Origin of the sequence: Enterobacter cloacae complex sp. CDL013 (assembly GCF_049238805.1) — a bacterium.
Taxonomy (GTDB): domain Bacteria; phylum Pseudomonadota; class Gammaproteobacteria; order Enterobacterales; family Enterobacteriaceae; genus Enterobacter; species Enterobacter hormaechei_C.
In genome coordinates, this window is record NZ_JBMKGT010000003.1 from 114,585 (window position 1) to 554,136 (window position 439,552).

Sequence of the window (439,552 nt, forward strand, 5' to 3'; positions counted from 1 at the left end):
CATCCTTTTTACCCTTGTTGTAATTCAACTGACCCAGCCAGTAGTTCGCATTTGGCTGGTAAGTGGAATCAGGGTACTTCTTAACGAAGTTCTGAAACGCAACGATAGCATCGTCCTGGCGCGATTTGTCCTGCACCAGGGCAATGGCCGCGTTGTAGTCCGTATTCGCGTCACCGCTCTGTACAGGCGCACCAGACGACGCGGAGGCATCTGCCGCAGGTGCAGGCGTCGCCGCACCGCTTTGATCGCCTGCTGCTGGCTGTGCTGCTGCTCCGCCGCTGTTCAGGCTATCCATCTGCAACAAAATTTGCTTCTGGCGCTCCACAACCTGATTAAGCTGATACTGACTCTCCTGGATCTGACCACGAAGGGAATCAATATCATTCTGGTTATCGGAAAGCTGCTGCTGGAGTTGAGTTAAAAGCTGGCTGTGAGCGTTAGAAATACGCTCGAGTTGAGTGACTCGATCTTCTACCGAGCCTGAGCCGACACTACTGATTGGTGCCTGAGCAAAAGCGGCCCAGGGGGCCGCTATTCCAACCAGTAACGACAGACTCATCAGATGATGTCTGAAGTTACTGCTCATGCAATTCTCTTAGTAAACGAGTACGGCACGACGGTTTTTGGAGTAAGCCGCTTCGTCGTGACCCAGTACTGCTGGTTTTTCTTTACCGTAAGAAACGATGGAGATCTGGTCAGCAGAAACGCCTTTACCCTGGAGGTACATTTTAACAGCGTTTGCACGACGTTCACCCAGGGAGATGTTGTACTCCGGAGTACCACGTTCGTCCGCATGACCTTCTACGGTGACTTTGTAAGACGGGTTGCTACGCAGGAAGTTTGCGTGCGCATCCAGCATTGCAGCGAAGTCAGAACGAATGTCGTATTTATCCAGATCGAAGTAAACGATGTTGTTCTGCTGTAACTGCTGCATCTGAAGACGCGCTTGCTCTTCAGAAGACATATTGCCATTGCCGTTAGCGTCCATACCGGTGCCGGCACCCATCATGCCTTCGCCGCTCTGGTCATTGCTTGCGTTCTTGTTAGAAGAACACGCTGCGATTGCCATAACAGGCAGAGCGATCATCAGCCCCTTCAGCACTTTGTTCAGTTGCATTTCTAAGATTCCTTTAGTAATCAATTAATTATTATTACAGATACGGCGACCAGGCAGGTGATTTTACCTGTCCATCAGTTGCCGGAAGACGCGCTTTGAAACGCCCATCTGTAGAAACCAGATTCAGCACGGATCCCATCCCCTGAGAAGAGCTGTAGATTACCATGGTGCCGTTAGGTGCCAGACTTGGCGTTTCATCCAGGAACGTTGACGACAGTACTTGTACGCCCCCCGTTACCAGATCTTGTTTGGCAATATGCTGCTGACCACCCGCAGTACTGACCATTACCATTGTTTTACCATCGGCACTGACGTCAGCATCCTGGTTCTGAGAACCTTCCCAGGTAATACGCTGCGCTGCTCCGCCGTTGATATTCACTTTATAAACTTGTGGACGACCTGCCTGGTCAGACGTAAATGCCAGATTCTGGCTGTCCGGGAACCAGGTTGGCTCAGTGTTGTTGCTACGACCATCCGTGACCTGACGGATCTGACCAGAACCAATATCCATCACGTACAGGTTCAGGCTACCGGTTTTAGACAGGGCAAACGCCAGTTTGGTACCATCCGGAGAGAACGCAGGCGCACCGTTGTGACGTGGGAATGACGCAACCTGACGCACAGCACCGTTAGACAGTGTCTGGATAACCAGCGCGGAACGGCCGCTTTCGAAGGTCACGTACGCCAGCTTAGAGCCATCCGGAGACCATGCCGGAGACATCAGCGGCTGTGGTGAACGGTGTACGGTGAACTGGTTGTAACCATCGTAGTCAGAGACGCGCAGCTCATAAGGGAACTGGCCGCCGTTGGTCTGTACTACGTACGCGATACGGGTACGGAACGCACCTTTAATACCGGTCAGCTTCTCAAACACTTCGTCACTCGCCGTGTGGCCTGCATAACGCAGCCACTGCTTGTTCACCTTATACGTGTTTTGAGCCAGAACGGTACCCGGCGCACCGCCAGTATCCACCAGCTGATAAGCGACGTTATAGCCGCCGTCTGGCGCAGGAGTAACCTGTCCGACAACCACGGCATCAATACCCAGTGCAGACCATGCAGCAGGTTGAACTTCCTGAGCTGTACCCGGCTGCTGCGGCAGACGAGAACGATCTAAGGGGTTAAATTTACCGCTGTTACGCAGGTCAGCTGCAACAATGCCGCCAATATCTTCAGGCGCAGCGCCCGGGCCTGCCCACTGGAACGGAACGACACCGATTGGACGCGCTGAGTCGTTCCAGTCGGTAATGTCGATGCTTACTGTGGCATGCACTGCTGACGTCAACAGTACTAAAAAACCAAAAGCTAATCGTAATGCCTGCTTCATCATATCTCCCTTATCCGAACAATAAGTCCTGGATAATTTAGCAGAAGGTTAACAAACTCAAATACACAAAACTATCAGAACCCGATAACAGCAGCTCTGCTTATGGCTTAAAGTTCAGCGAAGCGTCTTTGAACACTTCATAGACAGCCTGTGATGGAGGTTTTGGCAGTTTTGCCTGATTCACTGCCACAAGTGCAGCCTGGCATAATGCTTCATCTCCCCCTTCTGACTCAACGCTCAGCACCATACCATCCGTAGCCAGTTTAATATGCAGTCGGCACGTTTTCCCGGTATAGAGCGATTTATCGTTAAGTCTGCTGGCAATAGCCGCGGCAATCTGATTCTTATAGTCGTTGATCTCAGCGCCAGAAGCACCGTTGTTCTTAGTGTTACCACTTCCTGCCGGTGCTGCGTTACTTCCTTTCGCCCCACCGCCCGTTTTCGGTGCATTCTTACCGGAGCTCAGGTCCCCCAGCAGATCGTCAACCCCTGCGGCAGCGGCTTTTTCCGCAGCAGCGGCCTTCTTAGCTGCGGCTTTTTCAGCAGCAGCTTTCTTATCAGCAGCGGCTTTCTCAGCTGCCGCTTTTTTATCAGCAGCGGCTTTTTCCGCAGCGGCGGCTTTTTCTGCCGCAGCTTTCTCGGCCGCGGCCGCTTTTTTCGCAGCATCGGCAGCCGCTTTCTTCTCTGCTTCCTGCGCAGCTTTTTTGGCGGCTTCCGCTTCGGCTTTCTTCTGTGCGTCAGCGGCAGCTTTTTTCGCCGCTTCGGCTTCTGCTTTCTTCTTCGAATCAGCAGCGGCTTTCTTCGCCGCTTCGGCTTCCGCTTTCTTCTGCGCATCAGCAGCAGCTTTCTTCGCGGCTTCTGCGGCTAACTTAGCTTGAGCATCTGCCTGCGCCTTCGCGTCTGCCGCGGCTTTGGCTGCCGCCTCTTCCGCCTGCTTCTGCTGTTCCTGAGCTTTCTTCGCTGCGGCTTCAGCCTGTTTCTGCTGCTCCGCCTGCTCTTTAGCGGCTTCCTGCGCCTGCAAACGCTCTTTCTCAAGCTGCTTCAGACGTTCCTGCTCGGCGGCCTGCTTTTCACGCAGCTCTTCCGCCTGCTGTTGCGCCTGTTTTTCACGCTGTTCTTCCGCGCGTTTTGCGCTCGCCTGCTGCTGTTGCTGGCGATTATAGTTCTGCACTACCGCACCGGGATCCACCATGACGGCGTCGATGGACGAGCCCCCATCGCCGCCTGATGCATCAAGGTGCTCATCGAACGAACTCCAGATCAGCGCTGCAAAAAGAAATACGTGCAGCACTGCGGAGACGATTATCGCTCGCTTAAGCTTGTCGTTCTGTTCGGTTGCCTTTGACACTATCGGTTCCCAAAAACTACGCAGATGATCAAATAGGCTGAGTCATTAAGCCAACTGACTTAACGCCCGCGCTATGTAGCAAGTTCAGCGCTTTGATAATTTCATCATATGGTACGTCTTTCGCACCACCGATTAAGAAGACCGTCTTCGGATTTGACTCCAGACGTCGTTGCGCTTCAGCAATAACCTGCTCTGGCGGAAGCTGATCCATACGATCTTTCTCTACCACCACGCTGTACTGCCCTACGCCGGAAACCTCAATGATGACCGGAGTATCGTCATTGGTGCTTACCGCCTGTGATTCTGTCGCATCCGGCAGATCAACTTCCACGCTCTGGGTGATGATGGGCGCTGTCGCCATAAAGATCAGCAGCAGCACCAGCAGCACGTCCAGTAACGGAACGATATTGATTTCGGACTTGAGCTCGCGACGACCTCGTCCACGCGATCTGGCCATGGTTTACCCCTTGTTGCTCTCGGTGCTGGTAAACGCCTGACGATGCAGAATCGCGGTGAACTCTTCCATAAAGTTGTCGTAGTTCAGTTCCAGTTTGTTCACGCGCTGGTTCAGACGGTTGTACGCCATTACCGCCGGAATTGCGGCGAACAGACCGATTGCGGTCGCGATCAGTGCTTCTGCGATACCCGGTGCAACCATCTGCAACGTTGCCTGCTTCACCGCCCCCAGGGCGATAAAGGCGTGCATGATCCCCCACACCGTACCAAACAGGCCGATATACGGGCTGATGGAGCCAACGGTTCCGAGGAAAGGAATATGCGTTTCAAGATTTTCCAGTTCGCGGTTCATGGAGATGCGCATCGCACGCGACGCCCCTTCTACCACGGCTTCCGGCGCATGGCTGTTAGCGCGATGTAAGCGAGCGAACTCTTTGAAACCGCTGTAGAAAATTTGTTCGGAGCCTGAAAGGTTATCACGGCGTCCCTGGCTTTCCTGGTACAGACGAGAAAGCTCAATTCCCGACCAGAACTTATCTTCAAACGCTTCGGCTTCGCGGCCGGCGGCATTAAGGATACGCGTTCTCTGGATGATGATGGCCCAGGATGCGATTGAAAAACCAATCAAAATCAACATGATAAGTTTAACCAGAAGGCTTGCCTTCAGGAACAAATCAAGGATATTCATGTCAGTCACTGCTTAAACTCCGCGACAATAGACTTAGGAAGCGCACGAGGCTTCATTATGGTTGGATCAACACAGACAATCAGGACTTCAGCTGAGTTCAGTACCGTGTTCTCTGCATTGACTATCCGCTGCGTGAAAACCAGTGAAGTTCCGCGCATTGATGTAATTTCTGTTTGAACTTCGAGCATATCGTCGAGTCTGGCAGGCGCAAAATACTCAAGCGTCATCTTGCGTACCACGAAGGCAACTCGCTCAGCCAACAGCACCTGTTGACTAAAGTGATGATGGCGCAGCATCTCTGTGCGTGCCCGTTCATAAAAAGCAACGTAGCTGGCGTGGTAGACCACACCACCGGCATCGGTATCTTCGTAATAGACACGTACCGGCCATCGAAACAGCGTTGTATTCACTTTACATCCCGGTAATACAAGAAAAGTTGGAGCTTTCAAACTTCGCTACTATACGCGCGGGAATGATGGTTTGGAATGGGGGAAAGTAAACGGAGAGTAAATTTTTATGGGCCATGGTAAGCCCATAACGTTAACGGACATTTCTTATTCAGAAGAAGAAGAAAATCAAACCGGCGAGGAGAACCAGATCGGCAATCAGTGGGCAGAAGATGCCCTGCCAGTGTAGCGCTTTCGGACGAAAGCCGACACCGTGAATCACGCCTGCGCACACAGCCCACATAATCAGGAAACCGTGCCAGATTTCAAGCTCGCTGGTTTTCGCCGCGAAGCGCGACGGGTCCCAGAAGATACAGCCTGCCAGCAGTAATGCCATAATGAGGGAAAGCGCCCTCAAGGGGCGCTTATCCATTACCGCATATAAGGTTGCGATAATATTCATTAGTGCTTTTCTTCACCTGCTTTGGTCGCTTCTACATGCTCAAGCGCCAGGGCAGTGATGACACCAAACGCACAGGCAAGAAGCGTCCCTAAAATCCATGCGAAATACCACATATTCAGCTCCTTACTTAGTACATAGAGTGGGTGTTGCTTTCGATATGTTCTTTAGTGATGCGACCGAACATTTTCCAGTAACACCAGGTGGTGTAGAGCAGGATAATCGGTACGAACACGCAAGCAACATAGGTCATTAAGTTCAGCGTCAACTGACTGGACGTTGCATCCCACATGGTCAGGCTGGCATTCATCATGGTGCTGGATGGCATCACGAACGGGAACATCGCAATCCCCGCCGTCAGGATGATGCACGCCAGCGTCAGTGAAGAGAATACGAACGCCAGAGCGCCTTTCTCCAGACGAGACGTCAGCACGGTCAGCAGCGGCAGCAGCACACCCAGAGCCGGGATAGCCCACAGCGCAGGAGTATTGTTGAAGTTCACCAGCCATGCACCGGCCTGACGCGCCACTTCTTTGGTCAGCGGGTTAGACGGTGCAGTATGGTTGATCGCGGAGGTCACCACGTAACCATCAATACCGTACACCACCCACACGCCAGCCAGCGCGAAGCAGACCAGCGTCACCAGCGCCGCCACCTGAGCGGTAGCGCGGGAACGCAGGTGCAGTTCACCTACGGTACGCATCTGGAGATAGGTTGCGCCCTGGGTGATGATCATCGCCACGCTCACCACGCCCGCCAGCAGACCAAACGGATTCAGCAACTGGAAGAAGTTACCGGTGTAGAACAGACGCATATATTCGTCGACGTGGAACGGTACGCCCTGCAACAGGTTACCGAACGCCACACCAATGACCAGCGGTGGAACGAAGCTACCGATGAAGATGCCCCAGTCCCACATGTTACGCCAGCGGGTGTCTTCAATCTTGGAACGGTAGTCGAAACCCACCGGACGGAAGAATAAAGAGGCCAGCACCAGAATCATCGCCACATAGAAGCCGGAGAACGCAGCCGCGTAGACCATCGGCCAGGCAGCGAACAGCGCGCCGCCTGCGGTGATCAGCCACACCTGGTTACCGTCCCAGTGCGGGGCGATGGAGTTGATCATGATTCGACGCTCGGTGTCATTACGACCGAGGAAACGGGTGAGCATGCCCACGCCCATGTCGAAACCATCGGTGACCGCGAAACCAATCAGCAGAACACCGATCAGCAGCCACCAGATAAAACGCAATACTTCATAATCGATCATTTGATGACTCCTGTCTTAGCGTGCCGGCTGAGTAGTCGCAACAGACTGCTCGTAGTGATAGCGACCGGTTTTCAGGCTGCTTGGGCCAAGGCGCGCGAATTTGAACATCAGGAACAGTTCAGCCACCAGGAACAGGGTGTACAGACCGCAAATGAGCAGCATGGAGAAGATCAGGTCGCCTGCGGTCAGGGAGGAGTTCGCTACCGCTGTTGGCAGCACCTCACCGATCGCCCACGGCTGACGGCCATATTCCGCAACAAACCAGCCGGACTCGATAGCAATCCATGGCAGTGGGATACCGTAAAGCGCGGTGCGCAGCAGCCATTTTTTCTCACCGATACGGTTACGAATGACTGACCAGAACGAGGCCGCGATGATCAGCAGCATGATAATGCCGCAACCCACCATGATGCGGAACGCGAAGTACAGCGGCGCAACGCGTGGAATAGAGTCTTTGGTTGCCATCTGAATCTGCGCTTCCGTCGCGTCAGAGACGTTCGGGGTATAGCGTTTCAGCAGCAGACCGTAACCGAGGTCTTTCTTCACGTCGTTAAATTGATCGCGAACGGCCTGGTCGGTAGAGCCGGCGCGCAGCTGTTCCAGCAGCGAGTAAGCTTTCATCCCGTTACGGATACGCTCTTCATGCTGCACCATCAGATCTTTCAGGCCAGTCACCTGTTTGTCGACGGAGCGCGTGGCGATAATACCCAGAGCGTAAGGAATTTGAATGGCGAAGCGGTTTTCCTGCGCTTCCTGGTCAGGCACGCCGAACAGGGTAAACGCTGCCGGTGCCGGCTGGGTTTCCCATTCAGCTTCAATTGCGGCGAGTTTGGTTTTCTGCACGTCGCCCATTTCGTAACCGGATTCATCACCCAGAACAATAACGGACAGAATCGCGGCCATACCGAAGCTTGCTGCAATAGCAAAAGAACGCTTGGCGAACGCGAAGTCACGGCCGCGCAGCATATAGTAGGAGCTGATGCCCAGCACGAACATCGCGCCGCACACATAGCCAGACGCCACGGTGTGAACGAATTTAACCTGGGCAACCGGGTTCAGGACCAGCTCAGCGAAGCTGACCATCTCCATACGCATGGTTTCGAAGTTGAAATCAGATGCGATTGGGTTTTGCATCCAGCCGTTCGCCACCAGGATCCACAGTGCGGACAAGTTGGAGCCTAATGCCACCAGCCAGGTTACCGCCATATGCTGGACTTTACCCAGACGGTCCCAACCGAAGAAGAACAGACCTACAAAGGTGGATTCGAGGAAGAAGGCCATCAGACCTTCAATGGCCAGCGGCGCACCGAAAATATCCCCCACATAGTGGGAATAGTAAGACCAGTTTGTCCCGAACTGGAACTCCATGGTCAGACCGGTTGCCACGCCCAGCGCAAAGTTGATACCAAACAACTTGCCCCAGAACTTGGTCATATCTTTATAAATCTGTTTGCCGGAGAGGACGTAAACCGTTTCCATGATGGCCAGCAGGAACGCCATACCGAGCGTCAGCGGCACAAACAGGAAGTGGTACATCGCGGTCAAGGCAAACTGTAAGCGCGACAGTTCGACTACGTCTAACATTATGACTCCTTGCTCATCGCATGAAGACTCCGAGAGTGAACCCCGTTAGATAAGGATCCACACGCATGCCCCAATACAAAGTTATCTGCTTCCCTTCTTCGTTGCTTATTCTCTATATGAGGAAAAAGCAATGATGAAAGGTTACAAATACGTTAAGAAAAAACCAAATTGATCCCGTAAATATAATACGCTGCAAAACCCTTACAATAAACAGGTTTTTATTCAAACAGATTTACGTTTTTCGACGGCGATCAATTTATAGCAAAATTACCACTTTTCGGCCATTTTGATCGGGAACAATTTAACGCCTTTTTGAGCCTTTTTCCAAGGATTAAACATTGATTTAAATCAAAAACGGCCAGAGCTGTTAATGATGTTTCTTTGTGGTGCGGATAGTAAAAACCTTGTTAATGATATGTACATTTAAAGGCGTTGATGGTTATAAAAGCCAGAGGATAATATAAACAGTTGTGATTTTTATTAACGCGCGTGAAAAAACGCATTTTGCCGGAAGATAAACATATAATGTTATCTGCTTCACAGTATTTTTCTTTCGCTTTGCTACCTGCCGAAACGATTACATTTTATTCACTTTTAATAATCTTAAAATTAACACCCCTTCGTGACTATTTGATGAAATAAAGGCCGCAGGAATGCGGCCTTTATTTTATTTTGAGGCTTACCTTTCAATTTTTATGCTGAAGGTACGTGACTGGCCTGGCCGGAAAGACCCCGTAATGGCTGAGCCCTCTTCCCCTTGCGCCTTGTACACCTCATTCATGTCCGTTTCGCAACAGGCCTGGACCTCACGGTTCACAGACAAAGCCACGTCACAGGAGCGGGTCTCCGAAGGGTTGTACAGACGAAGAATCATCTCGTCACGATCCTCCGCTTTTTTCAGCACACTGAGTACGCATCCGTTAGGCGCCAGCGTTAGCAGGCTATAGCTACGGGGTGTGGTGAAAGAGGCACGGTTAAGCTTCATCGCATCCCACGGAATTTTGTTATAACAGTGCACTGGCGTTAACCACGACTTCGCCTGCTGCGCAACGCCAGCACTGACGGGCAAACCATTAAAACTGAACAGGCTAAAGCGACAGGTTAACTGGCCCCGCATCTGCGAATCAGGCACCGGCATTTTGATCCCGGACGGTCTGCCGGGGCGCAGCAGTAAATCTTCCTTCCCAAGCACCCCCACGCCGCGAAGCAACGTCAGGGCAAACGTTTTTTGACGCTCGCCAGTCACTTCAAATTCGCGTAACCCTTCGGTAAACAGCGCCATCCCGTTACGCCGTTCCTGGAGCACCGCGTAGTTAAGCAGATTCCACACCGGCAGCGGCGCTTCCTTCCAGCCCTCCTCCTGCCAGTTCGCCATCGCTTCATCCTGTACAGGTCGCGTCAGCGAACCGAACTGGGTATCAGCTAACACCGTGTCTGTGGTGAATGGCGTCGGGATCAACACCCGAACACGGTGGTCATCCGCGTGATTTCCGAGACGCGCCTCAATGTCGATACGTCGGCTGTTATGGCTGAGCGTGACCGTGAGTTCTGCCTCAAGCGTTCCCGTCTGCTGACGCGCAGAACGTTCAGCGAGATCCGCCGGCACCGCCATGCGGTGGCGGATCACCGCCCTGCTCTGCCAGACCTCGTGGATCACCTCAACCTCATGCTCGCCCTGCGCGGAAGTGAGTCTCCACTCTTCCCGTGAAGGCGAGTAGTCGTACTCATCGCCATCATCCGAGCTCTCTTCTATTTCCAGCGCGCGGTCATAGATAAGCCCGGACGCTTTATCGAGCAGACGCAGGGTGCCGTCGTCGTTTAACGTTATTTCCCAGAAAGCATTTTCCAGTAATGCCTCCGACGTTGTTTCTGGCGCCAGCAGCTTGCCAGCCACGTGCGGCTCGATATAGAGCGTGCGGTAACCCATTGATGGCAGGATCTGGTTGAGCTGGATATCAAACTCCATAAAGGGATCGTAGTTGCCGTAATGCACAATCTGCCGGTCTATTAAGCCGGGGTCGATTTCACGCGCGCTGCGCAGGCAGTAAGGGATTTCATTCCCCCTATCGTCCAGCAGGCGGAACTGGCTGGCGCGCAGACGTATCGTAGTGTTAATCACTTCCTCACGCGGCCAGGGCGTGAGGTTAAACATCACCAGTTTGTCTTCCTCGCACTGCGGCATGTTGTCGACAATCTTGCGCATATAGAAGCATGTCAGGTTATCGGCCATGTCTTCCGCCAGCTCGAAGCGTGACATCACCTCACGATGCACTTTGTCACTACAGCAGCAGCCGATACTGTCATGGGCGTGATTCTTGAGGATCTCTTTCCACATTTTTTCCAGCAAGCCGTGGTGATACTCAAAGCCCAGCGTCCAGGCAAGCGTGGCCAGCGGCTCAAGGACATTGACGATTTTATGCTCTATCCGGGCGTGGGCGATTTTGATGTCCATTCGCGTGGAGCCTATTGTCCGGTGCACCCGCATATATTTACCGTCAATAAACTCTCCTTTCAGCGTCGCCAGTTCATCGCGGTGCTCGTCAATGTGGTCAAACACCTCCTCGAAGCGGCTCATCACAAACTGACGCTGCGGATAGATTTCGCGCAGCTTATCCATCACCGCAAAGATGTTCTGCTGGAGCGGCATCTGATCATGGCCGTTAGGCAGCAAAATTTCTTTCGTCACGGAGGCTTTTTCCAGCACCTCGAAGTACGTGTCGAGCCGTTTGCGCAGCCCGGCCTCATCCTCCGGTAAGTACTTACCAATCGCGTAGCCCAGCGGTAGCACCTGTGCCGTCACTTCACTGCCGTCCTGACTTTGCCAGAGAAATTCGGTTTTATCGGTACCATGCCGCTCGGAACACCCGCGCCAGAACATGGTGCGCGTGATGCCAAAACCGTTGTAAATGTGTGGCAGCTGGGAAGACATGCCGAAGGAGTCCGGCAGATAGCCAATTTTCATCGGCTCGCCAAAGGCCAGACAGTCGCGAATGCCGTACATCAGATTTCGGACAATCGACTCGCCGGAGACAAGTGTGGTGTCCGTCTGGGTATACCACGGCCCGATAATCAGCTTCCCGGCCGCCACCAGCGCCTTCACGCGTGGCCTGTTTTCCGGTTTCACGGCAAAATAATCTTCCAGCACCGCCGTCTGGCCGTCGAGAACGTAGTATTTATATTCTGCGTCCTGCTCAAGACGGGTAAGGATCTCTTCCATATTATTGACCAAAAGAATACGTGACGCTTCGGTGGTGAAGTACCACTCCCGGTCCCAGTGCATATGTGGCGTGATATGAACGCGAGATACAGCTTTCATCTTCGTTTCCTGTCAGTGCGTGTTTAGGATGTTATGTCTTCAGTCACGTAGGTGCCGCTCTTCACGGCCTGGCGTCGCCAGAGGAGTAAAATGAGCGTAGAGATTGCGGCGCCAATCAGCGCGGCGCCAAACCAGCCGGCAGCGGCCAGCACGCCGCCCAGCCCGGCATCATGCAGTAAGAAGAGAGAGAAAATGCCCGCGCCCGGGGTGGATAGCCCAATCCCCATCGCCCCGACAATCGCTCCGGTCGCCATTGACCCCAGAACAAATGAGCCGATGACCCGCAACGGATCCTCGATAGCCATCGGAATTGCTCCTTCGGTGATGCCCGCCAGCCCCAGCAGCCAGGTGGACTTGCCGGTTTCAATTTCGAACTGTTTGAACAGGTTCGGAGCCAGCATCGTTGATGCCGTCACGGTAAAGGCCGATACCATTTTGACGGAGGCAAAAATCGCATAAGGCCCGTATACGCCATTGGCCATCGCCCCCAGACAGAACGCGTAAGAGGCTTTGTTGACCGGACCGCCCAGATCGAACGAGCACATAAAGCCCAGGATCGCCCCCAGCAGCAGCGCGTTCGCGCCGGACAGACCGTTAAGCCAGGCGGTGAGGGCGTTATTGATCCAGGCCACCGGTTCGCCGATCACAAACAGCATCAGGCTGCCTGCGCCCAGCACGCCAATCACCGGATAAAGATAAAAGGTCAGAAAGCCGTTGTAGCGGCTACTCAGCCGGATGTGGTTTTTCACCCAGCGCATCAGGTAGCCCGCAATCAGCCCGCCGACGATGGCCCCCAGAAAGCCGGAGCCGATCATATTGGCGGCAAGACCCGCCGCAAAGCCTGGCGTTAGCGCAGGTTTATCCGCCAGCGAGTAAGCGGTGTAGGCCGCCAGAACAGGCACCATCAGAATACCGAGCATCCCGCCGCCCAGTTTGCGGTACATCCACAGCCACGAATTTTCCTGATCGAACAGATGCTGCAAGCCCAGGATTTGCGCCAGCAGTACCGACACGGCCAGCACCGTGCCGCCAGCGACAATCAGCGGCACCGCAAAGGAGATACCGCTGAGGAGCGCCTGCTTGAGTTCGGTTTTAACGCACTTTTTCGCGTCCGTGTCGACGTGCGCAGGACGCGCATCGGATACAGGCTGTAGCGCCAGCGCACGCTCAATGAGCGCTTCCGCATGGCGCAAGGGTTCCGCGACGGGCACGGAAATGGCAGGGATACCCTGAAAACGCTCGCGCTCTTTAATCGCCACTTCCGCCGCGAAGATACACGCTTTTGCCTCCTGCAACTGCTGCGCGGTGATGCGCCCCTCAATACCGTTTGCCCCCTGCTTTTCGACCACTACATTGACGCCGAGCTTACGTCCCGCTTTTTCGAGATATTCCGCTGCCATGTAGGTATGGGCGATCCCGGCCGGACAGGCGGTAACGCAGACGATCGTCGGGGCATTCTCTGCGACGGCGGTTTCTTGCGCCTCAGGCGCCGTTTCCAGCGCAGCAAGCACCGCTTCCGCGCTGGTCGCCGTCATCACGCGCGCCCTGAGATCGTCATCCGCCAGGCGAGACGTCAGTTCCGTTAGGACCTGAATATGCGTTGACCCCGCTTGTGCGGGAGGAATGGCGAGCAAAAAAATCAGCTCGACCTCCTCCGGTCCGTCCACGCCTTCCCAGGCCAGCGGCTCACACAGTGTGGCCACGGCAAAAGCCGCTTCCTTTACCGCCGCTGATTTACCATGAGGTACGGCCAGTCCCTCGCCCAGCGCCGTCGGGCCAAGCGATTCGCGATGGAAAACCTCTGCCAGAAACGTATCGGCGTCGGCTATTTTGCCCAACGCTACCAGCCGCGTCGCAAGCTGACGGATTGCCTCATCACGGCTGGTAAACTGCGCCTGCACGCAGACAGCACGGGGGTCGGTCAGAGTCGTCAGGTTCATAAAGATCCTCCCCTATCCAAAGTTTTTGTCTGGGGAGGATTGTGGCAGAGCCAATAATACATTTATGTGATCATTTTCACTAACACCGAAATTTGTATCTTATTTGTATTATTTACAAATCAGACACTGAAGGCATAATTCCCTGAAAAGGTATTAAATAGGCGTGACCCAATGGGCAATAAACCGATGTACCGGCAGATCGCCGATGCGTTCCGCGAGAAAATTAATGCCGGTGAGTTAAAACCTGGCGACGCGCTGCCGACAGAATCCAGCCTTCAGGAGGCGTTTAGCGTCAGCCGTGTCACCGTGCGGCAGGCGTTGAAGCTGCTCGCCGACGAGCAGATCATCGAAAGCATTCAGGGCAGCGGCTCGTATGTAAAAGAGGAGCGGGTGAATTACGATATTTATCAGCTTACCGGCTTTTACGAAAAACTGGCGGATCGCAACGTTGATACGCACAGCGACGTCAGCGTCTTCGAAGTGGTGAAAGCCGATGAGCGGCTCGCGGCAAAACTGGCGCTCAATCCAAATGATAAGGTCTGGCACGTCAAGCGCGTACGCTTCATCAGGGAAAAGCCGGTGAATCTGGAAGAGACATGGATGCCGCTGGCGATGTTCCCCGACCTCACCTGGGAAGTGATGGAACAGTCGAAATACCATTACATTGAGCAGATCAAAAAGATGGTTATCGATCGCAGCGAGCAGGAGCTGGTGCCAGTCATGCCATCGGACGAGGCGATTGCCGCCCTGGCGCTCGATCCGGCAAAACCGATTCTGGAAAAAGTCTCCCGTGGCTTTCTGAAAGACGGCCGGATATTTGAATACAGTCGCAACGTGTTTAACTCCGACGACTATAAATTCACTCTGGTGGCTAAACGCAGACAATAAAAAAAGGCCGCTTTACAGCGGCCAACCATGTCGAAACGGACATTTTTTTATACTTCAACGCGCCCCATACGGGGAGCAGAGAGGACTTACTTAATGATGGATTTCAGTGCTTCACCGATATCCGCCAGGCTGCGAACGGTTTTCACGCCTGCGGCTTCCAGTGCTGCGAATTTCTCATCAGCCGTACCTTTACCGCCTGCGATAATCGCGCCCGCGTGACCCATACGTTTGCCTTTCGGCGCGGTCACACCCGCGATGTAACCCACCACCGGCTTGGTCACATGATCTTTGATGTAAGCAGCCGCTTCTTCTTCCGCGCTACCACCGATCTCACCGATCATCACGATCGCTTCGGTCTGTGGATCTTCCTGGAACAGCTTCAGGATGTCGATGAAGTTAGAGCCCGGGATCGGGTCACCGCCGATGCCCACGCAGGTGGACTGGCCGAAACCGTAGTCGGTGGTCTGCTTAACCGCTTCATAGGTCAGGGTACCGGAACGGGACACAATGCCCACTTTGCCTGGGCGATGAATGTGGCCCGGCATGATGCCGATTTTGCATTCGCCCGGGGTGATAACGCCTGGGCAGTTCGGGCCGATCATGCGCACGCCTGCTTCGTCCAGCTTCACCTTCACGGTCAGCATATCCAGCGTCGGGATACCTTCGGTGATGGTGATGATCAGCTTAATGCCTGCGTCGATCGCTTCCAGAATAGAGTCTTTGCAGAACGGCGCCGGAACGTAGATCACGGTCGCGGTTGCGCCCGTCGCTTCTACGGCTTCACGCACGGTGTTGAACACCGGCAGGCCCAGGTGGGTGGTGCCGCCTTTACCTGGCGTTACGCCGCCTACCATCTGCGTACCGTAGGCAATTGCCTGTTCGGAGTGGAAAGTCCCCTGGCTACCGGTGAAGCCCTGGCAGATAACCTTGGTATCTTTATTAATTAAAACGGACATTATTTCCCCTCCACTGCGGCAACAACCTGCTGAGCTGCATCCGTCAGACTTTTCGCTGCAATAATATTCAGGCCGCTGTCAGCCAGTTTTTTCGCGCCGAGTTCAGCGTTGTTCCCTTCCAGACGTACAACAACCGGAACGTTAACGCCTACTTCTTCTACCGCGCCGATAATACCGTCGGCGATCAGGTCGCAACGGACGATGCCGCCGAAGATGTTAACCAGAACGGCCTTCACGTTGTCGTCGGAGAGAATGATTTTGAACGCTTCGGTTACGCGCTCTTTGGTTGCGCCACCGCCCACGTCGAGGAAGTTCGCTGGCTCACCGCCGTGCAGCTTAACGATGTCCATGGTGCCCATTGCCAGACCCGCACCGTTAACCATGCAGCCGATGTTGCCATCCAGCGCCACGTAGTTCAGTTCCCACTGTGCAGCCTGCGCTTCACGCGGATCTTCCTGAGACTGGTCGCGCATTTCGCGCAGATCGGACTGGCGGAACAGCGCGTTGCCGTCAGCGCCCAGCTTGCCGTCGAGGCAGATCAGGTCGCCCTGGGTGGTGATCACCAGCGGGTTGATCTCGATCAGCGCCAGATCGCGCTCCAGGAAGATGGTCGCCAGACCCATGAAGATCTTGGTGAACTGCTGAACCAGTTTGCCTTCCAGACCCAGTTTGAACGCCAGCTCACGACCCTGGTAAGGCATTGGGCCCGCCAGCGGATCGATAGCCACTTTGTGGATCAGGTGCGGGGTCTCTTCCGCCACTTTTTCGATTTCCACACCGCCTTCGGTAGACGCCATGAACACCACGCGACGGGAGCTACGGTCTACGACTGCGCCGAGGTACAGTTCTTTCGCGATGTCGGTCGCCGCTTCAACCAGGATCTGGTTAACCGGCTGGCCGTTCGCATCTGTCTGGTAGGTTACCAGACGCTTGCCGAGCCAATGTTCAGCAAACGCACGGATCTCTTCTTTGCTCTTAACAACCTTCACACCGCCCGCTTTACCACGGCCACCAGCGTGAACCTGACATTTAACTACCCACGGGCCGGCACCGATTTTAGACGCGGCTTCTTCTGCTTCACGCGGGGTAGTACAGGCATAACCCACCGGAGCCGGTAAGCCATACCGGGCAAACAGCTGTTTGGCCTGATATTCATGTAAGTTCATGTGTTCTATCCATCCTTCAGGTAATCGTTAGGTAGTGCTTTTGTAGGCCCGGCAACCAACGCGCCGCCGGGCAAGACTGCAAAAACTAGACGTCCAGCAGCAGACGCGTTGGATCTTCCAGCAGCTCTTTAATGGCAACCAGGAAGCCTACGGACTCGCGGCCGTCGATCAGGCGGTGATCATAAGAGAGCGCCAGGTACATCATCGGCAGGATCTCCACTTTACCGTCTACCGCCATTGGACGATCTTTAATGGCGTGCATACCCAGGATCGCGCTCTGCGGCGGGTTGATGATCGGGGTAGACATCAGCGAGCCGAACACACCGCCGTTGGTAATGGTGAAGTTACCGCCGGTCAGGTCCTCAACGGTCAGCTTGCCGTCGCGGCCTTTCACGGCCAGCTCTTTGATTTTCTTCTCAATGTCAGCCATACCCAGGGTATCTACGTCACGCAGAACCGGGGTCACCAGGCCGCGTGGAGTAGAAACCGCCATGCTGACATCGAAGTAGTTGTGGTAAACCACGTCATCGCCATCGATAGACGCGTTCACTTCCGGGTAGCGTTTCAGCGCTTCAACTACCGCTTTCACGTAGAAGGACATGAAGCCCAGACGGATACCGTGACGTTTTTCAAACGCGTCACCGTACTGCTTGCGCAGGTCCATGATTGGTTTCATGTTGACTTCGTTGAAGGTAGTCAGCATCGCGGTGGAATTTTTCGCTTCCAGCAGACGCTCGGCCACGCGCTTACGCAGGCGGGTCATCGGCACGCGTTTTTCGCTACGTGCGCCCAGAGCGGGCTGTGCCGCTGGTGCTGCCGCAGGGGCTTTCGCTTCCGCTTTCGCCTCAGAAGGCGCTTTTGCCAGATGCTTGTCGATGTCTTCGCGCGTCAGACGGCCACCCACGCCGGTGCCTTTGATGGCTGCCGGATCGAGGCTGTGCTCAGCCAGCAGGCGACGGATCGCCGGGCTGAGCGCGTCGTTGGTCTGATCGGACAGAGACGCCTGCTGGCGCTGGGCCGGGGTAGACGCTTTTTCTTCAGATTTGGCGCTGGACTCTTTGCCCGCGCTATTGCCTTCACGCAGGCGCCCCAGGATCTGGCGAGAAGTGACGGTCGTACCTTCATCTTCCAGGACTGCATCCAGAATGCCATCCGCTGAAGCCGGTACTTCCAGTACCACTTTGTCAGTTTCGATTTCTACCAGCACTTCGTCACGGGTTACCGCGTCGCCTGGTTTTTTGTGCCAGGTGGCGACGGTTGCATCTGCTACGGACTCAGGCAGGTCGGGAACAAGAATATCTACGCTACTCATTATGTATCCTTTAATTAATCGACGTTCAGCGCGTCATTGACCAGATCTTGTTGCTGCTTCTGGTGAACGGACATATACCCTACCGCCGGAGAGGCGGAGGCCGGGCGACCTGCATAACGCAGGGCAGACCCAAATGGAATCACTTCACGGAAATGATGCTGGCTGCAATACCATGCGCCCTGGTTGAGCGGCTCTTCCTGGCACCAGACAAAATCATGAACGTGAGCGTACTGTTTCAGCACTTCCTGCATCGCCTGATGCGGGAACGGATAAAGCTGTTCGATACGCACGATGGCGACATCTTTCTGATCGTTCTTACGGCGCTGTTCCAGCAGGTCGTAATAAACCTTACCAGAACACATTACGACACGCTTAACGGCCTGCGGATCCAGCTCGTCAATTTCACCGATGGCCGGCAGGAAGGTGCCGTTTGCCAGCTCTTCCAGGCTGGAGACCGCCAGTGGATGACGCAGCAGGGATTTTGGCGACATGACTACCAGCGGACGGCGCATACCGCGCAGCGCCTGACGACGCAGCATGTGGTAAACCTGAGCTGGGGTCGACGGCACGCAAACCTGCATGTTCTGCTCGGCGCAGAGTTGCAGATAACGCTCCAGACGCGCGGAGGAGTGCTCCGGCCCTTGTCCTTCATAGCCGTGCGGCAGCAGCATCACCAGACCGCACATACGGCCCCACTTCTGCTCACCGGAGGAGATGAACTGGTCGATAACCACCTGCGCACCGTTGGCGAAGTCACCGAACTGCGCTTCCCAGATTGTCAGGGTGCGGGGTTCTGCGGTGGCATAGCCGTATTCGAAGGCCAGAACCGCTTCTTCTGACAGCACGGAGTCCCAGACCTTGAACTGGCCCTGACCGTTATGCACGTGCTGAAGCGGAGTATACGTTGAACCGTTAGACTGGTTATGCACAACCGCGTGACGGTGGAAGAAGGTGCCACGACCCGCATCTTCACCGGACAGACGAACCGGAATACCTTCGTCAACCAGCGTCGCATAGGCCAGCGTTTCCGCCCCGCCCCAGTCGAACAGCTTCTCACCCGCCGCCATGGCCTGGCGATCGCCATAGATCTTGGCCACGCGGGACTGCATCTCGATCGCTTCCGGCACGGTGCTGATGCGTTTAGCCAGCTCCTGCAAACGCTTCATCTCAACCTTGTTCGGGTAGCTCTCGTCCCACTCGTGGTTGAGGTACGGCGACCAGGTAAAGGAGTACATGTTCATTGGACGCAGCTCTTTGACCACGCATTCACCCGCGTCCAGCGCGTCGCGATAAAGATTGACCATTTCGGTCGCATCTTCAAGCGTCGCCACTTTTTCGCTTTCCAGCTTGTCAGCATAGATTTTACGCGGCGTCGGATGTTTTTTGATTTTCTGGTACATCAGCGGCTGGGTTGCACTTGGCTCATCCGCTTCGTTGTGGCCGTGACGGCGGTAGCAGAAGAGGTCAATGAACACGTCGCGCTTGAAGGTGTTACGGAAGTCCAGCGCCAGACGGGTAACGAAAGCAACGGCTTCAGGGTCATCCGCGTTAACGTGGAAAATTGGCGCCTGAACCATTTTACCGATGTCGGTGCAGTACGGGGTGGAACGCGCATCCAGCGGGTTAGAGGTGGTGAAGCCCACCTGGTTGTTGATTACGATGCGAACGGTACCGCCCACTTCATAACCACGCGCTTTCGACATGTTCAGGGTTTCCTGAACCACGCCCTGCCCTGTGACCGCCGCATCACCGTGAATGGTGATTGGCAGCACTTTATTGCTGCTCGGCTCGTCCAGACGATCCAGACGCGCACGCACGGAACCGATAACCACCGGGCTAACGATTTCCAGGTGCGACGGGTTAAATGCCAGCGCCAGGTGAACCTGACCGCCCTCGGTTTCGATATCCGACGAGAAGCCCATGTGGTACTTCACGTCACCGGTGCCGAGGTGCTCTTTATGTTTACCCGCAAATTCGTCGAACAGATCCTGCGGCTTTTTACCCAGCACGTTAACCAGCACGTTAAGGCGTCCACGGTGCGCCATGCCCAGCACCACTTCGCGCGTACCGCTCTTACCGGCATGACGAATCAGCTCTTTCAGCATCGGGACTAACGCATCGCCGCCCTCCAGTGAGAAGCGTTTTGCGCCAGGGAATTTTGCGCCCAGATAGCGCTCAAGGCCTTCCGCTGCGGTCAGTTCGCTGAGGAAACGTTTTTTCTCTTCTGCTGAGAAATTCGCGTGGCCTGCCACGGATTCGATACGCTGCTGGATCCAGCGTTTCTCTTCGGTGGAGGTAATGTGCATATATTCCGCGCCGATGGAGCCGCAGTAGGTTTGCTTGAGCGCGTCAATCAGATCGCCCAGCTTCATCGTGTCTTTGCCGATGGCAAAAGAACCTACGTTAAAGCTTTCCTGGAAATCGGCCTCGGTCAGATCGTGATAAGCCGGATCGAGATCCGCTACACGTTCCTGCTGCCACAGTCCCAGCGGATCGAGATTCGCATGCTGGTGACCACGGAAGCGATAAGCGTTGATAAGTTGCAGGACTTTTACCTGCTTCGCATTGGTGTCAGGGTCGGAAATCGCAGAAGAGTAACGTGAGGCATCCTTCGCCAGACGACGGAAATAATCACGTGTTTTTGAATGGAATTGATCCGGTTTGACCCCTGTACCAGGCAACTGCTGGAACATGGAACGCCAGTTTGCGTCCACTGAGTCAGGATCGGTTAAGAAGTCTTCATAGAGCTGTTCTATCCAGCTCTGGTTTGAACCAGAGAGGTAAGAAGAGTCCAGCCAGGCTTTCATTGCGCCGTTCTGCATCGTGATCCCTTAAGCATTTTTATGCTTACTTTCGCCGTAGAAACTACCACGCACACCACGTGTACGTGCCGGGGTTCACCTGCGAGCTCTTTTCATTTGGCCCGCGAAGGAACCTTTAGAAACTGTCTAAACTTCAGGGCAGTTTTTAAAGGTTTCTGCAATCTGTCCCCTCTCCCTTTGGGAGAGGGTTAGGGTGAGGGGAACAGCGCTCCCCTCTCACTACTTACGCACTGCGCTGCAACAACATCGACTTAATATGACCGATGGCGCGCGTTGGGTTCAGCCCCTTAGGACACACACTGACGCAGTTCATGATGCTATGGCAGCGGAATACGCTGAAAGCGTCACTTAGCCCTTCCAGACGATTCTCGGTTTCGGTATCGCGGCTGTCGATCAGGAAGCGATAGGCAGCCAGCAGACCCGCAGGGCCGATAAATTTATCCGGATTCCACCAGAACGACGGGCATGACGTTGAACAGCATGCACAGAGAATACACTCGTACAACCCATCGAGTTTTTCACGCTGCTCAGGAGACTGTAAGTGCTCGCGAGCGGGTGGATTTTTCCCATTATTCAATAAGTAAGGCTTAATCTTCTCATATTGTGCATAGAATTGCCCCATGTCCACTACCAAATCACGCACGACCGGCAGGCCAGGCAGAGGACGGATAACAATTTTCTGGCCAGGGCGGTTTAGCGCTGAAATTGGCGTGATGCAGGCCAGGCCATTTTTGCCGTTCATGTTCACACCGTCAGAACCACACACCCCTTCACGGCAGGAGCGGCGGAACGACAGCGTAGGATCTTTCTCTTTCAGCTGGATTAAGGCATCCAGCAGCATCATGTCGCGACCTTCTTCCGCTTCGAGGGTGTAATCCTGCATACGCGGAGCATCGTCTACATCCGGGTTATAACGATAAACTGAGAATTCGAGTTTCATTATCCTGTCTCCGCATTAGTAAGTACGAATCTTCGGCGGGAACGCCGGACGCAGTTTCGGTTCCATATTAACGCTACGACGCGTCATGGTTTCCGACTCTGGCAGATACAGGGAATGGCACAGCCAGTTTTCGTCATCACGATCCGGGAAGTCGAAGCGGCTATGGGCGCCACGGCTTTCGGTACGGAAGTTTGCCGACATTGCAGTGGCGAACGCGGTTTCCATCAGGTTATCCAGCTCAAGGCACTCAACGCGCTGGGTGTTGAACTCGCTGGAGGTATCGTCCAGACGGGCATTCTTCAGACGCTCGCGAATCGCTTTCAGCTGCTCAAGCCCTTTGGCCATCGCGTCGCCTTCACGGAATACCGAGAAGTTGTGCTGCATACACTCTTGCAGCGCTTTACGAATTTCCACCGGATCTTCGCCGTTACGGTTGCCGTTCCAGCGGTTGAGGCGCTCAAGAGAGGCATCGATTTCGTCGTCGGTCGCATCACGCAGCGCGCCCTGCTCGGCAATAGATTCCTGGAGATGCAGCCCCACCGCACGACCAAATACCACCAGGTCCAGCAGGGAGTTGCCGCCCAGACGGTTTGCGCCGTGCACGGATACGCAGGCTATTTCGCCTACCGCGAACAGGCCTGGGATGACCACGTCTTCGCCCTGCTCGTTCACGGTCAGCGCCTGACCGGTCACTTTGGTCGGAATACCGCCCATCATGTAGTGACAGGTTGGGATAACCGGAATTGGCTCTTTCACCGGGTCGACGTGCGCGAAGGTGCGGGACAGCTCCAGAATGCCCGGCAGACGGGATTCCAGCACTTCTTTACCCAGATGGTCGAGTTTCAGCTTCGCGTGTGGACCCCAAGGGCCGTCACAGCCGCGGCCTTCACGAATTTCGATCATGATGGAACGCGCCACCACGTCACGGCCCGCCAGGTCTTTCGCGTTTGGCGCATAACGCTCCATGAAGCGCTCGCCATGTTTGTTCAGCAGGTAGCCACCTTCACCACGGCAGCCTTCTGTCACCAGTACGCCCGCACCGGCGATACCGGTTGGGTGGAACTGCCACATCTCCATGTCTTGCACCGGCACGCCCGCGCGGATAGCCATACCGACACCGTCACCGGTGTTGATGTGGGCGTTGGTGGTGGACTGGTAAATACGGCCTGCACCGCCGGTCGCCAGCACCGTAGCGCGGGCTTTGAAGTAGACCACTTCACCAGTTTCGATGCACAGGGCGGTACAACCCACCACGGCGCCATCGGCGTTTTTCACCAGATCCAGCGCATACCACTCGGAGAAGATGGTGGTGTGGTTTTTCAGGTTCTGCTGATATAGCGTGTGCAGCAGCGCGTGGCCGGTACGGTCAGCCGCCGCTGCGGTACGTGCCGCCTGCTCGCCGCCGAAGTTTTTCGACTGGCCGCCAAACGGACGCTGATAGATGGTGCCATTTTCCAGACGGGAGAACGGCAGACCCATGTGGTCCAGCTCCAGAATCGCTTCCGGGCCGGTTTTACACATATATTCGATGGCATCCTGGTCACCGATGTAATCGGAACCTTTTACCGTATCGTACATGTGCCATTCCCAGTTATCTTCATGGGAATTACCCAGCGCAACGGTGATACCGCCCTGCGCAGACACTGTGTGGGAACGGGTCGGGAATACTTTAGAGAGCAGCGCACAGGTCTGGCCGCTCTGGGAAATTTGCAGTGCGGCGCGCATACCTGCGCCACCCGCACCAATCACAACAGCATCAAATTCTCTGACTGGCAGTTTCATTACACACCCCACACCACAACAAATCCATAAATGACGTAAACCAGCAGAGCAACAACAATAATCAGTTGCAGCGGAAGGCGAATCGCCAGCGGTTTAACGTAATCGGTCAACACCTGCCACATGCCAATCCAGGCATGAATAAGGATGGAGAACAGGGCCAGCAGGGTGAACACTTTGGTGAAGGCCGATCCGAAGAAACCACTCCAGATTTCCCACGTCAGCGTTCCGCTGGTCGCGAAGAAACCGATCATATAGATGATGTAAAGGGTGAGAACGATGGCGGTAGCACGGACCAGGATGAAGTCATGTACGCCGTTGCGTCCTAATGCGGAGGCGTTGCTTACCATACGAGAACTCCTGCGAGAAGTGAAAGCACGACAGTGATCACAAATGAAATGTTAGCGGTACGTTTACCGGCCTCGAACGTCTCTTCCAGGTAGCCAAAGTCCATCAGCATATGGCGAACGCCACCAACCACGTGATAGGCCAGCGCGGTCAGAATGCCCCACATGATAAATTTCACGAAGAAGCTGTTCATGATGGCTGAGGCCTGGAGGAATCCTTCAGGGGATGAGAGGCTGGTTCCCAGTAACCACAGCAAGATACCGACCGCCACAAACGTAATCACACCAGAAACACGGTGCAGAATGGACGCTATTGCTGTTACAGGGAATCGGATCGTTTTGAGATCCAGATTGACAGGTCTTTGTTTTTTCACATTTCTTATCATGAATAACGCCCACATGCTGTTCTTATTGTTTCCTTCCTCCGGACTGCGATGCGGGTCAGACAGCGTTCCTTTTCTATAACTGCGCGTCATGCAAAACATTGCTTCCAAATGCTAAAACGACACGTTACAACGCTGGGTGGCTCGGGATTGCAGGGTGTTCCGGAGACCTGGCGGCAGTATAGGCCGTTCACAAAATCATTACAATTAACCTACATACAGTTTGTTGGGTTTTCTCTGGAACAGTGATCGGGGTCACGATAACAACATCTTTTTAAATTTTAATCATCTGATTTGACAAATGTTAAACAATATTGTTACAAACGTCATCAGAAAAGGCATATAATGCGCAAAAGTTATGAGGTCTCTCTTTCACCTGACAAATAGTTATGTAACAGTGTGATGGTATTGACCGAAGTTATCAGGACAGTTATTAGTGATATACAGGTTTGAATAATTCGGACTGCAAAAACGCTGATTTGCTGTTGTTTCACTGATATTTCATTCGTTTACCTGCAAGGCGCCATAGCTCTGTACCCTGGTTTCTCCTCGTGAGCTGAGCGGTAAGCCAAATAACAATCTGGTAACGATGATTAACAGCTGAAAGCAAATCCGGTAAAGCGCAGTCTTAAGCATAAGGCGCTAAGGAGACCGTAAATGGCTGATACAAAGGCAAAACTCACCCTAAATGGTGATGATGCTATTGAACTGGATGTGCTAAAAGGCACACTCGGTCAGGATGTTATTGATATCCGTACGCTGGGTTCCAAAGGGGTATTCACCTTTGACCCTGGATTCACCTCCACCGCATCTTGCGAATCCAAAATCACCTACATTGACGGTGACGAAGGTATCCTGCTCCATCGCGGCTTCCCCATCGATCAGTTAGCCACCGAATCCAACTATCTGGAAGTGTGCTACATCCTGCTGAACGGCGAAAAACCGACGCAGGCTCAATACGATGAATTTAAAACCACCGTGACCCGTCACACCATGATCCATGAGCAGATTACCCGTCTGTTCCATGCGTTCCGTCGTGACTCTCATCCGATGGCGGTTATGTGCGGTATTACCGGTGCGCTGGCGGCGTTCTACCACGATTCTCTGGACGTGAATAACCCACGTCACCGTGATATTGCGGCGTTCCGTCTGCTCTCCAAAATGCCTACCATGGCGGCGATGTGTTACAAATACTCTATCGGTCAGCCGTTTGTGTATCCACGCAACGACCTCTCCTACGCGGGTAACTTCCTGCGCATGATGTTCTCCACGCCGTGCGAAGAGTATGAAGTGAACCCGGTGCTGGAACGCGCGATGGACCGTATTCTGATCCTGCACGCTGACCACGAACAGAACGCCTCGACCTCTACCGTCCGTACCGCAGGCTCTTCCGGCGCGAACCCGTTCGCCTGTATCGCTGCGGGTATCGCCTCCCTGTGGGGACCGGCGCACGGCGGCGCGAACGAAGCAGCACTGAAGATGCTGGAAGAGATCAGCTCCGTTGAGCATATTCCTGAGTTCGTGCGCCGCGCGAAAGACAAGAATGACTCCTTCCGTCTGATGGGCTTCGGTCATCGTGTTTACAAAAACTACGACCCTCGCGCGACCGTCATGCGTGAGACCTGCCACGAAGTGCTGAAAGAGCTGGGCACCAAAGATGATCTGCTGGAAGTGGCGATGGAGCTGGAACACATCGCACTGAACGACCCGTACTTCATCGAGAAGAAACTCTACCCGAACGTCGATTTCTACTCTGGCATTATTCTGAAAGCGATGGGCATTCCGTCTTCCATGTTCACCGTGATCTTCGCCATGGCGCGTACCGTGGGCTGGATTGCGCACTGGAACGAAATGCACAGCGAAGGCATGAAAATCGCCCGTCCTCGTCAGCTGTATACCGGCTACGAGCAGCGTGATTTTAAGTCTGACCTGAAGCGCTAAAAGTTAAGCCCGGTGGCGCTACCGCTTACCGGGCCTACAAATGCGAAACATAGGCCGGGTAAGGCGTAGCCGCCACCCGGCTTTTTTATTTTTGACAATGTGGACACCAGTAAAAGGGTCTCGAAGAGAGCATAATCCTGTCGATAATCCCGCCGCACCGCTCACACTTTTTACCCGCCCGATGAAACACCTTGAAGCGAAACAACGCCCCGTGATGCTTGTTCTCATCCACCATGCCGCGCGTGTTGTACGACAGCCGCGGGATGTCCAGCAGCGCGTGGGACAGCGCCTCCAGCTGTTCATCGCTCAGCTGAGAAGCTTTGTGCTGCGGTGCCAGCCCGACTTCCCAGAGGATCTCCACCCGCAGGTAGTTTCCCAGCCCTGCCAGAAATGCCTGATCGAGCAACAGCCCGGAAAACTGCCGGTTGCGGAATGTGGGCGATAGCAGTCGGGTCTTCACATCGCTCGCCGTCAGGCGCATATCCAGCACGTCCGGCCCAACCCGCTGTAAGAACGGATGCGTGAGCAACTGCTCTGGCGTTAACATTTCGATATCAGAGGCGCTGTAGAGCAGGATCGCCTTATCCGCCGTTTGTAGCCGCACTCGCAGCACGCGGGTCGTTTGCGGCTGCTCGTCCGCCTCCACCACCCGCCAGACGCCGTAAAGCTGATTATGGCTGTATAACGTCAGGTTATGGGAAAAGTGGGTGAGTAACGCTTTGCCGCGCGTTTCAATGTGGGTCACCGTCTGCCCACCAGCTGCGATTCAAACGGCTTGAGTTGAGGAAAGGCAAACCAGACGTGTGTCAGAGGTTTGCCCTTTATCGCCGCCTCCAGGCTATCCGCCGCGCGGCGGATCTCCGGACCTTCTGGCATGTTATTGTCCTTTCATGATTATTCTGCGCTGACAACAATGCCCTCTTCCGAGAACGCCGCCCGCAGACGTCGCGCAAACTGGAGCGCATGCTCGCCGTCACCGTGTAAGCACACCGTATCAGCCTGAACGTTTGCCGTTGTACCCTCCGTTGAAGTTACTCGCCCGAAGCGCACCATCTCCAGCGTCTGCGCCAGCGCTTTACCTTCGTCGGTGATCAGCGCACCGGCCTGCGTGCGCGGAACCAGGCTGCCGTCCGGCAGGTATCCCCGATCGGCAAACACTTCCTGCCGCGTACTCAGCCCCAGCCGTTCGCCGGCACGAATAAGCTCGCTGCCCGCCAGGCCCACCAGCACCAGACGCGGATTGCAGTCCCGTACCGCGCGGGCAATGGCATCCGCCAGCACCGGATCTTTCGCCGCCTGGTTATAGAGCATGCCGTGCGGCTTGACGTGGCGCAACACGCCATTCTCAGCGCGCACTATCGCCTCCAGCGCGCCGATCTGGTAGAGCATTTGCGCGTAAACCGTCTCAGGCGGCAGATCCATCGCCGTGCGGCCAAAGTTTTCCCGGTCCGGAAAGCTGGGGTGAGCGCCTATCGCCACGCCGTTTTTCATGGCATTGCGCACGCTCGCCAGCATGGTCTGCCCATCGCCGGCATGAAACCCGCAGGCGATATTCACCGAGGAGACCAGCGTCATCAGCGCCGCATCGGCGCTGCTGCCCTCTCCCAGATCGGCGTTTAAATCAATCTTTACCATCGAGCCTCCACGCCAGCTGTTCGAGATAACGCTGCTGATCCTGCCGGGCTTTCAGTGCCTCCTCCAGCGAACACTGCACAAAATGAATTGGCTGACCGAGAGGAATTTGCGCCAGATGGTAGCGATCCGCTTCGATAATGCAGGCAATACGCGGATATCCTCCCGTGGTTTGCGCATCGTTCATCAGTACAATGGGCTGTCCGGTGCCTGGCACCTGAATCACCCCCGGCAACAGACCATGGGAAAGCAGCTCCCGGTCAGTTGTGCGGGTCAGCGGCTGGCCCTGAAGCCGGTAACCCATGCGGTTACTCTGCGGGCTGATCTTCCACGGCGAGCGCCAGAAAGACTCTTTCGCGGCTTCATCAAACTCCTGGTATTCCGGTCCTGGTAAGGCGCGGATCACGTTCCCCCACAGCAGCTGTTTCACGCCCTGCGTGGTGGTGAAATGGCGCGTTGAGGTCTTTATTCGCAGACGATCGCCGTCGCGCAGCAGCCGTCCTTCATGGCCGCCCATTCCCGCTTTCTGGTCAGTGCTGGATGAGCCCAGCACCTCCGGCACGTCGATCCCCCCCGCTACCGCAAGATAGCTACGCACGCCGTGCAGAGGACGCTTGAGCGTCAGACGCTGCCCGGCCTTCGCCCGCAGGCGCCAGCCGGTCCACACCGCTTTGCCGTCCAGCGTTGCGTCACAGCCCGCGCCGGTTAAGGCAAACCAGGTTTCCTGACCAAACTCAATCACGCACTGACCCAGCGTAATTTCTAACGCCGCCGTGCTGCCTGCGTTACCTACCAGCAGGTTGGCAATCTCCAGCGAGGGACGATCAAGCGCACCGCAGTAGCTCACGCCCGACTGACGCAGCCCAAAACGCCCGGCATCCTGTACCGAGGTGTAAAGCCCTGCGCGAATAAGCGTTAACATACTCCCTCCTTCTGCGGGATAAAGCGCAGCGTATCCCCCGGACGCAGGAGTATGGGCGCGTCCTGGCCTGGTTCGAATAACGGCGTGGACGTGTGCCCAATCAGCTGCCAGCCTCCCGGTGAAGCGAGCGGATAAATTCCCGTTTGCTCGCCACCAATCGCCACGCTGCCCGCCGGTACGCTCAGGCGCGGCTCAGCCCGGCGCGGCGTATGCAGCTGGGGCGATAACCCGCCCAGATAGGGGAAACCCGGCTGAAATCCCAAAAACCAGACAACATAGTCGACTGAGCTATGCAGCTCCACAACCTGCTTCTCCGTTAATCCACAGTGCTCGGCCACCACGCCAAGGTCGGGGCCTCCCTTGCCGCCATAGACAACCGGGATCTCAATCGTCCGCGATTCCGGCTCCAGCGCCTCGCTCTCCTCCCACCAGCGTTGCAGACGCTCAATGGCATCCAGCGCCCCCGTGTGCGGATCACGCAGCACCACGGTGATATTATTCATACCCGGAATAGCTTCAACCACGCCGGGTAGCTCGGGCAGTCGCTGAGCCAGACGCCAGATACGCTTTTGCGTGGCAAGCGTCACCGGAGGCTCAAGTTCCAGAACCACTGCGGTTTCACCCAGAAGATAACAACGCGCTCGCTGCACTTAACTACCTCTCATCAGGCCGGATTAGGGATATCAATAAACGTCACATCCAGATCGGTATTTTCCGTCAGCCACTCGCTGAGGGCGCGGATGCCGCCACGCTCGGTGGCGTGATGGCCCGCCGCGTAAAAATGCAGGCCTTGTTCACGGGCTGAGTGGATAGTCTGCTCGGAGACTTCGCCGGTAATGAAGGCGTCGACACCAAAACGCGCCGCGCTGTCAATAAAGCCCTGGCCGCCGCCGGTGCACCATGCCACGCGCTTCACGGTATCCGGCCCGGTGTCGCCGCACCACAGCGGACGACGCCCCAGGCGCGCTTCGATCCACGAGGCCAGCTCCAGACCCGGAACCGGCATCGACAGTTCGCCCCACGGCACCAGGGGTTCAATTTCGCCCATCACGGTAATCCCCAGCAGTTGCGCAAGCTGAACGTTGTTCCCCAGCTCAGGATGCGCATCGAGCGGCAGGTGATAGCCGTACAGGTTGATGTCATTCGCCAGCAGCGTTTTGAGTCGGTTGCGCTTCATGCCGCGAATAATCGGTGATTCGTTTTTCCAGAAATAACCGTGGTGGACAATCACCGCATCGGCTTCCTGACGCACCGCCTCATCCAGCAGCGCCTGGCTTGCCGTCACGCCGGTGATGATTTTTTGCACCGTCTCGCGCCCCTCCACCTGCAAGCCATTCGGGCCGTAGTCGCTAAACGAAGCCGTGTTGAGTTTTTCGTTAATCAGGCGTTCCAGTTCACTGTTTTTCATCATCATTCTCTCAAACTTTTCGGGCGGCTTCGTACGCCGCCAGCGTGGCGACGCGCGCCTGTTTATGGTCGACAATGGGACGGGGATAGTTCAGGGTAACACGCTGTTTATCCGCCCATACCCAGGGTTCATGAATGGCTTTGGCCGGGACATCCTTAAGCTCAGGCAGCCAGCGGCGGATAAACTCGCCGTCGGCGTCAAATCGTTGTCCCTGCGTGGTCGGATTGAAGATCCGAAAATAGGGAGCCGCATCCGTTCCGGTGGAGGCCGCCCACTGCCAGCCGCCGTTATTCGCCGCCAGATCGCCATCGATCAGCTGAGAGATAAAATAACGCTCTCCGGTTCGCCAGTCGATAAGCAGATCCTTCACCAGGAAGCTGGCGGTAATCATACGCAGACGGTTATGCATCCACCCGGTTTCATTGAGCTGCCGCATAGCTGCATCAACAATCGGGAAGCCGGTAAGCCCATGCTGCCATGCCTTAAGCAGCTTCTCATTCGACTGCCACTGTACCTGTTCGGTCCAACGAATAAAGGGCCGATGTTTACACAAATCAGGATGATACGTCATCAGATGGCGATAGAACTCACGCCAGATCAGTTCGTTCAGCCACACTGCGCCCGCCCCCCCGTCTAACGCCTGTGGCTGTTCCGCCAGCAGGCGATGTAAACACTGGCGCGGAGAGAGCGCGCCCAGCGCTAGACAGGCCGACAAGCGGCTGGTGCCTTCAATCGCTGGAAAATCCCGACGCGCCTCGTACTCAACCGCCCCCTGCGCGCAGAACTGACGCAACCGGGCGATAGCCGCTTTCTCGCTGGCGGGGAACACTGTTTCATCGAACGACTGCTGGGGATAATTCAGCCTGATCGCCGGCAGATCCGTTATCGTTTCCCCTCTCACGGACGGGGCGGTAACGCACTCAGGTAGTCCCTCTTTCAGGCGTTTGATAAAGGCATTTTTAAACGGCGTGAAAACTTTATACATCTCGTGACTGCCGGTCATTACGCTGCCAGGCGCGAGCATCACGCTGTCATCAAAGCCTTCACAGACCACGCCCGCGAGGGATTTCTCCAGCTGACGATCCCGCTGCTGCTCGTTGAATTCATACTGATAGTTGTAATAAAGATGCGTTACTGCGTACTGCTGGCAGATTGCCTGCACCGTCTGACGCTGAGCGGCAAAATCATGAGCCTCTTTATAGATCAGCGGAATGCCTTTTTCGGCCAGTGAATGTTGCAGGTCATTCAGATACGCGCTGAGCAGTGCCGCTTGCCGGGGCGCCATGTCATGCTGCCGCCACTGTTCAGGCGTGGCGATAAACAGGGCCAGCACATTCGCGTCTTTAGCGCGGCAGGCCGCCGCGAGAGCGAAGTTGTCGTGAATGCGTAAATCCGCGCGAAACCAAACCAGATGGGTGGGCATAAAACTCCTGGCAATTGTCCATTATGTCCGTAAGGGCATGCCGTAAAAGGAAAAAGGCATGCATTGAACTACTTTGCCATGAAGTGTAGACGGGATGAAATAAAAAAGGCCGCCCGAGGCGGCCTTAACGCTACTTGTCCTGCACTATCGGGGTAAAGGCAATAAACACATCCGGTTTATCACTCTTTACAACGAGTGCGCTGGCGACAGTGAACGCAATGCATAAATAGCGTTTCACTATGCGGTCCCTGCTGCTAACCGCTCCACCTATCACCACCGGTGATAAATCGGTGGACACAAGCCCGGGTAGGTGGGCTGCTTTACGGCTATGGATACACCTTTCCCAGGACCGATGCCCATTTGCGAGATGGCGGAAAGGGACGTGGCATCATAATTAACACCAACGCCAAAAGTAAGTTATTTCAGTAAAATTAGGAATTTATAAAGGTGAAGTGGATTGCGAACTTTTTAAAGAAGGGTATGATAAAAATCCCGGGTAGGGGCTGCAAGATTACCCAACGGACCGCGAATCCCGAGGGACAAAAAAACCGCCACTTTGCTGTAGGCGGTTTTTTTATGGCTACGATGTCACACCGTATCAGTAGAAATCGCAGGTTGCTTTCTCGGCCTGATCCATCCACACCGGCTTCTCGCTGGTTTTCGCCCAGACGCGATGCAGGTAACTGTAGAAACGTGCGCGATCTTTCCAGAACAGCATCACCGGCAGGGCCAGCACGCCAGCCACAACGGCGAAAGTGCGACGCATGAAAATGATATGAGCCGGAAACTCTTTATAAAGATCCATATTTTTCTCCCCTGTAGTTGGCCGGAAACCGTCTCCGGAAAATGTGAAATCTGTGACCTGGTTAAAATAATACCGCTTTGTTTGTAATTTTACTACTCATCCGACCACTTATTTTCATCCATTTCGTGAATATTTACATTCATGCCTGTAATTAAGTTACAAAAAAGTTAACGATTTACTTACCAATAGTTAAATTGTGGCTTTTCCCTTTTTTATACTTTTTTTACACCTGCCCTTCTGATTTTTGCGAAATCTTTGCGCCACAAATCCTACCGTTTGTACAACAACAAAAGTCACCCGGAGGTGGAGTGTGAGTGCAGGTCTGATTGCCGGCATCGTGCTGGTGTTCCTGTTATTGGGTTATCTGATTTATGCCCTGATTAATGCGGAGGCATTCTGATGGCTGCTCAGGGGTTTTTGCTTATTGCCAGCTTTTTACTGGTACTGTTTGTGCTCGCCAGGCCGCTGGGAACAGCGCTGGCGCGGCTGATAAACAACGTGCCATTGCCGGGCACGCGTAATATTGAAAATGTGCTCTGGCGCATTTCAGGTATCAGCGACCGGGAAATGAACTGGCGCCAATACCTGATGGCGATACTGCTTCTGAATATCGTGGGGCTTATTGCCCTCTTTACGCTGCTAATACTCCAGGGCAGTCTGCCGTTGAACCCGCAGCAGTTACCGGGGTTATCCTGGCATCTGGCACTGAACACGGCGGTCAGCTTTGTCACCAACACCAACTGGCAGTCTTACGCCGGTGAAACCACGCTCAGCTACTTCAGCCAGATGGCCGGGTTAACCGTGCAGAACTTTCTTTCTGCGGCCAGCGGTATCGCGGTGATCTTCGCCCTGACGCGCGCGTTTGCCCGTCAGAATGTCAGCACTCTCGGCAACGCCTGGGTTGATGTCACACGCATCACCCTTTGGATCCTGGTGCCTGTTGCGCTGATTATTGCCCTGTTCTTTATTCAGCAAGGCACTCTGCAAAACCTGCTGCCTTATACCCCTTTCACCTCGCTTGAAGGGGCCAGGGAACTCCTGCCAATGGGGCCGGTGGCGTCGCAGGAAGCAATCAAGATGCTGGGCACCAATGGGGGCGGCTTCTTCAACGCCAATTCATCGCATCCGTTTGAAAACCCAACGGCGTTAACCAATTTTGTACAGATGCTGGCAATCTTCCTGATCCCCACCGCGCTCTGCTTCGCCTTTGGCGATGTAGTTAACGATCGCCGCCAGGGCCGTACGCTGCTGTGGGCCATGTCGTTAATCTTCGTGGTCTGCGTAGCACTGGTGATGTGGGCCGAATGGAACGGCAACAGCCACTTCATGCAGCTGGGGGCTAACAGCAATATCAACCTGGAAGGCAAAGAGAGCCGCTTCGGCATTCTTGCCAGCAGCCTCTATGCGGTGGTCACCACGGCGGCCTCCTGCGGGGCGGTGAACGCCATGCATGACTCTTTCACCGCGCTTGGCGGCATGATCCCGATGTGGCTGATGCAGATTGGCGAGGTAGTCTTCGGTGGGGTCGGTTCGGGGCTGTACGGCATGCTGTTGTTCGTTCTGCTCGCCGTGTTTATCGCCGGGCTGATGATCGGCCGCACGCCGGAATATCTCGGCAAAAAAATCGACGTCCGCGAAATGAAATTAACCGCGCTGGCAATCCTGGTCACCCCCACCCTTGTGCTGCTCGGTACCGCCCTGGCGCTGATGACCGACGTCGGGCGCAGCGGCATCTTTAACCCGGGCATTCACGGCTTTAGCGAAGTGCTTTACGCCGTTTCGTCTGCCGCAAACAACAACGGCAGCGCCTTTGCAGGGTTAAGCGCCAACTCACCGTTCTGGAACTGTCTGCTGGCGTTCTGCATGTTCGTCGGTCGTTTCGGCGTGATTATTCCCGTCATGGCGATCGCCGGAACACTGGTGAATAAGAAGATCCAGCCGACCACCACCGGTACGTTACCGACTCACGGCGCGCTGTTCGTCGGCCTGCTGATTGGCACCGTTCTGCTGGTAGGTGCCCTGACCTTTATCCCCGCCCTCGCGTTAGGCCCGGTTGCGGAATATCTCTCTTTACGCTGATTTTGCGGAGAATTTGTCATGAGTCGTAAACAACTGGCCCTGCTCGAACCGACCTTAGTTCGTCAGGCCCTCATGGATGCGGTAAAAAAACTGAGCCCGCGCGTCCAGTGGCACAACCCGGTGATGTTTATTGTCTGGACTGGAAGTTTACTCACCACCGTACTGGCGATTGCCATGGGAACGGGACACCTTTTGGGGAATGCAACCTTTACCGGCGCCATCAGCCTGTGGCTGTGGTTTACCGTGCTGTTCGCCAACTTCGCCGAAGCGCTGGCGGAAGGCCGCAGTAAAGCGCAGGCCAACAGTCTGAAAGGGGTCAAAAAAACCGCATTTGCGCGCAAATTACGCGAACCTAAATACGGCGCGCACATGGACCACGTACCGGCGGATGAACTGCGTAAAGGTGACGTGGTGCTGGTGGAAGCCGGCGACATCATCCCCTGCGACGGGGAAGTGATTGAGGGCGGCGCGTCGGTAGACGAAAGCGCCATTACCGGGGAATCCGCACCGGTGATCCGTGAGTCGGGCGGAGATTTCGCCTCAGTTACCGGCGGAACGCGCATTCTTTCCGACTGGCTGGTGATCCAGTGCAGCGTTAACCCGGGCGAAACCTTTCTCGACCGGATGATCGCCATGGTGGAAGGCGCACAGCGTCGTAAAACGCCGAACGAGATCGCCCTGACCATTCTGCTGGTGGCGCTCACCATTGTCTTCCTGCTGGCAACGGCGACCCTGTGGCCCTTCTCCGCCTACGGCGGTACAGCGGTCAGCATCACCGTACTGATCGCCCTGCTGGTCTGTCTGATCCCCACCACTATTGGTGGCCTGCTTTCCGCGATTGGCGTGGCGGGGATGAGCCGGATGCTGGGCGCGAACGTCATCGCCACCAGCGGACGCGCCGTTGAAGCGGCGGGGGACGTAGACGTTCTGCTGCTGGATAAAACCGGGACCATCACCCTGGGCAATCGTCAGGCCTCTGACTTTTTACCTGCTCCCGGCGTGGATGAAAAAACGCTGGCTGACGCGGCGCAGCTTTCCTCGCTGGCTGATGAAACGCCGGAAGGCCGCAGTATCGTGATCCTCGCCAAGCAGCGCTTTAACCTGCGCCAGCGCGACGTACAAAGCCTGCACGCCACGTTCGTTCCCTTCACGGCGCAAACCCGCATGAGCGGCATTAACATTCAGGACCGGATGATCCGTAAAGGGTCCGTTGATGCCATTCGCCGTCATATTGAAGCCAATAATGGACACTTCCCCCCGGAAGTCGACCATCTGGTGGAAAGCGTGGCGCGTCAGGGGGCAACCCCGCTGGTGGTGGCGGAAGGTGCAAGCGTTCTGGGGGTGATCGCTCTGAAGGATATCGTTAAAGGCGGTATAAAAGAGCGTTTCGCCCAGATGCGTAAGATGGGCATTAAAACGGTGATGATCACCGGGGATAACCGTCTGACTGCGGCGGCCATTGCCGCCGAAGCGGGCGTGGATGATTTCCTTTCCGAAGCGACGCCGGAAGCAAAGCTGGCGCTCATTCGCCAGTATCAGGCGGAAGGTCGTCTGGTGGCGATGACCGGCGACGGCACCAACGACGCCCCGGCGCTGGCGCAGGCCGACGTGGCGGTGGCAATGAACTCCGGTACCCAGGCGGCAAAAGAGGCGGGCAACATGGTGGATCTCGACTCGAACCCGACCAAGCTGATCGAGGTGGTGCACATCGGGAAGCAGATGCTGATGACGCGCGGCTCGCTGACCACGTTCAGTATCGCCAACGACGTAGCGAAGTATTTCGCCATCATTCCGGCGGCGTTTGCGGCAACCTACCCGCAGCTAAATGCCCTGAACGTGATGCACCTGCACTCTCCGGCCTCGGCCATTCTGAGCGCGGTGATCTTCAACGCGCTGATTATTGTCTTTCTTATTCCGCTGGCGCTGAAAGGGGTGAGCTATAAGCCGCTGACGGCCGCCGCCATGCTGCGCCGTAACCTGTGGATTTACGGTCTGGGTGGGCTGGTGGTGCCCTTTATTGGGATCAAGGTTATCGACATGTTGCTAACGCTGTTCGGGCTGGTTTAAAAGGTGGATCCAATGACGATGTTACGTCCCGCTATACTGTTATTTATTCTGCTGTCTCTGATTACCGGCGGGCTTTACCCGCTGATGACTACCGCGCTGGGCCAGTGGTGGTTTCAGGATCAGGCCAACGGCTCGCTGATTATCCAGAACGGTGAAAACCGCGGCTCGCGTCTGATTGGGCAGAACTTTACGGACCCACGCTACTTCCAGGGACGCCCTTCCGCCACTGCGGAAAGCCCGTATAATCCAATGGCCTCCGGCGGCAGCAATCTGGCGGGCAGTAACCCTGACCTGGACAAAGCCATTGCTGAACGCGTTGCCGCCCTGCGCGCTGCGAATCCGCAGGCCAGCCGTGAGGTGCCGGTTGAGCTGGTCACCGCCTCCGCGAGCGGGCTGGATTACAGCCTGACGCCGGACGCGGTGGTCTGGCAGATCCCACGCGTGGCCGCCGCCCGTCAGCTGACCGTCGACCAGGTGAGCCAGCTGGTTGCAGAACATACGCAAAAGCCGCTGGTCAGCTTCATCGGCATGCCGGTAGTGAACATTGTTGAGCTGAATCTGGCGCTGGATGCGCTAAGGAAGAACTAAATGACCGACGAGCCCATGCGCCCGGATCCGGACAGGCTGCTTGAACAGACGGCTGAAGCCCACCGTGGCAAGCTGAAAATTTTTTTCGGCGCCTGCGCGGGTGTCGGGAAAACCTTCGCCATGCTGATGGAAGCCCAGCGGCTTCGGGCGCACGGGCTTGATATTCTCATCGGCGTGGTGGAAACCCACGGTCGCAAAGAGACGGCTGCGCTGCTGACGGGGCTGGCGACGCAGCCGCCCCAGCGTATCAGCCATCGCGGGCGGCTGGTCACGGAGTTTGATCTTGATGCCGCCCTTGCCCGCCGCCCTGCCCTGATCCTGATGGACGAACTGGCGCACAGCAATGCGCCAGGCTCCCGCCATCCGAAGCGCTGGCAGGATGTTGAGGAGCTGCTTGAGGCAGGCATTGACGTCTTCACCACGGTGAATGTTCAGCATCTGGAAAGCCTGAACGACGTGGTGAGCGGCGTAACCGGTATCCAGGTGCGGGAAACCGTCCCCGATCCGTTTTTTGATTCTGCCGATGAAGTCGTACTGGTTGACCTGCCGCCGGACGATCTGCGCCAGCGCCTGCATGAAGGCAAAGTGTATATTGCCGGCCAGGCCGAACGCGCCATCGAACATTTTTTCCGCAAAGGAAACCTGATTGCCCTGCGCGAGCTGGCCCTGCGCCGCACCGCCGATCGCGTTGATGACCAGATGCGCGCCTGGCGAGACCTACAGGGACAAGAGCGCGTCTGGCACACGCGGGACGCCATTCTGTTATGCATTGGTCACGGCAGCGGCAACGAAAAACTGGTTCGCACCGCCGCCCGGCTTGCAGCGAAGTTTGGCAGCGTCTGGCACGCGGTCTACGTCGAAACGCCGCAGCTGCATGGCCTGCCGGAAAATCAGCGCCGCGCCATTTTGAGCGCGCTGCGGCTGGCGCAGGAGCTGGGCGCCGAAACCGCAACCCTTTCCGATCCGCAGGAAGATAAAGCCATTCTGCGCTACGCGCGGGAGCACAACCTGGGCAAGATTGTCATTGGACGTCGCCAGCACCGCCGCTGGTTTAGCCGCGAATCTTTTGCCGACAGGCTGGCCCGCCGCGCGCCGGATCTTGATTTAGTCATCGTCGCGCTGGATGACAAGCCCGCCCCCCTGCCCAACCGTACGCCGGACGCTCGCACCTTTGGCGATAAATGGCGCATTCAGATCCGGGGCTGCATGGTGGCCGTGGTCCTCTGCGCCCTGATTACAGTGATTGCCAGCCAGTGGCTCATCGCCTTCGACGCCGCCAATCTGGTCATGATTTATCTGCTCGGCGTCGTTGTGGTCGCGCTCTTTTATGGCCGCTGGCCGTCGGTGCTGGCGACGGTGATCAACGTCATCAGCTTCGATCTCTTCTTTATTGCTCCGCGCGGGACGCTTGCTGTCTCGGACGTGCAGTACATTCTGACCTTTGCCGTGATGCTTACCGTCGGGCTGGTGATCGGGAATCTGACGGCAGGCGTGCGCTACCAGGCACGCATTGCCCGCTATCGCGAGCAGCGCACGCGCCATCTGTATGAAATGTCAAAATCGCTGGCGGTTGGCCGCACGCAGCGAGATATCGTGCAGACCAGCGAGCAGTTTATCCGTTCGACCTTTCATGCCAGTAACCTGATTTTGCTCCCCGACGAACAAGGGCGCCTTCGCCCGCTGACCTCCCCTTCGGGGATGACGCCCTGGGATGAAGCGATTGCCCGCTGGAGTTTCGATAAGGGTTTACCTGCCGGCGCCGGCACCGACACGCTGCCCGGCGTGCCTTACCAGATCCTGCCGCTGCGCAGCGCGGATAAAAATCACGGGCTGGTCATCGTCGAGCCGTCTAACCTGCGTCAGCTGATGATCCCCGAGCAGCAGCGCCTGCTTGAAACCTTCACCCTGCTGGTCGCCAGCGCCCTTGAACGGCTGGCGCTCACCGCCAGCGAAGAGCAGGCGCGGCTGGCAAGCGAGCGCGAAAGTATTCGCAACTCGCTGCTGGCAGCGCTGTCTCACGATTTGCGCACGCCGCTTACCGTGCTGTTTGGCCAGTCCGAAATTCTGACGCTGGATCTGGCGGCGGAAGGATCAAAGCACGCGATGCAGGCCAGCGAAATTCGCCAGCACGTGCTGAATACCACGCGCCTGGTGAACAACCTGCTGGACATGGCGCGCATTCAGTCCGGCGGGTTTAACCTCAAAAAAGAGTGGCTCACCCTTGAGGAGGTTGTCGGCAGTGCGCTGAAGATGCTGGAGCCGGGTCTCGGCGGGCGCCATATTGAGCTGGACATGCCGGAACCCCTGACGTTAATCCATGTGGATGGCCCGCTGTTTGAGCGCGTGCTGATTAATCTTCTGGAAAATGCCGCTAAATACGCCGGGGCAAAGGCCCGGCTGGGGATTGCTGCCAGGGTGGATAAACGTGTGCTGCGGCTCGACGTCTGGGATAACGGGCCGGGTATTCCGGCCGGTCAGGAGCGCGCCATATTCGAAAAATTTGCGCGCGGTAATAAGGAATCCGCCATTCCTGGCGTTGGGCTGGGGCTGGCGATCTGCCAGGCGATTGTCGACGTGCATGGCGGCACCATTTCCGCAGAGAACCGCCCGGAAGGTGGGGCACGCTTTTGTGTTACACTTCCTCTGGAAAGCCCACCAGAACTTGATGAATTACCAGAGGATTTGTGATTAACGTTCTGATTGTTGAAGATGAGCTCGCTATCAGCCGATTTCTGCGTACCGCGCTGGAAGGCGACGGTTTGCGCGTTCATGAAGCCGGAACGCTTCAACGAGGGTTGATTGAAGCCGCGACCCGCAAGCCAGATCTGGTTATCCTGGATCTGGGACTTCCGGATGGCGACGGCATCGATTTTATTCGTGAGGTGCGTCAGTGGAGCCAGATGCCTATTCTGGTGCTCTCTGCCCGCACCGAAGAGACGGATAAAATCGCCGCGCTGGATGCCGGAGCGGATGATTATCTGATCAAACCGTTTGGCATTGGCGAGTTACAGGCCCGGCTTCGTGTGGCGCTGCGTCGACACAGTGCCACCTCCCCTTCCGACCCGGTGTACGCCTTTGGCGATATCCGCGTCGATCTTGCTGCACGCCGCATCGTAAGAGGAGAAGAAGAGATCCACCTTACGCCTATTGAGTTTCGTCTGCTGGCCGTGCTGCTCAATAACCATGGTAAAGTGTTAACGCAGCGACAGCTGTTAAGCCAGGTCTGGGGGCCGAATGCTGTCGAGCATAGTCACTATTTACGCATTTATATGGGACACCTTCGCCAGAAGCTTGAAGCCGATCCCGCGCGTCCTCGTCATTTATTAACAGAAACCGGTATCGGATATCGGTTTATGATCTGAATAAGTATTCACTTTAATTTTAAATAAAAACTTACCAGCCTGAATATAGCCATGAAAATAACGATGAGATTATTTTCATGGCTATATTCGCCCTCTTTAAACACAATTAAAACATCGATTTAACACCGAACCAACAAAACAGCATTTTGATCTGTGTTATTCACTCAAAACGACTAATTATTTCTGAAATGATCGGTTATTGGTGATCTGTTTCACAGTTAATCCCTTTTCCCTGGATAAAATGACCATGCTTTCAATTACTGAAAGGAAACTGAACATGGAAAACAATAATCGTTTAATGCCCCATATAAGGCGGACAACACATATCATGATGTTTGCCCACCGAAACTGTTTTGACTTTCATCTCTTTAACGCCCGGTAGTCCTTCGACTTCTGGCGCATCTGCTTACAGGTCATCCTGAAAAACGCTATTTTACAGGCTGTTGCCTGTGAACACCTGCGCTCATTCCTTGTGATTCAGATTCTCCGCAACCGGGCGGACTGAATTCTACTCAGCAAAAAAGCAATTAACTGATTTCGTATCAGCGGACACGCTTTGCTTTTTTTTCCGGAAATAATCGATTTCTTTACCGCAAGAAGTCGAGGGCCCCATATTGCCTGAAATAAAGAGATAAAGATGAAAACGTCAAAAATTGCCGTCAGCCGTGCCTGCCCTGAATGCTTTACCACTTCGCGCGACATTGTGGATATCACCGCATCGGATTATATTGATGTGGCAGCCGTGGTTCTGGCCGTGAGCGATATTTTCAATGGCGCCATAGAAGAAATAGAAGCCACGGGATTCGGTATTCCGGTGTTTATTGCCACGCATAAAGAAGAAAGGGTTCCGGCTGAATTTCTGTCGCGTATTCACGGCGTTTTTGAGTACTCCGACACCAGCAATGCGTACTACGGACGCCAGCTTGAAGCGGCTGCGCAGAAGTACGAAACCCAGCTCCGCCCGCCGTTCTTCCGCGCGCTGGTCGATTACGTCCAGCAGGGGAACAGTGCGTTTGACTGCCCCGGACATCAGGGAGGCCAGTTCTTCCGCCGCCATCCGGCCGGAAACCAGTTTGTCGATTTCTTTGGCGAAACGCTTTTCCGCGCCGATCTGTGCAATGCCGACGTGGCAATGGGCGATCTGCTGATCCATGAAGGCGCGCCATGCATCGCCCAACAGCATGCGGCAAAAGTCTATAATGCGGATAAAACCTACTTCGTGCTGAACGGCACCTCCTCTTCCAACAAAGTGGTGCTCAATGCCCTCCTCACGCCAGGCGATCTGGTGCTGTTCGATCGCAATAACCATAAATCTAATCACCACGGAGCACTGTTACAGGCAGGCGCGACGCCGGTGTATCTGGAAACGGCGCGCAACCCGTACGGGTTTATCGGCGGTATTGACGCACACTGTTTCGACGAGAGTTACCTGCGGGAACTGGTGTCAGAGGTCGCGCCTGGTCGCGCGCGGGATGAACGTCCCTTCCGTCTGGCGGTGATCCAGCTGGGCACCTACGACGGTACCATTTATAACGCCCGTCAGGTGGTGGATAAGATTGGTCACCTGTGCGATTACATTCTGTTTGACTCCGCCTGGGTGGGTTACGAGCAGTTTATCCCGATGATGGCCGACTGCTCACCGCTGCTGCTGGAGCTGAACGAAAACGATCCAGGCATTCTGGTTACCCAGTCGGTGCATAAGCAGCAGGCGGGCTTCTCGCAAACCTCGCAAATCCATAAGAAGGACAGCCATATAAAAGGCCAGGCGCGCTATGTCCCGCATAAGCGCCTCAACAACGCCTTTATGATGCACGCCTCCACCAGCCCGTTCTATCCGCTGTTTGCCGCCCTGGATATCAACGCCCGCATGCACGAGGGGCAAAGTGGGCGCAACATGTGGATGGACTGCGTGGTGACCGGTATCGAAGCGCGAAAACTGATCCTTCAGAACTGTCAGTTTATTCGTCCGTTCGTGCCAGAGACGGTGGATGGCCGTCCATGGGAAAGCTGGGATACGGCAGAGATTGCTACCGATCTGCGCTTCTTCCATTTTGTTCCGGGCGAACGCTGGCACGCCTTTGAGGGATATGCCGAGCATCAGTATTTTATCGATCCCTGCAAACTGCTGCTGACCACGCCAGGCATCAACGCCCGCACCGGCGAGTACGATGATTTCGGCGTGCCCGCCACCATCCTCGCCAACTTCCTGCGTGAAAACGGCATCGTGCCGGAAAAATGCGACCTCAATTCCATTCTGTTCCTGCTCACCCCGGCGGAGGACATGGGCAAATTGCAGCAGCTCGTCGCCCAGCTGGTGCGCTTCGAAAAACTGCTCCAGAGCGATGTGCCGCTGAAAGAGGTTCTGCCCTCTCTTTATAAGCAACATCCGGAACGTTATGCGGATTATACCCTGCGTCAGATTTGTCAGGAGATGCACGACCTCTATGCCCGCCATAACGTGAAGCAGCTGCAAAAAGAGATGTTCCGCAGGTCTCACTTCCCGCGCGTCATGATGAACCCGCAGGAGGCGAACTATGCCTATCTGCGCGGTGAGGTCGAGCTGGTGTCCCTGCGCGACGCGGAAGGCCGTATCGCCGCGGAAGGCGCGCTGCCTTACCCACCGGGGGTGTTGTGCGTGGTTCCGGGGGAAGTCTGGGGCGGTTCCGTGCTGCGCTACTTCGCCGCGCTGGAAGACGGGATCAATCTGCTGCCGGGCTTTGCGCCGGAGTTACAGGGGGTTTACGTCGAGGAGTGTGACGGTCGCAAACAGGTGCGCTGCTACGTCATCAAACAACCTGCCGCTCAGCCATCGCTGCTGAAAGGAGAAAAATTATGAGTAAGGCCAACAAGATGGGCGTGGTGCAACTCACTATTCTCACCATGGTGAATATGATGGGTTCGGGGATCATCATGCTGCCCACCAAGCTCGCTGAAGTGGGGACGATTTCGATTATCTCCTGGCTTGTTACCGCCGTGGGTTCGATGGCGCTGGCATGGGCCTTTGCCAAGTGCGGAATGTTCAGCCGCAAGTCCGGCGGGATGGGTGGCTATGCCGAATATGCGTTCGGTAAGTCCGGTAACTTTATGGCGAACTATACCTACGGCGTGTCGCTGCTGATCGCCAACGTGGCGATTGCCATTTCCGCTGTCGGTTACGGCACGGAGCTGTTTGGGGCGACGCTGACCCCGGTGCAGATTGGGCTGGCAACCATCGGCGTGCTGTGGATCTGTACCGTCGCCAACTTTGGCGGCGCGCGCATCACCGGACAACTTAGCAGCATTACCGTCTGGAGCGTGATTATCCCGGTTGTCGGCCTGTGCATCATCGGCTGGTTCTGGTTCAGCCCGACCCTGTACGCCAACTCCTGGAATCCGCATCACGTACCGTTCTTCACTGCCGTGGGATCGTCCATCGCCATGACGCTATGGGCCTTCCTCGGGCTGGAGTCAGCCTGTGCGAATGCGGAAGTGGTGGAAAACCCGGAGAAAAATGTGCCGATCGCGGTACTCGGCGGGACGCTGGGGGCGGCGGTGATCTATATCGTCTCGACCAACGTGATTGCGGGAATTGTGCCCAACATGGATCTGGCCAACTCCACGGCGCCGTTCGGGCTGGCGTTTGCGCAGATGTTTACGCCGGAGGTAGGGAAAGTGATCATGGGACTGATGGTGATGTCCTGCTGCGGCTCGCTGCTGGGCTGGCAGTTCACCATCGCTCAGGTGTTTAAATCCTCGGCTGACGAAGGCTATTTCCCGAAAATCTTCTCCCGCGTGACCAAAGCGGATGCGCCAGTGCAAGGGATGCTGGCGATTGTCATCTTCCAGAGTGGTTTGTCGCTGATGACCATCAGCCCGTCACTGAACAGCCAGTTTAACGTGCTGGTCAACCTGGCGGTGGTGACGAACATCATTCCGTACATTTTGTCGATGGCGGCGCTGGTGATTATTCAGAAGGTGGCGAAGGTTGATCCGCGCAAAGCCCGTGCGGCCAATATTGTGGCGCTGATTGGCGCAATTTACAGCTTCTATGCGCTCTATTCCTCCGGCCAGGAAGCGATGCTGTATGGTGCGATGGTGACCTTTATGGGCTGGACGCTGTACGGTCTGGTGTCGCCGAGATTTGAATTGAAGAACAAGCACAGTTAGGTAAAAGCAAAACGGCAACCCTGAGGTTGCCGTTTTTAGTGTTTTCTCCCTCTCCCCGTGGGAGAGGGCCGGGGTGAGGGCATCAGCCCGCACCAAACACCACTTACGCGTTTTTCAGCACTTCGCTGACAATCTCTACCGCTTCTTTCTCAATCTGCTGACGATGCTCAGCGCCGAGGAAGCTTTCGCAATAGATTTTGTACGCATCTTCCGTACCGGATGGACGCGCGGCGAACCAGCCGTTTTCGGTCATCACCTTCAGGCCGCCGATGGATGCGCCGTTACCCGGTGCCGCCGTCAGACGCGCGGTGATCGGGTCACCTGCCAGGGTGCTGGCGCTGACCATCTCCGGAGAGAGTTTTGACAGAGCTGCTTTTTGCGCAGACGTGGCGCCAGCCTGGATACGGTTATAGCTTGGCGCACCAAAACGTTCCGCCAGCTCGTTGTAATGTTCCTGCGGGTTCTTACCGGTGACCGCGGTGATTTCCGCCGCCAGCAGGCACATGATGATGCCGTCTTTATCGGTTGACCATGGGGTGCCGTCGAAGCGCAGGAAGGATGCCCCCGCGCTCTCTTCACCGCCAAAGCCGAAGCTGCCGTCGTGCAGACCGTCAACAAACCACTTGAAGCCCACCGGCACTTCCACCAGCTTGCGGCCCAGCGCATCGACCACACGGTCAATCATGGCGGAAGAGACCAGCGTTTTACCCACCGCGACCTCTTTGCCCCACTGCGGACGGTGCTGGAAGAGATAATTAATAGCCACAGCCAGGTAGTGGTTCGGGTTCATCAGCCCAGCCGGGGTGACGATACCGTGACGGTCGTAGTCCGGGTCGTTAGCAAACGCCAGATCGAACTTGTCGCGCAGCGCCAGCAGGCCAGCCATTGCGCATTCGGAGGAGCAGTCCATACGGATCGCGCCGTCTTTGTCCAGGTGCATAAAGCGGAAGGTCTGATCGACGTGATCGTTCACGATGGTCAGATCCAGCTTGTAGTGCTCGGCAATGCGTTTCCAGTATTCAATACCGGAGCCGCCCAGTGGATCCACGCCCAGCTTCAGACCGGCTTTCTGGATAGCGGCCATATCGACGATATCCGCCAGCCCTTCCACGAACGGCTGAACCAGATCCTGCTCTTTCACGTGGCCGGAGGCCATGGCTTCATCCAGTGAGATACGCTTCACGCCGTTCAGACCGTTAGCCAGTAACGCGTTGGCGCGATCTTCCACCACTTTCGTGACGTTGGTATCCGCCGGGCCACCGTTTGGTGGGTTGTACTTGATGCCGCCATCTTCCGGTGGGTTGTGGGACGGGGTGATCACAATGCCGTCAGCCTGCGCGCCACCTTTTTTGTTGTGTACCAGAATAGCGTTAGACACCGCAGGCGTTGGCGTGAAACCGTTGTTCTCCTGAACAATCACGTCTACGCCGTTCGCCGCCAGCACTTCCAGCACGGAGATAAAAGCAGGTTCAGACAGGGCGTGGGTATCTTTCCCTACATAGCACGGACCGGTGACGCCATTTTTGGCGCGCTCTTCCGCGATGGCCTGAGCAATGGCCAGAATGTGCGGTTCGTTAAAGCTGTGGCGCGCCGCGCTGCCGCGGTGGCCAGATGTACCAAACTTCACTGCGTGTTCTGCGTTGCCCACCACCGGTTTCAGCACGTAGTACTGCGCGGTCAGTTGAGCGACGTTAATCAAATCGCGTTGTTGCGCAGGTTGTCCTGCACGGCTGTGATTTGCCATTGCCTGGTCCTTCTGATGCAAGGGTTAAATTGTACCGCAAACCTTTTCGATCAATTCCGCCGGGAACTGCATGGACTGCATGATATGTTCGATCATGCTGCACTTGCGGCCCGTATTGGTATTGGTGATCACCCAGTATGGCGTACCGGGAACGTGTTTGGGTTTGGTTTGGTTGCCATTTTGCAGCAAGGTCTGCTCGTCGCCTGCGAAATAAACGCGCGTGCGACCGTGCAGCGACTCTGTCGCTTCTGCAAATGCGTTGTTATCCAGTGAGTAAAGTGTAGACAGCACCAGCATAAAGCGGTTAACGGCCTTTTTCTGCTCGGCATATTCATCGGACAGCAGCAGCTCGCGCATCGCGCGCACTTTGTCCTTTGCCGGCATGACGGCAGGTTTTACTTGTGCAACAACGCTCGGCTGAGACACGACATCTTTAGTGACAGGAGTGGGCTGTGAGGCGGCGGAAATTTTAAGCATGCGCCGTAAAATGTCGGACGCGCTCTCCCCAATATGCCGCGTCTGGCTGGCAATATACTGATAGAGTTCGTCATCAACTTCGATTGTTTTCATCTTAATCCAGTGCGATATCTTATCTGAATACAAGTCGTTGAGATTATAAGGTCAAATCCCAACAGCGGATAGCGTCAAACCAGGTTGGCGGCAAAAGTCAGATTAAACTGGATCCTTGCCCCCGGGCGGCAGAATGGTCAACATGATACCCTAACCTGACAAACCTAAAAAAAGAACTTTGCCATGAAATTGAATACCCGAGCGCAAACTGCACAATCGCCGAACAATAATTCTCCCATCGTACTGGTTCACGGCCTGTTTGGTAGCCTGGATAATCTGGGTGTGCTGGCGCGCGATTTAGTGACCGATCACGAGATCCTCCAGGTTGATATGCGCAATCACGGTCTTTCAGGGCGCTCGGAGGAGATGACATACGCAGCCATGGCGCAGGATCTGCGGGACACCCTCGATGCGAATAATATTCAGAAAGCGACGCTTATCGGGCATTCAATGGGCGGTAAAGCGGTGATGGCGCTCACTGCGCTGGCACCTGAGCGAATTTCCGGGCTGGTGGTCATCGACGTTGCGCCCGTCAATTACGACGTTCGCCGTCACGATGAGATTTTTGCCGCCATCAATGCGGTCACCGAAGCGGGTGTCGCAACCCGCCAACAGGCGGCTGCCGTTATGCGCGAGCATCTTGATGAAGAAGGCGTGGTCCAGTTCCTGCTGAAATCGTTTGTTGACGGGCAATGGCGCTTTAACGTCCCGGTGCTGTGGGATCAGTATTCGCATATTGTGGGCTGGGAAGCCGTCCCCGCCTGGCCGCACCCTACCCTTTTTATTCGCGGCGGCAACTCCCCTTACGTCACTGACGCGTACCGTGACGCGCTGCTGGCGCAATTCCCGCAGGCTCGCGCTCACGTCATTGCGGGTGCCGGGCACTGGGTCCACGCGGAAAAACCGGATGCCGTCCTGCGCGCCATTCGCCGCTATCTTACTGATACAGCGAATTGATTAAAAAGCCAGCGACCGGAAGACGACGGGCTTCCAGTCGTTGGCGTGTGGATTTGGGTGATGTATGATGGCGCGCTTATCGCCCGGACATTAGCAGGGCGGCGTGTTTCCCCCGAAGTCTCAGAATCATGGCCAAAGAACAAACGGACCGTACGACACTAGATCTGTTCGCGAATGAGCGTCGACCGGGACGACCGAAAACGAATCCGCTTTCGCGCGATGAACAGCTGCGTATCAATAAACGCAACCAGCTTAAACGCGATAAAAATCGTGGGCTTAAGCGTGTCGAACTGAAGCTGAATGCCGATGCCGTCGATGCGCTTAACGAGTTAGCTGACGCGCGCAACATCAGCCGCAGCGAACTGATCGAAGAGATGCTGATCGCCCAGCTTGAGACGTTACGCGGCAAGGCGTGAGTCAGAAAATCCCCAATATTACCTTTTTCATGTAGCACAGAGTGCAGTCCTGCGTGATAGCTGTTTCCGCAGGGTTGCCTGTTCTGCTATTATTGCCCTTATCCGTGGACAATTTGCGCCACCATACCATTAAGTTTCAAGAGGTTATTTTACTCATGGCAATCATCGGCATTTTCTTTGGCAGTGATACCGGCAATACTGAAAATATCGCAAAAAACATTCAAAAACAGCTCGGTAAAGACGTTGCTGATGTGCATGACATCGCCAAGAGCAGCAAAGAAGATCTCGAGGGCTATGACATCCTGCTGCTGGGCATCCCCACCTGGTACTACGGTGAAGCACAGTGTGACTGGGACGATTTCTTCCCGACGCTGGAAGAAGTAGACTTCAACGGCAAGCTGGTTGCCCTGTTTGGCTGTGGCGATCAGGAAGACTATGCTGAGTATTTCTGTGATGCGCTGGGCACTATTCGCGACATCATTGAGCCACGCGGTGCGGCGATCGTCGGTCACTGGCCAACGGCGGGTTACCATTTCGAAGCTTCCAAAGGTCTGGCAGATGACGATCACTTCGTTGGCCTGGCCATTGATGAAGACCGTCAGCCAGAGCTGACCGCTGAGCGTGTAGAAAAATGGGTTAAGCAGGTTCGTGAAGAGCTGAACCTGGACGATATCCTTAACGCCTGATATCCCTGCGGCGCAACTCCGGTTGCGCCCGTTTTCCAGGTAAAACCGATTAAATTAATTGCTACAAACTTTTAACTTTTTCGCCCAGACCTGTACAATATCCCCCTGGTAAAAAGTGGGTGCCATCGAACAAGTTTGTTGGTGATACCACGTTTTTATAAGCATACTTTGCTTGAGACTTGCAGTTTTCATTTAGCCATGGCAGTTCTATAATGAGACGCATTATCCCAAGTGCATTTTCTGTCACTTCTTCTTTTGAAGTGAATCGTTTAGCAACAGGACAGATTCCGCATGACTGACAACAATACCGCATTAAAGAAAGCTGGCCTGAAAGTAACGCTTCCTCGGTTAAAAATCCTTGAAGTGCTTCAGGGGCCAGACAATCACCATGTCAGTGCGGAAGACCTTTATAAGCGTCTTATCGATATGGGTGAAGAGATTGGGCTGGCAACCGTCTATCGTGTGCTGAACCAGTTTGATGACGCGGGCATTGTTACTCGTCATAATTTCGAAGGCGGTAAATCCGTGTTCGAGCTGACTCAGCAGCACCACCACGATCACCTGATCTGCCTCGACTGTGGCAAGGTCATTGAATTTAGCGATGATTCCATTGAATCACGCCAGCGTGAAATCGCCGCCCGTCATGGCATCCGCCTGACCAACCACAGCCTGTACCTGTACGGTCACTGCGCTGAAGGTGATTGCCGCGAAAATGAACATGCGCACGACGCAAAATAAGTGAGTGTTCATACTCTGAGCCAGCCGTGAGGTTGGCTTTTTTTTGCCTGAAAAAAGCCCGGTGACGCTGCGCCACCGGGCGTAAAGCAACTTATTTATTGTTATTGCGTATCTCGTTCCAGATCTTATCGCAACGCTTCGCCACTTCCTGATCGTTACCGGTTTTCCGCGCCTGGATACAGGCCTGGTAATCCATCACGCGAACATTTTCCTGCGTCGCAAACTGCTCATGCGCTTTCTCTTTTTTCAGCACATTCAGCACGCTCTGACAGGCTTCAATTTTCTCCGGCGATCCTTCGGCAGTATTAATACAGGCGCTATACGCCTCCTTCAGACGGGAGTCTTCTTTCTGCGCCTGATCATGCGCACACGCCACCAGCCCCGATGCCAGCAGCGCAACGATTACCATTTTTTTCATCATATGCAGTCTCCATGCTGGCGGGATCTCGCCCGCCAGCGTGTTCATCAGAAGATGGTAAATGGCGCAATGACCATGAATTTCACGTCACGTTCATCCTGGAAGATGTTGCCGTAGCCGCCCGCGTAGCTCGGGATATCGGAGTGGTTGTCATACTGGGTGAAGTGCAGTTTGAACATCGTGCCTTTCGCACGGCCCTCCTGAAGGGTGTAAATCGCATCCAGGCTGTATGAAGACTCTTTCAGACGGTAGTTTGGATCGTAGTACGCGTCTGGCGTTGCCATATCCGCTGGCTTCGCATCCCAGGCGTACGCGTAGGATGCTCCCACTGCCCAGCCGGGCAGGTTCCAGTTTTTCAGGTCATACATTGCCCCGAAGAAGACCGCCTTTTCGCCGTCGGCGTTGAAGTCAGAGCGGTTATCCCACCAGATATCCAGACGACCATTGGAAGAGGCGTAGGTTGGGGTCATACGTTGCAGGAAGTAGCCCTGCTGCCCTTCTGCCTTGACCCATGTTCCCTCCAGACGCAAATCAACCTGACCTACCTTGTAGCCGAAGGTCAGCGCCTGTAACCACGCGGTGCCGTCATAGATATCATTTACGCTGCCATCACTGACCTTGTCGCGCGTACCGTAGAACTGATAGCTGGTGCTCAGCGGGCTACCCGCGATATCAAATTTGTAGCTGGCTTTAGCAAAGTACTGATCGATATAGCCTTCAGCCTGACCAAATGCAGCTTCCAGCACCAGATCGTTTTTAAAGTCGTACTTCGCTCCCAGCGAGTGGAGATAATCAACTTTGGTTTTTTTATCGTTCTGATAGAACTTGTCCATCTCAATGTGCCACGGCGCTTTGTACTCGTTGGTCCACATATAGGAGAAGCTCAACGCCCCCGCATCGCCGTAGTCAAAATTAGCACCGGCTTCCGCCCCCTGATAGGTGCCTGGCATAAAGCTCCAGTGCGGCGCTAACAACGTCTGGCCGGTTGGCTGGATATAACCACCCCGCGCCCAGACCGGGCCATATTTGAATTTTGCAGCCGCTTTATACAGGCTGATACCGCTTTTATCGCCGGACCAGTCTTCGTCGTAGGCTTTATTACTGGAGGAGAACGCAATTTCGTTCGGATGGCCGCTGTCGCCATTTTCGGCCATTTCAATTGCGGTGAACGCGGCAATATCGATCCCGAACATATCGGCGGCATATCCCGACTGGAAATCCAGGTTGGCGTTCCATGTCGAGTGAGAAAGGTTGGTTTTGTATTTATCTTCAGTGACGTCTTTACGGTCACGCTCACGTTGCCAGTAATAAATACCGCCCGTGAGGGTGGAATCTTCGATGAAACCTGCTGCTTTTGCCTCTGGCGCAACCACCAGGCCCGACATTGCTGTCACACCGGCGATAGCCAGCGCCAGCGCACTACGTTTGCCACTGAACGTACGCATAGATTATTCCTCTTTGACGAATTAAAACGCCTTAAACGGCGAAAAACAGAAAAGACCAAGTGGTCAGGGGTAGTCAGAAATACCCTCGAATTAACTACCGTCTTTAGGTTATTTTTCGCGACGCGAATTATCAATGCTTTTAATCAGGCAAAAGTCAGGATTATGACGAAGAGCACATATTTCGTAGTGCTTTGTAACATTTACCGGGAAGCGAGTACTGGCGGGGGAATGCGCTAATTTTCAGTAAGTAACATTGATATTGTGAATATATTTTTCAGTGTTTCTGTTTTTGGAAAACAACAAACTTTTTTTAAATAAAATAAGTAGCACCACATTGACCTGGAATGTTGGGTTTAAATGATTATCCCGATGCTTAACGACATGATCGTTAAATAAAAAAACGCCGCATTACGCGGCGTTTGTTTCTCATTGACCAGAGCAGCGTTATTATTCGCCGATCTTAGTCCAGGTATCACGCAGACCGACGGTACGGTTAAATACCGGTTTTTCTGCCGTGCTGTAACGGCTGTCCAGGCAGAAGTAACCCTCACGTTCAAACTGGAACGCTTTACCGGCTTCAGCGGCTTTCAGAGACGGCTCGGCATACCCCTGCTTGATAATCAGAGACTCAGGGTTAATGACCGCCAGGAAGTCCTCCGCAGCGCCTGGATTAGGCACGCTGAACAGACGATCGTAGAGACGGATCTCAACCGGCAGCGCATGCTGCGCGCTCACCCAGTGGATTACACCTTTTACTTTACGACCATCCGCCGGATCTTTACTCAGCGTCTCTGCGTCGTACGTACAGAAGATGGTCGTGATGTTACCTTCCGCATCTTTCTCTACTCGCTCTGCTTTGATCACATAGGCGTTACGCAGACGCACTTCTTTGCCCAGCACCAGACGCTTGTACTGCTTGTTCGCTTCTTCGCGGAAGTCGGCGCGATCGATCCAGATTTCACCGCTGAACGGCACGTCGCGGGTGCCCATTTCCGGTTTGTTCGGATGGTTAGGCATCGAGACCTGTTCGCTTCCGCCCTGCGGATAGTTTTCGATAACCAGTTTCACTGGATCGATCACTGCCATCGCGCGCGGCGCGTTTTCGTTCAGGTCTTCACGAATGCAGGATTCCAGAGACGCCATTTCGATGGTGTTGTCCTGCTTGGTGACGCCAATACGTTTGCAGAACTCACGAATGGACGCAGAGGTGTAGCCACGACGACGCAGGCCAGAAATGGTCGGCATACGCGGGTCGTCCCAGCCTTCAACGTGCTTGTCGGTGACCAGCAGGTTCAGCTTACGCTTGGACATCACGGTGTATTCCAGGTTCAGACGAGAGAACTCGTACTGACGCGGATGCACAGGAATGGTGATGTTATCCAGCACCCAGTCGTACAGACGACGGTTGTCCTGGAATTCCAGCGTGCACAGAGAGTGCGTAATGCCTTCCAGCGCATCGCTGATGCAGTGGGTGAAGTCGTACATCGGGTAGATGCACCACTTGTTACCGGTCTGGTGGTGTTCAGCGAACTTAATGCGGTACAGCACCGGATCGCGCATCACGATGAACGGAGACGCCATATCGATTTTGGCACGCAGACACGCTTTACCTTCTTCGAAGCCACCGGCACGCATTTTTTCAAACAGCGCCAGGTTCTCTTCCACGCTACGATCGCGGAACGGGCTGTTTTTACCAGGCTGAGTCAGCGTACCGCGGTATTCACGGATTTCGTCAGCTGACAATTCGTCGACGTATGCCAGACCTTTGTTAATCAGTTCAACCGCGTAGGCATACAGCTGATCGAAATAGTCTGAGGAGTAGCAGATATCGCCAGACCAGTTGAAGCCCAGCCATTGCACGTCGTTTTTTATCGACTCAACGTATTCGATGTCTTCTTTTACTGGGTTGGTGTCATCGAAACGCAGGTTGCACTGCCCCTGGTAATCTTGCGCAATACCAAAGTTCAGGCAGATCGATTTGGCGTGACCAATGTGCAGGTAGCCATTTGGCTCCGGCGGGAAACGCGTGTGGACTGTGGTGTGCTTACCACTGGCCAGATCTTCATCGATGATCTGACGAATAAAGTTACTCGGGCGGGCTTCTGCCTCACTCATCGTGGATTCCTCAAAGCGTAAACAACGTATAACGGCATATGATCTTATAAGCCGGACGTAGTGACAACCCTTAAAACGTCCCGGAAGAAAATAATGGGGGCAATTGCTGCAAAAAAAAGCGGCGGAGGATATCCCCCGCCGCTAAAGGCATAACTCTACTCAGGAGCGATTACTTGCCTTTAATCTCATACAGTGGCGTCTGGCCTGCAACTACCTGCCCCTGCGCCTGGATCACCAGACCGCTGAAGTCGTCGATGTTGCTGCACACGACCGGGCTTATCATGGAGCGCGCGTTAGCATTCAGGAAGTCCAGATCCATTTCCAGAATCGGCTGGCCTGCCGCCACTTCAGCACCCTCTTCCACCAGGCGAGTAAAGCCCTGGCCGTTCAGCGCAACGGTATCAATACCCATATGGACAACGATCTCCGCGCCTTTTTCCGTTTCCAGGCAGAACGCATGGTTGGTGTTGAAGATTTTCACGATAGTACCGGCAGCCGGAGAGACCACGGTTTTGTCCGTTGGTTTCACCGCCACGCCGTCACCGACCGCTTTGCTGGCGAACGCTTCGTCAGGCACCTGTTCAAGCGCAACAACGTCACCTGTCACCGGAGAAACCAGCGCAGCGATGGTCACCGCGTTTGGCACAGCCTGCGGTTTTGCAACCGGCGCGTCAGCCACTGGCGCGTTATCCGTTGAGGCGGCAGCGACCGGCCCACGGGCAACCACTTTTTTCATTTCATCGCCGATAGATTCGGCCTTCGCACCCACGATAACCTGGATGGTTTGTTTGTTCAGTTTCACCACACCAGACGCACCCAGGCGTTTGCACATTGCATCGCTCACGCGCGCGGAGTCGCCTACGGTCAGACGCAGACGGGTAATACAGGCATCGATCGCTTTCAGGTTGTCGGTGCCACCCACAGCGGCAATGTAGCTGGTTGCCAGTTGGGTTAAACCCTCTTCGGTATTGCTGTTGGCTTCACTGGTCACAACATCATCTTTCGTATCTTCGCGACCAGGCGTCTTCAGGTTAAACATACGAATAACCGCGCTGAACAGAACGAAGTAGATAACGAAGAAGATCAGGCCCATCACCATCAGGATCCAGACGTTGCTGCTTGCCGCCGGCAGGTTGTACATCAACACATAGTCGATGGCACCTGCGGAGAAGGAGAAGCCAGCATGGATACCCAGAAGGGTGGCGACGAACAGGCTGATACCGGTCAGGATCGCATGCATCAGATACAGCAGCGGAGCCAGGAACATGAACAGGAATTCCAGTGGCTCGGTCACGCCGGTCAGGAAGGCGGTGATCGCAACGGACAGCAGCATCCCGCCAACCATTGGGCGACGCGCTTTCGGCGCAGCCAGGTACATTGCCAGCGCCGCGCCAGGCAGACCAAACATCATGATTGGGAAGAAGCCAGACATGAACATGCCCGCGGTGCCGTCGCCTGCGTAGAAGCGGTTGATATCACCGTGGAATACCGCGCCGGCCGCGTTGGTGAACTCACCAATCTGGAACCAGGCGATGGTGTTCAGTACCTGATGCAGACCGGTTGGGATCAGCAGACGGTTAATGAAACCGAAGATGCCCGCGCCCATTGCGCCCGCAGACACGATCCACTCGCCACCCGCATGGATAGCATGCTGCACCGGTGGCCAAACGTAGCCAAAGATGGCGGCGAGGATCAGACAGAAAAAGCCCGTCGCAATCGGCACAAAACGTTTACCGCCGAAGAAGCTCAGGAAGTCAGGAAGTTTGATACCTGCCCAACGGTTGTACACGGCGCCACCCACCAGGCCAGTAATGATACCTGCCAGCACACCCATGTTGATTTCAGGATTGATGGTTACCATCGCTTTCGTGAGGATGAAGTAACCGACAGCCCCTGCCAGTGCCGCGGCACCCGCGCTGTCTTTTGACCAGCTTGACGCCACACCGATGGCGAAAATCAGCGCCAGGTTGTCAAAAATTGCGCCGCCTGCCTGGGCAATAAACGGCACGTTAAGAAGATCGGGTTGCCCGAATCGCAGCAGCAATGCTGCAACCGGTAGCACGGCGATAGGGAGCTGCAAAGCCCTACCGAGGCGCTGGAAAAAACCTAAAATATTCATCCTATTCCCCCTACGAGACCCTTTGTTAAGACTCGCGCATAAACTATGTTTTTATTGTGTCACGAACGATAGATACAGTTGATGATTCACTGGCAGTGTGAGTGTGTGAAAAATTAATTCGTATCGCAAATTAAACACCTATTTTTTGTGATTATTGTCACCAAATATCGTATTAAACCCTCCCTGCCACTGGCTAACGACGAAAACTTATTTTATCATTCAAAAAATCAAGACGGATTGATCCGGCCTGAAAGGTTCCAGGTTACGCTTAGTTCAGGTTGCACTAATCATCCGCCCACTTTTACTTAAACTTTAGAGGTGAATAATGAGACTGATTCCCCTGGCAACAGCTGAACAAGTCGGAAAATGGGCTGCTCGTCATATCGTTAATCGCATCAACGCGTTCAAACCAACAGCCGATCGTCCTTTCGTTCTCGGTCTTCCAACCGGCGGCACGCCCCTGACCGCTTATAAAGCTCTGGTTGAAATGCACAAAGCGGGCCAGGTTAGCTTTAAACACGTTGTGACCTTCAACATGGACGAATATGTCGGCCTGCCAAAGGAACATCCGGAAAGTTACCACAGCTTTATGCACCGTAATTTCTTCGATCACGTTGATATTCCGGCTGAAAACATTAACCTGCTGAATGGAAACGCGCCTGATATTGACGCAGAATGCCGTCAGTATGAAGAAAAAATCCGTTCCTACGGTAAAATCCACCTGTTTATGGGCGGCGTAGGCAACGATGGTCATATCGCGTTCAACGAACCGGCATCTTCACTGGCTTCCCGTACCCGTATTAAAACGCTGACCCATGATACGCGCGTGGCTAACTCCCGCTTCTTTGACGGAGACGTCAATCAGGTGCCTAAATACGCGCTGACCGTGGGCGTGGGCACGCTGCTGGATGCCGAAGAAGTGATGATTCTGGTGCTGGGCGCGGTGAAAGCGCAAGCGCTTCAGGCTGCCGTTGAAGGCAACGTGAACCATATGTGGACGATCAGCTGCTTACAGCTGCATCCAAAAGCGGTTGTCGTGTGTGACGAACCGTCCACCATGGAGCTGAAAGTGAAAACGCTGAAATACTTCAACGAGCTGGAAGCTGAGAACATCAAAGGTCTGTAATTGAATAACCGCCTCTTTTATCCGGGGCGGTCGCTTTTTTTAACCGGGGGTCGATATGTACGCTTTAACCCACGGTCGGATTTATACCGGCCATGAAATTCTGGATGACCATGCGATTGTAATCGCCAATGGCCTGATTGAACGTGTTTGCCCGCTGGCGGAACTGCCGCCGGAGATCGAACAGCGTTCACTCAATGGAGCTGTAATCTCCCCCGGTTTCATCGACGTACAGCTTAACGGCTGCGGCGGTGTCCAGTTTAACGATACCGCAGAAGCGGTGACGGTTGAAACGCTGGAAATTATGCAGAAAGCCAACGAGAAATCGGGCTGCACCAGCTATCTGCCAACGCTGATCACCAGTAGCGATGACCTGATGAAACAGGGTATCCGCGTCATGCGCGAATACCTGGCAAAACATCCGAATCAGGCGCTGGGCCTGCACCTGGAAGGGCCCTGGCTGAATATGGTCAAGAAAGGCACCCATAACCCAAACTACGTGCGCAAACCGGATGCCGAGCTGGTGGATTACATGTGCGCCAATGCCGATGTGATCACCAAAGTGACGCTGGCCCCGGAAATGACCGGCACGGACGTTATCAGCAAACTGGCCGCCGCCGGGATTGTGGTATCTGCGGGCCATTCGAACGCGACGCTGAAAGAGGCGAAGGCCGGTTTCCGCGCAGGCATTACATTTGCCACACACCTTTATAACGCGATGCCCTATATTACTGGCCGCGAACCGGGACTGGTTGGCGCAATTCTGGATGAACCAGACGTCTACTGCGGCATTATCGCCGACGGCTTGCATGTCGATTACACCAACATCCGCAACGCCAAACGCCTGAAAGGCGACAAGCTCTGCCTGGTGACGGATGCTACCGCTCCGGCAGGAGCGAATATTGACCAGTTCATTTTTGCTGGTAAAACAATATACTACCGGAATGGACTGTGTGTGGATGAGAACGGCACGCTGAGCGGTTCTTCTCTGACGATGATCGAAGGGGTACGTAACCTCGTTGAACATTGCGGCATCGCACTTGAGGAAGTGCTGCGCATGGCCACGCTTTATCCGGCGCGCGCCATTGGCGTCGATAAACAGCTCGGTGGTATTGCGCCAGGTATGGTTGCAAACCTGACGGCGTTCACACACGATTATAAAATTATTAAGACCATCGTTAATGGTAACGAGGTCGTCACTGAGTAAGTAAAAGTATGACACCAGGCGGACAAGCTCAAATCGGTAATGTCGATCTCGTTAAACAACTTAACAGCGCGGCAGTTTATCGCCTGATTGACCAGCACGGGCCAATCTCACGCATTCAGATAGCCGAACAAAGCCAGCTTGCTCCCGCCAGCGTGACAAAAATTACACGTCAGCTTATTGAGCGCGGCCTGATCAAAGAAGTCGATCAGCAGGCCTCCACCGGGGGCCGCCGCGCGATTTCCATCGTCACGGAAACCCGCAATTTTCAGGCCATTGGCGTTCGCTTAGGACGTCATGACACCACGCTTACGCTCTACGACCTGAGCAGCAAGGCCATTGCCGAAGAGCATTACCCCCTTCCTGAGCGCACGCAGGAGACGCTTGAACATGCGTTACTGAATACCATTGCGCAGTTTATCGAAAGCTGTCAGCGCAAGATCCGTGAACTCATCGCCATCTCGGTGATTTTGCCCGGCCTGGTTGACCCGGAAAGCGGCGTTATTCGCTACATGCCGCATATTAAGGTAGAGAACTGGGGGCTGGTTGAGGCGCTGGAAAAGCGCTTCAAGCTGACCTGTTTTGTTGGTCACGATATTCGCTCGCTGGCGCTGGCGGAGCACTACTTTGGTGCGAGCCAGGACTGCGAAGACTCTATTCTGGTGCGCGTTCACCGTGGTACAGGTGCGGGCATCATCTCGAATGGCCGCATTTTTATTGGTCGTAACGGTAACGTAGGCGAGATTGGTCATATCCAGGTGGAACCGCTTGGCGAGCGCTGCCACTGCGGTAATTTTGGCTGTCTTGAAACCGTTGCCGCCAACGCCGCCATTGAACATCGCGTTCGCCATCTGCTGGAGCAGGGTTACCAGAGCCGCGTCACGCTGGACGATTGTAAGATCGGCACCATCTGCAAAGCGGCAAACAAAGGCGATGCGCTGGCCTGCGAAGTGATCGAACAGGTAGGACGCCACCTGGGTAAGACCATCGCCATTGCCATCAACCTGTTTAATCCGCAAAAGGTGGTGATTGCCGGCGAGATCGTTGAAGCCGAAAAAGTGTTACTGCCCGCCATTGAAGGCTGCATCAATACCCAGGCGCTGAAGGCATTTCGCCAGAATTTGCCGGTGGTGCGATCTACGCTCGATCACCGCTCGGCAATTGGCGCATTCGCCCTGGTAAAACGTGCCATGCTGAACGGGATCCTGCTGCAACATTTGCTGGAATCCTGATCGGATCTTATAGTAACGCCTTCTTTTTTTGATGTCGGATTGTCCATGACCATTAAGAATGTAATTTGTGATATCGACGGCGTGCTGATGCACGACAACGTTGCCGTGCCGGGTGCTGCGGAGTTTCTTCACCGCATCATCGACAAAGGAATGCCACTGGTTCTTCTCACGAACTACCCTTCACAGACTGGTCAGGATCTGGCAAACCGCTTTGCTACCGCGGGCGTCAACGTCCCGGACAGCGTGTTCTATACCTCTGCGATGGCGACCGCGGATTTCCTGAAGCGTCAGGAAGGCAAAAAAGCCTATGTGGTTGGTGAAGGTGCGCTGATCCACGAGCTGTATAAAGCGGGCTTCACCATCACCGACGTGAACCCGGACTTTGTCATCGTGGGCGAAACGCGCTCCTTTAACTGGGAGATGATGCATAAGGCAGCCTACTTTGTCGCCAACGGTGCGCGTTTTATCGCCACCAACCCGGACACGCACGGTCGCGGTTTTTATCCCGCCTGCGGTGCGCTGTGTGCCGGTATCGAAAAAATCTCGGGCCGTAAGCCGTTTGTTGTCGGTAAACCGAGCCCGTGGATTATCCGCGCCGCACTGAATACGATGCAGGCACACTCAGAAGAAACCGTCATTGTGGGCGACAACCTGCGTACCGATATTCTTGCTGGCTTCCAGGCGGGGCTTGAAACCATCCTGGTGCTTTCTGGCGTTTCACAGCTTGATGACATTGATACGATGCCGTTCCGGCCAAGCTGGATTTACCCCTCTGTCGACGAAATCGACGTTATTTGATTCTGAACCACGCCTCAGGGCGTGGTTTTTCATTTCTGCTGTCTTAAAACATCACTTCATCTAACGAAATCAGCTCTTCATTGAGAAATCATCAATATAATTGCTTAAGGCATACACTTTTTTTAAGATTCGGCAATTGCCATTGCACTTTTTACGTTTTCATCGGTAAAACGCTTGCGCCCCCTCCCCTTTTTGCGGCATTTTCATAAGCAAGCAACATCACAACGCAACAGGGTTAACGGAGAAGGTTATGTGTTCTATTTTTGGCGTACTGGATATTAAAACTGACGCGGGCGAACTGCGTAAAAAAGCACTCGAATTGTCCCGCCTGATGCGCCATCGCGGTCCGGACTGGTCAGGCGTTTACGCCAGCGATAAAGCGATTCTGGCTCACGAACGTCTCTCCATTGTTGATGTCAACGCTGGCGCACAGCCGCTGTATAACGAGAAAAAAACGCACGCGCTGGCTGTTAACGGTGAAATTTACAACCATCAGGCGCTGCGCGCTGAGTACGGCGATCGCTACGCGTTTCAGACCGGCTCAGACTGCGAAGTGATCCTGGCGCTGTATCAGGAGAAAGGCCCGGAGTTCCTCGACGACCTGCAAGGTATGTTCGCCTTCGCCCTGTACGACAGCGAAAAAGACGCTTACCTGATTGGCCGCGACCATATTGGTATTATCCCGCTGTACATGGGACACGATGAACACGGTAACTTCTACGTTGCCTCAGAGATGAAAGCCCTGGTACCGGTATGCCGCACCATCAAAGAGTTCCCGGCAGGTAGCTACCTGTGGAGCCAGGACGGCGAGATCCGCCCGTACTACCAGCGCGACTGGTTTGATTATGAAGCGGTGAAAGACAACGTGACGGACAAAGCGGAACTGCGTCAGGCGCTGGAAGAGTCAGTGAAAAGCCACCTGATGTCAGATGTCCCCTACGGTGTACTGCTCTCCGGCGGTCTGGACTCCTCCGTGATCTCCGCGATCACCAAGAAATTCGCCGCACGTCGCGTGGAAGATCAGGAGCGCTCTGAAGCCTGGTGGCCACAGCTGCACTCCTTTGCCGTGGGTCTGGAAGGGGCACCTGACCTGAAAGCCGCTCAGGAAGTGGCGAACCATCTTGGCACGGTGCACCATGAAATTCACTTCACCGTACAGGAAGGTCTGGATGCGATCCGCGATGTGATCTATCACATTGAAACCTATGATGTGACCACCATTCGCGCCTCCACGCCGATGTATTTGATGTCGCGAAAGATCAAAGCGATGGGCATCAAGATGGTGCTCTCCGGCGAGGGTTCTGACGAAGTGTTTGGCGGTTACCTCTATTTCCACAAAGCGCCAAACGCCAAAGAGCTGCATGAAGAAACGGTGCGTAAGCTACAGGCGCTGCACATGTTTGACTGCGCGCGCGCCAACAAAGCGATGTCCGCCTGGGGTGTGGAAGCCCGCGTGCCGTTCCTCGATAAGAAATTCCTCGATGTGGCGATGCGCATCAACCCGCAGGACAAAATGTGCGGCAACGGCAAAATGGAGAAACATATCCTGCGTGAATGTTTTGAATCCTACCTGCCGGCGAGCGTGGCGTGGCGTCAGAAAGAGCAGTTCTCCGATGGCGTAGGCTACAGCTGGATCGACACCCTGAAAGAGGTGGCGGCGAAACAGGTTTCTGATCAACAACTGGAAACTGCGAGCTTCCGTTTCCCGTACAACACGCCAGCCTCGAAAGAGGCGTATTTGTACCGTGAGATCTTTGAGGAGCTGTTCCCGGTTCCAAGCGCAGCCGAGTGCGTACCGGGTGGTCCTTCGGTCGCCTGCTCTTCTGCTAAAGCCATTGAATGGGATGAATCCTTCAAAGCGATGAACGATCCGTCAGGACGCGCGGTGGGCGTTCACCAGTCTGCTTATAAATAATGTCCAGACTATAATCAGGCCCTCCGGGGCCTGATTTTTTTGCCTCTCTTTTCCCGGCATAAAATCGATTAATAACCAATAATTGTCGAATATTCGGCCTCGCTGTTCGCAACCTAACCAAACAGTCACATTCCGGCTATTTTCATTGAAAAAGGTGTTGACGCTGCAAGGGTCTATACGCATAATGCGCCCCGCAACGCCGATAAGGTAACGCGAAAAAAAGATGGCTACGTAGCTCAGTTGGTTAGAGCACATCACTCATAATGATGGGGTCACAGGTTCGAATCCCGTCGTAGCCACCATCTTTTTTGCGGGAGTGGCGAAATTGGTAGACGCACCAGATTTAGGTTCTGGCGCCGCAAGGTGTGCGAGTTCAAGTCTCGCCTCCCGCACCATTCCCAGGTAAGCGTTGCACGGATGGGGTATCGCCAAGCGGTAAGGCACCGGTTTTTGATACCGGCATTCCCTGGTTCGAATCCAGGTACCCCAGCCATATTTCTTCGATCATGCGGTTCTCCGCGGTATTGGGGTATCGCCAAGCGGTAAGGCACCGGTTTTTGATACCGGCATTCCCTGGTTCGAATCCAGGTACCCCAGCCATCGAAGATTGCAGTACTGGCTACGTAGCTCAGTTGGTTAGAGCACATCACTCATAATGATGGGGTCACAGGTTCGAATCCCGTCGTAGCCACCATATTTACGTTATCGAATACGATTCGGTAAACTGAACATTGTTGGGGTATCGCCAAGCGGTAAGGCACCGGATTCTGATTCCGGCATTCCGAGGTTCGAATCCTCGTACCCCAGCCACTTTAAAGTCGTTAAGCAGTTTGTTTAACGCAATTGGGGTGTCGCCAAGCGGTAAGGCTCTGGTTTCTGATACCAGCATTCCGGGGTTCGAATCCCTGCACCCCAGCCACTTTAAACAAACAAGCCCGCTCTGCGGGCTTTTTTGTTTTTGTTGTTCAGAATAGTGCGGCCTGATGCCTTCACCCTAACCCTCTCCCACGGGGAGAGGGAATAAAGATCAGAGTCCGAGGGCGTACTTCAGGGCCTGACGCTTCAGACCACCGGCACGTTCCGCTGCCATCAATCCAATATTGCGCACTATACGCACCGGACCAACATCATTGCTGAACCCGGCATAGAACAGATCCATCCCCGACTGCATAATGAAGTTATCCGCCATACGGCGCGTCTGGTAGCGCTTCAGAACCTGATGGCTGGCCCAGGCTTCCGCGTGGGCGCGAGCGTTACCCAGCACATCCAGTAACGCATCGACGTCACGGTATCCCAGATTCACCCCCTGCCCCGCCAGCGGATGAATGGTGTGCGCCGCGTCCCCCACAAGCACCAGTCCTTCACGGGCATACTGCAACGCATGGCGTCGCATCAGCGGGAATGCGCCGGCGGCAACCGGGGTCACGTTGCCCAGACGGCTCGGGAAGTGCTGGCGGATTTCGCGCTGCAACTGATCCATGGACAGCCCCTGCAACTGTCGAATGCGCGCCGGTTTGTCGTACCACACCAGCGAAGCCCAGTTATCAAACAGCGGTAAGAATGCATGCGGGCCGTTCGGCGTAAAATGCTGCCAGGTGCTTTCGCCCGGCGCGTTTTCTGACTGAACGGTGATCAGCATGCAGGACTGCTGGTACTGCCAGGCATGGATCCCAATGCCTGCCATCTGCCTGACCTGCGAGTTCGCGCCATCCGCTCCCACCACCAGCTTTACGGCCAGCTCATCGTCGTTGTCCAGCGTCAGGAGATACCCGCCCTCATGACGATGCAGGTCTTTCAGCGAGTCCGGCACGCGCAGCGTCACCTTCGGGTGCGCCTCCAGCGCCTGCCAGAGTGCCTGCTGGAGCACGTTGTTTTCCACCATATAGCCCAGGCGCGGCAGTTTCAGCTCGGCGGCATCAAACGACACATGAGCATTTTCCCACTCCCAGGTTTCGAGACGGCTGTAAGGATGCGCGCGCATCGCCAGCACCGCCTCCCAGACGCCCAGCCCGCGAAGCAGATCAACAGAGGCCGCGCTGATGGCGGAAATACGTACGTCCGGTTGGCTGGCAGGATCGAATGCCGGCGGAGCCGCCTGTTCAATAACGGTTACGTCAAATCCCTGCTGCGCCAGCCCCAGCGCCAGTGCGCCGCCGACCATACCGCCGCCAACAACGGCAACTTCGGTGTTCAGGAGTGTCATGGTCACTATTCCTTATTGAAGAATGCCTTAAGTTTACCGGATTTTTGCGGCCCTGAGGTTGACAACCTTCATACTGGTCACAACCGCACCAAAGCATTACAATACGCGGCTTGCAATCCTGAGCTGAGCAAGTCGATGACTAAAAAACTCCATATAAAAACCTGGGGCTGTCAGATGAACGAATACGATTCATCGAAGATGGCCGATCTGCTGGATACCACCCACGGATACCAGCTGACTGAAAATGCGAAAGAAGCCGATGTGCTGCTGCTGAACACCTGTTCAATTCGTGAAAAAGCACAGGAAAAAGTCTTTCATGTGTTAGGCCGCTGGAAGCTTCTCAAACGGAAAAATCCGGACCTGATCATTGGCGTGGGTGGCTGCGTCGCATCGCAGGAAGGTAAGCTGATCCGCCAGAGAGCCCCCTATGTGGATATCGTTTTTGGCCCTCAGACCCTGCACCGCCTGCCAGAGATGATTAATCAGGTTCGCGGCAGCCGTAGCCCGGTGGTTGACGTGAGCTTCCCGGAGATCGAGAAATTTGACCGTCTGCCAGAGCCGCGCGCTGATGGCCCGACCGCCTTCGTCTCCATCATGGAAGGCTGCAACAAATACTGTACTTACTGCGTGGTGCCTTACACCCGCGGTGAAGAAGTGAGCCGCCCGGCAGACGATATCCTGTTTGAAATCGCGCAGCTTGCCGCGCAGGGCGTTCGCGAAGTGAACCTGCTGGGGCAGAACGTGAACGCCTGGCGCGGGGAAAACTACGACGGCACCACCGGCAGCTTTGCTGAACTGCTGCGTCTGGTGGCGGCGATTGACGGCATCGACCGCATTCGCTTTACCACCAGCCATCCGATGGAATTTACCGACGACATTATTGACGTCTATCGCGATACGCCAGAGCTGGTGAGCTTCCTGCACCTGCCTATCCAGTGCGGCTCTGACCGCGTGCTGAACCTGATGGGTCGTCCACATACGGTGCTGGAGTATAAGTCCACCATCCGCAAGCTGCGTGAAGCGCGCCCGGATATCCAGATTAGCTCCGACTTTATCGTCGGCTTCCCTGGCGAAACCGCTGATGACTTCGAGCGCACCATGAAGCTCATCGGCGAGGTGAATTTCGACGTCAGCTACAGCTTTATCTTCTCTGCGCGCCCGGGCACCCCTGCGGCCGATATGGTTGATGATGTACCGGAAGAAGAGAAAAAGCAGCGTCTGTATATTCTACAGGAGCGTATCAACCAGCAGGCCAACGCCTGGAGTCGTCGCATGCTCGGCACTGTCCAGCGTATTCTGGTGGAAGGCACCTCCCGTAAGAGCATCATGGAACTGTCTGGTCGAACCGAAAATAACCGCGTGGTGAATTTTGAAGGCACCCCGGACATGATCGGTAAGTTTGTGGACGTCGAGATTGTCGAAGTGCTCACGAACTCGCTGCGCGGGAAGGTGGTACGCACTGAGGACGAAATGGGTCTGCGAATTGCACAGACTCCGGAATCCGTTATCTCTCGCACCCGCAAGGTCAACGACTCTGGCGTAGGTATTTACCAGCCGTGATCCTCCTGGCCTGCCTGTCCGGCAGGCCTTGTATTTCCTCTCATCACCCCCAATATCTACCGCAACGCTTGCGCCTTTATTCTATGGCGTGAATAATTTCGGTAATGACCGTTTTATTACGCCGTGTGGCCACAGGTCAGTTAACCAATTAAAGAGGAACAGTTTGAACATAGATACGCGTGAAATTAGCCTTGAGCCCGCAGACAACGCTCGCCTGCTGAGCCTGTGCGGGCCGTTTGATGACAACATCAAACAACTGGAGCGACGTCTGGGTATCGAAATCAATCGTCGCGATAACCATTTCAAACTCACCGGACGCCCAATCTGCGTCAACGCCGCGGCAGATATTCTCCGCAGCCTGTATGTTGATACCGCCCCGATGCGCGGTGAGATCCAGGATATTGAACCTGAACAGATCCACCTGGCCATCAAAGAGGCGCGCGTGCTTGAGCAGAGCGCGGAGAGCGTGCCGGACTATGGCAAAGCCATCAACATCAAAACTAAACGCGGCGTGATTAAGCCTCGTACCCCGAACCAGGCGCAGTACATCGCCAATATTCTCGACCATGACATCACCTTCGGCGTGGGCCCGGCGGGTACGGGTAAAACCTATCTGGCCGTTGCCGCTGCGGTCGATGCGCTTGAGCGTCAGGAGATCCGCCGTATCCTGCTGACCCGCCCTGCTGTTGAAGCCGGTGAAAAACTGGGCTTCCTGCCGGGCGATCTGAGCCAGAAGGTCGACCCGTATCTGCGCCCGCTGTATGACGCGCTGTTCGAAATGCTCGGCTTCGAGAAAGTTGAAAAGCTCATCGAGCGTAACGTGATTGAAGTGGCCCCGCTGGCCTACATGCGTGGCCGTACGCTTAACGACGCGTTCATCATTCTGGATGAGAGCCAGAACACCACTATCGAACAGATGAAGATGTTCCTGACGCGTATTGGCTTTAACTCGAAAGCGGTTATCACCGGTGACGTCACCCAGATTGACCTGCCACGTAACACCAAATCGGGTCTGCGTCACGCCATCGAAGTCCTGGCCGAGGTAGAGGAAATCAGCTTCAACTTCTTCCACAGTGAAGACGTGGTACGCCATCCGGTGGTCGCGCGTATCGTTAACGCTTATGAGGCATGGGAAGAGGCAGATCAGAAGCGCAGGGCCGAACTGGCCGCAGAACGTAAGCGCGAAGCGCAGGAGCATGAACAGAAATGAGTCAGGTGATCCTCGATTTACAGCTGGCCTGTGAAGATAATTCCGGCATGCCAGAAGAGGCACAGTTTCAGAAATGGCTGGATGCCGTTATCCCCCAGTTTCAGGAAGAATCTGAGGTCACGATTCGCCTGGTGGATGAAGCAGAAAGCCATGAGCTCAACCTGACCTACCGCGGGAAAGATAAGCCGACCAACGTGCTCTCTTTCCCGTTCGAAGCCCCTCCGGGCATTGAGATGCCGCTGCTGGGCGATCTGATCATCTGCCGTCAGGTGGTTGAGCAGGAAGCCAAAGAGCAGCAAAAGCCGCTGGAAGCGCACTGGGCACACATGGTGGTGCACGGTAGCCTGCATCTTCTGGGTTACGACCATATTGAAGATGACGAAGCGGAAGAGATGGAATCCCTCGAGACAGAGATAATGCTTGCTCTGGGCTATGAGGATCCGTACATTGCCGAGAAAGAATAGTCAGTCACTGACTACCATGCCGCCGCGCAGGGACATAGCGCGGCGGTTAACGTTGAACTAACAAGAGAACCCTTAACAAACGCCATGAGCGACGACAATTCACACAGTAGCGACACGACAACCACTAAAAAGGGATTTTTCTCCCTCATTCTGAACCAGCTTTTCCACGGCGAACCGAAAAACCGTGATGAACTGCTGGAGCTGATTCGTGATTCCGGGCAGAACGACCTTATCGACGAAGATACGCGCGAAATGCTCGAAGGGGTGATGGACATCGCCGACCAGCGCGTCCGCGACATCATGATCCCCCGCTCGCAGATGATTACCCTGAAACGCAACCAGACGCTGGACGAGTGCCTCGATGTGATTATCGAATCGGCTCACTCACGTTTCCCGGTCATCAGCGAAGATAAAGATCACATTGAAGGGATTTTGATGGCGAAAGATCTGCTGCCGTTTATGCGCAGCGATGCCGAAGCCTTCAGTATGGAAAAGGTGTTACGCCCGGCCGTGGTTGTGCCGGAAAGTAAGCGTGTGGATCGGATGCTGAAGGAGTTTCGCTCCCAGCGCTATCACATGGCGATTGTTATTGATGAATTTGGTGGCGTTTCCGGTCTGGTCACAATCGAAGACATCCTTGAGCTGATCGTGGGCGAAATCGAAGACGAGTATGACGAAGAAGAGGATATTGACTTCCGTCAGCTGAGCCGCCACACCTGGACCGTGCGCGCGCTGGCCTCCATTGAAGACTTCAACGATACCTTTGGCACCAGCTTCAGCGATGAAGAAGTGGACACCATTGGTGGTCTGGTGATGCAGGCCTTCGGCCATCTTCCGGCCCGCGGTGAAACCGTTGACATCGATGGTTACCAGTTCAAGGTCGCAATGGCTGACAGCCGACGTATTATTCAGGTTCACGTCAGAATGCCGGACGACTCACCGGTGCCAAAACTGGAAGATTAATGTAAATGGCATTTGCCCCACTCTTTGAACGCCAGCGCGTCCGTTTGCTGCTGGCGCTGTTACTCGGAGCCAGCGGTACGCTGGCTTTTTCTCCTTACGATATCTGGCCAGCCGCTATTCTCTCCCTGATGGGGATACAGGGGCTTACCCTGAACCGTCGTCCGGTACAGGCCGCGGCCATCGGCTACTTCTGGGGGCTGGGACTGTTTGGCTCTGGTATCAACTGGGTCTACGTCAGTATCGCGCAATTTGGCGGAATGCCGGGGCCGGTTAACGTCTTCCTGGTTGTGCTGCTCGCCGCCTATCTTTCGCTCTACACTGGCCTGTTCGCGGGCATCCTGTCTCGCCTGTGGCCAAAAACGACCTGGCTGCGCGTGGCGATAGCGGCACCCGTTGTCTGGCAAATCACCGAATTTCTGCGCGGCTGGGTACTGACCGGCTTCCCGTGGTTGCAGTTCGGCTATAGCCAGGTAGACGGCCCGCTGAAAGGCCTGGCCCCGGTCATGGGCGTGGAAGCCATCAACTTCCTGTTGATGATCGTCAGCGGCCTGCTGGTGCTGGCCCTGGTGACACGTAACTGGAAGCCGCTGGTTGCCGCGTTAATCCTGTTTGCTCTGCCCTTCCCGCTGCGTTATATCCAGTGGTTTACGCTGGAGCCCGCGCGCGCCACGCAGGTTTCTCTGGTCCAGGGCGATATCCCGCAGTCCCTGAAATGGGATGAGAATCAGCTGCTGAACACGCTGAAAATCTACGCCAACGCCACTGAAAAGGTGATGGGCAAATCGCAGCTCATCATCTGGCCTGAGTCTGCGATCCCAGACCTGGAGATCAATCAGCAGCCCTTCCTGAAGATGATGGACGATCTGCTGCGCGCACGCGGCAGTACGCTGATTACCGGAATTGTGGATGCGCGTCTCAATCAGCAGAACCGCTATGACACGTACAACACGATCATTACGCTCGGTAAGGGCAGCGAATACAGCTATACCTCCACCAATCGTTACAACAAAAACCACCTTGTACCGTTTGGCGAATTTGTTCCGCTGGAGTCTATTCTGCGCCCACTGGCACCGTTCTTTGATTTGCCGATGTCCTCATTCAGCCGGGGCCCTTACGTTCAGCCGCAGCTGCATGCGCACGGTTTTGCCCTGACGGCCGCCATTTGCTACGAGATTATCCTCGGCGAGCAGGTGCGCGATAATTTCCGCCCGGACACCGACTATCTGCTGACCATCTCAAACGATGCGTGGTTCGGTAAATCGATTGGTCCGTGGCAGCACTTCCAGATGGCGCGAATGCGTTCTCTGGAGCTGGCGCGTCCGTTGCTGCGCAGCACCAATAACGGCATTACCGCCGTGATTGGTCCGCAGGGTGAAATCCAGGCCATGATCCCGCAATTTACCCGTGAGGTGCTGACTACTAACGTCACGCCAACTACCGGGCTCACCCCTTACGCGCGCACCGGGAACTGGCCGCTGTGGATTTTGACCGTGCTGTTCGGCTTTGGCGCAGTGCTGATGAGCCTGCGTCAGCGTCGTAAATAACCTTACCTTCTGTTGCCGGGTGGCGGCTACGCCTTACCCGGCATGCTCTCCGGCGCCGCCGCCACCCGACAATTTCCTCCCAAACTTCAATTCTGGCACGCCTGTTGCTTTGTTTAATTACATCAACGCTGTCTGGCTTAACGTGCAGCCTTGTCGCACCAGCGTAGATCATCGGTAGCACCGAAACGGTGCAACGAGGGATTATTGCCTCTGAATGGTGCGGCGCGCTTCGCAAAAATAAACAATAACGCAGCAAAATCTTTACATTAAGCCAGACTAAATGTTAACAAGCTTGCATAACACTGCACTCGCATTGCGCGAGATATAACAACATCACAATGGGTATCTATGCGTCACTGGCGCTGATAAGAAAGGAGTTGGGTATGCAATTACGTAAACTGGCCACAGCAATGCTGGTTATGGGAATGTCTGCGGGGGTTGTCCACGCTGAAGACGCTCCGGCAGCAGGAAGCACTCTCGACAAGATTGCCAAAAACGGCGTGATCGTGGTCGGCCACCGTGAATCTTCTGTCCCGTTCTCTTACTACGACAACACGCAAAAAGTCGTGGGCTATTCACAGGATTACTCCAACGCCATCGTTGAAGCCGTGAAGAAAAAGCTGAACAAACCTGACCTGCAAGTGAAGCTGATCCCCATCACTTCACAGAACCGTATTCCTCTGCTGCAAAACGGCACATTTGATTTTGAATGTGGCTCAACCACCAACAACCTTGAGCGTCAGAAACAGGCCGCTTTCTCGGACACCATCTTCGTTGTGGGCACCCGCCTGCTGACGAAGAAAGGCGGCGACATCAAAGATTTTGCTGACCTGAAAGGCAAAGCGGTTGTCGTGACCTCCGGTACCACGTCCGAAGTGCTGCTGCACAAGCTGAACGACGAGAAGAAAATGGACATGCGCATCATCAGCGCGAAAGACCATGGCGACTCCTTCCGTACCCTGGAAAGCGGCCGTGCCGTCGCGTTTATGATGGATGACGCTCTGCTGGCAGGCGAGCGCGCCAAGGCGAAGAAACCAGACAACTGGGAAATCGTCGGTACCGCCCAGTCGAAAGAAGCCTACGGCTGTATGCTGCGTAAAGGTGACGAGGACTTCAAGAAACTGATCGATGACACCATCGCTCAGGCGCAAACCTCCGGCGAAGCGGCAAAATGGTTCGACAAATGGTTCAAGAACCCAATTCCACCAAAAAACCTGAACATGAACTTTGAACTGTCTGACGACATGAAAGCGCTGTTCAAATCACCAAACGACAAAGCTCTTAACTAATTAGAACGACAGGGGCGGGATCTCCTGCCCTCTCGATTGTCGGGAAGCATGGACAGACTATACGTTGAGTGGTCGTTCCCCACTCAGCGCAAAAATTGAGCTTCTCACCAATCTTCGAGGGTAGCGCTGCTACCCTTTTTTTTCTGGAGTTTACTATGTCAATTGACTGGAACTGGGGCATCTTTCTGCAACAAGCCCCGTTCGGCAACACCACCTATCTCGGCTGGCTGTGGAGCGGCTTTCAGGTTACCGTTGCATTATCGATAACGGCGTGGATTATCGCGTTTCTTGTCGGTTCGCTGTTCGGTATTCTGCGTACCGTCCCTAACCGTTTTCTCTCTTCGATTGGCACGCTCTATGTGGAACTGTTCCGTAACGTTCCGCTGATCGTGCAGTTCTTTACCTGGTATCTGGTGATCCCGGAACTGCTGCCGGAAGATCTCGGCATGTGGTTTAAGGCCGAGCTGGATCCTAACGTACAATTTTTTGTCTCCTCTATGCTGTGTCTGGGGCTGTTCACCGCTGCGCGCGTCTGCGAGCAGGTACGGGCCGCCATACAGTCACTGCCGCGCGGGCAAAAGAATGCGGCACTGGCGATGGGCCTGACTCTGCCTCAGGCCTACCGTTACGTACTGCTGCCGAACGCTTACCGCGTCATCGTTCCGCCGATGACCTCCGAGATGATGAACCTGGTAAAAAACTCGGCTATCGCCTCAACCATTGGTCTGGTAGATATGGCGGCGCAGGCGGGCAAACTGCTGGATTATTCCGCTCACGCATGGGAATCCTTCACGGCGATCACGCTCGCCTATGTTCTGATTAACGCATTCATCATGCTGGTGATGAACCTGGTTGAACGCAAAGTACGCCTGCCGGGCAATCTGGGGGGCAAATAAATGTACGATTTTGACTGGAGTTCCATTGTTCCCTCCATGCCCTATCTGCTGGATGGACTGGCAATCACCTTAAAGATCACCGTTATCGCCATTATCGTCGGTATTGTCTGGGGCACCCTGCTGGCAGTGATGCGCCTGTCGAGCTTTAAGCCGCTCGCCTGGTTTGCCACGGCTTACGTTAACGTGTTCCGCTCCATTCCACTGGTCATGGTGCTGCTGTGGTTTTATCTGATTGTTCCCGGCTTTTTACAGAACGTACTGGGACTGTCGCCAAAGACCGATATCCGCCTGATCTCTGCCATGGTGGCGTTTTCCATGTTTGAAGCCGCCTACTACTCAGAGATCATCCGCGCCGGTATTCAGAGTATCTCGCGCGGGCAGTCCAGCGCTGCGCTGGCGCTCGGTATGACGCACTGGCAGTCTATGAAGCTCATTATTCTGCCGCAGGCGTTTCGCGCTATGGTTCCGCTGCTGCTGACGCAGGGCATCGTCCTGTTCCAGGATACCTCCCTGGTCTACGTGCTGAGCCTGGCAGACTTCTTCCGTACCGCCTCCACCATTGGCGAACGTGACGGAACGCAGGTTGAGATGATCCTCTTCGCGGGCGGGGTCTATTTTGTGATTAGTTTAAGCGCATCGCTGTTGGTCAGCTGGCTGAAGAAAAGGACGGTATAATGATTTCCCTGAAAAATGTTTCTAAATGGTATGGGCACTTTCAGGTGCTGACCGACTGCTCAACAGAAGTGAAAAAAGGCGATGTGGTGGTGGTCTGCGGCCCGTCCGGTTCCGGTAAGTCCACGCTTATCAAAACCGTTAATGGGCTGGAACCTGTCCAGCAGGGCGAGATTGTCGTTAACGGCACCAAAGTGAATGACCGCAAAACCAACCTTGCCCAGCTTCGCTCCCACGTAGGGATGGTGTTCCAGCATTTTGAGCTGTTCCCTCACCTCTCCATCATTGAGAACCTGACGCTGGCGCAGGTGAAAGTGCTGAAGCGCGACAAAAAAGCGGCGCGCGAAAAGGGGCTGAAGTTGCTGGAACGCGTCGGGCTGTCTGCACATGCGGATAAGTTCCCGGCGCAGCTTTCGGGCGGCCAACAGCAGCGTGTGGCAATCGCGCGTGCGCTGTGCATGGATCCGGTGGCTATGCTGTTTGATGAGCCGACGTCCGCGCTCGATCCTGAGATGATCAACGAAGTGCTGGACGTCATGGTGGAGCTGGCGCACGAAGGGATGACCATGATGGTGGTGACGCACGAAATGGGCTTCGCCCGTAAAGTGGCCAACCGCGTGATTTTCATGGATGAAGGGAAAATTGTTGAAGACTCACCAAAAGAAGAGTTCTTCGCAAATCCTAAATCTGAACGTGCAAAAGACTTCCTCGCCAAAATCCTGCATTAATCTTTTTAGTGCGCAATCTGCGGATTGCGCACTGCTTCACGATTTAGATCTCTTTTTCTATTCGGCGTCACATCGCAGCGTTAACCTTGTCACAAATAATGCTGAGAATGGAGAACGCTATGGCACAGCCAATTATTCTCGACTGCGATCCGGGTCATGATGACGCGATCGCACTCGTCCTTGCTCTTGCTTCCCCTGAACTGGACGTAAAAGCTGTCACCTCCTCCGCCGGAAACCAGACGCCGGATAAAACCTTGCGAAACGTGTTGCGCATGTTGACGCTGCTGAAACGCACCGATATTCCTGTCGCAGGTGGCGCCGTTAAGCCGCTGATGCGCGAGCTGATCATTGCGGATAACGTTCACGGTGAAAGTGGGCTGGATGGTCCGGCGCTGCCGGAGCCGGATTTCGCACCGCAAAACTGCACTGCCGTCGAGCTCATGGCGAAGGTGCTGCGTGAGAGCGCAGAGCCCGTGACGCTGGTGGCGACCGGCCCGCAGACCAACGTTGCGCTGCTGCTGAACAGCCATCCTGAACTGCACAGCAACATCGCCCGTATCGTCATCATGGGCGGGGCAATGGGGCTGGGGAACTGGACGCCAGCAGCAGAGTTCAACATCTTCGTTGACCCGGAAGCCGCGGAAATCGTCTTCCAGTCGGGCCTGCCGATTGTGATGGCGGGGCTGGACGTTACCCACCGCGCACAAATTATGGTGCAGGACATCGAACGATTCCGTTCTGTGGGTAACCCGGTTGCAACAACCGTGGCAGAGCTGCTCGATTTCTTTATGGAGTATCACAAAGCCGAGAAGTGGGGCTTCCACGGTGTCCCGCTGCATGACCCATGCACCATCGCCTGGCTACTGAAGCCGGAAATGTTTACCACGGTCGAGCGTTGGGTTGGTGTGGAAACACAGGGGAAATATACCCAGGGAATGACGGTGGTGGACTATTACTCGCTAACGGGAAACAAGCCGAATACCACGGTGATGGTGGATATCGATCGGGAAGAGTTTGTGGATTTACTGGCGGAGCGGCTGGCTTATTATTCTGCGGCCTGATGCCCTCACCCCGACCCTCTCCCACAGGGAGAGGGTGCAAACATTTTTGCTTTTACCTACGGCTCAAACGGCCGACGCTGGAACTGGTCGTGCCCGCACTTCGGACACAGCGACAACACCTCCGGCGTATAAACGGCGATATGGTGGTGGCACTTCTCACACACCAGGTTCCCCAACCCCACTACTTCGCCGCTGTGATAGACACCGTGGTGGTTTAAATCCTGGAACACCTCACGCCATTCCAGCTGAGTTTTATCGGTAATATCCGCCAGCTCCTGCCACAGGCTCTCTTTGATGACCCGCATAAAAACGCTGTCGGCGATCTCGTCCTGGCTCTCTTCATAGCTTCGCGCGAACTCCTCCAGGTCACGGCGCACGGCGCGCGTCAACTCTTCCACTTCGGTTCGCGTTAACTCACCCGTTTGCGTCACGCGTGCGCGTGCCTGTTCGACCAGCGCGTCGATATCACGCTCGCCGTTACGCAGCCGTTCCGTCAGAGTCGCTACCAGTTCACGGTAAAATTGAGCAACCTTGTTCATCGTTTCGCCTCCCGGGTCAGTAACTAACTCTAATAATAGACCTTATTTCACCGCCGCTTTGTCAGGTGAAGCACAGACCCGGTAAATTCCTGCAAAGGGCATTTGTGCGAAAGGCTGTTTTGACGCAGGCGTTTGGGCTATGCTATGCGGATCTGAGATACCACATCCATTGGCTACATATGTAGCTGTATTGAAAACAGGACCACTGGCTGCCATGCAAGAGCAATACCGCCCGGAAGAGATAGAATCAAAAGTCCAGCAACACTGGGACGAGAAGCGTACCTTTGAAGTTACCGAAGACGAGAGCAAAGAGAAGTATTACTGCCTGTCGATGCTTCCCTATCCTTCTGGTCGACTACACATGGGCCATGTGCGTAACTACACGATCGGCGATGTGATTGCCCGCTATCAGCGCATGCTGGGCAAGAACGTCCTGCAACCGATCGGCTGGGATGCGTTCGGTCTGCCGGCTGAAGGTGCAGCGGTAAAAAACAATACCGCCCCAGCCCCCTGGACCTACGACAACATCGCGTACATGAAAAACCAGCTCAAAATGCTGGGCTTTGGCTATGACTGGAGCCGCGAGCTGGCAACCTGTACCCCGGAATATTACCGTTGGGAGCAGAAATTCTTCACCGAGCTGTACAAAAAAGGGCTGGTGTATAAGAAGACCTCTGCGGTTAACTGGTGCCCGAACGACCAGACCGTTCTCGCGAACGAACAGGTTATCGATGGCTGCTGCTGGCGCTGCGATACCAAAGTTGAGCGCAAAGAGATCCCGCAATGGTTTATCAAAATCACCGCCTACGCTGACGAACTGCTGAACGATCTGGATAAGCTGGATCACTGGCCGGATACGGTTAAGACCATGCAGCGGAACTGGATCGGCCGTTCTGAAGGCGTGGAAATTACCTTTAACGTCGAGAACTACGACCAGACCCTGACCGTCTACACCACCCGTCCGGACACCTTCATGGGCGCGACCTACCTGGCCGTGGCCGCAGGTCACCCGCTGGCGCAGAAAGCGGCAGAGAACAATCCGGCGCTGGCGACCTTCATCGACGAATGCCGCACCACGAAAGTGGCCGAAGCCGACATGGCGACGATGGAGAAGAAAGGTGTTGATACCGGCTTTAAAGCGATTCACCCGCTCACCGGCGAAGCCATCCCTGTCTGGGCGGCGAACTTTGTGCTGATGGAGTACGGTACGGGCGCGGTAATGGCCGTTCCGGGCCACGATCAGCGCGACTACGAGTTTGCCACCAAATACGGCCTGACCATCAAGCCAGTTATTCTGGCGGCAGACGGTTCTGAACCAGACCTGTCCGAACAAGCGCTGACTGAAAAAGGCACGTTGTTCAACTCCGGCGAGTTCAGCGGCCTGAGCTTCGAAGAGGGCTTTAACGCCATCGCCGACAAGCTGGCGTCGCTGGGTGTGGGCGAGCGTAAAGTTAACTTCCGTCTGCGCGACTGGGGCGTTTCCCGTCAGCGTTACTGGGGCGCGCCTATCCCGATGGTGACGCTGGAAGATGGCACCGTGCTGCCAACGCCAGAAGATCAGCTGCCGGTGATCCTGCCGGAAGACGTGGTCATGGACGGCATCACCAGCCCGATCAAAGCCGATCCTGAGTGGGCGAAAACCACCGTCAACGGTCAGCCAGCGCTGCGTGAAACCGACACCTTTGACACCTTTATGGAATCCTCCTGGTACTATGCGCGCTACACCTGCCCGCAGTACAAAGAAGGCATGCTGGATTCTGATGCAGCAAACTACTGGCTGCCGGTAGACATTTACATCGGTGGCATTGAACACGCCATCATGCACCTGCTCTACTTCCGCTTCTTCCACAAACTGATGCGTGACGCAGGCCTGGTCAACTCCGACGAGCCGGCAAAACAGCTGCTGTGTCAGGGTATGGTGCTGGCAGATGCGTTCTACTACGTTGGCGCGAACGGCGAGCGTAACTGGGTTTCTCCGGTTGATGCGATTGTCGAGCGCGACGAGAAAGGCCGTATCGTGAAGGCGAAAGACGCTGAAGGTCATGAACTGGTTTATACCGGCATGAGCAAGATGTCCAAGTCTAAAAATAACGGCATCGACCCGCAGGTGATGGTTGAGCGTTATGGTGCGGATACCGTGCGTCTGTTCATGATGTTCGCTTCCCCGGCAGATATGACCCTTGAGTGGCAGGAATCCGGCGTGGAAGGGGCCAACCGCTTCCTGAAGCGCGTCTGGAAACTGGTTTACGAGCACACCTCTCAGGGCGATGCGCCAGCGCTGAACGTAGCTGCACTGACTGAAGATCAACAGGCGCTGCGTCGTGATGTTCATAAAACCATTGCGAAAGTCACCGATGATATTGGTCGTCGTCAGACCTTCAATACCGCAATTGCGGCTATTATGGAACTGATGAACAAGCTGGCGAAAGCCCCGCAGGATGGCGAGCAGGATCGCGCGTTAATGCGTGAAGCGCTGCTGGCGGTCGTTCGCATGCTGAACCCGTTCACGCCGCACGTTAGCTTTACCCTGTGGCAGGAACTGAAAGGCGAAGGCGATATCGACAATGCGCCGTGGCCAGTGGCGGATGAATCCGCTATGGTGGAAAACACCACGCTGGTGGTGGTGCAGGTTAACGGTAAAGTGCGCGGTAAAATTACCGTCGCGGTCGACGCAACCGAAGAACAGGTTCGCGAGCGCGCAGGCCAGGAGCATCTGGTCGCTAAATACCTTGAGGGCGTTACCGTACGTAAAGTGATCTACGTACCTGGTAAACTGCTGAATCTGGTCGTTGGCTAAGCGCGGGAGGAAACGTGCGACAACTGGCAACAATACTCTTATCTCTGGCGGTGCTTGTCACCGCTGGCTGCGGCTGGCACCTGCGCAACACCACGGCAGTGCCTGCGCAGATGAAAACGATGATCTTCGACTCATCCGATCCGAACGGACCGCTGAGCCGGGCCATTCGTAACCAGCTGCGTTTGAACGATGTTAAGCTGATCGAGAAGGGAACCCTGCGTCAGGATGTTCCTTCGCTCCGTGTCCTGAAATCAACGCTGTCACAAGATACGGCCTCGATCTTCCAGGATGGGCGGACGGCGGAATATCAGATGGTGCTTACCGTTGATGCGGCCGTCTTGATGCCAGGTAAAGATATTTACCCTATCAATACCAAAGTCTACCGCTCGTTCTTCGATAACCCGCAGACGGCGCTGGCAAAAGACGCCGAACAGCAGATTATCATCAAGGAAATGTATGATAAGGCCGCGGAACAGCTGATCCGCAGGCTGCCTGCCATTGCCGCGTCGACGAAAAAAGGCGCTGACGTTATCGAAACACCGGATGCCAGCACGCCGGATATGCCAACGTCTCTGGGTAACTGATGATCAGGTTGTATCCTGAACAACTCCGCGCGCAGCTCAACGAAGGGCTGCGCGCGGCCTATCTGCTACTCGGCAACGACCCCCTGTTACTACAGGAAAGCCTTGATGCGGTTCGCCATGCGGCAGCCGCGCAGGGTTTTGATGAGCATCATACGTTCCAGATCGATAACAGTACCGACTGGAACGCTATCTTCTCGCTTTGTCAGGCCATGAGCCTGTTTGCCTCTCGTCAGACAATCCAGATCCTGCTGCCTGAGAATGGTCCTAACGCTGCCATCAATGAACAGCTGGCTATGCTGGTGAGTTTGTTACACGGCGATCTGCTGCTTATCGTACGCGGCAACAAACTCACAAAAGCGCAGGAAAACGCTGCCTGGTTTACCCGGCTAACCCCCAGTGCGGTGCTTGTCTCCTGCCAGACTCCAGAGCAGGCGCATCTGCCAAAATGGGTTGCCGCGCGAGCAAAGCAGCACAATTTGCAGCTGGATGAGGCCGCCAGTCAGCTCCTGTGCTACTGCTACGAAGGCAACCTTCTGGCACTGGCGCAGGCGCTGGACAGGCTCGCCCTGCTGTGGCCCGATGGCAAGCTGACGCTGCCGCGCGTGGAACAGGCGGTGAATGATGCCGCGCACTTTACCCCCTTCCACTGGGTTGATGCGCTGCTGTCGGCGAAAAGTAAACGTGCTCTGCACATCCTGCAACAGCTGCGCCTGGAAGGGAGTGAGCCGGTCATCCTTCTCCGTACGCTCCAGCGCGAATTACTGCTGCTGAACAACCTTAAACGCCAGTCAGCACACACGCCCCTGCGCGCCTTATTCGACAAACATCGCGTCTGGCAAAACCGTCGGGCGATGACCACGGAGGCGATAAACCGCCTGAGCCAGGAGCAGTTGCGTCAGGCAGTGCAACTTCTGATGCGCGCCGAACTGACGTTAAAACAGGATTACGGTCAGTCTGTCTGGGCGGAGCTGGAGAGTCTCTCTTTGCTGCTCTGCCATAAGGCTCTGGCAGACGTATTTATCGATGGGTGATATGCATTCTTTACAGGCAATGTATGGCGGGACCTTCGACCCGGTGCACTATGGGCATCTTAAGCCGGTAGAAATCCTCGCGAATTTGATTGGCTTGCAGCGGGTGATCATCATGCCCAACAATGTTCCGCCGCACCGTCCTCAGCCAGAAGCAACCAGCGAGCAGCGTAAAGCGATGCTCGCGCTGGCTATCGCCGATAAGCCTCTCTTCACACTGGATGAGCGTGAACTGCGTAGAGATACCCCTTCCTGGACATCGCAAACGCTGCGGGAGTGGCGCGCTGAGCAGGGGCCCATGAAACCGTTGGCGTTTATCATCGGCCAGGATTCCTTGCTCAACTTTCCCAGCTGGTACCAGTACGAAACCATTCTGGAAAACAGTCATCTGCTGGTCTGCCGCCGTCCGGGCTACCCGCTGACCATGCGCGACGCGCAGCATCAGCAGTGGCTTGACGCACATCTGACGGACAATATAGAAGACCTGCACAGTCTCCCCGCCGGGAAAATTTACCTCGCTGAAACGCCGTGGTTTGATATTTCCGCGACCCTCATCCGCGAGCGTCTCCAGCAGGGTTTAGACTGTGACGATCTCCTCCCCTCGCCCGTGCTGGCCTATATCCATGCGCACGGTCTGTATCAGAAAAGTACAGATGTCTGAGCATCGCCGGCGAAATTGTCCGTTAATGATTATCCTGCCTTGACAGGCTAAGCCATACTGATATCCTCCGCTGCCAGACTTTCCCGCCGATCGCTGCTTTACAGAAATTGTTTTACAAAAATGGCGATGCAATCTCAGGCGGAGGGTGGGATGATACCCGCCTTCAAAAGCCGGGCGGTGACATTTGTCCCGCGACTGGCGTCAGTTCAGGTATACTGACTGGCCACGAATTCATAGTTGTACAATCTCATTCACCCAGGGGGAAAACTTGCAGGGTAAAGCACTCCAGGATTTTGTTATCGACAAAATTGATGACCTGAAAGGTCAGGACATCATCGCTATCGACGTTAAGGGTAAATCCAGCATCACCGACTGCATGATCATCTGCACCGGCACCTCAACTCGTCACGTTGTTTCGATTGCTGACCATGTTGTTCAGGAATCGCGCGCGGCAGGGCTGCTTCCGCTGGGCGTTGAAGGTGAAGCGACCGCTGACTGGGTGGTTGTCGATCTCGGCGATGTGATTGTCCACGTCATGCAGGAAGAGAGTCGTCGCCTGTATGAGCTGGAAAAACTCTGGGGTTAATGCGTGAAGTTGCAACTGGTCGCCGTCGGCACCAAAATGCCGGACTGGGTACAAACCGGTTTTACTGAGTATCTGCGTCGTTTCCCAAAAGATATGCCGTTCGAACTGGTGGAGATCCCAGCAGGAAAGCGCGGCAAGAACGCAGATATCAAACGTATTCTCGATAAAGAGGGAGAGCTGATGCTGGCTGCCGCAGGCAAAAACCGCATCGTGACCCTCGATATCCCGGGCAAACCCTGGGATACGCCGCAGCTGGCGCACGAACTGGAGCGCTGGAAGCAGGATGGTCGGGACGTCAGTCTGTTGATTGGCGGACCAGAGGGGTTATCTCCCGCCTGCAAAGCGGCAGCAGAACAAAGTTGGTCACTCTCGGCGCTGACGCTGCCCCACCCGCTTGTACGGGTTCTCGTGGCAGAAAGTTTGTATCGCGCATGGAGCATCACTACCAACCACCCTTATCACCGCGAGTAATGACTGACCAGGGTAATTTAAGCAGCGGATGAAACTACAGAATTCTTTTCGCGACTATACGGCTGAGTCCGCGCTGTTTGTGCGCCGGGCGCTGGTCGCCTTTACGGGGATTTTGCTGCTTACCGGCGTGCTGATCGCCAACCTTTATAATCTGCAAATTGTCCGCTATACCGATTACCAGACCCGCTCAAACGAAAACCGTATCAAGCTGGTGCCCATCGCGCCCAGCCGCGGCATTATCTACGATCGTAACGGCACGCCGCTGGCGCTTAATCGCACCATCTACCAGATAGAGATGATGCCCGAGAAAGTGGATAACGTGCAGGATACCCTGAACGCGCTGAGAAGCGTTGTCGACCTGACTGATGACGATATCGCTGCGTTCAAAAAAGAGCGCGCACGTTCTCACCGCTTCACCTCCATTCCGGTAAAAACCAACCTGACAGAAGTGCAGGTCGCCCGTTTTGCCGTTAACCAGTACCGTTTCCCCGGAGTGGAAGTCAAAGGCTATAAACGCCGCTATTATCCTTACGGCTCCGCGCTGACGCACGTCATTGGTTACGTCTCCAAAATCAACGATAAAGACGTCGAACGCCTTGATAAAGATGGCAAGCTGGCTAACTACGCCGCAACCCATGATATTGGCAAGCTGGGGATCGAACGTTATTACGAAGATGTGCTGCACGGTCAGACCGGGTATGAAGAGGTTGAAGTTAACAACCGTGGCCGCGTGATCCGACAACTGAAAGAGGTGCCCCCGCAGGCGGGGCATGACGTCTATCTGACGCTCGACCTGAAGCTACAGCAGTATATCGAGACGCTGCTGGCGGGTAGCCGTGCTGCGGTTATTGTGACCGACCCGCGTACCGGCGGCATTCTGGCGATGGTTTCGATGCCAAGCTACGATCCGAACCTCTTCGTGGATGGCATCTCCAGCAAGGATTACTCCGGCCTGCTCAACGATCCAAACACGCCGCTGGTAAACCGCGCGACGCAGGGGGTTTATCCTCCAGCTTCAACGGTTAAACCGTATGTCGCCGTGTCTGCGCTGAGCGCGGGCGTCATCACCCGTAATACCAGTCTGTTTGACCCCGGCTGGTGGCAGTTGCCTGGCTCTGAGAAACGCTACCGCGACTGGAAAAAATGGGGCCACGGCCATCTGAACGTGACCAAATCACTGGAGGAGTCGGCGGATACCTTCTTCTATCAGGTCGCCTACGACATGGGTATTGACCGTCTGTCTGAATGGATGAGCAAGTTCGGCTACGGGCATTATACCGGTATAGATTTGGCTGAAGAGCGTTCCGGCAACATGCCAACCCGCGAATGGAAGCTGAAGCGCTTTAAAAAACCCTGGTATCAGGGTGACACCATTCCGGTGGGGATCGGCCAGGGCTACTGGACGGCAACGCCGCTGCAAATGAACAAGGCGATGATGATCCTCATCAACGATGGCGTCGTGAAAGTGCCGCACCTGCTGCAAAGCACCGTTGAAGACGGCAAAAAAGTGCCATGGATACAGCCGCACGAGCCGCCGGTGGGTGACATTCATTCCGGATACTGGGAAATCGCGAAAGACGGCATGTACGGTGTAGCCAACCGCCCTAACGGGACGGCGCACAAATATTTCGCTGGCGCACCGTATAAGGTAGCCGCGAAATCAGGTACGGCTCAGGTCTTCGGTCTTAAAGCGAATGAAACTTACAACGCACATAAAATTGCCGAACGTCTGCGTGACCACAAGCTCATGACGGCGTTTGCCCCTTATGATAACCCGCAGGTTGCGGTGGCGATGATTCTGGAGAACGGCGGCGCAGGCCCGGCGGTGGGTACCATCATGCGTCAAATCCTCGACCACATCATGCTGGGTGACAACAACACCGAACTGCCAGCTGAAAACCCGGCAGCCGCTGCGGCGGAGGACCAATAATCATGACGGATAATCCGAATAAAAAATCGCTGTGGGACAAGATCCACATCGACCCAGCCATGCTGCTGATTCTGCTGGCTCTGCTGGTCTATAGCGCCCTCGTTATCTGGAGCGCCAGCGGCCAGGACATCGGCATGATGGAGCGTAAAATCGGCCAGATCGCCATGGGTCTGGTTATTATGGTGGTGATGGCGCAAATACCGCCGCGCGTGTACGAGGGCTGGGCGCCCTATCTCTATATTTTCTGTATCATTTTGTTGGTGGCAGTAGATGCTTTCGGCGCCATCTCGAAGGGGGCACAGCGCTGGCTGGATCTGGGGATTGTCCGCTTCCAGCCGTCGGAAATCGCCAAAATCGCCGTCCCGCTGATGGTGGCGCGCTTTATTAACCGCGACGTCTGCCCGCCGTCGTTGAAAAATACCGCCATTGCGCTGGTGCTGATTTTCCTGCCGACGCTGCTCGTGGCCGCACAGCCGGACCTCGGTACCTCGATTCTTATCGCCCTCTCCGGCCTGTTCGTCCTGTTCCTGTCCGGCCTGAGCTGGCGTCTGATTGGTATCGCCGTGGTGCTGGTTGCCGCGTTTATCCCTATCCTCTGGTTCTTCCTGATGCATGATTACCAGCGTCAGCGCGTTATGATGCTGCTCGATCCCGAGACCGATCCGCTGGGCGCAGGCTATCATATTATTCAGTCGAAGATTGCGATTGGCTCCGGCGGCCTGCGCGGCAAAGGCTGGCTGCACGGTACGCAGTCGCAGCTCGAATTTTTACCGGAACGCCACACCGACTTTATCTTTGCCGTTCTGGCTGAGGAGTTAGGGCTGGTTGGCATCCTGGTTCTGCTTGCACTCTACGTGCTGCTGATCATGCGAGGTTTGTGGATTGCCGCACGCGCCCAAACCACCTTTGGTCGCGTGATGGCAGGCGGATTAATGTTGATTTTGTTCGTTTATGTCTTCGTAAATATTGGTATGGTGAGTGGGATTCTGCCGGTTGTCGGCGTACCGCTGCCGCTGGTGAGTTACGGGGGCTCGGCACTGATCGTGTTGATGGCCGGGTTTGGTATCGTCATGTCGATCCATACCCACAGGAAAATGTTGTCCAAAAGCGTATAAAAATAAGGGGATCGCAATGCGTAAGCAGTGGCTGGGGATCTGCATCGCAGCAAGTTTACTTGCCGCCTGTACAAGTGATGATGGTCAGCAACAGGCAACCGTCGCGCCGCCGCAGCCTGCGGTCTGTAATGGCCCGATTGTTGAGATTAGCGGTGCCGATCCCGTTTATGAACCGCTGAACGCCAGCGTGAATCAGGATTATCAGCGCGACGGTAAAAGCTATAAAATCGTTCAGGATCCTTCCCGTTTCAGCCAGGCTGGCTTTGCTGCCATCTATGACGCTGAGCCCGGCAGCAACCTGACCGCGTCGGGTGAAACCTTCGATCCGATGCAGATCACGGCTGCACACCCGACGCTGCCTGTTCCGAGCTATGCACGCATCACTAACCTGGCGAATGGCCGAATGATCGTGGTGCGTATCAACGATCGCGGTCCTTACGGCACCGATCGCGTGATCTCCCTGTCCCGCGCGGCGGCCGACCGTCTGAACACCTCAAACAATACTAAAGTGCGTATCGACCCGATTATCGTGGCGCAGGATGGTTCGCTGTCTGGCCCGGGCACGGCCTGTACCACGGTCGCGAAACAGACCTATGCCCTGCCCGCTCGCCCGGATCTGAGCGGTGGTATGGGGGGCGCTTCAACGCCGGCAGTGCCCGCGCAGCCGCAGGGTGAAGTGCGCGCCATCAGCAACGATACGCTGCAAAGTGAAGACGCGACAGGCGCCCCGGTGAAAAGCAGTGGTTTCCTTGGCGCACCCACCACGTTAGCGCCGGGCGTGATTGAATCAAATGAACCTGCCCCAGCGCCTGCGCCCGTCGTTGCTGCACCCGCTGCACAACCCGCCCCGGTGACCGCGCCTGCTGCTACGCAGACTGCGGCGCCTGCGACGGCGAGCGGCAGCTACGTGGTTCAGGTTGGCGCTGTCAGCGATCGGACCCGTGCAGAGCAATATCAGCAGCGTTTAAGCAAACAGTTTGGCGTGCCAGGCCGCGTTGAGCAAAACGGTGCGGTATGGCGTATCCAGATGGGTCCGTTTGCCAGCAAATCGCAAGCAGCATCCCTGCAACAGCGTTTGCAGAGCGAGGCGCAGCTCCAGTCGTTTATCGCTGTTGCAAAATAATTATTCGGTGGTATCCGAAATGTCAGTTTGTGTAAACCACGTTAACACTCTCATGATGAAAGTCGGATGCCTGCCCGTATAGCATTTGCTATAGTAAGGCACTTTTTTTAATTCCATCACGGATGTCGTAGTTCTGACCATGAAGACCACTTTTTCTGCTCGTTTTGTGCAGCGCATGGCGCTGACCACGGCCCTTTGCGCTGCTGCGTTCTCCGCAGCTCACGCGGATGACCTGAACATCAAGACCATGATCCCTGGCGTTCCGCAGATCGACGCGGAATCCTACATCCTGATTGATTACAACTCCGGCAAAGTTCTGGCAGAACAGAACGCCGATGCCCGCCGCGATCCGGCCAGCCTGACCAAAATGATGACCAGCTATGTTATCGGTCAGGCTATGAAAGCAGGTAAATTCAAAGAAACCGACCTGGTGACTATCGGTAACGATGCGTGGGCAACCGGCAACCCCGTGTTCAAAGGTTCATCGCTGATGTTCCTGAAACCTGGCATGCAGGTTCCGGTCTCTCAGCTTATCCGTGGCATCAACTTGCAGTCCGGTAACGACGCCTGCGTGGCCATGGCTGATTTTGCCGCGGGCAGCCAGGACGCGTTTGTGGGCCTGATGAACAGCTACGTCTCCGCGCTGGGTCTGAAAAACAGCCACTTCCAGACCGTTCACGGCCTGGACGCCGAGGGTCAGTACAGCTCCGCGCGTGACATGGCGCTGATCGGTCAGGCGCTGATCCGCGACGTGCCAAACGAGTACTCTATCTACAAAGAGAAAGAGTTCACCTTCAACGGCATTCGTCAGACCAACCGTAACGGCCTGCTGTGGGACAACAGCCTGAACGTCGACGGTATCAAAACCGGCCACACCGACAAAGCTGGCTATAACCTGGTGGCCTCCGCCACTGAAGGCCAGATGCGTCTGATCTCTGCCGTGATGGGGGGGCGTACGTTTAAAGGACGCGAAACGGAAAGCAAAAAACTGCTGACCTGGGGCTTCCGCTTCTTCGAAACCGTGAACCCGCTGAAAGCCGGTAAAGAATTTGCCTCTGAACCTGTCTGGTTTGGCGATAACGACCGCGCTTCCCTGGGCGTGGACAAAGATCTCTATCTGACTATCCCACGCGGTCGTATGAAAGATCTGAAAGCCAGCTATGTGCTGAATACCACCGAGCTGCACGCCCCGCTGCAAAAGAATCAGGTCGTGGGTACTATCAACTTCCAGCTGGATGGCAAAACCATCGATCAACGCCCGCTGGTGGTGCTGGAGGAGATTCCTGAAGGCAATTTCTTCGGCAAAATCATTGATTACATTAAGCTGATGTTCCATCACTGGTTTGGTTAAAAATTGAACACTTGAAAGTGTGATTTTGATCCCCATATACTACGTATCAGTAAAACTCCCGCCCCGTGGCGGGAGTTATTATTTTTTACACACACGCCGGAGCTGACATGAAAACCAAACTTAACGAACTGCTTGAATTCCCTACCCCTTTTACTTACAAAGTAATGGGTCTGGCGAAACCTGAGCTGGTTGATCAGGTGGTTGAAGTGGTACAGCGCCATGCGCCGGGCGACTACTCTCCATCAGTCAAACCGAGCAGCAAAGGTAATTACCACTCGGTCTCAATCACCATCACTGCGACACACATTGAGCAGGTTGAGACGCTGTACGAAGAGCTCGGCAATATCGAAATTGTTCGTATGGTGCTGTAGTCCCTCTGCGGTTACCCGGTTTGCCGGGTAACCCACTTCCCCGCTGTGATATACTCCGCGTTACCTATTCTCCCTTGTCTTCGGAGACGTCCTTTTGTACCAGGATAAAATTCTTGTTCGCCATCTTGGGATACAGCCTTACGAGCCAGTCTCTCAGGCTATGCATGACTTTACCGATATACGCGATGACACCACCCCTGATGAAATCTGGCTGGTTGAACACATGCCGGTGTTTACTCAGGGCCAGGCAGGAAAAGCCGAACATTTATTGATGACGGGTGATATCCCGGTGATCCAGAGCGATCGCGGTGGACAGGTAACCTACCACGGCCCGGGCCAGCAGGTAATGTATGTCCTGCTTAACCTGAAACGCAGAAAACTGGGCGTACGTGAGCTCGTGACCTTACTGGAACAGACCGTGGTGAACACGCTCGCTGAGTACGGTATCGACGCTCATCCTCGCGCCGATGCCCCGGGCGTCTACGTGGGAGAGAAGAAAATCTGTTCGCTGGGGCTGCGTATCCGTAAAGGCTGCTCGTTCCACGGGCTGGCGCTGAATATCAATATGGATCTGACCCCTTTCCAGCGCATCAACCCATGCGGGTATGCGGGTATGGAAATGACGCAAATGCGCCAGTGGGTCGCTACCGCCACGCCTGAGAATATCCGCCCCGTGCTTCTGAAGAAGTTTTTAGCGCTGCTTAACAATCCTGACCACGAATATATTGCTGCTTAACACACTTCCGGCAGTGGTTCGGTTATTTGACCAGCCACTGCTTAATTGCCGCATTTACGCTTTACAATAAACCGCATATTCTATATTTTCGAGTCGCCCATATATTAGCGTCCCATATTAATTAGAACCTTAATAGTACCATCACCGGGTATCGTGTAACGTGCGTGATAATCACCCAACTGCTTGTTTTCGATAAACAAGGGAAACTTACGAAACACTTTACGAATCTCTGCAAGCATAATAAATAAATTCAACTATCATTCATATTGTGAATGGATACGGAGTAAGAGCGTGGAGCCTACTAATTTACCAGCCAAACGCCTGAATGAAACCAGCGGCGAAGATAAGCCGCAAATTTTCCGGACTTTACGTAATATTGATCTCAATTTATTGACTATTTTTGAGGCGGTATATGTCCACAAAGGTATCGTTAATGCTGCGAAAATTCTTAATCTCACACCCTCTGCTATTAGCCAGTCAATTCAAAAATTGCGCGCGATATTTCCCGATCCCTTATTTATTCGTAAAGGCCAGGGCGTAACCCCCACCGCGTACGCAACCCATCTGCATGAGTACATCAGCCAGGGTCTGGAATCGATTCTGGGCGCGCTGGATCTCACCGGCAGTTACGATAAGCAACGAACCATCACCATAGGCACTTCTCCCTCTGTGGGCGTTCTGGTCATGCCCGCTATTTACCAGGCTGTTAAACAGCATGCGCCACAGCTGCTGATCCGCAATGTGCCCGTTAACGATCCGGAAACTCAGCTGGCGCAATTCCAGACGGACCTGATCATCGACAGCAACAGCTTCGCGGCCAGAGCATTAGGGCATAACGTTCTCTATACCGACTCTCTGGCGCTCGTTTGTCGTCAGAATCATCCTGTATTGAGCGCACCTTTGACGCCTGAAAATTTGCGTCATTACGAACATGCAACCTTTATGTCCGAGGGGCAGGGCCCGGATCCGCTGCGCCAGCGTATTGACGAACTGTTCCCGGACCGTCTGATCAGCTTCAGCAGTTACAATATGTTTACCCTCGCGGCCCTGATTGGCAGCAGCGATTTGCTCTGTATTATGCCTGTGCGTCTCTTCGCTTTACTTCAAAAATGCTGGCCGCTGGAGAGCATTCCATTGAGTCAACTTACGACGGAATCTGTTGAAATCTCACTGCATTACAACAAGCTAAGCCTGCGCGATCCGGTGCTGGAAAACGTCATTAACGTGATCCGCCAGGCTTTCTGATCCCGCCTTTCAGCGCAAGCCCCTGCCGCAAGCGGGGCAAAAGGCACAAAACAACAACTATTTTACAAATTGGCGACCTGGCAGGCTGCTTTATCGCCCCTTTAAATGATATACTGCCTGTCGTTCGTTCAAAAATAGTTGATAATTACAACATTCCCTTGAATTGAAACGCTTTCCTTCGATATTCGCAACTGGAACACGCACGCTATGAGTAAACCCATTGTGATGGAACGCGGTGTTAAATACCGCGATGCCGATAAAATGGCCCTTATCCCGGTTAAAAACGTGGCTACAGAGCGCGAGGCGCTGTTAAGAAAACCGGAATGGATGAAAATCAAACTTCCGGCCGACTCTTCGCGTATCCAGGGGATCAAAGCGGCGATGCGCAAAAATGGTCTTCACTCTGTCTGTGAAGAGGCCTCGTGCCCTAACCTTGCTGAATGTTTCAATCACGGTACCGCGACATTTATGATTCTGGGTGCCATCTGCACCCGCCGCTGTCCGTTCTGTGACGTTGCCCATGGCCGTCCCGTTGCGCCAGACGCTAACGAACCGCAAAAACTGGCGCAGACGATTGCCGATATGGCGCTGCGTTATGTTGTTATTACCTCCGTTGACCGTGACGATCTGCGCGATGGCGGTGCTCAGCATTTTGCTGACTGTATTACCGCCATCCGCGAAAAAAGCCCGAACATTAAGATTGAGACGCTGGTGCCGGATTTCCGTGGCCGTATGGATCGCGCGCTCGATATCCTGACCGCGACGCCACCAGACGTGTTCAACCACAACCTGGAGAACGTACCGCGTATCTACCGTCAGGTACGTCCCGGTGCAGACTACAACTGGTCGCTGAAGCTGCTGGAACGCTTTAAAGAAGCCCATCCGCATATTCCAACCAAGTCTGGTCTGATGGTCGGCCTGGGTGAAACCAACGCTGAGATCATTGAAGTGATGCGCGATCTGCGCCGCCACGGCGTCACCATGCTGACGCTGGGCCAGTACCTCCAGCCAAGCCGTCACCACCTGCCTGTACAGCGTTACGTAAGCCCGGATGAGTTCGATGAAATGAAAGCCGAAGCGATGGCGATGGGCTTTACCCATGCCGCGTGCGGTCCGTTTGTTCGCTCCTCTTATCACGCCGATATGCAGGCGAAGGGCGAAGAAGTGAAATAAAGCTGTAAAATTTATTTACAGTAAAACAAAAAACCGGCCTCGTGAGCCGGTTTTTTTATGCAAGCCTTGCAGCATTGCCATTACTCTTTGTGTGAAAGCTTCTGTGCAGTGATGTCATCTTCGGCACTTTTCTTCGCTGCCGCGTCGTCATCGTTCATTGCTTTCTTAAAGCCCTTAATGGCAGCACCCAGGTCTCCACCCAGCGTGCGTAACTTCTTGGTACCGAACAGCAGGACGACCAGTGCGGCAACCACCAGCAGTTTGGTAATACTAATCTCACCCATAAATACCTTCTTTACATGAAACAGGCTGCATTCCGCCAAAAAACCTGAACGTATTAACGGTCATTTGGCGCGTGCACACAATAGCAATCTGTAACAAGGTGAATCAAGCATTGTTGAAAAAAACATCACATTAATTGCGGTGGCGCAAACCTGCGGTTGCGCAGAACAGGTAATTGCTGCCGCGCAAGCGCTATTCGGGCTGAAATTATCTCCGTCAGCAATAACGCAGGCGTCTCCGCTGCCGCAACAACCGTCACCCCCAGCGGATCGACAACCCTGCTCTGCCCAATATTTTTGTTACCACATTCACCCGCGGCTACCACGTAACAGGTGGTATCCAGCGCGCGTGCTGCCAGCAGCGTCGCCCAGTGATGCTCCTTAAGCGGTCCTTTGACCCACGCGGCGGGCAGAACCAGCACCTCCGCCCCCTGCAATGCCAGGTTCAGCGCCAGCTCGGGAAAACGGATATCGTAGCAGGTCATCAGGCCAACCTTAAAACCCTCCACCTCAATCAGCGGCGGAATTACACTCCCCGGATCGACCAGGCGCGACTCCTGAACGCTGAACGCATCATACAGATGAAGTTTGGCGTAGCTCGCGACAATGGCACCCTCACGTATCGCCACCAGCGTGTTCACCGCGCGCCCCGGCGAGGACGGAATATGGACCGTCAATATCGTGGTGAGCGCGCTGCCAACGCTTTCGGCCAGCAGTCGTTTCAGAAACGCCCCTTCCAGCGTTTGCGCAGACTTTACCGACAGGTCCGGATCGCCATCATCACGGGCCAGTAACGCCTCGGGAAGTACCAGCAACGACGCCCCCTTTTGCTTCGCCGCATGCATCAGGGAGACGCATTTTTCCGCGTTTTCATTCCAGTCCGGCGTCACCGCGAACTGCCCTACTGCAACATACATAATTGTCTCCCGGTCAAAAACAGCGTTACACTCGACGCACTTACACAGCAAATAGCAGGTACTGACAGTGTTACAACTACTTATAGCCGTTTTTATTGGTGGAGGCACGGGTAGCGTTGCGCGGTGGCTCTTAAGCATGCGGTTTAACCCTCTGCATCAGGCCATTCCGATGGGGACACTGGCGGCAAATCTGATCGGGGCGTTTATTATTGGGATGGGGCTGGCCTGGTTTAATCGCATGACCAACATCGACCCTATGTGGAAGGTTCTGATTACAACCGGTTTCTGCGGCGGCTTAACAACGTTTTCTACCTTCTCTGCGGAGGTGGTGTTTCTGTTTCAGGAAGGCCGGGTGGGCTGGGCGCTGACGAACATTGCCGTTAACATGCTTGGCTCGTTTGCGATGACTGCGATCGCATTCTGGTTATTTTCCTCCGCCAGCGGACATTAAGCACGGCAACCTTAATGTTGGCTTAATTTTTCTCTGTCACTCTTGGCTCAATATTGAACGAGGGTGATAGCATGAAAGAAAATCTCTTAGGCGCAGGTATGGTATTGCTAAGCGTCGCGATCGTCGCCAGCTTCCTGAAGATCTATCTTATCGGTTGATTCAGAACGAAAAAAACCCGCTCATTGAGCGGGTTTTGAAATTCTTGCTGACGCGTCTGAATTACAGAGCGATTACGTTAGCAGCAGAAGGGCCTTTGGCACCGTTAGTGATTTCGAACTCTACGCGCTGACCTTCAGCCAGAGTTTTGAAACCATTAGACTGGATTGCAGAGAAGTGTACGAACACGTCTTTGCTGCCATCTTCAGGAGTAATGAAACCGAATCCTTTGGACTCATTAAACCACTTAACGTTACCTTTAATCTTAGACATCAAAATTACCTTTACATTAAAAAACGACACAAATGCTGTGTCGGGTATCAGTACAACAATTGTGAGGCGTTTTGTCCAGCGGATCTTTGATAAAAAGTGACAAAAGTCGCGTTAATTTTCGCTGTCCGATTTTTATCCTTTACATTTTAATGTCTGTGCATTTTTTGGCCGATTTAGCAGAAAAATTCAGTTAAAACTGAAACCGCATCCAGGCAAAGTAAACGTTACCGTTGTTATACGTACCCGGTATGTAGGTCATCTGAAACGTCGCCGGACCGTAACCAATGGAGGCAAGCGGCAGCAGTACCGGAACAGGAATGTATTTCCAGTTATCACGCGCCGTAAACCCTGCCGTATAGCCCAGCCCGAGACGGAAGTTGTCGTCTGATAACGGACGCCAGGTTTTTTCCCAGCCGTAACCGCCAATAGGCTCCCATTTATTGTAGGAGTCCTTAAACGCCATCAGGTACAGGCCATGCCAGTTACCTTTTTCATCCCAGCGAGACTGACCGAAGCCGGCCCCCCACGGACGTTCGTTATAACGGTCTGTTTTTTCTTTATCGTAGGCGAAACGTGCATGCCACGTAATGGCCGGAATATAGAGATCGTAATGCTCAGGTTCATTCCATGTTTGCGCGACGTTATCCGTGAAGGTGGTGAACCAGCCTTTATCCGCTGTATTGCTGTCTGCATTAACAGCAGACGCACACGATAACTGCCCAATAATAAACAACAAAATCAGGGGGAATTTAATTCGTACAATCACAATGCCATTACCATATTTAGTATTCGGTGCAGACCTTAACACAGAATACTTGAATGAACGCTTAACAGCATGGGTGTTATTCCTAATTACCATCCCGTTCCTGGGAATAATCTGAGGATACATAAACTGCATGCCTGAATAAGCACATGCAGTTGACATATTTAACGTTGATGTAACAATTTGTAGAGTGCGGGAATAACTAACATCGACAATAACGGTGCCGTTACCATGCCACCAATCATCGGCGCGGCAATACGTTGCATCACCTCCGAGCCACTCCCACTCCCCCACATGATGGGCAGCAGTCCTGCCATAATAGTGGCGACCGTCATCACCTTCGGACGCACGCGCAGCACGGCACCTTCGTGGATCGCCCGCATCAGCACCGTATTTCCCCCTTCTGGCTCCAGCCTGTGATATTTATCGATCGCATGATTCAAATAAAGAACCATAATTACGCCGAATTCTGCCGCCACTCCGGAAAGGGCGATAAAGCCAACGGCCCCCGCCACTGACAAATTATATTCAAGCAGCCACAATAACCACACGCCCCCAATAAGCGCGAACGGCAATGCCCCCATTATTATCAGGACATTTGATATCCGCCTGAAGGTTAACCATAAAAGGACGAATATAATCATCAGCGTGACAGGTAAAACTATTTTGAGCCTCGCGGTCGCCCGTTCCAGATATTCAAACTGCCCGGACCAGGAGAGAGACACGCCCTGCGGCAATACCACCTTCTCCTCCACCCGTTTTTGCATTTCATCCACGGCGGACTTCAGATCGCGCCCGCGCAAGTCAACATAGATCCAGCTGGAAAGGCGCGCGTTTTCACTTTTTAGCATCGGTGGGCCTTCCGTCACGACGATATCGGCCAATTCCCCCAGCGCCACCTGGCTACCGCTGGCGGTCACTACCGGCAACACCCGCAACGCGTCGACGTTATCACGCAAATCGCGGGGATAACGCAGGTTGATGGGATACCGCTCGCGTCCCTGGATCACCTCGCCAATGTTATCGCCCCCGACCAGCGTGGAGACCAGGCTTTGCAGTTCATCGACGGAAACGCCGTAGCGCGCGGCTTTTTGCCGATCGATACGAATATCCACGTAGCGTCCGCCTTCCAGACGCTCCGCCAGCGCAGAGGAGACGCCAGGAACGTCCTTCACCACCTGCTCAATCTGCCGGGCCACACGCTCAATGTCGGCAATATTATTGCCGTTCACCTTAATGCCGACCGGGCTTTTGATCCCGGTTGCCAGCATGTCCAGACGGTTACGGACAGGCGGCACCCACACATTGGCAATGCCCGGCAGCGACACGGTTTTATCGAGCTCCTCCACCAGCTTTTGCGGCGTCATTCCTGGCCGCCACTGCTCGCGGGGCTTAAAGTGGATGGTTGTTTCCAGCATGGTTAATGGCGCGGGATCGGTTGCCGACTCTGCCCGACCGGCTTTGCCAAACACGCTCGCCACCTCCGGGACGCTTTTGATCAAGCGGTCCGTCTGCTGAAGCAGCCGTGATGCCTCGCGAGCAGAGATCCCCGGCAGCGTGGAGGGCATATAGAGTAAATCTCCTTCATCCAGCGGCGGCATAAATTCGCTTCCCAGGCGGCTCAGCGGCCAGAGCGTGGCGATCAGCAGCAGACATGCCAGTGCCAGCGTCGTTTTCGGGAAGGTCAGTACCTTGTCCAGCAGCGGCTCATACAGGCGGATCAGGAGGCGGTTGATCGGGTTTGCCTTCTCATCCGGGATTTTCCCGCGAATGAAAAAGCCCATTAGCACCGGCACCAGGGTGATCCCAAGCCCGGCGGCCACGGCCATCGACCAGGTTTTGGTGAACGCCAGCGGCGAGAACATTCTCCCCTCCTGCGCTTCCAGCGAAAAAACCGGTATAAATGACAGCGTGATGATTAACAGGCTGCAAAACAGCGCCGGTCCCACTTCAACCGCCGCCTTTTCCGCCAGACGCCAGTATTCCCCCGGCGCGGGCTCCTTGCCCGGATTATCATGCCGCCACTGCTCCAGCACCTTGTGCATGTTTTCAATCATCACAATTGCGGCATCCACCATCGCCCCGATGGCAATGGCGATCCCGCCGAGCGACATCATATTCGCGTTAATGCCCTGATAGTGCATCACCACAAAAGCCCCGAGGATCCCCAGCGGCAGAGAGACCATCGCCACCAGCGCGGAGCGCAGGTGGAACAGGAACAGCGCACACACCAGTACCACCACGGCAAACTCTTCGAGCAGCTTGTGCGTCAGCGTTTTGACCGAGTCCTCAATCAGCGTGGAACGATCGTAGACCGGAACAATCTCGACGCCCTGCGGCAGCGTTTTTTGCAGCTCGCTCAGTTTCGCTTTTACCGCGCGAAGGGTTTCCAGCGCGTTCTGCCCGTAGCGCATCACGATTACGCCGCCAGCAACCTCCCCTTCACCGTTAAGCTCCGCCACACCCCGGCGGATCTCCGGGCCAATGCCAATGGTGGCGACATCTTTCAGCAGGACAGGTACGCCATCGCGGGTGGCGATCACCACATTGCGAAAATCCTCCAGCGAGCGCAAATAGCCCGTTGTCCGCACCATATACTCCGCTTCACCCATCTCCAGCAGGGCGCCGCCGCTCTCCTTATTGGCGGCCTGCACCGCGCCGGATAGCTGGCTGTGGGTAATATTCAGCGCGCGCATTTTCGCCGGGTCCGCCACGATCTGATACTGACGCACCATTCCGCCAATACTTGCCACCTCAGATACATTCGGTACCGTCTTAAGCTCGAACTTAAGCGTCCAGTCCTGTAGGGCCCGCAGATCTGCCAGGCTGTGTTTTCCACTACGGTCGATCAGTGCATATTCGTAGATCCAGCCGACGCCCGTCGCATCCGGCCCCAGCGACACCTTCACGCCCGGCGGAAACTGCGCCTGTACCTGGCTTAAATATTCCAGCACCCGGGATCGCGCCCAGTAGAGATCGGTGCCATCCTCAAACAGCACATACACATAAGCGTCACCAAACATTGAAAAACCGCGCACGGTTTTGGCGCCCGGCACAGACAACATGGAGGTTGTCAGCGGCCAGGTCACCTGATCTTCAATCACCTGCGGCGCTTTCCCGGGGTAACTCGCTTTGATAATGACCTGCACATCAGACAGATCGGGCAACGCGTCCAGCGGCGCGCGCTGCACCGCCCACCAGCCCCAGCTGGCCATCATCAGTGCGGCCAGGATCACCAGCAGGCGGTTACGCAACGAGGCGCGAATCACAGCGGCAATCATGGCGTCACCTCCGGCATCACGCTACGCAGGCTGGCTTCGGAATCAATGAGGAATTGCCCGGACGTCACCACCTTATCGCCCTCTTTGACCCCGGACAGGATCGCCGTCCAGCCCTGCGCCGTCAGGCCGGTTGTCACCGTCACAGGCCGGAAATAACCGTCCCCGCTAGCCAGCAGCAGACGCGCAGACTCTCCGCTGTTAATCACCGCCTCTTCCGGCACCGCCAGCACCGGCGGGCCTTTCATCTCTTCCGCACGCCTGACGGAGAGGTACATGCCCGGCTTCAGCTTATGTGCGGAATTTTCCAGCACGATACGGGCTTTCAGGGTTCGCGTGGTCGTCTCCATCTGCGGCAGCAATTCGCTGACCGTGCCGTGGAATTGCTCCCCCGGCCAGCTTTCTGACGTTGCGACCACGTTGCTGCCCACTGCCAGAGACTGCGCCTGCGTTTGCGGGTAATCGACCACCAGCCAGACCGGATCGAGCCTGGCGATCTCAAACAGCGGCGCCGTTGCGGTGATTTGCGCCCCTTCCCGCACGTCCAGCTTCACCACATACCCCGCCCGGTCAGCGCGCAGGGTGAGCGTGGTCTGCGGCTTACCGCTACGCTCCAGCAAACGAATGACCTCTTCCGGCATAAACTGCAACGCCAGCCGCTCGCGTGCGGCGCGGGTCAATGCGGCATCGCCAAGCTGACGAACCGCGAGATACTCCTGCTGGGCGGTGGTCCACTGCGGGATCCACAGTTGCGCCAGCGCCTCTCCGGCTTTCACCTGCTGCTGCGGCGCATTAACAAACAATTTTGACACCACGCCATTGGCCGGGGCTGACACCACCGAGACGTTACGTTCATCCGTTGCAACCGTGGCAAAGGCCGAGAACGGCGAAACCAGCTGGCGCATCTCAACGTTGGCGGTTTTCATCCCCAGGTTTTGCTGCTGTTGAGTGCTGATGGCCACGCCTGACGCCGCCTGTGCTTCATCGGCGTAGCGCGGGACCAGATCCATATCCATAAAGGGGGATTTACCCGGCTTATCGAAGCGCTGACCGGGCACCATAGGGTCGTACCAGTAAAGCACCTTACGTTCAGAGGGTTGTGCAGCCGCAGCCGGCTGATGCGTCTGCTTCTTTCCGACAAAATAGCCGCCAGCGGCAGCTATCGCGATGGCAATCGCCATTAACGTTGTTTTTTTCATTGCGCCAGCTCCTGCGGGATCAGCCAGTTCACGGCAGCCCAGGTTCGCGCCATTTCGCGCTCCGCCTGGTTCACCGCCAGTTCCGTATCCAGTACGCCACGACGCGCCTCCAGCAGGGCCGGAAGCGCCGACTGTCCAGAGCGATATTGCGCCGTCAGTACCGCCAGCCGTTGACGCTGCAACGGTAGTACCTCGTCCCGCTGTCGCTGCCACACCGTTTGCGCAGCCTGATACTGCGCCACCAGCGTTTGCACCTGGGCAATGTGTTCGCGCTTGAGCAGCGTCAGTTGATCCACCGCCTGCATAGAGCGGGAAACATCGGCGGCGTAATCCTTGTCCTGACGTTTTGACTGGAACAGTGGCAGATCCACGCTAAACATCACGCCAGCCATATCGTCATAGCCTTCAGCGCGGTGGGCGTAATAGACCTCCACATCCACATCGGGTATCGCCGCCACGGCAGATTGCGCTGAACGCGCTTTCGCGGTCTCTGCTTCACGTCGCGCGGCCTCCACTTCCGGGTGCCTGACGATCCCCTCCTGCAACGTTTTTTCATTGGCAGGAAGACGCTGATAACGCGGCAGCGGACCGCGAACCTCCGTTATAGCGTGCCCCGTTAGCTCCAGCAGGCGGCTTTGCGCCAGCTGCACATCCCGCTGCGCCAGCGTCTCTTTGTCGCGCATGGCGCTGAGGATCATTTGCAGGGCCAGTACGCTGTCCGGCATTGCGCTTCCCGCCCCGACGCTCGCCTTCTGCACGCCGCGCTGACGTTCCGTTTCACGGACCAGCGTTCTGGCCGTGTTCAGTGCCTGCTGGGCCAGCGCCAGATCCAGCCAGGCCTGGGCGGTATCACGCTGAAGCGCGGCGCGGACGGCTTCGGATTTTGCCAGCACGCTTCGCGCCTGCGCCTGAAAGGTCTGCGCTTTACGTTCCCGCTTCTCTGAGCTGACGTAGCTTTGCATGATGCCAACCTTCTGCATGGTCATCCCTTCGCGCGTCAGCCGCCGATCGTTGCTGCCCTGTACCGGCACGTTTTCGATACCGAATTTCAGTTTTGGGTCAGGTAATTGCGTGGCGGAATCCGCCATCGCATCCAGCGCCTGCGCTTCGTTACGGCTGGCGGAGAGTTCTGCTGAGTAGCGCTGGGCTTCGGTCAGGGTGTGTTCGAGCGTCCACGGCTCCGCCTGCGCGGCGGAGGTTAACAGGCCGAACAACACCCCACCGAGCCACAGGCTCAGTGTGTGTTGTTTCATGGTGACCTCGCTTAGCGCGCTGGCGTCAGCGAGATAATCTGGAAACCGTCACCCGCACGCTCAAGCGTGAAGGTCACCTCATCCCCCGGTTTGGTGCCATTCAGCGTGGCACCGGCAGATAAAGTAAACGGCATGGTCATCGCTGACCATTTGAGTTCCGGTATGGCCTCGTGCCGGAGCATGACGGCGCTGTCAGAGATCGACTGAACCACGCCGCGGCCCTGCCAGGTCTGGTTTGCCTGAACGGTATAAGAAGCGAAAGAGACGGACGCGCCAACCAGCGCGGAAAGGAATACGGTACGCATGATAAAACTCCTGTTAAACGTTAAGTAAATAAAATCAACGAATTAACAGGTTTTTACTCCCGAAACCGGCAATAGCGGATCGTTGCCGGCGGCCCCACAGCAGGAGGGGTAACGGACCACGCAGAATGGCTTGCAGACGAGCACTCTGGGGTCGTTAAGGTCAGGGTCATGGCGGCAGGCAGCGCCACCAGATGCGGCTGGGCAGGATCTTTTTGTACCTGATCCGGCACACAATGTTTTTCACACAGCGGTGAAGCACCGGCAGCATAATGCGGCCCCGGTTGCGCCATCATCTCCATGTGCTGGATAGTGGCCACCTCACCGCGCAAATCCATTGAACATTGATGGGAGGCGACGGCCACCTGAGTCTGGATCAACAGCCAGCCAAACGCCAGCAAAAACATCAGCAGATGTTTTTTGATAAAGCGCAGGCGATATGTCCAGCTGGCGTGCATATTCAGATCGTCGGACAGGAGAAAGTGAACCGAGTATAAGCAGGCAAAAGAATGAAAGAGAAGTGGTTTTAAAGAGATTTACGTTTTAAATCGATTGTCGACAAGTAATACTCAAAACCTTAACACTTCACCATCAATTTAATGACATATAATATCTATTCATCAGGTCAATAACGTCTTAATATAAATGACGCAGGGCTAGCAAAAATATCGTCATCAGTGACTTTAGTAGTCTCTTTCTTGATTTTAATCAGCAAGGACTGGACATTTATTCGGCACATTTCAGCTTCTTTTTTATTGATTATTTGTCTCTCGGGCAGCAAGGAAACAGGGGAAATCATGCTTACTTTTCTCGAACTCCTCATTGGAGTCGTGGTCATTGTCGGTGTAGCACGCTACATCATTAAAGGTTACTCAGCCACCGGCGTGCTATTTGTCGGCGGCCTGACGCTGCTGATCATTAGCGCGCTAATGGGTCATCAGGTTTTACCCGCCAGCGAAGCCAGTACCGGATATACCGCTACCGATATTGTGGAATATATAAAAATTCTGCTGATGAGCCGCGGCGGCGATCTGGGCATGATGATCATGATGCTCTGCGGATTTGCTGCCTATATGACCCATATCGGCGCGAATGATATGGTGGTAAAGCTGGCTTCTAAGCCGCTGCAATATATTAACTCCCCCTATCTGCTGATGGTCGCGGCCTATTTCCTGGCCTGTCTGATGTCATTAGCCGTTTCCTCAGCAACGGGCCTTGGCGTGCTGTTAATGGCAACGTTGTTCCCGGTAATGGTTAACGTCGGGATCAGCCGTGGTGCAGCGGCGGCTATTTGCGCCTCTCCGGCGGCGATTATTCTCTCCCCTACTTCCGGTGACGTAGTGCTGGCCGCGAAAGCCGCGGAAATGTCGCTAATTGACTTCGCCTTCAAAACCACACTGCCGATCTCCATCACCGCTATTCTCGGCATGGGCGTGGCGCATTTCTTCTGGCAGCGCTATCTCGATAAGAAAGAGAACGTCAGCCACGAAATGATGGACGTCAGCGAAATCACCACTACCGCCCCGGCGTTTTATTCCATCCTGCCCTTCACGCCGATTATTGGCGTGCTTATTTTCGACGGCAAATGGGGCCCGCAGCTGCACATCATCACTATCCTGGTGATCTGTATGCTGCTGGCGGCCATCCTGGAGTTCGTTCGTGGTTTTAACACCCAGAAAGTGTTCACGGGTCTGGAAGTAGCCTTCCGCGGTATGGCGGATGCCTTCGCGGGCGTGGTGATGCTGCTGGTTGCCGCGGGGGTGTTTGCCCAGGGGCTGAGCACCATCGGCTTTATTCAGAGCCTGATCTCTATCGCCACCTCGTTCGGCTCGGCCAGCATTATCCTGATGCTGGTGCTGGTGGTGCTGACCATGCTGGCGGCGATGACCACCGGCTCCGGTAACGCGCCGTTCTACGCCTTTGTTGAGATGATCCCTAAGCTGGCACACTCCTCCGGCATCAACCCAGCTTACCTGTCCATTCCAATGCTTCAGGCCTCCAACCTGGGTCGTACCATTTCTCCGGTATCGGGCGTGGTGGTTGCGGTTGCGGGGATGGCGAAAATCTCTCCGTTTGAAGTGGTAAAACGCACGTCAGTGCCGGTGCTGGTTGGCCTGATTATCGTTATTATCGCCACCGAAGTACTGGTTCCCGGCGCTGCCTAAGCGAAATTCCTGATTTCCAAAAAGCGCCTGCGGGCGCTTTTTGTGCTTTAATAACCCCCAGAAATTAATCGCGCCCAACCAATCAGGAAAGCAAATGTTCAGGAAGGATATCGTTATCCCGTCTGGCGCAGTAGCGCTTGCACTCTGTGTCTTCTCAATTCAGGCAGATCCGCTTAAGCCAACCCAGTACGGCGATTTCGATCGCTACGTTCTGGCCCTTTCCTGGCAAACCGGATTTTGCCAGAGCATGGTCGAACGTAACCGTGACGAACCGGAAGAGTGTCGCCTGCAAAAAGAGAGCAGCAACAAAACCGATTTTCTGACCGTCCACGGCTTATGGCCAGCATTGCCGAAATCGATTGCCGCTCGCGGAGTGGATGAACGCCGCTGGATGCGCTTCGGCTGCGCCACTCGTCCGGTTCCGAATATGCCGGAAGCAAAAGCCAGCCGCAAATGTGACGCCGCAGAGACCGGACTATCGCTAACGGGCGCGGCGAAGCTGAACAGCGTGATGCCCGGCGCGGGCGGCAACTCCTGCCTTGAACGTTATGAATACGCGAAACACGGCGTCTGCTTTGGTTTTGATCCCGACGCTTACTTCGGCACCATGGTGCGCATGAACCAGGAAGTGAAGCACAGCGCGGCAGGAAAATTTCTGGCGGAAAACTATGGCAAAAGCGTCCGCCGCAGCGACTTCGATGCAGCCGTGGCCAAAAGCTGGGGAAAACAGAGCGTAAAAGCGTTCAAGCTTACCTGCCACGGCAATCCGGCTTATCTGACCGAAATGCAGATCTCGCTGAACGCCAGCACCATCAACAACCCACTCTCTGCCGGCTCCTTTGCGCCACAGCCGCATCCGGGCAACTGCGGCAAACAGTTTGTCATTGATAAAGCCGGTTACTGATGCTGCGCCGGGCAACTTTTTGCCCGGTTTTTCATCGGCTTCCGTGATATGACGATTAACCTCACACTTCCGCTCACACGCATCATTTTTCCAGCAAAAGCATTATTAATCTGGTAAACATCACTGAAACCTCCCCGTCATAATCGTGGCGTTATCTACAGGAGGAATTTCACATGGCTAAAAAACTGATTGCACTGTGCGCCTGCCCGATGGGCCTGGCACATACCTTCATGGCAGCCCAGGCGCTGGAAGACGCGGCGACGGAAGCCGGTTATGAGGTAAAAATTGAAACCCAGGGCGCGGACGGGATCCAGAATCGCCTGACCCCGCAGGATATTGCCGACGCTGACATTATCATCCACGCCATCGCGATCACCCCGGAAGACAATGAACGCTTCGAAACGCGCGACGTGTATGAGATTACGCTTCAGGACGCCATTAAAAACGCGGCAGGCACCCTGAAAGAGATCGAAGAGATGATTGCAGCAGAACAATAATAATCTTCACATCCAGGGGTTTTCGTCATGGCTATTAAAAAACGCAGCGCGGTTCGCCCGAACAGTCACGAGGGTGACACACTTGCCATCAAATCCGCACCGGTTGCCGCCGGTGCGTCTTTCTGGAAAGAGCTTCCACAGCACATTATGTCGGGGATATCCCGCATGGTGCCAACACTTATCATGGGCGGGGTTATCCTCGCCATTTCACAGCTTATCGCCTACGTCTGGCTGGAGATCCCGCCTGACACCGGTATTCTCGACGCGCTTAACTCAGGCAAATTCACCGGTTTCAATCTCTCGCTATTGAAATTTGGCTATCTGACTGAATCGTTCGGCGGGCTGCTGTTCAGCTTCGCCATCCCAATGTTTGCCGCCTTTGTCGCCAACTCTATCGGCGGAAAACTGGCCTTCCCGGCCGGGTTTATTGGTGGCCTTGTCGCCACGCAGCCGACGCTGGTGCTGAACTTTGATGCGGAAAAACTGACCTGGCTTGCCACCAAACCCGTGCCCTCCACGTTTATTGGCGCACTGATTATCGCCATAGCCGCAGGCTATCTGGTCAAATGGCTGAATAGCCGCATTAACGTTCCACAGTATCTGCTGGCCTTTAAAAGCACCTTTCTGATCCCAATCCTCTCGGCGCTGTTTGTGATGCTGGCGATGTATTACATCATCACGCCGATTGGCGGCTGGCTGAATGCAGGTATGCGGACCGTACTGCTGGCGGCGGGTCAGGCGGGCTCCATGATGTACGCCATCGGGATGGCGGCGGCCACGGCGATTGATCTTGGCGGCCCCATTAACAAAGCGGCGGGATTTGTTGGCCTGGGGCTGACAACCGATCATGTCCTGCCCATCACCTCCCGCGCCGTGGCGATTGTTATTCCGCCCATTGGTCTGGGGCTGGCCACGCTGATTGACCATCGTCTGACCGGCAAACGCCTGTTTAGTCCGCAGCTTTATCCGCAAGGCAAAACGGCCATGTTCCTCGCCTTTATGGGCATCAGTGAAGGGGCCATCCCGTTCCTGCTGGAAAATCCGCTTGCGACGCTGCCGGCGTATATGGCGGGCGCGATCGCCGGTGCAATGACCGCCACCGCGCTCGGTGCCGTGCAGTGGTTCCCTGAATCGGCGATCTGGGCGTGGCCGCTGGTCACCAATCTGGGGGCGTACATGCTCAGTATTGTGGTCGGGGCGGCGATCACCGCGCTGTTGGTAGTGATTATTCGTAACAGTCTGCACAAGCGCGGGAAACTCGCTATCGACACGCTGTAACGGGGTGAACCATGGAATTACTGAGAAGGCTTCGTGCCTGGCTGGCTGCGGAAAAACTGGACGGCGTGCTCATCTCTTCGCGCCAGAATAAACAGCCGCACCTGGGCATTTCAACCGGTTCGGGCTATGTGCTGGTGACACAAACCGCGGCACATATCCTGGTGGATTTCCGTTACTACAGCGATATCGCTTCACGAGCGGCGGGCTATGAGATGCACCTGCTTAACACGGAGAACCCGTTTGCGCAGGCGGTGAACCAGATTATTGCGAAGGAAGCTCTCACCCGTCTTGGCTTTGAGGGTGAATACGTGAGCTGGCAAACAGGCGTGCTGTGGCGCGATACGCTGAATACCGCCCTTTGCAGCACCTCGCTTGACGCGCTGCGGCAGATAAAAACCGCTGACGAAATCGACCGTATCCGTGCAGCATGCGGCATTGCCGACCGCGCCGCACAGCACATCCGGCGTTTCATTCAGCCCGGTATGCGCGAACGTGAAGTCGCTGCCGAGCTGGAGTGGTTTATGAAGCAGGAGGGCGCGGACAAGCCCTCTTTCGACACCATTGTCGCCAGCGGGCCGCGCGGTGCGCTGCCCCACGGCAAAGCCTCTGACAAAGTGATTATGCCTGGCGAGATGATCACCCTTGATTTCGGCGCCCAACACCAGGGGTATTGCTCGGATATGACAAGGACCTTTCTTGTCGCCGGGCAAAACACGCCGCCGGAGGAACACCCTCTCTATGCGGTGTACCAGATCGTTCTGGCGGCACAACAGGCAGCTATTGATGCCATCCGCCCCGGCGTTTCCTGTCATCAGATCGATAGCGCCGCACGTTCCGTGATTGAACGTGCAGGTTACGGTCCGCAGTTCGGGCATAACACCGGCCATGCCATTGGTATTGATGTTCATGAAAATCCACGTTTTTCCCCTACCGACCGCACCCCGTTGCAGCCCGGCATGGTGCTGACCGTTGAGCCGGGGATCTACCTTGAACACCTGGGCGGGGTACGAATTGAAGATGTGGTGCTGGTGACGGAAACGGGCGCCGAGGTGCTTTATAACCTCGACAAACGGCTATTGCTGACGGGAGAACAAGAGTGGACAGAGATTTACTGCGCGCCCTGAGCGAAGCAGACGCCATTGCGGCCTCAGAGCAAGAGGTGCGCGACATCCTGCTCAGTGAGGCGCAAAAATACCATAAAGAGGTTCAGTTTGATGGGCTGGGTTCCGTGCTTATCCGCGTCAACCAGAGCCGGGGCCCGAAGGTGATGGTCTGCGCCCATATGGATGAAGTCGGTTTTATGGTGCGTAGCGTCTCGCGCGAAGGGGCCATTGATGTCCTGCCCATCGGCAACGTGCGCATGATGGCCCGTACCCTTCAGCCGGTGCGCATCACCACGCGTAACGGGGAAAAAATACCGGGACTGCTGGATGGGGATCTGAAAGGAGAAAACGTTGACAATTTGCGTGTCGACATTGGCGCGACGTCGGCGGAGGAGGTGTTCGCCGCCGGTATCGACGCAGGCGACCGCGTGACGTTCGATACACCCTTTCAGACCCTTCCACACAATCGGGTGATGGGTAAAGCCTTCGACGATCGTCTCGGCTGTTACCTGCTGATTGCGCTGCTGCGCGAGCTGCACCAGACGCCGCTCGACTGCGAGCTTTGGCTGGTGGCCAGCTCAAGTGAAGAGGTCGGCCTGCGCGGCGGCCAGACCGCCACGCGCGCCATTCATCCTGATATCGCGCTGGTGCTGGATACCGCCTGCTGGTCAAAAAATTTCGATTATGGCAGCGCCAACCATCGCCAGATCGGTGCGGGCCCGATGCTGGTGCTGTACGACAAAACGCTCATCGCCCCAGCCAAACTGATTGCGCTGGCTGAGACGATCGCGCGCTCGCAGGGGATCCCGCTGCAAAAAGACATGTTCAGCAACGGCGGAACGGACGGCGGGGCGATCCATCTCTTCGGCACTGGCGTGCCGACTCTTGTGCTTGGTCCCCCTACCCGACACGGGCACTGCGCGGCATCCATTGCCGACGAAAAAGACATTCATCACACCCAACAACTGCTTGTCGCGCTTGTGGCAGGCATGAACCGTGAGACCGTGGATCATCTGACGGACTTCAGATGCTGATCTCACGCGGCCAGGAGGAAGTATGCTTTCAATTGAATTTTTCTGCCCACTGCCCAACGGCCTGCATGCGCGTCCGGCCTGGGCGTTAAAAGAGCAGTGCAGCGCATGGCGCAGCGACATCCGTTTTATCAACAGACGGCTTCACACTCACGCGGATGCCAAAAGCTCGCTGGCGCTGATCAGTACCGGTACGCTGTTTAATGACAGCTGCGTGCTGGAAATTAACGGCAGCGACGAGGAGCAGGCCCGACGCGTGCTGGAGGCGTATCTCACCGGCGCGTTTATCGACAGCGACAGTATTCCCTCCGGCGACGCGCCGCACGTTGCGCATCCCCTGCCCCGCTCGCTTGTAAGGCTTGCTCCCCATCTTCAGCACGGCATTACGCTCGCCAGTGGCATCGGGGCTGGCACTCTGCGAGGCTGGCAGAGCGATAACCTCAAACGTTATTGTCAGATCCCCGCCTCGCCGGAAGATATTACCCGCCTGGAACACAGCCTGGCGACGCTGGCCGAACGGCTCAACCACCGCCTGCGCGGGCTCGACGGCGAGAGTAAAACCATTCTCAGCGCGCATCTTTCACTGATCCAGGATGAGGAGTTTGGCGGCACCATACGCCGACTGATCGCCGAGGAGCGGCTAAGCCTTGCGGAGGCGATCATTCGTAATATGGAGCTGATCTGCGACAAGCTGTCACTCTCCGCCAGCGATTACCTGCGTGAACGCGTCAGCGATATTCGCGACATCAGCGAGCAGCTTCTTAACATTACCTGGCCGGAGTTGCAGCAAACCTCCGCATTCACCCTTAGCGCCCCCACCATTCTGGTGGCGGAAGATCTGACGCCCAGCCAGTTTCTCAGCCTCGACACGCAGTACCTGAAAGGCATGGTGCTTGAAAAAACAGGCCGGACGTCGCATACGCTGATCCTGGCACGCGCGGCCTCCGTGCCTGTGCTGAGTGGTTTAACGGTCGCCTCACTGGCGCCGTTGATGGGAAAAGAGGTCATTCTGGACGGCATCTGTAGCGTGCTGGTCGTTGAACCCAACGACGCGGTGAATGATTACTACAGCGTGGCGCAGCGCCTTGCCGACCGACGCCACCAGCAGCAGATTAAAGATGCGGGTCTTCCAGCGCTCACCCGCGACAACGTACCGGTAGAGATTGCCGCCAACATCGGCAGCGCGCTGGAAGCGCCCGGGGCGTTTACCTGCGGCGCGCAGGGTATCGGGCTGTTTCGCACTGAAATGCTGTATATGGACAGAGACACCGCGCCGGACGAGCAGGAGCAATTCGAAGCCTATCAGCAGGTGCTGCTCTCCGCGCAGGGCAAGCCGGTCATCTTTCGCACAATGGACATCGGCGGCGATAAGCAGATCCCTTACCTGAACATTCCCCAGGAAGAAAACCCGTTCCTCGGCTATCGCGCCGTTCGCATTTATCCCGAATTTGCCGATCTCTTCCGCACCCAACTGCGCGCGATCTTACGCGCAGGCGCAAGCGGCAATGCGCTGTTGATGATCCCGATGGTGCACAGCCTCGATCAGATTTTATGGATCAAACAGGAGCTGCAAAACGTTCGTGACGCCCTGGCCTCACAGGGGTTACGTCACACCGCGCGCCTGCCGCTGGGGATCATGGTTGAAGTGCCTTCAGTCTGCTTTATCATCGATCACTTCTGCGAAGAGGTGGATTTCTTCAGTATCGGCTCGAACGATATGACTCAGTATCTCTACGCTGTCGATCGCAACAACCCGCGCGTTTCGGGGCTGTATAACCCCATCACACCGTCTTTTTTACGCATGGTTCGCCAGATCGTCACCGCAGCGCATCGTCACGGGAAATGGGTCGGCATTTGCGGGGAACTTGGCGGAGAGCAGCGCTACCTCCCTCTTCTGCTTGGGCTGGGCTTAGATGAGTTCAGCATGAGCGGGCCGCGCATCCCTGCGGTAAAAACCCAGTTGCGTCAGCTGGACATGGCGACCTGCCGGGCGCTGGCAGATAAGGCCTGCGACAGCCGCAGCGCAGAGGAGATTGAAGCCCTGCTGGCGGATTTCACACCGGAAGCGCCGCCGCGTCCATTGCTGGCGCTGGAGACTATCGTGGTCAATGAGCCGCTGACCTCAAAAGAGCAGGTGCTTCAATTCTTATGCGGAAATCTTGCGATTCATGGCAGGACCGAAAACCCGCTCGAGCTTGAAGAAGATCTCTGGCAGCGCGAAGAGATTGTCACTACCGCCGTCGGGTTTGGCGTGGCGATCCCTCACACCAAATCGCAATGGATACGCCATTCCAGCATCAGCATTGCCCGTCTGGACAAGGCGATTGACTGGGAGTCGGATTTGGGCGACGTCGAGCTGGTGATCATGCTGACGCTCGGCGCTCAGGAAGGGATTAATCACGTGAAGGTCTTTTCCCAGCTGGCGCGGAAGCTGGTCAATAAAACATTTCGCGAGTCGCTGTTTGCAGCAACGACGCCGCAAAGTATCCTGGATCTGTTGAACGCTGAAATCACGTTCTGACTGTCACTGAAAGCGTGCGCGATACTCCCCCGGCGTCAGGCCAAACTGGCGCCGGAAAAGACGGCTAAAATAGTCGCTATCGGCATAGCCACAGCGCTTCGCCACTTCCCCCACCGGCAGGTGGTATTTTTGCAGGATGGTTCTCGCCTTCGCCATACGCACCCAACGAACGTAATCCACAAAACTCATCGTCCCCTGTTGAGAGAACAGGCGTGACAGATGGTTAGCCGAAATATTAAACAGCGAAGCGACGCTGTCCCGCGACAAGGATTCAGCATAGTTTTCCTGCACCCAGTTACAAATGCTCTGATAGAGGAAATCCCCGCGCGACACTCCCGGTTCAGGCAGCGACGACACCACTTTACGGCACCAGTGCAGCAGACTCAGCACCAGTGGTTGAATAATAGCCTGGTCCTGCGGGGAAGCGCTCAGGTGCGTCAGGGCTATCAGCATCGCGGCACATTCACCTCGTTCAGGGTGAGGAAGCTCCACGTGTCGCTGCGCAGGCACGGATCGCCCGTGCCGGGTATCATGAAACACCAGCCCTAGCCACGACGGCGCGAAAAGAATGCTCAGCAGCATGACCGGTCGTTCAAACACCGGGACGCTGGCGGCCTGGGCGGGAAGAAACAGCATTTCCCCCTGGTGGAGGGGCTGCTGCCCGGCAACCAGTCTGTTGCCATATTCCCCGCGAAGAACGACGTCAAGCCGTGGCCAGTCGCGGCTCACGCTTCCGACAGCGTCAGACGCGCCACGATGAGCAAACCAGACTCGCCCCAACTGCTGTGGGTTGAGCACCAGGCCGCTCAACAGATCGGCAAAAAACTGCTGATCGGCGGGCAACAGGGTTGCGCGCATATTACCCCCTGCGCGCATCCGGGCGTACCAGGTCGAAGCGATGGCTATCACTGATGGCATAGTAGGCCGTCGGTCCACCCGCACGCAGAATGGGCTGCGCTTTCGCGGTCTGATAAATCCCCTCTTCCAGCAAACTCTCGGCGATATGGACGCCCACGACTTCGCCGAGCACCAGCCAGGTATCAATCGGTGTCCCATCCGCGCCGGTAAGCTGAATACACTGTGACAATCGACACTCGAAATTCACCGGGCTTTCCGCCACGCGCGGCGAGCTCACAAGCTGGCTGGCTACGGGCGTCAGGCCGGCAAAGGTAAATTCATCCTCGCCATGAGGGAGCGTGGCGGAGGTTTCATTCATCGCCTCGGCCAGATCGCGCGTTGCGAGGTTCCAGACAAACTCCCCCGTTTCGGTAATATTCCGCACGCTATCCTTCCAGCCATTGCTGGAAAAACCAATGATCGGTGGGCGATAGTTAAAACAGTTAAAGAAGCTGTACGGGGCAAGGTTCAGTTGACCGGCCTTATCACAGGATGAGATCCAGCCAATCGGACGTGGACCGATAATGGCGTTCAGCGGGTCGTGCGGCAGGCCGTGCCCCTGAGAAGGTTGGTAAAAGTACATATCGCTCTCTCTACGCTGGGGCTGCAACGCGCATTGCCCGGGTTCAGTCTTTCCAGCGTAACGAAATTTCCGTTCAGCGTGAATCGGGACGCCGGGTTTATTGCCAAAAATTCATATGGCGCATGATTGTGACCTTCATCACTTCAAACTTACGGTTTCAGACAGTATCATCAGCTAAGTTAAACCCTCGCTGCCAGACGGCGAGGGTTTTCTTTTGGATTGGTTTCTGCGTTACACGCAGCATTAACGACATGGAGTAAAAATGTCCAGACCTACGATTATCATCAATGAACTCGACGCAGAACGTATTGACCGACTGTTGGAGAAACCAGAATTCGCCTCGCTGCCGGTAGCCGATGCGCTGAACGAAGAGCTAGACCGGGCGCAGATGTGTACGCCTGAGACCATGCCGCATGATGTGGTCACCATGAACAGCCAGGTGAAGTTCCGCAACCTGACCACCGGCGAGGAGCTCACCCGTACGCTGGTCTATCCGGCGCAGATGACCGACAGCAGCACGCAACTGTCGGTGCTGGCACCCGTGGGCGCGGCGCTGCTTGGACTGCGCACGGGCGATACTATCCACTGGGAACTCCCTGGCGGTGCCTCAGCTCACCTGGAAGTGCTTGAGCTGCTCTACCAGCCCGAAGCCGCTGGCGATTACCTGCGTTAATCCCTTCTGAACAAGCGACCCCGCTTTGCACAGAGGATGCACCCGCATCCTCTTTCCGCAAATTCACCCGATTGTGTTATATCGGACAAAAACCGCTTAATCCACGCTTACTCTGTTGTGGTGCCGTGGGGACGGTCATGGGTGAGATACTTGTTATCACACTGGTTTTTCTCATCATCCTGGCGATCCTCGTCGTGGCCGTGCTATACCTTGAGCGCCACTGGTGAGTGAGGAACCTCACACAACGCCGCCGGGGAAGGCATTCACCAGTCCCTTCACTTTCTGCTGCGCTGCCTCCGGGGTGTCTGCACCAGGCACCAGGATCACCTTGCGGCACTCCTCCTCCCGTTTTTCGAAGATTTTATAGGCGCGCTCCGCATCAGCCAGCGGAAGATAGTGGGTGACAATATCTTCCGGTGTAAGCAGCCCTTTTTCGATAAGCGGCAGCAGCTCTCCCAGCCAGGCATGGACGTGGGTCTGCCCCATCTTAAAGCTCAGCCCTTTATCGAAGGCATCGCCAAACAGGAAGCCGTGTATAAAACCGGCATACACGCCCGGCACGCTGACCACGCCTCCGCGCCGCACCGCAGCAATGCACTGGCGCAGGGCTTTGCCGCTGCTGCCTTCAATTTTCAGGTTACTGAGGATCGTTTCCGTGGTGCTGCCTTTGGCCTCAAACCCGACGGCATCAATCACCGCATCCACTCCGCGCTGTCCGGCCGTTTGCTCAATGATTTTCTCCGCCGCGTCGTTATCGTCATCAAAGTTAATCGGGATCGCGCCGTAGCGCTCCTGGGCAAACCGCAGTCGATAGGGATGATGATCAACCACAAAAATCTGTTCTGCGCCGAGAAGCCGCGCGCAGGCAATGGTCAGTAGCCCCACCGGCCCGGCCCCGAATACGGCGACGCTGGAGCCTCTCTGAATCTGCGCATTTTTCGCCGCCTGCCAGGCGGTAGGCAGAATATCTGACAGGAAAAGCGCTTTGTCGTCAGACAGCAGTTGAGGCACTTTAAACGGCCCCACGTTGCCTTTCGGGACGCGCACATACTCCGCCTGTCCGCCCGGCACGCCGCCGTAAAGATGGCTGTAGCCAAACAGCGCGGCAGGGGCGGGAATTTGCTTTTTGTTCAGCGCCGCGCCCTGCCCGCGATTCGTGTTTTCGCAGGCCGCGTACTGTTGCATCTGGCAAAAGAAGCAGTCACCGCAGGCAATTACAAACGGGATCACCACCCGGTCACCTTTCTGCACGTTCTTCACTTCGCTCCCGCACTCCACCACCTCGCCCATAAATTCATGACCAAAGATATCGCCGTGCTGGACCTTGGGAATTTTTCCGCGATAAAGATGCAAATCAGAACCACAGATCGCCGTGGCCGTTACGCGCAGGATGATATCGTCAGGCTGTTCGATGCCCGGATCGGTGACATTATCGACCCGAACATGATGTGGACCGTGATAGGTGAGAGCTTTCATGCAACCTCCGAAAGGGTGTGGGTAAGCTTATAAAAGGGTAGCTACCTCTCGGAATCTGCCCCGGAATCCGGCTGTTTTGAGATTTATCCTGGCGAGATAAAAAAGTGCTGTCGGGATTACAGAAACCATTTATATTTTGTGGTTGAATGATTTCAGCGTTTATTAACAAGGAGAAACGGTTATGTATCAAACAATCATTATGCCGGTTGATGTTTTTGAAATGGAACTGAGTGATAAGGCTATACGTCACGCGGAATTTCTCGCGCAGCAGGACGGAATTATTCATCTTCTGCATGTTTTGCCGGGCTCTGCCAGCCTGAGCCTGCATCGTTTCGCTGCTGATGTGCGTCGTTTTGAAGAGCATTTACAGCACGAAGCCGAGACGCGCCTGCAAACCATGGTCGGGCACTTCAGCATCGATCCTTCCCGCATCAAAACCCACGTCCGGTTCGGTAGCGTGCGCGACGCCGTTAATGAGCTTGCCGGGGAATTAAATGCCGACGTGGTAGTGATTGGTTCACGTAACCCTTCCATCACCACTCACCTGCTGGGGTCGAACGCCTCCAGCGTGATCCGCCACACCCACATTCCGGTGATGGTCGTCAGATAAAAAAAGAGGCCACCTTTAGGTGGCCTCTGGCATTGCAGGTGTCGTCTTGCTTTCTTTTATTATGCAGTTTTGGTACGGATCAGGTAATCAAACGAGCTCAGCGACGCTTTCGCACCTTCACCGGTAGCGATGATGATCTGTTTGTACGGCACGGTGGTGCAGTCGCCCGCCGCAAATACGCCCTTCACGCTGGTTTCGCATTTCGCATCGATGATGATCTCGCCCATGCGGTTACGCTCAATAGCGCCTTCCAGCCAGGTGGTGTTTGGCAGCAGGCCAATCTGAACAAAGATCCCTGCCAGCGCTACGCTGTGGATATCGCCGCTCACGCGGTCACGGTATTCCAGACCAGTCACTTTGCTGCCGTCGCCTTTCACTTCTGTCGTCTGGGCATTGAGCACAATGTCGACGTTATTCAGGCTACGCACCTTATCCTGCAACACCTGGTCCGCTTTCATCTCCGGAGCGAACTCCAGCAGGGTAACGTGTTCCACAATTCCCGCCAGATCGATAGCCGCTTCCACGCCGGAGTTACCGCCGCCGATCACCGCGACGCGTTTACCTTTGAACAGCGGGCCGTCACAGTGGGGGCAATAGGTCACGCCTTTGGTGCGATACTGATCTTCGCCCGGGACGTTCATGTTGCGCCATTTCGCGCCGGTGGCAATGATCACGCTGCGCGCCTTCAGCACCGCGCCGGACGCCGTTTCAATCTGGTGCAAACCACCCTCGACCGCCGCCGGAACCAGTTTGCTGGCGCTCTGGCTGTCAATGACATCCACGTCGTAGTCGCTGACGTGCGCTTTCAACGCACTGGCCAGCTTCTGGCCTTCGGTTTTCGGCACGGAAATGTAGTTTTCAATGTCTACGGTATCCAGAACCTGACCACCGAAACGCTCGCCCATCAGACCGGTACGGATCCCTTTACGTGCAGAGTAGACCGCTGCCGCCGCGCCCGCCGGGCCTGAGCCAACAATCAGCACGTCATAAGCATCGCGTTGGTTCAGCTCTTCCGCCGCGCGTTTTTCTGCGCCGGTATCCACTTTGGCGACGATTTCGGTCAGCGTCATGCGCCCCTGGCCGAACTCCTGGCCATTCAGGTAAACCGCCGGAACGCCCATCACGTTGCGCTCGGTGATTTCGTTCTGGAACGTACCGCCGTCAATCGCCGTGTGCTTAATGCGTGGGTTGAGGACTGACATCAGGTTCAGCGCCTGCACCACGTCCGGGCAGTTGTGGCAGGAGAGCGAGTAATAGGTTTCAAACTCAAAATCACCGTCGATATCGCGGATCTGCTCCAGCAGCGCCTGCGCTTCTTTTGACGGATGACCACCGGTCCACAGCAGCGCCAGCACCAGGGACGTAAATTCGTGCCCCAGCGGAGAGCCCGCGAAACGCGGCCCCTGGTCAGACCCTGGGTTGGCGATCAGGAAAGAAGGCTTACGGACTGCCAGCGTGTTGTCTTCTTTGAAGGTCACTTTCGGCGACAGCTCAGCAATCTCTGTCAGCAGTGCTTTGATTTCTGCCGATTTCGCGCTGTCGTCCAGCGTGGCAATCAGCTCAACAGGTTTGGTCAGTTTCTCAAGGTAGGCCTTGAGCTGGGTTTTCATGTTAGTGTCGAGCATTATTCTTCCCTCTCTTAAAACGTCATCATGCAAGCCGCCTTATACGGGCTGCCTGAATGCAACTTGCATCATGGTGCTGGAATGAAATGGGCGCGGGGAGCGCCCATGACTGAAACAATTTCCAAAGTATTTCGCGTCAGAGCAAGGCGGCTAGCCTGAGAATCCCCGGGAGCTTACTAAAGTAAGTGACCGGGGTGAGCAGGCGACGCCAACGCAGCTATGGCGTGAAAAACAACGGAAATTTAGATCTTGCCGACCAGGTCCAGAGATGGCGCCAGCGTCGCTTCGCCTTCTTTCCATTTCGCCGGGCACACTTCGCCTGGGTGAGAAGCAACGTACTGAGCCGCTTTCACTTTGCGCAGCAGGTCAGATGCATCACGGCCGATACCTTCAGCGGTAACTTCGATAGCCTGGATAATGCCCTGCGGGTCAACAACGAAGGTCGCGCGGTCTGCCAGGCCTTCATCTTCACGCATGTTGTCGAAGTTACGGGTCAGGGCGCCAGTCGGGTCGCCGATCATCGCGTATTTGATTTTCGCGATAGTTTCAGAGCTGCTGTGCCACGCTTTGTGGGTGAAGTGGGTATCGGTAGAAACAGAGTAAACGTCTACGCCCAGCTTTTGCAGTTCTTCGTAGTGGTCTGCCACGTCGCCCAGTTCGGTCGGGCAAACGAAGGTGAAGTCAGCCGGATAGAAGAAGAACACGCTCCAGCGGCCTTCGATATCTTTCTCGGTTACTTCGATGAACTCACCGTTTTTGAACGCCTGGTTTTTGAAAGGTTTAATTTTAGTGTTAATCAAAGACATCTGTACTTCCTCCGTGTTTTCGTTGAGATGTAAGGTAACCAACTTTATCCATCGGGGCTAATGCGTATGCTTTATCAAATCAATCAGCCAAACCTTACAACAGCAACAAGACAGCAAGGTGAACCTTTTACAGGAAAGCCTGAAAGTAAAAAGGCCGCCTCAACGGGCGGCCCTGATACCTGAATTCCCCGCAGGTACATTCAGTGCCAGCCGAAGCTGGCGTTGCGTTGCGCTCTACATACCTTGTATCAAGGCCGTAACAGCGCTTTGATTACAGCACCCCTGCGCGCATTGAGCAATGCATAAGAGGGATAGTCCTGCCTATGGCTGTGATAGGCAGTATCGAAGAGTTCTCTGAAAGATTATAAATTTAATTTCATTATGGGTTTCACGCTATATATAAACACCACTTTTCATTCAAATAATTCAATCAAACTTTAAAGATAAAATTATCTTAATTAGTCTTGAAGTTATGTTTCAATAATCCAAAGCCGTGATATATTAAGATCACTTAAATTTTAAATTAAGCGAGTTATTCACACGGATTGTAAAGGGTAACTTCCCTCTGTCGTACTCCAGGATGTGATAACGACAGCAAACTCAACTCACTCAGGACGAAACATGGCAAACCTCTACGACCTAAAAAAATTCGATCTCAATCTGTTAGTCATCTTCGAATGCATTTACCAACATCTCAGTATCAGTAGGGCTGCCGAGACGCTTTATATCACGCCATCCGCCGTCAGCCAGTCGCTGCAACGCCTGCGCGGTCAGCTTAATGACCCCCTGTTTATCCGTTCAGGGAAGGGAATTACGCCAACCACGGTAGGTACCAACCTGCATCATCATCTGGAAAAAAATCTCAATCAGCTTGAGCAGACGATCAACATGATGCATCACTCGGACATCAAAAAAAAGTTCGTTATCTATTGCTCTCAAATGGTGTCTCCTGGTTCGATGCTCGAACCGTTGAAGCTTTTAATATCTGAAGAGAATTATGAGATAGAGCAAAGAGACATGCTCATTTCCTCCGAATCAGCGGAAGATTTGTTGGCCTATCGTAAGGCCGATCTCATCTTCTCTATCGCACCTATCCACAATCGCTCTGTGGTCTGCACCCACTTCACCACGGTGCCGATAGCCTTAATCTGTAGAGCAGACCACCCAAGGCTCGCTGACGCAGTCACGCTGGAAGTGCTATACCAGGAGAAATTCACTTTTTACCAGAGTGCTCATCCGGGTGTAAAAGAGTTTCAGAGTCGCGCAAATGACGCGTTTCCGGAAAGAAATATTGCTTTTCGTACGGACTCCCTTAGCTCTCTCATCTCCATGGTCTGTTCATCTGATCTGTTAGGCTTCATCCCCGTGTCGATCTATGAAACATATAAAGAACCGTTGAAATTAAAAAGGCTTGAGCCACCGTTTGAGCTGCCTGAATTAAAGATCTATATGCTCTACAGCCGTTCATCACTGAATAGCACTGTTTTTTCAACATTCATTGAAAAAATGCATAAGCTCTGCGTTTCTCCGCCGTCTGCGTAAAATACATTTGCATGGTGAATGCAAATAAGGCAACCCGAAGAAAATGCCCCCGTGAAATTAAGGACAAATAATTCCATAATATCGTTTTGTTTTTTTCCAGACATTTAACACGCAGGACGCGATTAATCATGTCGATCTATAAAATCCCTTTACAGGAAAATGTTTTAGACGCTTCTGCGGAACGCATAGACTGGACGCTTAACAATTTCTCCAGGGTCTGCGTTTCCTTTTCCGGTGGAAAAGATTCTACCGTGATGCTGCATCTCGTTGCCCAGAAAGCACGGCAATTAAAGCGAAAAATAGATGTCATCTTTCTGGACTGGGAAGCGCAATTCTCCTCAACCATTCAGCATGTTGACACGATGAGAACGCTGTATCGGGATGTTATCCATCAGTTCTGGTGGGTAGCGCTTCCGCTCACGACCCAGAACGCCCTGTCACAGTTTCAACCTGAATGGCAGTGCTGGGAACCCGGGACAAACTGGGTTCGCCAGCCACCGGAAGACGCCATTACCGATTACCACTATTTCGATTTTTATCAGCAGGGAATGACGTTTGAAGCCTTCGTGCGCGAGTTTGCCGAATGGTATGCACAAAAACGTCCTGCCGCCGTCATGGTGGGGATCCGCGCCGATGAATCTTACAACCGCTTTCTGGCTATCGCGTCGGCGCGTAAGCAGCGCTTTTCTGACGATAAACCCTGGACGACCGTCGCCCCGGGTGGGCACGCCTGGTATATCTACCCATTGTACGACTGGAAAACCGCCGACATCTGGACGTGGTTCGCGAAATCAAAATGTTGCTATAACCCGTTATACGACCTGATGTACAAGGCGGGGGTGCCGCCGCGTTATATGCGCATCTGCGAACCGTTTGGCCCGGAACAGCGTCAGGGCTTGTGGCTCTATCATGTCATTGAACCCGAACGCTGGGCGGCGATGTGTGAACGCGCCTGCGGCGTGCGAAGCGGAGGTATTTATGCCGGGCACGATAACCATTTTTATGGCCACCGGAAGATCCTGAAACCAGACCATCTCGGCTGGCGCGAATACGCCATGCTGTTACTCGACAGCATGCCGCAAAATACGGCGGAACATTACCGCAACAAAATCGCGGTTTATCTCCACTGGTATCAAAAGCGAGGCATGAACGATATTCCCGACACGCAGGAGGGTGACATTGGTGCAAAAGATATCCCTTCCTGGCGACGCATTTGTAAGGTTTTACTCAACAATGACTATTGGTGCCGGGCACTTTCGTTTAGCCCAAATAAGCCTAAACACTATCAGCGCTACAGCGACAGAGTGAAAGCAAAACGCAAGGAATGGGGGATTTTATGCAACAACGAATAATCACCGAAATGGAAACGTACCTTCAGGCACTTTCAGAAGAAGAACGAATAGCCGCTATTAATGCGTTTCGTCAGGCATTACATGAAATCAGCCCTTTTCGCGATCAGCCCGTCGATTGCGTATTGTGGATAAAAAAGACAAACATCACCGCTAACGATTACAACCCAAATAACGTCGCGCCGCCGGAAAAGCGGCTGCTCAGCAAGTCACTGGAGCTGGATGGATTCACACAACCTATCGTTGTGACGGAAAATGCGCCACAGCACTACGAAATTGTCGATGGTTTTCACCGTCATGATATCGGCAGTAACCGGGCGATCCTGAAGCGCCAGCTTAAAGGTTACCTCCCTGTTACCTGCCTGCGTAAAGCGCGCCAGGAAAAGTTCGATCGCATGGCTGCAACTATTCGTCACAACCGCGCGCGTGGACGCCACCAGATCAACGCCATGTCAGAAATCGTGCGAGAACTGGTGCTTATGGGCTGGAGTGAGCAGAAAATTGGCCAGGAGTTGGGTATGGACAGCGATGAAGTGCTGCGTCTGAAGCAGATCAACGGTCTGCTCGAACTCTTCGCAGACCGTCGTTTTTCAGAAGCCTGGACGGTGAAATAGTCAGAGCGTCGCCAGACGCTCTGCCGCAGCGAGCAGCGTCGATTCCTGCTTCGCAAAGCAAAGACGAATCAGCTTATGCGGGAAGGGATCGGCGCAGAACACCGACAGCGGAATGGCCGCCACTCCCACCTCTTTCGTCAACAACTGGCAGAAACTCACGTCGTCCAGATCGGAAATCGCGCTGTAGTCGGCCAGCAGGAAATAGGTTCCTTCAGACGGCAAAATTTCCAGGCGGCTTTTGCTCAGGGCCGCCACAAACAGATCCCGACGTTCACGATAGAAGTGCGGCAGCTCGCGGTAATGCCCGGGTTCCGCACGCAGCATATCCGCCAGCGCCAGCTGAGCCGGTGTGTTCACGGCAAACGTCAGGTACTGATGCACTTTGCGCAGCTCAGCGCTAATGGCCGCCGGGGCCACGCAGTACCCTACCTTCCAGCCGGTCATATGGTAGGTTTTGCCAAATGACGATACCGCGATTGCACGCTCGCGAAGTTGCGGATGCGCCAGCACGCTGGCATGCCCCTCTTCGGCGAAGCAGATATGCTCATACACCTCGTCGCTCAGAACATATATTTCACGTTCGGCGATGGCCTGCCACAACGCAGCAAAATCGGCTTTTTGCCACACCGTCGCCGACGGATTATGCGGAGTATTCAGGATCACCAGACGGGTTTTGTCACTCAGCAGCGCAGCAAATGCCTGCCAGTCAGGGCGAAAATGCGGTGGCTGGAGCGCCACGCGCTTCACCACGCCGCCGGCCAGTTCAATCGCCGGGGCGTAGCTATCGTAGCTCGGGTCAAAACAAATCACCTCATCACCCGTACGCACCAGGGCGGTTATCGCCGCATACAGCGCTTCGGTCGCCCCTGCCGTCACCGTAATATCGCTGTTCGCGTCAGGCTTATGGCCGTATAACTCCGCCGTTTTATCCGCAATGGCTTCACGCAACGTCTGCACGCCGGTCATCGGCGCATACTGGTTGGCTCCCTGCGCAACGTGGTACGCCAGACGCTCCTGCAAATATTTCGGCCCATCAAAATCCGGGAAACCTTGTGAGAGGTTAATGGCGTTGTGCTGCTGCGCCAGGGCGCTCATCTGCGTAAAAATCGTCGTGCCGAGATTGGGAAGTTTACTCTGCGGGATCAACGGGTTATTGCTCATTGTAGTGTGCCTGCCTGTAATACTTATGTTGCTGACACTATAACACGATGTTAGTCTTTGGCAATCAAGACGCTTAGACGTCTAAACGATATAAATATTCCTGGCCGAGAGGGTAAAAGGAAATGACAGACAACCTGCAACTCACACACCTGGTCGAGGCCTGCCGCTGGATTGGCGCTAAAGGCTGGGCGCCCGCTACCGGCGGCAATATGTCCGTGCGTCAGGATGAACACCTGTGCTGGCTGAGCGAATCCGGAAAAGATAAAGGTAGCCTGACCACCGCCGATTTTCTACAGGTTGAAATCGCCACCAACCGTGCGCCGTCTGGCCGTAAACCGTCGGCAGAGACCGGGCTGCATACCCTCATCTATCGCCTGTTCCCCGAAGCTAACGCCGTCCTGCACGTTCACACCGTCAATGCCACGGTGCTGTCGCGGCTGGTGAACGAGGCCGAGCTGAAGATCACCGGTTTCGAGATGCAAAAATCCCTTACCGGGCAGACCACGCATCGGGATACGGTGGCCATCCCGGTGTTTGATAACGACCAGGACATCGACGCCCTCGCCTCGCGCATCGCCCATTACGCGCAGGAACGCCCGCTTAATTATGGTTTTCTTCTGCGCGGCCATGGCTTAACCTGCTGGGGACGCGACGTGGCCGAAGCCCGCCGTCATCTGGAAGGTTTAGAATTCTTATTTGAATGCGAAATGCGTTTACGACAATGGGAGAGAGTATGATTCGCGCGATTGTGACGGATATTGAAGGGACCACCAGCGATATCCGTTTTGTCCATGATGTTTTGTTCCCCTACGCGCGTGAGCGGCTGGCGGCCTTCGTGACCGCGCAGCAGTACGCCGAGCCGGTCAAATCGATTCTGGACAACCTGCGCGATGAAATCAGCGCTCCGCATGCCAGCGTCAGCGATCTCATCAACGTGCTGTTTACCTTTATGGATGAAGACCGCAAATCGACGGCGCTCAAAGCCCTGCAAGGCATCATCTGGCAGGACGGTTACCTCAACGGTGACTTTACCGGACACCTCTATCCTGACGTACTGCCCGCGCTGGAAAAGTGGAAGGCACAAGGGATTGATCTCTATGTTTATTCCTCTGGCTCCGTCGCCGCGCAGAAACTGTTATTTGGCTACAGCGACGAAGGTGATATTACTCACTTATTCAGCGGCTATTTTGATACCCACATTGGCGCCAAGCGCGAGGTGCAGTCTTATCAAAATATTGCGGCGCAAACGGGCATCGCCCCGTCGCAGATCCTGTTTCTGTCGGATATTCATCAGGAGCTGGACGCGGCTGAACAGGCGGGTTTTCGCACCCTGCAACTGATTCGCGGTGAAGATGACGGCGCAAGCCATCACCATCAGATCCACCAGTTTGACGAGATTAATCCGGAGCAGATCCCTTCATGAGCGCATTGACCATTTATTCCGATAAAGACGCCAGTCAGCACCAGTGGCACAGCACCGACGCCGCCGAGATTGCCCAACAGCTCAACGCAAAAGGCGTGCGGTTTGAACGCTGGGCTGCGGATCGCGATTTAGGGCACGATCCCGCGCCTGAAGCCGTGATCGCTGCGTATCAGCATGCGATCGACAAGCTGGTGGCAGAGAAAGGTTACCAGAGCTGGGATGTGATCAGCCTGCGCGCCGACAATCCGCAGAAAGAGGCGCTGCGCGCGAAGTTCCTGAACGAACACACCCACGGCGAAGACGAAGTACGTTTTTTCGTGGAAGGGGCGGGATTATTCTGCCTGCACATCGGCGATGAGGTGTATCAGGTGCTGTGCGAGAAAAACGACCTGATTTCCGTTCCTGCGGGCACGCCGCACTGGTTTGATATGGGCTCAGAGCCGAACTTTACCGCCATTCGTATTTTCGATAACCCGGAGGGTTGGGTGGCGCAGTTTACCGGGGATGCGATTGCGGATGCGTATCCGCGCCTGGCCTGATCTTTTCTCCCTCTCCCTGTGGGAGAGGGTCGGGGTGAGGGCACCAGCGCGCACTAAGCGTTAAGCCCTTTCACATACCCCACCAGCTGATCCAGCACAATCCCCCACCCTTCGTGAAATCCCATCTGTTCATGCTGCTCGCGGATTTCCTTCGTGGGGTGGCGCGCAATCGCCGTATAGCGGGTTTTGCCCTCCCCGGCGTCTTCCAGCAACAAAATTGCCGTCATAAACGGCTTCTCGGCCGGTTTCCAGCCTTCGGTATAGCCGTCGGTAAAGACCAGCTTTTTCTCCGGGTCGATTTCAAGAAACACGCCCCGGTTATCCATCCGCTGACCGTCCACTTCAAACACGGTGTTGAACCGCCCGCCCACGCGCAGATCGAGGTCGCAGTCGAGCACCTTATGCGGTGCAGGGATGAAGAAGTGTTTGATGTGTTCGGGCGTAGTCCAGCAGAGCCACAGGAGGTCGCGCGGTGCGTCCACCACGCGCTCCAGTTTTAAGTCTGTTTCAGGGTCGAGCGTCACGATGTTGTCCTCTTAAGGGAGCCCCTTAAAGGATAGCCGGACTCAGGCAAATTTCCCTTCCGCCACCTCGTCCGGAGTGACCACGCCTGTATCCAGTACCCAGCCGCTAATCAGCGAGGCGGGGGTGACGTCAAACGCCGGGTTATAGACCTGCGCGTTTTCCGGTGCCCACTGCACCGCGCCAAAGCTTCCGGCGACGCCCGTCACCTCGCTGGCGGCGCGCTGCTCAATCGGGATCGCGTCGCCGTTCGGGCAGTCCGGGTCGAGGGTCGTTTGCGGCGCGGCGACATAGAACGGAATGCCGTGGAATTTCGCCAGCACCGCCAGAGAGTAGGTGCCGATTTTGTTCGCCACGTCGCCGTTGGCGGCAATGCGGTCTGCCCCCACCCACACGGCGTCCACCTGCCCTTTTGCCATCAGGCTGGCGGCCATGGAGTCGGTAATTAGCTGATACGGCACGCCCAGCTCGCCGAGTTCCCACGCGGTCAGCCTGCCGCCCTGCAATAGCGGACGGGTTTCATCCACCCAGACGTTGCTTACCTTGCCTTCCTTATGCGCGCGAGCAATCACCCCCAGCGCGGTACCGACGCCCGCCGTCGCCAGCCCGCCGGTGTTGCAGTGGGTCAGCAGACGGCTGCCCGGCTTCACCAGCGCGCTGCCCGCTTTTGCAATCGCGTCGCAGAGCCGTTTGTCTTCGTCAATCAGGCGCAGCGCCTCAGCCACCAGCGCCGGAACGAAATCCTCTTCCCACAGCGCAAGCTTCATGCGGTCGAGATTGTTCATCAGGTTTACCGCCGTCGGGCGGGAGGCGCGCAGGGTTTCCAGCGCCACCGCCAGCTCGTCGCGGCTTTTGCCGCTTTCCGCCAGCAGCGCCAGCAGCAGGCTTGCAGAGAGACCAATCAACGGCGCGCCACGTACGCGCAAAGCGTGGATATGCCCGACCAGCGCCTCGACCGTCGAGGCATCCACCCAGCGTTTCTCCTGCGGAAGCGCCTGTTGGTCGAGAATAAAGAGCTGATTATTCGCCACCCGCAGGCTGGTCGTCTGTAATGTCTGCATGTCGTTAATTCCCTGTTGCGTTGTTGTAGCACATTGTGTCAGGATGAAATCCAGATGTATAGACGTCTACATGTCTTAATTAGCAAAACTGAGGAGCAGGCCATGTCGCAATACCGTACCTTTACCGCTCAGGACGCCGTGGAGTATGCCAGGCAGTTTGGCGGACTTGACGATCCGTCATCGCTGGTAGAGGCGCAGGAAGTAGGCGACGGCAACCTCAATCTGGTTTTTAAAATTTTCGACAGCGCGGGCGTGAGCCGCATCATCGTCAAACAGGCACTGCCCTACGTACGCTGCGTCGGCGAATCCTGGCCGCTGACGCTGGATCGTGCCCGTCTTGAAGCGCAAACCCTGGTCGAGCATTACCAGCACAGCCCGCAGCACACCGTGAAAATCCACCACTTTGATCCGGAACTGGCGGTGATGGTGATGGAAGATCTCTCCAGCCATCGCATCTGGCGCGGCGAGCTGATTAACAACATTTACTACCCACAGGCAGCGCGTCAGCTGGGGGAATATCTGGCTCACACCCTTTTCCACACCAGCGATTTTTATCTGCATCCGCACGAGAAAAAAGCGCAGGTGGCAAAATTCATCAACCCGGAGATGTGCGAGATCACCGAAGATCTGTTCTTCAACGATCCGTACCAGATCCACGCGCGCAACAGCTACCCGGCCGAGCTGGAAAACGATGTTGCCGCCCTGCGCGACGACGCGCAGCTTAAAATCGCCGTGGCCTCCCTCAAGCACCGCTTTTTCTCGCACGCCGAAGCCCTGCTGCACGGAGACATTCACAGCGGTTCGATTTTTGTGGCCGACGGCAGCCTGAAGGCCATCGACGCTGAGTTCGGCTATTTCGGGCCGATTGGCTTTGACGTTGGCACCGCCATCGGCAACCTGCTGCTGAACTTCTGCGGCCTGCCGGGGCACCTCGGCATTCGCGATGCCGCCGCCGCGCGCGAGCAGCGCCTGACCGATATTCAGGAACTGTGGAACACCTTTGCGGAGCGCTTCCAGGTGCTGGCAAACGAGAAAGCCCGCGACGCCGCACTCAGCGCACCGGGCTATGCCTCCGCATTCCTGAAAAAGGTCTGGCACGATGCCATCGGATTCTGCGGCACCGAGCTGATTCGCCGCAGCGTCGGGCTTTCCCATGTGGCGGATATCGACACCATTCAGGATGAAGCGATGCGTCACGAATGCCTGCGCCACGCGATATCCCTCGGTAAAGCGCTGATTGTGATTGCCGACCGCATCGACAGCGCGGAAGAGCTGGTGGCACGGGTGCGGCAGTACAGTTGATTTTCTCCCTCTCCCCGTGGGAGATGGCCGGGGTGAGGGCATCAAACCGCACTCACCCCAGATACTCAATCACCGACAACCCGCCGTTATAATCCGTGCTGTAAATAATCCCCTGCGCATCCACAAACACGTCGCACGACTGGATCACCTGCGGGCGATTCGGCCGCGTATCCATCATCCTCTCCGGCGCCGCGGGCACCAGCGCTCCCGTTTCCACCGGGCGATACGGATTGGAAATGTCATACGCGCGCACGCCCGCGTTCTGATACGTCGCAAAGATCAGCGTTGAGCTGACAAAGCTCCCCGGCCGGTTCTCGTGCAGGTTGTGCGGGCCAAAATGCGCCCCTTTCGCCACGTAGTCGATTTCATCCGGCTGCGGGAAGGTAGAGATACTCACCGGGTTCGACGGCTCGCGAATATCAAACAGCCAGATCAGCTTCTCGCCGTCTTCCTGGTTATCGAGCACCGCTTCGTCCAGCACCACCAGCAGATCGCGGTCCGGCAGCGGCAGCGCGGTGTGCGTCCCACCGCCAAACGGCGGGCTCCAGTTACGGTGGCTAATGAGCTTAGGCTGGGTGCGATCCTTAACGTCCAGCAGCGTCAGGCCGCCGTCGCGCCAGCTGCCGTACGCGGTATCCCCCGCAATAATCGCGTGGTGGAGGGCGTAACGTTTCCCTTCCTGCCAGTCCGGCTGTTCGCCTGCGGCCTGGTTCATCCCCGGCAGCCACCAGCGCCCCGCCACTTCAGGCTTGCACGGGTCCGCCAGGTCAATGGTCAGGAAAATGTAGTCGGTAAAACCGTCGATCAGCGCCGACACGTACGCCCAGCGGCCACCGACGTACCAGATGCGGTGAATGCCGATGCCGCTCAGCGACAGAAAGCCGATTTCGCGCGGCGCGTCCGGCGTGGAGATATCAAAAACGCGAAGCCCGGCGCTCCAGCCCCTGTCCTGAACGTCGCTTACGGTCTCTCCTACCTGACGGGTGTAGTAGACCTTCTCGTCGGCGAAGCGGGCATCGGCAAACAGATCCCGGGCGTTGATCACCAGCAGCAGGTCGTCATGCGCCTGGAGGTGCACGTTCCAGGTGCCCGGCGGCGCGGGGACATAGCCCGCGGGTTTCGGATTTTTTGGATCGCGCACGTCGACAATCGAAAAGCCCTGCGACACCATATGGCCGATATACGCAAAGCCGCGGTGCACCATCAGCTGCACGCCGTCCGGGCGACCGCCCTGGTCGCTATGGCCAATCAGCCGCATATTGCGGCTGTATTCTGGCGTAGGAAGCATGCTCATTTATTTTTCGCTTCCAGCGTCGCAAACCACGGCGCGATAAAATCTTCCGTCTGGCCCCAGCCCGGAATGATTTTGCCCAGCGACGCCACGTTCACCGCCCCCGGCTGCGCGGTCAGCAGCGCCTGCGGGATCGCAGCGGCTTTGAAGTCGTAGGTGGCAGGCGTGGCTTCACCGGCAATCTTGTTGGCGATCAGGCGTACGTTGGTCGCGCCAATCAGCTTCGGATCTACCGCCACGCTCACCTTCCACGGGCTACCCGGCTCGCGCATCAGCTGTAAATCCTGGTTGGAGATGTCGATGCTGTAGAGCTTGATCTCGGTGCGGCCGTTCTCTTTCAGCGCCTTATACGCGCCCTGGCTGAAAGCATCCCAGGTCCCCCAGATGGCGTCGATTTTGCCTTTCGGGTATTTCGCCAGGATCGCGCCCACCTTGTTGGCGGTGTCGCCCTGCACGTCAGAGGAGACCGCGCCGATGGACTCCAGCTCTTTAATCTCCGGGTACTGCTTTTGCAACTCTTTATACGCCGCCTGACGACGCTCCATCGGCGGGAAGCCCGCTACCCACAGCTTGACGATGTTGGCCTTGCCGTTGAAATCTTTCGCCAGCTGGCCGAAGGAGAGGTTAGTCAGAGAGGCATCGTCCTGTTGGGTAACGGTCACGCCCGGGATCTCACCGTTGACGGCGGTATCAAATACGGCGACCTTGATCCCGGCATCCACCGCCTTCTTCACCAGCGCGGTGGAGTACGGATCGCGGCCCTGCGACAGGATGATCCCGTCATATTTCTGGCTGATGGCCTGGTTCACGAAGTCCTGGAATTTAGCGTCATCCCCGTTGCTCAAAAAGGTGCTGACCTTAAAGCCGAGCTTTTTCCCTTCCTGAATGGCCCCGGCAACAAACTGCGTGGTGTTGTCGTCTGAGCCGAGGTTGCGGATCACCGCAATGCGAATGGGGCCGTCATGGTTGGCAATGGCCGCCGGGAGCGGTGCGGGCGTGGCCGCGAAGCCAGGCAGAGCGGTGAATAACCCTAATGCCACCAAAGAGAGTGCAATCTTTTTCATTTTTTATCCCGTTGTGTTGTCAGCGTTTTTGTATGTAGGTAATCGCCAGCGCTACCGCGAGCACCAGCCCTTTTATAATGTCCATGGCGTAATACGGCACGGAGAGCATCACCAGCCCGTTCGACAGCACGCCGAGGATCACCGCCCCCACCAGGGTCCCCAGGGCATTCGGCTTGCCGGACCCGGCCAGCGAGAAGCCGATCCACGCCGCCGCCACCGCATCCATCAGGTAACCGCCGCCCGCGTTCACCTGCGATGAGCCAATACGCGAGGCCAGCAAAATCCCGCCCAGGCCCGCCAGCAGGGAGGCAATCACGTAGGCTGCCACCTTGTAGCGCGTGGTGCGAATGCCAGAGAGGCGCGCGGCTTCGGGGTTGCCGCCAATGGCGTACATCCGGCGTCCATGAGTGGTCAGCGACAGGCCCAGCTGCGCCAGAATCGTCACCATCAGCATGACGATCACAATGGTCGGCACCTGCCCCAGCAGGCTGAACGCCGCCGGAATGGTCCCTTCCGCCATGTCGCCGCTCGGCAGCACCATGTTCTCAGTAATCGACCCGCCGTAACTGTAGGTCATCGCCACGCCCTGGATGACAAACAGGCTGGCAAGGGTCGCGAGCATGTCCGGAATACGCAGGATGACGATCAGAAAGGCGTTAAACAGGCCGACCAGCGTGCAGAGCGCGAGAGTGATTACAATCGACTCGGTGGTGCCGAAGCCGTGCCAGACGAAGAGCGAAATCACCAGCGCGTTCGCCAGCGACGCGGTGGATCCCACCGAGAGATCGAACCCGCCGACGGTCAGGGAGATCGACACGCCGATGGCAATCACCGTCACGATGGCAATCGAGCGCAGAATGTTAATGATGTTGTTCGGATCGAGGAAGCTGTCCGACGCCAGGCCAAAAACGGCCACCAGCGCGACGACGGTCAGCAACATGCCCCACTTGTAGAGAAAATCGAAAATCTGCTGACGGCCAGACGCCGCCGCGCTCACTGAAAGGGCCTTGCTCACGACGCCGTTCCTCCGGTTGAATAATAAAGTAGTGTCTCTTCACGGGCCTCGGCCCCGGCGATTTCCGCCACGATGCGCCCGTCCCACAGGACGCAGATGCGGTCGCACAGCCCGACCAGTTCGGCAAATTCGCCCGAGGCGTAAATCACCCCTTTGCCCTCGCGCGCCAGGCCGTCAATCAGCTGGAACAGATCGGTTTTGGCCTTCACGTCTACGCCTTTGGTCGGCTCGTCGAAGATCAGCACGCTCGCGTCATTGCGTAGCCACTTGCCGATGGCGACCTTCTGCTGGTTGCCGCCAGATAAGCGACGCAGCACCTGCCCCGGCCCGCGCGTGCGCACGCCGACGCGGGCGATCACCTCCTCCGCCCAGCGCCACGCCTGACGATGGCCGAACAGGCTCCAGCGCGAGAAGCTGTTATCGGCGCACACGGCAAGATTCATGCTCACCGGCTCGTCGATAAAAATGCCCTCTTTGCGCCGCTCTTCCGGCACCAGCGCCAGGCCGCGCAGCACCGAGTCCGCCGGGTCGCGCGGTTTCCAGTCCTGATGGTTCAGCTCGCCGTTCGCGACGCGGCTTTTACTGGCGCCAAACAGCGCCTTACAGAGTTCTGTTTTGCCCGCGCCCGCCAGCCCGGCAATGCCGAGAATTTCGCCCTTGCGCAGGTGCAGCGAGATATCTTTCAGCAGCGCGTCGTCGTGCAGCCCTTCAACCCGCAGCAGCGTTTCGTCGCCGTGCGGCGGCCGCGCGGGCGGATAGATATCGCTCAGCTCGTGGCCGAGCATCTTCTCAACAATCTCTTCACCGCTGAGATCGGCCATCGGGCCAGACTCAATCAGCCTGCCGTCGCGCAGCACCGTCAGGGTGTCGCAGATAGCTTTTAGCTCGTGAATGCGGTGTGAGATAAACACCACGCCGATGCCCTGCTGTTGCAGACGTCTTACTACCGCAAACAGACGCTCGCTCTCGTGCGCGTCAAGCGGCGCGGTGGGTTCATCAAGAATCAAAAAACGGCAGTGATGAGATAACGCCCGCGCCAGCAAAATCTGCTGTTTTTCAGCCAGCGTGCAGCCGTCGATGGAGCGGCGAACGTCGAGCGAAACATCCAGCTGCGCCAGCGCCTGCCGCGCCTGCTGGCGGATGTCGCGCCAGCGGTAGCGGTGCCCTGGCTGCGCCAGCTGGTCGAGCATGATGTTCTCGGCGATGCTTAATCCCGGGATCAGCGCCACGTCCACCTCCTGCTGCACGAGGTGGATGCCCAGCCGTTTGGCGTCCAGCGGCTCGCGGATGCTTACCGGCTGGTTGTTAATGCAGATTTCGCCTTCATAGTGGTCGTGCGTCCCGCACAGCACCGCCATCAGCGTCGATTTCCCCGCGCCGTTGGCGCCGGTCAGCGCATGCACCGACCCGCCGTTCAGGGTGAAATCCACGCGCGACAGGGCCTGAAAGCCGGAAAAGGCCAGGCTGATACCGCGCATCTCAAGGCGACAGGAAACCATCCGCGTAAATCCTTCATTACTCTTCTGATTTAGCGAATTTTTCACAGCTCCGGTTGACTGACAACGACGTAAAAGGCATAAGTTAAAGCAAAATATTATTAGCCATCCGGATGTCCAGACATAACATCGGGTTAGCGCTTGCTAAAAAAGGACAACTTCATGAGCAACACCGATATCCGCGTCGTGCCCGGCCCGGCGAACTACTTCTCTCATCCGGGAAGCCTTGCCCACCTGGATGATTTCTTTACTCCGGAACAACTTTCCCGCGCGGTGTGGATCTACGGCGAGCGGGCAATCGAGGGCGCACGCCCTTATCTGCCGCAGAGTTTTACCGCGCCGGGGGCAAAACAGCTGCTGTTTAAGGGCCATTGCAGCGAGCGTGACGTCACCCGTCTGGTGAACGAAGCGGGAAGCGAAGCCAGCGTGGTGATTGGCGTGGGCGGCGGCGCGGTGATGGATACCGTCAAGGCCGTGGCGCGTCGTCTGGGCGTGCCGTTCGTGGGCATTCCCACTATCGCCGCCACCTGCGCGGCGTGGACCCCGCTCTCCGTGTGGTACAACGATGCCGGTCAGGCGCTACAGTTTGAGATTTTTGACGACGCCAACTTTCTGGTGCTGGTGGAGCCGCAGATCATCCTTAACGCCCCGGCGGAATACCTGCTGGCGGGCATCGGCGATACGCTGGCGAAGTGGTACGAAGCGGCGGTACTCGCCCCTCAACCTGAGAGTCTGCCGCTGACCGTGCGTCTTGGCCTGAACAGTGCGCTGGCGATCCGCGACGTGCTGCTGGAACGCAGCGAAGAGGCGCTTGCAGATCAGCAGCGCGGCGAACAGACGCAGGCGTTCCGGGACGTGGTGGATGCGATTATTGCCGGAGGCGGAATGGTCGGCGGTCTGGGTGAGCGCTATACCCGCGTGGCGGCGGCGCACGCGGTGCACAACGGCTTAACCGTGCTGCCGCAGACGGAAAAATACCTGCACGGCACCAAGGTGGCCTACGGCATTCTGGTCCAGAGCGCCCTGCTCGGCCAGGACGACGTGCTGGCGCAGCTGGTGGCGGCATACCAACGCTTTAACCTGCCGATCACGCTTCGCGAGCTGGACGTTGATGTAAACAACCGCGACGAGCTGGATAAGGTCATTGCCCACACCCTGCGCCCGGTGGAATCGATTCACTATCTGCCGGTGACGTTAACGCCTGAGGTGCTGCGCGCCGCGTTTGCGAAGGTGGAATCCTTCAGTCGTTAATTGCGCCGACGGGCTATACCTAATGATGATTCTCTCCACTCTTGCAACGAGGTCATCATGCAGATCGATTTAACAGGTAAAAAGGCGCTGGTTACCGGCGCCAGCCGCGGGCTTGGCCGGGCGATTGCGCTGTCGCTGGCGCGCGCCGGTGCCGATGTGGTTATCACCTACGAAAAATCCGTCGATAAAGCCCAGCAGGTCGTCGATGAGATCAACGCGCTGGGGCGACACGGCGAGGCGATTCAGGCCGACAGCGCCAGCGCGCAGGCGATTCAGGATGCGGTCACGCAGGCGGCGCGCTCCCTCGGCGGGCTGGATATTCTGGTCAATAACGCCGGGATTGCGCGCGGCGGCCCGCTGGAGTCCATGACCCTGGCGGACATCGACGCTCTGATCAACGTCAACATCCGCGGCGTAGTGATCGCCATTCAGGAAGCGCTGGTGCATATGTCGGACGGCGGACGCATCATCAACATTGGCAGCTGTCTGGCGAACCGCGTGGCGCAGCCGGGGATCGCCGTCTACTCGATGACCAAGTCTGCCCTTAACTCTCTCACCCGAGGTCTGGCCCGTGATTTAGGCCCGCGCGGCATTACCGTCAACCTGGTCCACCCCGGGCCGACCAACAGCGATATGAACCCGGAAGACGGCGAGCAGGCTGACTCTCAGCGTCAGCTTATTGCCCTGGGCCATTACGGCCAGCCGGAGGATATCGCAGCGGCAGTCACCTTCCTCGCCAGCCCGGCTGCGGGGCAAATTTCCGGCACCGGTCTGGATGTCGACGGCGGTCTGAACGCCTGATCGCAAATTTACTGTATGCCTCTGTCGCCCGGCAGAGGCCTGTTCGAGCCGCCTCGACGATTCGCGTTTTGCCGCTTTCTCGCGGTTATTCTCCGCTCTACAGTACCTCATTAGAAATTCGGAATTTATCTAATAGTCTTATTATTTCCTTATATTTTGTGTGGGCGTACAGTGGAGGTACGGATGAAGATTGTGTGGTCTAAAACAGCAGAGAAGCAGTTTTCTAAAATCGATCCTCGATATCAGAACCGCATTAAATTCAGGCTGGAGAAGATGGACGATAAAACATCACCTGTCGCGGATATCAAGAAATTATCTTCTCCCGAAAACCACTACAGGTTGCGATTAGGTGATTACAGGGTCATTTACACCTTCGGAGACCCGCCGGGTGATATCTGCTACGTAGTGGCAGTAAAACGCCGGACAACCACTACCTACCTTCATGAGGAGCATACGGAATATGACTATTCAGTTCATCAAGGATGAAGAAGGAAAAAAACAGTATGTTGTCATACCCTACGGTGAATATTTTCGCATGCGTTTAGCCATGCTTGAGTACGATGACGATGATGAAAACGACTGGGAAGACATCCCTTACGAATCAGACATCTACGATAACGTAGGTTTACCGGGTGAAGTGTGCGACATCATGCATAACGAGAACGTCAGCCTACAGGCCGCCTGGCGCATTTTACGCGGCATGTCCCAGCAGGAGGTGGCGGAGAAGCTTGGCATCAGCCAGTCCGCCGTGTCACAGCTGGAAGCGCTGGACTCCCGACCGCAAAAGCGCACCCGCGAAAAGCTGGCGGCACTTTACGGCTGTAAACAGGAGCAGATCAGCCTCTATTTACCGAAAGAGGGTTAACAGCACTTCGCCCCGCCCTTGCCGCCGTAGCGGGCGTCCTGACGGTCGCGGAAAAATTCTTCGTAGGTCATGGGCGTCTGGTCCGGGTGGTTGACGCGCATATGCTCGACGTAGTTGTCGTAATCCGGCACGCCAATCATCATTTTAGCGGCCTGGCCCAGGTATTTACCTGCTTTGGAAAGGGTGTCGAACATAATCAGTTTCTCGTTTGTATTCCCCTCACCCTGACCCTCTCCCCAAAGGGGAGAGGGAACTTTAACACCCTCTCCCCTTTGGGGAGAGGGCTGGGGTGAGGGGGTTTGGTAATGTTAATGCGCCCCTTTCGCCTGGGTGACAATCTCGTCCAGGTTCTCAGGCATTGGCTCATACGGTGTCTCTTTCGCCGTCGGTTTGTCGACTTTCAACGCCGCCAGCGCGGTTTTCAGAGAATACAACGCCAGCACCACAACCACCACCATAAAGAAGATGGTCAGCCCGGCGTCCAGACGGTTGTTAAACACCAGCTGCGACAGCTGAGATTCGGTGTACTGTGCCGGGATCTTACCGCTGTCGATCATCGCCTGGAACTTGTTGGCGATCGCCAGGAAGCCCACCTTGTTGTCCGGGCTGAAGGCTTTCTGCCAGCCCGCGGTCAGGGTACAGATCAGCAGCCACGCCGTTGGCACCAGCGCCACCCATGCGTAACGCTGGCGCTTCATCTTGAACAGCACTACCGCGCAGAGCATCAGGGCCATGCCCGCCAGCATCTGGTTGGCGATACCGAACAGCGGCCACAGGGTGTTAATCCCGCCCAGCGGGTCGACCACGCCCTGATGCAGGAAGTAGCCCCACGCCAGCACGCACAGCGCTGTCGCCAGCAGGTTAGCCGGGAGTGAATCGGTACGTTTCAGGTTCGGGGAGATCACCCCCAGCAGATCCTGCAACATAAAGCGCGCCGCACGCGTACCGGCATCCACCGCCGTCAGAATAAACAGCGCCTCGAACAGAATGGCGAAGTGATACCAGAACGAGACATCCATCAGCCCGCCCAGCGCGCCGTGCAGGATGTAGGCCATGCCCACCGCCAGCGTTGGCGCCCCGCCCGCGCGGGAGATAATCGACTGCTCGCCGACCTCATTAGCGATATGCGTCAACGTTTCAGGGGTAATCGCAAAGCCCCAGCCGCTCACCACCTGCGCGGCAGAGGCGACCACGTCAACGGTGCCGGCCGGGGCCAGGACCGCCATCGGGCTGTTCATCGCAAAGTAAACGCCCGGGTCAATAATACAGGCCGAAACCAGCGCCATAATCGCCACGAAGGACTCCATCAGCATGCCGCCGTAGCCAATCAGGCAGGCCTGATTTTCATTCGCCAGCATCTTCGGCGTGGTCCCGGAGGCAATCAGCGCGTGGAAGCCCGACACCGCCCCACAGGCGATGGTGATAAACAGGAACGGGAACAGATTGCCGGTCCAGACCGGGCCGGTGCCGTCAATAAATTTGGTCAGCGCAGGCATGGTCAGGGTCGGGCGCATAATCAGAATGCCGATCGCCAGCCCGACGATGGTGCCGATTTTCAGGAAGGTAGAGAGGTAGTCACGCGGGGCCAGCAGCAGCCATACCGGCAGCACCGCCGCCACGAAGCCGTAGCCTACCAGCATCCAGGTCAGCTGCACGCCGGTGAAGTCGAAGAACGGTGCCCAGGTCGGGCTTTCCGCCACCCAGCCGCCGGAGATAATGGCAAACACCAGGAACACCAGGCCAATGACTGACACTTCACCAATGCGCCCCGGACGCAGGTAGCGAATGTAGATCCCCATGAACAGCGCCAGCGGTATGGTGAAGGCGACGGTATAGGTTCCCCACGGGCTGTGGGTCAAGGCTTTCACCACGATCATCGCCAGCACCGCGAGGATGATCACCATGATCATAAAGGTCGCCACCAGCGCAATCACCCCGGCGGTTGCCCCCATCTCTTCTTTCACCAGCTCACCCAGCGAACGACCGTCGCGACGGGTGGAGACGAACAGCACCATGAAGTCCTGCACCGCGCCCGCCAGCACCACCCCAGCGAGGATCCAGATCATCCCCGGCAGGTAGCCCATCTGCGCGGCCAGTACCGGCCCCACCAGCGGGCCTGCCCCGGCAATCGCCGCGAAATGGTGACCGAACAGCACTTTTTTATCGGTCGGCACGTAGTCCAGACCGTCGTTATGACGCACGGCCGGCGTCATGCGCGTGCCGTCTACGCCCAGCACCGTCTTTGCGATATAGCGGCCATAAAAACGGTATGCGATCAGATAAATGCAGACGGAGGCGACGACGATCCACAGCGCGTTGATCTGCTCCCCCCGGTTGAGGGCGATATAGCCCAGGGCAAAGGCTCCCACCACGGAGAGCACCGCCCACGTAAGGTATTTCCCTGAGTTGTTCATAGTTGTTGTCCGTTGTTGTGAAACAGTGAGATGTTACATTTTGTTTCTAGAACAACGGATAAAATTTAACAACTTTGAAACGCAATAATGCGTGGTCAAACCAGAGATTTACACCACAGTGTTAAGCCGATCACTTTCAGCTGAATGACTTACCCCAACACCATCGTACTCAACCGACAGGTACAGCACCGCCGCCCCTGCTCGTCGAACACCACGATCTCCCAGCTCTGGCTGGAACGGCCCAGATGCAGCGGCTGACACACGCCGCGTACCTTACCGTGTGAGACTGCGCGGTGGTGTGTGGCATTCAGTTCCGTACCCACCACGTTCTGCCCGTCACGGGTCATCAGAAAACCGGCCATCGAGCCCAGCGTTTCCGCCAGCGCCGCCGAGGCGCCGCCGTGCAGCAGGCCAAACGGCTGATGGGTGCGCGCATCCACCGGCATCTCCGCTTCCAGCGTATCGTCCCCGAGGCGGGTATAGACGATGCCAAGGTGCCCCACCATCGTATTCAGGCTGGTGGCGTTCAGCTCCTCGAGCGTTAAATGACGTTTCCAGATCATTACGCCCCCAGCGTGGAGCCGCCGTCCACCACGATATCCTGCAAGGTGATATGGCTGGCGGCATCGGATGCCAGGAACAGCACGGTCGCAGCAATCTCCTGCGGACGGGCAATTTTACCGAGCGGAATGCCAAGCTTGAACTGCTCGCCAAAGCCGCGAATGCGCCGCTGTTCCGCATCGTCGCTGGTCCACAGGGTGCGCTGCATGTCGGTATCCGTTGAACCCGGCGACACCAGGTTACAGCGTACGCCGCTGCCCGCCAGTTCCAGCCCGACTGTCAGCGCCAGGCTTTTCAGCGCCGCTTTCGACGCGCCGTAGGCGCTCATGCCGATGCGCGGCGTGTGCGCCGCGTCAGAGGCCACCGTCACAATCGCCCCACCCTGCTGACGACGGAACTGGCCCATCGTCTGCTGGAACAGGTTGAACGCGCCGCCGACGTTGACCGCAAAGGTCTGCTGCCAGTCCTCCTGCGAAAGCTGATCCGTCGCGCCCATACGCAGAATGCCCGCTGCGTTAACCAGCACGTCGAGCCGCTCAAGGCTGCTGAGCAAACGCCCGCAGACGTCACTCGCCTGCGCCGCATCCGCCACGTCCAGCGTTTCGGTGGCAAACGGATATTCGCCGTGAGGGAAAGCCAGATCGAACCCGGTCACCTGCGCCCCGGCCTCCACAAATGCCAGCGCGGTCGCATAGCCAATGCCCTTACCCGCGCCCGTCACCCAGACGGTTTTACCGGTAAAATCAAAAGCCATCACTTCACCTCGCGGGAGAGCAGCGCCCACCAGGCATCGAGGGTCGGATTTTTTGCCAGCATCACGAAATCAATGTCGCCGTGCACTTTGCGCCAGCGGGCGGCGAGCGCCATCATCCGTACTGAATCCAGACCGTAGTCGATCAGGTTTTCGTCATCCATCGGCTCGTCGGACTCGTCCAGCAGCGGCAGGATCAGCGCGCGCAGCGCGGCTTTCGTTGCCGGAACGGACGGCAGCAGCTCGTCGGTCATCACCACGCGGCCCGAACGCCCGGCCACGTATTTCAGCGACATCAGGTGCTCGTCGCGGGTGAAATCCGCCAGCGCGTCGGCGATAAAGAACGGTTTGATGTCGCGCATAAAGGCGTCGGTGGCGGTGGTCATGCAGCCGATGTGGGCGTATACGCCGGTGATCAAAAGCTGGTTGCGCCCGGTCTCTTTCAGCATCTGCTCCAGCGGCGAGCGGTGAAACGCGCTGTAGCGCCACTTCACCAGCACGGTGTCCGCTTCATCCGGGGTCAGCGCAGCGACGATGCGCTGCTGCTCCGGCGAACGGGTCAGGCCCGGCCCCCACATGTCGTTCAGCAGGGCACGGTCTTCATCGCTCTGATCTTTCGGCTGCGCGGTGTAGTACACCGGAATATTGTGCTCTTTGCAGTACGCGCGCAGTTTAGCGATGTTCGCCACTACCTGCTGCATCATGTCGCTATTTTCGCCCCAGAAGTTCAGGAAGTACTCCTGCATATCGTGGATCAGCAGCGCGGCGCGCTCCGGTTCAAATGCCCAGTTCACTTTACTGGTCGGCAGTTCGGCGGCGGTTGGCAGCGCGTATGCGGTTAATTTTGGAATGGCCATTCTCTGTTCCTCAGCCCCGGGCGCGTTCAGCAAGCCACAGGCGCAACTGTTTCTTATCAACTTTGCCGACCGGCGTGAGCGGAAGCGCATCCACGCTCTCCACGCGGTCCGGCAGCTTAAATTCGGCAACGCCCTGCTCGCGCAGGAAGCGGCGCACCTCCACCGCGCGCAGGGGCTGTTTCACCACCAGGTACGCGCAGCTTTTTTCGCCCAGCAGGCTGTCCTCCATGCTCACCAGCGCGGCGTGGATCACCGCGTCGTGGCGCAGCAGCAGGTTTTCGATCTCTTCGGCGGCGATCTTCTCGCCACCGCGGTTGATCTGATCTTTCTCGCGCCCCTGCACGGTGATGTAACCCTGCTCGTCGATGGCGATCAGATCGCCCGAGCAGTAGAAACCGTTGGCATCAAAGGCGCTGGCGTTGTGTTCCGGGCTGTTGAAATAGCCGCGGAAGGTATACGGGCCGCGCGTCATCAGACGCCCGACTTCCCCGCGCGGCAGCGGGTTGCCGTCCTCATCCGCCACCCACACTTCATCGTCCGGGCACATCGGGCGGCCCTGGGTATTGATGATGCGCTCCGGCGCATCGTCGAGGGCGGTGTAGTTCACCAGCCCTTCCGCCATGCCAAACACCTGCTGAAGCTGGCAGCCAATTTCCGCCGGAATGCGCGCCGCAAGCGTGGCGGAGAGACGTGCGCCGCCTACCTGGAGCAGTTCGAGGGATTTCAGCTGGGCGTTCCCCGCGCCGTCGGCAATCGCCTGCAACCACAGGCTGACCGCGGGCGGCACCAGCGAGGTGACGTTGATCTGATGCTGCTCAATCAGCGGGAAGCAGAGCGTGGCGCTCGGATCGTTCGCCAGCACCACGCAGCCGCCCGCCTTGAAAACGCCTAACGATCCCGGCGAACTCATGGCGTAGTTGTGCGCCGCGGGAAGCGCGTTCAGATAGCGGGTGTGCGCAGTGATACCGCAGATTTCGTTGCTGCGGCGAATGCTGTAGTCGTAATCGTTGTGCGTACGCGGGATCAGCTTCGGCGTGCCGGTGCTGCCGCCGGAGAGCTGGAAGAACGCCACTTCGTCTGCGGGCGTCGGGTTCGGGATGAAGTTGTCCGCCGGGCGTGAAATCGCCGCCTCCAGCGCGTGTTCGCCCTTATCGCCGCGTAGCAGCACAACGCGAACCGAGCGGTGAGCGTCCACAAAGGTATTGAGAAAATCATCGCCCGAGAACAGCGCGTGGTCGCGATCGGCAATCAGCACGGCGGGTTTGATCTGCTCCGCGTAGGCGTTGAGTTCACTGCGCTGATGGCTAAAGAGCGCGTTGACCGGCGCGACGCCGATTTGCAGTAGCGCGAAGAAGGTGATGTAGAACTCGGCCACGTTGCCGAGCTGCACCAGCGCGGTCTCGCCGCGATGCAGCCCCTGCGCCTGAAGGGCGGACGCCAGATTCGTCACCGCCTGATTAAACGCGCGGTAGGTAATGCGGCGATCGCCGTCAATTATCGCGACCGCATCGCTGTCCGCATGGTCCGTCAGGATGTGGGTCAGCGGCAGATCCTGCCAGTAGCCTTTTTCACGGTAGCGCCGGGCAAAATCCTCAGGCCAGCGGGTAAAAGGGATGGTCATGAGTATTCCTTAGTGCAAACCAAACACGTTGAGCATGGTGGAGAGCTTCACGCCCGTCTCGCGCCACTCGCCCACCGGGGAGGAAGCAGGCACAATGCCCGCGCCGGCAAACAGGCGAACGGTATTTTGATGCAGCCGCGCGCAGCGGATAGTTACCACCCACTCGCCGTTACCTTCGCTGTCGCACCAGCCAACGATGCCGCCGAACAGTTCGCGGTCGAAGGGCTCCAGCTCGGCAATGAGTTCTTTTGCCGCCTGATGCGGGAAACCGCTCAGGGCCGGGGTCGGGTGCAGCAGGCAGGCCAGCGTCAGGGCGTTCTCGTTTTCACGCGCGTCACCCTCAACCGGCGTGGCCAGATGCCACAGCGTTGGGGTGGTAATGAGCTGCGGGGAAGCCGGCATGCTCAGATGATGGCTGCGCGGTTCCAGAATGGTTTTCATCGCCTGGGTTACCAGGTCGTGCTCGTGACGGTCTTTTTCGGAGGCCAGCAGCTTAGTGCCCGCTTCGCGATCCAGCACATCGTCCGGCTGACGGCGCGCAGAGCCCGCCAGCGGCAGCGAACTAAAGTGCGCGCCCTCTTTACGCAGCAGCAGTTCCGGGCTGGCGCCCAGCAGCACGCCGCCGTCTTCCAGCGGTACGTGGAAGTTAAAGCTCGCCGGGTTCTGGGCGATAAGACGCTCCATCAGCGCGCTGCTATCAATCTGTTTGTCGGTGGCAATATCAATCAGGCGCGACAGCACCACCTTATTCACCTGCGGCGTGGCGGTGAGCGACGCGGCGCGGGCCACCATCTCCTCGAAAATCGGCTGCGGCGGGATCTCGGTGCGTTGTTGCACGTTCAGCGTCTGCGCGCCGGAGGCGTAGCGTGCGGACTGCTGACGCGCCGGGCGGGAGAAGGTTTGCCAGCGTTGCGGAATAAACAGCGATGACGGTTTGCGGGTATCGAAGGGGATCGCCCCTACCATCACCGGATGGGCAATGCCGCTGTTTTTCGCATTCCGGAAAGCCTGAGCTAATTTCTGCTGAAAGGGACCCGCCGGATCGTCACCGCCGACGGCGGGTTCAGAAAAACGGGCAAAACAGCCGGACGTGGTAAAACTGCGGTAAGGCGACATAAAGAAAAAGCTATCTGCTTGCAGCGTAGTCGCGGTGTGCTGAACTTCCTCAGCCAGGGACGTGTCCATATCATCCTCCTTAAAATGATAAAAGAAGCAATAATGATTATCATTTATATTTTCGTCGGCTAACCTAATCCCACATCGCCCCGCTGTCAACCGTCGGGCAAATAACTTGTGCGACAAACGCTTGCATCCCTTCCCTACAGCCCTGAAAATGAGAAGCATTATCTTCAATAAAATCAGGATGCCGCTCTGTGAAAATCGCTGCCGTTTGCCGCAATGCCCTTCTTTTAACAGGACTTTTTGTTTTAGGACTAACCTCAGCCGCCGCCGACGACTGGCCGCGCCAGGTCTCCGACAGCCGCGGCGTTCACACGCTTGAGAGCAAACCGACGCGCATTGTCTCCACCAGCGTGACCTTAACCGGCTCCCTGCTGGCCATTGACGCGCCGGTCATTGCCAGCGGAGCGACCACGCCGAACAACCGCGTGGCGGATGCGCAGGGCTTTTTACGTCAGTGGGGCGATATCGCGAAGCAGCGTAAGGTTGCCCGGCTGTACATCGGCGAGCCGAGCGCCGAAGCGGTCGCGGCCCAGATGCCGGACCTGATTTTGATCAGCGCCACCGGCGGGGATTCCGCGCTTGCGCTCTACGATCAGCTTTCCGCCATCGCGCCGACGCTTATCATCAATTACGACGACAAAAGCTGGCAGGAACTGCTGACCCAGCTGGGGACGATCACCGGGCAGGAGACACAGGCCGCAGAGCGCATCGCTGCCTTCGATAAACAGCTCGCCCAGGTGAAGCAGCAGATGAAGCTGCCGCCACAGCCGGTGAACGCCATCGTTTACACCGCCGCGGCACACACGGCGAACCTGTGGACGACAGACTCCGCGCAGGGCAAGCTGCTGCACCAGCTGGGCTTTACGCTGGCGGACCTGCCTGCCGGTTTGCAGACCTCAACAAGCCAGGGCAAGCGCCACGACATTATTCAGCTGGGTGGAGAAAATCTGGCGACGGGGCTGAACGGCGAAGGGCTGTTTGTGTTTGCCGGCGACGCGAAAGACGTGAATGCGATTTACGCCAATCCGCTGCTGGCGCATCTGCCGTCGGTCAAGAACAAGCGCGTCTGGGCGCTGGGAACGGAGACGTTCCGCCTGGATTATTACAGCGCGATGCTGGTGTTAGACAGATTGAATGCGTTGTTTAAGTAGGCATTTTCCCTCCCTCTCCCCGTGGGAGAGGGCCGGGGTGAGGGCATCAGGCCGCACCGTCGTTCAACGCGGCCTCCTGCCTGAACCGCCGCAATTCCACCAGCGTCACCAGTAAGATCGCGCCAACCATCGCTAACACAAACCCGCTGCTGCTCGCCGACGCCACCGGGGTCATTATCGCCCCCAGCCCGCCGAGGATCGCCGCGCCAATCGCATCGCCCGTCACGTTCTGCGCGGTCCACAGGCCGTTGATACGCCCCAGCATCCCTTCCGGCGTCTGGGTCTGGATCAGGGTGTACTGTAAAAGAGAGCTTACCGCGCTCAGCCAGCCGAAAATCACCAGACACATCACCCCCAGCGCCCACACCGGCATCAGGCTAAAGAAACCAATGGCGATAAACGAGGCCAGCGTCGCCACCAGCATGATCAACCCCGGTCTCGCGCTCTGCGCCAGGTTGCCGCTGGTCAGCGCCCCGAAGGCCGCACCGAGCGGAATGGCGGCGTACAGCACGCCAATCTCTGAGGCGCTCATCTGCCACTCGCCCGCCAGCGCCGGGTACAGCACGCGCACGGCGCTCGCCATCGTCAGCAGGCCGCCGAGCAGCGCAATGCCGCCAATTAACGGGTTGCTGAACAGAAAACGAATCGCGGCCATCAGGGACTTCAGCGGATGCTCGCGCGGCTGCGGCGGCGGTGGCAGGAGCGGCAGACGCAGCAGCGTCAGGGTGGTGATAAAGGTTCCGGCTGCGGCAAGGCCGTAGTTCCACGCCACGTTGCCGGTCGCCAGCAGCAGACCGCCGACCATCGGCGAAATCACCGAGCCGAGGCGCACGGTGAGCATGGTGATCGCCCCCGCCTGCATCAGGTTCTCGCGCCCGACCAGCGCGGGCGTGGCCGCCAGCAGTGCCGTCACGCCTAACGAAGCAAAAAAGCCGTCCCACAATCCCAGCACGTAAATGGCCACCAGCGACGGCTCCGGCAGCATGGCGTTCAGACACAGCCCGACAAAGCCCACCCCGCAGGTGCCGCGCGCCAGCAGGATAAGCTTTTTACGCTCGTATCGGTCCGCCAGCACGCCGCCCACCATCAGGCCGATAAACATCGCCCCGCCGGTTAAGGTGACGGATAGCCCTACCAGCCAGCTGGAGTGAGTGATGGTCTGGATTTGCACCGGCACGGCCACACCAAGCAAACCGAGGGACAAAATGGAGATAAAGCGAGCGATAAAAACGGCGCGATACGCCGGGTGTGTTTTGAGCAGGCTGAGGTTAAGCAGCCAGGATTTTTGATTCATGACAAAGCCTTGAGTCTATTTCTACCCATTCCATGGGCGCACATGCTAACATAGCCAAATAAGATAGATAACGATAATCACTATCATTATCAAATCATGGATGTTGCTATGTCGTTTTCCTCTTCTGCGGTACGCGCCCTTGCCGTGCCCGTTTTATTGCTACTGCTAATCCTTGCGATTGCACTCAGCCTGCTGGTCGGCGCAAAACCGCTGCCCGCGTCCGTTATTGTCGATGCGATCTCCGGTACCTGTCAGAGCGCCGACTGCACCATCGTGCTCGACGCTCGCCTGCCCCGCACCCTTGCCGGCCTGCTGGCCGGTGGTGCGCTCGGCCTTGCCGGTGCCCTGATGCAAACCCTCACCCGCAACCCGCTGGCGGACCCTGGCATTCTCGGCGTGAACTCTGGTGCCAGTTTCGCCATTGTGCTCGGCGCGGCGCTGTTTGGTTTCACCTCTCCGTCTGAACAGCTGGTGATGGCCTTCTGCGGCGCGCTGGCCGCCTCGCTGGTGGTGGCGTTTACCGGCAGCCAGGGCGGCGGACAGCTCAGCCCGGTACGCTTAACGCTGGCGGGCGTAGCGCTCGCGGCGGTACTGGAAGGCTTGTCCAACGGCATCGCCCTGCTCAACCCGGACGTGTATGACCAGCTGCGCTTCTGGCAGGCGGGTTCGCTGGATATTCGTACCCTTGAAACCTTAAAAGTGGTGGTGATCCCGGCGAGCGTCGCTGCCGTCGTGGCGCTCTGTTTAAGCCGGGCGCTGAACAGCCTGAGCCTCGGCAGTGACACCGCGACCGCCCTCGGCAACCGCGTGGCGCGGACGCAGCTGACGGGCCTGCTTGCCATCACCGTGCTGTGCGGCAGCGCGACCGCCGTAGTCGGCCCGATTGCCTTTATCGGCCTGATGATGCCGCACATGGCGCGCTGGCTGGTGGGGGCGGATCACCGCTGGTCCCTCCCGGTAACGCTGCTGGCGACCCCTGCCCTGCTGCTGTTTGCCGACGTGCTGGGCCGCCTGCTGGTGCCGGGCGAACTGCGTGTCTCGGTGGTCAGCGCCTTTATCGGCGCGCCGGTGCTGATCTTCCTGGTACGACGCAGACGCGGGGGTGGCGCATGATGGCCCCGTCCCGTCGTTTACTCACCAGCGTCGCCCTGCTGGTCGTCACCTGTCTGCTGCTGGCGGTCTGGAGTCTGCAAAGCGGTGCCGTAACGCTTGATTTCGCGCAGGTCTTTCACGCTCTCACCGGCAGCGCGCCGCGTAACATCACCATGGTGGTCACCGAATGGCGACTGCCGCGCGTGGCAATGGCGATCCTGGTTGGCGCGGCGCTTGGCGTCAGCGGCGCGATATTCCAGTCGCTGATGCGTAACCCCCTCGGCAGCCCGGACGTGATGGGCCTGAATACCGGCGCGTGGAGCGGCGTGCTGGTGGCGATGGTGCTGTTCGGGCAGCATCTCACGGCCATTACCTTTACGGCGATGGCGGGCGGCATTCTCACCTCCCTGCTTATCTGGGCCCTGGCCTGGCGCAACGGCATCGACACCTTCCGCCTGATCATCATCGGGATCGGCATCCGCGCGATGCTGATGGCGTTTAACACCTGGCTTCTGCTACAGGCGTCGCTGGAAACCGCACTCTCCGCCGGGCTGTGGTACGCCGGTTCCCTCAACGGTCTGTCGTGGGGAAAAACCTGGCCCGCCGCGCCGCTGATTATCCTGATGTTTATCGGCGCGTTGCTGCTGGTCAGGCGCATGCGGCTGCTGGAGATGGGCGACGACAGCGCCTGCGCGCTGGGCGTGAGCGTAGAGCGCTCGCGCCTGATGCTGATGCTGGTGGCGGTCTTGCTGACCGCAGCGTCTACCGCCATCGCCGGGCCGATCTCGTTTATTGCCCTTGTCGCGCCGCATATCGCGCGGCGACTTAGCGGCACCGCGCGCTGGGGATTAACCCAGGCGGCGCTGTGCGGTGCAGTATTACTGCTGGCCGCCGATCTCTGCGCCCAGCGGCTGTTTACGCCTTATCAACTGCCGGTGGGCGTGGTGACCGTCAGCCTCGGCGGGATTTACCTCATCGTCTTGCTCGTTCAGGAGTCACGCAAGAAATGACAGATTCAACCACCCGCTTGCGCGGCGAAAACTTGACCCTCGGCTACGGCAAAAAAATCATTGCCCGGGACTTATCCGTTGCCATTCCGGACGGCCACTTCACCGCCATTATCGGGCCAAACGGCTGCGGCAAATCAACATTGCTGCGCACGCTGAGCCGCCTGATGTCGCCGGTTAAGGGCAGCGTGTTCCTCGACGGGGAGCAGATCCAGCGCTTCGCCAGCAAAGAGGTGGCGCGCCGAATTGGCCTGCTGGCGCAAAACGCCACCACGCCGGGGGATATTACCGTGCAGGAGCTGGTCTCCCGCGGGCGCTATCCGCACCAGCCGCTGTTTACCCGCTGGCGCAAGGAGGACGACGAGGCCGTGAAGCGCGCGATGCAGGCGACGGGCATCACCGAGCTGGCCCAGCAAAGCGTCGATACCCTCTCCGGCGGACAGCGCCAGCGCGCGTGGATCGCAATGGTGCTGGCGCAGGAAACCTCGATCATGCTGCTGGACGAGCCGACGACCTGGCTGGATATCAGCCATCAGATTGACCTGCTGGAGCTGCTGAGCGAGCTGAACCGTACGCAGGGGTACACCCTGGCGGCGGTGTTGCACGACTTAAACCAGGCGTGCCGCTACGCGACACATCTGATTGCGCTGCGCGACGGCGAGATTGTGGCGCAGGGCGCGCCGAAGGAGATTGTGACGCCAGAGCTGATCGCGCGGATCTACGGCATGCGCTGCATGATTATTGACGATCCGGTGGCGGGTACGCCGTTGGTGGTGCCGCTTGGAAAACGTGCGGTCTGATGCCCTCACCCCGGCCCTCTCCCACAGGGAGAGGGAGCAAACCATCCCCTCTCCCCGTGGGAGAGGGTTAGGGTGAGGGGCATTTGCACTATCCTAAAATTTCCTTCAGTACCGGCCCAATTTTTTCAAACGCCTGCGGTGAAATAATATCCACGTGAGCGCAGTCCTGGCTGTAGACCTCCAGCTCGCCCACCCACGGCGCCCACGCGGCCTGAGGATCCAGGGTTCGCGTTCGCTCGGCGACAAACAGCGTCGCTTTACCGTCAAAGCGCGCGCTGTGCGCGGTGGTGAGCAGCCGCACCGCGTCGGCGTAGTTGCCCTCAATGGCGTTAAACAGCTCGCTGGAGCCCTGCCCCTGCTGGGCGGCGATAAACGCCTGACGCTCGCGCTCAATTTCCGCCAGCACCTCCGGGTCGAGACCGTTGGCCTCTTTCTCCGCCCAGTTCTGGGTTTCCGGCGGCCAGGTATCCAGCAGGCCGAGGAACGCCACCGCTTCACCCTGCTCGCGCAGGCGGGCCGCAATGTCCTGCGCCAGCGTGCCGCCGAGGGAATAGCCGAACAGGTAATACGGCCCCTGCGGCTGCTGCTTACGCAACGTGTTCAGATGATGTTCGATCACCCCATCGAGATCCGCGCACTGCTGCATCGGGCCGTTTGGCCGCGGCGACTGAATGCCGACGATGGACCAGCGCGGGCTGAGGTAGCGCGCCAGGACGCTAAACTGCCAGGCAAAGCCGGACGCCGGATGGAAGCAGAACAGCGTCGGGCCGTTGCTTTCACGCAGCGGCAGAAGGGTTTCATACCCCAGACGCTGCGCCTGCTCGTCGCTCATCTGCGAATCCAGCAGGGCGCTAAGCTTGCTTACCGTCGAGGCGACCATAATCTGCCCCGGCGTGACCTTACGGCTGAACGCACGGCTGAGCTGAGCCGCGAGGCGCATCGCCAGCAGCGAGTGGCCGCCGAGGGCAAAGAAATCGGCCTCGATATCGTTCACCGCGCAGCCCAGCAGGGAAGAAAACGCCTGCGCCACGGCCACTTCGGTTTGCGTCTCAGGTGCGCGACCGGAAGTTCTGCTGGTCAGCTCCGGCAGCGGCAGCGCCTTGCGATCCAGCTTGCCGTTGGCGCTCAGCGGCAGCGCGCTGATTTGCAGCAGCACCACCGGCACCATATGCGGTGGCAGCTGGGCTTTGAGTGATGCAAGCAGCGCGTCGCGGTCCAGCGGTAAGCCGGATTCAGAAACCACGTACCCCACCAGCTGGCGGGCATCGCCACCCGTCGCCGCTGCCTGGTTGAACACGCAGGCGTGCGCCACGGCCTGAGCCACGTCCGGCAGCGACAGCATCGCCCGGTCGATTTCACCCAGCTCGATGCGCTGTCCGCGGATTTTCAGCTGGTCGTCGCTGCGGCCCAGATATTCCACCGCGCCGTTATCCAGCCAGCGGGCAACGTCACCGGTGCGGTACATCCGCTCGCCCGGCGCGAACGGGTCGGCGATAAAGCGGCTGGCGGTAAGGTCGGGGCGTCCCAGATACCCCTGCGCCAGCTGGATGCCGGTGAGATACAGATCCCCCGCCACGCCGAACGGTACCGGGCGCATCATCGCATCCAGAATGCGCAGCCCCGTATTCCATACCGGGAAACCGATCGGCACGCTGTTACCCTCCACCGCCGCCAGCTCGGGGCCGTACGCCGGATACCAGCTGACGTCCACCGCTGCTTCGGTCGGGCCATAGAGGTTGTGCAGCGGCGCATGGGTGAGCAGTTCCCACTCGCGACACAGCGCAGTCGGCAACGCCTCGCCGCTACAGAACACCTGCTTCAGCGTCCTGCAACAGTGGGCGTTTTCCGGCGTCAGCGAGGCGACGAACGCTGCCAGCATCGACGGCACGAAGTGGGTGGTGGTTACGCCATATTCTGCGAAGAAGCTCTGCATCGCCTGCGGATCGCGGTGCGCGTCCGGCTCGGCCATCACCAGCTTCGCCCCGGCGATAAACGGCCACCAGAACTCCCACACCGACACGTCAAAGCTGCACGGGGTTTTCTGCGCCACCACGTCATGCGCCGTCAGTGGATAATGATCCTGCATCCACTTCAGGCGGTTAACGATGGCGGTATGGCCGACCATCACCCCTTTTGGACGTCCCGTCGAACCGGAGGTAAAGATGATGTACGCGGTTTGCTCCGGCTTCGCCAGGCGCAGCGGTTCAGCACCCGAGGTCGGTAATAGTGTGTTGTAACTAAACGTCTCGACGGAGAGATCGCTAAAGCGCGGAAGCTGCTCGTCGGTGGTAATGAGCAGGGACGGCTTCGCGTCCTCGAGCATCATCCGCAGGCGATCGTCCGGGTAGCCGGTGTCGAGCGGCAGCCACGCGGCGCCCGCCTCCACAATGCCGTGCAAGGCTAACGTCAGGAACACCGAGCGCGGAAGCGCCACCGCCACGCTGTCGCCCGGCTTCACGCCGCGCGCGCGCAGCAGGTTTGCCAGCGCGACCACCTGCTCGCGCATCTGGCGGTAGTTCAGTTCAGTATGGGCATCCGCCAGCGCGGGGGCGTCCGGCGTTTTGCTCGCCTGCTCCGCGACCAGATCCGCCAGCGTGGTGGACGGCAGCGCCAGCCCGGTATCGTTAATGCGCGCCAGCCGGGCGTATTCCTGCTCTGATACGGTTTCCACGTCGCCACAGCGCAGGTCCGGGTTGGCGGCAAACTGCGTCAGCATTGCGTTCAGCCGCACCGCGTGACCCTTTAGCGTCGCCTCGTCGTAACGCTGCCCGTTGGCGAGGATCTCAATGCTCAGTCCGCCCTGCTCGTCCGGGAACAGCGCAAGCTCCAGATCGTTCACCGGGCCGGTCGCCAGCGTGTGGGTAATGGCCTCCACGCCGTCGATATCCAGCTGATAATCGAACACCTTGACGTTCAGCACCGGACCAAACAGGGCTTCATCGCCTGCGGCACGTCCGCTGTCGCGCACGATCTGTTCGGCGTCGTAACGCTGATGGCGACGCATCTTTTTCAGCTGGTTCGCCAGGCGCAGCGCCAGTTCCGGCAGGCTCTCGTGCGGGCGAATATTCACCGCCAGCGGCAGGACGTTGAGCACCGGTCCGGTCGCGGTCAGCGCGGCGGAGCCCATGCGGCGCATAAAGATAAACCCGGCGGCGTAGTCCAGCCGTCCGGTCAGGCGGCCCAGCCACAGCACCACCAGCGCAAGCGCCAGATCGGTACGCTGCGCCTGGCCTGCCATCTGTGCAAGCTGGCTGAAAGCACGTCCGTCCATCGCCATTTTCAGGCGCAGGATGTCGGTGGTGGCGGCGTGTCCAGGCAGGGGCGCGGAAGAGAGCGAGACCGGAGAAGGAAGCTGTTGGCGCTGTTCGGCCCAGAAAGCACCGTCGCGCTGATACGCCTCACTGTCGCGATAGCGCTGATACTCCTCCACCACCTCGGCGAACGGGGTAAACGGGGAGGCGGGCGCGGGTTCCCCTTTCTTCCACGCAGCGTAAATGGCGGCGATCTGACGCGTAATGGCCGGGAAACTGAAGCCATCTACCACCAGATGATGATACCGCTGATACCAGTACCAGTGGCTTTCTCCCACCTGGATCAGCTGGTGAAACGCCAGCGGCTGACCGCTGTCGACGCGCAGGTTCTGGTTGAGATCGGCCTCCATCAGCGCCACGGCGGCGTCGTGGGAGTCAACGCGCACGATGGACGGCTCCGGCAGGAGCATGGCCTCATCGATCCACTGCCACACCTCACCGTTATCTTCGGCAAAACGCATCCGCAGGGTGTCGGCCTGCATCATGCCTTCAGCGATGGCTTTTGCCAGCAATGGCGCATCGATAGCGCCTTTCAGCTCGGTATAGTGCGCGACGCTCCAGGCGTTTGGCAGGGAGGAAAGCTGCTCTGCCATCCAAATCCCCGGCTGGGCGGCGACAAGAGGGAGACGGTTCATGCGCGCTCCCCCGCAAAATAAAACGGCTCAAGCGTCTGCCACTGTTCCGCCAGCCACTGCTGGCACGCCTCCTGAGATTGCGGTTCGCAGACCACGCGCCAGCCCGCGGGCAACTCGCACTGCTGCGGCCACAGGCTGTACTGCCCCTGGTCATTTTGCAAAATGGCGAACTGTCCCTGCGGATTATCGAAAGGATTGCTGAATTCCATACAGACTCCGTTATTGAATAAGCGGCTGCCAGAGGGTCATCAGCCCCTGCGTCAGCCCACCGCGCCAGCAAAGCGCATCGTGTCCGCCGTCAACCTGACGCCAGAAAACCGGTTGCTGAGTGTGTAGTTCGGCGAAGATCGCCTGGTTGGCGCGCAAAATAAGCGGCTCGTTGCGCCCGGCCTCAAGGACGATGCGCAGCCCGCGAGCGGTTTTTTCACCCGCTTTGAGTTGTTCGATGAGCAGCCCGTCCTGCTGCGCGCCGCGGTGCGGCCACCAGTAGGATCCGGACTGGCTGAGGATGCAGCCAAAACGCTGCGGCCAGTTGAGGCCCGCATAGAGGGAAGAGAGTCCGCCGAAGCTCTGACCCGCCACCACGGTATGGTCGGCGCGGTCGCTGAACGGGGCCATGCTTTTCACTTGCGGGAGAAGTTCTTCCTGCACTGCCAGCCAGAAATCAGGGTTGCACGGCAGCTCGCGGCTGCGGTGTGCGGTGTCAATGACGTCAATTAAGACATAAACCGCAGGCGGCAGTTTGCCTTCATGGGTGAGCGACGCCAGAGCAGGCCAGACGGGCATGCTTTCGGCCCAGAACTGCCCGTCAAGGAGCACCGCCAGCGGGCGCTCGGGGCTTTCATCCCCGGTGGTAAAAATCCACACGCGACGACGGTTCTTCAGACGCGCGCTGTGCCAATCAATACAGACAGGCTTATTGTAAGGGGTATCGGGATGGTTCCAGCCGGGCTGTACGGGCGCCTCCGGCATCTCCAGCGCCGAGACGGCGTGCCCGCGCCCGCCGCGCCAGCTTTGCGGATTCAGCGGGTCGGAGACCGCGTGCGGCAACAGTTTACGCCACCCTTCGCGCAGCGCCATGCGGTCCGGCTGCTCGCCTTCAAACACTGCATCGGCAAAATCGTTTTCGTTATCGGAGGGGATAAAACAGTAGCTGCCGCGCCATTCGGGGCTGAACTCGCCCTGCCACTGCCAGACGTCGGTATCCGGGACACGTTCAAGGGATTGCGGACGGGCATTTTGATGGTGATCGGTCACGCCGGTGACGTAGAGCCAGACGCGTTTCACCGTCGAGGTTTTCTGCGTTCCCGCCGGGTCCCGCCACCAGAATGTCACGCGATAGTTTTCCTGATGACGTTCCCGTTCCGGCCCGTTTTTCGCCTGCCACCACGCTTCACTTCCGGTTGTTAACACCGTCACCCTTATAACCCCATGTTTAACAGTCTTTTTTGTTTCAGAGCAAATTTTATTGATAATATTATTGATAACTATTTGCATTTGCAATAGCGTAATGCCCGCGCTGTGGGAAGCGCGCTCATTAAATAACCATAAAAGCGGGACGTACAATGAATAAGAAGATTCACTCTCTGGCCTTGCTGGTCAATTTAGGGATTTATGGTGTCGCGCTGCCCGCCATGGCAGACGACAACACCGCCTCCGCGCAGCACGAAGACACCATGGTGATCACTGCCGCCGAGCAGAATTTGCAGGCGCCGGGCGTGTCGACCATCACCGCCGATGAGATCCGCAAAAACCCGCCAGCGCGCGACGTGGCGGAAATCATCCGCACCATGCCGGGCGTTAACCTGACCGGCAACTCCACCAGCGGCCAGCGCGGGAACAACCGTCAGATTGACATTCGCGGCATGGGCCCGGAAAACACCCTGATCCTGATCGACGGCAAGCCGGTCACCAGCCGCAACTCCATCCGTCTGGGCTGGCGCGGCGAGCGTGATACCCGCGGCGATACCGGCTGGGTCCCGCCGGAGATGATCGAGCGCATCGAAGTGATCCGTGGCCCGGCTGCTGCCCGCTACGGTAATGGTGCGGCGGGCGGCGTGGTGAACATCATCACCAAAAAATTTGACGACCAGTGGCACGGCTCCTGGAACACCTACCTGAACGCGCCAGAGCATAAAGACGAAGGTTCCACCAAACGCACCAACTTCAGCCTGAGCGGCCCGCTGGGCGGGGATTTCAGCTTCCGCATGTACGGTAACCTGGATAAAACCCAGGCCGACGCGTGGGATATCAACCAGGGTCACCAGTCTGACCGCACGGGCGCTTACGCCAACACCCTGCCCGCAGGCCGTGAAGGTGTGGAAAATAAAGACATCAACGGCGTGGTGCGCTGGGACTTCGCGCCGATGCAGTCGCTGGAGTTTGAAGCGGGCTACAGCCGCCAGAACAACCTGTATGCGGGCGACACGCAGAACACCAACAACGACAACGCGCTGGTGAAGAAGAACTACGGTAAAGAGACTAACCGTATCTATCGTCAGAACTTCGCCGTGACCTGGAACGGCGGCTGGGATAACGGCATCACCACCAGCAACTGGGCGCAGTACGAGCACACCCGCAACTCTCGTCTGGGTGAAGGGCTGGCGGGCGGTCTGGAAGGCCTGTTCAACAGCAATAAATTCACCGATACCGATCTGGCCGACGTGATGCTGCACAGCGAAATCAACCTGCCGATTGATTTCATTGTGAACCAGAACCTGACGCTCGGCACCGAGTGGAACCAGCAGCGCATGAAGGACTCAACCTCATTTACACAAACCCAGCAGGGGGGCACCATCCCGGGCATGAGCGAAGATCGTAGCCCGTACACGTCAGCGGAGATCTTCTCCCTGTTTGCCGAAAACAACATGGAGCTGACCGACAGCACCATGCTGACCCCTGCCCTGCGCTTCGACCACCATACTATTGTGGGTAATAACTGGAGCCCGTCCCTGAACCTGTCGCAAGGTCTGGGGGATGACTTCACCCTGAAGATGGGCATCGCGCGCGCCTATAAAGCGCCAAGCCTGTATCAGACCAACCCGAACTACCTGCTGTACAGTAAAGGCCAGGGCTGCTACGCAAGCTCCGACGGCGTGGGCTGCTACATGATGGGTAACGACGATCTGAAAGCGGAAACCAGTATCAACAAAGAGATTGGCCTGGAGTGGAAACGCGACGGCTGGCTGGCGGGCGTGACCTGGTTCCGCAACGACTATCGCAACAAGATTGAAGCGGGCTACGCGCCGATTGGCCAGACGTCCACCGGCAAAGTCACCACCGATATCTACCAGTGGGAAAACGTACCGAAGGCGGTGGTGGAAGGTCTGGAAGGCTCCCTGAACGTGCCGGTCAGCGACACCATCAACTGGACCAACAACATCACCTACATGCTGCAAAGCAAGAACAAGGAGACCGGCGATCGTCTGTCGATCATCCCGGAGTATACGCTGAACTCTACCCTGAGCTGGCAGGTACGTCAGGATGTCTCATTGCAGTCGACCTTCACCTGGTACGGCAAGCAGCAGCCGAAGAAGTACAACTACAAAGGTCAGCCGGTGACCGGGTCTGAGAAAGACGAAGTCAGCCCCTACAGCATCGTTGGCCTGAGCGCGACCTGGGACGTGACCAAAAACGTCAGCCTGACCGGCGGCGTGGACAACGTCTTCGACAAGCGCCAGTGGCGCGCGGGTAACGCCCAGACCACGGGTAATACCACGACGGGTGCGTATATGTACGGCGCGGGTGCGTATACGTATAATGAACCGGGTCGCACCTGGTACATGAGCGTAAATACGAGGTTCTGATACAGGCAGTGACTTCCCCCTCTCCCTGTGGGAGAGGGCCGGGGTGAGGGCGAGGTAAAAGCAAAACGGCAACCCCGTTGCCGTTTTTAGTGTTTGCTCCCTCTCCCTTTGGGAGAGGGCCGGGGTGAGGGCATCAGGCCGCACAATACTGAAGGGAAAACCATGCACACCACCCACAGCACATTTTCTCTCGCCGACCACACCCTCCACCGCATCACCTTCGACCCCACCACCTTTACGGACGCCGATCTCCTCTGGCTGCCCCATCACACCCAACTCGCTAACGCCGGACGCAAACGCAAGGCCGAGCACCTCGCAGGCCGCATCGCCGCCGCGCACGCCTTACCTGACTACACCATGCCCGCCATCGGCCCCAGCGGGGAACCGCTCTGGCCGCAAGATATTTCCGGCAGCATCACCCACAGCGGCACGCAGGCGATAGCCGTCGTCACGCAATACCCGGCGCTTATCGGCATCGATTGTGAAACGATCCTCTCCGAAAACGAAGCCAGGGAAATCAAAGACGGCATCATTGATACACAGGAAGAACCTGTGCTTTCCCGCCTGGGATACCCGTTCGCCCTCGCCCTGACGCTGGTCTTCAGCGCCAAAGAGAGCCTGTTTAAGGCCCTCTTTCCGCAGGTACAGGCCTGGATGGGTTTTGACTGCGCCCGCGTTACCATGCTCGACGATAAGACGCTTACGCTGGCATTGACCTGTCAACTAGCAGACTTTCAAGAAGGCACCGCCTTTCCCCTGCACTGGCAGCAGCACGGCGAACAGGTCATCACTCTGCTGTCACACGCTCCTGGCGACGAGCCTTCACGCTGGTCACCACAAACGTCACGATAAACACCATCGCGAACAGGACCACAATGGTCGGCGCAGGCGCGCTGTCGAGATAAAACGAGGCATAAACGCCGCTGACCGACACCAGCGCTGAAACGGCGACCGCCACCAGCAGCGCCATGTGAAAGCGTCGGGTAATCAGCACTGCCACCGCGCCGGGGGCAATCAGCAGGGAAATCGACAGAATGATCCCCACCGCTTTCAGCGTCGCCACAATGGTCAGCGAAACCATGCACAGTAAGCCGTGGTGCAGCCAGCGGGTGCGCAGGCCACTCGCCTGCGCCTGCTGATAGTCAAAGCAGAACAGCAGAAAATCGCGCCACTTCAGGCCAATCACCAGCGCAATCATCCCCGCGACGAGACCGCTTTGCAGAATGTCCATCCCGTTAATACCCAGCATATCGCCGAACAGAATGTGGTCGAGATGCACCTCAGGTTTGACAGCGATATAGAGGATCAGCCCGGCGCCGAACATGCCGGAAAAGACGATCCCCATGACCGTATCCTGTTTGATGCGGCTGTTATCCTTCAGGTATCCGGTGGCGACCGCGCAGAACAGACCGGCCACGAACGCGCCCAGCGCCAGCGGCAGGCCCATCATCCAGGCCAGCACGACGCCGGGAAACACCGCGTGGCTCATGGCGTCGCCCATCAACGCCCAGCCTTTCAGCACCAGAAAAACCGACAGCAGCGCGCAGGGCACGGCCACCAGGAGTGAAATCAGCAGCGCGTTGTTCATAAACGCAAACTGGAAGGGTTCGAGGAGCAGCGTCATCATGGGTGTGCCTCCCGCGCCCGACGACGGCTGGCAAGCAGTCCGTGCTTCGGCGCAAAGACGAACGCCAGCAGAAACAGCAGCGTCTGGGCGACCACGATAATGCCGCCGGTGGCGCCGTCCAGGTAATAGCTGGCCCACGCGCCGAGGAAGCTGGTGATGCTGCCAATGGCGACGGCAATCATCAGCAGGCGCGGGAAGCGGTCGGTCAGCAGCCACGCGGTCGCGCCGGGCGTGACCACCAGACAGATCACCAGAAACGCGCCGACGGTTTGCAGCGCCGCCACGGTAGAGACCGCCAGCAGCGTGAAGAAGAGAATTTTCAGGCGTTCAGGACGCAGGCCGATGGCGCGGGCGTGGTTCTCATCAAAAAAGGTCACCATCAGATCTTTCCATTTGAACAGCAGGATAACTATCGACACCACGCCGATAATCGCCAGCTGGACGATATCTTCGGGGGCGATAGCCAGAATATTGCCGAGGACGATGGTCTGAATGTTCACCGAGGTCGGGTTGAGCGAGACCATAAACAGCCCCAGCCCGAAAAAGGAGGAGAAGATCAGCCCGATAATGGCGTCCTCCTTCAGGCGGCTGCGCTGGTTGAGAAACAGCATGCTGCCCGCCGCCAGCCCGCCCGATAAAAACGCCCCCAGCGAGAACGGCAGCCCGAGCATGTAAGCGCCCGCTACGCCCGGCACGATGGAGTGCGACAGCGCATCGCCGATCAGCGACCAGCCTTTAAGCATCAAATAGCAGGAGAGAAACGCGCACAGCCCGCCCACCATCGCCGAGACCCACATCGCGTTGAGCATGTACTCGTAGCCGAAGGGTTCGAGAAGCGCGTTCATTTGGCCTCCTGTCGGTGCGTCACGAAGGGGCGCTCGTCGTCGGTTATGATGCGATCTTCCGAGCCGCTGAGCACCACGTGGCGCAGCACGCCGCTGAAGGCGCGCTCAAGATTCTCGGCGGTAAAGGTGATATCCGTCGGGCCGCTCGCCAGCACGGTGCCTTTGACCATCACCGTGTAATCGCAGAATTCCGTGACCGAGCCCAGATTGTGGGTCGAGACCAGCATCGTTTTACCCTCGTCGCGCAGCTCCCGCAGCAGGCTGATGATCCTGGCTTCGGTTTTGACGTCCACGCCGGTAAACGGCTCGTCGAGCAGGATCACCTCGCCCTGCTGGGCAATCGCACGGGCCAGAAACACGCGCTTCTTCTGCCCGCCGGACAGCTCGCCAATCTGCCGATGACGCAGCTCGAGCATATCCACACGCTTCAGGGCGTCGGTGACGATCTGCTTATCGCATTCTTTGGGGCGACGCAGAAACCCCATATGCCCGTAGCGGCCCATCATCACCACGTCCTCGACGAGCACCGGAAACGACCAGTCGACCTCTTCCGACTGCGGCACGTAGGCGACCAGGTTCTGACGCAGCGCCCGGTGAGGCGGCAGCCCCAGAATGGAGATAGTGCCGCTCGCCGCCCGCACAAACCCCATCACCGCCTTAAATAGCGTGGACTTGCCGGAACCGTTCACCCCCACCAGGGCAGCAATCGATCCGCCCGGCACGCTGAACGACGCGTCGCGCAGCGCCGTGTGGCCGTTGCGGTAGGTCACGGTCACGTCGGTTACAACAATCCCCTTCTGCATGGTTACTCCTTCATCCCGTCGTGGATGCCCTGCACCAGCGTGCGGGTGGTGACGTTCAGCAGATCGATATAGGTTGGCACCGGGCCGTTTTCCGCGCTCAGAGAGTCGACGTACAGCACGCCGCCATAGTGGGCGCCGGTTTCACGCGCCACCTGACGGGCGGGCTTATCCGAGACCGTGCTTTCGCTGAACACCGCCGGAATGTGATGTTTTTTCACCAGATCGATAACCTTGCGCACCTGCTGGGGCGTGCCCTGCTGATCGGCGTTGATCGGCCACAGGTAAAGCTCCTTCAGGCCCAAATCCCGCGCCAGATAGGAAAAAGCCCCTTCGCTGGTCACCATCCAGCGTTTGTCTTCCGGTATCTCCGCGACCTGCTTGCGCAGCGGTTCGAGAGTGGCGGTGATCTTCTGCTTGTAGGCTTCCGCATTGCGCTGATAGGTCTGTGCGTTGGCCGGATCGTACTTCACCAGCGCGTCGCAGATGTTATCGACGTAAATCAGGGCGTTGTCCGGCGACATCCACGCGTGCGGATTGGGCTTGCCGTTATAGGGCCCTTCGCTGATGCCCATCGGGGTGATGCCTTTGGTGACAATCACCTCCGGCACGCCGTTCAGATGCTGATAAAAGCGCTGGAACCACAGCTCCAGATTCATGCCGTTCGCCAGGATCAGCTGTGCCTTCTGCGCGCGTTTGATATCGCCCGGGGTGGGCTGGTATTCGTGAATTTCCGCGCCCGGTTTGGTGATGGAGGTGACCTCTGCGGCATCCCCCGCCACGTTTTTCGCCATATCAGCGATAACGGTAAAAGTGGTGATGACCTGGAACTTTTCAGCCGCCAGCGCGCCCGTGGTGGTCGCGGTCATGAGCAGCGCGCCGAGCAACAGACGCTTCAATCCTTGCCGTGGATGCATCGCAGAAGTCTCCTGAGGTGATTAAAATCAAAGCAAAATTAGCCTGTGCTATAAGGTATAGCACAGGCTATATTTAAATGAAAATAATTATCATTAAAGTTGTGTCAACGGAGGGAGAGCCTGATGGCGCTTCGCTTATCAGGCCTACGGTAAAGCAGTTTTGGAGTTTTGTTGGCCGGGTAAGCGCAGCGCCACCCGGCATAAGGGCGACTCACTGCCCGGCAAGTGCCTTATAAAATGCAGGATTCTCCCGAATCACATTAAGTACCTTCGCCGCCAGCCCGGTTGGGTTGCGACGTTTGGACTCCCAGCTTTTTATAGTGTCAACGCTCGTGCCAAGCGCCTTCGCCATTTCGCATTGGGTAATATTGAGCTGTTCTCTGATTGCGCGAACATCTGCAACTTCATAGCGGGTTATTCTGGAAGCTGCTTTCCTTCCGCTGTGGATCTCAACCGCCTCTTCAAGCGAAGTTTTAAGTTCATCAAAGATGCTCATTTTATACCTCGGAACAACATAAAGGCGTACATAGTACACCTCTAGTAAAAGATATAATAAGCACTATTCGAAAAGTACAGGGCCAGATTCATAACAATCTGGCCCCTTAACTTTCACGCACTTTATTCAGATCAAACTTTAGACATCCGGGAACATCACGCTATTCCCCGGTGCTTCCCTGTGCAGATGGATAAAGTTCAGGTGCCGTTCATACTGGTCCAGAATGTCCGTAATCACCTGCTCCTTGCTGTAATCCATCAGATCATTCCCCTGGCTGCCTTCCAGCAGGAAGGTCTCCAGCCGGTAGTAGGTCGACTTCCCGCTGCGCGCCCGGTAGGTAAAGCCGGGTACCGAATACTGCTGCGGCCAGATCTGATAGACAAAGTTCTGCTCGTCGCCCATGTGCACCAGCAGATCCAGGTGCCCCAGATTTTCGCCCTCTTCCGGGGGCAGGTTTTTCAGCTCCACGTAGGCGCCACGCAGCTTCAGCTCCTGGGCCACCTCTTCCATCGCCGGGAAACAGACCGTCTCCATCATCTGTTTGGTGTAGCGCGTACCGGGGTAATTCATCAGGCGCGAGAGGCGTTTTTTCCAGCTCAGCCTGTCCTGCGCGCCCAGCGGACGCGGGGCGGTGTCGCGGCTGGCGCTGACGCGGCGGTAGTCTTCCACCTTAAGCGATTTATACAGCCCGGCCATCACGAAGAAGATCACGAAGCTGAACGGCAGGCCCATGATCACCGTGGTGTTCTGCAACGCCGAGATACCGTTGGTCATCAGCATGCCGAGCGTCAGCAGGCCGATGGCGACGGACCAGAAGATGCGCAGCCAGTTCGGCGCGTCGCTGTTAATGTCCTTGAGCTTCGAGGTGAAGTTCCCCAGCACCAGCGCGCCGGAGTCCGCCGAGGTGACGTAGAACAGCAGGCCGGTGATGGTCGCTACGGACGCGCTAAAGGTGAACGCCGGGTACTGCGCCAGCAGGCTGTAGAAGCCGCGCTCCGGGTGCGCCATCGCTTCCTGGGCAAAAGTCGCATTGCCGTGGATGATCTCGTGCAGCGCGCTGTTGCCGAAAATCGACAGCCACAGCAGGGTAAAGGTGAACGGGATGATCAGCGTGCCCATCACGAACTGACGGATGGTGCGCCCACGCGAAATACGCGCCAGGAACAGGCCGACAAACGGCGACCACGCCACCCACCACGCCCAGAAGAACAGCGTCCAGTTGTTCATCCACTCTGTCGGACGGTCAAAGGCGAAGCTGTTCAGCGTCATGCCCATAAAGCGGTTCACGTAATCACCCACGTTCAGTACCAAAGCATTGAGCAGGAACGAGGTGTCGCCCATAAACAGCACGAACAGGATCAGCCCCAGCGCCAGCGCGACGTTCAGTTCGGAGAGCACGCGAATCCCTTTATCCACGCCGGAGGTCACCGAGATGGTGGCGATAATCACCGACAGCGCAATCAGCGCCGCCTTCGCCGCCATCGAATCCGGGATGTCAAACAGCACGCTCAGCCCGTAGTTGAGCTGCACCACGCCAATTCCGAGCGTGGTGGCGATGCCGAAGATGGTGCCGATCACCGCCGCAATGTCGACGCTGTGGCCAATCGGACCGTTGATCTTTTTGCCGAAAATCGGGTACAGCGCGGAGCGGATGGTAAGGGGCAAATTATAACGATAGCTAAAGTATCCGAGCGCCATGCCCATCAGGGCGTACATCGACCAGCCCGTCAGGCCGTAGTGGAACAGCGTCCAGACCATCGCCTGGCGCGCGGCCTCCATCGTCTGCCCTGCCCCTTCCGGCGGCTGCATATATTGCGTGACCGGTTCCGCCACGGAGAAGAACATCAGGTCGATGCCGATGCCTGCGGCAAACAGCATTGCGGCCCAGCTCAGCAGGCTGAACTCGGGCTTGGACTGCTCTGGCCCGAGCTTTACCGAACCGAAGCGCGAGCAGGCAATGCAGACCACGAACACGATGTAAAGCGTCGCGGCCAGCAGATAGTACCAGCCGAAGGTCTTTGACACCCAGTCCAGAGTGCGCCCAATCCACTCGGCAGAAAAATCACGAAAGAAGATGGTCGTCAGGGAAAACAACAAAATCAGCCCGGCGGACGTATAAAAAACGACCGGGTTGATTTTGTCTTTTTCTCTGTCTTGTGAAAGGTCTGTCATCCAGTATCCCCACTGTTTTTGTAACTATTGAAATCCAAAATCGCAACAATTAAGACACATTTTATATTGAACGTCCAATCAAAAACCGCTTTAATAGATTACCAACGCTGATGAATGGAGTGGCAAAAATGCCCAAAGTGGGGATGCAGCCGATCCGGCGCAGGCAGCTAATCGATGCCACGCTGGAAGCAATTAATGAAGTGGGAATGCATGACGCAACCATCGCGCAGATCGCCCGTCGGGCGGGCGTATCCACGGGGATCATCAGCCACTATTTCAAAGATAAAAACGGTCTGCTGGAAGCGACCATGCGCGACATCACCGGTCAGCTGCGCGACGCGGTATTAAGCCGTTTACGCGCCCTGCCGGACGGCAGTGCAGAGCAGCGCTTGCAGGCGATTGTCGGCGGCAATTTTGATGAAACTCAGGTTAGCGGCGCGGCGATGAAGGCCTGGCTGGCCTTCTGGGCCAGCAGCATGCATCAGCCGATGCTCTACCGTTTGCAGCAGGTCAGCAGCCGTCGGTTGCTCTCAAACCTGGTGTACGAGTTCCGCCGCGAGCTGCCGCGTGAACAGGCTGAAGAGGCGGGCTACGGGCTCGCCGCACTGATTGACGGGCTGTGGCTGCGCGCTGCGCTCAGCGGCAAACCGCTGGATAAAACCCTGGCCCAGTCGCTTACCAGCCACTTTATCAGCCAGCATTTACCGACCGACTAACCGAGGAGAATTTATGTCCCGAATGGCAGAACAGCAGCTTTATATCAATGGTGGTTATACATCCGCCACCAGCGGTCGCACCTTCGAGACCATCAACCCGGCGAACGGTGAAGTTCTGGCGACCGTGCAGGCCGCCGGGCGCGAAGACGTGGACCGCGCCGTCGAAAGCGCAAAGCGCGGGCAAAAAATCTGGGCGGCGATGACCGCCATGGAGCGCTCGCGCATCCTGCGTCGCGCCGTCGATATCCTGCGCGAGCGTAACGACGAGCTGGCAACGCTGGAAACCCTCGACACCGGTAAAGCGTATTCCGAAACCTCGACCGTCGACATCGTCACCGGCGCGGACGTGCTGGAGTACTACGCGGGGCTGATCCCGGCGCTGGAGGGCAGCCAGATCCCGCTGCGCGACACCTCGTTCGTCTACACCCGCCGCGAGCCGCTGGGCGTGGTGGCGGGCATCGGCGCGTGGAACTACCCGATCCAGATCGCCCTGTGGAAATCCGCGCCGGCGCTGGCGGCGGGCAACGCAATGATCTTCAAGCCGAGCGAAGTGACACCGCTTACCGCCCTGAAGCTTGCTGAAATCTACACCGAAGCGGGCCTGCCGGACGGCGTGTTTAACGTCCTGCCGGGCGTAGGCGCGGAGACCGGCCAGTACCTGACCGAGCATCCGGGCATCGCGAAAGTCTCCTTTACCGGCGGCGTCGCCAGCGGCAAAAAGGTGATGGCCAACTCGGCGGCCTCGTCCCTGAAAGAGGTGACGATGGAGCTGGGCGGTAAATCCCCGCTGATAGTGTTTGACGATGCGGATCTGGATCTCGCGGCAGATATCGCCATGATGGCCAACTTCTTCAGCTCCGGCCAGGTGTGCACCAATGGCACCCGCGTGTTCGTGCCCGCGAAGTTCAAAGCCGCGTTTGAGCAAAAAATCGTTGAGCGCGTGGGCCGCATCCGCGCGGGCGATCTGTTCGATGAAGCTACCAACTTTGGTCCGATGGTCAGCTTCCCGCACCGGGACAGCGTGATGCGCTACATCGCCAAAGGCAAAGAGGAAGGCGCGCGCGTGCTGTGCGGCGGCGACGTGCTGAAGGGCGAAGGCTTCGATAACGGCGCGTGGGTGGCCCCAACCGTGTTCACCGACTGCACCGACGAGATGACCATCGTGCGCGAAGAGATCTTCGGCCCGGTGATGTCCATCCTCACCTATGAGTCCATTGAGGAAGCGATTCGCCGCGCCAACGACACCGACTACGGGCTGGCGGCAGGCATCGTCACGACCGACCTGAACCGCGCCCACGGCGCCATTCATCAGCTCGAAGCGGGCATCTGCTGGATCAACACCTGGGGCGAATCCGCCGCAGAGATGCCGGTGGGCGGCTACAAACACTCCGGCATTGGCCGTGAGAACGGCGTCATGACGCTTCAGAGTTACACCCAGGTGAAGTCCATCCAGGTTGAGATGGGTAAATTCCAGTCCATATTTTAACCGGGAGGTTTATTTGCAATTTGACTACATCATTATCGGGGCCGGCTCTGCCGGCAACGTACTGGCAACACGACTGACTGAAGATCCAAACACCACCGTCCTGCTGCTTGAGGCGGGCGGGCCGGACTACCGCTTTGACTTCCGCACCCAGATGCCTGCCGCGCTGGCCTTCCCGTTGCAGGGCAAGCGCTACAACTGGGCGTATGAAACCGAGCCAGAGCCTTACATGAACAACCGCCGCATGGAGTGCGGACGGGGTAAAGGGCTGGGCGGCTCGTCGCTGATCAACGGCATGTGCTACGTGCGCGGCAATGCAATGGATCTGGACAACTGGGCGAAAGAACCGGGTCTGGAGCACTGGAGCTATCTCAACTGCCTGCCCTACTACCGCAAGGCAGAGACCCGCGACGTGGGGCCGAACGACTACCACGGCGGCGACGGTCCGGTGAGCGTCACCACCTCTAAGCCGGGTGTGAACCCGCTGTTTGAAGCGATGGTGGAGGCAGGCGTGCAGGCGGGCTACCCGCGCACCGACGATCTCAACGGCTATCAGCAGGAAGGCTTTGGCCCGATGGATCGCACGGTCACGCCGCAGGGCCGACGCGCCAGCACCGCGCGCGGCTATCTGGATCAGGCCAAACCGCGCCCGAATCTGACCATCCGCACCCACGCCATGACCGATCACATTATCTTTGACGGCAAGCGCGCGGTGGGCGTCGAGTGGCTGGAAGGCGAAAGCACCATTCCGTCAAAAGCGACAGCGAAGAAAGAGGTACTGCTGTGCGCGGGCGCCATCGCGTCTCCGCAGATCCTCCAGCGCTCCGGCGTGGGCAACGCTGAACTGCTGAAGCAGTTTGATATCCCGCTGGTACATGATTTACCCGGGGTGGGTGAAAACTTGCAGGATCACCTGGAGATGTATCTTCAGTATGAATGTAAGGAGCCGGTCTCCCTCTACCCTGCCCTGCAATGGTGGAACCAGCCGAAGATTGGCGCGGAGTGGCTGTTTGGCGGCACGGGCGTGGGCGCGAGCAACCACTTCGAAGCAGGCGGGTTTATCCGCAGCCGCGAGGAGTTCGAGTGGCCGAACATTCAGTATCACTTCCTGCCGGTGGCGATTAACTACAACGGCTCGAACGCGGTGAAAGAGCATGGTTTTCAGTGCCACGTTGGCTCCATGCGCTCCCCGAGCCGCGGCCACGTGCGCATCAAGTCGCGCGATCCGCACCAGCATCCGGCGATCCTGTTCAACTACATGTCCCACGAGCAGGACTGGCAGGAGTTCCGCGACGCGATCCGCATCACCCGCGAGATCATGCATCAGCCGGCGCTGGACAAGTATCGCGGTCGTGAAATCAGCCCGGGCGTCGAATGCCAGACCGACGAACAGCTGGACGAGTTCGTGCGCAACCACGCCGAAACCGCCTTCCACCCGTGCGGTACCTGCAAGATGGGCTACGACGAAATGGCGGTGGTCGACGGCGAAGGCCGCGTTCACGGGCTGGAAGGGTTACGCGTAGTGGATGCGTCGATTATGCCGCAGATTATCACCGGCAACCTGAACGCCACCACCATCATGATTGGCGAAAAGATTGCCGACGCCATTCGCGGGCGCGAGCCGCTGGCGAAGAGCACGGCGGCTTATTATGTGGCGAACGGGGCGCCGGTTCGCCGCTGAGTGCGAACTTCTCCCCTCACCCTAACCCTCTCCCCAAAGGGGAGAGGGAACTTGAACACCCTCTCCCCAAAGGGGAGAGGGTTGGGGTGAGGGGTAAGGCTTTTACGTCCGAAATTCCTCTAACCGCCTGACCTGCCGCCCTTCCCCGTCAAAATTCTCCGCTGCCAGCCAGGCCCGCAGAGCCGCATCCTTTTCCGGCCATTCGCCGTCAATAATCGAAAGCATATCGCTGTCGCGGTTGCGTCCTTTGCGTACCAGCTTCTGGCGCAGCCGCCCTTCCCAGACAAACCCCAGACGCTCCGCCGCGTTGCGTGAGGCGATGTTCATCGAATCGCACTTCCACTCCAGCCGGCGATATTGATGCTCAAAGGCATTTTTCAGCAGCAGCCACACCGCTTCGGTACCCACGCGGGTGCCCTTCATTCTGCGCGACCAGGTGACGTGGCCGATCTCAACCGAGCCCTGGAAGCGTTCTATCGCCATATAGCTGACCAGCCCTACCGCCTTTTCGGTGCGCAGATCGATAACGGCAAAGGGCACCAGGTCGTCATCCAGCACCTTTCCCAGCACCCAGTGCGCAGTGGCCTCAACGCTCACAGGCTGGGTGCTGGCAAGCCACGTCCAGTCGCTGTCGTCACCCAGCGCATAGGCTTCAAACAAATCAGCCGAATGGCGGTCAGCATCCAGCGGCTCCAGGCGGCAATACTGGCCGGTGAGCAGAGTACGGGTTAACGCGCGGGCGCATTTCCAGTCTGGGACAATATCGTTAACGGTTTGACCATGTTGATTGATTTCGGGCACGGCGGTGACTCCCTGAAAGGTAAGGAGTTTGTTATAGCAGGTTAAAAAGCGAACGAAAAGAGAGGTGACTCATAACCAGACCGAATGCGTTATTCCCGGATGGCATAAGCAAAGCAGAATTTCGACTTTGAGGAAATCCTCAGCCAGCCTACCGTAACGGTGCATAAAACAATCACAATATATTTTCTTCAGGGATCGCTATGACTAAAAAACTGCTGCCGTTACTGGTGCTGGCTGCGCTCTCAAGCGCTGCTCACGCCGCTACCCCGCCCAACACGCTGGTTGTCGCCCAGGGTCTGGATGATATCGTGAGCCTTGACCCGGCCGAAGCCAACGAGCTTTCCAGCATCCAGACCGTGCCAAGCCTGTACCAGCGTCTGGTACAGCCGGACCGCGATAATCCGGAAAAAATCACGCCGGTTCTGGCAGAAAGCTGGGACGCGGACGCGGCAGCAAAAACCCTGACCATCAAGCTTAAACCCGATGCGAAATTCTCCTCCGGCAACCCGCTGCGCCCGGAAGACGTGATCTTCTCTTATACCCGCGCCGTGACGCTGAACAAATCCCCGGCGTTTATCCTCAACGTACTGGGCTGGGACGCCAGCAACATCGCCAGCCAGCTAAAGAAAGTGGACGACCATACCCTCACGCTTCACTGGACGGCCGACGTTAGCCCGTCGGTCGCGCTGAATATTCTCTCCACGCCGATTGCCTCCATCGTCGATGAAAAACAGGTTGCGGCGAACGTGAAGGATAACGACTTCGGCAACGCGTGGTTAAAAATGCACTCTGCGGGCAGCGGCGCGTTCAAAATGCGCGTTTACCAGCCGCATCAGGCCATCGTGCTGGAAGCCAACGAATCCGCGCCCGGCGGCGCGCCGAAGCTTAAAAGCATCATCATTAAAAACGTCCCCGATCCCGCTTCCCGCCGCCTGCTGATCCAGCAGGGTGATGCGGACGTGGCGCGCGATCTGGGTGCAGACCAGATAAGCGCCCTCAGCGGCAAGCCGGGCGTGAAGGTGCTTAGCATCCCTTCTGCCGAGCAAAACTATCTGGTGTTTAACACCGGCAACAGCGCTAACCCGCTGCTGAATAATCCAGCGTTCTGGGAAGCCTCGCGCTGGCTGGTGGATTATGAAGGCATCACCAAAGACCTGCTGAAAGGCCAGTATTTTGTTCATCAGAGCTTCCTGCCGGTCGGCCTGCCGGGCGCGCTGGAGGACAATCCGTTCACGTTTGACCCGGCAAAAGCAAAAGCGATCCTCGCCAAGGCGGGCATCAAAGACGCGCATTTCACGCTGGACGTGGAGAATAAACCACCGTTCATCACCATCGCGCAATCCATGCAGGCGAGCTTTGCTCAGGGTGGCGTGAAGGTGGATCTGCTGCCCGCTGCGGGTAGCCAGGTGTACGCCCGCGTGCGCGCTAAGCAGCATCAGGCGGCGATTCGTCTGTGGATCCCGGATTACTTCGATGCGCACTCCAACGCCAGCGCCTTCGCGTGGAACGACGGGAAGTCCAGCACCGTGGCCGGTCTGAACGGCTGGAAAATCCCGGAGCTGAACAAGGCCACGCAGGCGGCGGTTGCCGAGCCGGATCCGGCGAAACGTCTGGATCTGTATAAGAAGATGCAGGAACAGTTACAGCATAACTCGCCGTACGTGTTCGTTGACCAGGGCAAAACTCAGATCGTGGTGCGCGATAACGTGAAGGGGTATCAGCAGGGGCTGAACGCGGATATGGTCTGGTACGATCGCGTTATGAAGTAGCTTTTCCCCCCTCTCCCTCTCCCGTGGGAGAGGGGGTCGTTCGTGCATATTTTCAGGATAACGATTTTCCCATGCCACATCTTTCCACCCGCGTGCTTCAGGGTCTGCTGACTCTCCTGCTCACGCTGTTCGGGCTACTGCTGGTCACGTTTGCGCTCTCTGCCTTTTCCCCGGTCGATCGCGTATTGCAGATCGTCGGCGATCACGCCAGCCAGTCCACTTACGATCAGGTTCGCCAGCAGCTTGGGCTGGATCGGCCCCTGCCGGTGCAGTTCTGGCACTACCTGCAAAACCTCGCTCACGGGGATTTAGGCACCGCCAGCGCTACCGGTCAGCCGGTATTGCAGGACCTGCTGCACGCCTTTCCCGCCACGCTGGAACTGGCAACGCTGGCGCTAATTATCGGCACAGTACTCGGCGTAATTGCGGGTGTGCTGTGCGCCCGCTACGCCGGTTCGCCACTGGACTTAGCGATCAGAACGCTCACCCTGCTCGGCAATTCGGTGCCGATATTCTGGCTCGGCCTGCTGATGCTGGCTCTGTTCTACGCGAAACTACAGTGGAGCGCTGGCCCCGGCAGGCTGGACGACATCTGGCAATTCACCGTCGAGCCACGAACCGGATTTGCGCTGGTAGATACCTGGCTTTCCGGCGACCGCGAGGCGTTCCGCAACGCCATCAGCCACCTGGTGCTGCCGGTGCTGCTGCTGGCCTACTACTCGCTGGCAAGTATCACCCGCCTGACGCGCTCCGCCTGTCTGAGCGAGATGAACAAAGAGTACATATTGCTCGCCCGCGCCAAGGGCGCCGGAGAGATGACCATCCTGCTGCGTCACGTGCTGCCGAACATTCGCAGCACGCTGCTGACGGTGATTGCGCTGGCCTACACCAGCATGCTGGAGGGCGCGGTATTAACCGAAACCGTCTTCTCGTGGCCGGGCATCGGGCGCTACCTCACCACGGCCCTGTTCGCCGGTGACACCACCGCCGTGATGGGCGGCACGCTGCTGATTGGCGTCTGCTTTGTTCTGATCAATAACCTTACCGACCTGCTTGTGCGGGCGATCGATCCCAGGGTGCGCTAATGCCGTTTTATCTCTTCTTACGCCGCCTGCGCCGCTCCCCTGCCGCGTTTTGCGGGCTGATCGCCATCGCGCTGCTGGTGCTTATTGCTCTGTTCGCGCCGTGGCTTGCGCCGCAGGATCCCAACTGGCAGGACGCCGCCGCGCGTCTGCAACCGCCCAACGCGCAGCACTGGCTGGGTACTGACAGCTATGGGCGGGATCTGCTCTCCCGATTAATCTACGGCACCCGTCCGGCACTGGGGCTGGTGGCCTTAGTCACCGTTATTACCCTCCCAGCCGGTCTGCTGGTGGGGATTTTGTCAGGCTACTACGGCGGCTGGATGGAGCGCATCCTGATGCGCTTTTCCGACGTGGTGATGTCGATGCCGCGCCTGATCCTCGCCTTCGCGTTTGTGGCGATGCTCGGCCCGGGGCTGGTCAACGGCGCGCTGGCGCTGGCCTTAACGACCTGGCCTGCCTATGCGCGCCAGGCGCGCAGTGAAATCCAGCGTCTGCGCCACAGCGATTATCTGGCCGCCGCGGAGATGATGGGCATTCGCGGCCCGCGCCTGCTGGTCGGCCATATTCTGCCCCTGTGCCTGCCCTCCGCGATTGTGCGACTGGCGCTGGATCTGGCCGGGATTATTCTGGCCGCTGCCGGGCTGGGCTTCCTTGGTCTGGGCGCGCGTCCACCGATGGCGGAATGGGGCGCGATGATTGCCGACGGCATGCAGGTCATTTTTGACCAGTGGTGGATTGCCGCCATTCCAGGCGGGGCGATTCTGTTTGCCAGCCTGGCCTTTAACCTGCTGGGCGATGGCCTGCGCGACGTACTGGAGCCACAGCATGACTGAACACCGCGTCATCGTCGATGCGCTGAATATCGACTACCCCGCCGCGCGCGTGGTCAACAACCTGAGCTTTACGTTGGGCAAAGAGCGGCTGGCGCTGGTAGGAGAATCCGGCTCCGGCAAGTCCATGTCTGCCCGCGCCCTGATGGGGCTGGTGCGCAAGCCCGGCATCGTGAGCGCTAAGCGGCTTAACGTGCTTGGCAACGACCTGCTGACCCTGAACAGCCGCCGCTGGCAGGCGCTGCGCGGCAACGGCATAGCGATGGTTCTACAGGACCCGCGCTACGCGCTAAACCCGGTGAAAACCGTCTCCGCCCAGCTTGATGAGGCGCTGACCCTCCATCAGCGCCTGCCCCGCGCCGAACGACTGGCGCGCATTCACGATATCATCCGCGCCGTGGGGCTGAACGAGCACGTGCTCCAGCGCTATCCCGGCGAACTTTCCGGCGGCATGGGCCAGCGCGTGATGATCGCCATTGCGCTCGTCAACAACCCGCAGGTGCTGATCGCCGACGAACCGACTTCCGCGCTGGACGCACGCCTGCGCAACCAGATCCTGGAGCTGCTGGTACAGCAGTGCGAGGCGCGGCAGATGGCGATGCTGTTAATCAGCCACGACTTGCCGCTCGTCGCGGAACACTGCGACCGCGTGCTGGTGATGTATCAGGGTGAGAACGTTGATGAAATGGCGGCGAGCCAGTTGCCGCAGGCAACCCATCCCTACACGCGCACGCTCTGGACCTGCCGCCCGAACGCCGGGACGTTTGGCAAGATGCTGCCGACGCTCGACCGTTCGCAACCGTGGAAGGAGGACGACAATGGCACTCGTTGAGGTTAACCAGCTCCGGGTGAGTTTTGGTGAAAAAACGGCGGTTTCCGCCGCCAGTTTTGCCATCGAAAAAGGTGAAACCTTCAGCCTGATCGGTGAATCCGGCTGCGGCAAATCGACTCTTCTGCGCGTGCTGGCGGGGCTGCTGCCCGAGTGGAATGGCCACATTTCCGTCCTCGGGGAAAATTTACGGCCAGGACGACGTTTTGAAGGCGCGCTTCGCCGCAACGTGCAGATGGTGTTCCAGGATCCGTGGGCGTCTTTGCACCCGAACCACACCATTGCCCGCACCCTGTCGGAGCCGTTAAACATCCACGGCGAAAGCCAGGTTGCCGAAAAAGTGGCGGATGCGCTGCAACAGGTGGGGCTGGCTGCCGACGCGGGCAGGCGTTACCCGCATCAGCTTTCCGGCGGACAGCGTCAGCGCGTGGCCATTGCCCGCGCGCTGCTGCTGCGCCCGCAGCTTCTGCTGCTGGATGAACCGACCTCGGCGCTGGATATGTCGGTACAGGCGGAGATTCTGAACCTGCTCAACCGCCTGAAGGCGCAGCACGGCATGACCTACCTGCTGGTGAGCCACGATGCGGACGTGATTGCGCATATGTCCGACCGGGCGGCATTTATGGCGCACGGGGAGATCCAGCGGGTATTTGACCGTGAAGCAATGTTGCGGGGCGAGCACAGGATGGGGTAAACCGTGCGGCGGCGAGTGCCGCACGCATTTTGTAGGCCGGGTAAGGCGTAACCGCCACCCGGCAAAACGTTACTTCAGCAGCTTCACCGTGGCATCGATGTCGATCTCATCTTCAGTGAAGATCAGCGTCGTGTTCTGGAAGGTAGTGATCGCCAGCTTCTTCACCGTGCGCATTTCGCCCGGCTTTTTCTCGGTTTTTGGTTTGATGCTGTTCATCAGCAGCCCCACCGACAGCACCGCGTTCTCTTTGTCGATTTTAGTATCAACGGGCTCTTCTTCGCTGAACACCACGAAGGATTTAATTGAGGTAAGCTTCACGCGCTCGCCTGCAATATAGAGGTGCTTACTTTCGGGGATCACCTTCACCGCATACGCGGAAAGGCCTTTGCTGTTGGTGGTTGGCTCGAAGGTCACCGCCGCATCTTTCTTAATCAGATCAGGGTTGGCGACCTTAATCACATGAAAGTAGCGGTTGTCGCCGTTTTCATCTTTGATAAATCCAAAGCCTTTATCTTTAAACCACGTTGTGATTGTACCGTTCATCGCTGTTACCGCCTGTCAGATCTCAAGACTAAAGTTTTGCAGCGCGCAGTGTAATGCACAATGGCTGACGAGACAAAAAAAAGCCCCTGCACGGGAGCAGGGGAAAGTTCATGTCAGAGCTTTTTAGTATTGTGTATTTAGTTGAACACCATCCCACCATCAATCAGCAGCGACTGACCGGTCATGTAGTCGGAATCCGGCCCGGCGAGGTAAGAGACGCAGGCGGCCACGTCTTCCGGCTCGGACAAACGGCCAAGCGTGATGCGTTTGGCAAAGGTTTCCGTCCCGTAGCCAAGCGGTTTACCCGCCGCCTCGGAGACCTGACGGTCGATTTCCGCCCACATCGGCGTTTTGACGATGCCCGGGCAATAGGCGTTAACGGTGATCCCCAGCGGCGCGAGATCCCGCGCGGCGGTCTGGGTTAAGCCACGCACCGCGAACTTGCTGGAGCTATAGACCGCCAGTTCCGGGTTGCCGGTATGGCCCGCCTGGGAGCAGGCGTTGATGATTTTGCCGCCGTGCCCCTCTTTGCGGAAGGCGTCAATTGCGGCCTGAATGCCCCAGATCACCCCTTTCACGTTGATGTTGTAGACCTTGTCGACAATCTCCGGCGTGATGGATTCGATCGGCGTGGACGGCGCCACCCCGGCGTTATTGACGATGACGTTAAAACCGCCCAGCGCAGTGCGGGCTTTTTCCACCGCCGCGAACACCTGCTCGCGGTCAGAGACGTCCACCTTCACGGCGACGGCCTTCCCGCCGTTGCGGGTGATCTCATCCGCGACCGCTTTCGCCGTCTCTTCGTTATAATCCGCAATAGCAACGGCAAAACCATCCTTCACCAGGCGAAGCGCGATCGCTTTGCCAATCCCCTGGCCGGAGCCGGTTACGAGAGCCACTTTTTGCATTTCTCTGTCCTTATATTGATTCACAAAATCTGGCTGAGATGGAGCTGGCCCATCAGCAGCGGGTTATCGCTGTAGTCGACGGGAATGGCCACCACGGCCGGGCCATCGACATCCATTGCCGCACGCAGCGTCGGTTCGAGCGCATCGGCGCTCTCGACGGCAAAGCCTTTCGCACCGAACGCGTCGGCATAGGCTTTGAAATCGACCGGGCCGAACTCCACGCCGGAGAGACGCTGATATTTTTTCTCCTCCTGGATGGCCACCATGTTGTAGGCGTTATCCACCCAGATGATGTGCAGAATATTGGCGTTGAGGCGTACGGCGGTTTCCAGCTCCATGCTCGACTGCAAAAAGCCGCCGTCCCCGGAGACCGACACCACCTTGCGCCCCGGGTTGACCAGCCACGCGCCAATCGCCCACGGCAGCGCCACGCCCATGGTCTGCTGACCGTTGGAGATCATCACCTGACGCGCGCGGAAGCTGTAGAGGTAGCGGGCGATCCAGATGTGGAAGCTGCCCATGTCGACGGTGAGCGTCACGTCGTTGTTCACGATGTCCTGCATGGCGCGCACGATGCGCAGCGGATGCAGGGCAAACTGGTTAAGCGATGCGCCGCGACGGTCGAGGAGGTCCCGCTGATGCTGGCGATCGACAAGAATTTCCGAGGCGCGCTGGCTGAGTTCAAGCTTGTGCTCGATTCGGCTGGCAAGCAGATTCAGCGTGGCGGCAATATCCCCAACCAGTTCCAGATCGGGAACATACTTGCGCTCCTCATAGGCGGGCAGCACGTCAATGTGCACCAGGGTGGCGTCACCGCTGTTCCACATGGACGGCTCGTATTCCACCGGGCTGTAACCGATACAGATGATCAGATCCGCCAGATGCAGGAGCCGATCGCCCGCCTGGTTGTTAAACAGACCGACGCGTCCGGCGAAGCGGGTGAAGTGTTCCTGATTCACCGCCCCGGCGGCCTGGTAGGTGCTGGTGACCGGAATACGGCTTTTCTCCAGCAGCTTGCGCAGCGCGGCGCTGTTGGCGGGCTGGCTGGCCATCAGGCCGAGTAAGATGACCGGGTTTTTGGCCTTTTCAATAAGCTTCGCCACGTCGTTAATGGCGGATTCCGGTGCTGGCCCCATCAGCGCGGGACCGCTGGCGGGCAAAATCGCCCCCGTGGTGGGCTGGTCGACAATATCCTGCGGCAGGCTGACAAACGCCCCGCCCGGCCTGCCCTGCTCGGCAGCGCGAAACGCGTTCGACACCACCTCGGCAATCGCGTCAGGCGAATTGACCTCCACGGCGTATTTGGTCACCGGGCTGAACATGGCGACGGTATCCATGCTCTGGTGCACCAGCTTCGCTTTATCTGCCCGCTTCACCGCCCCACCCAGCGCGACCACCGGGTCACCTTCGCTGTTGGCGGTGGCGATGCCGGTTATCAGGTTGGAGCAGCCCGGCCCGGAGGTGACCAGCGCGACTCCGGCCTTGCCGGTTAGCCGCCCTACCGCTGCCGCCATAAACGCCGCGTTCGCCTCGTGACGCACCGGGATAATCTCGATGGAGGAGTCCAGCAGGGAGTCAAAGACCTTGTCGATTTTTGCGCCCGGTATGCCGAACACCTGCTTCACACCCTGCGCTTCCAGCTGGCCGACAACCATATCGGCGCCGTGCGCCCACTGACGTGACTGTTTTTCACTGTTCACGGTAGTTCTCCTGTTAGTTTTCGACGGCGCGGATAGCCGCATCAAGGTTGCTGGGGTGCAGGTTGGCCTGTAAAAACGCGCTGTCGGCGGGCAGGTCAATCATCAGCTTGTGGATTTCGCCGAAGGTGAGCACGCCGTTCTCCAGCTGATAGTCGAGCAGATGGCCGCCGCCCTGTCGGTCGTCGGTGATGAAGTGTTCGTGATAGCCCGCCACGTTTATCCCCTGCATATGCTGCGGGGTACGGAACCCGACCAGCACGCCCTCGCGCTGGTTAAAGCGGAACACCGGCTGGTCATCCAGCACGTTGGTCATCGCCCGGTACGGCGGCGTCTGGCGCGGTACGGTGCGGGTGTGCGCGTGGCGGAAATTGCCGTCGATGCGCAGCGCGCAGAACAGGTTATCGGAGGGGATTTGCTGGTCGATCACGTCGTGGATCTGCTGACGGCTGACCGGCCCGTCGAAGGTTTTGCGGTACTGCGGCTGGAACCAGGTCATCACCGCGAACGGCGTTTTTTGCTCCGGCTTCGCGGCGCGGGCGCTGCCGTCGGCGCGCAGCTGGTACACCTGGCTGCTGAAGGCAATCATTTCACCGTCCAGCTCGTTAAAGGTACCGAGACCAAAATCGCCGTGCGCCAGCAGGTCGGCGATGGTGGTCTCCCCTTCGTAGACGCCGCTTAGCAGGGCGCTCATTAGCGATGTCTGATAGATCACGCTGTCAGGATGCTGAGCCGAGAACCCGCGCAGGGTCTCGCATAAGCTCGCCTCACAGTCGCATGCAGATGAATGCATCATCATGCCCGTCCTCTTCAACTTTATTTATAAAGGTTAAATAAATGTTGACCCGATTCAGCAGAGAGTTCCAATATAGAATCCATGCTGGTTTGAGACGTTTTTGATATGGAACTTCGTTATCTGCGCTATTTTGTCGCGGTAGCACGCGAGCGACACTTCACCAGGGCGGCCAAAGCGCTGGGTATTTCACAGCCTCCTCTGAGTCAGCAGATCAAACGGCTCGAAGAGGAAGTGGGCACGCCGCTGTTCAGGCGCCTGACGCGGGGCGTGGAGCTGACCGAGGCGGGAGAAGCCTTCTATGAGGACGCCTGTAAGATCCTGGCGCTGAGCGACGCCGCGCTGGAGAAAGCCCGGGGCATCGCGCGCGGGCTGAACGGCAGCCTGTCGATTGGCATCACCAGTTCAGATGCTTTTCATCCCAAAATCTTCGCCCTGATTCGCCAGTTTCAGGTGCAGAACATGGCGGTGCAGGTTCACCAGGTGGAAGCCAATATGTCGTCGCTGACGACGATGCTGGCGGAGGGTGAGCTGGATATCGCCTTTGTGCGCCTGCCGTGCGAGAGCAGTAAGGTGTTCGAGCTAAAAATCCTCGACCGGGAGCCGATGGTGGTGGCGCTGCATCGCGATCATCCCCTGGCAGCGTGTGGCGATCTGGCGCTGGAGGAGCTGCGGGATACGCCGGTGGTGCTGTTTCCCCAGGAGGTCGCGCCGGGGCTGTATGACCGCGTTTACGGCAGCTGCGAGCGGGCCGGGATCGATATGCAACACACGCTGCAATCTTCACAACTTTCCTCTTCCCTGAGCATGGTCTCCGCGGGCGGCGGGTTCGCGCTGGTGCCGAAATCCATGGCCGCTATTTCGCCGCCGAATGTCACCTACCATGCGCTGCGCTCGCCAGAGCTTTATACCGATATCGCACTCTGCTGGCGGCGATTTGAGCGTTCGCGGACGGTGAAGCGGTTTCTGGCGATGATGAGCGAGGGGTAGCTACGGTGTGGCTGTGCCCGGCGGCGCTGCGCTTGCGCGGGCCTACGGTTCGTGTCGCTGTTGGGGCTTTGGATTTTGTAGGCCTGGTCAGGCGTAGCCGCCAACCGGCAATGCCGTTCTGGAAGCCGCCTCGCAAACCTGCAAGCAACCTTATGTAATTCAGGGGTATCCCCTTTCCTTCCTTTTTTCGCCGCCGTAAAGTGCCTGCGTTGCGGCACATCCGTAACCGGGCGTAGGAACCCGTTAAACATGACACGGCAATTATTTTTGTCGCGACAGCGCTCATCCCGTTAAAATACGGTCGCGCTGGCGGAGCAACCGAAAGGTTGGCCGCTTTGTCATGTGCGGTATTCCTACCTCCGTCAGCGCTACCACCCATGAGCGTAGGAACTTATGTGGTGGTCTGGAGTATGTTTAAAAAGGAAAATCACATGACAACTATCCCTTCCCTGTCTTACGCGCTTTCTGAGGAAAGTGCTGTTCATCATCTTCTCCTCCTGCAACTGCCTGAGTCTGCGGATCTCTTTGAACTGGCTGACGCCTGCACTGCGTATGTGAGCGTGCTGGTTGAAACGGACGACACAGTGACATTCGCCACGCTTTGCGAGCGACTGCTGGCTGCGCTGAAGCGGCTGCGCGAGTGCTGTGACTCAGAACTTCCGCCGTATTTGGTTGAACGGCTCATTGCGGGGGAAAAGATCGCCTCCTGCGTGCCGGAATGCTGGCAAGAAACGGCGCTACAGGTGGATTACGCCGTGGCGTTAACGCTGGCGGTGATGGGCGGGACGTTGCCTGCGAGCGTGGCGAAAGAACTCACCGGGCTGTTGCATGATATGGTGTGGCTGTTGGCGGAGTTTGTGAAAGAGCCTTATATCCAGGCGCACTGAGGCGGGTGATGGGAGGCCGGGGTTCTGCGGGGTAAGAAGCAGGATTTCGGCCTTTCGCAAAAAAATAATGTGGTTTTTGAATGTCTGTTAAGAGCGAGTAGCGGGCATTCATTGATACCTAACGCTTGATTTTTGACTAACACTCAGAGCCTAAGAAAAATGTGATATACCTTTTAATAATCTTATTATTTAAAAGGATTAATTGTCGAATCAAGACAAATGTGATTAAATAATATAAATTAAAACAGTCACGGCAACATCTAACTTTCATGCGTTGTTTAAATAGGGGATGGAATTAATGCATCTTGTTACTAGGTCTTATTTCGATACGTTTTGCAGGGCCTTTGCTGCACCGTATCAAGAAACCAAAAACTTTGAAGCATTTGTAAATTACTGTGCTTTTTCTAAACATTCCGGTGATAAAGTGGAGGCTAGCGATCTTGTCTATGATGGTCCCGATCCGGGCATAGATGGAGCATTACTTTTTTTTAGATGATAGAGCTATATTTTCAACTCAAGAATTACAAGAGATTTTTGAGAATTCACGACGAGAATTTCATGTTTCAATAGTTCTCACTCAAGCTAAGACATCAGAGAAATGGGATAAAAAAGAAATTGATTCTTACGTGTCATCAATCTGTGATTTTCTTTCATCAGCACCTCAGCAACCACATAGTGAATATCTCGCAGACTTTAAGGAAATGTTCAACTTAATTTTTGCCAATATTGGAAGAATTAAAAATGGGCTTCCTGATCTATACTCTTATTTTTTTAGCGCTGCGCCAGATACACAAGCAAAAGAAATTAAGGCTGCATTTAGAACAGGCGAGAGAACTTTAAAAGCTCTCGGGTATTTTCATGAGACCTCTTTGATTATGGCTCATAGGGATTTCATACATGAATTGTGGTTAGCAGCTGATGGCCCGATTGAAGCAAAGCTACCTACAATCGGCTATGCACCTTTCCCTGCGGCACCAAATATAAATAACGCATATGTTGCCACTGTAAAAGCGAGAAGTTTTATCGATTCTATTTTAAAAGATAAAAATGGTTCTCCAAGGAAAAAACTTTTTGAGGAAAATGTTAGAGATTTTCTTGGTGTAGACGGCGATGTTAACTCTGAAATATCAGACACACTTGAAAATCATGGTAAAAAAGCAAGATTTGGTTTAATGAACAATGGTATTACCATAGTTGCTTCTAGTGTTAGACCTGCTGGGCAGGAAATATTCATACGTGATTTTCAGATAGTCAATGGCTGCCAAACATCTAACGTACTTATAGCTAAAGATGCTCAAGTTGACGACTCTGTAAGTTTAATGATTAAATTAATTGAAACAGAAGAGCCAACTATCCTTGATGACATTGTACGCGCAACAAATAAGCAATCCAAAGTAGAGGACGCTCAATTTATTTCAACCTTGCAAACTCTTAGAGAACTCGAGCAATATTTTAATGCTAAGGGTGCCATAGAAGGAAATAGAATTTATTTTGAACGTCGAAAAGGGCAGTATAGCTCTGAAAATATAGCACCTGTGCGTATTTTTGATGTAAGAGAAGTGGCTAGAGGATATGCCGCAATTGTAATGATGAGACCAGACCTCTCCAGTCGCTATCCTAATAGACTAACTGGCGATTTACTTAATGAAGTTTTCTCGGTCGGTGCTAATGAGGATGATTATTATATATCTTGTTTTTGTCTTTATAGATTGAAAGCACTTATTTCAAACAAAAGATTTGATGGTAAGTATTCAAAGTTACGTTGGCATATTCTTACCGCTGCTTCTAAATATTGCAGTAAGCATTACAAATCATGGAAGTGTAAAAGTAAAAACGAAGCACTGCATAATTTATTCTCAACAAATGATGGCGAATGGTTCGATAAATTGGATAACTTAGTAAAAACAGCCATAGCGGATCCAGATATCTCCCGTGATTTATTAAAATCGCAACCTCTTACATCTACTATACTTAAAAATGTTGACAATGTTCCAGAATAAAATATAGAGACTTATTGTTATTTATAATTAATGTTGGTTCAACCATAACATTTTTCAAACCAAACCAATGCTTTCCTATAAAAGGCACACTCATTAATTCATAAAATTCAGTCCGCTTCTGGTACGAAGCGGACATTTTTTACAGTTACCTCATACAGTATTCGTACTTATTAAATGATCCCCGTCATCGCGAGCATATGAGAACTGCACTCCATCCGTGTTTCCACATTGTCAACACACCAACTACCACTTATAATGTTTCCAGCATGAAAACATGGGGGCAAGGATGCATGTAGTCCCAAGAGCACCTTTCGACGCGGCCACCAGACATTTTCCCAACCAATCACTCGCCCTGGACGATCTTTACCGGGTACTAAAAAAGGAACACTACCCCTCACCAGACGAGCTGCGAAAGCGCTTTCCTAGCCTGGACCGGATGAAATACCGGGAAAAATGGTGGGTCATTGATGTGGGTGGCGGGCATTTAAGAGTGATGTTTTTTGCTGATTTTGAGCGTGGAAAGATCTTCATCAAACACATCAGCACTCACGCAGACTATGACAAGCTCACGGACTATTACCGGAGAACGAAAGAATGAATTATGCAGCAGCCATCAAAGCGGCAAACGCTCTGACAAACGAACTCCCTTTCCTGGGTTCAAGCCCGTCGCGGCAAGACTACGAGGATGCGCTGGCGCTGGTGGAGTATCTTATCGAGCACGACCCGGATAACCCGCTGGTAGAGATGCTTACTGCCAAAATCGATAAGTACGAAAACGAGTCCCCGGAGTTTGCAGAATTTAACGCGCGTATTGCCAGTATTCCGTCAGGCGTTGCGTTACTGCGAACGCTGATGGATCAGTACCAACTCACTCAGAGTGATTTTGAGAACGAGATTGGTAAGAAGTCTCTGGTGAGTCGGATCCTGAACGGACAGCGCACGTTAACGCTGGATCATATGCGCGCGCTGGCGAAGCGTTTTGGTTTGCCGGTGAGTGCGTTTGTAGGGAACTGATGCGAGGTTTTCACCCAGACCAATTCCCCAGACGTTAATACCACTATCTCACTCACCCCGGCCCCTCGCTCCCCGCCGCCAGCAGCGGCGCCACCACATCACTGACGGGCACCGCAATCCCGTGCCTGCGGCCATAGCGCTGGATCACGCCGTTGCGGATGTCCCACTCCATCGGACGATCCGCCTGACGGTCGGCAAGAATCGACGTGCCCAAATCCACTGGCGCGCGCTGAAAGTTCGCCAGAATCTCCTCCGCCACCGCATCGTCCAGCTTCGCCCCTTCGGCGCGGGCGACGGTCAGCCCCTCGCGCAGGTAGGCCAGCGCCAGCTCGCTGATATCCTCGCGCCTGAACATCCCGGCGCGGCGATTGGCCAGCACCATCAGCCCGGCGACCGCGTTTTGCAGCAGCTTGCGCCAGGCGACGGTGGGGAAATCTTCCGAGAGCTCAACCGCGCAGCGCGTATCACGAAGCGCTTCGACCACCCGCTGCGCCTGCGGCACGTCCGGCAGCGTCAGGCGCGGTTTGGCGCGCAGCCAGACGGAGGCATCCGGCTCGCGCTGGGCAGGGAACCAGACCACCGAGGGCAGTACCGTTGCGCCATTAACCAAAGGCGCAAGCTGGGCTTTCTGCTCCACGCCGTTTTGCAGCGCGCAGACCACGGTGTTTTCATCGCACAGGGCACGCAGCCACCCGGCGCTGTCGGCATTTTGTGTCGTTTTGACCGCCAAAAAAACGAGGTCAACGGGGCGCGTAATGACGCTGGGATCGGTGAGTACCGGACCGGGCACCACAGTTTCACCCTCATCATGACGCAGGCGCAGTTCCGGATGCGCGGTGCGACCACACAGCAGCGGCGTGCGGCCCGCTTCATGCAGCACCGCGGCGATGGTGGTCCCAATCGCACCGGGTCCTGTCAGCGCAATGGTTGGATAGTCAGACATGGGTCACTCCCCTTTTGCTAAGCCTGCTATCAGTTATACCACCCTGAAAAGAGCGCGCCACGCCCATTGTCTATACTCAACTCATAACAGACAACGGAGTGCGCCATGCCCTTACCCGACTTCAAATCCTCTGAACCTTATACCCTCGGCATTGAGCTCGAACTCCAGGTGGTTAACCCGCCGGGTTACGATCTGAGCCAGGACTCCTCTGCCCTCATCGCCGCCGTCAAAGACGACATCAAAGGGGGCGAAGTCAAACACGATATCACCGAAAGCATGCTCGAAATCGCCACCGGCGTGTGCCAGACCATCGACCAGGCAGCGGCGCAGTTCTCGGTGATGCAGCAGAGCATCCTGCGCGCGGCGGCGGAGCATCACATCCAGATCTGCGGCGGCGGAACGCACCCGTTCCAGAAGTGGCAGCGTCAGGAGGTGTGTGACGACGAGCGCTATAACGTCACGCTGGAGCGCTTTGGCTATCTGATTTTGCAGGCGACGGTGTTCGGCCAGCACGTACACGTCGGCTGTCGGACCGGGGACGACGCAATTTATCTACTGCACGGCCTGTCGCGCTTTGTGCCGCACTTTATCGCCCTGGCCGCCGCATCACCGTATATGCAGGGCACGGACACGAAGTTCGCCTCATCGCGTCTCAACATCTTCTCGGGCTTCCCGGATAACGGACAGATGCCGTGGGTCAACAGCTGGCAGGAGTTCGAGGGGCTGTTCCGCCGCCTGAGCTCCACCAGCATGATCGACAGCATTAAGGATCTGCACTGGGACATCCGCCCCAGCCCGCATTTTGGCACCGTTGAGGTACGGGTGATGGATACCCCGCTGACGCTCGGCCACGCGATTAACATCGCCGGGCTTATTCAGGCGACGTCGCACTGGCTGCTGACCGCGCGGCCGTATAAGCATCAGGAACGGGATTTTCTGCTGTATCGCTTTAACCGTTTTCAGGCCTGTCGCTACGGGCTGGAAGGCATTCTGACAGACGTGCATACCGGCGAGCACAAAACCGTGGCGGAAGATATCGCCTGGCTGCTCGAGCAGGTTGCGCCGTCCGCCGAGAAGCTCGGCGCGACAAGCGCCATCAAGGAAATTGCCCTGCTGTTAAAGCAGGGCAAGAGCGAGGCGCAGCGCATGCGGGACTTTATCGCCGATGGCGGCTCGCTGATTTCTCTGGTGCAGAAGCACTGTGAGCTGTGGGCGACGAGTCCGTAAGGCCGTGGCCCCACTCGCGCAGGCGCTGGAACAGCACGAACAGCGCCGGGATGAACACTATCCCCACCACGGTCGCCACCAGCATGCCGCTGAAGACCGTAGTGCCGATGATGCGGCGGCTCTGGGCACCCGCCCCGGTCGCCAGCATCATCGGCAGGACGCCGATAATGAACGACACGGCGGTCATCATTACCGCGCGGAAGCGGCGCGATGCTCCCTCCCGTGCGGCATCGACAATCGCCATTCCGTCCATGCGCCGGGCGCGGGCAAACTCCACGATAAGAATTGCGTTCTTGGCGGCGAGGGCTATCAGTAGCACCAGACCAATCTGCACATACACGTCGTTGGCGTAGCCCGCCAGCCACAGCCAGACCAGCGCCCCGCCGATGGCGAACAGCACCGAGAGCATCACGCTCGCCGGCAGCGTCCAGCTCTCATACTGGGCGACGAGGAACAGCCACGCCATCACCACCGCCGCCAGCACAATCCATATCGCCTGATTGCCGGTCTGCTGCTCCTGATACGACATGCCGCTCCAGGCGTAGTCGTACCCGGCTGGCAGGTTTTCCGCCAGAATCTCGCCCATCGCCGCCATTGCGGTGCTGCTGCTCACCCCTTCCGCTGCCGAGCCGCTCACCGATACCGACGGGAACTGGTTGTACTGCTGAATAAATGGCGCGCCGACGGTCGGCGTGATGGTGACGAGGTTGCTCAGACGCACCCGCTCGCCGCTGTTGCTGCGCACGAACAGCTCGCTGATTTGCTCCGCGCGCTCGCGCCACTGCATCTCGTTCTGCATCACTACGTGGTAGACGCGGTTGTTGACGCTGAAATCCCCGGCGCGCGTGCCGCCAAAGGCGGTTTGCAGGCTGCTGAAGATGCGTGACACCGGCACGTCGAGGCGGGCCGCGCGCTCGCGGTCAACGGTGAGCGTCATCTGCGGCACGTTGCTGCTCCAGGTGGTGAACACGCGGCTCAGCTGCGGGTGCTGGTTGGCTTTCGCCAGCACCTCACGCGTCACGCGCTCCAGCTCCGCCGGGCTTTGCCCCGCCTGCGCCTGAATGCGCAGGTCGAAGCCGGAGGCGTTGCCCAGCCCCGGCAGCGTCGGCGGCGCAAAGGTCATGATGGTGGCTTCCGGCAGGGCCAGCAGCTGTCGCTGAAGGGTGCCCATCACCTCATCCAGCGGCGGACGCTCGCTCCAGTCTTTGAGCATGATGGAGATAAACCCGCCGTTCGATGCGCTGGTGCCGTTGAGGATGTTAAACCCGGAGACCTGAATCACGTCTTCTACCGCCGGGTTTTTAGCGATCAGCTCGCGCGCGGTGGTCATCACCGCTTCGGTGCGCTCCAGCGAGGCTGCCTCCGGCAGCTGGACGCTGGCGAAGAAGTAGCCCTGATCCTCCTGGGGCAGGAAGCCCTTTGGCATCGACATAAAGCTGAATACCACCACCGCCGCCGCGCCTGCGGTGGCCAGCAGCGCCAGCCACGGACGGAGGTTGAACACGCTCACGATCCGGGTGTAAAGCGTGCGCGTGGCGTCCAGCCCGCGGTTGAACCCACGGAAAACGGCGGCGGGCTGTGCCGGTCGCGGGCGCAGCAGCAGCGCGCAGAGCGCGGGCGTCAGGGTCAGCGCCACCAGGCTTGAGAGCGTGACGGCGGTCGAGAGCGTCACCGCGAACTGGCGGTATAGCTCGCCCACGATCCCTGGCAGGAGCGCCACCGGTTCAAACACCGCCAGCAGCACCAGCGTGGTGGCAATCACTGGCCCGGCAATCTGGCGCAGCGCCAGCGCGGTCGCCGCCGTGCGGCTCTGCCCTTCCGCCATCAGGGTTTCGACGCTCTCCACCACCACGATGGCGTCATCCACCACCATGGTCAGCGCCAGAATGATGGCGAACAGGCTCAGCGTATTGGCGGAGTAGCCGAGCGTATAGAGCACCGCGAAGGTGCCCACCAGCGACACCGGAATGGCAAGGGCGACAATCAGCGTCGCGCGCCAGCTTTGCAGGAACAGGGACACCACGACCACCACCGCCAGCATCGTCAGCGCCAGCGAGACGCCAATCTCTTTGATGGTGGCGGCCACAAACGAGGTGGTGTCGAATTTGACTTCATAGACCAGATCGTCCGGGAAGCGCGTGGATAACCGTTCCAGCTCCGCGCGCACCGCATCGGCCACGCGCAGGGCGTTGGCGGACGGCGTCGGGTAGATACCCAAATAGGCGGAGTCATGCCCGTTCAGCTGCGCGCCAGAGCTGTAGCTGCGCGAGCCAAGCTCGATGGTGGCGACGTCCTTCAGGCGCACCAGCTGCCCCATCTCCCCGGCGCGGATAATGATATTGGCAAAGTCGTCGGCCTGGTTTAAGCGCCCCAGCCCGTTAATGGTCAGCGTCTGCTGCTGGCCGTTAAACACCGGCGGCGTGCCGACCTGGCCCGCCGCCCCCTGCACGTTCTGCTCGCGCAGCGCCTGCGCCACGTCATCGCTGGTCACGTTCAGGGCGTTCATACGGTCCGGCCTCAGCCAGATGCGCATGCTGTAGTCCCGTGCGCCAAACATCTGTACCTGCCCGACGCCCGGCAGACGCGACAGCGCCTCGCGCACCTGGGTGCTGGCGTAGTTGCTGACGAACAGCGGCGTGTGGGTGTTGTTCGGTGAGTAAAGGCTTACCCCCATCATCAGGTTGGTGGCCCGCTTGCGCACCTGCACGCCGTTTTGCTGCGCCTCGGTCGGCAGCTGTGCCATGGCCTGCGCCACGCGGTTCTGCACGTCGATGGCGGCGAGATCCGGATCGGTGCCCGCCGCAAAGGTGATGTTCAGGCTGTAAGCGCCCTCATCCGAACTGGTGGACTCCATATAGAGCATGTGATCCACGCCGTTCAGCTGCGTTTCCAGCGGCGTGGCGATGGCCTCCGCCACGTCAGCCGAGCTGGCGCCCGGCCATGACGCTGACACATTCACGACCGGCGGGGTGATCTGCGGGTACTGCTCCACCGGAATAATCCTCAGCGCGATGGCCCCCAGCAGGGTGATGACCAGCGCAATCACCATCGCAAAGCGCGGGCGTTTGATGAAAAACGTCAGCATGATGGCTCCTTAATTCAGTATCTGGACGGCAACGCCTGGCTGCACGCGCTGCGCACCGTCAGTAATCGCTCGCTCACCGGGCTTCACGCCGGAGGCAATCTGGAACTGCTGGCCGATCTGCCCGGCGACCTTCAGCGGACGCATTTCGGCTTTATCCTCGGCGTTAATCACCCAGGCGAAGAACCCGTCGCCATTCTGCTGTACGGCAGCGGCGGGCAGAGTCAGCACCGGTAGCTCGCTTGCCGGACGCAGGTAAACGTTCACATTGCCGCCGGGCAGCAGCTGATGGCGCGGGTTGGCGAACTCGGCGCGCAGCATCACGCTGGCGGTACGCGGGTCGATGCGGTTGTCCACGCAGGTGAGTTCCCCGCTGATGCGCTGGCCGTTGCTGTCAATCAGCGCCTGCCAGGCCTGCTTCATGGCGCTGATATCCGCATGCTGTCCGGCTTTGGTGGCAAACGCGCCCTCTTCCAGCGCAAAGGCGATGCGGATCGGATCGAGCTGCTCCACCTCCACCAGCACACCGCTGGCAGGATTCACCAGGCTGCCGACGTGAAAGTTGCTGTGCCCCACGCGTCCGTCAATCGGTGAGGTAATGCGCGTGTAGTTGAGGGTGACGCTGCGGGTCTCGAGCCGGGCTTTCGCCTGCTCCAGCGCGGCGCTGGCGACGTCGCGCTGCATGCGGGCGTTGTCCACGTCGTGGCGGCTGATGGCGTTGCTGCTGCCCAGGCTTTCGAAGCGGGACAGCTGCTGCTGCGCCTGACGCAGCGTGGCTTCGGCGCTTTTCACTTCGGCCTGCGCCAGACGCAGGGCGGCGCGCGGCTCGGCGTCGTCCAGTTCGAACAACACGTCGCCTTTTTTCACATACTGGCCATCGCGGAAGTGGATTCTGGTGATGACGCCTTCCGTACGTGCACGCAGTTCAACGGTGTGGATAGCTTCAATGCGGCCCGGAATTTGGCGCTCGGCGGCGTGGGCGGTTTGCTCCACGGTGGCGACGCGAACGGGAATGACTGCGGCGAATGCGGGTTGCAGGGTGCAGGCGAGGAGCGCGAACAGGAGTGGGAATTTCATTAAGAAGTACCTCGGCGTTGTTTTCCCTCACCCCGGCCCTCTCCCACAGGGAGAGGGCGGTCAGGGTTCCCTCTCCTTGTGGGAGAGGGTTAGGGTGAGGGCAAAAAGTTATGCAGCCTTACGGAACCTGCGGGTCAGTCGCTTCTCGATTTCGACGACGAAGAACATCACCCCCGCCACCGCCAGCGTCACGAACCAGTAGCGCAGCGGCAGCGCTTCGGTGCCGAACAGCATCTGCATAAACGGCAGGTAGATGATCGCCGCCTGGAGCAGGAACAGCACGCCCGTTACCAGCCAGATCCCTTTGTTCGCCAGCAGGCCGCGGTTCAGGGAGAACCCTTCGGTATTGCGGCAGTTAATCATGTACACCCACTGGGCGCAGACCAGCATCTGGAGCAGCACGGTGCGGATGAACTCCGCGCTGTGCCCGCGCGGGGCCAGCCAGGCTTCAAGCGCAAAGGCGGCGATGGCAATCATGGTGCCGACGAAGGCCACGCGCCAGACGGCGTAGGCATCCATCACGTGCTGCCCGGTCTGGCGCGGCGGGCGGCGCATGATGTTGCGCTCGGCGGCCTCAAAGGCCAGGCCGAAGGAGAGCGTGGCGGAGGTCGCCATGTTCATCCACAGAATCAGCACCGGCGTCAGCGGAATGATGTTCCCCGCCAGCAGCGCAATCACAATCAGTAGCCCCTGCGCCAGGTTGGTCGGCATGATGAACAGGATGGTCTTCTTCAGGTTGTCGTAAACGCGACGCCCCTCTTTCACCGCGCTGGCGATGGTGGCGAAGTTATCGTCCGTCAGGACCATGTCCGCCGCCTCTTTGGTGACTTCCGTGCCTTTGATGCCCATCGCGATACCCACGTCCGCCTGGCGCAGCGCCGGCGCATCGTTCACGCCGTCACCGGTCATGCCGACGATTTCGCCTTTTTCCTGTAACGCTTTCACCAGGCGCAGCTTATGCTCCGGGCTGGTACGGGCGAAGATGTCATATTTTACCGCCGCTTCCGCCAGCTCGGCGTCGTCCATTTTCTCCAGCTGATAGCCGGTAACCGCCTGCTCGCTGTTGGTGATCCCAAGCATCTGGCCGATGCTCATCGCCGTCTGCGGGTGATCGCCGGTGATCATCTTCACGCGGATCCCCGCCTGCTGGCAGGCGTTAATCGCCTCAATCGCTTCCGGACGCGGCGGATCCATCATCCCGGCGATGCCGAGGAAGATCAGGCCGTGGCTCAGATCGTCGTGAGTCAATGCCTGCTCACCGTTCGCTGGCTTGAACGCCGCGGCGACCATGCGCAGCCCCTGACGCGCATAGCGCTCCATCTCCGTTTCCCAGTACGCGCGGTCAAAGGCTTGCGCACCGTTGCGGGTCTGCTGCTGCTCACACAGGGCGAAAATCACGTCCGGCGCGCCGGTGATCAAAATCTGCTCCTCACCGCCAATCTGGTAGTGGGTGCTCATGTACTTGTACTGAGAGTCGAACGGGATCTTGTTAACCAGCGTGGTCACGACCGGCTCGAGGTGGGCCTTGGCCGCCAGCACCTTCAGCGCGCCCTCGGTCGGGCCGCCGGTGATGCCCCACAGGCCGCGCTCGTCCTGAATCAGCTGGCTGTCGTTACACAGGTCGATGGTGCGCAGGTACTGCTCCAGCACGGTGCCCGGCTGGATCTGCACCGGCTCATCGCTGCCTTCGAGATAGATGTTGCCCACCGGCTCGTAGCTGTTGCCGTCCACGCGGTAGCAGGTGTCGGCGGTAATGATGGCTTTCACCGTCATCTCGTTCATGGTCAGGGTGCCGGTTTTATCCGAGCAGACCACGGTCATCGCGCCCAGGGTTTCAACCGTCGGCAGCTTGCGGATAATCGCCCGCTTGCGCGCCATCGCCTGCACGCCCAGAGAGAGGATGATGGAGATAATTGCCGGCAGACCTTCCGGTACGGAGGCGACCGCCAGGCTAATCAGGGAGAGCAGCAGCTCGCCCATCGGGATCTCGCGGAACACCAGGCTGAAGACAAACAGCGCGGCCATCATCGCCAGAATGATGGCGAAGATCGCTTTGCCCAGCTTGTCCATCTGCACCAGCAGCGGGGTGCGGTGTTTTTCAATGCCCGCCATCATCTGGTTGATGTGGCCGAGTTCGGTCTCCTGGCCCGTGGCAATGACCACGCCCACGCCGCCGCCCGCGCTGACCGTCGTACCGGAAAAGACCAGGTTCGTACGGTCGCCCAGCGGTAATTCGCCGCTCAGCGGGTTCGTGTGTTTATCCACCACGGTGGATTCACCGGTCAGAATAGCCTCTTCCACGCGTAAATTATGCGCTTCGATTAAGCGCATATCCGCCGGAATACGATCTCCTGCGCGCAACACAATAATATCGCCCGGGACGATTTCCGTCGTCGGGATAGTTTCATGGTTGCCGTTACGAATAACGCGCGCCTCGCTGGAGAGCATATTGCGAATACTCTTCAGGGATTTTTCCGCGTTACTTTCCTGAATGTGGCCAATTAAGGCATTGATTACCGCCACGCCCAGAATAACCAGCGTATCAACCCAGTGTCCCATTACTGCCGTTAATACGGCGGCTGCCAGCAGGACGTAAATCAGGACATCGTTAAAATGCGCGAGAAAACGCAGCCAGCCCGGCTTGCCTTTTTTCTCCGGCAGCGCGTTCGGGCCATGTTTCTGCAAACGTGCCTGCGCCTCGGCGCGGTCCAGGCCATTAGCCTGGCTCTGCGCCTGAGCAAGCACCTGCTCTACGGTCTGCTGGTACGCCTGCCCGCATGCGGGTGGCATATTCTGCGAGAAATTTTTTTTGGTCATGGTATTTTTCCTTCAATATCCGGTGGACGGAAGCCGGAATTCCTTTCTGGCTTTAAATAATTCATTTTTAAGTCTTGCGGGTTAAATTGATCTACCGCAATATATTGACTACCCGGTTATTCAAAACTGATTAAAATTATTTCGACGCGTTGATTTTTACAAAATATTTCTAAACCAACACTAAACGAGGAGGAAGCATGTTTGGTATTTATCGCGCACGGCGCCTGGCGTTATACATTGTCGCAGCCATTGTTATTGCGACGTTAATTGGATATAGCACCTATAGCTTTGTAAAATTATTTTCATGAGAAAGACGTTTATTTACATAACGCGATATTAATTTAATCGCCCCGAAAATATTATCTGTTTTCTGTTATTAATTCGCAGAATAACGGTGGCCTTTCACCCAATTTTGCCAGCGGGGATGATATTGCTTTACGTTTCAGGATGCCGGACAATGACATTTTTAACTGACGATTAACATTACGATGAAACACCCGTTAGAATCGCTGCTCACCGCAGGGGGCATTTTGCTGATGGCCCTGCTCTCCTGCCTGCTGTTACCTGCGCCGTCGCTGGGTCTGGTGCTGGCGCAGAAGCTGGTTCAGACCTTTCATATGGTCGATCTGAATCAGCTGTACACCATTCTGTTCTGTCTGTGGTTTTTGGTGCTCGGCGCCATCGAATTCTTTATCCTGCGTTTCATCTGGCGCCGCTGGTTTTCACTGGCGTCGTAAGCCAGTGAGATCGCGCATCCCGTGGATCAGCGCTTCACACCAGGCCGCGTAGTCGTGGCCGCTGGATGAGGGGTGGAAGCTGACGCGGTAGCCTTTTTTCCTCAGCACCTGTTCAAAATCCTGCGTGGTGCGATAGATGCCGCCGCCCGGCCCCGCGGTTTCAAACTTCCCGGCCTGTAACCAGAAGCGCACCGGATACGGTGGAGACTGTTGGTACTGACGCGTCAGCCAGCCCGGGGCGTCACCTTCCGGCGCCCACCAGTAAGAACCGGAAAGGCTCAGCACGTTGCCAAACAGGCGCGGATAGCGCAGCGCCACCCATGAAGAGGCAATTCCCCCGTAGCTGGATCCTGCCAGTACGGTTTTCTGCCGCTGCATGCCGATGCCCTTCCCCCGCAGCCACGGCAGCAGCTCGTGCGCCATAAAGTCAGCAAAATCCGGGTTCGGCGGCAGCTCGTTGCCGCGACGGGCGTGATCGAGGCTGTCGATAAACACCACGTTAATCGGCGGCAGGTGATGCCGGGCAATCAGACCGTCCAGCACGTTGGCAAAATGGTATTCGTCCTGATAAACCTGTCCGTCGAAAAGGATGAGCGTCCAGCGTGCAGGCTGTGCGCCGCGCGGTTGGTAGATCATCACGTCGCGGGCGTTGCCAAGGATGTGGCTGGAAAAACTCTGACGGCTCAACGTCCCGTGCACCAGCGGCTTTGCCGTGGCTTGAACGGAGCAATAGCGCGCCGGGCTGAGATCGAGCAGAGAAAAGCGATTCCAGCGATCGGTCTTCTGCTCCCCGAAGGTATTCGGGTTAAGCGGATCGGCCTGCGCGCTTACCAGGATGGCGCGGCGTTGATCGCGTGTGGAACCCTCGACGATCGGCACATCGGGCGCGAGCTTGTACTGCATTACCGTATCAGCGGGGACTACATAGCTGCGGAACCAGACGTCGCTGTTGCCCAGGCGGAACAGCGGATCGTGATCCCCCGCCGGAGAGCCGAGAATGAAGACGTTATCCCGCGCGCCGCGCCACAGAAAGGTCACGCGCTTATGGCTCGCATCTACCGGCTCCACCATCGGCGTTCCCTGTCGACGCTGCGCCTGCCAGAACGCCTCGGTACTTCCACCGGCAGAAATGACGCTTGCCAGCGCCTTCAGCGTCGGGCTTTCAGGCGCCAGCATCTGCACGCGTGGTAACGGAGAGGTCTCTTTCATCCGCCACTGAAAACGCCACGGCTTACCGGCTTCTCCGTGTAGCACCAGCGAGGTGTTCTGTTTCACCGGCAGGGCAAACAGCAGCGTGTGTTCCCCGTCCGCAGGACCATTTTCGATCAGCGTGCGGATGCGGCGGTTTTGCCCATCAAGCAGGCGCGCATCCGTCACGCCATTCAGCGTGGCGGAAACGTAGTTTTCACCCAGTTCAGGCAGGGAGAAGCAGACTTCGCCGCTGGCATCAAACTTTCCCTGAATATCGCCCTGCCGGGACGTCTGCTCGCACGTTGCCGCCACGGCGGGCAGCGCGCCGATCCCCAACAGCAACCCACTCCATACCCTCTTCATTACCGCTTGTTCCCCAACGAAATTTGTTAACAACGCTAATGCAAATGGTAATAATTTGCAATATCATCAACGGCGATTTACCGGTGATTTTATGGCGATAGCAACCAAGGACGTTCAATAAAAATGTTTAAAAATAATAAGATAATGCGGCTCTGGCTACTGAGTCTGGCGACGACCAGCGTCGCGGCTCAGGCAGAAACGAAAGAAGAAACGATTACGGTGACGCAGGGCGTGAGTGAAGAGCCCACTGCGCCCGTAAAAGGCATTGTGGCGACGAAAACGCTCTCCGCCACCAAGACCAGCGCGGAGATCGTGAAGACGCCGCAGTCGGTATCGGTGATCACCCGCGATCAGATGAACATGCAGGACGTCACCTCCGTTTCGCAGGCGCTGCGCTACTCGGCGGGCGTGTTTACCGAGTACCGGGGCTCGTCTAACCGTAACGACGAGGTGTTTGTGCGCGGCTTTAGCTACGTGCCGAAATTCCTCGACGGCTTAAGCTTTGGCGCAACGGCCTCATCACAGACGGGCACAGTTGACCCGTGGCTGCTGGAGCGCGTGGAACTGGTGCGCGGCCCGGCCTCGGTCCTGTTTGGACAGGTCAATCCTGGCGGGTTAATCAGCATGACCAGCAAGCGCCCGACGGCGGAGGCCATTCACAACGTGCAGTTCCGCACCGGCAATAACGATCTCACCGAAGGTGCGTTTGATTTCGGCGGCAGGCTGAGCGACGACGGCCGCGTGCTGTATCGCGTGAACGGTATCGCCCGTACGCAGCATAATCAGGTGGACGATTATAAAGAGACGCGGATGGCGATCGCCCCGGCAATCACCTGGTACCCGAACGATCAGACCCGCTTTACGCTGCTGACCAGCTACCAGAAAGATCCGGATGCCGGATACCGCAACTTCCTGCCCGCGTATGGCACGGTGAAAAGTGCCGACGGGAAGTACATCCCGCGCGATTTTAACGTCAGCGATCCGAATTACAATCAATCCTGGCGCGAGCAGACGATGATTGGCTACGAGCTGGAACACCAGTTCGCCGACAACCTCACCTTCCGCCAGAACGCCCGTTACGCCACCATCAAGCAGAAATATCGTTATCTGGTTTACGCCAACAGCGCGGCCAACAGCACGATGTTGACCCGTCGCGCCCAGCGTGAAGCGCGCACGACCAACGAATTTGGCCTTGATAACCAGCTGGAATATCAGCTGGAGACCGGAAGCGTCAGCCACACCCTGCTCGGCGGGTTTGATTACAAGACCAGCAAGGATAAACAGCTGCTGGCGCGCGGGAGCGGCTCACAGTATGACCTTGACTGGACAAACCCGGTTTACGGCGTGAACGTGGATGAAAGTACCTTCAAAACGGCGTCCGACGAGCAGCAAAATCTCGACCAGATGGGCCTGTATCTTCAGGATCAGATGAGCTGGAACAACTGGGAGTGGCTGGTTTCCGGGCGCTACGACTGGAGCGAAGTGCGTACCAGCGACTTCACCGATAACAGCGTTACGCAGCAGAACGACAGCAAATTTACCTGGCGCACTGGCCTGCTGTACGCGTTTGATTCTGGCCTGTCGCCGTACATCAGCTACAGCACCTCGTTTGAACCGAACCTGCAAACCAACCGTGCGCCGGGCGTTGCGCCCTTCAGGCCTACTACCGGGGAGCAGACCGAGATTGGCGTGAAATATCAGCCGGTCGACACCACGCTGATGACCCTGGCGCTGTACGATTTAACTCAGAACAACGTCGCGACTTATAACAGCGCTGAAGGCTGGTTCGAAAATGCGGGCAAGGTGCGTTCGAAAGGCGCTGAAGCGGAAATCCACGCCACGCTGATGGATAACATCAACCTGATTGGCTCCTACACTTACACCGATGCAAAAACCGAAAGCACCACGGTGGCGGGAACTGAAGGCAAAACGCCTGCGCGCATTCCGGCACATATGGCATCGGCGTTCGCCAGCTATACCGTTCCGGGCGGCGCGCTGAAGAGCCTGACCGCTGGCGTGGGGATGCGCTACATCGGCACCAGCTACGGCGATGCGAAGAATACCTTCAAGGTGCCATCGGTGGATCTGTATGACGCGATGCTGCGCTACGACCTGGGCGAGATGAACCGCAGCCTGAAAGGGGCAAGCGCGCAGTTCAACGTCAATAACGTGGCAGACACAAAGTATGTGGCGTCGTGCGCAAGCGATACGGCGTGCTTCTACGGGATTGGCCGGACGGTGACGGCGACGGTGAATTACAGCTGGTAAGCATGGTGCGGTCTGATCCCCTCACCCTAACCCTCTCCCCATAGGGGAGAGGGGACGATTACGCCCTCGCCCCTTTGGGGACAGGGCCGGGGTGAGGGGATGTTTTTCAGTGCGCCCGACCGTGATTTTCTTTGCGGTACGCCCCGGGCGGCTGGTTGAAGGTGCGGGTAAAGATGCGGGTAAACGTCTGCTGCGAGTCAAACCCGTAGCGCAGGCAGATATCGTACACGCGCTCGTCTGACTCACGCAGATCGCGCGCCGCCATCAGCAGCTTGCGTTCGCGGATGTAGCGCCCCAGACTTTCGCCTTTGTACTGCATAAACAGCCGCTGTAAATGCCATTTTGAGTAACCCGCATGGCGGGCAATCTCTTCGATGCGTAACGGCTGGTGTAGGTTGTCATCGATCCATTCGACAATCGTATCAATGACCTGAGCGGAAATCGTCATACTGCTCTCCCCCTCTGCTTCTCGCTTAAACATTATTCCCACCACTCGCGAAATTGTTGCGTGGTATCACTCACCCGCACGGGCTCGCCCAGCTCCGGCGTCAGCAGCCGGTAGTTTTTATCCTTGCTGGCTTTCGCCAGCTGGATCGGTGGATCGTTCCAGGTATGTTTCGCCAGCACAAAACGCCCGTTATGTCCCGGTACGACCGCTTTGGCATTGAGATCTGCCGAGGCCTGCGCCGTTTCCGCCGGATGCATATGGATGTACTTCCAGTCCTGGTCGTACTGCCCGTTTTCCATAATGGCTAAGTCCACTCCGCCAAACTGCTCGCCAATAGCCTTGAAGTGCGGGCCGTAACCGGAGTCTCCGCTGTAGTAAACCTTTCGCTCTGGGGTGACAAACATAAAGCTCCCCCACAGGGTCTGGTTACGCTTAATGCCGCGCCCGGAAAAATGGCGCGCGGGCAGAACATGTACCGTCAGCGCATCGCTGATATGCACCGATTGGTTCCAGTCCCGCTCGTCGATTATCTCCGGGGTCATCCCCCAGTAGCGCAGATGCGAACCCACGCCCAGCGGCGTGACCACGCGCTTAACCTTCGGCAGCAGCGCCTTGATGGTGGCGTAATCCAGATGGTCATAGTGATCGTGGGAGATAATCAGCAGGTCGATCTCCGGCATGCTCTCCGCACGCCACGGGTACTCCCCCGCAAATGCTTTATTGAGAAACGAGAACGGTGCGGCGTAGCTACTCAGAACCGGATCGATCAGGATGCGTTTCCCTGCCAGCTGCATATACCAGGAGGAGTGGCCGAGCCACACCAGCGTGTCCTGTTCAGGCGACAGGCTAGCCAGATCGGTTTTCACCAGCGGCAGCGGCTGCGCAGGACGGGCGTTTTCGGTTTTACGGGTAAGGAACTGCCACCATGCCACCAGCATATTTTGTTGCCCGGTAAAGCCCGGCGTAGGGAGCGTGTTATGGAATTGCCCGTCGCGATAGTGCGGAGAGGCTTCCACTTCAGAGAGCTGCGCACCCTGCGGTGGCTGGCCAAATCCGGCATTCAGTACAAATGGTAAACTGGCAGCTGAAGCAATAATCATGACTAACACCACGCAGATGAATAGAGGCTTTTTCATTTCCTGACCCGCCTACGCGCCCCATCCGATGGTTTGCGCGGGTGATACTTGATTATGAGTGAGTAAGCACTCATTATAGATAGGATGATTACGCCGTCAAGAAGGTTTTCGATCTTTGACATTCCGCGTTGCAGCGTATCAAGGCTCGTGTTTCAATCAGGGCTTTTACAATTGACGGGAGGAAAAATTTAGTGGCACGTCCGAAGAGTGAAGATAAAAAACAGGCCTTACTGGAAGCAGCAACGGCTGCGTTTGCGCAGTCAGGTATTGCCGCCTCAACGGCGTTAATTGCCCGTAATGCGGGCGTCGCTGAAGGGACACTGTTTCGCTACTTTGCTACCAAAGACGATCTGCTGAATGCCCTCTACCTGCATCTGAAGCAGGATCTCTGCCAGACCATGCTGGCGAATCTCGATCGCACCATCACCGAGCCAAAAGAGCATACCCGCAATATCTGGAACAGCTATGTGGACTGGGGCATTCGTAACCCCCTGGCGCATGCGGCTATCCGTCAGATTGGCGTCAGTGAAAAGCTGAACGCCGAAACCGAGCAGGCGGTGAAAGACATGTTCCCGGAACTGCATGAACTGTGTCGTCGTTCGATCCGCCCGGTGTTTATGTCTGACGAGTTTAAGACCTTCGGTGATGCAATGTTCTTATCGCTGGCTGAAACCACCATGGAGTTTGCCGCCCGCGATCCGTCCCGTGCCGTCGATTTTAAAGCGCTGGGCTTTGAAGCCATGTGGCGCGGGCTTGCTGAGGAAGATAACCATGGACAGTAAATCCTTGCAGGAACATGCCAGACGCGTCGCGCTGGAGATGCCTTTTACCGAACATTGCTGGCCGTTTGGCCCGGAGTATGACGTGTTTAAGGTGGGCGGGAAAATTTTTATGCTGATGGCGACCGCACACGGTCGGGCCCACGTCAGCCTGAAATCCGATCCGGAAAAATCGCTGCTCAATCAGCAGATCTACCGTGGCGTGGAGCCCGGTTACCACCTGAATAAAAAACACTGGATCTCCCTTTATGGCACGGACGACATCACGCCTGAACTGGTCACCGACCTGATTACGGATTCGTGGAATCTGGTCGTTGATAAACTGCCGAAAAAAGATCAGAAGTGGATTCGCCCAGCCTGATTGTTCGTCTCAGACGAACAGAATAAGCGCTCGAATCGCACTTATCTTTTCCCGCTTCGCGCGGTAATCTGCTTTCCTTTCACGCCCGCCCGCGGGCGAATTTCATCACCAGGAGTTGTTATGGATATTATTTCTGTCGCCCTGAAACGCCACTCTACCAAGGCGTTCGACCCAGCCAAAAAACTGACCGCAGAAGAAGCGGAAAAAATCAAAACGCTGCTGCAATACAGCCCGTCCAGCACCAACTCCCAGCCGTGGCACTTTATTGTTGCCAGCACTGAAGAGGGTAAAGCGCGCGTGGCAAAATCCGCGGCGGGCACCTATGTGTTTAACGAACGCAAAATGCTGGATGCCTCTCACGTAGTGGTGTTCTGCGCGAAAACCGCGATGGACGATGCCTGGCTTGAGCGCGTTGTCGATCAGGAAGAGGCTGACGGCCGTTTCGCCACGCCAGAAGCAAAAGCCGCGAACCACAAAGGCCGCTGCTATTTTGCCGACATGCACCGCGTGGATCTGAAAGATGACGACCAGTGGATGGCGAAGCAGGTTTACCTGAACGTCGGCAACTTCCTGCTGGGCGTGGCCGCGATGGGCCTGGATGCGGTACCAATCGAAGGGTTTGACGCCGCGATCCTCGACGAAGAGTTTGACCTGAAAGAGAAAGGCTTCACCAGCCTGGTGGTGGTCCCGGTCGGGCATCACAGCGTGGAAGATTTCAACGCCACGCTGCCGAAATCTCGCCTGCCGCTGAGCACGATTGTGACTGAGTGCTAAGCGCTTCTGGCACGCCGGCTATCGGCGTGCCCGTTTTCAGTAAAGCGTTATCTGCGGATGCTTTACCCCGCACACCAGCGCATAACGCGTTAATGTATCGAGACTCGCCCGGGTAATATTTGCTTCCATTCGTGATACCGTCGGTGCGCTGACGCCCATCCGCTCCGCCACCTGGGCGCGCGTCAGACCAGCATGATTGCGCCATTGCGCCAGCATCTCCCGCAGACGCTCCTTGCGCTCTTCTGCATCAAAGGAAGCCTGAATTTCTGAATCGCTTAACAGTTCAGCTCTGAGTTCATCCCAGTCAATAATCTTCTTGCTCATCCAACATCTCCTGTTGTCGTTTCAGTGCCAGACGGAGTTCAGCAGAGGGCGTTTTTTGCGTCTTCTTGATAAACATCCGCAGGCAATGAGAGGATCTCCTCTCTGACTGCCGCATGAACGATAAGTCTGAACACTGTATTTCATCCCTGATAATATTAGCATGTAAGGCAATTTGCATTAAAGGCTAATTTTGCCTTTCGTGATTCACCTTACCAGCTTATTCCAGGCAGGACCGGAGCAGCGTTGATTCCCTGAAAGCCCCTCGCAAAAAATTTATATCCCCTGCTCCGCCAGCCACGCCATCGCCCTCTCCCCTGCCTCATCCACGGGTAAATAGACCAGCAGCCGCGATCCGTTTCGCGGGGCGGAGTACCAGTACATCTGCTGGAGATGAAAATCCCCCAGCTCGGGATGGGTGAACAGCTTGAGCTGGTTCTCCACGCCGCGCACGTCGTTACGCTGGTGCCACAGGGTTTTGAACTCTTCGGACACCGCAAAAAAACGCGCCAGCTTCGCTTCCCAGAGCGGGTCGCCACGGTGCTCAGCCATTGCCGCGCGGAAGTAGGAGACGAAAATCGGCAGCACGTCGTCACGTTTGCCGAGCCGCGCGCGCCACGCCGGATGGGTGAGGAACAGGTAAATACAGTTGCGATCTTCCGGCGGGATAGCGTTGAAATCGACGCCCATCAGGTGTCCGAAGCTGTCGTTCCACGCCACGATATCAAAGTTCGGTTTCTGAATGCTGGCGGGTTTCGGCATCAGGGTATCCAGCAGGCGACGCGTGCCTTCGCTGATCCCCTCACAGCACACCGCCTGCGGGGCTTCGCCCGGCGGCAAACCGGCAAGCACAAAAAGATGCCGGGCTTCGGTCGGGGTGCATTGCAGCGCTTTTGCGATGGCGGCCATCACCGCGCTGGACGGATTGACGTCCCGGCCCTGTTCCAGCCAGGTGTACCAGGTCACGCCGACATCCGCGAGCATCGCCACCTCTTCCCGGCGCAGGCCCGGCGTGCGGCGGCGGCCGCTGCGCGGTAAGCCGAGGCGCTGCGGATCGAGGCTTTCGCGCCGGGCACGCAAAAACGCGCCCAGCTGCTTGCGGGTGTCATCCTGGAGAGAGGTGACAGGTTCAGACATCAGCGCCATAACATCTCCTGCATGGTAGTGCCAGTACCAGTATAAGTAAGAACTGGTACCCGTTTATCAGATGATTGATGCTACGACTCTACGCTGTTTGACGCAATGGAGTCACCATGAATACGTCAGTTGTTTCACCGGGTCGTGCGGGCCTGATATTGCTGTTAACCGGCCAGATGCTGCCGCTGATTGATACCTCAATCACCAACGTGGCGCTGGATTCCATCACCCATTCGTTACACGCCACCGCCACCGAACTGGAGCTGATCGTCGCCCTCTACGGCGTGGCCTTTGCCGTCTGCCTGGCACCCGGCAGCAAGCTGGGCGATAACCTTGGCCGCCGTCGCCTGTTTATGTGGGGCGTGGCGTGTTTTGGCCTGGCCTCACTGCTGTGCGGCATGGCGGGCAATATCGAACAGTTGCTTGGCGCGCGCATTATTCAGGGTGCGGGCGCCGCGCTGATCATGCCGCAAATTCTCGCGACGTTGCATGTGACGTTAAAAGGAACGGCACACGCCAAAGCGATCAGTCTGTTCGGCGGTATCGGCGGAATTGCGTTTATCGTCGGCCAGATGGGTGGCGGCTGGCTGGTGTCGGCGGACATCGCCGGGCTTGGCTGGCGTAACGCCTTCTTTATCAACGTGCCGATTTGTCTGGTGGTGCTGGCGCTGAGCCGTCGCTACGTACCGGAAACCCGCCGCGACACGCCGTCGCGCATTGACTGGACCGGGACTGTCCTGCTGACGGCAATACTGTGCTGTCTGCTGTTCCCGATGGCGCTCGGCCCGCAGTGGCACTGGTCGTGGCCGCTGAAGGCCGCACTGCTGGCGATTGTGCCGCTGGTCTGTGTAATGGTGCTGAACGCGCGCAAAAAAGAGCGTGAGAATGCCCACCCGCTCATCGCGCCGCGCCTGTTGCAGCTGCGCAGCATCCGCTTTGGCGTGCTAATCGGGATACTCTTTTTCAGCGTCTGGTCCGGGTTCATGTTCTGTATGGCGCTGACCATGCAAAGCGGTCTGGGGATGGCGCCGTGGCAGTCCGGGAACAGCTTTATCGCGCTTGGCGTCACCTATTTTATTTCTGCCTGGTTCGCCCCACGCCTGATTGCCCGCTACAGCACCAGCGCCATCCTGCTGACCGGACTTGCGATTCAGCTTGTCGGTCTGGTGGCGTTGATTGCCACGTTCCGTCACTGGGGAACGCAGAATACCGCGCTGACGCTGGCCCCGGCCACCGGGCTGGTGGGTTACGGGCAGGCGCTGATTGTAAACAGCTTCTACCGTATCGGGATGCGTGATATTCAGCCTGACGACGCGGGGGCCGCGAGCGCGATTTTAAGCACGCTGCAACAGGCTGCGCTGGGGCTTGGCCCGGCCATTTTCGGCGCGATTTTGCTGCACGGGCTGCAAAATCATCACGGAGATTACACCCAGGCGGTCAATGTCTTCCTGATGGTGGAAACGGCCATGATGGTGGTGCTGGCGCTGGCCACGCTGCGTATGCGCCATCGTCTGTGTTTACCGGTCGTCAAGGCCTGTCCGGCGACAAAATAAAACTGCCTGAATTTGCATAATAGATCCGCAGCCGCCATTATGGGGCTGCATCAATACAGGAGACGTTATGCAGGAATTAATTGCTCAGGTTGAAGAGTTAGGGATTGAAATTAATCACACCACCTCTTTAGTGATTATCTTTGGTATTATTTTTCTTACGGCCATTATCGTTCATTTTATTCTGCACAAAGTGGTGCTGCGCGCATTCGAGAAACGCGCCCAGGCCAGCAGCCATTTATGGTTGCAAATCATTACGCAGAACAAGTTATTTCACCGTCTGGCGTTTACCCTCCAGGGGATAATCGTCAACGTTCAGGCGGTTCTGTGGCTGCAAAAAGGCAGCGAAGCGGCGGAATTACTTACCACCTGCGCGAAATTGTGGGTGATGGTTTATGCCCTGCTCTCCTTCTTCTCGTTGCTGGACGTGATTTTCAATCTGTCGCAGAAAATGGCCACCGCGTCACAGCTGCCGCTGAAGGGGATATTCCAGGGCATCAAGCTGGTGAGCGCCATTCTGGTGGGGATACTAATTATCTCCCTGCTGATCGGTCAGTCACCCGCCATTCTGATAAGCGGCCTGGGTGCGATGGCTGCCGTTCTGATGCTGGTCTTTAAAGACCCGATACTCGGCCTGGTGGCCGGTATTCAGCTCTCCGCCAACGACATGCTCAAGCTCGGCGACTGGCTGGAGATGCCGAAATACGGCGCCAACGGCACGGTGACCGACATCGGCCTGACCACCGTTAAAGTGCGCAACTTCGATAACACCATCACCACCATCCCGACCTGGGCGCTGGTGTCCGATGCGTTCATCAACTGGAGCGGCATGTCCGCCTCCGGTGGTCGCCGCATCAAGCGCAGCCTGAATATCGATACCACCAGCATTCATTTCCTCGACGAGCAGGAGCAGCAAAAACTGATTCAGGCGAAACTGCTGAAGCCGTATCTGGCGGCGCGTCATGAGGAAATTAACCTGTGGAATCAGCAGAACGGCGAAGGGGAATCGGTATTAAACCTGCGCAAGATGACCAATATCGGCACCTTCCGTGCCTACCTGAATGAATATCTGCGCAACCACCCGCGTATTCGTAAAGATATGACGCTGATGGTGCGCCAGCTCGCGCCGGATGCCAACGGGCTGCCGATTGAAATATATGCCTTTACCAACACGGTGATCTGGGCGGAATACGAAGATATTCAGGCCGACATCTTCGATCATATTTTCGCGGTGGTGGATGAATTTGGCCTGCGTATTCACCAGTCGCCAACCGGAAACGATATTCGCTCGCTGGCTGGCGTCATCGCCAGATAATCAGGTGCTGGCGCGGGAAATAAAGCGCCAGTCCATCATGACCCTCTCCGTGGGCGCATCCGGGTTGTCGATCTTATTTAACAGCAAATTGACTGCCTTGCGCCCGATATCCCGCGACGGTTGTTCAATGGTGGTGAGAGAAACCATCTCCGCCAGCTCGGTGCCGTCAAAGCCGACCACCGCGATATCTTCTGGCACCCGCAGCCCTGCCTGCTGAATGGCGCGCAGCGCCCCCGCCGCCAGCGTATCGGAAACGGCAAACACCGCATCCGGCGGGTTTGCTTTTAGCAGGTTTTGCATCGCCGCCATGCCCGCACCAGAGCTGAGCTCACTGGCGTACTCCACCGCCTGATAGTCCAGATCCCGCAGGTGGATCACGCTCTTGTAGCCGCGTTCGCGCAGGCGGGCATATTTGTAGCTGAGATCGTGGTTGATCATCGCGATACGCTTGCGGCCGCCGTCGGCCAGCTGGCTGACGGCATGCTGTGAAGCGTCCACATCATTGATGCCGACGCAGGAGACCGCGCCCGCATCGGCATATTCGGCGCACTGCACCCACGGTGCAGAACCAATCAGCGCGGCAAGTTCCGGCAGCTTCGAGAAGGCGTCCATGGTGATAATGCCGTCGACGATTTTGCCGGAGAGCAGGCTTAAGCCCGAGCGGGAGCGCTCAATATCCGAGCCGGAGTTGCACAGCAGAATGCGATAGCCGTTCTTTTCCGCCTCGGCTTCGATACCCTTCACCACTTCGGCGCAGAACGGGTTGGCGATGTTCGAGACCATCACCAGGATCATATAGCTGCGGGCAGTGCGCAGCTGACGCGCCAGCAGATTGGGCTGGTAGTTACTCTCCTGGATCGCCTGCAAAACGCGCTCGCGGTTTTTCGCCTTTACGGTATCGCTGTTATTCAGTACGCGGGAGACCGTTGCCACGGATACCCCGGCCAGTTGAGCGATTTTCTGAATTGACATAGCGACGATACATCCTGCGGTTAGCGTTTTGTGCAGGCTACCATAAATTGATTGCCCGGCGAACCGGGCAATACGTCAGTATTCCACGCGCACCCAGCGCTGCTGCTGATGACTTTTCACAATTGCATCAATGATATACATCACACTGGCGCCATCGTAAAAGGTGGCAAACTGCGGATTATCCGGCATCGCGCCCGCCTGCACGGCACGGTAAAACTGCGCCATCATATTTTTAAAGGCATCCGGCCAGCCTTCAATGTGCCCGCCGGGGAAGTGGGCGCTGTCGGCCACGTCAGGGTTCATCAGGCCTGGATCGTCGGTGAGCGTCTGGTTTGCCCGGGCGCGATGGCCGATCCACAGCTGCTGCGGGATTTCCTGATCCCACGCCACCGACTGCTCGCTGCCGTTAATTTCAAAGGTCAGGCGGTTTTTTCGCCCCGCGCTCACCTGCGAGACGCTAAAGCTGCCCTTGCTGCCGTCGTCAAAGCGGAACAGCACCGAGCCAAAATCTTCGGTGGTGACCGGTTTGACTTCATACTCCGCCTGCTCGTCATGGGAGAAGGTCTGATAACCACCCGCGCTGGCCTTGCGCCTCGGCCAGACGATGGATAAATCAGCCATCACCTCGGTAATGCGCCTGCCTGTCACATACTGTACCGTATCGCACCAGTGGGAACCGATATCCGCCACCGCCCGCGACGCGCCGCCGAGCGCGGCATCCACCCGCCAGTTGTAGTCGGTTTCCAGCAGCATCCAGTCCTGCAAATAGCTGCCGTGCGAGGCGAACAGCCGCCCGACGGTGCCCGCGCGCATCATGCTCGCCGCCTGGCGCACCATCGCAAACTGACGATAGACAAAGCTCACGCCATGCACCACGCCCGCCTGCTCTGCCAGCGCCACCAGCTCGCGCGCCTCGTCCGGCGTCATGCACAGCGGCTTTTCGGAAAACACGTGCTTGCCCGCGCGCAGGATCTGGCGGTTAATCTCCGCGTGCAGGTGGTTCGGCGTGCAGTTGTGCACCGCATGCAGATTGGGGTGCGCGAGCAGTTCTTCCACGCTGGCGTAAGCATGCGGGACATTTAGCTGGCGCGCCTTTTCCTGCGCCTTAACGAGCGAACCGTCGCAGAGCGCGACCACCTGCACAAACCCGAGACGCCTGAGCGCCTCGATGTGTGCCGGGCCAATAAACCCGCTGCCGATAATCCCGACGTTAATCATGGCAGCCCCCTGCGGCGAAATCATCAAACGCCCGTCCGGAAACGGGAATAATGTGGCGGCGGATAAATTCGCTGCCCTCACTCGCGCCGGTATCGCCATCCTTCAGGCAGCACTCCCACTCCAGCACCGCCCAGCCGTCGTAGTCGTACTGGGTCAGCTTGCTGAAGATGCCCTTAAAGTCGATTTGCCCGTCGCCGGGCGAGCGAAAGCGTCCGGCGCGGTTGATCCACGGCTGGTAGCCGCCGTAGACGCCGCTGCGCCCGCTGGGGCGGAACTCCGCGTCCTTCACGTGGAACGCTTTAATGCGCGCGTGGAAGATATCGATAAAGGCCAGATAGTCCATCTGCTGAAGCAGCATATGGCTCGGGTCGTAGAGAATGTTGCAGCGCGGATGGTTATCCACCAGCGCCAGAAAACGCTCGAAGGTCACGCCGTCGTGCAGATCTTCCCCCGGATGCAGCTCAAAGCAGACGTCCACCCCCTGCTCGTCGAAGGTATCCAGTATTGGCCGCCAGCGGGTTGCCAGCTCCTCGAACGCTTCCTGAAAACGCTGCTGGTTATGCGGCGGCCACGGATAGAAAAACGGCCACGCCAGCGAGCCGGAGAAGGTCGCGTGCGCCTTCAGCCCTAATCTGGCCGAAGCGACCGCCGCCTGCTTCAGCTTTTCCGTCGCCCACGCCCGGCGCGCCGCCTCGTTACCGCGCACGGCGGCGGGTGCGAAGTGGTCAAACGCCTCGCTGTAAACCGGATTCACCGCCACGAGCTGCCCTTCCAGATGGGTCGACAGCTCGCTGATAACCAGCCCGTGTGCGGCCAGCCTGGCGGTGATGTCGTCGCAGTAGGCCTGGCTCTCTGCGGCTTTCTCGACGTCAAAGATGTGCGGATGGTTGCAGGGGATCTGCACCGCCTTATAACCTTTACCTGCCGCCCATTCAGCAAGCCCGTCGAGCGAATTAAACGGCGCTTCTGCGCCAATAAACTGCGACAGAAAAATGCCCGGTCCTTTCATTGTCCTCATACCACCTCCTGAACGTTACGCCTTGTCATCGTCATACTTAAACGTGAGAAGGAAAATCAGCGCGATCGCCGCGGCAGCCACCGCCGGTATCCACCAGAATGTGACCCACGCCTGCGGCACGGTCTGTCCTGCCACCAGGCGGTTGTAGAGCGCGCCGGAAATCTGCGAGCCGAGCAGCATGCCGATGCCGTAGGTGAACATCACGATCATGCTCTGGGCCTGGCCTTTCACCTTTTCGCCCGCCACGCGGTCGGTATAGATAAAGCCGACGACAAAGAAGAAATCGTAGCAGACGCCGTGCAGCAGAATGCCAAGGTACAGCAGAATGCGCCCCTCTTCGCTGACGCCCAACGCGAACATGGCATAACGCACGAACCACGCCAGCATGCCGATCAGCAGCATGACTTTCACGCCCAGTCGGCGGAACAGCAGAGGAATGACCAACATGAAGACGATCTCAGACATCTGCCCGAAGGACATGGCGGTGCTGACGTCGGCAATGCCGGCATCCGCCAGATACGAGGCGGTGTAGGCGTAATAGGTGCCGAGCGGGACAGAGATCAGCATCGCGCAGACGGAGAAGACGAAGAAGTGGCGGGTTTTAAGCAGCGCGAAGGCGTCCGCGCAGAAGAGATCCCGCACCTTAACCGGCAGGCCTTTTGCCGGCGCTGGCGTGTGCGGCAGCGTCAGGCTGTAAAGCGCCAGCAGCACGGAGCTGACCGCCGCCACCTGGAAGATGGTGACGCTGGACGCCACGCCGGTGACGCCGATGAAAATGCCCGCCGCGATCCAGCCGATGGTGCCGAACACGCGCACTACCGGGAAGGTTTTATCCACGTTCGCCAGGCTGTGAAACGCAATGTTGTTGGTCAGCGCCAGTGTCGGCATATAGCAGAGCGTGTAGCCAAACAGCAGGCCAATCAGCAGCGCGCCATTCTCAGCAATCAGCGCCCCCGGCACGAACCAGAGGATCACCGCGCCCGCGAGGTGCATCACCGCCATCACCTTCTGCGAGGCGAAGAAGCGGTCCACCAGCATCCCGAGCACGAACGGCGAAAGAATGGAAGCGATGGGCCCGGCAGAGAACGCGTCGCCAATCAGCAAAGACATGTTGTGCCGGGTCATCACCAGGCCAAGTGTGACCGACCAGCTACCCCAGATAAAAAATTGCAGAAACATCATCAGCGACAGACGCGGCACCAGCAGCCGGTGTTGCGTTATCGCCTTTTCACTACTCTCAGTTGACACCATGATAAGCCTCACCCGGAAAAAGTAATCGATTACAAAACAGTTCAAATAAAAAGTAATCGATTACAAAATAAAGATCCTGTGGATCGAAACGGAATTGGGAGGGGGGTCACGATAAAGGTGGAGTGATACTTTGTAGGCCCGGTAAGCGCAGCGCCACCGGGCGTGAAGGCAGGCAGTGTGGTGCGGTCTGGTTTGGTGCGGTCTGGTGCCCTCACCCCGTCCCTCTCCCACAGGGAGAGGGAGAAAACCGCGCTACTTTTTGCGCGAGAGCTTAAATGCAATAAACAGGAACACCACCCACACCGGCAGCAGCATCGCTGACAGGCGCATCTCATCCATGGTGCACATCAGCACCAGAATCAGGCCGAGGAAGGCGATACAGAGGTAGTTCCCCGCCGGATAGAGCAGCGCTTTGAACTGCGTCTCGCGCCCCTTGCGGCGCATCGCCGCGCGGAAGCGCAGGTGCGCCAGGCAGATCATGATCCAGTTAAGCAGCAGCGTGGCGACAACCAGCGCCATCAGCAGGCCAAATGCCTCTTTCGGCAGCAGATAGTTGATCAGCACCACCAGCGAGGTGATAGCGCCAGAAAGGAACAGCGAGTTGACCGGCACGCCGCGACGGCTGACGCGAGTGAGGAACTTCGGCGCGTTGCCCTGTACGGAGAGGCCAAACAGCATGCGGCTGTTGGAGTAAACCCCGCTGTTGTAGACCGACAGCGACGCCACAAGAATGACGAAGTTAAGCGCCGAAGCGACCACGTTGCTGTTCAAATCGTGGAAGATCATCACGAACGGGCTACTGTCAGATTTCACTTCCACCCACGGGTAGAGCGCCAGCAGCACCACCAGCGAGCCGATATAGAACAGCAGGATACGGTACACCACCTGGTTGACCGCTTTCGGGATGCTTTTGTGCGGATCGCGCGCTTCAGCCGCGGTGATGCCAATCAGCTCCAGCCCGCCGAAGGAGAACATAATGACCGCCAGCGAGAGGATCAGCCCTTTCCATCCAGTCGCCAGGAAGCCGCCGTGCTGCCACAGGTTATCGATCGTGGCGCGCTCGCCGCCGTGGCCGGAGAACAGCAGCCACAGGCCAAAGCCGATCATGCCGATAATTGCCAGCACCTTGATCAGCGCAAACCAGAACTCGGTTTCACCATACAGGCGCACGTTGACGAGGTTAACGGCGTTAATGATGATGAAGAAGGCCGCCGCCCAGATCCACGTGGGCACGTCCGGCAGCCAGTACTGCATGTAGATGCCGGCGGCGGTCAGCTCCGCCATCCCCACCAGCACGAACATCACCCAGTAGTTCCAGCCGGAGAGGAAACCTGCGAACGGCCCCCAGTATTTATAGGCAAAATGCGCGAATGAGCCTGACACCGGCTCTTCAACGACCATCTCGCCAAGCTGGCGCATGATCAGGAAGGCGATAATCCCGGCGATACCGTAACCCAGTAGCACCGCCGGACCGGCCATCTGAATAGCGGGGCCGATGCCGAGAAAGAGCCCGGTACCGATTGCGCCGCCAAGGGCAATTAACTGAATATGTCGATTTTGCAAACCACGTTGCAGCGTCGGATTCTGATCCGACGAGGCTTCAGCGCTACCATGGCCTGAAGCGGATGACGCGTCTTTCACGCCCTACCCCTGTCTCTTTTTTAGAAGGGGCACGTTTTAACACTTCATGCTGGTGGTAGCAAGCTTAACGCCGGGCCAGCGCATGCGCCCGGCGGATAAACGTCACGACCCGATGATCCCGCCGTCCGCTTTGGTAATCACCACCGTTGACGATCGCGGACGCCCGTTCGGGCTGGCGTCTGGCCAGTTGGAAACAGCGCGCGGATTGGCCGGGTCGGTAATATCATCCCCGCCCTCCCCCGGATGCTGAATGTTGATAAACAGCGTGCGGTTGTCCGGCGTAAACGCAATGCCGGTGATTTCGCACCCGCGCGGCCCGGTCAGGAAACGGCGATACTCGTTGGTGCCCGGAATGGTGGCCACCATCTGGTTATTGCCCATCCCCTCGTAGGCTTTCTTATTGATGGTGCTGGAGGAAACGTCGGTCTGGATCCACAGCACGCCCTGGTGATCGAACGACAACCCATCCGGGCTGCCAAATGCCGCGCCCTGCATCGAGCCTTTGGCTTTGGGATCGTCGCCGTCGGTGCGCCCGGCCATGACCAGAATATCCCACTTAAAGCGTGCGGCGGCAGGATCGGCACCCTCTTCGTGCCAGTGCATGATGTGACCAAACACGTTATTAGCGCGCGGGTTGGCGGCATCCACCGGCGCCTTGCCCTCTTTACCGCGATCGCTGTTGTTGGTCAGCGTACAGTAGACGCTGCCGCTGGCGTGCGGATCGACGGCTATCCACTCCGGGCGATCCATTTTCGTCGCCCCCACCACGTCGGCCGCCAGACGGGTTTTAATCAGCAGATCGCCCTGGCTTGCAAAACCGTTGCTTTTATCCAGGCCATTTTGCCCGAAGATCAGCGGCAGCCAGTCGCCGCTGCCGTCCTCGTTGAACCTGGCGACGTACAGCGTGCCGGACGTCAGCAGCTGCATATTGGCTTCCTGGTTCGCGGGATCGTATTTTTTATCCGAGACAAACTTATAGATGTACTCAAACTTCTGGTCGTCGCCCATGTAGACCACCACGCGATTATCGGCGGCGAGCGTGACGGCGGCCCCCTCATGCTTGAAGCGGCCGAGCGCGGTGTGCTTGCGCGGGGTGGAGGTCGGGTTGTAGGGATCGATCTCCACCACCCAGCCGAAACGGTTGGGTTCGTTAGGGGTTTTATCAACGCTGAACCGCTCATCCACCTCGTTCCAGCGGTACGATTCATCGCTGTCGCTGATGCCGTAGCGTTTTTCCAGCGGGTTGAGATCGGTTTTTTTGACAAAAATATCCGACCAGTTCTCCTCGCAGGTGAGATAGGTGCCCCACGGCGTGTGGCCGTTGGCGCAGTTCTGCATGGTGCCCAGAACGCGTTCCCCCTGCGGGTCGGCGGCGGTTTTCATTAAATCCTGATGCCGCGCCGGGCCGGTAAGCTGCATCGGCGTATTGACGGTAATACGCCGGGCGAAGGAAGACGGACGCACTACCTCCCAGCCGCTGCCCGTTTTTTTCACTTCCACCACCGACACGCCCATCGCGTTCTGCCCCTTGCGGGCCTTGTCGAGACTCCAGTTCGCCGTACCGTCGGTAAACAGCATTCCGTTGTCGATGTACTCATGGTTCAGCGCCAGCAGGCCATGCTCCGGGTTTTGCGCCCCCTGCGGCAGGCTAAACCACGCCATGCCGTCGTGGTGCATGCCCGCCTGCACAGCCTGTTCGTCTGTGGTATTGCTGGCGTCCGGCTTAAAGGCCGGCATGTTGTCTTTGATCCCCGTCGGATCACCCCAGCGATAGAACGGGCGGGCGATATAACCTTCCGGCACCCTGACCGTGTCTTCCGTAGAGACGTCGATGCTGGTAAAGCCCAGGGAAACCGCTTTTGCCAGCGCGGAAGGCTTCGATACCGCGGCAATGGCATTTTCGGGTGTGATCAGATACGGGAATGATACGGCAGCCCCCGCTACGGCCCCCATCTGGAGAAAACGGCGGCGCGAGAGGAACAATTCTGCAACCTCGGAGAATACCGGGTTAGCGCTGCGGTTACTGATATCGTCGCGATGTTCTTTTTTAAATACGGATTTGAGGGGTCTGCCCATAGCGGCTTCCTGTCATTGGCCAAGAGGTAAGGTTGTGGCGACCAGTGTAAGAAGCTTTTATTACAATTTTATAACACGACAACGAAGGGATTGGGGCGTCCCTGCCCCGGATAACGAGGTGGAACGCTTAGAACTCGTAGCCAACCGAGACCTTAAAGGTACGCGGCTCGCCCTGAGTAATGTAAGTACCGGAATCGTCCACGCTTGACCAGTAGTTCTCGTTGGTCACGTTGTCGATACCTGCCCGTACGGTCATCTGATTTTCATTGTGGTTCACCGCGAAGCGATAGCGCATGCCCAGATCCAGCGTGGTGTAGCTGTCCAGCTTTTTGCTGTTCGCAAGATCGGCATACTGCGTGCCGGAGTGGTTAACGCGCGCGGTCGCCGTCAGGCCTTCAATCGGCTTGATATCGTACTCTGCGCCCAGCACGGCGTAGAAGCTCGGAATACCGATCGCATCGTTGCCCTGATTGACGCCGTTTTTGGTTTTGGTCAGCTCGGCCTGCAACCAGGTGGCGCTGGCGTTCAGACGCATCCCGAGCATTGGCTCGCCGAAGACGTTCAGCTCCACGCCGCGGTTACGCTGTTCTGCATCCAGGCCGTAGTGACCGCTGTCGTCAAGGATCGCCGACGGCATTTTGATCTCAAACAGCGCCAGGGAGCCGCCCACGCGGCCAAAGTCCGCCTTTACGCCCACTTCGTTCTGCTTAGAGTGAACGATACCGGTGCTCTGGCCGTAGTTGTTTGCTGAGCGAGGCGCGGTTTCACCGGGCTGTAACGCCTCGGTGTGGTTGGCGTAGAGGGAAATTTCCTCCCACGGTTTATAGACTACGCCGTAGGTGGGCATCCAGCGGCTGCCGTCGAAACCGTCCGCGTCGTTTTCCGCACCGGTGATTTTGTTGTACCCGCGAATCACCACTTTCTGATGCCGCGCGCCTGCGGTGAACAGCAGCTTGTCGTCCAGCACGCCCAGGGTATCGCTCAGCAGCCAACCCTGCGTGCGGGTGCGCCCGCTGGTCAGCGGATCGCTGTATTTGCCGCCTGAGCCGTTGAGGTTGGAGCTGTCCGGCATATCGACGCCGGTGTTGTGGTAGATGTTGGTGGTCGGATTATCCTTCGTCGCCGACATTTTCCACGCGATCTTTTCGTTTTTGGTCATCGCCGAATAGCCAACATTGACCTTGTGCGAGACGAATCCGGTAGTGAAGTTACCGCGAATGCCCGCCATGCCGCTGACAGAATCGCTGATGCGGTTGGTATCAAGACGGCTGACCACCGCATTACCGCTCTTATCGAGGAGCTTCGGCGCGCTGTAGATCCCTTCTTCGTGCGCGTGCTGCGCGCCGAGACCGGTATACGCCGTCCAGCTATCGGTGATGTCATACTCGCTGCGCCACATCCCGAACTCGTTTTCGATATCGCTGTAGGCCCACTTCTGCGAGAAGTTGCGATCGTTCTTCGGCGGTTCAGGCACAAAATCCACCGCCGAGATGTTGACGCTGGTCGGGCTGCCGTGGAAGGTTTTTTTCTGGTAGCCCAGGTCCAGCGAGGTGCGGAAACGGTCGCCTTTGTAATCCAGACCAGTAGAAAGCAGCGTGGTGCGGCGGCGGTCGTTCGGCACGCCGGTTTCGCCTTCACGATGCACAAGGTTCACCCGCGCGCCAAACTGGTCGTTATCGCCAAAGCGGCGGCCCGCATCCAGCGTGGTGCCAATCTGGGAATCCGAGGTGTAGTCCACACCCACTTTCGCCTGCGGGGTGTCGCCCGCGTGTTTTGGCTCAAGGTTGATCATCCCGCCCACGCCCGAGCTTGCGGCGCCGTTCATCAGGGAGTTGGCCCCTTTGAAGATCTCGATGCGGTCGACCATCTGGGCATCCACCACCTGACGTGGCAGTACGCCGGACAATCCGCCAAAGGTCATGTCGTCGCCGTCAAACTTCAGGCCGCGAATACGGAAGGTTTCCGCGCTGTTGCCGTAACCCTGAACGAACTGCACGCCCGCGTCGTTGGCAACCACGTCAGCAATGGTTTTCGCCTGCTGATCTTCCACCAGCTTCGAGGTGTAGCTGATGATATTGAATGGCACGTCCATGGCGTTCTGCTGACCGAGCATACCCATGCGCCCGCCGTTCGCCACCTGCCCGTCAAGGAAGGCGGGCACCAGCTGGTCGCCGCCGGGTTTGAAATCACTCCCCGCCGTGGACTGGACGACGATGGTGTCCTCTTTTTTCTCATCCGCCGCAAAAGCGGAGTGGGTTACCGCGCCGATGGCAATCGCCAGCAGCGTTTTGTGCATTGTGGTGTTGTTCATAATGAGCTCTTAACGTGCGCGCAAAAATGACCCGTTGTCGGGCCTTAAAAGTTATTAAAAGAAATGCAAATGAGAACTATACGCATTATGTAAACGTAATCAAGTGTCAACGGCCTCTCTGAGCGAGAAGCGGCAAGAAACAATGTTGGGTGGGAGGTAGGGCGCGCAACCACCCCGAAACAGGGGTGGTTACTAAGGTATTATTTTTTCTTGTAAATATCGGCGGTGCCGTGAATTTTGTTGTTTGTATTACCGGAAGTCAGCACCAGTACATCAGCACCTTCTTTATCGGCCTTTTCGACCAGCTCTTTTTTCGCATCGTCGACAGAGACTTCGTTAGCCGTGCTCACGGTACCGATTTTTTCATACTGTGATTCAACTTTCTCAAACTCGTTTTTCGTCAGCAGTTCAGCCGCAAAGGTATTGGTGGTAAACAGAAATGCAGCGCCCATCAAAATAGCAGTCGTTTTTTTCATAACCTTTTTCCTTGAGATTAATCAGCAACTACAAAAAGCCCCACGAGTGAGAGTGAGGTGATATGAGCATGGTAGAGGAATAATAAAATTGCCACAGCGTAAGAAAAATACTGTTATAACAGTCAATTGTGCTGTGAAAAATGTGCGTTAACGCTACTTTCGCGATGGGTGTTTCATGAAGAAAATCAGGCTGGCTTGAAACTGGCGTAAGCGCCTGTTTTTAAATGGCACGCCCTGTAGGATTCGAACCTACGACCTACGGCTTAGAAGGCCGTTGCTCTATCCAACTGAGCTAAGGGCGCACGGAGAAGAGTGTACTTCGCGGTGGTGAAACGCCTGGAATTATACGGTCAATGCGTAGTGAGTCAATGCCTTTTCCGCCTTCTCTGGCGATAATGACTAGCTGATTGTAAATACGGCTGTTTTTTCAACATTTATCCCTCTTTTACGGGCTGCGAAAAGGCTTAGCCGCTTTTAAGTAACGCCTGCTGTTTTCCTGTTTACTTCACCTTCACACTGTCCTGCGGTATCCCGGCCGCCTGGAGGCTGGAAGTGAACAGGACGACGGAGTGACAGCGCCAGAGCAGACAGGTTTTCCCGCGTGCGTGCAGCACATCTCACACGACATTACAGGCATTAAGCTTGAACCTATTGTCGCCCTCTCCTCTTCACGCGCGGTGGGGGCCGAAGTGCTCAGCGTGCTGTCGCCGCATCAGCAAAGCGAAAGCTTTTTCCAGGACTGGTCAGCCACCCGGGCGCTTATGTTGCTGGAAGCACAGATCGCCGCGTTAAAAAACCCCTTCCCCTGTGACAACCTTTTCATAAATTTGCCGATAACCGTTCTGACCATACCGGAAATGTTCCAGCGTTTACTGCAACTTAACAGCCCACCGCTGAACATTGAACTCGTGGAACCTGCCTCGTTCTTTTCACTCTCAGACCCGGTACGTCAGAGGGTGAGTTGTGCGCTTCAGCAGTTGACCGCGCGGGGACACCGGATCTGGCTGGATGATATTGATGAAGCGTCAGGGCAAGCATTTTTATCCTGTCGCCTGCCGTTAAGCGGAATAAAAATCGATAAGATCGCTTTCTGGCGTTTACGTGAAACGCCGGCGCTGACACAGCTGGTCACCCTTTGTTCAAAAATTGCTGCGAATGTGCTTATTGAAGGCATTGAAACAGAACGGGACCGTACATGCGCGCTTCATGCTGGCGCGCGCTTCGGTCAGGGATATTATTGGCCATCCTGGAGATGGCAGGAGGACTGAACGGTCATCGCCAAGAGGGAAGCTATGCGAATGACAGTACGCCGTTACCGGCGTCGTCGGACAGGAAGTGATTCACTGGGTTCTACGCACTCGCCTTTTGCTCTCCCATTTTTTGATCGTCTCGAATATTTGAGCCAGTCAATCAACCAGACCCGCAAAACCGATGCTCCCTTTATCATTCTGGTCACACAGGATAATTATTTCCGTTCCGGTTTTCTGAGCGGGCAGTCGCCCCTGAGCAATTGCTGCGACTATTCCACGCTGGATGCCGCTCTCAGTGATTTAAATCACTGGCCTTCATCGCGTCTGGTAGTTGACATTGAAAGCCGCGCCTCGCCGCTCATTGACCTGCTGGACCGATTACGCCGCCACAGCCTGTTCGCCCCCTACCTGACACCCTACCTGCTCGTCCGCGCCGATGATTATGATGCTCGCCTGTTTTGTAAAGCGGCTGGCCCTTTTCATGTGCTTGAACGCCAGCTTACGGCGTTAGCTATGCAACAAACCTTGCTGGAAGCACCGGCACCCGCCGGCAACCGCAAAGAGTGGTTTTCACGGGATGAATGGCCGATCTTACAGGCGCTGTCACAGGGTAGCTCCTTGCGTCAGATCGCGCAGTTACAGAACCGCCCATATAGCCGCATTATTTACCGTCTCAGCTGCATCCTGGCGAAACTTGGACTGAATCATCGTCATGAGTTGCTACATCTTCTCAACAACCTCTCAGATTTCACGTATTAACGTATTCAGTAACTTCTTAATTCCTAAAGACCTTTAGGAAATTACTTAGGAAACATGTTAAATTTTTGTGTTTTTTAACAAAACTTTCGATTTTATAACTATTCCTAATTCTTGACCTTAAACCATGCGAAATGCTGCTGGTACGCTCAACGAGAGTGATTTTATCCATGCGTTAAGGTTCTGGCGCTTCCGTTAACAGGATGATAATGGTGTAAAAACAAGCGATTTACCTGTAAAAGAATGCGATGAGAGGTGAAGAAAACAGCAGATAGTGCTGTTCTGTTGTTGGGAACGGCAATTTGCCAGGAGACGTTTGAAACGGAGAGATGACGCACGAAATGGCGGATTTCAGGGATGGCGGGCAGGCGGGATGCTGGTTGTCACAGCCCGCTCACTGTTAACATTCATTTAACATACAGTCAAATCGTTTATTTTTTGTTATTACATAAAGATGAAAGTGTGTGGTAAATGCAATATCAGGACATTTTTGCTAATTTTAAAAAGTTAGTGATTCAGATCCAGAACATAATAATCAGCAATATATGGATATTAATTTACAGGCTTTTCGGACAATACTTAAACGGTATAATAAGACGTGTTTGACACGCGAATAAGAAAAATCATTTTGCCATAACCAGCCTTATGAGATAACTGCGCTGAGGCATTGATATCACCACTACGTAAACAAGGATGCTTTCGCTCTTCCCAGGGACATTTACCGTACAAGGATCTGCGCAATTATCCTTCCGGCTTTTCGAGAGTTTTAACAAAACTCAGCATAACGCTTTTAACAATCTGAGGCATAAAAAATGAAACCGGCATCCGTTATCATTATGGACGAACACCCTATCGTCAGAATGTCGATAGAAGTCCTGCTACAGAAAAATAAAAACATCCAGGTCAAACTGAAGTCAGGCGACAGCCACGAAGTGCTTGACTGTATACGCAACCACCCCATTGACCTGGTCATTCTCGATATTGAAATGACGGGCACGGATGGGTTCGTATTACTGAAAAGAATCAGGAACTTAAATAAAGACATTAAGGTTCTTTTCCTCTCTTCAAAATCTGAAGCCTTCTACGCAGGACGCGCCATCCGCGCCGGGGCAAATGGTTTTGTCAGTAAGCGAAAAGATCTGGGGGAAATTTATAACGCGGTGGAAATGATACTGACGGGCTATTCTTTCTTCCCTTCAGAAACATTAAGTTTTATAAACCATCTGGGGTCGCGGACGGGCGCCGCTGTGGATATGCCATTATCGAATCGTGAAGTGACGGTTCTGAGATATCTGGCGAACGGATTATCTAATAAGGAGATTGCGGATCAATTATTACTTAGCAACAAAACAATTAGTGCCCATAAGTCTAATATCTTTTCCAAGCTGGGCGTGCAAAGTATCGTTGAATTAATTGATTACGCGAAAGCGCACGAATTACTGTAATCCCTCTCTCTCCCTGCAACATATAATCGTCACAGGGAGAGTGGATACGATTAATTATAATTGATCATGAACGTTGCATCGGCGTCAGCCCGGCCCGGCTGCGGATTATCCGCCGTGGCGATATAATTGGCATAAAACGACAGTTCTGCATTTCCCTGCGCATCCACCGCCACCGTCTGGCTGGCCTGCTGCAACGCGAGGCGCGTTTTATCCCGGTCAAGGATCTCCACGGCCACGTTGCTGGCCGCGCTGGCATCATTCAGCGCCAGCAGGCTGTTATCATGCCCGTCCATCTTCCCCGTAAATGTGACCGAAGCTGCCCCCGGCGGGCATCCGGTCAGCTTCATGGTGAACGGCACAGGCTGCGTCCGGCTCCCCGTTGTGCGGAGCTGTTTCGTGGGCCAGGTGCCGAGCGTGACGGTTTTATTGCTGTCGTCCCCCTCCGCCACGCAGGTAAAATCCACGATATTGCCGTAGAGCTGAATGTTAATTTCCCCAAGCGCCGTCTCTGCGTGTGCAGGGGAGCAAAGCGCAAAGAGCGCGACGGCTAAATACCGTATTCCGTTTCGCATATCTGCTCCTTAGTCGTAGTCGACGCGTAAATAGCCGCGAGAGGTAAAACGCCCCTCGGCAGGTTTTTTACCGGTCACGCTGACGGGCCACGCGCGGATCCCCACCTGTGCCTGAGCGCTGTCGTCCAGACGGAACGGGATTTTGCTGGTCAGGTTGTTGGGCGTCAGCGGCACGCCATTACTGTTGGCAATCACAAAACCCACATCCGCGTTATCGGAAACCAGCGTACTGCCTGAAACCTTCTCCGCTTCAACACGCATCGTGAGCATGGCGTTCGCCTCGACGTTGGTGCATTTTATGCCGATGGTTTTGCTTTGCGCTGAGATCCCCTCCGGCTTATTCCCGATGCCCGCTTTACTGAACAGGGAGGCGCCGATGTCTCCGAAATCGAACTCCACCACATTCCCGGCATTAATTTCACAGCTCTGAGGCACCTGAATGGTCCCGCTGTAGCTGATGGTATAAACCGGCGTGGTGAGCGGATCCGAGGAGGTCGTGGTGACGTAAACCCGGAACATGGTCGCCCGGGGGATCACCACCATATTAATAAAGCGTCGGGTCACCTTAAGCCGGAAGACGAGGCTGGAATCCTGTACACCAAACGGTTTGTTTTTAGACACGTTCGGATGGCTCCCCATCTGAATGTACTTTCTGGGTGGATAGAAGGTGCCAGCGTAGCTGTCGGTGATTTTCATCGCTCCGTCCAGATAGTCGTTAAGCTTCAGATACTGGTAGCCATCGCTGGTGCCCGTGACCGGGAAATCGGTAACATAGCTGCGCTTGGTGGTGTTCCCGGACGTTCCCTTAGGACAGACGGCGTTAACACCCACCCACTGAGACTTCTCGCTGAGTGTGACAATCTGCCCCACCTGGTTATTGGAGCTGTTGAATTTATCCGTCAGGTCGTAATACACCTCCGTCGGCACGCCATTTTCATTGACGCAGACGGTGGCGAACGCCTGAGATAGCGGCAAAAATGCCAGCAGGGATAGCCCCAGATAATGGATTTTATTCACAGCGGATCCCCTTAAGTGTGATCGCCTGTTGCAGGCTCTGTTCTGGCAGGCTGTAGGGCGCACGACACTGGGACTGCTTCCCGTCTCCCCACTGAATCAGCAGCTCCCCGCTCAGTGGCAGCCCGCTCAGGTAAATCTGACCGTCATCTCCCACCATGCTGGTTACGCCGCTCTGCGTCTCACGCACCACCGCCCCAAACGGCACAGGCTGGTTATCACGCTTAACGGTGAGCAACGCGCGCACGCCGATGCGGGTGTCAAAACTGGCGCGCACCAGCGCACCGTTCGTCGGCACGACGCTGGAAACGTTATTTTCAATGTCGGTGTTGTTGCTCATGGTGTTAGTGTCGAGCGCCACGCGGTTGTAACGGTACACCGTGGCGTACGGCATCACCGCATAGCCACGCCAGTCGGTTTTGACACCGGTCTGGTTTTCGACGCTCACGCCTGACGCGCCCGGCGCTTTGATCAAGACGTTGGTATCGCCCAGCGGCTGACTGAATGTGATGCCGTCTGAATGCCCTACCACGCCGCCGGAGAGCTGCCAGTTGAGGTCGTGCTGATCCCGGGCGTAGTTGTAGCCCACGCCCAGCGTGCCGTACGTCGCCTGCCAGTTAGCGCTGGCGCTGCCGCTGGCACCGTTATTGCTGGTGTGACCCTGCGTGACGCTGTAGTTCAGGTTACGATCCTGGAGCAGCGTTCCGCTGATCCCGGTCTGCCAACTGGTATCACCGTCGCTGTTACGGCTGGCAGAGGCCGTGGCATAGGCCCGATCGATCGCGTTATCGCGACGGTAGCCGTGACGGGTGAACAGGCTGAACGGGACGGAGACGTTGAACGAGGCGATCCGGTCGGTTCCATCAATGCCGACGGCCTTGTTCCACGACCAGGATAAGGCGTAGCTGACCCCTTTCACCCCGCCCGCGTAGCCAAGCTGATACCAGACGTTGGATTCGCTGGTGCCCCAGTAACTTTGCTGGCTGCCCGACACGTACACCGAGCCGTAATCGCCAAGAGACTGGGAGATATTGAGCTGGAAACGCCCTTTTTTATTCAGCGTCAGGTTGTGATAGCTCTGCACGTCCGGCACGCCGTCATCGTCCTGATCGTCGCCATACTGGTAGCCTTCCATTGTGCGCCAGGCCACATCGTCGAGGGTGTAGAAGCCTTTGGTCGAGTAGCGATAGCCCAGCAGCTGGAAGTTGGTGCCGAATCCGTTAAGGGATTTTGCGTACAGGAACCGCAGGGACTGCCCTTCATGGCGGCTGTCATCGGCAAGCTGGCTGCGGGCATGGGTGAGATCAAGTGAAACCGCCCCCCAGTCACCGAGGTTTTTACCCGCGCCAATGGCGATGGCGGTATAGCGCGAGGCCAGCTGCGTTCCGCCGTACAGCATGTAGCCGTCGGCAAGACCCGCAATCATCGTACCCTGAGTAAAGAACGGCGTGTCCTGCTCGCTGTTGCCGCTGCGATAGTCCCCTGCCACCAGATCGTATTTCCAGCGTCCTTCACGCTGGAGCAGCGGAACGGTGGAATACGGGACGGTGTAGCGCTGCTGGCTGCCGTCCTTCTCTTCCACCGTCACCTCCAGGTCACCGCTTGAGGAGGTCGGGTTAAGATCAGTTATCGCAAAAGCCCCCGGCTGCACATAGCTCTGGTAAATCACGTATCCGTTCTGGCGGATCACCACTTTGGCAGGGGTGCGGGCGATTCCGCGCACGGTAGGCGCGTAACCTTGCAGACTGTCCGGGTACATACTGTCGGACGAATAGAGGCGACCACCGCGAAAACCGACGCTGTCGAAGACATCGTTTCCGGTGTTGCTGTCGCCAAGCACCAGCTCGCTTTTCAGCGGGATGATCGTACGCTGCGCCCAGGTACCAATATTTTGCCAGCTGCTGTGCCGCTGGCCGTTGCTTTCGGTATAACGCCACGCGCCGTTATTGCGTAATCGCCAGGCGCCATAGTTCAACCCGCTTTGTAGGTTCAGATAGTAGCTGTCGTCGTCGCTGCCCCGGTTGCCGGTAAAGCTGTGGTTCAGCAGCGCGGCAGGGATGCCTTCATCCCACTGTTCAGGCGGAATATATCCGCGGGCGCTGTTTTGCATCGCCACCTGAGGCAGGCTGACGTTCAGGCGCAACGAGGCGAAGTTGAACGCCGCTTCGCTGCCCGGAATAGCCGTGGTGAGCGGAACGCAGGTATCGCCCTGCACGTTGCTCAGTTCCGGGAAGGCGGCGATATTGACGCCAAAGCGATCGAGCATCGCGCGCGTAATGCACGGCGACAAACCGCCTGCGACCGGCGGCGTGTTGTCAGCTTGCTCAAACCGCACGTCCTGCGTGCCGATAAACTCATCGTTACGCCAGATATCGACGCGATAGACGCCCGGTGCCTGCTGGTGGCCTTTTTCAAAACGCGACAAATCCGCGACGTTCGCCGTGTCATCGGAGAGAAACGCCGGGTTAAAGTAGCTTTCGCCCCAGCCAGCGAGTGGCCAGAGCGTTGCCATCAGTGCCAGCGCAACCGGGCAGTAACGCCATTGAGTGTTCATCGCCCTGTCTCTGCTCACAGGCTGACGCTACGCGCCGGCGTAATGGCGCCATAGTCATTCACACTCTGCCAGGAGAGCGTGCCGCTCGTAGCGGCAGGCAGCACCTGCTGCGCCGAGCTTTTAGGAGCAACCATCAGGTTATCCAGCGTCTGTCCGCCGAGCTTCAGATTGACCAGCGTGACGTAATACGGTGAGGCGTTGCTCACCTTAAGATGGTTGCCGACGCGCTCAAAGCGCAGCTGTGAGAGCGCCTCTTCCGGCGGCATCGCCAGGTTAGCCGGGCGAACAAACAGCTTGATACGTGACAGAATAGCCAGTTGCAGGACGTTGTTGCCGTCCTGATGTTTTTTGCTGACGGAGGGAATCGCTTTGACGTTCATGTAAAAGAGCGATTCGCGATCGGCAGGCAGCGCCGGGCCTGCGTAGATAATGCGCAGGGTGTTTTCGCTGGCCGGCTCGCTGACAAACAGCGGCGGCGTGACGGCAAAGGTTTTTTCCTTTTGCCCGTTGGCATTTTCTATCCACGCGTTAATTAAATAGCGCTCTTGCTTATTGCTGTTGGTGATCGCCAGCGACGTTTGTTTGGCATCGGCCGGATAAATAACGCGCGTCGCGCCCAGCGCAATTCCGCCGGACGCATTCGCGCTGGCAGAAACCATCATCAAAATAAAAGATAAAAACAGTCCAGGTTTAATCAGGGTGTTCATCACAACCGTACCTTTAATAATTAGTTCGCAGGCGTCAGGGATAAATCAACGTAAACCAGACATTCGACTGAATAGTGCCTGGTACAAGGTGTTCGGAAATTGCCCGGTAGCGGGCGCTGAAATGAAATACCAGCTCGCGGGTGTTAATGGGTAACCAGCTCACCGCCGTCGCGTTCGGGATGATCTGACGTTGCTGTTCGTCAAAAAGCGCCAGCCCGACACCACTGCTGACCGCATTTTCCCCCGGCCGCGATGTCGCCAGGAAAACCTGCGGGTCTTCTGCCGGTGTCACCCCCTGGAACTGGATCCCCACGGTGCGGGAGACGTCCACGCTGCAATCCAGCAGACGTACGGTGAAAGGCACATTAACCGTGGAAAAGCTGCCGACGCCGGAAAAGGCGTTTGTGCGGTATTGCCCCATATCCACGCGCATATTCTGGCTGTCCGGAGCCACGGCGCAGCCGCCGTTAACCAGCTCTCCCCTGAGGTGTACTTTGCCGCCGTCAATAACCACGGTATGTGCGTTTACCGCTGGGGCAATCGCAAGGGCGCACAGCAGTATCCCAGTCCTTGTCATCCTTCGCTCCCGGTATAGGCGATCAAAAGACCTCTTCCCTGAGGCCAGCCACATCCCTGTACTCAGGCATTACTCGTATTTCATTACGAATGTTGCGTCCGCGTTTGCCTGGCCTGGCTCGGTGGTCGCCGCCGTGGCTTTATAGCGTGCGGTGAAGTTCAGGGTGTTAGTCCCTTCAATCAGGTTCTGCGCCGCAGAGAAGGTTGCACCGTCCGGGGTCAGCGTGGAGGATTTGCTGTCGAGGATCTCAATACCTACGCCCTTCGCGGAGTTGTCGTTGTTACCGGAGCTTACCGCCAGCAGCGTTTTGTCGGTGGCGTCGATCTGGCCGGTAAACGCGACAGCAGCGGTTTTCGCTACCGCAGGATCGCAGTCGTTCAGTTCGATGGTGAACGGAATATTGGAGGTGGTGTCACCCACTTTAGTGAATTTCGCGGTACGGTACTGGCCAAGATTAACCGTCTGCTCTGAAGAGTCAGTATTCACTGAACACGCGGCATTCACTAATTCACCTTTAAAATGCACCGTACCACCGTTTACAGATACAGGCGCTACCGGATCTTCTGCGTGAGCGGCACCCGCGACCAGGGCCAGAGTTGCAATAACAGTAGAAGCAATGTTGCTGAGTTTCATGTCTATTCCTTTAAAATGTAAATAACCCTTCCCGCGCATATTCGGGAATAAGAAATACGTTCAATTAAAAAATTGAAGGCTTATTTCGGAGAGGACAAAGTAGCTCAGGAATCTATTTTGTAATATGTCAAAACGCTGCCATTTAGCCAGGTCACATCCTAATCACCTCTAAGAAATTGACCATGCCCTGAGAAGGGATTTTGCGGGACATCGATGAAATCTCGTAAAGGGTGACTGACAGCGGCGCTCGCTTCTGACAAAATACAGGCAATCCCCCCTTTCTAACGTTACAGACGGAATCTTCTCTCTGATGGCAGCAAAGATTATTGACGGTAAAACGATTGCGCAGCAGGTGCGCTCTGAGGTTGCGGAAAAAGTGAAGGCGCGTAAAGCCGCCGGATTTCGCGCCCCCGGGCTGGCCGTTGTGCTGGTTGGCAGCAACCCGGCTTCGCAAATTTATGTCGGCAGCAAACGCAAAGCGTGTGAAGAGGTGGGGTTCGTCTCCCGCTCTTACGATCTGCCGGAAACCACCAGCGAAGCGGAACTGCTGGAATTGATCGACACCCTGAATGCCGATAAAGAGATCGACGGTATCCTGGTTCAGCTGCCGCTGCCTGCGGGCATCGACAACGTGAAGGTGCTGGAGCGTATCGCGCCGGACAAAGACGTTGACGGTTTCCATCCGTATAACGTAGGCCGCCTGTGCCAGCGCGCGCCGCGCCTGCGTCCATGCACCCCGCGCGGCATCGTGACGCTGCTGGAGCGTTATAACATCGATACCTATGGCCTGAACGCCGTGGTGATTGGCGCCTCCAACATCGTGGGCCGTCCAATGAGCATGGAGCTGCTGCTGGCGGGCTGCACCACCACCGTCACCCACCGCTTCACCAAAAACCTGCGTCATCACGTCGAAAACGCCGATCTGCTGATCGTTGCGGTCGGCAAGCCGGGCTTTATTCCGGGCGAGTGGATCAAAGAGGGCGCAATCGTCGTGGACGTGGGTATTAACCGCCTGGAAAACGGCAAAGTGGTTGGCGACGTGGTGTATGAAGATGCCGCAGCGCGCGCATCCTATATTACTCCGGTCCCGGGCGGCGTTGGCCCGATGACGGTAGCAACACTGATTCAGAATACCTTGCAGGCGTGCGAGGAGTATCACGACGTAGAGGACGCGTAATCATGGCAACTTTTTCTTTAGGTAAACACCCGCACGTTGAGCTGTGCGATCTGCTGAAGCTGGAAGGCTGGAGCGAAAGCGGCGCGCAGGCGAAAATCGTCATCGCCGACGGGCAGGTAACAGTAGACGGCGCGGTGGAAACCCGCAAGCGCTGCAAAATTGTCGCGGGTCAGACCGTGAGCTTCGCAGGTCAGAGCGTGACCGTGACGGCCTGAGCTGTCTGATGCCCTCACCCTAACCCTCTCCCACAGGGAGAGGGGATAAACATCCCCTCACACCCATCACGGTTAATTATCGATCAACTTCAAATAATCACTATTCCCTCTGGCGAAATGTGAAATTTAAGTTGCGCGATTTTCAGACTTTCCCCACGATAAGTAGAACGTTCTACTAAAACGTTCTACTTACAATAACAGCGCAAAAAAAGCGCTACTCGGGGGAAATCAGCATGAGCCTGATATCAGGGTTTGTTAAATCGCTGTCTAAGTTATCGATGATTGGTCGCGCCTTAATGCTGCCAATTTCACTGCTTCCCGCTGCGGGCCTGTTGCTGGCCTTCGGCGATAAGTTCCACTTGCCGCTGATGATGAACGCAGGCGGGGTTATCTTTGATAACCTGCCAATGCTCTTCGCCATCGGCTCTGCCGTCGGACTGGCTTCGGAATCCGGCATTGCCGCTCTCTCTGCGGCGGTCTCCGTGTTTGTCACTAACATCACCATCAGCACCGTGCTGAGCATTACGCCGGAAATGGCCTCCCAGGGCGGGAAATACGCCATGGTCGTCGGCATTCCGACGTTACAGATGGGCGTCTTTGGCGGCCTGATCTGCGGTATTCTTGCGGCCTGGTGTTACAACCGCTTCCACACCATGCAGCTGCCGGAATTCCTCGGCTTCTTCTCCGGCAAGCGCTTTGTGGCGATTGCGACGGCGTTTCTGTCGTTCCTGCTCGGCCTGCTGCTGCCGTACGTCTGGCAGCATATTCAGTCCGGCATCGACGCCCTGTCCGTGGTGGTGAACGGCGATAACCAGGCGGCCTCGACCTTTATCTTCGGGCTAGTGGAGCGCGCGCTGATCCCGCTCGGCCTGCACCACATCTGGTATCCCTCCTTCTGGTATTCGTTCGGGGATTACACTACCCAGGCGGGTCAGGTGATCCACGGCGACCAGACCATCTGGTTCAAGATGCTGGAAGAGGGAGTGAAATCCTTCAGCAGCGACACCTACCAGAACGCCGGGAAATTCATGCAGGGCGAGTTCCCGCTGATGCTGTTCGCACTGCCCGCGGCGTGTCTGGCGATGTACCACGAAGCGCACACGAAGAATAAGAAAATCGCGGCCGGTATTCTCTTCTCCGCCGCCCTCACCTGCTTCCTGACGGGCATCACCGAGCCGGTAGAGTTCACCTTTATCTTCGTGGCGCCGATCCTTTACGTCTTCAACGCCATCATGGCAGGCCTGGCGTACATGACCATGTACCTGCTGCATGCGCATATCGCCAAGTCGTTCTCGGCGGGCTTTATCGACTACCTGTCGTTCGGGATCCTGCCGTCGTTTAACGGCTATCAGACCAACTTCCTGAGCGCCATTATCATCGGCATTCCGATGGCATTAATCTACTACTTCACCTTCCGCTTCGTGATCCGCCGTTTCGACGTGAAAACGCCGGGCCGCACCGAAGTGACCGCCAGCGCGAATGACAAGTCCGATTCCGAACTTGCCACCGAAATCATCGGCCTGCTGGGCGGTGCGCAGAACATTGATTCCGTCGGCTCCTGCATCACGCGTCTGCGTCTGGAAGTGGCGAAGAGCGAAGCGGTGGACCGGGACGGGCTGAATGGGCTTGGCGCGCGCGGCGTGGTGTTCGTGGGCGATAACGGGATACAGGTGATTTTCGGGGCCAGAGCACAGTTTATCGCCCAGACGATGTCCACGATGATTGGCAAATAATAAGATGCCTGAAGGAGGCGTCTCCTGTACGCTGGGGGTCGCCTCTTATCTGGCTGATAATCGGTAAATTTCAGGGAGCGGTTTTGAAGAAAGTCAGCATTATTGATGTCGCAAAGCATGCGGGCGTGTCGGTTTCTACCGTTTCGCTGGTGCTGCGCCAGAAAGGGAAGATCTCAGAGGCGACGATCGGGAAGGTCAATGCCGCCATCACAACGCTGGGCTATGTTCATAACGTCGCCGCTGCCAATCTTCGCGCCAACACCTCCAACTTAATCGGCCTGATCCTGCGCGACTTCAGCGACAGCTTTTCCATCAAGGTGATGGCGAGCATCGTTCAGGAGCTGGAGAAGCAGGGTTATATGGTTTTTCTCGGTCAGCCGCTGAATGACGGCGAACATCTTGAGCGTACCCTGCTCTCGTTTAAGCAGCAGGGCGTGGCGGGCGTCATCTACCTGGCGTCGGACACCCGCACCGCCTCTCTCCCGGAACACATTCGCCACTGCCCGCTGCCGCTTGTGGCGGTTTCGCAGTCGTTGCTGGAAGAGAAATGCAATCTGGTGATGCGCGATAACCGCCAGGCGGCGAACCTGGCCGCGCGTTATCTTATCGAGCGCGGGCACCGCACCATCGCCTACATTGGCGGGCGCGACGGGTGCCGTATCCGCGAGCAGCGCCTGCTCGGTTTTCGCAGCGCGATGACGCAGAACGGTCTGATCTGGCGTGAGGAATATTCTCCCGCCTGTACCGATGACACGCAGGCGGCGGCCATGGCGACCCGCCAGCTGCTGGAGAAGAACAATACGATTACCGCCCTGCTCTGCCATTCACCGGACGCGATGATCGGTTCGATCTCAGGTATTCACCAGGTGGGGCGCACGGTGGGTAAAGACGTGTTTTTAACCCAGCAGGTGGCGCTGATTGGTTTTGAAGATATGCTCCACGTTAATCTCACGTCGCCGTCACTGACTTACGTTTCGTCTGCCAGCGAAGAGACCGGCCGCCAGGCGGCAGGGCTGATGATCCGCAGGCTGAAAGAGCCGGACCTGCAAACGCAGCGCATAACCCTCTCCGGGCAGCTTATCGCGCGGGAATCGGCGTAAAATCAGAATTTAGCATGGGTCTTTTAGCGCGAGATGACTGCTATATTTCCATGATTTGCCATGGATAAATGCAATGCCTACCGTTATCACCCACGCTGCCGTACCTCTATGTCTGGGCTTAGGGCTCGGAACCAACGTCATCCCACCCCGCCTGCTGTTTGCCGGGATCGTCCTCGCCATGCTGCCCGATGCCGATGTACTGGCGTTTAAATTCGGTGTTGCCTACGGGAATATTTTCGGCCATCGCGGTTTCACTCATTCGCTACTGTTTGCCCTGGTGGTGCCGATACTCTGCGTGCTGGCAGGCCGACGATGGTTCAGGGCCAGCCTGACGCGCTGCTGGCTGTTTTTAACCGTGTCGCTGCTGTCGCACAGCCTGCTGGATTCGATCACCACCGGCGGGAAAGGCGTCGGCTGGCTGTGGCCCTGGTCAGATGAGCGCTTCTTTGCGCCGTGGCAGGTGATCAAAGTCGCGCCGTTTGCGCTGTCGCGCTATACCACGCCATACGGGCATGAGGTCATTATCTCGGAACTGCTGTGGGTGTGGCTGCCGGGGATGGTGCTGATGGGGATGTTATGGTGGAGAAAACGTGCGCGCTGATGCCCTCACCCCGGCCCTCTCCCACGTAAAGAGGGAGAAAACCTAACAATTCCCTCTCCCTGTGGGAGAGGGTTAGAGTGAGGAGAAAATTACTTACGACGCCAGGTGGTTCCCTGCGGGCCATCTTCCAGAATAATGCCCATCTCGGTCAGACGGTTACGCGCCGCATCCGCCGCCGCCCAGTCTTTCGCCTGACGCGCTTCCAGACGCGCTTTAATCAGTGCTTCAATTTCCGCCACTTCGCCGTCGTCCGCCTGCGCGCCGCTTTGCAGGAACACATCCGGCTCCTGCTCCAGCAGGCCGAGCACGGAAGAGAGCTTACGCAGATGAGACGCCAGCGCATTGGCCGCCGCCATATCTTCTGACTTCAGGCGATTCACCTCACGCGCCATGTCGAACAGCACGGAATAGGCTTCAGGGGTGTTGAAGTCGTCGTTCATGACCTCAACGAAGCGGGCTTCGAACGCCTCGCCGCCTGCGGCTGGAACAGACTTGTCGGTGCCGCGCAGTGCGGTATACAGACGCTCCAGCGCAGCGCGCGCCTGCTTCAGGTTCTCTTCGCTGTAGTTCAGCTGGCTGCGATAGTGGCCAGACATCAGGAAGTAACGCACGGTTTCCGCGTCGTAATACTTCAGCACGTCGCGCACGGTGAAGAAGTTACCCAGCGATTTCGACATCTTCTCGCGGTCAACCATCACCATCCCGGAGTGCATCCAGTAGTTCACGTACTCGCCGCCGTGAGCACAGGTGGACTGCGCGATTTCGTTTTCGTGGTGCGGGAACATCAGATCCGAACCGCCGCCGTGGATGTCGAAATGGTTGCCCAGCTGCTTGCAGTTCATCGCGGAACATTCAATGTGCCAGCCCGGACGCCCTTCGCCCCACGGTGATGGCCAGCTTGGTTCGCCCGCTTTGGACATCTTCCACAGCACGAAGTCCATCGGATTACGCTTCACGTCAACCACGTCCACGCGCGCACCGGCCTGGAGCTGGTCCAGATCCTGGCGGGAAAGCGCACCGTAGGTTGGGTCCGTCGGCACCGAGAACATCACGTCGCCGTTGTCCGCCACATAGGCGTGACCGCGCTCGATCAGCTTTTGGGTGATATCAATGATTTCATGGATATGGTGGGTCGCACGCGGCTCGCTGTCCGGGCGCAGAATATTTAAGGCGTCAAAATCCTTGTGCATTTCGGCGATCATGCGATCCACCAGCGCGACAAAGCTTTCGCCATTTTCATTAGCACGTTTAATGATTTTGTCGTCGATGTCGGTGATATTGCGCACATACTTCAGGTTGTAGCCCAGGAAGCGCAGGTAGCGTGACACCACGTCGAACGCGACAAAGGTACGGCCATGGCCGATGTGACAGAGATCGTAAACCGTAATACCACACACGTACATGCCGACTTCCCCGGCATGGATAGGTTTAAATTCCTCTTTTTGGCGCGTCATTGTATTAAAGATTTTTAACATCGAAGATTCCATGTAAACACGTGTATGGATTGTTTGTTCCTTATAATACCCATAATTCGGAGTACGGTCAGCACACAATGCAAGGTGATCGTGTCCTGTGGTTATGCTATAACAAGCCCCTATATGTGACCCGAGCACGGGTCGACGCACCACAATAACGGAACAGGATGCAAAAATGGTTACTTTCCACACTAATCATGGCGATATCGTAATCAAAACCTTTGATGACAAAGCGCCTGAAACAGTTAAAAACTTCCTGGACTACTGCCGCGAAGGTTTCTACAACAACACTATTTTCCACCGTGTGATCAACGGCTTTATGATCCAGGGCGGCGGTTTCGAGCCTGGCATGCGCCAGAAAGAGACGAAAGAAGCGATCAAAAACGAAGCGAACAACGGCCTGAAAAACACCCGTGGTACGCTGGCAATGGCCCGTACTCAGGCGCCACATTCTGCAACCGCACAGTTCTTCATCAACGTAGCGGACAACGACTTCCTGAACTTCTCTGGCGAAAGTCTGCAAGGCTGGGGCTACTGCGTATTCGCAGAAGTGGTTGAAGGGATGGACGTGGTCGACAAGATCAAAGCCGTTTCTACTGGCCGCAGCGGTATGCACCAGGACGTTCCTAAAGAAGACGTTGTGATTACAAGCGTGACCGTCAGCGAGTAATTCGTGGCGACACTCTTTATTGCGGATCTACATCTGCAAACAGAAGAACCGGCGATAACCGCCGGTTTTCTGCGTTTTTTACGCGGTGAAGCGAAAAACGCCGACGCGCTGTACATTCTGGGCGACCTGTTTGAGGCCTGGATTGGCGACGACGATCCGAACCCGCTGCACCGTGAGATGGCTGCGGCCATTAAAACGCTGGTGGATTCCGGCGTCCCCTGCTATTTCATTCACGGCAACCGTGATTTCCTGATCGGCCAGCGCTACGCCCGCGAGAGCGGCATGACGCTGCTGCCGGAAGAGCAGGTGCTAAACCTCTATGGCCGCAATATTCTGATCATGCACGGCGACACGCTCTGCACTGACGATACCGGCTACCTGGCGTTTCGCGCCAAAGTTCACACCCCGTGGATCCAGAAAGTGTTCCTCGCCCTGCCGCTGTTTATTCGCAACCGCATCGCCGCCAGAATGCGCGCGGGCAGCAAGGCCGCCAACAGCAGCAAATCGATGACCATCATGGACGTCAACCCGCAGGCGGTGGTGAAGGTGATGGAGAAGCATCGCGTTCAGTGGCTGATCCATGGCCATACCCATCGTCCCGATGTTCATTCCCTTATCGCCAACGGCGAGCCCGCCCATCGCGTGGTTTTAGGGGCCTGGCACAGCGAAGGATCGATGGTCAAAGTCACGCCGGAAGGTGTTGAACTGATCGCCTTCCCGTTTTAACCCTCCCCGTCTTTTCGCCCATTTCCCGACCACGCAACCGTTTTCCTTGCCGGTATTACATGCTATTCTCTGTGCCCTCGAAAGCAGTGTGTTCCGCACCACAGGAGTTTTAAGACGCATGTCTTCCCGCAATAATCCGGCGCGTGTCGCCATCGTGATGGGGTCCAAAAGCGACTGGGCTACCATGCAGTTCGCCGCCGAAATCTTTGAAATCCTGAATGTTCCGCACCACGTCGAAGTGGTTTCCGCGCACCGTACGCCGGATAAACTGTTCAGCTTCGCCGAAAGCGCCGAAGAGAACGGTTACGAGGTGATCATTGCCGGTGCGGGCGGCGCAGCACATCTGCCGGGCATGATTGCCGCCAAAACGCTGGTGCCGGTACTGGGTGTTCCTGTGCAAAGCGCCGCGTTAAGCGGGGTTGATAGCCTTTACTCTATCGTCCAGATGCCGCGCGGTATTCCTGTCGGTACGCTGGCGATTGGTAAAGCGGGTGCGGCAAATGCCGCCCTGCTGGCCGCGCAGATCCTGGCGACGCATGATAAAGAGTTACATCAGCGTCTGGCGGAGTGGCGTAAAGCCCAGACCGACGAGGTGCTGGATAACCCGGATCCGCGGGGTGCAGCATGAAGCAGGTTTGCGTTCTTGGTAATGGTCAGCTTGGCCGGATGCTGCGTCAGGCCGGTGAGCCGCTGGGTATTGCCGTCTGGCCCGTCGGGCTGGATGCCGAGCCGGAAGCCGTGCCGTTCCACCAGAGCGTGATCACCGCCGAAATTGAACGCTGGCCGGAAACCGCCCTGACCCGCGAGCTGGCGCGCCATAACGCCTTTGTAAACCGCGACGTGTTTCCGATCATTGCCGACCGCCTGACGCAAAAGCAGCTGTTCGACAAGCTCGGCCTCGCGACCGCGCCGTGGCAGCTGCTTTCCGATAAGCGCGAGTGGGATGACGTTTTTGCGATGCTGGGAGACCTGGCGATTGTGAAGCGTCGCGTCGGCGGCTACGACGGCCGCGGGCAGTGGCGCCTGCGCGCGAACGACACCGCCGAGCTGCCGGATGACTGCTACGGCGAGTGCATCGTTGAGCAGGGCATTAACTTTAGCGGTGAAGTGTCGCTGGTTGGCGCGCGCGGGCATGACGGGCACACCGTTTTTTACCCGCTAACGCATAACCTGCATCAGGACGGGATTCTGCGCACCAGCGTCGCCTTCCCGCAGGCCAATGCTGACCAGCAGGCGCAGGCGGAAGAAATGCTCTCTGCCATCATGCATGAGCTGGGCTATGTGGGCGTAATGGCGATGGAGTGTTTCGTCACGCCGTCGGGTCTGCTGATCAACGAACTTGCGCCGCGCGTGCACAACAGCGGTCACTGGACGCAAAACGGCGCCTCCATCAGCCAGTTCGAGCTGCACCTGCGCGCCATCACTGACCTGCCGCTGCCGCAGCCGGTGGTGACCAGCCCGTCGGTGATGATCAACCTGATCGGCACCGATCTGAACTACAACTGGCTGAAGCTGCCGCTGGTGCACCTGCACTGGTACGACAAAGAGGTACGTCCGGGGCGTAAGGTCGGCCACCTGAACCTGAACGATACTGACACGGACCGCCTGAGCGCTACGCTGGAAGCGATTGTTCCCCTGCTGCCGCCAGAATACGCGAGCGGCATTGTCTGGGCGCAGTCAAAACTGAAGTAAGTATCCCCCGCCGGGGAGTTGACCTTCCCCTTCCCCGGCGTACAATTCCCGCCCATTGCTGCTCAGTTTTCTTCTGGAATCACCATGAACGATGGAACGGACTATCGCGCGATCCTCGCGTCCGATACCCCTTTAATCGACGTTCGCGCGCCGATCGAATTTGCCCAGGGTGCGATGCCCGCCGCACTCAACCTGCCCTTAATGAACGACGACGAGCGTGCCGCCGTCGGCACCTGCTATAAACGCCAGGGTCCGGACGCCGCGCTGGCGCTCGGCCATAGCCTGGTCAACGGCGAGACGCGAGAGGCGCGCATCAACGCCTGGCGGGAAGCCAGCCTGGCCCATCCTGAGGGCTACCTTTGCTGCGCGCGCGGTGGCCAGCGCTCACACATCTCCCAGGCCTGGCTGAAAGAGGCGGGAATCGATTATCCGCTGATCCGCGGCGGCTATAAGGCCCTGCGTCAGACGGCGATTCAGGTGACCATTGAGCAGTCACAAAAACCGATGGTGCTTATCGGCGGCTGTACCGGAAACGGTAAAACGCTGCTGGTTAAGCAGCATGCGCAGGGCATCGATCTGGAAGGGCTGGCGCACCATCGCGGCTCATCATTTGGTCGCACGCTCACCCCGCAGCTTTCCCAGGCCAGTTTTGAAAATCACCTTGCCGTCGAACTGCTAAAAAAAGACGCCGCGCGCTGGGTGCTGGAAGATGAAGGCCGGATGATTGGCTCTAACCACCTGCCGGAATGCCTGCGCGACCGCATGGTTGACGCCCCTGTCGTTGTCGTCGAAGACCCCTTTGAAGTCCGCCTGGAGCGCCTGCGCGAAGAGTATTTCGACCATATGTGGGCCGATTTTTCTGCTGCCTACGGCGAGAAAGCGGGCTGGAAAGCGTATAGCGAATATCTGCATCACGGCCTGTACGCCATTCGTCGCCGTCTGGGGCTGCAACGCTTCGCGGAATTTACCGCCCTGCTGGATGCCGCGCTTGTCGAGCAACAGCGTACTGGCAGCACTGACGCGCACTTCAGCTGGCTTGTGCCGCTGCTGAAGGATTATTACGACCCGATGTACGGCTATCAGCTGGAGAAAAAGGCGGAGAAGATTGTGTATCGCGGGACGTACGAAGAAATTGCTGAGTGGCTCGATCGCTGAAAAATAAAGCCGGGTGGCGAGGTAAAAGCAAAACGGCAACCTGGGTTGCCGTTTTTAATGTTTTTTCCCTCTGCCCGTGGGAGAGGGTCAGGGTGAGGGCATCAGGCCGCACCCTACATGACAACTTAGAAGTCGTAACGCAGACGCACCAGGTTCATGTCGCCCAGGTTGTCGGTGCTGGAGGTGAACACGTGTTCGTAATCCACGCGGAAACCGTAATCCAGCTGGAAGCTGATACCCACACCGTTGTCGATGCGCTGGTAGTTACGGCCATTCACGTACTCGATACGGTCGCCCATGAAGTACGGCTGGATGGATTTCACCGCATACTGACCAACAGGGAACTTGTAACCCGCAAAGTATTCAATACCCCATGCATCACCGGCGAAGTAGTCGTTAACGGACACTTTTTTGGTGGTCAGGAAGTTTTGATACCAGCCGCCGCCTGCGGAGAAGGTCCAGTTATCCGGCGTCCAGCTCAGGGCGGTACCAAGGATGTTCTGGTCGTAGGATTTGCTGTCGCCGTTGTCCGGGTTACGCATGTCCGCGCGGGTGTAGTTCCACGCTGCGCCCCAGGTCAGATCGGTGGTCAGGTGATAATCGATACCCAGTGAACCGCCGCCTTTACGCTTGTAGCGCAGGCCGTTGCCCGGCAGGTATTCGCTGTCTTCAAACAGGTAAGAGGCGTAGATGTCAGCATCGCCCACGGTTTTCTTGTACTTCAGCATCTGGCGTGAACGGTAAGAGCCGTCGTAGTCGCCATTAATCCCGTTACCTGGCGCCTGACCAATCATGTCGTAGTCCCAGATATCGGTTTTTGCGCCCACCACGTCATAGTACACGCTGTTCTGCTGGCCGAAGGTCAGCGTACCCCAGGTGTCGCTCTTCAGACCGGTGTAGAGCATACGGCGTGAAGTATCGTGCGCGCCGTCGGCGTAGTGGTTATCCCAGTTAAACTGCGCCGGAATGTTCACACCCAGCTCGTAGTAAGTGATCCAGCTGATGTCATCGAACAGGTAGTAGTCTGCCGCGAAACGGAAGCGGGTACCGCCGTCAAAGCCGTTGCGCTTGTAGCCGTTTTTGCCGTCATCGCCGGTCATGTTCTGGAACTGAGGACGAATACTACCGCCAACGGTGAAGTTCAGGCGGCTCAGCGGGTTACCCGCCTGCGGATCCTGTTTCAGAAGAGTGATTTCCGCCTGGGATGCGAAAGAAGCCAATGCCACTGCTGCGCCGATCGTTGTCGCCAGCGCTGTTTTTCTTATAGTCATTCTTTTTCCTTGATAGACACGCTACTAAATATTTAGCTGGTGAATATTAACCGGAAAAATTCGGGCTGTGTGGGCGGGTTTTTAATGTTTTGTGCTGCTAAATGCAGGGACATTAACGATTTGTGCCGTTAAGCAATGACGCACCAGCAGAAATGCCGGTGCGTCATCATCACGTCAGTAAACTAGCTGACAAACTGGCGGAATAGCGCTTTACCTTTCAACAGCCGGGATCCGAGCCAGCCGCCGCACAGGGACAGCAGCACGGCGCCGCAGACGGGCAGCGTGAGCCACAGCCGCCAGTCGGGCTCCCACGGGAAGTCGAAGACTTTGCTCTGGAGTACCGCCAGCGCCGTTTCCGCCCCGATGGCCGCCACCAGGCCCGCCACCAGCCCGAGCAGGGCAAATTCGCTCCACAGCGTGGCGCGCAGCAGCCGTTTACTGGCCCCCAGCGTGCGGTAGACAACCAGCTCCTGATGACGCTGACGCATGCCGACCTGCACCTGCGCCAGCAGCAGCAATATGCCACAGATCGTCACCAGCACCACCATCACCTCCAGCGCGCGGCTTACCTGCTCCAGCACCTGCCCGACCTGTTTAAGGATCGCGCCAATATCCAGCAGGCTCACCGTCGGAAATTCCCGGTTAAGCTGCGTCAGCATGCCGTTGCCGTTTTCCCAGCGGAAGCTGGTGAGCCAGCTCTGGGGCTGTCCGTCCAGCGCACCCGGCGGGAAGATGAAGAAGAAGTTTGGCCGCAGGCTTTCCCAGTCCACTTTACGCAGGCTGGTAACTTTGGCGGTGAAATCCTGGGTATCACCGGTGAAGGTCACGCTGTCGCCGAGGTTCACGTTCAGGCGTGTCGCCAGCCCCTCCTCCATCGACACTTCCCCCGCTTTCGGCGGCCAGGTGCCAGCAACGATCGGGTTATGGTCCGGACGTTTCGCCTGCCAGGTCAGGTTGAGTTCGCGGTTGAGCGATTCATCCTTATTTCCCTCCGTCGACTGGCCGTTGATCTGCGTCAGTCGGGCGCGCACGATCGGATAGAACGACTCGGGAATAATGTGATGCTCGGACAGGAAGCCCTTCAGCGGCGTCACCTGCTCGGGCGCGATGTTGATCAGGAAATAGTTCGGGCTTTCTGGCGGAAGCTGCTGCTGCCAGCGATCCAGCAGATCCCCGCGCAGCACCAGCAGAAGCGCCAGCAGCATAAACGACAGCGAAAATGCCGAGAGCTGGCTGAGGGTAGACCACGGCTGGTGCAGCAGTCGGTTAACCGCTAACCGTATGGGAAGTGATTTAACTGTCAGCTTTCTCAGCACATTAAGCAGTATCCAGCCCACTACGCCGCACAGCAGCGCCAGCACCACCGCGCCCGCCAGCACCGCCCACAGCAGCGTACTGCCGCCCATCAGCCAGGCCAGCAGCCCGACCGCCACCGCAATAATCACCGGCAGGTAGAACTTCAGCGGCCAAACGCTGGCCACCACATCGCGGCGCAGCACGCGCAGCGGCTGGGTGGCGAGTAGCAGCCGGTACGGGCGTAACCCCACCAGCAGGGAGATCGTCGTCATCGCGCCGATTGCCCACAGCCACGGCCAGAGGCTGGCAGGCGGTAATGCGGCGGGCAGTACCGGTTTGAGCAGCACCATCAGAAGCTTTTCAAACAGCAGCCCTATCGCCCCGCCGGTCAGAGCCGACAGCGCCAGCACCATCAGCCACTGGCCGACAATCAGCTTGCGCAGTTGCGCGCGGCCCGCGCCGAGGGTTTTGAGGATCGCCACCAGATCGTAACGGCTGCGGCAGTAGTGCCCCATCGCCACGGCAACCGCCGCAATGGCAAGCAGCAGGGTTAACAGCGCCGACAGCAGCAGGAACTGCTGAGAACGCTCAAGAGATTTGCCGAGCGCCCCGTCATCCTGCTCCAGTCCGTACCAGCGGTGTTCCGGCTTGAGCTGCGGCAGGAGCCATTTTTCGTACGCCTCCAGCTGAGCTGGCGTTCCGCCAAACTTATACCGCCAGGTGACACGGCTTCCCGGCTGGACGGCGTGGGTTTTCGCCACATCCGCGGTGTTCATCAGCAGGCGCGGCGCAAGCTGGAACGGATTAAATCCGGAGTCGGGCTCCTGCACCACTTCCCCGGCAATTTTGAGTGTCGCGTCGCCGACGTCGATACTGTCGCCGGGCTTCAGGTTCAGCAGCGCCATCAGTCGCGATGCCAGCAGGACCGTACCGGCCGTCGGTTTTAGCCCCGGCGGGCTGGTTTGTAAGTCACCGTACATCGGGTAGATGTCATCCACGGCTTTTACGCTGGCAAGCTGCGGCGTGTCGCCCGCAAAGGTCATGGTCTGAAAGGTGATCTGCTCCCCTACTTTCAGCCCCTCTTTGCGCGCTTCCTCAATCCAGCCCGGCGGCACGGGGCGAGAACTTTGCAGAGCCCGGTCCCCGGCCATAAATTCCCGACTCTGCTGGCTAAGCCCTTTCTCCATACGATCGCTGACGCTACCGAGCGCCAGCACGCAGGCCACCGCCAGGCTCAACGCCAGCCAGACAATCAGCAGCGAGGGCGAGCGCCACTCGCGCCAGAACCAGCGGGCAATCATGCTTCCTCCTGAAGAATACCGTTCACCAGCCGCAGGCGGCGGTCGCAGCGGGCGGCCAGCTGCGGGTCGTGGGTAACCAGAATCAGCGTGGTGCCGTGCTCGCGGTTGAGGGAAAACAGCAGATCGGCAATTCTGTCCCCGGTTTTACGGTCGAGATTGCCCGTTGGCTCATCGGCAAACAGCACTTCCGGGCGCCCGTTAAACGCCCTGGCCAGCGCCACGCGCTGCTGCTCACCGCCGGAAAGCTGTGCCGGAAGGTGGTCGAGACGTTTTCCCAGCCCCAGCTGTTCCAGCAACGCCTTCGCGTGATCGCGGCTTTCACGGGTATTTTCACCGCGCAGCAGGCCAGGTAGCTCAACGTTTTCCAGCGCGTTCAGCGTCGGGATCAGCATGAATGACTGAAAGACAAACCCGATATGCCGGGCTCGCAGCGCGGCGCGGGCCTCTTCATCAAGCGCGTGGAGGGGCTGGCTGACCAGGTTCACTTCCCCACTGCTGCCATCGTCCAGACCGGCGAGAATGGCCAGCAGCGTGGACTTACCGGAACCGGATTCACCAATCAGGGCGATGGTTTCGGCACGTTTGACAACGAGTTCAACTCCGGTGAGGATGGAAAGCTCGTGTTCCCCCTGACCGACGGACTTCTTAAGACGATGAACTTCAACAATGTTTTCCGCTGGCATTTGCCCTTCCTGTTTTTGATGCTGATGACCTTCCGCGCGGCGGCTGCGGACACGTTATTGATTCTGGGCGACAGCCTGAGCGCGGGCTATCGTATGGCCGCCAGTGCGGCCTGGCCCGCCCTGCTCAATGATAAATGGCAGTCCCGGGCCTCTGTCGTGAACGGCAGCATCAGCGGCGATACGTCGCAGCAAGGCTTATCGCGCCTGCCTGCCCTGCTTAAGCAGCATCAACCGCGTTGGGTGCTGGTCGAACTGGGCGGTAATGATGGTTTGCGCGGCTTCCAGCCTCAGCAAACGGAGCAAACGCTGCGGACCATTTTGCAGACCATTAAGGCCGCCAATGCCCAGCCGCTGCTGATGCAAATTCGCCTGCCCGCTAACTACGGCCGTCGGTATAATGAGGCGTTTAGCGCGATCTATCCTAAGCTTGCCAAAGAGTTTGATATTCCGCTGCTGCCATTTTTCATGGAAGAGGTCTATCTGAAACCCCAGTGGATGCAGGATGATGGCATTCACCCCAATCGCGATGCCCAGCCGTTTATTGCCGACTGGATGGCAACCCGGCTGGCTCCTTTAGTAAAACATGACTCGTCAAACAGCTGAGAACCTGACAGGTAAAGTTATGCAAAAATCGGTCTTAATAACAGGATGTTCCAGCGGAATTGGCCTTGAAAGCGCCCTTGAACTGAAACGTCAGGGGTTTTGGGTGCTGGCAGCCTGCCGCAAACCCGAGGATGTCGAACGCATGCGAGGGCTGGGATTTACCGGCATTCTGCTGGATCTCGATTCGCCAGAGAGCGTAGAGCAGGCCGCCGATGAGGTTATCGCCCTGACCAACAACCGTCTTTACGGTCTGTTCAACAATGCGGGCTACGGCGTGTACGGCCCGCTACAGACTCTCTCACGGGAACAGCTGGAGCAGCAGTTCTCCGCAAACTTTTTCGGGGCGCATCAGCTTACCATGCGCCTTCTCCCGGCCATGCTGCCGCACGGCGAAGGGCGGATTGTCATGACCTCCTCGGTGATGGGCCTGATCTCCACGCCGGGCCGCGGGGCTTACGCTGCCAGTAAATATGCGCTTGAAGCCTGGTCCGATGCGTTGCGCATGGAGCTGCGCCACAGCGGTATTAAGGTCAGCCTGATTGAACCCGGCCCGATCCGCACCCGCTTTACGGAAAACGTTAACCAGACGCAGGCGGACAAACCGGTCGAAAATCCCGGCATCGCGGCGCGTTTTACGCTTGGGCCAGAAGCCGTCGTTGCCAAAGTGCGCCACGCGTTTGAGAGCGATACCCCTAAAATGCGCTATCCGGTCACGCTGGTGACCCATGCCGTCGGCTGGTTGAAACGCCTGCTGCCGGGGCGGATGATGGACAAAATTTTGCAGGGTTGAGTTGAAGCGACCACGCTTACCCCCATGTAAAGAGTAAACCGATAAAAGAGAATGCCGCATGTCCGTACAGAATATCGTCAACATAACTGAAGCTAACCTGCAACAGACGCTCGAACAGTCAATGACTAAACCGGTGCTGTTCTACTTCTGGTCTGAACGCAGCCAACACTGCCTGCAACTGACGCCGGTCCTGGAAAGCCTTGCCGCGCAGTACAATGGTCAGTTCATTCTGGCGAAGCTGGATTGTGACGCCGAACCGATGGTGGCTTCCCAGTTTGGCCTGCGTGCGATCCCAACCGTCTACCTGTTCCAGAACGGTAAGCCGGTGGATGGCTTCCAGGGGCCGCAGCCCGAAGAGGCGATCCGCGCCCTGCTGGATAAAGTCCTGCCGCGCGAAGAAGAGCTGAAAGCGCAGGAAGCCATGGCGCTAATGCAGGAAGGCAAGTACGACGAGGCGCTGCCGCTGTTAAAAGACGCCTGGCAGCTGTCGAACCAGAACAGCCAGATTGGTCTGCTGCTGGCAGAGACCCAGATTGCACTGCACCGCCCTGAAGACGCGGAAGCCGTGCTGAAAACGGTGCCGATGCAGGATCAGGATACCCGTTATCAGGGTCTGGTGGCGCAGATTGACCTGCTGAAACAGGCGGCGGATACCCCTGAAATTCAACAGCTTCAGCAGCAGGTTGCGGACAACCCGCAGGATGCCGCGCTGGCAAGCCAGCTGGCGCTTCAGCTTCATCAGGTGGGGCGTAACGAAGAGGCGCTGGAGCTGCTGTTTAGCCATCTTCAGAAGGACCTGGGCGCCGCAGACGGACAGGCTCGGAAGATGTTCCAGGAGATCCTGGCCGCGCTGGGTACCGGTGACGCGCTGGCGTCGAAATATCGTCGTCAGCTGTACGCGTTGCTCTACTAGCAAAAAAATGCCCGGTGGCGCTAACGCTTACCGGGCCTACAAAAGCAGATATTACCCCGTCTTTTTCAACTGCGTCACCACCAGCTGGTGGCGAGCGTTGTAAAACTTCCGATAGGTCAGGTAGCAGGCAATGATGGTGGACAGGCTCGCCGTAGAGAGCAGCATAAACGTCACCATAATCTGGTATTTAATGGCTTTTACCGGATCGATACCGGCAAAAATCAGCCCCGACATCATGCCCGGCAGGCTCACCAGACCCACCGTTTTGGCGGAATCCACCGTTGGGATTAGCGAAGAGCGAATGCTGTCGCGGATCAACCTCGCCGAGGCCACCTTCGGCGTCGCGCCAAGGCTTAGCTTCTCCTGAAGCTGCTGCTGTTCACTGCTGAACCGTTGCCCCAGATTGTTGTAGCACAACCCGACCGCCACCATCGCATTGCCCGCAATCATCCCGGAAATGGGGATCACCTGCATCGGCGTAAATTCTATCGAGCCGGAAAGCACCAGCACAGCCAGCGTTAACGCGGTCCCGGTAGTGATGGCGATCAACGACGAAATGAACGCTTTATCGATGTATTTACTGCGTTTCTGCGCGTTCCATGCCGCGTTAAAGCAGATAAACAGCACCATCAACAGGGTCAGCACGGCATGATTGACGTTGAAGATGTATTTCAGCACATAGCCGACGATGATGAGCTGAATGACCGCGCGGGCGATACTCCAAAGAATATCTTTTTCCAGCCCCAGCTTTTCCCGGTAGCTGACCACAATCGCCACCAGCACCAGGACCATTGACAGCGCCAGCGATTCGTTAGTTATGTTATGTTCACCCACGGTGAGCCTCCTCCATTTTCCCGCCCTGCGGCCTGAGCGTGATGACATCATCCGCATGGGTAATTTCATTTGAATCATGCGTCACCCACAGCACGGCAATATTCTGCTCCCGGGCGTAGCGATGGATAATGTCATTGACGTTGCGCTTGTTAGCGTCATCCAGCGCGCTGGTGATTTCGTCCAGCAACAGCGCCTTCGGCAAGAATTGCAGGTTACGGATCAGCGAGACGCGCTGCTTTTCCCCGCCCGACAGTTCGGCGATCGATTTGGTCAGCGTCTCCGGCGAAAGCCCGAACCGGGTCAGATCGTCGGTAAACTTTTTCGGATCAGGCGTTTGGTTGCGGATGTGCCAGGGGAAAACCAGATTGTCGTACACCGTGTCGCCAAACAGGGACGGCGTTTGCACGCAGTATGACACCTGCTGGCGATAGCTTTCCGGTGAAAGCGTGGCGATATCTTTTCCTGCAAACAGGATGGTTCCCTCCGTTGGGCTCAGTAGCGAAGCCACGATTTTCAGGAGGGTGCTTTTGCCGCAGCCGGAGGGACCGGTTATCAGTTTAAATTCGCCCGGAGAGAGACAAAAATCGACGTGCTGAAGGATGGTGTTATCACCCACACGAAAGCCAACATCCCTGATATCCAGAAGATTTTTTTTATTATTCATTCCGATTCCATTAACCGCTGTGATAAGAAGAGCCTTAAGCATAATCCTTTCCGCTACGCAGCGCGAATAGCCTTAACCTATAGCAAGTGTTAAACTTTTTGCCTGTTTATTGTCACCTCTATCACTACAGGAAGTCAGCAACATGACACATATCTTTTATGAGTTCTCCTCCCTGAAGCCTGGTGTTCCTGATGTGGAAACATTAATGGAAGTCATCAATTCTTCTGAACTCACGCGTTTTGTCATGGGGGCAGAGGTGGTCGATTTTGTTAAGAAGGCGCTCATCGTTAACACCACAATCGGTAGCTTTAAAAACTGCTATTTTGCTTTCGATGATGGGGCTTACTTTCTCGAGTTTGACGGCAAGGGTAAATCCAGACGCTTTACTGAGGTGCCTGACTGGTTCGTTTCCCCTGCGGAATTTGCCCGCTCGCAATGGCTGATTAACCATGACCTGGCCGATGTGAAGGCGACGGCGTTTATTGACGTGCTGATGTCCTACCCGCTTAAAGAACGCCGGGCGCACTGCAATCTGCTGTTTGGTCTGGATCTGCATAAGGTCAATGTGGTTCCGGCACCTACAGCCCCTGCCGGAAAAATGGGCAATAAAAACGGAAAAACTACCAAGCCTCGCGTTACGGATCTCGGCTCTTTTGAGCTTTTTACCGCGTTCTTTGCGCGTATGAAAACCGCCGTCAATGCTAATGAATTCCCTACCCTACAGGTGCTGACCGGCCAGGAGGATCTTACAAAAGCGCCGCACAACTTAAAGCAAGGGATCAGAACCTGGTTTAAAGCGATTACTGGCGATCTGCCGCCGAACAACAAACGTGTCGGAGCGGGCAATGCGGTGCTGTTCTGCGCTCCCGTTCGCGAGCAGATCCAGCAGATAGAGGCCATCGGCCTGGAAAAATACTATCAGGGATTATCAAAAGCCATCGCTGACGCCGGGGATGGGTTTATCACTGACTTCAGCTATACCTGGTCTGAAAAGTAACGCTTTGCGCCCCGCATCCCGAACGGGGCGTTTTATTTCTGCCAGTCCGGTTCCCACCTCTTTACAGGGGCGAAATCCTGTTCGTTAGCCGATATACTTACGTTCAACAAATACGCAGTTTTTCTCGTTACGGCATGCAAAACAGGAGGTTTTTATGCTCATCGTTGTTCCCGTCCTTATTTTCGTTGCGCTGGTTATCGTGGGCGCAGGCGTCAAAATTGTCCCGCAGGGTTACCAGTGGACCGTCGAACGCTTCGGTCGCTACACCAATACCCTTCAGCCGGGTTTAAGCCTGATCGTCCCGTTCATGGACAGAATTGGGCGCAAGATCAACATGATGGAGCAGGTGCTGGATATCCCTTCTCAGGAAGTCATCTCCAAGGATAACGCCAACGTCACCATCGATGCGGTGTGCTTTATTCAGGTGATTGATGCGCCAAAAGCGGCCTATGAGGTGAGCAACCTGGAGCTGGCGATCGTCAACCTGACCATGACCAACATCCGTACCGTGCTTGGCTCGATGGAGCTGGATGAAATGCTCTCCCAGCGCGACAGCATTAATACCCGCCTGCTGCACATTGTGGATGAAGCCACCAATCCGTGGGGGATCAAAGTGACACGCATTGAGATCCGCGACGTGCGCCCACCGGCAGAGCTGATAGCTTCCATGAACGCGCAGATGAAGGCCGAGCGTACCAAGCGTGCCTATATTCTTGAAGCCGAAGGGGTGCGTCAGGCTGAAATCCTGAAAGCGGAAGGGGAAAAACAGTCGCAGATCCTGAAAGCCGAGGGCGACCGTCAGTCTGCCTTCCTCCAGGCGGAAGCGCGTGAACGTTCGGCAGAAGCGGAAGCCCGCGCGACGCAAATGGTCTCCGAGGCGATTGCCGCCGGGGATATCCAGGCCGTGAACTACTTCGTCGCACAAAAATATACCGATGCGCTGAAGGAGATCGGCTCCGCGAACAACAGCAAAGTGGTGATGATGCCGCTGGATGCCAGCAGCCTGATGGGGTCTATCGCCGGAATTGCCGAACTGATCAAAGACGGCGGAAACGAGCGTAAAAAATGATTGAGCTCATCGTTGCACATCCTCATGCGTTCTGGCTAAGCCTTGGCGGACTGCTGCTGGCCGCCGAGATGCTTGGCGGCAACGGTTATCTGCTGTGGAGCGGGGTTGCCGCGGTGATTACCGGGCTGGTCGTCTGGCTGCTGCCTGTCGGCTGGGAGTGGCAGGGCGCGCTGTTTGCCGTGCTGACGCTGCTGGCCGCCTGGCTGTGGTGGCGCTGGCTGAACAAACGGGTGAAGGCGCAGAAGCCGGTCGACGCGCATCTCAACCAGCGTGGGCAGCAGATAGTGGGTAAACGCTTTACGCTTGATAACACGCTAATAAACGGACGCGGTCATATGCGCGTGGGGGACAGTTCGTGGCCGGTGGTGGCCGATGATGACCTCAGCGCCGGCACGCGGGTTGAGGTCATCGCGGTGGAAGGTATTACCCTGCGGGTTAAAGCCTGTTAGGCGTGGGTTTTACGGTGGCAGCAGCCGGAAAGATTGTCGATAATCGGGCACTCGGCGCTGTCATCTCCCGGGCAGGATTCTGCCAGCTGTAACAGTTGGTCACGCATCGCCTGTAATTCGATGATATGGCGTTCGATCTCCGCCACTTTTTCCAGCGTACGTTTTTTCACGTCGGCACTGTGGCGTTTCGGATCGTTAAACAGGTTAACCAGCTCGCCGCACTCTTCAAGGTTAAATCCTACCTGTCTTGCCTGGCGCAGTAACGTCAGTTCATCAAGATGCAGCTGCGTATAGCTGCGGTAGCCGTTCTCACTGCGCAACGGTGGCGTCACCAGCCCTTTTTCCTCATAAAAGCGAATCGCTTTGCTGGTTAAGCCGGTTTTTTTCGCAACATCGCTGATATTCACATTTCCCCCTTGACCTTCCCCTTGATGGAAGGTTTAACCTTCATAACAGTTAGCGAAAAGCAGAGTGAAGGTCAACAATTGACCAGAACATTATACGGGAGTTTTGTTATGTCTCACACTATTGACCTGACACTGGACGGCCTCTCCTGCGGCCACTGTGTCAAACGCGTTAAAGAAAGCCTGGAGCAGCGTCCTGACGTGGAAAGCGCTGAGGTGACTATCGATCATGCCGCCGTGACCGGCAGCGCCAGCGCCGACGCGCTGATTGATACCATTAAACAGGCCGGTTACGGGGCGGAGTTAAGCCACCCAAAGGCTAAACCGCTGGCAGAGTCATCATCCCCGTCGGAAGCACTGACAGCGGCCACTCCTGAGCTTCCGGTAGCTGATGACATTGATGACAGCCAACAACTGCTGATCAATGGCATGAGCTGCGCCAGCTGCGTTTCCCGGGTACAAAACGCCTTACAGGCGGTACCGGGTGTAGCACAGGCACGGGTAAACCTGGCGGAGCGTACTGCGCTGGTGATGGGCAGCGCCTCCGCCGCAGAGTTAGTGCAGGCCGTGGAGAAAGCGGGCTACGGGGCGGAGGCCATCGAAGATGATGCCGAGCGCCGCGAGCGCCAGCAGGAAACGGCTGTCGCCACCATGAAGCGCTTCCGCTGGCAGGCGATTGTCGCCCTGCTGGTCGGTATTCCGGTGATGGTGTGGGGCATGATGGGTGACAACATGATGGTCACCGCTGACAACCGCACCCTGTGGCTGGTGATTGGTCTGATTACCCTTGCGGTGATGGTGTTTGCAGGCGGGCATTTCTATACCAGCGCCTGGAAGAGCCTGAAAAACCGCACCGCGACGATGGATACCCTGGTCGCCCTCGGGACCGGCGCGGCGTGGCTCTATTCGATGAGCGTTAACGTCTGGCCGCAGTGGTTCCCGATGGAGGCGCGCCATCTCTATTATGAAGCGAGTGCGATGATTATCGGTCTGATTAACTTAGGCCATATGCTCGAAGCCCGCGCGCGTCAGCGCTCGTCGAAAGCGCTGGAAAGATTACTCGATTTAACCCCGCCGACGGCCCGCGTGGTCACGGACGAGGGGGAAAAAAGCGTTCCATTGGCCGAGGTTCAGCCCGGCATGACGCTGCGTCTGACCACGGGAGACCGCGTTCCCGTTGACGGTAAGATAAGCCAGGGCGAAGCCTGGCTGGATGAAGCGATGCTGACCGGGGAGCCTATTCCCCAGCAGAAATCCGATGGCGACGCCGTGCATGCCGGTACGGTCGTGCAGGACGGCAGCGTGCTGTTCCGCGCCAGCGCGGTCGGGAGCCATACCACGCTGTCACGCATCATTCGCATGGTCCGCCAGGCGCAGAGCAGTAAGCCGGAGATTGGTCAGCTTGCCGATAAAATCTCCGCCATTTTTGTGCCGGTGGTCGTCGGTATTGCCCTGCTGAGCGCGGCAATCTGGTATTTCTTCGGCCCGGCGCCGCAGATTGTCTACACCCTGGTGATCGCCACCACGGTACTGATCATCGCCTGCCCTTGTGCCCTTGGCCTGGCCACGCCGATGTCGATTATCTCTGGCGTCGGACGCGCCGCCGAATTTGGCGTACTGGTCCGTGATGCTGACGCCCTGCAACGGGCAAGCACGCTGGACACCCTTGTTTTTGATAAAACCGGCACGCTCACCGAGGGCAAACCGCAGGTGGTGGCCGTCAGTACCGTTGGCTGTACGGAGACGGATGCCCTGCGCCTGGCCGCCGCGCTGGAACAAGGCTCCAGCCACCCGCTGGCGCGCGCCATCCTGGAGAAAGCCGGTGATGCTCGTCTGCCGCAGGTAAGTAACTTCCGCACCCTGCGCGGTTTAGGGGTCAGCGGTGAAGCCGAAGGCCATACGCTGCTGCTGGGAAACCAGGCACTGCTGACTGAACACGGCGTTGATACGTCCGCGCTGGACGCTGAGCTGAACGCGCAGGCCTCTCAGGGCGCGACGCCGGTTCTGCTGGCGAGGGATGGTCAGGTGGCGGCGCTGCTGGCCGTGCGCGATCCGTTACGCCAGGACAGCGTAGATGCCTTACAGCGCCTGCACCGCGCGGGCTATCGTCTGGTGATGCTGACCGGGGACAACCCGACCACCGCTAACGCCATCGCCAAAGAAGCCGGTATTGATGAGGTGATCGCGGGCGTGCTGCCGGACGGCAAAGCGGACGCCATCAAGAACCTGCAAAGTCAGGGTCGCCAGGTGGCGATGGTGGGCGACGGCATCAACGACGCCCCGGCGCTGGCGCAGGCTGACGTAGGTATTGCGATGGGCGGCGGGAGCGATGTCGCCATTGAAACCGCGGCGATCACCCTGATGCGCCACAGCCTGATGGGCGTGGCGGACGCGCTGGCGATTTCGAAAGCCACGTTGCGCAACATGAAGCAGAACCTGCTGGGGGCGTTCGTCTATAACTCGCTCGGCATTCCGATTGCCGCCGGGATTTTGTGGCCGCTGACCGGTACCCTGCTGAACCCGGTTGTTGCGGGTGCGGCGATGGCGCTCTCGTCAATTACCGTGGTGAGCAACGCTAACCGTCTGCTGCGGTTTAAACCGAAAGATTGAACCTTGTACCCGTACGCGCTAGCATGAACCTTTCCGTTTATGGAGCGCGTATGGGTCTGTTTAATCGTATAAAAACATCGTTTCGCGCCCTTTTTCCCCGCCGTTATGCCTGGCCCGGTATGGATATTTCGCTTCCGGGCGGGCAGCATCTGCACCTGGTGGGAAGCATTCATATGGGCACGCAGGATATGTCCCCCCTGCCCTCCGGCCTGATTAAACTACTGAAGCGCGCCGACGCGCTGATCGTCGAAGCCGACATCTCCGGCCATGAATCGCCGTTTGCCGGGCTGGAAAGCGACCGCCCCCTGGCGGAACGTCTTAACGAGACGCAGCTGGCTGAGCTTACCCGTCTTGCGGATGAGACCGGCGTTTCGCTCTCTATGCTCGACACCCTGCCCCTGTGGCAAATTGCCATGGTGCTACAGGCAACCCAGGCGCAGCGCCTGGGGCTGCGCGGCGATTACGGTATCGATTATCAACTGCTGAATGCGGCAAGGGCGCGCAACCTGTCCATCATTGAACTGGAAGGCACGGACAGCCAGATTGCGCTCCTTCGCCAGCTTCCCGATGACGGCCTGATACTGCTGGATGATACCCTGACCCACTGGCACACCAACGCGCGTCTGCTGCAAACGATGATTGGCTGGTGGCTGGATGCGCCGCCCGCAGACGGTAAGCTGGCGTTACCGTCGACGTTCAGTGAATCGTTGTATGATGTGCTGATGAACGCGCGCAACCAGGCGTGGCGGGAGACGCTATATGCCCTGCCTGCCGGTCGTTATGTTGTCGCGGTTGGCGCGTTGCATTTGTACGGAGAAGGGAATTTGCCGTCGCTGCTGAAATAAAAAAATGGCCAATATTTCTATTGGCCCGTCAAAGAGGAATTTCATCGTTTTTATTATACCGAAGTGACCTTCGGCTACGCCGATTGTCGCTCAAAGTAACCATCACTGCCAATACTATTGCGCAAGATGGTGCTATTTTTTAGACAAACGTCAGGCGTATGCTGCTGGCATGAATCGTCTGTCGTAAGAAGGATAGCCATGACTCCCGCCGTTAAATTACTCGAAAAAAACAAAATTTCTTTCCGGATCCACACCTACGATCACGATCCGAACGAAACCAACTTTGGTGATGAAGTGGTGCGCAAGCTGGGGCTGAACGCGGACCAGGTCTACAAAACGCTGCTGGTCGCGGTGAACGGCGATATGAAGCACCTCGCCGTAGCAGTAACGCCCGTCGCCGGACAGCTTGATCTGAAGAAAGTGGCCAAAGCGCTGGGAGCGAAAAAGGTCGATATGGCAGACCCGATGGTTGCGCAACGCACAACGGGTTATCTGGTCGGCGGGATCAGCCCGCTCGGCCAGAAAAAGCGTCTGCCCACGCTGATCGATGCGCCTTCGCAAGAATTTGAAACGATCTATATTTCTGGCGGCAAACGCGGGCTGGATATCGAACTGTCCGCAGGCGATCTGGCGAAAATGCTGGACGCGAAATTTGCGGATATTGCGCGCCGGGATTGAGAAAATTGCCCGGTGGCGCTGCGAGGTAAAAGCAAAACGGTAACAGGCGTTACCGTTTTTTGTGTTCGCGCCCTCTCCCGGTGGGAGAGGGTTGGGGTGAGGGCATCAGGCCGCACAACACTACTGCCAGCTCACCTCACCTTTCGGCTCATACGCGTTCACGTCAATCGGTGAATTTTGCTGGATAAACTGCTTCAACACTTCCGCATCAATAAACCCGGTATTTACATAGCCCGGTTTGTTATCGATATGCGGATAGCCGTCGCCGCCGGTGGCGTTAAAGCTTAACGTTGCCAGGCGGTAGGTTTTCGCCGTATCAACCGGTTCGCCTTTGATTTTGAGATCGTTGAGCTTACCGTCCTTCGCGACGAAGCTGACGTTAGCAAACTGCGGATACGCCCCGGAATCTGGCTTCATCTGCGCCACGGCGGTCAGGTAGTCAATCACCTCCTTCCCGCTCATGTCCGCATAGACCACCACGTTGCCAAACGGCTGCACTTTGAGCACGTCTTTATAGGTGATGTCTCCGCCTTCGATGGAGTCACGAATACCGCCGCCGCTCATCACGGCGAAATCCGCATTCGTGCGCGCCATCTGCGCGGCCAGCACCAGACGCCCCATGTTGGTCTGCACGAAGCGGACTTTGCTGCGGTCCCCTTCCAGTCGTCCGTTAAGCGTGCCAATCTTCACGTCCAGCTGCGCTTTCCCTTTGCTCTGGAACGGCGTCAGCAGAGAGAGCATCTGCTGGTTTTCAGCGATCTCTGGCGTGTAGAGTACCCGCTCGCTTTTGCCGTCCGGGTAGGTCACTTTCTTCTTCAGGTTGACCGGGATGAGCTGATAGTGCACCAGCTTCATCTCGCCGTTACGGAATTCGAAATCCGCGCGGCCAACGTATTTACCCCACTCGTGGGCCTGTACAATCCAGATCCCGTTCTGACGATCAGGCGCGCACGGCGTGCCGGGCACATAATCTACCTGCTTTTTATTCTCAGAAGCCATGCAGACCGGATCCTGCGAATGACCGCCCACAATCATCGCCAGCGAGCCCGCTGGAAGGCTGCGCGCCATCTCCACGTCGCCCGGCGCGTTAGAGCCGTGCTGACCGTTATCGTAATGCCCCATGTGGGTGGTCGCGATAATCACATCCGGTTTTTCATTCTGCTGCAACTCCTGGATCACCAGCTTCGCTTCGTCCGCCGGTTTACGGAATTCGATGTCGGTGAAAAATTCAGGGTTGCCAATTTTGGCCGTATCGTCGGTGGTTAAGCCGATGACCGCGATCTTCAGATCCTGACGCTTGAACAGCGCCCACGGTTTAAACAAGCGCTCGCCGGTACTTTTCTGATAAATATTGGCGGAAAGGAACGGGAATTTGGACCACTTCTCCTGCTGGCGCAACACGCTCAGCGGATTATCAAACTCGTGGTTTCCGACCGCCATCGCGTCGTAACCAATTAAATTCATGCCGCGGAAATCAGGCTCGGCATCCTGCAAATCAGATTCCGGTACGCCGGTATTAATATCCCCGCCCGACAGCAACAGCACGCTGCCGCCCTGGGCCGCGACCTCTTTACGAATGCCGTCCACCAGCGTTTTTTGCGCCGCCAGGCCATATTCACCGTATTCGCTGCGCCAGAAATGGCCGTGATGATCGTTAGTATGCAGAATGGTAATTTTATAGGTTTTATCTTTTTCATACGCCTGCGCGGGCAGGCTTGTTAGCCCCCATGCGGCGATGAGCGCCAGCGCGACGCCACGCTTCATTAACTTCATCTTCTCTCTCCCTGACCCATAGACAAACGCAAAAATTACAGTGACTCACAAGAATAGACAAATAAGTTTTCAGAATTGCGACTTTCTTCAAATGTCACGGACGGGTATGTTAGTCGGATAATAATTACTCCCTGCATCTCTAATAACAAATCGACGTGGTATTTATGGCAATCAGTGAATCAACCCAGCCCGTCCAGGGCGCTCCGGCGTCGCCGCCGAAATCGCGCACTTCCTTTAAAGTATTAGGCGCAATCAGTCTCTCTCATCTGCTCAACGACATGATCCAGTCGCTGATTCTGGCGATCTACCCGCTGTTGCAGTCTGAGTTCTCATTAACCTTCGTGCAGATCGGGATGATCACCCTGACCTTCCAGCTGGCCTCTTCGCTGCTACAGCCGGTGGTGGGCTATTGGACGGACAAATACCCGATGCCATGGTCGCTGCCCATTGGGATGTGCTTCACCCTGAGCGGGCTGGTGCTGCTGGCCATGGCGGGCAGCTTTGAGGCGGTACTGGTTGCCGCGGCGCTGGTGGGAACCGGTTCATCGGTGTTCCATCCGGAATCGTCCCGCGTGGCGCGTATGGCCTCCGGCGGACGCCACGGGCTGGCGCAATCTCTGTTCCAGGTGGGGGGGAACTTTGGTAGCTCCCTCGGTCCCCTGCTGGCGGCGGTGATTATCGCGCCCTACGGTAAAGGCAACGTGGCGTGGTTTGTGCTGGCCGCGCTGCTGGCGATTGTCGTCCTGGCGCAAATCAGCCGCTGGTATGCCGCGCAGCATCGCGTAAATAAGGGAAAACCTGCCGCGAAGATAACCAACCCCCTTCCGCGCAATAAGGTGATCCTTGCCGTCAGCGTGCTGCTGGTGCTGATTTTCTCGAAATATTTTTATATGGCGAGCATCAGCAGCTATTACACCTTCTATCTGATGCAAAAATTCGGATTATCGGTACAAAACGCCCAGTTCCACCTCTTTGCTTTCCTGTTTGCGGTGGCGGCAGGCACGGTGATTGGCGGCCCTGTGGGGGATAAAATCGGACGTAAATATGTGATTTGGGGCTCTATCCTCGGCGTTGCACCGTTTACGCTTGTTTTACCCTACGCAACGCTGGAATGGACCGGAATATTGACGGTGATTATTGGTTTTATTCTCGCATCGGCATTTTCAGCCATCCTGGTCTACGCGCAGGAGCTGCTGCCGGGACGTATCGGTATGGTTTCCGGCCTCTTTTTCGGTTTTGCCTTTGGCATGGGCGGCCTTGGCGCAGCCGTTTTAGGGATGGTTGCCGACCACACCAGCATCTTCCTGGTCTATAAAATCTGCGCTTTCCTGCCACTTCTGGGGATGTTGACCATATTCCTGCCTGACAACCGTCATAAAGCGTAACTTCACGGCTGCCAAAGTTAAACTTTGGCAGCCGGATAACCTGATGCCATAAGGCTTTCCTCTCCCTCCCCTCAGCAAATTTATCAAAATCTGCCTTTTTTCATGCTTATTGCCTTTTTATTGTGTTTTCAACAATTATTCATAAACATAAGCGTAAAAATTGTCATAAACTATTAATCGGCTTTTTGGTATTTGCACCAAAAATGGATCACCCATCGCAAAAGGAGACGGAATGCACCACGCCACACCGCTTATCACCACCATTGTTGGTGGACTTGTGCTCGCTTTTATTCTCGGCATGATTGCCAATAAACTGCGTATTTCGCCCCTGGTAGGCTATTTGCTGGCGGGCGTGCTGGCAGGGCCCTTTACGCCGGGTTTTGTCGCAGATACCAAACTGGCGCCTGAGCTGGCGGAATTAGGCGTGATCCTGCTGATGTTTGGCGTCGGGCTGCATTTTTCCCTGAAGGATCTGATGGCGGTAAAGTCGATCGCCATACCGGGAGCGATCGCCCAGATAGGGGTGGCGACGCTGCTGGGCATGGCGCTTTCGGCGGTGCTGGGCTGGTCAATCATGACCGGTATCGTATTTGGGCTGTGTCTTTCAACCGCCAGTACCGTGGTGCTGCTGCGCGCGCTTGAAGAGAGGCAGCTGATAGACAGCCAGCGCGGGCAAATCGCGATAGGCTGGCTGATTGTTGAAGATCTGGTAATGGTGTTGACGCTGGTTCTGCTGCCCGCCGTCGCCGGGATGATGGAAAAAGAGAATATCGGCTTCGCCTCGCTGGCGCTGGATATGAGCATTACCATCGGTAAGGTTGTGGCGTTTATCGCCATCATGATGCTGGTGGGCCGCCGTCTGGTGCCGTGGATAATGTCCCGCAGCGCCGCCACGGGCTCGCGTGAACTGTTCACGCTTTCAGTCCTTGCGCTGGCGCTGGGCATTGCCTTTGGCGCCGTCGAGCTGTTTGACGTCTCCTTTGCGCTGGGCGCGTTCTTCGCCGGGATGGTGCTGAACGAGTCCGAGCTGAGCCACCGCGCCGCGCACGATACCCTGCCGCTACGTGATGCATTCGCGGTGCTGTTCTTCGTCTCCGTCGGGATGCTGTTCGACCCGTTGATCCTCATCCAGCAGCCGCTGGCCGTGCTGGGTACGCTGGCAATCATCATCTTTGGTAAGTCCGTTGCCGCCTTCTTCCTGGTGCGGATGTTCGGTCACTCGCCGCGCACGGCGCTGACCATCGCCGCCAGCCTGGCGCAGATTGGCGAGTTCGCCTTTATTCTTGCCGGTCTGGGGATGGCCCTGAACCTGCTGCCACAGGCGGGGCAAAATCTGGTGCTGGCGGGGGCGATCCTCTCCATCATGTTGAACCCGGTATTGTTTGCCCTGCTGGAGAAATATCTCGAGAAGACCGAAACCCTCGAAGAGCTGACGCTGGAAGAGGCGACAGAAGAAGAGAAACAGATCCCGGTGGATATCTGCAACCACGCGCTGCTGGTCGGTTTTGGCCGCGTCGGCAGCCTGCTGGGTGAAAAACTGATGGCTCAGGGCATTCCACTTGTAGTGATTGAAACGTCACGCACCCGCGTCGACGAACTTCGCGAGCGCGGCATCCGCGCGGTGCTGGGCAACGCGGCTAACGAAGAGATTATGAATCTGGCGCATCTGGACTGCGCTCGCTGGCTGCTGCTCACTATCCCGAACGGTTACGAGGCTGGTGAAATTGTCGCCACAGCCCGTGAAAAATGCCCGCATATCGAAATCATTGCCCGCGCCCATTATGATGACGAAGTGGAGTACATCACCGAGCGCGGCGCGAATCAGGTGGTGATGGGTGAGCGTGAGATTGCGAATACGATGCTGACAATGCTGACGAAACCGCCGGTTGAAGAGGCAGTAACGGGGTAAGTTTTGTGCTGCCTGATGCCCTCACCCTGACCCTCTCCCGCAGGGAGAGGGAACAAACACTAAAAACGGCAACCACAGGTTGCCGTTTTACTTTTACCTGTCCCAATAAGCCTCTTCGAGGCTGTCTTCCCGTTCCGGCAGCCCCCGCGTTAAGCGCGGAGAATGCTGGTTCAGCACCTGATAACTCACGCGGTTCGCGTACTTACACACCTGCGCCAGCGAGGAATAGGTCAGCCAGTCGAAGGTATGTTTGCTGGAATTCGGCACGTTGGTTTTGTGGTAGGCGTTGGCGGTAATGTCGTGCAGCAGCGCGGCCAGCGCGCCGTCGCCCGCGCCGTTAGTGTTCATGATCTTCTCAGGGCCACCCATATACGGTGCGATGTGAGAGAAGATACGCAGCGGGTTGATGCAGTCTTTATGACGCATAGCGCGGCTGAACTCATACTGGTTAAATTCGGCGATTGCGCCCGGCAGCAGCGGGTGCTGGGTTTTACGCTTGCTCTCTTCTTCCGTGAAGCCCGCCATGTACAGCCCGACCGGCCCGGCGGTGCAGAGCACCAGGTCCACCCAGTCCAGCGCCTTATCAGACGCCAGCAGCGGATCGCTTTCGCCGGTCAGCGCTTCGGCTTCTTCTTCATTCATCGCCAGAATCGAGACGTGTTCTTTCAGGAAGGCCTGCCACCACTCCGGGTTGTCGGCAATGACGAATTTGGTGCCCAGCGTCAGAACCACAGGCACGTTGTATTTCTTCGCGTACTCAATTGCCTTCATGGTTGCGTCCGGCATTGGTTCGCCCGGCTTGCAGCGCACCAGATAGGAGGTCAGTACCAGCGCAGACGCGCCCGCGATCACCTCTTCCGGGATACTTTCAGCGCGCAGCTTATTCATATGGCCGGGGCTGATGGCAAAGGTACGCTCGCCGGAATCGCTTATCAGCGTAAAGCAGCGGCCAATCGGCCCGTCAACGCCCTGTAAATAGTTCAGATCGGTGCGGCTGGAGGTATTGCACAGGTAGCGGTAGGCGTAGCCACCGATTTCGATATTGCTGCACATCACGCCAAGCAGCACTGAGCGGTCGTCTGCCAGTACGGAGTAGTTGTGCATGGTGTTGCCGATAGTGCCGCCGGCAAACTGGTGGGTGATAAGATTTTCGCGCACCAGCTCCTGATACAGCGCTTCAGCAACGTCATCCTCAATCACCAGCGAGTGCCCGGCGCTCAGACCGTAACGTGCGACAAACGCATCATCCACTTTGGCTTCAATGTCCACCAGCGTCTGATCGATACCGACCACCCAGGCAGCGCTGGTTTCGCTTTCCTGCTGAATTTGCTGTAACAGCGGATCGCGGGCATCGACGGGGAAATAGTGTTTGGACTTACGTTTACCGGGAAATTTCATGGTCTGAACTGTGCAAAGAATACGGGCCGGGAATGGTAGCACAAACCCGGCCCGTAACGCGATCAGCGGCGGGTGGTGACCAGTGACACCATCATGTCGATGTGTTCAGGGGAGTCGTTAAGCGCAGGAATATATTCGTATTTCGTTCCGCCCGCCTCCATAAAGAACTCTTTGTTCTGGACGGCAATTTCTTCCAGCGTTTCCAGACAGTCCGCCGAGAAGCCCGGCGACATCACCTGAATGTGCTTCACGCCCTTCTCGCCCAGCATTTTTAGCGTTTCATCAGTATACGGGGTCAGCCAAGGTTCACGGCCGAAGCGCGACTGGAAGGTCATCATCACCTTCTCAGGCGGCAGGCCGAGGGCGGAGACCAGCTCGCGGGTGGTATCGCGGCAACGCTGGGGGTAATCGTCCCCTTCGTTCGCGAAACGCTGCGGAATACCGTGATAGGAGAGCAGCAGCAGATCCGGCTCGCCGTGTTTTTCAAACGACGCGCGCACGCTGCTGGCAAGCGCCTGAATGTACAGCTCGTTATCGGCGTAGTCGCGGATAAAGGTGATACCCGGTATACGGCGGCGGGTCGCCAGAATGCGCCCCAGTTCGTCCCAGACGGCAGCTACCGTGGAGCACGAATACTGCGGATATAGAGCCAGCACCACAATGTGTTCAACGCCCTGCGCCAGCAGAGAGTCAACGGCGCTTTCCAGGGACGGCTTACCGTAGCTCATGCCGAGCGCAACGGGCATGTCCGGCAGGCGGGCGGCCAGCGCCTTCTCCTGACGACGGCTGTACACCATCAGCGGCGAGCCCTCTTCCATCCACACGGACTGATAGAGCTTTGCCACACGCGGGGAACGAATCGGCAGAATGACGCCACGCAGCAGTGGCCACCACAGCAGTCTTGGGGTATCCACGACGCGCGTGTCGCTTAAAAATTGTCGCAGGTAGCGTTTTACCGCCGCTGGAGTAGGTGCTTCTGGGGTGCCCAGATTGGCAAGCAGGATGCCGGTTTTCGCCTGACTCATTCACGCCTCTTAACCATTTGATAGGCTGTCAATTGTAGCGGAAATGCGTTTAAACGAAACCCATTGCTGCAATAGGTAAGATGAGAATTTTTCTCACCCGGGGCTCCGGGTGAGAGAGGTGCGCTTAGCCGAGAATTTTTTCCAGCTCTGCACGTACGTCAGCCACGGCTTTGGTGCCGTCCACTTTCGCGTATTTGGTGTTACCCGCCTGCGCTTCTTTGGTGTAGTAGCCGATCAGCGGTGCGGTCATCTGATGGTATTCCACCAGGCGTTTACGCACGGTTTCTTCCTGATCGTCTTTACGGGTGGTCAGCTCTTCGCCGGTCACGTCGTCTTTGCCTTCAACCTTAGGTGGGTTGAATTTAATGTGGTAAACGCGGCCAGAAGCAGCGTGTACGCGACGGCCAACGATACGGTCAACGATCAGCTCGTCCGGTACGTCGAACTCCAGCACGTAATCCACGTTGATGCCCGCTTCTTTCATGGCGTCAGCCTGAGGAATGGTGCGCGGGAAGCCGTCCAGCAGGAAACCATTGCGGCAGTCTTCCTGAGCAATGCGCTCTTTTACCAGCGCGATAACCAGTTCGTCGGTCACCAGCTTGCCTGCGTCCATGATGTCTTTAGCTTGTTTGCCCAGCTCGGAGCCAGATTTAACAGCGGCACGCAGCATGTCACCAGTAGAGATTTGCGGAATACCGTATTTCTCCATGATGAACTGAGCCTGAGTTCCCTTACCCGCGCCCGGAGCGCCAAGCAGAATAATACGCATTGCGAAAATCCCCTCAAATGTCGATTCAATTTTTCAAAAGCGCTAAACAATACCACCAGAACGGGTATCGCTCAAGGAAGGCGGGGAGGCTGAAACGGTTAATGAGGGGAGATAATTTGGGAGAGTGCGGTCTGGTGCCCTCACCCCGGCCCTCTCCCACGGGGAGAGGGAGAAGACCAGGGGAGACGTGGTCAGTTACGCCAGCAGCAGCGCATTCACACGTTTAATGAACAGGTTAGGATCTTCCAGCGTACCGCGCTCGGCCAGCAGGGACTGATCCAGCAGCAGTTCAACCCACTCCGCAAAGCGGGCGTCGTCCTGGGTATCCGCCGCGCGTTTCACCAGCGGGTGATCCGGATTAAGCTCAAAGATATATTTCACTTCCGGCACGGCCTGGCCCGCCGCAGCGAACAGCTTCGCCATCTGGGTGCTCATTTCGTCCGCATCGGTGGTGACAATGGCAGGCGTATCGGTCAGACGGTGCGTGAAGCGCACCTCTTTCACGCGGTCACCCAGCAGGGTTTTCACGCGCTCAATGAACGGCTCCAGCGCCTTCTCGGCTTCTTTCGCGCTTTCGTCCACTTCATCCGCCAGCTTATCGATAGACTCGTCGGCTTTGGCAACGGACTGGAAGGATTTACCGTCGAACTCGGTCAGGTAGTTCATCATCCACTCGTCGATGCGGTCAGACAGCAGCAGCACTTCGATGCCTTTCTTACGCAGCAGCTCCAGGTGCGGGCTGCTGTTCGCTGCCGCATAGCTGTCGGCGGTGATGTAGTAGATCTTCTCCTGCCCTTCTTTCATGCGGGAGACGTACTCTTCCAGCGACACGGTCTGGGCGGAGGAGTCGTTGTGCGTAGAGGCGAAGCGCAGCAGTTTAGCGATAGCTTCCACATTCGCGGTGTCTTCCGCCGGACCTTCTTTCAGCACCAGGCCAAACTGTTTCCAGAAGGTCTGGTATTTTTCCGCATCGTCCTTCGCCAGTTTTTCCAGCATCTGCAACGCACGTTTGGTCAGGGCGTTACGCAGGTTACGGGTGACGGTGCTGTCCTGAAGGATTTCACGCGAGACGTTCAGCGGCAGGTCGTTGGAATCAATCAGGCCGCGCACAAAGCGCAGATAGTTCGGCATGAACTGCTCGGCGTCGTCCATGATGAACACGCGCTGCACGTACAGCTTCAGGCCATGCTTGCGATCGCGGTTCCACATGTCCCACGGCGCCTGTGCCGGGATGTACAGCAGGCTGGTGTACTCCTGCTTACCTTCCACACGGTTGTGGCTCCAGGTCAGCGGGTCGGTAAAGTCGTGGGCGATGTGCTTGTAGAATTCGTTGTACTCGTCGTCTTTAATTTCAGCTTTGTTACGCGTCCACAGCGCCTGCGCCTTGTTGATTTTCTCCCAGGAAACCACGGTTTCGCCGTCTTTCTCTTCCTGTTTTTCAATCTCAACCGGCAGCGCGATGTGGTCGGAATACTTGCTGATGATGGAGCGTACGCGCCAGTCGTTCAGGAAATCGTCTTCGCCTTCACGCAGGTGCAGGGTGATTTCGGTGCCGCGATCCGCTTTGGTGATGTCATCAACGGTGTACTCGCCTTCCCCTTTGGATTCCCACAGCACGCCGTTCTCGGCGCTGTCGCCCGCGGCGCGAGTGCGCACGGTGACTTTGTCCGCCACGATGAACGCCGAGTAGAAGCCTACGCCGAACTGACCAATCAGCTGGCTGTCTTTCGCCTGGTCAGAGCCCATGGACTCAAGGAACGCTTTGGTGCCGGATTTGGCGATGGTCCCGAGGTGGTCGATCACCTCGTCGCGGTTCATCCCGATGCCGTTATCGGCAATCGTCAGGGTGCGGTTCTCTTTATTGAACGAGACGCGCACGCGCAGTTCGCCGTCGCCTTCATACAGATCCGGGTTAGACAGCGCGCGGAAGCGCAGCTTGTCCGCCGCATCGGAGGCGTTGGAAATCAGCTCACGCAGGAAAATTTCTTTGTTGGAATACAGGGAATGGATCATCAGGTGCAGAAGCTGTTTTACTTCTGACTGGAAACCACGGGTTTCTTGTCCTTTCATCTAAGTCGACCTCAACAATGCCATTTAATGGGGTTGTAAAACGTTGAGTGAGAGATGGGGATAAGGGGGGAAATTTTCAAGCGGAGGCCGCGCGCGCAGCCTCCGTTTGGTCAGAAAATAATCTTGTGACGTCCGGCCAGCGAGTGCGACAGCGTGGTGCCGTCGACCATCTCCAGCTCACCGCCGACCGGCACGCCGTGGGCGATGCGGCTGGCGTCAACGCCGTACTGCGCGCACAGTTCGGCGATGTAGTTGGCGGTTGCCTCCCCTTCCACCGTGGGGTTGGTGGCGAGGATCACCTCTTTGATGGTTTCCGACTCCAGGCGCTGCTCCAGACGATCGAGACCGATATCGTCCGGGCCGATGCCGTCCAGCGGGGAGAGATGCCCCATCAGCACAAAATAGCGGCCGGAAAACTGCCCGGTTTGTTCGATGGCGTAGATGTCCGCCGGACTCTCCACCACGCAAATCTGACCGTTTTCCTGACGACGCGGGTTCGTGCAGATGTTGCATACGTCCTGCTCGGTAAAGGTCCGGCAATCCGCACAGTGGCCAATTTCTGACATGGCGCGGGTCAGAGCCTGCGCCAGGCGCATCCCGCCGCTGCGGTCGCGCTGCAATAGCGTAAACGCCATACGCTGCGCCGACTTCGGGCCAACGCCCGGCAGGCAGCGCAGTGCTTCCATTAACTGCGTGAGCAGCGGACTGGTTTGCATCAGAATGGCATCTTAAAGCCCGGCGGCAGTTGCATACCGCTGGAAACAGAGGCCATTTTCTCTTTCTGGGTTTCGTCGATACGGCGAGCGGCATCGTTAAACGCGGCTGCAACCAGATCTTCCAGCATCTCTTTGTCGTCTTCGAGCAGGCTCGGGTCGATTTCCACGCGACGGCAGTTATGCGCACCGTTGATGGTCACCTTGACCAGACCGGCACCGGATTCACCCGTGACTTCCAGCTGAGCGATCTCTTCCTGCATCTTCTGCATTTTTTCCTGCATCTGCTGAGCCTGCTTCATCAGGCCACCCAGACCGCCTTTTCCACCAAACATAGGCTTCTCTCTTCTTTCACGTTAAGGATTACAACCGTAAGTCAGACTCACGATCAAATGGGGCGAATACTCTCTTCATCCAGATCGGCGTCGAAGAACCGGCGCAAGGTCTGGATGTTGTTATCCGCAATTATCGCCTCGCGCGCCTGCGCGAGCTTCTCTTCATAAATGGCCTGACGCCACTCGAGCGGCGTTTTAACCGCCGGATTATCATCTTCAATGATAGTCAATTCAACCGGCACACCCTGTAATGCGGTAAGCGCCTCGGCCAGCGCCTTTTGCGCGCCAGGGGAGTTGAGGTGCCGCTGCCCAGGGCGCAGGTGCAGACGCACCTGATTACCGTCCTGCTCTTTCCAGGCGTTCAGCGCGACCTGCTCAACCAGCTTCGGCAGCTGGAGTTTGCTGACCTCGGCGGCCCAGGCGTCGCGCTCGATGGACTCTTCCGCAAGCTTCGCGGACAGCTCCGGCGTTTTTTCATGCTCCAGCGCCTTTTTCAGCGCTTTTGGCGTGGCGACCACTTCCTTGACCGTTTCAACAACGGTAGTCGCCTTCCAGCGGTATGCCTCTTCTTTCGCCGGGGCTTTTTGCTCGAGCGCGGACGGTGCCGGACGCGATTGCACGCGCTCCGTTACCGAGGCCAGTCGTTCAAGCGCGGCGTTGTTCACCGGCCGCGCTCTTGCAGGCGCTGCCGGTTCACTCTTTTTTGGTTTGGTTGCTCCCTGCGCACGTTGCAACTGGCTTCGTGCGGCAAGCACCGAACTGGTGGCATCCGACAGCGGCACGTTTTGCGGCGGCGGAGATGCCGGTTGCGGTGGCACCTGCTGCGGTGACATTACCGCGGTCGGCGCAACCGGCGCAAAGGACTGCCGGGGCGTTTCCGGCTCCGGCAATGGCTTGCGCGGATGGAAGGCCAGTGCGCGCAGCATCGTCATTTCAACGCCCATCCGGCGATCCGGTGCAAACGGCAGCTCTTTGCGGCCGATCAGCAGCGTCTGATAATAAAGCTGAACGTCAGCCGGCGGCACGGTGCGCGCAAGTTCACGCATCCGCTGTTCAATGGTCGCCATGTCCGCGCCAATGGCCGACGGAGACAGTTGCAGCATCGCCACGCGGTGCAGCAGGCTGAGCATCTCGACCAGCAGCGCTTCCCATTCAATGCCACGGGCGGCGGCATCGTTGACGAGCGTCATCACCCGCTCACCGTTGGCGGCGATCATCGCTTCAATAAGCGACAGCGCCTGATCGTCATCCAGCGTGCCGAGCATGGTGCTGACCGCGTCGGTGGAGAGTTTACCGTCACCGCTGGCAATCGCCTGGTCGGTCAGGCTTAGCGCATCGCGCAGGCTGCCGTCCGCCGCACGGGCCAGCAGTTGCAGCGCGCGCGGTTCATGAACAATGTTCTCTTCATCGAGAATATGCTCAAGCTGAGCGCGGATCTGCTCAACGTCGAGCGCCTTCAGATGGAATTGCAGGCAGCGTGAGAGGATCGTGACCGGCAGCTTTTGCGGATCGGTGGTCGCCAGCAGGAATTTGACATGCGCAGGCGGCTCTTCCAGCGTTTTCAGCAGGGCGTTGAAGCTGTGGCGCGACAGCATGTGCACTTCATCGATCAGATAGACCTTGAAGCGGCCGCGCGCCGGGGCGTACTGCACGTTGTCGAGCAGATCGCGGGTGTCTTCCACTTTGGTGCGCGAGGCGGCGTCGATCTCAATCAGATCGACAAAACGCCCCTGCTCGATCTCACGACAGTTGTCGCACACGCCGCACGGGGTGGCGGTGATCCCGGTTTCGCAGTTCAGACCTTTTGCCAGCAGACGGGCAATAGAGGTTTTACCGACGCCGCGGGTGCCGGAAAAAAGATAGGCGTGATGGATGCGACCTAGCGACAAGCCGTTCGCCAGGGCCGTCAGCACATGTTCCTGACCGACAACGTCAGCAAAGGTTTGTGGTCGCCATTTACGGGCTAACACCTGATAACTCATGGGCAGGCTCTGCAACGCTGGAAGGTGAATTAATGGAGGGGAATGCTATCACAACCTCACCCATTGAGCGAGGTTGTGAGATATGGGATTAATGTCCCGGGAATGGCACCAGGCTGTAGCTGGTAATACCCTGTTTTTCCAGACGCTGCTCGCCGCCGAGATCGAACAGGTTGATGATGAATGCCGCGTCGGTCACTTCCCCGCCCAGACGACGGATCAGCTTCACGGTCGCTTCGATGGTGCCGCCGGTTGCCAGCAGATCGTCCACCACCAGCACTTTGTCGCCTGGCTTGATAGCATCAACGTGAATTTCCAGCTGATCGGTGCCGTATTCCAGCTCATAGCTCTCAGCAATGGTTTCACGCGGCAGTTTGCGCGGCTTACGCACCGGCACAAAACCCACGCCCATCGCCAGCGCAACCGGTGCGCCAAACAGGAAGCCACGGGCTTCAGTACCTACTACTTTGGTGATCCCGGCGTTTTTATAACGCTCAACCAGCAGTTCAATGCTGAGGGCGTACGCTTTCGGGTCTTCCAGCAAGCTGGTGACATCGCGGAAAAGAATGCCAGGTTTTGGATAGTCCTGGATACTTTTGATGCTATTTTTCAGATATTCAAGCTGCTGTGCAGTTGCGGTCATCGGTTTGTGCCTAAATGAAACAGTGTTACTCACGGCGCGCGACGAGTCGGTCAAAGTAACAGTTGTTTAACCTTTGACCAGGCGCACCTGTGCTCGAAAACGGTCGAATTTACTGGCTGTGCGCCATAATTGCAACCGCCATGATGAGGCTTCAGTGCTTTTGTTGCTTTTCATCAACCACGGGGATCCGCCACATAAAGATCAGCAGGCAGGCCAGGATCGCCAGCAGCAGAATGCGCACCCACATCATTTTCACCAGCCATAACGAGACGGCGAAGGTGATCAGGATGAAGGCAATGGCGCGCGGCTTGGCCCCGGGCGGCATGGCCCGGTGTTTTTGCCAGTGCCGCAGGTAGCCGCCAAACCACGAACGGTACAGGAGCCAGTGGTGAAAACGCGGCGACGAGCGGGCGAAGCACCAGGCGGCCAACAGGATAAACGGGGTGGTCGGCAGCAAGGGCAAAACCACACCCAGCGTACCCAGCACTACCGCGAGCCAGCCAATGATGATTAAAATAGTACGCTGCATAATGCGAATCGTTATCAAACTGAACGGCTACTTTACCACTGGAGAGCGCCTTGAAAACAGCACTGCTTCTTGAGAGGCTGCAAAATCAGCTGATCGCGCTGCGGGCGCAGGCCACACCGCTGATGGGCCACGCCACGCTGAAACCGCGCTTTGATCGGCAGCTCTTCCGCACCCGCAGCACCGTCATTCAGGATTACCTTGCTGAAGCGCAGACCAACCTCGACGAGCTTCGCCACGCGGTTGAGAGTGAACAGCAGGAACAGGTCGCGTGGCTTGCGGAGCATCTTACCGAGCAGATCACCGCCCTGCACCGGGAAATCGCCGCCTGGCCGCTACGGGCGTGGGACAGCGCCTCGCCGGGACTGGGAAAATGGCAGCGCAAGCGGCTGGAGAACCAGGAGTTTGAGCGCCGTCTGTTTGAGATGAAGCGTGAGCGCGAAGCCCGCCTGAACACCAGCGAAACGCTGGAAGAGCAGCAGTTATTAATGCGTGAAATCAGCGCGCTGGAAGGCCGCATCGTCCGCTGCCGTCAGGCGCTGGATGAGATTGAACGCGTCATTGAACGCCTGACCCGTTAACAGGAGCCGTGGATGTCACTGGAAAAAGCCCCCGATGAGGTCAAACTGGCCGTCGATTTAATTATGCTGCTGGAGAATCATGCGATCCCGGCTGAGACGGTGCTGAAAGCGCTGGAGATTGTGCGGCGGGATTTTGAGGGGAAACTTGCCCCCCCCCCACCCCACTCCCCAGAGGGGAGAGGGAAATAATTCAGGCAGGAGTCGGGTCGTCCCCCTTAATTTCGCGCTTCACTTCCGTATGCTCGTCACCTTTCTCGTTACGCAGATGCACTTCAAGCTGGTTGAAGGCGATATTAATGTTGTTTTCACGACACAGACGGTCAATGGTGCGGTTCAGCTCATCGACGGTGTAGCTGCGATCGCGCAGTTCGCGTACGTACAGGCGCAGCTCATGATCCAGCGTGCTTGGCCCGAAGGTGGTGAAGAACACGTCAGGCGCAGGATCGTGCATCACTTTAGGATGTGATTTCGCGGCTTCCAGCAGGACCTCTTTCACTTTATCCAGATCTGAACCGTAGGCCACCCCGAGTCGGATCACCACGCGGGTGGTGGTATCCGAGAGCGACCAGTTGATCAGGCGCTCGGTCACAAAGGCTTTGTTCGGGATGATCACCTCTTTACGATCGAAGTCGGTAATGGTGGTCGCACGGATGCGGATCTTGCTGACGGTCCCGGAGAAGGTGCCGATGGTGACGGTATCGCCGATACGCACCGGACGTTCGAACAGGATAATCAGGCCAGAGACAAAGTTACCGAAGATCTCCTGCAAGCCGAAGCCGAGACCCACCGACAACGCTGCCGCCAGCCACTGGAGTTTATCCCACGAGACGCCCAGCGAGCCGAATACCGTCATCGCCCCGACAATAATAATGACGTAGTTCAGGATGGTGGTAATGGCGTACGACGCCCCCTGACGCAGGTTCAGTCTTGAGAGAACCAGCACTTCCAGCAGACCCGGCAGGTTGCGGATCAACGCCCAGGCAACCACTGACGACACCAGCGCAAAGAGCAGGCTGCCCATGGTGACGCTTTTCATTACCGCAGCGCCCGCTTCGGTACCGTTGTATTGCCAGAGCGTGATACTGTCGAGGTAGGCGAAGACGGTAATTAAATCAGACCAGATGGCCCAGAACATCACCGCAAACAGGGCGATCATCACCAGCATGGTAATACGCATCGTTTGCTGGTTGACCTGCTCCAGGGCGATAGTCGGCTCTTCCTGCGGCTCTGCCCCTTCAGCCCCCTCTTTCACCTGATGCTGCCGACGGGCAACAGCACGACGATACGCAATGCGGCGCGCCGCTACGCTCAAACCACGCAGCACGGTCTGGAACAGCAGGTTCCACACAATCACCAGATAAACCGTTTCGATCCAGCGGCCTGACAGACGCAGCGTGGTATAGAAGTAACCCGTCGTCGTCAGCACCATCAGCGCCAGCGGAATGATCGCCAGCACCGTTACGGTAACCAGACGAAGATTATGGGACTCTTTATCCCGCCAGCTGTCGCGGCACATCGGCCACATAAGGACGGCAATCAGCAGCAGGTTCAGCATAATCACCAGTTGCCCCAGTACGTCATCCATCAGATGCAGCGGCGAAAGCTCGGCCACAACTGACCAGAAGTGCAGCGGCAGCAGCGCGAGGCTGATGCGTACAATCTGGCGACGCCAGTGGCTGGTGAGTTTTTCCGGCATGTTGAAGTGGCGGACGGCGACGCCATCTTTTTCCAGCACTTTCCAGCACAGGCCAAACACCAGCCAGAACAGCGCCAGCTTCTTGCTGAACGCCCACAGCAGATCGCTGATATTCAACTGCATGGTCAGCAGGATCAGGCCCACGGCGAGTATCAACAGGCAGACCGGCAGAGCACGGATCAGATCGATCAGGATCGCTTTCGGGGTGTGCAGCTGGCTGTCGTTACGCAGTTGCCCCACTTCCGAGGCCAGCTTCGCCTGGTACTGTTTCAGCCATTTCAAACGCCAGCGTATTACGCCAGCGATGAGCAACAAAGGCAGTCCCGCCAGGAAGGCAATCATTACCGCAGGCCAGGCTTTCTCCCAGTTCACGGTAATTTTCATGCTTTTTATCTGGGATTTCAGCGTTTCCGGGAAAGATTTAAACCAGTCCCAGTCCATGGGTTTATTGCTGTTCACCCAGAAAATCTGCTGGGTCAGGATCTCCTGGAGGCTTTTAGAAACGCTCACCAGCTGCTGCTGGTTGATTTGCAGGTTAATCGCCATCATCAACTGGTTGCCCAGCTGCTTGTTGAGCTGATCGAGCAGTTCGCGGCGCATGTCCACCACCTGCAACAGCGCGTCGTGAACTTCAGCGTTCACTTCACCTGAATGGCCCTCTTCCACTTTGGCAACGAAGGTATCGCTCTGGAATAGCGCATCGCGCTGCTGGTTGACGTCAAACTGTTCAAGACGCAAATCCGCAATGCGATTGGTCATGTCTTCCAGCTCGTCGGCGGACGGCAGCGTCTGCTGTTGCTGGTAGAGAATGCGCGACAGCAGCAGGCTGCCCTTCAGGACGGCAATCTGCTCCTTGACATTACGCTCGGCCTGCAACGCGCGATCCAGCCAGTTTTTGACCTTGATATTCTGCTGTACCAGCGCGCTGCCGTTTTCAGTCGCCTGGATCAGACGTTCGCTCAGCTGGTGGTTAATCTCCAGCTCCTGCTTCACCAGCGGGTTGGCCTGAATACGCGCCGTCTCGTCTGGCGAGACCGCTTCCTGGGCCGTTTTTTCAGTCAGGGTCAGGCGCTTGCTATTTACCGCTTCCTGCAACAGCTGAAGCTGATGCTCAAGCCGGTTGATATTCGCGGTCACGTAGTCACGCTGTTTTTGCAGCGCATCCTGTAGCACCGTGTTGCCTTCCAGGCTCTTACGCTGCTGTTCAATCTCCGCGTTTAGCAGCGTCTGCTGGATATTCAGCAGCGTTTGCTGGGTGGGGCGAAGCGCCCCTTCCCCAACGGTGACGCCATTCAGACGGTTACGTATCTGCTGTAGCTGTTGCGATGCGGAGTACATGGCGTTCTGCACGCGCTCAGGCTGGGTTTGCAGCGAAACCAGCTGGCTGTTATAGGTTGAGAGATCGGACTGCGCCGTTTGCAGATCGTCCAGCAGCTGCGCCACGCGCGACTCAAGCTGGCGCAACGACAGCGTGGCAAGCGTTTTTCGGGTTTCATCGTCGTTGTCGACGTCGCTGAGCGCATTCAGCGCCTCCGTAGCCTTACGCATGTTTTCCGGCGCCTGAGCGACCTTCTGCCTCAGCTGGGCCGTTTCGGCTTTGATGCGCTCTATCTTGTCCAGCGTTTCCAGGGTTTCCGTCAGGTCCTGCTGAACAAGTTTTTCCAGGGCGGACAGATCTTTCTGCTTATTCAGGGTGTCGAGTTGCGCCTGAACATCAGCACGCGTGGGAATGTCACTGCCGTTGTCTGCACGGGCCCAGGAAAGCGGCGCGGCTGCAAAGTAAAACAGCAGGATCAAAAACAGGGCCAGAACAGGATGTTGCGAGCGATTGGTGTGCAGCATAGTTGTGAATGTGATGTGAGAAATGACCGGAAATAGTCGGGCATGAAGGATATCACGCCCGGCTGAAGCAGAATAGTACGACGGAAAGGGTCTACGATTTTTCCCGTACCCGATCAGGCAGAACGGGGGTGATGCTTACTTTGAAGGGTCGGACAGAGCTGGCACATCTCAAGAAAAATGTCGACATAGCTGCGCGCCTCTGATCTGAGATCGAACGACTCCGGAGCAAAAAGCCAGTTTTCCATCAGGCCGGAAATATAGCTGCGCATCAGGATCGCCGCCCGGCGGGTGAGTAAGGTGGCAGGAAGCATTTTGGCCTGCATGCACTCCGTGAGGACCTGTTCGATGCGATCGTAGCTTTCCAGACACAGGTCGCGTTGCGCCTGCTGAACCACCGCCATTTCGCCAACGAACTCACATTTATGGAAGATGATTTCCATCATCAGACGGCGGCGCTCTTCAACAACTGTCGCTTCAAGGATATATACTAGAATTTCTCTTAACACAGAGAGTGGATCGTGAGGGAATTTTGCCCGATACTCACTCTCAAGATCGCTAATGCTGGACTCTGAAAGCTCCCAGATTTCACCAAACAGATCGGACTTGTCTTTGAAATGCCAGTAAATCGCTCCCCGCGTGACGCCCGCGGCCTGAGCAATCTGTGCCAGCGAGGTTGCCGAAACACCCTGCTGTGAGAACAAACGCATTGCCACATCCAGAATGTGTTGTCGGGTTTCCAGCGCTTGTTGTTTGGTTTTTCGTGCCATACGTTGATGAATTTACAGGAGTCAGATTTACATACATTTATGAATGTATGTACCATAGCATGACGATAATATAAACGCAGCAATGGGTTTTTAGACTCAGGACCCTTGATCAATTTGAAATCGGACACTCGAGGTTTACATATGAACAAAAACAGAGGGTTAACGCCTCTGGCGGTCGTTCTGATGCTCTCAGGCAGCTTAGCGCTTACAGGATGTGACGACAAAGAGGCTCAACAAGAAGCTCAGCAGGTGCCAGAAGTTGGCGTCGTGACGCTCAAATCCGAACCTCTCCAGATGACAACAGAACTACCGGGCCGCACCAGCGCCTATCGCATTGCGGAAGTGCGTCCGCAGGTAAGCGGTATCATCCTGAAACGTAACTTCACCGAAGGCGGTGATGTCAAGGCAGGTGAGTCTCTGTATCAGATTGATCCAGCAACCTACCAGGCGTCTTATGAGAGCGCTAAAGGCGATCTGGCGAAAGCAGAAGCGGCAGCCAAAATTTCGCAGCTGACGTTGAATCGTTACAAGAAGCTGCTCGGCACGCAGTACATCAGCCAACAGGATTATGATTCAGCCCTGGCCGATGCGCAGCAAGCCAACGCGGCCGTTGTGGCGGCGAAAGCGGCGGTAGAAACCGCGCGTATTAACCTGGCCTACACCAAAGTGACCTCCCCTATCAGCGGTCGCATTGGTAAATCTGCCGTCACCGAAGGTGCACTGGTGCAAAACGGTCAGACCAACGCACTGGCCACCGTGCAGCAGCTTGACCCGATCTATGTTGACGTTACCCAGTCCAGCAACGATTTCCTGCGTCTCAAACAGGAGCTGGCAAGCGGTCAACTGAAACAGGAAAACGGTAAAGCCAAGGTTGAACTGGTTACCAACGACGGTATCGAGTTCTCGCAGACCGGTACACTGGAATTTTCTGATGTGACCGTCGATCAGACCACCGGCTCAATCACCATCCGGGCCATTTTCCCGAATCCGGATAAAACCCTGCTGCCGGGTATGTTCGTACGCGCCCGTCTTGAGGAAGGGACTAACCCAAGCGCCATTCTGGTTCCTCAGCAGGGTGTGACCCGTACGCCACGCGGCGATGCGAGCGCGCTGGTTGTGGGTGCCGATAACAAAGTCGAAATGCGCAATATCACTGCAACGCAGGCGATTGGCGACAAGTGGCTGGTGACGGAAGGTCTGAAAGATGGCGATCGCGTGATTATTACTGGTTTGCAAAAAGTTCGTCCTGGCGCGCAGGTCAAAGCGCAGGAAGTGAAATCTGACGACAAACAACAAGCGTCGGCCGCTGGCCAGTCAGAACAAACCAAGTCTTAACTTAAACAGGAGCCGTTAAGACATGCCTAATTTCTTTATCGATCGCCCCATATTTGCGTGGGTGATCGCCATTATCATCATGCTGGCCGGGGGACTTGCGATCCTGAAGCTGCCTGTTGCGCAATATCCAACGATTGCGCCACCGGCAGTAACGATCTCCGCAACCTACCCGGGCGCTGATGCGAAAACGGTGCAGGATACCGTTACGCAGGTTATCGAACAGAACATGAACGGTATCGATAACCTGATGTACATGTCCTCAAACAGTGACTCAACCGGTACGGTTCAGATCACCCTGACCTTTGAATCCGGTACGGATGCGGACATTGCGCAGGTTCAGGTGCAGAACAAATTGCAGCTGGCGATGCCTCTGCTGCCGCAGGAAGTACAACAGCAGGGCGTGAGCGTCGAGAAATCGTCCAGTAGCTTCCTGATGGTTGTCGGCGTGATCAACACCAACGGCACCATGACGCAGGAGGATATTTCCGACTACGTGGGCGCCAACATGAAGGACGCCATCAGCCGTACGTCAGGTGTGGGTGACGTTCAGCTGTTTGGTTCCCAGTACGCCATGCGTATCTGGATGGATCCGAATAAACTGAACAACTTCCAGCTGACGCCGGTTGACGTGATTAACGCCATCAAAGCGCAGAACGCCCAGGTGGCAGCCGGTCAGTTAGGCGGTACGCCGCCGGTCAAGGGCCAGCAGCTTAACGCCTCGATCATCGCGCAAACCCGTCTGACCTCCGCGGATGAGTTCAGCAAAATTCTGCTGAAAGTGAATCAGGACGGTTCGCAGGTTCGCCTGCGTGACGTAGCGAAAGTGGAGCTGGGCGGCGAGAACTACGACGTTATCGCGAAGTTCAACGGCAAGCCGGCATCTGGTCTGGGTATCAAACTGGCGACCGGCGCTAACGCCCTGGACACCGCGACGGCTATTCGTGCAGAGCTGAAGAAGATGGAACCGTTCTTCCCGTCAGGTCTGAAAATCGTTTATCCGTATGACACTACGCCGTTCGTAAAAATTTCGATTCACGAAGTGGTAAAAACCCTGGTTGAGGCGATCATCCTCGTCTTCCTGGTAATGTACCTGTTCCTGCAAAACTTCCGCGCGACGCTGATCCCAACCATCGCCGTACCGGTTGTATTGCTTGGGACCTTCGCGGTTCTGGCGATATTTGGCTACTCGATAAACACCCTGACGATGTTCGGGATGGTGCTCGCCATCGGCCTGCTGGTGGATGACGCCATCGTGGTGGTCGAAAACGTCGAGCGTGTGATGGCGGAAGAAGGCCTGCCGCCGAAGGAAGCAACCCGTAAATCTATGGGCCAGATCCAGGGCGCGCTGGTCGGTATCGCGATGGTACTGTCCGCGGTGTTTATCCCGATGGCCTTCTTTGGCGGCTCTACCGGTGCGATTTACCGTCAGTTCTCCATCACCATCGTTTCGGCGATGGCGCTGTCGGTACTGGTTGCGCTGATCCTGACGCCAGCCCTGTGCGCGACGATGCTGAAGCCGATTCAGAAAGGCGGACACGGCGAGCATAAAGGGTTCTTCGGCTGGTTCAACCGCATGTTTGATAAGAGCACGCACCACTACACCGACAGCGTGGGTAACATCCTGCGCAGCACCGGTCGTTACCTGCTGCTCTATATCATCATCGTGGTGGGGATGGCTTTCCTGTTTGTTCGTCTGCCAAGCTCGTTCCTGCCAGATGAAGACCAGGGCGTGTTCCTGAGTATGGCGCAGCTTCCGGCCGGTGCGACGCAAGAGCGTACGCAGAAAGTGCTGGATGAGATGACCGACTACTTCCTGACCAAAGAGAAAGACAACGTCGAATCCGTGTTTGCGGTTAACGGCTTTGGCTTCGCGGGTCGTGGTCAGAACACCGGTATCGCCTTCGTTTCTCTGAAAGACTGGTCTGAACGTCCAGGTGCAGAGAACAAGGTAGAAGCCATTACCGGCCGCGCGATGGGCACCTTCTCACAGATTAAAGATGCGATGGTCTTTGCCTTTAACCTGCCAGCGATTGTTGAACTGGGTACGGCGACCGGCTTCGACTTCCAGCTGATTGACCAGGGCGGTCTGGGCCACGAAAAACTGACGCAGGCGCGTAACCAGCTGTTTGGCGAGGTGGCAAAACACCCTGACCTGCTGGTGGGCGTACGTCCTAACGGTCTGGAAGATACGCCGCAGTACAAGATCGATATCGACCAGGAAAAAGCGCAGGCGCTGGGTGTTTCCATCAGTGACATTAATACCACGCTGGGCGCCGCCTGGGGCGGTAGCTACGTTAACGACTTCATCGACCGTGGTCGCGTGAAGAAAGTGTACGTCATGTCCGAAGCGCAGTACCGCATGCTGCCGAACGATATCAACAACTGGTACGTTCGCGGTAGCGATGGCCAGATGGTGCCGTTCTCCGCCTTCTCAACCTCGCGCTGGGAATACGGTTCGCCGCGTCTGGAGCGTTATAACGGCTTGCCATCGATGGAAATCCTCGGTCAGGCAGCGCCAGGCCGAAGCACCGGTGAAGCCATGAACCTGATGGAAGAACTGGCCAGCAAACTACCTGCGGGTATCGGCTACGACTGGACCGGCATGTCCTATCAGGAACGTCTGTCCGGTAACCAGGCCCCTGCCCTGTACGCCATTTCACTGATTGTGGTGTTCCTGTGTCTGGCGGCATTGTATGAGAGCTGGTCGATTCCGTTCTCCGTTATGCTGGTGGTTCCGCTGGGGGTTATCGGTGCACTGCTTGCCGCGACCTTCCGTGGGCTGACCAACGACGTTTACTTCCAGGTGGGCCTGCTGACAACCATTGGCTTGTCGGCGAAGAACGCGATACTCATCGTCGAATTCGCCAAAGATCTGATGGAGAAAGAAGGAAAAGGCCTGATTGAAGCCACGCTGGAAGCCGTTCGTATGCGTTTGCGTCCAATCCTGATGACGTCCCTCGCGTTTATCCTCGGCGTTATGCCGCTGGTTATCAGCTCCGGCGCGGGCTCCGGCGCACAGAACGCGGTAGGTACGGGTGTAATGGGTGGTATGGTCACGGCGACCGTTCTCGCCATCTTCTTCGTACCGGTGTTCTTCGTGGTGGTTCGTCGCCGCTTCAGCCGCAAAAATGAAGATGTTGAGCACAATCATTCGGTAGAACATCACTGATACCGGTTTCACATGATAAAAAGGCCGCATTTGCGGCCTTTTTCATTTTCAGAAAAAATCATAAAATAGACCTATTGCTTTTCTATTTATTTTCTTCTTTTTAAATGAGGCCTGGCATAATAGGCCGATAACTTACACCAGGAACACAGCCTTCTTTTATTATCATTTTGCGGCGTAAATTATTCGGACTATTCCTAAGTAACGGAAATTATCTGAAGATATCTGGTTTCGGACTTCACATGAAACTTTGCGCTAACTCAATGAATTTTAAGGAACCGATAAAAAACGGTTTTTTATTTGATTAACGTGGTTGCTGCAAAAGGTACATTTGCGTAAAGGCTCGCACAGTAACGATTTAATTGTAATTTTTCGTAATAGCGCGGTGAAATCTTGATCAGAGTGGCTTATAGTTAGAGTTATCAGGAACACAGCTCCCATGTGGCTAAGCAAGTTGTATCCATCCCGACATGATGTTCAGTGAGTAAAAAATCACTCAGAAGGGGATGCGCTATGGACGAGTACTCGCCAAAAAGGCATGATATCGCGCAGTTGAAATTTCTCTGCGAATCCTTGTACCATGACTGCCTTGCCAATCTTGAAGAAAGTAACCATGGCTGGGTGAACGATCCAACGTCTGCTATCAATTTACAGCTTAACGAGCTGATCGAGCATATCGCCACCTTCGCACTTAATTATAAAATTAAGTACAATGAAGATAATAAGTTGATAGAGCAAATTGATGAATACCTGGACGACACCTTTATGTTGTTCAGCAGCTACGGCATTAACGCACAGGATTTGCAGAAATGGCGTAAATCAGGAAACCGCCTATTTCGCTGCTTCACTAATGTCAGCAGAGCTAATCCGGTTAGTCTTTCCTGTTAAAATTATTACAATTACTAAGGTGAATTTATGTCTGATAAACCATTAACAAAAGTCGATTATTTGATGCGCCTGCGACGCTGCCAGTCAATTGACACCCTCGAACGTGTTATTGAAAAAAATAAATACGAGCTCTCTGATAATGAACTGGCGGTATTTTATTCAGCTGCCGACCATCGTCTGGCTGAACTAACCATGAATAAACTGTATGACAAGATCCCCTCTTCGGTATGGAAATTTGTTCGTTAATCGTTGAAAAGAGACTGTAAAGGCATTACGCCCGTTGTTAAGCTGAATTTACCTTTCGAATTACGCTTCAAGTGCAAACGCCAGGTTCCCGTATAAAACGTATTTATGCGCATAAATGTTGTGACTCCCGTCACAGCCGCTTTTAGGGAACGTTCCCTTTCTGGTTAATCCTCTTTACGCTGCGTAAAACGATTCCAGAGAGGTTCCCATGAGTGAAGAAAAACAGAAGATGATTGCAGGTGAATATTACCGCCCTGGCGATGACACGCTGAGGGCTGACCGTTTACGCGCGCGTCATCTTGTTCACCGCTATAACCATACCGCACCCGATGAGAAGGCCGAACGTCGCGCCTTATTAGCTGACCTGCTGGGTCAAAGCGAAGGCGCCTATATAGAACCGAGCTTCCGCTGCGACTACGGGTATAACATCTATCTGGGCAAAAATTTTTATGCCAACTTTGACTGCGTCATGCTGGATGTCTGCCCTGTCCGCATTGGCGATAACTGTATGCTTGCGCCGGGGGTGCACATTTATACGGCCACGCATCCTCTGGATGCGACCGAACGTAACAGCGGGCTGGAGTACGGTAAACCGGTCACCATTGGTGATAACGTCTGGATCGGCGGACGTGCGATCATTAACCCGGGCGTAACCATTGGCGATAATGCGGTTATCGCTTCCGGCGCGGTAGTGACCAAAGACGTGCCGGCCAATGCTGTCGTGGGCGGCAATCCGGCGAAAATCATTAAAATGCTCTAAGCGCATCCTGAGTAACTGTTATGCTTTTTCCTGGCATAACTGTTACTTTCATCGCGTAAACCCCTCTCATAAAATAAGCAGATCACCTGTATTTTCAACAATCATAAAGGCAAAAAATGACAGAGATACAGCGCCTGCTTACCGCTACCATCGACGATCTCAATACTCGTGAAAAGCGCGACAATCGCCCGCGCTTTAGCATCAGCTTTATTCGCAAACACCCCGGGTTGTTCGTCGCCATGTACGCCGCCTGGCTGGCAACGCTTATCGTCATGCTGAAATCTGAAACGCTGGTCGATTCCGTCTGGCTGCTGGTAGTGCTGTTCGTGGTGTTTAACGCGTTTTTCTTTTTCGACGTCAATCCGCGTTACCGGTATGAAGATATCGACGTACTCGATTTCCGCGTGTGCTACAACGGGGAATGGTACAACACGCGTTACGTGCCGAAGGAGCTGATCGACAGCATCCTGCACTCGCCGGCTGTCGAAACCGGGCAAAAAGAGAAGTTGCAGAAAATGGTCACCACCAAGGGCCAGCTCTCTTTTTATGATGTCTTTACCCTTTCCCGCCCCACTGCTGCGTAATTAACGCCTGAAGACGTCGGATACCCGGCGCAAACTGCGAGGCAGAGGTATTGCCGTAACCTAAAACCAGACCGGTTTGCCCCTGCTTCGTCTCAAGGTAATATCCGCTCAGCGCAGCGGGTGCCAGCTGAAACGCTCTTGCCTGCTCCACCAGCCGCTGGTCGTCGATACCGTCAATCGCCAGCGCCAGGTGCATCCCTCCTTCTCCGGCAAGAACACGGTGCGGCGTATGAAGCTCTGCGCTTAGCACCTCTCGCAGTTGGCGGTATCGCTTACGATAAAGTCGGCGCATGGCGGCAAGATGTCGCGCATAGTGGCCTTCCTCAATAAACAGCGCCAGGGTGCGCTGTTCAGCGCGATGCCCGCCGCGCAGCAGCGAGCCGATGGCGGGACGTGCCGCCTTCGCCAGCGCTGGCGGTAACACCATGAACCCCATTCGGAGCGACGGAAACAGCGTTTTGCTGAACGTCCCCAGATACACAACGGGCGCGTTGTTGACCATACCCAGCATCGCCGGGACGGGCTCACCGGTATAACGGAATTCGCTGTCGTAATCGTCCTCAATGATCCACGCGTTGTGCTGCCGGGCCAGTTCCAGCAGCGCCAGACGCCGCCGCGCGCTGAGTACGCTTCCGTAAGGGAACTGATGCGATGGCGAGGTAAAAATCAGCGTGGGTGAAGGCGCACACATCCCTTCCCAGCACATCCCTTCGTCATCCACCGGTATGCCGGTCATCGCCAGGCCGGTTTTGACAAAAGCGCTTTTGGCGCCGCTATAGCCGGGATTTTCCACCCAGGCGACATCCCCCGGCTCGCTTAACAGCATTGTGCACAGATTGACGCCCTCCAGCGCCCCTTCGGTTATCACTATCTGGCTGGCGTCACAGTCAATGCCGCGGGAGAGCGCAAGATGGCGGGCAATGGCGGCCCGTAGCGACGGCTCGCCGGCAGGGTCGCCATACCCTAACAGGGCGCTTCCCTCCTCGCGCAGGACGCGATCGTACAACCGCCGCCACAGCGGCAAGGGGAAATAGTTGATGGCAGGCGTTCCCGGCGTAAACGCCATCACCGGAGTGTCACGCGGCACAGGCGCGGGCAGCCGGGCGACACGTTTTGTCAGCCTGACGTCCGGGTCCGGTAATGTCCGGGCAATCGTACGAGGAGTGAATTGCCCCACCCGCGTGCCCTGGCGGCTACGCAGCAAATAACCTTCGAGCGTGAGCTGGTCCAGCGCCGCGTTGACGGTATTTCGGGACACCGAGATCTGATGCGCCAGCGTTCGTGAGCCGGGCAAATGGCTGCCGGAACGAAGCCTTCCGCACAGTATGGCCTCCCGCAAAGCAAGATAGAGCGCGCGCTGGAGCGTCTCTGTCCCACGTTTTTTCAGCGCAGCATGGAGCAAGGTATATAGCTCATCACCCGGTATATTCATCATTCCTCCTCGTGGTACCAGAAAAACATAACCTGGTGGTTCTTTTTAAGGAACCAGCAATTCATTAATCTGGAGATCTTCTTAACATCATGGAAATAAAGATGAATACATTCAATGAGTTTGGTCAACCTGTAGGGGAAAGTCTTATCGACTGGCAGCCTCGGCCGCACCCGTCCCGGGTGGTACTTCAGGGTCGCTATTGTCGGCTTGAGCCGCTGCGCATGGAGCATGCCCACGCGTTGTTCTCTGCGTATTCCGTGGCCGGAGATACCCGAAGCTGGACGTGGCTGCTGCGTGAGCCCGATGCCTCCGCAGAGGAGTTTGCCGAATGGGTGGCGAGCGTAAGCGAATTAGCCGATCCCATCCACTTTACCGTTATCGATAACCAGACCCAGTCTCCTGTCGGGACGCTGTCCCTGATGCGGATCGATCCTAAAAACGGCGTCGTGGAAGTGGGACATGTTCACTTCTCGTCACTGTTAAGCCGCACGCCCATGTCGACAGAAGCGCAGTATCTGCTGATGCGGTACGTGTTCGATACCCTGGGCTACCGGCGTTATGAATGGAAGTGCAATAGCCTGAACGAACCCTCCCGCAAAGCGGCCCTGCGTCTTGGCTTTCAGTTTGAAGGGCGTTTTCGCCAGGCGCTGGTCATTAAAGGCCGAAACCGGGACACCGACTGGTTTTCAATTCTCGACAAAGAGTGGCCAGCGCTGGCGAGCGCCTTTGAAAGCTGGCTTGCCACCGACAATTTTACTGCCGACGGCAAACAGAAAAGATCCCTGGAAAGCTGGCGAGAAACGCGCGTCTAGCCCCTTTTTTTACGCCCCTGCACCGCCTTAAAGCGCGGGTTAGATTTGCAAATCACGTATAAGCGTCCCTTGCGTTTGACTATCTGGCAATCCGGGTGACGCTGTTTTGCACTGCGCAATGAGTTAAGCACCTGCATGATTAGCCTCGCTTCGCATCAAGAAAGCCGCCAAAACGCTTGCGGAAGCGTGCCGCGCTGCCATCTGTCGAGAAGGTCTTCTGCTTCCCGGTATAAAACGGATGTGATTTAGAGGAGACATCAAGAGTAACGTAAGGATACGTTTTCCCCTCAAGCTCAATTTCACGATCTGTCTTAATCGTTGAGCCAACTTTAAAATATTCATTAGCCGTGGTGTCGTGAAACACAACGGTGCGATAGGTTGGATGGATATTCGGTTTCATCTCTGGCCTTCATGTATTGTTATAACATAACAAAATACTATCTGAGCTTTGCTGCAAAAACAACCCCTGTGACGCGCAGCCTGTTTTTGAAAGGTTTATTCAGATACCTGCCTGAGACGGTTGCATGCTATAACTATATCATTTACCGATAAAAACTTTTTCCTCTGGCGCGCAAACTCCAGGCCCGGGGCGGGCATATGGGAAGGATAAAACAGCATGCGAACCCGACATCTGGTCAGCCTGGTGACAGGCGTACTGATCTTCTCTGTGCTGGTCCCTGTGTGCCTCAGTATCTGGCTGGCGCATCGTCAGGCTGAGGAGAAATTTGTGGACGCGCTGGACAGCTATGCCTCGCGTGTCCTGATCCGTACCGACAGAGTCGTTGCGCAGGCAAAACAGGCGCTCACGTACCTACAGACATTCCACGCCCCGCCCTGCACTCCCCCGCATTTACGCGAAATGCGCCGGGTCGCGTTCTCATGGCGCTATATCCAGGAAGTGATGTATATCGATAACCTGAAACCGCTCTGCTCATCGCTTGAACAATCCAGTGATACGGCGATCTTACCGCCCCCAATGCGGATCACCGAAGATGGTTATAGCGCGTGGCTCACCTCGCAAAACGACCTCGGCATTCAGCGTTATATGGCCGTTCTGGGGAAAGGACATTATCTGGTAATGGTCGATCCGGCGTCGCTTGTGGATGTTGTTCCGTTTGGTGAAATCTCAATGGATGCCGCCCTGGTGGGCAGCTCAACCCATCATATATTTGCCAGAAGCAATGTTCTCGACCCGTATATTCTCTCTGTCGTTAAGGAGCAGCAGGACGTTACGCGCGTGCAATACAACGGCTCAATGTACGTGATGAAACCTGTACCCGAACTGGGGTTTACGGTGATCGCTTGGGTGTCGTTAAAACCGCTGGCGGCTTCCTGGCACCAGCAACTGATCATCTGGCTACCGGCTGGCATACTGCTAAGCCTGGTTGCTGCCCTTATTGTCATGCGCATTCTCCGCCGTTTGCTGTCCCCGCGTCACCGCCTGATCGACGCGATCAACAACCGGGAGATCGAGGTTCACTACCAGCCCATCGTGGCGCTGTGTAGTGGAAAACTGGTGGGTGCTGAAGCGCTGATGCGCTGGCCGCAGCCAGATGGCAGTAACCTGTCGCCTAATCTCTTTGTTCCGCTGGCTGAGCAGACAGGGCTTATTTCAACGCTGACGCGGCTAGTGGTAAATGAGGTATTTGAGGATCTAGGCGCCTGGCTACACCATCACCCGGAACTGCATATTTCTGTCAACCTTGCGCCATCGGATTTAACGTCCCCCGAGCTGCCTCGCCAGCTGAGTCAGTTGCTCAACAAATGGGGCGTCCACCCGCGCCAGATCGCCCTTGAATTAACCGAGCGCGGGTTTGCCGATCCTGCCGTCAGCGTACCTGCTATCGCTGCATTTCGCCGCGCCGGGCACGCTATCTACATTGATGATTTTGGCACGGGTTACTCCAGCCTGAGCTATTTGCAGGATCTGGATGTCGATACTCTGAAGATTGATAAATCCTTTGTGGATGCGCTGGAGTACAAGCACGTGACTCCCCACATCATCGAAATGGCCAAATCGCTTAAACTGGCGATGGTCGCAGAAGGCATTGAAACTGAAGGGCAGATCGAATGGTTGCATCGCCACGGCGTGCAGTACGGCCAGGGCTGGTATTTCAGCAAGGCGCTGCCTAAAGAGGATTTCATTCTCTGGGCCGCGCACAACCTCAGGAAATAAACCGATTGTGCGGTGTTACGTGCGGCCACGGCAGTGGCCGCACGTTTCGGCTCAGCCGTTCTGCTGCCAGCTAAACGTGTAGCGCAGCCGGCGGTTTTGCAGAATGAAGGCCGGGGCTACGCTCGGGCTCCATGAGTCGTCCCCCCCTACGCCCATGTGAAACGCATCAAGATTCAACCAGCAGCCAGCCTCTTCCCGCAGCAAGTGCTGATGCGTTGTCTCATGCAGCTGCCGCTGGCTATAACGGCTCAGGGAGAAATGGAACTGTCCCTGCAACTGATGGGAGCCAAACGTCAGCTCGCGGGTGTCGCAGCGCAAACCGTTCTCCGTCGGGAAGATATACGGCGTCTGCATCTCTTCAAGCGGTAACGCCCAGCGCCCCTGCTGCGCCGCCAGTTTTCTGTCCGGATAGTTTTCCAGCGGGCCTAGTCCCAGCCAGCGCACCGTTTCCGGGATATCCGCCAGCATAACGCTCAGGCCCACGCGAGCGGGCTCAGGAATGTCAGACGCCACCGTCACCTGCACATCACCGTGCAGCACCCCGTGGTCATCAATCCGCCAGACCTTGCAGCTTATAAACAGCGCTTTACCCTGATGCTCCCAGACGTGCTGCGTGGTCACCACCACCTCACGGTTATGCTGCTCCGCTTCACACTGGAGGAGGCGCGCAGACATCTCATACATCCCTGCCGCTTTCCAGCGTTCCACCCACGCGTTCGGATCGATGCGGGTCGCCTCGCTGACGCCAATGTCATTGTCCAGCGGCGCGCGGGTGAAGTTATCCGTTAGCGGAGAACGGAGCGTTTCAGCGCCCTCGTTCCACCACTGGGTCAAGTTTCCGGTGAGACGGCTAAACTGCCAGCGCTGCTGCTGATGAGTAATGTCCAGCGCCTCGTCCTGCACCGTTAGCTGCGGAGGGGTTCCGCCTGCTTTCGGTGGCGCAAGGTACAGCGGCGCCGGGAGCAGCCACTGATCCCAGGCACAACGGTGGCCGGGCGGCGACCACGGCGTGGCCTGCGGCTGAACGATCTCCACGTTGAGCCAGACCTCGCCCGGCTCAGCGACAAGTTCAGGCAGCGGGATCTCAACGTGCTGCGTCCCCTCGGGCGCAACAGAAAGGGGGGTTTCGCCGGAAGCCAGTACCGCACCGTCACGCGCCACCGACCATCGCAGATACTCGTTGTCAGTATGACGGAACAGATAATCGCTCTGGATCTCGACGACCAGCGGAGCGGTGCTCACCAGCGTAAAGGTAAAGAACTGCTGGGCACGCTGCGCCTCGTAAAGGGCGGGATGCGGAGTGCGATCGGGAAACACCAGTCCGTTGAGGCAGAACTGACGGTCGTTGGGCTTATCGCCAAAATCGCCGCCGTAGGCCCAGAATACCGTGCCGTCTTCCGCTTTTTTCGTCAGCGCCTGATCGACCCAGTCCCAGACAAAGCCGCCCTGCAACCGGGGATGGCTGCGGAATGCCTGCCAGTAGCTGGCAAAGCCGCCAAAGCTGTTGCCCATCGCGTGGGCATACTCGCACAGGATCAGCGGACGGGTTTCGTCCGGCATACCAATCCACTTTTTAATCGACCACTTTGGCACCGCCGGGAACGGCTGATCCTGATCGACGCGAGCGTACATCGGGCAGACAATATCGGTTGCCGCCGTACTGGCGCCGCCGCCTTCATACTGCACCGGCCGCGTGGGATCGGTGGTTTTCAGCCAGCGGTACAGCGCATCGTGATTCGCCCCATGCCCGGACTCATTCCCCAGGGACCAGATGATGATGGACGGATGATTCCGGTCCCGCTGCACCATACGCGTTACGCGTTCGCTCATGGCAGGCAGCCAGCGCGGATCGTCCGCCAGGCGGCTCATTGGCACCATGCCATGGGTTTCAATATTCGCCTCATCAACCACGTACAGGCCGTAGCGATCGCAAAGCGTGTACCACAGAGGATGGTTCGGATAATGCGAGCAGCGCACGGCGTTGAAGTTATGCTGCTTCATCAGTTCGATGTCGCGGCGCATGGTCGCCTCATCCATCACCTGCCCCTTCTCAGGATGATGTTCGTGACGGTTCACGCCGCGGATCAGCAGCGGTTTGCCGTTAAGCTTCAGCTGTCCGTTGCTGATTTCGACGCGTCTGAAACCGACATCGCAGGCTTCAGTCTCCAGCACGTTACCCTGCGCATCCCGAAGCGATATTGTCAGCCGATAGCATTCCGGTGTTTCAGCGCTCCATAGCGCAGGAGCGTTCACGGGTATCGCCACCCTAAGCCGTTCTGCCCAACTGCCGCGTTCGTCCACGATGGCCGATCCGGGCTGCTGCGTGGTTTGCGCGCAGGCTTCGCCGTTACGCCACAGGGTAAACGCCACCTCGCATTCGGCGTAGCGTGTGCCTTCCAGCGCAACGTCAACCCGGAGTATCGCCCGATCGCATTCGGCATTCAGATCGGTCACGATCTGATAATCGGCAATTCGCGTTTCCGGCTTGTGCAGCAGCGAGACGTCACGGAAAATGCCACTCATCCGCCACATGTCCTGATCTTCCAGATAGCTTCCGTCGCACCAGCGTAACACCATCACCGCCAGGCGGTTCTGCCCCGGTCGCAGCACCGCGCTGAGATCGAACTCCGCAGGCAGACGGCTGTCCTGCGAATAGCCCATCCACTGGCCGTTACACCACAGATGAAAAGCTGAATTCACCCCGTCAAAAATAATGCGGGTTTGCCCGCTGCACATCCAGGCGTCATCCATCTCAAATGTGAGCGAGTAACAACCGGTTGGGTTTTCAACCGGAACATAGGGCGGGTTCACATTTATCGGATAGGTGACGTTGGTATAGATGGGAGTATCAAATCCCTGCATCTGCCAGTTCGACGGCACGGGCATCTCAACGGCATCAGCCAGATCGTCCGTTATCCATGCCTCCGGAACCTGCTCTGGCGCCGGGAAAAAGCTGAATCGCCAGATGCCGTTAAGCAGACGCTTGCTCCGCGAAGGCTTATCCTCGCGGGCGAAGGTTTCATCGCGCCAGCTATGAAAAGGCGCGTGTGCGGCCAGACGATTCCACTGCGTCACACCCGGGTTTTCCCAGTCACGACGCGCCAGAAGTGCGCTGAGAGTCAGCGGCAATGTAGAAGACATATCAACCTCTTTGCGAAGCGCTCACAATTTTAGCCAACATGCCCTGGTAAACGGTAGCGGTAAAGACTTTGATCGTCACCAGGCGAGCACGATCACAAAAGTGCTAGCTGCGCGCCAGTTTCTCCGCCAGCAGCGCCAGCGTTCTGAGCTGTTGCGCAAGATCTTCACGATCGGCCTGCTGTGCGGCGCGCGGCGCGGTGGAATGACGCACGATCAACGTAACGGGAAGTTGTTCCTGCCTGCGTTCGTGGTGATGGGCAGGTGCCATCAGCCACTCCACGCTGCGCTCACCGGCCTCGCGGAACGCCTGCCGAACGGTGGTGAGCGGAGGTGAAAACCACGCGCTGTCAGCCGTATCATCAAACCCGACAACCGAGATCTGCCCCGGTACCGCAACGCCTTTTTCCGCACAGGCGCGTAAAACGCCAAGCGCCATCTGATCGTTAGCGACGAGGATCGCCTCCGGCAGCTGCGCGCCCGCCAGGAGCTGATGCCCTTTCTCATAGCCCGAAGCCGCGCTCCAGTCGCCCTGCGCCACCGCAAACGCCTCCACGTCGGCCTGAGCCAGCGTGGTTTTCCATCCCGCCAGACGAGCCCGGGCAGAGACAGAACTTTCCGGCCCGGCGAGCAGCGCAATTCGCTGGTGCCCCAGCGAAAGCAGATGCTCTGCCCCCAGGGCAGCGCCCTGTTCGGCATTGAAAACGAGACTGTTAACCCGAGCTGTGGGGGACACATCGAGAAAAAGAACCGGGGTCGGCGAGGCCATTTCCTGAAGCATTTCTGCCAGGGCATCTTCCAGCGGAACGTTCACCAGCAGCGCCTCTACGCGCTGCGCCAGTAATTCCTGCAAAGCAGCCTGACACTGCGCGGGTTGCTCCACCATGGAGATGAGTACGCTAGCCCCCTGCTCCACTGCCCGGGATTTTACAGCTGAGGCGATTTGCGACGGCGCATGTAGCGCCAGATCGCTGGTCATCAGCCCCAGCGTGCGGGTGCGTTTCCCGGCCAGCTGCTGCGCGCCACGGTTGGGCACATAGTGTAGCGCCGCCATGGCCTGCCGGACCTTTTCCCGCGTACGGGCAGAAACGTGTTCCGCGTCGTTAATCACCCGGGAAACGGTCTGATAAGAAACGCCTGCCACGCGGGCAACGTCATAAAGAGTGATCGCTTTCATACATTCTGGCGTCGTGAAAAGAGAAGTCTCTATTCTGACACAGTTACGCCATCATAGCCTGTGAGCGCTTCGCAAAATTAAACAATCCGCTCCGGCTGTGCAGCTTTCTGAATGCGCGGTCTCTGGCGAAACCACGGCAAACAGAGCTGGATCAGCGGGCCGATGGTTAATGCATACAGCACGGTTCCAACGCCAAACGCTCCCCCGAGGAGGTAGCCGACGATCAACACAGTCACCTCGATCGCGGTACGCACGCTGCGGATCGACCAGCCCAGCCGGGCGTGTATGCCGGTCATCAGGCCGTCGCGCGGGCCTGCGCCAAAACCCGCGCCGATATACATCCCGGTGGCAAGGGCGTTAACCACAATGCCGGAAACCAGCAGGGTGATGCGCACGGGCAGCGAGGTGAGCTCAGGGATCAGCGCCATTGACGCATCTGCCGCCAGACCAATACAAATCACATTACTGATAGTGCCCAGCCCCGGCAGCTGACGCAGCGGGATCCACAGCAGCAGCACCGCTGCCCCGGTTAAAATAATCACCGTGCCGATGCTCATCCCTGTCTGGATGGCGACGCCAAGGTGAAAGACATCCCAAGGGTCGACACCCAGATCCGAACGAATAAACATCGCGGTTGAAAGCCCGTACAGGCCTAAACCGACATAAAGTTGTACCAGACGACGTACCATTTTCTCTTCTCCGAAGAACCAGGTTCCATCTTCGGTGAAAATGGCACTATGATTAATGTCCAGTTTTCAAATAGTGGACTGCACATGTCATCACGTCGTTTTGGAAGCCAGTCTCTGGTACGCCTGTTAGGGCACTGGCAGCAAGCCTCTTCCCGTACCCCGCTGTGGCGCCAGCTGGCTGACGCGTTACGCCTGTTGATTCTGGATGGCAGGCTGGCGCTAAACACGCGCCTGCCCGGAGAGCGGGAGCTGGCCACCGCACTGAGCGTAAGCCGCACCACCATCAGCAGCGCGCTGGCGCATCTGCGGGAAGAAGGTTATCTGGAGAGCCGTCACGGCAGCGGTTCACGGGCGATCCTGCCAGACAGCCGCGCCGTGCCCACGCTTTCCACAGCCAGTGCGGCGCTGGATCTCTCAACCGCCGCGCTCAACGCGGGGCCAGAGATCCACCAGGCCTACGCCCACGCGCTGACGGCCATCACGCCGAATCTGGCGCTGACCGGGTACGATCAGCTTGGGCTTCCGGCGCTGCGTGAAGCTATCGCCGCCCGCTACACCGCACGCGGTCTGCCCACCCGGGCAGACGAAGTGATGGTGGTGAACGGCGCCGTCAGCGGCTTTGCCCTGATCTTAAGAATGATGACCGGTCCCGGGGATCGCGTGGTGGTGGATCATCCCACTTACCCGCTGGCAATAGCCGCCATTCAGGGAGCACTATGCCGGCCCGTGGGCGTCTCGCTGCCTGAAACGGGTTGGGATACCGACGGTTTTGCCGCAACGCTCGCCCAGACCGCCCCGCGTCTGGCCTATCTGATGCCGGATTTTCATAATCCGACCGGGCGTTGCATGGATGCCGCGACGCGCCAGACCATAACCGACATCGCCGCGCAAACCCGCACCACGCTGGTGGTGGATGAAACCATGGTCGATCTCTGGTTCGATGCTCCCCCGCCGCCGCCGCTGGCCGCCTTTAACCCGGAGGCCGCGGTGATGACGCTGGGTTCCGCAGGCAAAAGTTTCTGGGGTGGGCTGCGTCTCGGCTGGATCCGCGCCTCGTCCCGCACTATCGCCACGCTCGCGCAGACGCGCGACACGCTGGATCTGGGTTCTCCGGTGCTGGAACAACTGGCCACGCTGTGGCTTATCGAAAACAGTGAAACCTTCCTGCCTGCCCGGCGGGAAATGCTGGCAGAACGTCGCGACCGCTGCGGTCAGATGCTGCGGGAACATTTCCCCGAATGGCGGTTTCAGGAAGCGGAGGCGGAGGGAGGGCTCTCATACTGGATTGAATTACCCGGCATGCTGGCGACGCAGCTGGCGGCACGCGCCGAGACGACAGGCATCATTATGGGCACCGGCACGCGCTTTGGGCTTTCAGGCGCGTTTGACCGCTATCTGCGAATGCCCTTCTCACTCAGTCCGCCAGAACTTGAAGAGGCATTATTGCGGATCAAACCGCTGTGGCGTGCGTTAAATAAAAGTGTAGCGCCAGTAAAACGGAGCCTGGTGTAAATTATTCGCCAGAAACAATAAAAACTGCTGACTGTAACGCATGCAGTCAGCAGTTTTCATGAAGAACAGCTTAATGTTGAGGAGGAATCGGGAAGCCTTTCAGCGAAATAATGAAATTATCCCCTTCTTTCTTTATTTTTGCACCGGTATCACACCAGTCAGACGCAATTCGAAAGAACTCATCACTTCCTACATTCCAGCCAAGACGAACATGTTTCACGTAGCCGGAACGTAACAGATTGCAGGCCTCGTTGTAGTCACTGGCAGTCGATAGTTGTTGTTTCATTTTCTCTTCTTCAGAAGTTTACGTAGTGCTTTGATTTCTTTAGGAGTAAATGGAGTTACGCTCTCTTCTTCCGTATGCTGATTATCAACATCCTCTTCCGATACTCCCGCCTCTTCTACTGCTTCAAATGCCAGCAGCAGCAGTTTCTCTGTGGTCACGCTTAAATTCTCATTATTGTCTTCCGCATAGTGGCGAAGTCTTTCTTTTAGCGCTTCATCAATTTTAACGTTTAAAACCGCAGCAACCATGATTGTCACATCCTTTCGGAACACGTGTTTAATTTAATACATGAAGATAAGTTTGTTATCCAGATATATATTTTTTAGCTTATGACAGAATAAAGGCATCCAAAAATAAAATGACAGTCTATTATTACAGGTTTATGACATTATTATTTCAGTTAAATGAAGTCTGTATTACACGCCTGGATAGCAGAACCGGTAAAGCAACCGTTGAACAGCTACGGACTGTTGACACTGGGTTTACCATTAGCGGTGGCGCAGGATAGGCTGGCGATCGGCAAAGCGGCCTTTTACGGACTAAAGATATCCTGATCGCTGCTCTGTTTGTAGTAACATTGTCGGCATGTGACGCATTCTGACTCTTAATATTGTTCCGGATGACACAGGAGCAGTATGCAATTTGAACTTTTTTGTTACCTAGTGGAAATATGATGCGCTTGTTGGAACTGGCTGATCAGCATAGAAAAGAAGCGAATAAGCTGTTAAATCCAAAGACAAAATCTGCACTCGGTCAGTTTATGACACCGGCTCCGATTTGTCTGTTCATGGCAAGCCTGTTTGACGACATAAAAGGTGACATCAAGCTACTCGATCCAGGCTGCGGAGTGGGGTCGCTCTCTGCGGCGTTCGTAGAACGAGCGTTGCGCCTTGATGTCGGCAAGATGGAGCTCGACGCCATCGACATTGCAGAAGTGATGCTTCCGTATCTTAGCAAAACACTGAAAGCCTGTGATGAGGCTGCAAATGGAAAATTAACCCATAAAATTAGTAAGGTAGATTACATACTTGAGGCAAGTCTTCTGGCTAAAAAAATATCGACTAGTGAAGAGCCAGGGACTTATAGCCATGTGATTATGAATCCCCCTTATAAAAAAATTCTCTCGTCGAGCGCTCACCGGGCCTCTTTACGCAATGCAGGCATAGAAACGGTCAACCTATACTCTGGGTTTGTGGCGTTAGCTTTGAAACAACTGAAAAAGGGAGGAGAGTTAGTGGCGATTATTCCACGCTCTTTCTGTAATGGCCCTTACTATCAGCCTTTCCGTGAGCATTTACTCACTGAAACGTCCATCAAGCACATCCACATTTTCGACTCCCGTAATGCGGCATTTGCTGAGGATGAAGTGCTTCAAGAAAATATCATCATTCACTGTGTTAAAGGCGTTCCGCAGGGGCAGGTTATTATCACCTCCAGCCCAACGTCAGATTTTCATCTTGATGAAGAATCCGGGCAAATCACGGCCACCGATATGACGCAGCGCAAGGTGTCGATAGACAAAATAGTTAACCCAGCAGACAAACAAAAGTTCATTCATATCGCTGCAAGTCCCAGAGAACAGGACATAATCGAGAGATTATCCCCTTTTACAACAACTCTGGACGAGCTTAATGTTCAGGTTAGTACTGGGCCGGTAGTTGACTTTCGCCTTAAAAAGGACCTCAGAGAAAGAATGGATTCCGGGTCAGTGCCGCTACTTTTTCCTCAGCATTTGAACGGCAAAGTGAATTGGCCCCTTGATGGGAAAAAGCCTAATGCAATTAGGGTTTCCGAATCATCACGTCCCTGGTTATGGAAAAACCAGGGTTACTTCCTGATTTTGAAAAGATTTAGCAGCAAAGAGGAGAAGCGTCGCATTGTCGCAACATTATATGACTCCTCACTTCCTGGTGAGTTGATCGGTTTCGATAATAAAACCAATGTGTTCCATATTCAGAAGATGGGTATGGATGCGGATCTCGCCCGCGGGCTTTATGTCTATCTGAACTGCACTTTGCTGGATAAGTATTACCGTCAGTTTGGTGGGCATACTCAGGTAAATGCCTCTGATTTAAGATCAATACATTATCCATCAATGCAAGTATTGCGAAAAATGGGTAGTGAGTTCGATGAGGAAGTGCTTAAACAGAATCAAATTGACGAAATTATTAACAGGGAGTTAGATCTTATGACGAAAGGAAAAATCGCTGACCCGTTGAAAGCGCAGGAAAAAATAGAGCAAGCTCTTGATGTGTTGCGTCAACTTGGAATGCCTCGTGCTCAAATAAACGAGCGTTCGGCTTTAACTTTGCTCGCATTGCTTGATCTTCATCCTGATGGCGAGTGGGAGAAAATTGAACGCCCAATGTTGGGTGTGACACCGATCATGGATTGGTGTAGAGACGTTTACGGAAAAGAGTACGCCCCGAACACGCGTGAAACCTTCCGTCGACAAACGCTTCATCAGTTTTGTGATGGCGGAATAGCTATATACAATCCGGATAAACCCGATCGCCCCGTTAACTCCCCTAAAGCTTGCTATCAGATAGCGCCTGAACTACATACCGTGTTATTAAACTATGGTTCTGCCAAATGGAAAACAGCGCTTGAAGAACATATGGGCAACGTACCGACCTTAGTTGAGCAGTATGCCATGGCGCGAAAAATGGAGATGGTGCCATTAAAGCTGAATGACGGTACTGAATTAGAATTAAGCCCCGGTGCGCATAGCCAGCTAATCAAGGATATCATCGTTGAGTTTGGTCCTCGTTTCGCACCTGAAGCAGAAGTTATTTACATCGGAGATACTGGCGCGAAGGAAGATCATTTTAGAAAAGATCGACTTGCGGAACTGGGAGTAAGTGTTGATCGGAAAGGTAAACTGCCCGATGTTGTTCTTTATTGGCAAAAACGCAACTGGCTACTGTTAATTGAATCAGTTACTTCCCACGGGCCCGTCGATGGAAAGCGTCACGGTGAGTTAGCAAAATTATTTGCTTCTGCTAAACCCGGATTGGTATACGTTACAGCCTTCCCTGACCGGAAAGTGATGGCAAAATATCTGATGGAATTATCCTGGGAAACAGAGGTCTGGGTAGCTGATGCTCCAACCCATATGATCCACCTGAACGGCGATCGATTCCTTGGACCCCATACTTAAACCGAAAACGTCATCTTCGATTAAGGGAGCCGGATATAATCGGCTCTATATCAGAATGATTGTTGGCAAAGAAATGAGGTTTTAAGCTATACGACTTAGCATAAGCACAAATGGGTGGGGGCCCTGCCAGCTACATCCCGGCACCCACGTCGTCTGCCCTGGCTGCTTCCTTCCGGACCTGACCTGGTGAACAGAGTAGCGTTGCGGGAGAACCAACAGAGCCCCCATTGAGAGCGTTGATAACCAACGCGCTGGCGCATTATCCCTGTGGAGCACCTCAATTGCAAGCCGCTGGCAACCGGATGCTGGATTATTGCGCAAACTGCCCCGACAATCTTCTTTATCTTCGTATAACATTACCCTTCGCTGATTTCCCGCAGGAGAAACAATGGACGAACATGACACTTTCCCACAGCGAGTGTGGCAAATCGTGGCTTCGATTCCGGAAGGCTGTGTCACGACCTATGGGGAAGTCGCCCGGCTGGCGGGCTCTCCGCGCGCGGCGCGTCAGGTTGGCGGCGTGCTGAGAAGGCTACCGGAGGGAAGCACGTTACCGTGGCACCGGGTCGTCAATCGCCATGGTGCCATTTCCCTCACCGGGCCAGACTTGCAGCGCCAGCGTCAGGCATTACTCTCAGAAGGGGTGCAGGTGTCCGGGGCAGGACAGATTGATATGCAGAAGTATCGCTGGGAGTACTGACGCCCTCTCCCGTCAACATGGAGAGGGCGAAGGAAAATTACATCTGTGTTGGGGGTGTAGGCAGAGTCGGCTGATTGGTTTGCGTTGCAACAGGCACTTCAGTTTGCTGCACCGGTACCAGGGTCAGGTCGATTTTGGTGCCGCCTTTGTTGACCGCTTCCTGTACGGTATCGGTGATAAAGACCAGCTTATCGTTGATCGTTACCGCCGCGCTCAGGAGGATACGCGCGTTAGGCTGGACGTCAGACGGGTTGTACGGCAGCACGAAGCTGAACGGCGCCTGTTTACCCTCTGTACGAACTGCACGCTGAGCAAGGACTTTAGACGGTGCATCCGCCAGAGACGCATCGGATAACGTGACCGTTAAAACCGCGTCCGGCGGCAGAGCGACTTTCTGTTTGATCCAGATGGTACCGGACACGTTGGGCTGTCGAATAGCTTGCTGTGAAAGGGTGTTAATCCCGTTTGGGGTCGCCGTTGGTACCGCTACATCGGCACTCTTATCCGCACAGGCGGACAACGCCACCGCCATTGCAACACCGCTTAACATAGGCACGAGTTTCATTGAAGTCTCCTTATCATCAATGCACCGGCGGGATCGATCCCATCCGATGTCGTTTTATTCACATAACGTAAACAAGTGTGGCACAAATCACGGATTTATGCCTAATTTTGCCCAGGTATTAAGATTATTCTACCCATCGGACCACTATCGTTTCTGCGTTATACTCAGCGTATCTTTCGCCACGGCGTTTATTGAGGACCACTATGAGTCAGGCACTGAACAATCTGCTGACATTGCTTAACCTGGAAAAAATAGAAGAAGGGCTATTTCGCGGACAGAGCGAAGATTTAGGCTTACGCCAGGTTTTTGGCGGCCAGGTCGTGGGGCAAGCGCTGTATGCCGCCAAGGAGACCGTCCCGGCAGACCGTCTGGTGCACTCGTTTCACAGCTACTTTTTACGCCCAGGCGACAGCGCTAAACCGATTGTGTACGACGTGGAAGTTCTGCGTGACGGTCAAAGTTTCAGCGCCCGTCGCGTGGCGGCCATCCAGCATGGGAAACCCATCTTCTACATGACCGCCTCGTTCCAGGCGCCAGAGCCGGGCTATGAACATCAAAAAAAGATGCCGCCTGCCCCGTCGCCGGACGATCTGAAATCGGAAACCGAAATAGCCCGCGCACTCGCGCATCTGCTGCCGCCGCAGGTAAAAGAGAAGTTTCTGTGCGATAAACCGCTGGAGATCCGCCCGGTCGAATTTCATAACCCAATGAAGGGGCATACTGCTGAGCCCACCCGCCAGGTGTGGATCCGCGCCAACGGCAGCGTACCGGCAGACTTGCGCGTGCATCAGTATCTGCTGGGTTATGCGTCGGATTTCAACTTCCTGCCGGTTGCGCTACAGCCGCACGGTGTGGGCTTCCTCGAAAAAGGGATGCAGGTAGCCACAATTGACCATTCCATGTGGTTCCACCGTCCATTCGATATGAATGAATGGCTGCTTTACAGCGTGGAAAGTACCTCTGCGTCCAGCGCGCGCGGTTTTGTTCGCGGGGAATTTTACACCCAGGATGGTGTGCTGGTGGCTTCTACCGTGCAGGAAGGTGTGATGCGTAATCGCGGGTGATGTAAAAAGCCCGGTGGCTATGCTTACCGGGCCTGCAAATTACGCTTTTTCAGGCCGGGTAAGGCGAAGCCGCCGCCCGGCAAGGCACTCAGATTATGCGTTATAGGCATTCTCGCCGTGGCTGTTGACGTCCAGCCCTTCGCGCTCCTGCTCTTCCGGCACGCGCAGCCCAACGGTCATATCAGCCAGCTTGTAACCGATAAAGGCCACAACACCCGACCAGACAACGGTGATCGCGATACTTTCCAGCTGTACAAGCACCTGATGCCCCATGGTTACGCCTTCTGCGTAACCCACACCGCCCAGAGATTGGGCAGCAAAGATACCGGTCATGATACAGCCGACAATGCCGCACACACCATGCACGCCGAATACATCACACGGATCGTCAACGCGCAGAACACGTTTCAGTGCGGTAACGCCCCACAGCCCCGCCAGTCCTGCGACGATACCGATCAGCAGCGCACCGCCTACGCCCACGTAACCGCACGCTGGCGTAATACCTACCAGACCGGCAATCGCCCCGGAACAGGCACCCAGCAGCGATGGCTTGCCGCGAACGGCCCACTCGCCAAATACCCATGAGAGGATAGCGCCGGCGGTTGCCACAACGGTATTCACGAAGGCCAGTGCAGCGATTTCGTTAGCGGCGCTGGCTGAACCTGCGTTGAAGCCGAACCAGCCAAAGTAGAGGATGGCGGTGCCGGTAAAGACCATCGGCAGATTGTGCGGCTTGAATGCTTCCTTCCCGAAGCCCACGCGCTTGCCAATCAGGTAGGCGCCTACCAGGCCTGCTACCGCGGCGTTGATGTGCACAACGGTACCACCCGCAAAGTCCAGCGCGCCATGGGAAGCCAACAGACCACCGCCCCAGACCATATGCGCAATCGGGATATAGGAGAGCGTCAGCCAGACCACCACGAAAATCAGTACCGCAGAGAAGCGGATACGCTCAGCCAGCGCGCCCACAATCAGCCCCACGGTGATGCAGGCGAATGAGCCCTGAAACGCGACATGAATATACTGATAGAAGCTGCCCATTACCGCGGTCAGTTCGATATTTTTCAGCATCGCCCAGTTAACGTTGCCGAAGAAGGCGTTGCCCTCCCCGAAGGCCAGCGAGTAACCGTAAACTACCCACAGCACGCACACCAGCGCGAACGTGACGGCAACCTGCGTCAGCATGGAGAGTACGTTCTTGCCGCGAATCAGGCCGCCGTAAAACAGCGCGATCCCCGGAATCGTCATGAACAGCACCAGCGCGGTGCAAATCATCATAAAGGCGTTATCGGCTTTGTCTGCCACAGCAGGTGCGGCCATTGCCAGGCCCGGCAGCAGTGCCATCGACCCCAGACCTGTTTTCATTGTTGCTTTCTTCATTTTCTCGATCCCTATCACTGTGTGCCAGGAGTTACTTACAACGCCGCTTCGTCAGATTCGCCGGTACGGATGCGAATAACGCGCTGTAGTTCGGCAACGAAAATTTTGCCGTCGCCAATTTTTCCGGTGTAGGCCGCTTTGCTGACGACATCAATCACCTCATCAAGCTGATCGTCGGCAATCGCCACATCAATTTTCACTTTTGGCAGGAAGTTAACGCTGTATTCCGCCCCGCGATAAAGCTCGGCATGACCTTTCTGACGCCCAAAGCCTTTCACTTCGGTGACAGTCAGTCCCTGAATACCCATGGAAGACAGCGCTTCACGCACGTCTTCGAGTTTGAATGGTTTGATTACCACCGTAACCAGCTTCATATATCCCCTCCAGTCAGAATTCGGTAATGGCCGCAGCTAACACGAGAGTGATATTGCAAAGGGTGTGCCAGAAGTGAAAGGTGAGGAGGAAAGCGCCGCGGCGCGCATGCGCCGGGAAAAAGTGAAAAAAAAACGCACCATGGCAGTGCAGGGTGCGTTTCAGTTTTGCACCAACGGTTAAGTCTGTTAGCGCATTGCCTTGTTATGGTGCATCAGGCGCTGAGTGACTCTTCCTCGCGCACGCTGGCGGCCAGTTCGTCGCCTGCCAGCTGCAACTGATACATCTGCCAGTAGCGTCCTTTTGCCTCAAGCAGCGCTCTGTGCGTACCCCGTTCAACGGCCTGGCCACGGTGCAGAACCAGAATGGTATCGGCATCGACGATCGTTGACAGGCGGTGGGCGATCACCACCAGCGTAGTGTGATCCCGCACGGCAGCCAGCGCCTGCTGGATCGCCTGCTCGGTACCGGAGTCAATGCTTGCTGTCGCTTCATCCAGAATTAACACCTGCGGCGTCTCAATCAGCACGCGCGCCAGCGCCAGAAGTTGCTTTTGCCCGACGGAGAGGTTGTTGCCCTGCTCACCCAGCCGGGTATTGATCCCCTCGCTTAACCCGCGCGCCAGATCCGCCAGCTGCACCGTTTCCAGCACCTCCCATACCTGCTCAGGGGTGAAAGGACGCCCCAGCGTCACGTTAGCATAAAAGGTATCCGCCAGCACCACCGGATCCTGCTGCACCATCGCGACGCCCTTACGCAACGCGTTGTGGCTAAGCGAGGCAAGCGGCCGTCCGTCCAGACGGATCTCCCCCTGCGTCAACGGATAGTAGCCCATCAGCAAACTGGCGAGCGTGCTTTTGCCGCTGCCGGTATGCCCAACCAGGGCGACAAAACCACGCGACGGTACCTCGAGGTTGATATCCTGCAAGACAAGCTGGTCGTCGCGGTAGGCAAACGAGACATGATCAAACGCTATGGATCCACTTTCCAGCGGACGTTCGTCATCGCCATAGGTCTGACGCGGCCTGTCCATGAGCTCGAATACACGTTCGCCCGCGACCACTGCCTGTTGCAGCATCGACTGCTGCGTGGTGAGTTCAATCAGCGGTTCGTTAAGGCGTCCGAGGTAACTGATAAACGCGTACAGTACCCCCACCTCGATGGTTCCGCGCGTCGTCAGGCCGAACAGCATCAGCAGTCCGCACAGCACCAGCGCCGAGAAGAGGCTCAGCAGCGGACGTAACAGGAAACCGTCCAGGCGTAACGTCTGCATCCGCGCCATATAATGCGAGCGGCTGGCTTCCCCCATTCGCTCACCAAAACGCGCCTGCTGGCGAAACTGCTGAATAACGCTCATGCCGTTGATCACTTCGTTGAAGCCATCATTGATATCTGCAAGGTAAGCGCGCACGCGGCGCACGATCGGCGTGCTGTAGCGCTGGTAAATCACCATCACGATCAGCACCGCCGGGAAAATGGTGATTGCCACCAGCGCCATCCGCCAGTCCAGGCTGAACATCGCCACCAGCATCGCGCCAATTAGCGCGGCACTGCGTAGAACCGTTGCAACAACGGTTACATAGAGGTCGCGGATCACCTCGGTGTCATTGGTGACGCGCGAAATAACCTGCCCGACCGGCTGGGTATCAAACTCGCTCAGCGGCTGGCGCAGCGCGGCATCCATCACGTCCGTGCGCAGCTGCTGCACCACGCCCACGGCGGCCCGGTTAAAGAGCAGTGACTGCGCGTAATGCAGCCCTGCCGCCGTCAGCTGTAGCCCGACGTACGCCACGCCCAGCCCGGCGACCAGGCCGAGAGGCAAATAGCTTTTCGCTACCATGTTATCGATGAAATAGCTGATAAGCAGCGGACCGGTCACCTCCGCAATCGCGGCGATCCACAGCAACAGCACGGCGATGGAAAGCGGTTTGCGCCACGGTGAGCCATAGGCCAGCAGCCGTTTTAACGTCGGCCACATCTGTCCAAACTTACGCATCGGCCACCTCCTCATCCAGCGCGGCTTCAAGCTGTTGATAGCGGTACATATCCCGATACCAGCCGGTCTGCGCGGCGAGCTGCTCATGCTGACCACGCTGGGCAATATGTCCGTGCTGAAGCACCAGAATTTCACTGGCTTCGGTAAGCGCCGACAGACGGTGCGCGCTGATGATGACCGTGCGCCCCTCTCCCCACTGGCGAAGGTTATGCAGAATTTGATGTTCAGTACGCCCGTCAACCGCGGACAGCGCATCATCCAGAATCAGGATCTCAGTGTCCAGCAGTAGCGCGCGGGCAATAGAGATACGCTGTTTTTGTCCGCCGGAGAGCATAACGCCCCGCTCACCCACTTCCGTGTCGTAGCCCTGCGGCAGGCGCAGAATATCCTCGTGGACGCTGGCCAGACGCGCCACGTGCTCGATCTGGTCCTGTGTCGCCGTCGGACACCCGAGCGCAATATTATTGGCAATGGTGTCTGAAAACAAAAACGGCGTCTGGCTGACGACCGCCAGGCGGCTGCGCCAGTCATCCAACAGCAGACGTGGCAGAGGGATGTCGTGAAAACGGATATCGCCTTCGCTCACGTCAAAATGGCGCTGAATCAGTGACAGAATGGTGCTTTTACCGGAGCCCGTCGGGCCGCAGATGCCCAGCATCTGACCAGGACGCAGCGTGAAACTGACGTTCTCAAGCACCGGATGTTCCGTTTGCGGGTAGATAAAGGCGCGGATATCAGCCTTGAGAATACCCGGACCTTCCGGTACCGGCTCGCTGCCATCGTTCACGACCGGCACTTCCGCCAGCATGGCGCGGATGCGGCTGTAAGCGGCGCTCCCACGTTCAACGATATTAAACATCCAGGCCAGCGCCAGCATCGGCCAGATCATCAGCCCAAGGTACATCGCAAAGCTGGTTAACTGCCCGAGGGTCATGGTGCCTCGCACCACCATCCAGCTGCCGCCGCCCACCGCCAGCAGGTTCGCCATACCAATCGCAATATAAATTGTCGGATCGAAACGGGCATCAATACGCGCCACGCGCATGTTTTTCGCGCCGGTATCGGCGGCGTCGGCGGCAAACAGCGCGGACTGGCGGTCTTCCAGACCAAACGCTTTGATCATGCGGATGCTGGTCATGCTCTCCTGGGTGCGATCGTTCAGCGACGAGAACGCCGCCTGCGCCAGCTTAAAGCGTTCATGGAGCTGCTCGCCGTAGCGGTTAATTGCCAGCGCCATCAGCGGCATTGGCAGCAGCGCCAGCAGCGTGAGCTCCCAGCTAATTTGCGTAGACATCACAATCAATACCGCACAGCCCATCACCAGGGAATCCACCAGCGTTAACACCCCTTCACCGGCGGCAAACACCACGCGGTCTACATCGTTAGTGGCGCGGGCGATGAGATCCCCGGTACGGTGACGCAGATAAAACTCAGGGTGCTGGCGGCTCAGCTGACGATAAAAGTCCTCTCGCAGCTCAACGGCAAGCTGATAGGACGCACCGAACAGCAGCACGCGCCAGACATAACGCAGCAGGTAAACCACCACGGCCGTCAGCACCAGCGTACCGACCCACATCATCACCCGTGCGGCGGTGTAATGTTGTTCGGTAACGCCATCCACGACGTATCCCACCACTTTGGGCGGGATCAGTTGCAGAATGGCAATGATAATAAGCAGGGCCACTGCGCCGAGGTAGCGTTGCCACTCCCGACGAAAGTACCAGCTTAATTGGGCAAATAATCGCACGCGGTCTTTTCCTGAAGGTATTTTAAGAAGTTATTCAATGGGTAACGCTGTGGTGTATTTAATCTGTTCCATGGCGAAGCTGGAGGTGACATCGGACAAGCCCGGTACGCTATTGACCAGCCGCTTGTAAAAATCATCGTAGCGCTTCATGTCTGCCACCTGAACGCGCATCAGATAGTCGTATTCCCCCGCCATGCGCCAGAAGCCGAGCACCTCGGGCATGTCGGAAACCTGCGTGACGAAGCGGCAGTACCATTCGCTGCTGTGATGCTGCGTTTTTATCAGGACGAAGGCGGTCAGTCCAAGCCCCAGTTTTTCGGGATCCAGCAGCGCCACACGTCCCAGCAGAATGCCATCATCTTCCAGCTTCTTGAGGCGCTTCCAGCACGGTGTGGTGGTCAGATTAACGGCATCTGCCAGCGCCTGCAAAGAGAGGGTACAGTCGCTTTGCAGCAAAGAAAGCAGCTTACGGTCAATTTTATCTAACATAGCCACCTCGAAGAGAAAATTATTCTCCTTACATTCTATTTTAAAGGTCAGATAGCAACAATTTTTTCTGTGCTTTTCGCTATGCTGGGCACAAAATGACAAACGGATAACTACGATGAATAGCACCTGGGTTAAACATGCCATCAGCGAAATAAATGCCGACTATCAGCGCTCGGCAGACACCCACTTGATCCGCCTGCCTCTGCCTGGATTTCCCGGCATTCAGCTTTACCTGAAGGATGAAAGCACCCATCCTACCGGCAGCCTGAAGCATCGCCTGGCGCGTTCACTCTTTTTATACGGTTTATGTAACGGCTGGATTAAAGAAGGCACCACGATTATTGAATCGTCGTCCGGATCAACTGCCGTCTCCGAAGCCTACTTTGCCCGCCTGCTGGGCCTCCCGTTTATCGCCGTGATGCCCTCCTGCACGGCGAAACGTAAAGTTGAACAGATCGAATTTTACGGCGGACGCTGCCACTTTGTGGACAGTGCCTGCGAAATCTATGCGGCCTCCGAAATGCTGGCCCGCGAGCTGAATGGTCACTATATGGACCAGTTCACCTTCGCCGAACGCGCCACCGACTGGCGCGGCAATAATAACATTGCGGACAGCATTTTCCGCCAGATGACCCATGAGCCGCATCCTGTCCCCTCTTACATTGTCATGAGCGCGGGCACGGGCGGAACCTCCGCCACCATCGGACGTTATATCCGCTGTCAGGGTTATGATACGCAGCTGATGGTGGTTGACCCGCAAAACTCGGTGTTCCTCGATTACTGGCAATCCCGCGATGCGAGCCTGCGCAGCCCCGTGGGGAGCAAGATCGAAGGGATTGGTCGCCCGCGCGTCGAACCCTCGTTCATTCCGGACGTTGTGGATGAAATGCTCCGCGTGCCGGATGCCGCCAGCGTCGCGACGGCGCACTGGCTGGAGACACAGCTTGGCCGTAAAGTCGGGGCTTCTACCGGCACCAATATGTGGGGCGCGCTACAGCTGGCCGCGAGGATGCGTGAAAAAGGCCGTACCGGCTCTGTCGTCACGCTGCTGTGCGACAGCGGGGAGCGATACCTGGACACCTATTACAACGCAGAATGGGTGCAGGCCAATATTGGCGATGTTGAGCCGTGGAAAGCGCAGATTTCGCAGCTGGTGAAATAAAAAAAGCCAGGCTTAGCCTGGCTTGCTGGAAGGGTCTCACTATTCGGGGGAATATGGGAGGTTATTTTTGTCCAGCCAATGCGTCAAAAAATGGGACACCGCTTCGTTACGACAGTGTCCGATAACCGGTAAATGCGGGAGCGCGGCGATAAGCTGCGGCATCGCGTTCCCCATAATCAGCCCACGACCTACGTTGCTCAGCATCTCGTGGTCGTTCATGGCGTCACCAAAGGCCATACAGTCCTGCATCGTCAGCCCAAGATGATCGCTCAGCACCGCCAGCGCGGATCCTTTGTTACAGCCCACCGGCAGCACTTCAAGACAGTCCACCGCCGAGAAGGTCAGGTGCGCCCGTTCGCCCAGCGCCTCGTTAAGCTGAATACGCAGACGGCAGAGATCGTCGTGATCGCCACAGAAGCAGATCTTGGTCACCTTGTGTGCCGGAATGCGGCGCAAATCGATAAGCTGATATTTAAAGCCGCTGTAAACGTGTGCGTGCAGCAAGGCCGGGATCTCACGCCCGGTAAACCAGCCTTCATCATTAAAAACATGCACGCTGGCCTGCGTATCCCAGGTGCTGTGCAGGACAATGTCCGCCACCTCCGGATTCAGATCCTGACGGTGCAGCACATCGCCGTCGACGGAGTGAATGCGCGTTCCGTTGCCGGTGATCAAGAACGCATCGAGGGCAAATGTCCCCAGCAGATGGCGCATCTCCAGCACATGACGACCAGTAGCAAACGTCAGGGTAACTTCACGCTCGCGCAGGCGCTTAAGAGTGTTCAGGGTTTTCTCCCCTAAACGGTGATCCGGCATTAACAGCGTGCCGTCCATATCAAATGCAGCGAGCCGAGCCATGATTACTCCCGAAATGTGATGCGGTTAACTTGTGCATCAGTATTACGTGGGATATACGGAAGTAATAGTGAATAGATGATAATTATTGTTCCGGGTTTTTCATGCGCCAGCTTAACCGTCTTAACCAGTATCAGCGTCTGTGGCACCCGTCTGCCGGCGCACCACAGCAGGTGACCATCAGTGAACTTGCCAGCCGCTGCTTTTGCAGCGAGCGACATGTTCGCACCCTGCTGCGCCAGGCGCAGGAGGCGGGCTGGCTAAGCTGGCACGCCCGCTCCGGACGAGGTAAGCGTGGGGAATTACGCTTTCACGTCACCCCGGATTCGTTGCGTAATACGATGATGGAAGAGGCCCTGAAAAGTGGACAGCAGCACAACGCGCTGGAGCTGGCCCAGCTCGCGCCTGAAGATTTGCGATCGCTGCTGCATCCGTTTATGGGCGGGCAGTGGCAGAACGATACGCCGACGCTGCGTATTCCCTACTATCGCTCGCTGGAGCCGCTTCAGCCGGGGTTTCTCCCTGGCCGGGCGGAGCAGCATCTGGCGGGACAGGTATTCTCTGGTTTGACGCGTTTTAATGGTAACAGCAGTGAACCCACGGGCGATCTGGCGCATCACTGGGAAGTCTCTGCTGACGGCCTGCGCTGGCATTTCTACATTCGCTCCACCCTGCACTGGCATAACGGCGATAAAATAGAGACGGCACAGCTCCGGCAAAGCCTGACGGCGCTGTTATCGCAGCCCGGCATGGGCACGCTGTTCCGCAGCGTCTTACGTATCGAAACCACGCACCCGCAGTGCCTGACGTTTATTCTCCATCAACCTGACTACTGGCTGGCGCACAGGCTGGCAACCTACTGTAGCCGTCTGGCGCATCCCGATTACCCTGTGGTAGGCAGCGGTCCCTTTCGGCTGAGCGTTTTTGAGCCTGAACTGGTGCGTCTGGAAAGCCACGAGCAGTATCATCTTGGCCATCCGTTGCTTAAGGCTATCGAGTACTGGATCACGCCCCAGCTTTTTGACTACAGTCTGGGCACCAGCTGTCGCCACCCGGTGCAAATCGCCATTGGCGAGGCCGACGAGCTGGCCAGCCTGCGGCTGGTGAGTAACAGCACCAGTCTGGGCTTCTGCTACCTCACGCTAAAACAGAGTCCACGTCTGAGCGAACTTCAGGCAAAGCGGCTGATTAATATCATTCATCTCTCAACGCTGCTGCACACGCTTCCCCTGAACGAAGGGCTCATCACTCCTACCGAGGAACTGCTTCCCGGCTGGGCGATCCCCCAGTGGCCTGATTTAACCGACGTTGCGCTGCCAGAGGCATTGACGCTGGTCTACCACCTGCCGGTTGAGCTTCACACCATGGCCAGCCAGTTAAAAGCATACCTTGCGCGGCAGGGTTGTGAACTGACCGTCATCTTTCATGACGCCAAAACGTGGGACGGGTGCCAGCAGCTTGCCGATGCAGACATCATGATGGGAGACAGACTGATTGGCGAAGCGCCGGCGTACACGCTTGAGCAGTGGCTCCGCTGCGATGCGCTCTGGCCGCATCTGCTGAGCGCACCGGCATTCGCCCATTTGCAGGCCACGCTGGATGCGGTGCAGTCGCAGGCCGACGAGCGTGACCGACACGCAGGACTTCAGGCTATATTCAGCCGGTTAATGGAGACAGCCGTCCTGACGCCGCTCTTTAACTACCAGTATCAAATCAGCGCGCCTCCGGGCGTCAACGGCATATGCCTTAACACTCGCGGCTGGTTTGACTTCACCGAAGCCTGGCTTCCTCCACCAAACGCGTGAAGAAGCTGGTCGCCGCTTTAGCCAGGCGTTAACATGACGCTTTTACTGTAACTGTCGAGATGATCTATGAAACGTGCCGTCGTCGTGTTCAGCGGAGGACAAGATTCCACCACCTGCCTGATTCAGGCGCTTCACCAGTATGATGAAGTGCACTGCGTCACTTTTGATTATGGTCAGCGTCATCGCGCTGAAATCGATGTCGCTCGTGAACTGGCTCTCAAACTGGGCGCCCGCGCTCATAAAGTGCTGGACGTGACGCTGTTAAATGAACTGGCCGTCAGCAGCCTCACCCGCGACAGCATTCCGGTGCCTGATTACGAACCGGATGCCAGCGGCATTCCGAACACCTTCGTACCGGGCCGCAACATTCTCTTCCTGACCCTGACGGCAATATACGCTTATCAGGTGAAGGCCGAAGCGGTGATCACGGGCGTGTGCGAAACCGACTTCTCTGGCTACCCGGACTGCCGGGATGAATTCGTGAAAGCACTCAATCACGCCGTCGATCTGGGAATGGCAAAAGAGACCCGCTTCGAAACGCCGCTGATGTGGCTGGATAAGGCTGAAACCTGGGCGCTGGCCGACTACTGGGGCAAGCTGGATGTCGTTCGCAACGAGACCCTGACCTGCTACAACGGCATTAAAGGGGACGGCTGTGGGCAGTGTGCCGCCTGTAACCTGCGCGCGAACGGTCTGAATCATTATTTTGCGGATAAAGCGGGCGTGATGGCCGCAATGCAGAAAAAGACCGGGCTGAAATAAGGGCTACCTGACCGTGCTGTCGAACAGTTTTACACCGGCAGCACGGGTAATTTTCATCAGTGTAGTCAGCGTTGGGTTACCATTTTCGGACAGGGTACGGTATAGCTGCTGACGTGAAAGCCCCGCTTTGGCTGAAATCTCTCCAATACCGCCGCGCGCTTCGATAACGCGTCTGAGGGCAATCAAATAGGCTGGGATCCCCTGGTCCTCGTAAATTTCATCCAGTGCAATTTGCAGATAGAGTTGCGCGTAAGAAGGATTTTCGCGCAGCATTTTGACTACAGCTTCATCATGGCTGACGGTACTTGAGAATTTTCGCTCACTTTTGCTCATGGAGTTTATCCTTTTGATGATCTTTCCAGTAATCTATTGCCAGCATCACATCCGCTTTCTGGCTCTTTTTGTCACCGCCGATCAGCAACAATAAGATTTCCCGGTGCTGGACCGCAAAATAGACTCGATAACCGGGACCACAATCAACCTTCAACTCCCAGACACCCTCTCTGAGATAACGGTAATCGCCAAAATTCCCCTTCTCAGCGCGGTCGATTCGCAGAAGGATCCGAAACGCCAGCTCCGGATCCTTTCGTCTCAACTTTGCTACCCAATCCTCAAACGGTATTTTTCCGTCGCGGGTTCGGTAACGTTTAACAACGTAGTCCCTGTTCATGATTTTATCCCTGAAAACCCTTCTTGTCTTTTATAAAAGACAAAAATTTACGCGATCATCAGCTCCAGCTTTTCGCGCAACTCCCCTTCCAGCGGCAACGCTTTCTGGGTTTTGAGATCGATACAGACAAAGGTGATCAGCGCATCGGCCACAATCTGCCCTTCTGGCTCCAGCGTAACGACCTGGCTCAATACACCACTTTTGCCATTCAGTTGTTGGACCTCACTGGTCACGGTGAGCACATCCCCCAGCACAGCCGGGCGGCGGTAGTTAATGTTGATATTGACGACCACAAACGCGATGTTGTGTGCGGTTAGCCACTGGAAGCTTTCGCTGTTCTCCAGGCCGTCCCAGCGCGCCTCTTCAAGAAATTCGAGGTAGCGGGCGTTATTGACGTGCTGGTAAACATCGAGGTGATAACCACGGACTTTGATTTGTGTCTGCATAGCGCAATAGCCTTTCGTTGTTATAGGTTCAGAGGTCATAACTGGTATGACCTCTTTATCCTGGCAAATTTTTGCCGCAGTGCAAGTGATTACGCGATTACAGCGTCAGGTGTGCGAGATTGCGCTCAACCAGCGCGCTGCCCATACCCGGCACCTGCTTGAGATCGTCAAGGGTTTTGAAAGGACCATACTCTTCACGATAGCTGACGATGGCCTGCGCTTTTTTGAGGCCCACGCCATTCATTACGCGGGCAAGATCGTCCGCAGAGGCAGTATTAATACTGACCCGCGTACCCTCGTCCTCAATGGCTTTCGTGCTGGCCGTCGCGTTGGCTTTAACCTGACCTTGTGACGTTGCATCGGCCTGAGTTTGTGCAGCCTGGGCTTTAGACGAGGGTGACGCCGCCAGCGCGCCCGCACTCATCCCGGAAGTGGCAATAGCCAGTGTAATTAACAGTGCTTTGATTCCACATTTCATGCTGTTTTCTCCTTGTTTGTTGACAGCCATGCCACGATAGCCGCACGGGAAAACAGGGACAAACAGCAGATTGCAGAAATGGAAAAGGCCGCGAAAGCGGCCTTTAGTTTTTGCAGAACGTTACGAAAATCTGCGAGCAGACACGTAATTATTGCTCCTGAGTGACCACATCACCCAGCTTGATTTTGGCTTCTTTACGCAGGTTGCTCATCAACGCTTCGAAAGCAATCTGGGCATTGTTCTGGGTAATTCCCTGAACCATGGCCTTCTTCTGCGCGTCTGGCAGCGTGCCGGCTTTCACTTCATCCAGCGCCAGAACCACCACGTTACCCTGCATATCGGTCGTGGTGCCAAAGACAGGTTTGTCTTTCGCCGGCAGGCTCAGGCCAAACGCCGCCTGGCTGACAGGATCCTGACCGGTACGGCTAAGCGTTTTTGCTTCGCCAAAGCTCAGGCCAGCCGCTTTCAGCGCATCGTTCTTACCGGCTTTCAGGTCGGCCAGAATTTTCTCTGCATCCAGTTTTGCCTGCTGTGCCGCTTTGTTATGTTTGACCAGCGCCACCACCTGATCTTTCACTTCCGCCAAGGGCTTCACTGCCTCAGCTTTGTGCTCGCTGACGCGCAGTACGAACGCACGGTCACCGTCAACGGTAATGATGTCTGAGTTGCTGCCCGGCGTACCGTTCTCACCGACCAGACCACCATTGAAAATAGCATCTGAAACCGGTTTGAAGTTCAGTTCTTCCGGCAGGTTTTCATGGCTGAACCAGCCCGTCTCAACCGCCTTCACGCCAGCAGCCTGCTCAGCGCCCGCCAGTGATTCGTTGTCGTTGCTTGCGGCATCGCTCACTTTCTGTTGCAGAGCATAGAAGGCATCCAGCGCTTTCTCCTGCTTCACTTTCGCAGCGATATCATCACGAACGTCAGCCAGCGGCTTGGTTTTCGCCGCCACAACATCGTCCAGACGCGCCACCAGGAAGCCGACGGAGGATTTGATTACACCAGACAGTTGGCCTTTCTCTTTCAGGCCTGCATTTTTCAGCTCATCCGGGGTAGTTGACTCTTCCAGCCAGCCCATATCACCGCCGTTTTTGGCAGAAATAATGTCGGTGGATTTTGCTTTCGCTAAGGTGGCGAAATCAGCGCCTTTGTTCAGCTCGTCCAGTACGGCTTTCGCTTCTGCTTCCGTTTTGGTCTGGATCACGCTGTAACGGTTACGCTGCGGCTGAGTAAACTGATCCTGATGCTGGTCGTAATAAGACTGGATCTCGGCGTCAGTCGCATTTTCCTGCATCGCAGCTGCATCCAGCTTGATATAGCTTACGCGGAACTGTTCCGGAGAGATGAAGTTGTTCTTGTTTTGCTCGTAGTAAGCATTAACTTCAGCGTCGCTAACCTGCTGTTTCGCTGCCAGTGCGTTGACATCAATCGTCGCTTCACGCACCACGCGTTGCTGCGCCACCAGTGCCGCCAGCTCTTCAGTTTCACCTTTCAGCATGAAATCGGTGCCCACCACCGCGTTGATCAGCTGTTGCGTGGTCAACTGGTTACGCAGTGCCTGAGCGTACTGGTCAGCCGTCATACCCATCTGGTTAACAATGCTGTTGTAACGCGCGTTGTCGAACTTCCCATTAGACTGGAAAGCCTGCGTCGAGAAGATGGCTTTTTTAACCTGCTCATCGCTGATGCCCAGACCCAGGCTTTTCGCGTACTGATCCAGCAGCGCCTCGTCAATAAGGCGGTTTAGCGTCTGCTGACGCAGGTTTTTCATATAGCCTTCGTTGGCTGCAAGTTCAGAGTATTGGTCGCCCAGCTGTTGCTGCATGCGGTTACGTTCACCAGCAAAAGCGTTCTCGAACTGCCCACGGCTAATTTCCTGGCCATTCACTTTTGCGGCGTAGTTCGCGCCACCGCCGATGAGGTAACTACTCACACCGGTCAATATGAACGACACGATAATGATACCGAAAATAATCTTGAGCACGAGACTGTTAGCAGCCGTGCGTAAGCTGTCCATCATGGTGTAACAACACTCCGCTGTAGGTGACTGGTTACCTGACGCTGACGGAAAATCCTGACCGTCGCGCGTAAAAGCGTATTGTGACAAGAAAACAGGGCAATTGTCAGCCCACAACTCGCATAAACTCGCACAAATCAGGTCTGGACAAACAAAAAAGGCACATCAAACGATGCGCCCTTGTACTTTTCAGCTTCCCTGGAGCGGGAAAGCAATCAGTTTACTGCGTCTTTCAGCGCTTTACCTGCACGGAAACCCGGCACTTTAGCGGCAGCAATGGTGATCTCTTTGCCGGTCTGAGGGTTGCGGCCAGTACGGGCTGCACGCTCTTTAACCGCAAAAGTACCGAAGCCTACCAGTGCAACGTCGTCCCCAGCTTGCAGAGATTCAGTAACAGAAGCAATTAAAGCATCTAAAGCACGTCCAGCTGCCGCTTTAGAAATATCAGCACCCGCAGCAATTTTGTCAATCAGTTGAGATTTATTCACTGTTCTCTTCCTCTCTTTATAATTTATATCGCACCTGAATCCTTCACAGCGCGACCGCGCAGCAGTTATATCAGTCCTGCTATGACCTTACAACACCCGTTGTTGATGACTAACCCAATCAGCAATCTAAATTAGCTATACAAAAAAAGGCTGGCAAGTACGAAATGACTTACCAGCCTTGTTTTTATTGGCGCTCTTTGCGCGAGGTCACTATTTTGCAGTTACAACCTGCATTCCGGACGGTTCATTTTGCAGTGCGAGAGTCAGAACTTCCTCAATGCGTTTCACCGGATGGATCTGCAAATCGGCAATAACGTTGTCCGGAATCTCTTCCAGATCGCGTTTATTCTCGTAAGGGATCAATACGGTTTTGATCCCACCGCGGTGTGCCGCCAGCAGTTTTTCTTTCAATCCGCCGATAGGCAGTACCTGACCACGCAGCGTAATTTCACCGGTCATGGCCACATCAGCACGAACCGGATTACCTGTCAGGCAGGAAACCAGCGCAGTACACATGGCAATACCCGCGCTTGGGCCATCTTTCGGCGTCGCCCCTTCCGGAACGTGAACGTGAATGTCGCGTTTTTCGTAGAAATCAGGGTTGATACCCAGTTTTTCCGCACGCGCGCGCACCACGGTCAGCGCCGCCTGGATGGACTCCTGCATCACTTCACCCAGCGAACCGGTGTAGGTCAGCTTGCCTTTGCCCGGAACACAGGCGGTTTCAATGGTCAGCAGATCGCCGCCCACTTCCGTCCATGCCAGACCGGTCACCTGACCAACACGGTTTTCGTTGTCTGCGCGACCGTAGTCGAAGCGTTGAACGCCCAGGTACGTATGCAGATTGTCGCCGTTAATCACGATGTGCTTCAGGCTCTTATCCAGCAGCAGCTGTTTCACCGCCTTACGGCACAGCTTAGAGATCTCACGTTCGAGGCTACGCACACCCGCTTCACGGGTGTAGTAACGAATAATGCCGACAATGGCGCTGTCCTCAACGGTCAGCTCGTTGGCTTTAAGCGCGTTACGCTCAATCTGCTTCGGCAGCAGGTGCTGTTTGGCAATGTTCAGCTTCTCGTCTTCGGTATAACCGGACAGACGGATCACTTCCATACGGTCCAGCAGCGGTGCCGGAATGTTCATGGAGTTCGACGTCGCCACGAACATCACATCGCTCAGGTCGTAATCCACTTCCAGGTAGTGATCGCTAAACGCCACGTTCTGCTCTGGATCAAGCACTTCCAGCAGCGCCGACGCCGGATCGCCACGCATGTCTGAAGACATTTTGTCGATCTCATCGAGCAGGAACAGCGGGTTTTTGACGCCCACTTTCGCCATTTTCTGGATAAGCTTGCCCGGCATGGAACCGATGTAGGTACGGCGGTGACCGCGGATTTCCGCTTCATCACGCACGCCGCCCAGCGCCATACGGATGTACTTACGCCCTGTCGCTTTGGCGATGGACTGGCCCAGAGAGGTTTTACCCACCCCTGGAGGCCCTACCAGGCACAGGATTGGGCCTTTGATTTTGTTCACTCGGCTCTGTACCGCGAGGTACTCAAGAATGCGGTCTTTCACACGTTCCAGGCCGTAGTGGTCGGTATCCAGGATCTCCTGGGCCTGACGCAGGTCTTTTTTGACCTTGCTGCGGGCATTCCACGGAACCTGCACCATCCACTCAATGTAGCCGCGTACAACGGTCGCTTCCGCCGACATCGGAGACATCATTTTCAGCTTCTGCAACTCAGCTTCAGCTTTCTCTTTCGCCTCTTTCGGCATCTTCGCCGCGTCGATCTTACGCTTCAGCGCTTCGTTTTCATCCGGCGCATCGTCCATCTCGCCGAGCTCTTTCTGAATGGCTTTCATTTGCTCGTTCAGATAGTACTCACGCTGCGATTTTTCCATCTGCTTTTTGACGCGGTTGCGAATGCGCTTCTCAACCTGGAGCAGATCGATCTCAGACTCCATCATCGCCATCAGGTATTCCAGACGTTCGTTAACGTCGGACATTTCCAGCACGGACTGTTTGTCAGCCAGCTTCAGCGGCATATGCGCAGCGATGGTATCCGCCAGACGTGCAGGATCGTCGATGCTGTTCAGCGACGTCAGCACTTCAGGTGGGATTTTCTTATTCAGCTTGATGTAGCCTTCGAACTGGCTGATCGCGGTGCGTACCAGCACTTCCTGCTCGCGCTCATCAAGTTCCGGTGAATCAAGGTACTCTGCCTTCGCAGAGAAGTGCTCGCCATCGTCTGACAGAGTGGTAATACGCGCACGCTGTAAGCCTTCCACCAGCACCTTCACGGTGCCGTCTGGCAGCTTCAGCATCTGCAAAATAGAGGCCACGGTCCCGACGGTGAAAAGATCGTTTACACCCGGCTCATCCGTTGATGCTTCTTTCTGCGCGACCAACATGATTTTTTTATCATGATCCATGGCGGCTTCGAGGCAACGGATAGATTTTTCCCGCCCTACAAATAAGGGTATGACCATGTGCGGATAAACCACCACATCGCGCAACGGCAATACGGGGATTTCAATGCGTTCAGAACGCTCAGGATTCATAGAGCTCTCTCTTAGTTTAGTGTCCGCCAGGTAAACTGGTCATGTAACTGTGCTTCACACAACCATTAACATGTAATCCAGTATATGGGGATGTTTCCCATACATTCAACGCCATGAATACGGAAAAAGTAAAGGGGAGATAAAATCCCCCCTTTTTGATTAACTGATTGTATGAAATGGTGAATTATTCGCCAGATGCCTGCTGCGCTTCCGGTTTACCGTAAATCAGTAACGGCTTGGTCTGGCCACCAATGACGGACTCGTCGATCACGACTTTTTCGACGTCTTCCATAGAAGGAAGATCGTACATCGTGTCGAGCAATGCTGCTTCCACGATAGAACGCAGGCCACGGGCACCGGTTTTACGCGCCATCGCTTTCTTGGCAATCGCGTCCAACGCTTCGTCACGGAATTCCAGCTCAACGCCTTCCAGATTAAACAGCGCCTGATACTGCTTGGTCAGCGCGTTTTTCGGCTCTTTCAGGATCTGAATCAACGCGTCTTCGCTCAGTTCGTTCAGGGTCGCCACAACCGGCAGACGGCCGATAAATTCCGGAATCAAACCGAATTTGATCAGATCTTCCGGCTCAACCTGCGCCAGCAGCTGGCCTTCGTTTGGTTTTTCAGACGTGGCTTTCACCGTTGCGCCAAAACCAATGCCGGAGCCGGTTTCCACACGGTGAGAGATCACTTTATCCAGGCCTGCAAACGCACCACCACAGATAAACAGGATCTTAGAGGTATCAACCTGCAAGAATTCCTGCTGCGGATGTTTACGCCCACCCTGCGGTGGAACAGCCGCAACCGTACCTTCAATCAGCTTCAGGAGCGCCTGCTGCACGCCCTCGCCCGAGACGTCACGGGTGATGGACGGGTTGTCTGATTTACGAGAGATTTTGTCGATCTCATCGATATAGACGATCCCGCGCTGGGCTTTCTGTACGTCGTAATCGCACTTCTGGAGCAGCTTCTGGATAATATTTTCAACGTCTTCACCCACATAACCGGCTTCGGTCAGGGTGGTGGCATCCGCCATAGTGAACGGAACATCCAGCAGGCGCGCCAGCGTTTCTGCCAGCAGGGTTTTACCGGAACCGGTAGGCCCGATCAGCAGAATGTTACTTTTGCCCAGTTCTACGCCATTGCTGGTATCGCCGTTACGCAGACGTTTGTAGTGGTTGTATACCGCCACCGCCAGCACTTTTTTCGCCTGCTCCTGACCAATGACATAGTCATCCAGGTGGTGGCGAATCTCGTGTGGCGTTGGTAACGCGCTGCGCTCACGGTGCGGCGCGACTTCTTTAATCTCTTCGCGAATGATGTCGTTACATAAATCGACGCATTCGTCGCAGATATACACGGACGGCCCGGCAATCAGTTTACGCACTTCATGCTGGCTTTTGCCGCAAAAAGAGCAGTACAGCAGTTTGCCCGAACCATCTTTGCGTTTATCTGTCATGAGTCCAAACCTCTTTTTAAGTTCTATGTGCCGCACATGACGACGCAAATGCCATTCTCAGACGCAAGCTGCTTACAGGCAACGTGCCGCCCTACCTTAGTATAGCGGCACACTCGCGTCGCGGGCATCAATTACGATGGGTCAAAATGGAGTCGACTAAGCCGTACTCAACTGCCTCTGGCGCAGAGAGGAAGCGATCGCGCTCGGTATCGCGCTCGATCTGCTCGAGAGGTTGACCCGTATGCTGCGCCATAAGTTCATTCATGCGCGCTTTTACTTTCAGAATTTCTCGGGCGTGGATTTCAATATCCGTCGCCTGGCCCTGGTAACCACCCAGCGGCTGGTGAATCATCACGCGGGAGTTAGGCAGGCAGAAACGCTTACCTTTCGCCCCTGCGGTTAACAGGAAAGCCCCCATGGACGCCGCCTGCCCCATACAGATGGTGCTGACATCCGGCTTGATGAATTGCATGGTGTCATAAATAGACATGCCCGCCGTAATCACACCGCCCGGCGAGTTGATATACAGGTAAATGTCTTTTTCCGGGTTTTCCGCTTCCAGGAACAGCATCTGCGCCACGATCAGGTTAGCCATATGGTCTTCCACCTGGCCGGTCAGAAAGATAACGCGTTCCTTGAGCAGACGGGAATAGATATCGAAAGAACGCTCACCGCGTGAGGTCTGTTCAATAACCATTGGCACCAGCGCCATATGGGGTGCAAAGTTATCTCGTTCGCCACTGTATGACATTTCCGTCTCCTGGTTCAAAATTGAAAACACCTGCTGTACTGATTGTAACCTTATGGACGGATTATCAGCCAGTCTCAATCATCGTGATTACATACTAATGGGGGTCGCCATGCCCTATTTCAAGCATAACAACGTTTTGTTGTAACGCTAACACTGAAAGGGCGTTTTAGCACCCTTCCAGGACTAAAGCTGTGATAAAAAAAACCCGTCGCCGGAGGGCAACGGGTTTTTTGTTCAAACTTTAAACCGTTGGGGCGAAATTACGCCTGCTGGTTCATCAGTTCGGTGAAAGAGGTCTCTTTTTCGGTGACTTTCGCTTTCGCCAGTACCGCTTCTACAGCCTGCTCTTCCAACGCGACGTTGCGCATGTTGTCCATCAGCTCTTTGTTCTTACCGTAGAACTCGATCACTTCTGATGGATCTTCGTATGCAGAAGCCATCTCTTCGATCAGGCCTTTCACACGCTCTTCGTCAGCTTTCAGCTCGTGGGTACGAATCACTTCGCCCAGCAGCAGGCCAACAACAACGCGACGTTTCGCTTGCTCTTCGAACAGCTCGCGTGGCAGTTCCATCGCTTGCTGCTGGTTGCCACCGAAGCGCTGTGCAGCCTGACGGCGCAGAACGTCGATTTCGCTGTCGATCAGGGCAGCAGGAACGTCGATGTCGTTCGCTTTCACCAGACCTTCAATCGCCTGAGACTTCACGCGGTTACGTACAGCGCCGTTCAGCTCGCGCTCCATGTTTTTACGCACTTCGGTACGCAGGCCCGCAACAGAACCGTCTTCCACGCCGAAACGCTTGATGAATTCTTCAGTCAGTTCTGGCAGTTCGCGCTCTTCCACTTTCTTCAGGTTGATAACGAACTTCGCTGCTTTACCTTTCAGGTTTTCAGCGTGGTATTCTTCAGGGAAGGTCACGTCGATGGTGAACTCTTCGCCCGCTTTGTGGCCTTTGATACCGTCTTCGAAGCCTGGGATCATACGACCCTGGCCCATCGCCAGTACGAAATCAGACGCTTTACCGCCTTCGAACTCTTCGCCGTCTACAGAACCGGTGAAGTCGATGGTTACGCGGTCTTCTGCGTCAACAGCGCCTTCTTTCTCTTTCCAGTTCGCCTGCTGCTTACGCAGGGTATCCAGCATGCCGTCAACGTCTTCGTCGGTCACGGAAACGATCGGTTTTTCAACTTCGATAGATTCCAGACCTTTCAGCTCAACTTCCGGGTACACTTCGAACTCTACGGAGTAGGTGAAGTCTTCGCCCTGCTTGTATTCGCCTGGAACGTAGTTCGGCGCACCGGCTGGATTGATTTTTTCTTTGATGATCGCGTCGATAAAGTTGCGGCTCATCAGTTCACCCAGCACATCCTGACGCACGGAAGCGCCATAACGCTGAGCAACAACATTCATTGGTACTTTGCCCTTGCGGAAGCCGTCAATACGTACTTTTTTTGCTACGTTGACCAGCTCGCTTTTCACAGCAGTTTCGATGCTGTCAGCAGCGATAGTAATCGTTACACGGCGGCCAAGGCCTTGAGTGGTTTCAACTGAAACTTGCATCTTGTTACCTCAAAAAAATCACAGTGCTCGGTCAACTCTGAATCTGTCTGTTATACCGGGATGCTCTCTTATGTGCAGATTCACATTCCCTGTCGCCAGAATCATCCCGAAGACATTCAATAAGACGCGGCATTATAGCGGCATCACTTAGGTGAGTCGAGAACGGTTGGAGCATGTTGCTGCGGCTTTTTTCACACTTTAAGGCTATTTTTAGCCCTAAAAACGCGCCATCCGCTCAAAACTCAGACAAAACAAAACGGCCCGAAGGCCGTCTTGACGAAATCTGTAAGCAACATACTGGAAAAACTCCGGCGGTTGCAAATCCGATTTATCAGGCGATGGTGCCTGCACCCCGACAAGGCGGTGATGCGAATACCGTATCCTGTAGCCCTTCCCATTCCTTAATGGTGTAGGTATGCAGCGCCAGCGCATGTACGGTTGTGGAGAGTTCTTCCGTCAAGGTGCTGTAGATCAAGCGGTGTCGGTTCAGGAAACGTTCTCCCGTGAAGCGATCGCTGACCAGAACCACTTTAAAGTGGCTTTCAGAACCTGCCGGCACGTTATGACGATAGCTTTCGTCGACAACTTCGAGAAACACAGGGTTGAACGCTGCCCTTAATTTTTCTTCTATCTGTTCACGTATCATCATGAAATCACTCCTCCGACAACGCTAAGATGTCACCCATCCCTTTAAATATTAGCCGCTTTTACCGGTTCCATTACACCTTGACAACAAATATTTAGCTTTCGTCTGATTTTCTCACCCAAACGAATGAAGTTCACTATGTGGTTCATACGTTTTGTCACTTACAGGCAGAGAAAAGCGGAAAGGTGGTCAGTTTTCGGACAAGGCGATGAATTTACATGCGTTGACCACTTCCCCTGGCCGTTAGCGATGTTATGATGGCGGCAATTTTTCTCTTTTTGCTTACGATTCGTTGAGAACCCGAAAATGTTAAAAAAACTCTTCTTTCCGTTGGTAGCACTCTTTATGCTCGCCGGCTGCGCGACTCCGCCGACGACCATTGACGTTTCACCAAAAATTACCCTGCCTCAGCAGGATCCAAGCCTGATGGGCGTTACGGTCAGCATTAATGGCGCCGATCAGCGTCAGGACCAGGCGCTGGCGAAAGTGACTCGCGACAACCAGCAGGTCACGCTGACCGCCTCCCGCGACCTGCGCTTCCTGTTGCAGGAAGTGCTGGAGAAACAGATGACCTCCCGCGGCTACATGATTGGCCCAAGCGGCGCGGTTGATCTGCAAATCATCGTGAACAACCTGTACGCTGACGTCTCCCAGGGTAACGTTCGCTACAACATTGCGACTAAAGCCGATATCGCCATCATCGCTACCGCGAAGAACGGCAACAAAATGAACAAAAACTACCGTGCGAGCTATTCCGTTGAAGGCGCATTCCAGGCCTCCAACAAAAATATCGCTGACGCGGTTAACAGCGTGCTGACTGACACCATTGCCGACATGGCACAGGACACCAGCATTCACGACTTCATCAAGCAGAACGCCCGTTAATCCTGCTGACTGACCCGGTGCTTCACCGGGTCAGTTCATAAGAACATGTCCAGTCACTACTTACGCATTTTCCAGCAACCGAAATCAGCTATTCTGCTGATCCTTGGTTTCGCCTCCGGTTTGCCCCTTGCGCTCACCTCCGGCACGTTACAGGCGTGGATGACGGTTGAGAACATCGATCTTAAAACCATTGGTTTCTTCTCGCTCGTCGGCCAGGCTTACGTCTTTAAGTTCCTGTGGTCGCCGGTGATGGATCGCTATACCCCACCGTTCCTCGGGCGCCGTCGCGGTTGGTTAGCGATGACGCAGGCGCTGCTGTTGCTGGCCATTGCCGCAATGGGTTTCCTTGAGCCGTCAACACAGCTGCGCTGGATGGCCGCGCTTGCGGTGGTCATCGCCTTCTGCTCCGCTTCGCAGGACATTGTTTTTGACGCCTGGAAGACGGACGTCCTGCCAGCGGAAGAGCGTGGTGCCGGTGCGGCAATCAGCGTGCTTGGCTACCGCCTGGGTATGCTGGTTTCCGGCGGGCTGGCCCTCTGGCTTGCCGACCGCTATCTCGGCTGGCAGGGAATGTACTGGCTGATGGCCGCTCTGCTGATCCCCTGCATTATTGCCACGCTATTCGCGCCTGAACCGAGCGATGTGATTCCGGTTCCCCGCTCGCTGGAGCAGGCCGTCGCCGCACCGCTCCGCGACTTCTTTGGTCGCAATAATGCCTGGCTGATCCTGCTGCTGATTGTCCTTTATAAGCTCGGCGACGCTTTCGCCATGAGTCTGACCACCACCTTCCTGATCCGCGGCGTCGGGTTTGATGCGGGGGAGGTCGGCGTGGTGAACAAAACCCTGGGGCTGTTTGCCACGATCGTCGGCGCGCTGTACGGCGGCGTATTGATGCAGCGTCTGTCGCTGTTCCGTGCTCTGCTGATCTTCGGCATCCTTCAGGGCGCTTCGAATGCCGGTTACTGGCTGCTGTCGATCACCGACAAGCATATGATCAGCATGGCGACGGCGGTATTCTTTGAAAATCTGTGCGGAGGTATGGGCACAGCGGCATTTGTCGCCCTGCTGATGACGCTGTGCAATAAGTCATTTTCCGCCACCCAGTTTGCCCTGCTCTCTGCCCTCTCAGCCGTCGGGCGCGTGTACGTAGGTCCCGTCGCGGGCTGGTTTGTTGAAGCCCACGGCTGGCCGACATTTTATCTCTTCTCGGTGGTGGCGGCTGTGCCGGGGATTTTATTGTTGCTGGTCTGTCGCCAGACGCTGGAATATACCCAGCGGACGGAACACTTCATGCCGCGCACGGAATATCAGGCTGCCTACCGGTTTGCCCTGCGTCTGCTGATGGCAGGTTGTCTTGCGCTGGTAGTGTGGCTCGCGGTACTCATTATCAATGCGACGACCACCTTGTCGCTTCCTTTTGAAACCCAGCTGCTTGATGCAGGCGTGTTTCTCGCCATCGTGGGTATCCTGACCGGTGGGATGCTGGATTTCATGTCACTGCGGAAAACGCAGATGACATGAAGTAAAAAGCGAAAGGTTATTTCCCGTTGTAATAACGACACGAAATTATAACGGCGAAATAACCGCCATCGGCAAAAAAAATATTTGTTGTTTTGTGCGGGATAGCATTCGGAAATTATTGGAGCTTATTTCGCTACGCTATTTTCCGTTAAACGATTCAGCATTCGAAAGATTGAATTTTCGTTTTTTAGTTGTCTTTTTATTGATAATTAATTGTTAATTATTTGTGTATTTTCCGCAATGGTTATACCAATTGTCCCTTTTGCGGTATGCTGGGGCACCCTTTCGTTATAACGCCCACTCCGTGCGGCTTCCCCCGGAAAACGCGACATAATTTGCAACACTTGTGACATGTGCGGCAGAACCCGGTAACACCTTCCTGACACAGGGCTAATGATGTTTACAGTAATGTAACCTTCCCGTAAAATGCCCCCACACTTTAAACGCCACCAGACTCCCGTGGAATTGAGGTCGTTAAATGAGACTCAGGAAATACAATAAAAGTTTGGGATGGTTGTCATTATTCGCAGGCACTGTATTACTCAGTGGCTGCGATTCTGCACTACTAGACCCCAAAGGACAGATTGGACTGGAACAACGTTCATTGATACTGACGGCTTTTGGCCTGATGTTGATTGTGGTTATTCCTGCCATCTTGATGGCTGTTGGTTTCGCCTGGAAGTATCGTGCGAGCAATAAAGATGCGAAGTATAGCCCTAACTGGTCACACTCCAATAAAGTGGAAGCTGTGGTCTGGACGGTACCTATTCTGATCATCCTGTTCCTTGCTGTACTGACCTGGAAAACCACTCACGCACTTGAGCCGAGCAAACCGCTGGTTCACGATGAAAAACCGATTACCATTGAAGTGGTCTCCATGGACTGGAAATGGTTCTTCATCTATCCAGAACAGGGCATTGCTACCGTGAATGAAATCGCCTTCCCGGCGAACACTCCGGTTCAGTTCAAAGTGACCTCCAACTCCGTAATGAACTCCTTCTTCATCCCACGTCTGGGTAGCCAGATTTACGCGATGGCCGGTATGCAGACTAACCTGCACCTGATCGCGAATGAAGCAGGCACCTACGACGGTATCTCCGCCAGCTATAGTGGCCCGGGCTTCTCGGGTATGAAGTTCAAAGCTATCGCTACGCCAGACCGCGCGACTTTCGACCAGTGGGTTGCAAAAGCGAAGCAGTCTACCAACACCATGTCTGACATGGCGGCGTTCGAAAAAGTGGCTGCACCTAGCGAATACAACAAGGTGGAGTACTTCTCTAACGTGAAACCGAATCTGTTCAAAGATGTTATTGGCAAATTTATGGATCACGGCATGAGCATGGACATGACCCAGCCTGAAGGCGAGCACAACACGCACCAGGGTATGGAAGGCATGGACATGAGCCACGCGGAAACCGCTCACTAAGGGGCCGAGGAAGAAAATGTTCGGAAAATTGACACTGGATGCAGTGCCCTACCATGAACCGATTATTATGGTTACGGTGGCTGCAATTATCATTGGTGGCGCGGCCTTAGTTGGCCTGATCACTTACTTCGGTAAGTGGAGCTACCTGTGGAATGAGTGGCTGACTTCGGTTGACCACAAAAAACTCGGTATCATGTACTGCATCGTCGGTATCGTCATGTTAATTCGTGGCTTTGCGGATGCAATCATGATGCGTAGCCAGCAGGCGCTTGCGTCTGCGGGCGAAGCCGGCTTCCTGCCACCGCACCACTACGATCAGATCTTTACCGCCCACGGCGTTATCATGATCTTCTTCGTGGCGATGCCGCTGGTAATCGGTCTGATGAACGTGGTCGTTCCGCTGCAAATCGGCGCGCGCGACGTTGCGTTCCCGTTCCTGAACAACCTGAGCTTCTGGTTCACGGTTGTCGGCGTTATCCTGGTTAACCTGTCACTGGGTGTGGGCGAATTTGCTCAGACCGGCTGGCTGGCCTACCCGCCGCTGTCGGGAATTGAATACAGTCCGGGCGTGGGCGTTGACTACTGGATTTGGGCGCTTCAGCTCTCCGGTGTCGGTACCACTCTGACCGGTATTAACTTCTTCGTGACCATCCTGAAGATGCGTGCACCAGGTATGACGATGTTCAAGATGCCAGTATTTACCTGGGCATCTCTGTGCGCCAACGTCCTGATTATCGCGTCGTTCCCAATTCTGACCGTCACCATCGCGCTGCTGACCCTGGATCGCTATCTGGGTACCCATTTCTTCACGAATGATATGGGTGGCAACATGATGATGTACATCAACCTGATTTGGGCCTGGGGTCACCCGGAAGTGTACATCCTGGTTCTGCCGGTGTTCGGTGTGTTCTCCGAAATCGCGGCAACCTTCTCGCGTAAACGTCTGTTTGGTTACACCTCTCTGGTGTGGGCAACCGTATGTATTACCGTTCTGTCGTTCATTGTCTGGCTGCACCACTTCTTCACCATGGGTGCGGGTGCCAACGTAAACGCCTTCTTCGGTATTACCACCATGATTATCGCGATCCCGACCGGGGTTAAGATCTTCAACTGGCTGTTCACCATGTACCAGGGTCGTATCGTGTTCCACTCAGCCATGCTGTGGACCATCGGCTTCATCGTGACCTTCTCCGTAGGTGGGATGACCGGGGTACTGCTGGCGGTACCTGGTGCTGACTTCGTTCTGCACAACAGTCTGTTCCTGATTGCGCACTTCCATAACGTTATCATCGGTGGCGTGGTCTTCGGCTGCTTCGCTGGCGTAACCTACTGGTGGCCAAAAGCGTTCGGCTTCACGCTGAACGAGAAATGGGGTAAACGCGCGTTCTGGTTCTGGATCATTGGCTTCTTCGTAGCATTTATGCCGCTGTACGTGCTGGGCTTCATGGGTATGACCCGTCGTCTGAGCCAGCAGATCGATCCGCAGTTCCACCCAATGCTGATGATTGCAGCGGGCGGCGCAGCGCTGATTGCCTGCGGTATTCTGTGCCAGCTGATTCAGTACTACGTGTCTATCCGTGACCGTAACCTGAACCGCGACCTGACCGGTGACCCGTGGGGTGGCCGTACGCTGGAGTGGTCTACCTCTTCTCCACCTCCGTTCTATAACTTTGCCGTAGTGCCACACATTCATGAGCGTGACGCATTCTGGGAAATGAAAGAAAAAGGTGAAGCGTACAAGCAACCTGAACATTACGAAGAGATCCATATGCCGAAAAACAGCGGTGCGGGCATCGTCATTGCCGCCTTCGCAACGGTATTTGGTTTCGCAATGATCTGGCACATCTGGTGGATGGCGATTGTTGGCTTCGCTGGCATCGTAATCAGCTGGATTGTGAAGAGCTTTGACGAGGACGTGGACTACTACGTACCAGTCCGTGAAGTTGAAAAGCTGGAAAACCAGCATTTTGACGAGATTTCTAAAGCGGGGCTGAAAAATGGCAACTGATACTCTGGCGCACTCGACTGCCCACGCGCATGAACATGCGCACCATGATACAGGACCGACGAAAGTCTTCGGTTTCTGGATCTACCTGATGAGCGACTGCATCCTGTTCTGCTGTCTGTTCGCAACCTATGCCGTTCTGGTGAACGGCACAGCGGGCGGCCCGACCGGTAAGGACATCTTTGAGCTGCCGTTCGTACTGGTTGAAACCGCACTGCTGTTATTCAGCTCCATCACCTACGGCATGGCGGCTATCGCCATGTACAAAAACAACAAGAGCCAGGTTGTCTCCTGGCTGGCGTTGACCTGGCTGTTTGGTGCTGGCTTTATCGGGATGGAAATCTATGAATTCCATCACCTGATCATGGAAGGTTTCGGCCCGGATCGTAGCGGCTTCCTGTCAGCGTTCTTCGCGCTGGTCGGCACCCACGGTCTGCACGTGACCTCGGGTCTGATCTGGATGGCGGTACTGATGTTCCAGATCTCCCGTCGCGGCCTGACCAGTACTAACCGTACCCGTATTATGTGCCTGAGCCTGTTCTGGCACTTCCTGGACGTGGTATGGATCTGTGTGTTCTCTGTTGTCTATCTGATGGGGGCGATGTAATGAGTCATTCTAACGATCATGGCGCTTCCCACGGCAGCGTAAAAACCTACATGACAGGTTTCATCCTGTCGATCATTCTGACGGTGATCCCGTTCTGGATGGTGATGAACGGTTCTGCATCTAAGCCGGTTATCCTGGGCGCAATCCTGGTGACCGCGGTGATTCAGATTCTGGTGCATCTGGTTTGCTTCCTGCACATGAACACCAAGTCCGATGAAGGCTGGAACATGACGGCCTTTATCTTTACCGTGATTATCATCGCTATCCTGGTAGTCGGTTCCATCTGGATTATGTGGAACCTTAACTACAACATGATGGTTCACTAAGAGCGGCGAGTATGTTTAAGCAATACCTGCAAGTCACGAAACCAGGCATCATCTTTGGCAACCTGATCTCCGTAATCGGAGGGTTCCTGCTGGCCTCTAAAGGCAGCATTGATTACACCCTCTTTATTTACACGCTGGTCGGTGTGTCACTGGTGGTTGCGTCCGGTTGTGTATTTAACAACTACATCGACATGGATATCGACAAGAAGATGGAAAGGACCAAAAATCGGGTGCTGGTTAAAGGCCTGATTGCCCCTTCCGTCTCGCTGGTGTACGCCACCTTGCTGGGTATTGCTGGCTTTATGCTGCTGTGGTTTGGTGCTAACCCGCTGGCCTGCTGGCTGGGGGTGATGGGGTTCGTGGTGTATGTAGGCGTCTACAGCCTGTATATGAAACGTCACTCCGTCTACGGCACGCTGATTGGTTCTCTCTCCGGCGCTGCGCCGCCGGTGATTGGCTATTGCGCCGTCACGAACGAGTTCGACAGCGGTGCGCTGATCCTGCTGGCTATCTTTAGCCTGTGGCAGATGCCGCACTCTTACGCCATCGCGATTTTCCGCTTTAAGGATTATCAGGCGGCGAACATTCCGGTTCTGCCGGTCGTGAAAGGCATTTCGGTTGCCAAGAACCACATCACGCTCTACATCATCGCTTTTGCCGTGGCAACGCTGATGCTCTCTCTGGGCGGTTACGCCGGATATAAATATCTGGTGGTAGCAGCTGCGGTGAGCGTCTGGTGGCTCGGCATGGCCCTGCGCGGTTACAAAGTGGAAGATGACAAGGTCTGGGCACGCAAGCTGTTTGTGTTCTCGATTGTCGCCATCACCTCCCTGTCCGTGATGATGTCCGTAGACTTCATGGTGCCTGATTCACAAAACCTGCTGACTTACGTCTGGTAAGCTATAGCAAGGACATAAAGGGGTGCTTCGGCACCCCTTTTTTATTCATGAAATCTATTAGTAACGTATGTAATATTTGTTAAATAACCGATTATTTACCCCGCCCCTTCCCCGCACTACACTATGGCCTGCTTTTGAACTGAGGTGGTAATGAACGATTATAAAATGACGCCAGGCGAACTGCGTGCGACCTGGGGTTTAGGGACTGTTTTCTCGCTGCGGATGCTTGGCATGTTTATGGTCCTGCCCGTTCTGACCACATATGGCATGGCGTTACAGGGTGCCAGCGAAGCGCTGATCGGTCTGGCGATCGGTATCTACGGCCTGGCGCAGGCAATATTCCAGATCCCCTTTGGCTTGCTCTCCGACCGAGTGGGTCGCAAACCGCTGATTGTCGGCGGGCTGCTGGTGTTTGTGCTCGGCAGCATCATCGCCGCCCTCTCCCACTCCATCTGGGGAATTATTCTTGGGCGCGCCCTGCAAGGTTCCGGGGCGATTGCCGCCGCCGTGATGGCGCTGCTGTCAGACTTAACCCGCGAGCAAAACCGCACCAAAGCCATGGCGTTTATCGGCGTCAGCTTTGGCGTCACGTTTGCCATTGCCATGGTGCTGGGGCCCGTTATCACTCATGCGCTCGGCCTGCACGCCCTGTTCTGGATGATTGCGGTGCTGGCGACCATCGGGATCGCACTCACGCTGTGGGTTGTACCTGACAGTAAAAACCACGTCCTCAACCGTGAATCTGGGATGGTCAAAGGCTGCTTCAGCAAAGTCATCGCCGAGCCGCGCCTGCTTAAGCTGAACTTCGGCATTATGTGCCTGCACATTCTGCTGATGTCCACCTTCGTCGCCCTGCCCGGTCAACTGGCCTCAGCAGGTTTTCCGGCGGCAGAGCACTGGAAAATTTATCTGGTCACAATGCTGATCTCGTTTGTCTCCGTTGTGCCCTTCATTATTTACGCCGAAGTGAAGCGCAAAATGAAACGCGTCTTCGTGGGCTGCGTGGCGTTACTGCTGATTGCCGAGATTGTGCTGTGGGGCGCCGGCCCGCATTTCTGGGAGCTGATCGCTGGCGTACAACTGTTCTTCCTGGCCTTTAATCTGATGGAAGCCCTGCTGCCGTCGCTTATCAGCAAAGAGTCTCCGGCAGGATACAAAGGCACCGCGATGGGCATTTACTCCACCAGCCAGTTTCTCGGCGTGGCGATCGGCGGGTCACTCGGCGGCTGGGTGGATGGTCTGTTTGACTCCCAGACCGTTTTCCTCGCCGGTGCGCTGCTGGTGATGCTCTGGCTGTTTGTGGCCAGCACCATGAAAGAGCCGCGTTACGTGAGTAGCCTGCGGGTAGAAATTCCCGATGACGTGGCAATCGGTGACGCGTTACAACAGCGTCTGGAAGCGACAGAGGGCGTGAGCGAAGTGCTGATTGTCCCGGAAGAGCGCAGTGCGTATGTCAAAATTGACAGCAAAGTGACTAACCGCTTTGAGGTAGAGCAGGCGCTGAAGGCCTGAAAAAATGCCCGGTTTAGCCGGGCATGATTGTCTTAATCGCGGAAGTTTTTAAACTGGAATGGCTGACCGAGATCGCCGCCACGCACCAGCGCCATCACGGATTGCAGGTCATCACGGGATTTTCCGGTCACGCGGATCTCTTCCCCCTGGATCTGCGCCTGCACTTTGAGCTTACTGTCTTTGATAAGCTTCACGATTTTCTTCTGCACGGCGCTTTCAATCCCCTGCTTCAGCTTCGCTTCCACAAACCAGGTTTTGCCGCTGTGAACAAAATCTTCCGGCACATCGAGTGAGGTCCCTTCAATGCCGCGCTTGAGCAGCTTGGCGCGCAGGATATCCAGCAACTGGTTGACCTGGAAATCAGACTCGCTCAGGACTTTGATCGTCTTGTTCGCGTCGTTCAGTTCAATGGTCGCCTCAACGCCACGAAAATCGAAACGTGACTCAACCTCACGGACAGCATTTTCTACGCCGTTACGCGCTTCCTGCAAATCAACTTCAGAAACAATATCGAAAGATGGCATCTTTTCTTCTCCCTTCATTTTTGTTGCGTTGCATAATACCCGCAACGAGGCATAACTAGAAGCTTAGCTGATGGCGCTATACTTAGCGTCATAGCACCTGGCGCCGTTGCAGGTGAGGAGGAACGATGAAAGTAACAGTGCTTGGATGCGGAGCCCTTGGCCAACTCTGGCTTACAGCGCTATGCAAACAGGGACACGACGTTCAGGGCTGGCTGCGAATTCCCCAGCCCTATTGCAGTGTGAACGTGATGGGTACAGACGGTTCAATTTTTAATGAGTCTTTAACGGCAAACGATCCGGAATTTCTTGCCACCAGCGATTTGCTGCTGGTCACGCTGAAGGCCTGGCAGGTCTCCGATGCGGTGAAAAGCCTGGCCGCCCAGTTACCTGAAAGCACGCCAATCCTGCTGATTCACAACGGTATGGGTACCATTGAAGAGCTAAAATCTGTCCGGCAACCGCTGCTGATGGGGACAACCACCCACGCGGCGCGTCGCGACGGTAACGTCATTATCCATGTTGCCAGTGGTATCACTCATATCGGTCCCGCGCGTGAACAGCCCGGCGATTACAGCTATCTTGCGGATACCCTGCAAAGCACGCTGCCTGACGTCGCCTGGCACAATAACATTCGCGCGGAACTGTGGCGCAAACTGGCGGTGAACTGCGCGATTAATCCGCTGACCGCCCTGCTGGATTGCCCTAACGGTGAACTGCGCCAGCATCCTGATCGGGTAGCGCTGATTTGCCGGGAAGTTGCCGCCGTCATTGAACGCGAAGGCTACCACACCTCAGAGTCCGATTTACGTTATTATGTCGACCAGGTCATTGAGAGTACGGCAGAAAATATCTCCTCAATGTTGCAGGATATCCGGGCTATGCGGCATACCGAAATTGATTACATTACCGGTTATCTGTTAAAACGCGCCCGGGCACACGGCATTACCGTTGAGGAAAACAGCCGTCTGTTTGAGTTAGTAAAACGAAAGGAGAGTGAGTATGAGCGCATCGGCACTGGTATGCCTCGCCCCTGGTAGCGAAGAGACAGAAGCGGTCACCACCATTGATTTGCTGGTACGTGGTGGTATTAAGGTTACTACCGCCAGCGTCGCCAGCGACGGAAGCCTGGCGATTACCTGCTCGCGTGGGGTGAAGATTCTGGCGGATGCACCGCTTGTACAAGTGGCGGACGGTGATTACGACATTATCGTTCTGCCGGGTGGTCTGAAGGGGGCTGAGTGTTTCCGCGACAGCCCGCTGCTGGTTGAAACCGTTCGTCAGTTTCATCTTTCCGGGCGTATCGTCGCGGCAATCTGTGCAGCCGCAGGTACGGTGCTGGTTCCGCACGACATTTTCCCCATCGGCAATATGACCGGCTTCCCTGGTCTGAAGGATACAATTCCGGAAGACCAGTGGGTGGATAAACGCGTGGTCTGGGATCCGCGCGTTAACCTGCTCACCAGCCAGGGGCCGGGCACCGCCATTGATTTTGGCCTGAAGATTATTGACCTGCTGGTTGGGCGCGAAAAAGCGTACGAAGTCGCGTCATCACTGGTGATGGCGGCGGGGATTTATAACTACTACGAATAAAAAAGTCGGGTGGCGCAAGGTAAAAGCAAAACGGCAACCCGAGGTTGCCGTTTTTAATGTTTGCGGCCTCTCCCTGTGGGAGAAGGACGGGGTGAGGGCATCAGGCCGCACTCCCCGACAATAAACTACGGGCGATACACCTTCACGTTCGCGAAGCCCTGCTCACGCAGATACAGCGCCTGCAAACGGCTCATGACCCCACGCTCACACCACAGCAGATACGTTTTGCTCTGGTCGAGATCGCCAAACTGGGTGCTCAGCTTGTAGAACGGCAGCGAAACCACCTCCACGCCTTCCACCTGCAACGGCTTGTCATCCTGCTCATCAACAGAACGGATATCCAGAATCGTATCGTTAGCACCAAAGCCGCTGACCGTCTCCACCTCAACCACTTCCTGCTCGGTCTGCTGGGCGATCTCACGGATATCGATGTTGGACGCTTCCGCCACCACTTTTTCCAGGATGCTGAAATCGAAGTTCTCTTCTTCCGCTTCGATCTTCGCCTTCACCGCTTTAATGGTTGGACTTTTTGAGATCACACCGCAATATTCCGGCATGGTACGGGCAAAATCTTCAGTACCGATTTTACGCGCCAGATCGATGATGTGCTCTTTATCGTGAGAGATCAGCGGGCGCAGGATCAGCGTATCAGACACGTTGTCGATAAGACGCAGGTTGGTCAGCGTCTGGCTGGAGACCTGCCCCAGCGCTTCACCGGTGACCAGCGCCTGCACGCCGTAGCGCTCAGCCACTTTGGACGCCGCGCGCACCATCATACGTTTCAGGACCACGCCCATCTGGCCGTCGTCCACTTTTTCGAGGATTTCGCCGACCACCGGCTCAAAGTTGATCGCCACAAAACGCACGCGGTGAGAGCTGCCGAAGCGGTTCCACAGGTAATGCGCCACCTGACGTACGCCGATTTCATGCGCCGCGCCGCCCAGGTTAAAGAAGCAGTAGTGCACGCGGCAGCCGCGACGCATCAGCATGTAGCTGGAGACGCCGGAGTCGAAGCCGCCCGAGATCAGCGACAGCACATCTTCCTGCGTGCCGATCGGGAAACCACCAATACCTTCATAACGACCCTTAACCAGCAGCAGACGATCGTTCTCGATCTCAAGGTTAACGGTGACGTCCGGGTTAGTCAGGCGCACGCGCGCCGTCTCAACGTGCTGGTTCAGACCGCCGCCGACGTAGCGCTCGACTTCAATCGAGCTGAACTCGTGTTTACCACGACGCTTCACGCGCACGCAGAAGGTTTTGCCTTCGATCTGGTCGCGGTACTGTACCAGCGCCTTTTCGAAGATATCGTGCATATCGCTGAACGGAACGTCTTCCACTTCCAGAATATGGTGAATACCCGGGATACGGGTCAGCGCGTCGCGAATATCAAGACGTTTGCTTTCGTCTTTCGCGCGGACTTCAACGTGGTCCCAGTGACGCACCACAGCGAGCGTTTCGTCGTAGTGTTTTAATACGTTACGAATGTTCCCGGTGAGAATTTTAATAAAGCGCAAACGCACAGATTGGCTTTTGATGGTGATTTCAGGGAACAATTTAATGATAAACTTCATGGCGGCAATGTTTCTTAGGCAAGCTTATAAAGGCTTGTAGTGGAAAATGATACAGCAGCCCACACCCGTGGCTGCATCCAGGCGCGCAAGTATACCACCATCGCGCCACTCGCGTTATTTGATAATTGCCCCGAGTCCGTTACCATGTTGGGGCGAAGAATATAAGAGTTAATTCACTATGCCGAAGAAGAACGACGCACCGGCCAGTTTTGAAACTGCGCTGAGTGAGCTTGAGCAGATTGTTACCCGCCTCGAGAGCGGCGATTTACCGCTGGAAGATGCCCTCAACGAATTTGAACGCGGTGTGCAGCTTGCGCGCCAGGGGCAGGTAAAGCTTCAGCAGGCCGAGCAGCGTGTGCAGATCCTGCTTTCCGACAGCGAAGACGCTAAAACCACGCCATTCACACCGGACGCCGAGTAAATGGATTTCTCCAACGCGCTTCAGGCGCGCGTCATCCGCGCCAACGATGCGCTGCGCCGATTCATTGAGCCGCAGCCTTTTCAGAACACTCCACTGGTTGAAGCCATGCACTATGGCGCACTCTTGGGGGGTAAACGCCTGCGTCCGTTCCTGGTATATGCCACGGGCAACATGTTCGGTATCAGCGATAACACGCTGGACGCCCCGGCAGCCGCCGTGGAGTGTATCCACGCCTATTCGCTGATCCACGATGATTTGCCAGCCATGGACGATGACGATCTGCGTCGCGGTCAGCCAACCTGCCATATCAAATTTGGCGAAGCGAATGCCATTCTGGCGGGTGATGCGCTGCAAACTCTGGCCTTCTCCATTCTGAGCGATGCGCCGATGGTTGAAGTGAGCGATCGCGATCGTCTGGCAATGGTGTCCGAACTGGCAATGGCCAGCGGCGTCGCCGGGATGTGCGGCGGCCAGGCGCTGGATTTAGAGGCTGAAGGTCGTCAGGTTACTCTGGAACAGCTGGAGCGCATCCACCGTCACAAAACGGGCGCACTGATTCGTGCAGCCGTTCGCCTGGGCGCGCTGAGCGCGGGTGAACGCGGGCGTAAAGCCCTGCCGACTCTGGACAGATACGCAGAAAGTATCGGTCTGGCATTCCAGGTTCAGGATGACATTCTGGATGTGGTGGGCGATACTGCAACATTGGGAAAACGTCAGGGTGCGGATCAGCAGCTTGGCAAAAGTACCTATCCCGCCCTGTTGGGCCTTGAGCATGCCCAACGTAAAGCCCGGGATCTGATAGACGATGCCCGCCGGTCGCTGAATGAGCTGGCCGCGCAATCGCTGGATACCTCGGCACTGGAAGCGCTAGCGGACTACATAATCCAGCGTGATAAATAAACTATAAATCTCGATGAGCCTTTGATGAGTTTTGATATTGCCAAATACCCGACACTGGCGTTAGTTGACTCCACTCAGGAGTTACGTCTGTTGCCGAAAGAGAGTCTGCCGAAGCTGTGTGACGAGCTGCGTCGCTACCTGCTCGACAGCGTTAGCCGCTCCAGCGGCCACTTCGCCTCCGGACTTGGCACGGTTGAGCTGACCGTGGCGTTGCATTACGTCTATAACACGCCGTTCGATCAGCTGATCTGGGATGTCGGCCACCAGGCCTATCCGCACAAAATTCTGACCGGACGTCGCGATAAAATTGGCACCATTCGCCAGAAAGGGGGCCTGCACCCGTTCCCGTGGCGCGGCGAGAGTGAATATGACGTGTTAAGCGTCGGCCACTCTTCCACCTCCATTTCTGCGGGCATTGGTATTGCCGTTGCCGCCGAAAAAGAGAATAAACAACGTCGCACTGTCTGCGTGATTGGCGACGGGGCGATCACCGCCGGGATGGCCTTTGAGGCCATGAACCACGCGGGCGATATCAAACCGGACATGCTGGTGATCCTCAACGATAACGAAATGTCGATCTCCGAGAACGTCGGCGCGCTGAATAACCATCTGGCGCAGCTGCTGTCCGGCAAGCTTTACTCCTCACTGCGTGAAGGCGGTAAAAAAGTCTTCTCCGGCGTACCGCCGATCAAAGAGCTGCTTAAGCGTACCGAAGAACACATCAAAGGCATGGTCGTACCGGGTACGCTGTTCGAAGAGCTGGGCTTTAATTATATCGGCCCGGTGGACGGCCACGATGTGCTGGGTCTGGTGACGACGCTTAAAAACATGCGCGACCTTAAAGGCCCTCAGTTCCTGCATATCATGACCAAAAAAGGGCGTGGTTACGAACCGGCGGAGAAAGATCCGATCACCTTCCACGCAGTGCCTAAGTTCGACCATACCAGCGGCTGCCTGCCGAAAAGCAGCGGCGGGATGCCAAGCTACTCAAAAATCTTCGGCGACTGGCTGTGCGAAACGGCGGCGAAAGACAACATGCTGATGGCGGTGACGCCTGCCATGCGTGAAGGCTCCGGCATGGTGGAATTTTCCAAAAAATACCCGGACCAGTATTTCGACGTCGCCATTGCCGAGCAACACGCGGTAACCTTTGCTGCGGGCCTGGCGATTGGCGGCTACAAGCCGGTGGTGGCGATCTACTCTACCTTCCTGCAACGCGCCTACGATCAGGTTATCCATGACGTTGCCATCCAGAAGCTGCCGGTGCTGTTTGCTATCGATCGCGCGGGCATTGTGGGGGCTGACGGCCAGACGCACCAGGGCGCGTTTGATCTCTCCTTCCTGCGCTGCATCCCGGACATGGTGATCATGACGCCAAGCGACGAAAACGAGTGTCGTCAGATGCTGTATACCGGTTACCACTATCAGGACGGCCCCTGCGCCGTACGTTATCCGCGCGGTAATGCCCTTGGCGTTGAATTACAGCCGCTGGAAAAACTGGATATCGGTAAAGCTCTGGTGAAACGCCGCGGTGAAAAAGTGGCGATCCTGAACTTTGGTACGCTGATGCCGGAAGCGGCAAAAGTCGCTGAAAACCTGAATGCGACGCTGGTCGATATGCGCTTCGTGAAGCCGCTCGATGAATCTCTGATTCTGAGCATGGCGGAAAGCCATGACGTGCTGGTCACGCTGGAAGAGAACGCCATCATGGGTGGCGCGGGTAGCGGCGTGAACGAAGTGCTGATGGCGAACCGTAAGGCCGTTCCGGTGCTTAATCTCGGCCTGCCGGACCACTTCATCCCGCAAGGCACCCAGGATGAGGCGCGCGCCGACATTGGTCTGGATGCCGCCGGTATCGAAGCCAAAATCCGCACCTGGCTGGCCTGATCCCTCCCCTTTTCTGCTCCTGCTATGCTTAAACGTATTGTTTAAACAGCAGGAGCGGAACCATGCAATACACGACATTAGGAAAAACGGACCTTAAGGTGTCCCGGCTTTGCCTGGGATGCATGACGTTTGGCGAGCCTGACCGGGGAAATCATGCCTGGACGCTGCCGGAAGAGAGCAGCCGCCCCATCATCAAGCGCGCCATTGACGGCGGCATCAACTTCTTCGATACCGCCAACAGCTACTCCGACGGCAGCAGCGAAGAGATTGTTGGCCGCGCCCTGCGAGATTTTGCCCGTCGTGATGACGTTGTGGTTGCCACTAAGGTGTACTACCCGTCAGGCGACCTGGCGGAAGGCCTTTCTCGCGCGCAGATCCTGCGTTCTATTGATGACAGCCTCAGACGCCTGAACATGGATTACGTCGACCTGCTGCAAATCCACCGCTGGGATTACAACACCCCGATCGAAGAGACGCTTGAAGCGTTGAACGACGTCGTGAAAGCCGGTAAAGCGCGCTACATCGGCGCATCGTCCATGCATGCCTCACAGTTTGCCCAGGCGCTCGATCTCCAGGCGCAGCACGGCTGGGCGCGCTTTGTCACCATGCAGGATCACTACAACCTGATTTACCGGGAAGAAGAGCGCGAGATGCTGCCGCTCTGCTACCAGGAAGGCGTGGCGGTGATCCCGTGGAGCCCGCTGGCGCGCGGAAGGTTAACCCGTCCGTGGGGCGAAACCACCGCCCGGCTGGTATCGGACGAAGTGGGTAAAAACCTGTATGACGATACAGAAGCCAGCGATGCGTTAATTGCCGAACGCTTAGCCGGGATCGCCGACGATATCGGTGCAACGCGCGCGCAGGTGGCACTGGCGTGGCTGCTGAGCAAGCGCGGTGTCGCCGCGCCGATCGTGGGCACATCGCGGGAAGAACAGCTGGATGAGTTGTTGAGTGCGGTGGACTTATCGTTGACGCCGGAGCAGATTGCCGAGCTGGAGACGCCGTATCAGCAACATCCGGTGGTAGGGTTTAAATAAAAAATTCAGGGAACAAAATCCGTAGGCCGGGTAAGCGCAGCGCCACCCGGCAATACAGAGCGCACAAAATTACGCGAAGTGATCGTACCCTTTCCAGTCAAGCGTAACCGGGGCGCCGTCGCGGACAAACAGCAGCCCTTCACTTTCCGGCATCACCTGCCCGATGCAGGTAAATTTCGCCCCCAGATGCGCTAACGCCACATCCAGTGTTCCGCGATTCAGCTCAGGCACCGTGAAGCACAGCTCATAATCTTCTCCACCGGATAACGCCCATCGCAGCGCCTGCTCAGGCTCGGCATGGCGACGCAACGGCTCTGACAGCGGGAACAGATCCAGATCGATCCGCGCGCCCACGCCGCTGGCTTTCAGGATATGGCCGAGATCGGAGATCAGCCCGTCAGAGAGATCGATAGCCGAACTGGCCCGCTCGCGCAGCGCCTGGCCGTGCAAAATACGCGGCGTTGGCCGCAGATGGCGCTTCACCAGGTACGCCGCATCGTCAGCATCTTCAACCGTTAAACGGTTCTGAAGGATTGCCAGCCCTGCCGCGCTATCCCCCGGCGTACCGGTCACGTAGATCCAGTCGCCCGGCTTTGCGCCCGAACGTTTCAGCGCGCGCCCGGCAGGCACATAGCCGTGGATTGCCAGGGTCATCGACAGCGGACCGGCAGTGGTATCACCGCCAATCAGCTGCATATCGTAATAATTCAGCTGCTCAAACAGGGCATCGCTGAAGGCTTCAAGCCAGGCTTCATCCACCTCTGGCAAGGTCAGAGCCAGCGTCAGCCAGGCCGGGTCGGCGCCCATTGCCGCCAGATCGCTGACGTTCACCGCCAGCGCTTTATACGCCAGATCGGCAGGATCGATGTCGGGCAGGAAATGTCGCCCACACACTAAGGTGTCGGTGCTGATTGCCAGCGTCTGTTTTTCGGGAATATTGAGAAGTGCGCAGTCATCGCCAATGCCGGTTTCAACATCAAGACGAGAGGTTCTGACACGGTCGAAATAACGGGCAATCAGGGAGAATTCGCCGCATGCCATACGTTATGCCTCAGCAAATAAAAGAAAAAACCGGAGCCGCACTGCCCGTCAGGCAATGCAGAACTCCGGTTTGCGGATCACTTTTTGTGGGGACGGATCGCAGGTGCGGCTTTATCCAGCACGCCGTTAACAAACTTGTGGCTGTCTTCAGCGCCGAAGGTTTTCGCCAGTTCGATCGCTTCGTTGATGGCCACTTTGTACGGCACATCATCACGTTTAGACAGCTCAAACAGCGCGATACGCAACACTGCTTTTTCGACCTGGCCCAGCTCTTCGAGCAGACGGGACAGGTATGGCTTCATCAGACCATCGAGATACGCGCTATTAGTCGCCACTCCCGACAGCAGTTCACGGAAGTACAGAACGTCAACGTCTTTCACGTCCTGTTCTGACAGGAACTGGTATTCAACATCAGCGATGTCGTTCTGGGACAACTGCCAGGAGTAAAGTGCCTGGACGGCACATTCACGGGCGCGGCGACGAGCAGCAGGTTTCACGGAATTCCCCTTACAAAAAAATCAGGCCTTGATGGCTTTCAATACATTGATCATTTCAAGCGCGGTCAGTGCAGCTTCTGCACCTTTGTTACCGGCTTTGGTGCCAGCACGTTCGATGGCTTGTTCAATACTTTCGGTGGTCAGCACGCCGAACGCGACAGGAATTTCAGCATCCTGCGCAACGTGCGCCAGACCATTGCTTGCACCGCCCGCAACGTATTCGAAGTGCGCAGTGCCGCCACGAATAACAGTACCCAGCGCAATCACCGCGTCGTATTTACCGGTTTTCGCCAGCGCGCCCGCTGCCAGTGGCAGTTCGTAAGCACCTGGTACCCAAACGACGGTAATGTTGTCATCTTTAACCTGGCCGATACGTTTCAGGGCGTCAACCGCACCTTCCAGCAGGCTATCATTGATGAAGTTGTTGAAACGCGCAATGGTGATGGCGACGCGAGCGTCCGGGGTAGCTACAGCAGCTTCAATAATGTTCATACTCTTCCTTTACGGGTTCATTTGGCCCCGCAGGGGGGCGGATTTTATCATAATACTTTGCGTACTGCTTCCCTATTTCAGGAGCAATTACGCTGTCGTTAAATGGAGGCAGACATCCGGGCCTACCGGACGAATCTCACTGAATGAGAGTTGCGGCGCATCGGCCAGTTTTTCAAGGCCGGGCAGCACAAACAGGCCGCGCGCGTCGTTACCTAACAGTTTAGGCGCAACGTAGACGAGAAGCTCATCCACCAGCCCCGCCTGAAGCAGTGCGCCGGCGAGCGTCGGACCGGCTTCAACCCAGATGCTGTTGACCTGCTGTTTGCCGAGCAACATCATCAGCACCACGAGATCCAGATGCCCGTTATGTTCCGGCACCGTAATGCTGCGCACGCCTTGCGGCCATTCGCGCGTATCTTCTTTGGTGCGTGCAATCCAGGTTTCCCCCGGCTGCTGCACGATGCGGTGCTCCGGCGTCACGCGGTTCTGGCTATCAATAATAATGCGCAGCGGCTGACGCAGGTTCTCCTGCGGATAGAGCGCCTGCGTATCTGCATTCAGCTCTTCCCAGCGTACGGTCATGGCCGGATCGTCAGCCAGTACCGTTTCACTGCTGGTGAGAATAGCATGGCTTTGCGCGCGCAGACGTTGCACATCGCGCCTTGCCTGTGGCGAGGTGATCCACTGGCTCTCGCCGTTCGCCATCGCCGTGCGGCCATCCAGTGACGCGCCAAGCTTAAGCTGGATAAACGGGAAGCCGGTGCGCATACGCTTCAGGAAGCCTTTATTCAGGGCTTCCGCATCCTGCATCATCAGGCCGTGGCTGACGTCGATTCCTTCCTGTTGCAGACGATACAGTCCGCGGCCCGCTACCTGCGGGTTAGGATCCTGCATGGCGGCGACAACGCGCGAGACGCCCGCCGCAATCAGCGCTTCACAGCACGGCGGCGTACGCCCATGGTGGCTGCATGGCTCCAGCGTCACATAGGCCGTCGCGCCACGCGCTTTCTCCCCCGCCATGCGCAAGGCATGCACTTCAGCATGCGGCTCGCCTGCGCGATAGTGAAAACCTTCCCCCACGATCTCACCATCTTTAACAATGACGCACCCGACATTGGGGTTAGGGTGAGTGGTAAACCGACCGCGCTGCGCCAGCTTCATGGCTCGCGCCATGTACATCTCGTCGTGCATGGTCTTAATCCTGTAAGCGGGCGATCTCTTCGCCAAACTCTTTGATGTCTTCGAAGCTGCGGTAAACGGAGGCAAAGCGGATATAGGCGACTTTATCGAGCTTTTTCAGCTGTTCCATCACCAGATTGCCGATCATTTTGCTCGGCACTTCGCGCTCACCTAACCCCCGCAGATAAGATTTAATGTGGTTTAACGCCATTTCGACGTCATCGGAGCTGACGGGCCGTTTTTCCAGCGCCTTGAGCATCCCGCTACGCAGTTTTTCTTCATTGAACGGTTCGCGCACATCGTTACTTTTTACCACGCGCGGCATTACCAGCTCTGCCACCTCGAAGGTGGTAAAACGCTCGTTGCACACCAGACACTGCCGACGACGACGCACGGAAGACCCTTCGCCTACAAGACGTGAGTCGATGACTTTGGTATCCACAGCGGAGCAAAATGGGCAATGCATACGATGTCCCTGTTATCTGGTTAACTGATTTCTATTTTACCCTGAACTGGCCCGACAACAAAGGAAGAGCTTTTTGAGACAAAGGATCTATGCCTGACGGCACTATCCTGTCTACCATTGCAGCAATCTGTGATTTCAAGGAATTAAACGCAATGACAAGACGTTACCTGAAAATAGTGCTGGTGGGGAGCCTGTTCACGCTTAGCGCCTGCGCACAGCAAAGCGAAGTCCGCGAGATGAAACAAAGCGTGAGTACGCTTAACGTGGCGATGGACAAACTTAATAAAGAAACCGTGAAGATCACCCAGCAGAACGCGCTGAATGCCAAATCCAGCAATGGCGTTTATTTATTGCCAGGTGCAAACACGCCCGCGCGTCTGAACAGCCAGATTGGCACGCTAAAGATGTCTCTGGTGAATGTTGCAGCGAATGCCGATGGTACTCGCGCAACATTACGCATTCAGGGTGAGTCCAACGATCCGCTGCCCGCGTTCAGCGGCACCGTAGAGTGGGGCCAGATTCAGGGCACCACGGAGAGCTATCAGGAAGTGAACGTGAAGAATCAGCTCTTCACCGCCCCCGCCAGCACGCTGGCGCCGAGCGATGTTGACATCCCGCTCCAGCTGAGCGGACTGACGCCAGAACAGCTGGGCTTTATCCGTATTCACGACATTCAACCCGCCGCGCAATAACCCGCCCTTTTAGCGGAGTGAAATGTCACTCCGCTAACATTTACATTTCGTATGGATTGGCAACATAAATGATTGCCGCTACAATCGCGCCCGTCTAAAGTACGCAAACGTGAACGCAATCGATTACGTATGTGAGAGATATGTGAAACAACACATATTTTTGTGAGCAAGGATTCCTATAATAGGCTCCGCAGAAACACGAAATATTTAGAAACGCAATTCGCGCATTTTTCACTCCCGGAAGGGAATTTCAATCAGTGGCATGATTATGAAAAAAACATTACTCGCAGCCGGTGCAGTTCTGGCTCTGTCCTCCTCTTTCACTGTTAACGCAGCGGAAAACGACAAACCACAATACCTCTCCGACTGGTGGCACCAGAGCGTTAACGTGGTAGGCAGCTACCATACCCGTTTCGGACCGCAGATCCGTAACGATACTTACCTCGAGTACGAAGCATTCGCAAAAAAAGACTGGTTTGATTTCTATGGCTACATGGACGCACCGGTATTCTTCGGCGGTAACACCGACGCGAAAGGTATCTGGAACCACGGTTCCCCACTGTTCATGGAGATCGAACCACGCTTCTCCATTGATAAACTGACTGGTACCAGTCTGGCGTTTGGTCCGTTCAAAGAGTGGTATTTCGCAAACAACTACATCTACGACATGGGCCGCAACAAGTCCGGTCGCCAGAGCACCTGGTATATGGGTCTGGGTACAGACATTGAGACTGGCCTGCCGATGAGCCTGTCCATGAACGTCTACGCAAAATACCAGTGGCAGAACTACGGCGCTGCGAACGAGAACGAGTGGGATGGCTACCGTTTCAAAGTGAAATACTTTGTGCCAATTACCCAACTGTGGGGCGGCAACCTGAGCTATATCGGCTTCACCAACTTTGACTGGGGTTCAGACCTGGGCGATAACGATTTCCGCGACCTGAACGGCAGAAAAGCGCGCACTAACGACTCCATCGCATCCAGCCACATCCTGGCGCTGAACTACGATCACTGGCACTACTCTGTTGTTGCGCGTTACTGGCACAACGGTGGTCAGTGGAACGACGACGCCAGCCTGAACTTCGGCAACGGCGACTTCAGCGTTCGTTCTACCGGTTGGGGCGGTTACCTGGTCGTGGGTTACAACTTCTAATCAGTGCGGGATTGTGCGGGCTGGTGCCCTCACCCCTTCCCTCTCCCACGGGAGAGGGCGCAAACACAAAAAACGGCAACATCGTTGCCGTTTTGCTTTTACCTCGCCACCCGGCTTTTTACTGCTTCACCTTGCGCAAAAAATCCGCCAGCGACCTGTCCGCGCTTTCGCTAAAGTGTCTTTCCGTCAGCGTAATATGCAAACACCGGTCGAGACGGAAGCAGCGATAGTCATCGCGCCGTTCACACCACGCGGCCAGCAGCCAGTGCTCACCCCAGAAGAACAGCCCCAGCGGCTGAACCTCACGCCAGGTTAACTGCCCGGCTTCATCGCGATAGTGCAGCGCCAGCACACGCAGGGCAGAAATTGCCTGGTGGATCACGTCGAAACCACTACGGGAGTGTGGCTGAAGGGCAATATCCGGCGCGTAAATTCGCGTCTGTTCAGCTTTGCGGCGGCTCTCTTCTGGCAGGATCGCCAGCACTTTTTCCTGGGCCGACTCCAGCTCGCGCGACAGCGATTCCCCGCCCCAGGTTTTGAGCAGACGGATCGCCACCATCAGCGCCTCGGACTCCTTGTTGGTCAGCATCAACGGGGGTAAATCAAAACCCGACATTAGCCGATATCCGCTTCCCGCCTCGCCTTCCACCGGCACGCCGGAAAGCGACAGGTCGCGGATATCGCGGTACACCGTGCGCTCGGACACGCCAAGCCTTTCCGCCAGATGCGCTGCCGTTGTCAGACGCCTGCCCCGCAGGATCTGCACAATCTGGAACAAACGGTCAGCGCGTCGGGTCATCGGTTAACTCTCATACCGGTTGATGGAGGCCGACGCGATTACCTTCGCTGTCGGTAAACAGGGCTATAGTGCCAATGCCTTGCGGCAGTTCCAGCGGGCCAAACACGCACTCACCGCCCGCAGAAGCAATACGATCGAGCGTGGCCGCCAGATTGTCAGTATGCAGGTAAATAATAGCGCCCTGCGAAGAGGGTGTAACGCCGTCAAATTTCGCCAGCGCGCCGCCGGTGGCCGGATCCTCGTGCGGGAAAACCGCCAGCTCAGCCACGTCCATCTTCTCGCGCCGCAGCGCGACCTGCATCACCGACTCATAAAATTTGATGGCGCGATCCATATCGGCGACCGGAATTTCAAACCAGTTAATGACACTTTTCATACGTCCTCCTGCCTGTTGTTAGGGTTCAGAAGGAGTCTACGACAGGGCTCCTGACAGCATACTGTCAGGAGTGTTTGTGAGATGCAGACAAAAAAAATCCCGGCCAGCAGGCCGGGATTTCGATACCGCATAAGACGCTTACGGCAGAATGGACGGCTGATCCGCCCCTTCTTTCTCGACTTTCTGCTGGATCAGATGCTCGCGCTTCATGCCCAGCTTCAGCGCCAGCGCGGACGCGACGTAGATAGACGAGGCCGTACCGATAGACACACCGATCAGCATGGTCAGCGAGAAGCCTTCCAGCACCGGGCCACCGAACAGGAACAGCATCAGGATCACCATCAGGGTGGTGCCGGAGGTGATCAACGTACGGTGCAGCGTCTGGGTCAACGACACGTTAAAGATTTCGTACGGCGTGCCGCGACGGATCTTACGGAAGTTTTCACGAATACGGTCAGATACCACGATACTGTCGTTCAGTGAGTAACCGATAACGGACATCAGGGATGCCACAATCGTCAGGTCAATCTCAATGTGGAAGAGGGACAGTATGCCCATGGTGATCACCACGTCGTGCGCCAGGGCGATAACCACGCCTGCCGCCAGTCGCCACTCAAAGCGGAAACCGACGTAAATCAGGATCGAGATCAGCGCCACAAGCAGCGCCATCGCACCGGTCTGCGCCAGGTCAGCACCAACGCTCGGGCCGACAAACTCAATACGCTTAACCGTTGCATCCTGGCTGGTCGTTTCGTTAATAACCTGAACGACCTTGCTGCCCAACTCCTGGCTGCCGTTGGCATCGTGTACCGGCGGCATACGCACCATGATGTCGCGGCTGCTGCCGAAGTTCTGTAGCAGCGGCTCTTCAAAGCCCGCTTTTTGCAGAGACTCACGCATCTGGTCCATATCGACCGGTTTTTCCAGGGTAATTTCGATCACCGTACCACCGGTGAAATCCAGGCCCCAGTTAAAGCCTTTCACGCCCATAATGACGATGGACAAGATCAGCAGAAAACCTGAAATGCCGAAGGCCCAGTAGTCCCAGCGCATAAAGTCCCAGACTTTACGGCCGTGGTTCAATTGTTCAACAGTATATTCCTGTGCCACAACGCACTCCTCAGATAGACAGCTTTTTGACGCGCTTGCCGCCGTACAGCAGGTTCACGATGGCACGGGTGCCGACAATAGCGGTAAACATCGACGTTGCGACACCGATACCGGTAGTAATCGCAAAGCCTTTGATCGCGCCAGTACCCACTGCATACAGGATAAGAACCTTAATCAGTGTTGTTACGTTCGCATCGAAGATGGAGCTGAACGCCCCTTTGTAGCCTTCTTCAATCGCCTGCTGTACAGAACGACCGTTGCTCAGCTCTTCTTTGATACGTTCGTTTATCAGTACGTTGGCGTCGACCGCCACCGCAAGGGTTAGAACGATACCCGCGATACCTGGCATGGTTAGCGTCGCCCCTGGCAGCAGGGACATGATACCGATGATCAGCACCAGGTTGGCAATCAGCGCGGAGGTCGCAATCAGGCCGAACTTCTTATAGAAGAAGATCATGAAGATGATGGACACCGCCAGACCGGCCAGACACGCTTCCAGACCCTGTTTGATGTTCTGCATACCCAGGGTTGGACCGATGGTACGTTCTTCAACAATCTGAATTGGCGCAATCAGCGCACCGGCACGCAGCAGCAGAGAGAGCTGACGCGCTTCGTTCGGGTTGCTGATACCGGTAATACGGAAGCTGTTACCCAGACGAGACTGGATGTTGGCGATGTTAATCACCTCTTCCTCTTTCACCAGCACGGCACGGCCATTGGCGTCTTTCTTACCGCTGTCTTTGTACTCCACGAACAGGGTCGCCATCGGCTTGCCGATGTTGTCCTTGGTGAAGTTAGACATGATGTTGCCACCTGCGCTATCCAGCGAGATGTTAACCTGCGGCTGGTTGTACTCATCCTGGCTTGAAGTGGAGTCGGTGATATGGTCACCGGTCAGGATCACGCGTTTGTACAACACAACCGGCTGGCCTTCGCGGGTCTGCTTCACTTCGGAATCGCCCGGCACACGGCCTGAAGCCGCAGCAGCCTGGTCAACGTTGGAGTTAACCAGACGGAACTCCAGGGTCGCCGTCGCGCCCAGAATCTCTTTCGCACGGGCGGTATCCTGGATACCCGGCAGTTCGACCACGATACGGTCAGCACCCTGACGCTGTACCAGTGGCTCAGCCACGCCCAGCTGGTTTACACGGTTACGCAGAATGTTAATGTTCTGCTGAACGGCGTATTCACGTGCTTCACTCAGACGCGCGTCGGTCATTACCGCACGCAGCTGATTGCTGCCCTGAGAGGTGATCACCAGATCGCGGTGACGCTGAGACAGATAGGTCACAGCCTGATCGCGTGCCGCGCTGTCGCGGAACGTGATGCTCATGCCGTAGTTATCTTCTTTACGTACGGTGGTGTACGGAATGCCCTTATCGCGCAGATCGCTGCGCAGGCTGTCGATGTTCTGTTCCTGTAGCTTGCCGAGCGCGGTATCCATATCCACTTCCATCAGGAAGTGAACGCCGCCACGCAGGTCAAGACCCAGTTTCATTGGCTCTGCGTTCAGCGCAGCCAGCCAGCGTGGGGTTGCAGGAGCAAGGTTAAGCGCCACGACATATTTATCACCCAGCACGCCCATCAGCGCTTCACGTGCGCGGAGCTGCGTGTCGGTGGTGTCGAAGCGAGCAAGAATTGCGCCCTCTTCCAGTGCCACAGACTTAGCGGTAATTTTTTCTTCTTGTAACGTTTTCTGGACCTGGATCAGCGTTTGCTCACTGGCGGCGACACCGCGCGCGCCAGTGATTTGAACGGCCGGATCCTCACCATACAGGTTGGGAAGCGCGTACAGCAGGCCGACGATAATCACGACGACCAGCATGATGTACTTCCACAAAGGATAACGGTTTAACACGGCAGTTCCCTTTGGGAAAAGTTGGGATTACAGCGCCTTCATGGTGCCTTTCGGCAGAACGGCAGCTACGAAGTCACGTTTGATAACCACTTCAGTGGTGTCGTTGAGGGCGATAGCAATGTAGCCGTTTTCCGCTACTTTGGTTACGCGACCCACCAGGCCACCATTGGTCAGGACTTCATCGCCCTTCGCGATGGAGTTCATCAGGTTTTTGTGCTCTTTAGTACGCTTCTGCTGTGGACGCAGGATCATGAAGTAGAAGATCAGACCGAACACAACCAGCATCAGAATCAGAGACATCGGGCTGCCCTGCGCTGGTGCACCCGTTGCTGCTACCGCATCAGAAATAAAAAAGCTCATTCAAATTCCCTCATTATTAAAATTAATCAACGTTCAACGGTGGAACATCCCGCCCCTGACGTTGGTAGAAATCGGTCACGAAGCTCTCTAATTTACCCTCTTCGATAGCCTTACGTAAACCAGCCATTAAGCGCTGATAATAACGAAGATTATGAATGGTATTGAGACGCGCCCCCAAAATCTCGTTGCAACGATCGAGATGATGCAGGTACGCGCGAGAATAATTGCGACAGGTATAGCAATCGCACTCGGAATCGAGCGGGCTGGTGTCACTCTTATGCTTCGCGTTACGGATTTTCACCACGCCATCGGTAACGAACAGATGACCGTTACGCGCGTTTCGGGTTGGCATAACGCAGTCGAACATATCAATGCCGCGACGTACGCCTTCCACCAGATCTTCTGGTTTACCCACACCCATCAGGTATCGTGGTTTATCCGCCGGGATTTGCGGGCAGACATGCTCCAGAATGCGGTGCATATCTTCCTTCGGCTCACCCACAGCCAAACCGCCGACAGCGTAGCCATCAAAGCCTATCTCTACCAGACCTTTAACCGAGATATCGCGTAAATCTTCGTAAACGCTGCCCTGGATAATGCCGAACAGCGCATTTTTGTTTTGCAGGGAGTCAAAACGGTCGCGGCTACGCTTCGCCCAACGCAGGGACATCTCCATAGAACGCTTGGCGTAGTCCCAGTCCGCTGGATATGGCGTACATTCGTCGAAGATCATTACGATATCGGAGCCGAGATCGTACTGAATCTCCATGGATTTTTCTGGATCGAGGAAGATTGGATCGCCGTTGATCGGGTTACGGAAGTGTACGCCCTGCTCAGTGATCTTACGGATATCGCCCAGGCTGAAGACCTGGAAACCGCCGGAGTCGGTGAGGATGGGGCCTTTCCACTGCATGAAGTCGTGCAGATCGCCGTGGAGCTTCATGATCTCCTGGCCTGGACGCAGCCACAGGTGGAAGGTGTTGCCGAGGATAATCTGTGCGCCAGTGGCTTCAACTTCTTCCGGCGTCATTCCTTTTACGGTGCCGTACGTGCCCACAGGCATAAACGCGGGGGTTTCTACCACGCCGCGATCAAACACCAGACGACCGCGACGCGCGCGACCATCGGTGGTATCGAGTTCAAATTTCATTTTTTCTCCGACGTCAGAAAAACAGTCCAACGTTGTAACACAGTGCCGCGGACTTATTCCCCGACACGCTCATTCAAAGCCTGCGGATTGTACGTGATAAACATCGCGTCACCGTAGCTAAAAAAGCGATATTTTTGTTCTACCGCAGACTTGTAGGCGTTCATCGTATGCTGATACCCCGCAAACGCGGAAACCAGCATAATCAGCGTCGATTCAGGCAGATGGAAGTTGGTCACCAGCGCATCAATGACTTTGTACTGATAGCCCGGGTAGATAAAAATCTGCGTATCGCCAAAGAACGGTTCAATCAGCTCGCTTTTCGCGGCCTGCGCAGCGCTCTCAAGGGAACGTACCGACGTTGTACCGACGGCCACGACGCGGCTACCGCGCGCTTTCGCCGCCAGCACCGCATCCACAACCTCCTGCGGCACTTCGGCATACTCAGAGTGCATGATGTGATCTTCGATGCTGTCCACGCGCACCGGCTGGAAGGTCCCCGCGCCGACGTGCAGCGTCACGAAGGCCATCTCAATGCCCTTGGCGCGCAGCTTTTCCAGCAGCGGTTCATCAAAGTGCAGGCCCGCCGTTGGCGCCGCCACCGCACCCGGCTTCTGGCTGTAGACGGTCTGATACAGCTCGCGGTCGGCCTCTTCGTCCGGGCGTTCAATGTACGGCGGCAGCGGCATGTGGCCGATGGCGTTGAGGATATCAAGCACCGTGCGTTCGTCGTTGAACTCCACCTCGAACAGCGCGTCGTGACGCGCGGTCATGGTCGCTTTGATGCTCTCGTCATCCCCCAGCAGCAGCTCCGCGCCCGGCTTCGGCGCTTTGGAGGCGCGAATATGTGCCAGAATACGTTTATCATCGAGCATACGTTCGACCAGCACCTCAATCTTGCCGCCGCTGGCTTTACGGCCAAACAGACGCGCCGGGATCACGCGGGTATTGTTAAAGACCAGCAGATCGCCAGGGTTGAGCTTGTCGAGCAGATCGGTGAAAGTACCGTGCGTCAGCGCGCCCGTTGGCCCGTCCAGTGACAGCAAGCGACAGCTGCTACGCTCAGGCATGGGGTAGTGAGCAATCAGGGATTCAGGTAGTTCAAAGGAGAAATCGGCGACGCGCATGACGTATACTCGTGACTTAAAAACAGGCGGCATAGTCTAGTGCTCACACCCTTTTGCTGCAACAACTAGCCGCCACCGGACAACGAAAACGCATGAATTTTCTCGCTCACCTGCATCTCGCTCACCTCGCGGACAGCTCCCTCTCCGGCAATTTGCTGGCCGATTTTGTACGCGGCAACCCGGCGGAAGCGTATTCCCCTGAGGTTGTCGACGGAATTTTTATGCACCGCCGCATCGACGTGCTGACCGATAACCTGCCGGAAGTGAGGGAAGCCAAAACCTGGTTCCGCCCCGAAACGCGACGGGTGGCGCCGATCACGCTCGACGTCATGTGGGATCATTTCCTGTCGCGCCACTGGTCGCAGCTGTCGCCTGATATGTCGCTGCCTGAGTTTGTGCGCTACGCCCACGCGCAGGTGTCGATCATTTTGCCGGACTCCCCGCCGCGCTTTGTAAATCTGAATAACTATCTCTGGTCTGAACGCTGGCTGGAGCGATACCGCGAGATGGATTTCATTCAGAACGTCCTGAACGGCATGGCGAGCCGTCGACCGCGTCTGGACGCGCTGCGCGACTCATGGCATGACCTGGATGAACATTACGATGCGCTGGAAACCCGCTTCTGGCAGTTCTACCCGCGTATGATGACGCAGGCGAAAAATAAAGAACTGTGATGCCGGTATGATTGATAGGTAAAAGCTGGTGGAACGATTGTTACCACCTCTTTGTCTTATTCCCGTACTGCCTCTATACTGGCCCGCGTTGCGTTCCAAATAACCTTAGTATCTACAGGAGAATCATATGGTTCTGGTAACTCGTCCGGCTCCGGATTTTACAGCTGCCGCCGTTCTGGGCAATGGTGAAATCGTTGAAAACTTCAACTTCAAACAGCATACCAACGGTAAAGCGACCGTTCTGTTCTTCTGGCCAATGGACTTCACTTTCGTTTGCCCGTCTGAGCTGATCGCGTTCGACAAACGTTACGAAGAATTCCAGAAGCGTGGCGTGGAAGTGGTTGGCGTCTCCTTCGACTCTGAATTTGTACACAACGCATGGCGTAACACCCCTGTCGAAAACGGCGGCATCGGTGCGGTGAAATACGCGATGGTTGCGGACATCAAACGCGAAATCCAGCAGGCTTACGGTATCGAACATCCGGACGCTGGCGTTGCACTGCGTGGTTCTTTCCTGATCGACGCAAACGGCATCGTTCGTCACCAGGTTGTGAACGATCTGCCGCTGGGTCGTAACATCGACGAAATGCTGCGCATGGTTGACGCGCTCCAGTTCCACGAAGAGCACGGTGAAGTGTGCCCGGCTCAGTGGGAAAAAGGTAAAGAAGGTATGGCGGCTTCCCCAGACGGCGTAGCTAAATACCTGTCTGAGAACGTATCCAGCCTGTAATCGGCACGGTTTACGAAAAAACCCGCGAATACGCGGGTTTTTTTATGGCTTATGCTGCGCCGTCTTTTTTTACCTCGCGCCAGATGCGCCATGCCATACCCGCAAGCACCATCACCCCCGCAATCAGTACGCCCCAGACCATCAGCGTTTTCATTCTGCTTTCCTGCTCAGCCGCAGACGTCGCGGTTAAACGCGCCTCGCCCCCCAGCGGGACAGGTTCCAGCGTATCCGCCATCGGCAAGGCTGCCAGATCGTAGGTTTTACGCAGTTCGGTCGGGATCAGCATATCCGTCTCCACGCTCGCCGGTTTCGCAGCCCCGTTCCCCCACGCGAGCAGGTACGGCCCCTTCCCCTGCGCGTTAAACACCAGATCGTAGCGCACGCGCTGCCCTATCACGCCTGGCAGGTTCTCGGGCAGTCGCGCATTGAGGGTCTTAATTTTTACCGCCTCGACCAGCCCGCCCGGGAGCGGAACAGGTTCAGCCGTTTTGCCGCCGAGCTGGTAGATCACCTCTTTTTTCAGCGTATGCCATCGATCCTTGTCCGCCCCCCGCCAGGCTATTTCTGCCGGGAGAACGCCGTCGCCATTCAGCATGAAGGCGATCGCACTCAGAGGCTGCGGATGTTTCCAGCGCCACACGGCTTCGCTTTCGGATAACCGCTCCCCCTCTCCCGCCAGGCTAATGTGCTCTGATTCCGGCGGCGCAGACGCGTTAATCGCGTTGACGCCGGTTAACGTCAGGGCAGAACGTCCCGTGTTCAGCACCAGCAGCAGATAGCGATTCGCCTCAGGTGATAACACCAGATCGGTATCGATGCGGTCGAGCTTCAGGCGCTCCCGTCCACTCATCACGTCCAGCAGGGGCATCTCTTCGCGCAAGGTATACCAGTTTTTCAGATCCTCGCTGTAATAGACCGATGCCGTCCCCTGCCACGAGCCCTGCGGCGTGTCCCAGAAAAGCTGGAGCTGAGAGAGCGGAACCTCCGTCGCGTTTTCCGGCAGGGTCAGCAGATAGTGCTGTCCGGCAGCCGCAGCGTGTTGCCCTTCCAGCACAATTTCCACGCCGTTTCTGGCCCGTAGCATAATTTTATCGCCGCTGTCCTCTTCCCCGCCCGGCGAGGCGTTAAGCGCAAAAAGGCGCAGCGCCGTGGTGGTCGGTGCCGGCTGCGGACGCGTCGTAGTAACCAGGCTGAACGGTACAGGCTCGCCCGACTGATTAAACACGCGCACGTCGCGCAGATCGGGCGATGTGCTCTGCTGATAAATCGCCAGCGGCAGCATGACCCGATACCACGGCGAAGAGGCAGAGGTATCAAGGGACAGGCCGTAGGCATAATCCCGCGGGGATTCCGCTGGCGCGCCCTCGCTGAATGCCGGACCGGCCATGGCCAGCAGTGCTGCACAAACAACCGCATTCATCCATTTCATTTTTCTTCTCCTGCTTTAGGCGGTAGCGGCGAGAAATAGCCCACAATCAGGACCAGGATCGCCACGCCAATAAACGCGACGGCGCGCGCCAGGCCGCCACCGCCCGCGCTGTCCACCAGCATCAGTTTGAGCATGACCACCCCCAGCAGCGCCGCACCGCCAAGCCACTGCTGACGGGAGGCCTGACGGGTGGCGCGGATCATCACCACCAGCGCGCAGAACATCCAGAACAGGGCAAAGGTGGTCTGAATAAGCCGCGAATGCCACAGTGATTCCATGTTCCAGGCCACCTCGCCGTACCACGCCAGCGCACGCAGCAACGCGCCGTTGAGCCACCAGAAGCCAAGCGCCATCAGCACAACGGCGGGCCACGGTCGGGACTGCGCAAGCGATGCCGGATAGTAGCGATCCACTGCCCGATAAAATACTACCAGCCCCAGCAGCGCGAACGCCGCCCCTTCCTCAAGCGGGTTCACCAGCGGCAGCCAGGTCTGTCGATAGACCACACCGTCCTGGAAATTGGTCACGACCAGCAATACCACCAGCGCCACAACCACAGGGATCGCGGCAAGGCAGGCGTAGAGCGCAGGCCATACCCGGAAAGGCCACCCGCGACGCCGTACGGCCGCGGAGAGCGCCATAATCACCCCACCGCCGACAGCCATCGCAATGCCGCTTCCCCAGGCCGCCATGCCCCATGGCAGGGAGCGGGCAAACCAGTAAAGCTCGGCGGCAAGGGCGAGTAAAATCATCCACAACAGCGACAGATGCAGCCCCATTGAGATGCGCGGCAGAAGTTTATCTTCGTCGCGCCGCAGCAGCATCAGGGCGGCAGGCAGCGCGATAGCCCAGGCCAGATTTGCCCAGCCGGCCGCCAGAATCTGCTGGTGCGAGACCTGATACAGCACCATCAGCAGCATCACCGGCCACAGCAGCCATTTGCTGGCATCCAGCTCCCACCATGCCAGACGAGCGGCAGCCTGCCGCCATCCCCAGGTCGACGCCGCCGTCAGCGCCAGCACGCCTGCCAGAAGCGATAACTCCTGCTTCAGGAACAACTGCGACGCGCCCAGCAACGCCACTAACCAGAACAGCAACCCACCGGCCAGCAATGCCCAGCTGCCCGGCAGCGCGATTTTCTGCCACAGCCAGGCCGCAGCCAGCCAGCAAAGACTGAGCACTGCGAAAATAAGCAGGAGGCTCAGCGAAGTGACGCCGTCCATTTGCGCCCATATCGCGCTGCCGAGCGCCAGCACCAGCAACGCCGTCCCGCTATAGCTCATGCGCCGCTGCTGCTGTTGCACGCCCAACCAAAGAATACCCAGCCCTTCCAGCGCCCAGGCCATCGCCGTCCAGCGCGCTGAAAGCGCCAGCGGAATGGCAAGCGTGGCAAACCCGCCGCCGATCGCCAGCGCCGCCATAACCAGCGGTCGTCCGATGGAGGGGTAACGCCGCAGCGCGAGAAACGCCAGCGAGAGGTAAAACGCACCATAGCCCAGCGCGCTTAGCGCCGGGCCGTACGTCCAGTGAGACGTCATGCCATACTGCATCCCAAAACCAATCAGCGGCGGAGCAAACAGCAGTACGCCGTCAATAATCTGTTTGCCTTTTTCCTGCGCCCGCAGCGACAGCGCCACGCTAAACACGCCAAAAATAAGCGTATTGGCAATCAGGAACAGCTGACAAATAACATAGTCTTCCGGCTGGTAGTCGCTCAGTCCCCACACCCCGCCAACGCCAAACGTGAAGAGCAGCCCGAGCAGGTTGAGCTCGCGCCAGTGCTGCCAGATGCTGATGACGAGAATGCCGATGGACAGCAGGAGATAGAAGGAGAATAGCGCCACAAAGCTACCGCCCCCGGTAGACAGGAGCAGCGGCGCAAGATATCCGCCGAGGCTCGCCAGCATGGCAAGGCTCAGCGCCTTTTGCAACACGGCCAGCCCGACGCTCGCCGCGCAAATCACCACCAGCAGCGCAAACGCCAGCGTCATCGGCAGCATCTGCCACAGCCGGAATGCGCCAAAGACGGTCAGATAAAGCACGCCGGTCGCTCCGCCCTGGAGGATCAGCGCGTAGATCCGCTGCCTGTGCCGCAGCCGCCATCCAACGGCCAGCAGAACCATGGCAAACAGCGCCGTGGCGGCAAGACGCAGCTCAAGCGGAAACAGTGAATGTTCAACGGTATAGCGCAGCAGGAAAGAGAGTCCGAGGAAGAGCAGTACAATCCCCAGTTTTGCCAGCGGATTGCCCTGCATAAACCAGCGCGTCAGCGAGGACAGGATGCCGCCAAAGGCGGAAGGACGTTTTGCCGCCGGTACAGGCACAGGCTCTGCTTCAGTGACGGGCGGTTCGGGACGCCAGGGATCGACAGGTGCGTTAACGGCCTCAGATACCGGCGCTGGCGTCTCCACCGGCGCGGCGGTCTGCACCTGCTCCGGTGCTTTCTCAGCCATACTACGCTGCTCGAGCGCCTCAATGCGCTGGCGAAGCCGGGCGATCTCCTGCCGCGCCGCCGTGCTTCGGTTAAAGCCTATCACCGCGAGCACGGGTGCCACGACCAGCGCAAAAACCAGGAACAAACAGCCAAGGATGTAAAGCTCGTCCATGTTTCCACCTTCACCGTAAACGATCCGTTAAGATTGACACAAATCGTTGCATTTGCGCCATCTTAAAAGGTGAAAACCATTCTGCCTGCGCTTAGCTGCCGAACCAGACCGCAGCGGAGATCGCTGGCAGCGTGAGCACGCTCCCCTGGAACGTCGCTTTACCCTCTTTGCTCTTCCACATTTTACCAGCCAGCAGCGGTGAATCTTCCAGCACGACTTCACACGCCTCGCCCCGGTTGATCGCCACCAGCACGCGCTGCTGGTTATAGACGCGGACAAACACCACCACGTTATCGTGGGCGTACATCACCTGACAGCCCCCGTATCGCAGGGCCTGGCTCTGCTTGCGCAGCGTCGCCATGCGCTGGTAGAGGCTGAACAGATCCTTATCCTGCTTTTCAGGCTCCCACGGGAAAGTTTTACGGCAGAACGGATCGTTGTTGCCGTCCAGCCCGACTTCATCGCCATAGTAGATGCAGGGTACGCCCGGCCAGGTAAAGAGCCAGGTCACCGCCAGCGGCAGACGCGCCACATCCTTACCCAGCAACGATTTAAAGCGTGCGGTATCGTGGCTGTCGAGCTGGTTAAACATCCGCAGCTGCTGCTGATGCGACAGGCCAGCGCGATAGTTTTCCATCCACGCCATGCAGGTTTCGGCGTCAATATGCTGCGGATCGTAAGAGATATCGGTGTTAGCGAGGAAACCCCACAGCGGGAAGGTGAAGCCGCGATAGTTCATCGCCGCGTCTTCTGCATCAGCCTGCAACCACTGACGCGCGTCGCCAAAGTGCTCCCCGAAGACGAATGCTTCCGACCGGGCCGCTTTTGCCGACCGGGTAATGGCGGCGACATGCTGAAGGTTATTCCGCGCCCCGCCTGCTTCACCCAGCATATGCACCACGTCCAGCCGCCAGCCGTCCATGTTCCACGGCGCTTTCAGCCAGTGGCGCACGATGCTGTCGTCGCCGCCGTAGATCTCATTCACCAGCGATGGCGACTGGAAATCGAGCTTCGGCAGGCTCGGGTAGCCCAGCCAGTCCAGGGCGCGGCCATTCTCGTCAAAACTGTACCAGTCACGCTGCGGTGAGTCCGGATTATGGCATGCGCCGCCCATCGACTGATTGTGACGGTCAAACCACGCATGAGAATCACCGCTGTGATTGAACACGCCATCAAGGATCAGGCGCATACCCTCTTTTTGCGTGTTGTGCCGCAGCCGCAGCAGCGCTTCGTCACCGCCAAACTGCTCGTCAACGTGGCGGTAGTCCTGCGTATCGTATTTGTGCACGCTTGGCGCTTTAAACACCGGGTTCAGGTACAGCGCCGTCACGCCGAGCTTTTTCAGGTACGGCAGTTTTTCGCTGATACCGTCGAGATCGCCGCCGTAAAAGGTCGATCCCCCCGCCTGGGCGGTCAGCGGCTCGTCCCATTTTTTCAGAATGATGTCGTGACCGACCGCATGATGGTAATAAACCTTGTCCTGATCGACGGTGCGCTTTTCACTGCGCGCAAAGCGGTCCGGGAAAATCTGGTAAAAGACCTGATCGTTAACCCACTGCGGGCCGTTATCCGGGTGATCCACGGCAAACTGCTCCAGCCTGGCCGGAGGGAAACGGCTGAAACCCTGCGGGGTAAACCACAGCTGGCGGTTGTTCCACAGCAGCTTGAAGCCGTAGCGGCGACGCGGTTGCCCGCTGCGCAAATCGATATTTGCCCGCCACGCCGTGACGCCCGGCTGCGGCTGGCTGCGCACTTTGTGCATTTTCAGCGACGTTTCTTCGTTATCCACTTCGGCGCGCAGGGTCACACGTTCAGGCTGATTGTCCCCTGCCAGCCAGAGCGTAATCACAAGGTTGTCTTTGTTTTGCTTAACAAATGGGGCAACCGGAAGGTGCCAGGCGTTTAACATCACGAATCCCCTTTGATGAAATTGACGTCACCTTGCCACAGGGTGATTAAGGATAGCTCACCATGATGGGATTTATTGGGGGAGGAGGACGGGGGAGGAGGCATCAGTGCAGCCTGATGCCCTCACCCTAACCCTCTCCCACGGGGAGAGGGGAAAAGAATGTTACTGTGCTTCCGCCAGCTGACGATCGCGGCGACATTTAAACATCCAGCCCACCAGCAGCAGGACGATCCACGCGAAGCCCACGTACAGGGAAATACGGGTATCCGGGTGATAACCAATCAGGCCAATGATGAAGACCAGGAAGATCAGACCGACAATGGTCGTTGGCACGCCGCCCGGCACTTTAAACTTCAGCGCTTTGGCCTCTTCTGGCGACAGGCGGCGACGGAACGCAATCTGCGACAGCAGGATCATGATCCACACCCACACGGTGGCGAAGGTCGCCAGTGACGCAATCACCAGGAAGACGTTCTCCGGCATGATGTAGTTCAGGTAAACCGAGAACAGCAGCGCCACGGTCATGACCAGCACCGTTACCCACGGGGTGCCGCGACGCGACGTTTTGGCAAACACCTTCGGCGCACTGCCCTGCTCCGCCATGCCGTGCAGCATACGGCCCACGCCGAACACGTCACTGTTGATGGCCGACAGCGAGGCGGTCAGCACCACAAAGTTGAGAATGCTGGCGGCAAACGCAATGCCCATATGCTGGAAAGTCAGGACAAACGGGCTGCCGTTGGTGCCCACCTGGTTCCACGGGTAGATGGACATAATCACAAACAGCGTGCCCACGTAGAACACCAGGATACGCATCGGCACCGAGTTGATGGCGCGCGGAATAGACTTCTCCGGATCTTTCGCTTCCCCGGCGGTGATGCCGATAATCTCGATTCCGCCATAGGCGAACATGACCATCTGGAGCGACATGACCATCCCGAGCCAGCCGTTGCTAAAGAAGCCGCCGTTGCTCCACAGGTTATGGATGCCGGTTGGCTGCCCACCGTTGCCGATACCCCAGATGATGATGCCGAAACCGGCGAGGATCATGATGATAATGGTCGCGACCTTGAAGAAGGAGAACCAGAACTCCAGCTCGCCAAACACCTTCACGCTCATCAGGTTAACGGCGCAGATAATCAGCACCACGCTCAGCACCCAGATCCAGTGCGGCACGGCAGGGAACCAGACCCCCATATAGATGCCAAACGCCGTCACATCGGCAATGGCGACAATCAGGATTTCAAAGCAATAAGTCCAGCCAGTGATAAACCCGGCCAGCGGGCCTAAGTTCTCTTGTGCATAGCGTGAAAACGAGCTGGCAGACGGGTTGTGAACCGACATCTCCCCCAGCGCACGCATGATGATATAGGCCGCGGCACCGCCGATGATGTAGGCCAGCAGAACGCTTGGACCGGCCATTTTGATGGCATCTGCCGAGCCATAAAAAAGACCGGTGCCGATAGCCGAGCCCAGCGCCATAAAGCGGATGTGGCGGGTGCTCAATCCACGTTTAAGTTTGTTAGTGCTTTCCATTAAAATCTTGCCATTCAACACGAAAAAAACAAAAAACCACGGGGCCTTAAGCCCCGTGGTTAAACAATTTGTTGCCGTTGATTAATGGGCGTTGGATGTCACCTGACGCCCGGCCGCACGGTCCCAGATAATCGCAAGAACCAGCGCTACAACGGAAGGCATCAGCCAGGCCAGGCCCTGCTCGGACAGCGGCAGACGCTGTGTCCAGGCTGGCAGGATTTCTGCAAATGCTGATGCTTTGATCCCGTCAAGGATACCAAAAATCAGGCTGATAAACATGGCCGGCGCAATAATTCGCGTCGAGTTATGCCACCACGGGCGGGTGAAGCTCAGCACCACCAGCACGATACATGGCGGATAGATAGCCGTCAGCACCGGAATTGACACCTGGATCAGGTGGCTCAGACCGAGGTTTGACACCGCCATGGAGAAGATGCCGAGGATAAACACCAGCGTGCGGTAAGAGAGCGGCAGATACTGAGCGAAGAACTCCGCGCAGGCGCAGGTCAGACCCACCGCCGTCACCAGACAGGCCAGGAAAATCAGCGCCGCCAGCAGCATACTGCCTGCACCACCAAAGGTGCGCTGCACGTAAGCATGCAGGATCGCCGCGCCGTTTGCGCTCTGATCGACCAGCGTTGCGCTATCTGAACCCAGACGGAACAGCGCCAGATACAGCAGCGTCAGGCCGACACCGGCCATCAGGCCAGCCCAGATAGTGTAACGAGTCAGCAGGCGCGCTTCGGTCACCCCACGGGAACGCGCGGCGTTAACGATAACAATACCAAACACCATCGCGCCAAGCGTATCCATCGTCAGATAGCCGTTCACGAAACCGTTTGAGAACGCCGCGTTCTGGTAGGCGTCCATCGCGGAGCTGATGGGCCCCGCAGGCCAGACAATGGCCGCAACCGCCAGCACAATCAGCGCCACAATTTTCAGCGGTGCCAGGAAGTTACCCACGGTATCCAGCAGTTTGCCGGGATAGAGAGAAACCAGAATCACGATGGCGAAGTAAATGAGGCTGTAAATAAACAGTGGCATCGCGCCGTCACCGGTCAGCGGGGCGATACCCACTTCAAAGGAGACGGTCGCCGTGCGCGGGGTCGCGAACAGCGGGCCAACGGCCAGATAGCAGACGGTTGCCAGCAGAACGCCAGCCACTTTGCCAATCGGGGTGCTGAGGCTGTCCACACCGCCACCGACTTTCGCCAGCGCGATAACGGTCAGTACCGGCAGGCCCACGGCAGTAAGCAGGAAGCCAAACGCAGCCGTCCAGACGTGTTCACCCGCCTGTAAGCCAACCATTGGAGGAAAAATGATGTTACCTGCGCCAACGAACAGCGCAAATGTCATAAAGCCCAGCGCGATAATGTCACGCGATTTCAAGTGATGGGTCATAAAACCTTACTGCCTGTGGATGTGGTGTTGAATACGTTGAGATTTTCGCCATCCCTGATGGGACGATACAGCGGAAAATTTGCTCAATTTCAGCGGGATATGCTCCCGTCCTGGCGTGGCGAAGAATAGTTTTTCGATTTACCACGCAAATACAGTCGGTCTGACAGTATATGGGGGGCAATTTAAACGCTTATAACGTTTAAAGGCAAGAAGGGATCGTAAAACCAGAACAATATGCCAGCATGAAAATCCAGACCAACATAATATGCCATGTATAAGAAAAACTCATGGCTAATCATGCGAACAAAAAAGCACCAGCCGTATAATATTCATCCGCGTTTCGCTTGACTGCAAAGCAAACGGGCCAGCAACGCTGGCCCGTGGAAAGGTAGCCTGACACACACGCTGTCAGGCGCTTTTTTTGGCAATTAATCGTTCCGGAATCACGAAGCTAAAGCGCGTGCCCTTACCGAGGGTGCTTTCGATATTGAGCCGGCTTTCGTGGTGGCTGACGGCATGCTTCACAATTGCCAGCCCCAGTCCGCTTCCGCCGGTCTGCCGCGAGCGCGCCTTATCCACCCGGTAGAACCGTTCAGTGAGACGCGGGAGGTGTTCAGGCCCAATCCCCGGCCCGTTGTCCTCGACGCTAAACTCAGCGCCCGCCGGGGTATGCTGCCAGCGCACCGCGATATGCGTCCCTTTCGGGGTGTGATTCACGGCGTTATAGATCAGGTTTGAGATAGCGCTTCGCAGCTCATCTTCACTGCCGAGCACTTTCAGCGTGTTATCAACGTCAAAACTCAGGGTGTGCTGATTATGACTCAGCGTTTGGGCTTCGCGCTCCACCACCCGCAACATCATCGGCACATCAATGATGTCATTTAGCGCCAGCGACGGGGCAGCCTCAATTTTTGAAAGCGTCAGCAGCTGTTTGACCAGCCCTTCCATGCGGAACGTCTGCTCCCTCATGGTATGCAGCGCTTTCTCACGCGGCGCCCCCTCAAGCGTTTGCTCCTGCATCATCTCCAGGTAGCCCTGAAGCACCGTCAACGGCGTACGCAGCTCGTGGCTGACGTTGGCAAAGAAGTTACGTCTCGCGCCCTCAAGCTGGTGCATCTGGGTAACGTCCCTCGCCACCATCAGCCACTGCCGATCGCTGTAGGGCATCACGCGGATCTCCAGATGGCGACCGTTATTGAGCTTCAGATTGTGCGGGCGCGAAAAATCCCGCTTTTTCAGATACAGCGTGAACTCGGGATAGCGCAGAAGGTTGAGGATGTTCTGACCGTTATCATCCGGCCAGCGCAGGCCCAACAGCTGTTGCGCGAGGCCATTACACCAGAAGATGGTCCCTTCTTCCGTCGTCAGGATCACCGCGTCCGGCAGCGACTCCGCACCGCTACGAAAGCGTTTGATCAGGCTTCCCAGCTCACGACGGCGCTTTTTATTACGCATCTGCATCTGGTGCAGGCCGTAGAGAAGCGGTTCCCAGCTCCCGCTTCCCGGCGGAGGTGTCATACTTCTGTCGACCCACAGCCACCAGGAAAGACGCAGTAAATTCCAGAAATGCCAGACGAGCAATCCCGTCACGGCCACCAGTAAAAACCACGGCAGATAGCCAAAGATAGCCCCCAGAATGAGGGCCGGAATACAGCATAAGATCAGTTCAAAGACGAGCCTTTTCCATGACAGACGTTCCAGCACGCGTCACACTCCTGTCATTGTTCAGAAACGGGTCGAGAAGCGATAACCCGTGCCGCGGACCGTCTGTACCATGCGATCGTGGCCGCTCAGTTCCAGTGCTTTACGCAGGCGGCGAATATGGACGTCAACCGTTCGGTCTTCGACATAGACGTTAGTTCCCCAGACGTTATTCAGCAACTGTTCGCGGCTGTAAACGCGCTCCGGGTGGGTCATAAAGAAGTGCAGGAGTTTAAATTCGGTGGGGCCCATATCGAGGGGATTTTCACCGGTCATGACCCGGTGCGAGGTAGGATCCAGGCTCAGCCCCTGCATCTCAATCACCTCTTCCACCGCCATCGGTGAAATACGGCGCATCACGGCTTTGATACGCGCCACCAGCTCTTTCGGGGAGAACGGTTTGGTGATGTAATCGTCCGCGCCGGTTTCCAGACCGCGCACGCGATCCTCTTCCTCGCCGCGCGCCGTCAGCATCACCACCGGGATATCACGGGTCATCGCCTCGCGTTTGATATGCTTGATAAACTGCAATCCGGAACCGCCAGGCAGCATCCAGTCCAGCAGGATCAGATCGGGCCAGGGTTCATTCAGCTGGTTCACCGCGCTGTCATAATCTTCCGCTTCAACCGGCTGGAAGCCATTTTGTTCAAGCACGAAGCACACCATTTCACGGATCGGAGCTTCATCTTCTACGACCAGAATACGTCTCGCCATACTTTGCCCTGTCTTATCGTATTTAAGTTACAAGTCTGTAATGCGGCGTCATTATGCGTCAGATTTATGACAGATTTATGAAAAACATTACCACTATAAATGGCAAACTGTTGTTTTATTACAGCGGTTATTTTCCGTTCCACGAAAGTTTATAATCCTGCTTTCTTATTATTGCCACGGATCTTTTATGCGCATACTTCACACCTCAGACTGGCACCTGGGTCAAAATTTTTACAGCAAAAGCCGCGCCGCGGAACATGAAGCGTTCCTGAACTGGCTGCTGGAGACGGCTCAGGCTCACGAGGTGGACGCGATTATTGTGGCGGGCGACATTTTTGATACCGGATCGCCGCCGAGCTATGCGCGTGAGCTATACAACCGTTTTGTGGTCAACCTCCAGCAAACCGGTTGTCACCTGGTGATTGTCGCCGGAAATCATGACTCGGTGGCGACGCTGAATGAATCCCGCGATATTCTGGCGTTCCTCAATACCACCGTGGTGGCCAGCGCCGGGCACGCGCCGCAGATCCTGAAAAAACGCGACGGCACGCCGGGCGCGGTGCTGTGCCCAATCCCGTTTTTACGCCCGCGCGATATCGTGCAAAGCCAGGCGGGTCTGTCCGGCAGCGAAAAACAGCAGCATCTGTTGCAGGCCATCACCCGCTATTATCACCAGCAGCATACGGAAGCCTGCGCCCTGCGCGGCGATCAGGCCATTCCGATCATTGCCACCGGACACCTCACCACCGTCGGAGCCAGTAAGAGTGACGCGGTGCGCGAGATCTATATCGGTACGCTGGACGCGTTTCCGGCGCAAAACTTCCCCCCCGCCGACTACATTGCCCTCGGGCATATTCACCGGGCGCAGATCATCGGCGGCTGCGAGCATATCCGCTACTGCGGCTCGCCCATTTCGCTCAGTTTTGACGAAACGGGCAAAGCCAAATCCGTGCATCTGGTGAGCTTCACCGAAGGCAAACTTAGCGCCGTTGAGACGTTTGAGGTGCCGGTCACCCAGCCGCTGGCGGTGCTGAAAGGCGATCTGGCCGCCATTACCGCTCAGCTTGAGCAGTGGCGCGGCGCAGCGCTTAATCCCCCCGTCTGGCTCGATATCGAAATCACCACCGACGACTACCTGTACGATATGCAGCGTAAAATTCAGACGCTGACGGAAGACCTTCCCGTGGAAGTACTGCTGGTACGCCGCAGCCGCGAGCAGCGCGAGAAAATACTGCTCAACGCCCAGCGTGAAACGCTTAGCGAACTTCGGGTTGAAGAGGTGTTCGCGCGGCGGCTTGCGCATGAAGAGGTGGACGAGGCCAGACGCACCAGGCTTAACGAGCTGTTTGCCCAGACCCTGCACTCCCTCCATGACGAGGACGAAAACGCATGAAAATTCTGAGCCTGCGTCTGAAAAATCTGAATTCGCTAAAGGGTGAGTGGAAAATTGATTTCACCGCGGAGCCGTTCGCCAGCAACGGGCTGTTTGCCATCACCGGCGCAACCGGCGCGGGTAAAACCACGCTGCTGGATGCCATCTGCCTGGCGCTGTACCACGAAACGCCGCGTCTTAATAAGGTCTCTCAGGCGCAAAACGACCTGATGACGCGCGATACCGCCGAATGCCTGGCGGAAGTGGAATTTGAGGTCAAAGGCGTTGCTTATCGCGCTTTCTGGAGCCAGAACCGCGCCCGCAACCAGCCGGACGGGAACTTACAGGCACCGCGCGTAGAGCTGGCCCGCTGCGAAGACGGCAAAATTCTGGCCGACAAAGTCACGGATAAGCTGGAACAAACCGCCGCACTCACCGGGCTGGACTATGGTCGCTTTACCCGCTCGATGTTGCTCTCGCAGGGGCAGTTTGCCGCCTTCCTGAATGCTAAACCGAGCGATCGCGCTGAGCTGCTGGAGGAACTGACCGGCACGGAAATTTACGGCCAGATTTCCGCCATGGTTTTTGAAAAACACAAAGCGGCACGTAACGCGCTGGAGATGTGCGAAGCGCAGGCCGCAGGGGTTGTGCTGCTGAGCGAGGAACAGCAGCAGCACTTGCAGCAAAGTTTGCAGGCACTTACTGACGAAGAGAAAATCCTGCTGGCACAGCAGCAGAGCCAACAGAAAGATTTTCAGTGGCTTACGCGTAACGACGAACTGATACGTGAGCAGCAGCGCGCAGCCGCTTCGCAGCAGCAGGCGCAACAGGCTCTGACGGACGCCGCGCCGCAACTGGCTAAGCTCCAGCTGGCGCAGCCCGCCGCCCAGCTACGTCCGCTATGGCAGCACCAGCAGGAGCAGACCGCCTGCCTGTCGCAGACCGCAGAGCGAATTGTCGAAGTAAATACTCGCTTACTCGACAGAGCGGCACAGCGCGCGCGTATCCGCAACGGTGCGCAGCGCAACCGTGAACAGTTGCAGACAGAGCACACGGCGCTGACGCAGTGGCTAACCGAACACGATCGTTTCCGTCAGTGGGGACAGGAAATTGCCGGCTGGCGGGCGCATTTTACGCAGCTGAATCGCGATAAAAATCAGCTTGTTGCCCAGGCAGCGCGCATGGCTGAGCTTCGTCAGAAGCTGGCTGAGCTGCCGGAGAGTACGCTGACGCTGACGGCTGAGGATCTCGCGACGGCAATGGAGCAACAGGCACAATCGCGGGCGCTCCGCCAGCGTCTGACTGCGCTTCACGCTCGCTATCAGCCGCTGCAAAAACGGCTGCGCCAGAATGCGGAAAGCGTGCAGAAAGCGCAGGCTGAGCAGGGTAAGCTCAATGAAACGCTGATCCTGCGGCGTCAGCAGTTCAAAGAAAAAAATCAGCACTATGCCGACCTGAAAGCGCTCTGTGAGCGTGAGGCGACAATCAAGGATCTTGAGAATTATCGTGCTCAGCTGGAAGCGGGTAAGCCTTGCCCGCTCTGCGGTTCACGCGAACACCCGGCAGTTGTGCAGTATCAGGCGCTTGAACTGACTGACAATCAGCGCCGCCGCGACGCGCTGGAGAAAGAGGTTGCCGCGCTAAAAGAGGAAGGATTGCTGGTGCTCGGGCAGGTGAATGCGCTGACCCAACAGATCCAGCGCGAGACTGAGGAAGCACAGGCTCTCTCTCAGGAAGAGCAAGCACTCACTAAAGAGTGGCTGGAGGTCTGCACCTCCCTGAACATAGCGCTGAATATTCAGGATGATATAGCACTCTGGATGAGCGCACAGGAGCAGTATGAACGCCAGCTGTATCAGCTCAGCCAGCGTCTGACGCTGCAAAACCAGCTCATTGAACAGGAAGGTCAGGCGCGCCAGTACCAGCAGCAGCTGACGGCGACGCGTCAGGCGCTGGCGGCCTCGCTAGAGTCGCTGTCGCTTAGCGTGCCCGATGAAGGGGCCGAAAGCGCCTGGCTGAGCGCGCGCGAAAGCGAATATACCCTGTGGCAGGAAAAACAGGCCCAGCACGGTACGATTCAGGAACGTATTAACGCCCTGATGCCAATCCTGGAGACGCTGCCGGTTACCGATGATACAGAAGCCGACGCGGTTATACCTGAGAAGTGGCGCGGCATCCACGACGAATGCGTGTCGCTGCAAAGCCAGCTCACCACCCTCCAGCAGCAGGAGACGCTTGAGCGTGAACGGCTCCAGCAATCACAGGCTCAGTTCAACGCCGCGCTGACCGCGAGCTGCTTTGCCGATCGGGAGGCATTTCTCTCCGCCCTGCTGGATGAAGCGTCGATCCGCCAGCTTGAACAGCAAAAGCAGACGCTGGAAAACCAGCTCCAGCAGACCACGGCGCTTTCGGTGCAGGCAAGCCAGCAGCTTCAGGCGCATCAGGCACAGCGCCCCGAGGGGCTGGAAACCGATGCCGCAACGCTTCAGGCGCAGTTACATCAGCTGGCGCAACAGCTTCGGGACAACACCACGCATCAGGGGGAGATCCGCCAGCAGCTCAAACAGGACGCCGATAACCGTCTGCACCAGCAGGCGCTTATGCAGCAGATTGAGGAGGCGGCGCGTCAGGCCGACGACTGGGGCTATCTCAATGCGCTGATAGGCTCCAGCACCGGCGATAAATTCCGTAAATTCGCCCAGGGGCTAACGCTGGATAATCTGGTGTGGCTTGCCAACCAGCAGCTCAACCGTCTGCATGGCCGCTATCTGCTTCAGCGTAAAGCCAGCGACGCGCTGGAGCTGGAAGTGGTCGATACCTGGCAGGCCGATGCGATACGCGATACCCGTACCCTTTCCGGCGGGGAGAGTTTCCTGGTCAGTCTGGCGCTGGCTTTAGCGCTTTCCGATCTGGTCAGTCACAAAACGCGCATTGATTCGCTGTTCCTGGATGAAGGGTTCGGCACGCTCGACAGTGAAACGCTGGACACCGCGCTGGATGCGCTCGACGCACTGAACGCCACCGGGAAAACCATCGGCGTGATCAGCCACGTTGAGGCGATGAAAGAGCGTATTCCGGTGCAGATCAAGGTGAAGAAGATCAACGGGCTGGGGTATAGCAGGCTGGACAGGGAGTTTGCGGTGAATTGAATGGGGGACGGTGCGGTCTGATGCCCTCACCCTGGCCCTCTCCCTGTGGGAGAGGGTACAAACATCAAAAACGGCAACGCAAGTTGCCGTTTTGCGTTTATTCCGGCCAGAGCCACGCCGCGCCGCGTACGCCGCTGGAGTCACCGTGGACGGCTTTGCGGATCGGCGTTTCGCACTCGCCGCCAAATACCCACTGTTTCACCAGCGTTGGCACCGTGGCGTACAGCCGGTCAACGTTGCTCATGCCGCCGCCCAGCACAATCACGTCCGGATCGAGGATGTTGATCACATGCGCCAGTGACTTAGCCAGCCGCATTTCGTAGCGGCTGAGCGCCAGTTCAGCCACCGGATCCTGCTCCTCAACCAGACGCATAATCTCGTTACCTTTCAGCGGCTGGCCGCTCAGACGATGATAATCGGTGGCAAACCCCGTACCGGAGATAAAGGTCTCTATACAGCCCTGCTTGCCACAGTAGCACGGCACTTCGGCGCGGTATTTGAGTTCATCTTCATCCATCCACGGCAGCGGGTTGTGCCCCCACTCGCCCGCGGTGCCGTTGCCGCCAATATGCGAGCGCCCTCCGAAGGCCACGCCCGCCCCGCAGCCGGTGCCGATAATTACGGCAAATACGGTCTGCGCGCCAGCCGCTGCGCCATCCACGGCCTCAGACACCGCCAGGCAGTTTGCGTCATTCGCCAGACGCACTTCCCGGTTCAGGCGTTGACTTAAGTCTTTATCAAACGGCTGACCGTTGAGCCAGGTGGAGTTGGCGTTTTTTACCACGCCGGTATACGGCGAAATGGAGCCAGGGATCCCCATCCCGACTGTGCCCGTCTCGCCCGTTGCCTGCTCTGCCATATCGACCAGGCGGGCAATCGTCTCTATGGTCTGGTGATAATCATCGCGCGGCGTAGGCAGACGGTGGCGAAACAGTTGCTCCCCCTGCTCGCTCAACGCAATGACTTCTGTTTTGGTGCCGCCCAAATCAATCCCAATACGCACAAGACACTCCTCATTATTTTGATTATCAACAGAGTAGAAGCCTGCTTCCCGATTAGCAATGCAAGCGATGCGACAATTCGTTATCATGCCCGCTGATTTAACGACAAGGCCGTGGAAATTATCATGCTGTGGTTCAAAAATTTGATGGTTTACCGTCTCAGCCGCGACGTTTCGCTGCGTGCAGAAGAGATGGAAAAACAGTTAGCCGCTTACTCCTTTACCCCTTGCGGTAGCCAGGATATGGCAAAAACCGGCTGGGTTCCGCCAATGGGTTCTCAAAGCGATGCGCTGACCCACGCCAGCAGCACGGGGCAAATCATCGTTTGCGCCCGCAAAGAAGAGAAGATCCTGCCGACGCCCGTGGTTAAGCAGGCACTCGAAGCGAAGATCTTCAAGCTGGAAGCTGAACAGGGCCGTAAGCTTAAAAAAACCGAAAAAGATTCGCTGAAGGATGAAGTGCTGCACTCGCTGCTGCCGCGCGCCTTTAGCCGCTTTAGCCAGACCATGATGTGGATCGACACCGTTAACGGGCTGATTATGGTGGACTGCGCCAGCGCCAAAAAAGCCGAAGATACGCTGGCGCTGCTGCGTAAGAGCCTTGGCTCATTACCGGTGGTACCGCTGGCGCTGGAAACGCCGATTGAGCTGACCCTGACCGAGTGGGTGCGCAGCGGGACTGCCGCGCAGGGCTTCCAGATCCTTGATGAAGCAGAGCTGAAAGCGTTGCTGGAAGATGGCGGCGTGATCCGAGCGAAGAAACAGGAACTGGTGAGCGACGAAATCGCCGTGCACATTGAAGCGGGCAAAGTGGTGACCAAACTGGCACTCGACTGGCAGCAGCGCATTCAGTTTGTGATGTGTGATGACGGCTCCGTGAAGCGCCTGAAATTCTGCGATGAACTGCGCGATCAGAACGAAGATATCGACCGCGAAGATTATGCTCAGCGCTTTGACGCAGACTTTATCCTGATGACCGGCGAGCTGGCGGCGCTGATTCAGAACCTGGTGGAAGGTCTCGGCGGCGAAGCGCAGCGCTGACAGGCAAAACGTAGGCCGGGTAAGCGAATGCGCCACCCGGCATGCTTTTATTTCAGATAGCGGCACAGATAAGAGGTTGGCTCTGCAACCTGTAAATGGAACTCGCTGTGGCCCGGCACGTTGAAGACCTGCCCGGCACTATATACTTTCCACTCCGTTTCACCCGGCAGCAGGACGTTCAGCGCGCCGCTGACCACCGTCATCTCTTCCGCTTCTGCGGTGCCAAAGGTGTATTCCCCTTCCGCCATTACGCCGACACTGGCGCGGCCAGTGCTGCTGCTGGTAAAACCAATGGATTTCACTTTACCGGAAAAGTATTCGTTACTTTGAAGCATGAACTGGCCCTTATATTTATAGAGAAAAATCCACTATAGGGGCCATGCTCATGACCTGTCACGCAAAATCATTACACCAGTAATTCTGACGCCAGACGCGCCATCAGGACGTTAGAGAGCAGCACCGGAACATCCAGCGCCTTTTGCAATAAATCACGATGCCGCTGATGGAAGCCCAGGCAGTCGAGCATCAGGACATCCGCCCCTCTGTCGATCAATTCCTGCCCGGCCGCAATCAGCTTCGCTTCGCTGTCCCAGAACGGGTTAGCCAGCGCGTACAGCGGGGTGTGCTCCAGCGCAGCCCACTTCACCGTCTGGTTATCCAGCAGTTCCTCAACGGGAACGATGACCCCAACCTGATGACCATCAACAATAGAGGCCACCAGCGGGGGGATAATCCGCATCGGTTCGAGCAGAATGGCATTACGCGCGCTGAGTCCTTTAACGGGTGCCGTGCTCATCAGCAAAATGACGTCATAGTCCTGATTGTCGAGCACTTCGATCACGCCCTGTAGCGCGCGCTCGATTTTCTGGCGCGACACATGCGCCAGTTTACCGTCACTGAGTAACGTTGCCAGGGGATCTTCCCCCTCTCCGACCGCGTAGTCTTCCATGACCTCTTCCCGACTGAGCTTCCCTAACAGACTGAGATGCGTAATTTGTTGTTCAGAGACATGCTCGGTTAAGAGCGGTAATACTTCGCTTACAGGCACCACACCAATCGTGAGGATCGCCAACGTCGCCTTCATTTTGATCGCCTTCCGTTACTACCACAACTGCCACACAGGTGCAGGCTCACTACGCTGCACTGTTCATTTATTCAACAAAACAGCACCAAGCGTAGCAGGGGATCTCAACACCGTAGTGTAAAGATCGACTGGCCTTTCCGAATCCACCTGTAATAACTAAATATTAACTGCTGCTTAACATCAGCGATAAGTTAAAAGTGTGATTCAGGCACGGTTGTAACGAATTCGGATTCCTGTCAGGACTTCTCAGGATCCTCATAGCGCCGTTTCGCATCCAGCGCTTCCTGTTCGGTTTCATGTTCGCTGATCAGCGAATCAGGTTTAGGGTGATCGGCACGCAGCTGGTACCAAGTTACGGTTTGATCACCATTACCTTTTTCAACGGTAACGATGCGGGCTTCACGTGGATAGGGAGGTCTGGTTGGCATAGCTCATCCTTTTTTTATGTCTGAGCTATGAGTATAGACGGCTGTTAGCTGGCGCAAGCCAAACGCAGGGCGGTAATAATCTGAATTGCAACTTTTTCGGGTGACGCCGACGCATCCACAACGTGGTGTGCCGCCTCGCGGTACAGTGCATCGCGTTCGGCGAGGACCTCGCTGACCTCTTCACTCAGCGGTTTCGCGGTCAGCGCCGGGCGCTGCCCCTCTTCCGGAAACGCCTCCAGCCGCCCCACCAGCGTAGAGACCGGGGCACAGAGGTAGATCACGACACCCTTTTCGCGCATAAACTGGCGGTTATACGACGCCAGGATAATGCCCCCACCGGTCGCAATCACGGTTGACGGCGCGGTCACCGCTTCCAGCGTGGCCGTTTCACGCGCACGAAAGCTCTCCCAACCCTCATCTTCAACGATATCGGCGATAGTCTTACCCGCATTCTCCTGAAGCCAGTGGTCAGTATCGACAAACTGACTCTGGCACAAACGCGCCAGCTCCAGACCAACGGTGGTTTTCCCACAGCCGCGAGGGCCAACTAAAAAGATGGGTGGGTTCATAACCAGGTGTTCCCCTTGCTGCCGGATAACTGAGGCTGTAAAGAAATGATTGCAGTAGATGTTGCGCTAACTTTACTGCAAAGCGGTACGGAATGACAAGCCTGTGGAAGCCACACTGTACCACAAAACCGCCCGGAGGTGGGCTACGCCGGGCGGCGCTTCACTTCCAGCAGCCATTTATCCAGCTCGGCGGCAAACTGCTGGCGATCGCGCTGCGACAGGCTGTCCGGCCCACCGGTTTGCACGCCGCTGGAACGCAGCGTATCCATAAAATCACGCATGGTGAGCTTCTCCCGGATCGTTGCCGGAGAGTAGCGCTCGCCGCGCGGGTTAAGCGCCGCGGCCCCCTTCGCCAGCACGTCGGCAGCCAGCGGGATATCCGCCGTGATCACCAGATCTCCTGCGTCACACAGGCGTACTATCTCGTTATCCGCCACGTCAAACCCGGCCGGAACGCGCAGAGATCGGATGTATCTGGAGGGCGGCACGCGGATATTCTGGTTCGCCACCAGCGTTAGCGGCATCTGCACACGCTCGGCAGCACGAAATAAAATCTCTTTAATCACATTCGGACACGCATCCGCATCAACCCAAATCGCCATCGTCTCTCCCCATTATGATTCTGGCGACTATTGTCGCCTGCATTTCGTTGTTAAGCTATCAATGAGAGATAACAACGCATAATAACGGAGAGACGTGATGGATAAGAAAATCGGGTTTATCGGCTGCGGAAACATGGGCAAAGCTATCCTCGGCGGACTGATTGCCAGCGGGCAGGTGCTGCCGGGGCAGATTTGGGTCTATACCCCATCCCCGGATAAAGTCGCGGCGCTGCGTGATGAGTATGGTGTCAACGCTGCCGAAAGCGCGCAGGAAGTGGCTCAGGTGGCGGATATTGTCTTTGGCGCCGTTAAGCCGAATATCATGATTAAAGTCCTGAGCGAGATCACCTCCAGCCTTAACAAAGAGACCCTGGTGGTGTCGATTGCCGCAGGCGTGACCCTCGATCAGCTCGCCCGCGCGCTGGGTCACGACCGTAAGATTGTTCGCGCCATGCCAAACACCCCGTCGCTGGTGAATGCCGGTATGACCTCCGTTACCCCGAACGCGCTGGTCACATCTGAAGACGTGGCAGATGTACTGAATATCTTCCGCTGCTTCGGCGAAGCGGAAGTGATTGCCGAACCGATGATCCACCCGGTGGTCGGCGTGAGCGGCTCTGCCCCGGCGTATGTCTTTATGTTTATCGAAGCCATGGCCGATGCCGCCGTATTGGGCGGAATGCCGCGCGCGCAGGCCTACAAATTTGCAGCGCAGGCGGTGATGGGCTCGGCCAAAATGGTGCTGGAAACGGGTAAGCATCCGGGCGAATTGAAAGATATGGTGTGCTCGCCTGGGGGCACAACCATTGAAGCCGTGCGCGTGCTGGAAGATCGCGGATTCCGCTCCGCCGTGATCGAGGCGATGGAAAAATGCATGGAAAAATCAGAGAAGCTCAGTAAGTCCTGATGCGCTACGCCGGGCGTCAGGCGGCCACTTCGGTGCGGCCCCGTCCGGCATTTTTGGCTTTATAGAGGGCCACGTCCGCCGCCTTTAGCCATTCACGATAGTGGGTGAACTGCGCCCCCCAGGGGGCAACCCCAACGCTGATACACAACCTCGCCGTTGGTGCTCCGTGCAGCGGCATGTTGACCAGCCGTTCATGGACGCGCGACATCGCTGCAATCGCGCTGTCGGCAGGCGTGCCGGACATGATCACCGCGAACTCATCCCCACCAAAGCGGCCAATATAATCGCCTGAGCGCAGAGTCAGCTGAAGCTGGCGCGTAATGGCAACAATCGCTTCATCTCCCACGTCATGCCCCCAGGTGTCGTTGATCGTCTTGAAGTGATCGATATCAATGAGCAGTATCGTCGCCTGTCGATGGCTGCGACGGCAGGCCTCAAATTCGTAACGCAGCAGCGTTTCCCAGTGACGGCGATTGAACACGCCGGTCATTCCGTCGCGGGTACTCATCAGCTCAAGCCGACGCTTATGCTCTGCCAGCCGGATCGCCGTGCGGTGGCTGAGCCATGCAAACAGCATGGGGTAGACCACCAGCACGGGGAGCGTCAGCCACAACGCCAGCGGTTCAGAGGTCAATAGCACAGGAGTACCCGTGGATTGCACGGTGAGCAGAGCAGACAGGGCAAGCAGCGCCAGTCCTGTCAGAAATAAGCGACATCCCCCCGATCCCATCATATTCATGCCGATCATCATGATCAGCGCCGCCGTTGGTAGTGCATTGAACCCTGTTAGCCCCATCCAGACACCGGCAAGAATGGCATCGATTTTCAGATTAACAATTTCACTTCTGTGGGGTTCAGCCGAACGAAAAGCCAGCTGCCAGGCCAGATGGGGCCAGACAAAGACCCAGCCCACCAGCAATAACCACCAGACGCCGGAAAGAAACTGGCTCACCAGAACGCTGGCAAGCGGAACAAATAGCGCCGCCAGACCAACGATGCGTGCCAGCCGTATTCGCCGGGCAAATCGCAGACCGGAACGGTATGAATCATCCTGAGAAAGCTGCTGGTGCCACGCTTCCCGAATGTTCTCGTGACTGTCATAAAACTCATCATTCATCATCTTTGGGAATATTCTGAAACATTTTCCCAAATTATAGAGAGGGGGATAGCGGGGAAAGTATGAAATTTTGGGTGAGCCACAGCCGTGACTCACCCGTTAGCACTACGCCTGTTTTTTCAGGCACGCGCTCATGAACTTGCTGCGATCGTCGCCTTTCAGCATCTGCTGTGTCGCCTGGGCGTTGCACTCACGCATTTTTTGCTGCTGTGGGGTCAGGCTTTTTTCACCGGGTTTAGCCGCACCATTTTTAAGGCAGTCGCTCATGTACGTTTTACGGGCATCCCCTTTCAGGCTTTGCGATGTCGCCTGTTGGTTACAGGTCGTCATGCGCTGCTGCTGGGGCGTTAACGTTTTCTCTTCCGCGTGTGCTGAGGCGATCAGACACAGGCCAGAGAGCAGGGTAACCAGTATTGTTGTTTTCATTGCACCATCCTTTATGTGAAGTTCCACGTTAAGTCTGGCTCGTTACGGGGAAAAAACCACCCTGCGACTCTGATTTTCGCCGGGCTCTGCGGTTATTTCAGCCCTGTATCGGCACAATATTCATTAACCGGTTTCGCCGGGGGGGAGGCGGTAATTAATAACAGAAATTATGCGGTGAAAGGTGTGCTCTGTCTCAATTTAATTTTCCCTGCATAAATGTGTAAAAATAAAAACAGAGCGACGCCAGGCATCCTGCATGACAATTCTGTGACACGTCATTTCACCTCAGGCAGGTTAGCTGCGAGGATGCCTTAAAAGCTTCTTTACGTATTGCTGAAGCAGCTCCGCATCTTCCGCAGGCACCTGGGAATCAGGACGCGCTTTTTCCAGCGCGCCTTCAACGTTGTCGATCAACGCCTCCTGCTCCGGTTTTGCCATCTGTCGCAGCAGCGCCGTCACAACGATTTCCAGCGCCTCGACCTGGGCAACCAGCTCTTTCGACTCTTCTTCCTTTTGGGCAAGCTTAACCAACAACTCAGCAATGAGATTTTTCATGGTGCTATTTCCTTATGTGATTTCCCCTGAAATTAACACCCTCTCTGAATAATGAAAAGCATGGATTGGTTTTATCTTATGCAAAAGTGACATCGCTGCCAAAAAAGATATTTCAGCGCGAAAGCGAAACGTTTTCCTGAAAGAAAGGCGCCGCATTTCGTTATATAAAAATGCGGCGTTCATAAGAATAAATAATATATTATCGTGTTTACCGGGCCGACTTTGCCTCAGCGATTCGCCTGCGGCGTCGCAAGGCAAAGGCCAGTTGAATAATATTTAGCAGGACCACCACCGCCGTCGCGGCAAATACCCAGCGGAAACCCGCCATCGCCGAGACCGAGGCGCCGATAAGCGGGCCTGCTACGTTGCCTAAATACATGAACGACTGGTTGTAGCCAAAAATGCGGCCGGTTACCTGGTCACTGGAATATTTCACCAGCAGCGTCTGAACAGCGGGCAGCATGGCGCCATCTGCGAAGCCAAGCAGGAAGCGCAGGATGCCGAGCTGAAGAGGTGTGGTGACGAATGACATGGCAAAGAAAAGGATCACCGCAATGATGAGCGTTGCCATCAGAATACGTGCCGTACCGATCCTGTCGCCCAGTTTCCCCAGACGCGGAGCAGACATCAGCGCCGACACGCCCGGCACCGCGGCAATCATCCCGCTCAGAAAAGCAATGTTGCTGCTGTCCGGCGCCATCGACTTGATAAACAGCGCCAGAATCGGCCCTACCGAACCGTTACAGAGCTGGATCACCATCGTCGTCACAAAGAGGCTAATCATCAGGCCAGGATAAGGCAGCGAGGCGAAAACCGCTTTTCCGCTCAGGCGTTCGGATTTACTGACAACAGGCCGCCCGCCCTCTTTAATCAGAAAAAGGGTGACCAGAAAGCTGATCGTTAGCAGGATCGCGGTAATGATAAAGACCGCACGCAGCCCGACATGGTCCGCCAGGAAGCCGCCGAGCAGCGGGCCGCCAATGACCCCGCTGATCTGGGCCGTGGAAAGCGTGCTGAGCGCCCAGCCGCTTCGCTCACGCGGTACCTGTGAGGCCACCAGCGCCATGGCATTCGGAATGTAACCGGAGGTCAGCCCCATTATCGCCCGCAGAATAAACAGCTGCCAGACGTTGGTGGCGAAGGCCTGGAGCAAAATGGCTATCGCCATCCCCAGCGAGGCGCGGAGCAGCATCAACTTGCGCCCCTTGCGATCCGCCAGACTGCCCCACATCGGCGACACAATGGCGGAGACCAGAAACGTCACGCTGAACGTCAGGCCGGACCACATCGAGAGCGCTTCATGGGAAGTCACTCCCAGCTGCGATACATACAGCGGCAGGAAGGGCAATATCTGGCTGATAGCCAGTCCGGTGAAGAAGCAGCCGAACCAGACTGAAATGAGATTAACTTTCCAGGATTCCATAACAGAAATAGTCTTCATTTTTAGGCGAATTCGCCGACAGATTAGCAAGTTACGCGCAATGACATAGCGCCAGAGATGCGGCCTTGCAGACTTTGGTGTTTTATCTTCCCAGTCATCATATTTGTGAAATAAGTCACAATTTATCCAATTTTTGGCGGAAGATTATGCTTCATCGACATAATCCATAGCCGCGCATCCCCAGATGGAAATGGTTGGCATGGGCGGCATTATAGTCCGGCCCCAGACCGTTACCGTAATAGCCACAGCTTGCCGAGAGCAGGGCCTGTAGCCAGGGCTGCGTCTTTTCCGCTTTCCAGCCGTTCAGGACGGTAACGCGCTGTCCATTTGCCAGCCTGAAAGCGCTGATATCCAGCGCATCCGCCGTGGCATGTTCGCTGCGCCGCGCATCCGGGCGGCTGTAGATATTGCGGCAGGCGAAGCTGCCCAGATGTTCAATACGCGTAAGCTCGCTTCCGGTCCAGGTTTTGGTGAGCGGTCGGGCCTGCTGGCTGACAAACAGCGCCGAACTTAACGCCAGCGGACAACTGGCCAGAAAGCTGCTGTTCAGGCTCACCGGGCCAAAATCGCGCACGCGCACCACGTTACTCAGCGGACACTCACCGGCGCTGTCAGCGACAGCCTGGGTACGGATAAGCTGGCGTTGATTCGCCTGCGCTAACAGGCTTTCGCATGCCTGCGGTGTTAAACGTCGAAGTTTAAACTGGGTTATTTTTCCGGGCGGATCGTCAAGCGTAAGCGGCACGAAAGGATTGTAATACGGCGGCAACCAGCGGTAGCCCACCATGGCGATCCCGGCAATAACAATAAGAATAAGCAGACCTTTTCCTTTCACGCGCCCCCCTTCAGCATCCCCAAAACATTATGGCAGAAGGCCGCGAAACCCGCCGGGCATCGTGGTATGTTATGGGCTTTTCGTCAGACTGGAAGAGAGTGAGATGGCAAAGCAGCGCGTAGGTATTGTCTTTGGGGGAAAATCGGCAGAGCACGAGGTGTCATTGCAATCGGCTAAAAATATCGTTGATGCGATTGATAAAAGCCGTTTTGACGTGGTGCTGCTGGGCATTGATAAACAGGGCCAGTGGCATGTTAACGATGCCAGCCAGTATCTGTTACACGCTGACGATCCGGCGCACATTGCCCTTAATCCTTCTGATGTCAGCGTCGCAACGGTTCCAGGCGTGGAACAGGGACAGCTTATCGATGCCGGGAACGCGCAGGCGCTGGTACAGATTGACGTAGTGTTCCCTATCGTTCACGGCACGCTGGGCGAAGACGGCTCTCTGCAAGGCATGTTGCGGATGGCAAACCTGCCGTTTGTCGGTTCCGATGTGCTGGGCTCTGCCGCCTGCATGGATAAAGACGTCACAAAACGTCTCCTGCGCGACGCCGGTCTGAATATTGCGCCGTTCGTGACGCTCACTCGCGCCAACCGCGATAAACACAGCTTCGCGCAGATCCAGGCGCAACTCGGCCTGCCGCTGTTTGTGAAACCGGCGAATCAGGGCTCGTCCGTCGGCGTCAGCAAAGTCACCAGCGAAGCGCAGTTTAACGATGCCGTTCGTCTGGCCTTTGAATTTGACCATAAGGTGGTGGTTGAGCAGGGAATTAACGGTCGTGAAATTGAGTGCGCCGTACTGGGCAACGACTTCCCGCAGGCGAGTACCTGTGGTGAAGTGGTACTGAACAGTGACTTCTATTCCTACGACACCAAATATATTGACGACAAAGGTGCCCAGGTTGTGGTTCCCGCCGCGCTCGATCCCGACGTTAACGACAAGATCCGGGCGATCGCCGTTGAAGCCTATCAGGCGCTGGGATGCTGTGGGATGGCGCGCGTCGACGTGTTTCTGACGCCGGATAACGAGGTGGTGATTAACGAAATCAACACTCTGCCGGGCTTTACCAATATCAGCATGTACCCGAAGCTGTGGCAGGCCAGCGGGATAAGCTATCCGGAACTGATCACCCGCCTGATTGAACTGGCGCTGGAACGTCACGCCGCTGACAGCGCCCTGAAAAGTTCCGTTAACTAACGCTTAGTCAGCTTTCTCTGCCGTCGTCGTCTCATCGGGACGACGGCGGATAATAAATCCCGCCAGCCAGAAACTGATTACCCAGGTTACCAGCCCAACCGCATAGGTTTGCCAGCCTTTCGCTTCAAATCCCAGCAGCCCGACAACACCGTTGAGAATAAAGATCAGCCCGATCGCAAAGGCGTAGTAATGCCAGTCACGGCGTAATTTGGAAGTGAGCTTCATGACAACTCCGGCAGAAAAAAAACTATCCTCTCACAGTTTGATAAAGGCGTCTGTGGCGGATACGTAAATTCTGAAATGCAGCGCAGTTTCACTTATGTTATCAATTTGTGACGTGATGCAGAAATCGACAATCCAGGAGAAATCCTGAGCCGAATTTCCCACGATTCTGATATTGACAAATGCTATGACCTGTCACACTCACCCTGTACGACGCGTATTAAAACAGAGTGATATTATCGGGAGGTCTTATGGCAGACTTTACATTGTCGAAACCGATTTTTGGCGGAAAACAACCAAAAACCTCCACGGCGGGGAATATTGCCTATGCCCTGTTTGTTCTGTTTTGTTTCTGGGCAGGAACCCAACTGCTGAATATGCTGGTGCATGCCCCTGGCGTGTATGAGCATCTGATGCAGGTGCAGGATACAGGCCGCCCGCGCGTTGAAATCGGTTTAGGCGTGAGCACCGTATTTGGACTCATTCCCTTCCTCGCGGGCAGCATGGTTCTGGGCGTGATTGCCCTTGTCCTGCGCTGGCGCAACCGCCACTGATTACAGTCCCATACAGCGTGCCCGACGATCGTCAACGCGTTTCGCGAACCAGGCGGTCGTCAGGTTACGCGTGATCTTCGGGCTTTCCAGCTGAATGCCTGGCAGAATGGCTCTGGGTAATGCCTTTCCACTTTTCTTCTCGGCCAGCGCAAAGACCTGCTTATACAGATCCGTTTTCTCAAACGCCAGGCTGTCGCCCTTCTCCAGCTGTCGGCGAATGTCGCTGTTGCTCATCTCCAGCTTCGTCGAGAGTTTTCGCACCGCACGTTCGGTGGTCCCGGCCTCACTGCTGCCGTAAGCAATGAGATCGCCGTCCAAAGCGAGCTTCACACCGCTGGCGCGGCTTACCGCATTCTGGAAGGCTGCATTTCGGCTGGCATACCAGCCCGCGTTAAAGTCGGCAAAGCGATACAGCGGTTTATCGTAGTTGGCCGGATAATTCAGCAGGTGATACGTCCCAAACCACAGCCCACCGCGCAGGGAGAAGACCTCCTGACGCACCGTACCATCGATATCCCACGGATAGCCGTCGGTATGCTTTTCCGCAAATGCGATACTGACCTGCATCGGACCGCCGGTATGCACCGGATTCAGTGAGCCAAACAGCTTCTGCCCCATCGGCACCATATTGATGAAATCATCGAAAATGGCGCTAAGCTGTTTCTCGGTTTTCACCGTATCCAGCCGTTCACTGTAGCTTTTACCGTTTGGCGAGGTGATTTTAAGGGCGGTATGCACCAGGAAAACCGGGATATGCATCGATTCGGCCCGGCGGTCGATCTCCTTCCAGGCGATTTTGTTCAGGCCAGGCACTACAGGATCTGACTGATACATCGATTCCTGCTGCGCCACCGCGAGCACCGAGCAGATATTCTCCTCGGTAGGCGCGATCTTCTGGCTTTTGAAGGTCGCTGCCAGCGCATCAGCCCACTCACTGCGATCCTTCACGCTGGCGGGCATTTTTTGCCGCACCACGCTCGCCACATCAACGGGCTTCTCCCCTTCTTTGAGCGGGGCAGCCCCTTTTTCGGCACAGCCCGCCAGCACGAAAGCGGCGAGTAACGTCAGCGGTAATGCACGTGGTACAGCAAATGGCATAGCAATTCCTTTTTAACCTAATGTATGGGTGACTTCCTGCACGTCCTTATCGTCCAGCTCACGCTCGAAACTGCGTAAACGTTTGTAGATGGACATCAGCTCCACCAGCGTAGTCCAGGAGCTGATCAGATACTGGAACGAACCGCGAACCTGACCAAAGACGTTGGTGATTTGGGTCATCAGACCGAGCGTAATCGTACCCGCAACGATGGACGGGAACAGCAGGAACAACCCGAAAACGTTATCAACCTGAAGATAAAGAATGCGCGCGATATTGAAATACATGTAATGGAAATAGAGGCGGAAGTAGTTACGACGTACGGCGCCAAACAGCTCACGCACGGTAGGCGGTGACGCGCGGTTGGCATCGTCTTCACCATACACCAGCTCTTTACGGTAGGCCGCTTCCACGCGCTGGTTTTTAAACTCCAGCCCCGGCAACTTGATCCCTACCACCGCCAGCAGCCCCGTTCCCATCAGCGACCAGACAATCGCGGCAATCACCAGGCCGTAGGGCAGATGGCCGACAATCGGCAGCTCCGGAACGTGCGACGAGAGCGTCACCAGCACCGGCAGGAAGGCGATCAGCGTCATGATGGCGTTGATAAAGCTCACGCCCATATCTTCCAGAGTAGAGGCAAAACGCATGGTGTCTTCCTGCACACGCTGTGCGGCACCTTCGATATGTCGCAGGTGCTGCCAGTGCGCCATATAGTGTTCGTTCATCGCGGTACGCCAGCGGAACACATAGTGGCTGACGAAAAAGTTATTCATCACGCCGATCACCACGGCGATGAGGGCGATGCCGAGGAAGATCCCCACCTCATGGTAGAACTGGTTAATGGTCACTTTATGCGGCGAACTCAGCGCCGTCTGGATCAGATCGTAAAACGGCGCATACCAGGCGTTGACCGCTACGCCCACCTCAACCAGGAACCAGGTGACAAAGATGATTAACGACGTGCCGAGAATCGACCAGTATTGCCAGCGGTGAGGAGAATAGACAAACCAGAACATGGCAAAAAGCCCTACGCAGAGCACGTAATAAGCGTAGAAAAGCAGATAGCTCATGGACCAGAAGCGCGCTGCGCTAATGGGAATATCGCCCGTTGCCCCCGTAAGACGGGTCAGCCACGCGCCGCCACCGGCCTGCCAGAAAATGACAGCCAGCAGTGCCCAAATAAATGCCGACAGGAAAAAGGGCCCCGGCTTTGGGAAAAAAGACTTAAACATTGTGCTTCCTTCTTGTTGTTATGGCTGTTGCTGTGTTCAACATATCGCCACACGAAACCTTGCCTGTACCAGCCTCCCGGCTCAGGCAAAAAAGTGAGACCTGCGGGTGAATTATTAGTTCGCTTCCCAGTTTTCAAGAATTGTTTCGGTGCGTTTCATTCGCAACAGCGATCGTAGCGTCTATCATACGGTCGATGTCACAAAATGGGAGCCACGCTGCAAGTAAATTGTTCAAATTTACCCACGGTTACGTTTTTCTCGCTATCGTTATGCAAATCGGGCCATTGCCCGACGCCGATTAGTAGTATAACTACCCGTAACTTTCCTTATTCACTTGATGGATGCTTTTCGTTGAAACGTTGTCTGCTCTCTATCGCCGCGCTGTGTGCGGTGAGCCTGTCCACCGCCCAGGCAGCACAGCCTCTGACGGCCCCGGTTCTGGCCTCTGACATTGCCGATCGCTACGCGAACCTTATTTATTACGGCAGCGGTGCGACGGGAATGGCGCTGGTCGTGATCGACGGTAACCAGCGGGTGTTTCGCAGCTTCGGTGAAACACGACCGGGAAATAACGTTCGTCCGCAGCTGGATTCCGTTATCCGTGTCGCGTCGATAACCAAGCTGATGACCAGCGAAATGCTGGTGAAACTGCTCGATCAGGGCGTGGTTAAACTCGACGATCCGCTCAGCAAATATGCGCCGCCCGGCGCTCGCGTTCCGACATATCAGGGAACGCCGATCAGACTGGTGAATCTGGCGACCCATACCAGTGCCCTGCCGCGAGAACAGCCCGGTGGAGCTGCGCATCGCCCTGTCTTTGTCTGGCCAACCCGTGAGCAACGCTGGAACTACCTGAGCACAGCAACCCTGAAATCGGCCCCGGGCTCGCAGGCCGGCTATTCTAACCTGGCGTTTGATCTGCTGGCCGACGCTTTAGCGACGGCCTCGGGTAAGCCCTACCCTCAACTGTTTGAAGAGCAGATCACGCGTCCGCTCGGGATGAAAGATACCACTTACACCCCCTCCCCGGACCAGTGCAAGCGTCTGATGGTGGCGGAAAAAGGGGCCAGCCCGTGCAATAACACGCTGGCCGCCATTGGCAGCGGTGGAGTTTACTCTACGCCTGGCGACATGATGCGCTGGATGCAACAGTTCCTCTCATCGGATTTTTACGCGCGCAGCAATCAGGCCGACCGCATGCAGACGCTCATCTACCAGCGTGCTCAGTTACGTCGCGTCATTGGCATGGATGTACCCGGTAAAGCCGATGCCCTCGGCATGGGCTGGGTGTATATGGCGCCAAAAGATGGCCGACCGGGGATTATTCAAAAAACCGGTGGAGGTGGCGGATTCATCACCTATATGGCGATGATTCCGCAATCAAACGTAGGTGCTTTTGTGGTGGTCACCCGGTCGCCAAATACACGCTTCGTGAATATGAGTGATGGCGTAAATAATCTGGTGGCCGAGCTGAGCGCCAATAAAGCGCAGGTGCTTACGGCCTCTAACTGATCTCAATAGTCCGTGGGCAAACGGTTGATACTGACCAGTTTGCCCCGGCTCATATTGATGTAGTTCCCCTGACGCAGCGCCGCCAGAACCTCCGCAACGACCGAACGAGAAATACGCGTGCTACGCTGAATATGATTCATAACACCAATTTTTGAACGTAGCGCATCATCCCACTCGGCCATATTCAACAGCATCGCCCGAATTTGGCTATAGGAATTATTTCCAATCAGCTGTATATCACGTTTTCCCAGTAAATGGTTTAGCCATGACAGCCAGCAGAAAGCTTCTTGCCAAACATGCGCTTCTTGAATAAGTTCGCATGCAGTAGAGGCAGGCAAATAAAATCCGGTACAAGGTGTTTGTGCAATCAGAGAATATTCAAGATAGTTGTCATTTATCCATGCGCTTAAACCGTGGATATACGGTGCCCGCGCAATACCCATAAGTAATTCGTCTGATTTACGGTGGACGGCAGTCAGACCGGATTGTATGACAACGGTCAATGGTTCATCATCATTATTGCCGGTAGTTATTAATTGTTGTGGTTCGGTCTTAAATGGGGTACCGGCGATTTCCAGACACTTAATGAGCCGGCTTAATTCAGAAAGTGGTTTCGCATTAACGTTCATGCATACCTCAAGTCATCTGTATCTGTCGGTTCTTTATTATTTTTAAAGCACATAAAAAAGCGGGGGCAAAAACCCCCGCGTTTTTTTCTTACCAGGTATATTTCACACCCAGGTTTGCTCCCCAGTTCTGGTCAACGTCGCCGCCGCCCAGATAAGTCGCATCAGTGTAAGCACTGAAGTTTTTCGTGAAGCTGAACTGAGTACCCAGTCCCACGCGAACCGCAGAGCCTTCTACGCCGTTATCAATGCTGTCGTTGTTGATATCAGCATTGTTGTCAGCATCGTCATACACGTAAGCCAGTTTGAAGTAAGGCGTTAATGCCTGCTCGCCGCCGTAGTTGAAGGTATAACCTGCATCCACGCCGACTTCATAACGCATACTGTCGTAAGACTGACCATCGATACGCATGTCGTTGCTTAACTGGTAGTCATCACCGGACTGGAACAGGCCAGAAATCGCCGCGTAAGGCGTGACGTAGCCAGACAGGTTTGGTTTCCAGTCATAGCCCAGTTTCATCCCGAAACCAACGGCGTCAGTCGTGGTATTACCGTCAACATACTGACCATTGCTCATGGTGGCAGAGAGGTCGTTGTTGAAGCGGGTGTAACTCAGTGAGCTGTCGAGGAAGATATCGTTCATGAACTTCGCCGACGCGTAGATCATCGCAGTCTGGCTGTCCTGATCGACCTGACCCGTACGATCGCTGATATCACCCTTCGCGAAACCAGCCGCACCACCGACAATCCACTTCGCGTTATTACCGTCGATCTGAGTATCCAGACCTACCATAATGCCGCTTACGTCCTGATCGTAGCTAACGGTGCCATTATCCGCGTCAAAGTTGCCGCCGAAATAGCTCACCCATGCGCCGCCGTTATCTGCCAGGCCATGACGGCTGTTGGTCAGACGGGTACCCACGGTATCCTGTTGCAGATTCCAGATGTTGGTATTAGCAGAAGGAATGCTCAGCGCCATGTTGGCGTAGTCAGTCAGCTCTTCCTGCTGGAGAACAACGGTGTCGCCCTTCTGCTGCGCCTGATAGGTGTATGCACCTAAATCAGCTTTATTTGCCGCAGTAAAGCTGGCAGCGGTATCCGCGTTATTGTCATAGACGCGAATGATCTCTTTGTTTTTGTAGTCAGCTACGGAGCCTGCGCCGGTCGCATCGTCGATGCGCACTTTATAGTTACCGGCAACGTCACCGTTCACCGCCAGATGACCGTCAGAGTTCAGCGCGACAACACCATAGTCGTAGTCCGCTTTATTGCGATCGTTGGTGATATACCGTGCGTTGTTCAGGTCGCTGTTCAGCACATAATCGCGGCTGGCAACGTTGAGTACACCGCCATCGGTCAGCACCATATTGTGCGTATCAACCTGACCCAGACCCAGCGCCAGCTCTGCACCGTTGTCCACGGTAATGGTGTTGGCATACAGCTCAGCTGTCTCTTCAGTCAGTGCCGCACGGCTGTAGCTATCCAGATACAGGCTATCGGTTGCTACCGCGCCGTTGTCGCCGATGTTCAGGCTAGACGCATTGGTCAGGGTGATGGAATCCGCCAGCAGGCCGGAGTTTTCAACATTGACCTGAGACTGGTTGTTCACCGTCAGCGCGTCGATGTTGGAGATCTTACGGGTATCCCACTCGGAACCGTTATCCAGCGCCACGTTGAACAGGCCGCTCTGATAAACCTCTTCACCTGCAACGTGACCGTTGCTATCAAAGGTAGAATCAGGCCAGATGCTGTTTGGAGAAAGTGCATGCCAGTCTACATTGCTGTAGCCTTCACCATACATCTGCGCCGTGCCGATGGCCTCAACGCTGGACTGCGCGGCACCCACCCATTTACTGCCGTTGGTCAGCGTGACATCCAGCTTGTCGGTATCATCCCAGCCGTTGGTAGTTGGGTTATAGATGCCGTCATCGGTGGTATCCGTTGCCGGATCGCCATTCTCGTAGAAGTTGTTATCAAAGGTGCTGGAGAAAAGGATGTCGCCGGTAATGGTAGAGTGATCGAAGGTAGCGGTGGTCTGCATAGCGTTATCAGACGCGCCAGCCACAACGATCAGCGCCGCATCATCCGCAGCCGTGGCGTTGGTTTCACCGTAGTCGCTCGGCTTCGCCGTTTGACCGTAGAAGCCGCTGGTACCCAGATCGCTGTACGCACCGGAGGTCAGCACAGAGTCTTTCACCACCAGCGTATCGGTAAAGACATTGCTGCTGTTAGCAACGCCTTCAACACCGTCGTATGGCGTGTTATCCAGATCCTGGTAACCCTGCGTCAGCGTGATACCCGCAACGTGGGAATTGTTCTGAATAACGATATCAGATTCAACGTCCAGCGTGATGGCGTTACCCAGATCATAGGTGTCCAGATAATGCGTTTCAGTGGTTTCGCCATTGACGACATCATACGCGTAATGCTCGTAGGTATCGTTGATGGTGGAGTTATCAACGGTCAGGCTAAAACGATCATACTGGGTATGAGCGGTGCCGTCAGTATCTACGCCATCTGCACACGTCGTGGTCATACACTCTGAGGTGATCATGCCATTAATGGTGCTGTTAGAAATACTCAACGCGTTCGCACGGCCATTGACACCATCATCCAGATAGTATGTCGAAATAACTCCGTTTACGGTTGATTTATTGACGACCGGATAAATGTCACCATCATGTGTGGCATCTGAATAATTCCAGTCAGCATAACCATAATACCAGGGCGTGGACGCAGTATTGTCATATCCAAAAGTATTATATGTCGTGCCGGATATATCTTTCGCATTGGCCTGAGAAGCGATAGCCAGTGTGCAGGCTAATGCAAGTTGTGATACAACCAGTTTCTTTTTCCATGTTTGCATTGGGTCATCCCTCCTCAGGGACGTAAGCAAGTTTGTCCATCAAATCATTTAGCAACATTAAATTGCGGAAGGAATTATGCAGTTTCACTTCGAAAAGGTTCAATGAATGATTCCATTAAGTCCGTATTCAGACAAATAAGCTTATAAACCCACGGCAATATCAATCATTATGAATAAATATTATAAATTCAACTGATTGCAAACTACTTTAGTTGCTTCGACACATATAATAAAAAGCAATTAATCATTTATATTTATAATCCCAAACCAATATAGAAGCCTCACCAATATTACACGCCACGCTGAACATCAGAATAAGATTTATAATATAGACTAAATACATGCAGCGTATATTAGTCGATTTCGAAAATCTAAAAGACAACTTTAGTAAAACACCGCTCCCTGCTTTCAGGTACACTATACCTCTTTGTTCCACAAACATCAGGCATACCATGACCGATTTAATTGCACGTCCCCGTCGCCTGCGCAAGTCACCCGCACTGCGCGCCATGTTTGAAGAGACAACACTGACCTTAAACGATCTGGTGTTGCCGATTTTTGTTGAAGAAGAGATCGATGACTACAAAGCCATCGACGCGATGCCGGGCGTGATGCGCATTCCTGAAAAGCATCTGGCCCGCGAGATCGAACGCATTGCGAATGCGGGCATCCGCTCGGTGATGACGTTCGGTATCTCCCACCACACTGACGCGACCGGCAGCGATGCCTGGAAAGAAGACGGCCTCGTGGCACGCATGTCGCGCATCTGCAAAGAGAGTGTGCCGGAGATGATCGTCATGTCCGATACCTGCTTCTGCGAATACACCTCTCATGGCCACTGTGGTGTGCTGTGCGATCACGGCGTGGACAACGATGCGACCCTGCTGAATCTGGGCAAGCAGGCGGTGGTTGCCGCCGCCGCGGGTGCGGATTTCATTGCGCCTTCTGCGGCAATGGATGGGCAGGTACAGGCGATTCGCCATGCGCTGGATGCCGCGGGCTTCACCGACACCGCCATCATGTCCTACTCCACCAAATTCGCCTCCTCTTTCTACGGTCCGTTCCGTGAAGCAGCGGGCACGGCGCTGAAAGGCGATCGTAAAACCTATCAGATGAACCCGCTGAACCGCCGCGAAGCGATTCGTGAATCTCTGCTTGATGAAGCCCAGGGCGCTGACTGCCTGATGGTGAAACCGGCTGGCGCGTACCTGGATATCCTGCGCGACATTCGCGAACGCACCGAACTGCCGCTGGGCGCATACCAGGTGAGCGGTGAGTACGCGATGATCAAATTCGCCGCGCAGGCGGGTGCCATCGACGAAGAGAAAGTGATCCTCGAAAGCCTGGGGGCGATCAAACGTGCGGGCGCGGATCTGATCTTCAGCTATTTCGCGCTGGATCTGGCCGAGAAGAAAATTCTGCGTTAATCCGCTTTAGCGCCGGGTGGCGACTTCGCCTTACCCGGCCTGCTCTCTGCGCTAATCTTCACCAAACTGCAATACAAACGACATCTCCTCCTTCTACTGTCTGGGCAAGACGGCAGGAGGAGTGATCAATGTTTAGTCTCGACAGCGTTCTTGATGACCTTTGGCCTCAGGCGAGGCCCGCACCCTGGCAAAAAAGTCTGTTAAAAAGACTGCTTCACGAAGACGAATTTCAGCAGTTTGCCGCCAGCCACCGTCACCTGAAAGGGCTGGATATGGTGGATCAGGTTCTGGAACACCTTGATATTCACTGCTCCGTTTCCGCCCGCGATCTCGAACAAATCCCCGAACACGGCCCACTCATTGTGATAGCGAACCACCCCACTGGCACGCTGGATGGGCTGGCGTTGCTGTACGCCGTTTCCCGCGTGCGCCGCGACGTCAGGGTTGTTACCAACAGGATGCTGTCCCACCTTGAGCCCCTCAGTTCATTGTTTATTCCCGTGGATAATATGGGCGGCAGAACCGCAAAAGCTTCGCTGATACAGATGGAGCAGCACCTGCAAAACGCCGGTGTGCTGATCTTCTTTCCGGCGGGCGAAGTTTCCCGCCCAACGCGCAAAGGCATACGCGATAAAAAATGGCATCCGGGCTTTATCAAGCTGGCTGGCAAATTACGGGTGCCGCTACTTCCGGTACATATCCAGGCGCACAACAGCCTGCTGTTTTATGCCAGTACCCTGGTCTCGCCAACGGTATCCATGCTGCTGTTGATGCAACAGATGTTTCGCCGCCGTCACAGTCAGTTGCCGATCAAAATCGGCCAGCAGATTGCCTGGAATGACCGGTTTAGTTCTACCCTTTCATCGCGTGAGATGGCCGAGCAGTGTCGTCAGCACGTGATACGTCTTGGCAAGGGATTGCCTGGCGTCTTTAAAACCCAGTGCGCCATTGCCCGCCCGGAAGACAGGGCCACGCTGAAGCGCGAACTGGCGCAGGCCGAGTGTCTGGGAAAAACGAGCGATGGTAAGGCCATCTATCTTTGGCAGCGCAACGGGCAGGAAGAGGCGCCTCTGCTGCGCGAGCTGGGGCGGCTGCGCGAGATTGCCTTTCGTGCCGTGGAGGAAGGCAGCGGGAAGCGGCGGGATACGGACAGCTACGATGATGACTATCTGCACCTCATTTTGTGGGATGACGATGACCTGGAGATTGTCGGCGCGTACCGCTTTATGCCAACGGCCATGCAGGTGGAAAAGCGCGGCGTCGAGGGGTTGTACAGCTACAGCCTGTTCAACTACGACGAAAAAATGCAGGACATACTGGAGCACGGCATTGAGCTGGGGCGTAGCTTTATACAGCCGCGCTACTGGGGGCGTCGCGGTCTGGACTATCTGTGGTCAGGTATTGGCGCCTATCTGGCACGCTATCCTCATTACCGTTACCTGTTTGGCCCGGTCTCCATCTCCGGGGGGTTACCGCCTGCCGCGCGGGATCTGCTGGTCGCCTTTTACCGCTTGTGGTTCCCGGCGACGCATCCTCTAGCCGCCTCGCGCCAGCCCTATCCCGCATCCCTGCCAGACGTGCTGGCGCAATTTGGCGGGGTGGATTACGTGGATGACCTGACAAAGCTCAAATCCCTGCTCGGCAACCTGGGCTGCGGCATCCCGCCGCTCTACAAACAGTATTCCGAGCTATGCGAACCCGGCGGCGTGCAGTTTGTCGATTTCGGCAGCGATCCGGCGTTCAATAACTGTATCGACGGGCTGGTGCTGGTGGATTTGTGTTATCTGAAGGCGAACCGCTATCAGCGGTATATAGAGGCGCACTTAATACCCTCCCCCCTGCCCTCTCCCTAAAAGGGAGAGGGTGAAAACCGCACCGGTCAGTCCCCTCGCCCCTTTGGGGAGAGGGTTAGGGTGAGGGGCTCAAACCGCACGGTAGAACGGCTTATCCCCCAAAATCGTCGCCCGCTGCATAATCCTTCGCTGCGGCAGATAATCCGCATTGGCGTAATGCTGCGTGACGCGGTTATCCCAGATCGCCAGATCGTTCTCCTGCCAGCGCCAGCGCACCTGAAACTCCGGTTTGGTGATATGCGCGAACAAGAAGCCGAGCAGCGCCTCACTCTCTTTCTCCGCTACGTCCGCGATACGCGTGGTAAACCCTTCATTCACAAACAGCGCCTGCTTTCCGGTCACCGGATGCGTACGCACCACCGGGTGCAGCAGCGGGGGATGTTTTTCGACCGCATCCAGCCAGCGCTGGTGCTCCTCTTCCGTTTTACGGTACTTATATTCCTGGAATGATTTTTTGAAGTCATGCTCCGCCCGCAGGCCGCTCAGTAGGGTCTGGAGCGGCGCGGAGAGCGCCTCAAACGCTGCGATCCCGCTGGCCCACAGCGTATCGCCCCCCGTCTCAGGCAACAGCTTCGCCGCAAGAATCGCCCCGGCTGGCGGAGTGTCGATAAAGGTCACATCGGTATGCCAGTTATCGTTATCCGGCGGGTTATCGTTGTGGGTGTCGAGGACGATAATCTCCTCCACCCCTTCCGCATGCGGATAGACGGGGTGGATATGCAGGTCGCCAAAACGCAGGGCCAGCGCGCGCTGCTGATGCGGGGTGATCGCCTGTTCGCGCAGGAACACCACCTGATGACGCAGCACCGCGTGGTACAGCTGCTCGAACTGGTTATCGCTCAGCGGACGGGTTACGTCCAGGCCCGACACTTGCGCGCCAATGTACGGCCCCAACGGGATAATCGTCAGACGTTCACTCATTGTATTTCTCCATGCCAGGGCGTCAGGCGACGCTGTAGCGCGCGCAGTCCCAGTTCTAATCCAAAGGCGATCGCGGCGATCACTGCGATCCCTGCCAGTACCACATCGGTCGCCAGGAACTCTCCCGCCGACTGCACCATAAACCCAAGGCCGCGCGTGGCGGCTATCAGCTCTGCCGCCACCAGCGTAGACCAGCCCACCCCAAGGCCGATGCGCAGCCCGGTCAATATCTCCGGCAGCGCGCCCGGTAAAATGACGAACAGCAGGACCTGCGCGCGGCTGGCGCCGAGCGACTGCGCCGCACGTATGCGTACCTGCTGTGCACTCTTTACGCCAGCCAGGGCCGACATCGCGACCGGCGCAAAAATCGCCAGGTATATCAGTAAGATCTTTGACGTCTCGCCGATGCCAAACCAGATCACCATCAGGGGCAAGTAAGCCAGCGGCGGGACGGGACGGTAAAGCTCTATCAGCGGGTCGAGAATGCCGCGTACCGTCGGGCTCAGTCCCATCGCGATCCCCACCGGAACGCCAATAATGACCGCCGCCAGCAGCGCCACCAGAATACGCGTCAGACTGGCGCCTAAATGCTGCCAGAGCGTGGCATCCATAAAGCCCTGCGGCCCGGCGATAGTAATCAGTTTTTCCAGAACCTGGCCTGGCGGGGGCAGAAACAGCGGGCTGACCCACTGCTGCGCGGCAACCGCCCACCATACCGCCAGCAACACCACCAGCGTGCTGACGCTTAAAGTGAGCTGGCGAGAGAACGGCCAGCGTAAGGCAAGGCGCGTCCGCCGCGTTTTTTCACTGAAAACAATGCTCATGAGAACGCCTCCCGTTGCTCAAACACGCGGCTTAAGACGTATTCACGCTGTTCAATAAACAGCGGATCGGATTTGATGCTGCGTACCGGTTCTCCCGCCACATAGCGCCGGGCAAACTCAAGCGGCAGGCGCTCCAGCACGCGTCCCGGCCCCGGTGAGAGCAGCACCAGCTCCGTCGCCATAAACACGGCCTCTTCGATATCGTGGGTGATTAACAGCACCTGCTTGCCGGTTTCGTGCCACAGGCGCAGCAGCAGGGTTTGCATCTGCTCGCGGGTGAAGGCGTCCAGCGCCCCGAAAGGTTCGTCCAGCAACAGCAGCTGTGGGTTAGCCGCCAGCGCACGGGCGATCCCGACGCGCTGACGCTGCCCGCCTGAAAGCTGCCAGATAAAGCGTTTTTCAGCCCCCTCCAGCCCGACCTTTTTCAGCATATCGCGCGCCGTATTCAGGCGCTGTTCACGCGCTACACCGGCCAGTTGCAGACCAAACGCAACGTTTTCCTGAACGTTTCGCCACGGGAGTAACCCTTCGTTCTGGAAAACCACGCCGCGCTCTGCGCCCGGCCCCCTGACCCGTTTCCCTTCCAGTTGGATCGAGCCGTGCTGATACGGTACAAACCCGGCGATCAGGTTCAGCAGCGTCGTTTTCCCGCAGCCGGACGGTCCCAGCACCACCAGCAGTTCACCGCTGTCCAGCGTCAGGTTGATCGCTTCCAGGGCGGGTTTGCCGCCGTAATCGGCAGACAGGTTTGTAATGTTCAGCATTGCAGCCCCCTTATTTCACAAAGCGATCGGTCACGAACTGGCTGTAATCCGCCGCCACCGCAGGCACTTTGCCCTGCTCTTTCAGGAACGTCGCAGTGTCAACAATCGCTTTGCTTACCGGCCCGTTCAGCTGCTGGACCTGCTGAGCAGGCGTCAGATAGGTGTTGCCTTTTACCAGCCCCGGCACGTCAGCTTCCGGCACGCCGCTCAGACGTGAGAGTTTCTCCAGGTTGGTGGGCTGTTTCAGCCATTCATCCGGGTTGCTGATGTATGGCTGCTGTGCGTCGATGGCGCTTTTGGCGAAGGCTTTCACCACTTCAGGGTGTTTCTCGGCAAAGTCCTTACGTACCACCCAGACATCAAGGGTTGGCGCGCCCCACTGCCCCACTTTTTCGGAGTCGGTCAGCACGGTGCCCTCTTTTTCCAGTTCGTTGACGGCGGGCGCCCAGACGTATGCTCCGTCGATGTCGCCACGCTGCCAGGCGGCAATAATGGCCGGAGGTTGCAGGTTGATGATCTGCACCTGGCCGGGCTTAATGCCCCAGTGTTTCAGCGCTGCCAGCAGGCTGTAATGCGTGGTGGAGATAAACGGCACCGCGATGCGTTTGCCGATCAAATCTTCGGGTTTCGTGATGCTTTTCTTCACCACCAGCGCTTCGGAATTTCCGAGCTGCGACGCCAGCAGGAAAACTTCAATCGGCACCTGCTGGCTGGCGGCCACCGCCAGCGGGCTGGAGCCCAGGTTGCCAATCTGCACGTCGCCCGAGGCTAACGCCCGCACAATCGCCGCGCCGCTGTCGAACTTGCGCCAGTCGACGTTCGCCCCGCTCGCTTTGGCGAAGGTGTTATCCGCCTGCGCGACTTTCGCCGGCTCAGCGGAAGTCTGATACGCGACGGTGACGTCCACCGCCTGCGCCTGAAATGCCCACAGCGCCAGTGCGCCGAGAAGTGTGATCCGCGATGAAATTGCCATAATGTCTGCTCCCTTGTTGTTATGAGAGCAGTATTTCCGGCGCGAGAATTTTGATAAAGGAATAAAAAAGAATCGCTAATGACGATTCGTTTTTAGAAAAAAAGCGGGAAAGGATAGTGAATTTTGTGCGGTTGTTTCGCCGGGTAAGGCGCAGCCGCCACCCGGCAAAGACCTCAGCGCTGAACCGTCAGCGCAGCAATATCTTTCGGCGTGGTCCGGCAACATCCCCCGATTAATTTAGCGCCAGCCGCCAGCCACTGCGGTAAATACCCCGCCAGCGTCTCGCACGCTTCACCGTGGTGATGCCAGGTTTTGCTCACCGCATCATAATGCTCGCCGGAATTCGGATAGACCACCAGCGGCAGCGATGTCAGGCTGTGCAGATGCGTCAGCGCCGAGGTGGTGTTTTCCAGCGCGATACAGTTGATCCCCAACGCGACAACCTGCGGGTAGTTTTCCAGCGCAGAAACGACATCCCGCAGCGGCGTTCCGTCACTCAGGTGCTCGCTGTCACGCAGGGTAAATGAGAACCATGCCCGGGCGCGGGGATACGCCGTCAGCAACGCCGCCAGCGCCTTAATCTCAGTGAACGAAGGCAGCGTTTCACAGGCCAGCAAATCCGCGCCCGCATCCAATAGCGCCTCTACACGCGGGCGGTGGAAGGCGGTGAATTCTTCAGCGCTACGCACGTAATCGCCGCGATACTCGGAACCATCGGCCAGATACGCGCCGTAAGGGCCCACAGATCCCGCCACCAGCAGCGTGCCTGCATTTGCGTTCTCAGCCAGGTACGCTTCCCGCGCTTTGCGTGCCAGCTCTACGCTTTTGCCAATCAACGCCCGGGATTGCGACTCGTCCAGCCCGCGAGCGGCAAAGCCCGCGGGTGTCGCCTGATAGCTGGCGGTGATCGCCACCTGTGCCCCCGCGCGGTAGTAGTCGAGGTGTACGTCACGGATCAGCTCCGGGTTTTCCATCAGCACTTTAGCCGACCAGAGGCTGTCGGCAAGGTTACAACCGCGCGCTTCCAGCTCCGTTGCCATTGCCCCATCCAGCACGACAAACGGCTGGTTTTCAAGGAGGGCGGTAAGCGGATTATTCTGCGACATGTTCAGGCTCCTGCGTGGTCAGGTTTCGGGTCAGATAGTACGCACCATAACACAGGGCGACAAACGGAAGCCCGCAATAAAGGGCAATACGCTGGCTGGGGTCAAACCACAGGCCGACGCAGGCCACCAGGCAGAGGATAAATCCAAGCACGGGCACCAGCGGATACCATGGCGCGCGATACTGCAACGCCGAAAGCGGTTGCCCGGACTGCACGTGACGGCGACGAAACACAAAGTGCGACGCGCAGATGCTGATCCACACTGCCACCACCGCAAAACCGGAAATGGCTGACAGCGCCACAAACACCGTATCCGGCGCGGCCACGCTGGAGAACAGCGCCAGCACGCCGCCCAGCATGGAAACGGAGAGCGCCGTCAGCGGCACGCCGTTTTTGTTGACGCGGGCAAAGCAGCGCGGCAGCGTTTTCTCGTTAGACAGAGACCACAGCATACGGCCAGAGGCGTACAGGCCCGAGTTCGCCGCCGAGAGGATCGCCGTCAGGATCACGAAGTTAAAGATATCCGCCGCATACGGAATGCCGACCTTTTCAAACACCAGCACAAACGGACTTTTCTCCACGCCAGCCTGCTGCATGGGGATCAGCGCCGCCAGCACAAACACGGTGCCAATAAAGAAGATGATGAGCCGGGCGATGGTGGTGCGAATAGCAACCGGAATAACCTTGTGTGGGTTTTCCGTTTCCCCTGCCGCGATGCCGATAAGCTCTGTACCTGAGAAGGCAAAGTTGACCGCCACCATGGTCATCAGGATCGGCAGACCGCCGTGCGGGAACCAGCCTTCGGCAGTAATGTTGCTCAAGCCCGGCGCCGGTGAACCATCCTGCATCGGGATAAAACCGAAGATCGCCGCTCCGCCGAGAATAATGAAGGCGATGATGGTGATGACTTTCACCAGCGAGAACCAGAATTCCCCTTCGGCGAAGAAACGCGTGGAAATCACGTTAAGAGCAAAAATCACTACGCAAAAGACGACGCACCACGTCCAGACGGGAACCTGCGGGAACCAGTACTGCATACAGAACCCGGCTGCGGTAAAGCTCGATCCCAGCGCCACCGTCCAGGTCAACCAGTACAGCCACGCCACGGTATACCCTGTCGCCGGGCCGAGATAACGAGCGGCGTAGACGTGGAACGCCCCGGTTTCCGGCATCGCCACGGAAAGTTCCCCCAGGCATTGCATAACCAGCCAGACCACCAGCGCACCGATAAGATACGCCAGCAGCGTGCCCGCCGCGCCAGTTGTCGAAATGATGTATCCGGTATTGAAGAATAACCCTGTGCCGATAACGCCACCCAGCGAGAGCATAATCAGGTGGCGGGTTTTCATGGTGCGCTTAAGCTGCCCGTTTTGTTGTTCTGTTTGCATATTACCTTCTAAACGTATGGACATCTAAACATCCAAAGAAGGGTGTTATACCGCGATTGTTAACAAAAAGCCACCCGGCACGACTTCGGCGCAATTATTGGTAAATCCTTAAATCAGTTCTATAGTCGACACAGTTTCTTCTTCACCAGGACTCACTATGCGATTTAACGGACTGACCAAAGGTTTCTTTATTCTCATCCTGGCCCTTGTAACCTGGGCTTTCTTTGACGTGCTGTCACCCTATTTCTCGGCGATTCTGTGGGCCGCGATCCTGACCATCATTTTCAACCCGGTGAAAAACAAGCTGCGTACCGCGCTGGGCGATCGCAACGGGCTGGCTTCCCTCCTCACACTCGGCATTATCTGCCTGATCGTGTTTATTCCGTTGATGGTGATCCTTTCCTCGCTCGCGGTGGAACTGAACATGGTTTACACCAAGCTGCAACAGAACAACACGCAGTTCCCGGAAGTCATCGCCGGTATCTTCAACCGCCTGCCGGACTGGGCCAGCGGCTTCCTGGCGGATCACAACCTGACCAACGCCGCGCAGATCCAGAAAAAGCTTTCCGATGTCGCGTTACAGGGCGGACAGTATCTGGCGGGTAGCGCGTTCCTGATTGGTAAAGGGACGTTCGGCTTTGCTATTAGCTTCGGCATTATGCTGTACCTGCTGTTTTTCCTGCTCAAAGACGGGCCCTATCTGGTGCGCCAGATCCTCGACTCGCTGCCGCTGTCTGACTTCGTCAAACAGCACCTGTTCGCGAAGTTTGTCGGCGTCTCGCGAGCCACGGTAAAAGGTACGGCGGTCGTAGCGGTGGTTCAAGGTACGCTTGGCGGTATCGCCTTTGCCATCGTCGGTATTGACGGTAGCGTACTATGGGGAGCGCTGATGGCGTTCCTCTCCCTGGTGCCCGCCGTCGGCTCGGCTATCGTCTGGGTTCCCGCCGCCATCTTCCTGTTTGCCACTCACCAGCTGTGGCAGGGTCTCTTCATTGTGGGCTTCTTTGTCATTATCGTCGGGCTGGTGGACAACCTTTTACGTCCGCTGCTGGTGGGCAAAGACACCAAAATGCCGGACTACCTGATACTGATCACCACGCTCGGCGGTATGGAGCTGTACGGCATTAACGGCTTTGTGATTGGGCCGCTGATTGCCGCCCTGTTTATCGCCTGCTGGAACCTCTTCTCCGGCCGCGACCACGCAGGCAACGCCGAGGAGCTGGACGCAGATTTTATCGAAGAAGGAAAAAATCCTCCGGATCTCTAACTAAACGCGTTTTGACAGGCGGCCCGGTGCCGCCTTTTTTTTCGCGATAAATCAGGGGTTTTCTATAATCTTTAATGAACGCTCTTCCACATTTGTCGTAGAAGGATCCAACAGGTGCGAATCGCCACGATCACAAACTGGGCCTATGGTGTCACGGTGTGCCTGACCATTGCTTCCGGTATCGTCATGCTGATGGCTTCCCATGCCGACAACGTAGAACGTCAGGCTGTTAAGCAACGACAAATTTTTGACCAGCTTACGGAAGAGATTGAAGCAGAAACCTGGATGCTCTCCGACTTAGCTCGCCTTTACGCCATCAAAAAAGAGCCCGATGTGCTGAAAACGTACCAGGCGAAAGAAGGCGAACTGAAGAATATCGAGCGCAAGCTGGGCCAGTTAAAAGATACGGGCGCAACGGGCGAAGAGCTGGCGCTGCTGTACGAAGGGCTGAAGATTGTCGATGACCTACAGGATGAACAGCAGGCAGCAATTGCCAGCGTCGCCCGGGGTGAGGAACAACAGGCCATTGCGTTACTCTTCGGCAAAATCTACGAACTTGAAATGGAACGCGCCCAAAGCAAGATTGACCATTTTCGTGTGCTTCTGGATAAGCGCATTATCGCCGATGTCCAGGCAGCGACCAACACGTCAAAAACCCTGCGTACCGCCTCTGAAATGATGGTCGGCCTGACCGCCCTGCTTTTCTTATTCGTGATGGGTTTTATTCTCAAGCACCGCGTGCTGCGCCCGGTGGTGCGCCTCAGTGATGTGGTTCACCGGCTGGCCTCACAGGATTACGCCGTCGAAACGCCAAATTTCAACCAGGTCGATGAGATAGGCGATATGGCGCAGGCTATTCGCATTTTCCGCGAGAACGGGCTGGCAAGGCAGCGGCTTGAAAAAGAACGCGACGCAGACTGGGCCATCCGCGAGCTGCTCGCGCGAATGACCCAGCGCTTGCAGGGCTGCGAGAACGTTAGCGACGTGATTGAGGTGGCAGAGCTGTTTGCTCCCAACATTGCGCCGGGTGTCGCCGGGCGTCTGTATATTCTGGATCGAAACCCGTGGGAGATGCGCTGTGCGGCGGAATGGTTATCTCCCCAGGGAGAAAAAAATGCTTTCCACCCCGATCAATGCTGGGCCATACGCCGTGGTCAGAGCCACCCACCGGTCAACGGCGAGCCGGATATCGGTTGCCAGCATCTGCCTGAATCACAAAAAGACAGTTCATTCTGCGTGCCGCTCATTGCGCAGGGGGAAGCCATTGGTTTGCTGTCGTTTCAGAACATCACGCCTGAAACGGCACCGTCCCGCGCCTATCTTGAATTAATGGCGGAAGCCCTGGGTCTGGCGCTGGCCAACCAGCGTCTGCGCGATGCCCTGCTGGAAAAAGCGCTATTCGACCCGCTCACCGGCTTACGTAACCGCCACCACCTTGAAGATACCCTGCGCACTCAGATAGCTCAGGCGATGCGCAATGATGAACCGGTGAGCTGCATGATGATCGACATCGATCACTTTAAAAGCATTAACGATCGCTTCGGCCATGAGGCTGGCGATCATGTGATTAAGAGCGTGGCGACAATTGTTCAGCGTGCCGTGCACGATGCCGGCCTGGCCTTCCGCTTTGGTGGCGAAGAGTTTCTGGTGCTACTTACGGGTGCGGATGAGGAAGCGGCTCACGCCTGCGCAACGGAGATTTATAACGGCGTCCATACGCTGTCGCTACGTTATGGGCTTGCTGAGATTGGCCCGGTAGATGTGTCGATCGGGATCGCCAGTTACCCGCAGCACGCCCAAAGCGACGACCTGCTGCGCGCGGCAGACGTTGCGCTTTACCGGGCGAAAGAGCTGGGGCGCTCGCGGATCGTCAGTTTCAGTATGCTGGAGGCGGGTTAAGCGAAACTCAGTGCCAACGACGTCAGAGGTACGCGCACTCTCTTATTCCCTCACATTGAGGGTGCGTTATCATTCTTTGTACAAATAAATTCATCTTAACGATGCCACCATTGATAAAAAATGGGGGTGCGTAAATATATCAATAAATCAAAGCGATCATTTTTTAAACTCGGGTGGTTTATTACATTAAGTTTTTATGTTTTAAAAAACGTAAGCTTCAGCCATCGGTCTGCAATCACGGGGCAAAATACAGCTATCCTTTTGATTTTTAAGATTTTAATCAAGTAGCGTTTGCAAAAAGGCGTGGCGTTCAACAAAATAGACAAACTTATAGGATAAATAACTTATAATTCTTATACTTCTGTTAAAAAGAGGAGGCCAATATGCGAATAATCCTAATGCTGTGCTGCTTTTTGGTACAAAGTTTAAGCTGGGCTGGCGAACTGCCAAAGCCTGTGGGCAAACCCATCTTAACCATTACCGGTAATATAGAAAATACGAACGAAAATGGAAATGCCGTTTTTGATATTGCCAGCCTTGAAAAACTGGGCATGGTGAGTTTCCAGACGACCTCTCCCTGGTATAATGGCCGCACGAAGTTTGAGGGTATCCCGATGCGCAAACTCATGGAGTATGTGGGTGCAAAGGGTTCTGTCCTGAATGTGATTGCACTCAATGATTACACTACCGTCATCCCTCTCAGCGACTTCCAGAAATACAACGCCATCCTGGCTTTAAAGGTCAATGGCGAATATATGCGCATCCGCGATAAAGGTCCGTCATTCATCGTCTACCCTTATGACAGTCTTCCTGAACTCAATAATCAGATTTATTACTCGCGATCGGCATGGCAGGTCAGCAAAATGAAGATTGAATAGTAGTTCAGGAGAACATAATGAACAGGATACTGGTTGGTATCATTTTTTCTCTTTTTATCACTACGGGATATATAGCATTTCTTGTTTACGATCGTCAGCAAGAGTTGCAAAAATTGACTCACTACACTGAGTCCTGGTCTGTAGCCCAACTGGTATCTGAATATTACCGATTTGAATCATGGATTGGACTGTACGCAACCGAGACTGATGACGTTACGGTAGACCAGGTTCGCATGCGCCTGGAAATCATGCTGAGCCAGAATGATTTATTGAAAGAGGGCGGCCTGGGTCGTTATATAAACAGCGAAAAAGCGCATCAGGCGCTCGCCTTACGCCTGGAAAATATACTGAACTATCTGGATGGTCATCTTGAGAAAATGAGCCGTTCAGAGTTAAAGCTCTATCTGAAAAATATGCATTCACTGGATGCCCCGCTAAGCCAGCTTTCATCCACGGCTTTAACAAAAGATGTTAATACAATCAATGAAACCAACCTTAAAATACAGGTTCTGTATTATATTTACTCGGCACTTTCTCTGTTGCTGGTTATTTTAAGCTTCATACTGGGCTTTTTGATTATCTATCAAAATAAAAATATCCTGAAAGCCCATATGCAGGTGAAAACGCTGGCTGAAGAACTTCAGCTATCCAAAGAAACCCTGCAAATCCAGAATACAAAACTGGAATACGATGTTTATCATGACTCCCTTACCGGCATGAAAAACCGTCTTTTCTTTTGGGATGATCTCAATAAACTTAATCTACAGGCTGAGAAAAAACATATTTCGGTCACGGTGATGTTATTCGATTTAGACCGGTTCAAAGAGGTGAATGATACCTACGGTCATGATACCGGGGATTTACTGTTACGTGAGGTATCCACGCGCCTTAATGCTTTGGGCCGCTTTTCAGAGACATTTTATCGTTTGGGCGGCGACGAATTTGCGTTTCTCTCCAGTGGCTTAACCGAAACCGCAGCCGTCTCACGCGCGCGAGAAATCAGTGATAGTATCAGCAAGCCCTATACAATCAATAATCAACTCATCAAAATAGCCACCTGCGTGGGTATTGTTTTATCGGATAACGAACGACGTTCAGATTACCTTTATAAATTTGCCGATCTGGCGCTCTATGAAGCCAAGAAAGAAGGTTCTCAGCAAATCAAAGTATTCCGCCAGCGAATGCTACAGAAGTTGCAGGAAAGCAGAACCCTTGAAAATGATATGGCAAGAGCAATAGAGAATGATGAATTTGTTGTTTATTACCAGCCTATTGTGAATTCCGTCAGCAAGGAAATTTACGGCTATGAAGCGCTGATTCGCTGGATGCATCCTGTAAAGGGAGTGCTTGCCCCGGATAGCTTTATTTTCGCCGCTGAAAAAACAGGCATGATCAACGAGATAGGTAAAACCGTACTTAAACTGGCCTGTAGGGAAGCGGTCTCCTGGACTGTTCCGGCCAGGATCTCCGTCAACGTCTCGCCTGTTCAATTGGGCAGCAAATCATTTATTAATACGGTGCAGTCCGTTCTGGCTGAAACCGGGCTCCCGGCTAACCGTCTTGAGTTAGAGGTCACGGAGTCATCCCTCTTCAGTGACAGAAATAACCCCATTGCGATTCTGAAAAAACTCCGCGCACTGGGCGTAAGAATCTCCATTGATGATTTTGGCACGGGCTATTCGTCGCTCTCCAGACTCAGCGAACTGAATTTTGATAAAATCAAGATCGATAAATCTTTTGTCAATCCGATATCTACGCAGGAAGATGCGCTTAATATTGTGAAGCTGATTACCGGTATGGCTAAAAGCCTTAATATGGGCGTCATAGCTGAGGGCGTTGAGACCGAAGAGCAGCTTGAGCGGCTTCAGGCTCTGGGTTGCGAGCTTGTGCAGGGATATCTTTTCAGCAAACCACAGCCTCAGGTCGACAGCAAAATTAAGAGCGGCCAGGAATGATCCCCTCTCCTCAGCCCGATACCAACCGGGATCACATTTTTCACCCCTGGGTATTCACTGACAATAACCAGGTGTTATCATTCACCCCGTAAATACCTATCAACTCAAACCGAGGCTTTGATGCTGGAGAATGTAATCATCCGATAATCAGCTTCCCGACCTTTCCAGGCCGGACTGATTATCAATGCGCCGAAATCGTATGCGGACACCGCTGTGTGTTTGCACGTTTTGCACATGATGATTAAACAGGTTTTCCAGTATGAATTTATCCCGTCAGGAACAACGTACCTTACACGTTCTCGCCAAAGGTGGCCGTATTGTGCACGTCCGCGATACCTCCGGCCGCGTCACCGCCGTTGAATGCTATAGCCGCGAAGGGCTACTGCTGGCTGACTGCACGCTCGCCGTTTTCAAAAAGCTCAAAACCAAAAAGCTGATCAAATCCGTTAACGGTCAGCCCTACCGCATTAACACCACCGGGCTGAACAACGTTCGCGCTCAGCCTGATAATCGTTAAGGAGAGGATGATGGATATCCCACGTATTTTTACTGTTAGCGAAAGCGAACACCGCATTCATAACCCCTTTACACCAGAGAAGTACGCGACGCTGGGCCGCGTGTTACGCATGAAGCCAGGCACTCGCATTCTCGATCTCGGCAGCGGCTCGGGAGAGATGCTTTGTACCTGGGCTAGGGATCACGCCATTACCGGTATCGGTATCGATATGAGCCCGCTCTTCACCGCGCAGGCCACGCGGCGCGCAGAGGAACTCGGCGTCAGCGAACGCGTCCATTTCATTCATAACGACGCGGCCGGCTACGTCGCGAATGAAAAATGTGACGTGGCGGCCTGCGTTGGCGCAACCTGGATTGCGGGGGGCGTAGCCGGGACGATGGATCTGCTGGCAAAAAGCCTCAAGCCTGGGAGAATAATGCTCATCGGCGAACCGTACTGGCGTCAGGTACCCGCGACGGCAGAGATAGCTCAGGCCTGCGGCATCTCGTCGATTGCAGACTTTCTCACTCTGCCCGGCCTGGTTGCGTCTTTCGATCAACAGGGCTATGACCTGGTTGAAATGGTGCTGGCTGACCAGGAAGGCTGGGACAGGTACGAAGCCGCAAAATGGATGACCATGCGGCGCTGGCTGGAGGAAAACCCAGACGATGACTTCGCGCAGGAGGTTCGGGCGGAGCTGACGATAGCGCCTGAACGTCATGTGACGTACACGCGGGAGTACTTTGGCTGGGGAGTGTTTGCGTTAATGGCGCGATAACATAACGCTGGCGGTATAGCCTTTAGGGTTATGCCGCAGTTCAACAGACAGGGTTAAGCATTCAGCCAGAAAGTGCAGCATAGATGGGTTGAGTTGTTTGAAGTGGTCAACCAAAACTGGCCACGGCTTTAGAGTTTTTCCAGTATCGGTTTTCCGATTCGTTTGGGGGTAACCCACCGTTATAGTCATGCGGCCTTACCGACCTGTAATACCCGACGATATAGTCTGTGATCGCATGAGCTGCTTCGCTAAAGTTTATATAGCCTGTCACTGGCACCCACTCGTTTTTCAGACTTCTGAAGAAGCGTTCCATCGGGCTGTTATCCCAGCAGTTTCCGCGTCGGCTCATACTTTGCCTGATCCGGTAACGCCACAATAACTGCCGGATCTGCCTGCTTGTGTAGTGGCTACCCTGGTCACTGGGGAACATCACTCCCTCTGGTTTACCTCGGGTTTCCCACGCCATTTCCAGCGCTTTGATGGTTAGCTTGCTGTCCGGTGAGAATGACATTGCCCAGCCTACCGGTTTCCTGGCGAACAAATCGAGAACAATGGCGAGGTAAGCCCAGCGCCTGCCTGTCCAGATATACGTCACATCGCCGCACCACACCTGATTAGGCTCTGTCACTGCGAACTGTCGCTCAAGGTGGTTTGGGATAGCAATGTGTTCATGGCCACCACGTTTATACCGGTGGGTGGGTTGCTGACAACTAACCAGTCCCAGTTCTTTCATGAGTCTGCCGGCAAGCCAGCGTCCCATTCTGAAACCTCTCAGGGTTGCCATAATGGCGATACTCCTCGCGCCAGCAGAGCCATGGCTAATGTTATGCAGCTCCAGAACCTGGCTACGTAATATAGCCCGCTTGCCGTCTGGCTTTTCGGGGCTTTTCACCCAGTATTTGTAGCTGCTGCGATGAACCCCGAACACCTGGCAGAGTGTGACCACAGGATACTGCGCTCTGAGTTTTTCGATTAACGAGAACTGTTCAGGGAGTCTGACATCAAAAGCGCGGTAGCCTTTTTTAATATGTCGTTTTCCATTTCAATGCGTTGTAGCTTTTTCTTTAGCTCACGTATTTCAATCTGTTCCGGGGTTATAGGGGAGGCTTTAGGTATTTTACCCTGTCGTTCATCCCGTAACTGCTTTACCCATCGCGTCATGGTAGAAAGCCCCACGTCCATAGCACTGGCCGCAGCTGCAACGGTGTAGTTCTGATCAAGGACCAGTTGAGCGGATTCGCGTTTAAACTCTGCGCTGAAATTTCTTTTTTCATTGGGACACCTGTATTGTTCTGAGATGAGCATATCACCTCTGTTCAGGTGGCCAAATTCAGTAAACCACTTCACACAGCGTTGCGCTGCATGGGGCTATTCTGGTGCTGAGCCTTTCGGTGGTTCAACTTCTGTTTGTTCTCAACCATCCTCAAGCGGATGTATGGAAACAATGGTCACAATGGAATATCAATGTACTGGTGACTTGAAGAAATAAGATTTGGGGGCAGAATGCCCCCTTATTCTTTGGGATAAGAAAATTCAGCAGTGACTAAATACGCCCCTGATTTAGCAGATTGGACGTCATACGCGAAGTTATACCGCTCTCCAGGTGTAAACTTAAATCCGAATACAGGAAGACACTCACCCTTCGGTACATAAACAGGCTTGTCATCAAAAATATTGTGAAGAGAGTCGCTATTATCACTGTTGATTTGGATAGCAGTGATCCGTTCCTGTGGCTCCAGTGGTGACACCACACAAACTTGATTATCTTTGATAAATGCCGTTGTAGATTCACGATCTACCATTCGATCACCAGGCCCAGGGCATCCCGTTAAGAGGAATACAACACCCAGCAACATTTTGTTTTTCATGTTTAACGCCCCTTCCCTGTTACGATTTTCTGGTAAAGCGAAGGGACATCCTGCAATTTGTCTACGCCCCTGTACATCCCCATGCGCCCTGGTCTCTGATAGTAAGACCACTTACTGATCCCATAAACCAGCAGTAACCAGTAATCAGCTAAAATAGAGGCTTGCTGCTCAAGAGAGTAATCAGTGAGCTTTTCTTTATCCAGCCTGTAGGTATATTCAGCAGCCCAGCTAAACGCACCCCGCATTCTCACCCATTGCCCGTGCTGGTGTTGCCACACATGCCCCAATTCATGGATGAAAACATATTTATCTTCAACGAAAACTGAGTTTGCGGAAAAGTCTTCCCTGTACATCTGTTTTCTGTACCACAACTCCCCGTTGGGAGTCATCGCGTAGTTCTGTTTCTGGAGGCCGAACGGTAAATAGCTGTCGCAATGAATCCAGACACGGCTATACACTATCGAATCACCGAACACTCTGCGAGCCATTGCAATCTCGCCTAAGGTCATCCGGCGTAATGTTCCTTCCTCTGCCTGTGCGCTCATAAACTGTCCTCCTTGTATGATTTATATCAGGGTATCCAGAGAGCAGGAAATGCGCAACTAACAGATTTTGGACAATAGAAGCCAATTAGCGGCGTGTTCGGTAGTTTAAAACATGTTGTTAGCCGCTCGCGCCAACTTGATTTCCTCTCGCTCTTCCTGCTTCTTAGCAAGCCAGGCTTTCCCCTCTGGTGTTGCCAGGAATTTACGGGCGTGAATCTTACGGTTGTTGCGCTTAGTGGCTGCTGTATTCGTGGCTTTTGACATGGTATCCCCTCCGCTGAATCTGCCAGCGTTCAACGTACAGCAGAGAGACAGTACAACGAAAGTTACAATGGTGCAGATAATAGATGATCATTACGTGCCGTGTTGGGCACATAAGAAAAGGCGGCGCATAGCGCTACCGCAGGGTGTAATCCCTTCGCAGGGAGGATAAAGCCTTAGCACGTTCTCTTATCAGGTGATCGTTATACTCCGGTGATCGAAACCGTGGCAGAGCCGGATTCTTTCCCGATCCGGTTAGTCTTCCCAACATTACGCCTGTTTATTCTCTGTGACCTTTCACAAGGTGTAGCATCATTGAGCGCCGCACGAAGCGCGGAACGTATCGCTAATGGTTCAAGTGATGTGTTTAGAGAGTCCGGCAACTCTTTCAGCTTCAAGGGATGGCAAAATTTCTAATGCTGTTCGGGCTTGAGCCTGGTAACTACCCGCCAGTACGTTGTACAATCCTTGAGCCGATACAACGGAAAGGCGTTTACCAAGTGTTATCAAGGATGATAATGAAAGATACAATCCTTTAGGTTTTTGACGATAAGTGATTGATTTTCTTAGATGGTGCCGATAATAGGAACAAAAAACAACCACAATCAATTGAAATAAAACGACTTTCTATGTTGAATTTATTCACATGCCCCCAAATGTGCCCCTACTTAGTCCATGCCTAAATGGTAGGGGCATAGCTTATTTAGGTTTATTTTTCTGCTCAAGTGTCAGCCAAACCTTAATGTTACAGCGTATAAGTATCAGGCAGTTAAGGAGGAAGAGGACTGTCAAAAGAGCAAGGTACATACAAAATAGAGCTGTATATGAGTTATCATAAAAGCCAAGTGTAAACTGTATAACAGCTGTAATAATCGATAACCATATCGAAACGTTAAGGAAGACAGATAGAACATTCAAAGGAGCATAGTATTCAGATGCCTTAATCATATCATCAGTAAAATTTCTAATCTCCTGACTTTTGAAATCTATATAATTCTTTTTATATGCTTCCGAATCAAAAAGTTTATCTTTAAGATTTACTATAACAAAAGTGTGCAATGACAACAAAAAAGACCCAACAGAAATGAAGCCTGAAAAAAGATACCCTCTTATTTTTGACTCATAATAATTAAAGAAAGTAGTATCTTTCTCCAAGGTAATACTAAATCCATACTTATAGTGGAGGAATGTAATACCACAAACTAGAATTATTGATAAAATGAAAATACCCAGCATTTGTTTAAAAATACTGGCCATAGGGAACTGAGCTATATATCTAATTAAAGAGCGCACGATACTCCCCCTCATTTATTTCCCTTTTGAGCTCGACAAGTATCTCATTCTCATGGAAATTTTCTACTGTCAAGCCATCAATCCTATGAGCTAAATCTTCGAACTCACACTCTCCTAATCTTTTAGGACAATTTAATATAGAAATAGTTCGCTCTATATCATCACTATCCACGGTGCTAACGCTTCCTTTTTTGAAACCCACATTGCCAGCAAGCTCAACGACACCTTGGGTTAGTCTATCAATATTAGATTGTTCAGAATCCGTAATATTAAAAGATACTTTAACCTCACGCGAACTTCTTTGTAGTGCAACTGCATGCCCAACAGCGAATTGCTGAGCATCGAACAACATTTCTATTTTCTTAACCTTAGCATATTCAGCCAGTACAGTAGGTATATCTCTATTATCTATTAAAATAGATGTAGAAAGTCTTCCTGCATATTCTCTTTTACCCTTAGCCTCAGCTTTTTCACGCCCCAATGCCAGATTATCAGCAATGTAATTAGAAATTTTATCCGCTTTCAATGCATTGAATTTATTACGAAGCAAAGCAAACAAGACATGTATACTGCAAGAGTTGTGATAGTACTCGTAAAGGCCTTTCAAAGAGTCTTTCTTAACAACAAAAAAATTAAAATCAATTAACTTTTCATCATCAAGAATATCAGCCGTGTGGATAGTAAATTGTCCATCCTGAAATCTTGCTCTACAATCTCTTCGCTGATCCTTAAAGGATAATACGACGCCTGAAAAAAACACATCATCTTCATGGAAAAGGAAAAATCGCTCCCCTCCCTCGAACCCCATTCTTTCTCCATTAAATGGGATCAAGTAATTTATGAAATCCGAAAAGCGAATTGTTTTATTTTTATTAGTTAAAGAAATTCCAATTCGTCTGACTTTCATCTTAAATCCTTTCTACTGTGAGGAAACCATCAAGCTAATAGTTTCAATGGTAAATTAGTAACTTTATTATTCAATATCACAACCTGAGATTACTTCAAACTTAGCCGGATTTGAAGTTTTTTCCAGAATGCCTGAAGAAGACAAAAAGAAGCGAAGTGACATAATCAAACTTGTAACCCGTGTGCAAAGCTCGCTCTAAGGCCATAGAACAATTACAGGCCTATCAAAACATAATATGCCCCCCTTCACCAAACACAGCTCGATAGGCTCTATCGCCGCACACGAAGCCAAGGCAAATAAACGAGCTGCACACAAAAATCGCACTACACCGCACCCGCCTGCGGTTTTCAGATCGCAAAAATTTTTCAGTTGGGATTTTTTACAAATGATAGCGCCAGACCGCGCCACAACTGGGGATTTACAGCGAGCAGAGAACTGAAAAGAGTGAAAAGAATTTCAGCTTTTTTCAGTTTAGCTTTACTCCAAATTCGTAAGCACTTGAATTAAGCTATTGATAGTAAAGGGATATAAAATTTTAGGTGAGATTTTTCATGATAACTGACGGCACACTTAAAAGTTAACAAACTGATTCTTATAGACATTTTTTCTTAAGCAGCTGAAATTTAATGAACCGAAGCCGGGAAAATTTTAGTTACTCCCGGCGAACCGTTCAGTGACTCTCTTTAGCTGCCATCAGGAGTTCTAATGCTTTTTGTCGCTCGTCCGGTGGCAGGGCATCCATTAGCTCTTTAATTCGTCCCTGGCCGCGCAAAGCGCTGGGACTAATTGTGTGTGAGAAGGAAACGTTCATCACAAACGTGTGCCCACACTCTACATTTGAGCAATAACAGTACACATCTGATAATTTGGGGTGCTTTCGGTTTGTTTTCCTCACCGTTGCCGCAGACATACACTCCGGGCAGTAAATTTTCATCACTCGCATAGCTAAACCTCTGTTGCCTGCCAGAAGAAGGGATTTTGGTTCCCTCCCTCTTGTTCTGAACGTGTAACACTGGTAACACGTGTAACATCGTTGATTTAATTGAAATTAATCTGTTACCAGTGAGCCAAATAAAGAGGTAACGCGTGGTAACACACTGATTTTTGTTACCACTGTTACCAGTGGATATTTCTGACTGGTAACAGTGGCAAGCCTCGTCATTACTGCCTGTTACCTCTGTTACCAGTGTTACCTCATAAAAATAAGACTCACGCGATAACTATTCGGGATCGGCGCTACCCAGTACTTGCGTATTAAACTGGTAAACGCGCTTAAGCCCTATTTCTGGCAGGCGAACGCTGTTTTGCGTTCTCCCGTCTTCCCCGGCTTTCAGCCAGCCCGCCTCAACACACAATCTGGCTACCTTTCGCGAATCGAACCCTTTACAAATTTCTTTCCAGCCAGATGGCAATACGTAGAAGGTCACAGTGGATTCTGTCACGTTGTCGCCCTTGTCCACTTTCCTGAATCCCATCATCGACAGTGGACGGTTCTTGTCGTCGTGCCAGTCAGCAAAGCGGCTGAACTGGTTACGTGTCATATAATCCCTGACCTGCTCCAGTGCGGTTTTATCCTCCTGGTTCGCGGTATGCCCTCGATCAGCCATCCATGAGGCCAGGCAACACTCAGCAGCCCTGAACGCCTCACCTTCAGGCCATCCGGTTATCCCGGCTTGTGTGGCAAGTTCTCCAGCCATAGCAACCAGCGCAAAACGGGTAACGGCACGCCCAACTTGGTTTCCAGCATCCGCTGGGGTCAGCCTGCGGGTGTAGTCCTTCAGCAGCGCTTTCGCCTGGCTGGTCAGTTCCTGGAGATCGGCTGTCAGACAATGCAGCCAGTCGCGGAAGGGTGAGCCATGATAATGAATAACGGCGTGTTCCAGATGCTCCGCCAGCGCTTTACCACCACTAAAGCCGTGCAGCTCCTCAAATACCCCATGCTTGCCCGAATCACTCGGGATCTGGATCATGCGTACTTCAACCCCGGCGTAGGTTCGCTGTCCGGCATTGGCGGCGTGCTCGACCAGTGACAGTTCCCCCGTGGAAAGAAACAACAAATTCCAGCGGTTTGTTTCCCGTACCGAACCATCAGTTCGGGCGCGGGCTTTGCCCTGACCGTTCGCCAGCATGTAGGCAATATTCCCCGCCTCTCTGCCATCCACCTCGCGGATTTCATCAAGCATCAGTGTGGCATCATTGCGGCGGCTGGCCGTTCCTTCCAGCGCGTTCCCGGTAGCACGCCATGTATGCCAAAAATCCGTACCACCGCACACCGAAGCCGCCACTTTCATGGTCGTGGTTTTACCGTCTGTAGATTCACCTTTCAGGTGATAACCGCCGCCACCTATACCAACCAGCTTCAGAAGCGGCGCGGCGAATGCCAGGCTTACGGCAAACGCCAGTCGGGCATTATTGACGCAATAGCGGCCTATATTTTCCCGCCATTCTTTCGTGGTGCCCGTAACACGAAAATCACGCCCCTGAACGCTGGAAGTCTGGAGAATGACAGACTGTGACTCTTTGCCGATCACTTCATCCTGAAGAACATAAACGCCGCCATGCCAGCCTGTTTTATTTACGCAGGTCACTTTTCTGTCGGGCTTGCACAGGGAGATGTATTCCATTAGGTGCGCTCTGGCCATCCCGTTGATATTGATATAAGAAAGCCCATTGACCAGCAGTACGCGCCGCAGTTCCTCTCCGCTACCACCCAGCATTTCCATCGGCATTGCCCATTTTCGGCTAATGCCGTTGGTGTCTTCCCATTCCAGCAGGCGGCCATAATTGCTGCCGTCAGCATCGCTGGTGATAGCTGTCACACGCAGCGGGCTGCAAATCTTGATATTGCGGATCTCTGTGTCACCATCTGATTTGTTCACCAGCTTGTCATACCACAAATATTCTTTCGTGAGCCTGAACCCCTGCGGCAATCTGGTTTGCCCTTTTCCGTGCAACGTCATTTCCTCCCGGAAGGCTTCACGCGCCCTTTCCTTCCCGGTTTCCTGACGATAATCATCCCAGTCGGCTTTATGACGTACCGGAGGAAGCGTTACCCAACCATCTACGGCTTTCGCCGCTTTTTCAGCCCATACCCGGCCAGTGTTCTCTTTCCCGTCTACAAGATCGTTATCTCCAGCCAGGATAATCCGGGTTTCCGGCCATCGAATGCGGATTTGCTCAGCAACCTTTACCAAATTTGTGGCCGCAATGGCAGCAACGATCCAACCGTCAGCCAGGAGGCTGACGGTCAACGCAGTGGCATATCCTTCAGTGATAATGACCTGTTCCGGAGCATCAGACGGAACATCAGCCACGGCAATAAAAGCACCTGACAGCTGACTGCCGGGTAAAAGACTTTTATCACCATCAGAGTTAATAAGCTGACCGCCTGTAACATTCCCGGTGATGTCAGTTAAAGGCAGCAGCAGCGACCCGGCTGGAAAAGTCATCCCCGCCAGATTGATGGCAGCAGTAAGAAGCGGTAAAGAGTAACCCTGCAATCCCTTTCCGGTCAGATAAGCTGATTCACCGTTTTGAGACAGATTTTTAAGTTTTTGATAGCGGTCTGCTCCGGTCTCTTTTCCCGCCACCTTTTTCCTGGCTGGCATAGCGGGTTTATCCTGTACTTCAGGTAATGCCAGAACCTCAGAGACCATTCCCGCGACCTCCTTCACTGAGCGTCCTGTCACCAGACGGACTAAATCAAGGCCATCGCCATTGCCGCACTGATTACAGAACCATGTTCCGCGCCCCTCTTTGTCATCAAGACGGAAGCGATCTTTTCCGCCGCAGGCCGGACAGGCACCGTGGCGTCGGGCGGAAGGAACATTAATCCCTAACGCGGAAAGGATGTGTGGCCATCGCCCGTTTGCTGCCCCCGAAACCGCAGATACAGACTGAACTTTCATAACAGTACCTCCCCGACTCCCGCAGTGGTAATGCTGAAACCTGGAGGTACTTCTCCATCGGGCGCACCGAAAACGATGTCCCGGTACACTTCACGTAGCTCAGAAACACCAAATGCGGAAAGGCGAATATTTTCAGCCATGTAACCGGGTGACAGCATTCGCTCCAGAACGTCACATGCCAGACGATGCCCCTCTTCCTGGCCGAATTCGTTAATCCAGGGTGCTTCAATATGATAAAGAATATTCATGGCCACACGATCAGGTGTCAGCTCGATACGCTCGCCATCCTCGATATACACAGCTTCTCCATTAATCCGCTGCATCAGGGAAATATAGGCATCAGCAATGCAGGAACGCAGAAATGCCGCCCGAAACTCAGGTGAATGGACTACGAGATTAGCGTTCATGCTTTTCTCCTTTAATGGTACTGGTTTCTCTCACCACACCCTCCAGCTGTTCTGCAATACAGGCCATGATTGCTGCGGCTCCCTCAGCAGAAACTGTTCTCTGCCCACTCATCGCAGGAAATGACAGAACTTCGGCCAAGAACTCGCTCGCCAGCGCAGCCCGTAAAAGACGGTTCTCGCCTGCTTCAGTCAAGGTGCAACCGTGGTTAGGGATGGGTAAATGACTCATGCGCTCACCTCCCCGAGATTGTTCATCGGAATACGTGCGGCGAAGCTCAGTACAAAATCGGCAACGAGTTTCCTGCGGGCAGCACGCTCGCAGGTTGCAACAGTACGCACAGCGAATGGACGCGCGGCATAATCAGTACGGCGCACTGCGAGAAAAACAAAGGTAAATTCTGGATGTGACAATGTAGGGATCGAAGCCATGGCGGCAATCTCCTTCAGATAGCGGTTAACGCTACCACCGGAGTTTCCACGCCCACTGGTGGTAGCCCAGACGGGGGTGGAAATACCGGCTCTGAAGGATACCGGCCTGACCGAAGTCAGCCCCGCCTGAGCCACCATTACTCGATAGCTACAACGGCAAAGAAACCGCTGTAAAAGCAATAGGTGTGCAAAGACACGGACACAAAAAAAGACGCGTGGCGCGTCTGGTGTCGCCTTCAGATTACACGGGTTTCCACGCCCGGTTGCCGATTTTGCGGCAACGGTGCGAATATAGCCCGAGCAATTGGCAAGGCGCAAGAAATTTATAACCGAATTTAGTTTATTGAACATCCATCTAAACCCTGACATGCTTAAGCCTCAGTTTGAAGTTGAGTTTTTCATTTTTCCTACGCTGTGAAACAGACCCGCTTATTAGCGGGTCTTTTTATTTCTTCAGCATCAGTCGGAGAAAGTTACAGCGCTCTCATCCACAGCGGCATAAAGCTCAGGCTCCCCCAGCGCATAGCCTTCATTGCGAAGATAAGAATTAACGTATTCACTTTTCTCATCATCAAACTCAGCCCGGAATGATCGGGTTCGGGACTGGGTATAAATGTGCAGATTATCCAGCGTAGTGACCGCAAGACGTTTTCCCGGCATGAACGGCGGGATAAAAGCAAACCGTCCGGCAACCGAACTGACTGCCATTTGCGCAGCATCCACATCAGCCGGGCGATCAGCCGCGTTGAAGAGCTTAAGTCGCTGTTTAGCAGCAAGCTCGGCACCCACGAGAACCACCAAGCGTGGATCTTCACGATAAGGTTCGGCAATCAGCTCTGTAATGAGCTGATTAGCAAGCAGGTCGAGATTCTTCCATTCCCCGGTTTCACCGAGGGTTACAGGAGTAGTTAAGACTTGTTGACCACCCTGATAGTTTTTTGCCAGCGCATGCCACCCGATATTTACGTCTTCACCTTTTTTATTCATCTTTGGATCAGTCGTATCGGCAATTGACTCTCCATTAAAACCAACCCGCAACATATCAAGTGCATAAGCCTGACTAAAAAACGCACTGACCGATTTATCAAATTCGCCCTGAGCACCTGTATGATAAATATGTGACATATCTAAATAGCTGATTCGTGCACATGTGTCAGTTTCGGACAGAAAAAATTCAGTGCCGTTTATCGCTAACATCTTATGGAATCTGCCACCGTGAACTCGTCCTGTATGTAACTCGCTGGCTCCAATATTAATGGCATTACCTGAAATAGCATTAACGTCACGCAAAGTGATATTATTGATTAACCAACCAGACTCAAGAATTGAGCTTCGCAAAATATTTTCAGTTGGTTTGCTTAATGAAAACCGTCTATTTGAAGATTCCTGGTAATTTGTACCAGATACGAATTTACTGTGATAACGGCGTGCAGCGTCCGGCCTTTCGGCTTTGAATGCGTACATGATTTATCCTTTTATTATTTACGAAATATTTTTTTCTTGTATTCAGAGAGCTGATTATATTTCATAGCATGCTCTGCATATTCACGATCGCTTACTACGGAGCGAAGAATGGCATTTTCAGCGCGATAGTACTCCCGATAGGCCATAGTTCGACTTATCCCACCTCTTTCCAGTTCGTAACGGTCATTTGGGTATGCACAACATTTAAGAATGTGCTCAACTGCATTATCCAGTGCACATAGAGCATCCAAGATAAATCTCACATCCCGAACTAAAGTCGCATCGTTTAAAACGTTAATAAACTCAGCGGGAGAAGTTAACGGTCTGGAAAACGAGTTAATATATTTTTTACTAATGTTCTTCCCGATATGTTCAGCCTCTTCAAGTAACAAACTTCCGAATCCTCTGAAGAGACTTACCCGCGTTTGCTGCTCTTTCTGTCGTAAAAATGCAGAATTGTACTGTCGTTCATAGGCATCACGCGCCCCTTTCACGGCATTTTTGTTTTTTACTTCAGAAACTGTTCTGGAGTTAACATTCAACCCTGCATTTTTTAATGCGTACTCGGCAGCGCTAACATCCTTTTGTCGGAAGGATAACTCTTCTTCTTCACGCTGACATAGCACCTCAAGTCGACTCATTAAGAGATTGATTTCATCGGCAGTCGCTTCCGTATCGGGGATTGTTAGCCCTGTTAAAGAACGTAATTCCTCTCCTTTATGACGCAGTTTATTTAACATAAAGATCTCGATGATTCTTATTATACATGCAGAATCACCATATCCTTCATTGAAGATACTGACCTTATAAGTATCTAATACCGTAACTTGTTCGCATTTAAGAGAAGGATAAAAGGATTTACCCTCCATTGGGAGTTTAATAGATGTCATATTAGTCATATTGGTCCTATTCTTAACAATTTTAATTAGATGTGTGACTATCTCTCCAGGCATAATAATCACCAGCACGCCACCTTGACATACGTCCTAACTTAATCGGCTTCGGGAATTTACCAAGAGAGATCAGCTTATAAATCCACTTATCAGTAAACAAGCAATCAGAGGTGATATACTTCATATCAATTAGTGAGTCTGCACTAGGGCGAGTATCAGTGAGCGCCATGATTCGTTCCTCTCAATTCATCAATTCGTGTCAACGGAGAGGATTAAAGCACTTGGTTTGGATGTAAAAAAGGCGAGTAAGTAAAAAAAACTTACTCGCCAATAATGTTAATTATTTGTAAAAACAGGTTTTTTGAAAATACTTGAAATCAACTTACTAATTACTGCGAAAGACAACGGAGGTTCTTTCTTATCAGGCCAAAATTCATCGGCTCGGGTGAAGATAAGCTCTGTTAACGCTGTAGCGTTGTCTTTTTTAACATTCGAATTTTCTTTATAAAGATAAATGGCCACACTCAAAACTTGATTTCTTTTTGCTGCATGTCGCTCTTGTTGAGCAATTGATAGCGTTTTATATACATCAGCAGACGATGACTCATTATTAATGATGTTATGAAGCTTTCGAACGTCCTCGCTTTCAAGATACCCATCATGCTCCAAAAAAAAGCCATCCGAATTTTTCCAGTCCATCTGGATAAATTTAACATCATTTGAAAACACTTTACCAGCTGGAACGAGAAGTGAAGGGTAATCTGGAAATTGACCACTAAAAAAGATAAAGTCTTTTTGGACTTTTGGCGGATATTTAAAATAACCTTTGATACGTGCAATAACTAAATTTTTATCATTTTTTACTTCATATATTTTTATGAGGCTATATTGACTAATATAACTATAACCCTCATCGTCCTTATCCAATGAATCAATATGATTAATAAATTCACTTATATTTCTTACTCGATGCTTTGAGAAGTTACCCTCCCTGCCTACATAGGCTGAGAACAAAAAATCGTTCTCCCCGGCCAGATACAAAATATCTTCTTCTTCACAACTTAGTATCTTAGCAGCTTCAGCCACTTTATAATGTGTGCGAAATAATTTTAAAGGAGTAGATTTATTTGCCATTAAGATTAATTCCCTCAATAAAATCCGCATACCATTGCATCATATTCCTGCGCCCTTCTAAATATTGAGCATGGTTGTAAATCCCACGAATAGAATTTTTATCCAAATGTGCAAGCTGGGTTTCAATCCAAGCACTGTTAAAACCTTTCTCGTGTAGAATCGTACTCATCGTATGCCTGAAACCATGCCCCGTCACTCGACCAGCATATCCAATACGTTTAAAAACTTGGTTGATGCTGGCTTCACTCATGCACTTACTGGGATCGTTGCGTCCAGGAAACATGAGCGGATAGTTGCCTGTCAGTTCTTTCAATCGCCCGAGATGAGCTAATGCTTGTCTTGATAGCGGTACAATATGAGCCCTACGCATTTTCATGCGTTCTTTAGGGATTTCCCACAGTGCGTTCTCAAAATCCACCTCACGCCATTCCGCTGCTCGTAACTCTCCAGTTCTGAGACCTGTTAAGATGAGCAAATATGCACCCAGTAATACAATCGGACTTCCTGAATAAGCGTTAAGAGCAGTAAAGAACTCCGGCAGCTCGTTAGCTTTCAGGAATGGATAGTGAACTGCTTCGTGCCCTTGCATTGCACTGGCAAGATCCGGTGCCGGGTTGTAGATCGCTCGACCTGTTACGATGGCATAGCGGAATACTTCACCGCATCGTTGACGGACTTTCTTCGCTTTTTCCATTGCTCCTCGGGCTTCTATTAATCTCAGAACTTCAAGCAGCTCTAGGGGCTTAATATCAGCAATGGGTCGATGGCCAATCTGCGGGAAGATGTCTTTCTCAAATGCCTCAATGATGTCTGAAGCGTAGCCTTCAGACCATTTAGGTGACTTCATTTTGTGCCACTCTAACGCCACTTCTTTGAATGGATTGAGTATCTCTGTAGCAGCGGTTAAAGCATGTTTTTTGGCTTTCTTCACTTCACCAGGGTCTTCACCGGCTGCGAGCAATTTCTTTGCGTCTTCACGCTTTTGCCTGGCATCAGCCAAAGAAACCGTTGGATAGACACCAAAAGATAAACGCTTCTCTTTGCCAGCAAAACGGTACTTCATACGCCAGTAACGTGAGCCATTGGGTTCTACTTGAAGATACAGACCACCTCCATCAGACAGCTTGTAGCTCTTCTCTTTTCCTTTCGCGGCTTCAACCTTTCGGGCATTCAGCATCATTGGGGGCACATTTCCTAGACCGAACAGAACATGCCCCTGATTGTGCCCCCAAAGGCATGTTGATTTCAATAGATAGAGGTTGACGTCAAATGACTGAAAACAACGTAAAACCTATGTTTTAAAAGGATTTTATTGATGTGAGTTGACTTGAGAAAACTAGGGGATGGTGCCGATAATAGGAGTCGAACCTACGACCTTCGCATTACGAATGCGCTGCTCTACCAACTGAGCTATATCGGCCCTGAAAGGCCGGTTACGAGCGTAACCACGGGGCAAAAGAGTAGATCTAACCGGGTGATGCGTCAATGCCCTTTTGAATCAAACGGCTATTTTTGCATCACCCGCGATTATTTACGCACGAATGGTATCATCACCAAAGCCGATCCACTTGTAGGTGGTCAGCGCTTCCAGCCCCATCGGACCGCGGGCGTGCAGCTTCTGTGTGCTCACCGCCACCTCCGCGCCCAGACCAAACTGGCCGCCATCGGTAAAGCGCGTCGAGGCATTGACGTAAACCGCAGACGAATCCACTTCATTCACAAACCGATCGGCATTGCGCAGGGTGCGCGTCAGGATCGCGTCAGAATGCTGGGTTCCGTGTTCACGAATGTGCGCAATAGCGTCATCGAGATCCGCAACTACCTTCACGTTCAGATCCAGCGACAAATACTCATCGTCGTACTGCTCCGCATTAACCGGAACGACCTTCGCCGGACCGTCTTTCAGCAGGGCGAAAGCGCTCTCGTCCGCATGCAGCGTGACGCCACTTTCCGCCATCTGCTTGCTCAGCGCTGGCAGGAAGGTACTGGCGATGCCCTGATGCACCAGCAGCGTTTCTACCGTATTACAGGTGCTTGGACGCTGGGTTTTAGCGTTGACGATAATCTTCAGCGCAGGTTCTACCTCCGCGGTGTCATCCACCACGATATGGCATACGCCAATACCACCGGTGATCACCGGAATGGTAGATTGCTCGCGGCACAGCTTGTGCAGGCCCGCACCGCCGCGTGGGATGAGCATGTCGATGTATTTGTCCATGCGCAGCATCTCGTTAACCAGAGCACGGTCGGGGCTTTCAATCGCCTGCACGGCACCCGCCGGTAAACCACACTCCTCCAGCGCCTGCTGGATGACGTTTACCGTCGCGGCGTTGGTGCGCCAGGTCTCTTTCCCGCCACGCAGGATCGCGGCGTTACCGGTCTTCAGGCACAGGGAGGCGACATCCACCGTCACGTTTGGACGCGCTTCGTAAATCACCCCAATGACGCCAAGCGGCACGCGACGACGTTCAAGGCGTAACCCGCTGTCGAGCACCCCACCGTCAATCACCTGCCCTACCGGGTCGGCGAGGTTGCACACCTGACGGACGTCGTCGGCAATACCTTTCAGACGCGCCGGGGTCAGCGCCAGACGGTCGAGCATCGCTTCGCTCAAGCCGTTGCGACGCGCTTCCAGCAGATCCTGCTCGTTGGCGAGCAAAATTTCCTGCGACTGAGATTCCAGATAATCAGCGATTTTTTCCAGCACGCGGTTTTTCTCGCGGCTGGAAAGGAGCGCCAGTTTATACGAGGCGGCTTTCGCGGCTGCGCCCATTTGTTCCAGCATGTTCTTGCTCCTTAACGAATAATCATGTCGTCGCGATGCACGGCAACCGGGCCATATTCATAGCCCAGGATGGCGTCGATCTGCTGGGAATGGTGGCCAGCAATCCGACGCAGCGCGTCGCTGTTATAACGGCTTACGCCATGAGCGATGTCGCGACCTTCAAGGTTACGGATTCGGATCACTTCACCACGCGAGAAGTTGCCTGTCACGCTTTTAATTCCTTTTGGAAGTAACGAGCTTCCTCTTTCCAGAATAGCGGCGGTCGCGCCTTCATCCACGGTCAGTTCGCCAGCCGGGGGCGCACCAAAGATCCAGCGTTTTCGGTTTTCCAGCGGGGTCGCCTGGGCGTGGAAGCGAGTACCCACAGAGATGCCTTCCATCACATCACCGATTACGCCCGGACGGCTGCCCGCGGCGATGATGGTGTCGATACCGGCCCGGCACGCCACGTCCGCGGCCTGGAGCTTGGTGCCCATGCCGCCTGTCCCCAGACCAGAAACGCTGTCACCCGCGATGGCGCGCAGCGCATCGTCAATGCCGTGAACGTCTTTGATCAGTTCAGCCTGTGGATTAGAGCGCGGATCAGCGGTAAACAGCCCCTGCTGATCGGTCAGAAGCAGCAGCTTATCGGCCCCTGCCAGGATCGCCGCCAGCGCAGAGAGGTTATCGTTGTCGCCCACTTTGATTTCAGCGGTGGCAACAGCGTCGTTTTCGTTAATGACCGGAACGATATGGTTATCCAGCAGCGCACGCAGCGTATCGCGGGCATTCAGGAAACGTTCTCTGTCTTCCATATCCGCACGCGTCAGCAGCATCTGCCCGACGTGAATGCCGTAGATGGAGAACAGTTGTTCCCAGAGCTGTATGAGTCGGCTTTGTCCCACGGCGGCCAGCAGCTGTTTGGAAGCGATCGTCGCGGGGAGTTCGGGGTAGCCCAGGTGTTCACGCCCGGCGGCAATCGCCCCGGATGTCACAATTACAATACGATGCCCTGCGGCATGCAACTGAGCGCACTGACGTACAAGCTCAACGATATGGGCACGATTCAGGCGGCGCGATCCGCCTGTTAACACACTGGTACCGAGTTTTACCACCAGCGTCTGGCTGTCACTCATGATTCTCTGCCGTTCAACAATAAGGGAAAATGATGTCAGTCAGACGTTTTAACAGGTGTCAGCCCCGTTGCCAACTGCCTTAGCGCATGACCCGTCACTTTGTTGCGCGGGATCAGGAAGCGTAGCGGCAGATTTTGACAATTTTATTACCGAAAAATTAAAACATACTTTTTTAGACATATTCTTACTTTGTCATAAAACTTTCACCCACGAACGATAAAACCCTTCCTGTTTTTCACGGGGTAATAAGCCGAATCTTATTACTCAGCGAATATTAGCGCGTTTTTATAAAATCAGGATTGAAAATGAAAAAGAGCACTCTGGCATTAGTGGTAATGGGCGTAGTTGCTTCCGCATCTGTTCAGGCAGCAGAAGTTTATAATAAAAACGGGAATAAACTGGACGTGTACGGCAAAGTAAAAGCAATGCACTACATCAGTGATGATGACGCTAAGGATGGTGACCAGACTTATGTTCGTTTCGGCTTTAAGGGTGAAACGCAGATTAACGATCAGCTGACGGGCTACGGACGTTGGGAAGCTGAGTTCGCGGGTAACAAAGCTGAAAGCGACTCTTCTCAAAAAACACGTCTGGCATTTGCCGGGCTGAAACTGAAAGACTTCGGCTCACTGGATTATGGCCGTAACCTGGGCGCGCTGTATGATGTCGCCGCATACACCGATATGTTCCCGGAGTTCGGCGGTGACGGCCTGGCACAGACCGATAACTTCATGACGAAACGCGCCTCCGGTCTGGCCACATACCGTAATACCGATTTCTTTGGCCTGGTTGACGGCCTGAATATGACCCTGCAATACCAGGGCAAAAATGAAAACCGCGACGTGAAGAAGCAAAACGGTGACGGCTTCGGTACCTCCCTGAGCTATGACTTCGGCGGCAGCGATTTTTCTGTGATTGGTGCGTATGCCAGCTCCGACCGCACCAACGAGCAAAACCTTCAGGCACGCGGCGAAGGTAAAAAAGCAGAAGGCTGGGCAACCGGTTTGAAATATGATGCCAATGATATTTATCTGGCCACTATCTATTCCGAAACCCGCAATATGGCCCCTATTTCCGGTGGCTTTGCAAATAAAGCGCAAAACTTCGAAGTAGTCGCGCAATATCAGTTTGACTTTGGCCTGCGTCCATCTCTGGGTTACGTGCAGTCTAAAGGCAAAGATATCGAAGGTATCGGCGATGAAGATATCGTGAAATACATCGACGTAGGTGCGACATATTATTTCAACAAAAATATGTCTGCGTTTGTTGATTATAAGATCAACCAGATTGATGACGATAATAAACTGGGCGTAAGCAGCGATGATATCGTTGCGCTGGGCATGACCTACCAGTTCTGATGTTGTGGTAATAAAAAAACCGGCGCTGAGCCGGTTTTTTTGTGCCCGGTGATGCTGTGCTTACCGGGCGTACGGGATAGTACATTTTTCAGACCGGGTAAGGCGTAGCCGCCACCCGGCGCTGGGACATCATCAGGCTCTCAGTTTCACCGCTTCGCTGGAAAAATCGTCCGCAGGCTCCAGCTTCAGATCCAATGTTGCCAGCAGGTCGCGAGCTCTGCCGTGAAATTCTTTTAGCGTATGCTCCAGGCGATCGATCACTTCCTGATCTTTGATGCTCGTCGCCTGCCAGTGCCCGTCTTTATTAAACAGGCCAAACTGATAGGTATAGGTAAAACGGTTTTCCTGTGCTTCCATTTCCATCCACCAGCCCCAGAACTCACGTTTTTCGGGTGCAGGCTTCACGTTGACGCAAACAGCCAGGCAGTCGAAAAAAAAGCGATTCTCTTCACACTGCTCTTCTCGAATATACGGGCCAAGAGCCATGAACTTCTTAATCAGTCTACTTTTCGGGTGTCCACTCGGTAACGTCATTGCGATCTCCTTTTGTGAAGCACTGTTTTACCAAACCAACGAAATTTAGCAAACTATTAACACAATCTCTGCGTGATCCAGCGTGTGATCTCTTTCAGCGCTTTGTCAAAATTCTGGTACACCGGGCTGAAGGGCACCTCCAGCAATTTACCATCAGAAGATGACGACGTGATTAAGCGTGACTCCTCTTCCGGGCTAAACGGATCGTTCTTCCAGAAACCGGACATCATCGGGGTTGGGCAGCGGCGGCCGAGTAAGCCCTGCGTTTTTAATGAATAACGATTAAGTTCAATGCGCAACGCTTCGTCTGAAGCATCATGCATGCCAAGTCGGCTCGCCAGTACGTCCAGATACATCTCAGGAACGCTACCCTGACGCGCAGGATCGCTTAACAGAGCATGCACCACCGGACCAAGACAGGCGACGGCCTTCAGGCGTGAAGATTCAAGGTAGGCAAGCCGTACCGCGACGTTAGCGCCGAAGCGGAAGCCAAACGCGCCAACCCGGGTGTGATCAACCCAGGGGATATTCTCCAGCGCTTTTAATGCATGCTGGTGCAGCAGGCTGGAGTCTTGCGTAAGTTTCCATTTGGATGAAAAACCAATGGAAGGCATATCAAGCGTGAGCATGGCGATTCCGTTTGGGGCAAAGTAGCGCTCATACAGGCTGTAATAGTCAATTTGTAACGAGTCCAGTCCACCGCACATCAGAACCGTCGGGAACGGCCCTTCCCCCTCCGGCATATGCAGGAATCCGGTCACCGGGCTGCCGCCGGGAATGGCGAACTCAATTTCACGCATCCGGCCAGGCAACCGCTGCGCAGCCTCTTCATAAGCCCGGTTTGCCAGCGCCTGCGCCTGCTCTGCCAGTTCGTCGCCTTTAAGATGCGGATATGCAGCGATGCTGTAAAGGTTTGCCGCATGCAGCCAGTGCTTGCCGCTGAGAGTGGCATCTTCTTCCTGGCTCGCTTTTTGCTGCCAGAGCATGGCCTGCTTTGACCATTCGTAGATCCAGTTTCCACCACGGTAGCCCACCACCGTATCGTAGAGATCGCTGTCGGTACGCTCGGACTCGCTCATCACGATACGCGCCTGCACGTCGAGGATTTCACGCGGATCGATGCCGCGCCAGATCCACATCAGGCGGTTAATCATTCGATACCAGTGGGGCACGTTTTTACCGTCTAACGCTGACTGAACGGCAGGCATTGTCCCCGGATTAAACCGACGCACCAGCGTCGACGTTTCAGGGTGCTTGAAACGGGGTTTGAAGAGAGTTTCGGTGAGATTCGCCTGCGTCATTGCGTTGCCTCCATGGATACGTCATATGAAGACCATTGTAACGCGTGGCAGGGTAAAAAGAACAACGCCCGGCATAACCGGGCGTGTAAAGTTACGTACTGAAATTAACGGCCAGAGATAGGCGGTACGAAGACCACGCCCATATCCCATGGCTGTTCAATCCAGGTATCCTGCGGGATATCAATGACGTAATCATCAACCAGTGGGCGACCCGCTGGTTTCGCGAAGATAGTGACGAAGTGCGCTTTTGGATACATTTCGCGGATAGCCACCGCAGTACCGCCGGTATCCACCAGATCGTCGATAACGATAAAGCCTTCACCGTCGCCTTCCGCGCGTTTCAGCACTTTCAGTTCGCGCTGGTTGTCGTGATCGTAGCTGGAGATACATACGGTATCGACATGACGAATACCCAGCTCACGTGCCAGCAGCGCCCCCGGTACCAGACCGCCACGGCTGACGGCAATAATGCCTTTCCACTGTTCGGAAGGCATCAGACGCGCAGCCAGTTTGCGTGCGTGAATCTGCAACATGTCCCAGGTGACGACGTATTTTTCGCTCATGTGAAGTGTCCCAGCCTGTTTATATACGGCTTAAAAAAAATGAGGGTGAACCAGGTTGCGCGAGATTATAGAGATCTGACGCACTAAAAACCAGTGTTACGCGCCATGAGCCTGAGTTTTTACATGCTTAATGCTACCAGCCACGGGAGAAAGTGGTATTCTCAGTTGCATCTCGCAAGCCTGACTTGTGGTAATAATCAACCTGCTAACCCTGTGACCTGCAACATTGTTTTGCAGCGCATCGACAAGGAGACCTATCGTGTCTGAACTGTCTCAATTATCTCCACAGCCGCTGTGGGATATTTTTGCCAAAATCTGCTCCATTCCGCACCCTTCCTATCACGAAGAACAGCTTGCCGAACATATTATGGGCTGGGCAAAGGAAAAAGGTCTGCACGCTGAACGCGACCAGGTTGGCAATATTCTTATCCGCAAACCTGCCACCGCAGGTATGGAAAACCGTAAGCCAGTGGTATTGCAGGCGCACTTGGACATGGTTCCGCAGAAAAACAACGACACCGTTCACGACTTCACAAAAGACCCGATTCAGCCGTACATCGACGGCGAGTGGGTGAAGGCGCGGGGCACGACCCTGGGCGCAGATAACGGCATTGGTATGGCTTCCGCGCTGGCCGTGCTGGCTGACGACAGCGTTGAACACGGTCCGCTGGAAGTGCTGCTGACCATGACTGAAGAAGCGGGCATGGATGGCGCGTTCGGTCTCCAGGCAAACTGGCTGCAAGCGGACATTCTGATCAACACCGACTCCGAAGAAGAAGGTGAGATCTACATGGGCTGCGCGGGCGGGATCGATTTCATCTCTACCCTGCCGCTGTCCCGCGAAGCGATCCCTGCTGGATTCGAGACCTTTAAGCTGACGCTGAAAGGGCTGAAAGGCGGTCACTCCGGCGGTGATATTCACCTGGGCCTGGGCAACGCCAACAAACTGCTGGCGCGTTTCCTGGCGGGCCATGCCGCTGAACTGGATCTGCGTCTGGTGGACTTCAACGGCGGTACTCTGCGTAACGCGATCCCTCGCGAAGCCTTCGCTACCTTGGCAGTGCCTGCGTCGAAAGCGGACGAGCTGAAAAACCTCTCCAGCGTGTATCTGGAGATCCTGAAAAACGAACTGTCTGCAAAAGAGAAAAACCTGACGGTGGTGCTGGAGTCCGTTACGACGGATAAAGCCGCGCTGACCGCACAGTCTCGTGACACGTTCGTCCAGCTGCTGAACGCAACGCCAAACGGCGTTATTCGCAACTCTGACGTGGCGAAAGGCGTGGTGGAAACCTCTCTGAACGTGGGCGTGGTGACCATGGGTGACGACAGCGCAGAGATCATCTGCCTGATCCGTTCCCTGATCGACAGCGGTAAAGAGTACGTTGTGAGCATGCTGGAATCTCTGGGTACCCTGGCGGGCGCGAAAACGTCTGCAAAAGGCAGCTACCCGGGCTGGCAGCCGGATGCAAGTTCTCCGGTCATGGCACTGGTGCGTGAAACTTATCAGCGACTGTTCAACAGCACCCCGAACATTCAGGTTATTCACGCGGGTCTGGAGTGTGGTCTGTTCAAGAAACCGTATCCGGATATGGACATGGTCTCCATTGGGCCGACCATCACGGGTCCACACTCCCCGGATGAACAGGTTCATATTGAAAGCGTCGGTCACTACTGGACGCTGCTGACTGAGCTGCTGAAAGCAATCCCTGCGAAGTAATTCGTCGTCTGTTGCCCGGTGGCGCTACGCTTACCGGGCCTACAATTAGCGTAATCTACAGTCCCAACACCAGCTGACGCTCCAGCTGCGGATCCAACAAGGTGACGTGCAGCCCCACCAGCCTCACCCCTCGCCCGCCCCGCCGTTCTTCCCATGCCTTTTTTGCCGTCGCGATAAGATCCTCTTTGTTGAGGCGTGGCCAGACGTGTTCCTGCGTCGTTTGCTGAAAATCGTTAAATTTCAGTTTGATGCCCTGCCGGGCAATAAGCAGATCCGGTTTGACCTTCAGTAAGCGTCGTTCAAGTTCAGGATAGAGTTGTTCCGTAATAATGGTTTCACATTCGGTCCAGTCATGGATATCTTCACTCAGCGTGCGTTCAACGCCGACCGATTTACGCAGCCGTTCGTTGTTCACATCCCGGTCATCAATGCCCTGACTGCGTTCCCACAGTACGCGGCCAAACTTGCCAAAACGCTTAAGCAGCAGCGCCAGATCGCTGCGCTGAACGTCTTCGCAGGTGCGTAGCCCCATACTTTCCAGCTTCGCGGCGGAGACTTTGCCCACTCCGGGGATTTTGCTGAGCGGCAGCGTCTTTAAAAACGCCGAAACCTCTTCCGGAGTGATAACGTACTGGCCGTTGGGCTTATTTAAATCGGAGGCGATTTTGGCGAGAAATTTGACCGGCGCGACACCCGCCGATGCCGTCAGGTTCAGCTCGTTAAAAATAGTCTGGCGGATCTCCTGCGCCATCAGGGTGGCGGAGCCGTGGCAGTGCACGCTGTGGGTGACATCAAGATAGGCTTCATCCAGCGATAACGGTTCGATAAGTGAAGTGTAGCGGGAAAAGATCTCCCGAATGTGGCTCGATGCTTCTTTATAGGCATCAAAACGTCCGGGCAAAAGAGTGAGATGCGGGCACAGTTTCAGCGCCATCGCTGTCGGCATGGCGCTGCGCACGCCGTATTTGCGAGCAGGATAGTTGGCGGTGCTGATGACACCGCGCTGTACCCGGCTGCCGCCAATGGCAATGGGAATATCCCGCAGCGCCGGGTTGTCACGCATCTCCACTGCGGCAAAAAAGCAGTCCATATCGACATGGATTATTTTGCGCATAGTAAGCCCTCACTCGTTACTGGATAAGTATACAGTAAACAAATGAGGGTTGAGAAGTGTGCATGGGAATTGTCGGGTGGCGGCGTTGCCTTACCCGACCAGGAAGACTAAATAATGCGTTGCTGCTCGCGAGCCATCCGCTTTTTCCGCGCATCGCACGGTTCCGGACAATCGCACACTTTTTCCATTCCGATGGAAGAGATGCCTCCGCAACTGCCCTGAATGCTTTTACGCTTGATGATCCAGCCTAAGGACATGCCGAAGATCACCAGCACAAACACCGCAAAGGTCGCCAGAAAGGTCAGCATAATCAGCCTCCGAAATCATCGAGCATGATGTTCTCATCTTCCACGCCAAGATCTTTTAGCATCTTAATCACGGCCGCGTTCATCATTGGTGGACCACACATATAGAACTCGCAGTCTTCCGGTGCCGGGTGCTGTTTGAGGTAATTTTCATACAGCACGTTGTGGATGAAGCCCGTATAGCCTGTCCAGTTATCTTCCGGCTGCGGATCGGATAACGCCACATGGAAGGTAAAGTTAGGGTTATCACGTGCCAGTTGTTCAAACTCATCGTCATAGAACATTTCGCGCAGTGAACGCGCTCCGTACCAGAAGCTGATCTTGCGCTTGCTGCCAAGTCGTTTGAGCTGGTCAAAGATATGCGAACGCATCGGCGCCATACCCGCTCCGCCGCCGATAAAGACCATCTCCGCGTCAGTATCTTTGGCAAAGAATTCGCCGAACGGGCCGGAAATCGTCACTTTGTCGCCAGGCTTGAGGGACCAGATATAGGATGACATGACGCCAGGGGGGGCATCAGGCACATTCGGTGGCGGCGTGGCGATACGCACGTTGAGCATAATAATGCCCTTCTCTTCCGGGTAGTTAGCCATGGAATAGGCGCGGAGCGCGGGCTCTTTTACCTCGGAAACAAAGCGGAAGAGGTTAAATTTATCCCAGTCGGCCCGGTACTCTTCGGGCACGTCGAAGTCAGCATAAGCGACGGTGTGTGCCGGACATTCAATCTGGATATACCCACCCGCACGGAACGGGACGCTCTCCCCTTCAGGGACACGCAGCTTGAGCTCTTTAATGAACGTGGCTTTGTTATCGTTAGAGATAACTTCGCACTCCCATTTTTTCACGCCGAAGATCTCCTCCGGCAGCTCAATCTTCATGTTCTGGCGCACAGCGACCTGACACGCCAGACGGCATCCCTCTTTCGCTTCACGCTTCGTAATATGCGACAGTTCCGTTGGCAGAATATCACCGCCGCCCTCTTTCACCGTCACACGGCACTGGCCACAGGAGCCACCGCCGCCACAGGCAGACGAGACAAAAATCCCGTTGCCGGAGAGCGTGTTAAGCAGCTTATCCCCTGCCGGGGTACGGATCTGATTCTGCGGATCGTCATTGATATCAATGATCACATCCCCGGAATTGACCAGCTTCGCACGCGCCGCCAGGATCAGCCCTGACAGCACCAGTACTATCAGCGTGAACATCACCACGCCAAGAATAATTTCCATTTGTTAGCCCTTATAGCTGCACACCGGAGAAGGACATAAAGCCCAACGCCATCAGGCCGGTGGTGATAAAGGTGATCCCTAAGCCACGAAGCCCCGCAGGTACGTTGGCATATTTCATTTTTTCACGGATCCCCGCCATGGTAACAATCGCCAGCATCCAGCCGATACCGGAACCGAAGCCATACACAACCGATTCACTGAAGTTGTAATCACGCTGAACCATAAAGGAAACACCGCCAAAAATGGCGCAGTTCACGGCGATCAGCGGCAGGAAGATCCCCAGCGCGTTGTACAGCGACGGGAAGTATTTATCGAGGATCATCTCCAGGACCTGAACAAGCGCCGCAATCACTCCGATAAAGGTGATGAAGTTCAGGAAGCTAAGATCAACCCCCTCCACCAGCGCGCCATCGCGCAGCACGAAGTTGAATACCAGGTTGTTAATCGGAACGGAAAGCCCCAGCACAACGGTAACTGCCACGCCCAGACCAAATGCCGTCGATACCTTTTTAGAAACGGCAAGGAACGTACACATGCCCAGGAAGAAAGCGAGCGCCATGTTTTCAACAAACACCGCGCGCACAAATAAACTCAGGTAATGAGCCATTGTCGGTTACTCCTTTTCCTGCTGTTCAGGCTTCAACGTACGAATCAGCCAGATCAGCAAACCGATAATGAAAAATGCGCTTGGGGCCAGCAGGAACAGGCCGTTCGGCAGATACCAGCCGCCGTTCTGTACCGTATCCAACACCGGAATACCAAACAGCTTGCCGCTGCCAATAAGTTCGCGCAGGAAACCAACCGTCAACAGGATTACGCCGTAACCCAGGCCGTTGCCGATACCGTCCATAAAGCTCGCCAGCGGCGGCATTTTCATCGCATAGGCTTCAGCACGCCCCATCACGATACAGTTGGTGATAATCAGGCCGACAAACACCGAAAGCTGCTTCGAGGTTTCATAGGCGAAGGCGCGCAGGAGCTGATCGACCACGATCACCAGCGAGGCGATGATCGCCATCTGCACGATGATCCTTACGCTGTTGGGTATGTGGTGGCGGATCATTGAGATAAACATGCTGGAAAACGCTGTCACCAGCGTTACCGCCAGCGTCATGACCACCGCCGTTTCCAGCTTGGTGGTGACCGCCAGCGCCGAGCACACCCCCAGCACCTGAAGCGTTATCGGGTTATTGGCTAACAGCGGGCCAATCAGCACCTTTTTAACTTCTTTCAGTTCACCCGTATCAGCCATTATTCAGCGCTCCTTCACGTACATTCTTCAGGAAGGGACCAAAGCCCAGTTCACCCATCCAGAAATCAAAGCTGTGCTGCACACCGTTTGAGGTGAGCGTGGCGCCGGAAAGGCCATCAACGGCAAATTCATCGCCGGGACGCGCGCCCCCTTTTACCACCTTCAGCGCAGGCTGGCCGTTGTCGTCGAGCACTTTTTTACCAACAAACTGTGCCCGCCAGTTAGGGTTCTCAACTTCGCCCCCCAGCCCCGGCGTTTCGCCCTGATCGTAATAAGTAATGCCTTTAACCGTACGGCCGTCGGTATCCAGCGCCACAAAGGCGTACATCATTGACCATAAACCGTTGCCATAGATGGGCAACACGATTTTCTGAATGCGTTTTTGCTCGTCACGGACGAGGTAAATCTCCGCGACATTGCTGCGGCGCTTAATGCCTGCCGGATCCTGCGAGGCGTCAAGCGTGGTGCTCATTTGCGGATCTTTTAGCGCCAGCGCCTGGTTGTATTTCGCCGGGTCTTTATCCATTAACTCCCCGGTTTTTAAATCCACCAGCCGTGCGGTAATACGTTCGGCAAACACCGCTGCGACGTCATCCTTCGTCATGCCTTCCTGCATCAGCCCGGCAACGGCCAGGATGTTACGCTGTTTATCCAGCGCACGTTGCTCCTGCTGTAGCGGTTTCAACCCTACGGCAGAACCGGCCACGACAATGGAACAAACCAGACACAGTACCAGCACCACCAGCAGCGTTTTGCTGATGCTGTCGTTATTTTTGATCTCAGCCACGCGCCTTCCTCCGTTTAATGTTGGCGCGCACGACCAGGTAGTCGAACAGCGGCGCAAACAGATTGGCAAACAGAATGGCCAACATCATCCCTTCCGGATAAGCCGGGTTGACCACGCGAATCAGTACACACATCACCCCAATGAGCGCGCCGTAACACCATTTACCTCTGTCGGTAAACGAAGCCGAGACGGGATCGGTGGCCATGAACATCATGCCAAACGCAAAGCCTCCCAGCACGAGGTGCCAGTACCACGGCATGGAGAACATCGGGTTTGTGTCTGAACCAATGAAGTTGAAAAGCGTGGCGGTGAGTACCATCCCGAGCATGACGCCAGCGACAATGCGCCAGGACGCCACGCGGCCAAAGAGGATGATGGCTCCGCCGATCAAAATCATCAGGGTAGACACTTCACCGATGGAGCCTGGGATATTGCCGATAAACGCATCAAACCAGGTGACAGGCTGTCCGGTTGCATTATTGACCAGCGTTTCGCCGCCGCCTGCCGCCCACTGTGAAAGTGGCGTCGCGCCGGAGAATCCGTCTGCTGCCGTCCACACCAGGTCGCCCGAGATTTGCGCCGGATAAGCAAAGAACAGGAACGCGCGTCCTGCCAGCGCCGGGTTGAGGAAGTTGCGTCCGGTCCCGCCGAAGATCTCCTTGGCAATCACCACGCCAAAGCTGATCCCCATCGCCGCCTGCCAGAGCGGCAGCGTTGGCGGAACAATCAGCGCAAACAGAATAGAGGTAACAAAGAAGCCCTCGTTGATCTCATGTTTGCGAATAATGGCGAACAGCACCTCCCAGAAACCGCCCACGATAAAGACAGTCATATAGATGGGGAGGAAGAAGACAGCGCCCAGCGTCATCATGCTGATCCAGCCGGCATCTGCCGCAAAGCTCACCCCCAGCGACTGTGCCAGACGATAGTGCCAGTCAGACTGAATCACCTGCGCCAGCTGCTCTGCATCATACATATGGTGCAGCGCCGGAATAGACTGCAACCCAACGTTATACATCCCCCAGAACATGGCCGGGAAGACCGCAAACCAAACCAGAATCATCATTCGCTTGAGGTCGATGGCGTCGCGAACGTGCGCCGCGCCTTTCGTTACCAGACCCGGCGTGTAGAAAATGGTCGTTGTCGCTTCATACAGCGGGTAGTACTTTTTGAGCTTCCCTTCGGTAAAGTGCGGCTCAATTTTTTCAAAGAGGTGTTTTAAGCCCATGTTTATCCTTCCTGCTCAATGCGGGTTAACACCTCGCGCAATACGGGTCCATATTCGTATTTACCTGGACACACATAGGTACACAGCGCCAGATCTTCTTCGTCCAGCTCCAGACAGCCCAGCGCCTGGGCACCGTCGGTATCACCGGCCAGGAGATCCCGCAGCAGCACGGTGGGCAGAATATCCAGCGGCATCACGCGTTCGTAGTTGCCAATCGGAACCATGGCGCGCTCACCGCCGTTGGTGCTGGTGGAGAAGTTAAACAGCTTATGACGCAGGAAGTGGCCGAGCGTGGTGCGGGTTACCGAGTATTTTTCTGCGCCAGGCAGTACCCAGCCGAACAGCTCTTTCTCGCGTCCTTCAAGCACCACACTCACCTGAAGATGGAAACGACCCAGCCAGGCCATCGGGCCTGTCGCGTGCCTGCCGCTCAGCACCGAACCGGAAATAATACGGTTTTCACCCTCTTTCGTTTCGCCAGCCAACAGCGCCGTCAGGTCAGCCCCAAGCAGCGTGCGAACCAGACGCGGTTGGGTTGCCTGAGGGCCGCCGATGGCAATAATGCGTTCTGCGCACAGCTCACCCGTGGTGAACAGCTTACCGATAGCGATCACGTCCTGATAATTAAGATGCCAGACCTGTTTCGTCAGGCTTACCGGCTCCAGGAAATGAATATGCGTTCCCACCAGCCCCGCCGGATGCGGGCCGGCAAATTCATTAAAGGCCACCTGCCCTTGCGGATGACCGCCCAGCTTACCGCCGCTGGCCTGGCAGACATGCACTTTGCCCGGCGTCAGGCGTGTTAACACGGTGAGGCCGGCATCGAAAGCTTTTCGTTCCGCCAGGATAAGAGGCTGCGGATCTGCGCTGAGCGGGTTGGTGTCGATGGCCGTAACGAAGATAGCGGCCGGCACAGTGCCTGGCACGGGCGTTTTGCTATAGGGCCGCGTGCGAAGCGCCGTCCACAGTCCCGACTCCAGCAGTTGCGTCTGCACCACGTCGTGGCTGAGGGTGGCGAGATCGGCGGCGTCAAAACGCGCAAATTCGCGTTTCTCATCACCTTCAATTTGAATAACAACCGATTGCAGGACGCGACGCTCACCACGATGGATGGCAACAACGGTGCCGCTGGCTGGGGCTGTAAACATAACGCCAGGATTTTTTTTATCCTCGAAGAGTGCCTGGCCTTTTATTACGCGATCGCCTTCCTGTACCAGCATCGCAGGACGCATGCCCACGTAATCATCACCTACAATGGCGACATGATGAATACTGGCGCCGGTGGTAACGTGCTGTTCAGGCACGCCAGAGATTGGCAGATCGAGTCCTTTTCTGATTCTAAACATGTGGTTAGCAGGTATCCATGAACAACAATCCAGAGAGGCCGGAGTGTACCATTTTCGGCCCTGCCAGGGGCAGCAAATCCGCCGTCTGGCGCGCCGAAATGCGAGCTATTGCGCAAAGTTCCTGGAGTCAGGACAATGTGAATGGGTTATAAAGTAAAACTAATTTGTAAACGCAAAGGTTGGCTCTTGCGAAAATCTCCATCGGTGCTAATGTGAGCGCTCCTGTCCAGATTAGTCTGATTTCGGGTGTCTTTTGCCGTTCTGGCAAGTTGGTCATTGTTTTATCAAGGAACCAGTAGTATGCGTAAAATCGCATTGTTCATTGCGATGCTTCTGATACCGTGCATGTCGTTTGCCGGGCTGCTTGGCAGTAATAGTTCAACGACGCCGATCAGTAAAGAGTATAAACAGCAGTTGATGGGATCCCCGGTTTATATTCAAATCTTCAAGGAAGAGCGCACACTCGATCTGTTTGTCAAAATGGGCGAGACGTATCAGCTGCTCGATAGCTACAAAATCTGTAACTATTCTGGCGGGCTGGGGCCGAAACAGCGGCAGGGTGACTTCAAAAGTCCGGAAGGGTTTTACAACGTTCAGCGTAACCAGCTAAAACCGGACAGCCGCTTCTATAAAGCGATTAACATCGGTTTCCCCAATGCCTTCGACCGTGCGCACGGTTACGAAGGGAAATACCTGATGATCCACGGCGCCTGCGTGTCTGTCGGCTGTTATGCGATGACGGATTCCGGCATTGATGAAATCTTCCAGTTTGTCACGGGCGCACTGGTCTTCGGTCAGCCGAATGTTCAGGTCAGCATCTATCCGTTCCGTATGACGGATGCGAACATGGCACGCCATAAGTACTCTGTTTACACAGATTTCTGGAAACAGCTAAAACCGGGCTATGACTACTTCGAGCAGACCCATAAGCCGCCGGTGGTGTCCATCGTCAATGGCCGTTACGTGGTGAGTAAACCGCTCAGCCATGAAGTGGTTCAGCCGCAGCTGGCGTCAAATTACGCGGTCCCCGAGACAAAATAGCGCCCACTCGCCTGGCATGATCTTTTGCCAGGTTTCGTTGCCCGTCAGTGGCTGCGTTGCAATGACAGTGACCACATCGTTCGGTGTGGTCTCCTTCTGAAAATCAATTTCCACATCCTGATCGAGCAGCGTGGCGACGCCAAACGGCGCACGTCGGGTGATCCAGAACAGATTTGTCGAGCAGAACGCCATCACGTAGCGCCCGTCAGACAGCAGCATATTAAAGACGCCCTTCGCGCGTAACTCAGACGCCAGTGACGCTATGTACTTAAAAACGGCGGTCATGTTGCCGGGCGTACGGGGATAGCGCTCGGTCAGCTTATGCAGCAGCCAGCAAAATGCTTTTTCGCTGTCCGTTTCACCGACAGGACGAAAATTGCCGGTTTCCAGTGATTTATAGCCCGAGAGCTGCCCGTTGTGCGCATAGGTCCAGTTACGGCCCCACAGTTCACGGGTAAACGGATGGGTATTTTCCAGCGCCACTTCGCCGCGATTGGCCTGGCGGATATGGGCGATCACCGAACAGGATTTAATAGGATAGTCCTGCACCAGTCTGGCAATGGGTGAGTTAAAGCTGGGCTGTGGATCTTTAAACGTGCGGCATCCTTTGCCTTCGTAGAAGGTAATGCCCCAGCCGTCTTTATGCGGCCCGGTTCCTCCACCGCGCTGAACCAGCCCGGTAAAACTAAAGCAGATATCGGTTGGCACATTGGCGCTCATCCCGAGCAGTTCGCACATAGATCACCTCCACAACAGCGGGGGGCACCGGCGCCCCCCAGCGAAGTCTTACTTAACCATCTCTTTTTCGATCAATTGGATCAGGATGTGGATCACTTTGATGTGAATTTCCTGAACGCGATCGGCATAACCGAAGTGTGGAACGCGGATTTCAATGTCCGCTGTACCGTCCATCTTACCGCCATCTTTCCCGGTCAGGGTGATCACTTTCATGCCCTTCTCACGCGCGGCGGCGATCGCTTTGATCACGTTAGCGGAGTTACCGGACGTGGAGATACCGAGAAGCACATCGCCTTCACGGCCTACGGCTTCAACGTAGCGGGAAAAGATGTGGTCGTAACCAAAGTCGTTGCCTACACAGGAGATGTGGCTCACGTCGGAAATCGCAATCGCCGGGTAGCCCGGACGGTTTTCGCGATAGCGTCCGGTCAGCTCCTCGGCGAAGTGCATGGCGTCACAGTGGGAACCGCCGTTACCGCAGGAGAGCACTTTACCGCCGGCTTTGAAGCTGTCGGCAAGCAGGACCGCCGCGCGCTGAATAGCGTGAATATTGGCATCATCTTTCAGAAAGTTCGCCAGCGTTTCCGCCGCTTCGTTCAGTTCGTTACGAATAAGATCCTGGTACATGAGGATAATCCTTCAGTATTGATGAAATAACACAGTGGAGTGTACCGGATAGCAGTAAAAGCGAGAAGCTAAAGCCATGCGAATCGTCCGGCGTTTTGATTTTTTGTGCCGGCTAAAACGCGAACAATGTGAACCAGGTTGTAATTATTTTGTAAACACATTGCTAAAGGAAATGACATCAACTACAACCATATCATCACAAGTGGTCAGACCTCCTACAAGCAAGGGAGCTTTTCTTTATGATGATTTTGAGCATTCTCGCAACCGTTGTACTGCTCGGTGTGTTGTTCTATCACCGTGTCAGTTTATTCCTGAGTAGCCTGATTCTTCTGGCCTGGACGGCTGCACTTGGCGTCGCTGGCCTGTGGAATATCTGGATTCTTGTTCCCCTGGCCATCATTTTACTACCGTTTAACCTGACGCCGATGCGTAAGTCGATGATCTCTGCGCCGGTGTTCAGGGGATTCCGTAAAGTGATGCCGCCGATGTCGCGTACAGAGAAAGAAGCGATTGACGCCGGTACGACCTGGTGGGAAGGCGATCTGTTCCAGGGCAACCCGGACTGGAAAAAGCTTCACAACTATCCACAGCCGCGTCTGACCGCCGAAGAACAGGCCTTTATTGATGGTCCGGTAGAAGAAGCGTGCCGCATGGCAAACGACTTTGCCATCACTCACGAAATGGCCGACCTGCCGCCTGAGCTGTGGGCATACCTGAAAGAGCATCGCTTCTTCGCGATGATCATTAAGAAAGAGTATGGCGGTCTGGAATTCTCCGCTTACGCTCAGGCTCGCGTGCTGCAAAAACTGGCGGGTGTCTCCGGGATCCTGGCGATTACCGTTGGCGTGCCAAACTCCTTAGGCCCGGGCGAGCTGTTACAGCATTACGGTACAGAAGAGCAGAAAGATCACTACCTGCCGCGTCTGGCGCGTGGCCAGGAAATTCCGTGCTTCGCGCTGACCAGCCCGGAGGCGGGCTCTGATGCCGGCGCGATCCCCGATACCGGCGTGGTTTGCATGGGCGAGTGGCAGGGCCAGCAGGTGCTGGGCATGCGCCTGACCTGGAACAAACGTTATATCACCCTCGCGCCTATCGCCACGGTGCTGGGCCTGGCGTTCAAACTCTCTGACCCGGAAAAACTGCTGGGCGGTGAAGAAGATCTGGGCATTACCTGTGCGCTGATCCCAACCTCGACCCCAGGTGTTGAGATTGGTCGCCGTCACTTCCCGCTGAACGTACCGTTCCAGAACGGTCCTACACGCGGTCAGGATATCTTTGTCCCGATTGATTACATCATCGGTGGCCCGAAAATGGCCGGTCAGGGCTGGCGTATGCTGGTAGAATGTCTGTCTGTGGGCCGCGGCATTACCCTGCCGTCGAACTCAACCGGCGGTCTGAAATCGGTGGCGATGGGGATTGGGGCTTACGCGCATATTCGCCGTCAGTTCAAAATCTCCATCGGCAAGATGGAAGGTATCGAAGAGCCGCTGGCGCGTATTGCGGGCAATGCCTACGTGATGGACGCCGCAGCCTCGCTGATTACCTACGGAATTATGCTGGGCGAAAAACCCGCCGTGCTGTCGGCAATTGTGAAATACCACTGTACCCACCGTGCACAGCAGTCAATTATTGATGCAATGGATATCGCAGGCGGTAAAGGGATCATGCTCGGTGAAGGCAACTTCCTGGCACGCAGCTATCAGGGCGCTCCGATTGCCATCACCGTTGAAGGGGCAAACATCCTGACCCGCAGCATGATGATCTTCGGTCAGGGCGCCATTCGCTGCCATCCGTACGTGCTGGAAGAGATGGCCGCCGCGCAGAATAACGACGTGGATGCCTTTGACAAGCTGCTGTTCAAACATATCGGTCACGTGGGCAGCAATGAAGTGCGCAGCTTCTGGCTCGGCCTGACGCGCGGCCTGACCAGCGCGACGCCAACCGGCGATGCGACCAAACGTTACTACCAGCACCTTAACCGTCTGAGCGCCAACCTGGCTCTGCTGTCTGACGTTTCCATGGCGGTGCTGGGCGGTAGCCTGAAGCGTCGCGAGCGCATCTCCGCCCGTCTGGGTGATGTGCTGAGCCAGATCTTCCTGGCCTCTGCGGTGCTGAAACGCTACGACGATGAAGGCCGTCAGGAAGCGGATCTGCCGCTGGTGCACTGGGGCGTGCAGGATGCGATGTATCAGGCCGAACAGGCAATTGACGATCTGCTGGCGAACTTCCCGAACCGCTTCGTGGCAGGTGCCCTGCGCGTCGTGATCTTCCCGACCGGTCGTCATCACCTGGCGCCGTCCGACAAGCTGGATCACAAGGTAGCGAAGATCCTCCAGGTACCGAGCGCAACCCGCTCTCGTATTGGTCGGGGTCAATATCTGGCACCTACCCCGCATAACCCGGTAGGTTTGCTGGAAGAGGCGCTGCTTGACGTGATGGCCGCCGACCCGATTCACCAGAAGATCTGCAAACAGCTGGGCAAAAATCTGCCGTTTACACGACTGGATGAGCTGGCAAAACAGGCGCTGGCGGGTGGCATCATCGACAACAGCGAAGCTGCGATTCTGGTGAAAGCCGAAGAGAGCCGTCTGCGCAGTATTAACGTGGATGATTTCGAACCGGAAGAGCTGGCGACACAGCCGGTAAAGCTGCCGGAGAAGCACCGCAAACCTGAAGCCGCATAAGACGTTCAGCGTCCATCAACCCCGCTCCGTGCGGGGTTTTTTAATGCCACATTTTCTCGTAATGACGTGCTACAGTGTCAAAAAGCGATCTTTTAAGGAGTCGGTATCGTGCCTGGTTTGAAGATTTCTGTTTTACAGCAGCCTTTAGTTTGGATGGACGGTCCAGCCAACCTTCGCCATTTCGATCGCCAGCTCGAAGAGATTAGCGGTCGCGATGTGATTGTCCTGCCGGAGATGTTCACCACGGGTTTTGCGATGGAGGCTGCAAAACAGTCGATGCCGCAGGACGAGGTTGTGGCCTGGATGCACGCCAAAGCGCAGGAGACAAACGCGCTGATTGCCGGTAGCGTCGCCCTCCAGACCGAACGCGGGCCGGTTAACCGCTTCCTGCTGGTCGAGCCAGAGGGAAAGGTGCATTTCTACGATAAGCGCCACCTGTTCCGCATGGCGGATGAACATCAACATTATGAAGCCGGAAGCGAACGCGTGGTATTTGAATGGCGTGGCTGGCGTATTCTGCCGCTGGTCTGCTATGACCTGCGCTTCCCGGTGTGGTCGCGCAACCGCAACGATTATGACCTGGCGTTGTACGTCGCCAACTGGCCCGCCCCACGCTCCCTGCACTGGCAGGCTTTACTGACCGCGCGCGCGATTGAAAATCAGGCTTATGTCGTTGGCTGTAACCGCGTAGGAACGGACGGCAACGGGCATCACTATCGCGGTGACAGCCGGGTGATCAGTCCGCAGGGTGAGATTATTGCCACCGCCGAGCCGCATCAGGCAACACGAATTGACGCTGAGATCTCGTTAACGGCGTTAAAGGAGTATCGGGAGAAGTTTCCGGCCTGGCAGGATGCAGATCAGTTTACGATCGGATAAACGCAACCCGCGATGTTACCCTGGCTTATCGCCTTGCGTAACATCAGGGAAAAGCAGAAATGAAAAAGGCCCACGTTATAAATAACGTGGGCCTGAATAGTGGCGGAACGGACGGGACTCGAACCCGCGACCCCCTGCGTGACAGGCAGGTATTCTAACCGACTGAACTACCGCTCCACTGTTCCCGTTTGGGGAACGAGGCGAATATTACGGTTTGCCTCTGAACTCGTCAACGCTTTTTCTCAGGTTTTGAATCGTTTGCTGCAAAATTCACCCAAACGGTGATTTAACAAACGTTTCGGCACATTTTCACGTGCGCCACAAACAGCTTCCGCCCTTCTTCTGCACTAAATCGAGACGAGATTCATGGTTCATCAGTTCTTCATCACTGGCTAAAACAACCCGCAGGCGATTCGCCTGACGCACAATGCGCTGAATTCCCCCTTCATCCCGCGTCTGCTGGGATTCATTTTCCATACTGAATTTCATCGACGTTTGCCCGCCGGTCATGGTCAGGTAGACATCGGCCAGGATCTGGGCATCGAGCAACGCGCCGTGCAGCGTTCGCTTGGTGTTGTCTATCTCATAGCGAGAGCACAGGGCATCAAGGCTGTTACGCTTGCCGGGGAACATCTTCCTTGCCAGCGCCAGGCTATCCGTGACTTTACAGAACGTATTCGTCTTCGGAATATCACGGTTGAGCTTGCTGAACTCATAGTCCATAAAGCCGATATCGAACGACGCGTTATGAATGACAAGTTCCGCACCTCTGATGTAGTCGAGAAATTCATCTGCGACGTCGGCAAAGGTGGGCTTATCCAGCAAAAACTCATCGGCAATTCCGTGAACGCCGAACGCTTCCGGGTCCACCAGCCGATCGGGTTTAAGGTAAACGTGGAAGTTGTTGCCCGTAAGGCGACGGTTCACCACTTCAACGGCACCAATCTCAATGATTTTATGCCCTTCGTAGTGGGCGCCAATCTGGTTCATACCGGTGGTTTCGGTATCGAGAACAATCTGGCGAGTAATTGCAGTGCTCATAGCGGTCATTTATGTCAGACTTATCGTTTTACTGAACGTTTCAAATACAGGAAGTCTACCAGAGATGCGTAAACAGGTAGAAATTTTCACCGATGGATCTTGTCTCGGTAACCCAGGGCCCGGCGGCTATGGTGCCATTATGCGCTATCGCCAGCATGAAAAAACCTTTAGTGAAGGCTATTTCCTGACCACCAACAACCGCATGGAGTTGATGGCGGCCATCGTGGCGCTGGAAGCGTTAAAAGAACATTGCGACGTGGTGCTGAGTACCGACAGCCAGTATGTCCGCCAGGGCATTACCCAATGGATCCACAACTGGAAAAAACGCGGCTGGAAAACGGCAGAGAAAAAACCGGTCAAGAATGTCGATCTCTGGAAGCGTCTTGATGCCGCCCTCGGTCAGCACGAAATCAAATGGGAGTGGGTAAAGGGGCACGCCGGTCATCCTGAAAACGAACGCTGTGACGAGCTGGCTCGCGCGGCGGCATCCAACCCAACCCATGAGGATGCAGGTTATCAACCTGAATCCTGATCACGGTTTTTTGTACTGCCGCGTGGCCCCCACGGTCTGGCGGATCCGCGTTTTTGATTTGCTTTGCTTCATTGGGTTTAGCGTAAGGGGGATCGTCCTCTTACGCGCGACAATAAATTGCATGCAGCCCAGCGCGGGTAAATGGGTGCTTAATAAAACCCCGCCTTTACGCGTCCAGGGGATGACCTGAAAACCCCCATAGCTCAGCACTTCGAAATTTAACAGTGAAAGCCAGTCCAGCTGGCGCATCATGGTAAACATCCTGCTGTTATAGGGCGGCGTGCGGCGCAGAACGGGCGTCAGTTTACGTAGCCCCATCAGACTCAGCGGATTAAAACCGCTCAGGATCAGCCAGCCGTCATCAATCAAAACGCGGTCGGCTTCCCGCAGCAGACGATGGGGATCGCTGCACCAGGGCAGCGTATGGGCGAGCAGACAGGCATCAATGGATTTTTCCGCAAACGGCAAATGCAGCGGATCCGCTTTCACCTGAACCGGGGAGCCATTAAGCGATACGCTAACCTGATGCGAGATAGCGCAGCTTTCGGTATTGATTTCTGCGCTCAGATTGCCAATCTTAAGCAGGTGAAAACCATACATTTTCGCGAGCCAGGGTTTAAGCTGAAGTTCTAAGGCCTCGCGATAATATTCACCCCAGGGCAACTCTGCCCAACGTTCCGGTGGTGCGACAGTCTGAGGTATCCTTGCCGGTTTCATCAAAACACCCGCCACGCTATAAGAGGTAATGCATGAATCTTATCAGTATTTCCGCCTTTCAGGACAATTACATCTGGGTTTTAGTCGACGACGATCGCAGATGCATCATTGTTGATCCAGGCGAATCCGCACCGATCCTGCACGCGATAAAAGAAAACGGCTGGCAGCCTGAAGCGATCCTACTTACCCATCACCATCACGATCATGTCGGCGGTGTTCCCGATCTCCTTGCGCGCTATCCTCATCTTCCCGTCTACGGACCGGCAGAGACACAGGATAAGGGTACGACGCAAGTTGTCGAAGAAGGCGAAAGTATCCTCATTCTCGGGTGGGAGTTTTCCGTATTTGCTACGCCAGGTCACACTTCCGGTCATCTCTGTTTCTACAGCAAACCTTATCTGTTTTGTGGCGACACGCTGTTTTCTGGCGGCTGTGGAAGGCTGTTTGAAGGCATGCCAGAACAGATGTATCAATCTTTACAAAAAATTAATGCGCTTCCAGCCGACACCGTAATTTGTTGCGCACATGAGTATACATTAGGGAATATGAAGTTTGCTGCAAGCGTGCTGCCTGAGGATCGGGCGATTCAGGATTATTACCTGAAAGTGAAGGAGTTACGTGCAAAAAACCAAAAAACACTCCCCGTAATTCTGAAAAATGAACGACAAATTAATTTATTTTTAAGAACTGATGATGTTGATTTAATTAATAAAATTAATCAAGAAACAAATTTGTTACAACCTGAAGCGCGATTTGCATGGTTAAGGTCAAAGAAAGATAACTTCAGATAATTGCGGGTTGCCTTTTCAAAATTTCGCCGTTATCATCGCTCGTCTTTTAAGCAACTATTGACACACACATGAAGGCAAAAGCGATATTACTCGCCTCTGTCCTGCTTGTAGGTTGCCAGTCACAAAACGGCAGCAACGTACAACAGCACGCACAGAGCCTTTCTGCGGCTGGTCAAGGGGAAGCAGGGAAGTTTACGAGTCAGGCGCGATGGTTGGACGATGGGACATCCTTCGCGCAGGAACAAGACTTGTGGGCCTCTATTGGCGACGAGCTAAAGATGGGAATTCCGGAAAACAGCCGGATTCGCGAACAGAAACAGAAGTATTTGAGAAATAAGAGCTATCTCCACGATGTAACATTACGGGCAGAGCCGTATATGTACTGGATAGCCGGGCAAGTTAAGAAACGTAACATGCCTATGGAACTGGTACTACTACCCATAGTGGAGAGCGCTTTTGACCCGCACGCGACGTCTGGCGCCAATGCAGCAGGCATCTGGCAGATCATTCCGAGCACAGGGCGAAATTATGGTTTAAAGCAGACCCGCAACTACGATGCGCGTCGTGATGTTGTCGCTTCAACGACAGCCGCTCTCGACATGATGCAACGTCTGAACAAGATGTTTGACGGCGACTGGTTATTGACTGTCGCGGCGTATAACAGTGGTGAAGGTCGTGTACTGAAGGCAATGAAAGCGAATAAAGCGCGTGGAAAATCCACAGACTTCTGGTCGCTCTCACTGCCACAGGAAACAAAGATTTACGTACCGAAAATGCTGGCACTGAGTGACATTCTCAAGAACAGCAAACGTTACGGTGTACAACTGCCAACACCAGACGAAAGTCGTGCACTGGCGCGTGTCCGCCTCAGCAGCCCGGTTGATATTCAACAGGTTGCCGATATGACGGGTATGTCGGTAAGTAAGCTTAAAACCTTTAATGCAGGTGTTAAAGGCTCCACGCTGGGTGCTAGTGGCCCACGCTATGTGATGGTTCCGCAGAAACATGCGGAACAGTTACGAGAGTCTTTAGCTTCGGGTGAAATCGCAGCCGTTCAGTCCACGCTGATCGCTGATACGTCGCCTGTAAGCAGCCGCAGCTATAAGGTGCGTTCAGGTGATACGCTTTCAGGTATTGCATCACGTCTTGGCGTGAATGCGAAAGATCTCCAGCAGTGGAATAATCTGCGCGGATCTGGTCTGAAAGTGGGTCAAACGCTGAACGTAGGTGCAGGTAGCAGCGCACAGCGTCTCGCTAAAAACAGCGATAGCATTACCTATCGCGTACGTAAAGGCGACTCGCTGTCCAGTATTGCTAAGCGTCACGGCGTAAACATCAAAGATGTGATGCGCTGGAACAACGATACTGACAACCTGCAACCTGGCGACCAGCTGACGTTGTTTGTGAAAAACAGCGCTACGCCAGATTCCTGATAGTACGTTCGCTTGTTAAAAAGGCACCGATTCCCCTCGGTGCTTTTTTGTTTATCCTGCTTTTTGCGCTTCAGCCATAATGGTGTCGCTAGTAAACGAACCATCGTCATGCAGCTCAAAGTACGCCTTCACATCAGCAGAGGCGCTCTCCTGGTACAATCGGATCGCCTGAGTTAATGCCTCGGGGGTGCGCATCCGCGCAATCCATGACGCAAACTCCAGCGGCAAACGGTCGGTTATCAATGAGCGTGAAATCAAGCCGGCTTCGGTGATAAACGTAAGCCACTCTCCACTGGAGTAGTTTTGCACGTGCGAGGTATCACGCAGCGCTTCAACCGTCTGGAGCCAGATATTTCGTACCGGATGTCCGGGAGACATCACGTCCATGATGATGAAGATTCCGCCCGGTTTGAGTACGCGTTTCACTTCCCGTAATGCCTGCCCCACATCATGCCAGTGGTGTGCAGAGTAACGGCTAATCACAACCTCAAACGATGCATCCTCAAAGGGTAATGATTCAGCGTAGCCCTGGCGCGTCGTGACGTTATTCAGTCCTTTCGCTTTCGCCGCTTCAGCGACCACATCGAGCATCTGGCTCGATAAGTCATACGCCGTCACCTGAGCAACCTGCTCTGCGGCGGTAAAACTGGCATGCCCTGCCCCGCAGCCTAAGTCCAGCACGTGCGCGTCAGGAAACGCGGCGAGCCGCTCGCCGAGACGCACCAGGTCGCGGCCAGAGGCGTGCACGGCGCTGCTCAGGTAGGCACTTGCCTGCGAACCAAACTGTTTTTCGACGTTGTCATGATGGGAGTGTGTTGTTGTCATGTTGCTGTCCTTTTATGGGTTAAAAAATAAAGGGCAGCACCCGCACAGGCCTGCCCCACGGCAGACCTGACGCACCATTATTTATCAGGTTTGCCGGGACTGAATTCAACTAGTAGAGGATTATGATCGGAGGCGCGCGTCACCAGAACGGAGGCGTCGTGCACGCTTAAACCCCGATAGAAGACAAAATCAAGAGGACGGCCAAACGCTTTCTTGCGCTGGTCATCGTTAAAACGAACTTCACGCAGCGACATTTCACGCGCGAAGCGGTACAACGCGTTCATACGCGGACGGCTCCAGGCATTGAAGTCCCCTGCCATAATGATCGGCCCACTGTGATGAGCAATCTGATCGCCAATGGGAAGTAACTGCTTACTGTACACATCAACACCGAGGCTGAAGTTCACCGCATGAATGTTTACCACCATCAGCAGACGGGTGTCGGGCAACGGATAGACTGTGACCAGCGCCGATTTTGCCAGACGCAGGATCGGCTCACGTTCACGCAGCGGGCAGCAATAGACCGGATGTGCGGCTGAAAGGGTCATCACCCCAGAAGGATGCTGTGGCAGAACAAAGGCAGGCACCTGATCGGCTGCAAGATAGTTTGTCGTTGCAAACCTGACCAGCTCAGGCGTGGTTTGCGCCTCCTGTAACAGAACCAGATGCGCATCTTTACCAAAATTTTGAAGTACGGATAACCACTCCGCACGCTGTTGTTTAAAGATGTTCCACACCAGTACGCGAATTTTTTCGTCACTGCTTAATGGCGTACCCGCTGGTAATGCCTGACCCAGGCTCGCAAACGACCCCGGAGGCAAGATCCTCTCCGCGGGCATTCCGGCAACATAACGCATGGCATAGGTATTTTTTCGCACTTTTGGAAACGGCCTCTGTAACATGAACCAGCCCGGAAAACGGACTGGTTCTAATGTTATAGGGATTTTAGGTCACACTTTCAACGCAATTACTGAGAAACCGCTTTCCAGTTTTGTAAGCAAGCACTTACTGATACTTACCCAAGCGCGACACGAGCGGGTTTATCAAGCCGTCCACTCAGACCAATAAGGAGGAAAGCGACAAGCACAATTACCGCACCAATCCATGGCGTTTGGGTTAATCCAACGTGTTCAACCGTCTGCCCGCCGATAACCGATCCGAGTGCGATGCCGATATTGAATGCGGCGATATTCAGGCCGGATGCGACATCCACCGCATTGGGCGTATAGCGTTCGGCTTTCTGTACAACATAGACCTGCAATCCCGGTACGTTACCAAACGCGAATATTCCCATAACCAACACGGTTACCAGCGCGGCGTATTGTATCGACGCGGTGAACTGGAAAATCATCAGCAGGACAACCAGCGCGGCGAAAATGAATTTCAGCGCCGGTACCGCACCATGCTTATCCGCAAGTTTGCCGCCCCAGATATTGCCGATTGCGACGGAGATACCGTAGCCCAGTAAAATCCAGCTCACTGCGCCCGGAGAAAAACCAGCCAGTTCCTGCATCATCGGTGCAAGGAAAGTGAACGCAGTGAACACACCTCCATAACCCAGAGCCGTAACGGCATAGATCAGCAGCAGGCGCGGGTGTGTGAGAACCTTAACCTGATCGCTCAGGCTGGCGCTCGCGCGCCCCGGAATACTGGAGGGTACCAGCAGCAGGCTGGCTACCAGAGCAATCACGCCCAACAGCGATACCGCGAGGAAGGTTTCTCGCCAGCCAAAATGTTGCCCAATAAACGTTCCTAACGGCACGCCGGTGACCAGCGCAACGGTTAAGCCGCCAAACATAATCGCAATGGCTGACGCCGCTTTCTCTTTTGGCACCAGGCTGGTTGCAATCGTGGAACCGATGGAGAAGAAGACACCGTGCGCGAGGCCAGTCAGCAAACGGGCGATGACCAGAGTGGTGTAGTCCGGAGCCTGCCACGCCAGAATATTGCCGGCGGTGAAGAGCACCATCAGGGCAACTAACAGTTTTTTACGCGCAAAGCGCCCAGTCAATGCGGTCAGCACAGGCGCCCCAACAGCGACGCCTAACGCGTAAATAGATACCAGCAGCCCGGCAGAAGGCAGCGAAATGGCGAGTTGTTCAGCAATGGTGGGAACAAGTCCTACAATAACAAATTCGGTCGTGCCAATTGCGAAGGCACTGATCGTCAGGGCAAGAAGCGCCAGTGGCATAAATACTCCGTCTCTTCAGGATTAAGATGACAGGCAGTATGCGCCAGTGTTTAAATAACAAAAATGGTTAGAATCTCAATAGAATTTTGCGGATGATGCAATAATGAAAGCCACATCGGAAGAACTGACTATCTTTGTTGCCGTTGTTGAAAGCGGCAGCTTCAGCCGTGCGGCCGAACAGCTCGGGCAGGCGAACTCCGCCATTAGCCGCTCGGTGAAAAAGCTGGAGATGAAGCTCGGAGTGAGTCTGCTTAATAGGACAACGCGGCAGCTCAGCCTGACGGAAGAAGGTGAACGTTATTTTCGACGCGTGCAGTCCGTTTTGCAGGAGATGGCGGCGGCAGAAACGGAAATAATGGAATCGCGCAGCACCCCGCGCGGATTGCTGCGCATCGATGCGGCTACGCCGGTCGTGCTTCATTTTTTGATGCCGCTGATTAAGCCCTTTCGTGAGCGCTACCCGGAGATGACCCTGTCTCTGGTCTCCTCGGAAACGTTTATCAATCTTATTGAGCGTAAAGTGGATGTGGCGATCCGCGCCGGAACCCTGACGGATTCAAGCTTACGCGCTCGCCCTCTGTTCACCAGCTATCGCAAAATTATCGCGTCACCGCAATATATTGCAGAGCATGGCAAACCGGAGACCGTTGAGGAGCTGAAGCAGCACCTGTGCCTGGGCTTTACGGAACCTGTCTCGCTGAACACCTGGCCCGTAGCCTGTCATGACGGACAACTTCATGAGATCACCTGCGGACTTTCGTCTAATAGCGGAGAAACGCTGAAACAGCTTTGTCTTGAAGGAAATGGGATCGCCTGTTTATCAGACTATATGATTGATAAGGAAATAGCTGCGGGTCAGCTTGTAGAACTGATGGCTGACAAACGCTTACCTGTAGAGATGCCTTTTAGCGCAGTGTATTACAGTGACAGAGCGGTAAGTACGCGCATACGCGCTTTTATCGACTTCCTTAGCGAACATATAAAAACAGCTCCCGGAGGAGCTGTGTGAGGGTTTAAAGGTACAGAGGGAGGGTTTTTATTAATCCCAGTCTGGTGCTAACCCTTCCGGGCTGACAAGACGATCGTTGCATTCCAGTGCAGCGATCGCGTTTTTATCTTCATCATCAAGCTGGAGATCCCGCGCTAACAGGTTACTTGCCAGGTTTTCACGTTTGGTTGAAGACGGGATCACGGCATAGCCCTCACCCATCGCCCATGCCAGGATCACCTGTGCGGCTGTCGCATTGTGTTTCTCAGCGATGCGCGCAATCACTTCATCTTTCAGCGCCTTACCATATGCCAGCGTCATGTACGAGGTGATGTGAATACTATGCTGTTTCGCCCAGTCCACGACTTTGCGGTTTTGCAGGTAAGGAGAGAGTTCAATCTGGTTAGTAGCAATATTCTCTTTACCCACTGCGGCGATGGCCCTTTCCATCAACGGGATGGTGAAGTTAGAGATGCCAATTTCACGCGTTAAGCCTTGCTCTTTTGCTTCCAGCAGCGCCTGCATAAACTCTTCCACAGAGACGGCATCATCAGAAGATGGCCAGTGGATCAGCGTCAGATCAACATAGTCAGTACGCAGCTTTTTCAGACTTTCCTTCAGGCTTGGGATCAGCTTGTCTTTGCTGAGATTCTCAATCCAGATTTTAGTGGTGACGAAAAGTTCGTCGCGCGGTACGCCACTCTCTTCGATGGCCTGGCCTACGGCAGCTTCGTTATCATAAATCTGCGCCGTATCAATAGCACGATAGCCCAACTCGAGTGCGGTTTTAACAGATGCAATAACAACATCGTCTTTCAGGCGAAAAGTGCCCAGACCCAGTGCAGGGATAGTCATATGATTCCTCAATCGTTATGTTCGTAAACTGAGGAAGATTATCGCTGTAGTTGTTATGACGAAAAAGATCGTAAAAAGCAGAGGATTTTTGCTAATTTCGCAACAATCAAACGACAGATAAGAAAAAAGCCCTGAGCTAACGCTCAGGGCTTTTAATAAGTGGCGGAACGGACGGGACTCGAACCCGCGACCCCCTGCGTGACAGGCAGGTATTCTAACCGACTGAACTACCGCTCCACCGAATACTTCTGTAACCACC

Annotated in this window: 403 protein-coding genes, 11 tRNA genes, 1 other RNA gene, 2 pseudogenes and 1 other annotated feature (1 of these 418 running past the window's edge); of the genes and pseudogenes, 184 read left to right on the forward strand and 233 right to left on the reverse strand. The window is 55.7% G+C overall.

Going from position 1 to position 439,552, the window contains the following annotated elements; translation table 11 throughout:
- The 13 genes from cpoB to mngA form a co-directional block, all read right to left on the reverse strand.
- Positions 1-586, reverse strand: the 5' portion of a protein-coding gene (cpoB, locus tag ACOTXD_RS06295; protein ID WP_003858574.1) for a cell division protein CpoB. 203 nt of this gene lie to the left of the window's left edge; the window shows 586 of its 789 coding nt (coding positions 1-586); its start codon is at positions 584-586; the stop codon falls past the left edge of the window.
- Positions 587-595: 9 nt separating this feature from the next.
- Positions 596-1,117 carry a peptidoglycan-associated lipoprotein Pal gene (gene pal / locus ACOTXD_RS06300; protein ID WP_003858578.1) on the reverse strand — a complete coding sequence of 174 codons (522 nt, stop codon included), beginning with the start codon at positions 1,115-1,117 and terminating at the stop codon, positions 596-598.
- 34 nt (positions 1,118-1,151) lie between these two features.
- The gene (gene tolB, locus ACOTXD_RS06305; protein ID WP_017384962.1) at positions 1,152-2,444 is read right to left on the reverse strand and encodes a Tol-Pal system beta propeller repeat protein TolB; all 1,293 of its coding nucleotides are present in this window, start codon (positions 2,442-2,444) and stop codon (positions 1,152-1,154) included.
- A 100-nt stretch (positions 2,445-2,544) separates the two neighbouring features.
- Complete coding sequence (gene tolA, locus ACOTXD_RS06310; RefSeq protein ID WP_061855875.1) at positions 2,545-3,792, reverse strand: cell envelope integrity protein TolA; 1,248 nt, start codon at positions 3,790-3,792, stop codon at positions 2,545-2,547.
- Between the two features lie 28 nt (positions 3,793-3,820).
- Complete coding sequence (tolR, locus tag ACOTXD_RS06315) at positions 3,821-4,249, reverse strand: colicin uptake protein TolR (RefSeq protein WP_061855876.1); 429 nt, start codon at positions 4,247-4,249, stop codon at positions 3,821-3,823.
- Between the two features lie 3 nt (positions 4,250-4,252).
- Positions 4,253-4,945, reverse strand: a complete 693-nt coding sequence (gene tolQ, locus ACOTXD_RS06320) for a Tol-Pal system protein TolQ (protein ID WP_003858590.1) — start codon at positions 4,943-4,945, stop codon at positions 4,253-4,255.
- Positions 4,942-5,346 (reverse strand): tol-pal system-associated acyl-CoA thioesterase, encoded by a 405-nt coding sequence (gene ybgC, locus ACOTXD_RS06325; protein WP_003858593.1) that lies wholly within the window; start codon positions 5,344-5,346, stop codon positions 4,942-4,944. Before ybgC ends, tolQ begins: the two co-directional genes overlap by 4 nt.
- A gap of 148 nt (positions 5,347-5,494) precedes the next feature.
- A complete protein-coding gene (gene ybgE / locus ACOTXD_RS06330) occupies positions 5,495-5,785 on the reverse strand; it encodes a cyd operon protein YbgE (RefSeq protein WP_003858596.1) in 291 nt (96 codons plus the stop codon).
- On the reverse strand, positions 5,785-5,898 hold the full coding sequence (gene cydX, locus ACOTXD_RS06335) for a cytochrome bd-I oxidase subunit CydX (protein WP_003858598.1): 114 nt from the start codon (positions 5,896-5,898) through the stop codon (positions 5,785-5,787). Before cydX ends, ybgE begins: the two co-directional genes overlap by 1 nt.
- Before the next feature lie 14 nt (positions 5,899-5,912).
- On the reverse strand, positions 5,913-7,052 hold the full coding sequence (gene cydB / locus ACOTXD_RS06340) for a cytochrome d ubiquinol oxidase subunit II (RefSeq protein WP_003858599.1): 1,140 nt from the start codon (positions 7,050-7,052) through the stop codon (positions 5,913-5,915).
- A gap of 15 nt (positions 7,053-7,067) precedes the next feature.
- Positions 7,068-8,636 (reverse strand): cytochrome ubiquinol oxidase subunit I, encoded by a 1,569-nt coding sequence (gene cydA, locus ACOTXD_RS06345; RefSeq protein WP_003858601.1) that lies wholly within the window; start codon positions 8,634-8,636, stop codon positions 7,068-7,070.
- A gap of 679 nt (positions 8,637-9,315) precedes the next feature.
- Entirely contained in the window at positions 9,316-11,952 is a 2,637-nt protein-coding gene (gene mngB / locus ACOTXD_RS06350; protein WP_061855877.1) for a mannosylglycerate hydrolase, read from the reverse strand.
- Positions 11,953-11,975: 23 nt separating this feature from the next.
- Positions 11,976-13,892 (reverse strand): PTS 2-O-a-mannosyl-D-glycerate transporter subunit IIABC, encoded by a 1,917-nt coding sequence (mngA, locus tag ACOTXD_RS06355; RefSeq protein ID WP_045896876.1) that lies wholly within the window; start codon positions 13,890-13,892, stop codon positions 11,976-11,978.
- A gap of 171 nt (positions 13,893-14,063) precedes the next feature.
- Here mngA and ACOTXD_RS06360 point away from each other — a divergent pair, with 171 nt between their 5' ends.
- Positions 14,064-14,780, forward strand: a complete 717-nt coding sequence (locus tag ACOTXD_RS06360; RefSeq protein WP_032665443.1) for a GntR family transcriptional regulator — start codon at positions 14,064-14,066, stop codon at positions 14,778-14,780.
- A gap of 86 nt (positions 14,781-14,866) precedes the next feature.
- Here the strand turns inward: ACOTXD_RS06360 and sucD are convergent, their stop codons facing one another.
- The 8 genes from sucD to sdhC all read right to left on the reverse strand — a co-directional run bounded on the left by sucD (position 14,867) and on the right by sdhC (position 24,503).
- The gene (gene sucD / locus ACOTXD_RS06365; protein ID WP_003858609.1) at positions 14,867-15,736 is read right to left on the reverse strand and encodes a succinate--CoA ligase subunit alpha; all 870 of its coding nucleotides are present in this window, start codon (positions 15,734-15,736) and stop codon (positions 14,867-14,869) included.
- Positions 15,736-16,902: an ADP-forming succinate--CoA ligase subunit beta gene (gene sucC / locus ACOTXD_RS06370; RefSeq protein ID WP_058656619.1), complete on the reverse strand. Its 1,167-nt coding sequence runs from the start codon at positions 16,900-16,902 to the stop codon at positions 15,736-15,738. The genes sucD and sucC overlap by 1 nt, the downstream gene beginning before the upstream one ends.
- A gap of 85 nt (positions 16,903-16,987) precedes the next feature.
- Complete coding sequence (gene odhB / locus ACOTXD_RS06375) at positions 16,988-18,214, reverse strand: 2-oxoglutarate dehydrogenase complex dihydrolipoyllysine-residue succinyltransferase (RefSeq protein ID WP_003858613.1); 1,227 nt, start codon at positions 18,212-18,214, stop codon at positions 16,988-16,990.
- A gap of 14 nt (positions 18,215-18,228) precedes the next feature.
- Positions 18,229-21,036, reverse strand: a complete 2,808-nt coding sequence (gene sucA, locus ACOTXD_RS06380) for a 2-oxoglutarate dehydrogenase E1 component (protein ID WP_061855878.1) — start codon at positions 21,034-21,036, stop codon at positions 18,229-18,231.
- Positions 21,037-21,259: 223 nt separating this feature from the next.
- Positions 21,260-21,976: a succinate dehydrogenase iron-sulfur subunit SdhB gene (gene sdhB, locus ACOTXD_RS06385; protein ID WP_061855879.1), complete on the reverse strand. Its 717-nt coding sequence runs from the start codon at positions 21,974-21,976 to the stop codon at positions 21,260-21,262.
- A gap of 15 nt (positions 21,977-21,991) precedes the next feature.
- Positions 21,992-23,758, reverse strand: coding sequence for a succinate dehydrogenase flavoprotein subunit (sdhA, locus tag ACOTXD_RS06390; protein WP_003858619.1), 1,767 nt, complete (start codon positions 23,756-23,758; stop codon positions 21,992-21,994).
- Positions 23,758-24,105: a succinate dehydrogenase membrane anchor subunit gene (gene sdhD, locus ACOTXD_RS06395; RefSeq protein ID WP_003858621.1), complete on the reverse strand. Its 348-nt coding sequence runs from the start codon at positions 24,103-24,105 to the stop codon at positions 23,758-23,760. Before sdhD ends, sdhA begins: the two co-directional genes overlap by 1 nt.
- Positions 24,099-24,503: a succinate dehydrogenase cytochrome b556 subunit gene (sdhC, locus tag ACOTXD_RS06400; RefSeq protein WP_026080740.1), complete on the reverse strand. Its 405-nt coding sequence runs from the start codon at positions 24,501-24,503 to the stop codon at positions 24,099-24,101. The genes sdhD and sdhC overlap by 7 nt, the downstream gene beginning before the upstream one ends.
- 639 nt (positions 24,504-25,142) lie before the next feature.
- Between sdhC and ACOTXD_RS06405 the strand changes: the two genes are divergently transcribed.
- A complete protein-coding gene (locus ACOTXD_RS06405; protein ID WP_003858624.1) occupies positions 25,143-26,426 on the forward strand; it encodes a citrate synthase in 1,284 nt (427 codons plus the stop codon).
- 85 nt (positions 26,427-26,511) lie between these two features.
- Here ACOTXD_RS06405 and nei read toward each other — a convergent pair.
- The 7 genes and pseudogenes from nei to ACOTXD_RS06440 form a co-directional block, all read right to left on the reverse strand.
- Positions 26,512-27,302: pseudogene (nei, locus tag ACOTXD_RS06410) on the reverse strand (endonuclease VIII).
- Between the two features lie 18 nt (positions 27,303-27,320).
- On the reverse strand, positions 27,321-28,061 hold the full coding sequence (gene pxpA / locus ACOTXD_RS06415; RefSeq protein WP_421766390.1) for a 5-oxoprolinase subunit PxpA: 741 nt from the start codon (positions 28,059-28,061) through the stop codon (positions 27,321-27,323).
- Positions 28,048-28,980: a 5-oxoprolinase subunit PxpC gene (pxpC, locus tag ACOTXD_RS06420; protein ID WP_061855880.1), complete on the reverse strand. Its 933-nt coding sequence runs from the start codon at positions 28,978-28,980 to the stop codon at positions 28,048-28,050. Before pxpC ends, pxpA begins: the two co-directional genes overlap by 14 nt.
- Positions 28,974-29,630 carry a 5-oxoprolinase subunit PxpB gene (pxpB, locus tag ACOTXD_RS06425; protein WP_003858633.1) on the reverse strand — a complete coding sequence of 219 codons (657 nt, stop codon included), beginning with the start codon at positions 29,628-29,630 and terminating at the stop codon, positions 28,974-28,976. The genes pxpC and pxpB overlap by 7 nt, the downstream gene beginning before the upstream one ends.
- Positions 29,631-29,644: 14 nt before the next feature.
- Positions 29,645-30,388 carry a type 2 GTP cyclohydrolase I gene (locus tag ACOTXD_RS06430; protein WP_003858635.1) on the reverse strand — a complete coding sequence of 248 codons (744 nt, stop codon included), beginning with the start codon at positions 30,386-30,388 and terminating at the stop codon, positions 29,645-29,647.
- Positions 30,389-30,398: 10 nt separating this feature from the next.
- A complete protein-coding gene (gene phrB, locus ACOTXD_RS06435) occupies positions 30,399-31,811 on the reverse strand; it encodes a deoxyribodipyrimidine photo-lyase (RefSeq protein ID WP_022650613.1) in 1,413 nt (470 codons plus the stop codon).
- Between the two features lie 598 nt (positions 31,812-32,409).
- Positions 32,410-32,616 (reverse strand): YbfA family protein, encoded by a 207-nt coding sequence (locus ACOTXD_RS06440; protein ID WP_003858637.1) that lies wholly within the window; start codon positions 32,614-32,616, stop codon positions 32,410-32,412.
- 310 nt (positions 32,617-32,926) lie between these two features.
- Between ACOTXD_RS06440 and kdpF the strand changes: the two genes are divergently transcribed.
- The 9 genes from kdpF to potE all read left to right on the forward strand — a co-directional run bounded on the left by kdpF (position 32,927) and on the right by potE (position 44,858).
- A complete protein-coding gene (gene kdpF / locus ACOTXD_RS06445) occupies positions 32,927-33,016 on the forward strand; it encodes a K(+)-transporting ATPase subunit F (protein ID WP_003858638.1) in 90 nt (29 codons plus the stop codon).
- A complete protein-coding gene (kdpA, locus tag ACOTXD_RS06450) occupies positions 33,016-34,695 on the forward strand; it encodes a potassium-transporting ATPase subunit KdpA (protein ID WP_061855881.1) in 1,680 nt (559 codons plus the stop codon). The genes kdpF and kdpA overlap by 1 nt, the downstream gene beginning before the upstream one ends.
- A gap of 18 nt (positions 34,696-34,713) precedes the next feature.
- Positions 34,714-36,762, forward strand: a complete 2,049-nt coding sequence (gene kdpB, locus ACOTXD_RS06455) for a potassium-transporting ATPase subunit KdpB (RefSeq protein ID WP_032665446.1) — start codon at positions 34,714-34,716, stop codon at positions 36,760-36,762.
- Positions 36,763-36,774: 12 nt separating this feature from the next.
- The gene (gene kdpC, locus ACOTXD_RS06460; protein WP_061855882.1) at positions 36,775-37,350 is read left to right on the forward strand and encodes a potassium-transporting ATPase subunit KdpC; all 576 of its coding nucleotides are present in this window, start codon (positions 36,775-36,777) and stop codon (positions 37,348-37,350) included.
- The gene (kdpD, locus tag ACOTXD_RS06465) at positions 37,351-40,038 is read left to right on the forward strand and encodes a two-component system sensor histidine kinase KdpD (protein WP_061855883.1); all 2,688 of its coding nucleotides are present in this window, start codon (positions 37,351-37,353) and stop codon (positions 40,036-40,038) included. It begins immediately after the preceding gene.
- Positions 40,035-40,712 carry a two-component system response regulator KdpE gene (kdpE, locus tag ACOTXD_RS06470; protein ID WP_003858643.1) on the forward strand — a complete coding sequence of 226 codons (678 nt, stop codon included), beginning with the start codon at positions 40,035-40,037 and terminating at the stop codon, positions 40,710-40,712. The genes kdpD and kdpE overlap by 4 nt, the downstream gene beginning before the upstream one ends.
- A 277-nt stretch (positions 40,713-40,989) precedes the next feature.
- Complete coding sequence (gene speFL, locus ACOTXD_RS06475; RefSeq protein ID WP_003858645.1) at positions 40,990-41,094, forward strand: leader peptide SpeFL; 105 nt, start codon at positions 40,990-40,992, stop codon at positions 41,092-41,094.
- 255 nt (positions 41,095-41,349) lie between these two features.
- Positions 41,350-43,548, forward strand: a complete 2,199-nt coding sequence (gene speF / locus ACOTXD_RS06480) for an ornithine decarboxylase SpeF (protein WP_061855884.1) — start codon at positions 41,350-41,352, stop codon at positions 43,546-43,548.
- Positions 43,545-44,858 (forward strand): putrescine-ornithine antiporter, encoded by a 1,314-nt coding sequence (potE, locus tag ACOTXD_RS06485; RefSeq protein ID WP_126501142.1) that lies wholly within the window; start codon positions 43,545-43,547, stop codon positions 44,856-44,858. Before speF ends, potE begins: the two co-directional genes overlap by 4 nt.
- Before the next feature lie 103 nt (positions 44,859-44,961).
- On the opposite strand, the gene pgm is transcribed toward potE, so the two are convergent.
- Together pgm and seqA are read right to left on the reverse strand one after the other, a co-directional pair.
- Positions 44,962-46,602: a phosphoglucomutase (alpha-D-glucose-1,6-bisphosphate-dependent) gene (gene pgm, locus ACOTXD_RS06490; protein ID WP_003858649.1), complete on the reverse strand. Its 1,641-nt coding sequence runs from the start codon at positions 46,600-46,602 to the stop codon at positions 44,962-44,964.
- 24 nt (positions 46,603-46,626) lie between these two features.
- Positions 46,627-47,172: a replication initiation negative regulator SeqA gene (gene seqA, locus ACOTXD_RS06495; protein WP_003858650.1), complete on the reverse strand. Its 546-nt coding sequence runs from the start codon at positions 47,170-47,172 to the stop codon at positions 46,627-46,629.
- Positions 47,173-47,355: 183 nt separating this feature from the next.
- Here seqA and ybfF point away from each other — a divergent pair, with 183 nt between their 5' ends.
- From ybfF to fur, 4 genes are all read left to right on the forward strand, one after another.
- Positions 47,356-48,129 carry an esterase gene (gene ybfF / locus ACOTXD_RS06500; RefSeq protein WP_003858651.1) on the forward strand — a complete coding sequence of 258 codons (774 nt, stop codon included), beginning with the start codon at positions 47,356-47,358 and terminating at the stop codon, positions 48,127-48,129.
- A gap of 128 nt (positions 48,130-48,257) precedes the next feature.
- The gene (gene ybfE, locus ACOTXD_RS06505; RefSeq protein ID WP_003858652.1) at positions 48,258-48,545 is read left to right on the forward strand and encodes a LexA regulated protein; all 288 of its coding nucleotides are present in this window, start codon (positions 48,258-48,260) and stop codon (positions 48,543-48,545) included.
- 155 nt (positions 48,546-48,700) lie between these two features.
- Positions 48,701-49,231 (forward strand): flavodoxin FldA, encoded by a 531-nt coding sequence (gene fldA / locus ACOTXD_RS06510; protein ID WP_003858653.1) that lies wholly within the window; start codon positions 48,701-48,703, stop codon positions 49,229-49,231.
- A 291-nt stretch (positions 49,232-49,522) separates the two neighbouring features.
- Positions 49,523-49,969: a ferric iron uptake transcriptional regulator gene (gene fur, locus ACOTXD_RS06515; RefSeq protein ID WP_003858655.1), complete on the forward strand. Its 447-nt coding sequence runs from the start codon at positions 49,523-49,525 to the stop codon at positions 49,967-49,969.
- Between the two features lie 91 nt (positions 49,970-50,060).
- Here fur and chiQ read toward each other — a convergent pair whose 3' ends face one another.
- From chiQ to nagE, 4 genes are all read right to left on the reverse strand, one after another.
- A complete protein-coding gene (gene chiQ, locus ACOTXD_RS06520; protein ID WP_003858658.1) occupies positions 50,061-50,387 on the reverse strand; it encodes a ChiQ/YbfN family lipoprotein in 327 nt (108 codons plus the stop codon).
- Positions 50,388-50,434: 47 nt separating this feature from the next.
- Positions 50,435-51,832 (reverse strand): chitoporin ChiP, encoded by a 1,398-nt coding sequence (gene chiP / locus ACOTXD_RS06525; RefSeq protein ID WP_017694280.1) that lies wholly within the window; start codon positions 51,830-51,832, stop codon positions 50,435-50,437.
- Positions 51,833-52,279: 447 nt separating this feature from the next.
- Positions 52,280-53,947, reverse strand: a complete 1,668-nt coding sequence (gene glnS / locus ACOTXD_RS06530; protein ID WP_023315634.1) for a glutamine--tRNA ligase — start codon at positions 53,945-53,947, stop codon at positions 52,280-52,282.
- Between the two features lie 169 nt (positions 53,948-54,116).
- Complete coding sequence (gene nagE, locus ACOTXD_RS06535; protein WP_003858662.1) at positions 54,117-56,066, reverse strand: PTS N-acetyl glucosamine transporter subunit IIABC; 1,950 nt, start codon at positions 56,064-56,066, stop codon at positions 54,117-54,119.
- Between the two features lie 325 nt (positions 56,067-56,391).
- On the opposite strand from nagE, the gene nagB reads away from it, so the two are divergent.
- The 12 genes from nagB to ACOTXD_RS06595 all read left to right on the forward strand — a co-directional run bounded on the left by nagB (position 56,392) and on the right by ACOTXD_RS06595 (position 63,257).
- The gene (gene nagB, locus ACOTXD_RS06540) at positions 56,392-57,192 is read left to right on the forward strand and encodes a glucosamine-6-phosphate deaminase (RefSeq protein ID WP_003858663.1); all 801 of its coding nucleotides are present in this window, start codon (positions 56,392-56,394) and stop codon (positions 57,190-57,192) included.
- 55 nt (positions 57,193-57,247) lie between these two features.
- Positions 57,248-58,396: an N-acetylglucosamine-6-phosphate deacetylase gene (gene nagA, locus ACOTXD_RS06545; protein WP_003858664.1), complete on the forward strand. Its 1,149-nt coding sequence runs from the start codon at positions 57,248-57,250 to the stop codon at positions 58,394-58,396.
- A gap of 8 nt (positions 58,397-58,404) precedes the next feature.
- Positions 58,405-59,625, forward strand: coding sequence for a DNA-binding transcriptional regulator NagC (gene nagC / locus ACOTXD_RS06550; RefSeq protein WP_003858665.1), 1,221 nt, complete (start codon positions 58,405-58,407; stop codon positions 59,623-59,625).
- A 45-nt stretch (positions 59,626-59,670) separates the two neighbouring features.
- Positions 59,671-60,423, forward strand: coding sequence for a ribonucleotide monophosphatase NagD (gene nagD / locus ACOTXD_RS06555; protein WP_003858667.1), 753 nt, complete (start codon positions 59,671-59,673; stop codon positions 60,421-60,423).
- Between the two features lie 250 nt (positions 60,424-60,673).
- A complete protein-coding gene (gene asnB, locus ACOTXD_RS06560; protein WP_003858669.1) occupies positions 60,674-62,338 on the forward strand; it encodes an asparagine synthase B in 1,665 nt (554 codons plus the stop codon).
- A 225-nt stretch (positions 62,339-62,563) separates the two neighbouring features.
- Positions 62,564-62,640, forward strand: a tRNA-Met gene (locus ACOTXD_RS06565).
- Between the two features lie 8 nt (positions 62,641-62,648).
- Positions 62,649-62,733: transfer RNA gene (locus ACOTXD_RS06570), tRNA-Leu, on the forward strand.
- Positions 62,734-62,756: 23 nt separating this feature from the next.
- Positions 62,757-62,831 (forward strand) — tRNA-Gln (locus tag ACOTXD_RS06575).
- 32 nt (positions 62,832-62,863) lie between these two features.
- Positions 62,864-62,938 (forward strand) — tRNA-Gln (locus ACOTXD_RS06580).
- Positions 62,939-62,955: 17 nt separating this feature from the next.
- A tRNA-Met gene (locus tag ACOTXD_RS06585) sits at positions 62,956-63,032 on the forward strand.
- Positions 63,033-63,073: 41 nt separating this feature from the next.
- Positions 63,074-63,148, forward strand: a tRNA-Gln gene (locus tag ACOTXD_RS06590).
- Positions 63,149-63,182: 34 nt separating this feature from the next.
- A tRNA-Gln gene (locus tag ACOTXD_RS06595) sits at positions 63,183-63,257 on the forward strand.
- 108 nt (positions 63,258-63,365) lie between these two features.
- Here the strand turns inward: ACOTXD_RS06595 and ubiF are convergent.
- A complete protein-coding gene (gene ubiF / locus ACOTXD_RS06600; protein ID WP_045345763.1) occupies positions 63,366-64,541 on the reverse strand; it encodes a 3-demethoxyubiquinol 3-hydroxylase in 1,176 nt (391 codons plus the stop codon).
- 135 nt (positions 64,542-64,676) lie between these two features.
- On the opposite strand from ubiF, the gene miaB reads away from it, so the two are divergent.
- From miaB to rihA, 10 genes are all read left to right on the forward strand, one after another.
- The gene (miaB, locus tag ACOTXD_RS06605; protein ID WP_003858672.1) at positions 64,677-66,101 is read left to right on the forward strand and encodes a tRNA (N6-isopentenyl adenosine(37)-C2)-methylthiotransferase MiaB; all 1,425 of its coding nucleotides are present in this window, start codon (positions 64,677-64,679) and stop codon (positions 66,099-66,101) included.
- Between the two features lie 163 nt (positions 66,102-66,264).
- Positions 66,265-67,311, forward strand: a complete 1,047-nt coding sequence (locus ACOTXD_RS06610) for a PhoH family protein (RefSeq protein WP_003858674.1) — start codon at positions 66,265-66,267, stop codon at positions 67,309-67,311.
- On the forward strand, positions 67,308-67,775 hold the full coding sequence (gene ybeY / locus ACOTXD_RS06615) for an rRNA maturation RNase YbeY (protein ID WP_003858677.1): 468 nt from the start codon (positions 67,308-67,310) through the stop codon (positions 67,773-67,775). Before ACOTXD_RS06610 ends, ybeY begins: the two co-directional genes overlap by 4 nt.
- 84 nt (positions 67,776-67,859) lie before the next feature.
- Positions 67,860-68,738: a CNNM family magnesium/cobalt transport protein CorC gene (gene corC / locus ACOTXD_RS06620; protein WP_003858679.1), complete on the forward strand. Its 879-nt coding sequence runs from the start codon at positions 67,860-67,862 to the stop codon at positions 68,736-68,738.
- A 5-nt stretch (positions 68,739-68,743) separates the two neighbouring features.
- On the forward strand, positions 68,744-70,282 hold the full coding sequence (gene lnt / locus ACOTXD_RS06625; protein WP_061855887.1) for an apolipoprotein N-acyltransferase: 1,539 nt from the start codon (positions 68,744-68,746) through the stop codon (positions 70,280-70,282).
- 383 nt (positions 70,283-70,665) lie between these two features.
- A complete protein-coding gene (locus ACOTXD_RS06630; RefSeq protein ID WP_003858681.1) occupies positions 70,666-71,571 on the forward strand; it encodes an amino acid ABC transporter substrate-binding protein in 906 nt (301 codons plus the stop codon).
- A gap of 155 nt (positions 71,572-71,726) precedes the next feature.
- The gene (gltJ, locus tag ACOTXD_RS06635) at positions 71,727-72,467 is read left to right on the forward strand and encodes a glutamate/aspartate ABC transporter permease GltJ (protein WP_015571133.1); all 741 of its coding nucleotides are present in this window, start codon (positions 71,727-71,729) and stop codon (positions 72,465-72,467) included.
- Positions 72,468-73,142 (forward strand): glutamate/aspartate ABC transporter permease GltK, encoded by a 675-nt coding sequence (gene gltK, locus ACOTXD_RS06640; protein WP_003858686.1) that lies wholly within the window; start codon positions 72,468-72,470, stop codon positions 73,140-73,142.
- A complete protein-coding gene (locus ACOTXD_RS06645) occupies positions 73,142-73,867 on the forward strand; it encodes an amino acid ABC transporter ATP-binding protein (RefSeq protein WP_006809622.1) in 726 nt (241 codons plus the stop codon). Before gltK ends, ACOTXD_RS06645 begins: the two co-directional genes overlap by 1 nt.
- A 119-nt stretch (positions 73,868-73,986) precedes the next feature.
- Entirely contained in the window at positions 73,987-74,928 is a 942-nt protein-coding gene (rihA, locus tag ACOTXD_RS06650; protein ID WP_061855889.1) for a pyrimidine-specific ribonucleoside hydrolase RihA, read from the forward strand.
- Between the two features lie 56 nt (positions 74,929-74,984).
- On the opposite strand, the gene ACOTXD_RS06655 is transcribed toward rihA, so the two are convergent.
- The gene (locus tag ACOTXD_RS06655; protein WP_061855890.1) at positions 74,985-75,467 is read right to left on the reverse strand and encodes a zinc ribbon-containing protein; all 483 of its coding nucleotides are present in this window, start codon (positions 75,465-75,467) and stop codon (positions 74,985-74,987) included.
- Between the two features lie 214 nt (positions 75,468-75,681).
- Here ACOTXD_RS06655 and leuS point away from each other — a divergent pair, with 214 nt between their 5' ends.
- The 14 genes from leuS to lipA all read left to right on the forward strand — a co-directional run bounded on the left by leuS (position 75,682) and on the right by lipA (position 90,638).
- A complete protein-coding gene (gene leuS, locus ACOTXD_RS06660; RefSeq protein WP_061855891.1) occupies positions 75,682-78,264 on the forward strand; it encodes a leucine--tRNA ligase in 2,583 nt (860 codons plus the stop codon).
- A gap of 14 nt (positions 78,265-78,278) precedes the next feature.
- Positions 78,279-78,848 (forward strand): LPS assembly lipoprotein LptE, encoded by a 570-nt coding sequence (gene lptE, locus ACOTXD_RS06665; protein WP_022650604.1) that lies wholly within the window; start codon positions 78,279-78,281, stop codon positions 78,846-78,848.
- Positions 78,848-79,879, forward strand: a complete 1,032-nt coding sequence (holA, locus tag ACOTXD_RS06670) for a DNA polymerase III subunit delta (protein ID WP_022650603.1) — start codon at positions 78,848-78,850, stop codon at positions 79,877-79,879. Before lptE ends, holA begins: the two co-directional genes overlap by 1 nt.
- Positions 79,872-80,537, forward strand: a complete 666-nt coding sequence (gene nadD, locus ACOTXD_RS06675) for a nicotinate-nucleotide adenylyltransferase (RefSeq protein ID WP_003858694.1) — start codon at positions 79,872-79,874, stop codon at positions 80,535-80,537. Before holA ends, nadD begins: the two co-directional genes overlap by 8 nt.
- Before the next feature lie 268 nt (positions 80,538-80,805).
- Complete coding sequence (rsfS, locus tag ACOTXD_RS06680; RefSeq protein WP_003858696.1) at positions 80,806-81,123, forward strand: ribosome silencing factor; 318 nt, start codon at positions 80,806-80,808, stop codon at positions 81,121-81,123.
- Between the two features lie 3 nt (positions 81,124-81,126).
- Positions 81,127-81,594 (forward strand): 23S rRNA (pseudouridine(1915)-N(3))-methyltransferase RlmH, encoded by a 468-nt coding sequence (gene rlmH / locus ACOTXD_RS06685; RefSeq protein WP_003858701.1) that lies wholly within the window; start codon positions 81,127-81,129, stop codon positions 81,592-81,594.
- A 28-nt stretch (positions 81,595-81,622) separates the two neighbouring features.
- Entirely contained in the window at positions 81,623-83,524 is a 1,902-nt protein-coding gene (gene mrdA, locus ACOTXD_RS06690) for a peptidoglycan DD-transpeptidase MrdA (RefSeq protein WP_015571138.1), read from the forward strand.
- Between the two features lie 2 nt (positions 83,525-83,526).
- Positions 83,527-84,639 carry a peptidoglycan glycosyltransferase MrdB gene (gene mrdB, locus ACOTXD_RS06695; protein WP_015571139.1) on the forward strand — a complete coding sequence of 371 codons (1,113 nt, stop codon included), beginning with the start codon at positions 83,527-83,529 and terminating at the stop codon, positions 84,637-84,639.
- Positions 84,640-84,655: 16 nt separating this feature from the next.
- Complete coding sequence (gene rlpA, locus ACOTXD_RS06700; protein ID WP_032608855.1) at positions 84,656-85,762, forward strand: endolytic peptidoglycan transglycosylase RlpA; 1,107 nt, start codon at positions 84,656-84,658, stop codon at positions 85,760-85,762.
- Positions 85,763-85,901: 139 nt separating this feature from the next.
- The gene (dacA, locus tag ACOTXD_RS06705; protein ID WP_003858714.1) at positions 85,902-87,113 is read left to right on the forward strand and encodes a D-alanyl-D-alanine carboxypeptidase DacA; all 1,212 of its coding nucleotides are present in this window, start codon (positions 85,902-85,904) and stop codon (positions 87,111-87,113) included.
- A gap of 107 nt (positions 87,114-87,220) precedes the next feature.
- The gene (ybeD, locus tag ACOTXD_RS06710; RefSeq protein WP_003858718.1) at positions 87,221-87,484 is read left to right on the forward strand and encodes a DUF493 family protein YbeD; all 264 of its coding nucleotides are present in this window, start codon (positions 87,221-87,223) and stop codon (positions 87,482-87,484) included.
- Between the two features lie 94 nt (positions 87,485-87,578).
- Positions 87,579-88,220 carry a lipoyl(octanoyl) transferase LipB gene (gene lipB / locus ACOTXD_RS06715; protein WP_126501141.1) on the forward strand — a complete coding sequence of 214 codons (642 nt, stop codon included), beginning with the start codon at positions 87,579-87,581 and terminating at the stop codon, positions 88,218-88,220.
- 291 nt (positions 88,221-88,511) lie between these two features.
- Positions 88,512-89,465 (forward strand): YbeF family transcriptional regulator, encoded by a 954-nt coding sequence (locus ACOTXD_RS06720; RefSeq protein WP_023315623.1) that lies wholly within the window; start codon positions 88,512-88,514, stop codon positions 89,463-89,465.
- 207 nt (positions 89,466-89,672) lie between these two features.
- A complete protein-coding gene (lipA, locus tag ACOTXD_RS06725; protein ID WP_006809637.1) occupies positions 89,673-90,638 on the forward strand; it encodes a lipoyl synthase in 966 nt (321 codons plus the stop codon).
- 80 nt (positions 90,639-90,718) lie between these two features.
- Here lipA and tatE read toward each other — a convergent pair whose 3' ends face one another.
- The gene (gene tatE, locus ACOTXD_RS06730; RefSeq protein ID WP_003858723.1) at positions 90,719-90,922 is read right to left on the reverse strand and encodes a twin-arginine translocase subunit TatE; all 204 of its coding nucleotides are present in this window, start codon (positions 90,920-90,922) and stop codon (positions 90,719-90,721) included.
- Positions 90,923-91,047: 125 nt separating this feature from the next.
- Entirely contained in the window at positions 91,048-91,836 is a 789-nt protein-coding gene (locus ACOTXD_RS06735; protein ID WP_050870439.1) for a deaminated glutathione amidase, read from the reverse strand.
- A 67-nt stretch (positions 91,837-91,903) separates the two neighbouring features.
- Between ACOTXD_RS06735 and crcB the strand changes: the two genes are divergently transcribed.
- Positions 91,904-92,287, forward strand: coding sequence for a fluoride efflux transporter CrcB (gene crcB, locus ACOTXD_RS06740; RefSeq protein WP_061855895.1), 384 nt, complete (start codon positions 91,904-91,906; stop codon positions 92,285-92,287).
- 219 nt (positions 92,288-92,506) lie between these two features.
- Here the strand turns inward: crcB and cspE are convergent, their stop codons facing one another.
- The 7 genes from cspE to ACOTXD_RS06775 all read right to left on the reverse strand — a co-directional run bounded on the left by cspE (position 92,507) and on the right by ACOTXD_RS06775 (position 99,969).
- Positions 92,507-92,716, reverse strand: a complete 210-nt coding sequence (gene cspE, locus ACOTXD_RS06745; protein ID WP_002439184.1) for a transcription antiterminator/RNA stability regulator CspE — start codon at positions 92,714-92,716, stop codon at positions 92,507-92,509.
- A gap of 190 nt (positions 92,717-92,906) precedes the next feature.
- Positions 92,907-93,482, reverse strand: coding sequence for a lipid IV(A) palmitoyltransferase PagP (gene pagP / locus ACOTXD_RS06750; protein ID WP_045342250.1), 576 nt, complete (start codon positions 93,480-93,482; stop codon positions 92,907-92,909).
- Between the two features lie 161 nt (positions 93,483-93,643).
- Positions 93,644-96,760 (reverse strand): efflux RND transporter permease subunit, encoded by a 3,117-nt coding sequence (locus ACOTXD_RS06755; protein ID WP_061855896.1) that lies wholly within the window; start codon positions 96,758-96,760, stop codon positions 93,644-93,646.
- The gene (locus ACOTXD_RS06760) at positions 96,757-97,956 is read right to left on the reverse strand and encodes an efflux RND transporter periplasmic adaptor subunit (RefSeq protein WP_061855897.1); all 1,200 of its coding nucleotides are present in this window, start codon (positions 97,954-97,956) and stop codon (positions 96,757-96,759) included. The genes ACOTXD_RS06755 and ACOTXD_RS06760 overlap by 4 nt, the downstream gene beginning before the upstream one ends.
- Complete coding sequence (locus tag ACOTXD_RS06765; RefSeq protein WP_045335816.1) at positions 97,953-99,209, reverse strand: TolC family protein; 1,257 nt, start codon at positions 99,207-99,209, stop codon at positions 97,953-97,955. Before ACOTXD_RS06765 ends, ACOTXD_RS06760 begins: the two co-directional genes overlap by 4 nt.
- An 11-nt stretch (positions 99,210-99,220) precedes the next feature.
- Complete coding sequence (locus ACOTXD_RS06770) at positions 99,221-99,514, reverse strand: copper-binding protein (protein WP_032608845.1); 294 nt, start codon at positions 99,512-99,514, stop codon at positions 99,221-99,223.
- Positions 99,515-99,567: 53 nt separating this feature from the next.
- Complete coding sequence (locus tag ACOTXD_RS06775; protein WP_032657570.1) at positions 99,568-99,969, reverse strand: hypothetical protein; 402 nt, start codon at positions 99,967-99,969, stop codon at positions 99,568-99,570.
- A gap of 339 nt (positions 99,970-100,308) precedes the next feature.
- On the opposite strand from ACOTXD_RS06775, the gene dcuC reads away from it, so the two are divergent.
- The 7 genes from dcuC to ptsP all read left to right on the forward strand — a co-directional run bounded on the left by dcuC (position 100,309) and on the right by ptsP (position 109,010).
- The gene (dcuC, locus tag ACOTXD_RS06780) at positions 100,309-101,676 is read left to right on the forward strand and encodes an anaerobic C4-dicarboxylate transporter DcuC (RefSeq protein ID WP_017382481.1); all 1,368 of its coding nucleotides are present in this window, start codon (positions 100,309-100,311) and stop codon (positions 101,674-101,676) included.
- A gap of 94 nt (positions 101,677-101,770) precedes the next feature.
- On the forward strand, positions 101,771-102,580 hold the full coding sequence (rna, locus tag ACOTXD_RS06785) for a ribonuclease I (protein ID WP_023324308.1): 810 nt from the start codon (positions 101,771-101,773) through the stop codon (positions 102,578-102,580).
- Positions 102,581-102,753: 173 nt separating this feature from the next.
- A complete protein-coding gene (locus ACOTXD_RS06790; RefSeq protein WP_017382483.1) occupies positions 102,754-103,077 on the forward strand; it encodes a PTS fructose transporter subunit IIB in 324 nt (107 codons plus the stop codon).
- Between the two features lie 27 nt (positions 103,078-103,104).
- Positions 103,105-104,355 carry a PTS fructose transporter subunit IIC gene (locus tag ACOTXD_RS06795; RefSeq protein WP_045342256.1) on the forward strand — a complete coding sequence of 417 codons (1,251 nt, stop codon included), beginning with the start codon at positions 103,105-103,107 and terminating at the stop codon, positions 104,353-104,355.
- Between the two features lie 11 nt (positions 104,356-104,366).
- Positions 104,367-105,479, forward strand: coding sequence for an aminopeptidase (ypdF, locus tag ACOTXD_RS06800; protein WP_126501140.1), 1,113 nt, complete (start codon positions 104,367-104,369; stop codon positions 105,477-105,479).
- On the forward strand, positions 105,452-106,492 hold the full coding sequence (ypdE, locus tag ACOTXD_RS06805) for an aminopeptidase (protein WP_023315611.1): 1,041 nt from the start codon (positions 105,452-105,454) through the stop codon (positions 106,490-106,492). Before ypdF ends, ypdE begins: the two co-directional genes overlap by 28 nt.
- Positions 106,493-106,514: 22 nt before the next feature.
- Positions 106,515-109,010, forward strand: coding sequence for a phosphoenolpyruvate--protein phosphotransferase (ptsP, locus tag ACOTXD_RS06810; protein ID WP_061855899.1), 2,496 nt, complete (start codon positions 106,515-106,517; stop codon positions 109,008-109,010).
- Between the two features lie 3 nt (positions 109,011-109,013).
- Here ptsP and ACOTXD_RS06815 read toward each other — a convergent pair whose 3' ends face one another.
- Together ACOTXD_RS06815 and ACOTXD_RS06820 are read right to left on the reverse strand one after the other, a co-directional pair.
- Positions 109,014-109,868 (reverse strand): helix-turn-helix domain-containing protein, encoded by an 855-nt coding sequence (locus ACOTXD_RS06815; RefSeq protein WP_061855900.1) that lies wholly within the window; start codon positions 109,866-109,868, stop codon positions 109,014-109,016.
- Position 109,869: 1 nt separating this feature from the next.
- The gene (locus ACOTXD_RS06820) at positions 109,870-110,490 is read right to left on the reverse strand and encodes a flavin reductase family protein (RefSeq protein WP_003858756.1); all 621 of its coding nucleotides are present in this window, start codon (positions 110,488-110,490) and stop codon (positions 109,870-109,872) included.
- Between the two features lie 262 nt (positions 110,491-110,752).
- On the opposite strand from ACOTXD_RS06820, the gene rnk reads away from it, so the two are divergent.
- Together rnk and yldA are read left to right on the forward strand one after the other, a co-directional pair.
- On the forward strand, positions 110,753-111,163 hold the full coding sequence (gene rnk / locus ACOTXD_RS06825; protein ID WP_006809650.1) for a nucleoside diphosphate kinase regulator: 411 nt from the start codon (positions 110,753-110,755) through the stop codon (positions 111,161-111,163).
- Between the two features lie 137 nt (positions 111,164-111,300).
- Positions 111,301-111,390, forward strand: a complete 90-nt coding sequence (yldA, locus tag ACOTXD_RS06830) for a small membrane protein YldA (RefSeq protein ID WP_015571155.1) — start codon at positions 111,301-111,303, stop codon at positions 111,388-111,390.
- 10 nt (positions 111,391-111,400) lie between these two features.
- Here yldA and ACOTXD_RS06835 read toward each other — a convergent pair whose 3' ends face one another.
- The gene (locus ACOTXD_RS06835) at positions 111,401-112,639 is read right to left on the reverse strand and encodes a zinc-dependent alcohol dehydrogenase (protein WP_061855901.1); all 1,239 of its coding nucleotides are present in this window, start codon (positions 112,637-112,639) and stop codon (positions 111,401-111,403) included.
- Between the two features lie 181 nt (positions 112,640-112,820).
- Here ACOTXD_RS06835 and uspG point away from each other — a divergent pair, with 181 nt between their 5' ends.
- Positions 112,821-113,249 carry a universal stress protein UspG gene (uspG, locus tag ACOTXD_RS06840; protein ID WP_022650588.1) on the forward strand — a complete coding sequence of 143 codons (429 nt, stop codon included), beginning with the start codon at positions 112,821-112,823 and terminating at the stop codon, positions 113,247-113,249.
- Between the two features lie 59 nt (positions 113,250-113,308).
- On the opposite strand, the gene ahpF is transcribed toward uspG, so the two are convergent.
- The gene (ahpF, locus tag ACOTXD_RS06845; RefSeq protein ID WP_061855902.1) at positions 113,309-114,874 is read right to left on the reverse strand and encodes an alkyl hydroperoxide reductase subunit F; all 1,566 of its coding nucleotides are present in this window, start codon (positions 114,872-114,874) and stop codon (positions 113,309-113,311) included.
- Between the two features lie 242 nt (positions 114,875-115,116).
- Positions 115,117-115,680: an alkyl hydroperoxide reductase subunit C gene (gene ahpC, locus ACOTXD_RS06850; protein WP_003858764.1), complete on the reverse strand. Its 564-nt coding sequence runs from the start codon at positions 115,678-115,680 to the stop codon at positions 115,117-115,119.
- Between the two features lie 621 nt (positions 115,681-116,301).
- Here ahpC and citR point away from each other — a divergent pair.
- The 3 genes from citR (at position 116,302) to ACOTXD_RS06865 (ending at position 119,185) form a co-directional block, all read left to right on the forward strand.
- A complete protein-coding gene (gene citR, locus ACOTXD_RS06855; protein WP_022650586.1) occupies positions 116,302-117,222 on the forward strand; it encodes a DNA-binding transcriptional repressor CitR in 921 nt (306 codons plus the stop codon).
- 128 nt (positions 117,223-117,350) lie between these two features.
- On the forward strand, positions 117,351-118,574 hold the full coding sequence (locus ACOTXD_RS06860) for a phosphoadenosine phosphosulfate reductase (RefSeq protein ID WP_023315608.1): 1,224 nt from the start codon (positions 117,351-117,353) through the stop codon (positions 118,572-118,574).
- Complete coding sequence (locus ACOTXD_RS06865; protein WP_022650584.1) at positions 118,559-119,185, forward strand: IbrB-like domain-containing protein; 627 nt, start codon at positions 118,559-118,561, stop codon at positions 119,183-119,185. The genes ACOTXD_RS06860 and ACOTXD_RS06865 overlap by 16 nt, the downstream gene beginning before the upstream one ends.
- Here the strand turns inward: ACOTXD_RS06865 and ACOTXD_RS06870 are convergent, their stop codons facing one another.
- The gene (locus ACOTXD_RS06870) at positions 119,186-120,346 is read right to left on the reverse strand and encodes a pyridoxal phosphate-dependent aminotransferase (RefSeq protein ID WP_023315606.1); all 1,161 of its coding nucleotides are present in this window, start codon (positions 120,344-120,346) and stop codon (positions 119,186-119,188) included.
- 122 nt (positions 120,347-120,468) lie between these two features.
- On the opposite strand from ACOTXD_RS06870, the gene ACOTXD_RS06875 reads away from it, so the two are divergent.
- From ACOTXD_RS06875 to ACOTXD_RS06885, 3 genes are read left to right on the forward strand one after another with little or no spacing between them, the layout of a single operon-like run.
- Positions 120,469-121,083, forward strand: coding sequence for a methylthioribulose 1-phosphate dehydratase (locus ACOTXD_RS06875; RefSeq protein ID WP_022650583.1), 615 nt, complete (start codon positions 120,469-120,471; stop codon positions 121,081-121,083).
- Positions 121,080-121,769, forward strand: coding sequence for an acireductone synthase (gene mtnC, locus ACOTXD_RS06880; protein ID WP_061855904.1), 690 nt, complete (start codon positions 121,080-121,082; stop codon positions 121,767-121,769). The genes ACOTXD_RS06875 and mtnC overlap by 4 nt, the downstream gene beginning before the upstream one ends.
- Positions 121,766-122,308 carry a 1,2-dihydroxy-3-keto-5-methylthiopentene dioxygenase gene (locus tag ACOTXD_RS06885; protein ID WP_023315605.1) on the forward strand — a complete coding sequence of 181 codons (543 nt, stop codon included), beginning with the start codon at positions 121,766-121,768 and terminating at the stop codon, positions 122,306-122,308. Before mtnC ends, ACOTXD_RS06885 begins: the two co-directional genes overlap by 4 nt.
- Positions 122,309-122,361: 53 nt before the next feature.
- Here the strand turns inward: ACOTXD_RS06885 and ACOTXD_RS06890 are convergent, their stop codons facing one another.
- Together ACOTXD_RS06890 and mtnA are read right to left on the reverse strand one after the other, a co-directional pair.
- Positions 122,362-122,832 carry an SRPBCC family protein gene (locus ACOTXD_RS06890; protein ID WP_061855905.1) on the reverse strand — a complete coding sequence of 157 codons (471 nt, stop codon included), beginning with the start codon at positions 122,830-122,832 and terminating at the stop codon, positions 122,362-122,364.
- A gap of 42 nt (positions 122,833-122,874) precedes the next feature.
- Complete coding sequence (gene mtnA / locus ACOTXD_RS06895; protein WP_032657548.1) at positions 122,875-123,891, reverse strand: S-methyl-5-thioribose-1-phosphate isomerase; 1,017 nt, start codon at positions 123,889-123,891, stop codon at positions 122,875-122,877.
- 102 nt (positions 123,892-123,993) lie between these two features.
- On the opposite strand from mtnA, the gene mtnK reads away from it, so the two are divergent.
- Positions 123,994-125,193: an S-methyl-5-thioribose kinase gene (gene mtnK / locus ACOTXD_RS06900; protein ID WP_126501139.1), complete on the forward strand. Its 1,200-nt coding sequence runs from the start codon at positions 123,994-123,996 to the stop codon at positions 125,191-125,193.
- A 52-nt stretch (positions 125,194-125,245) separates the two neighbouring features.
- On the opposite strand, the gene ACOTXD_RS06905 is transcribed toward mtnK, so the two are convergent.
- The 4 genes from ACOTXD_RS06905 to ACOTXD_RS06920 are packed head-to-tail and all read right to left on the reverse strand — an operon-like array spanning position 125,246 to position 130,062.
- Positions 125,246-126,487: an LVIVD repeat-containing protein gene (locus tag ACOTXD_RS06905; RefSeq protein ID WP_061855907.1), complete on the reverse strand. Its 1,242-nt coding sequence runs from the start codon at positions 126,485-126,487 to the stop codon at positions 125,246-125,248.
- Positions 126,484-127,548 carry a sugar ABC transporter substrate-binding protein gene (locus tag ACOTXD_RS06910; RefSeq protein ID WP_022650577.1) on the reverse strand — a complete coding sequence of 355 codons (1,065 nt, stop codon included), beginning with the start codon at positions 127,546-127,548 and terminating at the stop codon, positions 126,484-126,486. The genes ACOTXD_RS06905 and ACOTXD_RS06910 overlap by 4 nt, the downstream gene beginning before the upstream one ends.
- A 19-nt stretch (positions 127,549-127,567) precedes the next feature.
- Complete coding sequence (locus ACOTXD_RS06915) at positions 127,568-128,563, reverse strand: ABC transporter permease (RefSeq protein WP_045335833.1); 996 nt, start codon at positions 128,561-128,563, stop codon at positions 127,568-127,570.
- A complete protein-coding gene (locus ACOTXD_RS06920) occupies positions 128,560-130,062 on the reverse strand; it encodes a sugar ABC transporter ATP-binding protein (protein WP_061855908.1) in 1,503 nt (500 codons plus the stop codon). Before ACOTXD_RS06920 ends, ACOTXD_RS06915 begins: the two co-directional genes overlap by 4 nt.
- Before the next feature lie 159 nt (positions 130,063-130,221).
- Here ACOTXD_RS06920 and ACOTXD_RS06925 point away from each other — a divergent pair, with 159 nt between their 5' ends.
- The 4 genes from ACOTXD_RS06925 (at position 130,222) to ACOTXD_RS06940 (ending at position 132,976) form a co-directional block, all read left to right on the forward strand.
- Positions 130,222-131,310: an oxidoreductase gene (locus ACOTXD_RS06925; protein WP_061855909.1), complete on the forward strand. Its 1,089-nt coding sequence runs from the start codon at positions 130,222-130,224 to the stop codon at positions 131,308-131,310.
- Between the two features lie 57 nt (positions 131,311-131,367).
- A complete protein-coding gene (locus ACOTXD_RS06930) occupies positions 131,368-132,111 on the forward strand; it encodes an SDR family NAD(P)-dependent oxidoreductase (protein WP_017382507.1) in 744 nt (247 codons plus the stop codon).
- A gap of 183 nt (positions 132,112-132,294) precedes the next feature.
- Entirely contained in the window at positions 132,295-132,597 is a 303-nt protein-coding gene (locus ACOTXD_RS06935) for a type II toxin-antitoxin system RelE family toxin (protein ID WP_022647393.1), read from the forward strand.
- Positions 132,572-132,976 carry a helix-turn-helix domain-containing protein gene (locus tag ACOTXD_RS06940; RefSeq protein ID WP_023324295.1) on the forward strand — a complete coding sequence of 135 codons (405 nt, stop codon included), beginning with the start codon at positions 132,572-132,574 and terminating at the stop codon, positions 132,974-132,976. The genes ACOTXD_RS06935 and ACOTXD_RS06940 overlap by 26 nt, the downstream gene beginning before the upstream one ends.
- Here the strand turns inward: ACOTXD_RS06940 and ACOTXD_RS06945 are convergent.
- The 7 genes from ACOTXD_RS06945 to entC all read right to left on the reverse strand — a co-directional run bounded on the left by ACOTXD_RS06945 (position 132,973) and on the right by entC (position 140,365).
- Complete coding sequence (locus ACOTXD_RS06945) at positions 132,973-133,170, reverse strand: YbdD/YjiX family protein (RefSeq protein WP_006809671.1); 198 nt, start codon at positions 133,168-133,170, stop codon at positions 132,973-132,975. The genes ACOTXD_RS06940 and ACOTXD_RS06945 overlap by 4 nt on opposite strands.
- A 114-nt stretch (positions 133,171-133,284) precedes the next feature.
- Positions 133,285-135,390, reverse strand: a complete 2,106-nt coding sequence (gene cstA, locus ACOTXD_RS06950) for a pyruvate/proton symporter CstA (RefSeq protein WP_015571172.1) — start codon at positions 135,388-135,390, stop codon at positions 133,285-133,287.
- A gap of 149 nt (positions 135,391-135,539) precedes the next feature.
- Positions 135,540-135,953 (reverse strand): proofreading thioesterase EntH, encoded by a 414-nt coding sequence (gene entH, locus ACOTXD_RS06955; protein WP_015571173.1) that lies wholly within the window; start codon positions 135,951-135,953, stop codon positions 135,540-135,542.
- On the reverse strand, positions 135,953-136,705 hold the full coding sequence (gene entA / locus ACOTXD_RS06960) for a 2,3-dihydro-2,3-dihydroxybenzoate dehydrogenase EntA (RefSeq protein WP_023305663.1): 753 nt from the start codon (positions 136,703-136,705) through the stop codon (positions 135,953-135,955). The genes entH and entA overlap by 1 nt, the downstream gene beginning before the upstream one ends.
- Positions 136,705-137,559, reverse strand: coding sequence for an isochorismatase (locus ACOTXD_RS06965; RefSeq protein WP_061855910.1), 855 nt, complete (start codon positions 137,557-137,559; stop codon positions 136,705-136,707). The genes entA and ACOTXD_RS06965 overlap by 1 nt, the downstream gene beginning before the upstream one ends.
- Before the next feature lie 10 nt (positions 137,560-137,569).
- Positions 137,570-139,180, reverse strand: coding sequence for a (2,3-dihydroxybenzoyl)adenylate synthase EntE (entE, locus tag ACOTXD_RS06970; RefSeq protein ID WP_048209163.1), 1,611 nt, complete (start codon positions 139,178-139,180; stop codon positions 137,570-137,572).
- 9 nt (positions 139,181-139,189) lie between these two features.
- Positions 139,190-140,365, reverse strand: a complete 1,176-nt coding sequence (gene entC, locus ACOTXD_RS06975; RefSeq protein ID WP_023324292.1) for an isochorismate synthase EntC — start codon at positions 140,363-140,365, stop codon at positions 139,190-139,192.
- Between the two features lie 188 nt (positions 140,366-140,553).
- Between entC and fepB the strand changes: the two genes are divergently transcribed.
- Positions 140,554-141,513, forward strand: a complete 960-nt coding sequence (gene fepB / locus ACOTXD_RS06980; protein ID WP_050870397.1) for a Fe2+-enterobactin ABC transporter substrate-binding protein — start codon at positions 140,554-140,556, stop codon at positions 141,511-141,513.
- 46 nt (positions 141,514-141,559) lie between these two features.
- Here fepB and entS read toward each other — a convergent pair whose 3' ends face one another.
- Positions 141,560-142,807, reverse strand: coding sequence for an enterobactin transporter EntS (gene entS / locus ACOTXD_RS06985; RefSeq protein ID WP_061855911.1), 1,248 nt, complete (start codon positions 142,805-142,807; stop codon positions 141,560-141,562).
- Between the two features lie 108 nt (positions 142,808-142,915).
- Here entS and fepD point away from each other — a divergent pair, with 108 nt between their 5' ends.
- Genes fepD through fepC form a run of 3 tightly spaced genes read left to right on the forward strand, consistent with a single transcriptional unit; the run spans position 142,916 to position 145,706 of the window.
- Positions 142,916-143,920 (forward strand): Fe(3+)-siderophore ABC transporter permease, encoded by a 1,005-nt coding sequence (gene fepD, locus ACOTXD_RS06990; RefSeq protein WP_061855912.1) that lies wholly within the window; start codon positions 142,916-142,918, stop codon positions 143,918-143,920.
- Entirely contained in the window at positions 143,920-144,909 is a 990-nt protein-coding gene (fepG, locus tag ACOTXD_RS06995; RefSeq protein WP_073970425.1) for an iron-enterobactin ABC transporter permease, read from the forward strand. Before fepD ends, fepG begins: the two co-directional genes overlap by 1 nt.
- The gene (gene fepC, locus ACOTXD_RS07000; RefSeq protein WP_061855914.1) at positions 144,906-145,706 is read left to right on the forward strand and encodes an iron-enterobactin ABC transporter ATP-binding protein; all 801 of its coding nucleotides are present in this window, start codon (positions 144,906-144,908) and stop codon (positions 145,704-145,706) included. The genes fepG and fepC overlap by 4 nt, the downstream gene beginning before the upstream one ends.
- Before the next feature lie 88 nt (positions 145,707-145,794).
- Here fepC and entF read toward each other — a convergent pair whose 3' ends face one another.
- The 3 genes from entF to fes are packed head-to-tail and all read right to left on the reverse strand — an operon-like array spanning position 145,795 to position 151,071.
- Complete coding sequence (entF, locus tag ACOTXD_RS07005; RefSeq protein WP_421766391.1) at positions 145,795-149,652, reverse strand: enterobactin non-ribosomal peptide synthetase EntF; 3,858 nt, start codon at positions 149,650-149,652, stop codon at positions 145,795-145,797.
- Positions 149,649-149,861, reverse strand: coding sequence for an MbtH family protein (locus ACOTXD_RS07010; RefSeq protein WP_003858806.1), 213 nt, complete (start codon positions 149,859-149,861; stop codon positions 149,649-149,651). Before ACOTXD_RS07010 ends, entF begins: the two co-directional genes overlap by 4 nt.
- Before the next feature lie 10 nt (positions 149,862-149,871).
- Complete coding sequence (gene fes / locus ACOTXD_RS07015) at positions 149,872-151,071, reverse strand: enterochelin esterase (protein WP_032608817.1); 1,200 nt, start codon at positions 151,069-151,071, stop codon at positions 149,872-149,874.
- Positions 151,072-151,217: 146 nt separating this feature from the next.
- Here fes and ACOTXD_RS07020 point away from each other — a divergent pair, with 146 nt between their 5' ends.
- On the forward strand, positions 151,218-153,458 hold the full coding sequence (locus ACOTXD_RS07020) for a TonB-dependent siderophore receptor (RefSeq protein ID WP_003858810.1): 2,241 nt from the start codon (positions 151,218-151,220) through the stop codon (positions 153,456-153,458).
- Between the two features lie 162 nt (positions 153,459-153,620).
- Positions 153,621-154,310: an enterobactin synthase subunit EntD gene (gene entD / locus ACOTXD_RS07025; RefSeq protein WP_061855916.1), complete on the forward strand. Its 690-nt coding sequence runs from the start codon at positions 153,621-153,623 to the stop codon at positions 154,308-154,310.
- Here entD and ACOTXD_RS07030 read toward each other — a convergent pair.
- The 6 genes from ACOTXD_RS07030 to betT all read right to left on the reverse strand — a co-directional run bounded on the left by ACOTXD_RS07030 (position 154,246) and on the right by betT (position 160,315).
- Complete coding sequence (locus ACOTXD_RS07030) at positions 154,246-155,085, reverse strand: metal ABC transporter permease (protein WP_023324285.1); 840 nt, start codon at positions 155,083-155,085, stop codon at positions 154,246-154,248. The two genes, entD and ACOTXD_RS07030, sit on opposite strands and share 65 nt — an antisense overlap.
- Entirely contained in the window at positions 155,082-155,930 is an 849-nt protein-coding gene (gene sitC / locus ACOTXD_RS07035; protein ID WP_022647369.1) for an iron/manganese ABC transporter permease subunit SitC, read from the reverse strand. The genes ACOTXD_RS07030 and sitC overlap by 4 nt, the downstream gene beginning before the upstream one ends.
- A complete protein-coding gene (sitB, locus tag ACOTXD_RS07040) occupies positions 155,927-156,733 on the reverse strand; it encodes an iron/manganese ABC transporter ATP-binding protein SitB (protein WP_032657506.1) in 807 nt (268 codons plus the stop codon). Before sitB ends, sitC begins: the two co-directional genes overlap by 4 nt.
- A gap of 2 nt (positions 156,734-156,735) precedes the next feature.
- Positions 156,736-157,647: an iron/manganese ABC transporter substrate-binding protein SitA gene (gene sitA, locus ACOTXD_RS07045; protein ID WP_061855917.1), complete on the reverse strand. Its 912-nt coding sequence runs from the start codon at positions 157,645-157,647 to the stop codon at positions 156,736-156,738.
- Between the two features lie 211 nt (positions 157,648-157,858).
- Positions 157,859-158,143, reverse strand: coding sequence for a NadS family protein (gene nadS / locus ACOTXD_RS07050; protein WP_032652913.1), 285 nt, complete (start codon positions 158,141-158,143; stop codon positions 157,859-157,861).
- Between the two features lie 138 nt (positions 158,144-158,281).
- Entirely contained in the window at positions 158,282-160,315 is a 2,034-nt protein-coding gene (gene betT / locus ACOTXD_RS07055; RefSeq protein WP_003858825.1) for a choline BCCT transporter BetT, read from the reverse strand.
- A 128-nt stretch (positions 160,316-160,443) separates the two neighbouring features.
- On the opposite strand from betT, the gene betI reads away from it, so the two are divergent.
- Genes betI through betA form a run of 3 tightly spaced genes read left to right on the forward strand, consistent with a single transcriptional unit; the run spans position 160,444 to position 164,195 of the window.
- Positions 160,444-161,031, forward strand: a complete 588-nt coding sequence (gene betI, locus ACOTXD_RS07060; protein ID WP_003858827.1) for a transcriptional regulator BetI — start codon at positions 160,444-160,446, stop codon at positions 161,029-161,031.
- A gap of 13 nt (positions 161,032-161,044) precedes the next feature.
- Complete coding sequence (betB, locus tag ACOTXD_RS07065) at positions 161,045-162,517, forward strand: betaine-aldehyde dehydrogenase (protein WP_022650555.1); 1,473 nt, start codon at positions 161,045-161,047, stop codon at positions 162,515-162,517.
- Positions 162,518-162,530: 13 nt separating this feature from the next.
- Entirely contained in the window at positions 162,531-164,195 is a 1,665-nt protein-coding gene (gene betA, locus ACOTXD_RS07070) for a choline dehydrogenase (RefSeq protein ID WP_003858831.1), read from the forward strand.
- A 102-nt stretch (positions 164,196-164,297) separates the two neighbouring features.
- On the opposite strand, the gene ACOTXD_RS07075 is transcribed toward betA, so the two are convergent.
- Positions 164,298-164,996 carry a GNAT family N-acetyltransferase gene (locus ACOTXD_RS07075; protein WP_003858833.1) on the reverse strand — a complete coding sequence of 233 codons (699 nt, stop codon included), beginning with the start codon at positions 164,994-164,996 and terminating at the stop codon, positions 164,298-164,300.
- A gap of 200 nt (positions 164,997-165,196) precedes the next feature.
- Between ACOTXD_RS07075 and ACOTXD_RS07080 the strand changes: the two genes are divergently transcribed.
- The 5 genes from ACOTXD_RS07080 to ACOTXD_RS07100 all read left to right on the forward strand — a co-directional run bounded on the left by ACOTXD_RS07080 (position 165,197) and on the right by ACOTXD_RS07100 (position 170,203).
- Positions 165,197-166,765, forward strand: coding sequence for an ABC transporter substrate-binding protein (locus tag ACOTXD_RS07080; protein WP_061855919.1), 1,569 nt, complete (start codon positions 165,197-165,199; stop codon positions 166,763-166,765).
- Between the two features lie 71 nt (positions 166,766-166,836).
- Positions 166,837-167,850 (forward strand): ABC transporter permease, encoded by a 1,014-nt coding sequence (locus ACOTXD_RS07085; RefSeq protein WP_061855920.1) that lies wholly within the window; start codon positions 166,837-166,839, stop codon positions 167,848-167,850.
- A complete protein-coding gene (locus ACOTXD_RS07090; RefSeq protein ID WP_023324282.1) occupies positions 167,850-168,683 on the forward strand; it encodes an ABC transporter permease in 834 nt (277 codons plus the stop codon). Before ACOTXD_RS07085 ends, ACOTXD_RS07090 begins: the two co-directional genes overlap by 1 nt.
- Positions 168,676-169,512, forward strand: coding sequence for an ABC transporter ATP-binding protein (locus ACOTXD_RS07095; RefSeq protein WP_023315580.1), 837 nt, complete (start codon positions 168,676-168,678; stop codon positions 169,510-169,512). The genes ACOTXD_RS07090 and ACOTXD_RS07095 overlap by 8 nt, the downstream gene beginning before the upstream one ends.
- Positions 169,499-170,203 carry an ABC transporter ATP-binding protein gene (locus ACOTXD_RS07100; protein ID WP_045332421.1) on the forward strand — a complete coding sequence of 235 codons (705 nt, stop codon included), beginning with the start codon at positions 169,499-169,501 and terminating at the stop codon, positions 170,201-170,203. Before ACOTXD_RS07095 ends, ACOTXD_RS07100 begins: the two co-directional genes overlap by 14 nt.
- A 69-nt stretch (positions 170,204-170,272) precedes the next feature.
- On the opposite strand, the gene ACOTXD_RS07105 is transcribed toward ACOTXD_RS07100, so the two are convergent.
- From ACOTXD_RS07105 to budA, 4 genes are all read right to left on the reverse strand, one after another.
- Entirely contained in the window at positions 170,273-170,746 is a 474-nt protein-coding gene (locus tag ACOTXD_RS07105) for a cold-shock protein (RefSeq protein WP_032608799.1), read from the reverse strand.
- Between the two features lie 137 nt (positions 170,747-170,883).
- Positions 170,884-171,654, reverse strand: a complete 771-nt coding sequence (locus ACOTXD_RS07110; protein ID WP_003858846.1) for a (S)-acetoin forming diacetyl reductase — start codon at positions 171,652-171,654, stop codon at positions 170,884-170,886.
- Between the two features lie 20 nt (positions 171,655-171,674).
- On the reverse strand, positions 171,675-173,354 hold the full coding sequence (gene alsS, locus ACOTXD_RS07115; protein ID WP_023324279.1) for an acetolactate synthase AlsS: 1,680 nt from the start codon (positions 173,352-173,354) through the stop codon (positions 171,675-171,677).
- Positions 173,355-173,367: 13 nt separating this feature from the next.
- The gene (gene budA, locus ACOTXD_RS07120; protein WP_126501149.1) at positions 173,368-174,147 is read right to left on the reverse strand and encodes an acetolactate decarboxylase; all 780 of its coding nucleotides are present in this window, start codon (positions 174,145-174,147) and stop codon (positions 173,368-173,370) included.
- Positions 174,148-174,252: 105 nt separating this feature from the next.
- Here budA and ACOTXD_RS07125 point away from each other — a divergent pair, with 105 nt between their 5' ends.
- From ACOTXD_RS07125 to ACOTXD_RS07145, 5 genes are all read left to right on the forward strand, one after another.
- Positions 174,253-175,134: a LysR family transcriptional regulator gene (locus ACOTXD_RS07125; protein WP_022650550.1), complete on the forward strand. Its 882-nt coding sequence runs from the start codon at positions 174,253-174,255 to the stop codon at positions 175,132-175,134.
- 431 nt (positions 175,135-175,565) lie between these two features.
- Positions 175,566-176,021, forward strand: coding sequence for a hypothetical protein (locus ACOTXD_RS07130; RefSeq protein WP_061855922.1), 456 nt, complete (start codon positions 175,566-175,568; stop codon positions 176,019-176,021).
- Between the two features lie 470 nt (positions 176,022-176,491).
- Complete coding sequence (locus tag ACOTXD_RS07135) at positions 176,492-178,021, forward strand: AIPR family protein (RefSeq protein ID WP_241237769.1); 1,530 nt, start codon at positions 176,492-176,494, stop codon at positions 178,019-178,021.
- A gap of 286 nt (positions 178,022-178,307) precedes the next feature.
- Positions 178,308-178,619 carry a type II toxin-antitoxin system HigB family toxin gene (locus tag ACOTXD_RS07140; protein ID WP_061855923.1) on the forward strand — a complete coding sequence of 104 codons (312 nt, stop codon included), beginning with the start codon at positions 178,308-178,310 and terminating at the stop codon, positions 178,617-178,619.
- Complete coding sequence (locus ACOTXD_RS07145; RefSeq protein ID WP_022650546.1) at positions 178,616-179,035, forward strand: helix-turn-helix domain-containing protein; 420 nt, start codon at positions 178,616-178,618, stop codon at positions 179,033-179,035. Before ACOTXD_RS07140 ends, ACOTXD_RS07145 begins: the two co-directional genes overlap by 4 nt.
- Positions 179,036-179,087: 52 nt before the next feature.
- Here the strand turns inward: ACOTXD_RS07145 and ACOTXD_RS07150 are convergent, their stop codons facing one another.
- Complete coding sequence (locus tag ACOTXD_RS07150) at positions 179,088-179,978, reverse strand: oxidoreductase (RefSeq protein WP_061855924.1); 891 nt, start codon at positions 179,976-179,978, stop codon at positions 179,088-179,090.
- A gap of 105 nt (positions 179,979-180,083) precedes the next feature.
- Here ACOTXD_RS07150 and ACOTXD_RS07155 point away from each other — a divergent pair, with 105 nt between their 5' ends.
- The gene (locus ACOTXD_RS07155; protein ID WP_003858868.1) at positions 180,084-181,205 is read left to right on the forward strand and encodes a YbdK family carboxylate-amine ligase; all 1,122 of its coding nucleotides are present in this window, start codon (positions 180,084-180,086) and stop codon (positions 181,203-181,205) included.
- On the opposite strand, the gene ACOTXD_RS07160 is transcribed toward ACOTXD_RS07155, so the two are convergent.
- The 3 genes from ACOTXD_RS07160 to ACOTXD_RS07170 form a co-directional block, all read right to left on the reverse strand.
- Positions 181,135-184,290 (reverse strand): efflux RND transporter permease subunit, encoded by a 3,156-nt coding sequence (locus ACOTXD_RS07160; RefSeq protein WP_421766392.1) that lies wholly within the window; start codon positions 184,288-184,290, stop codon positions 181,135-181,137. The genes ACOTXD_RS07155 and ACOTXD_RS07160 overlap by 71 nt on opposite strands.
- A gap of 9 nt (positions 184,291-184,299) precedes the next feature.
- Positions 184,300-185,364, reverse strand: a complete 1,065-nt coding sequence (locus ACOTXD_RS07165; protein ID WP_061855926.1) for an efflux RND transporter periplasmic adaptor subunit — start codon at positions 185,362-185,364, stop codon at positions 184,300-184,302.
- A gap of 108 nt (positions 185,365-185,472) precedes the next feature.
- The gene (locus ACOTXD_RS07170; RefSeq protein WP_061855927.1) at positions 185,473-188,181 is read right to left on the reverse strand and encodes a cation-transporting P-type ATPase; all 2,709 of its coding nucleotides are present in this window, start codon (positions 188,179-188,181) and stop codon (positions 185,473-185,475) included.
- Between the two features lie 488 nt (positions 188,182-188,669).
- Between ACOTXD_RS07170 and ACOTXD_RS07175 the strand changes: the two genes are divergently transcribed.
- Entirely contained in the window at positions 188,670-188,918 is a 249-nt protein-coding gene (locus ACOTXD_RS07175; protein ID WP_003858875.1) for a DUF1158 domain-containing protein, read from the forward strand.
- On the opposite strand, the gene ACOTXD_RS07180 is transcribed toward ACOTXD_RS07175, so the two are convergent.
- Entirely contained in the window at positions 188,904-190,472 is a 1,569-nt protein-coding gene (locus ACOTXD_RS07180) for an alpha/beta hydrolase-fold protein (protein WP_045332430.1), read from the reverse strand. The genes ACOTXD_RS07175 and ACOTXD_RS07180 overlap by 15 nt on opposite strands.
- A gap of 123 nt (positions 190,473-190,595) precedes the next feature.
- Here ACOTXD_RS07180 and ACOTXD_RS07185 point away from each other — a divergent pair, with 123 nt between their 5' ends.
- On the forward strand, positions 190,596-192,740 hold the full coding sequence (locus ACOTXD_RS07185; protein WP_061855929.1) for a TonB-dependent siderophore receptor: 2,145 nt from the start codon (positions 190,596-190,598) through the stop codon (positions 192,738-192,740).
- A gap of 106 nt (positions 192,741-192,846) precedes the next feature.
- On the opposite strand, the gene ACOTXD_RS07190 is transcribed toward ACOTXD_RS07185, so the two are convergent.
- Positions 192,847-193,188, reverse strand: coding sequence for a RamA family antibiotic efflux transcriptional regulator (locus ACOTXD_RS07190; RefSeq protein WP_003858880.1), 342 nt, complete (start codon positions 193,186-193,188; stop codon positions 192,847-192,849).
- Between the two features lie 32 nt (positions 193,189-193,220).
- Complete coding sequence (locus tag ACOTXD_RS07195) at positions 193,221-194,324, reverse strand: RomA family MBL fold metallo-hydrolase (protein ID WP_061855930.1); 1,104 nt, start codon at positions 194,322-194,324, stop codon at positions 193,221-193,223.
- Between the two features lie 191 nt (positions 194,325-194,515).
- Here ACOTXD_RS07195 and ACOTXD_RS07200 point away from each other — a divergent pair, with 191 nt between their 5' ends.
- The 3 genes from ACOTXD_RS07200 to nfsB all read left to right on the forward strand — a co-directional run bounded on the left by ACOTXD_RS07200 (position 194,516) and on the right by nfsB (position 196,238).
- Entirely contained in the window at positions 194,516-195,106 is a 591-nt protein-coding gene (locus ACOTXD_RS07200) for a TetR/AcrR family transcriptional regulator (protein WP_003858882.1), read from the forward strand.
- Positions 195,096-195,464 (forward strand): MmcQ/YjbR family DNA-binding protein, encoded by a 369-nt coding sequence (locus ACOTXD_RS07205; protein ID WP_003858883.1) that lies wholly within the window; start codon positions 195,096-195,098, stop codon positions 195,462-195,464. The genes ACOTXD_RS07200 and ACOTXD_RS07205 overlap by 11 nt, the downstream gene beginning before the upstream one ends.
- 120 nt (positions 195,465-195,584) lie before the next feature.
- Entirely contained in the window at positions 195,585-196,238 is a 654-nt protein-coding gene (gene nfsB / locus ACOTXD_RS07210) for an oxygen-insensitive NAD(P)H nitroreductase (RefSeq protein WP_061855931.1), read from the forward strand.
- 36 nt (positions 196,239-196,274) lie between these two features.
- Here nfsB and ACOTXD_RS07215 read toward each other — a convergent pair whose 3' ends face one another.
- From ACOTXD_RS07215 to ACOTXD_RS07225, 3 genes and pseudogenes are all read right to left on the reverse strand, one after another.
- Positions 196,275-196,562 (reverse strand): helix-turn-helix domain-containing protein, encoded by a 288-nt coding sequence (locus tag ACOTXD_RS07215; RefSeq protein WP_003858885.1) that lies wholly within the window; start codon positions 196,560-196,562, stop codon positions 196,275-196,277.
- Positions 196,543-196,644: pseudogene (locus ACOTXD_RS07220) on the reverse strand (type II toxin-antitoxin system RelE/ParE family toxin); the annotation flags it as partial. The pseudogene ACOTXD_RS07220 and the gene ACOTXD_RS07215, both read right to left, overlap by 20 nt.
- A 191-nt stretch (positions 196,645-196,835) precedes the next feature.
- Entirely contained in the window at positions 196,836-197,705 is an 870-nt protein-coding gene (locus tag ACOTXD_RS07225) for a helix-turn-helix transcriptional regulator (protein ID WP_003858886.1), read from the reverse strand.
- Between the two features lie 107 nt (positions 197,706-197,812).
- Here ACOTXD_RS07225 and ACOTXD_RS07230 point away from each other — a divergent pair, with 107 nt between their 5' ends.
- Complete coding sequence (locus tag ACOTXD_RS07230) at positions 197,813-199,249, forward strand: MFS transporter (RefSeq protein ID WP_061855933.1); 1,437 nt, start codon at positions 197,813-197,815, stop codon at positions 199,247-199,249.
- 67 nt (positions 199,250-199,316) lie between these two features.
- Positions 199,317-200,561 (forward strand): mechanosensitive ion channel family protein, encoded by a 1,245-nt coding sequence (locus ACOTXD_RS07235; protein ID WP_022650531.1) that lies wholly within the window; start codon positions 199,317-199,319, stop codon positions 200,559-200,561.
- Here the strand turns inward: ACOTXD_RS07235 and ACOTXD_RS07240 are convergent, their stop codons facing one another.
- From ACOTXD_RS07240 to ACOTXD_RS07280, 9 genes are all read right to left on the reverse strand, one after another.
- Positions 200,562-201,533, reverse strand: coding sequence for a LacI family DNA-binding transcriptional regulator (locus ACOTXD_RS07240; RefSeq protein ID WP_003858889.1), 972 nt, complete (start codon positions 201,531-201,533; stop codon positions 200,562-200,564).
- A gap of 75 nt (positions 201,534-201,608) precedes the next feature.
- A complete protein-coding gene (locus ACOTXD_RS07245) occupies positions 201,609-202,751 on the reverse strand; it encodes a Gfo/Idh/MocA family protein (protein WP_032628156.1) in 1,143 nt (380 codons plus the stop codon).
- Positions 202,744-203,769: a sugar phosphate isomerase/epimerase family protein gene (locus ACOTXD_RS07250; protein WP_048241213.1), complete on the reverse strand. Its 1,026-nt coding sequence runs from the start codon at positions 203,767-203,769 to the stop codon at positions 202,744-202,746. The genes ACOTXD_RS07245 and ACOTXD_RS07250 overlap by 8 nt, the downstream gene beginning before the upstream one ends.
- Positions 203,770-203,784: 15 nt before the next feature.
- The gene (locus tag ACOTXD_RS07255) at positions 203,785-205,020 is read right to left on the reverse strand and encodes an MFS transporter (RefSeq protein ID WP_045343166.1); all 1,236 of its coding nucleotides are present in this window, start codon (positions 205,018-205,020) and stop codon (positions 203,785-203,787) included.
- Positions 205,021-205,272: 252 nt separating this feature from the next.
- Positions 205,273-206,661 carry a phenylalanine transporter gene (gene pheP / locus ACOTXD_RS07260; RefSeq protein WP_003858894.1) on the reverse strand — a complete coding sequence of 463 codons (1,389 nt, stop codon included), beginning with the start codon at positions 206,659-206,661 and terminating at the stop codon, positions 205,273-205,275.
- Positions 206,662-206,763: 102 nt separating this feature from the next.
- Complete coding sequence (locus ACOTXD_RS07265; RefSeq protein WP_061855935.1) at positions 206,764-208,737, reverse strand: PhoX family protein; 1,974 nt, start codon at positions 208,735-208,737, stop codon at positions 206,764-206,766.
- A gap of 127 nt (positions 208,738-208,864) precedes the next feature.
- Positions 208,865-211,048 carry a TonB-dependent receptor gene (locus ACOTXD_RS07270; RefSeq protein ID WP_023324262.1) on the reverse strand — a complete coding sequence of 728 codons (2,184 nt, stop codon included), beginning with the start codon at positions 211,046-211,048 and terminating at the stop codon, positions 208,865-208,867.
- Between the two features lie 200 nt (positions 211,049-211,248).
- Positions 211,249-211,524, reverse strand: a complete 276-nt coding sequence (gene yahO / locus ACOTXD_RS07275; protein WP_003858898.1) for a DUF1471 family periplasmic protein YahO — start codon at positions 211,522-211,524, stop codon at positions 211,249-211,251.
- A 225-nt stretch (positions 211,525-211,749) separates the two neighbouring features.
- Positions 211,750-211,826: transfer RNA gene (locus tag ACOTXD_RS07280), tRNA-Arg, on the reverse strand.
- Positions 211,827-212,129: 303 nt separating this feature from the next.
- On the opposite strand from ACOTXD_RS07280, the gene ACOTXD_RS07285 reads away from it, so the two are divergent.
- The 3 genes from ACOTXD_RS07285 to fimZ all read left to right on the forward strand — a co-directional run bounded on the left by ACOTXD_RS07285 (position 212,130) and on the right by fimZ (position 214,975).
- Entirely contained in the window at positions 212,130-212,792 is a 663-nt protein-coding gene (locus ACOTXD_RS07285) for an EAL domain-containing protein (RefSeq protein ID WP_032628360.1), read from the forward strand.
- A gap of 24 nt (positions 212,793-212,816) precedes the next feature.
- The gene (locus tag ACOTXD_RS07290) at positions 212,817-213,533 is read left to right on the forward strand and encodes a helix-turn-helix transcriptional regulator (protein WP_022650524.1); all 717 of its coding nucleotides are present in this window, start codon (positions 212,817-212,819) and stop codon (positions 213,531-213,533) included.
- Positions 213,534-214,342: 809 nt separating this feature from the next.
- Positions 214,343-214,975, forward strand: a complete 633-nt coding sequence (gene fimZ / locus ACOTXD_RS07295) for a fimbria biosynthesis transcriptional regulator FimZ (RefSeq protein WP_003858901.1) — start codon at positions 214,343-214,345, stop codon at positions 214,973-214,975.
- Positions 214,976-215,025: 50 nt separating this feature from the next.
- On the opposite strand, the gene sfmF is transcribed toward fimZ, so the two are convergent.
- The 6 genes from sfmF to fimA form a co-directional block, all read right to left on the reverse strand.
- Positions 215,026-215,547 carry a fimbria assembly protein gene (gene sfmF / locus ACOTXD_RS07300; RefSeq protein ID WP_003858902.1) on the reverse strand — a complete coding sequence of 174 codons (522 nt, stop codon included), beginning with the start codon at positions 215,545-215,547 and terminating at the stop codon, positions 215,026-215,028.
- Between the two features lie 9 nt (positions 215,548-215,556).
- A complete protein-coding gene (fimH, locus tag ACOTXD_RS07305; protein ID WP_003858903.1) occupies positions 215,557-216,564 on the reverse strand; it encodes a type 1 fimbria D-mannose specific adhesin FimH in 1,008 nt (335 codons plus the stop codon).
- Complete coding sequence (locus tag ACOTXD_RS07310; RefSeq protein WP_421766393.1) at positions 216,557-219,115, reverse strand: fimbrial biogenesis usher protein; 2,559 nt, start codon at positions 219,113-219,115, stop codon at positions 216,557-216,559. Before ACOTXD_RS07310 ends, fimH begins: the two co-directional genes overlap by 8 nt.
- 14 nt (positions 219,116-219,129) lie before the next feature.
- The gene (gene fimC, locus ACOTXD_RS07315; RefSeq protein ID WP_022650522.1) at positions 219,130-219,822 is read right to left on the reverse strand and encodes a type 1 fimbria chaperone FimC; all 693 of its coding nucleotides are present in this window, start codon (positions 219,820-219,822) and stop codon (positions 219,130-219,132) included.
- A gap of 34 nt (positions 219,823-219,856) precedes the next feature.
- On the reverse strand, positions 219,857-220,399 hold the full coding sequence (gene fimI / locus ACOTXD_RS07320) for a type 1 fimbrial protein subunit FimI (RefSeq protein ID WP_003858910.1): 543 nt from the start codon (positions 220,397-220,399) through the stop codon (positions 219,857-219,859).
- Positions 220,400-220,468: 69 nt separating this feature from the next.
- A complete protein-coding gene (gene fimA, locus ACOTXD_RS07325) occupies positions 220,469-221,032 on the reverse strand; it encodes a type 1 fimbrial major subunit FimA (RefSeq protein ID WP_003858911.1) in 564 nt (187 codons plus the stop codon).
- 310 nt (positions 221,033-221,342) lie between these two features.
- Between fimA and folD the strand changes: the two genes are divergently transcribed.
- The 5 genes from folD (at position 221,343) to ACOTXD_RS07350 (ending at position 225,858) form a co-directional block, all read left to right on the forward strand.
- Positions 221,343-222,209: a bifunctional methylenetetrahydrofolate dehydrogenase/methenyltetrahydrofolate cyclohydrolase FolD gene (gene folD / locus ACOTXD_RS07330; RefSeq protein WP_006809817.1), complete on the forward strand. Its 867-nt coding sequence runs from the start codon at positions 221,343-221,345 to the stop codon at positions 222,207-222,209.
- A 2-nt stretch (positions 222,210-222,211) separates the two neighbouring features.
- Positions 222,212-222,424: a ribosome-associated protein YbcJ gene (gene ybcJ, locus ACOTXD_RS07335; protein WP_022650521.1), complete on the forward strand. Its 213-nt coding sequence runs from the start codon at positions 222,212-222,214 to the stop codon at positions 222,422-222,424.
- Positions 222,425-222,657: 233 nt separating this feature from the next.
- Positions 222,658-224,157, forward strand: coding sequence for a PTS transporter subunit EIIC (locus ACOTXD_RS07340; protein WP_003858916.1), 1,500 nt, complete (start codon positions 222,658-222,660; stop codon positions 224,155-224,157).
- Between the two features lie 83 nt (positions 224,158-224,240).
- A complete protein-coding gene (gene malI / locus ACOTXD_RS07345) occupies positions 224,241-225,257 on the forward strand; it encodes a Mal regulon transcriptional regulator MalI (RefSeq protein WP_022650520.1) in 1,017 nt (338 codons plus the stop codon).
- 73 nt (positions 225,258-225,330) lie between these two features.
- Complete coding sequence (locus tag ACOTXD_RS07350; RefSeq protein ID WP_022650519.1) at positions 225,331-225,858, forward strand: metal-dependent hydrolase; 528 nt, start codon at positions 225,331-225,333, stop codon at positions 225,856-225,858.
- Between the two features lie 89 nt (positions 225,859-225,947).
- Here the strand turns inward: ACOTXD_RS07350 and cysS are convergent, their stop codons facing one another.
- Positions 225,948-227,333, reverse strand: a complete 1,386-nt coding sequence (gene cysS / locus ACOTXD_RS07355) for a cysteine--tRNA ligase (RefSeq protein ID WP_022650518.1) — start codon at positions 227,331-227,333, stop codon at positions 225,948-225,950.
- 175 nt (positions 227,334-227,508) lie between these two features.
- Here cysS and ppiB point away from each other — a divergent pair, with 175 nt between their 5' ends.
- The 5 genes from ppiB to mnmH all read left to right on the forward strand — a co-directional run bounded on the left by ppiB (position 227,509) and on the right by mnmH (position 231,576).
- Complete coding sequence (gene ppiB, locus ACOTXD_RS07360) at positions 227,509-228,003, forward strand: peptidylprolyl isomerase B (protein ID WP_000256009.1); 495 nt, start codon at positions 227,509-227,511, stop codon at positions 228,001-228,003.
- A gap of 3 nt (positions 228,004-228,006) precedes the next feature.
- Positions 228,007-228,729, forward strand: a complete 723-nt coding sequence (gene lpxH / locus ACOTXD_RS07365; protein ID WP_022650517.1) for a UDP-2,3-diacylglucosamine diphosphatase — start codon at positions 228,007-228,009, stop codon at positions 228,727-228,729.
- A gap of 118 nt (positions 228,730-228,847) precedes the next feature.
- Positions 228,848-229,357 (forward strand): 5-(carboxyamino)imidazole ribonucleotide mutase, encoded by a 510-nt coding sequence (gene purE / locus ACOTXD_RS07370; protein ID WP_003858921.1) that lies wholly within the window; start codon positions 228,848-228,850, stop codon positions 229,355-229,357.
- Positions 229,354-230,421: a 5-(carboxyamino)imidazole ribonucleotide synthase gene (gene purK, locus ACOTXD_RS07375; protein WP_003858922.1), complete on the forward strand. Its 1,068-nt coding sequence runs from the start codon at positions 229,354-229,356 to the stop codon at positions 230,419-230,421. The genes purE and purK overlap by 4 nt, the downstream gene beginning before the upstream one ends.
- Before the next feature lie 84 nt (positions 230,422-230,505).
- Entirely contained in the window at positions 230,506-231,576 is a 1,071-nt protein-coding gene (gene mnmH, locus ACOTXD_RS07380) for a tRNA 2-selenouridine(34) synthase MnmH (RefSeq protein WP_022650516.1), read from the forward strand.
- 125 nt (positions 231,577-231,701) lie between these two features.
- Here the strand turns inward: mnmH and ACOTXD_RS07385 are convergent, their stop codons facing one another.
- The 3 genes from ACOTXD_RS07385 to ybbA all read right to left on the reverse strand — a co-directional run bounded on the left by ACOTXD_RS07385 (position 231,702) and on the right by ybbA (position 236,127).
- Entirely contained in the window at positions 231,702-232,847 is a 1,146-nt protein-coding gene (locus ACOTXD_RS07385; protein ID WP_022650515.1) for a porin, read from the reverse strand.
- A gap of 182 nt (positions 232,848-233,029) precedes the next feature.
- Positions 233,030-235,444 (reverse strand): putative ABC transporter permease subunit YbbP, encoded by a 2,415-nt coding sequence (gene ybbP, locus ACOTXD_RS07390; protein ID WP_023315549.1) that lies wholly within the window; start codon positions 235,442-235,444, stop codon positions 233,030-233,032.
- Complete coding sequence (gene ybbA / locus ACOTXD_RS07395; protein ID WP_061855939.1) at positions 235,441-236,127, reverse strand: putative ABC transporter ATP-binding protein YbbA; 687 nt, start codon at positions 236,125-236,127, stop codon at positions 235,441-235,443. The genes ybbP and ybbA overlap by 4 nt, the downstream gene beginning before the upstream one ends.
- On the opposite strand from ybbA, the gene tesA reads away from it, so the two are divergent.
- From tesA to ACOTXD_RS07410, 3 genes are read left to right on the forward strand one after another with little or no spacing between them, the layout of a single operon-like run.
- Positions 236,098-236,730 carry a multifunctional acyl-CoA thioesterase I/protease I/lysophospholipase L1 gene (gene tesA / locus ACOTXD_RS07400; protein WP_003858933.1) on the forward strand — a complete coding sequence of 211 codons (633 nt, stop codon included), beginning with the start codon at positions 236,098-236,100 and terminating at the stop codon, positions 236,728-236,730. The two genes, ybbA and tesA, sit on opposite strands and share 30 nt — an antisense overlap.
- Entirely contained in the window at positions 236,711-237,520 is an 810-nt protein-coding gene (locus ACOTXD_RS07405; RefSeq protein WP_006809829.1) for an SDR family oxidoreductase, read from the forward strand. Before tesA ends, ACOTXD_RS07405 begins: the two co-directional genes overlap by 20 nt.
- A 58-nt stretch (positions 237,521-237,578) precedes the next feature.
- Complete coding sequence (locus ACOTXD_RS07410) at positions 237,579-238,433, forward strand: co-chaperone YbbN (protein WP_061855940.1); 855 nt, start codon at positions 237,579-237,581, stop codon at positions 238,431-238,433.
- A 51-nt stretch (positions 238,434-238,484) separates the two neighbouring features.
- On the opposite strand, the gene fetB is transcribed toward ACOTXD_RS07410, so the two are convergent.
- A complete protein-coding gene (gene fetB, locus ACOTXD_RS07415) occupies positions 238,485-239,267 on the reverse strand; it encodes an iron efflux ABC transporter permease subunit FetB (RefSeq protein WP_017383223.1) in 783 nt (260 codons plus the stop codon).
- Positions 239,260-239,931 (reverse strand): iron efflux ABC transporter ATP-binding subunit FetA, encoded by a 672-nt coding sequence (gene fetA / locus ACOTXD_RS07420; protein ID WP_015571235.1) that lies wholly within the window; start codon positions 239,929-239,931, stop codon positions 239,260-239,262. Before fetA ends, fetB begins: the two co-directional genes overlap by 8 nt.
- Positions 239,932-240,073: 142 nt before the next feature.
- Between fetA and ACOTXD_RS07425 the strand changes: the two genes are divergently transcribed.
- From ACOTXD_RS07425 to ACOTXD_RS07435, 3 genes are all read left to right on the forward strand, one after another.
- Positions 240,074-240,928, forward strand: a complete 855-nt coding sequence (locus ACOTXD_RS07425) for a hypothetical protein (protein WP_023324252.1) — start codon at positions 240,074-240,076, stop codon at positions 240,926-240,928.
- A gap of 154 nt (positions 240,929-241,082) precedes the next feature.
- Positions 241,083-241,997: an SPFH domain-containing protein gene (locus tag ACOTXD_RS07430; protein WP_003858941.1), complete on the forward strand. Its 915-nt coding sequence runs from the start codon at positions 241,083-241,085 to the stop codon at positions 241,995-241,997.
- Entirely contained in the window at positions 241,994-242,446 is a 453-nt protein-coding gene (locus tag ACOTXD_RS07435; protein WP_022650512.1) for an NfeD family protein, read from the forward strand. Before ACOTXD_RS07430 ends, ACOTXD_RS07435 begins: the two co-directional genes overlap by 4 nt.
- Here the strand turns inward: ACOTXD_RS07435 and cueR are convergent.
- A complete protein-coding gene (gene cueR / locus ACOTXD_RS07440) occupies positions 242,443-242,853 on the reverse strand; it encodes a Cu(I)-responsive transcriptional regulator (protein WP_045330197.1) in 411 nt (136 codons plus the stop codon). The two genes, ACOTXD_RS07435 and cueR, sit on opposite strands and share 4 nt — an antisense overlap.
- 108 nt (positions 242,854-242,961) lie before the next feature.
- Here cueR and copA point away from each other — a divergent pair, with 108 nt between their 5' ends.
- The 3 genes from copA (at position 242,962) to ybaK (ending at position 246,983) form a co-directional block, all read left to right on the forward strand.
- The gene (copA, locus tag ACOTXD_RS07445; RefSeq protein ID WP_023315546.1) at positions 242,962-245,460 is read left to right on the forward strand and encodes a copper-exporting P-type ATPase CopA; all 2,499 of its coding nucleotides are present in this window, start codon (positions 242,962-242,964) and stop codon (positions 245,458-245,460) included.
- 50 nt (positions 245,461-245,510) lie between these two features.
- On the forward strand, positions 245,511-246,305 hold the full coding sequence (locus tag ACOTXD_RS07450) for a TraB/GumN family protein (RefSeq protein ID WP_045330198.1): 795 nt from the start codon (positions 245,511-245,513) through the stop codon (positions 246,303-246,305).
- 198 nt (positions 246,306-246,503) lie between these two features.
- On the forward strand, positions 246,504-246,983 hold the full coding sequence (gene ybaK / locus ACOTXD_RS07455; protein WP_003858950.1) for a Cys-tRNA(Pro)/Cys-tRNA(Cys) deacylase YbaK: 480 nt from the start codon (positions 246,504-246,506) through the stop codon (positions 246,981-246,983).
- Between the two features lie 120 nt (positions 246,984-247,103).
- Here the strand turns inward: ybaK and ushA are convergent, their stop codons facing one another.
- The gene (ushA, locus tag ACOTXD_RS07460) at positions 247,104-248,756 is read right to left on the reverse strand and encodes a bifunctional UDP-sugar hydrolase/5'-nucleotidase UshA (RefSeq protein WP_022650509.1); all 1,653 of its coding nucleotides are present in this window, start codon (positions 248,754-248,756) and stop codon (positions 247,104-247,106) included.
- Between the two features lie 164 nt (positions 248,757-248,920).
- On the opposite strand from ushA, the gene ACOTXD_RS07465 reads away from it, so the two are divergent.
- Both ACOTXD_RS07465 and ybaL read left to right on the forward strand, forming a co-directional pair.
- Entirely contained in the window at positions 248,921-250,141 is a 1,221-nt protein-coding gene (locus tag ACOTXD_RS07465; RefSeq protein ID WP_015571242.1) for an MFS transporter, read from the forward strand.
- A 232-nt stretch (positions 250,142-250,373) separates the two neighbouring features.
- The gene (gene ybaL, locus ACOTXD_RS07470; protein ID WP_022650507.1) at positions 250,374-252,050 is read left to right on the forward strand and encodes a YbaL family putative K(+) efflux transporter; all 1,677 of its coding nucleotides are present in this window, start codon (positions 250,374-250,376) and stop codon (positions 252,048-252,050) included.
- 93 nt (positions 252,051-252,143) lie between these two features.
- Here ybaL and ACOTXD_RS07475 read toward each other — a convergent pair whose 3' ends face one another.
- The 9 genes from ACOTXD_RS07475 to ACOTXD_RS07515 all read right to left on the reverse strand — a co-directional run bounded on the left by ACOTXD_RS07475 (position 252,144) and on the right by ACOTXD_RS07515 (position 261,511).
- Complete coding sequence (locus ACOTXD_RS07475; protein WP_022650506.1) at positions 252,144-253,448, reverse strand: inosine/guanosine kinase; 1,305 nt, start codon at positions 253,446-253,448, stop codon at positions 252,144-252,146.
- A 62-nt stretch (positions 253,449-253,510) separates the two neighbouring features.
- Entirely contained in the window at positions 253,511-254,473 is a 963-nt protein-coding gene (gene hemH, locus ACOTXD_RS07480) for a ferrochelatase (RefSeq protein ID WP_003858963.1), read from the reverse strand.
- Positions 254,474-254,597: 124 nt separating this feature from the next.
- Positions 254,598-255,242, reverse strand: a complete 645-nt coding sequence (adk, locus tag ACOTXD_RS07485; RefSeq protein WP_006809841.1) for an adenylate kinase — start codon at positions 255,240-255,242, stop codon at positions 254,598-254,600.
- Positions 255,243-255,437: 195 nt separating this feature from the next.
- Positions 255,438-257,312: a molecular chaperone HtpG gene (htpG, locus tag ACOTXD_RS07490; protein ID WP_047654111.1), complete on the reverse strand. Its 1,875-nt coding sequence runs from the start codon at positions 257,310-257,312 to the stop codon at positions 255,438-255,440.
- Between the two features lie 110 nt (positions 257,313-257,422).
- Positions 257,423-258,028, reverse strand: a complete 606-nt coding sequence (gene recR, locus ACOTXD_RS07495) for a recombination mediator RecR (RefSeq protein ID WP_006809843.1) — start codon at positions 258,026-258,028, stop codon at positions 257,423-257,425.
- On the reverse strand, positions 258,028-258,360 hold the full coding sequence (locus tag ACOTXD_RS07500) for a YbaB/EbfC family nucleoid-associated protein (RefSeq protein ID WP_003858972.1): 333 nt from the start codon (positions 258,358-258,360) through the stop codon (positions 258,028-258,030). The genes recR and ACOTXD_RS07500 overlap by 1 nt, the downstream gene beginning before the upstream one ends.
- 53 nt (positions 258,361-258,413) lie before the next feature.
- Entirely contained in the window at positions 258,414-260,342 is a 1,929-nt protein-coding gene (gene dnaX, locus ACOTXD_RS07505) for a DNA polymerase III subunit gamma/tau (protein ID WP_061855941.1), read from the reverse strand.
- Positions 259,020-259,084 (reverse strand) — a sequence feature (DnaX frameshifting element). It overlaps the preceding gene by 65 nt.
- Positions 260,343-260,430: 88 nt before the next feature.
- Positions 260,431-260,982 (reverse strand): adenine phosphoribosyltransferase, encoded by a 552-nt coding sequence (gene apt, locus ACOTXD_RS07510; protein ID WP_000127359.1) that lies wholly within the window; start codon positions 260,980-260,982, stop codon positions 260,431-260,433.
- Positions 260,983-261,133: 151 nt separating this feature from the next.
- On the reverse strand, positions 261,134-261,511 hold the full coding sequence (locus ACOTXD_RS07515) for a DUF454 family protein (protein ID WP_022650503.1): 378 nt from the start codon (positions 261,509-261,511) through the stop codon (positions 261,134-261,136).
- Positions 261,512-261,561: 50 nt separating this feature from the next.
- Between ACOTXD_RS07515 and priC the strand changes: the two genes are divergently transcribed.
- Together priC and rsmS are read left to right on the forward strand one after the other, a co-directional pair.
- Positions 261,562-262,089, forward strand: coding sequence for a primosomal replication protein N'' (gene priC, locus ACOTXD_RS07520; RefSeq protein ID WP_022650502.1), 528 nt, complete (start codon positions 261,562-261,564; stop codon positions 262,087-262,089).
- A 12-nt stretch (positions 262,090-262,101) separates the two neighbouring features.
- Positions 262,102-262,278, forward strand: coding sequence for a pleiotropic regulatory protein RsmS (rsmS, locus tag ACOTXD_RS07525; protein WP_421766394.1), 177 nt, complete (start codon positions 262,102-262,104; stop codon positions 262,276-262,278).
- 1 nt (position 262,279) lies between these two features.
- On the opposite strand, the gene mscK is transcribed toward rsmS, so the two are convergent.
- Both mscK and acrR read right to left on the reverse strand, forming a co-directional pair.
- On the reverse strand, positions 262,280-265,627 hold the full coding sequence (gene mscK, locus ACOTXD_RS07530; protein ID WP_061855943.1) for a mechanosensitive channel MscK: 3,348 nt from the start codon (positions 265,625-265,627) through the stop codon (positions 262,280-262,282).
- Positions 265,628-265,740: 113 nt separating this feature from the next.
- Positions 265,741-266,394 carry a multidrug efflux transporter transcriptional repressor AcrR gene (gene acrR / locus ACOTXD_RS07535; RefSeq protein ID WP_045337214.1) on the reverse strand — a complete coding sequence of 218 codons (654 nt, stop codon included), beginning with the start codon at positions 266,392-266,394 and terminating at the stop codon, positions 265,741-265,743.
- Between the two features lie 141 nt (positions 266,395-266,535).
- On the opposite strand from acrR, the gene acrA reads away from it, so the two are divergent.
- The 6 genes from acrA (at position 266,536) to ACOTXD_RS07565 (ending at position 273,373) form a co-directional block, all read left to right on the forward strand.
- Positions 266,536-267,729, forward strand: a complete 1,194-nt coding sequence (gene acrA, locus ACOTXD_RS07540; RefSeq protein ID WP_058652691.1) for a multidrug efflux RND transporter periplasmic adaptor subunit AcrA — start codon at positions 266,536-266,538, stop codon at positions 267,727-267,729.
- A gap of 22 nt (positions 267,730-267,751) precedes the next feature.
- Positions 267,752-270,898 (forward strand): multidrug efflux RND transporter permease subunit AcrB, encoded by a 3,147-nt coding sequence (gene acrB, locus ACOTXD_RS07545; RefSeq protein WP_022650497.1) that lies wholly within the window; start codon positions 267,752-267,754, stop codon positions 270,896-270,898.
- 510 nt (positions 270,899-271,408) lie between these two features.
- Positions 271,409-271,783 (forward strand): Hha toxicity modulator TomB, encoded by a 375-nt coding sequence (tomB, locus tag ACOTXD_RS07550; RefSeq protein WP_006809850.1) that lies wholly within the window; start codon positions 271,409-271,411, stop codon positions 271,781-271,783.
- Positions 271,784-271,810: 27 nt separating this feature from the next.
- The gene (locus tag ACOTXD_RS07555) at positions 271,811-272,029 is read left to right on the forward strand and encodes an HHA domain-containing protein (RefSeq protein ID WP_015571250.1); all 219 of its coding nucleotides are present in this window, start codon (positions 271,811-271,813) and stop codon (positions 272,027-272,029) included.
- A 208-nt stretch (positions 272,030-272,237) separates the two neighbouring features.
- On the forward strand, positions 272,238-272,789 hold the full coding sequence (gene maa / locus ACOTXD_RS07560; protein ID WP_022650496.1) for a maltose O-acetyltransferase: 552 nt from the start codon (positions 272,238-272,240) through the stop codon (positions 272,787-272,789).
- Between the two features lie 116 nt (positions 272,790-272,905).
- The gene (locus tag ACOTXD_RS07565) at positions 272,906-273,373 is read left to right on the forward strand and encodes a YlaC family protein (RefSeq protein ID WP_421766395.1); all 468 of its coding nucleotides are present in this window, start codon (positions 272,906-272,908) and stop codon (positions 273,371-273,373) included.
- Here ACOTXD_RS07565 and ACOTXD_RS07570 read toward each other — a convergent pair.
- Positions 273,345-274,805: a PLP-dependent aminotransferase family protein gene (locus ACOTXD_RS07570; protein WP_047654114.1), complete on the reverse strand. Its 1,461-nt coding sequence runs from the start codon at positions 274,803-274,805 to the stop codon at positions 273,345-273,347. The genes ACOTXD_RS07565 and ACOTXD_RS07570 overlap by 29 nt on opposite strands.
- Before the next feature lie 101 nt (positions 274,806-274,906).
- Between ACOTXD_RS07570 and ACOTXD_RS07575 the strand changes: the two genes are divergently transcribed.
- On the forward strand, positions 274,907-275,617 hold the full coding sequence (locus tag ACOTXD_RS07575; RefSeq protein WP_047654115.1) for a GNAT family N-acetyltransferase: 711 nt from the start codon (positions 274,907-274,909) through the stop codon (positions 275,615-275,617).
- Here the strand turns inward: ACOTXD_RS07575 and ykgO are convergent.
- Together ykgO and ACOTXD_RS07585 are read right to left on the reverse strand one after the other, a co-directional pair.
- Positions 275,614-275,754: a type B 50S ribosomal protein L36 gene (ykgO, locus tag ACOTXD_RS07580; protein ID WP_032608666.1), complete on the reverse strand. Its 141-nt coding sequence runs from the start codon at positions 275,752-275,754 to the stop codon at positions 275,614-275,616. The two genes, ACOTXD_RS07575 and ykgO, sit on opposite strands and share 4 nt — an antisense overlap.
- Positions 275,755-275,756: 2 nt before the next feature.
- Positions 275,757-276,017 carry a type B 50S ribosomal protein L31 gene (locus tag ACOTXD_RS07585; RefSeq protein ID WP_015571255.1) on the reverse strand — a complete coding sequence of 87 codons (261 nt, stop codon included), beginning with the start codon at positions 276,015-276,017 and terminating at the stop codon, positions 275,757-275,759.
- A 216-nt stretch (positions 276,018-276,233) separates the two neighbouring features.
- Here ACOTXD_RS07585 and ACOTXD_RS07590 point away from each other — a divergent pair, with 216 nt between their 5' ends.
- On the forward strand, positions 276,234-277,793 hold the full coding sequence (locus ACOTXD_RS07590) for an EAL domain-containing protein (protein ID WP_061855945.1): 1,560 nt from the start codon (positions 276,234-276,236) through the stop codon (positions 277,791-277,793).
- A 51-nt stretch (positions 277,794-277,844) separates the two neighbouring features.
- Here the strand turns inward: ACOTXD_RS07590 and ACOTXD_RS07595 are convergent, their stop codons facing one another.
- The 3 genes from ACOTXD_RS07595 to ACOTXD_RS07605 all read right to left on the reverse strand — a co-directional run bounded on the left by ACOTXD_RS07595 (position 277,845) and on the right by ACOTXD_RS07605 (position 282,797).
- A complete protein-coding gene (locus ACOTXD_RS07595; protein WP_058652689.1) occupies positions 277,845-280,934 on the reverse strand; it encodes a beta-galactosidase in 3,090 nt (1,029 codons plus the stop codon).
- Positions 280,935-281,037: 103 nt separating this feature from the next.
- Positions 281,038-282,108, reverse strand: a complete 1,071-nt coding sequence (locus tag ACOTXD_RS07600) for a LacI family DNA-binding transcriptional regulator (protein WP_032608661.1) — start codon at positions 282,106-282,108, stop codon at positions 281,038-281,040.
- Positions 282,109-282,185: 77 nt separating this feature from the next.
- Positions 282,186-282,797 carry a YczE/YyaS/YitT family protein gene (locus ACOTXD_RS07605; protein WP_023324239.1) on the reverse strand — a complete coding sequence of 204 codons (612 nt, stop codon included), beginning with the start codon at positions 282,795-282,797 and terminating at the stop codon, positions 282,186-282,188.
- Between the two features lie 84 nt (positions 282,798-282,881).
- Between ACOTXD_RS07605 and ACOTXD_RS07610 the strand changes: the two genes are divergently transcribed.
- A complete protein-coding gene (locus ACOTXD_RS07610; RefSeq protein ID WP_061855946.1) occupies positions 282,882-284,309 on the forward strand; it encodes a PLP-dependent aminotransferase family protein in 1,428 nt (475 codons plus the stop codon).
- Between the two features lie 70 nt (positions 284,310-284,379).
- Here ACOTXD_RS07610 and ACOTXD_RS07615 read toward each other — a convergent pair whose 3' ends face one another.
- Together ACOTXD_RS07615 and ACOTXD_RS07620 are read right to left on the reverse strand one after the other, a co-directional pair.
- Positions 284,380-284,595, reverse strand: a complete 216-nt coding sequence (locus ACOTXD_RS07615; RefSeq protein WP_015571263.1) for a hypothetical protein — start codon at positions 284,593-284,595, stop codon at positions 284,380-284,382.
- On the reverse strand, positions 284,592-284,843 hold the full coding sequence (locus ACOTXD_RS07620) for a hypothetical protein (RefSeq protein ID WP_061855947.1): 252 nt from the start codon (positions 284,841-284,843) through the stop codon (positions 284,592-284,594). The genes ACOTXD_RS07615 and ACOTXD_RS07620 overlap by 4 nt, the downstream gene beginning before the upstream one ends.
- Before the next feature lie 422 nt (positions 284,844-285,265).
- Between ACOTXD_RS07620 and ACOTXD_RS07625 the strand changes: the two genes are divergently transcribed.
- Complete coding sequence (locus tag ACOTXD_RS07625; protein WP_241237780.1) at positions 285,266-287,755, forward strand: BsuBI/PstI family type II restriction endonuclease; 2,490 nt, start codon at positions 285,266-285,268, stop codon at positions 287,753-287,755.
- Positions 287,756-287,876: 121 nt separating this feature from the next.
- Here the strand turns inward: ACOTXD_RS07625 and ffs are convergent.
- An RNA gene (gene ffs, locus ACOTXD_RS07630) (signal recognition particle sRNA small type) lies at positions 287,877-287,973 on the reverse strand.
- 170 nt (positions 287,974-288,143) lie between these two features.
- On the opposite strand from ffs, the gene ACOTXD_RS07635 reads away from it, so the two are divergent.
- Complete coding sequence (locus ACOTXD_RS07635; protein WP_003859016.1) at positions 288,144-288,455, forward strand: MGMT family protein; 312 nt, start codon at positions 288,144-288,146, stop codon at positions 288,453-288,455.
- Between the two features lie 37 nt (positions 288,456-288,492).
- On the opposite strand, the gene ACOTXD_RS07640 is transcribed toward ACOTXD_RS07635, so the two are convergent.
- The gene (locus ACOTXD_RS07640; protein ID WP_003859018.1) at positions 288,493-289,020 is read right to left on the reverse strand and encodes a YbaY family lipoprotein; all 528 of its coding nucleotides are present in this window, start codon (positions 289,018-289,020) and stop codon (positions 288,493-288,495) included.
- A gap of 203 nt (positions 289,021-289,223) precedes the next feature.
- Between ACOTXD_RS07640 and tesB the strand changes: the two genes are divergently transcribed.
- On the forward strand, positions 289,224-290,084 hold the full coding sequence (gene tesB / locus ACOTXD_RS07645) for an acyl-CoA thioesterase II (protein WP_058675319.1): 861 nt from the start codon (positions 289,224-289,226) through the stop codon (positions 290,082-290,084).
- A 93-nt stretch (positions 290,085-290,177) separates the two neighbouring features.
- On the opposite strand, the gene amtB is transcribed toward tesB, so the two are convergent.
- The 5 genes from amtB to ACOTXD_RS07670 all read right to left on the reverse strand — a co-directional run bounded on the left by amtB (position 290,178) and on the right by ACOTXD_RS07670 (position 296,068).
- Positions 290,178-291,464: an ammonium transporter AmtB gene (gene amtB / locus ACOTXD_RS07650; RefSeq protein ID WP_061855948.1), complete on the reverse strand. Its 1,287-nt coding sequence runs from the start codon at positions 291,462-291,464 to the stop codon at positions 290,178-290,180.
- A gap of 35 nt (positions 291,465-291,499) precedes the next feature.
- Positions 291,500-291,838 (reverse strand): P-II family nitrogen regulator, encoded by a 339-nt coding sequence (gene glnK, locus ACOTXD_RS07655; protein ID WP_006809867.1) that lies wholly within the window; start codon positions 291,836-291,838, stop codon positions 291,500-291,502.
- Positions 291,839-292,050: 212 nt separating this feature from the next.
- Positions 292,051-293,832 (reverse strand): SmdB family multidrug efflux ABC transporter permease/ATP-binding protein, encoded by a 1,782-nt coding sequence (locus ACOTXD_RS07660; RefSeq protein ID WP_022650484.1) that lies wholly within the window; start codon positions 293,830-293,832, stop codon positions 292,051-292,053.
- Positions 293,825-295,579, reverse strand: coding sequence for a SmdA family multidrug ABC transporter permease/ATP-binding protein (locus ACOTXD_RS07665; RefSeq protein WP_061855949.1), 1,755 nt, complete (start codon positions 295,577-295,579; stop codon positions 293,825-293,827). Before ACOTXD_RS07665 ends, ACOTXD_RS07660 begins: the two co-directional genes overlap by 8 nt.
- A 30-nt stretch (positions 295,580-295,609) precedes the next feature.
- Positions 295,610-296,068: an Lrp/AsnC family transcriptional regulator gene (locus tag ACOTXD_RS07670; RefSeq protein ID WP_015571267.1), complete on the reverse strand. Its 459-nt coding sequence runs from the start codon at positions 296,066-296,068 to the stop codon at positions 295,610-295,612.
- Between the two features lie 115 nt (positions 296,069-296,183).
- Here ACOTXD_RS07670 and ACOTXD_RS07675 point away from each other — a divergent pair, with 115 nt between their 5' ends.
- On the forward strand, positions 296,184-297,230 hold the full coding sequence (locus tag ACOTXD_RS07675; RefSeq protein WP_061855950.1) for a PLP-dependent cysteine synthase family protein: 1,047 nt from the start codon (positions 296,184-296,186) through the stop codon (positions 297,228-297,230).
- A gap of 39 nt (positions 297,231-297,269) precedes the next feature.
- Here the strand turns inward: ACOTXD_RS07675 and cof are convergent, their stop codons facing one another.
- Positions 297,270-298,088, reverse strand: a complete 819-nt coding sequence (cof, locus tag ACOTXD_RS07680) for an HMP-PP phosphatase (protein WP_003859037.1) — start codon at positions 298,086-298,088, stop codon at positions 297,270-297,272.
- A 101-nt stretch (positions 298,089-298,189) separates the two neighbouring features.
- Here cof and ACOTXD_RS07685 point away from each other — a divergent pair, with 101 nt between their 5' ends.
- Positions 298,190-299,890: an SgrR family transcriptional regulator gene (locus tag ACOTXD_RS07685; protein ID WP_058663283.1), complete on the forward strand. Its 1,701-nt coding sequence runs from the start codon at positions 298,190-298,192 to the stop codon at positions 299,888-299,890.
- 66 nt (positions 299,891-299,956) lie between these two features.
- Positions 299,957-300,652 (forward strand): 7-cyano-7-deazaguanine synthase QueC, encoded by a 696-nt coding sequence (gene queC, locus ACOTXD_RS07690; protein WP_015571271.1) that lies wholly within the window; start codon positions 299,957-299,959, stop codon positions 300,650-300,652.
- Positions 300,653-300,655: 3 nt separating this feature from the next.
- On the opposite strand, the gene ACOTXD_RS07695 is transcribed toward queC, so the two are convergent.
- The 11 genes from ACOTXD_RS07695 to bolA all read right to left on the reverse strand — a co-directional run bounded on the left by ACOTXD_RS07695 (position 300,656) and on the right by bolA (position 311,734).
- The gene (locus tag ACOTXD_RS07695) at positions 300,656-300,985 is read right to left on the reverse strand and encodes a DNA-binding protein (RefSeq protein WP_022650480.1); all 330 of its coding nucleotides are present in this window, start codon (positions 300,983-300,985) and stop codon (positions 300,656-300,658) included.
- Entirely contained in the window at positions 300,972-301,322 is a 351-nt protein-coding gene (locus tag ACOTXD_RS07700; protein ID WP_022650479.1) for a type II toxin-antitoxin system RelE/ParE family toxin, read from the reverse strand. Before ACOTXD_RS07700 ends, ACOTXD_RS07695 begins: the two co-directional genes overlap by 14 nt.
- Positions 301,323-301,369: 47 nt before the next feature.
- A complete protein-coding gene (locus ACOTXD_RS07705; protein ID WP_023315524.1) occupies positions 301,370-301,768 on the reverse strand; it encodes a YbgC/FadM family acyl-CoA thioesterase in 399 nt (132 codons plus the stop codon).
- A 97-nt stretch (positions 301,769-301,865) separates the two neighbouring features.
- Positions 301,866-302,246: a helix-hairpin-helix domain-containing protein gene (locus ACOTXD_RS07710; protein ID WP_003859045.1), complete on the reverse strand. Its 381-nt coding sequence runs from the start codon at positions 302,244-302,246 to the stop codon at positions 301,866-301,868.
- Positions 302,247-302,394: 148 nt separating this feature from the next.
- Positions 302,395-304,266: a peptidylprolyl isomerase gene (gene ppiD, locus ACOTXD_RS07715; RefSeq protein WP_045142051.1), complete on the reverse strand. Its 1,872-nt coding sequence runs from the start codon at positions 304,264-304,266 to the stop codon at positions 302,395-302,397.
- Positions 304,267-304,478: 212 nt separating this feature from the next.
- A complete protein-coding gene (gene hupB / locus ACOTXD_RS07720) occupies positions 304,479-304,751 on the reverse strand; it encodes a nucleoid-associated protein HU-beta (RefSeq protein WP_002444653.1) in 273 nt (90 codons plus the stop codon).
- Between the two features lie 210 nt (positions 304,752-304,961).
- On the reverse strand, positions 304,962-307,316 hold the full coding sequence (gene lon, locus ACOTXD_RS07725; protein WP_061855951.1) for an endopeptidase La: 2,355 nt from the start codon (positions 307,314-307,316) through the stop codon (positions 304,962-304,964).
- 184 nt (positions 307,317-307,500) lie between these two features.
- Positions 307,501-308,775 carry an ATP-dependent protease ATP-binding subunit ClpX gene (gene clpX, locus ACOTXD_RS07730; RefSeq protein ID WP_006809879.1) on the reverse strand — a complete coding sequence of 425 codons (1,275 nt, stop codon included), beginning with the start codon at positions 308,773-308,775 and terminating at the stop codon, positions 307,501-307,503.
- Positions 308,776-308,902: 127 nt separating this feature from the next.
- The gene (gene clpP / locus ACOTXD_RS07735) at positions 308,903-309,526 is read right to left on the reverse strand and encodes an ATP-dependent Clp endopeptidase proteolytic subunit ClpP (protein ID WP_006809880.1); all 624 of its coding nucleotides are present in this window, start codon (positions 309,524-309,526) and stop codon (positions 308,903-308,905) included.
- Between the two features lie 260 nt (positions 309,527-309,786).
- Complete coding sequence (gene tig / locus ACOTXD_RS07740; protein ID WP_015571277.1) at positions 309,787-311,085, reverse strand: trigger factor; 1,299 nt, start codon at positions 311,083-311,085, stop codon at positions 309,787-309,789.
- Positions 311,086-311,416: 331 nt separating this feature from the next.
- Positions 311,417-311,734, reverse strand: a complete 318-nt coding sequence (bolA, locus tag ACOTXD_RS07745) for a transcriptional regulator BolA (RefSeq protein ID WP_003859051.1) — start codon at positions 311,732-311,734, stop codon at positions 311,417-311,419.
- A 303-nt stretch (positions 311,735-312,037) separates the two neighbouring features.
- On the opposite strand from bolA, the gene ACOTXD_RS07750 reads away from it, so the two are divergent.
- The 8 genes from ACOTXD_RS07750 to ACOTXD_RS07785 all read left to right on the forward strand — a co-directional run bounded on the left by ACOTXD_RS07750 (position 312,038) and on the right by ACOTXD_RS07785 (position 320,912).
- Positions 312,038-312,616 (forward strand): lipoprotein, encoded by a 579-nt coding sequence (locus ACOTXD_RS07750; RefSeq protein WP_003859052.1) that lies wholly within the window; start codon positions 312,038-312,040, stop codon positions 312,614-312,616.
- Positions 312,617-312,661: 45 nt separating this feature from the next.
- Positions 312,662-314,137 (forward strand): muropeptide MFS transporter AmpG, encoded by a 1,476-nt coding sequence (gene ampG, locus ACOTXD_RS07755; RefSeq protein WP_045346365.1) that lies wholly within the window; start codon positions 312,662-312,664, stop codon positions 314,135-314,137.
- 478 nt (positions 314,138-314,615) lie between these two features.
- A complete protein-coding gene (gene cyoA / locus ACOTXD_RS07760; RefSeq protein ID WP_003859054.1) occupies positions 314,616-315,563 on the forward strand; it encodes a cytochrome o ubiquinol oxidase subunit II in 948 nt (315 codons plus the stop codon).
- Between the two features lie 16 nt (positions 315,564-315,579).
- A complete protein-coding gene (cyoB, locus tag ACOTXD_RS07765) occupies positions 315,580-317,571 on the forward strand; it encodes a cytochrome o ubiquinol oxidase subunit I (protein ID WP_022650473.1) in 1,992 nt (663 codons plus the stop codon).
- Positions 317,561-318,175, forward strand: coding sequence for a cytochrome o ubiquinol oxidase subunit III (locus ACOTXD_RS07770; protein WP_003859057.1), 615 nt, complete (start codon positions 317,561-317,563; stop codon positions 318,173-318,175). Before cyoB ends, ACOTXD_RS07770 begins: the two co-directional genes overlap by 11 nt.
- Positions 318,175-318,501 (forward strand): cytochrome o ubiquinol oxidase subunit IV, encoded by a 327-nt coding sequence (locus tag ACOTXD_RS07775; protein WP_006809888.1) that lies wholly within the window; start codon positions 318,175-318,177, stop codon positions 318,499-318,501. Before ACOTXD_RS07770 ends, ACOTXD_RS07775 begins: the two co-directional genes overlap by 1 nt.
- Positions 318,502-318,512: 11 nt before the next feature.
- Positions 318,513-319,400, forward strand: a complete 888-nt coding sequence (gene cyoE, locus ACOTXD_RS07780) for a heme o synthase (RefSeq protein ID WP_003859062.1) — start codon at positions 318,513-318,515, stop codon at positions 319,398-319,400.
- Between the two features lie 150 nt (positions 319,401-319,550).
- A complete protein-coding gene (locus ACOTXD_RS07785) occupies positions 319,551-320,912 on the forward strand; it encodes an MFS transporter (RefSeq protein WP_061855953.1) in 1,362 nt (453 codons plus the stop codon).
- Between the two features lie 32 nt (positions 320,913-320,944).
- Here ACOTXD_RS07785 and ACOTXD_RS07790 read toward each other — a convergent pair whose 3' ends face one another.
- Positions 320,945-321,436, reverse strand: coding sequence for a YajQ family cyclic di-GMP-binding protein (locus ACOTXD_RS07790; RefSeq protein ID WP_017383179.1), 492 nt, complete (start codon positions 321,434-321,436; stop codon positions 320,945-320,947).
- A gap of 125 nt (positions 321,437-321,561) precedes the next feature.
- Between ACOTXD_RS07790 and panE the strand changes: the two genes are divergently transcribed.
- Together panE and yajL are read left to right on the forward strand one after the other, a co-directional pair.
- Positions 321,562-322,473 (forward strand): 2-dehydropantoate 2-reductase, encoded by a 912-nt coding sequence (gene panE, locus ACOTXD_RS07795; RefSeq protein WP_061855954.1) that lies wholly within the window; start codon positions 321,562-321,564, stop codon positions 322,471-322,473.
- Entirely contained in the window at positions 322,436-323,026 is a 591-nt protein-coding gene (yajL, locus tag ACOTXD_RS07800) for a protein deglycase YajL (RefSeq protein WP_003859085.1), read from the forward strand. Before panE ends, yajL begins: the two co-directional genes overlap by 38 nt.
- Before the next feature lie 125 nt (positions 323,027-323,151).
- Here yajL and thiI read toward each other — a convergent pair whose 3' ends face one another.
- Complete coding sequence (thiI, locus tag ACOTXD_RS07805; protein WP_022650463.1) at positions 323,152-324,600, reverse strand: tRNA uracil 4-sulfurtransferase ThiI; 1,449 nt, start codon at positions 324,598-324,600, stop codon at positions 323,152-323,154.
- 178 nt (positions 324,601-324,778) lie between these two features.
- On the opposite strand from thiI, the gene xseB reads away from it, so the two are divergent.
- From xseB to ACOTXD_RS07825, 4 genes are all read left to right on the forward strand, one after another.
- Positions 324,779-325,021, forward strand: a complete 243-nt coding sequence (gene xseB / locus ACOTXD_RS07810; RefSeq protein ID WP_003859094.1) for an exodeoxyribonuclease VII small subunit — start codon at positions 324,779-324,781, stop codon at positions 325,019-325,021.
- Positions 325,022-325,921, forward strand: coding sequence for a (2E,6E)-farnesyl diphosphate synthase (ispA, locus tag ACOTXD_RS07815; protein ID WP_061855955.1), 900 nt, complete (start codon positions 325,022-325,024; stop codon positions 325,919-325,921).
- A 24-nt stretch (positions 325,922-325,945) separates the two neighbouring features.
- Entirely contained in the window at positions 325,946-327,808 is a 1,863-nt protein-coding gene (gene dxs / locus ACOTXD_RS07820; protein WP_023315518.1) for a 1-deoxy-D-xylulose-5-phosphate synthase, read from the forward strand.
- A 62-nt stretch (positions 327,809-327,870) separates the two neighbouring features.
- Positions 327,871-328,845 carry an aldo/keto reductase gene (locus ACOTXD_RS07825; protein WP_017383171.1) on the forward strand — a complete coding sequence of 325 codons (975 nt, stop codon included), beginning with the start codon at positions 327,871-327,873 and terminating at the stop codon, positions 328,843-328,845.
- A gap of 69 nt (positions 328,846-328,914) precedes the next feature.
- Here the strand turns inward: ACOTXD_RS07825 and thiL are convergent, their stop codons facing one another.
- The 5 genes from thiL to nrdR all read right to left on the reverse strand — a co-directional run bounded on the left by thiL (position 328,915) and on the right by nrdR (position 332,520).
- Entirely contained in the window at positions 328,915-329,886 is a 972-nt protein-coding gene (gene thiL, locus ACOTXD_RS07830; protein WP_023315516.1) for a thiamine-phosphate kinase, read from the reverse strand.
- Positions 329,887-329,963: 77 nt separating this feature from the next.
- Positions 329,964-330,383, reverse strand: a complete 420-nt coding sequence (gene nusB / locus ACOTXD_RS07835) for a transcription antitermination factor NusB (protein WP_006809908.1) — start codon at positions 330,381-330,383, stop codon at positions 329,964-329,966.
- Between the two features lie 21 nt (positions 330,384-330,404).
- Positions 330,405-330,875, reverse strand: coding sequence for a 6,7-dimethyl-8-ribityllumazine synthase (ribE, locus tag ACOTXD_RS07840; protein ID WP_003859098.1), 471 nt, complete (start codon positions 330,873-330,875; stop codon positions 330,405-330,407).
- An 87-nt stretch (positions 330,876-330,962) separates the two neighbouring features.
- A complete protein-coding gene (ribD, locus tag ACOTXD_RS07845) occupies positions 330,963-332,066 on the reverse strand; it encodes a bifunctional diaminohydroxyphosphoribosylaminopyrimidine deaminase/5-amino-6-(5-phosphoribosylamino)uracil reductase RibD (protein ID WP_022650459.1) in 1,104 nt (367 codons plus the stop codon).
- Between the two features lie 4 nt (positions 332,067-332,070).
- Positions 332,071-332,520: a transcriptional regulator NrdR gene (gene nrdR / locus ACOTXD_RS07850; RefSeq protein ID WP_003859099.1), complete on the reverse strand. Its 450-nt coding sequence runs from the start codon at positions 332,518-332,520 to the stop codon at positions 332,071-332,073.
- Between the two features lie 152 nt (positions 332,521-332,672).
- On the opposite strand from nrdR, the gene ACOTXD_RS07855 reads away from it, so the two are divergent.
- Both ACOTXD_RS07855 and ACOTXD_RS07860 read left to right on the forward strand, forming a co-directional pair.
- Complete coding sequence (locus tag ACOTXD_RS07855; RefSeq protein WP_050870457.1) at positions 332,673-333,212, forward strand: DUF3251 domain-containing protein; 540 nt, start codon at positions 332,673-332,675, stop codon at positions 333,210-333,212.
- 268 nt (positions 333,213-333,480) lie between these two features.
- Entirely contained in the window at positions 333,481-334,365 is an 885-nt protein-coding gene (locus ACOTXD_RS07860) for a nucleoside-specific channel-forming protein Tsx (RefSeq protein WP_032610182.1), read from the forward strand.
- A 118-nt stretch (positions 334,366-334,483) separates the two neighbouring features.
- On the opposite strand, the gene ACOTXD_RS07865 is transcribed toward ACOTXD_RS07860, so the two are convergent.
- From ACOTXD_RS07865 to queA, 7 genes are all read right to left on the reverse strand, one after another.
- The gene (locus tag ACOTXD_RS07865; protein WP_022650457.1) at positions 334,484-335,164 is read right to left on the reverse strand and encodes a helix-turn-helix transcriptional regulator; all 681 of its coding nucleotides are present in this window, start codon (positions 335,162-335,164) and stop codon (positions 334,484-334,486) included.
- 10 nt (positions 335,165-335,174) lie between these two features.
- The gene (locus tag ACOTXD_RS07870; protein WP_023315514.1) at positions 335,175-335,540 is read right to left on the reverse strand and encodes a VOC family protein; all 366 of its coding nucleotides are present in this window, start codon (positions 335,538-335,540) and stop codon (positions 335,175-335,177) included.
- Positions 335,541-335,678: 138 nt separating this feature from the next.
- Positions 335,679-336,650, reverse strand: a complete 972-nt coding sequence (gene secF, locus ACOTXD_RS07875; protein ID WP_003859105.1) for a protein translocase subunit SecF — start codon at positions 336,648-336,650, stop codon at positions 335,679-335,681.
- A 10-nt stretch (positions 336,651-336,660) separates the two neighbouring features.
- Positions 336,661-338,508: a protein translocase subunit SecD gene (secD, locus tag ACOTXD_RS07880; RefSeq protein WP_003859106.1), complete on the reverse strand. Its 1,848-nt coding sequence runs from the start codon at positions 338,506-338,508 to the stop codon at positions 336,661-336,663.
- Between the two features lie 27 nt (positions 338,509-338,535).
- Complete coding sequence (yajC, locus tag ACOTXD_RS07885) at positions 338,536-338,868, reverse strand: preprotein translocase subunit YajC (protein WP_003859109.1); 333 nt, start codon at positions 338,866-338,868, stop codon at positions 338,536-338,538.
- A gap of 22 nt (positions 338,869-338,890) precedes the next feature.
- Complete coding sequence (gene tgt, locus ACOTXD_RS07890) at positions 338,891-340,018, reverse strand: tRNA guanosine(34) transglycosylase Tgt (protein WP_003859110.1); 1,128 nt, start codon at positions 340,016-340,018, stop codon at positions 338,891-338,893.
- 53 nt (positions 340,019-340,071) lie between these two features.
- A complete protein-coding gene (queA, locus tag ACOTXD_RS07895; RefSeq protein ID WP_006809916.1) occupies positions 340,072-341,142 on the reverse strand; it encodes a tRNA preQ1(34) S-adenosylmethionine ribosyltransferase-isomerase QueA in 1,071 nt (356 codons plus the stop codon).
- Positions 341,143-341,234: 92 nt separating this feature from the next.
- Between queA and acpH the strand changes: the two genes are divergently transcribed.
- Positions 341,235-341,816, forward strand: coding sequence for an ACP phosphodiesterase (acpH, locus tag ACOTXD_RS07900; protein WP_022650455.1), 582 nt, complete (start codon positions 341,235-341,237; stop codon positions 341,814-341,816).
- 127 nt (positions 341,817-341,943) lie between these two features.
- Positions 341,944-342,546, forward strand: a complete 603-nt coding sequence (locus ACOTXD_RS07905) for a peroxiredoxin C (RefSeq protein WP_003859113.1) — start codon at positions 341,944-341,946, stop codon at positions 342,544-342,546.
- Positions 342,547-342,595: 49 nt separating this feature from the next.
- Here the strand turns inward: ACOTXD_RS07905 and ACOTXD_RS07910 are convergent, their stop codons facing one another.
- From ACOTXD_RS07910 to phoB, 7 genes are all read right to left on the reverse strand, one after another.
- A complete protein-coding gene (locus tag ACOTXD_RS07910) occupies positions 342,596-343,975 on the reverse strand; it encodes a DUF3999 domain-containing protein (protein ID WP_061855957.1) in 1,380 nt (459 codons plus the stop codon).
- Entirely contained in the window at positions 343,972-346,581 is a 2,610-nt protein-coding gene (locus ACOTXD_RS07915) for a DUF2339 domain-containing protein (protein ID WP_061855958.1), read from the reverse strand. Before ACOTXD_RS07915 ends, ACOTXD_RS07910 begins: the two co-directional genes overlap by 4 nt.
- A 91-nt stretch (positions 346,582-346,672) precedes the next feature.
- Entirely contained in the window at positions 346,673-348,490 is a 1,818-nt protein-coding gene (gene malZ / locus ACOTXD_RS07920) for a maltodextrin glucosidase (protein ID WP_061855959.1), read from the reverse strand.
- A gap of 162 nt (positions 348,491-348,652) precedes the next feature.
- The gene (gene proY / locus ACOTXD_RS07925; RefSeq protein WP_003859117.1) at positions 348,653-350,026 is read right to left on the reverse strand and encodes a proline-specific permease ProY; all 1,374 of its coding nucleotides are present in this window, start codon (positions 350,024-350,026) and stop codon (positions 348,653-348,655) included.
- An 81-nt stretch (positions 350,027-350,107) separates the two neighbouring features.
- Positions 350,108-351,427 (reverse strand): branched-chain amino acid transporter carrier protein BrnQ, encoded by a 1,320-nt coding sequence (brnQ, locus tag ACOTXD_RS07930; protein WP_061855960.1) that lies wholly within the window; start codon positions 351,425-351,427, stop codon positions 350,108-350,110.
- Between the two features lie 408 nt (positions 351,428-351,835).
- A complete protein-coding gene (phoR, locus tag ACOTXD_RS07935; RefSeq protein WP_032657349.1) occupies positions 351,836-353,131 on the reverse strand; it encodes a phosphate regulon sensor histidine kinase PhoR in 1,296 nt (431 codons plus the stop codon).
- Positions 353,132-353,152: 21 nt separating this feature from the next.
- Entirely contained in the window at positions 353,153-353,842 is a 690-nt protein-coding gene (gene phoB, locus ACOTXD_RS07940) for a phosphate response regulator transcription factor PhoB (protein ID WP_003859122.1), read from the reverse strand.
- A gap of 187 nt (positions 353,843-354,029) precedes the next feature.
- Here phoB and sbcD point away from each other — a divergent pair, with 187 nt between their 5' ends.
- Together sbcD and sbcC are read left to right on the forward strand one after the other, a co-directional pair.
- On the forward strand, positions 354,030-355,235 hold the full coding sequence (sbcD, locus tag ACOTXD_RS07945) for an exonuclease subunit SbcD (RefSeq protein ID WP_023315504.1): 1,206 nt from the start codon (positions 354,030-354,032) through the stop codon (positions 355,233-355,235).
- Positions 355,232-358,363: an exonuclease subunit SbcC gene (gene sbcC, locus ACOTXD_RS07950; protein WP_061855961.1), complete on the forward strand. Its 3,132-nt coding sequence runs from the start codon at positions 355,232-355,234 to the stop codon at positions 358,361-358,363. Before sbcD ends, sbcC begins: the two co-directional genes overlap by 4 nt.
- A 97-nt stretch (positions 358,364-358,460) precedes the next feature.
- Here sbcC and mak read toward each other — a convergent pair whose 3' ends face one another.
- Positions 358,461-359,366 (reverse strand): fructokinase, encoded by a 906-nt coding sequence (mak, locus tag ACOTXD_RS07955; RefSeq protein WP_003859127.1) that lies wholly within the window; start codon positions 359,364-359,366, stop codon positions 358,461-358,463.
- 123 nt (positions 359,367-359,489) lie between these two features.
- On the opposite strand from mak, the gene rdgC reads away from it, so the two are divergent.
- On the forward strand, positions 359,490-360,404 hold the full coding sequence (gene rdgC / locus ACOTXD_RS07960) for a recombination-associated protein RdgC (RefSeq protein WP_003859129.1): 915 nt from the start codon (positions 359,490-359,492) through the stop codon (positions 360,402-360,404).
- Positions 360,405-360,451: 47 nt separating this feature from the next.
- On the opposite strand, the gene ppnP is transcribed toward rdgC, so the two are convergent.
- The 5 genes from ppnP to ACOTXD_RS07985 all read right to left on the reverse strand — a co-directional run bounded on the left by ppnP (position 360,452) and on the right by ACOTXD_RS07985 (position 363,087).
- On the reverse strand, positions 360,452-360,739 hold the full coding sequence (gene ppnP / locus ACOTXD_RS07965) for a pyrimidine/purine nucleoside phosphorylase (protein WP_003859131.1): 288 nt from the start codon (positions 360,737-360,739) through the stop codon (positions 360,452-360,454).
- Positions 360,740-360,810: 71 nt separating this feature from the next.
- Positions 360,811-361,488 (reverse strand): AroM family protein, encoded by a 678-nt coding sequence (locus tag ACOTXD_RS07970; RefSeq protein ID WP_003859133.1) that lies wholly within the window; start codon positions 361,486-361,488, stop codon positions 360,811-360,813.
- A 236-nt stretch (positions 361,489-361,724) separates the two neighbouring features.
- Entirely contained in the window at positions 361,725-361,916 is a 192-nt protein-coding gene (gene yaiA, locus ACOTXD_RS07975) for a protein YaiA (protein WP_003859135.1), read from the reverse strand.
- 44 nt (positions 361,917-361,960) lie between these two features.
- Positions 361,961-362,485 carry a shikimate kinase AroL gene (aroL, locus tag ACOTXD_RS07980; protein ID WP_023315502.1) on the reverse strand — a complete coding sequence of 175 codons (525 nt, stop codon included), beginning with the start codon at positions 362,483-362,485 and terminating at the stop codon, positions 361,961-361,963.
- 143 nt (positions 362,486-362,628) lie between these two features.
- On the reverse strand, positions 362,629-363,087 hold the full coding sequence (locus tag ACOTXD_RS07985) for a YaiI/YqxD family protein (RefSeq protein ID WP_003859141.1): 459 nt from the start codon (positions 363,085-363,087) through the stop codon (positions 362,629-362,631).
- A gap of 97 nt (positions 363,088-363,184) precedes the next feature.
- On the opposite strand from ACOTXD_RS07985, the gene proC reads away from it, so the two are divergent.
- Positions 363,185-363,994 (forward strand): pyrroline-5-carboxylate reductase, encoded by an 810-nt coding sequence (proC, locus tag ACOTXD_RS07990; RefSeq protein ID WP_022650449.1) that lies wholly within the window; start codon positions 363,185-363,187, stop codon positions 363,992-363,994.
- A gap of 16 nt (positions 363,995-364,010) precedes the next feature.
- Here proC and adrA read toward each other — a convergent pair whose 3' ends face one another.
- The 5 genes from adrA to ACOTXD_RS08015 all read right to left on the reverse strand — a co-directional run bounded on the left by adrA (position 364,011) and on the right by ACOTXD_RS08015 (position 368,368).
- A complete protein-coding gene (adrA, locus tag ACOTXD_RS07995) occupies positions 364,011-365,114 on the reverse strand; it encodes a diguanylate cyclase AdrA (RefSeq protein WP_023324219.1) in 1,104 nt (367 codons plus the stop codon).
- 102 nt (positions 365,115-365,216) lie between these two features.
- On the reverse strand, positions 365,217-365,537 hold the full coding sequence (gene psiF / locus ACOTXD_RS08000) for a phosphate starvation-inducible protein PsiF (RefSeq protein ID WP_015571316.1): 321 nt from the start codon (positions 365,535-365,537) through the stop codon (positions 365,217-365,219).
- Positions 365,538-365,831: 294 nt separating this feature from the next.
- On the reverse strand, positions 365,832-366,092 hold the full coding sequence (gene iraP / locus ACOTXD_RS08005) for an anti-adapter protein IraP (RefSeq protein ID WP_003859148.1): 261 nt from the start codon (positions 366,090-366,092) through the stop codon (positions 365,832-365,834).
- Positions 366,093-366,300: 208 nt separating this feature from the next.
- Positions 366,301-367,515, reverse strand: a complete 1,215-nt coding sequence (locus ACOTXD_RS08010) for a multidrug efflux MFS transporter (RefSeq protein WP_015571317.1) — start codon at positions 367,513-367,515, stop codon at positions 366,301-366,303.
- Between the two features lie 169 nt (positions 367,516-367,684).
- Positions 367,685-368,368 (reverse strand): extensin family protein, encoded by a 684-nt coding sequence (locus tag ACOTXD_RS08015; RefSeq protein ID WP_061855962.1) that lies wholly within the window; start codon positions 368,366-368,368, stop codon positions 367,685-367,687.
- Positions 368,369-368,471: 103 nt separating this feature from the next.
- On the opposite strand from ACOTXD_RS08015, the gene ddlA reads away from it, so the two are divergent.
- Entirely contained in the window at positions 368,472-369,569 is a 1,098-nt protein-coding gene (gene ddlA / locus ACOTXD_RS08020) for a D-alanine--D-alanine ligase (protein ID WP_061855963.1), read from the forward strand.
- Between the two features lie 3 nt (positions 369,570-369,572).
- Here ddlA and ACOTXD_RS08025 read toward each other — a convergent pair whose 3' ends face one another.
- Positions 369,573-369,794 (reverse strand): DUF2754 domain-containing protein, encoded by a 222-nt coding sequence (locus tag ACOTXD_RS08025; RefSeq protein ID WP_015571318.1) that lies wholly within the window; start codon positions 369,792-369,794, stop codon positions 369,573-369,575.
- Positions 369,795-370,042: 248 nt separating this feature from the next.
- Here ACOTXD_RS08025 and ACOTXD_RS08030 point away from each other — a divergent pair, with 248 nt between their 5' ends.
- Positions 370,043-370,345 (forward strand): DUF2755 family protein, encoded by a 303-nt coding sequence (locus ACOTXD_RS08030; RefSeq protein ID WP_003859159.1) that lies wholly within the window; start codon positions 370,043-370,045, stop codon positions 370,343-370,345.
- On the opposite strand, the gene ACOTXD_RS08035 is transcribed toward ACOTXD_RS08030, so the two are convergent.
- Both ACOTXD_RS08035 and sbmA read right to left on the reverse strand, forming a co-directional pair.
- The gene (locus ACOTXD_RS08035; RefSeq protein ID WP_017383149.1) at positions 370,346-371,443 is read right to left on the reverse strand and encodes a DUF1615 domain-containing protein; all 1,098 of its coding nucleotides are present in this window, start codon (positions 371,441-371,443) and stop codon (positions 370,346-370,348) included.
- 12 nt (positions 371,444-371,455) lie between these two features.
- Complete coding sequence (sbmA, locus tag ACOTXD_RS08040) at positions 371,456-372,676, reverse strand: peptide antibiotic transporter SbmA (RefSeq protein ID WP_003859162.1); 1,221 nt, start codon at positions 372,674-372,676, stop codon at positions 371,456-371,458.
- Positions 372,677-373,027: 351 nt separating this feature from the next.
- Here sbmA and ampH point away from each other — a divergent pair, with 351 nt between their 5' ends.
- Positions 373,028-374,188 carry a D-alanyl-D-alanine-carboxypeptidase/endopeptidase AmpH gene (gene ampH, locus ACOTXD_RS08045; RefSeq protein ID WP_003859164.1) on the forward strand — a complete coding sequence of 387 codons (1,161 nt, stop codon included), beginning with the start codon at positions 373,028-373,030 and terminating at the stop codon, positions 374,186-374,188.
- Between the two features lie 2 nt (positions 374,189-374,190).
- Here the strand turns inward: ampH and ACOTXD_RS08050 are convergent, their stop codons facing one another.
- Together ACOTXD_RS08050 and ACOTXD_RS08055 are read right to left on the reverse strand one after the other, a co-directional pair.
- Positions 374,191-374,817, reverse strand: coding sequence for a helix-turn-helix domain-containing protein (locus ACOTXD_RS08050; protein ID WP_003859165.1), 627 nt, complete (start codon positions 374,815-374,817; stop codon positions 374,191-374,193).
- An 88-nt stretch (positions 374,818-374,905) separates the two neighbouring features.
- A complete protein-coding gene (locus tag ACOTXD_RS08055; RefSeq protein WP_032608624.1) occupies positions 374,906-377,680 on the reverse strand; it encodes an autotransporter outer membrane beta-barrel domain-containing protein in 2,775 nt (924 codons plus the stop codon).
- A gap of 452 nt (positions 377,681-378,132) precedes the next feature.
- Here ACOTXD_RS08055 and hemB point away from each other — a divergent pair, with 452 nt between their 5' ends.
- Together hemB and ACOTXD_RS08065 are read left to right on the forward strand one after the other, a co-directional pair.
- A complete protein-coding gene (gene hemB / locus ACOTXD_RS08060) occupies positions 378,133-379,107 on the forward strand; it encodes a porphobilinogen synthase (RefSeq protein ID WP_003859169.1) in 975 nt (324 codons plus the stop codon).
- 128 nt (positions 379,108-379,235) lie between these two features.
- Complete coding sequence (locus tag ACOTXD_RS08065) at positions 379,236-380,960, forward strand: lysophospholipid acyltransferase family protein (RefSeq protein WP_045332044.1); 1,725 nt, start codon at positions 379,236-379,238, stop codon at positions 380,958-380,960.
- Between the two features lie 69 nt (positions 380,961-381,029).
- Here ACOTXD_RS08065 and tauD read toward each other — a convergent pair whose 3' ends face one another.
- The 6 genes from tauD to mmuP all read right to left on the reverse strand — a co-directional run bounded on the left by tauD (position 381,030) and on the right by mmuP (position 386,935).
- Positions 381,030-381,881 carry a taurine dioxygenase gene (tauD, locus tag ACOTXD_RS08070; protein ID WP_061855964.1) on the reverse strand — a complete coding sequence of 284 codons (852 nt, stop codon included), beginning with the start codon at positions 381,879-381,881 and terminating at the stop codon, positions 381,030-381,032.
- The gene (gene tauC / locus ACOTXD_RS08075; protein WP_003863170.1) at positions 381,878-382,705 is read right to left on the reverse strand and encodes a taurine ABC transporter permease TauC; all 828 of its coding nucleotides are present in this window, start codon (positions 382,703-382,705) and stop codon (positions 381,878-381,880) included. Before tauC ends, tauD begins: the two co-directional genes overlap by 4 nt.
- The gene (gene tauB, locus ACOTXD_RS08080; protein ID WP_059371133.1) at positions 382,702-383,469 is read right to left on the reverse strand and encodes a taurine ABC transporter ATP-binding subunit; all 768 of its coding nucleotides are present in this window, start codon (positions 383,467-383,469) and stop codon (positions 382,702-382,704) included. The genes tauC and tauB overlap by 4 nt, the downstream gene beginning before the upstream one ends.
- Before the next feature lie 10 nt (positions 383,470-383,479).
- A complete protein-coding gene (gene tauA / locus ACOTXD_RS08085) occupies positions 383,480-384,442 on the reverse strand; it encodes a taurine ABC transporter substrate-binding protein (RefSeq protein WP_003863172.1) in 963 nt (320 codons plus the stop codon).
- A gap of 173 nt (positions 384,443-384,615) precedes the next feature.
- Positions 384,616-385,548, reverse strand: a complete 933-nt coding sequence (gene mmuM / locus ACOTXD_RS08090) for a homocysteine S-methyltransferase (protein WP_022650442.1) — start codon at positions 385,546-385,548, stop codon at positions 384,616-384,618.
- Positions 385,535-386,935 carry an S-methylmethionine permease gene (mmuP, locus tag ACOTXD_RS08095; RefSeq protein WP_061855965.1) on the reverse strand — a complete coding sequence of 467 codons (1,401 nt, stop codon included), beginning with the start codon at positions 386,933-386,935 and terminating at the stop codon, positions 385,535-385,537. Before mmuP ends, mmuM begins: the two co-directional genes overlap by 14 nt.
- A 157-nt stretch (positions 386,936-387,092) precedes the next feature.
- On the opposite strand from mmuP, the gene ACOTXD_RS08100 reads away from it, so the two are divergent.
- From ACOTXD_RS08100 to ACOTXD_RS08125, 6 genes are all read left to right on the forward strand, one after another.
- Positions 387,093-388,202 carry an AI-2E family transporter gene (locus ACOTXD_RS08100; protein ID WP_003863175.1) on the forward strand — a complete coding sequence of 370 codons (1,110 nt, stop codon included), beginning with the start codon at positions 387,093-387,095 and terminating at the stop codon, positions 388,200-388,202.
- Between the two features lie 114 nt (positions 388,203-388,316).
- Positions 388,317-390,101 (forward strand): diguanylate cyclase, encoded by a 1,785-nt coding sequence (locus ACOTXD_RS08105; protein ID WP_023324210.1) that lies wholly within the window; start codon positions 388,317-388,319, stop codon positions 390,099-390,101.
- Between the two features lie 383 nt (positions 390,102-390,484).
- Positions 390,485-390,979 (forward strand): molybdopterin-dependent oxidoreductase, encoded by a 495-nt coding sequence (locus tag ACOTXD_RS08110; protein WP_022650440.1) that lies wholly within the window; start codon positions 390,485-390,487, stop codon positions 390,977-390,979.
- A 17-nt stretch (positions 390,980-390,996) separates the two neighbouring features.
- Positions 390,997-392,934, forward strand: coding sequence for a putative bifunctional diguanylate cyclase/phosphodiesterase (locus ACOTXD_RS08115; protein WP_061855966.1), 1,938 nt, complete (start codon positions 390,997-390,999; stop codon positions 392,932-392,934).
- Between the two features lie 259 nt (positions 392,935-393,193).
- Positions 393,194-393,451 (forward strand): YjhX family toxin, encoded by a 258-nt coding sequence (locus tag ACOTXD_RS08120; RefSeq protein ID WP_003863178.1) that lies wholly within the window; start codon positions 393,194-393,196, stop codon positions 393,449-393,451.
- A gap of 10 nt (positions 393,452-393,461) precedes the next feature.
- Positions 393,462-394,208: an SAM-dependent methyltransferase gene (locus ACOTXD_RS08125; RefSeq protein ID WP_032608613.1), complete on the forward strand. Its 747-nt coding sequence runs from the start codon at positions 393,462-393,464 to the stop codon at positions 394,206-394,208.
- A 106-nt stretch (positions 394,209-394,314) separates the two neighbouring features.
- Here ACOTXD_RS08125 and ACOTXD_RS08130 read toward each other — a convergent pair.
- A protein-coding gene (locus ACOTXD_RS08130) for an IS3 family transposase (protein WP_127353287.1) occupies positions 394,315-395,513 on the reverse strand; the annotation gives its coding sequence in 2 pieces (ribosomal slippage) (positions 394,315-395,234 and positions 395,234-395,513; 1,200 coding nt in all).
- Between ACOTXD_RS08130 and yecR the strand changes: the two genes are divergently transcribed.
- Positions 395,506-395,697, forward strand: coding sequence for a YecR family lipoprotein (gene yecR, locus ACOTXD_RS08135; protein WP_071785715.1), 192 nt, complete (start codon positions 395,506-395,508; stop codon positions 395,695-395,697). The two genes, ACOTXD_RS08130 and yecR, sit on opposite strands and share 8 nt — an antisense overlap.
- Positions 395,698-395,719: 22 nt before the next feature.
- On the opposite strand, the gene ACOTXD_RS08140 is transcribed toward yecR, so the two are convergent.
- The 18 genes from ACOTXD_RS08140 to proB form a co-directional block, all read right to left on the reverse strand.
- Positions 395,720-396,076 carry a putative T6SS immunity periplasmic lipoprotein gene (locus tag ACOTXD_RS08140; RefSeq protein WP_032608610.1) on the reverse strand — a complete coding sequence of 119 codons (357 nt, stop codon included), beginning with the start codon at positions 396,074-396,076 and terminating at the stop codon, positions 395,720-395,722.
- A 2-nt stretch (positions 396,077-396,078) separates the two neighbouring features.
- On the reverse strand, positions 396,079-396,621 hold the full coding sequence (locus ACOTXD_RS08145) for a type IV secretion protein Rhs (RefSeq protein ID WP_032608608.1): 543 nt from the start codon (positions 396,619-396,621) through the stop codon (positions 396,079-396,081).
- 105 nt (positions 396,622-396,726) lie between these two features.
- Entirely contained in the window at positions 396,727-396,885 is a 159-nt protein-coding gene (locus tag ACOTXD_RS08150; RefSeq protein WP_023315491.1) for a hypothetical protein, read from the reverse strand.
- Positions 396,886-397,581: 696 nt separating this feature from the next.
- Entirely contained in the window at positions 397,582-398,175 is a 594-nt protein-coding gene (locus ACOTXD_RS08155) for a hypothetical protein (protein WP_232954233.1), read from the reverse strand.
- The gene (locus tag ACOTXD_RS08160) at positions 398,159-399,082 is read right to left on the reverse strand and encodes a hypothetical protein (RefSeq protein WP_063979384.1); all 924 of its coding nucleotides are present in this window, start codon (positions 399,080-399,082) and stop codon (positions 398,159-398,161) included. The genes ACOTXD_RS08155 and ACOTXD_RS08160 overlap by 17 nt, the downstream gene beginning before the upstream one ends.
- A 670-nt stretch (positions 399,083-399,752) precedes the next feature.
- Positions 399,753-400,025, reverse strand: a complete 273-nt coding sequence (locus ACOTXD_RS08165) for an ogr/Delta-like zinc finger family protein (RefSeq protein ID WP_023325787.1) — start codon at positions 400,023-400,025, stop codon at positions 399,753-399,755.
- A 277-nt stretch (positions 400,026-400,302) separates the two neighbouring features.
- The gene (locus tag ACOTXD_RS08170) at positions 400,303-402,990 is read right to left on the reverse strand and encodes a DUF927 domain-containing protein (RefSeq protein ID WP_421766396.1); all 2,688 of its coding nucleotides are present in this window, start codon (positions 402,988-402,990) and stop codon (positions 400,303-400,305) included.
- Entirely contained in the window at positions 402,987-403,397 is a 411-nt protein-coding gene (locus ACOTXD_RS08175) for a hypothetical protein (protein ID WP_063137331.1), read from the reverse strand. The genes ACOTXD_RS08170 and ACOTXD_RS08175 overlap by 4 nt, the downstream gene beginning before the upstream one ends.
- Positions 403,387-403,626, reverse strand: a complete 240-nt coding sequence (locus tag ACOTXD_RS08180) for a hypothetical protein (RefSeq protein ID WP_042713601.1) — start codon at positions 403,624-403,626, stop codon at positions 403,387-403,389. Before ACOTXD_RS08180 ends, ACOTXD_RS08175 begins: the two co-directional genes overlap by 11 nt.
- Complete coding sequence (locus ACOTXD_RS08185) at positions 403,623-404,177, reverse strand: host cell division inhibitor Icd-like protein (RefSeq protein WP_074182870.1); 555 nt, start codon at positions 404,175-404,177, stop codon at positions 403,623-403,625. Before ACOTXD_RS08185 ends, ACOTXD_RS08180 begins: the two co-directional genes overlap by 4 nt.
- Positions 404,178-404,285: 108 nt before the next feature.
- Positions 404,286-405,290, reverse strand: coding sequence for a P2 family phage major capsid protein (locus tag ACOTXD_RS08190; RefSeq protein WP_063979381.1), 1,005 nt, complete (start codon positions 405,288-405,290; stop codon positions 404,286-404,288).
- Between the two features lie 14 nt (positions 405,291-405,304).
- Positions 405,305-406,189 (reverse strand): hypothetical protein, encoded by an 885-nt coding sequence (locus ACOTXD_RS08195; RefSeq protein WP_421766397.1) that lies wholly within the window; start codon positions 406,187-406,189, stop codon positions 405,305-405,307.
- 22 nt (positions 406,190-406,211) lie between these two features.
- Positions 406,212-406,412, reverse strand: a complete 201-nt coding sequence (locus ACOTXD_RS08200; protein ID WP_045324665.1) for a helix-turn-helix transcriptional regulator — start codon at positions 406,410-406,412, stop codon at positions 406,212-406,214.
- Positions 406,413-406,519: 107 nt separating this feature from the next.
- Positions 406,520-407,317 carry a hypothetical protein gene (locus ACOTXD_RS08205; protein ID WP_421766398.1) on the reverse strand — a complete coding sequence of 266 codons (798 nt, stop codon included), beginning with the start codon at positions 407,315-407,317 and terminating at the stop codon, positions 406,520-406,522.
- The gene (locus ACOTXD_RS08210; protein ID WP_047642328.1) at positions 407,307-408,497 is read right to left on the reverse strand and encodes a tyrosine-type recombinase/integrase; all 1,191 of its coding nucleotides are present in this window, start codon (positions 408,495-408,497) and stop codon (positions 407,307-407,309) included. Before ACOTXD_RS08210 ends, ACOTXD_RS08205 begins: the two co-directional genes overlap by 11 nt.
- 164 nt (positions 408,498-408,661) lie before the next feature.
- Positions 408,662-408,737, reverse strand: a tRNA-Thr gene (locus ACOTXD_RS08215).
- Positions 408,738-408,848: 111 nt separating this feature from the next.
- Entirely contained in the window at positions 408,849-410,102 is a 1,254-nt protein-coding gene (proA, locus tag ACOTXD_RS08220; RefSeq protein ID WP_023324201.1) for a glutamate-5-semialdehyde dehydrogenase, read from the reverse strand.
- 11 nt (positions 410,103-410,113) lie between these two features.
- Entirely contained in the window at positions 410,114-411,217 is a 1,104-nt protein-coding gene (proB, locus tag ACOTXD_RS08225; RefSeq protein WP_023324200.1) for a glutamate 5-kinase, read from the reverse strand.
- Between the two features lie 305 nt (positions 411,218-411,522).
- On the opposite strand from proB, the gene phoE reads away from it, so the two are divergent.
- Entirely contained in the window at positions 411,523-412,575 is a 1,053-nt protein-coding gene (gene phoE / locus ACOTXD_RS08230; protein ID WP_003863199.1) for a phosphoporin PhoE, read from the forward strand.
- 132 nt (positions 412,576-412,707) lie between these two features.
- Here phoE and crl read toward each other — a convergent pair whose 3' ends face one another.
- The 3 genes from crl to gpt form a co-directional block, all read right to left on the reverse strand.
- Entirely contained in the window at positions 412,708-413,109 is a 402-nt protein-coding gene (crl, locus tag ACOTXD_RS08235) for a sigma factor-binding protein Crl (RefSeq protein WP_003863201.1), read from the reverse strand.
- 56 nt (positions 413,110-413,165) lie between these two features.
- The gene (gene frsA, locus ACOTXD_RS08240) at positions 413,166-414,410 is read right to left on the reverse strand and encodes an esterase FrsA (RefSeq protein WP_023295967.1); all 1,245 of its coding nucleotides are present in this window, start codon (positions 414,408-414,410) and stop codon (positions 413,166-413,168) included.
- A 104-nt stretch (positions 414,411-414,514) separates the two neighbouring features.
- Positions 414,515-414,973: a xanthine phosphoribosyltransferase gene (gene gpt / locus ACOTXD_RS08245; RefSeq protein ID WP_003863205.1), complete on the reverse strand. Its 459-nt coding sequence runs from the start codon at positions 414,971-414,973 to the stop codon at positions 414,515-414,517.
- Positions 414,974-415,232: 259 nt separating this feature from the next.
- Here gpt and pepD point away from each other — a divergent pair, with 259 nt between their 5' ends.
- A complete protein-coding gene (pepD, locus tag ACOTXD_RS08250) occupies positions 415,233-416,690 on the forward strand; it encodes a cytosol nonspecific dipeptidase (protein WP_045347082.1) in 1,458 nt (485 codons plus the stop codon).
- A gap of 55 nt (positions 416,691-416,745) precedes the next feature.
- Here the strand turns inward: pepD and dinB are convergent, their stop codons facing one another.
- From dinB to ACOTXD_RS08290, 8 genes are all read right to left on the reverse strand, one after another.
- Positions 416,746-417,804 carry a DNA polymerase IV gene (gene dinB, locus ACOTXD_RS08255; protein ID WP_003863209.1) on the reverse strand — a complete coding sequence of 353 codons (1,059 nt, stop codon included), beginning with the start codon at positions 417,802-417,804 and terminating at the stop codon, positions 416,746-416,748.
- 107 nt (positions 417,805-417,911) lie between these two features.
- Positions 417,912-418,112 (reverse strand): (Na+)-NQR maturation NqrM, encoded by a 201-nt coding sequence (gene nqrM, locus ACOTXD_RS08260; RefSeq protein ID WP_003863212.1) that lies wholly within the window; start codon positions 418,110-418,112, stop codon positions 417,912-417,914.
- A gap of 2 nt (positions 418,113-418,114) precedes the next feature.
- Complete coding sequence (nqrF, locus tag ACOTXD_RS08265) at positions 418,115-419,338, reverse strand: NADH:ubiquinone reductase (Na(+)-transporting) subunit F (RefSeq protein ID WP_023315477.1); 1,224 nt, start codon at positions 419,336-419,338, stop codon at positions 418,115-418,117.
- Positions 419,339-419,348: 10 nt separating this feature from the next.
- Positions 419,349-419,945, reverse strand: coding sequence for an NADH:ubiquinone reductase (Na(+)-transporting) subunit E (gene nqrE / locus ACOTXD_RS08270; RefSeq protein WP_045337366.1), 597 nt, complete (start codon positions 419,943-419,945; stop codon positions 419,349-419,351).
- A gap of 6 nt (positions 419,946-419,951) precedes the next feature.
- Positions 419,952-420,590 (reverse strand): NADH:ubiquinone reductase (Na(+)-transporting) subunit D, encoded by a 639-nt coding sequence (locus ACOTXD_RS08275; protein ID WP_003863219.1) that lies wholly within the window; start codon positions 420,588-420,590, stop codon positions 419,952-419,954.
- Positions 420,583-421,377: a Na(+)-translocating NADH-quinone reductase subunit C gene (locus ACOTXD_RS08280; RefSeq protein WP_003863221.1), complete on the reverse strand. Its 795-nt coding sequence runs from the start codon at positions 421,375-421,377 to the stop codon at positions 420,583-420,585. Before ACOTXD_RS08280 ends, ACOTXD_RS08275 begins: the two co-directional genes overlap by 8 nt.
- Entirely contained in the window at positions 421,370-422,605 is a 1,236-nt protein-coding gene (locus ACOTXD_RS08285; RefSeq protein ID WP_022650427.1) for an NADH:ubiquinone reductase (Na(+)-transporting) subunit B, read from the reverse strand. The genes ACOTXD_RS08280 and ACOTXD_RS08285 overlap by 8 nt, the downstream gene beginning before the upstream one ends.
- 2 nt (positions 422,606-422,607) lie before the next feature.
- Complete coding sequence (locus ACOTXD_RS08290) at positions 422,608-423,951, reverse strand: Na(+)-translocating NADH-quinone reductase subunit A (RefSeq protein WP_032608602.1); 1,344 nt, start codon at positions 423,949-423,951, stop codon at positions 422,608-422,610.
- A 300-nt stretch (positions 423,952-424,251) separates the two neighbouring features.
- Here ACOTXD_RS08290 and dpaA point away from each other — a divergent pair, with 300 nt between their 5' ends.
- On the forward strand, positions 424,252-424,992 hold the full coding sequence (dpaA, locus tag ACOTXD_RS08295) for a peptidoglycan meso-diaminopimelic acid protein amidase (RefSeq protein ID WP_023315473.1): 741 nt from the start codon (positions 424,252-424,254) through the stop codon (positions 424,990-424,992).
- On the opposite strand, the gene ACOTXD_RS08300 is transcribed toward dpaA, so the two are convergent.
- Together ACOTXD_RS08300 and lpcA are read right to left on the reverse strand one after the other, a co-directional pair.
- Positions 424,963-425,730 carry a class II glutamine amidotransferase gene (locus ACOTXD_RS08300; protein WP_003863229.1) on the reverse strand — a complete coding sequence of 256 codons (768 nt, stop codon included), beginning with the start codon at positions 425,728-425,730 and terminating at the stop codon, positions 424,963-424,965. The two genes, dpaA and ACOTXD_RS08300, sit on opposite strands and share 30 nt — an antisense overlap.
- A gap of 48 nt (positions 425,731-425,778) precedes the next feature.
- On the reverse strand, positions 425,779-426,357 hold the full coding sequence (gene lpcA / locus ACOTXD_RS08305; protein WP_003863232.1) for a D-sedoheptulose 7-phosphate isomerase: 579 nt from the start codon (positions 426,355-426,357) through the stop codon (positions 425,779-425,781).
- 239 nt (positions 426,358-426,596) lie between these two features.
- Between lpcA and fadE the strand changes: the two genes are divergently transcribed.
- Both fadE and ACOTXD_RS08315 read left to right on the forward strand, forming a co-directional pair.
- Positions 426,597-429,041, forward strand: a complete 2,445-nt coding sequence (gene fadE, locus ACOTXD_RS08310) for an acyl-CoA dehydrogenase FadE (protein ID WP_061855981.1) — start codon at positions 426,597-426,599, stop codon at positions 429,039-429,041.
- 108 nt (positions 429,042-429,149) lie between these two features.
- A complete protein-coding gene (locus ACOTXD_RS08315; RefSeq protein ID WP_003863235.1) occupies positions 429,150-429,920 on the forward strand; it encodes an amidohydrolase in 771 nt (256 codons plus the stop codon).
- 100 nt (positions 429,921-430,020) lie between these two features.
- Here ACOTXD_RS08315 and ACOTXD_RS08320 read toward each other — a convergent pair.
- Both ACOTXD_RS08320 and dnaQ read right to left on the reverse strand, forming a co-directional pair.
- Positions 430,021-430,097, reverse strand: a tRNA-Asp gene (locus ACOTXD_RS08320).
- Positions 430,098-430,229: 132 nt separating this feature from the next.
- Positions 430,230-430,961, reverse strand: a complete 732-nt coding sequence (gene dnaQ / locus ACOTXD_RS08325; RefSeq protein ID WP_003863237.1) for a DNA polymerase III subunit epsilon — start codon at positions 430,959-430,961, stop codon at positions 430,230-430,232.
- Here dnaQ and rnhA point away from each other — a divergent pair.
- Complete coding sequence (rnhA, locus tag ACOTXD_RS08330; RefSeq protein ID WP_160840538.1) at positions 430,915-431,493, forward strand: ribonuclease HI; 579 nt, start codon at positions 430,915-430,917, stop codon at positions 431,491-431,493. The two genes, dnaQ and rnhA, sit on opposite strands and share 47 nt — an antisense overlap.
- Here the strand turns inward: rnhA and ACOTXD_RS08335 are convergent, their stop codons facing one another.
- Positions 431,494-432,210: a class I SAM-dependent methyltransferase gene (locus tag ACOTXD_RS08335; RefSeq protein ID WP_017383714.1), complete on the reverse strand. Its 717-nt coding sequence runs from the start codon at positions 432,208-432,210 to the stop codon at positions 431,494-431,496.
- 32 nt (positions 432,211-432,242) lie between these two features.
- On the opposite strand from ACOTXD_RS08335, the gene gloB reads away from it, so the two are divergent.
- The gene (gene gloB, locus ACOTXD_RS08340; protein ID WP_032608580.1) at positions 432,243-433,001 is read left to right on the forward strand and encodes a hydroxyacylglutathione hydrolase; all 759 of its coding nucleotides are present in this window, start codon (positions 432,243-432,245) and stop codon (positions 432,999-433,001) included.
- Between the two features lie 68 nt (positions 433,002-433,069).
- The gene (gene mltD, locus ACOTXD_RS08345) at positions 433,070-434,434 is read left to right on the forward strand and encodes a murein transglycosylase D (RefSeq protein WP_022650424.1); all 1,365 of its coding nucleotides are present in this window, start codon (positions 433,070-433,072) and stop codon (positions 434,432-434,434) included.
- A 51-nt stretch (positions 434,435-434,485) separates the two neighbouring features.
- Here mltD and ACOTXD_RS08350 read toward each other — a convergent pair whose 3' ends face one another.
- From ACOTXD_RS08350 to ACOTXD_RS08360, 3 genes are all read right to left on the reverse strand, one after another.
- Positions 434,486-435,259: a class I SAM-dependent methyltransferase gene (locus ACOTXD_RS08350; protein ID WP_003863245.1), complete on the reverse strand. Its 774-nt coding sequence runs from the start codon at positions 435,257-435,259 to the stop codon at positions 434,486-434,488.
- A 77-nt stretch (positions 435,260-435,336) separates the two neighbouring features.
- Entirely contained in the window at positions 435,337-436,137 is an 801-nt protein-coding gene (locus tag ACOTXD_RS08355; RefSeq protein ID WP_003863247.1) for an endonuclease/exonuclease/phosphatase family protein, read from the reverse strand.
- Positions 436,138-436,274: 137 nt separating this feature from the next.
- The gene (locus ACOTXD_RS08360; RefSeq protein WP_003863248.1) at positions 436,275-437,450 is read right to left on the reverse strand and encodes an MFS transporter; all 1,176 of its coding nucleotides are present in this window, start codon (positions 437,448-437,450) and stop codon (positions 436,275-436,277) included.
- 103 nt (positions 437,451-437,553) lie between these two features.
- Here ACOTXD_RS08360 and yafC point away from each other — a divergent pair, with 103 nt between their 5' ends.
- Positions 437,554-438,459, forward strand: coding sequence for a DNA-binding transcriptional regulator YafC (gene yafC, locus ACOTXD_RS08365; RefSeq protein WP_015571393.1), 906 nt, complete (start codon positions 437,554-437,556; stop codon positions 438,457-438,459).
- A gap of 30 nt (positions 438,460-438,489) precedes the next feature.
- On the opposite strand, the gene dkgB is transcribed toward yafC, so the two are convergent.
- Positions 438,490-439,293 (reverse strand): 2,5-didehydrogluconate reductase DkgB, encoded by an 804-nt coding sequence (gene dkgB, locus ACOTXD_RS08370; protein ID WP_061855982.1) that lies wholly within the window; start codon positions 439,291-439,293, stop codon positions 438,490-438,492.
- Positions 439,294-439,453: 160 nt separating this feature from the next.
- Positions 439,454-439,530, reverse strand: a tRNA-Asp gene (locus tag ACOTXD_RS08375).
- Positions 439,531-439,552 lie beyond the last annotated feature (22 nt).

Bases quoted from the DNA above. Each gene is read 5' to 3' on its own strand.
- ACOTXD_RS07235 (WP_022650531.1), top strand. From the start codon at position 199,317: ATGCAGGAATTAATTGCTCAGGTTGAAGAGTTAGGGATTGAAATTAAT.
- sbcC (WP_061855961.1), top strand. From the start codon at position 355,232: ATGAAAATTCTGAGCCTGCGTCTGAAAAATCTGAATTCGCTAAAGGGT.
- ACOTXD_RS08180 (WP_042713601.1), bottom strand. From the start codon at position 403,626: ATGAGTCATTTACCCATCCCTAACCACGGTTGCACCTTGACTGAAGCA.
- odhB (WP_003858613.1), bottom strand. From the start codon at position 18,214: ATGAGTAGCGTAGATATTCTTGTTCCCGACCTGCCTGAGTCCGTAGCA.
- fepG (WP_073970425.1), top strand. From the start codon at position 143,920: ATGGCCCCGTCCCGTCGTTTACTCACCAGCGTCGCCCTGCTGGTCGTC.
- yajL (WP_003859085.1), top strand. From the start codon at position 322,436: ATGAGCGCATCGGCACTGGTATGCCTCGCCCCTGGTAGCGAAGAGACA.
- ACOTXD_RS07705 (WP_023315524.1), bottom strand. From the start codon at position 301,768: ATGCAGACACAAATCAAAGTCCGTGGTTATCACCTCGATGTTTACCAG.
- ACOTXD_RS07245 (WP_032628156.1), bottom strand. From the start codon at position 202,751: ATGATTAACGTCGGGATTATCGGCAGCGGGTTTATTGGCCCGGCACAC.
- gloB (WP_032608580.1), top strand. From the start codon at position 432,243: ATGAATCTTATCAGTATTTCCGCCTTTCAGGACAATTACATCTGGGTT.
- kdpC (WP_061855882.1), top strand. From the start codon at position 36,775: ATGACGATGTTACGTCCCGCTATACTGTTATTTATTCTGCTGTCTCTG.
- fimC (WP_022650522.1), bottom strand. From the start codon at position 219,822: ATGAACACCCTGATTAAACCTGGACTGTTTTTATCTTTTATTTTGATG.
- sucA (WP_061855878.1), bottom strand. From the start codon at position 21,036: ATGCAGAACGGCGCAATGAAAGCCTGGCTGGACTCTTCTTACCTCTCT.
- ACOTXD_RS07405 (WP_006809829.1), top strand. From the start codon at position 236,711: ATGACTCGTCAAACAGCTGAGAACCTGACAGGTAAAGTTATGCAAAAA.
- betI (WP_003858827.1), top strand. From the start codon at position 160,444: ATGCCCAAAGTGGGGATGCAGCCGATCCGGCGCAGGCAGCTAATCGAT.
- ACOTXD_RS07105 (WP_032608799.1), bottom strand. From the start codon at position 170,746: ATGAACGGTACAATCACAACGTGGTTTAAAGATAAAGGCTTTGGATTT.
- budA (WP_126501149.1), bottom strand. From the start codon at position 174,147: ATGATGCATTCATCTGCATGCGACTGTGAGGCGAGCTTATGCGAGACC.
- ACOTXD_RS07155 (WP_003858868.1), top strand. From the start codon at position 180,084: ATGCCCTTACCCGACTTCAAATCCTCTGAACCTTATACCCTCGGCATT.
- ACOTXD_RS07340 (WP_003858916.1), top strand. From the start codon at position 222,658: ATGAGCCTGATATCAGGGTTTGTTAAATCGCTGTCTAAGTTATCGATG.
- rnk (WP_006809650.1), top strand. From the start codon at position 110,753: ATGTCCAGACCTACGATTATCATCAATGAACTCGACGCAGAACGTATT.
- nadS (WP_032652913.1), bottom strand. From the start codon at position 158,143: ATGAGCATCTTTGATGAACTTAAAACTTCGCTTGAAGAGGCGGTTGAG.
- ACOTXD_RS08275 (WP_003863219.1), bottom strand. From the start codon at position 420,590: ATGGCTGATACGGGTGAACTGAAAGAAGTTAAAAAGGTGCTGATTGGC.
- ACOTXD_RS07125 (WP_022650550.1), top strand. From the start codon at position 174,253: ATGGAACTTCGTTATCTGCGCTATTTTGTCGCGGTAGCACGCGAGCGA.
- proB (WP_023324200.1), bottom strand. From the start codon at position 411,217: ATGAGTGACAGCCAGACGCTGGTGGTAAAACTCGGTACCAGTGTGTTA.
- ACOTXD_RS07675 (WP_061855950.1), top strand. From the start codon at position 296,184: ATGAATAGCACCTGGGTTAAACATGCCATCAGCGAAATAAATGCCGAC.
- gltK (WP_003858686.1), top strand. From the start codon at position 72,468: ATGTACGATTTTGACTGGAGTTCCATTGTTCCCTCCATGCCCTATCTG.
- mltD (WP_022650424.1), top strand. From the start codon at position 433,070: ATGAAGGCAAAAGCGATATTACTCGCCTCTGTCCTGCTTGTAGGTTGC.
- betT (WP_003858825.1), bottom strand. From the start codon at position 160,315: ATGACAGACCTTTCACAAGACAGAGAAAAAGACAAAATCAACCCGGTC.
- ACOTXD_RS07265 (WP_061855935.1), bottom strand. From the start codon at position 208,737: ATGGGCAGACCCCTCAAATCCGTATTTAAAAAAGAACATCGCGACGAT.
- ypdF (WP_126501140.1), top strand. From the start codon at position 104,367: ATGGAATTACTGAGAAGGCTTCGTGCCTGGCTGGCTGCGGAAAAACTG.
- ACOTXD_RS07425 (WP_023324252.1), top strand. From the start codon at position 240,074: ATGACACATATCTTTTATGAGTTCTCCTCCCTGAAGCCTGGTGTTCCT.
- ACOTXD_RS08170 (WP_421766396.1), bottom strand. From the start codon at position 402,990: ATGAAAGTTCAGTCTGTATCTGCGGTTTCGGGGGCAGCAAACGGGCGA.
- ACOTXD_RS07140 (WP_061855923.1), top strand. From the start codon at position 178,308: ATGCATGTAGTCCCAAGAGCACCTTTCGACGCGGCCACCAGACATTTT.
- cof (WP_003859037.1), bottom strand. From the start codon at position 298,088: ATGGCTCGGCTCGCTGCATTTGATATGGACGGCACGCTGTTAATGCCG.
- mngB (WP_061855877.1), bottom strand. From the start codon at position 11,952: ATGAAAGCTGTATCTCGCGTTCATATCACGCCACATATGCACTGGGAC.
- proY (WP_003859117.1), bottom strand. From the start codon at position 350,026: ATGGAAAGCACTAACAAACTTAAACGTGGATTGAGCACCCGCCACATC.
- corC (WP_003858679.1), top strand. From the start codon at position 67,860: ATGAGCGACGACAATTCACACAGTAGCGACACGACAACCACTAAAAAG.
- cyoA (WP_003859054.1), top strand. From the start codon at position 314,616: ATGAGACTCAGGAAATACAATAAAAGTTTGGGATGGTTGTCATTATTC.
- ybbP (WP_023315549.1), bottom strand. From the start codon at position 235,444: ATGATTGCCCGCTGGTTCTGGCGCGAGTGGCGCTCGCCCTCGCTGCTG.
- adrA (WP_023324219.1), bottom strand. From the start codon at position 365,114: ATGATGAATGATGAGTTTTATGACAGTCACGAGAACATTCGGGAAGCG.
- hemB (WP_003859169.1), top strand. From the start codon at position 378,133: ATGACCGATTTAATTGCACGTCCCCGTCGCCTGCGCAAGTCACCCGCA.
- ACOTXD_RS07610 (WP_061855946.1), top strand. From the start codon at position 282,882: ATGTCATCACGTCGTTTTGGAAGCCAGTCTCTGGTACGCCTGTTAGGG.
- sitA (WP_061855917.1), bottom strand. From the start codon at position 157,647: ATGCATCCACGGCAAGGATTGAAGCGTCTGTTGCTCGGCGCGCTGCTC.
- ACOTXD_RS07685 (WP_058663283.1), top strand. From the start codon at position 298,190: ATGCGCCAGCTTAACCGTCTTAACCAGTATCAGCGTCTGTGGCACCCG.
- acrR (WP_045337214.1), bottom strand. From the start codon at position 266,394: ATGGCACGAAAAACCAAACAACAAGCGCTGGAAACCCGACAACACATT.
- gpt (WP_003863205.1), bottom strand. From the start codon at position 414,973: ATGAGCGAAAAATACGTCGTCACCTGGGACATGTTGCAGATTCACGCA.
- sitC (WP_022647369.1), bottom strand. From the start codon at position 155,930: ATGAACGCGCTTCTCGAACCCTTCGGCTACGAGTACATGCTCAACGCG.
- chiP (WP_017694280.1), bottom strand. From the start codon at position 51,832: ATGCGTACGTTCAGTGGCAAACGTAGTGCGCTGGCGCTGGCTATCGCC.
- ACOTXD_RS07860 (WP_032610182.1), top strand. From the start codon at position 333,481: ATGAAAAAAACATTACTCGCAGCCGGTGCAGTTCTGGCTCTGTCCTCC.
- ACOTXD_RS06935 (WP_022647393.1), top strand. From the start codon at position 132,295: ATGAAGATTGTGTGGTCTAAAACAGCAGAGAAGCAGTTTTCTAAAATC.
- sdhA (WP_003858619.1), bottom strand. From the start codon at position 23,758: ATGAAACTGCCAGTCAGAGAATTTGATGCTGTTGTGATTGGTGCGGGT.
- ACOTXD_RS07660 (WP_022650484.1), bottom strand. From the start codon at position 293,832: ATGCGTAAGTTTGGACAGATGTGGCCGACGTTAAAACGGCTGCTGGCC.
- ddlA (WP_061855963.1), top strand. From the start codon at position 368,472: ATGGCAAAGCAGCGCGTAGGTATTGTCTTTGGGGGAAAATCGGCAGAG.
- ribE (WP_003859098.1), bottom strand. From the start codon at position 330,875: ATGAACATTATTGAAGCTGCTGTAGCTACCCCGGACGCTCGCGTCGCC.
- ACOTXD_RS07915 (WP_061855958.1), bottom strand. From the start codon at position 346,581: ATGGACGAGCTTTACATCCTTGGCTGTTTGTTCCTGGTTTTTGCGCTG.
- ybgE (WP_003858596.1), bottom strand. From the start codon at position 5,785: ATGAATATTATCGCAACCTTATATGCGGTAATGGATAAGCGCCCCTTG.
- ACOTXD_RS07215 (WP_003858885.1), bottom strand. From the start codon at position 196,562: ATGAGCAAGAAGATTATTGACTGGGATGAACTCAGAGCTGAACTGTTA.
- betB (WP_022650555.1), top strand. From the start codon at position 161,045: ATGTCCCGAATGGCAGAACAGCAGCTTTATATCAATGGTGGTTATACA.
- ACOTXD_RS08290 (WP_032608602.1), bottom strand. From the start codon at position 423,951: ATGTTTAGAATCAGAAAAGGACTCGATCTGCCAATCTCTGGCGTGCCT.
- ushA (WP_022650509.1), bottom strand. From the start codon at position 248,756: ATGAAGTTAATGAAGCGTGGCGTCGCGCTGGCGCTCATCGCCGCATGG.
- clpP (WP_006809880.1), bottom strand. From the start codon at position 309,526: ATGTCATACAGTGGCGAACGAGATAACTTTGCACCCCATATGGCGCTG.
- ACOTXD_RS07865 (WP_022650457.1), bottom strand. From the start codon at position 335,164: ATGACCCGACGCGCTGACCGTTTGTTCCAGATTGTGCAGATCCTGCGG.
- chiQ (WP_003858658.1), bottom strand. From the start codon at position 50,387: ATGAAAAAAATGGTAATCGTTGCGCTGCTGGCATCGGGGCTGGTGGCG.
- cyoB (WP_022650473.1), top strand. From the start codon at position 315,580: ATGTTCGGAAAATTGACACTGGATGCAGTGCCCTACCATGAACCGATT.
- holA (WP_022650603.1), top strand. From the start codon at position 78,848: ATGATCAGGTTGTATCCTGAACAACTCCGCGCGCAGCTCAACGAAGGG.
- amtB (WP_061855948.1), bottom strand. From the start codon at position 291,464: ATGAAGAAAGCAACAATGAAAACAGGTCTGGGGTCGATGGCACTGCTG.
- ACOTXD_RS07710 (WP_003859045.1), bottom strand. From the start codon at position 302,246: ATGAAATGTGGAATCAAAGCACTGTTAATTACACTGGCTATTGCCACT.
- cspE (WP_002439184.1), bottom strand. From the start codon at position 92,716: ATGTCTAAGATTAAAGGTAACGTTAAGTGGTTTAATGAGTCCAAAGGA.
- fepC (WP_061855914.1), top strand. From the start codon at position 144,906: ATGACAGATTCAACCACCCGCTTGCGCGGCGAAAACTTGACCCTCGGC.
- ACOTXD_RS08175 (WP_063137331.1), bottom strand. From the start codon at position 403,397: ATGAACGCTAATCTCGTAGTCCATTCACCTGAGTTTCGGGCGGCATTT.
- tolR (WP_061855876.1), bottom strand. From the start codon at position 4,249: ATGGCCAGATCGCGTGGACGAGGTCGTCGCGAGCTCAAGTCCGAAATC.
- clpX (WP_006809879.1), bottom strand. From the start codon at position 308,775: ATGACAGATAAACGCAAAGATGGTTCGGGCAAACTGCTGTACTGCTCT.
- ACOTXD_RS08035 (WP_017383149.1), bottom strand. From the start codon at position 371,443: ATGCCATTTGCTGTACCACGTGCATTACCGCTGACGTTACTCGCCGCT.
- ACOTXD_RS08050 (WP_003859165.1), bottom strand. From the start codon at position 374,817: ATGAACGTTAATGCGAAACCACTTTCTGAATTAAGCCGGCTCATTAAG.
- ACOTXD_RS07750 (WP_003859052.1), top strand. From the start codon at position 312,038: ATGTTAAAAAAACTCTTCTTTCCGTTGGTAGCACTCTTTATGCTCGCC.
- ACOTXD_RS07230 (WP_061855933.1), top strand. From the start codon at position 197,813: ATGAATACGTCAGTTGTTTCACCGGGTCGTGCGGGCCTGATATTGCTG.
- ACOTXD_RS08190 (WP_063979381.1), bottom strand. From the start codon at position 405,290: ATGTACGCATTCAAAGCCGAAAGGCCGGACGCTGCACGCCGTTATCAC.
- ACOTXD_RS07515 (WP_022650503.1), bottom strand. From the start codon at position 261,511: ATGCAGCGTACTATTTTAATCATCATTGGCTGGCTCGCGGTAGTGCTG.
- dnaQ (WP_003863237.1), bottom strand. From the start codon at position 430,961: ATGAGCACTGCAATTACTCGCCAGATTGTTCTCGATACCGAAACCACC.
- ACOTXD_RS07695 (WP_022650480.1), bottom strand. From the start codon at position 300,985: ATGAGCAAAAGTGAGCGAAAATTCTCAAGTACCGTCAGCCATGATGAA.
- fetA (WP_015571235.1), bottom strand. From the start codon at position 239,931: ATGAATAATAAAAAAAATCTTCTGGATATCAGGGATGTTGGCTTTCGT.
- ahpF (WP_061855902.1), bottom strand. From the start codon at position 114,874: ATGCTCGACACTAACATGAAAACCCAGCTCAAGGCCTACCTTGAGAAA.
- ACOTXD_RS06770 (WP_032608845.1), bottom strand. From the start codon at position 99,514: ATGCGTACCGTATTCCTTTCCGCGCTGGTTGGCGCGTCCGTCTCTTTC.
- queC (WP_015571271.1), top strand. From the start codon at position 299,957: ATGAAACGTGCCGTCGTCGTGTTCAGCGGAGGACAAGATTCCACCACC.
- ybfE (WP_003858652.1), top strand. From the start codon at position 48,258: ATGGCCAAAGAACAAACGGACCGTACGACACTAGATCTGTTCGCGAAT.
- ACOTXD_RS06735 (WP_050870439.1), bottom strand. From the start codon at position 91,836: ATGTATGTTGCAGTAGGGCAGTTCGCGGTGACGCCGGACTGGAATGAA.
- mnmH (WP_022650516.1), top strand. From the start codon at position 230,506: ATGAACGATGGAACGGACTATCGCGCGATCCTCGCGTCCGATACCCCT.
- ACOTXD_RS07600 (WP_032608661.1), bottom strand. From the start codon at position 282,108: ATGAAAGCGATCACTCTTTATGACGTTGCCCGCGTGGCAGGCGTTTCT.
- nqrE (WP_045337366.1), bottom strand. From the start codon at position 419,945: ATGGCTCATTACCTGAGTTTATTTGTGCGCGCGGTGTTTGTTGAAAAC.
- ACOTXD_RS06815 (WP_061855900.1), bottom strand. From the start codon at position 109,868: ATGCGCGCAACCCTGTTGCCCGCCGATCAGCAGTTTTTTGCCGATCTG.
- nqrM (WP_003863212.1), bottom strand. From the start codon at position 418,112: ATGCTGACCTTTCTGGCGACCTTTGCGGTGTTTGTGCTGGTGATCTTC.
- ACOTXD_RS08160 (WP_063979384.1), bottom strand. From the start codon at position 399,082: ATGAAAGTCAGACGAATTGGAATTTCTTTAACTAATAAAAATAAAACA.
- nadD (WP_003858694.1), top strand. From the start codon at position 79,872: ATGGGTGATATGCATTCTTTACAGGCAATGTATGGCGGGACCTTCGAC.
- ACOTXD_RS07290 (WP_022650524.1), top strand. From the start codon at position 212,817: ATGCGAATGACAGTACGCCGTTACCGGCGTCGTCGGACAGGAAGTGAT.
- ACOTXD_RS08200 (WP_045324665.1), bottom strand. From the start codon at position 406,412: ATGGCGCTCACTGATACTCGCCCTAGTGCAGACTCACTAATTGATATG.
- rsmS (WP_421766394.1), top strand. From the start codon at position 262,102: ATGTCACTGGAAAAAGCCCCCGATGAGGTCAAACTGGCCGTCGATTTA.
- ACOTXD_RS06860 (WP_023315608.1), top strand. From the start codon at position 117,351: ATGTCGATCTATAAAATCCCTTTACAGGAAAATGTTTTAGACGCTTCT.
- ppiD (WP_045142051.1), bottom strand. From the start codon at position 304,266: ATGATGGACAGCTTACGCACGGCTGCTAACAGTCTCGTGCTCAAGATT.
- hemH (WP_003858963.1), bottom strand. From the start codon at position 254,473: ATGAGTCAGGCGAAAACCGGCATCCTGCTTGCCAATCTGGGCACCCCA.
- ybeY (WP_003858677.1), top strand. From the start codon at position 67,308: ATGAGTCAGGTGATCCTCGATTTACAGCTGGCCTGTGAAGATAATTCC.
- ACOTXD_RS08120 (WP_003863178.1), top strand. From the start codon at position 393,194: ATGAATTTATCCCGTCAGGAACAACGTACCTTACACGTTCTCGCCAAA.
- fadE (WP_061855981.1), top strand. From the start codon at position 426,597: ATGATGATTTTGAGCATTCTCGCAACCGTTGTACTGCTCGGTGTGTTG.
- sdhC (WP_026080740.1), bottom strand. From the start codon at position 24,503: ATGTGGGCGTTATTCATGATAAGAAATGTGAAAAAACAAAGACCTGTC.
- ACOTXD_RS08350 (WP_003863245.1), bottom strand. From the start codon at position 435,259: ATGACAACAACACACTCCCATCATGACAACGTCGAAAAACAGTTTGGT.
- ACOTXD_RS08010 (WP_015571317.1), bottom strand. From the start codon at position 367,515: ATGGAATCCTGGAAAGTTAATCTCATTTCAGTCTGGTTCGGCTGCTTC.
- ACOTXD_RS07410 (WP_061855940.1), top strand. From the start codon at position 237,579: ATGTCCGTACAGAATATCGTCAACATAACTGAAGCTAACCTGCAACAG.
- ACOTXD_RS07590 (WP_061855945.1), top strand. From the start codon at position 276,234: ATGCGAACCCGACATCTGGTCAGCCTGGTGACAGGCGTACTGATCTTC.
- cstA (WP_015571172.1), bottom strand. From the start codon at position 135,390: ATGAACAACTCAGGGAAATACCTTACGTGGGCGGTGCTCTCCGTGGTG.
- ACOTXD_RS07595 (WP_058652689.1), bottom strand. From the start codon at position 280,934: ATGTCTTCTACATTGCCGCTGACTCTCAGCGCACTTCTGGCGCGTCGT.
- ACOTXD_RS08100 (WP_003863175.1), top strand. From the start codon at position 387,093: ATGCGATTTAACGGACTGACCAAAGGTTTCTTTATTCTCATCCTGGCC.
- ACOTXD_RS06885 (WP_023315605.1), top strand. From the start codon at position 121,766: ATGAGCGCATTGACCATTTATTCCGATAAAGACGCCAGTCAGCACCAG.
- ACOTXD_RS06630 (WP_003858681.1), top strand. From the start codon at position 70,666: ATGCAATTACGTAAACTGGCCACAGCAATGCTGGTTATGGGAATGTCT.
- ACOTXD_RS07080 (WP_061855919.1), top strand. From the start codon at position 165,197: ATGACTAAAAAACTGCTGCCGTTACTGGTGCTGGCTGCGCTCTCAAGC.
- mmuM (WP_022650442.1), bottom strand. From the start codon at position 385,548: ATGTCGCAGAATAATCCGCTTACCGCCCTCCTTGAAAACCAGCCGTTT.
- speFL (WP_003858645.1), top strand. From the start codon at position 40,990: ATGGAAAACAATAATCGTTTAATGCCCCATATAAGGCGGACAACACAT.
- mtnK (WP_126501139.1), top strand. From the start codon at position 123,994: ATGTCGCAATACCGTACCTTTACCGCTCAGGACGCCGTGGAGTATGCC.
- crl (WP_003863201.1), bottom strand. From the start codon at position 413,109: ATGACGTTACCGAGTGGACACCCGAAAAGTAGACTGATTAAGAAGTTC.
- ACOTXD_RS07615 (WP_015571263.1), bottom strand. From the start codon at position 284,595: ATGAAACAACAACTATCGACTGCCAGTGACTACAACGAGGCCTGCAAT.
- ACOTXD_RS07565 (WP_421766395.1), top strand. From the start codon at position 272,906: ATGACAGAGATACAGCGCCTGCTTACCGCTACCATCGACGATCTCAAT.
- apt (WP_000127359.1), bottom strand. From the start codon at position 260,982: ATGACCGCAACTGCACAGCAGCTTGAATATCTGAAAAATAGCATCAAA.
- ACOTXD_RS06945 (WP_006809671.1), bottom strand. From the start codon at position 133,170: ATGTTCGACACCCTTTCCAAAGCAGGTAAATACCTGGGCCAGGCCGCT.
- mrdA (WP_015571138.1), top strand. From the start codon at position 81,623: ATGAAACTACAGAATTCTTTTCGCGACTATACGGCTGAGTCCGCGCTG.
- ACOTXD_RS06655 (WP_061855890.1), bottom strand. From the start codon at position 75,467: ATGAACAAGGTTGCTCAATTTTACCGTGAACTGGTAGCGACTCTGACG.
- rdgC (WP_003859129.1), top strand. From the start codon at position 359,490: ATGCTGTGGTTCAAAAATTTGATGGTTTACCGTCTCAGCCGCGACGTT.
- ACOTXD_RS06835 (WP_061855901.1), bottom strand. From the start codon at position 112,639: ATGAAAGCTCTCACCTATCACGGTCCACATCATGTTCGGGTCGATAAT.
- pxpA (WP_421766390.1), bottom strand. From the start codon at position 28,061: ATGGTAAAGATTGATTTAAACGCCGATCTGGGAGAGGGCAGCAGCGCC.
- ppnP (WP_003859131.1), bottom strand. From the start codon at position 360,739: ATGCTTCAAAGTAACGAATACTTTTCCGGTAAAGTGAAATCCATTGGT.
- thiL (WP_023315516.1), bottom strand. From the start codon at position 329,886: ATGGCATGCGGCGAATTCTCCCTGATTGCCCGTTATTTCGACCGTGTC.
- ACOTXD_RS06875 (WP_022650583.1), top strand. From the start codon at position 120,469: ATGACAGACAACCTGCAACTCACACACCTGGTCGAGGCCTGCCGCTGG.
- folD (WP_006809817.1), top strand. From the start codon at position 221,343: ATGGCAGCAAAGATTATTGACGGTAAAACGATTGCGCAGCAGGTGCGC.
- ACOTXD_RS06405 (WP_003858624.1), top strand. From the start codon at position 25,143: ATGGCTGATACAAAGGCAAAACTCACCCTAAATGGTGATGATGCTATT.
- entF (WP_421766391.1), bottom strand. From the start codon at position 149,652: ATGAACCGTCTCCCTCTTGTCGCCGCCCAGCCGGGGATTTGGATGGCA.
- nrdR (WP_003859099.1), bottom strand. From the start codon at position 332,520: ATGCATTGCCCATTTTGCTCCGCTGTGGATACCAAAGTCATCGACTCA.
- htpG (WP_047654111.1), bottom strand. From the start codon at position 257,312: ATGAAAGGACAAGAAACCCGTGGTTTCCAGTCAGAAGTAAAACAGCTT.
- ACOTXD_RS07670 (WP_015571267.1), bottom strand. From the start codon at position 296,068: ATGTTAGATAAAATTGACCGTAAGCTGCTTTCTTTGCTGCAAAGCGAC.
- ACOTXD_RS08030 (WP_003859159.1), top strand. From the start codon at position 370,043: ATGGCAGACTTTACATTGTCGAAACCGATTTTTGGCGGAAAACAACCA.
- ACOTXD_RS07250 (WP_048241213.1), bottom strand. From the start codon at position 203,769: ATGAGGACAATGAAAGGACCGGGCATTTTTCTGTCGCAGTTTATTGGC.
- ACOTXD_RS07130 (WP_061855922.1), top strand. From the start codon at position 175,566: ATGACAACTATCCCTTCCCTGTCTTACGCGCTTTCTGAGGAAAGTGCT.
- acrB (WP_022650497.1), top strand. From the start codon at position 267,752: ATGCCTAATTTCTTTATCGATCGCCCCATATTTGCGTGGGTGATCGCC.
- ACOTXD_RS07700 (WP_022650479.1), bottom strand. From the start codon at position 301,322: ATGAACAGGGACTACGTTGTTAAACGTTACCGAACCCGCGACGGAAAA.
- ACOTXD_RS07170 (WP_061855927.1), bottom strand. From the start codon at position 188,181: ATGACCAAAAAAAATTTCTCGCAGAATATGCCACCCGCATGCGGGCAG.
- kdpA (WP_061855881.1), top strand. From the start codon at position 33,016: ATGGCTGCTCAGGGGTTTTTGCTTATTGCCAGCTTTTTACTGGTACTG.
- ACOTXD_RS07775 (WP_006809888.1), top strand. From the start codon at position 318,175: ATGAGTCATTCTAACGATCATGGCGCTTCCCACGGCAGCGTAAAAACC.
- ACOTXD_RS06790 (WP_017382483.1), top strand. From the start codon at position 102,754: ATGGCTAAAAAACTGATTGCACTGTGCGCCTGCCCGATGGGCCTGGCA.
- acrA (WP_058652691.1), top strand. From the start codon at position 266,536: ATGAACAAAAACAGAGGGTTAACGCCTCTGGCGGTCGTTCTGATGCTC.
- sucD (WP_003858609.1), bottom strand. From the start codon at position 15,736: ATGTCCGTTTTAATTAATAAAGATACCAAGGTTATCTGCCAGGGCTTC.
- ACOTXD_RS07165 (WP_061855926.1), bottom strand. From the start codon at position 185,364: ATGAAATTCCCACTCCTGTTCGCGCTCCTCGCCTGCACCCTGCAACCC.
- ACOTXD_RS08150 (WP_023315491.1), bottom strand. From the start codon at position 396,885: ATGTCAAAAGCCACGAATACAGCAGCCACTAAGCGCAACAACCGTAAG.
- potE (WP_126501142.1), top strand. From the start codon at position 43,545: ATGAGTAAGGCCAACAAGATGGGCGTGGTGCAACTCACTATTCTCACC.
- dnaX (WP_061855941.1), bottom strand. From the start codon at position 260,342: ATGAGTTATCAGGTGTTAGCCCGTAAATGGCGACCACAAACCTTTGCT.
- ACOTXD_RS07605 (WP_023324239.1), bottom strand. From the start codon at position 282,797: ATGGTACGTCGTCTGGTACAACTTTATGTCGGTTTAGGCCTGTACGGG.
- nfsB (WP_061855931.1), top strand. From the start codon at position 195,585: ATGGATATTATTTCTGTCGCCCTGAAACGCCACTCTACCAAGGCGTTC.
- ispA (WP_061855955.1), top strand. From the start codon at position 325,022: ATGGATTTCTCCAACGCGCTTCAGGCGCGCGTCATCCGCGCCAACGAT.
- uspG (WP_022650588.1), top strand. From the start codon at position 112,821: ATGTATCAAACAATCATTATGCCGGTTGATGTTTTTGAAATGGAACTG.
- ACOTXD_RS08140 (WP_032608610.1), bottom strand. From the start codon at position 396,076: ATGAAAAACAAAATGTTGCTGGGTGTTGTATTCCTCTTAACGGGATGC.
- sdhB (WP_061855879.1), bottom strand. From the start codon at position 21,976: ATGAAACTCGAATTCTCAGTTTATCGTTATAACCCGGATGTAGACGAT.
- ACOTXD_RS07020 (WP_003858810.1), top strand. From the start codon at position 151,218: ATGAATAAGAAGATTCACTCTCTGGCCTTGCTGGTCAATTTAGGGATT.
- ACOTXD_RS06765 (WP_045335816.1), bottom strand. From the start codon at position 99,209: ATGAAACAACACACACTGAGCCTGTGGCTCGGTGGGGTGTTGTTCGGC.
- ACOTXD_RS07910 (WP_061855957.1), bottom strand. From the start codon at position 343,975: ATGAAATGGATGAATGCGGTTGTTTGTGCAGCACTGCTGGCCATGGCC.
- phrB (WP_022650613.1), bottom strand. From the start codon at position 31,811: ATGCCCACCCATCTGGTTTGGTTTCGCGCGGATTTACGCATTCACGAC.
- tomB (WP_006809850.1), top strand. From the start codon at position 271,409: ATGGACGAGTACTCGCCAAAAAGGCATGATATCGCGCAGTTGAAATTT.
- ACOTXD_RS06930 (WP_017382507.1), top strand. From the start codon at position 131,368: ATGCAGATCGATTTAACAGGTAAAAAGGCGCTGGTTACCGGCGCCAGC.
- ykgO (WP_032608666.1), bottom strand. From the start codon at position 275,754: ATGCAGGTGCTTAACTCATTGCGCAGTGCAAAACAGCGTCACCCGGAT.
- dinB (WP_003863209.1), bottom strand. From the start codon at position 417,804: ATGCGCAAAATAATCCATGTCGATATGGACTGCTTTTTTGCCGCAGTG.
- fimI (WP_003858910.1), bottom strand. From the start codon at position 220,399: ATGACAAGGACTGGGATACTGCTGTGCGCCCTTGCGATTGCCCCAGCG.
- phoE (WP_003863199.1), top strand. From the start codon at position 411,523: ATGAAAAAGAGCACTCTGGCATTAGTGGTAATGGGCGTAGTTGCTTCC.
- sfmF (WP_003858902.1), bottom strand. From the start codon at position 215,547: ATGCGAAACGGAATACGGTATTTAGCCGTCGCGCTCTTTGCGCTTTGC.
- ACOTXD_RS07385 (WP_022650515.1), bottom strand. From the start codon at position 232,847: ATGACTATAAGAAAAACAGCGCTGGCGACAACGATCGGCGCAGCAGTG.
- ACOTXD_RS08300 (WP_003863229.1), bottom strand. From the start codon at position 425,730: ATGTGCGAACTGCTCGGGATGAGCGCCAATGTGCCAACCGATATCTGC.
- ybaL (WP_022650507.1), top strand. From the start codon at position 250,374: ATGCACCACGCCACACCGCTTATCACCACCATTGTTGGTGGACTTGTG.
- ACOTXD_RS07255 (WP_045343166.1), bottom strand. From the start codon at position 205,020: ATGGTGTCAACTGAGAGTAGTGAAAAGGCGATAACGCAACACCGGCTG.
- tig (WP_015571277.1), bottom strand. From the start codon at position 311,085: ATGCAAGTTTCAGTTGAAACCACTCAAGGCCTTGGCCGCCGTGTAACG.
- phoB (WP_003859122.1), bottom strand. From the start codon at position 353,842: ATGGCGAGACGTATTCTGGTCGTAGAAGATGAAGCTCCGATCCGTGAA.
- nagD (WP_003858667.1), top strand. From the start codon at position 59,671: ATGACCATTAAGAATGTAATTTGTGATATCGACGGCGTGCTGATGCAC.
- ACOTXD_RS07350 (WP_022650519.1), top strand. From the start codon at position 225,331: ATGCCTACCGTTATCACCCACGCTGCCGTACCTCTATGTCTGGGCTTA.
- ampG (WP_045346365.1), top strand. From the start codon at position 312,662: ATGTCCAGTCACTACTTACGCATTTTCCAGCAACCGAAATCAGCTATT.
- dcuC (WP_017382481.1), top strand. From the start codon at position 100,309: ATGCTTACTTTTCTCGAACTCCTCATTGGAGTCGTGGTCATTGTCGGT.
- ACOTXD_RS06755 (WP_061855896.1), bottom strand. From the start codon at position 96,760: ATGATTGCCGCTGTGATTCGCGCCTCGTTGCGTAACCGCCTGCTGGTG.
- ACOTXD_RS07310 (WP_421766393.1), bottom strand. From the start codon at position 219,115: ATGAACACTCAATGGCGTTACTGCCCGGTTGCGCTGGCACTGATGGCA.
- yldA (WP_015571155.1), top strand. From the start codon at position 111,301: ATGGGTGAGATACTTGTTATCACACTGGTTTTTCTCATCATCCTGGCG.
- proA (WP_023324201.1), bottom strand. From the start codon at position 410,102: ATGCTGGAACAAATGGGCGCAGCCGCGAAAGCCGCCTCGTATAAACTG.
- ACOTXD_RS07465 (WP_015571242.1), top strand. From the start codon at position 248,921: ATGGCAATCAGTGAATCAACCCAGCCCGTCCAGGGCGCTCCGGCGTCG.
- fur (WP_003858655.1), top strand. From the start codon at position 49,523: ATGACTGACAACAATACCGCATTAAAGAAAGCTGGCCTGAAAGTAACG.
- ACOTXD_RS08125 (WP_032608613.1), top strand. From the start codon at position 393,462: ATGGATATCCCACGTATTTTTACTGTTAGCGAAAGCGAACACCGCATT.
- cydA (WP_003858601.1), bottom strand. From the start codon at position 8,636: ATGTTAGACGTAGTCGAACTGTCGCGCTTACAGTTTGCCTTGACCGCG.
- ACOTXD_RS07240 (WP_003858889.1), bottom strand. From the start codon at position 201,533: ATGTCAATTCAGAAAATCGCTCAACTGGCCGGGGTATCCGTGGCAACG.
- bolA (WP_003859051.1), bottom strand. From the start codon at position 311,734: ATGATGATACGTGAACAGATAGAAGAAAAATTAAGGGCAGCGTTCAAC.
- tesB (WP_058675319.1), top strand. From the start codon at position 289,224: ATGAGTCAGGCACTGAACAATCTGCTGACATTGCTTAACCTGGAAAAA.
- ACOTXD_RS07570 (WP_047654114.1), bottom strand. From the start codon at position 274,805: ATGAATATACCGGGTGATGAGCTATATACCTTGCTCCATGCTGCGCTG.
- ACOTXD_RS07030 (WP_023324285.1), bottom strand. From the start codon at position 155,085: ATGATGACGCTGCTCCTCGAACCCTTCCAGTTTGCGTTTATGAACAAC.
- tauC (WP_003863170.1), bottom strand. From the start codon at position 382,705: ATGAGCATTGTTTTCAGTGAAAAAACGCGGCGGACGCGCCTTGCCTTA.
- mrdB (WP_015571139.1), top strand. From the start codon at position 83,527: ATGACGGATAATCCGAATAAAAAATCGCTGTGGGACAAGATCCACATC.
- tgt (WP_003859110.1), bottom strand. From the start codon at position 340,018: ATGAAATTTGAACTCGATACCACCGATGGTCGCGCGCGTCGCGGTCGT.
- fimZ (WP_003858901.1), top strand. From the start codon at position 214,343: ATGAAACCGGCATCCGTTATCATTATGGACGAACACCCTATCGTCAGA.
- malZ (WP_061855959.1), bottom strand. From the start codon at position 348,490: ATGTTAAACGCCTGGCACCTTCCGGTTGCCCCATTTGTTAAGCAAAAC.
- copA (WP_023315546.1), top strand. From the start codon at position 242,962: ATGTCTCACACTATTGACCTGACACTGGACGGCCTCTCCTGCGGCCAC.
- ACOTXD_RS06760 (WP_061855897.1), bottom strand. From the start codon at position 97,956: ATGAAAAAAACAACGTTAATGGCGATTGCCATCGCGATAGCTGCCGCT.
- ACOTXD_RS07635 (WP_003859016.1), top strand. From the start codon at position 288,144: ATGGACGAACATGACACTTTCCCACAGCGAGTGTGGCAAATCGTGGCT.
- cydB (WP_003858599.1), bottom strand. From the start codon at position 7,052: ATGATCGATTATGAAGTATTGCGTTTTATCTGGTGGCTGCTGATCGGT.
- fimA (WP_003858911.1), bottom strand. From the start codon at position 221,032: ATGAAACTCAGCAACATTGCTTCTACTGTTATTGCAACTCTGGCCCTG.
- yajC (WP_003859109.1), bottom strand. From the start codon at position 338,868: ATGAGCTTTTTTATTTCTGATGCGGTAGCAGCAACGGGTGCACCAGCG.
- ACOTXD_RS07085 (WP_061855920.1), top strand. From the start codon at position 166,837: ATGCCACATCTTTCCACCCGCGTGCTTCAGGGTCTGCTGACTCTCCTG.
- frsA (WP_023295967.1), bottom strand. From the start codon at position 414,410: ATGACGCAGGCGAATCTCACCGAAACTCTCTTCAAACCCCGTTTCAAG.
- glnS (WP_023315634.1), bottom strand. From the start codon at position 53,947: ATGAGTGAGGCAGAAGCCCGCCCGAGTAACTTTATTCGTCAGATCATC.
- tolB (WP_017384962.1), bottom strand. From the start codon at position 2,444: ATGAAGCAGGCATTACGATTAGCTTTTGGTTTTTTAGTACTGTTGACG.
- entE (WP_048209163.1), bottom strand. From the start codon at position 139,180: ATGACCATCCCTTTTACCCGCTGGCCTGAGGATTTTGCCCGGCGCTAC.
- ACOTXD_RS07180 (WP_045332430.1), bottom strand. From the start codon at position 190,472: ATGAAGAGGGTATGGAGTGGGTTGCTGTTGGGGATCGGCGCGCTGCCC.
- ACOTXD_RS08185 (WP_074182870.1), bottom strand. From the start codon at position 404,177: ATGTTCAATAAACTAAATTCGGTTATAAATTTCTTGCGCCTTGCCAAT.
- yafC (WP_015571393.1), top strand. From the start codon at position 437,554: ATGAAAGCCACATCGGAAGAACTGACTATCTTTGTTGCCGTTGTTGAA.
- ACOTXD_RS06920 (WP_061855908.1), bottom strand. From the start codon at position 130,062: ATGGTTTCCTGTCGCCTTGAGATGCGCGGTATCAGCCTGGCCTTTTCC.
- sbcD (WP_023315504.1), top strand. From the start codon at position 354,030: ATGCGCATACTTCACACCTCAGACTGGCACCTGGGTCAAAATTTTTAC.
- ACOTXD_RS07985 (WP_003859141.1), bottom strand. From the start codon at position 363,087: ATGGCGATTTGGGTTGATGCGGATGCGTGTCCGAATGTGATTAAAGAG.
- lpcA (WP_003863232.1), bottom strand. From the start codon at position 426,357: ATGTACCAGGATCTTATTCGTAACGAACTGAACGAAGCGGCGGAAACG.
- seqA (WP_003858650.1), bottom strand. From the start codon at position 47,172: ATGAAAACAATCGAAGTTGATGACGAACTCTATCAGTATATTGCCAGC.
- dkgB (WP_061855982.1), bottom strand. From the start codon at position 439,293: ATGACTATCCCTGCACTGGGTCTGGGCACTTTTCGCCTGAAAGACGAT.
- thiI (WP_022650463.1), bottom strand. From the start codon at position 324,600: ATGAAGTTTATCATTAAATTGTTCCCTGAAATCACCATCAAAAGCCAA.
- ribD (WP_022650459.1), bottom strand. From the start codon at position 332,066: ATGCACGACGAGATGTACATGGCGCGAGCCATGAAGCTGGCGCAGCGC.
- ACOTXD_RS07475 (WP_022650506.1), bottom strand. From the start codon at position 253,448: ATGAAATTTCCCGGTAAACGTAAGTCCAAACACTATTTCCCCGTCGAT.
- nagE (WP_003858662.1), bottom strand. From the start codon at position 56,066: ATGAATATTTTAGGTTTTTTCCAGCGCCTCGGTAGGGCTTTGCAGCTC.
- ybbA (WP_061855939.1), bottom strand. From the start codon at position 236,127: ATGCCAGCGGAAAACATTGTTGAAGTTCATCGTCTTAAGAAGTCCGTC.
- tesA (WP_003858933.1), top strand. From the start codon at position 236,098: ATGAACTTCAACAATGTTTTCCGCTGGCATTTGCCCTTCCTGTTTTTG.
- ACOTXD_RS07640 (WP_003859018.1), bottom strand. From the start codon at position 289,020: ATGAAACTCGTGCCTATGTTAAGCGGTGTTGCAATGGCGGTGGCGTTG.
- sucC (WP_058656619.1), bottom strand. From the start codon at position 16,902: ATGAACTTACATGAATATCAGGCCAAACAGCTGTTTGCCCGGTATGGC.
- ACOTXD_RS06925 (WP_061855909.1), top strand. From the start codon at position 130,222: ATGAGCAACACCGATATCCGCGTCGTGCCCGGCCCGGCGAACTACTTC.
- ACOTXD_RS07010 (WP_003858806.1), bottom strand. From the start codon at position 149,861: ATGGAATTCAGCAATCCTTTCGATAATCCGCAGGGACAGTTCGCCATT.
- ACOTXD_RS08360 (WP_003863248.1), bottom strand. From the start codon at position 437,450: ATGCCACTGGCGCTTCTTGCCCTGACGATCAGTGCCTTCGCAATTGGC.
- entA (WP_023305663.1), bottom strand. From the start codon at position 136,705: ATGGCTTTTGATTTTACCGGTAAAACCGTCTGGGTGACGGGCGCGGGT.
- ubiF (WP_045345763.1), bottom strand. From the start codon at position 64,541: ATGACACTCCTGAACACCGAAGTTGCCGTTGTTGGCGGCGGTATGGTC.
- ACOTXD_RS06440 (WP_003858637.1), bottom strand. From the start codon at position 32,616: ATGGATCTTTATAAAGAGTTTCCGGCTCATATCATTTTCATGCGTCGC.
- mngA (WP_045896876.1), bottom strand. From the start codon at position 13,892: ATGAACCTGACGACTCTGACCGACCCCCGTGCTGTCTGCGTGCAGGCG.
- nqrF (WP_023315477.1), bottom strand. From the start codon at position 419,338: ATGGAAATTATTCTTGGCGTGGTGATGTTCACGCTGATAGTACTGGTG.
- ACOTXD_RS08145 (WP_032608608.1), bottom strand. From the start codon at position 396,621: ATGAGCGCACAGGCAGAGGAAGGAACATTACGCCGGATGACCTTAGGC.
- entC (WP_023324292.1), bottom strand. From the start codon at position 140,365: ATGGACACGTCCCTGGCTGAGGAAGTTCAGCACACCGCGACTACGCTG.
- ACOTXD_RS06870 (WP_023315606.1), bottom strand. From the start codon at position 120,346: ATGAGCAATAACCCGTTGATCCCGCAGAGTAAACTTCCCAATCTCGGC.
- kdpB (WP_032665446.1), top strand. From the start codon at position 34,714: ATGAGTCGTAAACAACTGGCCCTGCTCGAACCGACCTTAGTTCGTCAG.
- lipA (WP_006809637.1), top strand. From the start codon at position 89,673: ATGAGTAAACCCATTGTGATGGAACGCGGTGTTAAATACCGCGATGCC.
- ACOTXD_RS07160 (WP_421766392.1), bottom strand. From the start codon at position 184,290: ATGCTGACGTTTTTCATCAAACGCCCGCGCTTTGCGATGGTGATTGCG.
- ACOTXD_RS08205 (WP_421766398.1), bottom strand. From the start codon at position 407,317: ATGGCAAATAAATCTACTCCTTTAAAATTATTTCGCACACATTATAAA.
- ACOTXD_RS07135 (WP_241237769.1), top strand. From the start codon at position 176,492: ATGGAGCATTACTTTTTTTTAGATGATAGAGCTATATTTTCAACTCAA.
- yahO (WP_003858898.1), bottom strand. From the start codon at position 211,524: ATGAAAAAAACGACTGCTATTTTGATGGGCGCTGCATTTCTGTTTACC.
- tauD (WP_061855964.1), bottom strand. From the start codon at position 381,881: ATGAGTGAACGTCTGACGATTATCCCGTTGGGGCCGTACATTGGCGCG.
- ppiB (WP_000256009.1), top strand. From the start codon at position 227,509: ATGGTTACTTTCCACACTAATCATGGCGATATCGTAATCAAAACCTTT.
- nagC (WP_003858665.1), top strand. From the start codon at position 58,405: ATGACACCAGGCGGACAAGCTCAAATCGGTAATGTCGATCTCGTTAAA.
- ACOTXD_RS08065 (WP_045332044.1), top strand. From the start codon at position 379,236: ATGTTTAGTCTCGACAGCGTTCTTGATGACCTTTGGCCTCAGGCGAGG.
- ybcJ (WP_022650521.1), top strand. From the start codon at position 222,212: ATGGCAACTTTTTCTTTAGGTAAACACCCGCACGTTGAGCTGTGCGAT.
- xseB (WP_003859094.1), top strand. From the start codon at position 324,779: ATGCCGAAGAAGAACGACGCACCGGCCAGTTTTGAAACTGCGCTGAGT.
- asnB (WP_003858669.1), top strand. From the start codon at position 60,674: ATGTGTTCTATTTTTGGCGTACTGGATATTAAAACTGACGCGGGCGAA.
- ACOTXD_RS08195 (WP_421766397.1), bottom strand. From the start codon at position 406,189: ATGACTAATATGACATCTATTAAACTCCCAATGGAGGGTAAATCCTTT.
- aroL (WP_023315502.1), bottom strand. From the start codon at position 362,485: ATGAACCCACCCATCTTTTTAGTTGGCCCTCGCGGCTGTGGGAAAACC.
- ACOTXD_RS07110 (WP_003858846.1), bottom strand. From the start codon at position 171,654: ATGCAAAAAGTGGCTCTCGTAACCGGCTCCGGCCAGGGGATTGGCAAA.
- adk (WP_006809841.1), bottom strand. From the start codon at position 255,242: ATGCGTATTATTCTGCTTGGCGCTCCGGGCGCGGGTAAGGGAACTCAG.
- ACOTXD_RS06645 (WP_006809622.1), top strand. From the start codon at position 73,142: ATGATTTCCCTGAAAAATGTTTCTAAATGGTATGGGCACTTTCAGGTG.
- nagA (WP_003858664.1), top strand. From the start codon at position 57,248: ATGTACGCTTTAACCCACGGTCGGATTTATACCGGCCATGAAATTCTG.
- ACOTXD_RS08025 (WP_015571318.1), bottom strand. From the start codon at position 369,794: ATGAAGCTCACTTCCAAATTACGCCGTGACTGGCATTACTACGCCTTT.
- ACOTXD_RS07195 (WP_061855930.1), bottom strand. From the start codon at position 194,324: ATGAAAAAGCCTCTATTCATCTGCGTGGTGTTAGTCATGATTATTGCT.
- entS (WP_061855911.1), bottom strand. From the start codon at position 142,807: ATGAATCAAAAATCCTGGCTGCTTAACCTCAGCCTGCTCAAAACACAC.
- yaiA (WP_003859135.1), bottom strand. From the start codon at position 361,916: ATGCCAACCAGACCTCCCTATCCACGTGAAGCCCGCATCGTTACCGTT.
- ACOTXD_RS08285 (WP_022650427.1), bottom strand. From the start codon at position 422,605: ATGGGCTTAAAACACCTCTTTGAAAAAATTGAGCCGCACTTTACCGAA.
- ACOTXD_RS07435 (WP_022650512.1), top strand. From the start codon at position 241,994: ATGATTGAGCTCATCGTTGCACATCCTCATGCGTTCTGGCTAAGCCTT.
- rlpA (WP_032608855.1), top strand. From the start codon at position 84,656: ATGCGTAAGCAGTGGCTGGGGATCTGCATCGCAGCAAGTTTACTTGCC.
- ybeD (WP_003858718.1), top strand. From the start codon at position 87,221: ATGAAAACCAAACTTAACGAACTGCTTGAATTCCCTACCCCTTTTACT.
- pal (WP_003858578.1), bottom strand. From the start codon at position 1,117: ATGCAACTGAACAAAGTGCTGAAGGGGCTGATGATCGCTCTGCCTGTT.
- rna (WP_023324308.1), top strand. From the start codon at position 101,771: ATGTTCAGGAAGGATATCGTTATCCCGTCTGGCGCAGTAGCGCTTGCA.
- ybfF (WP_003858651.1), top strand. From the start codon at position 47,356: ATGAAATTGAATACCCGAGCGCAAACTGCACAATCGCCGAACAATAAT.
- ybaK (WP_003858950.1), top strand. From the start codon at position 246,504: ATGACTCCCGCCGTTAAATTACTCGAAAAAAACAAAATTTCTTTCCGG.
- ACOTXD_RS08335 (WP_017383714.1), bottom strand. From the start codon at position 432,210: ATGAAACCGGCAAGGATACCTCAGACTGTCGCACCACCGGAACGTTGG.
- ACOTXD_RS06820 (WP_003858756.1), bottom strand. From the start codon at position 110,490: ATGTACTTTTACCAACCTTCTCAGGGGCACGGCCTGCCGCACGACCCG.
- ACOTXD_RS07785 (WP_061855953.1), top strand. From the start codon at position 319,551: ATGAACGATTATAAAATGACGCCAGGCGAACTGCGTGCGACCTGGGGT.
- ACOTXD_RS07100 (WP_045332421.1), top strand. From the start codon at position 169,499: ATGGCACTCGTTGAGGTTAACCAGCTCCGGGTGAGTTTTGGTGAAAAA.
- lnt (WP_061855887.1), top strand. From the start codon at position 68,744: ATGGCATTTGCCCCACTCTTTGAACGCCAGCGCGTCCGTTTGCTGCTG.
- dxs (WP_023315518.1), top strand. From the start codon at position 325,946: ATGAGTTTTGATATTGCCAAATACCCGACACTGGCGTTAGTTGACTCC.
- ACOTXD_RS07150 (WP_061855924.1), bottom strand. From the start codon at position 179,978: ATGTCTGACTATCCAACCATTGCGCTGACAGGACCCGGTGCGATTGGG.
- ACOTXD_RS07620 (WP_061855947.1), bottom strand. From the start codon at position 284,843: ATGGTTGCTGCGGTTTTAAACGTTAAAATTGATGAAGCGCTAAAAGAA.
- gltJ (WP_015571133.1), top strand. From the start codon at position 71,727: ATGTCAATTGACTGGAACTGGGGCATCTTTCTGCAACAAGCCCCGTTC.
- speF (WP_061855884.1), top strand. From the start codon at position 41,350: ATGAAAACGTCAAAAATTGCCGTCAGCCGTGCCTGCCCTGAATGCTTT.
- tatE (WP_003858723.1), bottom strand. From the start codon at position 90,922: ATGGGTGAGATTAGTATTACCAAACTGCTGGTGGTTGCCGCACTGGTC.
- cyoE (WP_003859062.1), top strand. From the start codon at position 318,513: ATGTTTAAGCAATACCTGCAAGTCACGAAACCAGGCATCATCTTTGGC.
- sdhD (WP_003858621.1), bottom strand. From the start codon at position 24,105: ATGGTAAGCAACGCCTCCGCATTAGGACGCAACGGCGTACATGACTTC.
- cydX (WP_003858598.1), bottom strand. From the start codon at position 5,898: ATGTGGTATTTCGCATGGATTTTAGGGACGCTTCTTGCCTGTGCGTTT.
- panE (WP_061855954.1), top strand. From the start codon at position 321,562: ATGAAAGTAACAGTGCTTGGATGCGGAGCCCTTGGCCAACTCTGGCTT.
- mtnC (WP_061855904.1), top strand. From the start codon at position 121,080: ATGATTCGCGCGATTGTGACGGATATTGAAGGGACCACCAGCGATATC.
- ACOTXD_RS08055 (WP_032608624.1), bottom strand. From the start codon at position 377,680: ATGCAAACATGGAAAAAGAAACTGGTTGTATCACAACTTGCATTAGCC.
- ACOTXD_RS06965 (WP_061855910.1), bottom strand. From the start codon at position 137,559: ATGGCCATTCCAAAATTAACCGCATACGCGCTGCCAACCGCCGCCGAA.
- ACOTXD_RS08110 (WP_022650440.1), top strand. From the start codon at position 390,485: ATGCGAATAATCCTAATGCTGTGCTGCTTTTTGGTACAAAGTTTAAGC.
- maa (WP_022650496.1), top strand. From the start codon at position 272,238: ATGAGTGAAGAAAAACAGAAGATGATTGCAGGTGAATATTACCGCCCT.
- ACOTXD_RS07145 (WP_022650546.1), top strand. From the start codon at position 178,616: ATGAATTATGCAGCAGCCATCAAAGCGGCAAACGCTCTGACAAACGAA.
- mtnA (WP_032657548.1), bottom strand. From the start codon at position 123,891: ATGCAGACATTACAGACGACCAGCCTGCGGGTGGCGAATAATCAGCTC.
- ACOTXD_RS07625 (WP_241237780.1), top strand. From the start codon at position 285,266: ATGATGCGCTTGTTGGAACTGGCTGATCAGCATAGAAAAGAAGCGAAT.
- fldA (WP_003858653.1), top strand. From the start codon at position 48,701: ATGGCAATCATCGGCATTTTCTTTGGCAGTGATACCGGCAATACTGAA.
- nagB (WP_003858663.1), top strand. From the start codon at position 56,392: ATGAGACTGATTCCCCTGGCAACAGCTGAACAAGTCGGAAAATGGGCT.
- ACOTXD_RS06910 (WP_022650577.1), bottom strand. From the start codon at position 127,548: ATGAAAAAGATTGCACTCTCTTTGGTGGCATTAGGGTTATTCACCGCT.
- ACOTXD_RS06360 (WP_032665443.1), top strand. From the start codon at position 14,064: ATGGGCAATAAACCGATGTACCGGCAGATCGCCGATGCGTTCCGCGAG.
- ACOTXD_RS07225 (WP_003858886.1), bottom strand. From the start codon at position 197,705: ATGGCGCTGATGTCTGAACCTGTCACCTCTCTCCAGGATGACACCCGC.
- ACOTXD_RS07575 (WP_047654115.1), top strand. From the start codon at position 274,907: ATGAATACATTCAATGAGTTTGGTCAACCTGTAGGGGAAAGTCTTATC.
- dacA (WP_003858714.1), top strand. From the start codon at position 85,902: ATGAAGACCACTTTTTCTGCTCGTTTTGTGCAGCGCATGGCGCTGACC.
- brnQ (WP_061855960.1), bottom strand. From the start codon at position 351,427: ATGACCCATCACTTGAAATCGCGTGACATTATCGCGCTGGGCTTTATG.
- sbmA (WP_003859162.1), bottom strand. From the start codon at position 372,676: ATGTTTAAGTCTTTTTTCCCAAAGCCGGGGCCCTTTTTCCTGTCGGCA.
- ACOTXD_RS07205 (WP_003858883.1), top strand. From the start codon at position 195,096: ATGGACAGTAAATCCTTGCAGGAACATGCCAGACGCGTCGCGCTGGAG.
- proC (WP_022650449.1), top strand. From the start codon at position 363,185: ATGGATAAGAAAATCGGGTTTATCGGCTGCGGAAACATGGGCAAAGCT.
- ACOTXD_RS07585 (WP_015571255.1), bottom strand. From the start codon at position 276,017: ATGAAACCGAATATCCATCCAACCTATCGCACCGTTGTGTTTCACGAC.
- ACOTXD_RS07870 (WP_023315514.1), bottom strand. From the start codon at position 335,540: ATGAAAAGTGTCATTAACTGGTTTGAAATTCCGGTCGCCGATATGGAT.
- mscK (WP_061855943.1), bottom strand. From the start codon at position 265,627: ATGCTGCACACCAATCGCTCGCAACATCCTGTTCTGGCCCTGTTTTTG.
- glnK (WP_006809867.1), bottom strand. From the start codon at position 291,838: ATGAAGCTGGTTACGGTGGTAATCAAACCATTCAAACTCGAAGACGTG.
- ACOTXD_RS07905 (WP_003859113.1), top strand. From the start codon at position 341,944: ATGGTTCTGGTAACTCGTCCGGCTCCGGATTTTACAGCTGCCGCCGTT.
- ACOTXD_RS07450 (WP_045330198.1), top strand. From the start codon at position 245,511: ATGGGTCTGTTTAATCGTATAAAAACATCGTTTCGCGCCCTTTTTCCC.
- ACOTXD_RS07790 (WP_017383179.1), bottom strand. From the start codon at position 321,436: ATGCCATCTTTCGATATTGTTTCTGAAGTTGATTTGCAGGAAGCGCGT.
- queA (WP_006809916.1), bottom strand. From the start codon at position 341,142: ATGCGCGTCGCCGATTTCTCCTTTGAACTACCTGAATCCCTGATTGCT.
- lon (WP_061855951.1), bottom strand. From the start codon at position 307,316: ATGAATCCTGAGCGTTCTGAACGCATTGAAATCCCCGTATTGCCGTTG.
- tauB (WP_059371133.1), bottom strand. From the start codon at position 383,469: ATGCTGAACATTACAAACCTGTCTGCCGATTACGGCGGCAAACCCGCC.
- kdpD (WP_061855883.1), top strand. From the start codon at position 37,351: ATGACCGACGAGCCCATGCGCCCGGATCCGGACAGGCTGCTTGAACAG.
- pgm (WP_003858649.1), bottom strand. From the start codon at position 46,602: ATGGCAAATCACAGCCGTGCAGGACAACCTGCGCAACAACGCGATTTG.
- ACOTXD_RS07855 (WP_050870457.1), top strand. From the start codon at position 332,673: ATGACAAGACGTTACCTGAAAATAGTGCTGGTGGGGAGCCTGTTCACG.
- ACOTXD_RS07825 (WP_017383171.1), top strand. From the start codon at position 327,871: ATGCAATACACGACATTAGGAAAAACGGACCTTAAGGTGTCCCGGCTT.
- tauA (WP_003863172.1), bottom strand. From the start codon at position 384,442: ATGGCAATTTCATCGCGGATCACACTTCTCGGCGCACTGGCGCTGTGG.
- ptsP (WP_061855899.1), top strand. From the start codon at position 106,515: ATGCTTTCAATTGAATTTTTCTGCCCACTGCCCAACGGCCTGCATGCG.
- entH (WP_015571173.1), bottom strand. From the start codon at position 135,953: ATGATCTGGAAACGTCATTTAACGCTCGAGGAGCTGAACGCCACCAGC.
- ACOTXD_RS06865 (WP_022650584.1), top strand. From the start codon at position 118,559: ATGCAACAACGAATAATCACCGAAATGGAAACGTACCTTCAGGCACTT.
- citR (WP_022650586.1), top strand. From the start codon at position 116,302: ATGGCAAACCTCTACGACCTAAAAAAATTCGATCTCAATCTGTTAGTC.
- acpH (WP_022650455.1), top strand. From the start codon at position 341,235: ATGAATTTTCTCGCTCACCTGCATCTCGCTCACCTCGCGGACAGCTCC.
- sitB (WP_032657506.1), bottom strand. From the start codon at position 156,733: ATGCAGAAGGGGATTGTTGTAACCGACGTGACCGTGACCTACCGCAAC.
- purK (WP_003858922.1), top strand. From the start codon at position 229,354: ATGAAGCAGGTTTGCGTTCTTGGTAATGGTCAGCTTGGCCGGATGCTG.
- yecR (WP_071785715.1), top strand. From the start codon at position 395,506: ATGAGCATATCACCTCTGTTCAGGTGGCCAAATTCAGTAAACCACTTC.
- purE (WP_003858921.1), top strand. From the start codon at position 228,848: ATGTCTTCCCGCAATAATCCGGCGCGTGTCGCCATCGTGATGGGGTCC.
- iraP (WP_003859148.1), bottom strand. From the start codon at position 366,092: ATGAAAAATCTCATTGCTGAGTTGTTGGTTAAGCTTGCCCAAAAGGAA.
- ACOTXD_RS07090 (WP_023324282.1), top strand. From the start codon at position 167,850: ATGCCGTTTTATCTCTTCTTACGCCGCCTGCGCCGCTCCCCTGCCGCG.
- ACOTXD_RS08210 (WP_047642328.1), bottom strand. From the start codon at position 408,497: ATGATGCTGAATGCCCGAAAGGTTGAAGCCGCGAAAGGAAAAGAGAAG.
- ACOTXD_RS07175 (WP_003858875.1), top strand. From the start codon at position 188,670: ATGAAACACCCGTTAGAATCGCTGCTCACCGCAGGGGGCATTTTGCTG.
- miaB (WP_003858672.1), top strand. From the start codon at position 64,677: ATGACTAAAAAACTCCATATAAAAACCTGGGGCTGTCAGATGAACGAA.
- ACOTXD_RS07430 (WP_003858941.1), top strand. From the start codon at position 241,083: ATGCTCATCGTTGTTCCCGTCCTTATTTTCGTTGCGCTGGTTATCGTG.
- ACOTXD_RS07500 (WP_003858972.1), bottom strand. From the start codon at position 258,360: ATGTTTGGTGGAAAAGGCGGTCTGGGTGGCCTGATGAAGCAGGCTCAG.
- dpaA (WP_023315473.1), top strand. From the start codon at position 424,252: ATGCGTAAAATCGCATTGTTCATTGCGATGCTTCTGATACCGTGCATG.
- ACOTXD_RS06940 (WP_023324295.1), top strand. From the start codon at position 132,572: ATGACTATTCAGTTCATCAAGGATGAAGAAGGAAAAAAACAGTATGTT.
- pxpC (WP_061855880.1), bottom strand. From the start codon at position 28,980: ATGTTAACGCTTATTCGCGCAGGGCTTTACACCTCGGTACAGGATGCC.
- rihA (WP_061855889.1), top strand. From the start codon at position 73,987: ATGGCACAGCCAATTATTCTCGACTGCGATCCGGGTCATGATGACGCG.
- ACOTXD_RS07095 (WP_023315580.1), top strand. From the start codon at position 168,676: ATGACTGAACACCGCGTCATCGTCGATGCGCTGAATATCGACTACCCC.
- ACOTXD_RS08165 (WP_023325787.1), bottom strand. From the start codon at position 400,025: ATGCGAGTGATGAAAATTTACTGCCCGGAGTGTATGTCTGCGGCAACG.
- ACOTXD_RS06905 (WP_061855907.1), bottom strand. From the start codon at position 126,487: ATGAGCATGCTTCCTACGCCAGAATACAGCCGCAATATGCGGCTGATT.
- ACOTXD_RS07555 (WP_015571250.1), top strand. From the start codon at position 271,811: ATGTCTGATAAACCATTAACAAAAGTCGATTATTTGATGCGCCTGCGA.
- recR (WP_006809843.1), bottom strand. From the start codon at position 258,028: ATGCAAACCAGTCCGCTGCTCACGCAGTTAATGGAAGCACTGCGCTGC.
- mmuP (WP_061855965.1), bottom strand. From the start codon at position 386,935: ATGCAAACAGAACAACAAAACGGGCAGCTTAAGCGCACCATGAAAACC.
- ACOTXD_RS07185 (WP_061855929.1), top strand. From the start codon at position 190,596: ATGTTTAAAAATAATAAGATAATGCGGCTCTGGCTACTGAGTCTGGCG.
- fepD (WP_061855912.1), top strand. From the start codon at position 142,916: ATGTCGTTTTCCTCTTCTGCGGTACGCGCCCTTGCCGTGCCCGTTTTA.
- ACOTXD_RS06795 (WP_045342256.1), top strand. From the start codon at position 103,105: ATGGCTATTAAAAAACGCAGCGCGGTTCGCCCGAACAGTCACGAGGGT.
- entD (WP_061855916.1), top strand. From the start codon at position 153,621: ATGCACACCACCCACAGCACATTTTCTCTCGCCGACCACACCCTCCAC.
- cysS (WP_022650518.1), bottom strand. From the start codon at position 227,333: ATGTTAAAAATCTTTAATACAATGACGCGCCAAAAAGAGGAATTTAAA.
- ACOTXD_RS07770 (WP_003859057.1), top strand. From the start codon at position 317,561: ATGGCAACTGATACTCTGGCGCACTCGACTGCCCACGCGCATGAACAT.
- leuS (WP_061855891.1), top strand. From the start codon at position 75,682: ATGCAAGAGCAATACCGCCCGGAAGAGATAGAATCAAAAGTCCAGCAA.
- psiF (WP_015571316.1), bottom strand. From the start codon at position 365,537: ATGAAAACAACAATACTGGTTACCCTGCTCTCTGGCCTGTGTCTGATC.
- ACOTXD_RS07190 (WP_003858880.1), bottom strand. From the start codon at position 193,188: ATGACGATTTCCGCTCAGGTCATTGATACGATTGTCGAATGGATCGAT.
- ACOTXD_RS06775 (WP_032657570.1), bottom strand. From the start codon at position 99,969: ATGCACGCCAGCTGGACATATCGCCTGCGCTTTATCAAAAAACATCTG.
- ACOTXD_RS07970 (WP_003859133.1), bottom strand. From the start codon at position 361,488: ATGAAGGCGACGTTGGCGATCCTCACGATTGGTGTGGTGCCTGTAAGC.
- ACOTXD_RS07270 (WP_023324262.1), bottom strand. From the start codon at position 211,048: ATGAACAACACCACAATGCACAAAACGCTGCTGGCGATTGCCATCGGC.
- ACOTXD_RS08115 (WP_061855966.1), top strand. From the start codon at position 390,997: ATGAACAGGATACTGGTTGGTATCATTTTTTCTCTTTTTATCACTACG.
- ahpC (WP_003858764.1), bottom strand. From the start codon at position 115,680: ATGTCTTTGATTAACACTAAAATTAAACCTTTCAAAAACCAGGCGTTC.
- ACOTXD_RS06430 (WP_003858635.1), bottom strand. From the start codon at position 30,388: ATGAAAAACAGTGAACTGGAACGCCTGATTAACGAAAAACTCAACACG.